This is a genomic window from Lentzea sp. NBRC 105346 (genome assembly GCF_030269605.1).
Classification (GTDB): Bacteria; Actinomycetota; Actinomycetes; order Mycobacteriales; family Pseudonocardiaceae; genus Lentzea.
In genome coordinates this window covers 28192-444537 of record NZ_BSTQ01000005.1, presented here as the reverse complement: position 1 = coordinate 444537, position 416346 = coordinate 28192, and the positions used below count along the sequence as shown (strand labels likewise).

Genomic DNA, 416346 nt, shown 5'->3' with positions numbered 1-416346 from the left:
CCGCATCCGAGACCCCAGGTCAAGCGAAAAGCGTGCTTGACCTGGGGTCTCGGATGCGGCAGGGCTTCGCCTGCGATGCGACGGGAGGGGCCCACCACCTGGTGGTTGTGCGCGCTGGCGCGCGCGGGGTGGGGGCTCGCTTCGCATCGCTTGTGGGAATGCCTGGTGTTGGCTGCTCGTTGATCTGTTTGTGCAGCTCACACACGTGACGTCGGCCGGTGGGGGACAGCTGGCCGTGCGTGAGGCAGGAACTTCGGACGGGCCTCCCGTGGTGTTGATCCACGGTTGGGTGCAGTCCGGTGAGGTCTGGGATCTTCCCGGCTTCCACACCTACGCGCTTGACCTGCGCGGGCACGGGCTTTCCGACGACTTCGGCGACTACCGGGACGGTGCGCAGTGGGCGGCGGACCTGAAGGCCGTGCTCGACCACACCGGGACGGCGACGGTTGTCGGCTGGTCGTATGGCGGGCTGGTGATCGCCGACTACGTGCGCCACCACGGCACCGCGAACGTCAACGCGCTGGTGCTTGTCAGCGCCATCACGGAGATTGGCCGCCGGAGGCCCGGCGGCGCTACTGGGCCGGTCATGCGGCGTGCCTTGCCGGACGCGATCACCAACGACGACGCGATGCGCGAGTTTCAGCGTGCGCAGGCGCCCGCGTTGCCTGTTGAGACGGTCGACAAGCTCACAGTCACGGCGTTGAAGGTTCCGCCTAAAGTTCGAGGTGAGCTGTTCCGCAGGGACGTGGGCAGCGCGGACGTCCTCGAGACCATCGACGTGCCGACGCTGGTGGTCCACGGCGAGGCCGACCTGGTGGTCGCCCCCGAAGCCGCCGAGTACGCGGCCGGTTTGATTCCCGGAGCCGAGTTGAGTTGGTACGCCGACACCGCGCACGTGCCGTTTCTTGAGCGGCCCGCGGAGTTCGCGCGGGATTTGGCGAGGTTCGTGTGAAGCGCGTCGCGGTGCTCAGTGTGCATACCTCGCCGCTGGAGCAGCCGGGCACGGGGGATGCGGGCGGCATGAACGTCTACATCGTGCAGACGGCTACGCGGATGGCTCGCCGGGGCGTTGAGGTCGAGATTTTCACCAGGGCTACCAGTAGTGAGTTGCCGCCGGTGGCTGAGCTCGCGCCTGGCGTGCACGTGCGGCACGTCGTCGCCGGGCCGTTCGAAGGGCTGGGCAAGGAAGAGCTGCCTGGGCAGCTTTGTGCGTTCACGGCTGGGGTTTTACGCGCCGAGGCGCATCATGAGCCTGGGTATTACGACGCGGTGCATTCGCATTACTGGCTGTCCGGACAGGTTGGCTGGCTGGCGCGCGAACGGTGGGGTGTGCCGCTCGTGCACACCGCGCACACGTTGGCCAAGGTCAAGAACCTGGCGCTGGCCGAAGGGGATACGCCTGAGCCGAGGATGCGGGTCATTGGGGAAGAGCAGGTTGTGGCCGAGTCGGATCGGCTCGTTGCGAATACCGACGTCGAGGCCGCCGAGCTGATCAAGTTGTACGACGCGGATCCCGCCAAGGTGCTTGTTGTGCCGCCTGGGGTGGACCTCGATCGGTTCACGCCCGGTGATCGAGGTTTGGCCCGCCAACGGCTTGGGCTGGCGCCCGACGCGGTTGTGATGGCGTTTGTGGGGCGTATCCAGCCGCTCAAGGCGCCGGACGTGTTGTTGCGGGCTGCGGCCGAGATGCTGGTGAGGGATCCCGGGCTGCGTGGACGGCTGCAGGTGCTCGTTGTGGGTGGGCCGTCCGGGACCGGGTTGGAGCAGCCCAAGGCGTTGGAGGAGTTGGCCGGGCAGCTCGGCATCGCGGACGTGGTGCGGTTCCTGCCGCCGCAGCCCGGGGAGGCGCTGGCGCAGGTTTATCGCGCGGCGGATCTGGTGGCTGTGCCGTCGTACAACGAGTCGTTCGGGCTGGTTGCGCTTGAGGCGCAGGCTTGTGGGACGCCCGTTGTGGCGGCCGCTGTGGGTGGGTTGCCCGTGGCGGTGCGGGACGGGGTTTCCGGGCTGCTGGTGGACGGGCACGATGCGGCTGAATGGGCGCACTCGCTCGGCCGCGTGGCGCTGCGGGCCGCTTATCGCGAGGAGCTGGCGAGCAACGCCGTCGGACATGCGCGACGCTTCTCCTGGGATCGCACGACTGATGCCCTGCTGGCGGGGTACCAAGGTGCGGCAGAGGCGTTTCGCAGGGAGGTTTTCGCTTGATCGACTCGGTCATCAAGTCCACTTTGGACGAGCGCGAGCTCAAGTACGACCGGCGGGACGAAGGAAAGTTCTTCGTCACGTTGCCGGGCACCAAGAAGCTGCAGACGAACTGCTGGCTCGTGGTGGGTCGGCACGCGCTGCTCGTCGAGGCGTTCGTGTGCCGGCGGCCGGACCAGTCGTTCGAAGAGGTCTATCGCTTCCTGTTGCGGCGTAACGCCCGGTTGTACGGCGTGCACTACACGTTGGACGCGCAGGGCGACATCTACCTCGTCGGGCGGATCGGGCTGCATGCCGTGACGCCGGACGAGCTGGACCGGGTGCTCGGGCAGGTGCTCGAGGCCGCGGACGGGGACTTCAACGCGTTGCTGGAGATCGGGTTCGCCGACGCGATCCGGCGGGAGTGGGCCTGGCGGGTCTCGCGGGGCGAGTCGCTGGCCAACCTGCAGGCGTTCGCGCATCTGGTCGATTAAGAGCCGGTCACGGAACGGGTTCGCGGGCAACGGCCTGGAGCGATCTTCCCGTCCGGACTACATGGGTAGACGTTGGTTATGGGTGGCCCTTCCGCTCGTGCTCCTCACGGGGTGCTCGGCGGAGAGCGGCTCTTCATCCGCAGGGGTGCCGGCCGTCGCGCCGGCGCAGGGGGACCGCGCCCAGGAGAACAGCGGCAACAGCAACAGCAAGGTGTCGGCCGAGCAGGTCGAACGGCAGCTGATCCGCACCGCGACCGTCGACCTGCACGTCGACGACGTCGACAAGGCGATCGCCGAGATCAAGGGGAAGGCGGCGAACGCGGGCGGGTTCTCCGGGCAGGAGAACGCCACCAAGTCGTACGCGAACGTCACGGTGAAGGTGCCGTCCAAGGAACTGGACCGGATTCTGGAGGAACTGGGGAAGGTCGGTGACGTCACGAAGCGCGAGGTGCGCAGCGAGGACGTGACCGAACAGGTTGCGGACGTCGAGGGACGGCTCGCGTCGCAGCGGGCTTCGGTGGAACGGGTGCGGGCGCTGTTCGAGAAGGCGTCGTCGACCTCGGAGATCACGCAGATCGAGGCCGAGCTCAACAAGCGGCAGCAGGAACTGGAGTCGCTGCAGCGTCGCTACGACTCGCTCAAGGGGCAGGTCGCGATGGCGACGCTGACCGTGAACGTGTCGCCGAAGGGAGCGGCTCCGCCGCCGGTCGAGGAGACCGGGTTCCTGAGCGCGCTGGCCGCCGGCTGGAACGCGCTGACGACCGGCCTCGGCTGGATCGTCATCGCCATTGGTGCCGTGTTGCCGTTCGCCGTGGTGATCGGTGGGCCCGTGTTGGCGGTGATCTTCGTCGCACGTCGCCGACGGCGTGTCACCCAGTCGAGCGAAGCGGCCTGACAGGGTTCTACTGAGAGCAACACCTTGGGGAGCGCGGGTCCGGCTCGGGAGAGAGGGGGAGTCGCATCGAGCCGGCCCGCGTCAAAGGTCCCCGCTGCGACGGACTCGTGGACGGGGGGATGCCGCGAATCCGAGCGGGTGCACGCGGTTCGACGGGGGATGACGAACCGCGTTCGGTGCCTTACGGGCCGTTTGAGTGCGTGGGAGCCGACCCGTTGAGGCCTTGCCAACCTCTCAGAAACATCGTTGCGGTTACAAGGGGTTTCATTACTCCATTCGAGTGTTCTTGCTGGCGCTAAGTAACGTCTCTGTAGCGATACCGACCGCCTTGACCGCGCCGAGTGGGCTGGATCACGATGAGCCGACCTGCAGGGTTACGGCGAGTGAGTGAGGCGGCCGCATGGTCTTTCGCAGTTCGTTCCCGGATGTCGAAATCCCCGATGTCGCGTTGCACGAGCTGCTGCTCGGCGACTTGGGTGACCGGGCGGACCGAGTTGCCTTGATCGACGGGGCGACCGGTGCGTCGCTGACCTATGGCCAGCTCGCCGCGTACGTCGACCGAATGGCCGCCGCGCTGGCCGCGCGCGGTATCGGCAAGGGCGACGTCGTCGGCATTCTGTCGCCGAACACCCCGTACTACGCGGTGGTGTTCCACGGCATCCTCAAGGCGGGCGCCACGGCCACCACGATCAACGCCCTCTACACGCCGGACGAGGTCGCGCACCAGCTGCACGACGCGGGCGCGAAGATGCTGTTCACGGTGTCCGCGCTGCTGCCGAACGCCGCGCCCGGTGCCGCGAAGGCAGGCGTCACCGACGTGTTCGTGCTCGACGAGGCCGAGGGCTACACGTCACTCAAGGAGTTGCTGAACAACGACCACCCGGTGCCTCAGGTGGAGATCGATCCCGCCGAGGATCTCGCGGTGCTGCCGTACTCGTCGGGCACGACCGCGCTGCCCAAGGGCGTGATGCTGACGCACCGCAACCTGGTCGCGAACCTCGCGCAATGCGGTCCGATCCTGAACGTCAACCAGGACACGCGCATCCTCGCCGTGCTGCCGTTCTTCCACATCTACGGCATGCAGGTGCTGATGAACAACGGCCTGTACATCGGCGCGACCGTCGTGACGATGCCGAAGTTCGACCTGCCCGAGTTCCTCCGCGTGATCCAGGACCACAAGACCGACCGCGTCTACATCGCGCCGCCGGTCGCGGTCGCGCTGGCCAAGCACCCGATCGTCGACCAGTACGACCTGTCGGCGCTGCAAACCCTGTTCTCGGGCGCCGCGCCGCTGGACGTCGAGCTGGCCGACGCGGTGAAGAAGCGCCTCGGCTGCCGGGTGGCGCAGGGCTACGGCATGACCGAGATGTCGCCGGTGTCGCACGCGATCCCGGACGACCGCGACGACATCTCCGTCGGCACGGTCGGCATGATCGTGCCGAACCTGGAGTGCCGGCTCGTCGATCCCGCCACGGGTGAAGACGTCGGCGTCGGCGAGCGCGGCGAGCTGTGGTGCAAGGGCCCGAACATCATGAAGGGCTACCTGAACAACCCCGAGGCCACGGCCGCGACGATCGACGACGACGGCTGGCTGCACACCGGTGACGTGGCGGTCATCGACGCCGAGGGCATCGTGTCGATCGTCGACCGGGTCAAGGAGCTGATCAAGTACAAGGGCTACCAGGTGCCGCCGGCCGAGCTGGAGGCCGTGCTGCTCACCCATGACGAGATCGCCGACGCGGCCGTCGTCGGGGTGCGCGACGAGGACGGCGAGGAGGTGCCCAAGGCCTTCGTGGTGCGGCAGCCGGGTTCGGAGATCACCGGCGAGGCCGTGATCGAGTTCGTCGCGGCGCATGTGGCGCCGCACAAGAAGGTTCGCGTCGTCGAGTTCATCGAGGCGATCCCGAAGTCGGCGTCCGGCAAGATCCTTCGCAAGGACCTCCGCGCCCGCGAGGCGACGAAGGCCTGACGTCTCACCGCAACAGGCTGGCCTTCATCGTGGAGGCCAGCCAGTAGCGGTAGCGGTGCTCCGGCCAGCCGAGCAGGTGGTGCAGGTGCGGTGAGCACAGGCCGACCAGGATGTCCGCGACCTCGTCCGCGGTGAAGTCCGGGCGGACCGACCCGGTGGCGATCAACGCCGACGCCAGCGTCTTCATCGTGGCGCGTTGCGCGGCCTCGCCCTCGGTGGCGATCCGGCGCATCTCCGGGTCCGTGCCCGCGCACTCGATCCCCCGCATGATCAACGCACCCGCGCGCGAGAGCAGCGACGCGGCGCCCGCGGCCGTGGTCTCGATGATGTCCGTGGCGCGCAACGGGGTGAAGACGGCACTGGCGGCGGCGCGGTCGGTGACGCGCTCCGGCCGCACGGCGAGCGCGGCGTTCAACGCCTCGCGGTACAGCGCGGCCTTCGTCGGGAAGTCGGTGTGGACGGCCTCTTCGGACACTCCCGCCGCGACCGCCACGTCCCGCACCGAGGTCGCGCCGTAACCGTTCGCGACGAACAGCCGGTGCGCTGTGTCACGCACCAGCGTGCGGGTGAGTTCGGCACTCATGAGCATGGCAGGCTAGCGGCATGGCTGTCGGAACCTTGGTGCTGCTCCGCCACGGCGAGAGCACGTGGAACGCGGAGAACCTGTTCACCGGCTGGGTGGACGTCCCACTGTCCGAGAAGGGCGAGCGGGAGGCGCGGCGCGGCGGCGAGCTGCTGCGCGAGGCCGGCGTCCTGCCGGAGCTGCTGCACACCTCGTTGCTCCGGCGGGCCATCTCGACCGCCAACCTCGCGCTCGACGTCGCGGACCGGCACTGGATCCCCGTGCGGCGCGACTGGCGGCTCAACGAGCGGCACTACGGCGCGTTGCAGGGCAAGAACAAGAAGCAGACGCTGGAGACGTACGGCGAGGAGCAGTTCATGCTCTGGCGCCGGTCCTACGACACTCCGCCGCCGCCCATCGAGCCCGGCACCGAGTTCAGTCAGGACAGTGACCCGCGCTACGCCGGCTTGGGCCCGGACCTGCCGCTCACCGAGTGCCTCAAGGACGTCGTCGACCGCATGATCCCGTACTGGGAAGAGGCGATCGTTCCCGATCTGCGCACCGGCAAGACGGTCCTCGTGGCCGCGCACGGCAACTCGCTGCGCGCGCTCGTGAAGTACCTCGACGGCATCTCCGACGCCGACATCGCGGGCCTCAACATCCCGACCGGTATTCCGCTTCGCTATGACCTCGACGAGGAATTGAAGCCCCTCAAGCCGGGCGGCGAATACCTCGATCCGGACGCCGCGAAGGACGCGATCGCGGCAGTAGCCAACCAGGGCCGCTGACGTCTTCGTCACGACCGGGTGAACACCTGCTGACCAGGGCAAGAACAACCTGGTCAGTAGGTGTCACGGCTATCACGGTTCACGCCTGCGCACTAGGCCAGGACACCTGTCGGCTGCTTACCATTCGCCTGTGACGGCTGCGGGTTTCCTCGCTGTTTCGCTGGGCGTTGCGCTCATCTGCGCGCTCGGCGGTTTTCTCGTTGGCCGATTCACGGCTCCGAGACCCGAGAAGAAGCCCGAGGGGCTGACGGTCGCGGACCTCGTGCAGCGGGTCGTCGAGGACTCCCACGACGGCATCGTCGTGCTCAACTCGTTCGGCGACGTGGTGCTGCACAACCCGCGTGCCGAGCAGCTCGGCGTCGTGCGCAACAACCGCGTGGACGACCGGGCGCGCAAGGCCGCGGAGGCGGTCCGCAGCACCAACGAGGTCGTCTTCGTCGACCTGTCGCCACTGGACGGCGTCAAGGGCCGCCAGCCCGAGGCGGTGCACGCCGAGGTCCGGTGGCTGGTCGAGGGATTCACCGTCGTGGACGCGAGCGACGAGTCCGAGGCCGTCCGGCTGGAACAGACCAGGCGCGACTTCGTGGCCAACGTCAGCCACGAGCTCAAGACCCCGGTGGGAGCGCTCGCGCTGCTCGCCGAGGCCGTGCTGGACGCGAGCGACGACCAGGAAGAGGTCCGCCGGTTCAGCGCGAAGATCATGCAGGAGGCCACCCGCCTCGGCACGCTCGTCACCGAGCTGATCGCGCTCTCGCGGTTGCAGGGCGCGGAGAAGCTGCCCGAGCTCACCGACGTCGAGGTCGACGTGGTGATCTCCGAGGCGCTCAGCCGCTCCAAGCTGGCCGCCGAGTCGGTGAACATCGACATCGCCACCGACGAGCCCAGCGGCCTGCTCGTTCCCGGTGACCGCACGCTGCTGGTCACCGCGTTGAGCAACCTGCTCGACAACGCGGTCTCCTACTCGCCGCCGGGCAGCCCGGTGAGCGTGAGCCGGCGGCTGGTGGACGGCCACGTGGAGATCGCCGTCACCGACCGCGGCATCGGCATCGCGGAGGACCAGCAGACCCGCGTCTTCGAGCGGTTCTACCGCGTCGACAAGGCCCGATCGCGCGCGACCGGTGGCACCGGTCTCGGCCTCGCGATCGTCAAGCACGTCGCCGCCAACCACGGTGGCGAAGTGAAGCTGTGGAGCCTGCCAGGAACCGGCTCCACCTTCACGTTGCGGCTGCCCGCGGCCGCCGCGCACGACCAGGACCTCGTCCCGACCGGTACGAGCGACCACGGAGGAGAACTGTGACCAGGGTGCTCATCGTGGAGGACGAGGAGTCCTTCGCCGATCCGCTGGCCTTCCTGCTGCGCAAGGAGGGGTTCACCGCCGCGCTGGCCGCGACCGGCCAGGAGGCGCTGGAGGAGTTCGACCGCAACGGCGCGGACATCGTGCTGCTCGACCTCATGCTGCCCGGCATGAGCGGCACGGACGTCTGCAAGCAGCTGCGCCAGCGGTCCGCCGTTCCGGTGATCATGGTCACCGCGCGGGACAGCGAGATCGACAAGGTCGTCGGCCTCGAGCTGGGCGCGGACGACTACGTCACCAAGCCGTACTCCGCGCGTGAGCTGATCGCGCGCATCCGGGCGGTTCTTCGCCGCGGCGGCGAGTCCGAGGATCTCCTTCCCCAGACCCTCGAGGCCGGCCCGGTGCGGATGGACGTCGAGCGGCACGTGGTGACCGTGAACGGCACGGACATCAGCCTGCCGCTCAAGGAGTTCGATCTGCTCGAGTACCTGCTGCGCAACGTCGGCCGCGTGCTGACCCGCGGGCAGTTGATCGACCGGGTGTGGGGCGCGGACTACGTCGGCGACACGAAGACGCTTGACGTGCACGTCAAGCGCCTGCGGTCGAAGATCGAGCCGGACCCCTCGACACCGAGGCACCTGGTGACCGTTCGGGGTCTGGGTTACAAGTTCGAGTCGTAACCGACACGACCGGGTACCGTTCACGCCGTGCGCCTGGGCGTTCTCGACGTGGGGTCCAATACCGTCCACCTCTTGGTGGTGGACGCGCATCGTGGTGCCCACCCGACCCCGATGAGCTCCGAGAAGACCGTGCTGCGGCTCGCCGAGCAGCTCAACTCCGACGGTGAGGTCACCAAGGCGGGCGCGGACCAGCTGGTCCGCGCCGTCGCGGCGGCCAAGTCGTCGGCGAAGAAGCTCGGCTGCGAGGACCTGATGGCGTTCGCGACGTCGGCGGTCCGCGAGGCGAGCAACTCCCCGGACGTGCTGGAGCGGGTCCGCAAGGAGACCGGCGTCGACCTGGAGGTGCTCTCCGGTGAGGACGAGGCGCGGTTCACGTTCCTCGCCGTGCGCCGGTGGTACGGCTGGTCCGCGGGTCGGCTGCTCTGCCTCGACATCGGCGGCGGCTCGCTGGAGATCGGGATGGGCGTGGACGAGGAGCCCGAGCTCGCGTTCTCCGTCCCGCTCGGCGCGGGCCGGCTCACCCGATCGAGGTTTCGCAAGGATCCGCCGGGCCGGACCGCCGTCCGCGAGACGACGGAGTGGCTCGCCGACCAGCTGTCCCCGGTCGCCCGCAAGATCAAACGGGCCGGTGAACCTGATCGGGTGGTGGCAACGTCGAAGACATTCCGTACGCTTGCCCGGCTCACCGGTGCGGCGCCTTCATCGGCCGGACCACGAGCCCGTCGCGTGCTCACCGACGCGGGCCTGCGGCAGTTGATCGCCTTCATCTCCCGGATGTCGGCGAACGACCTGGCCGAGCTCGAAGGCGTGAGCCCGTCGCGTGCACACCAGCTGGTCGCGGGCGCATTGGTCGCGGAAGCGACGATGCGAGCCCTGTCACTCACGCAGTTGGAGATTTGCCCCTGGGCACTGCGGGAAGGTGTCATCCTTCGACGGCTGGACCACACTAACGGCACGGACCGGAGCGATACTGGACGGACTGGCCAGCACGGGGCACGGTGGAGTTGATGAGTCGAGAGAGCGGATCGGAGCACACGCAGCGCACGGTCGCGGAGTTGCTCGCCCAGTACGGCGGCAGCCCGGACGGTGCGCCTCGTCGGCGACGCCGCCGTGCGGCCGATGACGACGAGTCGCCCGAGACCGCTCCGCAGACGATCATCGAGCGGGTGCTGTCCGACAGCGGGCGGCTCATGCCGGTCCGCGACGAGCCCCAGGTCGAGGCGCCCAAGCCTCCGCCGCCTGTTGCTCCTCCCGCTGCCGCTCCGCCTGCTCCACCGCGGCCGGCACCGCCTCGGCGCCCCGCGCCACCCGCGCCCGGTTTCCAGCCGGCGCCGCAGGTGCGTAGACCGGGCCCGGCCGAGGAGACCCGGCAGGTACCGCAGTTCCAGGAGGGTCCGTCCAGAACGGACGTTCCGCGCCCCGACCCGGCCGAGACCAGGGTCGACCCGATCAAGGCGCGCCTCGACCCGGCGCCGCCGCAGCAGTCCCGTCCGGACCTGCCGCGCCCCGAGGCGTCGCGCCCGAACATCGCCCGGCCGGTTCCGCCGGCGGCTCCCCCTCGGGAGGCGATGACCGAGCAGCTCCCGCGCATCCCGGCGAAGGCGCCGGTCGACCAGATCGCGTCCCTGGAGACCGAGTCGGTCCTGATCGTCCCGCCCGCGCCGCCGAAGCTGCCGGAGCCGCTGGCCGGTCAGTCCCCCGAGGACTGGTTCGGCGACGACGACGAGCCGCAGCCGATGGAGCACACCCAGGCGCACCCCGGCCCGTACGTCGACGACGAAGACGACGACTACGCCGACAACTACCAGCCGAACTACGCGCGGGAAGAGGACTACCTCTCCGACGACGAGGAGCCCGCGGGCCTGTCCGACGCCGACGAGCTGGACGCCGAGGAGTCCGAGCCCCGGTCCGCCGGCAAGGAGTGGCTGGTCATGATCGGCCAGCTCGCCGTCGGCGTGCTCGGCGGCGCGGTCCTGTGGCTGGCGTTCAACTGGCTGTGGCGCGCGATACCCGTGGCGGCACTCGTCGTGGCGCTGGCCGTTACCGTTGGACTCGTGCTCTTGGTCCGGAAGATCCGCCGTGCGGACGACATGCAGACAACGATTCTCGCGGTGCTGGTCGGCCTGATCGTCACCGTTTCGCCAGCGGCCATGCTGCTGGTGAAGAGTTGACCGCCCGTATCCCGGTCGGGCTGTCCACGGCGTCGGTGTACCCGCAGCCCGCCGGTGCCGCGTTCGAGATGGCCGCCGAGCTGGGCTTCGACGGTGTAGAGCTGATGGTGTGGGCGGACCCGGTGTCGCAGGACATCCGGGCCATCGACCGGCTCTCCAACCGCAGCGGCATGCCTGTGCTGGCCGTGCACGCGCCCTGTCTGCTGATCTCGCAGCGCGTCTGGTCGCCCGATCCGGTGGAACGGCTGCGGCGCAGCGTCCGGGCCGCCGGTGATCTCGGTGCGCGGACGGTCGTGCTGCACCCGCCGTTCCGCTGGCAACGCCGGTACGCCGACGGCTTCCAGTCGCTGATCGCGGAGCTGGAGGACGCCTCCGGGATCGACATCGCGGTCGAGAACATGTTCCCCGTACGCCGGCCGCTGGGCCGCGGCCGTTCCGTCGAGGTGTCGGCTTTCCGACCGTCGATCGACCCCACGGACGTCGGGCACGCGCACTACACGCTGGACCTCTCCCACGCCGCCGCCGCGCACGTCGACGCCATCGAGCTGGCCAAGCGGATGGGCGACGGGCTGACGCACATCCACCTCGCCGACGGTTCTGGTGCGCCCAAGGACGAGCACCTCGTGCCGGGGCGCGGGTCTCAGCCGTGTGCCGAGCTGTGCGAGACGCTGGCGCGGGGCGGGTTCGACGGCCAGGTCGTGCTGGAGATCAACACGCGGCGGGCGGGCAGTCCGGACGCGCGGGCCGAGATGCTGGCCGAGGCCCTGCTGTTCTCCCGCCTGCACCTCGACTGGCCAGTCGAGGCCTGATCCCCGCGCGAGTCTTACGCTCCAGCCCCCTGCGTCTCTTACGTTCCGGCTCGCTTCGGCGTGCGGGAACGTAAGACACAAGGGGTCGGAAGGTAAGACACGCGGGGGTTGGGCGCTAGTGTTCCTGTCGTGAACCCGTTGCGTGCGTTGATCATGGCCGCGGCTCGCAACGAGGGGGTGCGCGAGCTGGTGGCCAACGCGCCCATCAGCAGAGACGTGGTGCGCCGGTTCGTGGCGGGCGAGTCGACCGAGGACGCCGTGCGCGCGACACGCGAGCTGGGGCTGCCGGTCACGCTCGACTACCTCGGCGAGGACACCACGGACAAGGCGCAGGCCGAGAAGACCGTCGGCGCCTACCTGGAGCTGCTCGACGCGCTGCACGCGGCGGGGCTCGCGGACCGCGCCGAGGTCAGCGTGAAGCTGAGCGCGGTCGGGCAGGCCCTGGACGAGTCGCTCGCGCTGACCAACGCCTCCCGCATCTGCGCGGCCGCCGAGCAGTGCGGCACGACGGTCACGCTCGACATGGAGGACCACACGACCACGGACTCGACACTGCGGGTCCTGGCCGAGCTGCGGCGCACCTGGCCGTCGGTGGGCGCGGTGCTGCAGGCGTACCTGCACCGCACGCTCGACGACTGCAAGGCTCTCGCCACCGAAGGCTCGCGCGTGCGGCTGTGCAAGGGCGCCTACGCCGAACCGCCGGAGGTCGCCTTCACCGACCCGCACGAGGTGGACCTGAACTACGTGCGATGTGTGAACGCTCTCATGTCCGGCGACGGCTACCCGATGTTCGCGACGCACGATCCGCGCCTGATCGAGATCATCGGCGAGCGCGCGCGTTGGTACGACCGGCCGCGAGACTCGTACGAGTACCAGATGCTGTTCGGCATCCGTACCGAGGAACAACGCAAACTAACCGCCCGCGTGTACATCCCGTACGGCGAGCAGTGGTACGGATATCTCATGCGCCGACTCGCGGAACGCCCCGCCAACGTGACCTTCTTCCTGCGGTCACTGGTCAGCCGCTCATGACGTTCACGAAATCCAGCGCGGTCCGGTCGCTCGGCGACGGAACGTTCACGGCCGCGCTGCCGAGCGAGTGGACGGTCGGGCCCAAGCCACACGGAGGGTTCCTCCTGGCGGTGATGACGCGCGCCGCCGTCACGCAGGCCGGGGCGGGCGACCCTCTGGCCGTGAGCGCGCAGTTCCTGCGCACGCCCGAGGTCGGGCCGGTGCTGATCCGCACGGAGATCCGCAAGTCCGGCCGCACGGCGACCGCGGTGACGGCCGTGCTCGAGCAGCGCGGCCAGGTGTGCGTCGAGTCGTCGATCACCGTCGGGCGCATGCCGGAGCAGCGCGCCGATTACGCCGACCTGCCGTCGATCCCCGCTTCGCCACCGCCGGGCGCGGTGGACCTGTCGTCGTTGCCGTCCGCGCAGTTCTACAAGGTCGGCTCGGCGTGCGACGTGCGGGTGGATCCGCAGACCGCGGGGTTCCTGACCGGGCGCACCGACGGGCCGCTCACCCTGAAGCTGTGGGCGCGGCCGCACGAGGAGCAGCCGGACCCGTACTTCACGCTCGTCGCCGGCGACATCTCGATGCCGGTGACGTTCAACCTCGGGCGGTACGGGTGGTCGCCGACCGTGCAGCTGACCGCGCTGCTGCGCGCGAAGCCCGCGCCGGGGTGGTTGCGCATCCACGTGACGTGCCAGGCGGTGCACGGGCAGTGGTTCGACGAGGACGCCACGGTGATCGACTCGGCGGGACGGCTGGTCTGTCAGGCTCGACAGTTGGCGCTCACGCCGGCTGGCTGAACGTCACGCGGGAGCCCCGCGATGCATGACATGCATCGCGGGGCTCCCGCGTGACCGAAGGGGGCGTGGCAAGCTTTACCGCCATGACGAAGATTGCCGTGCTGGGGGCAGGCAAGATCGGTGAGGCGCTGCTCTCCGGCCTGCTGCACGCCGGCCGCAGCGCCGACGACCTCATGTTCACCGAGAAGCACCCGGCCCGTGCCGCCGACCTGGCGAAGCAGTACGGCGTCGAGTCGCTCGACGTGGCGGGCGCGGCGGCCAAGGCCGACGTGCTCATCGTCGCGGTCAAGCCGCAGGACATCGAACCGCTGCTCGAAGAGCTGGGCCCGGTCCTGCGGAAGGGCACGCTGATCGTCTCGCTGTGCGCGGGCCTGCCGACGAACCTGTACGAGCGTCGCCTGCCGGACAGCACGCCGGTGGTGCGGGTCATGCCGAACACGCCGATGCTGGTCGGCGAGGCCATGAGCGCGATCTCCGCGGGCAAGTACGCCACCGACGAGCACCTGAACACGGTCGACGAGCTGCTGAGCTCCGTGGGCAAGGTCGCCCGCGTGCCGGAGAGCCAGCAGGACGCGGTGACCGCGCTGAGCGGCTCCGGCCCGGCGTACTTCTTCTACCTGGTCGAGGCGATGATCGACGCGGGCATCCTGCTCGGCATCCCGCGCGACCTGGCCAGCCGGCTGATCATCCAGTCGGCGGTGGGCGCGGCGGCCATGCTGAACGAGGGCAGCTCGCACCCGGTGATCCTGCGCGAGGCGGTCACGTCGCCCGCGGGCACGACGATCATGGCGATCCGGGAGCTCGAGAAGCACGGGGTGCGCGCCGCGCTGCTGGCCGCGATCGAAAGCGCGCGCGACCGGTCCGTTGAGCTGGGCAAGCAGCACGAGGACTAAATCGGACGTCGCAGGAGTCACACCAGTCCCGCTACTCTCAGGAGAGCACGTGCGTGTCGAACCGTCGGTGGGGAAGACCGACGGCACGACACGTGTCGAAGGATGCGGTGATACATGCCTGCGAAGGAGAACGATCTCGCTCAGGTCCAGTTCCTGACCGTGGCCGAGGTGGCCTCGAAGATGCGTGTTTCGAAGATGACGGTGTACCGCCTGGTGCACTCCGGTGAGCTGCCCGCGGTCCGCGTGGGCAAGTCGTTCCGGGTGCCCGAGAAGGAGGTCTATGCCTACCTCGAGAACGCTTACTACGACGCTGGTTAGGGCGACCGGAAGGCTCCGGGTAAACTGGTAGGCCGTTGCGTGCCTACCGGCGAGTCGTGCTTGACACGAGTCCTGTCTGAGGGAGGCGCGACAGACCCACCAACGTCGAGAGCAAGGGACCCCTTCATGGGCTCGGTCATCAAGAAGCGCCGCAAGCGCATGTCCAAGAAGAAGCACCGCAAGCTGCTGCGCAAGACCCGTGTCCAGCGTAGGAAGCGCGGCAAGTAAGCCCGCGCCGAGCTCTCACCGCCGCCGGTCCCGCCTGGGGCCGGCGGCGGTTGCATTTCAGCATGTGGGAGTTACCGTGAGAACCACGGGAACGGTCGCCGCCGTTCGGGTGATTAGCCCGTAAAGCCTGCGTGACCTGCGTCAAGAGGGCGTTCCGGAACGCGTCAGTCATCAATTCGGCTTGTAGCATCGACCAGTCCCACGCACCTGAGCTTGGAGCCGCATGACGCCCAAGGTCGTCCTCGTCACCGGAGTGAGCCGCTTCCTCGGCGGTCACCTCGCCGCGCGGTTCGCCGCCAACCCGGAGATCGAGCGGGTGCTCGGAGTGGACACCGAGCCGCCGCCTCGTGACCTCCTGCGCCGGATGGGACGGGCGGAGTTCGTCCGCGCCGACATCCGCAACCCGTTGATCGCCAAGGTCATCTCCACCGCGAACGTGGACACCGTCGTGCACGCGTCGGTGACCGCCAACCCGGCCGGGCCCACCGGCCGGACGGTGATGAAGGAGATGAACGTCATCGGCACCATGCAACTGCTGGCCGCGTGCCAGAAGTCGCCGCAGGTGCGCAAGCTCGTCGTCAAGTCCACCAGCGCCGTCTACGGCTCCAGCTCGCGCGACCCCGCGGTCTTCACCGAGGGCATGGGGCCGAAGGACCTGCCGTCCAGCGGGTACGCCAAGGACGCCGTCGAGGTGGAGGGTTACGTCCGCGGGTTCGGCCGCCGCAGGCCGGACGTGCACGTGACCACGCTGCGGTTCACGAACTTCATCGGACCGCGGATCGACACCGTTCTCACCAGGTATTTCGCCCTGCCGGTCGTCCCGACCGTGCTGGGGTACGACGCGAGGGTGCAGCTGCTGCACTCCGAAGACGCGCTCGCCGTGCTGGAGCGCGCGACGATGCACGATCTGCCCGGCGTGTTCAACGTCGGCGGCGACGGGGTATTGCTCCTGTCTCAGGCGATCCGGCGGGCGGGCCGGATCAACCTGCCGGTGCCCAGCGTGGCCGTGCCGACCGTCGGGGGTCTGTTCCGCAGCGCCCGGCTCGTCGACTTCTCGCCGGACCAGATGAGGTTCCTCAACTGGGGGCGTGTCGTCGACACGACTCTGCTCAAGACCGAGTTCGGGTTCACGCCGCGGTGGACCACCCAGCAGGCCTTCGACGACTACGTGAACGGGCGGGGTCTGCGCCCGCTGATCGACCCCGAGCTGGTGGCCGCCGCGGAGCAGACCGTGCTCGCGACCGCCGCCAAGCTCCGCTGACGGAACTTTTTCAAGGAGATGGACGCTGTGGCAGGAGCACGCGTTATCCCACTACACGGTGGCGCCGAACAGGCTCGCCAACGCCGCACCAGACCACAGGTGGAGGTCGTTCCCGAGCCTGAGACAACGGCTGCGGTCGAGGAGACCGCTGCCCCGGACTGGGAACGCAGGCTCGCCGACGTGCTGGCGTTCGCCCGCCGCCGCATCGCGGGCGACTACCAGGTCGACGAGTTCGGGTTCGACCAGGACCTGACCGACAACGTGCTGCTGCCGCCGCTGAAACCGTTGTACGAGAAGTGGTTCCGCGCGGAGACGATCGGGATCCACAACATCCCCGCCACCGGCGGCGCGCTGATCGTCGCGAACCACTCCGGCACGCTGCCGCTCGACGCGCTGATGACGGCCTACGGCATCCACTCCGAGCACCCCAACCAGCGGCACCTCCGCATGCTGGGCGCGGACCTGGTGTTCCGCACGCCCATGCTCGGCGCGCTCGCGCGCAAGTCGGGCCAGACGCTCGCGTGCAACCCGGACGCCGAGCGCCTGATGTCGTCCGGTGAGCTCGTCGGCGTGTGGCCGGAGGGCTTCAAGGGCATCGGCAAGCCGTTCAAGGACCGGTACAAGCTGCAGCGCTTCGGCCGTGGCGGTTTCGTGTCGGCGGCGCTGAAGACCGGGGTGCCGATCATCCCGTGCTCCATCGTGGGCGCGGAGGAGATCTACCCGATGATCGGCGACATCAAGGCGCTGGCGCGGCTCTTCGGGTTCCCGTACTTCCCGGTGACGCCGTTCTTCCCGTTGCTCGGACCGCTGGGCGCGATCCCATTGCCGTCCAAGTGGTACATCGAGTTCGGTGAGCCGATTCGGACGGACGTGTTCGGGGAGAACCCGGCCGAGGACCCCATGCTCGTGTTCAACCTGACGGACCAGGTGCGCGAGACCATCCAGCAGACGCTGTACCGGCTGCTAACCCAGCGGCGCAACGTGTTCCTGGGCTGACCGCGAGTCCCACCTTCGTGCACGGTGAGTCCCACCCTCGGGTCGCCGGAAGGTGGGACACGGGGTGCGGGAAGGTGGGACTCGCGGTCAGCGGCCCTTGCGGCGGTAGGCCAGACCCGCAGCCACGGCGCCGGCCAGCGCGCCGGCGCCGAGCACGCTCGGCACCCCGATCTTGGCCGCTTTGCGCCCGGTCCGGAAGTCGCGGATCTCCCACCCGCGCTTGCGGGAGATCTCCCGGAGCTGCGAGTCCGGATTCACGGCGACCGCGGTGCCGACGGCGGACAGCATCGGCACGTCGTTGGACGAGTCCGAATAGGCCGTGCAGCGCTTGAGGTTCAGGCCCTCCTTGGCCGCCAGCGCGCGCACGGCCTGCGCCTTCGCCTTGCCGTGCAACATGTCCCCGACGAGCCGTCCGGTGTAGACACCGTCGACGTGCTCGGAGACGGTGCCCAGGGCGCCGGTCAGACCCAGCCGCCGGGCGATGATCGTCGCCAGCTCCACCGGCGTGGCGGTGACGAGCCAGACGCGCTGCCCGGCGTCGAGGTGCATCTGCGCGAGGGCCTGCGTCCCGGTCCAGATCCGGTCGGCCATCAGCTCGTCGTAGATCTCCTCACCGAGGGAGACGAGCTCGGCGACCGAGCGGCCCGCGACGAACGACAGCGCCTGCTCCCGGGAGGCCTTCACGGACTCCGGGTCCTCGCGGCCGCCGACGCGGAACTTCAGCTGCTGCCAGATGAAGCCGGCCAGGTCGGACGTCGTGAAGTACTTGCGCGCGGCCAGGCCGCGGGCGAAGTGGAAGATCGACGCGCCCATCATCATCGTGTTGTCCACGTCGAAGAAGGCCGCCGCGGTGAGGTCTGTCGGCACGGTCAGGGAGGCTTCGAGCTCCGGTGCGGCGGCAGCGGCCACGGCGGCTTCCGCCGACGCCTCACCAGCGACCTTCGCCCGCAGGTCGCGTTCAGCCGCGCTCTCCACCTCACGCCTCCGTGACATGGGCCCCAGCCTAGCGATCAGTTGCCGAAACTGATTCCGGGCAGTCCCGGTAACGAGATGCTCGGCAGCGGTAACGGCAACGGGATGGTGATGCCCGGCTGGGTGGACGGAGTGTTCACCGGCGGCAACGGCAGTGGCAGTTGGCCCGGTGTGGTGGGCTGGGCCTGCTGCGGCGGGCTGCCCGGCACCGAGGGCGACGACGTGCCCGACGAGGAGCCCGGCGTGGTCGGGTCCGTCGACGGGATCCGGCTCGACGAGGCGTTCGGGTCGACCACGATCTTCGAGCAGTCCTGGGCGGGCAGCGGGCCGAGGCCGTCGGTCTCGCCGCTGGTGATCGGGGAACAGGCCGTGCGGGCGTCCAGCTCGTCCGCACGCTGCGCGATGCGGCCGAGCAGGGCCAGCGAGCCGTTCGCGCGGTCCACGACGTCCGCGGGCAGCCTGGGGCGCAGCGCGGTCAGCCGGGCGGTCTGGGACTGGGCCCAGTCGCGCAGCGACGCCAGCACGCGGCCGTCGCCGTTCGTGCCGTACGTGGTCAGCTCGCGCGTGCCCTCGGTGGCGTCCGCGTCGTGGTCGGTCAACGCCGTCAGGTGGTCGGAGCTGCGCGCACCGCGCTCGGCCAGGGCTTCCATCTCGGTGATGCGGGCCGCGGCGAACTCGAGGTGCTTGAGCGCGCGGGACTCGTCGTTGAAGACGAACCCGAGCGAGGCCGACTCGGCCGTGCGCTTGACGCCGTAGAGCGGATCACCGGGCAGTGCGTCGCGGCTGAGCAGGACGCTCATGCCCGCGAGCGACATGATGAGGCACAGCACGGCGGCCGCCGCGACTGCTAATCGCGCCCTGGCACTGATCCGGCGGGTGGCGAGCGGGGTCGGCGGTTCGGCGGTGAGGATCCGCTGCCGCATCCGTTCCCTGGTGGCCTGGTCCGGCCCCTCGATCCGCACCTGCTTGAGCAACGCGACGACCGCCAGTTCGTCGCCGAGCTCAGCGGCGTCGTGCGGGCCGCCTTCCACCGCACGGGCGAATCGCTCGTGCTCCCTGTGTCGCCACCGAGGCGTCTGTCTCTTGCCTGCCATCTCGACCCGAGTAACGAAGTTGATCTCGCGTGGGTTACGCGAGTGCGATGATGATCACCGCGGTATTCATCGCAGCCAGCCCGGCAGAATCTGCGCGAGCCGGCGTACTGCCCGGTGTTGCAGTGCCTTGACGGCACCCTCGTTGCGGCCCATCAGTTCCGCCGTCTCCGATACGGACAGACCCTGGATGAACCGAAGGACTATGCATTCCCGCTGGTCATCACCCAATTGGTGGACGCAGCGGAGGAGCTCCGCGTTGGCCGCCTCGGTCATGACCTCGTGCTCGGGGCCCGCCGTGACCTCGCGTTCGTCGGAGAGCTCCGGGGTCGTGATCTCCAGCCGGTACCGGCTGGACTTCACGTGGTCGAACACGATGTTGCGGGCGATCGTCACGAACCACGCGCCGACGTCGCGGCCCTGGTAGGTGACGTTGCCGATGCTGCGCAGCGCGCGCAGGAACGTCTCGCTGGTGACGTCCTCGGCCAGCGCGCGGTCACCGCTCACGCGGAACAGCACGTAGCGGAACACCATGTCGACGTACCGGTCGTAGAGCAGGCCGAACGCGTCGGTGTCACCCTGCTGGGCGGCCTGCACGAGCTGCCACGGCTCGTCTGCGGCGTTGTCGTTCGGACCTCCCGTCGCGGCTCGGGTGGTCCTGATCGTGGTCGGTCTAGCCCTGGCGGTCATCGGCTGGCGGCACCTCCACAGAGTCGCCGTGGCGGCAGCATACGTGTTGTTACTCCGTAGTAGGTAGCGGCGACGTGTCTCGGTTGTGCGACGCCCTTCACGTCGCTTCGTGACGCTGGCCACGCATGGAAGACTGCTCCACGCGTCCAGTTGTTCATGAGGAGGCCATGTTGACTTCCGCTCGCAATGTCGCCGATCTCGTCCGTGCCTCGGCGCGGCGTGGTCCTCAACACGCAGCCCTTATCGACGTGGCGAGCGGCTCTAGTTACACCTGGCAAACCATCGACGCCGCCGTCGACGCTTTCGCCCGCCGTTTGGCCGATTCCGGCGTGGAACCGGGCGACCGAGTGGCAGTACGCCTGCCGACCTCGCCCGAGTTCGCCGTCGCGGTGTTCGGTGTCTTGCGCGCGGGCGGCGTCGTCGTGCCGCTCGGCGGCGGCCAGCCCGCCCGCGAACTGCAGCGCGTCCTCGCCGACTCCGGCGCCGGGATCCTGGTGGGCGACGGCACGGGCTCCGACGCCACGGTGCTGTCCGCGCCCTCGCTGACCGAGCAGGGACCCGAGTTCGAGGCGCTGCGCGGTGGCGAGGATCTCGCGGTGCTCGGCTACACCTCGGGCACGTCCGGCGTCCCGCGCGGCGCGATGCTGTCGCACCGCGCGCTCATCTCGAACGTCGAGCAGTGCGCGTCGCTGCGGCCCGCTCCGGTGAACGCGAGCGACCGGGTGCTGCTGGCGTTGCCGCTGTTCCACGTCTACGGCCTCGGTCCTGGACTCCTGCAGGTCGCGGGCGCGGGTGCGACCGCGGTGCTGTTGGAACGATTCGACGCGACATCCGCGCTGGAAGCAATCGAACAGCACCGGGTCACCACCGTCGTCGGTGTGCCCCCCATGTACCGCGCGCTGCTGTCCACGCCGGCCGAGGACCTCCGCGCGAAACTGGCCACGGTCCGCCTCTTCACCTCCGGCGCGGCCCCGCTCCCGGCGGGCGTCATCGACGAGATGCGGCAGGCGGTCGGCCTGCCGATCCACGAGGGCTACGGCCTCACGGAGACCGGTCCGGTGCTGACGTCGACGCTGGTCGACGGCGTCCCGAAGCCGGGTTCGGTCGGCAAGGCCCTCCCCGGCGTCGAGATCCGGCTCGTCGACACGGACGGTTCGGTGCTGGACCTCGACGAGGACGAGCCGGGCACCGGGCTGGTGTCCGCGCGCGGCGCGAACCTGTTCAGCGGCTACTGGCCCGACGGTGCGCACGGCCCGGACGCCGACGGCTGGTTCCGCACCGGCGACGTCGGCTACTTCGACGCCGAGGGCGACCTGCACCTGGTCGACCGCGCCGGTGACCTGATCATCGTCAACGGCTTCAACGTCTACCCGCACGAGGTCGAGCAGGTGCTGTGCGAGCTGCCCGCCGTGCTTGAGGCCGCTGCCGTCGGGATCCCGGACGAGCGGACCGGTGAGTCGGTGAAGGCCGTGCTGGTGCTGCACGAGGAGGGTTCGCTGACCTCGGACGACGTGGTCGCGCACTGCGCCGAGCGGCTCGCGAAGTTCAAGGTGCCGACGGTCGTCGAGTTCGCGCCCGCGCTGCCGCACTCGCCCACCGGCAAGCTCGCCCGTGCCGTGCTCCGCAAGCCGCTGGGGGCGTGATGCACCACGTGACGATCATGAGCCGCTCCACCTGCCACTCCTGCGACGTGGCGAAGGCCGAGGTGGCGCGGATCTGTGCCGAGCTCGGTGCCACCTGGTCGGTCGAGGATGTGGACACCGATCCCGAGCTGCGGGCCGAGTACGGGGATCGGGTGCCGGTGTTCCTCGTGGACGGCAAGGAACACGGGTACTGGCAGGTGGAGGAGGAGCGGTTGCGGGCCGCGCTGGCCTGATTACCGCTCCCTTACGAACCGGGCGAACCACCGGCCGACGGGTGTCGAATTAAGGGCATGAAGCCCGTGACCGCCGCCCTCGTCGGTGTCCTCGCCGTCGCCGCCGCCCTGGCCGCCGGCCACCTAGTCGGCGCGGTCGTCGGCCTGAGCGCGTCGCCGTTCCTGGCGGTGGGCAACACGGCGATCGACCTGACCCCGAGCTGGCTGAAGGACTTCGCGGTCACCACGTTCGGCACCTACGACAAGGTGGTGCTGCTGACCGGCATGGCCGTGGTGATCATCGCCGCGGCGGCCGCGGCGGGCCTGGCATCGAGGCGGACCCCGACGCCGGGAACGATCGTCGCCATCGCGCTGGGGCTCCTGGGCGTGGCGGCGGTCCTGGCCCGCCCGGACGTCGGGCAGCTGGGCGTCCTGGCACCCGTGACCAGCGTCTTCGTCGGCGTGTGGGCGTTCCGGTGGTTGCACAGGAAGGCCACCGAGGAGCCCGAGGCCGGCAACCGCCGGGAGTTCCTCGCGATCGCCGGTGCGGCGGCGGTGGCCGGTGCCGCCGGGCACCTGTTCGGCAACCGGGTGGACGTGCAGAGCTCGCGCGAGGCCATCGGTGAGATCAAGGCGAAGACGCCCGCGAAGCCCATCCCGGTCAACGCCGACTTCGCCAAGGACGGGTCGCCCACCTTCATCACGTCCAACCGGGACTTCTACCGGATCGACACCGCGCTGACCGTGCCCCGCATCAGGGCCGAGGAGTGGTCGCTGCGGGTGCACGGGATGGTCGACAACCCGTTCGTCCTGCGGTTCGACGACATCCGCAAGCGCGACCTGGTCGAGGAGACGGTCACGCTGACCTGCGTCTCCAACGAGGTGGGCGGCCCGTACATCTCGACGGCGAACTTCATCGGCGTCCCGATCCGGGACGTCCTCACCGAGGCCAGGGTCAAGGCCGGCGCCGACCAGCTGTTCAGCACCAGCCAGGACGGCTTCACCGCGGGCAGCCCGCTGGACTACGTGCTCGAACGCGGCATGATCGCGATCGGGATGAACGGCGAGGCCCTCCCGCAGGAGCACGGCTTCCCGGCCCGGCTCGTCGTTCCAGGTCTCTACGGGTACGTCAGCGCCACGAAGTGGGTCACCGACCTCAACGTCACGACGTTCGCCAAGGAACAGGGCTACTGGATCCCGCGCGGCTGGGCGGCGAAGGCGCCGATCAAGACGATGTCGCGGATCGACCGGCCCAGGGGGCTCGCCAGGACGCCGAGCAAGACCGTGGTCGCGGGTACCGCCTGGGCGCAGCCGAAGGGCGTCGCGAAGGTGGAGATCCGCGTCGACGGCGGGCCGTGGCAGGAGACCGAGCTGGGCGCGGACGTCAGCGACAGCACCTGGCGGATGTGGCGCAAGGAGCTCGACCTGCCCAAGGGCAGCCACACCGTCGAGTGCCGCGCGACCGACAAATCCGGGTTCACGCAGGACCAGGCACGTGTCGCGCCGGTCCCCGACGGTGCCACCGGGTGGCACTCGATCTCGTTCACCGTCGAGTAGCCCGATCGGGTAATACCCGAACCGATCATGAAGTCACTTCGAATGTTTTAGTGAACATCGAAACATTCAAGGAGTGATCCCCGTGCGGAAGACCCTTGCGGTTCTCGGCGCCCTGGCGGCACTGACGGCGTGTAGCAGCAACGACATGGCCTCGACCACCAGCAGCGCCAACACCCCAAGCACCACGATGAGCAAGGCCGCGGACGGTGTGACGAAGACGACCGACGTGTTCGGTCCCGGCTGTGCGGGCGTGCCTCAGGACCCGGCGGACAAGGGGTCCTTGCAGGGCATGGCGATGGATCCGGTCGCCACGGCCGCGAGCAACAACCCGCTGCTCACGAAGCTGGTGGCGGCGGTGAAGGCGACCAACCTGGTCGACACGCTCAACTCGCAGGAGGCGATCACCGTCTTCGCGCCCGCCGACCCGGCGTTCGCCGCGCTGGGCGACGCGAAGTTCGCCGAGCTCGCCGGCAACCCGGCGCAGCTGACCCCGATCCTGCAGTACCACGTGGTCGGCAAGCGCTACGACGCCAAGGGCCTGGAGCAGGCTGGCACGGTCAAGGCGCTCAACGGCGGTGAGCTCAAGATCGCGGGCAGCGGCGACAACCTGACGGTCAACGGAGCCCCGGTGCTCTGCGGCAACATCCCGACCAAGAACGCCACCGTGTTCGTCATCGGCAAGGTCCTCACGCCCTGACCCGATCGAGCTGAACCAATCGAGACGGGAGCCCTGTGTGAACATGCAGGGCTCCTGGGTGTCACCCCATCGGGCACCCTCTGTGACCAGCGATCAGCCGACTTTGTGCATGCGTTCACAAGCGGTACGGTGTGTGCATCACTCCGCGGAAAGGTCTCCCGCGGATACGCACACCCTGAGGAGCAAGCAGCGTGGCATCACAGCGGGGCGAAGGTGATCTGACCACCCCACTGGAGCCTGCCGACCGGGAACGGGCCCGAGCCATTCCCGAGGCGGCCGTCGCGCGGCTCGCCGTGTACCTCCGCGTCCTGTCCGGCATGGCCGACCAGGGTGTGACCACCGTCTCCAGCGAGGAACTGAGCACGGCCGCCGGGGTCAACTCGGCGAAGCTCCGCAAGGACCTCAGCTACATCGGCTCGTACGGCACGCGGGGCGTCGGCTACGACGTCGAGGTGCTCGTCAGCCACATCGAACGGATCCTCGGACTGACCCGCAAGCACTCCGTCGCGGTCGTCGGGATCGGTAACCTTGGTCACGCTCTGGCCAACTACGGCGGCTTCCCCGGACGAGGGTTTCCCGTCACCGCGCTCTTCGACGTCGACGACGATCTCGTAGGTGTGCCGGTAGGAGGCATACCTGTCAACCACATCGAGGACATCCAGCGCGTCTGCGCCGAGCGAGAGGTCTCGATCGGCGTCATCGCCACGCCCCCGCCCGCCGCGCAGGGCGTCTGCGACCGTTTGGTATCTGCGGGCGTCCAGTGCATCCTGAACTTCGCACCCGTTGTCCTCCAGGTTCCGGACAACGTCGAGGTGCGCAAGGTCGATCTGGCGGTCGAGATGCAGATTCTCTCGTTCCACGTGGCGCGCCGGGCCGACGAAGCAGCTAACGACCTGGTGAACGGAATCGGTGTGGACGGGATGGTGATTCGCCCGTGAGCGTGAGCCGGATGGCTCCGGGAGACGTGGTGACAGCATGAGTGTGCTCGTCGTCGGTCTCTCGCACCGCACCGCCCCGGTCCCCGTCCTCGAACGCGTCACCGTGGCCGAACCCGACCTGCCGAAGGTGCTCGAGCAGCTGCTGCAGAGCGCTAGCGTCTCCGAGGCGATGGTCCTGTCGACCTGCAACCGGGTCGAGGTCTACGCCGTCGTCGAGACGTTCCACGGCGGCATGTCCGAGGTGGTCGACACCCTCGCCAGGCACGCCCAGGTCGACGCCAACACGCTTTACGAGCACTTTTACGTGCATTACGCGGCCGCGGCCGTCGAGCACCTGTTCAGCGTCGCCGCCGGCCTCGACTCGATGGTCGTCGGCGAGTCGCAGATCATCGGTCAGCTCCGGCACGCCTACGCCGCCGCGGCCGAGGCGGGCACCGTCGGCAGGACGATGCACGAGCTCACCCAGAACGCCCTGCGCGTGGGGAAGCGGGTGCACACCGACACCGACATCGACCACGCGGGCGCGTCGGTCGTGTCCGAGGCCCTGGCCGACGCCGAGGCCGAGCTCGGCACCCTCGTCGGCCGCCGCGCGCTGCTCGTCGGCGCCGGCGCGATGGGCGGGCTGGCCGCCGCGTACCTGCGCCGGGCGGACATCGGCGAGGTCGTCATCGCCAACCGCACGCCGGCCAACGGCGCGCGCCTGGCCGCCGCCATGCAGACGGAGGGCGTGCCCGCGATCGCGGTCGGCCTCGGTGACCTGGCCGACGAGATCGCGAAGGCCGACGTGCTGTTCGCGTGCACCGGCTCGACCGACGTCGTCGTGCCCTTGTCGGCCATCGCCGCACGGACGAAGCCGCTGGTCGTGTGCGACCTCGGTCTGCCCAAGGATGTCGACCCCGCGGCGGCCGAGCTGGCCGGCGTGCGGGTCGTGGACCTCGAGACGCTGCAGCGCCGGCTGACCGACGCCCCCGCGGGCCGCGACACCCGGCGGGCCGCCGAGATCGTCGCGGACGAGGTCAGGTCCTACCTGGCGACGCAGCGGTCCGCCGAGGTCACGCCGACCGTCACGGCGCTGCGCAAGCGCGCCGCCGAGGTCGTGGACGCCGAGCTGCTGCGCCTGGACTCGCGGCTGCCCGAGCTGGACGCGGCCGTGCGCGGCGAGCTGCAGAAGACCGTGCGGCGCGTCGTCGACAAGCTGTTGCACACGCCGACCGTGCGCGTGAAGGAGCTCGCCTCCTCGCCCGGCGGCACGGAGTACGCGGAGGCGCTCCGCGAGCTCTTCGGGCTCGACCCCGCGGCGCCCGCCGCGGTGTCCACTGTGGATGGTGACAAGCGGTGACCCGCACCCTGAGGATCGGTACCCGCGGCAGCGCGCTCGCGCTGGCCCAGACGGGGACCGTGGCCGACGCGTTGAAGCGCGCGGGCGCCGACGTCGAGATCAAGGTGATCAAGACGCCGGGCGACCTGTCGGACGCGCCCATCGCGCAGATCGGCATCGGCGTCTTCACGTCCGCGTTGCGCGACGCGCTGGCGCTGGGCGAGATCGACATCGCCGTCCACTCCTACAAGGACCTTCCGACGAAGCCGGACCCGCGGCTCGTGCTCGCGGCCGTGCCGCAGCGCGAGGACCCGCGTGACGCGCTCGTCGCCCGCGACGGATTGACGCTCGGCGAGCTGCCGAACGGGTCCACTGTGGGCACCGGCTCCCCGCGCCGCGCCGCGCAGCTCGAGGCGCTGGGCCTCGGCCTGAACGTGGTTCCGTTGCGCGGCAACGTGGACACCCGCATCGGCAAGGTCACCAAGGGCGAGCTCGACGCCGTGGTGCTGGCTCGTGCCGGCATCGCGCGCCTCGGTCGCGCTGCGGAGATCACCGAGACGCTGGAGCCCATCCAGATGCTTCCCGCGCCCGCACAGGGCGCGTTGGCAGTCGAGTGCCGGATCGACGATGTCGACGCCGAGCACCTGATTCAGTCCACTTTGGACGATCCGGCCAGCCGGGCCGCTGTGACCGCCGAGCGGGCCATGCTGGCCGCGCTCGAAGCGGGCTGCAGTGCGCCGGTCGGCGCGCTGGCCGACGTGGTGGAAGATCTCGACGACGAGGGCAAGGTCGTGTACCGCCTCTCGTTGCGCGGGGTCGCTGCGACGCCGGAGAACGCCCTTCTCCGCGCGTCCGCCACCGGTGACTTGACCGAAGCTGAGGAGCTCGGCCGGGCGCTGGCCGCCGAGTTGCTCGACCTCGGGGCCGCGGTGCTCAGCGGCCCAGAGGCGTAATCGATGGGGAGTGCCCTGATGACCCGCGCACGCAAGACCCCCGGCCGCATCGCTTTCGTGGGCTCCGGCCCCGGCGACACCGGGTTGCTCACCGTACGGGCCCACGATTTGCTCACCAGGGCGGAGCTCGTGGTCACGGACCCCGACGTCCCCGCTGAGGTCGTCGCGACGGTGGCCGAGGGTGTCGAGGTGCGTCCGGCCGTGGGCGAGTCCGCGGACGTGGCGAAGGACCTGGTGACCGAGGCGAAGAACGGTCACCTCGTGGTCCGGCTCGTCGCCGGCGACCCGCTGCTGCTCGACTCGGTGGTGAAGGAGGCGCAGGCCGTCGCGAAGACGTCGATCCCGTTCGACGTCGTGCCCGGCGTGCCGTCCGCGACCGCAGTCCCCGCGTACGCGGGTGCCGCGCTCGGCGCCGTGCACACCGAGGCCGACGTTCGCGCCGTGACCGACTGGGCGGGCCTGGCGTCGTCGCCCGGCACGCTCGTGTTGCACGCGACCGGCAGCCACCTGGCCGAGGCCGCGTCCAACCTGGTCGAACACGGCCTCGCGCCGCAGACCCCGGTCGCGGTGACCGCCGAAGGCACCGGCTTCCAGCAGCGGACGATCGACACGACGCTCGCGTCGGTCGCGGCCGACGCGGGTGAGCTCAACGGCCCGCTCGTGGTCACGGTCGGCGCTGCCGCCGCCGCGCGTTCGAAGCTCTCCTGGTGGGAGTCGCGCGCGCTGTACGGCTGGCGCGTGCTGGTCCCGCGGACCAAGGAGCAGGCGGGCGCGATGAGCGACCGGCTGCACAGCCACGGCGCGATCGCGGTCGAGGTCCCGACCATCTCGGTCGAGCCGCCGCGCAGCCCCGCGCAGATGGAGCGCTCGGTCAAGGGCCTGGTCGACGGCCGCTACCAGTGGGTCGTCTTCACCTCGACCAACGCCGTGCGCGCGGTGTGGGAGAAGTTCCGCGAGTTCGGTCTGGACGCCCGCGCGTTCTCCGGCGTGAAGATCGCCTGCGTCGGCGAGGCCACGGCCGCGAAGGTGCGCTCGTTCGGCATCATCCCCGAGCTCGTGCCGTCCGGTGAGCAGTCCAGCGAGGGCCTGCTGAACGACTTCCCGCCGTACGACGACATCCTGGACCCGGTCGACCGCGTGCTGCTGCCGCGCGCCGACATCGCCACCGAGACGCTGGCCGCGGGCTTGCGCGAGCGTGGCTGGGAGATCGACGACGTGACGGCCTACCGCACCGTGCGTGCGGCGCCGCCGCCCGCCGAGACCCGCGAGATGATCAAGTCCGGTGGCTTCGACGCGGTGTGCTTCACCTCGTCGTCGACCGTGCGGAACCTGGTCGGCATCGCGGGCAAGCCGCACGCCCGCACGCTCGTCGCGTGCATCGGCCCGCAGACCGCCGAGACCGCTCGGGAGTTCGGCCTCCGCGTCGACGTGCAGCCCGAGGAGGCGAACGTCCCGGCGCTGGTCGACGCGCTGGCCGCGCACGCCGCCCGCCTGCGCGCCGAGGGAGCGCTGCCGCCCCCGCGCAAGACCAAGCGTCTGCGCCGTTCCTAACTGAAATGCTATGAAGGGAGCTTTCCAAGCGCTGACCGCTTGCAAAGCTCCCTTCATAGCAATCCCACGGCAGGGAGTACAGCCAGTGTTCCCATCACACCGGCCCCGGCGGTTGCGCACGACGCCCGCCATGCGACGCCTGGTCTCCGAGACCGAGGTTCGCCCGCGGCAGCTCGTACTGCCGATGTTCGTCAAGGAGAGCCTGCGCGAGCCCGCCGAGATCGCGAGCATGCCGGGCGTCTACCAGCACACCCGTGAGTCACTGCGCAAAGCCGCCGTCGACGCCGTCCAGGCCGGAGTCGGCGGCATCATGCTGTTCGGGGTCCCGGCCGAGCGGGACGCGGTGGGCTCCGGCAGCACCGACCCGGAGGGCATCCTCAACGTCGCGCTGAAGGACCTGCGCACCGAGCTCGGCGACAGCACGGTGATCATGTCCGACTGCTGCCTCGACGAGTTCACCGACCACGGCCACTGCGGCGTGCTCGCGGCCGACGGCACCGTCGACAACGACGCCACGCTCGAGGTCTACGCGGAGATGGCCGTCGCACAGGCTCGCGCCGGCGCCCACGTCGTCGGGCCGAGCGGCATGATGGACGGTCAGATCGGCCACATCCGCAGTGCGCTGGACGAGGCCGGCTACATCGACACCGGCATCCTCGCCTACTCGGCCAAGTACTCGTCGGCGCTGTACGGCCCGTTCCGCGACGCCGTCGAGTCGCAGCTGACCGGCGACCGCAAGACCTACCAGCAGGACCCGGCGAACGCCCGCGAGGCGATCCGCGAGGTGCAGCTGGACCTCGACGAGGGCGCGGACATGGTCATGGTCAAGCCGGCCATGTTCTACCTCGACGTGCTGCGGCGCGTGGCCGACATGGCCGACGTTCCCGTTGCGGCGTACCAGATCTCGGGTGAGTACGCGATGATCGAGGCGGCCGCGCGCAACGGCTGGATCGACCGCGAACGGTCGGTGCTCGAGGCGCTGACGAGCATCCGGCGCGCGGGCGCGGACATCGTGCTCACGTACTGGGCGGCGGAAGCGGCCACTTGGCTCGACCGGTAGCCGAACCGAAGGTCGTCGATGTGGCGCGCTGGCTGTGGATCGTCAGCGCGCTCGTCAGCCTCGTGCAGGTGATGGTCGAGCTCGCCGATCGCGAACGGCTCGTCGCCGAGATCCGCAAACGCGAACCCGCGCTGAGTCAGGACGACGTCGACGTGGCCGTGCAGGGCGGGATGGTGTTCACCCTGCTGATCGTCGGCGTGATCGTGCTGCTGTACGTCAAGGCTGCGAACCGGATGGCCCAAGGCCGCAACTGGGCTCGCGTGGTGCTCACGCTGGTCGGTGGCGCGTCAGTCGTCTACGGGCTGCTTCAGCTCGCGGTGGCGACGGAGTTGCCGGTGGTCGACACCTCGTTGGCCGTGGCGGGTCTGGGATTGAACGGGACGGCCATCGCGCTGATGTACGTCCCCACGGCGGCGGCCTGGTTCGCGTCACGCGTGTCGGGTGTGGACAGGGTTCCTGACCAGCCCTAGCGTTCGCAGCGTGACCACAACTGAGGAAGCGCCGAGCACCGTTCGCACGGCGTTCTGGCTCACCGTCGCGTACGCGGTGCTGCTTGTGCTCGTAGCGCTGTACGCGTTGGCCAGCAAGCAGGTGCTGATCGACTCGGTGATCCAGTCCGGGCGCACCTCCGGCCTGAGCAACGACCAGATCGCCACGGCCGTCACCCGGCTGCTCATCGGCACGACGGTCGTCAACGTCGTGTTCGGCGCGCTGGCCGTGTTCTTCGGCCTCAAGGCCAAGGCCGGGTTGAGCTGGGGCCGGACCGCGCTCGCGATCAACCTGGGCTTCTCGCTGTTCTTCCAGATCTTCACCAACCTGCTGGGGCTGCTGCCGATCCTCGTCGGCCTGGCCGGGGTGGTCCTGCTGTTCCTGCGCCCGTCGTCGGACTACCTCACCGGGCCGAAGCAGGCCGAATGACCCCGCCGCCTCTCGCCGTGCGCGTGGCGGCCGGGTGCTGGCTCGCCACGGCGGTCTTCACCGTGCTCACCGTGGTGGGCCTGTGGCTGTTGCGCGGCGAGCTGGCGGCCAAGGCGGGTGTGCCGGTGTCGGACGTGACGAACCTGCTGGTGTCGCTCTCGATCGTCTCGGCGTTCTTCGCCGTCGCCTACGGGTGGCTGACCGTGCAGCTCTACCGCGCCCGCAGGTGGACGCGCGCGGTGCTGTCCGTCATCGCCGTCGGGCACATGCTGTGGCTGCTCATCGTCGGGGTGAGCGCCTCCAGCCTGGTCACGCTGCTGTTGCTCTCGGTTGCGATCGTGCTCACGTGGCAGCCGAGTGCGGCAAAGTGGATGGCGGAGGTGGGGGCATGACCGATCCGCAGAACTCGCAGTACCAGGTGCAACACGTGTCGTCCGACTTCTCGTGGGCCGCGCCGATGCCGTCCGTGACGCCGGGGGAGATGGCGCCGCCGCGGCCGGCGACGCTGACGGTGGCGTCCTGGGTGTGGCTCGCCGCGACCGCGCTCGGCGTCGTGTCGCTCGGGCTGCTGATCCTCACGAACGTGGACGGTTTCGCCGCGAACATGGTGGAGAGCTCGCGCAACGACCCGAGCCCGATCGACCTGGCGGAGGGCCGTATCGCGGCACGGGTGTTCGCCGGGATGGCGTTCGTCGGCGGGGCCGTGGTGTCGGTCCCGTTCATCATCGGCGCGATCAAGTTACGGGCGGGCCGCAACTGGCCGCGGGTGATGCTCGCGGTGCTGGGCGGGGTCGCGCTGATCTACAACTTCGTGGTGTTCATCACGGCGCTCACGTCCACGAACTGGCAGCTGGGCGTCGCGCTCACCGTGCTCACCGCCGGGCTCACGATCGCGGCCATCGTGTTGATGTTCCTGCCGCCGTCCAACGCCTACGTCTCCATCGCGGACATGCGATGAACGACGAACCCAGCAGATATCAAGCGCAGCCCTATCAGCCCGGGATGTCGCCCATCGGCGGCATGAACGAGGTGCAGACCACCTACACACGGGTCGTGCGGCCACCGGTGGTGGTCATCGCCGCGATGTTCTGGGTGCTCGCCGCGCTCTCGTGGCCGGTCGGGCGGATGGTCGTCGGGCTGTCCGGACAGGTCGACCAGCTGTGGTGGGTGGCCCATCTGTTCCTGACCGTGTGCGTCGTGGCCGGGGTGGCGTGGCCGGTGGTCCGCTTCCTGCAGGGCAGCTTCCAGGCGCGGCTCGGGCTGACGCTCGTGGCCCTGTTGTTCTTCGTGCTCGCGCTGGGGTTCCTGCTCGCGTCCCTGCGCGACGGTGATCTCGTTGCGCTGCACGTGGTTCGGCTCGTGCTGCTGCTCGGCGCGGTCGGGTTGAGCTTCCTGCCCGTGTCGCGGGGGTACTTCAGGGCTAACCTCCACTAGCTGTGGAGCGCGTCGTTTACGCCGAACCCGGCAGCAGCTGGTGGCCGGTGCTGTGGGGACCTCTGTTCGCCCTCGCCGGCTACCTCGTCGAGCTGCTGACCGGTCCGGCCAGCGGCGTGCTGTGGGGGTCGGTCGCGCTCGGGCTCGTGCTCGCCACGGCGTTGTGGGTCAACGGGCGGCGCCAGGTCTGTTCCGTGCGGCTCACCCCCGAGGAGCTGCGCCAGGGGCGCGAACGCCTGCCGCTCAACGACATCGCGGCGGTCGAGGAAGTCGGCACACCCACGGGCGTCCGCGTGCTCGGCGGTGGCTGGACGCCGCCGCGCGGCACGACCGGGGTGCCGATCAGGCTGGCGGACGGGTCCGTCGTGCTGGGCTGGGCGCGCGATCCCGAGTCCTTCCTGCGTGCGTTGAACGGGGTCGTGAGAAGGTGACGGGCGTGACAGCTGCCGTTCCCAGCCTGCAGCTGCGCCAGGGGCGCGAACGGGTGCCGCTCAACGACATCGCGGCGGTGGCTGGACGCCGCCGCGCGGCACGACCGGGGTGCCGATCAGGCTGGCGGACGGGTCCGTCGTGCTGGGCTGGGCGCGTGATCCCGAGTCCTTCCTGCGTGCGTTGAACGGGGTCGTGAGAAGGTGACGGGCGTGACAGCTGCCGTTCCCAGCCTGCACCAGCCGAAGCGGGCGTTGATCGCCGCCGGGGAGGTGGTGGCGGTCGTACTGCTCGCGTTCGCCGCGCACTGGTGCTGGCGGCACGGCGTCGTGCGGCTGGAGTACCCGATCGACGGCGGCGCACCGCTGCAGTCGACCCGCTACAAGGGCAACTGGATCGGCGGCGCCATCGCGTTGGTCACACTCGCGGCGCTGCTGCTGCTCGACGCCCTGCGCCAGACCCTGCTGGCGGTGCGGGCCAGGCCGCGCAAGCCGGAGCCGGAACCGGAGCCAGAACCGGACGTGTGAGACTGGGGTACGTGACTGCGAGTCGATCCCAGGCCCTGTTCGAGCGCGCGTCGGAAGTGACCCCCGGCGGGGTCAACTCACCGGTGCGGGCGTTCCACTCCGTTGGCGGCACGCCCAGGTTCATGGTCCGCGGCGAGGGCCCGTACCTGTGGGACGCCGACGGCAACCGGTACGTCGACCTCGTGTCCTCGTGGGGACCGATGATCCTCGGCCACGCGCACCCGGACGTGGTGCGGGCCGTTCAGGACTCCGCGGTGCACGGACTGTCGTTCGGCACGCCCACCGAGGGTGAGATCCGGCTCGTCGAGGAGATCATCGACCGCGTCGACCCGGTGCACCAGGTGCGCCTGGTCAACTCCGGCACCGAGGCGACGATGAGCGCGATCCGCCTCGCCCGCGGGTTCACCGAGCGGCGCAAGGTGATCAAGTTCGCCGGCTGCTACCACGGCCACGTCGACGCGCTGCTCGCCCAGGCCGGCTCGGGCGTCGCGACGCTCGGCCTGCCCACCTCGCCCGGTGTCACCGGCGCGCAGGCCGCGGACACCATTGTGTTGCCGTACAACGACATCGAAGCCGTCCGCAAGGCGTTCGCCGAGAACGACAGTGACAACGGCGGTGAGATCGCCTGCGTGATCACCGAGGCTGCCGCGGGCAACATGGGGGCGGTCGCCCCGGTCGGCGACTTCAACGCGCAGCTGCGCGACCTGTGCCACGACAACGGCGCCCTGCTGATCATGGACGAGGTGATGACGGGCTTCCGCGTCTCGCGCGCGGGCTGGTACGGCATCGAACGCGTCGAGGGCGACCTGTACACGTTCGGCAAGGTCATGTCCGGCGGCCTCCCTGCGGCGGCGTTCGGCGGCCGCTCCGACGTGATGGCGCGCCTGGCGCCGTCCGGCCCGGTCTACCAGGCCGGGACGCTGTCCGGTAACCCCGTCGCCGTCGCCGCGGGGCTCGCGACGCTCAAGGCCGCGACCGACGAGGTGTACCTGGCGCTGGACCGCAACGCGACCCGCCTGGGCGGCCTGTTCACCGCGGCACTGACCGAGGCCGGTGTCGCGCACCGGGTGCAGTTCGCGGGCAACCTGGTGTCGGTGTTCTTCACCGACGACGAGGTGCGCGACTACGCGGGCGCCCAGGCCGCCGAGACCTGGCGGTTCCCCCCGTTCTTCCACGCCCTGCTGGAGCGCGGCGTCTACCCGCCGCCCTCGGCGTTCGAGGCGTGGTTCGTCAACGCCGCGATGGGTGAGGAAGAGTTCGAGATCATCGCCGACGCACTGCCGCACGCGGCGCGCGCGGCCCGGGAGGCTGTGAAGTGACGCAGACCATCGTCCACATGCTGCGCCACGGCGAGGTGCACAACCCGACGGGCATCCTGTACGGCCGCATCCCCGGCTTCAAGCTGTCCGACCGCGGGCAGCAGCAGGCGCTGACCGTCGCGGAACACCTGGCGGACCGCGACATCGTGCACGTCGTCGCGTCTCCTTTGGACCGTGCGCAACAGACGGCCACGCCGATCGCGTCGTCGCACCGCCTGGATCTCGCGACCGATCCGGATCTGATCGAGGCCGACAACAAGTTCGAGGGCCTCAAGGTCGCGGTCGGCGACGGTGCGCTCAGGTCGCCGCGGCACTGGCCGAAGCTGGTCAACCCGTTCCGCCCGTCCTGGGGTGAGCCGTACGTCGAGATCGCCCACCGGATGCTCGCCGCGGCCCAGCGCGCCCGCGCCGCCGCCGAGGGCCACGAGGCCGTCTGCGTCTCGCACCAGCTGCCGATCTGGACGCTGCGCCTTTTCCTGGAGGGCAAGCGGATGTGGCACGACCCGCGCAAGCGTGAGTGCTCCCTGGCGTCCCTGACGTCCCTCGTGTTCGAGGACTCCCGGTTCGTCCGCATCGAGTACTCCGAGCCGGTCGGCGCGACCAACCCTCGGGTGACCGGGGCATGAAGCGGTTGTTCGTGGCGCTGGCGTTGCTGCTCGGCGCCTGTTCGACGGGAGACGACGCCGCCCCGCCCGCGGGCGGCGACTTCCAACTGGTCGCTCCCGGCGGTCAGGTCAAGATCCGCTACTCGGAGGGCGAGCGGAAGGCGCTCGGCAAGCTCTCCGGGGAGTCACTGCTCGAACCGGGCAAGACCGCGAACCTGTCCGACTACGCGGGCAAGATCGTGGTGATCAGCATCTGGGGTTCGTGGTGCCCGCCGTGCCGCACGGAGGCTCCCGAGCTGCAGAAGATCCAGGACAGCGGGACCGCGCAGGTGCTCGGCATCGACGTCCGGGAGACCTCGCCGGACCACGGTCGCGACTTCATGAAGGACCGTGGCCTGACGTACCCGTCGATCTACGACCCGTCGGGACGGGCGCTGCTGGCGTTCCGCGGGCTGCCGCCGAACACCGTGCCGTCGACGTTCGTGCTGGACAAGCAGCACCGGGTGGCCGCGGTGTTCCTGGAGGGGATCCTGGCGCCGGACCTGGAGCCGATCATCAAGGAGCTGGCGGCGGATCAGTGATCTTGGCCTGGAAGGCCTTGGTCATCGCGTCGCGGCCGATCAGGTTGAACTCCCGGCCGAGCGTCCGCATGATCGAGTTCGACGTGGGCCGGTAGATCCCGAGCTTGTAGTACCGCCCGCCCTCGAACGCCCCGACGACGCCACCGTCCGGGGACTCCTGCCCGAGGTACTGCGACCACTTGGCCCCGTTCGGGTCCTTGGTCACGTTCACCTCGCCCGGCTCGCCGCCCGTGTACTGGTTGTACGGGTAGTCGTACTCGTCGGCGAGGTGGCCGATCGAGTGGCCGAGCTCGTGCACCGCGATCTGCCCGGCGGAGGCGTTCCCGCCGGCGGCGGTGGCCACGCTGCCGCCGGCACCGCCGTACTTGGTGGTGTGGCCGAGCGCGATCACCTGGTCGGCACCGGGCGCCAGCGCGGCGAACTCCTTGGCCTTCGTCTCGTTGACACAGAGCAGCCGCTCGGTGTTCCGGTCGCGGCCCTGGCACCAGAAGCCCATGTCCAAAGCGGTCACGCGGTCGATCCCCAGCGTCGGGTCGTTGTCCACACCGGACTCGGGGGAGACAACGTTGACCTGCCACACGTTGAAGCCGTACGCGTAGGTGCGGAACGGCTCGACGGCCGACAGCTCCGCCCACTTCGACCGGACATCCGCGCTGAACGCCTCGAGGTCGTCCGCCGTGTAGCCGTCACCCACGAAGACCAGGTCGAACCGGCCCTCCGGCCGGCCGTTGCCCGCGACGAGGACGACGTCGGCGGCCGCGGCTGTTCGGAATGTCTCTGTCGACGGCGGAGCCACCGGGACGAGTGTCTTGGTGATCGAACCGTCCTCTGAGAACACCTCGCGCCACTCGCGGTCGGTGGGCGGCCCTTCGGTGGCTGCTCCGGGAGCGGCGGCGAGCACGACGGCGATGGCGGCGGTCAACACCGGCAAGATCAGCCTGGCAGGGCGCATGCGCTGACGCTAAGGAACCGCTCTATCACCCACAAGGCTGCGATCGTAGGTACTTTCGAGGGTGACCGATGACTCAACCGAGGACCGGTCGTCACGTGATCTGGGCTACTACCTACCCTGAACTGTGTGGATCCCACTCAACTGGCCGTCAGCGGACCGTTGCTGCTGGCCACCGGGGTAGCACTGCTCGCAGGCCTGATCTCCTTCGCGTCACCGTGCGTGGTGCCGCTCGTGCCCGGCTACCTGGCATACCTCGCGGGTCTGGTGGGCGCCGAAGCGCCGGCCGTCACCGACGGAGAGCCCGCGAAGACCGGGCGCTGGCGGGTCGCCGGGGCGGCGCTGCTGTTCGTGCTCGGGTTCACCGTGGTGTTCGCGCTGACGTCGATGGTCGTGCTCGGCGCGACCGAGCTGCTCTGGTTCAACGAGCAGACGTTCCAGCGCATCGGCGGTGTGATCACGATCGGCATGGGCCTGGTGTTCATCGGGCTGATCCCGTTCATGCAGAAGGACGTCCGGCTGCACAAGAAGCCCAGGGCGGGCCTGATCGGTGCGCCGATCCTGGGCGCGGTGTTCGCGTTCGGGTGGGCGCCGTGCGTCGGGCCGACGCTCGCGGGCGTGCTGGCCGTCGCGCGCAGCACCGAGGTCGGCAGCGCCACGGCCCGCGGGATCGTGCTGATCCTCGCCTACTGCCTCGGGCTCGGGGTGCCGTTCGTGCTGATCGCGCTGGGCGCGCGGTGGACGTTGCGGGTCACCGGCTGGCTGCGCCGCAATACCCGCAAGGTGCAGATCTTCGGCGGGGTCCTGCTCGTGCTGGTCGGCATCGCGCTCGTCACCGGGCTCTGGGGTGACTTCGTGGGCTGGCTGCGGATCATGGTCGTCAACGACGTGAGGCTGCCGCTCTAGTGATCGCCTTCCTCCGCAACACCTGGCGCGGGCTCACGTCGATGCGCACCGCGTTGATCCTGCTGTTCCTGCTCGCGCTCGCGGCCATGCCCGGCGCGCTGCTGCCGCAGCTCTCGCTCAACGCCCGCAAGGTCGACGAGTACGTCGCGCAGCACGGCTGGTGGGGCCGGTTCCTGCAGAAGCTCGGCTTCTTCGAGGTCTACGCGACGCCGTGGTTCGCCGCGATCTACCTGATGCTGTTCGTGAGCCTCATCGGGTGCCTGCTGCCGCGCACCTTCGAGTACTTCAAGCAGGCCACCGCGAAGCCGGTCCTCACGCCGCGCAACCTCAGCCGGTTGCCGCACCACGCGCAGGCCGAGACGGACTCCTCGCCCGAAGAGGTTCTCGCCGAGGCCGAGCAGCACCTGCGCGGCTGGCGAAAGCAGGCTGACGAGAACACGATCAGCGCCGAGCGCGGTTTCCTGCGCGAGACCGGCAACCTCGTGTTCCACTTCGCACTGCTGGGCCTGCTGGTCTCGTTCGCCATCGGCAAGATGGTCGGCTACGAGGGCACGGTCATCGTGCAGGCCAACGGCGGCCAGTTCTGCAACGGCGGCATCGCGAACTACGACACGTTCCGGCCCGGCCTGCGCGTCGACGGCAGCGACCTCACCCCGTTGTGCGTGAAGGTCGATGACTTCAAGGCCGAATACCTGCCCAACGGCCAGGCGAAGAGCTTCCACGCCGGGATCGGCTACCAGTCGGGCGAGGACCTCGAAAGCGGCACGTGGCGGCCGTTCGACCTCGAGGTCAACCACCCGCTGCGCACCGCGGGCGACCGCGTCTACCTGCAGGGCCACGGCTACACGCCGCAGTTCACGGTGACCTTCCCGAACGGCGTGAAGCGCACCAGCGCCACGCAATGGGTGCCGGTAGACCCGGTCACGCTCGCGTCGGAGGGCGCCGCGAAGTTCGACCCGCCGAACATCACCGACCCCGAGCAGCGCCGCAAGAACCAGCTCGCGGTCACCGGGCTGTTCGCGCCGAGCTCGGCGATGCACGGGTCGATCCTCACCTCGAACTTCCCGGCGCTGAACAACCCGATGGTCGCGGTCGACGTGTACCGCGGCGACCTCGGCACGGACGACGGCCGCGGCCAGTCGATCTTCTCGATCGACAAGTCGCTGGTCGACCAGGGCCGGCTCACGAAGGTCGCGCGCAAGAACCTCGCGGTCGGCGACGAGCTCAGCCTCGACGACGGCACCAGGATCCGGTTCGACGGTGTCAACGACTGGGTGTCGCTGCAGATCTCGCACGACCCGTCACAGGTCTGGGTGCTGCTGTTCGCAGTGCTGATCATCGTCGGCCTCGGTGTCTCGCTGACGGTCAAGCGCCGCCGGTTCTGGGTGCGCGCGACCAGGCAGGACGACGGTCGTACATTGGTCGAGGCCGGCGGTCTCGCGCGCACCGACCAGGCCGGCTACGGCGAGGAGTTCACCCGGCTGGCCACTTCGTTGCTGATCAAGGAGACCTGATGCCGGTCAACGAGACCCTGGCGACCTACAGCGACTGGACGTTCAACAGCGCCGTCGGCGTCTACGTCCTCGCGATGGTGCTCTACCTGTGCGAACAGGCCTTCAGCCGCGCACCGAAGAAGGAGCCGGTGGCCGCGGGCGGCATCCCCGGACTCGTCGAGGAACCCCGCCGCGACCTCGGCCGGCCCGAGCGCCTCGGCCGCATGGGTGCCGCGCTCACCGTGCTCGGTGCGGCGCTGCAGCTGGTCGCCCTGGTGCTGCGCGGTCTGTCCACGGGCCGCGCGCCGTGGGGGAACATGTACGAGTACGTGATCCTGCTGACCCTCGCGGCGGTGGTCACGTGGATCGTGCTGATGGCGAAGTTCCCGATCCGCCGGCTCGGCGGGTTCGTGCTGCTGCCGATCGTCATCCTGATGTTCCTGGGCGGGACCGTCCTGTACGCCGAGGCCGCGCCGGTGATGCCCGCGCTGCAGTCGTACTGGCTGGCGATCCACGTCTCGGTGATCTCGATCAGCTCCGGCATCCTGCTGGTCCCCGGCATCGCGAGCATCCTGTTCCTGATCAAGGACCGGAAGCCGGAGAAGTTCCCGAAGGTGCCTTCGACGGACGTGCTCGACCGCATCGCCTACCGCAGCACGGTCCTGGCGTTCCCGCTGTTCACGGCGGGCATCATCTGTGGCGCGATCTGGGCCGAGGCGGCGTGGGGCCGGTTCTGGGGCTGGGACCCCAAGGAGACCGTCGCGTTCGTGTCGTGGGTCGTCTACGCGGCCTACCTGCACGCGCGGGCGACCGCCGGATGGCGTGGGCGTGGGGCCGCCTGGATCAACGTGCTCGGGTTCGCGTTCACCGTGTTCAACCTGTTCTTCATCAACTTGGTCACGAGCGGGTTGCACTCGTACGCCGGGTTGAACTGACTTCTCCCCCCAGGTCGTGGGAACCCTCACGGGTTGCGTACCGTCGCAACCGTGGGGGTCGGGGAGGTCTCGATCCGCCTTGCTCAGGAGGCCACACGGTGACATGGCAACCACCGGGTGAGGAACCGGGCTCCGGCCCGCAGTACAAGGACCCGACGACCGACTACATCGACCCGGCGCAATCCGGCCCGCAGCACGTCAGCGGTTCGGCGTCAGGGCCGTACCACGTGGGCGGCGGCCAGTCGGGCCCGTACCCGGTGGGCGGCGGGCAGTCCGGCCCGTACCACGTCAGCGGACAGTCCGGCCCTTATCCCGTGAGCGGTGGACAGTCCGGTCCGTACCAGGTCGGCGGCGGTCAGTCCGGACCGTACGGCGTGAGCGGCGGGCAGTCCGGGCCGCACCACTTCGGTGGTCAGTCCGGTCCGTACAACGTGGACCCGAACTCGTACCCGAACAACTTCCCGCAGCGGCAGTACCAGCCGGTGGGGCCGGGCTCGGCGCACGACGTCTCGTCGCAGCAGCTGATCAAGCAGGAGAAGCGGCCGCCGCAGTCGGGCTGGCGCAAGACGGTCCACTCGGTGACCGGCGGCCTGGTCAACCTCGGCGAGAGCCCGGCGGACCTGCGCCGGCGCGAGCTGATCACGCGGATCAACCAGCCGCTGCGCGGGTGCTACAAGATCGCGATGCTGTCGCTGAAGGGTGGCGTCGGCAAGACCACGACGACCACCACGCTCGGCTCGACGTTCTCGTCGCTGCGCGGCGACCGGGTCATCGCGGTCGACGCGAACCCGGACCGCGGCACGCTCGCGCTGAAGATCCCGCGCGAGACGACGGCGACCGTCCGGCACCTGCTGCGCGACGCCTCGAAGATCACGAAGTACAGCGACGTCCGCGCGTACACCTCGCAGTCGCCGTCGCGCCTGGAGGTGCTGGCGTCCGAGCAGGACCCGGCGGTGTCCGAGGCGTTCAGCGACGAGGACTACCTGCGCACGGTCGCGTTGCTCGAGCACTTCTACAACATCGTGCTCACCGACTGCGGCACCGGACTGATGCACTCCGCGATGCGCGGAGTGCTGGACCAGGCGAACTCGCTGGTGCTCGTGTCGTCCGGCTCGGTCGACGGCGCGCAGACGTCCGCGGCCACGCTGGACTGGCTGGAGGCCCACGGCTACCGCGACCTTGTCGCCCGGTCCGTCGCGGTGATCAACTCGGTGCGCCCGAAGTCGGGCAAGGTCGACCTGGACAAGCTGTCCGCGCACTTCGCGTCCCGCTGCCGCGCGGTGGTGCGGATCCCGTTCGACGAGCACCTCGAAGAGGGTGCGGAGATCGACCTCAACAAGCTCGCGCCGGACACCCGGCTGGCGATGCTGGAACTCGCCGCGGTCGTCGCGGACGACTTTCCGTCCTAAGTGAAAGGGCCCCTCGGGTGAGGGGCCCTCTTCACGTCACTCTTCGGTGCCCTTGCGGCGCTTCTCGTCGAGCTTCCGCAAGAACTCCGGGTCGTCATCAGGTGCGATGGTCCTGCGCCCCGGCGTGTACTCCGGCTGTTGCGGCGCGAAAGCCCGCCACACCAGCACTGCCACGGTGAGCGCACCGATCGCGGCGAGTAGGTAGATCACGGTCGCCACACCTCCGAGAACTAGCACTGCCCACGAGACTACCCGCGGCCGTGAAGTAACTACGGGGTCAGTGGCGTACCGGTTCAGTCGCTTCGGTGGTCAGTTCTGTTAGCAGCGCCTTCACCTCGGTCTCCCGGAACCGGCGGTGGCCGCCGGGCGTGCGGATGGAACCGATGCGGCCGGCGGTCGCCCAACGTGTCACGGTCTTCGGGTCGACCCGGAACAGGTTGGCGACTTCCCCAGGGGTCAGCAGACGTTCGGACGCGGTCACTCGTCCTCCTCAGATCAGACGTACCGCCCGCATCGTGTCACTTCACCCTTCAGGTACTCGAACACTTGTCTCAAGGTAAAGAGGTAGTAAGGGACGAACTGCCCGGACCGGACATCTCACCGGGCGTAGGTACGCGTGTCCGCACGGCCTAAGCTGTCGCGGGTGGATGCTCTTGATCGTCAGATCATCGCCGCCCTCCGCGCCAACGGGCGCGCCACGTACGCGGACCTCGGCCGGCAGGTGGGCCTCAGCGCCTCCGCCGTGCACGAACGGGTGGGCAAGCTCGAGGCCACGGGCGTCATCGTCGGGTATCACGCGGTGGTCGATCCGAGTGCCGTCGGGCTGGGTGTCACCGCGCTGATCGGCATCCACCCGACCGACACCGCGGACGACAACGAGCTGGCAGACGCCCTGGCGGAGCTCGTGGAGGTCGAGTCCTGCTACCGCGTCGCGGGCGACGAGTCGTTCATCGTCAAGGTGCGCGTGGCGACCGTCGACGACCTGGAGCGGGCGCTCGGCCGGCTGCGCCGCATCCCCGGTGTCGCGCGCACCCGCACCACGGTTGTGCTCTCCACCCGCTTCGAGGGACGGCCGAACACGGGCGAGATAACCTGAACGGGTGCACGTAGCCCGTGATGTGACGCTCTACATCCTCGCCCGCGTTGGCCTGATCGCCCTGGTCACCGGTGGTCTGCTGGTGGCTAAGGTGCCGCTGCTGGTCGCACTGGCGGTGGGTGTCGTCGTCGCGCTGCCCGCGTCGTTGTTCCTGTTCCGCGGGCTGCGCATGCGGGTCGCGCAGGGCCTGGCCGAGCGCGCGGCCGAGCGCGCCCAGCTGCGCGCCCAGCTGCGCGGCGACTCCCTCGGTTAACCCCGGAGAACCTCAAGTCCTTCTTTACCGAGCCGCTCGATGACGTCCCGCAGCTCCAGCGGTTCGAGCCAATGTGACGGAATCGAGCCTTCGCCGTCCCGCGCTCCGACGATGTTGCCGCAGATCGACCCGGTCGAGTCGCTGTCGCCGGAGTGGTTGACCGAGAGCAGCAGCGCGTCCGCGAGGTTGTCGCCGCGCAACGCGCACAGCAGCCCGATCGCCAGCGCCTCCTCGCCGACCCAGCCGCCGCCCAGTTCGGACTCGATGAGCTCCGGTGTCGGCCGGCCGAGTCCGGGGAGCTTGTCCAGCAGTTCGGTCTGTTCCTCGTGGCCCTGGTGGCCGACGAGGATCGAGCGCGCGGTCTTGATCGCCTGGTCCAGTGCCTGTTCGCGGAGCACCTCGTGCACGATCACCGCGAGCACGCCGGCCGACAGGTAGCCGCTCGGATGGCCGTGGGTGAGCCGCGCGCAGCCCGCGGCCAGGTTGAAGATCTCGTTCGGGTCGTCCGACCAGAGCGCGCAGGGTGCGACGCGCATCACACCGCCGCAGCCCTTGGAGTTGTTGTTCGCGTCGTTCTTGCGCAACGCGGTGAGGCAGGTGTTGCCCGGCGCGCGCAGCGAGTGCAGCCCCGGCACGTCGATCAGCCAGCCGTCGTGCGCGGTCTCCGGTCCCTGCTGCGTCTGCAGCCAGCGCCCGTAGGCGGCGCGAACCGTCAACATGGGATCGATTCCGTGGCGGCGCGCGATGATCAGGCCCTCGAGGGTGAAGAGCGTCATCTGGGTGTCGTCGGTGATCGCGCCGAGACCGTCGGGGTTGTCGGCGAGGCCGGTGATGCCGCTGGGTCCGTACTTGCGCCGGATGTCACCGATCCGGCTGAACTCCACGGGGAACCCGAGCGCGTCACCGACCGCGCCCGCGAGCAGTGAGCCGAGAAAATTCTCCACGGAGTTATGGTGCCCGCGTGAGTACTTCGGTGGACCGCAGTTGCAGCAGAACACGGCACTGGGTGTGCGAGGCCGTCAAGATCATCGAGGCCGACGCCAACCGCAGCGCCGACACCCATCTGCTGCGCTACCCGCTGCCGCCGGAATGGGGCATCGACCTATATCTGAAGGACGAGTCCACGCACCCGACGGGCTCGCTGAAGCATCGGCTGGCGCGGTCGTTGTTCCTCTATGCGATCTGCAACGGCTGGATCGCGGGCGGGACGCCGGTGATCGAGGCGTCGTCCGGGTCGACGGCGGTGTCCGAGGCGTACTTCGCGCGGCTGCTCGGGCTGCCGTTCATCGCGGTGATGCCCCGATCGACGTCGGCCGAGAAGGTCGCGCTGATCGAACGTCAGGGCGGGCGATGTCACTTCGTCGACGAGCCGTCCGCGATCTACGACGAATCCCGGCGGCTGGCGGCCGAGCTGGGCGGGCACTTCATGGACCAGTTCACGCACGCCGAGCGCGCGACGGACTGGCGTGGCAACAACAACATCGCCGAGTCCATTTTCGACCAGATGAAACTGGAGGCGTCGCCCGAACCGGACTGGGTCGTCGTCGGCGCGGGCACCGGCGGCACCTCCGCGACCATCGGCCGCTACATCCACTACCGCAAGCTGCACACGCGGCTGGCCGTGGTGGACCCGGAGTTCTCGGTCTTCTACGACGCGTGGTGCGAGGGCGACCCGTCGCTCGTCGGCACGCGCGGCTCGCGCATCGAGGGCATCGGCCGCCCGCGCGTCGAACCGTCGTTCGTCGGTCAGACCATCGACCGGATGATCAAGGTGCCGGACGCGGCGTCCATCGCGACGATCCGGTACGTCGAGTCGCTGCTCGGCCGGCGCGTCGGCGGGTCGACCGGGACGAACCTGTGGGGCGCGTTCCAGATCATCGCCGAGATGCGGACGTCGCGGTCCCGTGGCTCCGTCGTGACGTTGTTGTGCGACGGCGGCGAGCGGTACGCGCACACGTATTACAGCGACGAGTGGGTCGCGGCGCAGGAAATGGATCTCTCCGGGTGTTTTGCCCGCCTCGAGGATTTCCATAAGCAAGGAAAGTGGTGAGCCGGAACCGTAAAGTGGCCCCCCGCGTCACAGCGAAGAATCGAGCAGCACAACCGAGGGGGGACGCGCCGTGTCCTTGTTCACCGACCCGGCCGAGCTGCGCGGGTACGCCGAGTACCTGCGCACGGAGGCGGCCGAGTTCGACAACATCCGGAAGTACGTGCACGACACGGCGTGTGACAAGAGCGGCTTCACCGGTCTGCTGACGCTGCTGCAGCCGGGCGTCGACCTGGTGCGGGCGCTGTTCGACGAGACCCTCGACTTCGGCAAGTCCAAGTTGGAGGGTGCCGCGTCCGCCATCGACGCCACCGCCGCGGACTACGAGAAGGTCGAGCAGGCGCACGTCAAGATGTTCGACGGGATCCTGCGATGACCACGGCGTACGCGGACCCGCGTCCCATCAGCGACAGCCTGCAGGCGCCGGAGATCGACAAGGCGTCCCTCAACGACGTGCTCGACAACTGCGGCTGGGGCGTCCAGTCGGTCAACTGGATCTTCGAGCAGGTGACCGGCGAGTCACTGGTCGAAACGATCATCACCCCGATCACCGGCGACTGGTCGAAGATCCGCGCGGACGGCGACGCGTGGCGCAACGTCGGCAACGCCATGAACGACATGTCGTACAACCTGACCGACGCGGTCGGGAAGCTGCGCGACAGCTGGGACGGCGACGCCGCCAAGGCGCACGAGCGCTACATCGCGCTGGGCTGGAAGGCCGGCCTGTTCGCGGAGATGGGTGTCGCCCAGCTGATCGCGAAGGGCTTCGACACCGTCGCCGAGGGCGCGGAGGCCCTGGGCCGCCAGGCCGCCAAGTTGCTCGACTACCTGGTCAACAAGCTCATCCAGGCCGCCGCCACCGTGTGGATCCCGGTCGCGGGCTGGGTGAAGGCCGCCGAGATGGTCTGGAACGCCTACCAGATCTACCGGCGGATCATGGACATCATCGAGACGGTCAAGAAATTGATCACCGATGTGAAGGCGCTCTTCGACGCCGTCGGCCGCATCGCCTCGGCACTGGGCAAGCTGAAGGACGCCGACAGCCTCGCCGACGCGATGAACGCGACGCAGGAGGTCGCCGAGGGCGTCCGCGACGTCCGCAACTCGGTCAACGACATCAAGGACGACGCCGGGTCCATCAAGGACAGTGCGACCGAGATCCGCGACCGGGGCCGCGACATCGGCCACAACGTCCGCCACGCGGAGAAGCCGCACGGCGACCCCGGTGGTGCTCCGTCCTCGTCGACGCACCCGCAGTCCGGTCCCGCGGTGTCGACGCCACCCACGACGCACGGCGGCGGAGACACCACGCCGTCCGGTCACACGCCTTCGCCTGGCGGGCCAGCGCACACGACGCCTCCGACGCACGGCGGCGGTGACACCACGCACGCATCGACCGCGACCCCGCCCGCGCCGCCTGCTCACCACACGCCTCCGCCCGCTCCGCCGACGCACCACACGCCTCCGCCTGCTCCGCCGACGCACCACGTCCCTCCGCCCGCTCCTCCGGCGCCGCAGCACACGCCGCCCCGCGACACGACCACTGCTTCGTCGGCGGCGCCCGCGGCTCCGGCGCACCCGGCGCCCGCGCACACGCCCGCACCGGCGCATGTGGACTCGACGCCCGCGCATCACGACACCGACTCGAACACCCGCATGTCGGGCTCGCTCGACGATCACGCCGCACCGCCCGCGCCCAAGGTGCACGACGACGTGCCCGGCGTGAAGTACCACGACGCGGACGCCGGCGGTATCCAGCACCGGGACGCCGACGGCAAACCGGTGGCGTTGCGCAACATCCAGCACCCCGAGGCGGGCCTGGTCAACAACAGGGACATCGCCCTCGCGCAGGCGGACCCGAACCGGCAGGCTCTGGTCGACAAGCCCGGTCTTCCCGCGGATCACCCTGATGTGAAGCGCATCGTTCCGGACGACTACGACCGGCACGGCGGCAAGGGCGAGGACGCCTGGAAGCACGAGTACGTCAAGAGCACGAACCCCGACGGCACGCCGAACTACAACTGGCCGGACCCGGTGAAGCATCCGGAGGGCTTCGCGAGTCCCGAGGCGCGGCGCCCGGTCGTGCTGGAGCCGGGTTCGACCATCGACCGCTTCGGTCCCGCGGGCGGCCGCTTCCTCTCGCCGCCCGACACGAGCTTCCCCGAGCGCGGCCTGCCGCCGACCAACCTGGACGACGGTTACCACCGCTATGTGGTCGAGAAGCCCATCCCCGTGTGGATGGGCGAGATCGCACCCGCGATGGGCCAACCCGGTGGTGGTATTCAGTTCCTGTCCCAGCACGCGGTCGCCGATCTCGTGCTCGCCGGTTACCTGCGTGAGATCTAGGTGAGTTGAATGATCACGATTGACACCGTCGGCATCTTCCTCGAGCGGATGGGCGTGCCCGCCCAGTCGTTCACCATCGGAGGGGAAGCCGACAACCGCTGGTGCCTCCTCGAGGAGGACGGCTCGTGGAAGGTGTTCTGGAGCGAACGCGGCACGCGCTTCGACGAGGTCACGCTGGCGGATGAGGAAGCGGCCTGCTACCTCCTCCTCGGCCGCATGGCCCAGCGGCAGCTCATGCAGGGCGTGCTCCAGTACGTGCCTCCGGGGGCCTGAGTGCCCGATCGCGTGCCGGTTCCGTTCAGCTCGCTTCAGCAGGGCTCCCAGCCCGACCTCGTCTGCGTATGGCGTGGCCGAGAGGTCGATCTCGGCTTCGTCCGTGACGATGAGATCACCGTCTTCTACCCGGCAGGCGATCGCTGGTGGGCTGACGAGAACGGCATGCAGCCGTATGACCAGTACATCTACTTCGCAGTCGTCTCCCGAGACGAGATCGAAGGCCCGTACCGCAGGGGAACGCGATGAGCACTCCGAACGACAGCTGGAAGACCCCGGAACTGCGTGCCGCCGAGGCGCAGGTCGACAACCGGCTCACCGAGGCGCGCGAGCTGGCCGCGCGCCTGCAGGCGCAGCAGCTGCCGCCGTTGCCGCCGATCGACACCGCGGCGATCGCCCGTCAGGTCGAGGAGGCCGCGGGCAAGCGCGACGCGCCCGAGCACCTGAAGGCGTTGAAGCGCAAGGTGGACGCGGGCGAGTTCAGCTGGGAGGACGTCGTCTCCGGCAAGGCCGCCGCCGACCCGGACGTGCAGGCCGCGCAGCAGGCGAACATGCGGCAGATGCAGCAGGCCTTCCAGATGCTGCAGGAGGGCATGACCGCCGACGACATCCTCGAGGCCCAGAAGCCTCGCAGAGCCCGCGACGATGACGACGAGGGAGGATCGGACTTCCGGGAGGACGCGTGGTGACGTGGCGGACGGCCGACGTCCTGGCCGCCGAGAACGGGCTGACCGCCGCCGTCGCCGAGACGGAGCAGGCCATGCGCGCGGCCGCGGCGAACCTGCGCGGCCGCGAACCGTCCACTGAGGACATCCGCCGGGTCATGCAGTTCGCGAAGACCACGGAGGCCTCGCCGGCGTTGCGCGCGCTGCAGGACCGCATCGCGCGCGGCGGCCTGAGCTGGCGCCAGGTGCTGACCGGCGAGGCCTCGCACGACCCGATGGTGCGGCAGGCGTTGGACGAGAACCGCGCCCGCCTGGCCGAGCTGATCAAGGGCGAGGAGATCAAGCCTCCGGCGCCGCGCCGGCGGCCGAGGGATGAGGACGAGCCGCAGACCTACACCGAAGACGCCTGGTGACAAAGAGAAATGCGGACGGTCCGGCCGTGGCCGTCCGCATTCGTGTCGAATCGGGTCGCTCGGTCAGAAGGTGTACCACTCGAAGTACCAGGCGTGGCCTGGGTAGCAGCGCAGGCTGACTTTGTAGCCGGCGTGCAAGTAGTTGATGCGTGCGTTGTCGCACGAGCCGTAGTTCCTGTATCCGTCGACGCGGTGCGTTCCCCGCACTTCGGAGGCGCTCGATGACGGGGTGGCGATCGCCGTCGGCACCGCCACGGTCAGCAGGGTGGCCGCGCCCAGGGCCGCGGCACTCGCGAACTTGGTGAATTTCACGGTGACTCTCCCAATTCTTTGTCGACGACCGTCAATGTCGCCTGGAAAACGTCACCAGGTTAGAAATCCGCAGAATCTCTGGTCAACGGCTTCCGGGCTCACGCGCGGTTGAAATGACACTCCAGTCTCGTTTATAAGCGGCGACCCGCGGTGCTTGAGCTGCGTGTATGTCGAATCGTCCGAGGCTGTCAATGTGAATCGCCGTGAATTGCGTTCCAATTGATTCATCTCTCAGTAGGAGCGCAATTCGGGGTGGTTACGAATTAGCTTCTTGGAACGTCAGGATCCGGTGCTCACCTAGGTGTCGTCCCTGATGTGCTGACCGCCGCCTCGCGCCTACCTTCCCTCGCAAGGAGGCCGCGATGAAGGCGATCATGCAGGATCGGTACGGCTCAACGGATGTGCTGGAGCTCAGAGAGATCGATCAGCCGGTGCCCGGCGACGACGAGGTACTGGTGCGGGTGCGTGCGGCGTCGGTCAACGCCTACGACTGGCACTTCATGCGGGGCGACCCCTACTTCGCCCGCGTGATCATGGGACTGGGCGCTCCCAAGGCGAAGATCCGCGGCCGCGACTTCGCGGGCGTGGTGGAGGCCGTCGGCGCACGGGTGAGCGACCTGAAGCCCGGCGACGAGGTGTTCGGCGAGGTCGACGGGACGTTCGCCGAATACGTGTGCGTGCCGGACAACATGGTGGCTCGCAAACCGGCGAACCTGACGTTCGAACAGGCGGCTGCCCTACCACTGGCCGGCAACACCGCGCTGGCCGGTCTGCGGGATCTCCAGGCGGGGCAACGAGTTCTCATCAACGGCGCATCCGGCGGCGTGGGCACGATGGCCGTGCAGCTCGCGAAGGCGCGCGGCGCGGACGTGACCGGCGTGTGCAGCACGCGCAACGTGGACCTCGTCCGGTCGCTCGGCGCGGACCACGTGATCGACTACAAACGGGACGACTTCGCCGCCGATGGCCGGCGTTACGACCTGATCTTCGACCTGGTGGGCAACCGGTCGCTGACCGACCTCCGCCGCGCGCTGACGCCGAACGGCGCGCTCGCCCTGTCCGGCGGTGGCACGTCGAACGGCGGGTCGTTGATCGGGCCGTACAGCCTGTTCCTGAAGGCCAGGTTGGCGTCGCCGTTCATCCGGCAACACCGGGTGTTCTTCGTGGAGGCGTTGCAGAGCAAGGCGAACCTGGGCGAGCTGCGCGAGTTCGCGGAGTCCGGGACGCTCGTCCCGGTGATCGAGCGGACCTACCCGCTGAGCGAGGCGCCCGAGGCGATCCGGCACGTCGAGATCGAGCACGCGCGGGCGAAGGTGATCGTCACGACGTGACAGCCGTCGTGGCCCTCCGGGACATGCCCGGAGGGCCACATCGTTGGTCCTAAGTGGACAGGCGACGATCGATCTCCTGCCGCATCCGGGACTGCAACGTCACCACGTGTGGGCGCGTGGTGAGCGTGTGGTGTTCGCCGGGAACCCGGACGTAGCGAACGGGTTCGTCGGAGAACTCGTCCCAGTCATGCAGGCGCTCGAGCCAGACCCGCTCGCCCTCGGCTTGTCCGACGCCGTCGAAGATCGGCAGCGGCGGAGGTTCGGCGCCGTGGAACACGGTGATCGCGGGAACGGTTCCGCTCAGCTCGTACTCGACCCGGATCTCCTTCAGGCTCTCGGCGAGCGTCATCCAGTTCGTGAACTTCTCCAGGTTCATGTCGAGCTCCGCCAGCCGCCGCTGCGAGGCCGCGCCGATCACCTCCGCGCACTGCCGTTCGAACGGCAGACCGCGCAGCCGGGCGGGAAAGGCCCGCGACTGCTCCGGCGTGATCAGGCCGAGGAACAACGCCAGCACCGAGATCGTCACGGGGAAGTCGAGACCGGTCAGCAGCGGGCGCAGGATCGGCGGAAAGTCGATGCAGCCCAGGAACGCCACCTGCTCGCCCTGGCGTTGCAGCTCCTGCGCGATGGCGAACGCGACGATGCTGCCGGACGAGTAGCCGGCAAGCGCGTAGGGGCCGTGCGGCTGCCGGGCCCGGATCGCGTCGGTGTACGTGGCGAGCATGTCGGCGTGACTCTCGAACGGCGTCTCGCCGGGGGTGAAGCCGCGGGCGCGCAGCGCGTAGAACGGCCGGTCGCCGATGAAGTACCGGCTCAGGTCGAGCAGCGCCAGCACCTCACCCGCGCCGGGGTGCACGCAGAAGAGCGGCGTCCGGTCGCCGTCGGTCTGCATCGGCACGACGGGGTCGTACGCCTTCACCTCGCCGGCGATGTTCTCCGCGAGCGACCGCACGGTGGGCGCGGTGAGCAGCGTGATGGTCTGCAGCTCCGGAACGCCGAGCCGGCGGGCGACGCTGCGGCGCAACCGGAGCAGGTCCAGTGACGTGCCACCGAGGTCGAAGAAGCTCGTGGTGGCACTGATCTTGTCCGGGCTCATGCCGAACAGGTCGGCGTAGATCTCGACCAGGGTCTCCTCGACCGGCGTCCTCGGGGGCGAGTAGTCGCCCTGGCGCCGCCGCACGAGGTCGGCGGTGCTCTCGATGACGGCGTCGAACTCGCCCGCCTCGAGCTTCGTGCGCAACGCGGACCGGGAGATCTTCCCGAGGCTGTTCTTGGTGAACTCCTTGCGGGGCAAGGGAAGGACGAGCGCGGGACGGAACGCCCAGTGCATGACGACGGTGTTGCGGATGGCGGTCAGCACCCGGTACAGCGCCTGCTCGTCGCCGGTGGTGGGGTGGAAGGCGATGACGAGCTGTTCGGTGTCGCCGCCCTTCGGCCTGGTCGGGAACGCGGCCACGTGCGACGCGGCGACGCCGTCGATCTCGTGCAGCGCCGTCTCGATGTCGTGGCTGTAGTAGTTGAGGCCGTTGACGATGATGCTGTCCTTGCTCCGGCCGACGAGGGTGAGCCGCCCGTCGTCGATCCGGCCGATGTCGCCGGTGCGCAGCCAGCCGTCGGCGGTGAACGCCGCGCGCGTGGCCTCGGTGTTCCGGTAGTAGCCGGGCGTGATCATGGGTCCGCGTAGCTGCAGCTCGCCGTCGTCGGAGATCCGCATGTCCAGCCCCGCCACGGGACGGCCCACCGCGGCGAACTCCTGGCCCGTGTCGGCATCGGGGAAGTCGCGCGAGTAGATGCTGCCGGCGCACGTCTCGGTCATGCCGAACGCGGGCCACAGCACGTCGCGGCGAACCGCGAACCTGTTCAGGAACGCCGTTCCCGTCGTGCAGGGCACGGCTTCGCCGCCGCTGATGATGTGCCGCAGGCAGGAGAGGTCCACGTCGAGCTCGTCGACGTCGGCGGAATTGAGCAGGCCGAGCAGGAAGTTCGGGGTGAACGTGGCGCTCACCCGGTGCCGGGCGATCAGCCGCAGGAAGTCGAGCGGTTCGTCGAGAATGGCCGACGGCGGCACGTGCACTTGCGACGACCCGGTGAAGACGGGCAGCAGATGGCATTCCAGGAGTGCGGCGACGTGGTCGAAGCCGACCCAGTTGAGCGTCGTGTCCATCGGTGTCAGCCGGTGGAAACCGTTCTTCGCGGGCATCGACGCCAGCAGGTTGCCGTGGGTGAGCATCACCGCCTTGGACTGCCCGGTCGACCCGGACGTCAGCATCAGAACGGCGACATCGTCCGGACCGGCGTCGTGCGTGCTGGTGGCGGGCTCGTTGTCCGCCAGACTCTCGATCGTGGCGAGCCGGATGTCCGGCAGGGTGAGCTTGTCGCTGGTCACGAGCAGTGGCCGGCCCAGCAGTTCGTGAACGTATGTGTGCTGCGCGCGCGTGTGTTCGGCGTCGCCGGTCATCGGTGGCAGCGGGCACGGGACGAACCCGCCCAGCACGCATGCCCAGAAGGCCGGTAAGAACGCTTCGGCGTCCTCCAGCAGCACCATGACGTTGTCGTTCGGGCGCAGGCCGTGGCGGCGTAAGCCGGTCAGAATGCGAGCGCCTCGTCCAGCAGTTCAGGGTAGCCGCTCTGCCGGACGCCCTTTTCGGAATAGTAGTGCAGCGTGGAATCCGGGTGGTTCCGGGCCGCGTGTGTCAGCAGTCGGCCGACGTTTGTCATGTGGTTGATCTCCGTGTCTCCTACGGCCGCCGTCAGAGTTGAGCGGTGAAAAAGTGACGGGGTGGTTCCGCTGTGGGCGGCGGTAGCGTTCGCCCAGTTGATCCATGGTGGATTCGGTCACCTTCCAGCCGAGCGATGTGAGGCGCTCCCGCGCGTCCTGGCGTGGCTCGGTGTTGGTCATCGCTTTGATGTCGACCCCGAAATCGGTGATCGTCCGGCGCATGTTCTGGTCGGCGCCACGGATGTCCTGCGCCGTCGCCCACACGGCCACCGTGCTGCCCGCGGCGGAGAGCTCGTGAATCCGGTCGAAGAGGTTCTCCTCGGCGGCCGGCGGCAGAAACGGCAACAGTCCCTCGGCCAGCCACGCGGTGGGGCGTTCGGGATCGAAGCCGGCCTCCGTGAGCGCGTCTGGCCAGTCCGTGCGCAGGTCGATGGACACCGCGCGCCGATCACATGTGGCGCGCTCCTGGTCGAGGACCTTCTGCTTGAAGTCCATCATCGAGCCGTGGTCGAGCTCGAACAGCGTGCATCCCGCCGGCCAGTCCAGCCGGAACGCGCGGGTGTCCAGCCCCGCCGCCAGAATCACCACCTGGTCCAGCCCGGCCTCGGCGAAGTAGTCGTCGAGGAACCGCGTGCGCAATGCCGCGACGCGGACGAGTGCCCGGATGCCCTCGGGGTTGTCGCTTTGCCCGACCTGCTCCGGGGTCACCGGAAACACGTCGGCGACACCCGCGGCGCGGATGAATTCCGCAGCGAGGTGATCTTTGAAAAGTGGATCATCGCCATTTGTCTCAATTGCGCGCGTGGCGGCCACGACCAAGGCGGTCACGTCCACCTCCGTCGTGATGTTGATATGTTTCTCCATCGTCACCTCGGCTAACGGATGAATGCTGAGTGGACCCGCAGGCGCGGCCGCCTTATGGGTACGGGGCTCGACTTCCCTTTTGCTCCCGGGTCGGTCCTTTCTAGAGCAGTCCGCAGCCGGGAACTAGCGTCGTGTAACCAAGGATTTGCGAATGTTCTGATTCAATTGGCTGGTCGTTCGGCTCAAAACGATCTGATCGGCATTTGGCAACGTTTGCAAATGGGCCGTGCCGACCGATAACCGGCAACCGTGAAGAACTGGGAGCCACGTCCCGAACCGTGTCCGCGTTCCTCTAACTGAGCACCAGGGGTCCCTGCCCGCGCCAGGTCGGCGCACCGCCCCACGAGCTCAACGGAGGACGCAAGTGTCCCTGTCGTCACGAACGTCGCTGGGCCGTGCCGCGCTGGCGGCCCTGCTCGGCGCCGGTCTAGCCTTCGCCGGCGCACCTTCCGCCGCGGCGAACAGCGCCGCGCAGCCAGTCCCGAACCAGGTCACCGACCTGGAGACCAAGGGGACCGGCATCCAGGCCGCCGCCACAGGCAACCGCGCCTACTTCGTGATCACCGCGCCCGCTGACGTAGCGGCCGGCAAGACCGCCGTGACCGCCAACGGTGGCACGGTGTTCGCCTCCTACGACGCGATCGGCGTGATCGTCGCGCACTCCACGGCCGCCGACTTCGCCACCAAGGTCCGCGCGGTATCGGGTGTGCAACAGGTCGGCGCGACCCGCACCACCGACGTGCCGGCCGAAGCGGCGAATCCGGCCATCCCGACGTCGCCGAACCAGATCACGCCGACCGCAAGCGAGACCTCGCGCTACGACATGGTCAACATCGGCGCGGACAAGGCCTGGGACATCAACCAGGGTTCCGCGTCGGTGACCGTGGGCGTGCTCGACACCGGTGTCGACGACCAGCACTTCGACCTCAAGGACAGCTTCGACGCGAGCAGGTCGGCGTCCTGCGCCTACGGCAAGCTCGACACCCGCGCGGGTGCCTGGCGGCCGGTCGGTGATCACGGCACGCACGTCGCCGGCACCATCGCCGCCGACAAGAACGGCAAGGGCATGGTCGGTGTCGCGCCCGGCGTCAAGGTCGCCTCGGTGCGCATCGCGGAGCCCTCGACCGAACTGTTCTTCCCGGAGAACACCGTGTGCGCCTTCGTGTTCGCCGGCGACAAGGGCATCAAGGTCACCAACAACAGCTATTACACCGACCCGTGGTTGTTCAACTGCCCCAACGATCTAGACCAGGCCGCCATCCTGGAGGGCGTGAAGCGCGCGGCGGCCTACGCCGAGGGCAAGGGCGTGCTGAACGTCGCCGCGGCGGGCAACGAGAACTACAACCTGGCAAGCAAGTCGACGGACACCACCAGCCCCGACGACTCGACCCCGGTCACCCGCACCGTCACCAACGACTGCCTCAGCCTGCCGACCGAACTGCCCGGCGTAGTGGTGGTCTCGGCGCTCACGTCGAGCAACGGCAAGTCGTCGTACTCGAACTTCGGCACGAACAAGATCAGCATCGCCGCGCCGGGCGACAACGTCTACTCGACGCTCCCCGGCGGCAAGTACGGCTCGTTGTCCGGTACCTCGATGGCCTCACCCCACGTCGCCGGCGTGGCCGCACTGCTGGCAAGCGCCAACCCGACGGCGACGGTCGCGGACCTGCGCGCCAAGCTGGCCGTGCAAGCCGACGACCAGGCCTGCCCGAGCGACAGCCGTTGCACCGGCACCACGGCGAAGAACTCGTTCTACGGTGAGGGCCGGGTCGACGCGCTGGAGGCGGTCAACGGCACTCCGCCTGGTGGCAAGACGTTCACCAACGACTCCAATGTGGACATTCCGGATGCCGGTGCCGCGGTGACGTCGTCGGTGGCGGTCACCGGCATCGCCGGCAACGCGCCGTCGACGCTCAAGGTCGCCGTGGACATCAAGCACCCCTACCGAGGCGACCTCGTGATCGACCTGGTCGCGCCGGACGGCACCACGTACCGGCTGAAGAACTCCAGCGGTGACTCCGCGGACAACGTGATCACCACGTACACCGTGGACGCGAGCTCCGAGGTCGCCAACGGCACCTGGAAGCTGAAGGTGCAGGACGTCTACAGCGCCGACATCGGTTACATCGACAGCTGGGGCCTGACCTTCTGATCGGTTCCCTGGGCCCTTTGCCGCGATTCGCTTGTGCGGCAAAGGGCCCTGCGATAAATCCGGCGACTCCGCCGGTGATCGTCGCGATAATCGCTGCCATGGCAGAGGTCGAGGTCGTCGTCGCCCATCACGAGTGCGCGACGCTGCGCGTCGGCGACGTGTTCCTGAAGATCGACTCTGACCAGACGCGCACCGACGTCGAGGTCGAGGCGATGGCACTGGCGCCGATCCCGACTCCAGAAGTCCTGTGGCGCAAGCCACCCGTGCTCGCGCTCGCCGCCCTCCCCGGCAAGGCCCTCGGTCACCTCGGCCGGCCGTCAACCGCGTCGCCTGCCGCTTGGACCGCGGTGGGCGCCGCCGTGCGTTTGCTGCACGACGCGCCGCTGCCGCCGTGGCCCGGCCGGAGCCTTGACGAGACCGCATCGCAGCTCGACGCCGAGTGCGAGTGGCTCATCGCCAATGATGTCCTTCCGACCGACTTGGTCACGCGCAACCGCGAGATCGCCGAGGCTGCGCTGCGGCCGTGGAGGCCGGCGTTCATCCACGGCGACCTGCAGGTCAGCCACGTGTTCGTCGACGGTGACGAGGTCACCGGCGTGATCGACTGGACGGAGGCGGCTCAGGGTGATGCCCTGTTCGACCTCGCCGCGCTGACGCTCGGGGCCGAGGAGCACCTTGACGACTTTCTTGCCGGGTATGGCACCGATGTCGACCTCGACGTGCTCCGCGCGTGGTGGTCGTTGCGAAGCCTGCTCGGGGTCCGCTGGCTGATCGAGCACGGCTTCGACCCGGCCACGCCGGGCTGTGAGGTCGACGTGCTGAGGGCTCAGATGTGAGGCCGCGCGTCGCGCAGCCAGGCACAGGTAGCCGCATGGGTTGCCCGCCTTGGATAAACCGTGAACTGTGCTGAACAAGCCGTACGAACAGTGATCATTTTTGATCCGTGTCGAATTTCGAACGTGATTCCGAGGTGGCGGTCCGCAAGGCTTGTAACGCCACAATGAGACCGGCGACACCGACGAACATGCTCACCACGCTCGCGATCTTGTCGTTACGGTCGAGTTCGCCGCTCCACAGAAGCACCGCCAGGCACACCACCAGCAGTAGTGCGACAACGGCGAGTATGCGGGCGAACGGGCTCCGCTTCTTCGGCTTCACGCGCGTCGCGTGCTCCTCGCGTTCCGACTCCGGTTGCATGATCGCGATGAGCAGAACTCGGCGAGCGTCAGCGCGTCGGCGAGAGCTCGGGGCCCAGATCGCGGTCAGGACCACCGCCCAAAGAGGCACACCCAGCACAACACAGGTCCAAAACACGGATCAGCCCGCCAACGCTTCGAGGTTCGCGATCGCGACCATGAGCCGTTCTCTCACGAGATCAGGCGCAGGGGGGATGAGAAGTGTGCGTGCCCACTCGAGCTGCGCGCGGAGGGCCTCTCTGATGGTTCCTTCGCCGTGTTGCCACGCCAATGCGCGCAGAGCGCGAGTCGCGGCCTCCACTTGGCGCACGTCGGCCATTGCCACGTGCTTCGGCTCAGGTGGTTCGCTGAGGGGCATCGCCCATGACCTGGCGGCGTGTGCGAGGAACCTTCGGCGTTTGGCCGACTCGCTGTCGTCGACCAGGGTGGCAACGGCCGAGGCGGTTGTTTCGTCATAGGCGAGCCCCATGTATCCACGCGGGACACCCAAGCCGGCAGCGATCCTCGTCAGGACGTCGTACGACCGGACCTGACGCCCCTTGAGGATTTCGGAGACCTCGGACTGGGACTGGCCGGTGAGCGCTGCGATCTGGCGTTGGGTCACACCGTTGCGGCGCAACAGCCGATAGACCGAGCTGATCTCCCTTCTGCTCAGCGCGTCCCGCATCTCCTCCTGATCCCACACCTCGAACGGAACAACGATGTCGTTCGGCAGCCTCGGCATGCTGTCCGGATTGGCCCACGCCAGTGCGTCGTGCAGCTCGGTGTGCTGGGTGTTGGAACCGTCCAGGAGCGCGAGCGCGACTCCTCGCAGGTCGTTCGAAAGCAGACGCGATGCGACAGCGACGCCCGGAACGCCGCACAGCGGGTCTTGGAGCATCTCAACGATCTGCGCGTGCGTTGGACCATGCCGCCAGTAGACGCGGAGCATGCTCTCATCGACGGCCGTTGCGAACCAGGTTGCTTCGTGCCAGAGCCACAGACGCCGCAACACGGCACTCATCAACGAGATCGGGTCCTTCGGCCTCGTTCGCAGCGAGGTGCTCTCGGCGTCGTGCAGTTCGTTCCGGCCCATGGCCCAAAGCGGGGTGGCCTCACTGAAGAGGATGAGCTCGGGCTCGATGGCTCGCCAGCGTTCCTTGGAGACACCGAGCAGCCGTACGGTTGCCGACGTCGCGCCACCAGGTCCGGTCCACCGTAGATCGAGATGCGACCGCGCGGGGATCACTCGCACGCCGGGGATCCCCCGCACTCCTCCGGGGGTGTGCACAGGCAAAGCCTCGAACAGAAAGCCTTGGAGCACCTGGTCCTGCAGCTCCAGTGAGACCATCCCGGTGGCTGGTCGCACCCGATCCAGGGGCCAGGTCTGGTCGAACGGCTGCTGAAATCGCTGCGGACGCGCCACCACCCGGCTCAGGACGCGCAGGATCGCGGCCTCGAGCGCTGTCTGATCGCTATCTGACGGCGTCGGCATGACTGGGCCCGACTCGCCTTTGAGCTGGTCTCGCACCGCACGCGCAGACTCACCGGTGTATCGGCGCCGCCATGCGATTCGGGCGGACCTGCCGTCCACGAGGTCACTCACACGAAGATCCTCCGCAGGCGCTACCCGGCCAGCGCTGCTGAGATCGTGAGGTCGACCCTCGGGCAGCGTGAGTGGTCAGATGCGGTGCACTCCCCAGGGTGTGCTTGCGAGGCACCCACTCCATCCGGGATCGGAGGAGCCTCGTCGGCGGCCGCAGTCCACCAACGAGCAAGGTACAACCGCGAGGCGATCGCCGAACACGAGGGTCACTCGATCGGTCTAGTGTGCCTCTGGCTTTGCAGGGATCGCATTCAAACGATCAGTAGTCAGTGGGATCACGTCGCGGACGGAAGGAAGGCCGGAATGGCTCGCGAGGCTTACGAGTACCTCGGGGTCGAACTCAGGTACGAAATAGCAGAAGAGGCCGTCTATGCGACGACCTCTTCGCGTGTGGTTAGTGCGTATGTCCCCAAGGGGACTCAACTTGAACCCTGTCCTCGCCAGGTACGTCCGCGAACACGCAGGTCAAGACTAGAACGGGATCGGCACCCTCGGCCAGGGCCACGCGGCCCGGCCACGCCCCGGCGTCCTCACCGGGACGTCGGGGCGCCCCTCAACATCTAATCGAGAACACTGCATGAACCCACCTACACGTATAGGAGGTGATCTTCAAAGCGGCCCGCAGTCAGCGGACGCCACGAGTTTGCCCCGCAACACCATCCTCATCGGGGATGTCCGTGACCGGCTGGCCGAACTACCGGCCGCGTCCGTGGACACCATCATCACCAGCCCGCCCTACTTCGGCGTTCGCAACTACGGCCATGAGCAGCAGCTCGGAGCCGAACCGGACGCAGAAGGCTGGGTCAACGGCCTGCGACTCGTCGCCCGCGAACTTGCCCGCGTCCTGAAGCCGACCGGTTCGCTCTGGCTCAACCTGGGGGACAGCTACTCGCGTCGTCCGGCTGAGGGCGCCGCCCCCAAGAGCCTGCTGCTTGGCCCTTCTCGGGTGGCGTTAGCCCTCGTACAAGACGGGTGGACGCTGCGCAACGAGGTCATCTGGGCCAAGACCAACCCCATGCCGTCATCGGTGACCGACCGACTGACCACGACGCACGAGTTGATGTACTTCTTCACTCGCTCGCCGCGCTACCACTTCGACCTAGACCCCGTTCGTCAGCCGCTCGTAACCGGCAAGCGTCAGAACCCTAGCGACGCGCCGCGTAGCTACCCGCCAGCAGACATCGGGGCCGCGAACCGAAAGGGCTGGACGCTCAACGACAACCGCGGGCTGTCTCGCCTCAAGGCCTCCGGTCTGTCCGGGCACCCGCTCGGCAAGAACCCCGGCGACGTCTGGGCACTGCCGACCGCCGGGTTCCGAGGCGGACACTTCGCCGTCTTCCCGCTCAGCCTCGCCGAACGCCCGTTGCTCGCCACGTGCCCAGAGCGGGTCTGCTCCGCCTGTGGCGTCCCGTGGCACCGCGCCCTGCAGCGTCGAGACGGCCGCCTGCTGGCCGTTGGCGACCTAGAACCAACCTGTATGTGCGGCGCGGACGGCGTTCCCGGTGTTGTGCTCGACCCGTTCATGGGCACTGGCACGACTGCACTGGCCGCCGAGAAGCACGGCCGCGACTGGATCGGCATCGAGCTAAATCCGGCCTACGCCGAGATGAGTACGGAGCGCATCGCCGCAGCGCGCCGCAAGCAGGATCGCGCAGCCTGACACCTCCCCGGTGTCATGCGGCCGTCGTCGTCATCCCAGCTCAAGGGATGGCCGGCCGCACCAAACCGAGGAGGCTCCGATGTCGGAACCCCGTAACGGCGGCAGCGTGAAGACCCTGGGCATCAAGGTGCCCGACGCTCTCCACGCTCAGTTCGCCCTCGTCGCACAGCTCGACGGCATCTCCCTGGGAGACGCGGCCATCCGCGCGGTCGAGCTGTACGTCACCACCAAGAAGGCGGAGCCCGACTTCGCCGCCCGCGCCAAGGCCGCCCTCGAGGCGATCGAGCGCGAGGCTGCCGCCAGGCGCGGCGCAATCCAAGGACTGTTCGGGACGGAAGACCCGACGGCCGAGACGCCTGCTGAGACCACCACGTCGACGCGGCGCCGCAGCGGTGAGGCTTCCAAGTAAGAAGCCCGCCCGCACCAACCCGGAGCGGAGGGCGGTCATCTTCGACCGCCCTCCGCTCCCGCAACCCACTTGCACGCCAGACCCTTCTCCGCCCTGACGCGGGGAGCGGCCTGGTGTGGAACGGACCGCCCACCAGGCAAAAGCCCAACGGTCCAGAAGCGAGCGGCAACCTTGATTACCGCCATCGTCATACCTGTCGATCCGAGTCAGCCGATCCGGCTCCAGGAGATCGAACGCCACGACGTGAACGCCTATCGGCAGATCGTTGGAGGCAACCTCGAAGTCGCCACCCTCGACCGGCCGCCGGCCGCGATGTACCTCAACGAGGAGGGCAAGCTCAACCGGATGCGCGTCAACCACCGAGCGACCACGCTCGCGTGGGTGCACAACTCCACTCTCCGAGGCCGTGACGTCATCGTGGGCTCAGCGCTCATCGTCGGCCCGCCCAACCGGCACGGCGACGACACGACAGTTCCGGAAGATCTGGCTGACCTGCTCACCAACACCAAGCGCTACCGCGTCCAGATGTGGACTAGCAGCGAACCAAGGTGGAGCAGCGACAACCAGGTGTTCACGGATTGGCTGGAGGCGTACCGCTACGCCCTCCAACTGGCCGAGACGTGGGACCTCATCGAGGAGGTTCGCGTCGTGCCCGAGCTGGACGACGAGCTACGTGAGCAGTGGTACAAGCTCGGGATCGAGAACCCGTGGATCAGTTCCGCGGACGACCCGCCGTTCAACCGGAACAGCTTCGTCGGCTGTTACAGCGTCGAAGAACTGGCCGACCGCATCGGACACGGCAACTGGGCGATCGGCACCGCGTTCTACTACCGAGACCTGTGCTTCATCAACCAGGTCGAAGGCGGTGACGAGTGGCTGACCATCAGACACGGGATCGCGTTCGAGTCGATGACGCTCGAACCGAGTATCGAGGAAGGCAAGTTCGCCCGGCTCGTCCGTAGGCTCCTGACCGCGACAAAGGCGCAGTGTCAGGCGCTCACGTACTGAGCAACGCCCGTCGCCCGAGTAGAACGCTCAGGGCGGCGGGCCACACACATCGTGACGGATTACTTGACGGCCTGGTAAACCGAGAAGTAGAGCGCTATGTGAAGCACGGATGCCGCCGCCACAGCAGAAGCGAGCAGCCACTTTCGCCTTTCGCTCAGCTTGGCTCCGGCAATACAGATGAGCAGAATTACCGGGATCAGCCATTTGAGGCGTCCAAACCCATAGACCGTGTCATGCTCAAGTATGATAAAGGACTCGACGAGCGGAAACGCCGCTACAAACAGGACGGCCTTGTGGAAGCGCTCGATCTTATACTTCACTGCCAATACTAGGGCTATGACCATGTAGCCGCCGTAGTCGAGAAGTAGGTCATTAACAAAGCGCCAAACCATCACCACGAATGGCATACTGGTCGCGCCCGCCGTTCGCGTCTGCGCGCGATGCAATACCTTCTCAACGTATTCGACAGGGTTCGAGCCTGTGGTAATCAAGACTTGCGCTACCACCAGTACGAGAGCTGCGGCCAAGCCTGCAATGACGAACAGGTGGTTTAAATAGGCGCGATCTTTGGTTTTATAGAACTTGTAAAGGCCATAGAGGGCGTAGCCAACGGCCGCCACGGCACCCGTCCAGGAGATCAAGGTCATGCCAGCGCCAAAGAGCAAGCTCTCCCACCAGCGCATCAGCCCTCTACGCTTGACGAAGACGATTAAAGAACCGACGAACACTGGCACCAGTAATTCATGCGCCCAGTAGACATTCATGTGATACCAGAGTGTACCTGTCGAGAAGATGTATATTGCACCGCCGAGGACCGCGAGCAGCCTGCTTCGAGTTAGCAAGTACACCAGGTATGCGATGAGTCCGACAGATAGAGCGTGTATAGCGAGCCCGAATACCTCCATCGCCTTGTAAGTGTAGTGCCCGCCAAAAGTCTTAAGGGTGGCGAAAAGTGCCACGAAGTGCGTCGGCGGGAAGGAAGTGTATACGGTTAGCTGCGGGTCTTCCTTATTCTTCAAGTACTGTTCATCGTATCCAACGTAGCCAGCAAACTTGTGTACCTGAATTGGATGGGTGTCATAAATGTTGAGAACATGCCGATCATGTATCCACACCTCGGCGTTGTTGAATCGCTCGAACTGGGTCCAGCCAAATTCCTTCATCGGGTCAATGCCGAACGCCGGTAGACGAAGGAAAATAGAGGCGACGAAAAGCATCACGAGGGTAACGACGGGCCAATACCGTTTAGTTGTTCTGCGCAGCATGTATTAGCCCATTATAGTACGAATGATCCCCAAACAATAATAAGTTCTTGGTTTTGTGTCGGGTGGGGGCAGCTGCTCTCGCAGCCGCCCCCGACCCTCCTGTCACTTCGCCGGGATGATGCGTGCACCTTCCCAGGCGGTGTCGACGTGCCAGGCGCGGAAGAGGCTCAGGTTGCCGCCCCCATCGCCGTACCAGATGTTCATGTCCACCATCTGCCCGTCGTGACGGTAGAAGGTAGCCACGTCGATCTTGCCGTCACCGTTGTAGTCGCCAGTGCCGGCCGGAAGGATGCGGTTGCCGTCCCATCCGTTGAAGCCACTCCAGGGGCCGCCCGGATCGGCTGCCCCGACGCGCGATGACGTGCCGTACCAGACGCGCATGTCCACCTGCATGTTGTCCTGCCGGTAGAACGCGATGGTGTCGGCCTTGCCGTCGCTGTTGAGGTCGGCCACCCCAGCGGGGATGAAGCGAGCCCCTTCCCATGAGGTGTCCACGTGCCAGGGACGACCGAGCGTGAAGTTGCCCGCTCCGTCGCCGTACCACACGTTCTGGTCCATCATGCCGCCGTCGTGCCGGTAGAAGGTCGAGATGTCAGCCTTGCCGTCGCCGTCGGTGTCTCCGACGCCCACGGTGATGATGCGACTGCCATCCCACCCGTTCCCGGTCCAGACGGTGTAGGGACCAGACATCGTGCGATCCGCCTGTCCGTACCAGACGTACAGCGCGACGAAGGCGTTGTCGTACCTGTAGAAGGCCGCGACGTCGGCCTTGCCGTCCTGGTTGAAGTCGCCGCCACCTGCGGGGATCACCCGAGCGCCTTCCCAGGAGTTGCCCACGTACCACGCCGTCCTGGAGTCCAGTCCGGCTCGCGGGTTGCCGTACCAGATGTCCAGGGCCAGCGCGCCGTTGTCGTACCCGTAGAAGGCGGCGGTGTCGGGGATCTTGTCCCCGTCGTAGTCGCCCGTGCCGACGGGGTTCAGGCGCGATGCCTCGAATCCCGTGGCCTGTGTCCACGGAGCGTACGGCCCCGAGGAGTACCGGTCGGCTTGACCGTTCCACAGCCAGAGGTTCGTCGCTCCGCCGTCGTAGTTGTAGAAGGCGGCGATGTCCGACTTGCCGTCCAGGCTGTAGTCACTCCGGCCAGGGCAGCCATCGGCGTCCGCGACGTACACGTTCGGACACGGGTCGTTGCTGTCCAGGACTCCGTCGCCGTCCGAGTCCGGCGGACTCGGCGGAGGCGGAGGCGGGTTGATGTCAGCGAAGTGGATGAAGTTGCTCACCTTGGAGACGGCCACGTCACGCTGGTTGTAGTGACCCGCGTAGTCGTAGTTGTACTCCTCGATGTGGACGGTCTTCTTGTCGGCGCTGACCGACTCGACCCATGCGACGTGGCCATAGCTGAACCACGCCACCGCACCCTTGGCCGGCAAGTGGTCAACTGCGACGCCAGCGTTCTTCGCTCTGTTCGCCCAGTTGATTGCGTTGTCGTGCCACGGCATGTTGTAGCCGTTGCGGGTGCTCAGTCGGTACGCCACGAAGCTGGTGCATTCGCGGTTGTACATGCCCCAGTCGTCGACGACCGTGTCCATTGCCGGGGTCTTCCACTTGGACGGGTAGTCGTCGGACCCAGCGAACGCAGCTTGGCCGGTGAAGACCGAAGCCCCAATCGCCAGTACCAGGACGAGCAACGCGCGAAGCGCCCTGCTCAAGCCGCGTCTGTGCGCGGACACACGGATGTTGCCCACCGCTTCTCCTGACACTAATTGGCTACTCTAACGAAAGAGGGGATCGGTAGCCTAAATCCCTTAATGCAAATCACGTAAAAGAACTACGCAACTTGAATTTAATAAAACATTATTTGCCAAAAAGATCAAGAGAAATATTTAACAATCACCTCTGGCGCCATACGACTTTCCGCTATCTACGCAATCAATACGCGCTTTTGTAAGCAGTCGAATAAGCGCATGAGATTGTTTGTGGTTGTCGTTGCGCTGTTGACGTGGGCGCCGCCCTGGACCACGATGGTCGAGAACGGTTCGCCAAGTTTCTCGCAACGGAGGCAACGATGCGCGCTAGGTTCCTCGGTAAGGACCCGGAGTCGCAGGAGGGTCAGTCCCCGACCCTGTTCGCCACTGACCGCACCGACCGGGTGACGTACATCGCCCAGGGCTGGAAGGTCACCGACGCGCAGGTGCTCGCGGACGTGGGCGAGGTTCCCGACCATGAGACCCTGATCGAGATCCCGGAGGACGTGCTCAAGATGTACGCCCTCCGCTACCTGGAGCAGGAGGGCCAGCGCTGAGCCGCATGATCGAACCCGGCCCCGAATTCGGCCAGCTCTTCCGCAGCTTCGAGCACACCGCCTTCCGGCTGGAGACCCGCGACCTCTACAAGTCCGCGAACGAGGCCAGGGCGCTCGAACAGTTCACCGCTGGTGAGCCGGTAGACATGAACTGGTTTCAGAACTGGCTGAACATGATCGAGGAGGCCACCGCGGAGGGGCGGCTGTTCACCCGCGTCCGGGTGGTCACCATGCCGCTCACGACCTACAGCCGCTTCGGCATCTACTGCTCGGGCTACACCAACAGGGTCGGTGAGGTCACTCGTTACCTCGCGCGTCACGACGCGGCCGGCCTGCCGGACTACGACTACTGGTTGTTCGACTCGCGCAAGCTGGTGCGGATGCACTTCGACAGCGATGAGAACTTCCTGGGCGGCGAACTCATCGAAGACCCCGCCGAGATCGTGCAGCACAACTACTGGCGAGATGCGGCTTGGCACCGCGCCGTACGACGGGACGACTTTGCCACCGAAGCGAACGACCGGCATCACCAGCGTTCACGAAGCTCGTGATGCGCTCGGCAAGCGACTCCGCGAGCTCCGCACCGCCGCTGGACTGAGCGGGCGGGCACTCGCGGAGTCCTTGTCGTGGCCGCCTTCCAAGGTCAGCAAGCTGGAGAACGGCAAGCAGACACCGACCGACGACGACATCCAGGACTGGACGCGAGCGACCAGTAGCGAGGGCGAGACTGAGGCACTGCTCGCTTCGCTCCACACCCTCGAAGTCCAACACGCCGAGTGGCAACGCCAGCTGCGCGTCGGCCTCAAGCCGCACCAACAAGAGGTTGCGGATATCAACGCCAAGACGAGGCTGTTCCGGGCGTTCGAGTCGACCTTCATTCCCGGCCTGCTCCAGACCGCCGAGTACGCCCGCTACCGCTTCGCGCAGAGCATCACCGTGTTCAAGGTGCGCAATGACATTGACGAAGCTGTTGCCGCGCGGGTGCAGCGCCAAGACATCCTGTACCGGGCTGACAAGCGCTTCCACTTCGTGCTAACCGAAGCCGCGCTCCGGTACCGGCTGTGCCCGCCAGAGATCATGTTGGGTCAGCTCGACCGCCTCATGTCGCTGTCGGCGCTGCCGAACGTGAAGCTCGGCATCATCGGGTTCGAGACGGCGTACGTTGTGGCGCCCGCTCACGGCTTCTGGTTGCTCGACAACGACCGCGTGATGGTCGAGACCTTCTCGGCCGAGCTGAACCTTGCCCAACCTCAGGAGATCTCGCTGTACGGCGGCATCTTCGACAGCCTGGCCGGTGTCGCCAACTACGGTCGCAGCGCACGAGCAATCATTAATCGAGTCATAGAAGGCTTTGCGCCGGAAGAATTATCCCCGGACTAGAGACTCGCAACAGACTGCCAACTCTTGTAGAATAGTACAAAATACTAGCGGATGATTGCCCGTCTGCGGGCGGGAGGAATCGTTGAGCTTCAGCTTCAAGACACTGCGCACCTGGAACGGCGAACAAAGCCGAGCGTTCGAAGAACTGTCGTTTCAGTTGCTCAAGAATCAAGGGCCAGCAGGCACTCAGGCAATCCGAACTGGCAACCCTGATGGTGGGGTGGAATGGTATGCCTCATTGCCTGACGGCACTGAGTGGGGCTGGCAGGCCAAGCATGTCGAGGGCATCGATGCACTCTTGACTGCCATGACCGATTCGGTCAAGCGGGTCGCCAACGAGCGTCCCGGTCTGCGGAAGCTGACCTTCACGATCTCCTGGAACCTTGCAACCGGCACGAGTGGTGGCGAGCGAAAGTCCCAGCGACAGAAATACGAAGACAAGATTAAGACTTGGCAGCAGACCATCCCAGGTGCTGACAAGATTGAGTTTGAACTAGTACAGGAAAGCGATCTGCTGGACGAACTGGCCAAACCGGAACACAACGGCCGACGTTGGTTTTGGTGGGGCGACCTCGTCTTTGGGAATGACTGGCTTGTAAATCGTTACAAACAACAAGCCGATGCGGCCAGTGAGAAGTATCGGCCCGATCTACAGGTCGATGTTCCTATCCAAGAGGACTTTCTGGCGCTTGGTTTTGATCAGTCGGTTTGTGTCGCCTTCGATCGCCGTCTCCGCGAAGTCATCTCGGCCATAGCTGACGTGCGAGTGTGGACAATAGACGAGGATGAAACGGCCGCACTGCTGTACCAGGCCATCTCCGAGGCGGCCAAAGCACTGAGCATTAAGGCGGGAGCACTCGCGCTGCAAGCGGGCGATCCGCAAACGGCGCTTGATCCCCTGCTTGCTGACGTGGAGGCATGTCAAAACGCGATCTATGCCGCCGAGGAGTATGAGCGCAAACTTGAAGCGGCTTGGCGGGAGCTGCCCAAAGATGATCCGAAGAGGGCTAATAAGCCGTCGGAGCGGACTAGTAGCTACGGTGTGCGCAGTCTGGCCTCCGCAATGGACGAGTTGATCTCCTGGCTTGAATCCTCAGTGGGTCGCTCATTCCGGCGGCGTGCATACTTCCTTACGGGCCAGGCTGGCTCTGGGAAGACACATCTACTGCTGGACGCCACGCGGCGAGCTCTGGATAGTGGGCGCCCGGCGGTGTTTCTCGCAGGTGCACAGTTCGGTCAGGGCAACCTTTGGGCGAGCATCGCAGACCAGCTTGGTTTGGAGACGGTCGGAGCGGATGTCTTGCTGCGCGCGATGGATGCGGCAGGCGAGGCCGCTTCGATGCGCGGAAGTCGGTTCATTATCTTCGTTGATGCGCTCAATGAGACGACACCACCTGACTTCTGGCGTGTTCATCTTCCAGCACTCAGGGCTGCCATTGCACCGTACCCACACGTCGCGCTTGCCGTCTCTTGTCGTGATACATACCAGGACCTTGTTCTGGAAGGTGCAGAAGGCGCTCACTATATCCGTCGGGCGCATCCAGGATTTGCCGAGCGGGAAGTCGAAGCGACGCAGCGTTATTTCGCCCACTACAAGCTTGAAGCACCCAAGATTCCATTGCTGACTCCCGAGTTCACACTTCCGCTGTTCCTGCGGCTGTACTGCGAGAGCCTGTCACAAGCTGAGACCGGACCGATCCCGGACGGCCATCAAGGACGAGTCGCCATCTTTGAGCGTTACCTTGCGGCCAAGATCGCTACGGTCGCCAGGCGTTTCCGGCCGACCGCAAGTTCCGGCTATGAGCTTAACGCGGCGAAGTCGCAGGTGGGCCGCGTACTTGATGGTTTGCTTGACGAACTGTCCCAACTCGGCCGCGAGAGTATGAGCACCGGCGCGGCCGAAGCGGTCGCTCGCGCGTCACTGGGCGATGCGGCTGTCGACACGACGAGGATTCTAGGTCTACTCCAGGAAGAAGGAGTCCTCACTCGCGAACGTCTTTACCTCGGCAGCGGCAACTTTGACGAAGGCGTCCGAATCGTATTCCAGGCATTCGCGGACTTCCTGCTCCTGAAGCGCCGTCTGTCATTGTCCGATGACCCGCTCAACGATCCTGCGGTCAAGTCGTGGTTGATCGAAGAATGTAGTTGGGGCATCAATGAGGCAGCTACCATCTTGTTTCCCGAGGTTCACGGCATTGAGGTGCCGGATCTTCTAGGAATCAAGCTGAGTGCCGAGCCGAAGCAGCGGGAAGCCGGAGCTGCTTGGGACCGACATCATCGCGCTCGTCAGCTCTACCGCTCGCTCGTGGAGACGTTGCCCTACCGCGACTCGCAAGCGATCTCTCAGCGCACCATCGATCTCCTGAACGAAGCGCAGCCCTACATGTCCCGTGATGAGTTCTACCGGGTGCTGTTCACGCTGGCGCCGCAACCGGGCAATCGCCTCAACGGCGACGGGTTGCACCGCTACCTTCTCAGGCAACGTATGCCGCGGCGGGATAGTGATTTCGGATTCGCCACGTATCACGAGTTGTTTGAGGCATTCAGTCCCGCAGCCCGTCTTGCCCGCTGGGCGGCGGCCGGCCCATACCCGGCTTACGACGCCAAAGTGATCGAGCTGGCCTGTATCCCCCTGTGCTGGCTCTTGTCTTCCCCCAACCGCTTCATGCGCGACTGGGTTACGAAGGCGCTCGTGCAGCTGCTGCGTGGTCATCTCGACGTCATGCGCGCTCTCGTTGAGCGCTTCTGGACCGTCGATGACCCCTATGTAGTGCAAAGAATAGTCGCCATCGCCTACGGCTCACTCCTCCGCAGCACACCAGCACAGGCTGACCAAGCAAAAGCGCTTGCCGAAGCTGTACGTGCGCGAGTCTTTGCTCGTCCTGTCCGAGCAGACGAACTACTGTTGGATGCTGCGCGGGGGATCGTTCGATGGGCAGTCGCTCACCAACTACTGCCCGACTCTGCCTTGAACTCGACTCAGCGTCCTTACGGCCTGAAGCCGCCTGGCGCGCCGCCAACCGAGGCAACAATTAAGGATAAATACGGCTGGCGTAAGGATCAACCAGATGACGAAAGCTATTCATCCATCAGTTCTTCTTTGCTGAGCATGGGTGACTTCGGCCGCTACGTCGTTGAGTCAGGACTTCACCAATTTTCGCGCTATCGCATTGGACAGGAATACCCTGAGCGCCAGGACCGCAAGCCCCGATTCATTAAGAGCCGGTGGGAGAAGTTTGTCGCTTCCCTGAGCAACGAACAGAGGGAAAGCCTTGCCAGCTGGCTCGAAAATCCCGATCCACTTGCGATGAGTCCGCTCCGATTTCTCATAGAACATGAAGACGACCCATTGAGCGACAAGCAGCGCGAGCTATTTGACGCTGTCTTTGTATACCCGAAGCCAATCAACGACGAGTACCCAGCTAACAGTGCCCGGCGTTGGGTCTTCCGGCGGACACTCAGTCTTGGTTGGACACCTAAGCTCTTCGGACGCCAGGATCGCACAATCGGACAAGGTCGCGGACGGGAGGGACATAAGGCTGAGCGATGGGGAAAGAAGTACCAATGGATGGCCTATCATGAACTACTGGCCCGCGTAGCAGACAACTACCAGGCTTCCCGTCGCTTTGGCGACAGTGAGCCGTACGAGGGATTGCATCAGATAATTGGCGAACGGGAGATTGACCCCAGCCTTCCTCCGATTGACTTTCGAGCTTTTAGTGAGAACGATGGTGATGGCGTGGCAGCCTGGGAGCCGTCGCTAGTTCAGCTTGAAGAGTGGCCGCCAGCGCCTCTCAACTTCAGCCGATACCAGGGAGATGTTAAGCGATTTCTTGCTGATACTGCATCTGAACCAACTGTCACTAACTCCAGCTTTGTGCGTGATCGGCATGGCATCAAATGGGTTGTCCTCGAAAGCTTTGTAAAGAAGGTCGACCCGCAGGCCCACAAGGGTTGGCGCGGCCTTCAGGAGCGTAGTGCTATCGACACCATACTTGTCACAGCTGGCAGCTCTAAGAAATTTCTGGCCGCTCTACCGGACGAGCCTCGCCACGAGATTCGCGATCTCATAGACTCGCACGGCCATACCGATTGTTGTTACGTAGGCGAAGTCGGCCGTATTGGCCCTGCTTGTTACCACCGGCACGACAAGCTTCAGAGGGTAGACGTCGGAGGCAAGTCTTTTCAGGTTGTACCTACTGTAGAGCAGTACGCGTGGGAAGGTAACATCCTCGATTGCTCGATTGGCGAAACCGCGCGCACGGTCTTGCCCTCAACGTTCATTCAGCAGGCCGCAAGATTGACCTTCGACATGCGCGGGCCGAGCTGGCTCGCCGCCGACGGCACCCCTGTCTTTACCTACTACGAGGAAGAGGGAGACGACAGCCGGGCGCTTCTAGTAAAAGAGACTTTTCTCCGGGAGTTTCTCGAAGCAAACAAGCTTGAGCTCATCGTATTGCACTGGTTCGAACGAATGGAACTTAGCGACGATCACGACGGCAAGCACCCGTATGTGGAGGCAACCACCAACGCTCGGCTTACGTCGAGCATGATGATGCGTGTAGGTACACAAAAGAGGACGGAACGCGATCTGACCTGACTGGAGGTTCGAGTTCGGACGCCCCACTGGCGCGGTGACCTCTGCCGCCCAGGGAGCGAGCCTCGGATTGTGCTGCCAATTTCCCACCCTCTAACCCCTTCGTGGCGTTTCGAGAAATACCTAGAAACTTTCTATTCACCACGGCCTTTCCTTCCTACTCTGCCGGTAGGGACGCCGAACGGCGTCCGTCCTCCAGGGACTGGGAGTAGCCAGTGGTGAGCCGCGTTGCCCTGCTCAGCAGGGACCAGATCGACAAGCTGCCCGAGCGTGCCCGCGAAGTCGTGGAGTACCGCAAGAGCGGCCTCAGCCTGAACCACATCCAGGGCTGTCCGCTGGACTGCGCGTACTGCATCCGGCACACCTACGGCCTGTGGGATCAGCGCGTACCGCGGGCGCTCATGTCCGACGCTCAGGCTGTTGAGGAGCTGGTGACTCACCGGTACTTCCAGCCGCACGTGACCCCGGTGCAGGTGTTCAACCGGGCTACAGACCCGTTCCTGCCAGTCGTCCGGCCTCACACCCTCGCCGTACTCGAGGACCTGGACGAGCGCGAGCTGACGAACCACGTCCTCGTCATCACGCGCCACCAGATGAAGCCCGAGGACATCGAGCGGCTGAATCAGCTGAAGCACATCAAGCTGACGCTGCTGTTCACGTACAGCGGCATCGACAATAAGGACATCGAGCCCTACCCCTCGTCCGTGGCGGCCGAGTCGCTGAAGCTCATGAGCGCGCCGGCGGGGCGCCGGTACCGCACAGTCCTCTACTGGCGTCCGTTGGTGCCTGGCCTCAACGACACGCCGGAGCACCTGGACGCGGCCTTCCAGCTCGCCCAGCACGCCGACGCCACGGTGTTCACCGGCCTGTTCTACCGGGATGAGATCGCGGACTACTACAAGGCCAACGGCCTGCCCGAGCCGTACGAGGACACCGCCCGGCGAAAGATCGTGCCCGAGACGCTGGAACAGCGGGTCCTCGCCACGTTCGACGCCGCCACGCCGCTGTTCCGCAAGACGAGCTGTGCGGTCGCGTACGCGCACGGCCTGCCGGACTACAACGGCCACATCGGCATCCCGGAGCTGTGCGACATCTGTCCGCTGAGTCAGCTCGAACTCTGCCGGAACGCGCACACGCAACCGTCACCCGAGCGGTTGCGGGAGGTCGCGGGACGCTTGCCCGAGGCTCGTGGTCTTGTGGTCGTGGACATCACCGAGCGGGCGGCCGTGGTGTCCGGCCTGGAGACCGAGCAACCGCGCTACTACCTGCAACACGCCCTCGGCTTCCAGGTTCACGACGTGCGCCACCCGCACCGTGAACGTCGGCACGGCCGTGCCGAGATCGGCTGGAAGGGCGAGAAGCAAGATGACTGACTGGACGAGCCTGAACTTCGTGATCGTGGACGTCGAGGGCAACGGCCAGCAGCCGCCCGACCTGGTGGAGCTGGCCGCCGTGCCCGTAATCAACGGAGTCATCGGGGAGCCGCTGAGCTGGCTGGTGAAGCCGGACGCCCCGATCAAGCACTTCGCCACCCGCATCCACGGCCTGACCAACAAGGACGTGGCCGACTGCCCGTCGTTCGACGCCATCACCGGCAACGTGCTGGCCGCCCTGGACGCTGACGCCCTCGTGGCGCACAACGCCCACGTCGACCTCGGCGTTCTGACCCGCAAGCTCCCCGGCTGGGAGTCGCCGGAGGTGTTCGACACGCTGAAGCTGGCGCGGCGGCTCGTGCCGGGCCTCGACAGCTACCGGCTCGGCAACTTGGTCGAGGCGTACAGCCTGGCCGAGGGGCTGCCAGACGACCTCAGCCCGCACCGTGCGACGTATGACGCGCTGGTTGCCGCCCGGTTGTTCGTGCTGCTCGCCACCAAGGCCGCAAGCCTGGAAGAACTGCGCGGCCAGCCTCCCGAGAAGGGCGATGAGAATGCTCTTTTCTAGCGCCAGGCGCATCGGCTTCGGCTCCATGCAGCTCACCGGCCCTGGCCACTGGGCTGCGCCGGACGACCCGGAACGGGTCATGCAGGTACTCCGCGATGTCGTGGACGCGGGCGTGGCCCACATCGACACCGCCGACGCCTACGGCCCGTTCACTGCGGAGAAGTACATCCGCAAGGCGTTGCTTCCCTACCCCGAGGGCTTGGTCATCGCCACCAAGGGCGGTCTCACTCGCCAAGGCCCAAACCAGTGGGCGCCGTGTGGGCGGCCGGAGTACCTGCGCCAGTGCGTCGAGATGAGTCTCAGGCGGCTCCAGGTTGAACGGATCGAGCTGTACTACCTGCACCGCATCGACCCTGCCGTTCCCTTGGAAGACCAGCTCGCCGTGCTGCGGGACATGCAGGCCGAAGGAAAGATCGGCAATATCGGGCTTTCCAAGGTGACCTTGGAACAGCTCCGCACGGCCAGCGAGCTGGTAGACGTCGCGGCCGTCCAGAACAAGTACAACGTCACCAACAGGGCATCGGAAGACGTGCTTCGGCACTGCGAGATGGCTGGCATCCCCTTCGTGCCGTACGCGCCTCTCGCGGCCGGAGCGCTGGCGACTTCCGATGCCCTGGGGCAGATTGCTCAGGACTACGGCGCAACACCGGCACAGCTCGCGCTCGCCTGGCTGTTGCACCGCTCGCCCGTGATGGTCCCGATCCCTGGCACCAGTTCCAGCACACGTCTCCGCGAGAACCTGGCGGCCGAGCAGATCAGCCTCACCCCCGAAGCCATGACCGCTATCGAGCTGGCGGCCACCGGTCGGAAGCCGGGAAGGGGTGAGGATGAGCCTTAGGCCCTTCTCTGATCACCAACGCGGGCTGTTCGTCAGCGTCGATGGCCCGAGCGGTGCTGGGAAGTCCACGATCGTCCAGCACCTCGCCCAACTGCTCGTCGCCGCTGGCGAAGATGTCCACGTCACGGCTGAGCCAAGCGAAGGCCCCATCGGCGCCCTGTGCCGCGAACTGACCGAGACGACCACCGGTCACGCCCTCGCCTGCTTGTACGCGGCCGACCGCTACCACCACCTGGAGGCCGAAGTCCGGCCCCACACCGAGGCCGGCCGCGTCGTGCTGAGCGACAGGTACATCCCGTCAGGTCTCGTGATGCAGCGGTTCGACGGGGTTGACCCCGCCTTCCTCTGGGAGCTCAACGCGCAGGCTGAGCGGCCGGACCTCGCCGTCATCCTGGAAGCCGACCCCGAGATCATCTCGGAGCGGCTGAGTGAGCGTGGGCCGCACAACCGCTTCCAACTCAGCCCCGGCAGTTCGCACGCCGAAGCGCACTTCTACCGGCAGGCCACAGAGCGGCTGATTCAAGCGGGCTTCGACGTGCTGCGGGTGGATGTGAACAAGCGACCTCCCGAGCAGTCCGCGGCGCTGATCCGTGACCGGCTGCTGGCCTTCTTCGCTCCGGCTGCCGGGTGAGCGGACATGGTCGAGACGATCACGCTGACCGAGGCGAGTAGCGAAGTCGAAGCGCTCTACCAGCTCGCCGCCGCTGTCCTGAACGAGCACACCAACGCCAACGACCTGTGCGCCGTGTGCGGCTGTGCATTTCCGTGTGAGCGAGCAGTGCTCGCGGAGCACAACCTCTCCCTCTGAGGAGTCGCCACCAAGCCGACCAGACCGGCGGCGGTGGGCCGCTGTGCCCGTCGCCGGTCTGGTCACCCACTCTGGAGTTGACCGTGAAACCCTTGATGTACGGCTACATGCGCGCCCCTGACGACGTGCCGGACGACGAACTTGACCGCACGGTCGATGAGATGCAGCGCTTCGCCGAGACCGAGGGTTACTGCTACGCGGCCACGTTCTTCGAGTACCAGGACGGCTCGCGAGCGGCGTTCGATGAGCTGATCCAGGAGCTCAAGCGGGCCGAATCCCGGCACGTGGTGGTGCCGTCCTTGGAGCACCTGTCGAGTCATCGACTTCTGCTCTACAGCATGGTCGAACGGCTGGAGATAGACGCCAACGCCCACGTGCTTACCCCGAGCGGTGCGTAGTGAATCGGCACGACCTGAGCATGGGCATCGTCCGGCAGCTCAAGGACATCAACAACGACGCTGGTCAGTTCGTCGCGGGCATCTTGAGCGACGACATCTCCAAGGAAGATCAGATCACTTTCGCGCTACGGCTGGTGCGGCTGGCCGAGCACATCAAGGAGCGGGCTGACAGCACCGCCGGAATGGTCATTGAGGGAGGCGTTGTCGATGACGGTGGTAGCGGGCGACCTGCGCTCACGGTCGGAGCAATCGAGCTGGTCGATCATCCCGGCCCCACGGTCGATGACTGAGCGGCCCCGTCCGAAGGCGATAGCTGACCTCACCTTGGCGGCTACGTCTACGGCGGTGAACGTCGGCGCGATGTTCCTCCGCTACACCCTGGCGGAGTGGCAGCGAGCCGAGCTGGCCGACACTGGCGAAGCCGTGCTCTCCGAACTGATCAACCAGGCCGTGATGCTGACCGGTGTACCCGAGCCATCCCCGCGGTGGGTGGAGCTGGCTGATCTCGCCCTTATCCGTGTGCGCCTGGTGCTGCTAGAGACTGGCGTCATTGTCGAAGTTGCCGACCGCCACAAGCAACCACCGACATGGCCCGACGTCGTGACTTCGCTGTGCTCACGGTGGAACTCCTACCCCACCAACGTCGGCCGCGTAGTGTGGTGTGAGCTTGAGCCACCGGTCTACGAGCTGACCGAGAACGGCCTTCCGAAGCGAGTGCGCTCCAAAGCTGTGAACAGCGTCCGCAGGCTGGCGGCGCCAGTCGATGTTCAGTTTCTACGGCGCGTGATCGAGGGGCTGGAGCAGCTCTAGCCTTTGCAATACAATTGACTTTCTGCAATAAATCTGTCTTAATCGTTTTGCCTATTCTATCCCTTCAGGATTACCCCTCTCGCCTGTATCGCAATTATTTGCGGTTCACGCGAGGGCGGATAGTCCGTCCAGGGAGTGAGACAAGCAATGGGTAACGACAATAGGGGCCTCACCGTACTCACGGTGACACCCCTGATCTCCCGCGCGATCACGGTTCTGCGATCAGCAGTGCCAAGCCAGCTCGTTCGAGCTGGCGCTATCGGGATCGGCGTGGGCTTCACCGAGTTCGGTCGTGAGGGCGGAGGCGACATCACGTGGGCCAAGTCCGTCCGGCAGGCCCCGGTGACGGACGACCTCCCGCTCACGGACGCTCAAGAGGCGGCAGCGTGGATGCTGGTAGGGACTGCGGCCTTCTACGACGAACTGTGGCGTGAGGCTGCTGGCCTGCGAGGTGGTGTCGATGCGAATTCGTCTCCGACGTACCGCAGGCTGTCCGAACAGTTCAACCAGAACGTCAGACGCACGCTGAACATCGAGATGAGCGGCTACGTCTACGACCGCCACCTGAGCGGCCGCGTCACGGTCTACCTCTGACCACTCCATCAGGCGCTTCTCGCGCCCTCCGCCCGCCGACCCGGAGTAATTGGTCGGCAGTAACCTGAATTCTTGAACATCGGTTCGAGGATTGAGGTGACTGATCTAGACCCTAGTGCGCGAAGTCTATTTCCCGGACCATAGCCCCAAGGAAGAACGCGCACACGAGTAGTATTACCAAGAGAAGCGGAACGGCTACGTGGACGTACCACTTCGGAATTGGTGTCCCACGGATTACATATACATTCTCAGTCTTGCGCCAGACGAACGGCGGGAAAATCTCCGTCGTTATCGGGCGGGCAAGCTTCTGTGCAAGCCGGTCGATACCGGCATTCTCATATCGTTCAACGGTCTTCACATTGCGGCCGTACCTTTCGGCCAGGCTCGCTCGTCGAAGCTCTAGTTTTCGCTCCTGGTGGCCGGGGTGAAGCCGGTAGGCGACCGATAGCGCCTCGCGCTCCTGCTCATCCTCAAGCGTCCCTATGCCTTCGGTCAGCGACTCTCTCAGCGCCTCCTTGCGCTCAGTAGCCGACAGGCGCTCCGGCAAGCGCATAGCCGTGCAGAGCGGGTCATCCGGCGCGAGGGCTAGTACGGGCTCGTCCAAGCCGAGCCCTACCCGTAGCGCCTTCAACCGCTTCGCCAGAATCTCCGCTCTCTCCACGAGGCAGAAGCCTAGCTGTCGTGCTCGACATCCAGATTGTCGAGCACGACCCACGCCCTTGTCCTGTTCGACATTTGGGCTGGTCAGGCAGCGTCTCTCGTGCCGCAGGGCCGGAGTCACCTCGGAGCCGACGTCTCCCTCTCCGCCCGACGGCAGGGAGGACCCACCATGACCCAACTCGACCCCTACGGCAGCAACCTGCCGTCGATGCTCACGCCGGGAGGCCGCGCGCTCGCCCGCGACCTCGCCACGGTGCGGCGAGCAACCAGCGTCGGCCTGGCCAAGGGCGACGGCTTGGCGGCCTTCACCGAGCAGGCGATGGGCAACCTGACGGCTCTCGACCGTCAGCGCCGCATCCTGGCCCGCGGCGACGAGACGCTGAACAACCTCCTCATGGAGGTCGAGGTCGGCTACGTGCTGTGCCTGGTCAGCGAGCAACGCTCCATGTACCGGCGGTACTGACATGGACGCCATCGACCCGGAACTCATGGATCAGCGCGTCGCCGCCCTGGACGACAAGCTCACGGCACTGCTGGCCGAGATCGAGGCCACCTGCATGACGTGGGCTGTCGATCTGGCCGGCCGCGTCGAGAACCCGCCGAAGTCCGAGGAGACCTGATGCGGGTCATCGGCGGGCTTCTCATCGGGACGGTCATTCTCGCCTACGCCGTCGCCTTCCTCGAGCGCTACGGACAACTCCTGCTCGTGCTGGCGGGCTGGATTCTGCTCGGCGTTCTCGCACTGGCCGGTCTGGTGGTCGCCGCGCGTGGCTGCTGGTCGTGGTTCTGCCAGTGGTGGGAACTGCGACAGGTTCGCATTCAGGCGGCTCAGGCGATCCGACGCGCCAACACCCACTTCGAGAACTCGCGGGCCGAGATGGAACAGCTCGCCCGCGCCTATCACCTCCGAAAGGGGATTACCCAATGACGCTCACCGATTACTACACCCTGCTCACGATCGAACTGGTCACGCTGGCGCTGCTGGTCGTGCCGCCGGTCATGGCTGTCATTCGCATGGACAACGAGGCGACCAAAGAGCGTGAAGCGGCCAAGCGGCGCATCGCCGCCCGCGCGCTCGCGTCCGCCAACCTGCCCGCCGTCCCCGAGGTCGGGCCAGACCCCGAGGAAGGCACATGAACAGTCAGATCACCCCGGAGCAGACCGAGTTCCTGGTTCTGTTCGGCTCGCTCATCCTCGTGGCCGTCGTGATGCGCCTGGTCGGTCTGGCCGTCTGGCGCAAGTGGTTCCAAGACGACGGCACGCCGGACAGCCTCACGCAGGAGGAACGTGACGAGCGCCTGGTTGCTCGCAGGAGGAGGGCGCAGAGATGAGCCGTCGACACCAGCCCTACCGAGGCGTCCACGGGCGCCGCTACCAGGTCGTCATGAAGTCGTGGCGACGACTGCGGGGCAGCGAGGGCGAGGCCACAGCTCGTCACCGGTCCCGCCGCCGGCACCTCCTGGAGGAGCTGCGCGCGCTGGATCTCGAAACCTACGACTACCGCTAGGACAGGTCATGCACCCAGGAATGTTCGGCAAGGCGCTTACCGCCGTGTTCGGTGCGCTGCTGCTCGTGCTCCTGGTGGCCGGGGTGGCGCGGGTGGCCTACTGGCTGCTCGCGCCGCTCGTCCCCATCCTCGTCACGGCGGTAGCTCTGGGAGTCATCTACTGGTTCATCTTCCGCGGTATCCGTCGGCGCTGACTGGAACCTCAAGCGCTGCGGAATTCACAGCCGTCTCTCTGGCGGCGCGGCGGCTGTAATTTCTACGGCTCGACCGTGCCGCCAGTCAGCTCCATAACAACAAGAAGGGAGTGCATCCGTGTTTTCGCTAGCTCGGCTGCTTCACGCAGCCATAACCAACGGAAAGGCTCCCTATGGACAAACCAAGAAAGAAAATTCGTGTCGTTGGCGAACGCCGCGCCGAACTGGACCTTGAACGCTTCGCTGACGCGCTCATCACCTTTGCTCTGCACCGCCTGAGCGAAGACGCCTCGAAGCCCGACCGTCCGGACGCACAGCCGGACCCCGGCCAGGAGGCGTCATGATCCTGGCTCTCCTGACCGCCGCTGGCGGCCTTCTCATCCTGTCGCTCATCCTCACAGCCCGTTGGCTGGAGTCGCGCTACTGGCGTGCCCGGCTTGTCGCCTACCGGCTGCAACTGCCAAGCGGCCTCGCCGCCGACCATATCGCCGCGTGGCTCGGCGTGCTCGCTGCCGACACCCGCCGCTGGCCGGTCAGCTTCGAGGTGCAGGCAACCCATCAGGGCATCTGCTACTACCTGCTCGTCCCGCTCGGCCAAGAGGCCAGCACGCTCGCCCGGCTGCGTTCGGCGCTGCCAGGGGTACGGACGGAGGAGGCTCCCGACTACCTCACCGACCGCCCCGCGGTTCGCGTGGCCAGTGAGTACAAACTGACCAATTTGCAACGCCCCCTCGGTCACGACCGAGCAGAGTCCGCCGTCACGGCCCTCCTGTCCGGACTGCACCCGCTTACGTCGAGCGAGGCAGTGCGCATTCAGTGGATTCTCTCCGGTTCACGGAGCTTCCTGCCCGGCAAGGACGACGCGGCCGAGCTGGCACGCGCAGTCCGCGCCAAGAACGCCGCGCCGGTCTTCGACGTGGTGGCGCGTGTCGCCATCAGCGCACCGAACAGGGCGAGGGCAATCAGCCTGCTCAATCGCGTCGCCAACGCCTTCAAGATGCTGGACGCGCCCGGTGTGTCCTTCCTGCCGCGAGGGTTCCTCGGCACATCGGTTGCTGCCGAACGCCTCTACAAGCGCGCGCTCCCGCTGACCGTCTGGCCGATGCGTCTGAACACCAACGAGGCCGCCGGGCTGCTCGGCATCCCCTTGGGCAACGTCTACCTCCCCGGACTGGAGCTCGGCCGTTCGCGACAGCTTCCGCCACCGGAAGGCATGGCGCGCAAGGGACTCGTGCTGGCTGACAGCAACTTCCCCGGCGCTCTCAACCGGCCCCTCACCCTCACGACCGAAGACCGACTGAGGCACCTGCACCTCATCGGGCCAACGGGTGTCGGTAAGTCCACGCTCATCGCCAACGCGGCGCTTCAGGACATCGAGCGCGGTGACGGCCTGGTGCTCCTCGACCCCAAGAGCGATCTTGTGGCCGACGTCCTGTCCCGCGTACCGAGCAGCAGGACGGAGGACGTCATCGTCCTCGATCCGTCCGCAACGGACTTCCCGGTCGGCTTCAACGTCCTGCAAGTCGGTCGCAGCGAGCATGAGCGTGAGCTTGTGGTGGATCACGTCGTGCACGTCTTCTCGGAACTGTGGCGTTCGTCCTGGGGACCGAGGACGAGTGACGTACTCCGCAACTGCCTCCTGACACTGACTCACACGCGGGCCGCGGACGGCTCAGCCTTCGCGCTCACGGAGGTTCCCGAACTGCTGCTCAATCCGACCTTACGTAGGTTCGTCACGGCGCAGGCCGGCGTCCCGGACACGGTGCGGAGCTTCTGGGCCGCCTACGAGCACATGAGCGAAGGCGAACGCGCACAGGTCATCGGCCCGAGCCTCAACAAGCTGCGCACCCTGACCACCCGCACGTCACTTCGCCTGATGCTCGGCCAGAGCAAGGGCATCGACCTGGCCGACGTGTTCCGCAAGCGGCACATCGTGCTCGTACCACTCAGCAAGGGAATCGTCGGCACTGAGACGGCGCACCTACTCGGCTCGCTGCTCATGGCCGCGCTCTGGCAAGCCACCCTCGGCCGTGCCGCCGTCCCTGCCGAGAAGCGCCGTCCGGCGTGGGCTTACCTCGATGAGTTCCAAGATGTGCTGCGGCTGGGGTCTGACAACGAGCTGGCCGACATGCTCGCCCAGGCGCGCGGGCTCGGCCTGGGGCTGACGTTGGCACACCAGTACCTCGACCAGCTTCCCCGCCAGGTGCAGTCGGCCGTTCTTGGCACCGCGCGGTCACAAGTCGCCTTCCAGCTCGACCACGACGACGCCCGCACGCTGGAGAAGCGCTTCGCTCCCGCCATGACCGCAGCAGACCTCAAGGGCCTGCCGGTCTACGAGGTCGCCATTCGTGCCAGTGTCGGCGGACAGACCCGCCTGCCCGCGACCGGCGTGACTCGACCACTCGGCCCGCAACTTCACGACGTCTCCGTGCTCTCCGAGCAGAGCCGCCAGCGCTACGGGACGCCTCGGGCCGATGTCGAAGCGGCGTTGCGCTCTCGCATCGAGACACCAACTGGAGCGCGCATCGGCCGTGCGAAGCGCGGAGGTTCGTCATGAGCTGGGCCGCGCGACGTGTTGGGTTCGGCGTTGGGGTCGCTTGGCACCTCATGTCGCGGCCACCGATGTCAGACGGCACGCCCAGGCCGATAGCGCCAACGAAATGCCTCCTCCTCTTCATGGAGGACTCGGCATGACGCCTCGCGCCTTCCCGTCCACTCCGTCCTCCGGCCGTCGTGTCCGGTCGGCGCTCGTCGTCGCGCTGGCCGAAACGCTGACCGAACGCGACTGGCTGATCCTCGAAACGGTCAACCGGCTCCGGCTGGCGACCGGCCTCCAGCTCGAACGGCTGCACTTCGCGGACCTGAGTGGCAAGAGTCGATCCGTCGTTCGTTGGCGGGTACTGAAGCGGTTGGTCGACGCCCAGGCCCTCATGCCTCTTGCTCGTCGGGTGGGCGGCAGTCTCCGCGGTTCGGCACAGCTCACCTACGCGCTCGACGTTGCCGGGGAACGGCTGCTTCGACTGCGCCGCAACCTGTCGCGTGGCGACGAGCGCATCCGGCGGCCAGGTTCAATCGGGGACCGGTTCGTTGCGCACACCCTGGCCACGAGCGAGCTGTACGTGCAGCTGGTCGAACAAGCTCAAGCCGGGAGCTTCGCGCTCGACGACTTCCAGGCCGAGCCCGCCGCGTGGTGGCCCAACGGGGCCGGCGGGTGGATGAAGCCCGATGCTTACCTGTCGATCTCCGCAGGCGAGTTCACTGACCACTGGTGGGTGGAGGTTGATCTCGCCACCGAAGCCACGCCCACGCTGCGCGGCAAGTTCCTGGCGTACATCGACTTCGTGAACCTCGGGCAGCTCGGCCCCGGCGACGTCGTACCGCGCGTCCTGGTCACTGTTCCGACTTTGGAACGGCGTGAGGTGGTGGCCGCTGTGCTCGCCAAGCTGCCCGCTCCGGCCGACGAGCTGTTCGCCGTAGTGCTGCACGATGAGGCCGTGGGCTGGTTCACCGCGGAGCTCAGCGAGACGGCCCATGAGTAGACAAAAGTCCCGCGACTGGTGGGTGGTCGCGGGCATGACCGTCACTGCCTGCGCAGCGGCCGTTAGCAGCTTCTCCGGTCTGCACTCGCTGGCAGCGGCGACCGGCTGGCCGGAAGCTCTGGCGCCGCTACTGCCGTTCACAATCGACGCCTACGCCATGACCGCGACGCGGGTGTGGTTGTCCAAGGCCACCGGTTCAGTAGCGGCTCGTCGGTTCGCCCGTTGGAACGCCATCGGGGCTATCGGGCTGTCGCTGGTCGGCAATGCCGCCTGGCACCTGATCGCCGCGAAGGTGCTCACGGTGACCTGGCCGATCGTCGTGCTTGTCGGAGCCGTCCCGCCCGCCGTCCTCGGCCTGCTCTCGCACCTGGCCGTCCTGCACGGCCAGGACGACGAGGATGAAGCTGTCCCGCCCAGTACGGACCTGCCCGAGCACCAGGACGCCGCGGACGCCGGCGAGGACGACCTTCTTGAGGCGGCCCGCGCCGCTGACGAAGCTCACCGCGTCGAGCACGGCAAGCCGATCACGCGCGACCAGCTCCGCAAGCAGCTTCACGTCAGCACCGGTCGAGCGACAGAGTTGCTGCGGAGAGTTCGTCAGCCGACAGGGGAGGCAAACCCTTAATGCCTTTGCGTTGTCAATTTGACGTTTCACAAATGAAACACTTTCTCCTATAGTTAGTTTCATAGGGGAAACACAATGAAAGAAAGCAACAAAGAACAATCAGGCTTGGGTGTGTCAATCCGTCAAGCCAGAGAAGCGGCAGACTTGTCGTTGCGGCAGCTAGCCGCGCTTGCAGGATTGAACTACAGCTACTTAGCAAAGATCGAAATGGGCCAAAGTGAGCATCCATCGGCCGACCGCTTGCAGCGCATAGCCGAGGTGCTAAAGATCGACCCCGCTGATCTACTTGGATTCATCGGCGTGACACCACCTAAGGGACTTCCTAGTGTTGCGCCATATCTGAGACAGAAACACGGCTTGAAGGGCGACGCCTTAGCTGAAGCCACTGAGCAGATACAGAAGATCATCGAAAAGTACAACACCGCACCGCCAGATAAATAGAACGTCGTAAGAAAGGACAGCACATGCAAACACTTATCATCAAGCAGTTAAGGGCACTCATGCCAAACCGGCCACTCGAACTCCATGAAGCTAAGGGCATTGCTGAACGTCAAGCCACGCTGCTGCTAGAGCTTCTCGGTCAGCGCGAGCCAGATGTTGATGTCGGCCTCATTGCCGAATTGCCGCGCATCGAAGTTAAGGTAGAGCCGAAAATGAACCTTGGCGGAGTCTCTGGGTTCTCTCAATGGAGTCGTGGACGTTGGCTCATAGTAATCAACCGCGATGAAAGCGCCACACGCCGTCGTTTCACCCTCAGTCATGAGCTAAAGCATGTGCTAGATCACCCGTTTATCAACGAAATCTACAGTGACCTTGGATCAACAGAAGAAGAGCGGCACCGCATGACCGAGCAAATTTGCGACTACTTCGCAGCTTGCTTGCTTATGCCGCGCGGCTGGCTCAAGAGCGCTTGGGCCAGCGGCATTCAAAGCCCGGCTGCACTCGCAGCCAAGTTCAACGTCTCCGAGGCCGCAATGACGATTCGTCTCCGCGAACTACGCCTCATCGAACCACGAACACGCCACATCAGCTTGCGCGGGTTGAGCCGCCCGGTTCGCAGCTACTTCCGCAAGGCTCCGGTAATGCGACCCGAAGTTTGCCCAACAACACCATAAGGAGGAACACCTATGACCACGAGCTATCTACCAACCTACTTCCGCACCGCGGCCGAGGGTTCCGACGAGCTCCTTACTGTGGCCGAAGCCTGTGCCGAGTTGCGCGTCAGCAAGTGGACGCTTTATCAGTACATCCACTCGCGCCAGCTTGCCAGTATCAAACTGCGTAGTCGCCGCCTCATCCCTCGAAGCGCCCTTCGCGCCCTGGTCGAGAAACTAACCATCGAGGCGACTGCGTAATGGCGCGGCGAAACATGAATGGCGAAGGGAGCTTCTACAAGCGCAAAGACGGGCGCTGGGAAGGAGCCAAGTATCTCCCCACTGCTAGCGGCCAGAAGAAGCGTGTTCGCGTTTACGGAGCGACCAAGGTAGAGGCACAGGAGAAGCTCGCTATCCTGACAGCCCAAGTTCTCGGGGGTACACCTTTAGCCGACAAATCATGGGGGATGAGCAGTTTCTTAGACCACTGGCTCAGTACCTCGAAGCGGCGACCGCTCACCCTACGCCGACACGAGTCTGTTGTACGGCTTCATCTTAAGCCAAGGCTCGGCCACTACAAGTTGCACCAACTGTCGGTCAAAGTAGTTCAGTCCTTCATTGACCAGCTGGTGAGTGACGGTGTTTCCGTAGCCAGTATCCATCAGATAAGGAAGGTGCTAAGCGCCTCTCTGACCTACGCGGTACGACAGGAGCTAATCACCCGCAACGTAGCACGGCTGGTGGAACTTCCACGGTATAAGTCGAGAGAGGCAGAACACTGGAGCACCGAAGAGGCGATGCACTTCCTGGAAGTTGCAAAGCCTGACCCGCTCTACCCGGCATTCCTGCTGCTAGTGATGTATGGCCTACGTCGGGGTGAAGTACTCGGCATCAGATGGCGAGACATCGATTTCAACAGAGGCGTGCTCCACATCAGACAGCAGGTACAGCGAATTGGCGGCGAGCTTCAGCAAGTCGAACTGAAGACGGACTCAAGTGTGCGCGACGAGCCACTTCTGGCTAGTGTGGCAGATATCTTGATGGTGCGGAAACGTGAGCAATTGGCCGCCCGCGACTTGGCTGGCGCAAGTTGGCGAGGCACAGCGAACGAGGATGAACTCGTCTTCACGACAAAGTCTGGCCGCCCCATAGAGTCGAGAAACCTCTACCGATCCTTCTTGCGAATATGTGAGAACCACAATCTCCGCCGGATCACAGTTCACGGAATGCGACACACCAACGCAACCACCCAAAAGAATCTACAAGTCCATGACCGTGACATCCAAGCAATCCTCGGACACGGCGATGTCAGGACCACGGGAATCTATCAGCACATTGACATGCAGAGCAAGCGCACTGCACTCGAAAAAGTCGAAGCCGCGCTACTTGCCAAACATGCAGCAGATGATCGCAGCGGTAGCCGTCAAGAACAGCCGTCAACAAGAAAAGACTCCACCGAAATCGGTGAAGTCTTCTCTGGTGGCTCCTCCCAGACTCGAACTGGGGACACAAGGCTCTTCAGGCCCATCCATGACAGCTTGCAAAGTCGTGTTACCTCAATAAACCAGGCCGTGACGAGGCGCAGACGCGCATGGAAGCTCGGATGCGTTGCCGTCAACTTTGCCGTCAAAGACACCGGCCTGGGGCGTGCGGCATGACGCGCCGATATGAGCGCCGCGAACGCGGTCCTCCAGCCCGCCGGATGCGCTCCCTCCCTATTTCGACAACCCGAAAGGAGCCGGTCTTGAACCCGCTCACCTCAACCCACCGACCAACCACGAAGGGATGGCGCTATGCGCATACTCCTCGACCCGACACAACCTTTCCCCGAAGACACCAAGTTCGCCGTCAGCTACCTCCGCGTCTCCACCAAGGCGCAGACCGAGACCGGTTACGACGAAGAGGGCCTGTCCATCGCAGCCCAACGAGAGGCCAACCAGAAGAAGGCCGAACAACTCGGCGCGGTCATCGTGGCCGAGTTCGTGGACGCGGCTGAGTCTGCCAAGACTGCTGACCGTCCCGAACTGCAACAGATGCTCGGCTTCATCCGCGAACTGGGCGTCATCAGCTACGTCATCGTGGACAAGGTTGACCGGCTTGCCCGCAACCGGGAAGACGACGTGCTGATCAACATGGCCGTTCGCAAGGCCGGAGCACAGTTCGTCTCCTCCAAGGAGAACATCGACGAGACACCCTCGGGCAAGCTCCTGCACGGGATCATGGCGAGTATTGCGGAGTTCTACTCCGCCAACCTGGCCAGCGAAGCCAAGAAGGGATTGCGACAGAAGGCCAAGTCCGGCGGCACGCCGGGTCACGCACCCCTCGGCTACCGGAACGTCCGCGAACGCATCGACGGCCGTGAGATTCGTACGGTCGCCGTCGATCCAGAGCGGGCACCGCTCATCCAGTGGATGTTCAGCGCCTACGCCACGGGCGAGTGGACCATGCGCCAGCTCACCGACGAACTCAACCGTCGAGGACTGCGCATCCCTGCCACCAAGAAGCTCCCGGAGCGTCCGTTGCGCTACCAGCACATCGACAAGATGCTCGTCAATCGCTACTACATCGGCTTCGTCAGCTACGAGGGCATCGAGTACGACGGCCGGCATCCGGCGCTCATCGACACGGTGACCTTCGAGCAAGTGCAGGCGGTGAGGACCGCCCGTGCAGCAGCGCGGGAGAAGGTCCACAAGCACCCGCACTACCTCAAGGGCTCGATCTTCTGCGGTCGCTGCCGCGGACGGTTCGGAGTCATGAATGCCAAGAACCGCTGGGGCACGGTCTACCCGTACTTCTACTGCCTTGGCCGAGCCAAGAAGGAGGACTGCACGCAGTCAACGATCCTGATCGCTGAGGTTGAGACGGCCGTCGAGGACTACTGGTCTCGCATCCAGTTGTCCGAGAGCCGCATCGCTGCGATCCGTGAGCAAGTGATGGCCGCACTTGTGGGTCGCCAGCACAGCAACCGAGCCGAACTTGACCGGCAAGAGAAGCGGAGGAAGGAACTGCAAAACCAACAGCTCAAGCTGATCGAGATGCGGTACGCCGACGCGATCTCCCTGGAACACCTGAAGTCTGAGCAGGAGCGCATCACCCGCGAGCTCGCCCAGGCGCAACAGATCATCGACCAGTGCTCGACCGAGATCGAGGCCGTGATGAAGGTGGTCGAGGAGGCACTGCTGCTCTGCGCCAACGCGCACCGGCTGTACCTCAGCGCTCCACCCGACGTCCGCCGACAGCTCAACCAAGCCGTCTTCGCCCGCCTCTGGATCATGGACGACCAGGTGCAGGGCGCGGACCTTACTGAAGGCTTCGCCCATCTCCTCGCCCCCGAGCTTGCCGCAGGGCTGCCGGAGACGAAGACCGACGAACCGAAGATCACAATCCGTACCCGCCCCGCCAAGGGTCGGGAACGACCCACCGGCGCACAACGCGCCACCCTGGAACTGGTGCGGCCCGAGGACGCCATACAGCGCCCGCACGGCCCACTTCCCGCCGATACGAAGAACCCCGGACCCAACCGGGACCGGGGTTCAAACGTGACCGTTTTGGTGTCCGAGGGGGGACTTGAACCCCCACCCCCTTGCGGGGACTAGCACCTCAAGCTAGCGCGTCTGCCATTCCGCCACCCGGACCGGTGCAGCCGCAGCAGGATATCAGTCCAGCCAGAGTGCCACGGTCACCAGTACCGACCAGGTGAGCATCGCGAGCCCGGTGAACTGCAGCACGGGGATCAGCTCCCGCCCCTTCTTCCCCGAAGCGACCCGCCGCACGGCAGGCAGCAGCACGGGCAACGCGAGGAACCCGAGCAGGGCGAACGGCACCCGCACGGCCATGCCGAGGGCGATCAGGAAGGGCACCGCCACCAGGGCCAGGTAGAACCGGCGCGTGTCCTTGTCGCCCAGGACGACGGCCAGGGTCCGCTTGCCGGCCACCACATCGGTGGGAATGTCACGCAACGAGTTGCCGACCATTACAGCCGTGGAGAAGCAGCCGACCGCGATGGCCGCGCCGATCCCGATCCCGGTGACCTCGCCGGACAGGACGTACAGGGTGCCGAGCACGGCGGCCGGGCCGAAGAAGATGAACACGGCCAGCTCGCCCAGGCCCATGTAGCCGTAGGGACGCTTGCCGCCGGTGTAGAACCAGGCGGCGAGGATGCACACCGCGCCGAAAGCGATCATCCACCAGTGGCCGGACAGCACCACCAGGACCAAACCGGCGACAGCGGCCACGCCCAACGCCACGAAAGCCGCCAGCCGGACCGACGACGGGGTCGCGGCACCCGAGCCGACCAGGCGGAACGGGCCCACTCGCTGGTCGTCGGTTCCGCGGATGCCGTCGGAGTAGTCGTTGGCGTAGTTCACGCCGACCTGCAGGGACACCGACACCAGCAGAGCCAGCAGCGCCCACGGGAGACGGAACGCCCCGATGTGCTGGGCGGCGCCCGCGCCGACGAGCACGGGCGCGATGGAATTCGGCAGCGTACGGGGGCGGGTCCCCGAGATCCACTGGACGACTGATGCCATGGACACATCCTGCGCCATGGAACGCGAGGACCCCTCCCCAGGTCGGAAAAATCAGCAGGTCGTAGCGCCGCTCACACCCGAGACGTACGCCTTGGCCACGTACTTGCCCGCCGCGATGCGGTACCAGATGTTCGAGGTGCCCTGCGTGCCGGTCACGCGCTCACCGGTCGTCTGGCACAGGACGCGGACCTGCGCGTACTTGGCCGCCAGGCCGACCTGGGCGCCCGACGAGGACGCGGACGAACGGACGTTCAGCGGGTTGGCCTCCGTACGAATCACGCCGGCCGGGCCCGAGCCGGTCCACAGATAGGTGACGGTCACCCAGGAGTTGTCCGTCAGCTTCAGGCCGTCCCAGAACGTGCCGTCGGCCAGATCGATACCCGCCGGATTCGGCACGCGCCGGCCGAACTGGTCCTTGCCGCCGTTGTAGCCGCTCTGGAACGCCGCCTGCGCCTCCGGCTTGCCCTGCGGCAGGTCCTTCCACATCTCCCGGACCGAAGCGGGGTTCCAGTAGTCGTCCTTGGTGTTCCACGGGCCGACGTCCCACACCGGCGCCCACTCGCAGCGGCCGTTCGAGGCGCAGACCTGCACGCTGTAGTTGCCGTTGTTGTTGGACGCCAGGCCTCGGCGCGACGGCAGGGCGACGAAGTGGTCGCGTGACTTGATCACGTGGCCGTTGGCCGTCGTGCCGCCGACCAGGCCCTCGCGGGTGGCGAACACCTTGTACGAACGACCGGCGGCGAGAATGTCCACATCGGACTTAGAAGCAACGGCGGATGCCTTGAACGACACCGAGGAAGCGCGACCGGACTCCGAATAGACCAGTCGGACCTGGACGGTCGTCACGGTCTGCGGCAGGACCGCGGGCGCCTCGCGCCACTCGGTCCACTCGTCGTCGCCGATCAGGCCTCTGACATCGGCCACGACGTCCGAGCCCGCCACCTCAGCGGACACGGAGTTCGCGGGGGACGCCAACACGTGTGGTTCGAGCTCGACCGTGCCCATGCGGGGCGAGCCGCCCCAGGTCACGGTCGACGAGGAGACGTCGACCGTCCAGTCGTTGGACGACGCGTGCGCTGCAGGGGCGAGCCCGACGGCCAGTGCGGCGGCCGCGGCCAGGGATAAGAGGATGCGCATGTCGGCAGCCTCACCCCCGGCGGTAAAGGTTCACCTAAAGGCGGTCACGACGGCCGCTCGGTCCACCTTTCCCGGTCCGCGCAACGGAAGCTCGGATACGAACATCACGCGTTTGGGTGTCGCTGAGCGGCCGACTGACACGCGAACCGCGTCCCGCAGTTCGTCTGCCGAGACACCGGACGCCACCACCGCCGCGGCGACAACCTGACCCCATTCGGCGTCCGGAACCCCGACGACACATGCCTCGCGCACGCCGTCCACGGCGACCAGGGCCCGTTCCACCAGCGCCGGAGCGATCTTCTCGCCGCCGGTGATGATCACGTCGTCCGCCCGCCCGAGCACCTCGAGCCGGCCGTCCACGAATCGCCCGAGATCCTCGGTGCGGAACGACGGGCCGAACGGCTCGCCGCCCTGGTAGCCCAGTGCGAGCACGGGACCGGCGATGGAGATCACGTCGTCCGCCGACACGCGCACGCCGTCCAGCGGCACGCCGTCGTACACGCAGCCGCCCGCGGTCTCCGTCATGCCGTACGTCGTCACCACCCGCACGCCCAGCGACCGGGCGTGCTCCAGCAGCGGTGGCGGGGTCGCCGCGCCGCCGATCAGCACGGCGTCGAACGCCCGCAGCGCCGCCAGACCGGGCCCTTCACCGGCCACGATCCGGGCGAGCTGGGTCGGTACCAGCGCGGTGTAGTGCCGGCCCGGCGTGGCCAGCACGGGCTGCGCGGCCTGTGCGAACCCCATCGCGCGGAAGCCGCCGGACAGGTCCATCACGCCGGGCGACGTGCCCGCCACGATCGACCTGACCAGCACCTGGATTCCGGCGATGTGGTCCGCGGGCAGCGCGAGCAGCCACGTGCCCGGTCCGCCGAGCCGGTCGTGCGTGGCCGAAGCCGAGTACGTCAGCGCCTCGGCGGACAGCAGCACGGTCTTCGGCGTGCCGGTCGAGCCGGACGTGGTCACGCCGAGCGCCGCCGCCTTCTCCCAGCCCTCCAGCGGACCGGTGACCAGCGGTGGGCCACCGGCGAGAGCCTCCCGGAGCTCCTCGATCATCAGAAGTAGTGGGGGAAGGGGGACCAGTCGGGATCGCGCTTCTCCAGGAACGCGTCCCGGCCCTCGACGGCCTCGTCGGTCATGTACGCGAGGCGCGTCGTCTCACCGGCGAAGAGCTGCTGGCCGACCAGGCCGTCGTCGATGAGGTTGAACGCGTACTTGAGCATCCGCTGGGCGGTCGGCGACTTGCCGTTGATCTCGCGCGCCCACTCCAGCGCCGTGGTCTCCAACGAGGCGTGCGGCACGACGGCGTTGACCGCGCCCATCTTGTGCATCTCCTCGGCGCTGTACGTGCGGCCGAGGAAGAAGATCTCGCGGGCGAACTTCTGGCCGACCTGACGGGCCAGGTACGCGGAGCCGTAGCCGCCGTCGAACGAGCCGACATCCGCGTCGGTCTGCTTGAAGCGAGCGTGTTCCTCCGACGCCAGCGTGAGATCACACACGACGTGCAGGCTGTGCCCACCGCCCGCGGCCCAGCCGTTGACGACCGCGATCACGACCTTCGGCATGAACCTGATCAGGCGCTGGCACTCCAGGATGTGCAGCCGGCCGGCGCGCGCCGGGTCGACCGTCTCCGCGGTCTCGCCCGAGGCGTACTGGTAGCCGCTGCGGCCGCGGATGCGCTGGTCGCCGCCGGAGCAGAACGCATGGCCACCGTCACGGGGGGACGGGCCGTTGCCGGTCAGCAGCACGCAGCCGACGTCCGAGCTCATCCGCGCGTGGTCGAGCGCCCGGTACAGCTCGTCGACGGTGTGCGGGCGGAACGCGTTGCGCACCTCGGGCCGGTCGAAGGCGATCCGCACGGTGCCCTGGTCGACGGCGCGGTGGTAGGTGATGTCGGTGAAGTCGAACCCCTCGACCGGCTTCCACGCGGCGGGGTCGAACAGCTCGGAAACGTCCTGGTCTGCCACGGCCGTGACAATAGGCGCAGTCGCCTGATGGGACACTCAGCGGTGTGAATCCGTCCACCGCGCAGGCGAGGGTGCTCGTCGACGAGCTGATCCGCAACGGCGTCCGGCACGCCGTGCTCTGCCCCGGATCGCGCAACGCCCCGCTGTCCTTCGCGCTGCACGCGGCGTCGCTGGCCGGGCGGATCAACCTGCACGTCCGCATCGACGAACGTGGCGCGGGGTTCCTGGCGCTCGGGCTCGCGCTGGGCACGCGTACGCCGGTCGTGGTCAGCTGCACGTCCGGCACGGCGGTGGCGAACCTGCACCCCGCGATGCTCGAGGCGGTTCACTCGAAGGTGCCGCTGATCGCGTTGACCGCCGACCGGCCGGTCGAGCTGCACCGCGCCGGCGCCAGCCAGACCGTCGACCAGCACGGCATTCTCGGCGTCGAGACGCTGCACATCCCGATCGCCGAACAACGCGAGGGCCAGCACCCGATGTGGCGGTCGCTGATCTGCCGGGCGATCGGGCGGCGTGGTCCGGTGCACGTCAACGTCCCGTTCCGCGAGCCGCTCGTGCCGGACGACGACTCGAGCTGGCCGGACGACGGCCGCGAGGCGTGGACGCGCACCGAAACCGCGAGCAAAGTCAGCTACGGCCCCGCCGGACACCTGAGCAGCCGCACGGTCGTCGTCATCGGTGAGGACCACCCCGAACGGGCAAGCGCCGCCCAGCACCTCGGCTGGCCGGTGATCGCCGCGCCCACCGCGGGCCGGAACTGCCTGAAGCACGGAACGTTGCTGGTCAACGCCGGTCTGCCCGAGCACCTGGAGCCGGAGGCGGTGGTCGTGGTCGGCCGGGCGACGTTGTCGCGCGGGATCTCGCGGCTGCTCGCGCGGACGCCGACCGTGCACGTCGTCGGAGATGAGGACTGGCCGGACCCGCAGTTCAACGCGACGCACGCGACGCCGTGGCTGCCGAGGCCGGAGACCGTCGACCACGCGTGGACGGAGGAGTGGCGCGCGACCGACAAGGCCGTCGCGGTCGCCGTGGACGAGCTGCTTGCCGAGGAGCCGTGGCCGACCGGGCTGCACGTGGCGCGCGAGCTGGTCGAGGCCATCGGCGAGGACGCGCCGCTGTTCGTCGGTTCGTCGAACCCGGTCCGCGACATCGATCTCGTCGCCACGCCGCGCGACCACGTTTTCGCCAACCGCGGCGTCGCCGGCATCGACGGGAGCGTGTCCACCGCCGTCGGCCTCGCGCTGGCGAGCGGCCCGGCGTACGCGCTGCTCGGCGACCTGACGTTCCTGCATGACCTGAACGGCCTGCTGATCGGTCCCGACGAGGAGCGGCCGGATCTCACGATCGTCGTGCTGAACGACGACGGAGGCGGCATCTTCTCGTTGCTGGAACAAGGTTCTCCGGAACACGAGTTGAGTTTCGAACGCGTTTTCGGTACACCGCACCACGCCGATTTGGCCGCTTTGTGCGCGGGCTACCGAATTCCGCATTCGCTTGTGGACAGCGCGGAGCAATTCCGTGCTGCGCTTGCCATCCCACGTGGCATCCACGTGGTCGAAGTGCGTGCGCAGCGGGCCGGACTACGTGATCTCCACGAACGTCTCAAGTCGACGGTGTCAACACTTCTCGCCCGTTAGGAACATACGTAAGGAGGTATCAGACGCCTTCTCGCGGGGATAGTTTCCGGGCATGTCGATCAGATCCAAGGCAACGGCCGCGGTCGCCACCGCCGCCGCGATGACGCTGTTCGCCGGAACGGCACTCGCCGCGGCTCCTGGCGCGCCCGGCGCGGGGGACCCGTACTACCCAACGGCCGGCAACGGCGGCTACGACGTGTCGCACTACGACATCCGACTCAACTACCAGCCCGGCGCGGACCGTCTCTGGGGCACCACGACGATCCTCGCCAAGGCGACCGAGGACCTGACCCAGTTCAACCTCGACTTCCTGCTGAAGGTCAAGACGCTGCGGGTGAACAACGCCCCCGCCACGTTCAGCCAGGCCGACGGCGAGCTCACCGTGACGCCGAAGGGCGGCCTCCGCAAGAACGCCGACGTCACCATCGTCGTGACCTACGACGACGTGCCCGGCCAGGTGAAGGACGCCGCAGGCTTCACCGCGTGGACCAAGACGGTCGACGGCGCGCTGGGGATCGGCGAGCCGCAGATCGCCTCATGGTGGTTCCCGAGCAACGACCACCCGACCGACAAGGCCACCTACGACGTGTCCGTCGCCGTGCCGGACGGCACGGAGGTCCTGTCGAACGGCCGCTTCGTCGGCAACACGCGCCTGATCAACGGCTGGACGCGCTGGAACTGGCGCAGCACCAAGCCGCAGGCCAGCTACCTGACGTTCATCAACATCGGCCAGTTCGAGATCCGTCAGTCGACGGCGCCGAACGGCCAGCCCGTGCTGAACGCCTACTCCGAGCGCCTCGGTGAGAACCGCGACGCCGCGATCGCCAGCATCGAGCGCACCTCCGAGGTCATCGAGTTCGAGGAGAGCGTCTTCGGGCCGTACCCGTTCGAGGCCCAGGGCGGTATCGGCACCAACGACCTCGGCTACGCGCTGGAGAACCAGACGCGGCCGAACTACGACACCGCGTTCTTCCGTCGTGGCGCCAACACCTACGTCGTCGCGCACGAGCTGGGCCACCAGTGGTTCGGTGACTCCGTCTCCACGCACCACTGGCGGGACATCTGGCTGAACGAGGGCTTCGCGTCCTACGCCGAGTTCCTGTGGTCGGAGCACATCGGTGAGGGCACGGCGCAGGAGAACGCCGACTTCACCTACGACCTCTACCCGGCGGACAGCCCCTTCTGGCAGGTCGTCATCGGCGACCCCGGCTCGGGCAACGAGTTCAACGGCGCCGTCTACGACCGCGGCGCGCTCACCCTGCACGCCCTGCGCGTCGCCGTCGGCGACGACAAGTTCTTCGGGATCCTGAAGGCCTGGACGGCGAAGAAGCGCTACAGCGACGCGACGATCGAGGAGTTCATCGCGACCGCTGAGGAAGTGTCCGGTCAGCAGCTCGACGAGCTGTTCCAGACGTGGCTCTTCACCAAGGGCAAGCCCGCCGAGGCGCCTGGCCGTGCGTCGGTCGGCATCGCTTCGGCCGGCGTGACGGCGAAGGCCGCCGAGCCCAAGTCGCGTCAGAAGATCGCCCTGACCCACGAGGTCCTGGCGGCGCACGACCACTGATCTGAACCACCGTTAAGGCCACCTTTGCTGCGTCCCCCGCAGCAAAGGTGGCCTTAACGGCACTTACAGGCCCTCGAGGGCCTCACGCATGGGGCGCATCTTGGCGTGGGCTTCCTGGACCTCGGTGTCGGGGTCCGAGTCCGCCACCACGCCGCAGCCGGCGAACAGGCGAGCGGTGGAGCCGTCGATCTGCGCGCACCGCAGCGCGATCCCGAGCTCCCCGTCCCCGTTCCCGTCGATCCACCCGACGGGCCCGGCGTACCGCCCGCGGTCCATCCCCTCCAGCTGACTGATCAACGACGTGGCGTCCACCGTGGGCGTCCCGCCGACGGCCGCCGTGGGGTGCACGGCCTCCCCGAGCCGCAGCAGAGAGGCAGAGGACGACAGGGTCCCGATCACGTCCGAAGACAGATGCGACACGTTGGGCAGGCGCAACACGGAAGGCCCCTCGACGGACATCGTCGAACAGAAGGGCCGCAGGGTCTCGGCGAGCGACATGACGGCGTAGTCGTGCTCCTCGAGGTCCTTCACGGACGACATGAGGGACTGGGCGAGGTCGGTGTCGGTCATCCCGTCGTGCGGCCACGTCGTGCCGGCCAGCACCCGCGAGTCCACGACGGACCCGGTGCGCCGCAGCAGCAGTTCGGGTGTGGCCCCGACGAGACCGTCCACGGCGTACGTCCAGCACTCCGGATAACGCCGCGCCAGCCCGCGCAGCACGTACCGCTGGTCGAGCCGCTTGTCCGTGACCGCCAGCAGGTCGTGCGCGAGCACGACCTTGTCCAGCTCGCCGTCCCGCATCCGCGCCACGGCCTTGCGCACGGCCTCGCGGTACGCGGTGACCGGCAGCTGCCCGTTGGAGTACCGGACCGTCTCCGGGCGGCGCAGCGGCTCGATCGCGGGGTCCGGGGTGGAACCGGCGATCGTGGTGACCCACGTGTCGCCGTTGCGCCGGCCCAGGACGACCTCCGGCACGATCAGCACCGAGTGGCCGGGGTCGTCGGCGAACGCCATCGAGACGAACGCGACGGGCCCGCTGCCGGGCACGCCCAGTTCGTCGTCCACGTCCAAAGCGGCCACGAAGTCGCGCCACCAGCGGTCCGCCTGCTCGAACCGGTCCGGTCCGCGCACCTCCAGCCGGGCCGCTTCACCCCATCCGACCAGCCCGGATCCGTCTCGCACCCAGGCGAGCGCGTGGTCCGGGTCGGGCAGCATGGCCAGCAGGTCCGAAGCGTCGTCGCGTCTGGTGAGGACGCGCGATCGGGGCCGGACTCGCGACGTGGGTGCTGATGTCACTCTTCGAGGGTATGAACCCGAACCTGAAGATCGCGCCCTGACCCGGCTCTAGACTTCTCAGTTGTGGTGGACGACGCAGTGGTGAAGCCGCCGGTCGGCGTACGCGTCCGCCGGGTGGCGGTTCGGGTGCTCCTGACGACAGGTGTCGTGGTCACGCTGGTCTGCGTGCTGCTTCCGATCGCGTGCTGGCGCGGTGACATGGCGATCGAGAAGCGCATGGGCACCGCCGCGGCGGAGGTCGTCTCGGTCTCTTTCAACCGGACAGTTGTGCGCTACGCCACACCGGACGGTCGCGTGATCATCCCGAATCTCGGCGTGCTCTACCCCGAGGGGCTCGAACCTGGGCAGCGCGTGCGGGTCGAGTACGACCAGGCGAACCCCGAGCTGACCAGGGTGGCCGGACGGACCGCGGCCCTGAGCCTGCTGCCGGTCAGCACGTTCCTGCTCGCCGTGTGGGTGGTCATTGGCGTGGTTGTGACAGTTCTGCGCAGATTTCGGCGAAAGGTGTAACATCTGCCCCATGGCGGATGAGCTGGAGCTCGCGTTCGAGCGGACGGTCCAGGCCGAGGCGCGCATCGAGCCTCGCGACTGGATGCCCGACGGCTACCGCAAGACGCTGATCAGGCAGATCGCCCAGCACGCGCATTCCGAGATCATCGGCATGCAGCCGGAGGGCAACTGGATCAGCCGCGCGCCGTCGTTGCGCCGCAAGGCGATCCTGCTGGCGAAGGTGCAGGACGAGGCCGGCCACGGCCTGTACCTGTACTCGGCGACCGAGACGCTCGGCGCGGACCGGGCGGACCTCACGGACAAGCTGATCGAGGGCAGGCAGAAGTACTCCTCGATCTTCAACTACCCGACCCTGACGTTCGCGGACGTCGGCGTGATCGGCTGGCTCGTCGACGGGGCCGCGATCTGCAACCAGGTGCCGCTGTGCCGCACGTCCTACGGCCCCTACGCGCGCGCCATGATCCGCGTCTGCAAGGAGGAGTCCTTCCACCAGCGGCAGGGCTACGAGCTGCTGATGACCATGATGCGCGGCACGCAGGCCCAGCGGGACATGGTCCAGGACTCGGTGAACCGCTGGTGGTGGCCGTCGCTGATGATGTTCGGCCCGCCGGACTCCGAGTCGTCCAACACCGAGCAGTCGATGGCGTGGCGGATCAAGCGCAACACCAACGACGAGCTGCGGCAGAAGTTCGTCGACATGACCGTGCCGCAGGCCGAGAAGCTCGGTGTCACGCTGCCCGACCCACTGTTGAAGTGGAACGAAGAGCGCGGGCACCACGACTTCGGCCAGCCGGACTGGGACGAGTTCTGGCAGGTCGTCAAGGGCAACGGTGTGTGCAACGAGCAGCGCCTCGCGCACCGGCGCAAGGCGCACGAGGACGGTGCCTGGGTGCGCGAAGCCGCCGAGGCGTACGCGGCGAAGCAGGTCAAGGAAGGTGTGGCGTGAGTACTTCTTGGCCGCTCTGGGAAGTCTTCGTCCGCGGCAAGCGCGGGCTGAACCACGTGCACGTCGGGTCACTGCACGCGCCGGACGCCGAAATGGCGCTGCGCAACGCCCGTGACGTCTACACGCGCCGCAACGAGGGTGTGTCCATCTGGGTCGTGAAGGCCGACGACATCACGGCGTCCTCGCCGGACGAGAAGGACCCGTTCTTCTCGCCGAGCGGCGACAAGGTGTACCGGCACCCGACGTTCTACTCGATTCCCGAGGACGTGCCGCACCTATGAGCTTCGACAACGCCTACGAATCTCTGCTCGGCCACGAGGACTCGCACTGGGCGTTCGGCACCGGTTTCTCCGAGTCCCTGGTCGGCGTCGACCGGGAGATTCCGTCCACTGTGGACGCCGAAGCACTCGCGATCTACTGCCTGATGCTCGGCGACGACGCGCTGATCATGTCCCAGCGCCTCGCCGAGTGGTGCTCGCGCGCGCCGGAGATCGAAGAGGACATCGCGCTCGCCAACATCGCGCTGGACCTCCTCGGCCAGGCGCGCCTGCTGCTGTCACGCGCGGGTGACGTGCTCGGCAAGGACGAGGACGAGCTGGCGTTCCTGCGCGATGAGCGCGGGTTCCGCAACGTGCACCTGGCCGAGATCGACTGCGGCCCCGGACCGGGTGGCGACTTCGGTACGACCATCGCGCGGCTGCTGGTGTTCTCCACGTGGCGCCTCGCGCTGTTCTCCCGGTTGCGCGGCTCGGCCGACCCGGTCCTGGCCGCCGTTGCGGAGAAGGGCCTCAAGGAGCTGGCGTACCACCGCGACCACGCCGCGCAGTGGGCCGTCCGCCTCGGCGGCGGCACGGAGGAGTCGCACCGCCGCATGCAGGCCGGTCTCGACCGCGTGTGGCCGTTCGTGAGCGAACTCTTCCTCAGCCACGACGTCGAGTCGCGACTCGGAGGCGTTGCTGTCCCCGCCGCCGAGCTGAAGTCCGAAGTGGACGGTGTGCTCGAGGCCGTCTTCTCGGCCGCCGGGCTGACGCGACCGGCCGACGCGCCGACGCCGTTGGTCGCGGGCATGGCCGGCCGCGACGGCGTGCACACCGAGTCCATGGGCTACCTGCTGGCCGAGATGCAGCACCTGCACCGCTCGTTGCCGGGAGCGACGTGGTAACCAGCGCACTGGAAGTCGCCTCGCGGGTCCGGGATCCGGAACTTCCGGTGCTCACCCTGGCCGACCTCGGCGTGCTCCGGGACGTGTCCGAGCAGGACGGCCGCGTCGTCGTCACGATCACGCCGACCTACACGGGCTGTCCCGCGCTGGACGAGATGGGTGCCGACCTGCGCCGGTCGCTGACCGCCGCGGGCTTCGCCGAGGTCGAGGTCCGCACCTCGTTGTCCCCGGCGTGGACGACGGACTGGATCACCGAGGACGGCCGCCGCAAGCTGCACGAGGCGGGCATCGCGCCACCGTCGCGGCTCGGGCCTCGTGAGGCAGGCCCGGTGCCGCTGAACCTCACGCCGCCGTCGCGGCGCGTGCTGTGCCCGCGGTGCGACTCGCCGCGCACCACCGAGGTGTCCCGCTTCGGCTCCACGGCGTGCAAGGCGCTGCGCCGCTGCGAGGACTGCCTCGAACCCTTCGAGCACGTCAAGGAGATCTGAGATGTCTCGAAGGGCTGCCTTCCACAAGCTGACCGTGTCGAAGGTCGACCGGCTGTGCGATGACGCCGTGGCCGTCACGTTCGACGTCCCCGCCGAGCTGGCCGAGGAGTTCGCGTTCGGCGCCGGCCAGTACCTGACCCTGCGCAACGGCGACGAACGCCGTTCGTACTCGATCTGCGCCCCGGCCGGCGCCGCCCCGCGCGTCGGCGTGCGGCGGGTGACCGACGGCCTGTTCTCGACGTGGCTCGTCGACCGCATCCAGCCCGGTGACGTGGTCGAGGTGCTGCCGCCGCTGGGCAAGTTCACGCCGTCCTCGGACGTGGCCCACCACGGTTTCGTGGTCGCGGGTTCGGGCATCACCCCGGCGTTGTCGATCGCGTCGACCGTGCTGGCCGCCGGCGCGCGCGTCACGTTGATGTACGGCAACCGCCGCACGGACACCGTCATGTTCGCCGACGAGCTGGCCGACCTGAAGGACCGCTACCCCTCGACGTTCCAGCTGATCCACGTCCTGTCGCGCGAACCGCGCGACGTCGAGCTGTTCTCCGGCCGGCTGGACGCGGCGAAGCTGCGCGACCTGTTCTCGACGGTCGTGCCGTTCGACGATGTCGACCAGTGGTGGCTCTGCGGTCCCTACGGCCTGGTGAAGGACGCCGAGGCCGTGCTGAGCGAACGTGGCGTGCCCGCGGATCGTGTGCACCACGAGCTGTTCTACGTCGACGAGCCGCCGCCCCCGCCGCGCCGGACCGAGGAGCGCGTCGAGTCCGCCGCGTCCGTGACGGTCGTGCTGGACGGCAAGTCGACCACGCTGGCCCTGCCCGCCGACGAACCGATCCTCGACGCCGCACAACGCGTGCGCGCGGACCTGCCGTTCGCCTGCAAGGGCGGCGTCTGCGGGACGTGCCGGGCGAAGGTCACGTGCGGGTCGGTCGAGATGAAGCGGAACTACGCGCTGGACCCGCACGAGGTCGAGTCGGGCTTCGTGCTGACGTGCCAGGCCGTGCCGACGAGTTCCGAAGTGACCGTGGACTTCGACGCCTGAGCGCACATCCGTTTGGTCTGGCACGATCTCGGTCATGGGGCGCTCCACCCGCATCGGATTCCTCATCGGCACGGCCCTCGTCACGCTGCTGGCCGCCGGGGTGGCGTTGTTCAAGAACACCGAGACGGCCCCGGAGTCGATCGCGGTCGGGATCCTGCTGGTGGCACTGGTCTTCGGCGGCGTGCCCGGCGCGGTCGCGGGCATGGTGTTCGCCCTCGTGCGCAGGCCCCGGCTCCCGTACATCCCGCCCGTGGACATGTGGTCCGAGCTGGTCGAACGCTGTGCGGAGGCCACCAGGAAGGCCATCGCCGCCCAGCCCGACCGGGCGGACGAGCTCTCCAGGGACCTGGACGACCTGCGCGGCATCGCCCAGCTGGGCCGCGCGCTCGGTCCCGTCGACCGGCAGCACCCCGTCTATCGCAAGCTCGAACGGGCGGCGGAAGACCTAGGCGGCTGACAGCGCCGACTGCCACCAGCCGAGCACCTCGTCGGCCACGTCGGGTGCGGCGACCAGCAATCCGTCGACGGGCAGCAGGGCGCCGTCACCGCGCCGGTCCAGCACCACCGCACCGGACTCGACGGCCAGCGCGACGGCACCGGCGACGTCCCACTCGTGGTAGCCGTGCAGCACCGCGGCGGCGACGTGCCCCAGCGCCACCTGCGCCACGGCCAGCGCCTTCGAGCCCAGCACGCGCACGCCGGTGCCGGCGACGGCGGCCGTCGTGATGAACGACCCCATGCCCGGCCACGGCCCGGTGCGGGTCATCTCGGTGCATACAACGAGGCTGTCGCCCTGCCGTTCGGTGAGCTTCACCGGCGTGCCGTTGGCGCGCATGCCGCGACCGCGCGCGGCGGCGTAGATCTGGGCGCGGTACGGGTCGGCGACGACCCCGACGACGGGGCCCCAGCGGTCGACCAGGGCGAGGCTGTAGGCGCACCACGGCATGCCCGCGGTGTAGTTCGCGGTGCCGTCCACGGGGTCGACGACCCAGCGGTACTCGGAGCCGCCGCGCACTTCGACGTCGGTGTTCTCGCAGTACACGGGGATGTCCGGGAACTCGCCGGTCAGCACGCGGCGGGTGTGGCGCTCCAGCGTGTGGTCGGTGTCGGTGACCCAGTCGAACGGGGACTCGTCGTCCGCGGGACGGGCACCGCGGCCCGCCGTCGCCATGATCACGTCCGAGGCGTCGTTGGCGAGGCGACCGGCGACCTCCAGCGCGATCGACACCATGCCGGGGTCGACCGGATACGCGGGACGGGACGACAAGACGGTCATGCCGACCTAGTTTCGGCGTGCCGGGTGTCTGTCACGCGACCACGAGGTGACGCTCTGGCGATCTCCAGGTCACGACGGGTGGTGTTCAAAGGGCGTTCCCGATCTGGTCATGCGGCGGAAAGGCGCGGCCTGCACCGTGATCGGCGTGCGCGTAGCGATCGTGACGGAGAGCTTCCTGCCCCAGGTGAACGGAGTCACCAACTCCGTTCTGCGCGTGCTCGAACACCTGCGCAGACTCGGCCACAAGGCCATCGTGATCGCTCCCGGCGCGGGCGAGGACGAGCACGAGGGCACGCAGGTGGTGCGGGTGCCCGCGGTCGATCTGCCGATGGTCACGAGCCTTCCGGTCGGTGTGCCGACGCGCAAGGTGCTCAAGGCACTCGTGGACTTCCGGCCCGATGTCGTGCACCTCGCGTCTCCGTTCGTGCTCGGCGCCCGCGGGTTGTCCGCGGCGCGCAAGCTCGGGCTGCCGACCATCGCGGTCTACCAGACCGACATCGCCGGGTTCGCGAGCAACTACGGGCTCGGGCTCACCGCGCGCGCCGCGTGGCGGTGGACCAAACGCCTGCACACGCTGGCCTGCCGCACGCTGGCCCCGTCCACGTGGGCGGTCGACGCGCTGCGCGACCACGGCGTGCCGCGGGTGCATCGCTGGGGCCGGGGTGTCGACACCGAGCTGTTCAACCCCGAGCGTCGCGTTCGGGACAACGACGAGATCGTCGTCGGGTACGTCGGCCGGCTCGCGCCGGAGAAGCAGGTGTTCCGGCTGACCGAGTTGGCCGACATGCCCGGTGTCCGGTTGAAGATCGTCGGCGACGGGCCGGACATGCCGATGCTGCGCGAACAGCTGCCGAACGCCGAGTTCCTCGGGTTCCGCAAGGGCGTCGAGCTCGCGGAGGCGTACGCGTCGCTCGACGTGTTCGTCCACACCGGGCCGCACGAGACGTTCTGCCAGGCGGTGCAGGAGGCGATGGCATCCGGCGTGCCGGTGCTCGCCCCGGACGCCGGCGGCCCGCGCGACCTGGTCGAGCACGGCCGCAGCGGGTTCCTGTTCGGCGACCGGATCACGTTGCGCGAGGGCGTCGAACGACTGCGCGACCCGTTGCTGCGCAAGCAGTTCGGCGAGGCCGCGCGCCGGTCGGTGCTGAACCGGACGTGGCCGCGGGTGTGCGACGAGCTGATGGGCCACTACACCGCGGTGATGGACCTGCCGGAATACCGGGCTGCATGAGGATCGTCCAGCTCGCCAACTTCTACGGTCCGCGCTCGGGCGGCCTGCGCACCGCGCTGCACCACCTCGGCGCGGGTTACGTGGCCGCGGGGCACCAGGTCGTGCTCGTCGTGCCGGGTTCGTCGCGGTGCGACGAACTGCTGCCCAGCGGCGTCCGGCGGATCACGCTGCCCGCCGTGAAGGTCCCCGGCACCGGTGGCTACCGCGTCGTGGATCCGTGGCGGGTCAAGGCTTTGCTGGAACGGCACCGCCCGGACCGGCTCGAGGTGTCCGACCGGCTGACGTTGCGCGGCATGGGCCGTTGGGCGTTCTCGCGAGGCATCCCGAGCGTGGTGATCTCACACGAACGGCTCGACCGTCTGCTGTCGTTCGTCCTGCCACCCGGCCCGGCGCGGGCGGGTGCGGACTGGGCCAACGCGCGCATGGCGGCGTCCTACGACACGGTCGTCTGCACGACGTCCTTCGCGCGTGAGGAGTTCGATCGGATCGGCGCGCGCAACCTCGCCCAGGTGCCGCTCGGCGTCGACCTGCGCACGTTCACGCCGTTGAACCACTCCTCGGAGCTGCGGTCGACCCTGTTGCAGGGCAAGGAGTCCCTCATCGTCCACTGTGGACGCCTGTCGCCGGAGAAGCACGTCGAACGGTCCGTCGACACGCTCGCCGAACTGCACGACGCCGGGGTGTCCGCGCGCCTGGTGATCGCGGGCGACGGGCCTCGGCGGGCGTTGCTGGAGAAGCGCGCGCAGGGCCTGCCGGTGACGTTCCTCGGGTTCGTCAAGGACCGGTCCGACGTCGCGTCGCTGCTGGCCTCCGCCGACGTGTCGCTCGCCCCAGGTCCGCACGAGACGTTCGGCCTCGCGGCCCTGGAGGCGCTCGCCAGCGGTACGCCGGTCGTGGTGTCCGAGTCGTCCGCTCTCCGGGAGATCGTGCGTCCGTCGTGCGGCGCGGCCGTCGCCGACCACGCCCCGGCCTTCGCCTCCGCGGTCTCCGACCTGCTGGAAAGCGGGTCGCGCGAGGCGGCGCGGGCTCGTGCCGAGGAGTACCCGTGGGAGGCGGCGGTGGACGGCATGCTGTCCGCCCTCCGAGTTCTCTGAGTTGGGCAGGTGACCTAGTCTTCGGGACATGTCGCGAGCAGGTCTTGACAAGAACCCGCGCGAGGTCGCGTCGATGTTCGACGGCGTTGCCCAGGGCTACGACCGCACGAACTCGGTGATGACCCTCGGGTTCGACCGCCGCTGGCGGGAGTGGAGCAGGCGCGTGCTCGACGCCCGTCCCGGCGAGAAGGTGCTCGACCTGGCCGCGGGCACCGCGGTGTCCACGGTCGAGTACGCCGAGTCCGGCGCCTGGTGCGTGGCCGCCGACTTCTCGATCGGCATGCTGCGCGGCGGCGCCCACCGCAACGTCCCGAAGGTCGCCGCGGACGCACTGCGCCTGCCGTTCCGCGACGGCGCGTTCGACGCCGTCACGGTCTCCTTCGGCCTGCGCAACTTCCAGGACACCGTCGCCGCCCTGCGCGAGATGGCCCGCGTGACCAGGCCGGGCGGCCGAATGGTGATCTGCGAGGTGTCGACCCCGGTCTTCAGACCGTTCCGCTTCGTCTACATGCGGTACCTGCTGAGGATCCTCCCGTTCATCGGCCGACTCGTGTCGTCGAACCCGGAGGCCTACGAGTACCTGGCCGAATCCATGCGCGCGTGGCCCGACCAGCGCACACTCGGCGAGCTCATCTCGGAGGCGGGCTGGGAGGACGTCGCCTGGTTCAACCTGACGGGCGGCATGGTGGCCCTGCACCGAGCGACCAAACCCTCAGGGACCGCCAACTAGACTCGTTCCCGAGTGACTTTGTGAACGGATGCACAAGGAGTCGGGGATGAGCAGGCGCGCAGCCAACGAGGACGCCGAGGTCATTGTCGTCGGTGCCGGCCCAGCGGGCTCCACGGCGGCCACCTACCTGGCGCGCGCGGGCATCGACGTCCTGCTGCTGGAGAAGAGCACCTTCCCGCGCGAGAAGGTGTGCGGCGACGGCCTCACCCCGCGCGGCGTGAAGCAGCTGATCGACCTGGGCATCGACACGCGCGAGGAAGCCGGTTGGCTGCACAACCGCGGTCTGCGCGTGGTCGGCGGCGGCGTGACCCTGGAGCTGGACTGGCCGGACCTGGCCACGTTCCCCAACTACGGCGTCGTCCGCCCCCGCCAGGACTTCGACTCCCTGCTGGCCGACACGGCCGTCAAGGCGGGCGCTCGCCTGCAGGAGCAGACGACGGTCACCAAGGCTCTTGTCGAGGGCGGCCGCGTGGTTGGCGTGGAGGCCAAGGTCGGGCCCGAGAAGGAAGTCCGTGTTTATCGGGCTCCCATCGTCGTGGGCTGCGACGGCGTGTCCGCGCGTCTGGCCCTGTCCGTGGGTCTGCAGAAGGACGACGCCAAGCCCATGGGTGTGGCGGTTCGCCGCTACTACGCGTCTCCGCGCACCAAGGACGACTACCTCGAGTCGCACCTGGAGCTTTGGTCCAACGACGGCACCCTGCTGCCTGGGTACGGCTGGATCTTCGGTATGGGCGACGGCAGTGTGAACGTGGGCCTGGGCATCCTGTCTACCTCGAAGGCCTACGGCACTACGGATTACCGCGCGTTGTTGCGTTCCTGGCTGGACAACACTCCTGAGGAGTGGGGGTTCCGGGAGGAGAACGCCACGTCCCGCATCGGTGGTGCGGCTCTGCCGATGGGGCTGAACCGCAAGCCGCATTACCGGGACGGGCTTGTGCTCGTTGGTGACGCGGGCGGGATGGTGAACCCGTTCAACGGTGAGGGCATTGGCTACGCCATGGAGTCCGCGCGCATCGCCTCTGAGTCGATCGTGCAGGCCATGGCTCGTACCGGGTACAACCGGGAGCAGGCTCTCCATGGGTATCCGCTGCGGATCGAGCAGGCTCTTGGGTCCTACTACCGGTTGGGCAACATCTTCTCGAAGCTCATCGGGAATCCGGTGATCATGCGGACTGCGACCAAGTACGGGATGCCTCGTAAGACGTTGATGAAGCTGGTGCTCAAGTTGCTGGCTGGGTTGTACGACCCCAAGGATGGGGACGCTATGGATCGCGTCATCACGGCTGCTACGAAGCTGGCGCCTAGCGCCTGACGCCTCCTGGGTTGTCGGACCCCTGTGGTTGGGTATGTGCAAGGGGTGCTTCTTGCGGGGGGACCCCTGTGGGGCTTGCGTTTGTGTTGACGCGGCGGTTCCCGTGGTGGGTTGCTAGTGCGACGCGCTGACTTTCCTTGGCTGCCGGTTTCGTGCGTGGTCGCCTTTTACTGCTCGGGGCTCCGCCCCGGACCCCGGCTCAGCTCAAAGAGGGGCCCATGCGTGGTGTCGTTTCGTAGTGGGTCGCCTTGATGGTGGTGTGCCCCTCCCGTCGCATCGCACCTGAGGCAGCCACATCCGAGACCCCAGGTCAAGCGAAAAGCGTGCTTGACCTGGGGTCTCGGATGCGGCAGGGCTTCGCCTGCGATGCGACGGGAGGGGCCCACCACCTGGTGGTTGTGCGCGCTGGCGCGCGCGGAGTGGGGGCTAGCTTCGCATCGCGTGTTGGCGGGATGTGCGACCGCAGCGAAGGCGACCACGCACCCAGAGTGGGGCGCGTCTGGTGGGCACGTACGAAACGCGATTGGGGCTTGACTTGGGGTGCGGCGTGGTAGCCCTTGTCGGGCCGGCAGATCTTGCATCTGCCGGCGGAGCCGGCCCACCACGCCGCGAGGGGCCCCAAGTCAAGGCCCAATCGCGGCGCCGAAGGCGCCCCCGGAAGACGCAGCGCCCCACGACACCGCCAGCCAACGTGGCCCCAAACGCAAGACCGTGCACGCAATAGCAAGCACCCCCCAGCAATCCACTGTGAAATGTGACGACGAAGCGCCCCTTGCCCACCTGACATAACCCCTGCTAAACCCGCCGAGAATTACTCCAATCAGGCGACAAACGGACCGAACAAGTTCCGTATGTGTCCGAACGAGAGAAGCCGCAGGTCAGACCCTGTGACGTACGCCATTTCGGCGAGTTCTACACTGGCCACCGGCCTTGTGAATCACTTCACAACAAGCTGAACTTGCTTGTGAACTGTTTCACAAGCGTTTGTTAGGTCCGCCTAACAAACGAAGCCCGCACCGAGGCCCCTTAGGGTGCGGACGACCGCGAGGAAAGGACGACGGAGAGTGCTGGACCCTTACCTCCCCCTCGTATTGATGTTCGCCCTCGCCGGGGCCTTCGCCCTGTTCTCGGTGACGGCGGCCCCCTACATCGGCCCGAGGCGGTACAACCGGGCCAAGCTGGATGCCTACGAGTGCGGCATCGAGCCGAGTCCGCAGCCGATCGTGGGTGGCGGCCGCATGCCCGTCGCGTACTACCTGACGGCGATGCTCTTCATCCTGTTCGACATCGAAATGGTGTTCCTCTACCCGTTCGCCATCGCGGCGGACAAGCTCGGCTTCTTCGGGCTGGTGGAGATCGCCCTGTTCATCGCCACGGTCGGCTTCGCGTACGCCTACGTGTGGCGTCGCGGCGGCCTGGACTGGAACTGAGGAAGTCATGGGTCTCGAGGAGAAGCTCCCGAACGGCATCCTGCTGGCCAGCGTGGAGAAGCTGGTCAACTGGACCCGCAAGTCCTCGCTCTGGCCTGCCACGTTCGGCCTGGCCTGCTGCGCCATCGAGATGATGACGACCGGCGGACCGCGCTACGACCTGGCGCGGTTCGGTATGGAGGTGTTCCGTGCCTCGCCCCGGCAGGCGGACCTGATGATCGTCGCGGGGCGCGTCACCAACAAGATGGCGCCGGTGCTGCGGCAGATCTACGACCAGATGCCCGAGCCCCGCTGGGTGCTGGCGATGGGCGTGTGCGCGAGCAGTGGCGGCATGTTCAACAACTACGCCGTCGTGCAGGGCGTGGACCACGTGGTGCCGGTCGACATGTACCTGCCCGGTTGCCCGCCGCGGCCCGAGATGCTCATGGACGCGATCCTCAAGATCCACGCCAAGATCATGGACGAGCCGTTGAACGCGGTCCGGGCCAAGGCGCTCGCCGACTCCGGCTACCGCACCGACCTCATTCCGTCCTCCGAGCGTTTTGCGAGGAAGAAGTGACTCAGCCAGGCGACGAGCACTCCAGCGCCCAGCGCGCCGTCGAGGGGCTCGAGACGACCGACGCGGCCGAGAAGGCGCCGATCTCCGCCGGCAAGGCCCGCAAGGGCATGTTCGGTGTCAGCGGCTCCGGCGACACCTCCGGCTTCGGCGGTCTGCGGCTGCCCGCGCACGTCGCCGCGCCCAGCGAGCGGCCGTACGGCGGTTGGTTCGACGAGGTCGCGGACGAGCTGTTCTCCGCCATCACGGACAAGGGCCTGCCCGCGGACACCGTGCAGCAGGTGACGGTCGACCGCGGCGAGATCACCTTCTACATCCGGCCGGACCAGCTGCTCGAGGTCTGCCGCATCACGCGCAACGAGCCGACCCTGCGGTTCGAGCTCTGCAGCTCGGTGTCCGGTGTGGACTACGGCGCGGACGTGCCGCAGCGGCTGCACTCCGTGTACCACCTGACGTCGATGACCTTCCGCCGCCGCATCCGGCTCGAGGTCGCGGTCGACGTCGACAGCCCGCACGTGCCCAGCGTCGTCGAGGTCTACCCGACCGCCGACTGGCAGGAGCGGGAGGCGTGGGACATGTTCGGGATCATCTACGACGGCCACCCGTCGCTGACCCGCATCCTCATGCCGGACGACTGGGACGGCCACCCCCAGCGCAAGGACTACCCGCTCGGCGGGATCCCGGTCGAGTACAAGGGCGCGGAGATCCCTCCGCCGGACCAGAGGCGGTCCTACTCATGAGCGAACGACTTTCCGACGTCACCACCGGCACGGACACCAGCGAGACCGGGCGCGACACCGTCGAACCCGCGCAGTCCCGCGAGACCACCGAGGGCACCGTCTACACGGTCTCCGGCGGTGACTGGGACGACGTCCTCACCGACGCGGCCGGCGACGAGCGCATCGTCATCAACCTCGGCCCGCAGCACCCGTCGACGCACGGCGTGCTGCGCCTCGTGCTCGAGCTCGAGGGCGAGACGGTCACCCACGCCCGCAGCGTCATCGGCTACCTGCACACGGGTATCGAGAAGAACGTCGAGTACCGCAACTGGGTGCAGGGCGTCACCTTCGTGACCCGCATGGACTACCTGGCGCCGCTGCACAACGAGGCCGCCTACTGCCTCGCCGTGGAGAAGCTGCTCGGCATCACCGTGCCGAACCGCGCGCAGGTCATCCGGGTGCTGCTCATGGAGCTCAACCGGATCAGCTCGCACCTCGTGGCCCTCGCCACCGGCGGCATGGAGCTCGGCGCGCTCACCGGCATGACCTCCGGCTTCCGCGAGCGCGAGGAAGTCCTGCACCTGTTGGAGTTCCTCACCGGTCTCCGGATGAACCACGCGTTCATCCGCCCCGGCGGTGTGGCGCAGGATCTGCCGGACGGCTCGATCGAGACGATCCGCAGCTTCCTCAAGCTGATGAACAAGCGGCTGCCGGACTACGACAAGCTGCTCACCGGTCAGCCGATCTGGAAGAACCGGCTGGCGGGCATCGGTTACCTGCCCGTCGACGCGTGCCTCGCGCTCGGTGTCACCGGCCCGATCCTGCGTTCCGCGGGTCTGCCGTGGGACCTGCGCAAGGTCGAGCCGTACTGCGGCTACGAGCAGTACGACTTCGAGGTCCCGACGGCGAACACGGCGGACGGCTTCGGCCGGTACCTGCTGCGCGTCGAGGAGATCCACCAGTCACTGAAGATCATCGCCCAGGCCGTGGACAAGCTCGCCGAGCCCGGTCCGGTCATGGTCGAGGACGCCAAGATCGCGTGGCCCGCACAGCTCACGATCGGCCCGGACGGCATGGGCAACTCGCTCGAGCACGTCCGCAAGATCATGGGCCAGTCCATGGAGTCCCTGATCCACCACTTCAAGCTGGTGACCGAGGGCTTCAGCGTTCCGGCGGGCCAGGTGTACGTGCCGATCGAGTCGCCCCGCGGTGAGCTCGGCTACCACATCGTCTCCGACGGGGGCACGCGTCCGATGCGCGTCCACGTGCGGGAACCAAGCTTCGTGAATCTCCAGTCGATGCCCGCGATGTGCGAGGGCGGCATGGTCGCCGACGTCATCGCCGCGGTGGCCTCTATCGACCCGGTGATGGGTGGTTGCGACCGATGACTCAGGCACAAGAGACCGTGTTCGAGCAGGACACCGTCGACAAGGCGCGGGCGATCATGGCCCGCTACCCGCAGGCGAGGTCCGCGCTCCTGCCGATGCTGCACCTCGTGCAGTCGGTCGAGGGCTACGTCAGCCAGGCCGGGATCCGGTTCTGCGCGGGCCAGCTCGACCTGACCGAGGCCGAGGTCAGCGCGGTCGCGACGTTCTACACCATGTACAAGCGCCGCCCGTGCGGTGAGCACCTGGTGAGCGTCTGCACGAACACGCTGTGCGCGGCACTGGGTGGCGACGCGATCTACGCCAAGCTCAAGGACCACCTGAAGGTCGGCCACGAGGAGACCGCGGGCGAGCCGGGCACGCCGGGCTCGATCACGCTGGAGCACGCCGAGTGCCTCGCCGCGTGTGACCTCGGCCCGGTGCTCCAGGTCAACTACGAGTTCTACGACAACCAGACGCCGGACACGGCGCTGGAACTCGTGAAGGCCCTGCAGAACGGGGAGAAGCCCGCACCGACGCGCGGTGCGCCGCTCACCGACTTCAAGCAGGCCGAACTGCAGCTGGCGGGCTTCTTCGAGGGCCGGGACGCGGACCTGGACGGTCCGTCCGCGGCGGCGGAGACGCTGCGCGGCGCGCGGCTCGCGCAGGAAAAGGGTTGGGACGCACCGGCCATGCCGGAGAACGCCGAGTTCCCGCCGATCCCGGAAAAGAAGTAGGGACGACATGGCAAACCCGCTGACTCCCGTTCTCACCAAGCGCTGGACCGAGCCCAGGTCCTGGACCATCGAGACGTACGAGCGCACCGACGGCTACACCGCCCTGCGCAAGGCGTTGAAGGCCCACCCCGACCAGCTCATCCAGCAGTGCAAGGACTCCGGGCTGCGCGGCCGCGGCGGCGCGGGCTTCCCCACCGGCATGAAGTGGGGCTTCATCCCGCAGGGCGACGGCAAGCCGCACTACCTCGTCATCAACGCCGACGAGGGCGAGCCGGGGACCTGCAAGGACATCCCGCTGATGATGGCCGACCCGCACTCGTTGATCGAGGGCATCATCATCACGTCGTACGCGATCCGCGCGAACTTCGCCGCGATCTACGTGCGCGGTGAGGTCCTGCACTGCATCCGCCGCCTCAACGCGGCGGTCCGCGAGGCCTACGCCAAGGGCTACCTCGGCCGGAACATCCTCGACAGCGGCTTCGACCTCGACGTCGTCGTGCACGCCGGAGCCGGCGCGTATATCTGCGGCGAGGAGACCGCGCTGCTCGACTCGCTGGAGGGCCGCCGCGGCCAGCCGCGACTCAAGCCGCCGTTCCCCGCCACGGCAGGGCTTTACGCCGCGCCGACGGTCGTGAACAACGTCGAGACCATCGCGTCCGTCCCGTTCATCGTCAACGGCGGCGCGGACTGGTTCCGCGAGATGGGCCGTGAGCGCTCGCCCGGCCCGAAGATCTTCTCGCTCTCCGGTCACGTCACGCGGCCCGGCCAGTACGAGGCGCCGATGGGCACCACGCTGCGCGAGCTGCTGGACATGGCGGGCGGCATGAAGGACGGCATCCCGCTGAAGTTCTGGACGCCGGGTGGTTCGTCCACGCCGCTGTTCACCGCCGAGCACCTCGACGTCCCGCTGGACTTCGAGGGCGCCGCGGAGGCCGGCTCGATGCTGGGCACGACCGCGCTGCAGATCTTCAACGAGACCGTGTCCGTGCCGTGGGCCGTCATGAAGTGGACGGAGTTCTACAAGCACGAGTCGTGCGGCAAGTGCACGCCGTGCCGCGAGGGCACGTACTGGCTGGTACAGATCCTGCAGCGCATGGTGCGCGGCGAGGGCACGGCGGGCGACATCGACACGTTGCTCGACGTCTGCGACAACATCCTCGGCCGCTCGTTCTGCGCGCTGGGTGACGGCGCGGTCAGCCCGATCACCAGTGGCATCAAGTACTTCAAGGACGAGTTCCTCGCGCTCTGCGACCAGAACTCCAAGGCTTTGGCTGGAGCGAACGCATGACCATCGCCCCTGACAAGAGCACTGAGATCGTTGTGCCCGAGGGCCACGTGAAGCTCGTCATCGACGGCCTGGAGGTCGTCGCGCCCAAGGGCGAGCTGCTGATCCGCACGGCGGAACGACTCGGCATCGTCATCCCGCGGTTCTGCGACCACCCGCTGCTCGACCCGGCCGGCGCCTGCCGCCAGTGCCTCGTCGAGGTCGAGATGGGCGGCCGGCCGATGCCGAAGCCGCAGGCGTCCTGCACGATGACCGTCGCCGACGGCATGGTCGTGAAGACGCAGCTGACCTCGCCGGTCGCGGACAAGGCGCAGCAGGGTGTGATGGAGCTGCTGCTCATCAACCACCCGCTGGACTGCCCGATCTGCGACAAGGGCGGCGAGTGCCCGCTGCAGAACCAGGCGCTCGCGCACGGCCGCACGGACTCGCGGTTCCACGAGCACAAGCGGACGTTCCCGAAGCCGATCCCGATCTCCACGCAGGTGCTGCTCGACCGCGAGCGTTGCGTGCTCTGCCAGCGCTGCACGCGGTTCTCCGCGCAGATCGCCGGCGACCCGTTCATCGAGCTGCTGGAGCGCGGTTCGCAGCAGCAGGTCGGTGTCGCTGAGGAGAAGCCGTTCCAGTCGTACTTCTCCGGCAACACCATCCAGATCTGCCCGGTCGGTGCACTCACGTCGGCGGCTTACCGCTTCCGCGCCCGGCCGTTCGACCTGGTGTCCACCCCGAGCGTCTGCGAGCACTGCTCCTCCGGTTGTGCCGAGCGCACGGACTGGCGGCGCGGCAAGGTGCAGCGCAAGCTCGCGGGCGACGACCCCGAGGTCAACGAGGAGTGGATCTGCGACAAGGGCCGCTTCGCCTTCCGCTACGCGACCTCCGACGACCGGTTCACCCGGCCGATGGTGCGCGACGCGGCATCCGGCGAGCTGCGTGAGTCGTCGTGGACCGAGGCGCTGCAGATCGCGGCCGCGGGTCTCGCGGAGGCGCGGGACGCGTTCGGCGTCGGCGTGCTGACCGGTGGCCGGCTGACCGTCGAGGACGCCTACGCGTACTCGAAGTTCGCCCGGATCGCCTTGCGCACCAACGACATCGACTTCCGCGCCCGGCCGCACTCGCAGGAGGAGCTGGAGTTCCTCACCAGCCACGTGGTCGGCACCTCCCCGGAGAACGGCGTGACGTTCAAGGGCATCGAGGCCGCACCGGCCGCGCTGCTCGTCGCGTTCGAGCCCGAGGAGGAGGCGCCGATCGTCTTCCTGCGGCTGCGCAAGGCCGCGCGGAACAAGAAGACGAAGGTCTTCCACCTCGGCCAGTTCACCTCCCCGGCCGTCGAGAAGACGTTCGGCACGCTGCTCGCCTGCGTGCCCGGTGGTGAGCCGGCCGCGCTGAACGCGTTGCCGGAGCACGCTTCCGACGTCGTCGACGAACTGTCGAAGCCCGGCGCGGTGATCCTCGTCGGCGAGCGCGCCGCCGAGATCCCCGGCGCCTTCACCGCGGTCGCGAAGCTGGCCGAGCGGACCGGCGCCAAGGTCGCCTGGATCCCGCGCCGCGCCGGTGAACGCGGTGCGCTCGCGGTCGGCGCGACGCCGAACCTGCTGCCCGGCGGGCGGCTGGTGAGCGACGCGGCCGCGCGAACCGAGGTCGAGCGCACCTGGGGTGTCGAGGAGGGCTCGATCCCGGCGAAGCCGGGTCGCGACACCAACGGCATCCTCATGGCGCTGGCCAACGGCGAGCTCGACGGCCTGGTGGTCGGCGGCGTCGACCCGTTCGACCTGCCGGACCCGGAGCTGGCCGAGCAGGCCCTGTCGGCCGCCGCGTTCGTCGTCAGCCTCGAGCTGCGGCCGAGCGCGGTCACCGCGCACGCGAACGTCGTGCTGCCGATCGCCCCGGCGGTCGAGAAGTCCGGCAGCTACCTCAACTGGGAGGGCCGCCGCCGCGAGTTCGGCACGACGCTCGAAGGCACCGGCGCACTGCCGGACTGCCGCGTGCTCGACACCCTCGGCGTCGAGATGGACGCGGACCTGTTCACGCAGACGCCCGCGGCCGCCGCGGCGGACCTGGCCCGGCTCGGCGACAACGTCGCGGACGCGTCGGCGCCGAACGTCGCCGCCCCGCTGCTGTCCCCGCCGAAGGACGGCCAGGCCGTGCTCGCGACGTGGCGGCGGCTGATCGACAACGGCTCGATGCAGGACGGCGAGCCGCACCTGGCGGGCACCGCGCGTCCGGTGGTCGCGAAGGTCTCCGCGGCGACGGCCGAGCACCTCGGCGTCGAGCTGGGCGGGGAGATCACCGTCTCCACCGTGCGCGGTTCGGTGACGCTGCCGGTCGAGGCGGACGACCTGCCCGACGGTGTCGTGTGGGTGCCGACGAACTCGGGTGACGTGAAGGTCCGCAACCTCGCCGCCGGACACGGTTCGGTCGTCAAGGTCACCGGAGGGAAGGCATGACCACTCAGGAACTCCTCGCTGACGACCCGGTCTGGCTCATCCTGATCAAGGTCGTCGGGATCTTCGCCTTCCTCGTCGTCATGACCCTTTTCATGATCAACTGGGAGCGCAAGGTCGTTGCCCGCATGCAGCACCGGCCCGGCCCCAACCGGGTCGGCCCGAACGGCTGGCTGCAGTCGCTCGCGGACGGCCTGAAGCTGGCGTTCAAGGAGGACATCCGCCCGGTTCTCGCGGACAAGTGGGTGTTCTTCCTCGCCCCGGTGATCTCCTGCATCCCCGCGTTCCTCGCGTTCTCGGTGATCCCGCTGGGCGGCGAGGTCACGATGTTCGGCGAGCAGACCGCGTTGCAGCTGGTCGACCTGCCGGTCGGCGTGCTGGTGGTGCTGGCGTGCTCGTCGGTCGGCGTCTACGGCATCGTGCTGTCCGGCTGGGCGTCCGGCTCGCCGTACCCGCTGTTGGGCGCGCTGCGGTCCGCCGCGCAGGTGATCTCGTACGAGATCGCGATGGGTCTGTCGATCATCGCGGTCGTCATGTACTCGCACTCGCTGTCCACCGCGGAGATCGTGAAGGCGCAGGAGTCCGGCTGGTTCGCCTGGCTGCTCTTCCCGAGCTTCCTGATCTACGTGATCTCCATGGTCGGCGAGACGAACCGCGCGCCGTTCGACCTCCCGGAGGCCGAGTCCGAGCTCGTCGGTGGTTTCCACACCGAGTACAGCTCGCTGAAGTTCGCGCTGTTCTTCCTCGCCGAGTACGTGAACATGGTGACGGTCTCCGCGCTCGCCACGACGTTGTTCCTCGGCGGCTGGCGGGCCCCGTGGCCGCTGTCCGCGATCGGCGACGGCGTGCTGAACACCGGCTGGTGGCCGCTGCTCTGGTTCGTCGCGAAGACGCTGTTCTTCCTGTTCCTCTTCATCTGGCTGCGCGGCACGCTGCCCCGCCTGCGCTACGACCAGTTCATGCGCCTGGGCTGGAAGGCACTCGTGCCCGGCAGCCTGATCTGGATCGTGCTCGTCTCCACCGTCCGCGCGTGGAAGACCGAGGGCGGCTTCACCACCCAGCAGCTGCTGATCGTCTTCGGTGTCGTCGTCGGCATCCTGCTGCTCGTCTCGGTGCTGTTGCCGGACAAGAAGCAGGTCGACGAGAACGCGGTCCCGCTGGCCGGCTCCGGCTACCCGGTGCCGCCGCTGGACCTGCGCGTCCCCAAGGCCGTGCCGAAGAAGTCGGTCAAGGCGGCCAAGCTGCCCAAGGAAAAGGCCGCGGTTACCACTGGGAAGGAGGCCGGCGATGGGGATGTTTGATCCCGTCAAGGGCTTCGGCGTCACCTTCGGGACGATGTTCAAGAAGGTGGTCACCGAGGAGTACCCCGAGGTCAAGAAGGTCACCGCACCGCGGTTCCACGGGCGTCACCAGCTGAACCGGCACCCGGACGGCCTGGAGAAGTGCGTCGGCTGCGAGCTGTGCGCCTGGGCGTGTCCCGCCGACGCGATCTTCGTCGAGGGCGGCGACAACACCGAGGACGCGCGCTACTCGCCCGGTGAGCGGTACGGCAAGGACTACCAGATCAACTACCTGCGGTGCATCGGCTGTGGCCTGTGCATCGAGGCGTGCCCGACGCGTTCGCTCACGATGACGAACGAGTACGAGCTCGCCGACGACAACCGGCAGGACCTGATCTTCACGAAGGAGGACCTGCTCGCCCCGCTGCTGCCCGGCATGGAGCAGCCGCCGCACCCGATGCGGCTCGGCGAGAACGAGCAGGACTACTACGTCAACGGCCCGCGGCTGGAGAAGGAGGCCCGCCAGTGAGCGCCCTCCTGCTCGCGCTGCAGCCCGAGGTCACCGAGCGCGCCGCCGACGTCGTCACGACCGGTGAGGCGATCGCGTTCTGGATCCTCGGCCCGCTGGCGCTGGCCGGCGCGCTGGGCATGCTGTTCGCCAAGAACGCCGTGCACTCCGCGCTGTGGCTGGTGCTGACGATGCTCAGCCTCGGTGTGCTCTACATGGTCCAGCAGGCGCCGTTCCTCGGCTTCGTGCAGATCATCGTCTACACCGGCGCGATCATGATGCTGTTCCTCTTCGTGCTGATGCTGGTCGGCCGGGACAGTTCGGACTCGGTGGTCGAGGTCCTCAGAGGACAGCGGCTCGCCGCGGCGGTCCTCGGCGTCGGCTTCGCCGGCCTGGTCGTCGGGTCGCTGGCCCGCGCGCTCACCGAGGTGCAGCCGGTCGGCCTGGCCGAGCAGAACACCGCGGGCGGCGGCAACGTGGCCAACATCGGCACGTCGCTGTTCACCGACTGGCTGTTCCCGTTCGAGCTCACGTCCGCGCTGCTGATCACGGCGGCGGTCGGCGCGATGATCCTCGCGTTCTCCGACCGGCACGGGAAGAGCGGCAAGAAGACGCAGAAGCAGCTCGTCGAGGAACGCTTCCAGGGCAAGCGGGTCGGCTCGCTGCCCGGTCCGGGTGTCTTCGCGACGGCCAACTCGGTCGCGACCCCGGCGCTGCTGCCGGACGGTTCCGTGGCCCCCGAGTCGCTCAACGAGCTCATCGAGGCCACCGCCAAGGAGCAGCTCGCCGACGACGTCGCCGAGGTCGCGGGCACCGCCCACGAGGCCGACGCGCACGCGCTCAAGGGAAGCGAGTCATGACGCCCACGTACTACCTCCTGTTGTCCGCGTTGCTGTTCAGCATCGGCGCGGTCGGTGTTCTGGTGCGGCGCAACGCCATCGTCGTGTTCATGTGCGTCGAGCTCATGCTCAACGCGGTGAACCTGAGCCTGGTGACGTTCGCGCGGATCAACGGCTCCCTCAACGGGCAGGTGATGGCCTTCTTCGTGATGGTCGTCGCCGCCGCCGAGGTCGTGGTGGGCCTGGCGATCATCATGTCGATCTTCCGCACGCGTCGCTCGGCCTCGGTCGACGACTCCAACCTGCTGAAGTACTGAGAGGTCACCGGTGACGGAATCTGTTGCCGCGGCCAGCGGGATCGGCAGTCTCGCCTGGTTGTTGCTCGCGTTGCCCGCGTTCGGCGCGGCGGTGCTGCTGATCGGTGGCAAGCGCACCGACAAGTGGGGTCACCTGCTCGGCTGCGCGACGGTCATCGGCGCGTTCGTCTACGGCGCCGTGTTGTTCTTCGCCACCCTCGGGCAGTCTGGGGAGCGGACGAGCGAGCTGCTCCTGTTCAACTGGGTCGACATCAACGCGCTGAAGGTCGACTTCGCGCTGCGCCTCGACCCGTTGTCACTGACGTTCGTGCTGCTGATCACCGGCGTCGGCTCGCTGATCCACGTCTACTCGATCGGCTACATGGCGCACGAGGAAGGCCGCCGGAAGTTCTTCGGCTACCTGAACCTCTTCGTCGCGGCGATGCTGCTCCTGGTGCTGGGCAACGGCTTCGTGACCCTGTACTTCGGCTGGGAGGGCGTCGGTCTCGCGTCGTACCTGCTGATCGGCTGGTACCAGTACAAACCGGAGGCGGCGTCCGCGGCCAAGAAGGCGTTCCTCATGAACCGCGTCGGCGACCTCGGTCTCGCCATCGCGATCTTCATGATGTTCAACCGCCTCGGCACCACGGACTACGCCAAGGTCTTCAGCCGCGTCAGTGAGTTCTCGACCGGCGAGGTCCTCGCGATCACGCTGCTGCTGCTCCTGGGTGCCTGCGGTAAGTCCGGTCAGTTCCCGCTGCAGGCGTGGTTGCCGGACGCGATGGCCGGCCCGACCCCGGTGTCCGCCCTCATCCACGCGGCAACGATGGTCACCGCGGGTGTGTACCTGATCGCCCGGTCGCACCCGATCTACGACCTGAACGAGACCGGCCGCCTGGTCGTCATGATCATCGGCGGCGTCACGCTGCTGATCGGGTGCATCATCGGTTGCGCCTACGACGACTTCAAGAAGGTCCTGGCGTACTCGACGGTCAGCCAGATCGGCTACATGATCCTGGCGGTGGGCCTCGGCCCGATCGGCTACGCGCTGGGCATCATGCACCTGCTGACGCACGGCTTCTTCAAGGCCGGGCTCTTCCTCGGTGCCGGTTCGGTCATGCACGGCATGAACGACGAGGGCAACATCCGCCGGATGGGCGGCCTGGCCAAGTACCTGCCGATCACGTTCGTGACGTGGGGCCTCGGCTACCTGGCGCTGATCGGCATCCCGCCGTTCTCCGGCTACTTCTCGAAGGACGCCATCATCGCGGCGGCGTTCTCCGCGCACGGCTGGCAGGGCTGGGTCTTCGGTGGTGCGGCACTGCTCGGCGCCGGGCTGACGGCGTTCTACATGACGCGCCTGATGATCCTGGTGTTCCTCGGCAAGCCGCGCTGGAAGGACCTCAAGAGCGAGGACGGCCGCGAGTACCACCCGCACGAGTCGCCGCTGTCGATGACCGTTCCGATGATCATCCTGGCGATCGGCTCCATCGGCGCCGGCTGGTACTTCGCGACGGACAACCGCCTGGCGGAGTGGCTCTCGCCGTCGCTGGGCGAGCTGCAGGAGGCGCACGGCGTCATCTCGCACGGCATGGTCGCCATCCTGACCATCGCCTTCTCGCTCGTCGGTGTCGCCATCGCGTTCCTCCTCTTCGGACGCGGTACGCAGCCGGTCGAGGCGCCCGCCCGCGTGGCCTTCCCGGTCCGCGCGGCGCGCAACGACCTGTACGGCAACGCTCTGAACGAGGCGCTGTTCGCGCGGCCGGGCACCTGGCTCACCCGCGCGCTGGTGTTCCTCGACAACAAGGGCGTCGACGGTCTCGTGAACGGGACCGCGGCGCTGCTCGGCGGTAGCTCCGGCCGGTTGCGCAGGCTGCAGACCGGGTTCGTCCGCTCCTACGCGCTGTCCATGCTGCTGGGCACGTTCTTCGTGCTCGGTGCGCTCCTGGTGGTGAGGTACTCGTGAGCTCGGTTCTGATCGCGCTGCTGCTCGTGCCGCTCGTCGGCGCGCTGGTGGTGTCGCTGCCGTTCCTGCGCCGCGACGACGCGAAGGCGAAGCTCGTCGCGCTCGCGTTCTCCGTCGTCGAACTGGTGCTCGCGGTCCTGTTGTGGATCGCGTACGAGCCCGGCGGTGAGCGGCTCCAGCTGACCAGCGGGGTCGACTGGATCGCGGCGTTCGGCGTGCACCTGTCGTTCGGCATCGACGGCATCGCGCTCGTGATGATCGCGGTCATCGCGGTGCTGATCCCGCTGGTGATCGGCGCGGGCTGGGCGGAGAAGCTGCCGTCCGGCCGCAGCGCCGGCGGCTACCTCGGGCTGATCCTGCTGCAGGAGGCCATCACGGTCGCGGTCTTCGCCGCCACCGACGTCTTCCTGTTCTACGTGCTGTTCGAGGTCATGCTGATCCCGATGTACTTCCTGATCGGCGGCTACGGCGGCGCCCGCAGGCAGTACGCGGCGGTGAAGTTCTTCCTGTACTCGTTCCTCGGCGGCCTGATCATGCTGGCGTCCGCGATCGGGTGCTACATCCTCGCGCAGGACAAGATCGGCAAGGGCACGTTCGACTGGGCGACCCTGGTGACCGTGGTCCGCGACGCGGACTCCACCACGCAGATCTGGCTGTTCCTCGGCTTCTTCCTCGCGTTCGCGATCAAGGCGCCGCTCGTGCCGTTCCACACCTGGCTGCCCGACGCGGCCGCCGAGGCGCCGATCGGCGTCACGGTCATCGTCGTCGGCATCCTGGACAAGGTCGGCACGTTCGGCATGCTGCGCTACAACCTGCCGATGTTCCCGGAGGCCTCGAAGCAGCTGGCGCCGCTGGTGCTGGTGCTCGCGGTCGCCGGTGTCCTTTATGGATCGTTGCTTGCGACGGGCCAGCGGGACATGAAGCGGTTCCTCGCGTACGTGTCGATCGCGCACTTCGGTTTCATCGCGCTCGGCATCTTCTCGTTCACGTCGCAGGCCGGCGTGGGCTCGGTGTCGTACATGCTCAACCACAGCATCTCGACCGGAATGCTGATCCTCGTGATCGGCATGGTCATCGCGCGCGGCGGTTCCACGTCGATCGCGGACTACGGTGGCATGTCGAAGGTCGCGCCGCTGCTGGCGGGCATGTTGTTGCTGTCGGGTCTGACGACGCTGTCGCTGCCGGGCACCAACTCGTTCGTCTCCGAGTTCCTGGTGCTGCTGGGCTCGTTCCCGACGCGGCCGGTGTACACGATCATCGCCACGGTCGGCATGGTGCTCGCCGCGCTGTACGTGCTGTGGCTGTACCAGCGTGTGATGACCGGTCCGCTGCGCGGCGACGCGCTGCTGGCCACCGGTGGTCCCGGCGCGACCGCGGACCCGTCGACCGTGTCGATGGACCTGAACAAGCGCGAGATCGCCGTGCTGGCGCCGCTCGTGGCGCTCGTGCTGTTGCTGGGCTTCTATCCGCAGCCGGTGTTGGACGTCGTCACCCCGTCCGTCGGGGCGACGCTGACCGAGGTCGGCGTGACCGACCCCGTGCAGGAAGGCAAGTGACGTGACGTCGTTCCTCGCCCAGGTGGACAAGATCACTCCACCGGAGATCGCCTACGCGGCCGTCGCGCCGATCCTGATCGTGCTCGGCGCGGCCTGCGTCAGCGTGCTGCTCGAGGCGTTCCTGCCCAAGCACCAGCGGTGGACCGCGCAGCTGCTGCTGTCGCTGATCACCATCGTCGGCGCCGGCGGTTCGTTGATCTACGTGGCGGTCGGTGAGGTCGTGCCGCCGCAGGGCCAGGTCACGCTCTCCGGCACGGTCGCCGTCGACAAGCCCGCGGTCTTCCTGTGGGCCACGCTGCTTGTGCTGTCGTTCGGCGCGATCCTGCTGATCGCCGACCGCTCGGTCGAACCGGGCGGCTCGTTCGTGGCGCAGGCCGCGATCCGGCCCGGCACCGTGCAGGACCGCGCGCAGGCCGCGAAGACCGGCATGCAGACCGAGGTGTTCCCGCTCACGCTGTTCGCGCTCGGCGGCATGATGGTCTTCGTCGCGGCAAACGACCTGCTGACGATGTTCATCGCACTCGAAGTGCTGTCGCTGCCGCTGTACCTGATGTGCGGCCTGGCCCGCCGTCGCCGCCTGCTGTCGCAGGAGGCCGCGGTGAAGTACTTCCTGCTCGGCGCGTTCGCGTCGGCGTTCTTCCTGTACGGCCTGGCGCTGCTCTACGGCTACGCGGGCTCGGTGAAGCTGACCGACATCGCGAACGCCACCGGCGGCACGAACCGCTCGGACACGCTGCTCTTCGCGGGCTTCGGCCTGCTGGTGGTGGGTCTGCTGTTCAAGGCCTCGGTCGGCCCGTTCCACGCTTGGACCCCGGACGTGTACCAGGGTGCGCCGACGCCGGTCACCGCGTTCATGGCGGCCTGCACCAAGGTCGCCGCGTTCGGCGGCATCCTGCGGGTGCTGACCATCGCGTTCCAGCACACGCAGTGGGAGTGGCGCGGCGTGCTGTGGGGCGTGGCGATCGTGTCGATGGTCATCGGCGCGGTGCTGGGTCTCACGCAGACCGACGTGAAGCGCATGATCGCGTACTCGTCCGTGGCGCACGCGGGCTTCCTGCTGATCGGGTCGATCGCGCTGTCGCCGTCCGGCCTGAGCGGCACGATGTTCTACCTGCTGGCCTACGGCTTCACCACGATCGCCGCGTTCGGTGTCGTGTCGCTGGTCCGGAATTCGGACGGCGAGGCGACGCACCTGTCCCAGTGGGCGGGCCTGGCGAAGCGGTCGCCGGTCGTGGCCGGCGTGTTCACGTTCCTGCTGCTCGCACTGGCCGGTATCCCGCTGACCAGTGGGTTCATCGGCAAGTTCGTGGTGTTCACCGCGGCCATCGACGCCGGCATGACGCCGCTGGTGGTGATCGCCCTCGTGGCCTCGGCCGTGGCGGCGTTCTTCTACCTGCGGGTGATCGTGCTGATGTACTTCAGCGAGCCCGCGGCGGACGGCCCGACCGTCAGCGTGCCGGGCGCGTTCACCACGATCGCGATCACGCTCGGTGCCGCCGTCACGCTGGTGCTGGGTCTGTGGCCCACGTTCGTGCTCGATTGGGCGGGGGCTGGCGCGTTCATCTTCTAGGTGTACGTAGGCTTCAGGTGTGACCAGTAGCGAGCGCGAGGTGACGGGGTTCCCGGCGATGGATCCCGTGCTCACCGACGTGATCCAGGGCGGCCTGGCCGAGGTGGAGCAGATCCTGCACGAGGTCGTGCGGAGCGAGTTCCACCCGGTCATGGAGACCTCGTTGCACTTGGTGGAGGCGGGCGGGAAGCGAATCCGCCCGCTCTTCACCCTGCTGGCGGCGCAGTTCGGGTCGTCCTGGGACCACGAGAAGGTCATCACGGCTGCTGCTGTGGTGGAGCTCACGCACCTCGCCACCCTCTACCACGACGACGTCATGGATGAGGCGACCATGCGGCGTGGGGCTGAGTCCGCCAACGCCAAGTGGGACAACAGCATTGCCATCCTCACCGGGGATTATCTCTTCGCGCATGCCTCTCGGCTGACTGCCGATCTCGGTACTGACGCTGCGCGGATCATTGCTGAGACGTTCTCCGTGCTTGTTACCGGGCAGATGCGCGAGACCGTGGGACCGCGCGATGGTGAAGACCCGATCGAGCACTACCTCAAGGTCATTGAGGAGAAGACCGGCGTCCTGATCTCCACTGCCGCCCGGTTCGGCGGCATGTTCTCGGATGTGAGCGAAGAGGAGACCGACGCGTTGCGTCGGTATGCCGAGATCATCGGGGCGGCCTTCCAGATCTCCGACGACGTCATCGACATCGCCTCGCCTTCGTTGGAGTCCGGGAAGACGCCCGGTACCGATTTGCGGGAGGGCGTCAAGACGCTGCCGATGCTCTACGCGTTGGCTGACCCCTCCGAGACTCGGTTGGCTGAGCTGCTGGCGGGTCCGATCCACGACGACGCGTTGGTTGATGAGGCCCTGGACCTGCTGCGCGCTTCGTCCGGGATGGACAAGGCGCGTGAGGTGCTCGACTCCTACGCCGACCGTGCCCGCGCCGAGCTGGGCAAACTCCCGGCCTGCCCGGCCCGCGACGCCCTGGAGGAGCTCGCGACCTACGTGGTCGTCCGCTCGCGCTGATTATTCGACCGGTGCCAGCAGCCGTCGCCGGCTGTTGCGCACGGCGTCGAGTGTGAACACCAGCAGGGCCAGCCACACCAGGCCGAAGCCGATCCACCTGCTTGCCGGCATCGGCTCGTGCATCACGAACACGCCCCACGCGAACTGCAGGATCGGCGCCAGGTACTGCAGCATCCCCATGGTCGCCAGCGGCACCCGCCTGGCGCCCGCGCCGAACAGCAGCAGCGGTACCGCTGTGACCACGCCGGTCGATGCCAGCAACAGGGCGTGCCCCACCCCGTGGCCGGTGAAGGTGTTGGCACTCAACGTGAACAGGTAGGCGATCGCGATCGGGCCGAGGATCATGCTCTCCGCCGTCAGGCTCGTCGCGGAGTCCAGTGGCACCGTCTTCTTGATCAAGCCGTAGAGGCCGAACGAACACGCCACCACCAGCGAGATCCACGGCAGCCTGCCGTAGTCCACGGTCAGCACGACCACGGCCAGCACCGCGATGCCGATTGCGACCGTTTGCGTCTTCCTGAGCCGCTCGCGCAGCACCACGACGCCCAGGACGACGCTGACCAGCGGATTGATGAAGTAGCCGAGCGCGGCCTCCACGACATGCTGCGAGTTGACCGCGTAGATGTAGGTGCCCCAGTTCGCCGCTACCAGCACGCTCGCGGCGGTGACCATCAACCAGCCTTTGCGGGATAACGTCCGCAGCGGCCGCCAGCCTCGTAAGGCCGTGGTGACGATGGCCATGAGGACCAGGGACCACGCGATGCGGTGCGCCAGGATCTCGGCGGCTCCGGCGGGCACCAGGAGTGGCCAGTAGGCGGGCACCAAGCCCCAGAGGATGTAGGCGCCTGCTCCGTAGGCGACACCTCGCCGGGTGTGAATATCTGCCGAGGTCGCCGTCGAGTTGGTCAGAGGGGGCACATATGGCGACTCTACGCCGCCGTTTGGCCTGGGAGTTTGCACCGGAAGGCGTGGTGACGCAGCATCGGAACCGGCACTGTAGTTTTGGGCGCGCTCACACTTCTGGGTGAGCGAGTCGGGGTGGGGTTATAGAAGGGGCTTACCCGTGTCGATCTTCGGGCAGGTCTGGCTGTGGAGTCTGCTTGCGTTCGTGACCGGTGTGCTGCTGACCTGGGTGATTCTGGTCCGGCCGGTCCGCAAGCAGGTCGCTCACCTCGAAGATCAACTTCTTCAGGCTCGGTCGGCGCCCGCGCCGGTCGTGGCGGCTCCCGCTGACGACTTCATTGTCGATGATTGGGAACCGGCTCCGTCGTTGGCGGACGAGGTGCTGGTCTCGTCGCCGCGCGTTGAGGAGCTCGAGGAGGATCGGCCCCGTTCGCTGCACGAGCGCCTCACCCCCGTTGAGGAACAGCCCCGCGTCGTGCCCGCGTTCGTGCCCACCGCCGAGGTCGCGCCCGTCGACCACGAGCCGATGGCTCCCGCCGAGGTCGACCAGCCCGCCGACGACTTCATCTACCAGCCCCGCGAGGTGTGGGCCGAGCAGGAGCAGGAACAGGAGACGTTCCTCGACGAGGCCGCCGAGCAGGAGGACGAGCCCTCCGCCGAGGACCACTGGCCCGAGAACGACCTCACCGGCGAGTACGCCGGCCTGCAGGACCAGATCGCGAACCGGCTGTCCGGTGGCGACGAGCGCACCACCTACATGCGGCCCGCCGAGCCTCAACTGGACGCCGACGAGCAGTCGCGGCTCGACGAGTTTCACGCGCAGGTCTCGCGGGCCGAGGTCGAGCCCGACCTCTCCGAGTCCGAGCAGACCCTGATCCAGGCCGCTGTCGCGCCTGTCGAGCAGACCGTGATCCAAGAGCCGGTCGTGCCAGAGGAGTCTCCGGCCGAGCAGACGCTCGTCCAGGCTCCCGTGGTCGAACCGCAGGGCTGGCGGCCCGGTGCGGCGTACCGGCCGGTTGAGGAGACCGAACAGGAGCCGGTTGCCGCGGAGGAATCCGCTGAGCCCGACCCGCAGGACGTCTTCACCGAGCCGCGGATCGTGTTCGCCGAGCCTGAGCCGCGGGGCCTCGTCGAGCCTGAGCCTGAGCCTGAGCCTGAGCCGCAGACGTTCGCCGAGCCCGAGCCGCAGGCCTTTGCCGAGCCCGAGCCGCAGGCCTTTGCCGAGCCCGAGCCGCAGCAGGTGTTCCCCGAGCCGGAGCCTGAACCCGAGCCGCAGGCCGGGTTCGCCCAGCCGCAGGTGGTGGTGTTCCCCGAGCCGGAACCCCGGCCCGAGCCGGAACCCGTCGCCGCCGAGCAGCCCGCGTTCGACCCGTTCGCCAAGTCGACCTACGAGCCCTTCTCGGACACCGACGAACCGGTCACCAAGACGGCCTTCGACCCGTTCGCCGCGGTCACCCCGGTCGACGCTGACGCCGACGCCGTGAAGCTCTCCAACGGAACCAAGCCCGCCCCGCTGCCGAAGCGCACGCCGGCCGAGCCCGTTCCGCAGCAAGCCGAGCCGCAGCAGCCGGTCGTGGAACGCCCGCGCTCGCTGTTCGAGCCCATCCTCGAAGCCGACGACGGGCCGCCCCTCACCGAGACCAAGCGCCCGGAGCCCCCGGCGTCGCAGGACCAGCCGTTCGTCCCGACGTTCGTGCCCGGCCCGCCGCTGAGCGAGCAGGCCGCCGAGCCCGCGCCCCCGGAGACGGACCTGCCGCGCCGCGAGACCTCGGCCGGTCTGCCGATCCGCGAGGCGCGCCGCTCCACGCCGCCCCGGCCGTTCCAGACGCCCGCGCCGGCACCCCAGCCGGCTCCCACGCCGGCGCCCGTCCGGCCGACACGTCCGCGTCCCGTGGGATTCAGTCCGTCCACCGGTGGCAACGGCACGCCGACCACCCGGTACCAGCAGCCCGAGGGGTTCAACCCGCGGTCCCCGTTCGGGCCCGGCTCGGTGCTGCCCCGGTCCGACGGTCACGCCCCGGCCGAGGACTTCGCCGTCAAGGCGACCCTGACCGGGCGCCGGTACTACACGAACGAGTCCGCGAACTTCACCGAGACCCGCGCCGACGTCTGGTTCCGCACGGTCGCGGACGCCCAGAAGGCGGGCTTCCGCCCCGCCCCCTGACCAAAACCGTTATGGCCACCTTGACGGACCTCAGGTCCGTCAAGGTGGCCATAACGGCACTACTGGCTACTCGCCGGCGACGGTCCAGGTGTCCTTGCCGCGCAGGAGGGCACCGAGGTCGGCCGGCTTGGCCGCCACGGCCTCGGCGACCTGCGCGCGGGCGGAGTCGTCGTAGGTGGCGCGCTGCGTGTTGCGGAACACGCCGGTGACCGTGTGCTCCAGGTCCTGCGTCGACAGCCGCGACAGCGCGAACGCCAGGTTGAGGTCCGAGGCGTCGTGCACGACGACGTCCTCCTCGACCACGTCGGCGGTCTTTGCCACGGTCAGGCCGAAGCCGTCGCGCACGACGGCGTACTCGCCCTCGCGCCCGAACTTGATCGGTTGGCCGTCGACGACGTTGATGATCCGGCGCGAGGCCTCGTCGGCGTCCTTGAGGACGTCGAACGCGCCGTCGTTGAAGATCGGGCAGTTCTGGTAGATCTCGACCAGCGCCGAACCGCGGTGCTCGGCCGCCTGCCGCAGCACCTCGGTGAGCCCGGCGCGGTCGGAGTCGACCGCACGTCCGACGAACGAGGCCTCCGCGCCCAGCGCCAGCGACACCGGGTTGAACGGGTGGTCCAGCGAGCCGGCGGGCGTGGACTTGGTGACCTTGCCCTCCTCGGAGGTGGGCGAGTACTGGCCCTTGGTGAGGCCGTAGATCCGGTTGTTGAACAGCAGGATCTTGAGGTTCACGTTGCGCCGCAACGTGTGGATCAGGTGGTTGCCGCCGATGGACAGCGCGTCGCCGTCACCGGTCACCACCCACACCGAGAGGTCCGGTCGCGCCACGGCCAGGCCGGTCGCGATGGCCGGGGCACGGCCGTGGATGGAGTGCATCCCGTAGGTGTTCATGTAGTACGGGAACCGGGACGAGCACCCGATGCCCGACACGAACACGATGTTCTCGCGCTTGAGGCCGAGTGACGGCAGGAACGACTGCACGGCGTTGAGCACCACGTAGTCACCGCAGCCGGGGCACCAGCGCACTTCCTGGTCGGACTTGTAGTCCTTGGCGGTCTGCTTCTCGTCGGTGGTCGGGACACCACTCAGCCCCGGCAGACCGAGATCGATGGCCGTCATGCCGGCACCCCCTTGATGACGTCAGCCAGCACGTTCTGGAGCTCCTCCGCCTTGAACGGCAGGCCCTGCACCTTGGTGTAGGAAACCGCGTCCACCAAGTACTTGGCCCTCAACAACAACGCCAGCTGTCCCAGATTCATTTCCGGGACGATCACGCGCTCGTACCGCGAGAGCACGTCGCCGAGGTTCTTCGGGAACGGGTTCAGGTGTCGCAGGTGCGCGTGCGCCACCTGCATACCCAGCTTGCGTACCCGCCTCGCCGCGGCGCCAATCGGGCCGAAGGACGAACCCCAGCCGACGACCAGTACACGGGCCTCACCCGAAGGGTCGTCCACGACCACGTCGGGCACCTCGATGCCGTCGATCTTCTGCTGGCGCAGGCGAACCATGAAGTCGTGGTTGGCCGGGTCGTAGGAGATGTTGCCCGACCCGTGCTGCTTCTCCAGGCCACCGATGCGGTGCTGCAGGCCCGGCGTGCCCGGCACGGCCCACGGGCGGGCCAGCGTCTCGGGGTCGCGGGAGTACGGCTCGAAGCCCTCGGGATCGGTGGCGAACTCGACCGACAGGTCCGGCAACGTGGAGACGTCCGGGATCAGCCACGGCTCCGAGCCGTTCGCGATCGCGCCGTCGGACAGCAGCAGCACCGGCGTGCGGTAGGTCAGCGCGATGCGGGCCGCGTCGAGGGCGGCGTCGAAGCAGTCGGCGGGGGACTGCGGCGCCACGATCGGCACCGGCGACTCGCCGTTGCGGCCGAACATCGCCTGCAGCAGGTCCGCCTGCTCGGTCTTCGTCGGCAGGCCGGTGGAGGGGCCGCCGCGCTGCACGTCGATCACGATCAGGGGCAGCTCGGTCATCACCGCGAGGCCGATGGTCTCGGACTTCAGCGCCACACCGGGGCCGGACGTCGACGTGACGCCGAGCGAGCCGCCGTAGGACGCGCCGAGCGCGATGCCGATGCCGGCGATCTCGTCCTCGGCCTGCACCGTGGTGATGCCGAAGTTCTTGTGGCGCGACAGTTCGTGGAGGATGTCGGACGCCGGGGTGATCGGGTACGTGCCCAGCACGACCGGCAGCCCGGACTGCTGGCCCGCGGCCACGATCCCGTAGGCGAGCGCGGTGTTGCCGGTGATCTGCCGGTAGGTACCGGTGTCGAGCTTCGCGGGTGCGACCTCGAAGGTGACCGCGAACGACTCGGTGGTCTCGCCGTAGTTCCAGCCGGCGCGGAACGCCAGGACGTTGGCCTCGGCGATGTCCGGCTTCTTGGCGAACTTCTCGCGCAGGAACCGTTCCGTGCCCTCGGTCGGCCGGTGGTACATCCACGACAGCAGGCCGAGCGCGAACATGTTCTTCGCGCGCTCCGCGTCCTTCTTGCCCAGGCCGGTGCTCTCGACGGCGCCGATGGTCAGCGTGGCCATCGCGACCTTGTGCACCTGGAAGGGCTCCAGCGACGCGTCCTCGAGGGGGTTCGCGTCGTAACCGACCTTCGTGAGGTTCCGCTTGGTGAACTCGTCGGTGTTGACGATCAGGATGCCGCCCTTGGGCAGGTCACCGATGTTCGCCTTGAGCGCCGCCGGGTTCATCGCCACGAGCACGTCGGGGCGGTCGCCGGGGGTCAGGATGTCGTAGTCCGCGAAGTGCAGCTGGAACGACGAGACACCGGGCAGAGTCCCTTGTGGCGCGCGGATCTCGGCCGGGAAGTTGGGCTGGGTCGCGAGGTCGTTGCCGAACGCCGCGGCCTCGGAGGTGAACCGGTCCCCGGTGAGCTGCATGCCGTCACCGGAGTCGCCGGCGAAGCGGATCACCACGCGATCCAGCTTCCGGGTCTCAGTGCTCATTCCTTGGCCAATCCCTCTCTTCACGGGTGGCATCTACACACTCGCGAGGGTAGTCGTCCGGGTTGTGTGCGGGTCCGCACTTGTATCAGTAGGCGGGACGATCCGTCCCAAACCAGCACCTCCGCCTTAACTCGACGGTAAGCACAGCATTAGCTGACGACGTCCGAATGCGGCTCACATCACAGGCCATCGCCAGACTAGAAGTAACTGTTACTTCAGGTTACACCTATCGCCCGCTGATCTTCGCCTTCATCGCTGCCAGCCTGGCAGCGAACTCCGGAGTGTCGATCGAGGCCACCTGGGGGACGAGTTCCGTCTCCACGGCCGTCGCGTGGTCGTCCAGAACATCGGTCACCCGCATCGTCTGCTTGATGGTCCGCACGAGTGCCCTCGGCGCCTCGGCGGACGCGCTGGCCAGCTGCCGTGCCACCGACAGTGGATCCTCGGCCTTCTCGTATGCCAGACCCACCCGGACGGCCTCGTCGGCATCGAGGATGCGGCCGAGCAAGGTCATCGCGGTCGCGGTCTGCGGGCCGGCGATCCGTTGCAGCATCCACGTCATGCCGCCGCCGGGGTGGATGCCGAGCTGGAGGAAGCGCGCGTCGAACCGGGCCTTCGGTCCCGCGATGCGGACGTCACACGCCAGCGCGAGGTTGAGCCCGGCGCCCACCGCGGCGCCGTTGACGGCCGCGATTGTGGGGAGTGCACAGTTCGCCACGGCGAGGAAGCCCGCGTAGATCTTGCGCAGGCCCTCGGCCTTGGCCTCGCCGAGCTGCGTCAGGTCGGCGCCGGCGCAGAACGCGGGCGGCGCGCCCGTGATGATCACGGCGTGCACGTCCTCGTTCTGCTCGCAGTGCTCGACCGCGTCCTGCAGCTGCCGGGACAGGTCCAGCGTCAGCGCGTTGCGGCGCTCGGGGTCGTTCAGCGTGATGACGGCAACGCGGTCGCGGATGTCCAGCATGGACTGCACCTTACGGAGCGGGCGGCCGGTCCAGGAGCCGGGACAGCACGACCGTCGACACCGTGCGGTCGATGATCTCGACGCCGCGCAGCCGCTCCAGCGCGCTCTCCAGGTGATGGATGTCGGCGGCCCGCAGGTGAACGATGGCGTCGGCCGCGCCGGACACCGTGTAGGCGGCCCTGACCTCGGCCATCGCCTCCAGTCGCTGCTGGATGTCGTGCGGCGCGACGTTGCCCCGGCAGTGCACCTCGACGAAGGCCTCCGTGCCCCACCCGAGCGCCTCCGGGTCGACGACCGCCGTGAAGCCGCGTAACACCCCGTTGTCCAGCAGTTTGTCCACGCGACGCTTCACCGCCGGCGCCGACAACCCGACCTCCTTGCCGATCTCCGCGTAGCTCGATCGGGCGTTGGACATCAGGCACGAAATGATTCGATGGTCGATGGTGTCCACACGCAACATTCTGCACCAAAACACGCAATGTCGCGGCGTTGAGCGATGGTCGTTGCTACATCTACATTTCGATCCATGACCTCGGTATCCATCTTCGGGCCCGCGGACGAGCCGATCACGCTCGACATCGCGACCCCGTTCGCGCCCGCGCGCGTCGCGACCACGCGCCGGTACCTCATGTGCCCGCCGCGGTACTTCACCGTCGAGTACGCGATCAACCCGTGGATGGATCCCTCGCAGCCGGTGTCGACCGAGCTGGCGATGGAGCAGTGGACGGCTTTGAAGGAGACGTACGAGCGCCTCGGTCACGAGGTCTCGACGATCACCCCCGAGCCGGGCCTGCCGGACATGGTCTTCGCGGCCAACTCGGGCACCGTCATCGACGGCCGCGTCCTCGGCTCCCGCTTCCGCGCCGAGCAGCGCGCGGCCGAGGCCGACCACTACCGCCGCTGGTTCCTCTCGTCGGGCTACAAGTCCGTCGTGATGCCGACGGCCGTGAACGAGGCCGAGGGCGACTTCACGTGGACGGGCCAGCTCCTGCTGGCCGGCACGGGCTTCCGCACCGACCCGCACGCGCACGGCGAGGCCCAGGAGGTCCTCGGCGTCCCGGTCGTGTCGCTGCAGCTGGTCGACCCGCGCTTCTACCACCTCGACGTGGCGCTGTTCATGCTCGACGACCAGTCGGAGCGCCCGCTGGTGGCCTACTACCCCGAGGCCTTCTCGCCGGGCTCGCAGCAGGTGCTGCGCCGCCTGTTCCCGGACGCCGTCATCGCCAACGACGACGACGCCGTCTGCCTCGGCCTCAACGCCGTGTCCGACGGCAAGCACGTGGTCATGCCCGTCGAGGCCACGCACCTGGCCGAGCAGGTCGCGATGCGCGGCTTCGAGCCCGTCCTCGTGGACATCTCGGAGCTCCGCAAGTCCGGCGGCGGTCCCAAGTGCTGCACGATGGAACTGCGCGGTTAGACCTCGCCCACGCAGTCACCTGATCTGCGCTGGTTGTAGACCTGAAACAGGTCTTCACCAGCGCAGATCTGTTCGTGGTGTTAAGCGCAGCAGCCTGACGTACCTTCCGCCAACGGCAGGGAAACCGTGCCCTCGGCAACATCGGCCGGCTTGACCGCTCGCACGATCGCGGAGTGCATCCCGTCGGCGACCTCGTGGGTCGGCGTGATCTCCACGTTGGCGAAGCCCGCGGCTTCAAGGCCTTCCCGGTACTCGGCGAACGAGAGCGCCCCGGCAATGCACCCGACATGGCTGCCGCGCTTGGCTCGCTGCTCGGCCGTGAGGTCGTCGTTGGACACGACGTCGGAGACGCCGATGCGCCCACCAGGCTTGAGAACGCGGAACGTCTCGGCGAACACGGCGGACTTGTCAGTGGACAGGTTGATCACGCAGTTGGAGATCACGACGTCAATTGTGTTGGCAGGCAACGGGATTGCCTCGATGTTGCCCTTCAGGAACTCGACGTTGGTCGCTCCTGCCCTGGCCGTGTTGGCCAACGCGAGAGCCAGCATCTCCTCCGTCATGTCCAGGCCGTAGGCCTTGCCGGTCGGACCGACTCGGCGCGCGGACAACAGGACGTCGATCCCGCCACCGGAGCCCAGGTCCAGGACGCGTTCGCCTTCGTTCAGCTCGGCGACGGCGGTCGGGTTGCCGCACCCGAGTGAGGCGGCGACGGCTTCGGCCGGCAGTGCGTCGCGGTCGTCGGCGGCGTAGAGGGTCGAGCCGAAGTTCTCGTCGGTCTCGATCGGCTGAGGTCCGCAACACGCCGTGCCGCCGTCGGTGACCTTCACGGCTGCCGCGGCGTAGCGCTGGCGGACGACCTCGCGCAGGTTCGTAGACGACTCGCTCATCTCTGCCCCTCAAATCGTTGTATCGATGTCTGTCGATGCAACCTTGCGCCTTGATTCGAAGAACGTCAAGATAGAAGAGTGTCGAATCAAAAGCTGGAGATCGTGCAGCCGGACGGCTGTTGCGGCAGCGTCGCGGCTGCGCCGCTGGACGCCGAACAGGCCGTCGAGCTGGCTGTCGTGTTCAAGGCTCTTGGTGACCCGGTGCGGTTGCGGCTGCTCTCGATGATCGCGTCTCGTGAGGGCGGCGAGGTCTGCGTCTGTGAGCTGACACCGGCCTTCGAGTTGGCCCAGCCGACGATCTCCCACCACCTCAAGCTGCTGCGGCAAGCCGGGCTCGTGGACTGCGAACGACGTGGGACATGGGTCTACTACTGGGCGCTGCCCGCCGCGCTCGACCGGCTGGCCGCGTTCCTGCGCACCCCCGTGAACGCATGACCGGCTCGCTCCGGCGGCGGGCGGCTGCTGAAGCGCTCGGAACCGCCGCACTCGTGGCCGTGGTCGTAGGTTCCGGGATTCAAGCCGCGAAGCTGTCCCACGACGTCGGCGTGCAGCTGCTCGCCAACTCGTTGGCCACGGTGTTCGGCCTCGGTGTGCTGATCGCGTTGTTCGGCCCGATCTCGGGCGCGCACTTCAACCCGGTCGTCACGTTCGTCGCCTGGTTCGCGAACCGTCCCCCGGCCAAAGAGGCCGGCGCCTACGTGCTCGCGCAGACGGCCGGTGCGATCGCCGGTGCGGTCGTGGCCAACGCGATGTTCGCCGAACCGCTCGTTACCTGGTCCACTCACAACCGTGACGCCGGGAACCTTCTCCTCGGTGAGGTGGTGGCCACGGCGGGCCTCGTCGCTCTGATCTTCGGCCTGCTGCGGTCCGGTAAGGATCACCTGGTGCCGATGGCTGTTGCGGCCTTCATCGGCTCGGCCTATTGGTTCACGTCCTCGACGTCGTTCGCCAACCCGGCGGTGACGATCGGCAGGGCGTTCACGGACACCTTCGCCGGGATCGCGCCGACCTCGGTGGCCCCGTTCATCGCCGCTCAACTCCTCGGCGGCGTCGTCGGCCTGCTGGTCGTCGTTGTCGTGTTCAGCAGTCCAGCCCCGTCACGTTCCAAGGAGCCAACGCCGTGAGCCGTCCGTCCGTGCTGTTCGTCTGCGTGCACAACGCCGGCCGTTCCCAGATGGCCGCCGCCTTCCTGACCCACCTCGCCGGGGATCGCGTAGAGGTCCGCTCCGCGGGCTCGGCACCGGCTGACACGGTCAACCCGTCCGTCGTGCAGGCCATGAAGGAAGTCGGGATCGACATCTCCCAGGAGACGCCCAAGGTCCTGACCATGGACGCGGTGCAGGCCTCGGACGTCGTCATCACGATGGGATGCGGCGACGCCTGCCCGTTCTTCCCCGGCAAGCGGTACCTGGACTGGACGCTGGAAGACCCGGCCGGTCAGGGCGTTGAGGCGGTCCGGCCGATTCGCGACGAGATCGAACGGCGCGTGCGCGGCCTTGTCGACGAGATCGCGGCGGCCTAGGCGCGGGGTCAGGCCGCCCCGCCGTTGCCCAGGGTGAGCTGAGCACGGTGGAAGTCGAAGTGTTGCGTGGGGAAGCGGTAGATGTCCGCGAGGGTCATGAAGTCACTGAAGAACGGGTCCCACCGAACCGGGTAGTGCATACCCCGGCCCAGTTCCGACTCGCTCTCGGCCTCGAGCCTGCGATGCAGCGCCGCGATCGTGCGATCGAACAGCACACCCATCGCTCTGGGCGACAGGAAGTTCCCGCCCAGCCAGGAACCGAGGTAGTTGACGAAGTCGAACGGCCTGGTACCGGCGTTGAGCAGCCGGGCGAATCCGCGACTCGCCTTCGCCGGCAACCGTCCGAAGAGCCGAGCCAGGTTCCGCAGTGCGCGGATGATCAGGTAGCCCAGCAGCATGTGGAACAGCAGTTGGCGGTTGGTCCACCGAGTGCCTTGCGACGGACGGCGAAGGTCATCCGCGTCCGCGCCGTCGAGAAGTGCGTGGAAGATCGTGCGGGCACGGTCCATGTCGTCATGGACGGACTGCTTGTCCATGACCTCAGTGTGCGCTTCGTTTGGTCAGCCTTCGCGCTGCGCGACGAGAACCACGCCGGGGCGGATCTCTCCCTTGGCGGGCAGCCGCAGCTCGGCCGTGATCCGCAGCCCGGTCTGCTCGACCAGCGCGGCGAGCTGCTCGGGCTGCCACAGGTGGGTGGTCCAGTGAACCGGGACGCCATAGGCCTCGGTGCGCCGCACATCGCCGTCGCCGACGTGTGTCCCGATCATCAACTGACCCTGCGGCACCAGCGCCTTTGCGAACGACGACAGCACGCGCGGCAGGACGTCGCGGGGCAGGTTGAACAACGACCACCAGCCCAGCACCCCACCGAACGACGCCTCGGCCAGCTCGAGGTCGGTTGAGGACCCAACGCTGAAGGTGCACTCCGGATGCAGCCGTCGCGCGTGTTCGATCATGCGGGGCGACAGGTCCACGCCGGAGACGTCGACGCCGCGTTCGGCCAGGTAGGCGGTGACCGTGCCCGGTCCGCAGCCGACGTCGAGCACGGGGCCCCGGCCGCCGACCGCCTCAGCGAACACATTCAGCGCGGCACACAGCCACGGGTGCTTGCGGATGTCGCCGACGCCCATTTCCACGTAGTTGTCGGCCGCGCGGTCGTAGGAGTCGCGAATGACATCGAGGTCGGCGGGCACCGTGTTCATGGTCGCGACTCTAGGTTCAAGTCGACCTTCAACGTGGCTGATCGACGACCTCCACAACGTGAGATCCCGTGACGCCGTTTCGGCAAAGGCCACTTAGGCTGCGCGCCGGGCGCGACTGCAACCGTTTTCGGAACTTTCGGCCAAGGCCCGCCATCCCCATGGTTCCCATTAACGCTTGTGCCAACAACTTGTCCGCGTCTCAGCCCGTTCCGCTTCGGCACCATCCCGTTCGTCCCCAACCGAACGGGAGAAGACATGAACTGGAAGTGGGCGGCGGTCGTCGGAGCGGTGCTCGGTCTGGCCCTTCCGCTGGGCACGGCCGCGGCGGACGACGTGCACGGCGCGATCGCGGGCGGCGCCAGGGCGTCGACAGCGGACTTTCCGTGGGCGGTCTACCTGACCGACGACGTGAAGGGCGTCAGCGAGTTCTGCGGCGGCACGCTGGCCGCCCCGAACAAGGTGGTGACGTCGGCCTGGTGCGCCACGCGCGTCAGCGCCCGCAAGCTCAAGATCGTGGCCGGGCGCGACGACCGGAAGAGTCGCGCCGGGGTCGTGGCCGATGTGGCGAAGGTCTGGGTACACCCGAAGTTCGACGACGAACAGCTGTTCAACGACGTCGCGGTGGTCACGCTGACGAAACCGTTGCCCTACAAGACGTTGCCGCTCGCCGGGCCCGCGGACGCGGCCCTGGAGAAGCCCGGCGTGACCGGCACCGCGCTGGGCTGGGGGTGGACCGCGCAGGTGAAGGAGTCGCAGTTCCTGCGCAAGGCCGACATTCCGCTCGTCGACAACGCGAAGTGCGCCACGGAGTACGGGCAGGCGTTCGACCCGAAGACCCGCCTGTGCGGCGGCCGGCTCGAAGGCGGGACCGCCACGTGCGCCGGCGACGGCGGAGGTCCGCTCGTGGTCGCGGGCAAGCTGGTCGGCACCGTGACGCTCGGCCACGGCTGTGGTGAGCAGGCGGGCGTGCCGAAGATGTGGATGCGGATCTCGGCGTACCAGGCGGAGCTCGCGCGACAGCTCGCCAACTAGCCGTGTGCCCCCGACAACGCCGCCGTCGGGGGCTCCTTTCTCGAACTGACCAGCCCTCCCAGCCGTATGCCCTCATACAGCCGCACAAGCTGATTGCGCAACGTCACCACGCGACCACGTTCGTCACACGGTCGGGTGGTTGATCCATAACCCCATAACGACCGCGAACCACGAACCGACGTAGCAAACAGCTCCGTCCGGTTCATCCAGGAGGCATCGATGAACTTACGACCAGACATTAGTTGTGCCTCATGCGCTAACTAACTGCTCGCTCCGGTACCCGTTGCAGCGAGTAGCAATGCGCCCCAAGAAACGTGACAAGGGTCACCCTCGTAGAGCTCTGCCTTGCCTGCGCTCGTGACGCGAGGTTACTTTCCCAGCCGCCAGATAACGGTTCGGTCACCGCAAGGACACGGAGTTGCGTCCCGCAGCAACGCCACCTGGATCCCCCGCCAGGCGTCCTGACCGGACTCCCCGATGCAGGAGGCTCCCCCTTGGCCCGGCACAGCAAGGCTGCTGGGCGCACCGTGTACACGGTTGTGCCCGTTCAAGGTGCGCACGTCGGTTCGCACCGCATGAAGGACGATGACAAGGTCCCGCTCGCCCACCGGGTGTCCGCGGTCCTCGTCGCCGCCGGTGTCGCCGCAGGCACCGCCGCCATCGCGCACGTCGCCAGCGCGAAGACGAACCCGCTCGCCGCGGGCGCCGACCTCGCCGTCGTCCCCGCCGCCGAAGAGGTCGGCGTGAAGACCGTGCACGCGGTCAACCCCGGTGCCGAGGTCGCGCGGGTGCTGCAGGGCCAGCAGCTCTACGCCATGGAGAACTTCAACGCCGCCGCGAAGGTCGCCAAGGACGGCTACGACGCGCGCCAGCGGGCCGCCGCCGAGGAGGCCGCCCGTCAGGCCGAGCTGCGCAAGCCGCCCAAGCAGCGCGAGATCGAGGGCTGGATCAAGGAAGCCATCAAGATCCTGCAGGCCAACGGCACCAACATCGACGAGAGCGCCGTCCCCGCGATCTACACGATCATCATCAAGGAGTCCAACGGCAACCCCAACGCCGTCAACAACTGGGACTCCAACGCCATGCGTGGCACTCCGTCCAAGGGCCTCATGCAGACCATCGACCCGACCTTCCGCGCGTACGCGCTGCCCGGTCACGGCGACATCTTCAACCCGGTCGACAACATCATCGCCGGCGTCCGCTACACCATCGCCCGCTACGGCAGCTTCGCCAACCACCCCGGCCTCGCCTCCCTGGCGCTGGGCGGCGGCTACCGCGGCTACTAAAGGCCCGTCACCGCGGCGGCGATGCTGAGCACGCTCACCGCCAGCGGAGCCACCAGCGCGGCGCACAGCACGCCCAGGAGGCGTTCGCGCCACGTGCGGCCCAGCGCCAGGGGCACGAGCACCGCGACGACGCAGAAGGCCATCCCGGTCGGCAGGTAGTGCAGCACCATGAGGTGCCACAGGCCGTCCATGCCGAAGACGCCGCCGAGCAGCCCGGCACCCATGATCGGCCGCCGGCCCGCACCGCGCCGCCACCACGTTCCGGCGAGGCCGAAGATCGGCCCGCCGACGAGCGCGAACCCGAGCCAGACGGCCGGGGCGTACGCGCTGCCCATGCCGTCCCGGAAGAGCTCGGCGTAGCCGTAGTAGCCGACGACGGCGAACACCTGTGTGAGCAGCCCCAGCAGCGGCGCCCGCCGGGTCGCGAGCGCACCGGCGACGAACGCGCCGACGACCCACACCGATCCGGAGTTCGCGATCGAATTGAAGTGGCCTGGCAGCACCCCCTGCAGCAGGTTCGTGGCGACCCCGATCGCCAGGCCGCCGACCACCGAGAACGCGCTCGCACGAATCACGCGTCGCATGATCACATGTCCGGCGCGGTCAAGCAGGTTCACCCACAAGACTGGTGGGCCTAGCGAGCGGAGACCGGGTAGTGCTCCCATCGAGGCATCCCGACACGCAGGGAGTGGCCGATGAACGAGCAGCAGGCACGCGACGACGAGCTGGCGAAGATCCGCTCGGAGGCGACGAACTGGCTGGCCAAGATGGCCAAAGCACAGCAACGCCGCGTAGAGCGCGACACTGCGAAGCCCACACCCACGAAGGCCTAACGAGGGGCCTCCGACTCGAACGCGGCCCAGAGGAGGTTCAACGGGTGGTCTGAGGGGTGCTTCGCCCGCTCATCGGAGCGGGTGAACACCCCGACCAACCGTTCCAGCGCCGGCTTGGCGTCGTCGACCAGGTCGACGACCCGCAGACCGTCGCCCTCCCGCAGTTCGCCGTTCGACGCCACCACGCCGAGTCCGGACGTCACGATCATGCAGCCCTGCACGAGGTTCGACCGCAGCAGCGACATGCCGTACTGGATCTCGTCGATCTCTGCGGCGATGTTCAGCGTGTTGCGGTAGTCCTGGCCGAACCAGCCGCGCAGGAACTCGGCGATCAGCCCCGCCCCCGGCACCACCAGCGGGAGCGCGGGCAGCTGTCGCGTGCGCACGCGCTGGCCGATGACGCCGTCCGGCAGGTTGGTGAGCAGCGCCAGGCCGCCGCGGCGCCACTCGATCACGTCGAACTCGTCCGGGTCCCACGACTTGCCCGCCGGCGTGACGACGCTGCCGCACACGATGTCGACCTCGCGCGTCTCCAGCTTGGCCCAGATGTCCTTGGTGCGGATGTGCACGACCTTCAGGTCGACGTCGCGCGCGCGGAAGTCGTCCTCGACGTGCCGCCACGCCCGCGCGAGCGTGTCCAGCATGAACCGCGTGGTGCCCACGGTGAGCGTGTTGCCGAGCTTGCGGCGGCACTCGTGAATTCCGTCGAGCCAGTCGCCGAGCGTCGCGCGCGCCAATTCGACGAGCGACTCACCGGTCGCGGTGAAGAGCACGTCTTTTCCGCGGCCCTGCTTCACGACCAGCGGTTCTCCGCACAGGTCCTTGAAGTTCCGGTTCAACGTGTCCAGCTGCTTCTGCACGCTCGACTGTTCCCGCCCCAGCGCCCGTGCCGCCCGCAGCGCCGACTTGGTCTCGTACACCGCCAGCAGTGTCCTGAGCTGGTCCATCGTGGTGTCCAGCAACGCGGTCGGCGAGTGCAGCAGCCTGCTGAGCGGGTTCCCCGCGGGGAGGAGCAGCTGGGCCGAGCCGGACATGCACACCTCTCAAGTGTTCTACCGATTAGTTGTACTGAACTTGACCACATTTCGCTGCGAAATTATCTGCAGAACTTGTTTCTGAACTCCTGGACTCTTCGCTGGGGTTGTATGAAACTACTCCCGGCTCTGATGCGTGGGGCCGATTCCGGGGGGAATCAAGATGGGGGGTGGGGGTCCGCCCAGGCGCAAGCTGGGCGGGCCCCCAAGTATTACCCTCGAAGGTTGTGACGGCTTCTGTTCGCCTGGATTGGGGCACCACCTACCAGGTCACCGTGCTCGAGCTCGGACTCGCCTGTTGTGGCGTCGAAGTGATGGCCGCGCTCGACCGCCTCCCCGATCTCGGTGTCGTTCCGGTCGAAGGCGCGGGGGAGGCCCACGTGTTGATCGTCTCCGGCACCGTCACGGACGCCATGTTGCCCGCCGTGCTCGCGAGTTACGAGGCCATGTCCGAACCGCGCTACGTGATCTCCGTGGGCGCCTGCAGCAACACCGGCGGCCCGTACTGGGACTCGTACAGCGTCACCAAGGGCATCGACCAGCTGCTGCCCGTGCACGTCGCCGTGCCCGGCTGCCCGCCCCGCCCCGAGGCGCTGCTCGAAGGCCTCAAGGCCCTGCACAAGCTGGTGCACGCGTGACCCCCAAGACCGCCTTCGGGCAGACCGTCCACCACGTCGACGGCGACTGGCTCGCCGCGGCGGCGCAGGTGCACGCCGAAGGCTTCGTGATGTTCGACTGGCTCGGCGTCGAGGACGCGGGCCGGCCGGGTTCCGCAGGTCAGCGGCACTTCGTGTTCCTGCACGTCATCAACCCCGACACGCGGGAACGCCGGATGCTGCGCGGTGAGATCGCGGCCGACGAGGTGCTGCCGAGCGTCGCGGGCCTGTGGGCCGGCGCGGCGTGGCACGAGCGTGAGGCCGCCGAGATGTTCGGCATCCGGCTGGCCGAGCCGGCCGAGCACCTGCTGTTGCCCGAGAGCTTCCACGGCCACCCGCTGCGCAAGGACTTCGTGCTGGCCTCGCGCGTCGTGAAGCCGTGGCCGGGCCGGCTCGAACCGGGCGAGGACAACACCTCGGCCCCCAGCCGCCGCCGCACCGCCCCGCCCGGAGTCCCGGATCCCTCGTGGGGACCGCGTCGTGAGGAAGAGAAGTGATGGAGCTCCCACCGCGCACCCGTGGCGTGATCGCGCTGCTCGAAGCCAACTGCACGGTCTGCATGATCTGCGCGCGCGAGTGCCCGGACTGGTGCATCCACATCACCTCGCACACCGAGGTCGAGCAGCAACCCGGCTCGGCGCGCCCGCGCAGCCACAACGTGCTCGACCGGTTCGCCATCGACTACGGGTCCTGCCTGTACTGCGGAATCTGCGTCGAGGTGTGCCCGTTCGACGCTCTGCACTGGGCACCCGAGTTCGGCTATCCGGGCACCGGATCGATCGACGGTGACGGCGCCGTCGCGGAGCTCGTGCACGAGCGGGACGTGCTGGCCACGTGGGTCGGCCAGGTGCCCCCACCACCGCCGCTGGACCCGGCCGCGGAGCCCGCGCCGGAGACGGTGACCGGAACCGGCCGCAGGCCCGGATCGTTGAGAGGACGGACGTAGAAGACCCGGAGGCAAACCGTGCACAAGCACTACAACGGGTTGAAGACGGCGTTGCTGCTCGGCGTCATGAGCGCGCTGATCCTGGCGATCAGCTCGCTCTTCGGGCGAACCGCACTGGTCATCGGCCTGTTGGTGGCGCTTGGCGTGAACGCGTACGCCTACTTCAACTCGGATCGGATCGCCCTGCGCGCGATGCGCGCGTGGCCGGTCTCGGAAGTGGAGCAACCGGCGCTCCACCGCATCGTGCGCGAGCTGTCCATGAAGGCTCGTCAGCCCATGCCGCGGCTGTACCTGAGCCCCACCCAGGCGCCCAACGCGTTCGCCACGGGCCGGAACCCGCGCAACGCCGCCGTGTGCTGCACGACGGGAATCCTCGAGCTGCTCGACGAGCGCGAGCTGCGGGCCGTGCTCGGCCACGAGCTGTCCCACGTCTACAACCGCGACATCCTCATCTCGTGCGTCGCGGGCGCGATGGCGAGCGTCGTGACGATGCTGGCCAACCTGGCCATCTTCGCCGGCATCTTCGGTGGTGATGACGACGACGGCCCCGGCTTCCTGGGCGTCCTGCTCATCGCACTGCTCGGCCCGGTCGCGGCGACCGTCGTGCAGCTCGCCGTGAGCCGCTCCCGCGAGTTCCAGGCGGACGCGGGCGGCGCCGAACTGACCGGCGACCCGCTGGCCCTGGCGTCCGCGCTGCGCAAGCTGGAGTACGGCACACAGGCGGCGCCGCTCGCGCCGGAACCCGAGGTGGTCTCGCAGTCCCACCTGATGATCGCCAACCCGTTCCGGCCGGGCGAGCAGTTCGCGAAGTGGTTCTCGACCCACCCGCCCATGGCCGAACGGATTCGAAGACTGGAGGAACTGGCTAGATCTGGCCCTTGGCCACGGCCATGACGTACTCGCCGTAACCGGACTTCGCGAGCTTCGCACCCAGCGCGTAGCACTCGTCCGCCGTGATGAACCCCATCCGCAGCGCGATCTCCTCCAGACACGCGATGCGCACGCCCTGCCGGTGCTCCAGCACCTGCACGAACTGACCGGCCTCCAGCAACGAGTCGTGCGTCCCGGTGTCCAGCCACGCGAACCCGCGCGTCAGCTCGACCAGCTCGGCCCGCCCCTGTCGGAGATATGTCAGGTTGACGTCGGTGATCTCCAGCTCGCCCCGCTTGGACGGCTTGAGGTTCGCCGCGATGTCCACGACCTGGTTGTCGTAGAAGTAAAGCCCGGTGATCGCCTTGTTCGACTTGGGCTTCGCCGGCTTCTCCTCAATGGACAGCAGCCGGCCGTCCGCGTCGATCTCGCCGACGCCGTACCGCTCCGGATCCTTCACCGGGTACCCGAACAGCACGCAACCGTCCAGTTCGGACACCTTCTGCTGCAACGTCTTCGAGAAGCCGGAGCCGTAGAAGATGTTGTCGCCCAACACAAGCGCGACATCATCGTCACCGATGAAGTCCTTGCCGATGACGAACGCCTCGGCCAGCCCGTTCGGCTGCGGCTGCTCGGCGTACTCGAAGCGCAACCCGAACTGCTCGCCGTTGCCGAGTAAGCGCCGGAAGTTCGGCAGATCCGCCGGAGTCGAGATGACCAGGATCTCCCTGACCCCGGCCAGCATCAGCACGGAGATCGGGTAGTAGATCATCGGCTTGTCGTAGACCGGCAGCAGCTGCTTGGACACCGCCTGCGTGATCGGGTGCAGCCGCGTCCCGCTGCCACCCGCGAGGACGATGCCCTTCATCAGCGGTAGTTCGTGAACTGGAGGGCGATGCCGAAGTCGGACCCCTTCAGCAGGGAGATGACCTCCTGCAGATGGTCCTTCTTCTTGCCCGTCACCCGGAGCTGGTCACCCTGGATCTGCGCCTGAACGCCCTTCGGGCCCTCGTCGCGGATCTTCTTGGCGATCTGCTTCGCCTTCTCGCTCGAGATGCCCTGCACGAGACTTCCCGTGACCTTGAACACCTTCCCGGACACCGCGGGCTCGCCGATCTCGAACGCCTTCATCGAGATGCCGCGCTTGACCAGCTTCTCCTGGAAGACGTCGATCGCGGCCTTGCAGCGCTCCTCGGTCTCGGACGTGAAGCTGATCGCCTCTTCGCCAGACCAGGCCACCGTGGTGTTCGTGCCGCGGAAGTCGAACCGCGTGCCCAGCTCCTTGCTCGCCTGGTTGAGCGCGTTGTCGACCTCCTGCCGGTCCACCTTGCTCACCACGTCGAACGACGGGTCCGCCACGACCGCACACCTCCACGTCAGGGGCTTGTTGAACGGTTCGGAGCCTACCGGGGGGATACCGGTTTGTTGGCCTCCAGAGGGGTTATGTATTCTTCTCCCCGCACCGGTTGATCCGGTGTGCGGCAGGTTGCCCGAGCGGCCAATGGGAGCGGACTGTAAATCCGTCGCGAAAGCTACGAAGGTTCGAATCCTTCACCTGCCATCGAAGTCCTTGAGGGCCCTCTTGTTCACAGAACGCGTGGACGGGAGGGCCCTTGAGTGTTATCAGGACCCCGTTCAAGGCGAGGGCTGAGATCTATGCGAACGCAGATGGCGACCGAGGCCGGCACTTCGACCAAGCCGAGCGACGATCGGGTCCTGCTCGGCCCGAACCTGCTCGTCGTGCTCGACGGCGTGACGGAGAAGGCCGGCTCCGGGTGCATGCACGGCGTCCCGTGGTTCGCGGACCAGCTGTCCGCGGCCATCATGAGGTTCGTGCACCTCGAGCCGGGGCCCGCGCTCAAGGAAGCCTTGCGGCACACGGCCGAACTGCACGCCGGCACGTGCGACCTCGGTCATCCCGGCACGCCCGGCGCCGCGGTGGCGCTGGTGCAGATCCAGGACGATCGTCTGCGTTATCTCGTGCTGGGCGACGCCACCGTCGTCGTGGACACGAAGCAGGACCTGCTCGTGGTCAGTGGCACCGGCGCTGCGGCGGCGAACCCGGACGCCGTCGACGACGCGCTCGTCGGGGAACTGGCGCTGCAGGACGTGCGGCGCCTCGCGATCCTCACCGATGGGGCCGCACGCGCGGTTGACATGTTCGGTCTCTTTGATTGGCCGAAGGCGCTCGACCTGATGGCGTCGAGTGGGCCGGACGACCTGATTCGCCGAATGCGACAGGTGGAGAAGGAAGACGCCAAAGCTGTCGACTGGCCGCGCGACAAAGTCTTCGACGACGCGACCGTGGTGTTTTTCGAGCGAAAGCTCAGCTGACGCGGGCCGTCAGGTCCGCGACGCCCGCACCGGACAACCGGGGCAGTGCCACCGGGCGTCCGGTCAGCACCAGCAGGATCGCGTCGATCGGGCCCTCGACGGTCGGCCCGTCCCCGTAGGTCCATGAGGTGTCGGTCGCGGCGAAGCGGAGGCCGGCGTACTTCTTCGCCGCGTACCACGGGACGCCGAGCGCCATCACCCGCGAAGCGGCGGTCGCGGCCGCTTCGGCGGATAGTGGGAGCTGACGGTCCAGTGGCACCGCGATGTCCTGGCTGTGCACCAGGATGTCGATCAGCTGCTCGAGGTGGGTGACCACCGGCGGCTTCTTGCGGGTGCCGATGAGGGCTCGGACGTCCGTGATCAGCTGCGGGATCGGCCGCCTCGCCCAGCGCACGGACTCGTCGCGGATCAGGCGGTCCATGTTTCCCCGCGCCCGGATCATCGCCGGGAGCAGCGCGAGCGGGCGGGCGGTGTTCTGCCACGCCAGGTGGCCCGCGACGTCGCGGACGGTCCAGCCGTCGCACAGGGACGGCTGGGTCCACTCGTCTTGCGACAGGGCCTCGAGCATTGCCACCACGCGTTCGCGGTGTGCGTTGATCTCCTGCCAGACCTCGTCGCGGTCCATGGGCCCTCCCGGTTCAGAGGAACGTCAGGTCCAACTGGGCCAGGCGGGTGGGGTCGGCGAGGATGTTCATCGCGACGATCCGGCCGTCCACGATCGTGAGACCCATCACTGCCATCGGCTTGTCTTCGACCACCGTTAGCAGGCCCATCGAGCCGTTGACCAGTACCGGCCTCGCCATGGCGGCCCAGCGGCCGTACGTGAGCGCGCCGCGCGCGACGTTCTCGGCGCCGCGGGTCTCGGCGACGGTGCCCGTGTCGGCGCGCAGGACGACGTCCGGGTGCAGGACTGCGACCAGGGCGTCGAAATCCCCGTTGCGCGACGCCGCCATGAAGGCGTCCAGCACTTCGCGTTGACGCGACAGGTCGGGGTCCGGGACCGCGGTGCCCTGCACGCGGCGGCGGGCGCGGCTGGCCAGCTGGCGCGCGGCGGTCGGGGTGCGGCCGACCATGGGGCCGATCTCGTCGAACGGCACGGCGAACATGTCGTGCAGCACGAACGCCAGGCGCTCGGCCGGGGCGAGGGTGTCCAGCACGACCAGCAGCGCCAGGCCGATCGAGTCCGCCAGCTCGGCCTCCTGCGACGGGTCGCGCGTCACGATCGGGTCAGGGACGCGCTCCAGCGGTTCGAACCTGGCGCGTGAGCGCAGCATGTTCAGCGAGACTCGCGCGACGACCGTGGTGAGCCAGCCGCCCAGGTTGTCGATCTCGTCGCTGTCCGACCGCGACAGCCGCAGCCACGCCTCCTGCACGGCGTCGTCGGCCTCGGTCAGCGAGCCGAGCATGCGGTACGCCACGGCCTTGAGGTGGCCTCGGTGGGCCTCGAACTGGTCCGCCAGAAAATTCTTCTCGGTCACGGTCACATCCCTCTCGCCTGCTGGGTCATAGCACTGACCCACGAAGCCAGAGCGATGTGACCGGAGGAGATCATGGAAGCACGGATGGGACACCCCGCGTTTGTGGTTCCGGGAGCGATGAAGGCCCTGCAGGCGCTGTCGAAGTCGGCCGACGACGCGGGCCTGCCCAAAGAGTTGCTGGAGTTGGTGCACCTGCGGGCCAGCCAGATCAACGGCTGCAGCGTGTGTGTCGGCATGCACGCCGGCGCGCTGCAGAACGGCGGTGACTCCATGGAGAAGGTGTTCACCGTGGCCGCGTGGCGCGACGCCCCTTACTTCACCGACGCCGAACGGGCCGCGCTCGCGCTGACCGAGGCCGTGACCAGGCTCGCGGACCAGGCCGAGCCCGTGTCCGACGAGCTGTGGCAGGAGGCGTCGAAGCACTTCGGCGAGAAGGAGCTCGGCGCGCTGCTGATCTCGATCTCGGCGATCAACGTGTGGAACCGGCTGAACGCCGCGACGAAGCAGGTCGCAGGGGCAGCCTGGTAGTCAGAAATACGCCGACGGACACGAGCAGTGGCTTCCTCTCCACTGCTCGTGTCCGTCGGCGTTGCACAGCATAACCCATGTCGAACGCTTGTTCGATCATCTGGGTGTGCCCCGATCGCGGCGTGTCGCCGCGAAGATCAGCTGGCGGCCAGTGCGGCGCGCCCGTCCTCGGTCAGCACGGCGCCGACCCGCTGCCCGAACCGCGTCGGCTGGATGGGACGGACCAGTCCGGCGTGGACCAGGTCGTGCGTCGCCATCTGGTCGCAGCACGGCAGACCGTCGACGTACAGATCGGGCTCCAGACCGCCGGTGACCTCGGCTCGCCCTGCCGCGACAGCTCGCAGCATCGCCCTTGCTCTTCCGCTGAGTTCCATCTCGACCCCCCAGGTGGTGTCCGCTTCCTAACCCCTTTGTCGAAAAAGAGGCCGGATTCGTTCCACAAGTACGTGGGCTTTTGAGTTCTTCACTCCTGCGAATGCCATCAGCATGGACCGGTAGGCCGATCGGGTCATGGCGCCACGCCGGAGGAACGCAAAGCCGGCCTGCGAACCCACGTGGTCCAGACCGGTCGGTAGCCCTGCGAGTACCAGAACGGCGTCGAGTGCGGGTTCGGCAGCGCGTGGTGCAGCAACGTCGACGCGATGCCCGCCGCGTCGAGCGACCGGTGCGCGTGGCGGACGAGCGCGCTGCCCACGCCGCGGCTGCGCAGGCCGCCGCGCACGCCCGCCTGTGCGAGGTAGGCCATTGGCTGCGGCGCCAGGTACGGCGACATCCAGTCGGAGTGCGGCGGGTGGTCGACGTAGATGAGGCCGACCGGGATGTCATCGAGTTCGGCGAACCACACGCACTCATAGGAGCGGTCGAGCCGCTGGGCGATCTCGGCCCGCAGCAGCTCGGCCGAGTTCTCGCGTTCGGTCACGACGCCGAACTGCGTGTCGAACCGGACCGTCTCCATGTTCAGCTCGACCGCTACGTCGAGGTCGGCGTGTGTGACCGGCCGGATCCGCACGTCCGGCGCACCCGTGGGCCCGTTGCGCCCGGCCGGCCGTTGCGCGATCACGACGAGTGGCGCGAAGTGGTGCCGGACGAGTGCGGGCACGGACGCCGTCTCGGCGCTCGGGATGGTGACGACGGCCGCCGTGTCCGGGTCGTCGACGCCCGTCAGCCGCCGCTCGAACTCGACGAGCAGCGTGCTGAGGTTCCAGCCCGCCCGCCAGCGCAGGAAGTGGATCTTGCGCGCGTTCCACGTCGGCGCGAGCGACGCCGGGTCTGATTCGGTATAGCCGAACACGTCGTCCATGTGGCTATGCCTACACCGGACCCCTGACAAAAATGGGGTCGTGGAGATCTACGTCGTGGACGCGTTCACCGATCGACCGTTCCGGGGGAACCCCGCGGGCGTCGTCCTGCTCACCGAACCGCGCGACGCCGCGTGGATGCAGGACATCGCCGCCGAGATGAGGCACACCGAGACCGCCTTCGTCGACCCGAGCGTGGACCCGCACCCGCTGCGCTGGTTCACGCCGACCATCGAGGTCGACCTGTGCGGGCACGCCACGCTCGCCACCGCGCACGTCCTCGGCGGCGACCGCCGGTTCACCACGCGTAGTGGAATTCTCACGACGCGCCAGAGCGGCGACTACATCGAGATGGACTTCCCGGCCGATCCGCCCGAACCTGTCGACGAGCTGCCAGTTCTTGCGAAAGCCTTGCCCGGCATGACGATCAAGGCCGTGGCGAAGGGCGTGAGCGACTACCTGGTGGAGGTCGCCGACGCCAACGAGGTCCGCGCGCTGCGGCCCGACTTCCAAGCTCTGGAACAGATTTCGTCACGTGGAGTAATCGTCACCGCAAGACATGATGGGGCTGAGGACGTCATCAGCCGATGCTTCTACCCGAACTCCGGCATGCCCGAGGACCCGGTCACGGGCTCGGCGCACTGCACGCTCGCGTCCTATTGGGCCCCTCGGCTCGGAACCGCTGACCTGCTGGCCGAGCAAGCGTCCGCCCGCGGCGGGCACGTCCGCATGACGCTCGAAGATGATCGTGTGCGGCTCGCCGGTACGGCCGTCACCGTGTTGCGCGGTCAGCTCAGCGTGTAGCCACGAGTGGGTGAATCGACGTCACGGCAAGTGGTATCTGACTCTTCGACCTGCCATTTTGTCCCCCGAGCGGGGTACATTGGTGCCCCTGGAGGGGTCCTGGTCACTGTTCGGGACCCCTCAGTCACGCCTGAGACCCAGGCCGACGAGGAGGCTGGATGACCGACCGAGCGTCGACCCCCGTGTCGGACTCGGCCGCCAGGTCGGCCAAGTCGACCAACCGCGCGTTCAGCGCGTTCGCGGTCACTTTGTTGATCGCGGGCGTCACCTGTGCCGGCATGGTCGCCGCCTGGCTCCCCGATCGCGACGACCAGTCGCTGTTCTGGGTGGGGCCACTCCTCGTGATCGGTTTCCTGCTCGCCGAGCAGCTCGCCATCAACGTCGACGTCCGCAGCGGCGTCGCGTGGACGATCTCCTTCACCGAGATCCCGCTCGTGCTCGGCCTGCTGATCGCGCCGTTCGAGGTCGTGCTCGCGGCGCACGTGGTCGCGGGCGTGGGAACACTCCTCGGCAGACGCATCCTCGACCGGGCCGTCTACAACGCCGGCCTGATGTTCATGGAGATCTCGGTCGCCTTCGCGGTGGCCGAGTCGGTCAAGCGCTTCTCGCTCGCCCACGGCGGACCGCTCTGGGCGGGCGCGTTCGTCGGCACGATCACCGTCCCGCTGCTGGCCAGCGTGCTCGGCCTGTGCGCGCTGCGCCTGATGGGCAAGTCGATGCGGGTCGGCAACAGCGTCCGCCTCGTGCTGCAGACGCTGGTCGTCGCGCTGCTCAACACCTCGGCCGGTCTCGTCGGCCACCAGATCGCCAAGAACACCGAGTGGGGCGGGGTCCTGATCCTGCTGGTGTTCGCCGGAATCATCGCGACGTACCTCGCCTACTCGGCGCTGCTGCGCGAGCAGCGCGACCTCGAGGCACTGAGCGAGGTCAGCCTCCGCGTCGCCCGTTCCGGGCAGCACAGCGCCGCGCCACGGCAGTCCGACGACGACGCCGGCGCGGGCGCCGAGGAAGACGAGTGGCAGCTCATCGCGGAACGCATCCGCGAGCAGCTCAACGCCAACCGGGTCGTGCTGCGCCTGCGCACCGACCCGCAGGAGGCGATGATCACGCTGGTCGCGGGCGAACCGCTGCCCGCGGACATGCGCAACGTCGACCCGCGCGTGGTGCGCGAGGACCCGATCCTGCAGCTGCCCGGAACGCACGTGCGCTACTACCGCATCGCTGACGCCACCGAGGACGTCAGCGAGGCGCTCATGCGCCGCGACGCGCAGGAGGCGCTGGTCGTCCCGTTGCGCGGCGCGACCCAGCTGCTCGGCGCGGTCGAGGCGCACGACCGGCTCAGCCGGTGGCGCGGGTTCGGCAAGGCCGACATCCAGCTGCTGCGCACCCTGGCGTCGCACCTGGCCACCGCGGTCGACAACCGCCGCCTGCTCGCCCGGTTGCGGCACGACGCCTACCACGACCCGCTGACCGGCCTGCTCAACCGCCCCGGCTTCCGGGAGGCGTGCGCCGAGCCGCTGCGCCTGTCCGAGAAGGCCGTGGTCATCCGGATCGACCTCGACGTCCTGTCGACCGTGTCCGACGCCCTCGGCCAGGTCTGGGGCAACCGCATGGTCGTCGCCGCCGGACGCCGGCTGCGCGACGCGCTCGGCCCGGACGTCCCGCTGGCCCGCCTCGAGGGCGGCGCGTTCGCCGCGTTCCTCGACGACAACCGCGCCGCGCAGGCCCAGGAGATGGCCGAACGGCTGCGCGCCGGCCTGTCCGTGCCGTACCCGGTCGACCGGCTCACCGTCGAGGCGCACGCCGTCGTCGGCTATGCGTCCAAAGTGGACTGCGAGGTCGAGGATCCGGACCCGGACGCGTTGCTGCAACGCGCCGACGTCGCGGTGCGGGCGACCAGCGAGAACGACCCGGTGCGCGCGTACGCGCCGAGCATGGGCCAGATCTTCCTGCGCCGCTTCCAGCTGGTGACGCAGTTCCGGCAGGCGCTGGAGACCGGCCAGGTCTCCGTGCACTACCAGCCCAAGGTCGCGCTGCCCTCGCGTCAGGTCGTGGGCGCGGAGGCGTTGGTGCGCTGGAAGCACCCCGAGTTCGGCCGCGTCGACCCGGACGAGTTCGTGCCGGCCGTCGAGGCCACCGGTCTCGTGGACGTGCTGACGGACTTCGTGATGGATCGCGCTTTGGAACGGGTGCGCCGCTGGCTCGACCGCGGCCTGCGGATGTCCATCGCGGTCAACCTGTCCGTGCGCACGCTGGCCGACGAGGACTTCCCGAACCGCGTCGCCGACGCCCTGGCCCGCCACGACGTGCCGTCCGGCCTGCTCACGTTCGAGCTCACCGAGTCCGGCGTGATGGCCGACCCCGAACGCGCCCTGCCGGTGCTGCGGCGCCTGCACGCGATCGGCGTCGTGCTGGCCGTCGACGACTTCGGCACCGGCTACTCCTCACTCGCCTACCTGCGCCAGCTGCCGGTGGACGAGGTGAAGATCGACAAGTCGTTCGTGCTCGGCATGGGCACGGATCTCGGCGACATGGCCGTCGTGCGGTCGATCGTCGAGCTCGGCCACTCGCTGGGCCTGACCGTGGTCGCCGAAGGTGTCGAGGACGACGCCGCGCGCGATCAGCTGGTGGGTATGGGGTGTGACATCGCGCAGGGGTACCTGATCTCGCGGCCGCTGTCCGAGGACCGGTTCGAGGCTTGGCTGCGGGCGCGAACCGTGCAGGTCAGGGGAGCTCGCGATGAGACGGTCCTCACCCTGGTCCACTGACGGGACCCCCGGATTTCGTCTACCGGGCGAGGTTGTGTAAAGTTCTCCTCGCTCCGCAAGAAACACAGAGCAAGCCCCTTTAGCTCAGTCGGCAGAGCGTCTCCATGGTAAGGAGAAGGTCTACGGTTCGATTCCGTAAAGGGGCTCCACGACCTGACCGCGGTGCTAGTAGCATCGCGGTCGTGTTGTGTATAGCGGTGTAGCTCAGTTGGTAGAGCAAGCGGCTCATAATCGCTGTGTCGCCGGTTCAAGTCCGGCCACCGCTACTCGGCAAGATCCCCGCCAGACGGTAAGCCCGGACTGGGACATCGGGGCAAACGCGCTCTCAGGAAGGCAAGGACCGTGGCTGCAACCGACGTACGCCCGAAGATCACCCTCGCGTGCGAGGAGTGCAAGCACCGGAACTACATCACCAGGAAGAACCGGCGCAACGACCCGGACCGCCTGGAGATCAAGAAGTTCTGCCCGAACTGCAAGACGCACCGCGCGCACAAGGAAACCCGCTGAGCGCGTAGTCACAGCTGCAACGTTGAGGCCGCCCCGGTTCCGGGGCGGCCTCTTCGCGTAATCTGCTGCGGTGCCACTGGATCCCAGCTTCATCGGACGCACGTACCCGCCGTCCGACGTCTACGAGGTGAGCCGCGAGAAGATCCGCGAGTTCGCCGACGCGACCGGCGCCACCAGTCCCGCGCACCGCGACCCGGAGGCCGCGAAGGCCCTGGGCTACCGGGACGTCATCGCGCCCCCGACGTTCGCGATCGTGGTGGCGATGAAGGCCAACGAGACGATCATGTTCGACCCGGCGCTGGGGCTGGACTACAGCCGGGTCGTGCACGGCGACCAGAACTTCGTGCACCACCGCCCGGTCACCGCGGGCGACCGCCTGGTCAGCGTCGCGCACATCGACTCGATCACCCAGCGCATGGGCAACGACATGATCACCGTGCGCGCCGAGATCGGCACCGAGGACGGCGAGCCCGTCACCACCGCCCGCTCCATGCTCGTCGTCAGGGGAGAAGACGCGTGAACGTGCCGAACGTGGGCGACGAACTGCCCCCGCTGTCCGTGCGCCTCACCCGCGCGGACCTGGTGCGCTACGCGGGCGCGTCGCTCGACTTCAACCCGATCCACTGGAACGAGCAGACCGCCAAGGCCGTCGGCCTCCCGGACGTCATCGCGCACGGGATGCTGACCATGGCGGTCGCCTCTCGCGTTGTCGCCGAGTGGACCGGCGACCCCGGCCGCATCGTCGAGTACGGCACCCGCTTCGGCCGCCCCGTCGTCGTGCCGAACGACGACGAGGGGGCGCTCGTCGAGGTGACCGCGAAGGTCACGAAGGACTTCGAGGACGGGACCGTCAAGGTCAACATCAACGCCACGTTCGAAGGGAAGTCCGTGCTCACGGGGGCCTTCGCCCGCGTGCGCGTGTCCTAGAAGCCGGTGCAGCTGACCATCGCGAACCGGCCGGACGCGGTCTCGGTCTTCTTGACCACGCCGTCGACGGTGACCTTGCACGTCAGGGTGCCGCCCTCGGCGCCGGTCGTCGCGGTCACCGAGCCGCCCTTCAACAGGCCCTTGACCTTGAAGTCCTTCTGCCACGGCAGGGCCGCGACGGCCTCCTGAGCCGGCGGGGCCACGGTGTCGTCGCCGAACGTGGTGTACGTCACGGTGACGTCCCTGGCGTCACCGGAGAGCTCGTACACGACGGTGGCCTCGCGCGCGGCCTCCTCCTGGACGTTGCTGGCTACCGCGCCGAAGAAGACCGTCCACGCGATGCACACGAGCAGACCGCACAGCGACAGGGCGATGCCCGCGATCGCCAGCCCCTTGTTCGTGGCCCGGCCCTTGTTGGCCTTGCCGAGTCCGACGATGCCGAACACCAGGCCGAGGATCACCATCGGCCAGGCCACCACGCCGACCAGCGGGATGAAGCTGAACAGCAGGCCCAGCAGCCCGAGGACGAGGGCGGCCACACCCATCCCGTTCTGCGGCGGTTGTGGCTGCTGCTGCGGCGGGTGGATCGGCGCGTACTGCGGCTGCTGGTAGGTCATGTCATCTCCTCGACCTGGGCGTTCTGGGCTTGGAAGCCGTCTGGCCCGAGGAACGGTCATCTGTTGACGGAGCTGACTGAAGTAACCCGAACGAGACCTCGCCGGCGGATGTGGCAAGCTGTGGTGGGCTCGCCGAAGTGATCGAAAGACGGTTCGACGGGCCTGATTGGAGTGTGCGGGTGAGCATGCCGTAGACTTCCGGTCTCAGGACGACGTGAACCTGCCTCACGGGCCACGTGGGGGTAGTGAAGTTCGTCCATAGCCAGGGGGATCGCGAGATCCCAAAGGGGTGTAGCTCAACTGGCAGAGCAGCGGTCTCCAAAACCGCAGGTTGCAGGTTCAAGTCCTGTCGCCCCTGCGTCGAAGCGCAATTGTTGAGCGGAGGACGGCATGAGCGAGGGCCGCGAGCAGGACCAGCCGGAGGAGCGCGAGGGCGCGTCCCGGCCGGTTACCGCTGCGGCGCGACGTGAGCGTCGTGCCTCCTCCCGTCCTGCCGCTCGCAAGGACGCTGCGTCGAAGAGCGCCAAGTCCGACGACGAGTCGGAGGACGGCGCCAAGAAGGGCCGCCCGACCAAGGCTCGGGACAACCAGGAGAAGCGTCCGGGATTCATCGCCCGCTTCTTCCGGTTCCTCCGTGAGGTCGTCGGCGAGCTGCGCAAGGTCATCTGGCCGACGCGCAAGCAGCTGGTGACGTACACCGGCGTCGTCCTGGTGTTCGTCATCTTCATGGTGGCGTTGGTGTGGGGACTCGACGTCGGCTTCGGCGCGGCCGTTTTCAAGCTGTTCGGCTGAGCCGGACAGGCTGCCGCTGCAATAAGGAAGCGAGATTCCACAGTGACCTCCGAGAACGGCGTTGACGCCCAGGAGCTGACCGACCTGACCGACGAGGCGTTCGACAACGCCGACGCGGCCGAGCCGGTTGAGTCGGAGGACACGGACAGCCTCGCGGTCGACGAGACGTCTGAGGACGAGGCTCCGGTCGACGAGACCCCGATCGACGCCGAGATCGCGGACCCCGCCGAGGAGATGCGTCAGGCCCTGCGCCACGCCCCCGGCGACTGGTATGTCGTGCACTCGTACGCCGGTTACGAGAACAAGGTCAAGACGAACCTCGAGACGCGTATCCACACGCTCGACATGGAGGACTTCATCTTCCAGGTCGAGGTGCCGACCGAGGAAGTCACCGAGATCAAGAACGGCCAGCGCAAGCAGGTGCAGCGCAAGGTGCTGCCCGGCTACATCCTGGTCCGGATGGAGCTGACGGACGCCTCGTGGAGCGCGGTGCGCAACACGCCCGGTGTCACCGGCTTCGTCGGTGCGACCTCCAAGCCCTCCCCGTTGACCATCGACGAGGTGCTGAAGTTCCTGCTCCCGCAGACGGAGCAGAAGCCGGCCGAGGGCAAGAAGGCCACCACTGCCGCACCGAAGCCGACCATCGAGGTCGACTTCGAGGTCGGCGAGTCGGTCACCGTCATGGACGGCCCGTTCGCCACGCTGCCCGCGACGATCTCCGAGGTCAACGCGGACGGCCAGAAGCTGAAGGTCCTGGTGTCGATCTTCGGCCGGGAGACGCCGGTCGAGCTGTCGTTCAGCCAGGTCTCCAAGATCTGAGCGATCTCCCTGCGGAGATCGATCGGCCACGCTGCGGCTGGCAGGGCCGCGCGCGGACACTGCAATAACAGGAAGTATTGAGATGCCTCCCAAGAAGAAGAAGCTGTCAGCGATCATCAAGCTGCAGATCAAGGCCGGTGCGGCGAACCCCGCTCCGCCCGTTGGTCCTGCGCTTGGTCAGCACGGCGTCAACATCATGGAGTTCTGCAAGGCCTACAACGCCGCGACCGAGTCGCAGCGTGGCACGGTCGTGCCGGTCGAGATCTCCGTGTACGAGGACCGGTCGTTCGACTTCAAGCTCAAGACCCCGCCGGCCGCCAAGCTGCTGCTTGCCGCCGCTGGTGTGGAGAAGGGCTCGGGCGAGCCGCACCGCACCAAGGTCGCGAAGGTGACCATGGACCAGGTGCGCCAGATCGCCCAGACGAAGATGGTCGACCTCAACGCGAACGACGTCGAGCAGGCCGCCAAGATCATCGCCGGTACCGCCCGTTCCATGGGCATCACCGTCGAAGGCTGACATTCGAGAAAGCGTGGGAGAGCCAGCGCTGGCTCACGAACCACGAACTGATCCACTTTTAGTTAGGACAGAGTTATGAAGCGCAGCAAGGCCTACAAGCAGGCCGCCGAGCTGGTGGACCGGGAGCGGCTGTACTCGCCGCTGGAGGCCGCCAAGCTCGCCAAGGAGACCTCCAAGGTCAAGCTGGACGCGACCGTCGAGGTCGCGATCCGCCTCGGCGTCGACCCCCGCAAGGCCGACCAGATGGTCCGCGGCACCGTGAACCTGCCGCACGGTACGGGCAAGACCGCCCGCGTGATCGTCTTCGCGACCGGTGACAAGGCCGCCGAGGCCGAGGCCGCCGGTGCGGACGCCGTTGGCTCCGAGGACCTGATCGAACGCATCCAGGGTGGCTGGCTCGACTTCGACGCCGCCATCGCGACCCCCGACCAGATGGCGAAGGTCGGTCGTATCGCCCGCATCCTCGGCCCGCGTGGCCTGATGCCGAACCCGAAGACCGGCACCGTGACCCCCGAGGTCGCGAAGGCGGTCAACGACATCAAGGGCGGTAAGATCAACTTCCGCGTCGACAAGCAGGCCAACCTGCACCTGGTCATCGGCAAGGTGTCGTTCGAGCCGGAGAAGCTCGTCGAGAACTACGCCGCGGCGCTGGACGAGGTCCTCCGGGCCAAGCCGTCCGCCGCCAAGGGCCGGTACGTGAAGAAGGTCACCGTCTCCACCACCATGGGGCCTGGCATCCCGGTCGACCCGAACCGCACCCGGAACCTGCTCTCCGACGAGGCCTGATTCCGTCGTAGCAACGAAAACGCCCGCAGGCGTTGCTCGGGGCGAGCTGTGTTCGCGGAAAGCGCGAACCAGCTCGCCCCGCCGTGTTTTCTGGGGGTGCAACCCCCAGACCCCGCCCGGCGGGCTCCGCCCCCGGACCCCCGACGGCGGGCGTTTTCGCGTGTTCTATCCGCAGGCGCTCGGCGTGTAGTCCACGATCACCCAGCCCTGGTTGATCTTCTCGACGACGAACGTGCCGAGCCGCGGCCCGCCACGAACGTCCAGCTCGCACGAGTCGATGGTGACCTTGCCGCTCGCCGGCGGCGTCATCATGCTCGGCGGGAACCCGACGACCTGGTACGCGGTCGGATCGGTGATCTTGCTCTTCAGTGCCGCGATCGTGGCCGGGCAGTCCTTCTCGCCGAACGCCTGCGCGAACTTCGTCTTCACCTGGTCCGTGACGAAGAGCCCGCACCCGAACTTCGGGTCGCCGTCGGCGACGTACGCGTACATCCGCCCGACCGTCCCCTGCAGACCGACCGGTGAGGGCAGGCCCTGCGCGCCACCGGTGACACCGCCGCTGTCGTGCGCGATGCCGCCGCCGGGGTCCTCGCTGACGAAGTAGTGGTTGTACGCCCAGAGGGCGAAGATCCCGACGACCGCGAGGTAGATGAGGCGGCGGAACAGCTTGCTGCCCAACAGGATCTGCCACAGCGGCTTCGGCTTCTGCGGGATCTGCTGAGGGGGTGGTGGAGGCGTTCCACCACCCGTCGCCTGCTGGTACCGCTGGAACTCCTGGAAGCGCTGGAACTCCTCGAACTGCCGAAGCTGCTCGGGGTCGATCGGCGGCGGAGGCGGGACCCGCGGCGTCAGGTCCTTGCCGGGCTCGTCAGTCACACGTCACATCATGCCGATTTGGGCTTCGCAGTACACGACCGGTACTGTGTACAGCGGTTCTACCGAAGACCGCTGGTCATCTCCGTCAGGAGAACGAAGGCCCCGTTGCAACACGGGCGGCCCGCGCAGGGAGGACGAGGCAGTTCCTATGTGACGCCCCGTGCTGTTTCTGCGCGTGGGCGTTTCTGTTGTTTCGGGACCTTCTCGCCGGCGGTCACCCAGCCCAGAGAGGAGGCGATCATGGCGAAGCCCAGCAAGGTTACGGCGGTCGCTGAGCTCGCGGACAAGTTCCGCGGCAGCTCGGCAGCTGTTGTCACCGAGTACCGTGGCCTCTCCATGGCGCAGCTCACCACGCTGCGTCGCGCTCTCGGCGCGGGCACCACGTACACCGTCGCGAAGAACACGCTGGTCAAGCGTGCCGCAGAGGACGCCGGCATCCAGGGCCTCGAGGCCCTGCTCGCCGGCCCGACCGCCATCGCGTTCGTCGATGGCGAGCCGGTCGACGCCGCCAAGGCGCTGCGCGACTTCGCGAAGGACAACAAGGCCCTGATCATCAAGGGCGGCTACATGGATGGCCGTCCCCTCTCGGTCGACGAGGTCACCGCGATCGCGGACCTCGACAGCCGTGAGGTGCTGCTCGCCAAGCTGGCGGGCGCGATGAAGGGCAACCTGTCCAAGGCCGCGGCCCTGTTCAACGCCCCGGCTTCTCAGGTTGCTCGCCTGGCTGCTGCCCTGCAGGAGAAGAAGGCCGGCTCGGCCGACGCTCCCGCCGACGAGAGCTGATCACCCGAAGACAACCCCGCTCTCGCGCGGGATATGAGAAAGGAACGCCATCATGGCGAAGCTCAGCACCGAAGAGCTGCTCGACGCTTTCAAGGAGATGACCCTCCTGGAGCTGTCCGACTTCGTGAAGCAGTTCGAGGAGACCTTCGAGGTCACCGCCGCCGCTCCGGTCGCCGTTGCCGCTGTGGCCGGCCCCGGTGGCGCTGCTGCCCCCGCCGAGGAGGAGAAGGACGAGTTCACCGTCGTCCTCGAGGGCGCCGGCGACAAGAAGATCCAGGTCATCAAGGTCGTCCGTGAGGTCGTCTCGGGTCTGGGTCTGAAGGAGGCCAAGGAGCTGGTCGAGTCCGCTCCGAAGCCGCTCCTGGAGAACGTGGCGAAGGACGTCGCCGACGCCGCCAAGGAGAAGCTCGAGGCCGCTGGCGCCAAGATCTCGCTCAAGTGATCTTGGCCCGTATGGGCTGATTTACGGCCGCGCATCCCGGTGGGGTGCGCGGCCGTTTTCGTTGTTGGCTGCCGGTTCCGTGCGTGCCTTCTTTGCCTGTCGGTTGCGTGCGTGCCTTCTTTGGCTGCCGGTTCCGTGCGTGGTCGGCTGCCTGTTTGTGTTGACGCGGCGGCTTTCGTGATGGGTTGCTAGTGCGACGCGGCGGCTTTGTAGCGCGCCTTCGGCGCCTTGGGGGCTCCGCCCCCTAAGAGCCCCCGGCTCAGCTCAAAGAGGGGCCCAGCCCTGGGTTGCGTTTCGTAGTGGGTCGCCTTGGGTGGTGTGCCCCTCCCGTCGCATCGCACCAGAGGCAGCCACAACTGAGCCCCGAGGTCAAGCGAAAAGCGTGCTTGACCTCGGGGCTCAGTTGCGGCAGGGCTTCGCCTGCGATGCGACGGGAGGGGCCCACCACCTGGTGGTTTTGTGCGCTGGCGCGCTCTTGGGGGTTAGGGGGCGTTCAACCTATTGGGTGGTGATGTACCGTCCCCGTCGCGCAGCGGGTAGCCCTGTTTGATGCTTTACGAACCAGTTACGTTATGGGACCGATACCTCGTTAGGCCAACTGGTGAGTAACCCACTCGGGTCATGCTCGTTGCACCTATATGACGCCGGCCGCCCGGCGTCCTGGTGTTTTGCGGAGGTGCGGATGGGCGTCGAGGTGGTCGTCGAGGGTCTGACCAAGTCCTTCGGCAAGCAGACCATCTGGGGTGACGTGACCCTGACACTCCCGCCCGGTGAGGTCAGCGTGATGCTGGGGCCGTCGGGAACGGGTAAGTCCGTGTTCCTGAAATCCCTGGTGGGGTTGCTCAAACCCGAGAAGGGTAAGATCGTCATCAACGGGGTCGACCTCGTTCGGTGCTCGGAGCACAAGCTCTACGAGATCCGGAAGATGTTCGGCGTCCTGTTCCAGGATGGCGCGCTGTTCGGGTCGATGAACCTGTACGACAACATTGCGTTCCCGTTGCGGGAGCACACCAAGAAGACCGAGGCCGAGGTTCGGCGCATCGTCCTCGAGAAGATGGAGATGGTCGGTCTCGTCGGTGCGGAGAAGAAGCTCCCCGGTGAGATCTCCGGCGGTATGCGCAAGCGTGCGGGACTGGCGCGGGCGCTGGTGCTCGACCCCGAGATCATTCTGTGCGACGAGCCGGACTCCGGGCTCGACCCGGTGCGCACGGCGTATTTGAGTCAGTTGCTGATCGACCTCAACGCGCAGATCGACGCGACGATTCTCATCGTCACGCACAACATCAATATTGCCCGGACCGTGCCGGACAACCTCGGCATGTTGTTCCGGCGCGAGCTCGTCATGTTCGGGCCTCGGGAAGTGCTGCTCACCAGTGACGAGCCCGTGGTGGAGCAGTTCCTCAACGGGCGTCGGCTCGGGCCGATCGGCATGTCCGAGGAGAAGGACCAGGCCACGATGGCCGCCGAGCAGGCGCACGCTGACGCTGGGCACTCCGACGGGTCGCTGGACGAGGATGTGCGGGGTGTGGTGCCGCAGCTCGAGCCGACGCCGGGGTTGCCGAAGCGCGATGCGGTGCGGCGGCGCAAGGACCGGGTCATGTCGATTCTGCACACGCTGCCGCATGAGGCTCAGCAAGGGATCATTGCCAGCCTTACGCCTGAGGAGCAGGAGCACTACCGCGTGCACGCTGGTGCGCCCAGCCCGTGGCCTCGTCATGGTGGTGTTCTGTGACGACTCAGACTTTTCCCGGCGCCGCGGCTCTCAAAGAGACCGGCAGGCTGTGCCAGCTCGGCATCGACGTCACCAAGGCCAGCTTCAAGAAGCCGTTCCAGCTGCGGGAGTTCATACAGCAGAGCTGGTTCATCGTCAGCGTGACGGTGCTGCCGACGGCGCTGGTCAGTATCCCGTTCGGCGCGGTTATCGCGTTGCAGCTGGGGTCTTTGACTCGGCAGATCGGTGCGCAGTCGTTCACCGGTGCGGCCAGCGTGCTGGCGATCATTCAGCAGGCCAGTCCGATTGTGACGGCGCTGCTCATCGCGGGTGCCGGTGGTAGTGCCATCTGTGCGGATCTTGGTAGTCGCAAGATTCGTGAGGAGATCGACGCCATGGAGGTGCTCGGCGTCTCGCCGATTCAGCGCCTCGTCGTTCCTCGCGTGCTCGCCGCGATGCTGGTGTCGGTGTTGCTCAACGGCATGGTCAGCGTTGTTGGTGTGCTCGGTGGTTACTTCTTCAACGTGATCATGCAGGACGGTACGCCGGGTGCCTATCTGGCCAGCTTCAGTGCGCTCGCGCAGTTGCCGGATTTGTGGATCTCCGAGATCAAGGCGTTGATCTTCGGGTTCATCGCGGGCATTGTTGCCGCGTATCGCGGCCTCAACCCCGCTGGTGGGCCCAAGGGTGTGGGTGACGCGGTCAACCAGGCCGTGGTCATCACATTCCTGCTCTTGTTCTTCGTCAACTTCGTCCTCACCACGATCTATCTGCAGGTCGTGCCCGCGAAGGGGAGCTGACGACAATGGCGAACAAAGCAGTCAGCACGATCGACGATTTCGGCGACCAGCTCGCGTTCTACATCAAGGCGCTGGCCTGGACGCCGCGCGCGCTCAAGCGGTACATGAAGGAGACGCTGCGGCTGCTGGCCGAGGTGAGCTTCGGTAGCGGTGCGCTGGCGGTCATCGGCGGCACGATCGGTGTGATGGTCGGGCTGTCGGTGTTCACCGGCACGGTCGTCGGTCTGCAGGGGTTCACCGCCCTCAACCAGATCGGTACCAGTGCGTTCGCCGGCTTCGTCAGTGCGTACTTCAACACCCGTGAGATCGCGCCGCTGGTGGCGGGCCTCGCGTTGAGTGCGACGGTGGGAAGTGGCTTCACCGCTCAGCTCGGCGCCATGCGGATCTCCGAGGAGATCGACGCGCTGGAGGTCATGGGCATTCCCAGCCTGCCGTTCCTCGTCACCACGCGGATCATCGCGGGCTTCGTCGCGATCATTCCGCTGTACGTGATCGGCCTGCTCACCAGTTATCTGGCCGCTCGCTTGATCACGGTCGAGTTCTTCGGGCAGTCAGCGGGTACGTATGACCATTACTTCAACCTGTTCCTACCGCCGATCGACGTGCTGTGGTCGTTCGGCAAGGTCCTCGTCTTCGCAGTCGTGATCATCATGACCCACTGCTACTACGGCTACCGCGCCAGCGGTGGTCCGGCGGGCGTCGGTGTCGCGGTCGGCCGTGCTGTGCGGACGGCCATCGTCACCACCGCGCTGCTCGACTTCTTCCTCAGCCTTGCTATCTGGGGCGCTACGACGACGGTGAGGATCGCGGGATGAGGCACCGGATTCTCGGCATCGCCTTCCTCGTCGCGATCGCCATGTTCGTGTCGCTCACGGTGGCGATCTACCGGGACGCGTTCGGCGACTACGTCAAGGTCACGCTGAAGACCGACCACATCGGCAACCAGCTGCAGACCGCCAGCGACGTCAAGGTTCGCGGGCTGATCGTCGGCAGCGTGAAAGCCGTGCGTACCAAGGGTGACGGAGCCGAGCTCGAGCTGGCCCTGTTGCCGGACAAGGTCGACCAGATTCCGGCGAACGTCTCCGCGCGCCTGTTGCCCAAGACGCTCTTCGGCGAGCGGTACGTGAACCTCGTGCTGCCGCCGCAGAAGGCGGGCAAGATCCGCGGCGGCGACACGATCCAGCAGGACAAGTCCAGCAGCGCGATCGAGCTCGAGCGCGTGCTCGACGATCTGATGCCGGTGCTGCAGTCGATCCAGCCGGAGAAGCTCGCCACGACGCTCACCGCGTTGTCGCAGGCGCTCGACGGCCGGGGCAAGCCGCTCGGTACGACGCTCGTGTCGCTCGACCAGTACCTCGGTGAGCTCAACCCGCAGCTGCCGTTGCTGAAGCAGAACATCAGCAAGCTCGCGGACGTCGCGAACGTCTACTCCGACGCCGCGCCGGATCTGATCAACGCGCTCAACGACATGACCGTCACCAGCAAGACGCTGGTGGAGCAGCAGCAGAACCTGCTCACCCTGTACGGGACGATGACGACCACGTCGCAGGACCTGACGAGCTTCCTGACCGTGAACAAGAACAACCTGATCCAGCTGAACAAGACGTCGCGTCCGACGCTCGAGCTGCTGGGCAAGTACGCGCCCGAGTACCCATGCCTGCTCAAGCAGCTCGCGGAGTTCGAGCCGCTGATCAGCAAGGCGTTCGGTGAGGGCACCAACGAGCCCGGCCTGCACATCACGCTGGAGATCACGCAGAACCGCGGCAAGTACCTGCCCAACAAGGACGAACCCGAGTACAAGGACAAGCGCGGTCCGCGCTGTTACGACATCACGCCGCGGCCGGACCCCTTCCCCCAGTACCCGCCGGACGGCCCGGTGCAGGACGGCTCGTCCGCACCGCCGCCCGCCCGCGTCGCGCAGGACGGCATCCTGCCGCCGGCCACCGCACAGGGATTCACCGGCACGTCGGCCGTCCAGGGTGCTCCCAGCATCGCGAACTCCCCGGAGGAGATGGCGTTGATCGCGGCGCTGTTCGGTCCGCAGGTGGGTGTCGAGTACCAGCAGATGCCCAGCTGGTCCGCGTTGTTGCTCGGTCCGCTCGCACGGGGAACGGAGGTGACGGTCAAGTGAGGGGAGTCGCCGCACCGCTGACGAAGCTCATCGCGTTCGCCGTGGTCACGATCGTCGCGACCTCGCTCCTCGCGGTGACCATCGCCAACGTCAACCTGGCCAGCGCCACGGACTACACCGCGCGGTTCACCGACGTCACGGCGTTGAACGAGGGCGATGACATCCGCATCGCCGGTGTCCGCGTCGGCCAGGTCGACCAGATCAGCGTGGTCGACCGCAGGCTCGCCGAGGTCAAGTTCTCGATCGACGGCGACCGCAAGCTGCCCGAGTCGGTCACCGCGACGATCAAGTACCGCAACCTCGTCGGCCAGCGCTACATCGCGCTGGAGTACGGCACGGGCAAGACCGGGCTGCTGCCCGAGGGCGGCGTGATCCCGTTGGACCGCACCAAGCCCGCGCTCGACCTGACCGTGCTGTTCAACGGCTTCAAGCCGCTGTTCCAGGCGCTGTCGCCGGAGGACGTCAACAAGCTCAGCTTCGAGATCATCCAGGTGCTGCAGGGCGAAGGCGCGTCGATCGACAGCCTGCTCAAGCACACCGCGTCGCTCACGTCCACGCTCGCCGGCAAGGACAAGGTGATCGGCGAGGTCATCGGCAACCTGAACACGGTGCTGGACACCGTGAACTCGCGTGGCGACGACCTGAACAACCTGGTGATCACGTTGCAGCAGCTCGTTTCCGGGCTGGCGCAGGACAAGGACGCGATCGGTGACGCCATCACCGGCATCGGCGACCTGACCAACTCGACCGCGGGGCTGCTCGAACAGGGCCGCCAGCCGTTGAAGGACGACATCGCGAACCTCGGCCTCGTCGCGAAGACGCTGGGCGACAACGAGCAGATCGTCGAGGGCGTGCTGCAGCGTCTGCCGAACAAGCTGGAGACGATCACGCGGACCGCGACCTACGGCTCCTGGTTCAACTTCTTCCTCTGCGAGGGCAGCGGAAAGGTGGCCGTGCCGCCGGTCATCAACGACCCGATTCCGATCACGGCGCTGCCGGTGACACAGCAGAGGTGCCGCCGATGAGCACGAAACGGAACCCGATCGCCGTCGGCGCGATCAGCCTGACCCTCATCACGCTGTTGCTGCTGGCCGCGTTCTACTCCGACGAACTTCCGATCGTCGGCGGCGGCACCAGCTACGCGGCGAACTTCAGCGAGGCCGCGGGCCTGGTGCCGGGCAACGAGGTCCGCGTCGCGGGCGTGAAGGTCGGCAAGGTCACCAAGGTCGGCCTCGACGGCGACAAGGTGCGCGTGACGTTCAAGGTCAAGGACGCCTGGATCGGCGACCGCACGACCGCGATGATCCGCATCAAGACGTTGCTGGGCCAGAAGTTCCTGTCGCTGGACCCGCAGGGCAGCCAGCCGCTGTCCCCGAGCCAGCCGATCCCCAAGGAGCGCACGCTCGCGCCGTACGACGTGAACGAGGCGTTCAACGGCCTGGCGACCACGGTCGGCCAGATCGACACCAAGCAGCTGGCGGACAGCTTCACCGTGCTGTCCGACACCTTCAAGGACTCGCCGGAGCACGTGCGCGGCGCGCTGGACGGGCTGTCCGCGTTGTCGAAGACGATCTCGTCGCGCGACGAGCAGCTGGCGAAGCTGCTGGACAACACCAAGCAGATCACCAAGACGCTGTCCGACCGCAACGAGCAGTTCGAGAAGCTGCTCAGCGACGGCAACGTGCTGCTCGGCGAGCTGCGCAAGCGTCGTGAGGCGATCCACGCGCTGCTCACCGGCACGCAGACGCTCTCGCGCGAGCTGTCCGGTCTGGTGAACGACAACAAGGATCAGCTGCGGCCGGCACTGCAGCAGCTGGAGCGCGTCACGACCATGTTGCAGCGCAACCAGGACAGCCTCGACCGCAGCCTCGGGCTGATGGCGCCGTTCTACCGGGTGTTCGCCAACACCCTGGGCAACGGCCGCTGGTTCGACACCTACATCTGCGGCCTGCTCCCGCCGTCGGTGAACCTCGGCGTCGTCGGGTTCAACGAGGAAGGCTGCCTGCCGCCGGGGGTGCAGCGATGACGACCGCCAACAGCAAGCTGGGCAAGGACATCGGCCGCGCGATCGCCATCGCGTGCGTGCTGGCGCTGGTCGCGTCCTTCGGGATGTGGTGGCTCTTCTCCGGCGCCAACAGCCGCAAGATCACCGCGCACTTCGCCGCGGCCGTGGGCGTGTACCCCGGCTCGGACGTGCGGGTGCTCGGCGTGCGGGTCGGCACCATCGAGGAGGTCGTGCCGGAGGGCAAGGCGGTCCGCGTGGTGCTGAGCGTCGACCGCTCGGTGCGCATCCCTTCGCAGGCGCAGGCCGTCGTGGTCGCGCCCAGCGTCGTGAGCGACCGGTACGTGCAGCTCTCGCCGGTCTACACGGGCGGGCAGACGCTCGGCGACAACGCCGTGATCCCGCGTGAGCGGACGGCGACGCCGGTCGAGCTCGACGATCTGTACGCGTCGCTGGACAAGCTCACCACCGCGCTCGGTCCCAACGGCGCCAACGCCGACGGCGCGCTGGCCGACCTGCTCAACACCGCGGCCAAGAACCTCGACGGCAACGGCCAGTCGCTCAACGACATGCTGAAGAACCTCGGCCAGGCCACCCGCACGCTGTCCGGGTCCAAAGAGGACCTCTTCGCCACGGTCGACAACCTGCAGAAGTTCACCGCGATGCTGGCCGCGAACGACAGTCAGGTGCGGGACTTCAACACGCAGCTCTCGCAGGTCGCGAAGTTCCTCGCCGAGGACCGCGACGACCTCGGCGCCGCGCTGAAGGAGCTGGCCACCGCGCTCGGCCAGGTGCAGGGGTTCATCAAGGACAACCGTGACGTGCTCAAGTCCAATGTGGACAAGCTCTCGACGATCACGCAGGTGCTCGTCAACCAGCGGGCCGCGCTCGCCGAGACGCTCGACGTCGCGCCGCTCGCGCTGGGCAACCTGCAGAACACCTACAACGCCGCGTCCGGCACGCTCGACACGCGGGCGAACATCAACGAGCTCAGCCAGCCGCCGATCGTGCTGATCTGCAAGCTGGTCCAGCAGGCGTCGCCGAACAACGTGCCGCCGGTGCTCGCCCAGACGTGCAAGCAGCTGGAGCCGATCCTGAGCGGCAAGGACAAGCTGCCGACGCCGGCCCAGGTGATCGGCAGCCTCAACGAGGGCAAGCTCCCGCTGCCCCTTCCGCTGGCGGGGGTGCCGAGCAAGTGAAGCGACTCATCGTGGTGATGGCACTGCTCGCGGCGGGCTGTGGTTCCGGCGGGTTCGACGGCGTCTACAACATGCCGCTGCCCGGTGGCGCCGATGTCGGCGACAGCCCGTACCACGTCAAGGTGCGGTTCAAGGACGTCCTGGACCTCGTGCCGCAGGCCGGCGTGAAGGTCAACGACGTGCCGGTCGGCCGGGTCGAGAAGATCGACCTCGCGCCGGACGGCTGGACCGCCGAGGTGACGCTGCTGGTCAACGGCGACGTCTCGTTGCCGGCCAACGCGTTCGCGAAGCTGCGGCAGTCCGCGTTGCTCGGCGAGAAGTACGTCGAGCTGGGCAAACCGCAGGACGGGACCGGGAAGCTCGCGAACGACGCGGTCATCCCGATCGAGCGGACCAACCGCAACCCCGAGGTCGAAGAGGTCTTCGGCGCGTTGTCGTTGCTGCTCAACGGTGGTGGCGTCGCGCAGTTGCAGAACATCACCAAGGAGCTCAACAACGCGCTGTCCGGCAACGAGGCCGAGATCCGCTCGCTGCTGGGCAACCTGGACAAGTTCGTCGGCGACCTGGACGCGCACAAGGCCGAGATCGTCCGCGCGCTGGACGGCCTCAACCGGCTCGGCGGCACGCTCGCCGCGCAGAACCAGCAGCTCGGCACGGCCATCACGGACCTCGGACCGGGCCTCAAGGTGCTCAGCGACCAGCGCACCCAGCTGGTCACGCTGCTGCAGTCGCTCGACAAGCTGTCCGACGTCGCGGTCGACACGGTGAACAAGAGCCGTGACGACATCGTCGCGAACCTCAAGGCGCTGCAGCCGACGCTGCAGAAGCTCGTCGAGTCCGGCCAGAACCTGCCGAAGGCGTTCGAACTGCTGCTGACCTACCCGTTCCCGGACGCCGCGGTCGACGGCATCAAGGGCGACTACACGAACCTCTACGCCGACCTCGACCTGAACCTGGGCACGGTGCTGGACAACCTGAGCCGGTCGCGGCAGTCGCCGCTCGACGGGATCCTGCCGCCCAGCACACCGTTGCCGCTGCCCAACCTGCCGCTGCCCCTCGGGCAGAGCGGCAGCACCGGGCTGGGCGACGTGCTGGGCGGGCTGCTGGGAGGTGGCAAGTGATCACCCGAGGGACGAAGGTCAAGATCGTCGCGTTCGTGCTGATCGCGTTGCTCGGCATCAGCTACGTCAGCGCCAACTACGTGGGCCTGTTCAAGCGGTCCACGTACACGGTGACGATGCAGCTCGCCGACTCCGGCGGCATCTTCTCCAACGCCGAGGTCACCTACCGCGGTGTCACCATCGGCCGCGTCGGGGCCATGCGTCTCACGCCGGACGGCATCGACGTCGACCTGGAGATCCAGCCGGACGCGCCGCGTGTCTCGGCGGACACCGAGGCCGTCGTCGCGAACCGGTCGGCCGTGGGTGAGCAGTTCGTCGACCTGCGCCCGAAGAACGGCGACGGGCCGTACCTGCAGGCCGGGTCGGTCATCCCGCGCAGCGCGACGAAGACGCCGCCGCCGGTGGACAACCTGCTGACGAACCTGGACGCGTTCGCCAAGTCCGTGCCGACCGACTCGCTCAAGACGGTCGTGGACGAGCTGCACAACGCGTTCAACGGCACCGGCGGCGACCTGCAGGTGCTGCTGGACAACACCCAGTCGTTCACGCAGGCCGCCAAGGACCACCTGCCGCAGACCACCGCGTTGCTGCGCGACGGCAAGATCGTGCTGACCACGCAGGCCGCGCAGGGCAGTGCCATCCGGTCGTTCTCCGCGGACCTCAAGCTCGTCGCCGAGCAGCTGAAGGTGTCCGACGGCGACCTGCGCCGGCTGATCGCCGCGGTGCCGCCGGTGTCCGAGCAGGTCTCCGGTCTGCTGCGGGAGAGCGGCCCGAACCTGGGCGTGGTGTTCGCGAACCTGCTCACGACGTCGAACATCCTGGTGACCAGGCGCGACGGCCTCGAGCAGATCGCCGTCACGTACCCGCTGGCCGTCGGCGGTGGCTTCACCGTCGTGCCCGGCGACGGCACCTCGCACTTCGGCCTCGCGCTGAACCTCTTCGACCCCGCGCCGTGCACGGTCGGCTACGAGGGCACGAAGATCCGGAAGGGCACCGACACCACTCCGGCGGCCCTGAACACGCAGGCCTACTGTGCCCTTGCCCGCGGATCGGCCACCTCGGTTCGCGGATCGCAGAATGCGCCGTACGGTGGAACGCCGACGACCCCGGTCGGCAACGCGACGACCCAGCCGGGCCAGGAGCCGACCCAGGCCGCCGAGCCCCCGCTGCTGACCAGCCTCGGTCAGCTGCTGGGTCTGCCGAACTAGTAGGGAGCTGTTGCAAGTGAACGTCCGACTGGTCACCGCGATCACCGCTGTCCTGGCGGTGCTCGCCTTCGGGTACGCCGCGTGGGCCGGGGTGTCCTGGTACAGCGCGTCGCACAGCGACTCGTCGGAGTTCGCCGCGCACCGCGACGAGGCGCTCGCCGCGGGGCAGACCGGCATCAACAACTTCCTGACGCTGGACTACCACAAGGTGGACGAGGACCTGAACCGCTGGCTCAGCTCGTCGACCGGTGAGCTGCGGGCCGAGATCGACAAGGACAAGGACGCCCGGAAGAAGCAGCTCGTCGACGCCAAGACGGTGACGACGTCGAAGGTGCTCGACGCCGCGGTGACCGAGCTGGACGACCGGTCCGGCAAGGCGAAGGTCATCGCCGTCGTGGAGAGCACGGTGACCCCGGAGGGCGGCCAGGCCGTCCGCAAGGTCAACCGGTACATCACCGAGCTCACCCGTACCGAGGACGGGTGGAAGCTCAGCCAGCTCGGCCCCCTGCGGGCCGGCGGCGCCTGAGCAACCCCGTACTCCGAGGATTGGATTCCGCACGTGCCCCCCATCCGCCGCCGCCCCGTCCCCACGCCGCCAGCCGGTGGCCGTCCCAAGGTCGCCGGGCTGCACCGCCGCGCCGACGTCCCCGGCGAGGAGTCCACCGAGGTCACCCAGGCCTTCGTGGAGGACGTGGCCGCCGAGGAGAGCACCGCCGAGACCACGCCCGAGACCAAGGCCGCCGCGACCAACGCCCCCTCGACCAAGGCCCAGAAGAAGGCGCCGAAGAAGGCCGAGGCCGAGGTCGCCGAGCCGCTCGACGCCCCCAAGCCGTGGCAGCCGAGCTGGGTGCTGGCCGGGGCGCTGCTGGTCGTCGCGCTGCTGCTGGGCGGGCTCGGGTTCTGGTTCCAGCAGCAGGCCGGCAAGACGTCCTTCGACGCCGCGCTGGTCGACGCCAACGCGACGTCCGAGGTGAACGGCCAGGTCAGGGAGGGCGTCGAGAAGGCGTTCTCGTACAACTTCGCGGACGTCGCCGCCACCGAGAAGGCCGCGAACGAGCTGCTCACGGGCAAGGCGAAGTGCCAGTACAACGCCGTGTTCGGCCCGGTGAAAACGCTGGCGCCCGAGCAGAAGCTCGTCGTCACGGTGAAGGTCGTCGCGAGCGCGGTGAGCTCGTTGAAGGACGACCACGCGACCGTGCTGGTGTTCGTCGACCAGGTCACGACCCGCACGACGGACAACCAGACCGGCGGCGGCACGGCCATGCTCCGCGCGGGGGCGCAGAAGGCCGACGGGCGCTGGAAGATCGACAACATGGAGATGTTCGGCCAGACCGCTGAGCAGGCCGAGCAGATGAAACAGTGTCGGTGAAAGCCTTTCTAGGACCCGACACACGTGATCTCGATCACAGTTTCACGGTCCGAACTCGTGGCGCTCTGTAAAGCCGCTTGAAGAACGCCAACCTTTCACCAAATCGACCGTACTCGTGTTTCCGCAGGTCAAAACCCGTGACTGCCGGTGAACGCCGCTTCCTCCACAGGGGTGATCGCGCCGTGGCATCTTGACTGCGCGCTCATGTGGGGTCACTCTGTCGGTGAACACGAGAAAGGTCCTTCCAGGTGCCTCTCGACAGTCGCCGTGCGCGTGGCTAGACTGCCCCTTTGCGCTGCCCATTTTCCGCTTGCCCTTCGCCGAGAGCGTGGATAGCTGGGCATCGCCGCACCCTTGACAGCCGTGCTAGTTCGCTCTAGCCAGCTACATGTCCCTGGAAGGACGCATCTTGGCGATCTCTCGCGCGACCAAGGCCACTGCTGCGACCAACTCCACGTCGGGGATTCCTGGAGCGCCCAAGCGGGTCAGTTTCGCAAAGATCAACGAACCGCTTTCGACGCCCAACCTGCTCGACCTGCAGATTCAGTCCTTCGAATGGCTCACCGGCGACGAGGCGTGGTTCCAGCGTCGCGTCGACGCCGGCGACGAGACCCCCACGAGCGGCCTCGAAGAGGTCCTCAACGAGATCTCGCCGATCGAGGACTTCTCCGGCTCCATGTCCCTGTCCTTCTCCGACCCGCGCTTCGACGAGGTCAAGGCCTCGACCGAAGAGTGCAAGGACAAGGACATGACGTACGCGGCCCCGTTGTTCGTCACGGCGGAGTTCACCAACCACACCACTGGCGAGATCAAGAGCCAGACGGTGTTCATGGGTGACTTCCCGATGATGACCGACAAGGGCACGTTCATCATCAACGGCACCGAGCGCGTCGTGGTCTCCCAGCTCGTCCGTTCGCCCGGCGTTTACTACGACACCGCGGTGGACAAGACGACCGACAAGGACGTCTTCAGCGTCAAGATCATCCCGTCCCGGGGTGCCTGGCTGGAGTTCGACGTCGACAAGCGCGACACCGTTGGTGTCCGCATCGACCGCAAGCGACGTCAGCCCGTCACGGTGCTGCTGAAGGCACTGGGCTGGAGCACGGAACAGATCCGCGAGCGGTTCGCGTTCAGCGAGACGTTGCTGACCACGCTCGAGAAGGACCACACCGCAGGCACCGACGAGGCGTTGCTCGACATCTACCGGAAGCTGCGTCCGGGCGAGCCGCCGACGAAGGAGTCGGCGCAGGCGCTGCTGGAGAACCTGTTCTTCAAGGACAAGCGCTACGACCTCGCCAAGGTCGGCCGGTACAAGGTCAACAAGAAGCTCGGCCTGGACATCGACATCAACACCGGTGTGCTGACCGAGGACGACATCGTCACGACGATCGAGTACCTGGTCCGCCTGCACGCCGGTGAGACCAGCATGCAGCCTGGCGAGACCGAGGTGCCGGTCGAGGTCGACGACATCGACCACTTCGGCAACCGCCGCCTGCGCACCGTCGGCGAGCTGATCCAGAACCAGATCCGGGTCGGCCTCTCCCGCATGGAGCGCGTGGTCCGCGAGCGGATGACCACCCAGGACGTCGAGGCGATCACGCCGCAGACCCTGATCAACATCCGCCCGGTCGTCGCCGCGATCAAGGAGTTCTTCGGAACCTCCCAGCTGTCGCAGTTCATGGACCAGACCAACCCCCTCGCGGGCCTGACCCACAAGCGCCGCCTCTCGGCGCTGGGTCCGGGTGGTCTGTCCCGTGAGCGGGCCGGCATGGAGGTCCGTGACGTCCACCCGTCGCACTACGGCCGCATGTGCCCGATCGAGACGCCGGAAGGCCCGAACATCGGCCTGATCGGTTCGCTCTCGTCGTACGCGCGGGTCAACCCGTTCGGCTTCATCGAGACGCCGTACCGCAAGGTCGTCGACGGCCGGGTCACCGACCAGATCGACTACCTGACGGCGGACGAAGAGGACCGCTACGTCAAGGCGCAGGCGAACTCGCCGACCGACGCTGACGGCAACTTCCTCGAGGAGAAGGTCCTCGTCCGCAAGAAGGGCGGCGAGGTCGAGTTCATCGACCCGAGCAACGTCGACTACATGGACGTCTCGCCGCGCCAGATGGTGTCGGCCGCGACGGCCATGATCCCGTTCCTCGAGCACGACGACGCGAACCGCGCCCTGATGGGTGCGAACATGCAGCGTCAGGCGGTGCCGCTGCTGCGCAGCGAGTCCCCGCTGGTCGGTACCGGCATGGAGCTGCGTGCCGCGGTCGACGCCGGTGACGTCGTCGTCGCCAAGAAGACGGGTGCGGTCGAGGAGGTCTCCGCCGACTACATCACGGTCATGGCGGACGACGGCTCGCGGCAGACCTACGGCCTGCACAAGTTCCGCCGGTCGAACCAGGGCACCTGTATCAACCAGAAGCCCATCGTCAACGAGGGCGACCGCGTTGAAGAGGGCCAGGTCCTGGCTGACGGCCCGTGCACCGAGAACGCCGAGATGGCGCTCGGCAAGAACCTGCTCGTGGCGATCATGCCGTGGGAAGGCCACAACTACGAGGACGCGATCATCCTGTCGCAGCGCCTCGTGCAGGACGACGTTCTCACCTCGATCCACATCGAGGAGCACGAGATCGACGCCCGCGACACGAAGCTGGGCGCCGAGGAGATCACCCGGGACATCCCGAACGTCTCCGAGGAGGTCCTGGCCGACCTCGACGAGCGCGGCATCATCCGGATCGGCGCCGAGGTCCAGCCCGGCGACATCCTGGTCGGCAAGGTCACGCCCAAGGGTGAGACCGAGCTGACCCCGGAGGAGCGCCTGCTCCGCGCGATCTTCGGTGAGAAGGCGCGCGAGGTCCGCGACACCTCGCTCAAGGTGCCGCACGGCGAGTACGGCAAGGTCATCGGTATCCGCGTCTTCAGCCGTGAGGACGACGACGAGCTGCCTCCGGGCGTCAACGAGCTCGTCCGCGTCTACGTGGCCCAGAAGCGCAAGATCCAGGACGGTGACAAGCTCGCCGGCCGCCACGGCAACAAGGGCGTCATCGGCAAGATCCTCCCCGTCGAGGACATGCCGTTCCTCGAGGACGGCACGCCGGTCGACATCGTGCTGAACACGCACGGTGTGCCGCGTCGTATGAACATCGGCCAGGTGCTGGAGACCCACCTCGGGTGGATCGCCAAGCAGGGCTGGAGCGTCAACGGCGACCCGGACTGGGCGAAGAACCTGCCGGAGGAGCTGTACGAGGTCGAGCCCGGCACGCGCACCGCGACCCCGGTGTTCGACGGCGCTCGCGAGGAGGAGATCACGGGCCTGCTCGGCTCGACGATCCCGAACCGCGACGGCGAGCGGATGGTCAAGGAGAACGGCAAGGCGCAGCTCTTCGACGGCCGCTCCGGCGAGCCGTACCCGTTCCCGGTGTCCGTCGGCTACATGTACATCCTGAAGCTGCTGCACCTGGTCGACGACAAGATCCACGCCCGTTCGACCGGCCCGTACTCGATGATCACGCAGCAGCCGCTGGGTGGTAAGGCGCAGTTCGGTGGTCAGCGGTTCGGTGAGATGGAGTGCTGGGCGATGCAGGCGTACGGCGCCGCATACACCCTGCAGGAGCTGCTCACGATCAAGTCCGACGACGTGCTCGGCCGCGTGAAGGTCTACGAGGCCATCGTCAAGGGCGAGAACATCCCGGAACCCGGCATCCCGGAGTCCTTCAAGGTGCTGCTCAAGGAGCTGCAGTCGCTGTGCCTCAACGTCGAGGTCCTGTCTTCGGACGGTGCCGCGATCGAGATGCGCGACGGCGACGACGAGGACCTGGAGCGCGCGGCAGCGAACCTCGGCATCAACCTGTCGCGGTCCGAGTCGCCCTCCGTCGACGACGTCGTCAACTAGCCCTCGCCGGTCACCGGGGCATGCCTCCCGCTCGCCCCGGTGACCTTCCGACCAGCTCCTTTGCCACCGATCTAAAAAGGGGAAGAGAGTAGACGTGCTCGACGTCAACTTCTTCGATGAGCTCCGCATCGGTCTCGCGACCGCGGACGACATCCGCCAGTGGTCCTACGGCGAGGTCAAGAAGCCCGAGACCATCAACTACCGCACGCTCAAGCCTGAGAAGGACGGCTTGTTCTGCGAGAAGATCTTCGGTCCCACCAGGGACTGGGAGTGCTACTGCGGCAAGTACAAGCGCGTTCGGTTCAAGGGCATCATCTGTGAGCGCTGCGGCGTCGAGGTGACCCGTGCGAAGGTGCGCCGTGAGCGGATGGGCCACATCGAGCTCGCCGCTCCCGTCACGCACATCTGGTACTTCAAGGGCGTTCCCAGCCGGTTGGGCTACCTGCTCGACCTGGCCCCCAAGGACCTCGAGAAGATCATCTACTTCGCCGCCTACGTGATCGTGGGCGTCAACACCGAGCTGCGCCACAACGACCTGCCCACGCTCGAGAACGAGATGCAGGTCGAGCGCAAGCGCGTCGAGAACAAGCGCGACGCCGACGTCGAGGCCCGCGCGCAGAAGCTCGAGGCCGACCTCGCCGAGCTGGAGGCGGAGGGCGCCAAGTCCGACGTCCGCCGCAAGGTGAAGGAGGGCGGCGAGCGCGAGATGCGCCAGCTCCGCGACCGGGCCCAGCGTGAGCTGGACCGGCTCGACGAGATCTGGAGCACCCTCACCAAGCTCGAGAAGGGTCAGCTGATCGCGGACGAGCTCCTGTACCGGGAGCTGTACGACCGCTACGGCGACTACTTCGAGGGCGCGATGGGCGCCGAGGCCATCCAGAAGCTGCTGGGTGACTACGACGTCGACGCCGAGGCCGACATCCTGCGCGAGACGATTCGCAGCGGTAAGGGCCAGAAGAAGCTGCGTGCCCTCAAGCGGTTGAAGGTCGTCGCCGCGTTCCAGGCGACCCGCAACAACCCGCAGGGCATGGTGCTCGACTGCGTCCCGGTGATCCCGCCGGACCTGCGTCCGATGGTGCAGCTGGACGGTGGCCGCTTCGCGACCTCCGACCTGAACGACCTGTACCGCCGCGTGATCAACCGCAACAACCGCCTCAAGCGACTGATCGACCTCGGCGCGCCCGAGATCATCGTCAACAACGAGAAGCGGATGCTGCAGGAGGCCGTCGACGCGCTGTTCGACAACGGCCGCCGCGGTCGCCCGGTCACCGGTCCCGGTAACCGCCCGCTGAAGTCGCTGTCCGACCTGCTGAAGGGCAAGCAGGGCCGGTTCCGCCAGAACCTGCTCGGCAAGCGTGTCGACTACTCCGGCCGTTCGGTCATCGTGGTCGGCCCGCAGCTCAAGCTGCACCAGTGCGGTCTGCCCAAGCAGATGGCGCTGGAGCTCTTCAAGCCGTTCGTGATGAAGCGGCTGGTCGACCTCAACCACGCGCAGAACATCAAGTCCGCCAAGCGGATGGTCGAGCGTGCGCGCCCGGCCGTGTGGGACGTGCTGGAAGAGGTCATCACCGAGCACCCGGTGCTGCTGAACCGTGCACCCACGCTGCACCGCCTCGGCATCCAGGCCTTCGAGCCGCAGCTGGTCGAGGGCAAGGCCATCCAGCTGCACCCGCTGGTCTGTGAGGCGTTCAACGCCGACTTCGACGGTGACCAGATGGCTGTTCACCTGCCGCTGTCGGCCGAGGCGCAGGCCGAGGCCCGCGTGCTGATGCTGTCGTCCAACAACATCCTGTCCCCGGCGTCCGGCAAGCCGCTGGCCATGCCGCGTCTGGACATGGTGACGGGTCTGTACCACCTGACCCGCCACAAGGAGGGCGACCTGGGCGAGGGCCTCGCGTTCTCGTCGCCGGCCGAGGCGCTGATGGCGTTCGACCGCAAGGTCCTGGGCCTGCAGGCGATGGCGAAGATCCGGATCACGGACAAGTCGCCGGCCCGCGGCGAGGAGCCCGAGGGCTGGGAGCCCGGTCAGCCGTGGCTGGCCGAGACCACCCTGGGCCGGGTCCTGTTCAACGAGATCCTTCCGCAGGACTACGCCTTCATCAACGAGGTCATGCCCAAGAAGCGGCAGGCCGTGATCATCAACGACCTCGCCGAGCGGTACCCGATGGTCACCGTCGCCCGGACGCTGGACAAGCTGAAGGACGCCGGTTTCTACTGGGCCACCCGTTCCGGCGTGACCGTCGCGATCTCGGACGTCCTCGTGCCGGAGGCCAAGCAGGGCATCCTCGAGGAGCACGAGCGTCTCGCGGAGGCCGTCGAGAAGCGCTACCAGCGCGGTCAGCTCTCCAACGCGGAGCGCAACAACGAGCTGGTCAAGGTGTGGACCAAGGCCACCGAAGAGGTCGCCGAGGTCATGGAGGCCAACTTCCCCGAGGACAACCCGATCCGCATGATCGTGAAGTCCGGCGCGGCGGGCAACATGACCCAGGTCCGCTCGCTCGCGGGTATGCGTGGTCTGGTCACGAACCCGAAGGGTGAGTACATCCCGCGTCCGATCAAGCACTCGTTCCGCGAGGGCCTGTCGGTGCTGGAGTACTTCATCGCGACCCACGGTGCCCGCAAGGGTCTGGCCGACACCGCGCTTCGTACCGCCGACTCGGGTTACCTGACCCGTCGTCTGGTGGACGTCTCGCAGGACGTCATCATCCGCGAGGTCGACTGTGGCACCACGCGCGGCGTGAACATGACGGTCGGCGAGCAGCTGGGCGACAAGGTCGGCCTGCACGAGTTCGCGCAGACCTCCGTGTACGCGCGGACCGTGGCGGACGACATCCTCGACGCGCAGGGCAACCTGGTGCTCAACCGCGGCGACGACCTGGGCGACCCCGCCCTGGAGCGCCTGGTCGAGGCCGGCGTGCTGCGGGTCAAGGTCCGCTCCGTGCTGACCTGTGAGTCCGCGGTCGGTGTGTGTGCGTCCTGCTACGGCCGTTCGATGGCGACCGGCAAGCTGGTCGACGTCGGCGAGGCCGTCGGTATCGTCGCCGCCCAGTCGATCGGTGAGCCCGGTACGCAGCTGACGATGCGTACGTTCCACCAGGGTGGTGTCGCCGGTGACGACATCACCACCGGTCTGCCCCGTGTGCAGGAGCTCTTCGAGGCTCGTGTGCCGAAGGGCAAGGCGCCTATCGCGGACGTCGACGGCCGGGTGCGCATCGAGGACGGCGACCGCTTCTACAAGATCACGCTCATCCCGGACGACGGTTCCGAGGAGATCGTGTTCGAGAAGCTGTCGAAGCGTCAGCGGCTCGCCAACACCCCGACCGGCCCGCTGCAGGACGGCGACCACGTGTCCGTCGGCCAGCAGCTGCTGGAAGGTACGCCCGACCCGCACGAGGTGCTGCGCGTCATGGGTCCGCGTGAGGCCCAGCTGCACCTGGTGCAGGAAGTGCAGAAGGTGTACCGCGCCCAGGGTGTGGCCATCCACGACAAGCACATCGAGGTCATCGTGCGGCAGATGCTCCGCCGCGTGACGATCATCGACTCGGGCGCCACGGAGTTCCTGCCCGGTTCCCTCGTGGAGCGGGCCGACTTCGAGTCCGGTAACCGCGCTGTCGTCGCCGAGGGCGGCGAGCCGGCTTCGGGTCGTCCGGTGCTGATGGGTATCACGAAGGCGTCGCTGGCCACCGACTCGTGGCTGTCCGCCGCCTCCTTCCAGGAGACCACGCGTGTCCTGACCGACGCCGCCATCAACGGCCGGTCGGACAAGCTGATCGGCCTGAAGGAGAACGTGATCATCGGTAAGTTGATCCCGGCTGGTACGGGGATCAACCGGTACCGCAACATCCAGGTCCAGCCCACGGAGGAGGCGCGCGCTGCCGCGTACGCCATTCCTTCTTACGACGACGGCTACTACACGCCGGACGTCTTCGGGACTGGCACCGGTGCTGCTGTGCCGCTCGACGACTACGACTTCGGTCGCGACTACCGCTAGTCCGTAGCTGAAACGGCCCCCGGAGCCTCCCTTGGGTTCTAGGGGTCGTTGCAACACCTGAGTTCAGGGGTTGCAGTGTTCGAGATCCGTGAGGACCGGTCGCCGCAGGGACGTAAGAAGTTGGTGGCGGAACGCCGGCAATATCTTGATCTTGTGGCGAAGGGTGTGGGCACCGCCGAGGCGTGCCGGGTGGTCGGGATCAACCGGCGGACCGGGTACCGGTGGCGGTACGGACGAGCAAGTAAGGCCAAGGCCGGGCGGAAGGCGAACCTGCCTCCCGCCCGGCCTGAGCCGTCCTCGGGCCGGTTCCTGTCGGTCGACGAGCGGATCGTGATCGCCGATGGGCTGCGAGCGGGCCGCTCGCAACGGTCGATCGCGGTCGAGCTGGGCCGCCCGCCGTCCACGATCAGCCGGGAGATCGCCCGCAACTCTCATCCCGGCTCGGGCGATTACCGGCCGCACGCGGCCCAGGACCGGGCCGAGCAGCGGCGCCCACGGCCCAAGATCGGCAAGATCACCGCCTGCCCCGAGTTGCGCGATCTCGTGCAGGGCATGCTGGACGACCGGTGCAGTCCTGAGCAGATCAGCCGTCGGCTGCGCCGCGACCATCCCGACCGGCCGGAGCTGCACGTGACCCACGAGACGATCTACCAGACTCTCTACCTGCAAGGCCGCGGCGAACTACGCCGCGAGCTCGCACGAGCGCTGCGCACCGGCCGCACCATCCGCAAGCCCCGCCGTGCACCAGACCAGCGCCAGCCCCGGTTCACCCACCCGATGATCATGATCAGTGAACGGCCCGCCGAGGCCGAGGACCGCGCCGTCCCCGGCCACTGGGAAGGCGATCTGATCATCGGCGGTGGCGGCACCTCGGCAATCGGCACCCTGGTCGAACGCGCCACCCGCTACGTGCTGCTCGTGCATCTGCCCGAACGTCATGACGCCGAGACCGTCCGCGACGGCCTCATCCACACGATCTCCACCCTGCCCACTCATCTGCGGCAGTCCCTGACCTGGGATCAAGGCTCGGAAATGGGCCGCCACCACGAGTTCAGCGTCGCTACCGGCATGCCCGTCTACTTCTGCGATCCCCACAGCCCCTGGCAGCGCGGTTCCAACGAGAACACCAACGGCCTGCTACGCCAGTACTTCCCCAAAGGCAGCGACCTGTCCGTCCACACCCCCGACGAGCTGGCCGCCGTCGCCGCCCAGCTCAACCGCCGCCCACGCAAAACGCTCGGCTGGGACACCCCAGCCGAGCGCTTGACTAAGCTCCTGACCGAAGCCAGTTGATCACCCGTGTTGCAACGACCCCTGGAATTCGCCTCCCGCTCCGGGGGCCGTTTTGCTTTCGTGTGCGACGCGGTGGCTTCCGTGCGTGGTTGCGTCTGTGTTGACGCGGTGGCTTTCGTGCGCGGGGCTCCGCCCCGGACCCCGGCTCAGCTCAAAGAGGGGGTCCCCTCCGGGCCCTTGTTCCGTAGTGGGTCGCCTTGGGGTGGTGGGCCCCTCCCGTCGCATCGCACCAGAGGCAGCCACATCCGAAACCCCTGGTCAAGCCGAAAAGCGTGGCTTGACCAGGGGTTTCGGATGCGGCAGGGCTTCGCCTGCGATGCGACGGGAGGGGTCCACCACCAGCTGGTTTAGCGCGCTGGCGCGCGGGCTTCGGGACTGCGCGCTGGCTTCGGGACTGCGCGCGAGTTTCGGGACTGTCGGTCCCTCTCGCTAGCCTGGATACGGGGGCAGCTCAGCTCGCCAGCCCGCCGACATACCCCCAGCCGACCGTAGCGCGAGGGTCCGACAACCCCGGCCACCGAGCGGTCCGCCCCGCCGTACGTGCCCGACCTCGCGCGAGTCCCACCCTCCCGCACCCCGAGTCCCACCCTCCCGCACCCCGAGTCCCACCTCGGTGCGCGCGAGTCCTCAGCTCAGCCCCGGCGAGTTGCCCCTTCAGCCCGCGAGTTGCCCCTTCAGCCCCGGCGTGTTCCCCATTCGGCACCCCCGAGTTGCCCGTTCAGCCCAGGTCGCCGGGGCCCCTGCGGCGGGCGCGCGCCAAGGCGCGGGCGCGTTGGACGAGGTCGTCGATCAGGTCGTCGTCGGCCAGCGGCGGCGTTCGGGTGTCGTCCGAGCAGCAAGGAGGCTTCATCCGCTTCTCGGACAGCTTCGGGCGGACACCGGCCATCTCGTACAGCACGTCGTAGAGGTTGCGGCCGGGGTCGTCGTCGTGTGGCCCGACCAGCAGGACCCAGACAGATCTGGGGGAGGGGAACGCCACCACCACGCGGTCAGCACCCCGCAGGTGTTTGACGCATAGGCGTGGCAGGGGTTCTGGGCCGGTGACGCGGTAGCCGAGTGCCGCGCAGCCGGAGTGCGCCAGTTCGTCCAGGAAGCGGTCGTAGGCGACGCGCGCTCGGCCTCTCAGGCCGGCTGCCTGGGTGCTGGCTGTGTGGGTTTCGAAGACTTCGATCAAGGAGAGCGGACCACGCGTCCTTTGCCGTTGCGCATCTCATCCAGCGAGGTGGCAAGGTCGGTGCGGTCTAGTAGCGACTGGTCGCTCAGGCGGCGGTGGACCTCGTCCAGCAGGCCGCGGTTCTTGCCTGCTCGGCGCAGGTCGGAGACCAGGTGGAGTACCTCGTGCAGGCGGACAGTGTCCAGGAGCATGCGGGGTTCCTGGCTGTGGATCTGCAGGACGCCCTCGCGGGCCCACGCCTTCACGGTCTTCTCGGTCAGGTCCAGGAGCTCGCCCGCTACTACCGGGCGGACCGGCGGGGCCTGGCGCAGGGTGCGGTTCACCACGCCTACCAGCTTGTGGCGGCGTTCGTCGTCTGCTGCCATCGACGAAGCTACTTCCTCGATCTCCTCGATCGCGGAGAACAGATCGCGGATCTGAGCGGCCTCGGTTGCAACGGACATGACTCCTCCTCCCGCTGACTACCGATTATCACCCTGTTTTTCGGTAGTCGTCAACGGCCCCGGAGCAGGGTTCCGGGGCCGCGCGGCTAGGTCACGAGGAGAAGAACAGGCCCGCGAGGCCGTGGTGCTTGCGGTGGCCGTAGTGGTAGTGCACGGGCTGGTGGTGGGCGGCACCCCACGCGGGCTGGGCCGGGGCCGGGTAGTGGGCCGCGGGCGGCGGAGGGGGCGGCGGGGCCGCGACCTGGGCCTCGAGGCGCGTGATGGCCTCGAGCTCGCCATAGTCGAGGAAGACCCCACGGCAGCCGTCACACTGCTCGATGTGGACCCCCATGCGGTCGAACGTGCGCATGTTGGCATGACACTTGGGACACTGCATCGCGTGAGCCTCCTGAAAGGGACCGGACAAAAACGATATTAGCCGTGCGCCGACGCCACGATGCGGTCACACGTTTCCAAGAGCGCGTCCTTCGCGTCCGTGTTCATGATGATGGCCCGCGCGGCCATCTGAACGATGAACGCACGAGCTGGGACGTCCAGGATCGCCCATGGTTCCCCTGGCAGCGCGATTCCGCCCGCTGAGCGGTACGCGTCCAGGAAACGTGTCCACAGGTCGGCGGGGAGGATGCCCGCCGCGTACAGCGCCGCCGGGCGCGCCAGGTCCCACACGGGGGCGCCCGCGCCCAGGTCGTCCACGTCGATCAACAGCCACTCGTCGCGGTGCACCAGCTGGCCCAGGTGGTAGTCGCCGTGGATCAGCGAACTGCCTGGCAGCTCCAGCGGCGGCAACGTCGCGAACGCCCTCAGCACCAGGTCCGCGCCCGGCGCCTCCGGCGGTAGCGCGTGTACCGCGCGCAGGATCCGGTCGTGCGCCGTGGACGGCAGCCCGTCGAACGGGATGGCGTGCAGCCGCGCCAGCAGCGTGGCGCTCTCCTCCCACGGCGCCCGGTCCGGGTCCGCCTGGCTCACCGGTGTGCCATACGGCCACAACGTCACCGGCCGGCCGTCGATCTCCACCGGCTCCGGCGAGATCGGCGGCAGCATCAGGCCCGGCAGGTCCGCCGCGATCCGCATGCGGGCCGCCAGCGCCTCGACGTCCGTGCCCTCCGCGTGCGCCTTCGCCACCACGTCGCCGACACGCACGACGACCACGTCGTCGTGCGTGCCCAGCACCTCGGGCTCGGCCTGCGACCCGGTGAGGGCCGCCATGGCGGCGACGAGGCTCATCTGGTGATGCAGATCGTCAACGTCGGCCGCGAGTACGTCTGCGGCTCGTCGCTTCCGCACACCGCCGGGTCGTTCTTGCCGTCGACGACCTTGGACACCTTCCGGGCCGAACCGCCGCACGCCGTCCGCTGATACGTGTTCGAGTCGACCGCGTTGAGGCAGTCGCCCTGCTTCACGTTGAGCACGAAGCACTGGCGCGTCTTGCGCTCGGTCTTCTTGTTGCGGATCGACGTGTCCTCGACGTAGTCGCCGCGCGGGCACGACGGGCTGCGCCCGCTCACCGTGTCGACGAGCCTGTACATCGCCTCCGGTTTCGAACAGTCCACTTTCGACAGTTCGTACCGGTTGCGGGACATGTCCTTCACCTCGGCGCAGTCGCCGACGCTCGGCGTGCTGGTCCACACGCCGCACCCGCTCAGGAGCAACGCGACGGCGACGGCGACGGCGATCCTCATGGCTTCACCATGCAGATCGTCTTAGCAGGCTTCGAGTACGTGTAGGCCTCGAGACCGCCCGAACAGAGCGTGTCGTCCGCCTTGCCCTCGACGACTTTCGCGACCTTCAGCTCGGCCGACGCGCAGGGCACCCGCTCGCTCAGGGTGTTGTTCGCGTACTTGTGCGCTTTGAGGCAGTCGCCTTCCTTCACGTTCAACGTGTAGCAGGTCAACGTGTCGGTCCTGCTCTTGCGGGAACCGGTGTCGCGGGTCGTCTTGTAGTCGCCGTCCGGACACTTCGGCGACCGGGCGGTGACGGTGTCGGCGACGTAGTACATCGCCTCCGACGAGCCGCAGTCGGCCTGCACGAGCTCGACCTTGCCGTGATCCTTTTCCTTGGCCTCGGCGCACTCGCCCACGTCCGGGGTCGAGGTCGCGATGAAGTAGATCATCACGCCGACGCCGGCGAGGACCACCGTCGCGACGATGATCCCCAGCCGGGTCACTTTGGGCTTCTTGCCGACCGGGTGCGGCTGTTGGTACTGCTGGTGCCACTGGGCAGGAACCGACACGTCATCTCTCCGGTCAGATGGACAGCTTGCGGTCGACTTCGGACGCGTCCGGTGCTTCGTCGGTCATCATGCCGATGACGTCCGGGCCACCCTCCACGGCATTCGTGCCGAGCGTGGTACCGGCAGCGCCCAAGGCGTCCTTTCCGAACGCCTGAGCGGATCCCTTCCAGCCACCGGGACCGACCCCTGGGCCGCCCCTGAAGGTGTTCATGGCGTCCTTGCCGGCGAACTTCTCGGCGGCGTTGCGCCACCACTTGGGGCCCGCGAGCTTGCCGGAGAGCACCTTGAACACCCGGCCGATCTTCTGCAGGATCTGCGTCACCTTCTGCACGATCTTCGCGACCCGTGAGGTCGTGACGCCGACCTCGACCGCGGTGGCGCCCGCCGCCGCGACCTCGGAGGCTCCGCAGGTCGGGACAGCGGCGGCCTGTGCCGCCAGCCACGTGATGATCAACCACTCGATCAGTGAAGCGATGAGGTCCATGACCAGGTCGTAGGCCGTCTTCATCAGCGCCTTGCTGCCGTTGAGCAGCGCAACGATGCTCTCGGCCTCGCCGCCGGTCTCCATGATGCCCTCGGCGAACTCGCTCAACCGCTCGCGGCTCGCGCCAGACGCCTCGCCGTGCCAGGACTGCAGGCCCGTCTCGACCGTGTCGGCGAACTTCTCGCCCATCGCCTTCAGGTCCTTGGCCACTTGCTCGAACTTCTCGGCGGCGTTGCCGAGCTCCTCCTCGTCGCCGGTGACGAGCTTCAGGGCGTCGTCCAGCGGCTTGATCAGATCGATGAGGAACCCGAGCCCGAAGGTGAGCAGCGTGTGGAGCGGGTCCTGGATGAACTCCGCCACCGGGATGTCGGAGATGAAGCCCTTGATGTCGCTGACGGCCTCCTTCACCTCGGCCGGATCGCCGCTGGTCAGGTTGCCGAGTGCCTTCCAGGCCTTGGTGCCGTCCTCGTAGAGGCTGCTTTCCTGCAGGGTGCCCAGGAAGCCTTCGCCCTTGAGGATGCCGTCGCCGCCGTCCTCACTGGTCCAGTAGTTGTCCTCGCGGGCTTCCTGCTCGTTCTTGACCTTCTTCTCTTCGTCGTCCGCCACGTCAGCCACCCACCTTCGGCGGCGCTGCCGCGCCGGTCAGCTGCTGACCGATCTGGTCGAGTGCGCCCTTCACGGCGTCGTCGATGTCCCGATAGTGCTCGCCGGTGAGCGACAACCGGTCGCCGACCTTCTCCATGTTCTCGACCATCTTCTCCATGTGGTCCATGAAGGCGGTGGTCAGCTCCACGTAGTCGGAGTACGTCAGCGCCTGACCCAGGAGGCCCCACGACTGCTCCGGCACGATCGCGGACTCCGCGACGCCTTTGATGGTCTTCGCCTGGTCGGCCAAGGCACTGACCGACTTGCCGCACGTGATGATCTCTTGTGCGTTCACACCGAAACTCATTGCTGTTCCCCCAGGAATCTCAGCGCAGGATCGAGCCGCCGAAGTCGTCATCGTCGTCCACCGGTGGCCGCTGCGGCCGCGCCGGCCGAGGCGGGGGCGGAGGCGGCGGCTGCATCCGCTGACCCGGCTGAGGTGGCTGAGGCGGCATCGGCGGACGTTGCGGGTACTGCGGACGGGCCTGCTGCAGGATCGAGCCGCCCGCGGGGGCCGGCGGGGGAGGCGGCGGCAGCTCGGGAGCCGGGCCGAAGATCTCCTCCTGGACCTTGTTCACCCGTGCGGCGATGTCGATCTGGTCACCCGCGAACCGCTGCACCACCTCGGCGGACTGGCGGGCCGCCTGCGCGACGGCCTGCTGCAGGGTCGTCATGACCGTGCGGCCCAGCGCCTGCGGCGACATGCGCATGGCCTCGGGGCGGAACTCGACGTTGATGATCGAGCCGCCGGGACCCGCTACGACGGTGATCGCTCTGTCGGGTGACGTTGCCGCCGTCCGCAGTTGTGCGATCTCTTCTTTCATGTTCTGGTACCCGGCGAGGCGCTGCTCGGCCTTGCGGCCGGCTTCCTCGACGGCGTCCACGCGTGGGTCTGACAACTCCGGCGCCCTTTGGTAGATCTTGGAATGGCGGCTCCTGTCTACTGCATTCGGCGGGTGCCCACCCCGGTTTTGACCGGGTAGACGTGGGCGGGTATCTTTGCTACTCGTGCCCGACCCATGTCGGGCCGCTCTGCGTGCCCGTGCTGCCCTGCTTTACCACGAGGTGAACAGGGTGCGAGGCCGCAGTGTCCTCCACTCGCAGGGACATTCAGGTGTTTCCTGCGGACCTTGGGAACGGGCGACACGCCCGACCTCGGGTGCAGAGAGGGATCAAGAAAGACAGCAGGTCCGCCGCGAGGTGGACCGCCAGACGGAAGAAGCAACCGGCGCATGCCAACGATCCAGCAGCTGGTCCGCAAGGGCCGCCAGGACAAGGTGGCCAAGCAGAAGACGGCGGCCCTCAAGGGGTCTCCGCAGCGACGCGGTGTGTGCACCCGCGTCTACACCACCACGCCCAAGAAGCCGAACTCCGCCCTCCGCAAGGTCGCTCGCGTGAAGCTGACCAGCGGCATCGAGGTCACGGCCTACATCCCCGGTGAGGGCCACAACCTCCAGGAGCACTCGATGGTGCTCGTGCGCGGCGGTCGTGTGAAGGACCTGCCGGGTGTTCGCTACAAGATCATCCGCGGCTCGCTCGACACCCAGGGTGTCAAGAACCGCAAGCAGGCTCGCAGCCGCTACGGCGCGAAGAAGGAGAAGAGCTGATGCCCCGCAAGGGACCGGCCCCCAGGCGGCCGCTGATCTCCGACCCGGTCTACAGCTCGCCGCTGGTGACCCAGCTCATCAACAAGGTGCTGGTCGACGGCAAGCGCTCCGTGGCGGAGAAGATCGTCTACGAAGCCCTCGAGGGTGCTCGCGAGAAGACCGGTACCGACCCGGTCGTCACGCTGAAGCGCGCTCTGGACAACGTCAAGCCCGCGCTCGAGGTCAAGAGCCGCCGCGTCGGTGGTGCGACCTACCAGGTTCCCGTCGAGGTCAAGCCTGGCCGTGCCACCACGCTGGCGCTGCGCTGGCTGATCACCTTCTCCCGGCAGCGCCGTGAGAAGACGATGGTCGAGCGTCTGATGAACGAGCTGCTCGACGCGAGCAACGGTCTCGGCGCGAGCGTCAAGCGCCGCGAGGACACGCACAAGATGGCCGAGTCCAACAAGGCCTTCGCCCACTACCGCTGGTGATGTGTCGCCCGGTCCCGACGAGGGACCGGGCCCTCCCGGCCCTAGTGAGCTGACAAGCTCAAGACAGGGGAAAGACCCGTGGCACAGGACGTGCTCACTGATCTTGCCAAGGTCCGCAACATCGGGATCATGGCCCACATCGACGCGGGCAAGACCACGACGACTGAGCGGATCCTCTTCTACACGGGGATCAGCTACAAGATCGGCGAGGTCCACGACGGCGCTGCCGTGATGGACTGGATGGAGCAGGAGCAGGAGCGCGGCATCACCATCACGTCGGCCGCGACGACCTGCTACTGGAAGAACCACCAGATCAACCTGATCGACACGCCCGGCCACGTCGACTTCACCGTCGAGGTCGAGCGCAACCTGCGCGTCCTCGACGGCGCCGTTGCCGTCTTCGACGGCAAGGAGGGCGTCGAGCCGCAGTCCGAGCAGGTCTGGCGGCAGGCGACCAAGTACGACGTCCCGCGCATCTGCTTCGTCAACAAGATGGACAAGCTGGGCGCGGACTTCTACTTCACCATCCGCACCATCTCCGAGCGCCTCGGCGCAAAGCCGCTCCCGATCCAGATTCCGATCGGTGCCGAGAGCGACTTCATCGGCGTCGTCGACCTGATCGAGATGCGCGCTCTGACGTGGCGTGGTGAGGTCCAGAAGGGCGAGGACTACGCCATCGAGGAGATCCCCGCGGATCTCGTCGACAAGGCGCAGGAGTTCCGCGAGGGGCTGCTCGAGGCCGTCGCCGAGACCGACGATGCGCTGATGGAGAAGTTCCTCGAGGAGGGCGACCTCACCGTCGAGGAGATCAAGGCCGGCGTTCGCAAGATCGTCGCCGAGGGCTCCGCGTACCCGGTGCTGTGCGGTTCCGCGTTCAAGAACAAGGGCGTGCAGCCCATGCTCGACGCGGTGATCGACTTCCTGCCGTCGCCGTTGGACCTCCCGCCGGTCGAGGGCACGCTGCAGGACGGCGAGACGGTCGCGACCCGCAAGGCGTCGTCCGACGAGCCGTTCTCCGCGCTGGCGTTCAAGATCGCCGTGCACCCGTTCTTCGGCAAGCTGACCTACATCCGGGTCTACTCGGGCAAGGTCGCCTCCGGCACCCAGGTCATCAACGCGACCAAGGACCGCAAGGAGCGCATCGGGAAGATCTTCCAGATGCACGCCAACAAGGAGAACCCGGTCACCGAGGCGATCGCGGGCCACATCTACGCCGTGATCGGTCTGAAGGACACGACCACCGGTGAGACGCTCGCCGACCCGCAGCACCCGATCGTGCTCGAGTCGATGACGTTCCCGGAGCCGGTCATCCAGGTGGCGATCGAGCCCAAGACAAAGGCCGACCAGGAGAAGCTGGGCACCGCGATCCAGAAGCTCGCCGAGGAGGACCCGACGTTCCGGGTCAACCTCGACGAGGAGACCGGCCAGACGATCATCGCCGGCATGGGCGAGCTCCACCTGGACATCCTGGTGGACCGCATGCGCCGCGAGTTCAAGGTCGAGGCCAACATCGGTAAGCCTCAGGTGGCCTACCGGGAGACCATCCGCCGTGCGGTGGAGAAGTACTCCTACACCCACAAGAAGCAGACCGGTGGTTCCGGCCAGTTCGCGAAGGTGCTCATCACGGTCGAGCCCCTCGAGAAGAACGAGGACGGCGCGCTCTACGAGTTCGTCAACGCGGTGACCGGTGGTCGCATCCCGCGGGAGTACATCCCGTCGGTCGACGCCGGTGCCCAGGACGCCATGCAGTACGGCGTGCTGGCGGGCTACCCGCTGGTCGGCGTGAAGGTGACGCTGCTCGACGGTGCCTACCACGAGGTCGACTCGTCCGAAATGGCCTTCAAGATCGCCGGCTCCATGGCGCTGAAGGAAGCCGCGAAGCAGGCTTCCCCGGCGATCCTCGAGCCGATCATGGCCGTCGAGGTCACGACGCCCGAGGACTACATGGGTGACGTGATCGGCGACCTGAACTCCCGCCGCGGCCAGATCCAGGCCATGGAGGAGCGCAGCGGTACCCGTGTCGTCAAGGCGCTGGTTCCGCTGTCGGAAATGTTCGGGTACGTGGGTGACCTGCGGTCCAAGACCCAGGGTCGTGCCAACTACTCGATGGTGTTCGACTCCTACGCCGAGGTTCCCGCGAACGTCGCGAAGGAGATCATCGCGAAGGCGACTGGGGAGTAACCCCACACCGGAGCACCGCAGTTCCACCGCGGGCTCTCCGGGGGTTTCCCTGGGGTCCGCATTTTCCGACCCTGACGTGTAAGTCCGGCGGGCGATCCACTAGCCCACCGGACCAGCAAAGAAGAAGTCCAGGAGGACAATCCAGTGGCGAAGGCGAAGTTCGAGCGGACGAAGCCGCACGTCAACATCGGCACCATCGGTCACATCGACCATGGCAAGACCACGCTGACCGCGGCGATCTCCAAGGTTCTGCACGACGCGTACCCCGATGTGAACGCTTCGTTCGCGTTCGACCAGATCGACAAGGCGCCGGAAGAGAAGCAGCGCGGTATCACGATCTCGATCGCTCACATCGAGTACCAGACCGAGAACCGTCACTACGCGCACGTTGACTGCCCCGGTCACGCCGACTACATCAAGAACATGATCACCGGTGCGGCGCAGATGGACGGCGCCATCCTGGTGGTCGCGGCGACCGACGGTCCGATGCCGCAGACCAAGGAGCACGTCCTCCTGGCCCGCCAGGTCGGCGTTCCCTACATCGTGGTGGCCCTGAACAAGGCCGACATGGTGGACGACGAGGAGATCCTGGAGCTCGTCGAGCTCGAGGTCCGCGAGCTGCTCTCCGAGTACGAGTTCCCCGGCGACGACCTGCCGGTCGTCCGCGTCTCCGCGCTGAAGGCGCTGGAGGGCGACGAGACCTGGGGCAAGTCCGTGCTCGAGCTCATGGCCGCCGTTGACTCGGCGATCCCGGAGCCGGCCCGTGACACCGACAAGGCGTTCCTCATGCCCGTCGAGGACGTCTTCACGATCACCGGCCGCGGCACCGTCGTGACCGGTCGTATCGAGCGCGGCATCGTCAAGGTCAACGAAGAGGTCGAGATCGTCGGCATCAAGGAGCAGTCGCGCAAGACGACTGTCACCTCGATCGAGATGTTCAAGAAGTTCCTCGACGAGGGCCAGGCCGGCGACAACGCCGCTCTGCTGCTCCGCGGCATCAAGCGCGAGGAGGTGGAGCGCGGCATGGTCATCGTCAAGCCGGGCACCACGACCCCGCACACCGAGTTCGAGGCTCAGGTCTACATCCTGTCCAAGGACGAGGGTGGCCGCCACACGCCGTTCTTCAACAACTACCGTCCGCAGTTCTACTTCCGCACCACGGACGTGACCGGCGTTGTGACGCTGCCCGAGGGCACCGAGATGGTCATGCCGGGTGACACCACCGGTATGACGGTCAAGCTGATCCAGCCGATCGCCATGGACGAGGGCCTCCGCTTCGCGATCCGCGAGGGTGGCCGTACGGTCGGCGCCGGCTCGGTCACCAAGATCATCAAGTGATCTAGCTCTAACTTCACCACCCCGATTTGGAGCGCCTCACGCACGTGTGGCATCCTTAACGGGTTGCTCGACGGGACGGCCGATTCTGTTCCTTGGATTCGGCCGTCCCGCTACGAGCGGTCCGCGCCCTGTTAGTGAACGTCCCGATTTGCGGGCGGGCATCAGGGTGCAAGGGCATTTAGAACGGCCCATCCCACCGGGGAGACCTTGAGTGGGACCGGTATGTGCATCGGGCGCGACACGCCCGACCGCGTGGACCGGGCACCGTGACACTTAAACAGGGGCGGAGCGCGCCAAGGACCACCTGGTCCTGTCCAGGCACCGCACCGCAGCGGTACGAGAAGCAGAGGAACGGCAAGCCATCATGGCGGGACAGAAGATCCGCATCCGGCTCAAGGCCTACGACCACGAGGCGATCGACGCGTCCGCGCGCAAGATCGTTGAGACCGTGACGCGCACCGGCGCTCGGGTCGTCGGGCCAGTGCCGCTGCCCACCGAGAAGAACGTGTACTGCGTCATCCGCTCGCCGCACAAGTACAAGGACTCGCGCGAGCACTTCGAGATGCGCACGCACAAGCGGCTCATCGACATCCTCGACCCGACGCCGAAGACGGTTGACGCGCTCATGCGCATCGACCTGCCGGCCAGCGTCGACGTCAACATCCAGTAAGCGTTGGGCGCGGAGAGTAACGAGACCAATGTCTGACAGGCAGATGAAGGGCATCCTGGGCACCAAGCTCGGCATGACTCAGGTCTTCGACGAGAACAACCGGATCGTTCCGGTGACCGTCGTCAAGGCTGAGCCCAATGTCGTCACCCAGGTTCGCACCGAAGAGAAGGACGGCTACGCAGCCGTTCAGCTGGCGACCGGCGCGATCGACCCGCGCAAGGTCAACAAGCCCGTCACGGGCCACTTCGCCAAGGCCGGGGTCACGCCCCGTCGCCACCTGGTGGAGCTGCGCACGACGGACGCCGGCGAGTACACGGTCGGCCAGGAGATCACCGCTGAGGTGTTCGAGGCCGGCGCTGTTGTCGACATCACCGGCACCAGCAAGGGCAAGGGCACCGCGGGTGTCATGAAGCGCCACGGCTTCGGTGGTCTGGGTGCCAGCCACGGCACGCAGCGCAAGCACCGCTCGCCCGGTTCCATCGGTGGCTGCGCCACGCCCGGCCGCGTGTTCAAGGGCCTGCGCATGGCGGGTCGCATGGGCCACGTGCGCGTCACGACCCAGAACCTGAAGGTGCACAAGATCGACGCCGAGAACGGCCTGCTGCTCATCAAGGGCGCCGTCCCCGGCCCCAAGGGCGGTCTGGTGTTCGTCAAGACGGCTGCGAAGGGTGGTGCCTGATGACCACGGTTGACATCCGCACCCCGGACGGCAAGAGCGCGGGCTCGGTCGAGCTTCCCGCCTCCGTCTTCGACGCGCAGGCCAACGTGGCGCTGCTGCACCAGGTCGTCGTGGCCCAGCTGGCCGCGGCTCGCCAGGGCACGCACGCCACGAAGACCCGCGGCATGGTTTCCGGCGGTGGCAAGAAGCCGTACCGCCAGAAGGGCACCGGCCGCGCCCGTCAGGGCTCGACCCGTGCGCCGCAGTTCGCCGGCGGTGGCACCGTCCACGGCCCGCAGCCGCGCAACTACGAGCAGCGGACCCCGAAGAAGATGAAGGCCGCGGCTCTCCGTGGCGCTCTCTCGGACCGTGCTCGCGCCGGCCAGGTGCACGTGGTGTCCGGCCTGGTGGACGGGGACACCCCGTCGACCAAGACGGCCCGCAAGGTGATCGAGTCGGTCACGCAGGCCAAGCGCATTCTCGTGGTGCTCAACCGCACCGACGAGGTCGCGTGGGTCAGCGTGCGCAACCTGGCGCACGTGCACGTGATCGCCCCCGACCAGCTCAACACCTACGACGTGCTGGTCAACGACGACGTGGTGTTCACCAAGGACTCGCTCGACGTGTTCCTGGCGAGCAAGGCGCAGCATGGCGCCGGCTCCGCCGAGGCCACGGCGACTGTGGTGGACGAGGAGGCCTCGAAGTGATCCCCGACCACAGGGACATCCTGCTCGCCCCGGTGATCTCCGAGAAGTCCTACGGGCTGCTCGAGGAGAACAAGTACACCTTCATGGTGGCTCCGGGCGCGAACAAGACCCAGATCAAGATCGCCGTGGAGAAGGTCTTCGGCGTCAAGGTCGTCAGCGTCAACACCATCAACCGGCAGGGCAAGCGCAAGCGCACCCGCACCGGGTTCGGTAAGCGCAAGGACACGAAGCGCGCGATCGTGACTCTGTCCTCGGACAGCAAGCCGATCGAGATCTTCGGCGGCCCGGCCGCCTGATGACGAGGACTGCGTAGAGATGGGCATTCGCAAGTACAAGCCGACGACTCCCGGTCGTCGCGGTGCGAGCGTCTCCGACTTCGCCGAGATCACTCGGTCGACGCCGGAGAAGTCGCTGATCCGCCCGCTGCACGGCCGTGGCGGCCGCAACGCTTCGGGCAAGATCACCACGCGGCACAAGGGTGGCGGTCACAAGCGGGCTTACCGCTTGATCGACTTCCGTCGCAACGACAAGGACGGTATTCCGGCCAAGGTCGCTCACATCGAGTACGACCCCAACCGGACCGCGCGCATCGCGCTGCTGCACTACGCGGACGGCGAGAAGCGCTACATCATCGCTCCGGAGAAGCTGCGTCAGGGCGACACGGTTGAGAACGGCCCCAAGGCCGACATCAAGCCGGGTAACAACCTGCCGCTGCGCAACATCCCGGTCGGTACGGTCATCCACGCGATCGAGCTCCGCCCCGGCGGTGGCGCCAAGATCGCCCGCTCCGCGGGTGTGAGCGTCCAGCTCGTCGCGAAGGACGGCCCGTACGCCCAGCTGCGTCTCCCCTCGGGCGAGATCCGCAACGTGGACGTGCGCTGCCGCGCGACCGTCGGCACGATCGGCAACTCCGAGCACGCCAACATCAACTGGGGCAAGGCCGGCCGCATGCGGTGGAAGGGCAAGAAGCCCACCGTCCGCGGTGTCGCCATGAACCCGGTCGACCACCCGCACGGTGGTGGTGAGGGCAAGACCTCCGGTGGTCGCCACCCGGTCAACCCGGCTGGTAAGCCCGAGGGTCGTACTCGCCGCCGCAAGCCAAGCGACAAGCTCATCGTCCGGCGTCGTCGCACCGGTAAGAAGCGCTGAGCAGGGAGGGAGTGAAGGATGCCTCGCAGCCTTAAGAAGGGCCCCTTCGTGGACGACCACCTGCTCAAGAAGGTGGACGTTCTCAACGAGTCGGGCAAGAAGACCGTCATCAAGACGTGGTCCCGCCGGTCCACGATCATCCCGGACATGCTGGGTCACACCATTGCGGTGCACGACGGCCGCAAGCATGTCCCGGTGTTCGTGACCGAGGCCATGGTCGGGCACAAGCTGGGCGAGTTCGCCCCGACCCGCACCTTCAAGGGCCACATCAAGGACGACCGTAAGTCTCGTCGCCGCTAAGGCGCCGAACTAGAGAAGAGCAAGGGAAAGCAGCGATGAACGCCCGTAAGGACGCTGAGGCAGCGGAGTTTCCGCGCGCCGTGGCTCGGGCTCGCTACGTTCGCGACACGCCCATGAAGGTGCGCCGCGTCGTCGAGCTCATCAGGGGTCGTAACGCCAGCGAGGCCCTGGCCGTGCTCCAGTTCGCGCCCCAGGCCGCCTCTGAGCCGGTCGCGAAGGTGCTCGCCAGCGCCATGGCCAACGCCGAGAACAACCTGTCCCTGGACCCCGACACCCTCTGGGTTTCGGCGGCCTACGTGGACGAGGGTCCGACCCTCAAGCGTTTCCGCCCGCGTGCCCAGGGCCGCGCGTACCGGATCCGCAAGCGGACGTCCCACATCACCATCGAGGTGGAGTCGCGTCCGAAGAAGACCAGCGCGAAGGGAACCCGGTAGTGGGCCAGAAGATCAACCCGCACGGCTTCCGGCTGGGGATCACCACCGACTGGAAGTCCCGCTGGTACGCAGACAAGCAGTACGCCGAGTACGTGGCTGAGGACGTCAAGATCCGCAAGCTGCTCTCGCGCGGCATGGAGCGTGCCGGTATCTCCAAGGTGGAGATCGAGCGCACCCGTGACCGGGTTCGCGTCGACATCCACACCGCCCGGCCGGGCATCGTCATCGGCCGTCGCGGTGCCGAGGCGGACCGCATCCGCGGTGAGCTGGAGAAGCTCACCAAGAAGCAGGTCCAGCTGAACATCCTCGAGGTCAAGAACGCCGAGGCGGACGCGCAGCTCGTGGCACAGGGTGTCGCCGAGCAGCTGTCGAACCGCGTGGCGTTCCGCCGCGCGATGCGCAAGGCCATCCAGTCGGCGATGCGTTCGCCGCAGGTCAAGGGCATCCGCGTGCAGTGCGGTGGCCGCCTGGGCGGCGCCGAGATGTCCCGCTCGGAGCACTACCGCGACGGCCGCGTGCCGCTGCACACGCTCCGCGCCGACATCGACTACGGCTTCTTCGAGGCCCGCACCACGTTCGGCCGGATCGGCGTGAAGGTGTGGATCTACAAGGGTGACGTGGTCGGTGGCATCTCCGCCAAGCGCGAGCGTGACGCGGCTCCGGCCGCCGACCGCGCGCCGCGCCGCGACCGTGGCGAGCGTCCGAACCGGGCCCGTCGCTCGGGTGCCAGCGGCACCACCGCGACGAGCACCGAGGCCGGTCGTGCCGCAGCTGACGCCAACGCGTCCAGCGAGGCCCCGGCTGCTGCAGAGAAGACGGAGAGCTGAGTCATGCTCATCCCGCGCAGGGTCAAGCACCGCAAGCAGCACCACCCGAAGCGGTCGGGTGCTGCCAAGGGCGGCACGAGGGTCACCTTTGGTGAGTACGGCATCCAGGCTCTGGAGCCGGCCTACGTGACGAACCGGCAGATCGAGTCCGCTCGTATCGCCATCACTCGCCACATCCGCCGTGGCGGCAAGGTCTGGATCAACATCTTCCCGGACCGTCCGCTGACGAAGAAGCCGGCCGAGACCCGCATGGGTTCCGGTAAGGGTTCGCCGGAGTGGTGGGTGGCCAACGTCAAGCCGGGTCGCGTCCTCTTCGAGATGGCCTTCCCGAACGAGCAGGTTGCTCGCGAGGCGCTCCGCCGCGCGATCCACAAGCTCCCGATGAAGTGCCGCATCGTTACGCGTGAGGGTGGTGAGTTCTGATGGCAGCGGGTACCACCGCTTCCGAGCTGCGTGAGCTCACCGAGGAAGAGCTCGTGCTGCGTCTGAAGGAGTCGAAGGAAGAGCTCTTCAACCTTCGCTTCCAGATGGCCACGGGTCAGCTCGACAACAACCGGCGTCTGCGCACGGTCCGGCACGACATCGCCCGGATCTACACCGTGATGCGGGAGCGGGAGCTCGGTCTCTCCGCTTCGCCGGACGCGGTTTCCACTGGTGAGGGTGCGGCATGACCGAAAGCAACGAAGTTCAGAGCGAGAAGCGCAACTACCGCAAGGTCCGTGAGGGCCTCGTCGTGTCCGACAAGATGGACAAGACGATCGTGGTCGCGCTCGAGGACCGCAAGAAGCACCCGCGCTACTCCAAGGTCATGCGCTCCACCACCAAGGTGAAGGTGCACGACGAGGAGAACGCCGCCGGTGTCGGCGACCGCGTGCTGCTCATGGAGACCCGGCCGCTGTCGGCGACCAAGCGCTGGCGGCTCGTCGAGATCCTCGAGAAGGCCAAGTAAACCTCTAAACAGACCGAGCCCGTCGGGTCGGAAATCCGGCGGGCCAGGAATGGTCAGGAGCAAGTAAGTGATCCAGCAGGAGTCGCGGCTTCGTGTCGCCGACAACACTGGTGCGAAGGAGATCCTTTGCATCCGTGTTCTCGGTGGCTCCGGCCGCCGCTACGCGGGCATCGGCGACATCATCGTCGCGACCGTCAAGGACGCGATCCCCGGTGCCGGCGTGAAGAAGGGTGACGTCGTCAAGGCGGTCGTCGTCCGCACGGTGAAGGAGCGCCGTCGTCCCGACGGTTCCTACATCCGGTTCGACGAGAACGCCGCGGTGCTCATCAAGAACGACAACGAGCCGCGTGGTACCCGCATCTTCGGCCCGGTCGGCCGTGAGCTGCGCGACAAGAAGTTCATGAAGATCATCTCGCTGGCACCGGAGGTGCTCTGACCATGAAGGTGAAGAAGGGCGACACGGTCGTCGTCATCGCCGGCAAGGACAAGGGCGCCAAGGGCAAGGTCATCCAGGCCTACCCGGAGACCGGCAAGGTCCTGGTCGAGGGCGTCAACCGGATCAAGAAGCACACCCGGATCACGCAGACCCAGCGGGGCGCGCAGTCCGGCGGCATCGTGACCCAGGAAGCCCCGATCAACGTCTCCAACGTGATGGTGGTCGACTCGGACGGCAAGCCGACCCGAGTGGGTTACCGGACGAACGACGAGGGCAAGCGGGTCCGCATTTCCCGTCGTAACGGGAAGGACATCTGAGCATGACTACCGCAGAGAAGATCGTGCCGCGGCTGAAGACTCGCTACCGCGAGGAGATCACCGGCAAGCTGAACGAGCAGTTCAACTACGCCAACGTGATGCAGATCCCCGGCGTCGTGAAGGTCGTCGTCAACATGGGTGTCGGCGACGCCGCCCGTGACGGCAAGCTGATCGAGGGTGCCGTCAAGGACCTCTCGATCATCACCGGTCAGCGTCCCGAGGTCCGCAAGGCCCGCAAGTCCATCGCGCAGTTCAAGCTGCGTGAGGGCATGCCGATCGGCGCGCGCGTCACGCTGCGCGGCGACCGCATGTGGGAGTTCCTGGACCGCCTGCTGACCATCGCGCTGCCCCGTATCCGCGACTTCCGCGGCCTGTCGGGCAAGCAGTTCGACGGTAACGGCAACTACACGTTCGGTCTGAACGAGCAGTCGATGTTCCACGAGATCGACCCGGACTCGATCGACCGTCCGCGCGGCATGGACATCACCGTCGTCACCACCGCCACGAACGACGAGGAGGGCCGGGCGCTGCTGAAGCTCCTGGGCTTCCCGTTCAAGGAGAACTGAGTCGATGGCCAAGAAGGCGTTGATCAACAAGGCCGCGAAGAAGCCGAAGTTCAAGGTCCGGGGTTACACCCGGTGCCAGCGCTGCGGGCGCCCGCACTCGGTCTTCCGCAAGTTCGGCCTCTGCCGGATCTGCCTGCGCGAGATGGCTCACCGCGGTGAGCTGCCGGGCGTCAGCAAGTCCAGCTGGTAATAGCAAGAATTCCACTTCGCTGTAGGCCCGCACACGACCGACCTGCCTGTCAGGTCCGGACCCTGAGCTGGGGAACCGCAGCGAGAAAGGTTGACCAGGTCACCATGACGATGACCGACCCGATCGCAGACATGTTGACGCGTCTGCGGAACGCGAACTCGGCTTACCACGACAAGGTCGTGATGCCGCACTCCAAGTTGAAGGCCAACATCGCCGAGATCCTCAAGCGGGAGGGCTACATCGCCTCTTACCGCGACGAGCAGGGCGACGTTGCCAAGAACCTGGTCATCGAGCTGAAGTACGGCCCGAACCGGGAGCGCAGCATCGCGGGCCTGCGCCGGGTGTCCAAGCCCGGTCTGCGTGTGTACGCGAAGTCGACCAACCTGCCGAAGGTTCTCGGCGGTCTCGGCGTTGCGATCATTTCGACCTCTGGTGGTCTCATGACCGACCGCCAGGCCAACAAGTCTGGCGTGGGCGGAGAAGTCCTCGCCTACGTCTGGTAAGGAAGGGGGACTAGGCATGTCGCGCATCGGAAAGATGGCGATCGTCGTCCCCGCCGGGGTCGACGTGAACATCGCTGGTCAGGACATCAGCGTCAAGGGCCCGAAGGGCACCTTGAGCCTGGCCATCGCTGAGCCGATCTTCGTCGAGAAGGCGGAGGACGGCACCCTCGAGGTCAAGCGCCCGAACGACGAGCGTCGCAGCCGCGCGCTCCACGGCCTGTCGCGCACGCTGGTGCACAACATGGTCGTCGGCGTGACCCAGGGTTACGAGAAGAAGATGGAAATCCACGGCGTCGGTTACCGCGTGGCGCTCAAGGGCTCGTCCCTGGAGTTCGCGCTCGGTTACAGCCACCCGGTGAAGGTCGACGCCCCCGAGGGCATCACCTTCGCGGTGGAGACCCCCACCCGGTTCTCCGTCTCCGGCATCGACAAGCAGTTGGTCGGCGAGGTCGCCGCCAACATCCGCAAGCTGCGCAAGCCCGACCCGTACAAGGGCAAGGGCGTGCGTTACGCGGGCGAGAAGATCCGCCGCAAGGTCGGAAAGACGGGTAAGTGACATGAGCGAGACTGCAACCAAGCGCAAGCCTGTGGGCAAGGACATCTCGACCACTCGCCGTATCGCCAAGGCCCGTCGCCACTTCCGCCTTCGCAAGAAGGTCAACGGCACCGCCGAGCGTCCGCGCCTGGTCGTGCACCGGTCGTCGAAGCACATCACCGTGCAGATCATCGACGACCTGAAGGGGCACACCCTCGCGTCGGCCTCCTCCATGGAGGCGGACGTGCGTGCGCTGGACGGCGACAAGAAGGCCCGCGCGGCCAAGGTCGGCCAGCTGGCCGCGGCCCGCGCCAAGGACGCCGGCATCACGGCGGTCGTGTTCGACCGCGGTGGCAACGCGTACCACGGCCGGATCGCCGCGCTGGCGGACGCCGCTCGCGAGGCGGGGCTGGAGTTCTGACAATGATGATCACTGGAATTGAGAGGGACGCCTGATGCCAGGACGCACGCGTCGCGAAGGCGGCGGGGGCGAGCGCGGAGAGCGCCGCGACCGTCGTGACGGCGGCCGCGGCGGCGCGGCCCAGGAGAAGACCCCCCACCTCGAGCGCGTGGTTGCGATCAACCGTGTCTCCAAGGTGGTCAAGGGTGGTCGTCGCTTCAGCTTCACCGCGCTCGTGGTCGTGGGTGACGGCGACGGCATGGTCGGCGTCGGCTACGGCAAGGCCAAGGAAGTTCCGGCCGCCATCGCCAAGGGTGTCGAGGAGGCGAAGAAGAACTTCTTCCGCGTGCCTCGCATCGCCGGCACCATCCCGCACCCGGTGCAGGGTGAGAAGGCCGCTGGTGTGGTGCTGCTCCGTCCGGCCTCGGCCGGTACGGGTGTCATCGCGGGTGGCGCTGTCCGCGCCGTCCTCGAGTGCGCCGGCGTGCACGACGTGCTGTCGAAGTCCCTGGGCTCCGACAACGCGATCAACATCGTGCACGCGACCGTGGCTGCCCTGAAGGGCCTGCAGCGTCCGGAGGAGGTCGCGGCTCGCCGTGGCCTGCCGCTGGAGGACGTTGCCCCCGCCGGCATGATCCGCGCTCGCGCGGGCCAGGGGGCGTGACATGGCGCTGAAGATCACCCAGGTTCGCAGCACCATCGGCACCAAGCACAACCACCGCGAGTCGATGCGCACCCTCGGGCTGCGCAAGATCCGCCAGTCGGTTGTGCGTGAGGACACCCCCCAGGTCCGCGGCCTGATCCACGCCGTGCGCCACCTGGTGGAGGTCGAGGAGGTCCAGTCGTGACCATCAAGATTCACGACCTTCGGCCCGCCCCCGGCGCCAAGACCGCCAAGACCCGCGTTGGTCGTGGTGAGGGCTCCAAGGGCAAGACGGCCGGCCGCGGTACCAAGGGCACCGGCGCGCGGAAGAACGTTTCGCCGCGCTTCGAAGGTGGCCAGATGCCGCTGCACATGCGGCTGCCGAAGCTCAAGGGCTTCCGCAACCCGTTCCGCACCGAGTACCAGGTTGTCAACGTCGGCGACATCGCTGCTGCCTTCCCTGAGGGTGGGGCTGTCGACATCGCGGCTTTGGTGCTGGCTGGGCTGGTCCGTAAGGGCTCGCCGGTCAAGGTGCTGGGGGACGGTGACATCGCCGGCGTGAAGCTGGACGTCGTCGCCAACAAGTTCTCCGGTTCGGCTGTGGAGAAGATCGCCGGCGTTGGTGGCACCACCACCGTGCTCTGATCTCTTCATCTGAGAAGGGCCCTGGAGCTTTGCGCTCCAGGGCCTTTCTGCTTGCTCGCGTTGTGCGTTGCTTTGGGGGGACGCGGCGGCTCCCATAGTGGGTCGCTAGTGCGACGCGCTGACTTTCCTTGGCTGCCGGTTGGGTGCGTGGTTGCGCCTTGGCTGCCGGTTTCGTGCGTGGTGCGTTTCCTGCTCGGGGCTCCGCCCCGGACCCCGGCTCAGCTCAAAGAGGGGCCCTCCCTGGGGTCCGGTTTCGTAGTGGGTTGCGTTGGGGTGGTGTGCCCCTCCCGTCGCATCGCACCTGAGGCAGCCACATCCGAGACCCCAGCTCAAGCGAAAAGCGTGCTTGACCTGGGGTCTCGGATGCGGCAGGGCTTCGCCTGCGATGCGACGGGAGGGGCCCACCACCTGGTGGTTTGTTGCGCTGGCGCGCTGCGTGGGGCTCGCTTCGCATCGCGAGTCCTACCTTCCGGCCCCCTGTGTCTTACGCTCCCGCACCCGGAGTCCTGTCTTTGTGCGCGCGAGTCGCCCCCCTCAGCCCCCGCGTGTCGTACGTTCCCGCCCTCTGAGTCGTACGTTCCCGACCCCCGAGCTGTACGTTCGCGCACCCCTCGCCCGACCTCTGCGCGAGTCCTCAACTCGGCCCCGGCGAGTCGGCCGTTCAGCCCCGCGTGTTCCCCATTCGCCACCCTGAGTGGGCCTTTCGCACCCCGCGACCAGCGGGCGAATCGGGCAATTCGGGGCCTGTTCGCGCCTAGCGAAATGGCTGGGTGTGGAGGCTGCGCGAGACAGTCTCTGGGCCGTTCGGGCTAACAGACTGTTGAGGATCAACGGTCTGCAACCTGTGATTGGCGGCTGGGTACGAAGACCTGGGCTGGGACTGTTAAAGTCGCGGGCTGAACCCGGATGTCCTCCGGGTCGCTCGGTCGTGGCTACCTACCTCGATCGCCATCTACCGCATGATGTCGGACCCCTGGGGGCCGGCAACGCTCAGGAGGTTCGCGTGCTCGGCGCATTTCGCTCGGCTCTCGCGACGCCGGATCTACGCAAGAAGATCCTGTTCACTCTCGGGATCGTCATTGTGTATCGGCTTGGTGCGACCATGCCCGCGCCGGGTGTGTCCTTCAAGAACGTCAAGGAGTGTGTCAACCAGGTCGAGGGCGAGGGCATCTACTCGCTCATCAACCTGTTCAGTGGTGGCGCGCTCCTGAACCTCTCGATCTTCGCGCTGGGCATCATGCCGTACATCACCGCGAGCATCATCATTCAGCTGCTCACCGTGGTGATCCCGCGGTTCGAGCAGTTGAAGAAGGAAGGGCAGGCTGGGCAGGGCAAGCTGACCCAGTACACGCGCTACCTGACCATCGGGCTCGCGATTCTGCAGTCCACCGGTCTGATCGCTCTTGCGGTGCGCGGCCAGCTGTTCGGTGACTGCTCGGTGCCGGTTATTCCGGACCAGAGCGTGTTCAACCTGGTCGTCCTCGTGGTCACCATGACAGCGGGCACCAGCGTCATCATGTGGCTGGGCGAGCTCATCACCGAGAAGGGCATCGGCAACGGCATGTCGTTGCTGATCTTCACCGGTATCGCGGCCCGCATCCCGGCCGAGGGCAAGAACATCTGGGGCAAGGGTGGCATCACCTTCACGCTGGTGTGCGTGGCGGCGCTTGTCATCATCACCAGCGTCATCTACGTCGAGCAGGCGCAGCGTCGCATTCCGGTGCAGTACGCCAAGCGCATGATCGGTCGCCGCATGTACGGCGGCACCTCGACCTACCTGCCCCTCAAGGTGAACCAGGCCGGTGTCATCCCGGTCATCTTCGCTTCGTCGCTGCTGTACCTGCCGGACCTGATCGTCCGCCTCACGCAGTCGAACGCCGCCGAGCCGAACTGGTTCTCGACGTTCGTGCAGACCTACCTGGTCAAGCAGTCCAGCTGGGTCCACATCGCGGCCTACTTCCTGCTGATCGTCTTCTTCACCTACTTCTACGTCGGCATCACGTTCAACCCGGACGAGCGCGCCGACGAGATGAAGAAGTTCGGTGGGTTCATCCCCGGCATTCGTCCCGGTCGCCCCACTGCCGAGTACCTGAAGTTCGTGCTCGGGCGCATCACGCTGCCCGGCTCGCTCTACCTGGGCATTGTGGCGATCCTGCCGAACCTGTTCCTGGACCTGACTGGTGACAGCCAGAACCAGAACTTCCCGTTCGGCGGCACCGCGGTTCTGATCATGGTCGGTGTCGGTCTCGACACCGTTAAGCAGATCGAGAGCCAGCTCATGCAGCGCAATTACGAAGGGTTCCTCCGCTAGTGCGACTCGTTCTCGTTGGCCCGCCGGGCGCGGGCAAGGGCACACAGGCCGAAGTGCTGAGCAAGAAGCTCGGCGTGCCGCACATCTCGACGGGCGACCTCTTCCGGTCCCACATCAGCCAGCAGACCGAGCTCGGGCGCGAGGTGCAGGACATCCTCGACGCGGGCGCGCTCGTGCCGGACTCCATCACGAACGAGATGGTGCGTGAGCGGCTCGCCGAGCCGGACGCCAAGGACGGGTTCCTGCTCGACGGGTTCCCGCGCAACGTCACGCAGGCCAACGTGCTCGGCGAGATCCTCGCTACGGACGGCCACGGGCTCGACGCCGTGCTGGAGTTCCGGGTCGACGAGGACGTCGTCGTCGAGCGGCTGCTCGCGCGGGGGCGGACCGATGACAAGGAAGACGTCATCCGGCACCGCCAGCAGGTCTACCGCAACGAGACGGCGCCGCTGCTCGACTACTACGCCGACAAGGTCATCACGATCGACGCCGTCGGCGAGATCGAGGAGATCAGCGAGCGGGCCCTCAAGGCGCTGCGCGAGCTGCGCGGCGAGAAGTGAGCGGTGGTGGACTGCTCGACCGGCTCCGCTCGGTTCTGCCCGGTGGTCGTGACCGCATGATCGAAATCAAGACCCACGCACAGCTCGAGGCCATGCGCGCCGCCGGGCTGGTCGTGGCGCGCACCCTCGCCGCGGTCGTCGACCACGTCAAGGTCGGCGTCAGCACGGCCGAGCTCGACGAGCTCGCCGAGCAGACCATCCGCGACGCGGGCGCCATCCCGTCGTTCAAGGGCTACAACGGGTTTCCGGCGAGCATCTGCGCCTCGGTCAACGAGCAGATCGTGCACGGGATCCCGAACAAGAAGCAGATCCTCGCCGAGGGCGACCTGATCTCGATCGACTGCGGCGCCATCCTCGACGGCTGGCACGGCGACTCGGCGGTCACGGTCGGCGTCGGCGAGCTCTCGCCCGCCGACCAGAAGCTGTCCGAGGCGACCCGCCAGTCGATGCTCGCGGGCATCGAGATGGCCGTACCCGGCGGCCGGCTGTACGACATCTCGTTCGCCATCGAGTCCGCCGCCATCGAGGCGGGGGAGCGCGACGGCGTCGAGTACGGCATCGTCGCGGACTACGGCGGCCACGGCATCGGCACCAAGATGCACATGGACCCGTTCCTGCCGAACTACGGCAAGCCGGGCAAGGGGCCGAAGCTCAAGGTCGGCATGGCGATCGCCATCGAGCCCATGCTGTCGCTCGGCACCGACGACTCGAACGAGCTCGACGACGGCTGGACCGTCGTCACGGCCGACGGGACGCGCGCCGCGCACTGGGAGCACAGCGTCGCCATCACCGAGGACGGACCCTGGGTGCTTACGGCACCCGAGTGATCTGAGTCACCCGTTAGAAGGGGAGTTCGCCGCCGGCGAGCTCCCCTTCTTGACTTTCGGGGCCCGATTTGGGCTGACGAGCCTGGGTGCGTACACTGGACGGGTGGCGCACCTGTCGCGCCGGTTCCGTCGTGCTTCGGAGTCGGGGTCACACGCGCGCCCACGTTGATATCACCGTCACGAAACGCGGAGGACATGGGCAAGAAGGACGGGGCCATTGAGGTCGAGGGCCGCGTAGTCGAGCCGCTCCCCAACGCGATGTTCCGCGTCGAGTTGGAGAACGGTCACAAGGTACTCGCGCACATCAGCGGCAAGATGCGACAGCACTACATCCGCATCCTCCCTGAGGACCGGGTTGTCGTGGAGCTCTCGCCCTACGACCTGTCCCGCGGGCGCATCGTCTACCGCTACAAGTGACCTCCAATAGCAGGAGACTTCAGGCGTGAAGGTCCAGCCGAGCGTCAAGAAGATCTGCGACAAGTGCAAGGTGATCCGCCGTCACGGCCGGGTCATGGTGATCTGCGAGAACCTGCGTCACAAGCAGCGTCAGGGCTGATCATCCCCTTCTGCACTCGTTGACGATCTCTCGCCGACGCAGAACAGAAACCTCCTCGCACCTACCTGTCACGGTTCGCCGTGCCAGGGACACCTCCGGATTCCAGGCCGGAGCCGGGACACCGGCTGTGAGAGCAGCCGGAACGACACACAGCGAGTCAGTCCCGGAAGTGGGCGAGGAGCAGACCTGGAAGTAATCGACAGGAGTTAACCGCCACATGGCACGACTCGCTGGCGTCGATCTCCCCCGCGAGAAGCGGATGGAGATCGCGCTCACCTACATCTTCGGTATCGGTCGCACGCGCTCCAAGGAGCTGCTCACCGCCACCCAGATCTCCCCTGACCTGCGCGTCAAGGACCTGAGTGACGACGACCTCGCCAAGCTGCGGGACTACATCGAGAACAACTACAAGGTCGAGGGTGACCTCCGTCGTGAGGTTCAGGCCGACATCCGTCGCAAGATGGAGATCGGCTGCTACGAGGGTCTTCGCCACCGTCGCAACCTGCCCGTCCGCGGTCAGCGCACCAAGACCAACGCGCGTACGCGTAAGGGTCCGAAGAAGACCGTGGCCGGCAAGAAGAAGGCCGGCAAGAAGTAAGACCTCGTCGCACCCATCGACTTAGGAGTTCCAGAAAGCAATGCCACCCAAGTCCCGCACGGGCGCCGGGGTCAAGAAGGTCCGGCGCAAGGAAAAGAAGAACGTCTCGCACGGCCAGGCGCACATCAAGAGCACGTTCAACAACACCATCGTGTCCATCACGGACCCGATGGGCAACGTGATCAGCTGGGCGTCCGCAGGCCACGTGGGCTTCAAGGGCTCGCGCAAGTCGACGCCGTTCGCGGCGCAGATGGCCGCCGAGAACGCCGCCCGCAAGGCCGCCGAGCACGGCATGCGCAAGGTGGACGTGTTCGTGAAGGGTCCGGGCTCCGGCCGCGAGACCGCGATCCGTTCGCTGCAGGCCGCCGGTCTCGAGGTCGGCACCATCCAGGACGTGACCCCGCAGCCCCACAACGGCTGCCGCCCGCCCAAGCGGCGCCGGGTCTGAGGCACGGGGAGGAGTAAGAACTAATGGCTCGTTACACGGGACCTGCGACGCGTATCTCGCGCCGCCTCAAGGTCGACCTCGTTGGTGGGGACCAGGCGTTCGAGCGCCGTCCGTACCCGCCCGGCCAGCACGGCCGTGGCCGGGTCAAGGAGTCCGAGTACCTGCTGCAGCTCCAGGAGAAGCAGAAGGCTCGCTACACCTACGGCGTCCTCGAGAAGCAGTTCGTCCGCTACTACAAGGAAGCGGTTCGTCGTCCGGGCAAGACCGGTGAGAACCTGCTCCAGATCCTCGAGGCTCGCCTCGACAACGTGGTGTACCGCGCGGGCCTCGCTCGCACGCGTCGCCAGGCTCGTCAGCTGGTCGCGCACGGCCACTTCCTGGTCAACGGCCAGAAGGTGAACATCCCGAGCTACCAGGTGTCGAAGTTCGACATCATCGACGTGAAGCCGAAGTCCATGCCGACGCTGCCCTTCGAGGCCGCGCGCGCGTCCTTCGGTGAGCGCCCGATTCCGGCTTGGCTGCAGGTCGTTCCCTCGAACCTGCGCATCCTCGTGCACCAGCTGCCCGAGCGCGCGCAGATCGACACGCCTGTCACCGAGCAGCTCATCGTCGAGCTCTACTCGAAGTGATCCTCTCGGAGGGGCGGTTCGCCGTCCCTCCGGTCGGGTCCCGCTGCGGCGCGAAGGGTGCGCCGCAAGCGTTTGCCAGTCTCCGCGACTGGCGTCTTGACGGCGTCAAATAGCGGGCGTCGTTTAGGAGAGGAAGAACCCAGTGCTGATTTCCCAGCGCCCCTCGCTCAGCGAGGATGCGGTCGCCGAGACCCGTTCCCGGTTCGTCATCGAACCGCTGGAGCCGGGCTTCGGTTACACCCTCGGCAACTCGATCCGCCGCACGCTGCTCTCGTCGATCCCCGGTGCTGCTGTCACGAGCATCCGCATCGACGGCGTGCTGCACGAGTTCACCACGGTTCCGGGCGTGAAGGAGGATGTCACCGACATCATCCTGAACCTCAAGGAGCTCGTCGTCTCGTCCGAAGAGGACGAGCCGGTGACCATGTACCTGCGCAAGCAGGGTCCCGGTGTGGTGACCGCCGGCGACATCGTGCCCCCGGCCGGTGTCACCGTGCACAACCCCGACCTGCACATCGCCACCCTCAACGGGAAGGGCAAGCTGGAGATCGAGCTCGTCGTCGAGCGCGGTCGCGGCTACGTCCCGGCGGTTCAGAACAAGCAGGCCGGTGCCGAGATCGGTCGCATCCCGGTTGACTCGATCTACTCGCCCGTCATGAAGGTGACGTACAAGGTCGAGGCGACTCGTGTCGAGCAGCGGACCGACTTCGACAAGCTGATCCTCGACGTGGAGACCAAGCCCTCGATCACCCCGAGGGACGCGGTTGCCTCCGCGGGTAAGACCCTGGTTGAGCTGTTCGGCCTCGCTCGCGAGCTGAACATCGACGCCGAGGGCATCGAGATCGGCCCGTCGCCCGCTGAGGCGGACACCATCGCCGCGTTCGCGATGCCGATCGAGGACCTGGACCTCACCGTCCGGTCCTACAACTGCTTGAAGCGGGAAGGCATCCACACCGTCGGCGAGCTGGTTTCGCGCAGCGAGGCGGACCTGCTGGACATCCGCAACTTCGGTGCGAAGTCGATCGACGAGGTCAAGATGAAGCTCGTCGGCCTCGGCCTCGCGCTGAAGGACAGCCCTCCTGGGTTCGACCCCTCCGCCGCCGCTTCGGACTACCACCCGTCCGAGGCGTGGGGTGCAGACTCCGGTCTGGACCACCACGACGACGGTCAGGACTACGCGGAGACCGAGCAGCTCTGAGGCTCAGGCCCCTGAGCAGAGGATCTCTTTTAGTTACTACAGGAGCAAGCGATGCCCACCCCTACCAAGGGTCCCCGGCTCGGTGGGTCTCCGGCGCACGAGCGGCTGCTGCTCGCCAACCTGGCGACGGCGCTGTTCCAGCACGGCCGGATCAAGACCACTGAGGCGAAGGCGAAGCGGCTGCGGCCGTACGCCGAGAAGCTGATCAGCAAGGCGAAGGCAGGCGACCTGCACAACCGTCGCGAGGTCATGAAGGTGATCCGCGACAAGGACGTCGTGCACAAGCTGTTCGCCGAGATCGGCCCGTTCTTCAGCGACCGCAACGGTGGCTACACGCGCATCACCAAGACGCTGGCGCGCAAGGGCGACAACGCCCCCATGGCCATCATCGAGCTGGTGTCGCAGAAGCTGGTCTCCACCGAGGCCGAGGCCGCGAAGAAGACCAAGTTCGCCAAGGACGAGGTCAAGGCCGAGGCTCCGGCCGCCGCCGAGGTCGTCGAGGAGACGACCGAGGACGCGGTCGAGGTCGACGGTGAGCCCACCGCCGAGGCCGTCGAGGCCGAGGAGAAGTCCGACGAGGCCGGCGAGGCCAAGAAGGACGAGTCCTGACTCGAACCGCTGACGAGCCCGTCGTTCCCAATGGGGACGGCGGGCTCGTTCGTGTGCGCCTCGACCTCGCCTATGACGGCACGGACTTCTCCGGCTGGGCCCGCCAGCCGGAACGCCGGACCGTCTGCGGCGTGCTCGAGGACACCATGTCGATGGTGCTGCGCGAGGACGTGCAGCTGACCGTCGCCGGCCGCACCGACGCGGGCGTGCACGCGTCCGGTCAGGTCGCGCACGCCGACCTTCCGTCCACAGTGGACGTCGCCGCGCTGTCGAACCGGCTGGCGCGCGCCCTGCCCGCCGACGTGCGGGTCTTCACCGCTCGGGTGGTGCCCCCGGAGTTCGACGCGCGGTTCTCCGCGTTGCGGCGGCACTACGAGTACCGCGTGACCGACGCGCCGTTCGGCGCGCATCCGTTGCGGCGCCTGGACACCCTCGCCTGGCCCCGCCCGCTCGACCTCGGCGCGATCAACGAGGCGTCCGCCCTCCTGTTGGGGGAACACGACTTCTGCGCGTTCTGCAAACGCCGCGAGGGCGCGACGACGATCCGTGAGCTGCAGCGCCTGGAGTGGGTGCGTGACGGGGCTGTGCTGACCGCTCACGTGTCCGCGGACGCGTTCTGCCACTCGATGGTGCGATCGCTCGTCGGCGCGCTCCTGGCGGTCGGTGAGGGCCGCAAACCGGCATCCTGGCCCGCCGGCCTGCTGTCGCTGCACGAACGCTCCAGCCAGGTCACCGTGGCGCCTCCGCACGGCCTGTCGCTCGTGCGCGTGGACTACCCGGCGGACGCCGATCTCGCCGCGCGCGCCGAGGTCACCCGCAACGTCCGCACGCTTTGACCTGCTCCTTAGACTGAGAGGCAGTCTGGGGGGACTGCTGTTCCGGCGTTCCTCACTCCACGTCGAGCAGCTGGGGGCTGTCGTGACCGTTCCGCCTGAAGAGAACCCGTACAGACCGCCGAGCGGTCCCCAGGGCAAGCCACCGATGCCGCCGGCCTACATCCCGCCGGCGCCACCACCGAAGAAGTCGTCGTCCGTCGGGGTCATCCTCGGGGGGCTCCTCGCGGCGGTGATCGTGATCGCGTTTGCCGTGCGGGTGGCGCTGCACCACATGCCGAGCGACTCCGAGAGCCTGCCGGCCGTGACGTTGACGGACATGCCCACATTCACGATGACGACGTCCGCGCCGCCGAAGTACGTGGCGGGGGAATGCGTCTCGATGACCGGCTCGTCCATCAACCCGGCGTTCGACAAGGTGGACTGCGCGTCGGGAAAGGGCAACTACGTCATCGCCAAGGCGCCCGAGTCCGGTGCGGGCTGCGCGGAGAACTATTCCAAGTACACCAAGGGCAGCCTCAAGCTCTGCCTGATCCCGGTGTTCGAGGACGGCGGTTGCTACAACTTCAGCGTCGCCGGGATCTCGGCCGAAACCCCGAAGATGGACTGCTCCCCGTTCGTCGTGAAGGCCACGGTTCTCAAGGACACCGTCGACACGGCGGCCTGCGGACCGAACGTCGGCAAGGCGCTGGCGTACCCGGAGATCAAGGTGACCTACTGCCTGAACCAGGGTTCCTGACCCAGAGCGAAGCCCCCGTCCGGGGGAACGGGGGCTTCCGGGTCGGGCGTTCAGCGGATCAGACGTCCAGCGTCCAGGAGTCGATGAAACCGGTGTCCTGGCGGTACCAGTCCTGCACGCGCAGGGTCCAGGTGCCGTTGGCGTTCTCGCCCGACAGGTTCTGCGGCGGGAACGTCACGTTGATGTCGTCCGCACCGTCGCTGCCGTTCTGCACCTTGAGCTTCTTCACGGCGCCGGACGGCGTGACGAGCTCGACCGACAGGTCACCGCGCCAGGTGTGCTTGATCGCGACCTTCACCGTGGCGGCGGTGGACGCCTTGCCGCTGCAGCCGCTGATGGTGATGCTGCTGGTCACGGCCGCACCCGCGTCGGGGATGGCCACGTCGGTGTCGTTGGTCTGCGCCTCGCAGCCGGTGGGCGGGTTGCCGCCGCCGGAGCCGGTGATCTGCAGCAGCTTGTTCGGCGAGCCGGTGCCGGGGTTGGTGACCACGCCGTCGACCGAGGCGGCGACCAGGGCGTCGCGGACCTGCTGCGGCGTCGCGGTCGGGTTGGAGCTCAGGTAGACCGCCGCCGCGCCCACCACGTGCGGGGTGGCCATCGAGGTGCCGCTGATGGTGTTCGTGGCGTTGTCATCGGTCAGCCACGAGCTGGTGATGTCCGTGCCCGGTCCGAAGATGTCGAGGCAGGTACCGATGTTCGAGTAGGTCGCACGGGCGTCGGTGCGGTCGGTCGCGCCGACGGTGATGGCCTCCTGCGTGCGGGCCGGGGTGGTGTTGCACGCGTTGCCGCCGTAGTCGTTGCCCGCGGCGAGACCGTAGGTCACGCCGGCCGCGATGGAGTTGCGCACGGCCTGGTCGACCTGGTCGTTCGCGCCACCACCGAGCGACATGTTCGCGACGGCCGGCTTCACGGCGTTCGCGGTGACCCAGTCGATGCCCGCGATGACACCGGCGTAGGAGCCGGAACCCTGGCAGTTCAGCACACGGACCGCGACGAGCTTCACGTCCTTGGCGACGCCGTACTTGGTGCCACCGACGGTGCCCGCGACGTGGGTGCCGTGGCCCTGGCAGTCCGCCGGGTCGTCGTCGTTGTCGACGAGGTCCTTGCCCGGCAGCACGCGGCCGGTGAACTCACTGTGCGACGCACGGATACCCGTGTCGATGATGTAGGCGGTGACGCCCGTGCCCTTGTTCGGGTACGTGTACGAGTTGTTCAGCGGCAGCGCCGCCTGGTCGATGCGGTCCAGACCCCACGAGGGTGTCGGCGACTGCGTGTCGGAGATCTTCACCTCGCCGTCCTGCGACACGCTCGCGACGCTCGGGTCCGCGGCGAGCCGCTTCGCCTGCTGCTCCGACATGGTCGCCGAGAAACCCCGCAGTGCGGCGGAGTAACGGTGCGTGATCTTCGCGTCGTACTTGGCGCTCAAGCTGTCCGTGCTCGACGCGCTGACGTCCTTCAGCACGACGATGTAGTTGTCCTTGATGGCGTTCGAGGCCCCCAGGCCGCGAATCTCCCCCTCTGGGGCAGCGGTGGCGGAGACCGTGCTGAGCGCGAGCGCGGTGCCCGCAGCCAGACCGATTCCGGCCACTCTCCTGGCCCATGATGCGCGAACTTCCCTCATAGCGGGGTGCTCCCTCGTCGCAGGGTCGTGCAGATAAACGTTTACTAGTTGCGACTCGAGGTGTGACGCAAGAAGTCCCACGAAACAACCGACGAACGTCGGCTCAACAGTTTTCCCTTGGCTGTTAAGGGATTGCTTCGCTGGCACCCTGGACGGGCAAAGAAAAATGTGCCCCGGACAAGGGATGTCCGGGGCACATCGTTGCATAGAGACGCTAATCGCCTCGGCGAACCTGTCCCAGGATCTGGGTTTCGCCCGGCGTCGTGACGAGCCGCAGCGGCCGCCACAGGTCCTGCCCGAGCGCGATCACCTGGTCGTCCTTCAACGTCGTCAGCTGCTGCGCCATCTGCGGACGCAGCCGCCAGATCTGCGACGCCAGCTGCGTCTGACCGTGCGGAAGTCGTTGCAGCAGCACGAGATCCGCGGTGTTCGCGGTGCTCGCCGCCTGCGGGTGCAGGTACGGCAGCACGTACATCGTGGTCTGCCACGGCGAACGCGGCGGGAACAGCTCCTGCGGCACGTGACCGCCGTCGTGCACGACGAGCAGCGGCATGTCCTCGGTCGGCCTCGGCAGGTCGGCCGGGGTCAGCCTGCGCAGCTGCACCAGCGGGGACGGACGGCCGTCGGGACCGCTGCCCGCGGCGCGCTGGATCTGCTGCCACGCCTGCGGGCGTCCGGTCGCGATGATGATCAACGCGCCGGTGGCCATGGCGCGCAAGGCGATCTGGCGCGCCAGATACAGGCCGCCGACCACGACCATCCTCGTCGGGACCGGGCGGAGCACCGAGATCGTCAGCGGCTCGCCCTGCATGCCCGCGCCCAGCATCATGCCGCCGCGGTCACCGCTCGGGCTCACCACGTCCAAAAGGGACGGTGACACCAGGAACTCGGGGGCGACGCTGTTCTGCCCCTGGCTGTCCATCAGTCGGGCCGAGCTCATGCCATACCTCCGAGCGGCAGGGTCGCCGCGAGACCCGCGAGCTGCTGTCCGCGCAACGGGGTCAGCGTGATGTCGAGCTTGTCGCCCATCTTCTCCAGCTGGTCGTCCGCACGCTCCAGCTCGCTGGGCGTCCGGGCGCTCACGCGCACCAGACCGCGCAACGACACCTGGCCGTCCTCACGCGACGGCGAGATCGACAGCGCCAGCGTCGACGACAGCGCCCGCACGCCGGTCAGGGCGTTCAGGTTGCTGCGCAAGCCCTTCGACGGCCAGCCGGTGATCGCGTAGGTCGCGTGACCGACGCCACCCGCCGTCACGCCGCCCCACTTCTCCCGCAGCGACACGGGGTTCGTGGTGCCGGCGACACCGGTGAACTCGGCCGCCGAGATCGCCGCGCGCAGCAGTTCGTCCGAGTCGAGCGGACGGATCGTGACGCCCGCGGACTCCAGCGCGTTGCGGACGCGGGAAAGTGCGCCAATCAACGCGCGGTGGGCGCCGACGACACCGCCGCCACGTTCCCGGATCGCGGCCGCGCATCGTTTCGGGTCCAGCCGAACCGTGATCCACGTCGTGCGGCGCGCCGCGGCCGGCAGGCCGCCGAGCACCTCGAGGTAGCTCATCTGCGCCGGAGCGTTCGGTGGGAGCGCCGCGCTGCCGGGGTAGCAGTGCCAGATGACCGAGATCGCGTCGAGCACGACGCCGCGGTCCTCGAGGCACGGCGCGAGTGCGCCGAGCGGCAGCGAGGGGGCCGCGCCGACCGGGCTGATCAGCGGCGGGGTCGGGTCGACCAGCAGGACCGCGGTCCAGACGCCGTCGTGCCACGAGAGGGCGAGCGGCCGCCGTTCGTGGTCCTGGCCCTTCGCGATGACGAGGTCCGGGATCGCGAGGCGCAGCAACGCCACGCGCGGGTCGTCGGGGCCGATGACCGAGGCCTCGTCCTCACCGGGCTGGTGCTCCGGCGGGGCGGACCGCTTGGCCGTGCGGCCGTGGCCGCGGAAGTTGTACCGCAGCGTCAGCGCGATCCACTGGGTCAACCAACGACCACGCGATCGGGTGAAAGCGAGGATCAGTGCGATCAACAACACACCGCCCGCGATCCCCAGCATCACGACGTTCTTCACGCCGCCGATGGTGAGCAGGATCAGGCCGATGGCGAGACCGATCTCGATGACGACGAGGTTCGCGACGGGAAGCGACCCCAGGCTGGCACCAACGGTTCTGCGGCGGACACGCCCGACCGGCCGAGGTGGAGGCGTCGGTCCAGGTGGCGGACCACCGGGACCGGGCGGCCGCTGCATTCCCGGGTTCGGCCGTGGCGGATGTGGAGTGGTCACGGACATCCGTTGTGGTCTCTTTCCCCTCGACGGTCGGTGGGCTTGGCGAACCGGCCCACGGAGCAACCTGCGTCCGGCTATCCTGCCGAACCGTACCGCGACTGGGAGAGCAGCGAGCCGAGAATGGCATCAACACCCACCACCAAGTCACAGGTCCAGGCCTACCGATTCGTCTTGCGGAGGATGCAGTCAGCACTTGTCCGCAGAGACGCGGTCATGCTGCACGACCCGATGCGCAACCACTCGCGCGCGACAGCGGTGGGTGTGTTGCTGGGCATCGTCGGGCTGCTCGGGTTCCTGGTGTTCGGCTTCTTCAAGCCGCAACCCAGACTCGACAGCGACACGCAGATCGCCATCTCCAAGGAGACGGGGCAGGTCTACGTGGTCAGCACGAACCCCAACCAGCTGATCCCGATGACGAACCTCGCGTCGGCGCGGCTGCTCTGGTACCAGAAGAGCAACCCGGACGCGGGCGGTGCGGGCGGCACGCAGGACGGCGGTTCCGCCGCGGCCGGCGGCACCAGCGGTGAGGTGGCCGTCGCGGGCGGCACGCCGAAGCTGGTCAGCGAGGCCGCCCTGGCCAAGATGCCGAAGGGCCGGCTGACCGGCATCCCGGACGCGCCCGACGTGCTGCCGGGTCCGAGCAACCGCATCGGCGCCGAGTGGTCCGTCTGCGACACCCTCGACCTCGACGAGTTCCGCAAGAACCCGTCGATCGCGAACAAGATCGATACCACGGTCATCGCCGGCGTCGCGGGTGGTGACCAGCTGCTGGACGGCGAGAACGCGCTGCTGGTCCAGTCGAAGACGAACGACAAGGCGTACCTGATCTACAAGAAGCCGGACAGCCTCACGTCGATCTCGTCGACCACCGTGCGTGCGCAGGTCGACCTGAAGAAGGACCCGGTGAAGGCGGCGCTCAAGCTGAGCAACAAGCCGCCGCGGGCGGTCAGCAACGGCCTGCTCAACGCGATCCCCGAGGTCGCGCCGCTGTCGGCGCCGATCATCCCGAAGCAGGGCTCGCCGGCCAGCTACATCGAGGGCGCCAGCGTCAAGATCGGTGAGGTCGTCGAGGTCAACCGCACCGGCGCCTCGGAGTACTTCGTCGTGCTCGAGGACGGCCTGCAGCACGTGGAGCCCGCGGTCGGCGACCTCATCCAGTTCACCTACCAGGGCACGGGCACCACGATCCGCGAGGTGACCGCGGCCGCGGTGGCGAACCACCTGGAGCCGAAGAAGAAGCTGAAGCTCGAGGAGTACCCGGCGAAGGTGCCGACGGTGCTCGAGCCGAACGCCAACAACACGGTGGTGTGCCTGGGCTGGCGGGCGGACAACGTGAAGGAAGGCAACAAGTCCGAGAACACCAAGGTGACGCTCGGCGCCGGGCTGCCCGTCTCGAAGGACGCCGTGCCGGTCGCGATCAACCAGGTCGGCTCGACCGGTGAGATCGTGAACAAGTTCGTGATGGTGCCCGGCAAGACCGCGGTGGTCCGCGGCAGCCAGAACATCACCGACTTCGGCAAGGGGCCGATCCACATCGTGACCGGCCGCGGCGTGAAGTACGGCGTGCCGGACAAGGGCACCGCGGAGGCGCTCGGGCTCGGCAACGTCGCGGACTTCCCGCCCGCACCGGAGTCGATCCTGCGGCTGTTGCCCAACGGGCCACAGCTCAACCGCAACGACGCGATCCGCAGCTACGACGCCATCCCGGTGCCGAAGGACGCGGGTCAGCTGCCCACGCAGCAACAGGGCAGTTAGTGGCGTGACACGCAACGTTGGCGGTGAATTCACGCTCAGCGGGACGCCTCGCGGCACCGGCCCCACGTCCACAGCCAACCAGGATGAGGACGCGGCGCCGGCACCCCGATGCGTCCATCTGAGCGCGAATTCCCACGGCAACGTTGCGAGCCACGCCACTAGGGAACCTGCCGCCGGTCGGCACCGTCACAGGTGCCGACCGTTGTAAGGGGGAAGCCGTGGTTCAGTCAGGCCGGATCGAGATCGACCCTCGTTGGCTCGAGTCCTATGCGGACAGAGTCGACCACGCGGCCGACGATCTGCGGCGAGTGCGCGACGCGATGAAGCACTCACCCCTGCGGCCCGAGTCGTTCGGCGAGATCGGCCGTTCGCTCGGCAGCGCACGTGGCTACGCACGGGCGGCGGAGCTGTTGAACGGACAGCTCGGCCGCGCGTGCGAGGTGCTCGCCGCGGCGGCGAAGGGACTGCACGACGTGGCCGAGCACTACGGCCACCACGAGGACGACAGCCTGGCGCGGATCAAGAAGGCCGATCGCCGATGAAGGAGATCGCCGCGGAGTTCGCGCCCCAGTTGGATTTCCTGTCGCGGGTGAGCCGCCGGGTCGGGGTCGCCGACCTCGTCGAGGAGTACTTCGACCCGCTCGTCGGCGACTGGGCGGACCTGCGCGCCGAGGCCGAACGCTGGCGCAAGGCCGCGCACGTCACCGAGACCGTCACCAAGCACGTGGCCGGTCCGCTCGGCAGCGTCGACGCCGCATGGCAGGGCCGCGACGCGGAGTCGTTCGTCGAACACATGCGCACGGTCGGGCTCGCCGGCACCGACATGTCCGACGCGATGACCGCCATGGCCGAGGCGCTGGAGGAGACCGCGGACACCGTCCGCGACATCGTGCGCGACATGGGCCGGGTGCTGGCCGACGCGGCGGAGTCCGTTTCCGGTGCGGCGGCGTTGCCGCTCGACGGCGACCACGCGGTGGTCAAGCACGTCGAGGAGTTGCGCACGCCCGTGCGGGAGCTCTTCGAGTCCGCGCGCGACGTGCTGGAGGCGTTCCTCAAGCTGTGCGACGGACTGTCCGGTGAGGACGGTGGGTTCGGCGCGGTGACCATGAAGCACCGCTACCCGGAGACGAACTGGTCCTACACGCCGCCCGCCGCGCCCAAGGGGCCCGCTCAGACTCCTGAGAAGCCCGCTGAGGCTGCGAAGACGGCCGCCGCCGGCGTCGGTGGGGGTAGCGGAGCGCACGGCGGTGGCGGCTCGATCAGCGCCGCTTTGAGTGGTGGTGCTCCGGAGTCGCACCAGCAGATGCAGCCCGGTGGCAGCACCGCCGTCCAGGAGCCGCACCACGCGCCGGAGCCCGCCGCGCATCCGGCGGCGGCCGCCGCGACGGGACCGGCCGGTGGCCCGCAGGGTGCCGGCGGCCAGGGCGGGATGATGGGGCCGATGATGGGTGGCGCCATGGGTGGCCAGCAGGGCGGCGACAAGGAGCACAAGCGCAAGCAGCAGCTCACCGGTTCCGTGGACGACCTGCTCGGCAAGCCGAAGAAGGCCAGCCCCAAGGTCATCGGCGAGGACTGACTTTTCGCGTTCCAAACCTCCGAATGTCGCGACTTGAATCACATTCAAGATCAAGTTTTTCGCCGGGCCCGTTAGGCCATTCGGTGCTACGTTCGTTGCGCGACGTACCCGCGTCGAATGTCGAAACTGTTTCTGGGGGAACAACAATGCGGGTTATTTCTCGTACCGTTTTGCTGGCGGCTACCGGTCTGCTCGTGCTGGGGGCGACCTCGATGGCGCAGGCCGGCGAGGCCAGTGCCGCCCTGCCCTGTGGTCAGTACTGGGATGCCGACTTCAACACCAATGGCGTGAACATCCGCTCCGGACCCGGCGTCGGGTTCGGGGTCAACGGTGTCGGCTACATCGGCCACAAGATTGACATCTGCACCTCGACCCGTGGTGACGACGTCGACTGTGGCAACGGGCGGCGCCACCAGACGTGGGACGAGATCATCGATCGCCGCACCGGCGTCCGGGGATTCGTCTCCGAGTGCTTCGTGAACTACCAGCGCTGATCGTCGCAAAAATAAAACTGCCCGTGCGATTCAGGTCGCACGGGCAGTTTTCGTTGTTCTGCGATCAGGCTGGACGGCGCCGGTTGCGGTTCACCGTGTGCATGACGAACAGGGTGAGCAGCAGCATGCTGACGCCGATGGCGGTGCCCGCGAGCGCCACGATCATCGGCTTCCAGTTCTTCTGCCCCGGCGGGTTGACCTGCGTGGTCAGCGGCGTGATCTTCGGCAGCGTCGCGCTTGCCCGCTAGTCCGCGTCAGCAGTACTCCAAGAGGTCGTTCCTAATCCATACCCCGGTGCTGCCGCCCCACAGATCGCCCTTCGCCCACCAGATGCCGTCGACGGGGTTGTCGCCCATGGCAGTACCCGTGACGGTGATCTTCTGGCCGCGGTTGACGATGCCCAACGCGGTGTAACCGGTGCCCGGACCGGTTCGGTAGCGGGTGCCGTCATCTTTGACGCAGGTGTCGAACGATGCCGCGTTCGCAGGTGTAGCCACCAGCGTCGCACTCAGTGCGACCGCCGCCAGTGTCGCCATGAGGTACTTGCGCACTACGAGGTTCCCCCCTCGGTGTTGACAATCGATTGCTGGATCATCCGATCGGCGGTCTGGTTGCCACGGTGTGCAAACAGACCGCCGAAGTTGGTGAGTCAGGTGCTCGGAATCAGGCTGGACGCCGCCGGTTGCGGTTCACCGTGTGCATGACGAACAGGGTGAGCAGCAGCATGCTGACGCCGATGGCGGTGCCCGCGAGCGCCACGATCATCGGCTTCCAGTTCTTCTGCCCCGGCGGGTTGACCTGCGTGGTCAGCGCGGCGACCTTGGGCGGCGTGGCGCCCTTCTTCTCCGACGGGATCACGGCGGTCAGCGCGGCGATCGGGTTGACCATGCCGTGGCCGATCTTGTTGTCCCGGCCGTTCGGGTTGCCGGGGTGCTGCGCGGTCGCCTTCAGCCGGTACATCACCTGACGGGCGTTGAGCTCCGGGAACCGTTCGCGCACCAGGGCCGCGACACCCGCGACGTACGGCGACGCGAAGCTGGTGCCGCGGATCGGCGCCAGCTGCTGGTTCTCCGGGTTGAGGTTCGCGTTGGTGAGCCCGGTGCCCTTCGGGTCGAGCGTCACGATGCCCTCGCCCGGACCGGCGATCGAGACCCACGGGCCCCACACGCTGAAGTCCGAGACGATGCCGCCCTCGTTGATCGACGCGACGGACAGCACGTCGTCGGCGAACCAGGGCGGGGAGGCGACGACCTTGACGTTGTCCGGGTCCGTGTTGTCGTTCTGCGCGCTGCAGCCCGCGCCCTGCTCGGCGCTGAGGTTGCCCGCCGCGGTGACGATGACGACGTTCTCGACGTCCACCGCGTACTTGATCGCACCCTGCAGCATCTCGTCGTCCGCCCCGAACGTCTTGGGTGGAGCGCAGTTCGTCAGCGAGATGTTGATGACGTCCGCGCCGGACTTCGCCGCCTGGACGATCGCCTGCGCCAACGTCCGGATCTTGCCGGCGGTCGGACGGGCCTCCTGGGTCGGCGTGCCCTTGAACTCGAACCGGTCGCTGGTCTGGCGGATCGCCAGGATGCTCGCTTCCGGTGCGGCGCCGACGAAGTCGGTCTCGGTGTCCTCGCTCGCGGCGATGACGCCGGCGACCTCGGTGCCGTGGCCGTCGCAGTCCTTCATGCCGTTGCCGTCGTTCTTGCCGACGTAGTCACCGAGCGCGGTGACGCGGCCCTGCAGCCGCGGGTGGTTCTCCACGCCGGTGTCGATGACCGCGACCTTGACGTTCTTGCCGGTCGCGAACCGGTGCGCCTGCTCGAGGTTCAGCCGCAGCTGGCCGTACGGCCGTGAGTTGACCGTCGTGCCCTTGTTGTTCGGCGCGATGCATTGCTTGTTGTTGCGCACGTAGTCGACGTCCGGTGCCGGGTTTCCGATGGTGTCGGCGGGCGGCAGCGGCGAGCCGTTCTTCCAGGGCGGCGGCTGCGAGTTCGGCCGCTCGGGCTTGTTCGCTGTGCTGGACGGCTGCGCCACCGCCGGGCTCGCCGAGAGCGGCCCGGACAGCAGCATCAGCGCGGCGGCGGAGACCGCCGCGACTCGCTTCACCGTGGTCATGCCGCGATGAGTCCTCGGAAGACGACGTAGAGGTCCATGACCGCCAGCGCGAGCGGCAGCACCGACGCGATGAGGATCGCCTCGAGGATGTCGACCGTGCGGCGCAACGGCGGCGAGAACTTCTGGTTGGGGAAGATCACGCCGAGCACGAGCGCACCGGCGCCGAGGATCAGCAGCGCGCCGAACACGAACAGCAGGCGGTGCAGCGCGGACGCCTCGGCCAGCCAGCCGATCAGGATCCCCGCCGCGGCGAGCATGCCGCTCGCGAGCAACGCGACCGCCTGCGCGCCGTTGGCGTACGCCCGGCCGCGCAGCATGAGCACCAGCGCGACGGCGACGCCGTAGATCGGGCCGAACGGCGTGCCGTCACCGGCGGCGATGATCGCGCACAGCGCCGCGGTCACACCGGTGCCGATGATCATGCCGGTCATGTACTCGTGGGCGACCGCGGTGCGCTTCTCGATCACCGCGTACTCCGGGAAGCCGGTGTCCTCCTTGAGGTCCTCGGCACTACCCGGCACGGTCGGCATCGGCAGCTTCGCCAGTTGCAGCGTCACGCGCGGAAGTGCGGACATCGCCGCGAGCGCCACGGCACCGGTCGCGGCGGCGATGCCGACGAGCGGGTGCGCGATCAGCGTCGCGAAGAGGTACGCGATGGCGCCGATCGTCGCGCCGGTCGCCGCGGCCACGAACACCGTGACACCGTGGCCGATCAGCAGGATGCCCGCCCACGCGAAGATCATCATGAGCACGAAGCCGAGCAGCATGTTCGGCCGGTCGTACTCGCCCGGGACGATGTAGAAGCCCGCCACGAACGCCATCGGCAACGCACCGGCCGCGGCGATGAGCACGCCCGTGTCCGGTGCGGCGTAAGCACGGGCGACCGTCGCACCCGCCGCCAGCGTGGCGACCGCGGCGACACCGGCGGTGATCGCGGCAGCGAGCGCGCTGCCCTGGCCGTTGAACACCGGGCCGGACAGGAACACCGCGACGGCCGACGCGATCAGCGCGAGCGCGCCCGCGATGTGGCCGAACCGCTTCGCCGTTTCCTTGGTCCACGGCCGGAAGCTGTCCGGGCTGGACTCCGCGATCGCGTCGACGACGTCGTCGTAGAGCGGCGGAGGCGGGTTTTCGTTGCGGCGCCGCAACTGCAGCAGCTCGCCGTCGACCACGCCGAGCGACGCGAGCGTGCGCGCCGGGTCGAGCGGGCTGTCGCCGAGCTTCGCGAGGCACCAGCCACCGTGCCGGACGCCGCCGTCCGGAGTGGCCTCTCTCGCCATGTCCAGCAGCATCGGCAGGAGATCGGCCACCGCCACGTCGGCAGGCAGCGCGACGTCGATACGCGTGCGAGGTGCCACCACCGTCACCCGGCTGAACACCGTCGTACCGGTCGCCACCAGGGCCCCCTAAGTCAGATCAGCGCTTATAACAGTGTCCCCGACCCTATTGGTCCAGTCGGACGCGTGCCGGGCGGCCCTAGTATGGCCGTAGCGACCCCTCTCGTACCGAGTTTCGCGGAACACGTTCGTTTAGCTTTTTCTCCGACCCGCCTTCGCAGCCCTCGCCGATGCGCCATAGTGTCGGTTGCTACTGGTGGCGTAACGAGAGTCGAAGAGGTGCCTGTCAGTTGAGCACGCTGCAGTTCAAGCGAACGGCACGCCTTGCTGCTCCCCGGCCTCCCGGCGGTGAGGTCCACCTCGAACCGCCACCTGAGGTCCCGCGGATCATCCCCGGCAACGTCATGATGAAGGCGATGCCGGTCGTGATGATCGTCGCATCCGTCGGCATGATGGCGATGATGTTCACCACGAGTGGGCGCAACCCGGCGGCGATGATCATGCCGGGCATGATGCTCATCTCGACGGTCGGCATGATGGCCGGCGGCATGGGCTCGGGTAAGGGCCAGAAGAAAGCCGAGATGAACGAGGACCGCAAGGACTACCTGCGGTACCTCGGCCAGATGCGCGACCGTGCGCGTGAGGCCGCCGACGAACAGCGCGCCGAGCGCGAGTGGGTGCACCCGGACCCGCAGATGCTGTGGTCGCTGGCGACCACGCGGCGCATGTGGGAACGGCGTCAGAACGACCCGGACTTCTGCCACCTGCGCGCCGGTCGCGGCTCGCAGCGGCTCGCCACCAGACTCGTTCCGCCGCAGACCGGTCCCGTCGAGGAGCTCGAGCCCATCGCGACGCTGGCGCTGCGCCGTTTCGTGCGCGCCCACTCGCTGGTGCCCGACCTGCCGATCTCCATCGCGCTGCGCGGCTTCGCCGCCGTCGGCATGCTCGGTGAGATCGAGGACCGCCGGAATCTGACCCGTGCGCTGCTCGCCCAGCTCGCCACGTTCCACTCCCCGGACGACCTGCTGATCGCGGTCGTCTCCGCGGGCCGGACGAAGCAGCTGTGGGAGTGGTGCAAGTGGCTGCCGCACGTGCAGCACCCGACGGACATCGACGGCATCGGCCAGCGCCGCATGATGGCGAACTCGCTCGCCGAGATCGAGCAGATGCTCGACGAGTACCTGCGCGACCGGCAGCGGTTCACCCGCAACGCGCCCCCGCCGGCCGACCAGCCGCACATCGTGATCGTCATCGACGACGGTGACATCACGCGGGAAGAGCAGATCATCCTGGAAGAGGGCCTGGTCGGCGTCACGCTGATCGACCTCTCCGAGTGCCTCGGCAACCTCACCGCGCGCCGCGGCCTGCGGCTGGTGATCGAGGACAACAAGCTCGGTGCCCGCTCGGCGAGCGGGGTCGAGTGGTTCGGCGCGCCGGACTCGCTGAGCATCGTCGAGGCCGAGGCGCTCGCGCGGCGGATCTCGCCGTACCGGATGGGTGCCGCGGGCGAGGTCGGTGGCCTCGACGAGGACCCGCTCGCGATGAGCAACAACCCGCCGCTGCTCGAGTTCATGGGCATCCCCGGCGACCCGCTGTCGTTCGACGTGCAGCAGGCTTGGCGGCCGCGGCCGAAGCACGACCGGTACCGGATTCCGTTCGGCATCGGCGAGCACGGCCAGCAGGTCGAGCTGGACATCAAGGAGGCCGCCGAGGGCGGCATGGGCCCGCACGGCCTGTGCATCGGTGCGACCGGTTCCGGTAAGTCGGAGTTCCTCCGGACGCTGGTGCTGGGTCTGCTGGCGTCGCACTCGTCGACCGCGCTCAACATGATCCTCGTCGACTTCAAGGGTGGTGCGACGTTCCTCGGCCTGGACAAGGCCCCGCACGTCGCCGCGACGATCACCAACCTCGCCGGTGACCTCACCCTGGTCGACCGCATGAAGGACGCCATCGCCGGTGAGGTGGCCCGCCGCCAGGAAGAGCTGGCGAAGGGCAACTACAAGAACGTGTGGGACTACGAGAAGGCCCGTGAGAACGGTGCCCCGCTCGACCCGCTGCCGGCGTTGTTCATCTGCATCGACGAGTTCTCCGAGATGCTGACGGCGAAGCCGGACTTCATCGACATCTTCCTCCAGATCGGCCGCGTCGGCCGGTCGCTGCAGATGCACATGCTCCTCGCGTCGCAGCGACTGGAGGAGGGCAAGCTGCGTGGTCTGGACACGTTCCTCTCGTACCGGATCGGTCTGAAGACCTTCAACGCGGCGGAGTCCCGTGCGGCGATCGGTGTGCCGGACGCCTACGAGCTGCCGCCGATCCCGGGTTCGGGTTACCTGAGCGTGCAGGGTTCGCCGCTGACCAGGTTCAAGGCGCTCTACGTCTCGGGCGCGTACCGCCCGTCGGGCATGCAGAGCGCGGGCGAGTCGGTGGCCGTGCGCAGCGACAAGCGGCCGCGGTTCTTCGTGCCGGACTTCATCGAGATCCCGAAGGAGCCGGAGCGTCCCGCCGAGCCGGTCCGCGAGGAGAAGAAGGAAGAGGGCAACGAGCCGACCCAGCTCGAGCTGATCGTCGAACGCCTCGTCGGCCAGGGCCCGCCCGCGCACGAGGTGTGGCTGCCGCCGCTGAACGAGCCGCCGACGATGGACACGATGCTGCCGCCGCTGGACGTCACGGAGGACCGTGGCCTCACGTCGCCGTCGTTCCCGGTGCTCGGCAAGCTGCAGATCCCGGTCGGCATCGTCGACCGGCCGTTCGAGCAGCGGCGTGACCTGCTGTGGGCGGACTTCTCCGGTGCCGCCGGTCACGGCGCGGTCGTCGGCGGTCCGCAGTCCGGTAAGTCCACGCTGCTCAGGACCATGATCGCGTCGTTCGCGCTGACGCACACGCCGCAGGAGGCGCAGTTCTACTGCATCGACCTCGGTGGTGGCACGCTCGCCGCGATGGAGTCGCTGCCGCACGTCGGTGGCTTCGCCGGCCGTCTCGACGTCGACAAGGTCCGCCGCATGGTGGCCGAGCTCCAGACGTTGATCACCGAGCGCGAGCTCCGGTGGCGCGAGCAGGGCATCGACTCGATGGTCGAGTTCCGCAACCGCAAGCGCGCGGGCAAGATCACCGACGACGACTTCGGCGACGCGTTCCTGATCGTCGACGGCTGGATGAACTTCCGCCAGGAGTTCGAGGCGGTCGAGCCGCAGGTGCAGGCGCTGGCCGCGCAGGGTCTGTCGTTCGGCATCCACGTGATCGTGGCCGCCAACCGGTGGGCCGAGATCCGGCCGGCGATGAAGGACCTGCTCGCCACCCGCTTCGAGCTGCGCCTCGGTGACCCGAGCGAGTCCGAGATCGACCGCAAGGTCGCGGTCAACGTGCCGCCCGGCCGGCCCGGTCGCCTGCTCACCGGCGAGAAGCTGCACGCCCTCACGGGTCTGCCGCGCATCGACACGGTGCAGGACCCGACGACGATCTCCGCCGGTGTGCAGGACCTGAGCGCCAAGCTCAACGCGGCGTGGCGCGGCAAGCGCGCGCCGCAGGTCCGGATGCTGCCCGATCTCATGCCGTACGACCAGTTCCTGCAGCAGGTGCCGCAGGACCGTGGGCGCCTGGTGCCGATCGGCGTCAACGAGGACGAGCTCGCGCCGGTCTACATGGACTTCGACGCCGACCCGCACTTCTACGCGCTGGCCGACGGTGAGTCCGGCAAGACGAACCTCCTGCGCACGATCGTGCGCGGCATCATGACCAGCTACACCTCCTCGGAGGCGCTGATCCTGCTGGTCGACTACCGCCGCACGATGCTCGGGTTCATCGACACGGACCACCTGCTGGCCTACGCCGTGTCCTCCGCACAGCTCGGGGACATGGTCAAGGACGTGCGCACGTCGCTCGTCGGCCGCATGCCCGGCCCGAACGTGACGCAGGAAGAGCTGAAGAACCGGTCGTGGTGGAAGGGCCCCGAGGTCTTCGTCGTCATCGACGACTACGACCTCGTCGCCCCGCAGGGTGGCCAGAACCCCCTGCAGCCGCTGGCCGAGTTCATCCCTCAGGCCAAGGACGTCGGTCTGCACGTCATCGCCGCCCGCCGCATGGGTGGTGCGTCGCGTGCGATGTTCGACCCCGTTCTCGGCAAGCTGAAGGAGATCTCGGCGCCGATCTTCATCGGTTCCGGCTCGAAGGAGGAGGGCAACATCGTCGGCAACCTGAAGCCGTCGCCGCAGCCTCCGGGCCGGGGCACGCTGGTGACCCGCAAGCACGGGCAGCAGCGCATCCAGTACGCCTGGATCCAGCCCGACTAGGAACGCGAAAAGGGCCCGCAGCCGTCAGGTTGCGGGCCCTTTTCTGGTGGTAGCAGGGGTGTTGCTACCGCCCCCCAGTACCGGTAGCCGGCCGCGATCAAGAGGGAGAGGTCGCGGATGGCGTGGCGGCGATGACATCCCCCAGTGCTTTCAATGTCACCGTCACCCCGGTGATGAACACTCTGCCGCAGCCCGCTCACATGCCGCTCACACATCGATGACGCGGCGCCGTCGTCGATGGCCTCTACACTCGGCCATTCGTGAGGTTGGGGGACAGCGGTGAGACTCCAGTACCGGATCCTGGGACCGCTCGAGGTCCGTGTGGACGGTCGTGAGGTGACCGTCCCGGCCGGTCACGCCCGAGTGCTGCTGGCCACGTTGCTGTTGCGCCCCAACCGTTTCGTGTCCGTCGACGAGCTGATCGACCGCCTGTGGGACGGAGATCCGCCCACTCCGGACCGGGCGAAGACGACCCTCCAGATGGTCGTGACGCGCCTGCGTCAGGCCCTGGGTGACGCGAACTGCGTACGAACGTCGACCGGCGGCTATGTGGCGGAGGTCGCGGTCGACCAGCTCGACCTGACGTGGTTCCGCTCACTCGTCGCCCGCCAGCGGTACGCCGACGCGCTCGCCCTGTGGAGCGGCCCGCCGCTGGCGAACGTCCCCTCGGACGCCCTGCACCGCGACGACGTGGCCCCGTTGCTCGAAGAACGCCTCGTCGCCCTGGAGCAGCGGATCGACGCCGACCTCGACCGAGGCCTGTCCGGCGAACTGGTGGCGGAGCTGCGCACGCTCACCCAGGAACACCCGTTCCGCGAACGCTTCTGGCGTCAGCTGATGCTCGCGCTGCACCGCTCGGGCCAGCAGGCCGAAGCCCTGGCCGCGTACCGGGAGGTCGGCTCCCTGCTGGCGGCCGAGCTCGGCATCGACCCGTCGCTCGAGCTGCGTGACCTGCACCAGGCGTTGCTGGCCGGGGACGTCCCGGCGCCGTCCGGCTGGAAGGTGCTGTGTCAGCTGCCTCCCGACACGGGCGACTTCGTCGGCCGGGAGAAGGTCTTCGGTCTGGTGCGAGACCGGCTCACGGCGGCGTCGGAGACGGTGCCGATCGTGGCCGTGACCGGGGCGCCCGGTGCGGGCAAGAGCGCCTTCACCGTCCGCGCCGCGCACCGGTTGCGGGACGCGTTCCCCGACGGCCAGCTGTTCGTCCGCCTGGACGGCGCCGGCCGAGCACCCCGTGATCCCGCCGAGGTGCTCGGAGAGCTGCTCACGGCGCTCGGTGAGAGCGTGTCCGCGCTGCCGGACGGTCTGCAGGCCAGGGCTGCGGCGTTCCGCGCCCGGATGGCCGACCGGGCGGTCCTGGTCGTGCTGGACGACGCGGCCGGGTTCGACCAGGTCGAGCCACTGCTGCCGGGTACCTCCCGCAGCGCGGTGCTGATCAGCAGCAGGCGTCAGCTCGGTGGGCGGGCCGGCTCGTACGGTGTGCGGCTGCCACCGTTCGACCAGGACGAGGCGCTCGAGCTGCTCGACCGGATCGTCGGTGCGGAGCGCATCGCCCGCGAACGCGATGCCGCGGCGGCCATCGTCGAGTTGTGCGGCGGCCTGCCGCTCGCGCTGCGCGTGGTCGGCGCCCGGCTGACCGCCCGGTCGTCGCTGCCGCTGTCCGCGCTGGCTTCACGGTTGGCCGACGAGCGTCGCAGGCTCGACGAGCTGACCACCGGCGACATGGAGGTCAGGGCCACCTTCGGCCCGAGTTACGAGGCTCTCACACCCAACGCGGCAACCGCTTTCCGCAGGCTCGGCCTGCTCGGCGCGGCCGACGTCGCGAGCTGGGTGGTCGCGGCGCTGACCGGTGTGCCGGACGGTGACCGGCTGGTCGAGGAGCTCGTCGAGGCCAACCTCCTGGACGAGGTGGGTACGGACGCGACCGGCGAACCCCGGTACCGCTTGCACGACCTGCTCGCCGTCTACGCGGCCGAGCTGATGTCCACCGAGGAGCCCGCGGAGCTGAACGCCGCCCGCCGCCGGTACGGGGAGGCGTTGTGTGCCCTGACCGACGCCGCATGGTCCCGCCTGCGCGTGGTGATCGACGAGGTGGACCCGGTTCCGGTGAACCTCACCGAGGTCCTGCCCGCGAGCGAGGTCGAGCGGCTCACCGCGGACGGCCCGGCCTGGCTGCTCGCCGAGCAGCTGCAGATCGACCGTGCCATCAGGTTCTGCCTGAAGGAGGGCTGGACCCACCTCGCCGCGGGCATCGCCGAGCGCGCGTTGCGGCACCTCGACGTGTTCTATCCGCACGACCGCGTGATGGACACGTTCACCCTGCTCAGGGATGCCGCACGGGACGCGGGCGACCTGCCGCTGTCGTGCAACTTCGAGTTCGCGAGGCTGTTCCAGCTGAGCAGGCTCGGCGTCGACGACGAGCTCGTGCGGGCTTTCGGCGAGTGCGCCGACGAACTGGCCGCCTTGGGCGACCTGGCCCAACTCGCCGAAGTGCTCGCCGCCCAAGCGCACTTCACCCGAATCCACACCGGCAAGCCGGCGGTTGGAATCGCGGAACGGGCGGTGCGGGCCGCGCGGGCGAGCGGCAACGAGAAGGTCTACCTGTCCACGCTGCGGGAACTCGCTTCGATGCTCGCGGACAGCGATCGGTACGCCGAGGCCGTCCCGCTGTTCGAGGAGGCGCTCGAGCTGGCCGAGCGGATCGATCCCGCCGCCGAGATGCAGGTGTTGTATCGCATCGCGTTGCACGCCCTGGCCGCCCAGGACCTCGACCGTGCGCGCTCCGCCTCTGTTCGGGCGCTGGAGCTCAACGAGGGCACGGACGATCTGCGCGGCTACGCCTACGTCTCGCTGATGAGCGCACGGGTTGCGACCGCATGCGGGGACGGCGCCTCGGCGATCGCGATCGTCGACCGGGCGATGCAGATCTTCGAGCAGATGAACGAGGGCATCGGCATGGTCAACGCCGCGGCCACCAAGGCCGAGGCCTACCTCGCGGCCGGGCGACATGACGATGCCGTGCGGTTGGTCGACGAGGCCTTGGAGATGTATGCCTACGTTGGTGCGGTTGAGCATGAGGACCGCCTACGCGCCGTGCGCGCCGCCGCGAGTTGACCGCCATTGGGCCCGCAGTCTCCAGCTGCGGGCCCAACGGCTGGGGTGACCGGTTTGCCGCCGTGACCAAGAGGGAGAGGCCGCGGTGGCGTTGAGATCGACGGCGGTTCCCCCCTTGGTCCGTACCGCTCTCTCACCGGCAAGGACCACTCTGCCGGACGCTGCTCACAAACCGCTCACAATTCCGGCTGACTCTTGGGCCTGCGACTGTTTGGGAGTTCGGTACTGCCGAATGCCCTGACCACATGAGGTCTGGTGACAGTCGTCGGCTACCACGGAACTGGCCAATGGACTCAACCTCGCCGCACCGCGACGCCCTCACGGTGACGCGCCGCTGGGCCCGCAGCGTCCAGCTGCGGGCCCAGCGGCGTGCGGTACCCCCAGATCGCCGGTTCCGCCGCGGCCAAGAGGGAGAGACCGCAGTGGACCGAGACCGGTTGACGTCCCCCCAGATCGTCATCCGTTCTCGCCGGCAACTCGTACCCTGCCGGACGCCGCTCACAGACCGCTCACACCGCAATGACATGCCTCTAAACTCCTCGATCAGCGTCTCTTGGGGGTGTCGGTGCGCGCCGAGTTCCGGGTATTAGGACCACTCGAGGTCCGCCTCGACGGCCGCTCGGTGCCCGTTCCCGCAGGACAGGCCCGTGTCGTGCTGGCGACGTTGTTGTTGCGGGCGAACCGGTTGGTGTCGGTCGACGAACTGATCGACCGCTTGTGGGACGGCTCGCCACCGAACCCTGACCGCGCCAAGACCACGTTGCAGATGGTCGTGACCCGGCTGCGTCAGGCTCTGGGCGAGGCGAACTGCGTCCGCACCGTGACCGGTGGCTACCTTGCGGAGGTCACGTCCGACCAGCTCGATTTGCTGAGGTTCCGCGAATCGGGCGACGTGGCGTTGTGGGCTGGCCCTCCACTGGGCAACGTGTCGTCGGAGTTGCTGCACCGCGACGACGTGCCACCGTTGCTGGAAGAGCGACTGGTGGCGCTGGGCAACCGTGTCGACGCCGATCTGGAGCGTGGTCTCGCAGGTGAGCTCGTGCCCGAACTGCGTGCCCTGACGAAGGAACACCCGCTGCGCGAGGGTTTCTGGCGCCAGCTGATGCTCGCGCTTTACCGGTCCGGCCAGCAGGCCGACGCGTTGGCCGCATACCGGCGGATCAGTGATCACCTCGCCGATGAGTTGGGAGTGGACCCCGGACCGGGGTTGCGCGAACTGCACCAGCGGATCCTCACCGCCGATGAGTCGCTGCTCGCCGCTGAAAGACACGTTCCCTCTGCCGCGAGCACGGTTCCCCGGCAGCTGCCTCCCGCGATCGCGACGTTTGTCGGTCGTGACGACGACTTGCGCTGTCTCGATGAGAGTCCCGCGCAGGTGGTCGTGATCTCGGGATCCGGTGGGGTCGGCAAGACCGCACTGGCGGTGCACTGGGCCCATCGCATCCGCGACCGCTTCCCTGACGGCCAGATCTTCGTCAATCTCCGCGGCCAGGATCCCAGGCAGGCGCTGACGGCGACCGAGGTGCTGGCCAGAGTCCTGCATGGACTCGGTGTCGGCGCAGCCGATGTACCCATGCAACTTGACGAGCAGATCGCGATGTACCGCTCGCTGATCGCCGAGCGGGCCGTCCTGCTGGTGCTGGACAACGCGGCGGGGCCAGAACAGGTCCGACCGCTGGTGCCCAGTTCATCGGAGTCGCGGCTGCTGGTGACGAGCCGTGGCGACCTGCGCGGTCTCCTCGTGCTGAACGACGCGCAGCTGGTGCCGTTGACGACGTTGGGGCCGGACGACGCTGTCGGCATCCTGGTCCGCATCCTCGGTCACGAGCGGGTGGCGGCGGAGCGGGACGCCGCACGGGAGCTTGTCCGTCTCTGCGCCGGACTGCCGCTCGCGCTGCGGATCGCAGTCGCGGATCTCGCGATGCGTCCCGGCACCGCCATCGCGGACAAGGTGGCCGCACTGAGCACGGGTGATCGGCTGTCGGAGCTCGCAGTGCCGGGAGATCCCGAGGCAGCGGTGGCGGTCGTGTTCGCCCAGAGCTACACCGTGCTCGCCGAGGACTGCCAGCTCGTCTTCCGGCGAGTGGGTCTGTCGCCGGGCGCGGACTTCACCGCTTTCGACGCGGCAGTCCTTTCCGGACTGCCTGCCGACCGCACCCAGGAAGTTCTCGATCTTCTGGTTGGTGCGCACCTCGTCGAACGGGTCGCTGACACGCGGTTCGCGCTGCACGACCTGCTGCGGATCTACGCCAACGACACATGCACACAGGAGGACTCCGAGGAGGAGCGCGACGCCGCGATCGACAGGCTGTGCGACTGGTACCTGCGCATGACCGATGATGCGGTCCGGATTCTCTATGCCGATCAGCTACGCCTACCGGTGACACCTGGTCCCGCACTATTGCCCGGCCGCGTGCCACGCGAGCCGGGTGAGGCGTTCTCCTGGCTGCACGCCGAGCACGTCAACCTGGTCTCCGCGGTCACGGCTGCCGCCAACGACGGCGGCCACCGCTTCGCGAGCCAGCTGGGCAGCCTGCTGCACCCGTTCTACTTCCATATTCGCGACAACATTCGCTGGTCGTCGTTGTGCGAGGTGCGGATGCGCGCTGCCGAGGCGTGGGGCGATCCCGCCGCACTCGTGGCCGCGTGGAACTCGATGTGCGTCTACCACTACTGGCGGGGGGACTACGCAGAGGCCGAGAGCGCGGCAACGAAGGTCCTCGAACTGTGCGCTGCTGTTGAGGACCGGCGGTGGGAGGCGCAGACGCTGAACAACCTCGCAGCCATCGTCCAGGTGCGAGGCGCACTTGACCTCGCGCTTGCGTACTTCCACAAGGCGTTGGCCGTCAACGAGGAGATCGGCTCGGTTGTCGGCCGCGCGAAGGTGCTGCACAACCTGGCAACCCTCGCCTGGGACTCGGGGGAATTGCGCGACGCGTTGGCCAAGCTCAAGGAGGCGACCGCGTTGCACAACAGCGGCGGCTTCCTCGAGGCGGAGTCCTTCGACCACATGAGCCTTTCAGCCGTCCACCTGGAGCTGGGTGATTTCGACGCCGCCGTGCGCCACTACGAGCTGTACGCCGACATCCAGCACCGAATGGGGAGTGCCCGCCTGGATCCGACCGCCGTGTCGAACTTGATCTGGGTGAAGCTGCATCGTGGTCAACTGGACGAGGCGTATGACGCCGCGTTGGACGCGTTGGTAGAGGCACAGGCGACGTTGGGGCGGGTGGAGGAATGCGTCTGCTGGGACATGCTGGCCGAGATCGCGAGCGCGACGGGGGAGTACCAGGATGCGCTCGACCGAAGCTTGATCGACCTCGAGCTGAGCAGTGAGCAGGCGTACGCGCGAGGTCAGGTGCGAGCAATGTTGCAACTCGCTCGGGCACATCGGAACCTGGGAGATCTCCACAACGCGCGTCGGTGCTTGGCTGAGGCGCGGGTGCTGATCGAGCGGGACGGCCAGCGTCTCCGCGAAGGTCAGGAGTTGACCGAGCGCGCGCAACTTCACCTCGCCGATGGCTCCATCGACGAAGCATTGCGATGTGCGCTGGATGCGGTCGAAACGCACCAGCGCACCGGGCAGCGGTACCGCGAGGCGATGTCCCTGGTGGTTCTCGCCGAGGTCAGACGTGCTGCTGGTGATCCAGAGCTCGCGCACGAGTGCGAGAAGCAGGCCGCCGAGTTGTTCGCCGCGTGTGGGGTGGCGGTGCGTGAGCCCGATCGACCCACGTGACGGGGGCGGATGGGGTATGCATGTGCTGCCTTGAACGAGGGGAAGGTGCATGAGCCTGCACGTCGCGGTCGACTTCGGCACGTCGAGCACCTGTGTCGCGATCTCCGTGCACGGCCGCGAACCGCAGGTCGTGGTCTTCGACGGCCAGCCGCTGGTGCCGTCGGCCGTCTTCGCCGCCGCCGACGGCACGCTGTTCGTCGGGCAGGAGGCCGAACGGCAGGCCGCGGTCGATCCCGCGCGGTACGAGCCGCACCCGAAGCGCCGGATCGACGAGGGTGAGCTGCTCCTCGGCAGCACTGTGCTCCCGGTGATCGACGTTGTCCGGGCGGTCTTGACTCGCGCGGTCGGCGAGGCGCGGCGTGTGGCCGGCGGTATGCCCGTCGATGTTCTTGTACTGACCCACCCCGCGGATTGGGGCACGGTACGCACCCGCGTCCTGCTCCAGGCTGCGCAGGGGCTCGGCCGCGAGATCGTGCTCGTGCCCGAACCGGTAGCCGCGGCGGTGTTCCACTCGGCGAGTCACGCGCTCGGTGACGGCGCGACCCTCGCGGTGCTGGACCTCGGTGGCGGCACGGTCGACGCGAGTGTCGTCGCACGGCAGGGCCCGCGGTTCCGCGTGCTCGCGGCGAAGGGCGACCCGAGCTTCGGTGGAGCCGACATCGACCAGGCGTTGCTGCAGCACGTCGGCGCGATGGTGTCCACGCAGGACGCTGAGGGATGGCGGCAGCTCGTCGAGGGCCGCGAGATGGCCGATCGCCGGAAACGCCGGGTGCTGCGACAGGACGTGCGGGGCGCCAAAGAAACGTTGTCACGGCACTCGTACACCGATGTGCCGATGCCGCCGCCGTTCCCGGACGCGCACGTGACGCGGACCGACCTCGAGAAGCTGATCACCGCGCCGCTGAACCGGGCCGTGGCGCTCGTCACAGCATCCGTGCGGGACGCCGGAATCGATCCCCGGCAGCTGGCCGGCGTGTTCCTCGTCGGCGGCTCCAGCCGAATCCCGCTGGTGGCTCGCCTGGTGCACGAACAGGTGGGCGTGCTGCCGACGAGCATCGACCAGCCGGAGACGGTCGTCGCGCGTGGTGCGTTGCGGGCGGTCAGTCTCGATCCGATGCGAACCGGGTCCTTGCCGCCGCAGCCACCGCCCAGCTCGGACACCACCCGGAAGATCACCAAGCGGATCACGGCTCCGCCGGTCGCGCACTTCCCGCAGGTACCGCCACCGCCGGTACGGACCAAGACCCGCACACCGCTGTACCTGATCATCGGACTCGTGGTCGTGCTGGCGGGCAGCGGGGCTGCCGCGTATTTCCTCACGCGGGACAAGGGGAAGCCGATCTCGCAGTACGACTACAGCTTCCGCATGCCGGAGGACTGGGAGCAGACCGGCGGTGAGGTGCCCACCCGCCGGGTGCTTTTGCAACCGGTCAAGCGAGATTCCGATACCGACCGCATTGCTGTGCAAGAGCAAAAGTTGACGTACAACAGTTCGAATGATCGGGCACGGGCCGTTCGCGAACTCAAAGAGGGGTACGACAAGAGCGACCAGGTTTCGGATTTCGACGACAAGTCGACATTCGTGGGTAAGGATGTCGTGTACTTCCGCGAACGCGTCGGCTCCGCGACCGTCGACTGGTACGTGTTGCTTCAGGGAACGGCACAGGTCAGTGTGGGTTGCCAGGCAGGTGAGTCGGGCAAGGAGCGCGTACGTTTCGCCTGTGAGCAAATAGTCCGCACAATGAAGGTGACCGGGTAAAGCGATGTCCGCCTCTGATGCAATCGCCGAGTTCCGCGCTTCTGTGGGCGCGGCCGTGACCAGGGCCGGCCGGGCCGCCGACGAGGCCGGGGCCTGCAACGGGGCACTCCGTCAGCGCACCCGAGAACTCGCCGAACGGGCCAAGAGCAGGCAAGTTGGCGCCGGCCAGCACACTGCGACGCCATCGGACCTGCGGGATACGGCCACCGGGTTCCGCGCCGATCGGGGTCTGCCCGTCGAACGGCTTCCGGAGGCGGCCGATTTGCTAAAGCCACCGGCGGTGGTTTCGGAACCGATCGAGGAACCGGCCACTCTCGGTTCGACCGCGGTCGCCGGTCCGAGTGGTCAGCTTCCCCGTGTGAGTGACGATGACGAGGACTTTTCGCAGTCGCGAATCCTCTACTGAGTGTTCTCGTCACCCGTCGCCGTTTACTAGAGCAACTACTTGGAACGAAGTCGCGACAGGACGGAACCGATGTGGGAGTGTCCTCGTCGGAAGAGGCGTACGAACCAAGCGGGTACGACCTGACGCACGATTGAAGGGGGACTCTCCCAATGGCTGATGGCTTTAACGCGACTCCGGAAGAGCTGGACCAGCTCTGCACCGACATTCGCAACGTGAACGACGAGACCCAGGGCGTCCTGAACAATGTGCGCGGCACGGTGGACACGCTTGCCAGCGCGTGGGCCGGCTCCGCGGCCACGGCGTTCGCCACGCTGATGGAGCGCTTCAACACCGACGCCGCGAAGCTGCAGGAGGCGCTCCTCACGATCGCCGACGGCATCTCCGGCACCTCGTCGACGATGAAGCAGCAGGAAGAGGAGCACGGCCAGTCGATGAACACGATCCTGGGCCGCCTCGGCTGATTCTGCGACCCGATCCAGTTCTTTCGGCATACAGACTTCTGACATAAGGGGAGAAAACCAATGAGCGGTGAAATCAAGGTCGGGTTCGGCGCGCTCGCCAGCGCCTCCAGTGACATCAACAGCGCGGCCAGCACGATCGAGCAGCAGCTGGGCGACATCCGGGGCCGGGTCGCCAAGGTCCTTGCCAACTACACCGGTGCCAGCGCCGACGCGTACCAGGCGGCGCAGCAGAAGTGGGACCAGGCGGCGGACGACCTGCAGCAGGTTCTCGCGTCGATCGGTATGGCCGTGGGCCAGGCGGGCGAGGCCTACCAGCAGGCCGAGCGTCAGAACGAGGGCCGCTGGGGCTGATCCACCCCGTCGGCATAGCACGACTTTCGCGAGCCCCGGAACCACGTGGTCCGGGGCTCGCGTGTGTCTGAGGGGGGCCGTTTTGACCCGCCGATGACCCAACCGGTATCTTCTTACGTTGTTGTGCGGTAGCTGGCGCCCGTGTGCGCCGCGCTGTTCCGGTCCGTCACCAGGTCTGGGGCAAGCCGCCATGATGACCCCAGACGCAAGTGACGACGAGGTAGACCCGTGCGCACGTACAGCCCGAAGCCCGGTGAGGTGACCCGCACCTGGCACGTGATCGACGCCCAGGACGTGGTGCTCGGCCGGCTCGCCACCCAGGCCGCGACGCTGCTGCGCGGCAAGCACAAGCCGACCTACGCTCCGCACGTTGACACCGGTGACTTCGTCATCATCGTCAACGCGGACAAGGTCCTGCTGACTGGTAGCAAGCGCGACCAGGAGTTCGTGTACCGCCACTCCGGCTTCCCCGGTGGTCTGCGCAAGCAGTCCTTCGGCGAGGTGCTGGACACGCGTGCCGACCGCCTGGTCGAGAAGGCCGTCAAGGGCATGCTGCCCAAGAACCGCCTCGGCCGCGTGATCGGCTCGAAGCTGAAGGTCTACAGCGGCCCGAACCACCCGCACGCCGCGCAGCAGCCGCAGGCGTTCGAGATCAAGAAGATCGCCCAGTGAGCGACGAGTACACCGAGGAAGTTCCTGTGACCACCCCTGAGAACGAGACCCCTGAGGTCGAGGCCGAGGTCGTCGAGGCTCCCGAGGCCGAGGTTGCGGCTGACGAGGCCGTTGCCGAGGTCGAGGTCGAGGCTCCCGCCGTGGTCCGTCCTTCCCTGAACGGTGCCGCTCACCTGGCGCAGACCGTCGGCCGCCGCAAGGAAGCCGTCGTCCGCGTGCGCCTCGTGCCGGGCACCGGCAAGTTCACGCTGAACGGCAAGAGCCTCGAGGCGTACTTCCCGAACAAGGTGCACCAGCAGCTCATCAAGGAGCCGCTCGTCACCACCGAGAAGCCCGAGACCTTCGACGTAATCGCGAACCTGCGTGGCGGCGGCATCACCGGCCAGGCCGGTGCGCTGCGTCTCGCCATCGCGCGTGCGCTGATCGCCGTTGACTCCGAGGACCGCCCGGCGCTGAAGAAGGCCGGCTTCCTCACTCGCGACCCGCGGGTCAAGGAGCGCAAGAAGTACGGTCTGAAGAAGGCCCGCAAGGCGCCTCAGTACTCCAAGCGCTGACCCGTATCCCGGGAAGCCAAGTCACACCTGCGGGAGCAGCCAGTTCTTCACCGAACTGCTGCTCCCGCAGTCTTTTCTCCCCCTCCCCACGGCTGTCCACTTCGGAGGATCAATGGCCCGCCTGTTCGGCACCGACGGTGTGCGCGGTCTCGCGAACGGAGACCTCACCCCGGAACTCGCTCTGTCCGTCGCCGCCGCAGCGGCAAGGGTGCTCGCCGAGCACGACCGCACACACCGCCCCGTCGCGGTCGTCGGCCGTGACCCGCGGGCGAGCAGCGAGATGCTGGACGCGGCGGTCACCGCTGGTCTGACGAGTGCCGGCGCCGACGTGCTGCGCGTGGGTGCACTGCCGACGCCCGCTGTCGCGTACCTCATCGCCGCGCTGAACGCCGACTTCGGCGTGATGATCTCCGCATCGCACAACCCCATGCCGGACAACGGGGTCAAGCTCTTCGCCGCCGGTGGCCACAAGCTGCCGGACGAGATCGAGGACGAGATCGAGCAGAAGATGGAGAGCGGCTTCGAGCGCCCGACCGGCGCGAGCATCGGCCGTGTGCGCGAGATCACCGACGCCGAGACCCAGTACGTCGAGCACCTGCTCAAGGTGACGCCGCACCGCCTCGACGGCCTCAAGGTCGTCGTCGACTGCGCCAACGGTGCCGCCTCCGTCGCCGCGCCGGACGCCTACCGCCGCGCGGGTGCCGAAGTGATTGCGATCAACGCGAACCCGGACGGCCTGAACATCAACGACGGCTGCGGCTCGACCCACCTCGACGTGATCAAGGCCGCGGTGCGCGAGCACAAAGCGGACCTGGGCATCGCGCACGACGGCGACGCCGACCGCTGCCTTGCCGTGGACGCCGACGGCAACGAGATCGACGGCGACCAGATCATGGCGGTCCTCGCGATCGCGATGCGCGACTCGGGCGAGCTGTACGAGGACACCCTCGTCGCCACCGTGATGAGCAACCTCGGCCTGCACATCGCGATGAAGGAAGCCGGCATCAAGCTGCGCACCACCGCGGTCGGCGACCGCTACGTGCTGCAGGACCTCAAGGCGGGCGGTTACTCGCTCGGCGGCGAGCAGTCCGGCCACGTCGTGCTGCCCGCTCACGCCACCACGGGCGACGGCCTGCTCACCGCGTTGCGCCTGATGGCGCGCATGGCGGAGACCGGCAAGTCGCTCGCCGAGCTGGCCGGGGTCATGCGCCGCCTGCCGCAGGTGCTGATCAACGTCAAGGTCACCGACAAGGCCGCGGTCGCCAAGGCGCAGTCGGTCAGCGAGGCCGTCGCCGCCGTCGAGGCCGAGCTCGGCGACACCGGTCGCGTGCTGCTGCGCCCGTCGGGCACCGAGCAGCTGGTGCGCGTGATGGTCGAGGCGACGAGCCACGAACAGGCGGAGTCCGCTGCGCAGCGCCTGGCGGGTGTGGTTTCCTCGGTTCACTGAAGATCGGGGAGTCATGGCCGCGTTGACGTTGCTGTTGTTGCTGGTCCTGCTGTTCGGCGGTGCGGTCGTGGCGATCATCGCCGTGACCGCGAGCAAGAAGAGGCGCAGCGGGTATCCGTACCCGCCCCAGCAGTACGGCTACCCGCAGCAACAGCCATATCCGCAACAGCAGGCGTACCCGCCGCAGCAGGGGCATCCTGGACAGCAGCCCCCATCGCAGTGGTGATCGTTCACTAAGGCAACCGACCTGCCGAAGCCCAGGCCGCCCGGCGGGCGGAAGTGGCACTCTTTGGCGGAACCCGATACGGCCGTATTGCGTCACATCGGGGACTAGGGGAGGCGAGGAATGGCTGCTGGTTTCGGCGTAGCCGCCGGCGATCTGACGAAGGTCGCCGGACAGTACGAGTCACACGGCGCGGACATCATCACGTTGAAGACGTCCTTGACCCCCGGCGTGGGAGCCGGGCAGGTCGGACGGCACTTCCACGGCACCGAGGGCAAGTACAAGTCCTACTTCGACCGGCTGCAGGCGAGCGTCGAGACATACGGCAAAGAGGCGAACAACATCGCCACCCGTCTCAAGGACGTCGCGAAGTCGTACGAGCAGAACGAGGCCAACACCTCGGCACAGTTCAAGGGATAAGCCGTGGCCGACCAGAACGAGATCAAGAAGCTGCTCGACGACCCCAACGTCACCCCCGATACCAAGAAGCAGCTCGTCCGCGCGCTCGCCGGCGCGGGCGGCAGCGAAGAGGACGTCAACCGCTACGCGAAGGCGAACGGCGTCGAGGTGCCGGACGACCCCGGCTTCTGGAGTCATGCGGCCGGCATCGGGCTCGCGCCGGTGACGGGTGGCCTCAGCGAGGCCTACGTCATGGGCAAGGAGGCCAAGCACGGCGCCTGGACCATGGAGGGCGAGGACGCCGACAAGCTCGTCAAGAAGGCGGGCGAGGAGCGGGAGCTCGGCAGCACGCAGAAGGTCCTGAACGAGACCGGCGACTTCAAGACCTCCGACGAGCTGCTCGACGCGGGCGCGCCCGGCCTGCGCTTCTTCGAGAAGTTCATCCCGGTCTACCAGAAGGCCGCGCCGGTCTGCGGGCACAACGGCCAGGCGCCGGACCTCAAGGGCTACATCTACAAGAACTACGACGAGGTCCGCGAGATCGACTTCGGCAAGTTCCGCGAGGACGCCGACAAGATCCACAAGGCGACCGAGACGCTCGACAACCACGAGAACGAGATGACCCGCGCGTGGGGTCAGCTCGGTTCCTGGGAAGGTGACGCGGCCAACGCGGCCCGCGCGTACCACGACAAGTTCAACGGCGTGGCGAGCGGCTTCATCGCGGACACGGGCAAGGCGCCAGGCACCCTCACGGCTTTCGCGGGCGCGGCCCAGAAGAAGGTCAAGGAGTTCGCCCAGCACGTCCACGACCAGTACAACGAGAAGTGCGGTGGGCTGACGGTCGAGGAGGCCGAGAAGCAGATCCGCATCGCCCAGGGCAACATCAACGAGGGCGACTTCAGCTTCGGGGACTTCTTCTCCGGTATCTGGGACGTTCTCAAGGGCGAGGCCATCGGCATCGTGCTCGGCGGTCCGATCGGCGGCCTGATCGGGTCGTTCATGGGGTGGGCCAACCACGCCAAGAAGGTCCGCCAGCACCTGATGGACGAGGCCAAGCAGAAGCTGCAGGCCCTCTGCCAGGAGTTCGACTCCAAGAAGCAGGCGTTCGACGGCTACTGCAAGGCCGTGCAGGACGGCGTGAAGGCCGACTACGACACGATGTTCGCCGCGCTCGACGGCCAGATCAAGGACAAGCCGTTCGGCCAGGTCGGCGACCCGCCCCCGTTCCAGGGCGAGCAGGGCGGCAAGGACAAGGTCAAGAAGCCCCAGCCCGACGGTCCCGGCACGGGCGGTGGCGGTGGTGGTGGCGGCGGCCCGTCCGGTGGCGGTGGCGGCGGTGGCACGCCCGAGATCCCGAAGCCGGAGAACCCGCTCGACAAGGACGGCGACGGCAAGCCGGACGTACCCGGTGACACCGATGGCGACGGTAAGCCCGACGACCTCGACGGTGACGGCAAGCCGGACCAGCCGAAGCCGGAGAAGGAGCTCGAGACCGTCACGGTCAAGAGCGGCGACAACACCATCAAGCTCACGGAGCCCGACTCCAACGGGCACATGAAGATGACCATCGACACGCCCAAGGGCGAGCCGAAGACCTACGACCTCGACTTCAGCAAGAACCCCGAGGCCGCCAAGGCGTTGATGGGTCAGAACGGCACGCAGGCGATCGGCAACCTGGCGCAGAGCGTCCAGAGCTCGCAGGCTCCGGGTGCCCCGGCGCCGAACTCGCCGACCGCGCCCAGCGGGAACACTCCCGCCCCAGGCGGTGGCGGCGCGCCCGGCAGCCCCGGCAACCCGATCCCGGTCGAGGTCGGCGCCGACGGCAAGATCCACATCGAGCAGGACGGCGTCAACTTCACCGCCGAGGTCGACCCGAAGACCGGCGAGATCGACCTGACCATCGACAACGGCGACGGGTCGCCGGACCAGATCGGCGTCGAGTTCGGCGAGGACGAGAACCCGGCGGCGGCCGGCCAGGACGACGGCACCAAGCCGTCCGGTGGCGACCTGCCGCCGTTGCAGCCGGACACGGGTCTGCCGGACAACGCGTTCCCGGAGCCGATGCCGGAGGTCAGGCCGGACGAGGTCACCACGATGCCGGCCTTCGAAGAGCGGCCGGAGTTCACCACGATGCCCGCGCAGGCGGAGAACCCGTGGAGCCAGCCCGGCGACATGGGGAACGTCGGCGAGCGCGTGTTCGAGCAGGCGGGCCGCGGCTACATCGAGGACAACGGCATCATGCCGAGCTTCGGTGAGCCGAAGATCGCCGCGACCGACGGTCCGGTTCTCTCGACCGCGCACGACTCCACCGCGACTTCCGGCGTGTCGCTGGGCAGCGGCCACTCGGCCGGCGGCGACTCGGTGATCGGCGGCTCGCTCGGCGGGAACTCCTCGTCGGTCGGCGGGGACAGCGCGTGGAGCAGCCCGGAGGCCAACAAGGCGGACAGCGGCAGCCAGTTCGGCACCAACACGTCCGAAGCCGGTCAGGCGGGCAACGCGTCCCTGCCGTCCATGCAGGACGGTGCGCACGGCCAGCAGTCCGGCGGCCCAGGCATGGCGGGCGGCATGGGCGGCGGCGCGATGATGGGCGGCGGCATGATGGGCGGTGCCGGTGGTGGCGCCCACGGCGGTGGCCAGGGCGGCGGCGACACGGAGCGCGGCGCGAGCCAGTGGCGCACCACGGGTTCCCTGTTCGACGACGACAGCGCACTGAGCCGGGTCCAGGGTGTGCTCGGTGACGACAGTGGAGGCCGCTGATGGCGATCATCGAGACCGACCCGCGCGTGCAGGCGATGTTCGACGAGAACACCGTCGCCACGCGCCGGGCCAACACCGAGGTCTCCGAGACGTTGAAGGCCGATCAGGCCCGGCTCGCGGCCGATGCGAAGGAGCGCGAGGAGCGCTTCGCCACCGCCAAGGCCGAGCTGGCCGCAGAGGCTGAGGAGCTCGGGAAGAAGGGCGCGGAGCCTCGTAAGCCGCAGTGGGAGCACCGGGACCGGTCTGCGGGCGAGATGTCCTTCGGAATGGAGGAGGAAGACGAGCCGGTGCGGGCGACCCCGCCGCCTCCGCCTCCTGTCGCTCCGCCGGTGGCACCACCGGTCTCCCGGCCGGCACCGCGCCGGCCCGCGCCCCGGGACGACGACGATGACGACCTGAGCGGTCAGACCTGGCTTTCCTGAGCTGACCGGCGAATCCTGAGCGGGCCGCGCTGGTACGCCAGCGCGGCATGCTTGATGTCGTTGTCCAGCAACGCGTCGTAGGTGCGCTCACCCGTCAGGTGGCGCAGCAGGAACGCGGTGGTGAACGCCTTCGCCAGCGTCTGCGCGGCGCGTTCTCCCCGGCCGTCCAGCAGCAGTTCGCTCCAGTGCCTGCCCTCGGCGAACCCGAGGTGCGAGGCCTTGTCCAGCAGCCGCTGCTGCACGGGACCCGCCCACGCCTGCGCGATCGCCTCGGCGTGCGCGACGGGCGGCGCGATGCGGTCCTTGCCGGCGGCGAGGTGCAGACCGGGCACCGAGGTCCGGCGGGCGGCGTCCACTGCGGACGGATGCGTCTCCGATGCGGCCAAAGTCACAACGGCGCGCGCACGCTCCGAGTCTGCGGCGGCCAGCACGGCGGCGCCGCCACCCATGCCGTGACCCGCCAGCGCGAGCCGCTCGGGATCGACGCTGATCTCGCCGTCACCCAGCCGCACGCCGGTGCAAACGTCCAGCGTGGCGCCCAGGTTGGGGGCCAGCAGCCGGGCCGAGAGCAGCGGGCCGCCCTGCGTGGCGGGGGCGGCCGCGACGATGCCCCACGACGCCAGGTGCCGCAGCAGGCCGTGGTAGCGGTGGACGGGCTGGAGCCACGCGTGTCCGAACGCGACCGCGGGCAGGCCCAGACCCGCGCGCGGGGTGAAGACCACACCGGGCAGGCCGATCAGGGCGAGGTCGCCGCGCAGCACCTCGTGGACTCCGGGCCTGCTGAGCTGGTGGAAAGCCTCACGAGCGGTCAGTGCGAGCACACGGCGAGCCATGACTGAACCGTAGTCGATGCTGCGAGCCTCGCCACACTCCCGATTGGTCTACACCAAAACGCGCATTGACCTGGGCAAACACGATCAAGCCGTGCTTTCGGTTTCGCGGGATGGTCTAGCTACTCTGTCTCCCGTGTGCGGAATCGTGGGATACGTGGGACACCGGTCGGCGCTCGACGTCGTCCTCGACGGGCTGAGGCGCCTCGAGTACCGGGGGTACGACTCGGCGGGCGTGGCGGTCGTCGCCGACGGCGAGCTGGCCGTCGAGCGGAAGGCCGGGCGGCTGGCGAACCTGGAGGCCCTGCTCGACGAGGTCGGGCGGGACAACTTCAGCGGCACCCTCGGCATGGGCCACACGCGCTGGGCGACCCACGGCGCCCCGATCGACAAGAACTCGCACCCGCACCGCGACACGACCGGACGGGTCGCCGTGGTGCACAACGGCATCATCGAGAACTTCGCCGTGCTGCGTGCGGAGCTCGAGAAGAAGGGCGTCGAGATGACGTCCGACACCGACACCGAGACGGTCGCGCACCTGGTCGCCGAGGCCTACGGCGACGGTGACACGAAGGGTGACCTGCCTGCCAGCGTGCGCAAGATCGCCCGCCGGTTGGAGGGCGCCTTCACGATCGTCGTCACGCACGCCGACGAGCCGGAGCAGGTCGTCGCCGCCCGCCGCAACAGCCCGCTCGTCGTGGGCGTCGGCGAGGGCGAGCACTTCGTCGCCAGCGACGTGTCGGCGTTCATCGCGCACACCCGCGAGGCCGTCGAGCTCGGCCAGGACCAGATGGTCGTGATCACCCGCGAGTCCTACGAGGTCACGGACTTCCACGGCGAGCCCGCGCAGGCCAAGCCGTTCACGGTCAACTGGGACCTCAGTGCCGCCGAGAAGGGCGGCCACGAGTACTTCATGCTCAAGGAGATCGAGGAGCAGCCGGACGCGCTGGCGAACACGCTGCGCGGCCACTTCTCGAACGGCCGGATCGTCCTCGACGAGCAGCGCCTGTCCGACCAGGACCTGCGCGACGTGGACAAGGTCTTCGTCGTCGCCTGTGGTTCGGCCTACCACTCGGGTCTCGTCGCCAAGTACGCGATCGAGCACTGGACGCGCCTGCCGGTCGAGGTGGAGCTGGCCTCCGAGTTCCGCTACCGCGACCCGGTGCTCGACCGCGACACGCTCGTCGTCGCCGTCTCGCAGTCCGGTGAGACCGCGGACACCCTCGAGGCCGTGCGCCACGCGCGGTCGCAGAAGGCCCGTGTGCTCGCGGTGTGCAACACCAACGGCGCGCAGATCCCGCGTGAGTCGGACGCGGTGCTCTACACGCACGCCGGCCCGGAGATCGGTGTCGCGTCGACGAAGGCGTTCCTCGCCCAGATCGCGGCGAACTACCTCGTCGGCCTGGCCCTGGCGCAGGCGCGCGGCACGAAGTACCCGGACGAGGTCGCCCGCGAGTTCCACGAGCTGGAGGCCATGCCGGACGCCGTGCAGCGCGTGCTCGGTACGGTCGCGCAGGTGCGCGAGCTGGGCCGTTCGCTGGCGGACTCGAAGGCCGTGCTGTTCCTGGGCCGCCACGTGGGTTACCCGGTGGCGCTGGAGGGTGCGCTCAAGCTCAAGGAGCTCGCGTACATGCACGCCGAGGGCTTCGCGGCCGGTGAGCTCAAGCACGGCCCGATCGCGCTGATCGAGGAGGGCCTCCCGGTCGTCGTCGTGATGCCGTCGCCGAAGGGCCGCGCGGTGCTGCACTCCAAGCTGGTGTCGAACATCAGCGAGATCCAGGCCCGTGGCGCGCGCACCATCGTGATCGCCGAGGAGGGCGACGAGACGGTCCGTCCGTTCGCCGACCACCTCATCGAGGTGCCCGCGGTGCCGACCCTGCTGCAGCCGCTCATCTCGACCGTGCCGCTGCAGGTGCTCGCCGCCGAGATCGCGCGCAGCCGTGGCTACGACGTCGACAAGCCCCGCAACCTGGCGAAGTCCGTTACCGTCGAGTGAGTGCGAGGCGTCTGGAACACCGAACGCGTCAAGGCGGCTGAAGAAGAGCTCATGGCGGTCGTGCCGCCGGGCTCGCTGATGCGGCGCGCGGCGTTCGGTGTGGCCACGACGGCTCTTTCGCTCTTGCGCGGCAAGCGCCGCGTGACGCTGCTCGTCGGCGCGGGCAACAACGGTGGTGACGCCCTGTGGGCCGGGTACTTCCTGCGCCGGCGGGGCGTCGCCGTTTCCGCGGTGCTGCTGAACCCCGACAAGGCTCACGCCGAAGGGCTGGCGGCGTTCCGCCGCGCCGGTGGCCGGGTGACGTCGTCCGTCGGCTCGCCCGATCTGGTGATCGACGGCATCGTCGGCCTGTCGGCACGCGGGCCTCTGCGGCCCGCGGCGGCTGCGCTGGTTTCCTCGGTGACGGCCCCGATCCTGTCCGTGGACCTGCCGAGCGGCATCGACCCGGACACCGGTGCGGTCGACGGGCCTTTCGTGCGGGCGCACACCACGGTCACGTTCGGCTGCCTGAAACCGGTGCACGCGCTGGCTTCGTGTGGCGACGTCCGGCTCGTCGACATCGGACTGCGACCGTCCGATCCGGACTTCGTGGTGCTGGACCGGTCCGATGTCGCTTGGCCGGTACCGGGTCCTGCCGACGACAAGTACACGCAGGGCGTCACGGGTGTCGCCGCCGGCAGCGCTGTCTATCCGGGTGCGGCCGTGCTGGCGACGGGCGCCGCGGTGCTCGCCACGTCCGGCATGGTCCGGTACACGGGCCCCGCCGCCGACGCGATCCGGGCGCGGTGGCCCGAGACGATCTGCACGGGCTCCATCGGCGACGCCGGCCGCGTCCAGTCGTGGGTGGTCGGCCCCGGACTCGGCACCACGCATGCGTCTGCCGACGTGGTGCGGTTCGTGCTCGACGCGGGGGTGCCGGTGATCGCCGACGCGGACGCGATCACGTTGCTGGCGCAGGACTCTTCGTTGTGGGACGCGCGTGATCCCGGCACGCCGCTGGTGCTCACACCGCATGATCGGGAGTTCGAACGGCTCTGTGGACCGGTCGGCGTGGACCGGGTCGGGGCGGCGCGGAAGGCGGCGGAGCGGTTCAACGCCGTCGTGCTCCTAAAAGGACATCGGACCGTGGTCGCGGCTCCCGATGGCCGGGTGCTGGTGAATCCCGCCTCGTCGAGCTGGGCCGCGACGGCCGGGTCCGGGGACGTGCTGTCCGGGATCATCGGGGCGCTGCTGGCCGCGGGGGTGGATCCGTGGCTGGCGGCGGGATACGCGGCCCACGTGCACGTGCTGGCGGCGGAACTGGCGGCGCGCGGCGCCCCCGCCCCCGCCTCGGCCCTGATGACGTGCATCTCAGACGCCATCAGGACTGTCCGAGGCCTGTGACACCATGAGCGGGTTATGGCCCGTTCAGAAGCTGTCATTGACCTCGGCGCGCTGCGGCACAACGTCGCGTTGCTCGCCGGCATGGCGCCGCGCGCCGCGACGATGGCCATCGTCAAGGCCGACGCCTATGGGCATGGGGCCGTGCCCGTCGCGAAAGCCGCGCTCGAAGCGGGCGCCACCTGGCTGGGGGCCTGTTCGGCCGCCGAGGCCATCAAGCTGCGCGAGGCGGGCATCAACGCGCCGGTGCTGGCGTGGCTCAGCACACCCGACGAGGACATCGCCGCAGCCATCGCGGCGGACGTCGACGTGTCGGTGTCGTCGCTGAACGAGCTGCGCGTGATCGAGGAGGCGGCCGCGTTGACGGACAGCCGCCCGCGCCTGCACCTCAAGATCGACACCGGGCTGAGCCGCAACGGCTGTCAGCCCAAGGACTGGCCCGCGCTCGTCGAAGCGGCCAAGCGGCACGACGTGGTGGCGGTCTGGTCGCACCTGGCGTGCGCGGACGAGATCGGGCATCCGTCGATCGACCTGCAGGCCAAGCGGTTCGACGACGCGTACCACGTGGCGATCGAGCAGGGGCTCAAGCCCATGCGGCACATCGCGAACTCGGCGGCGCTGATCACGCGGCCCGACCTGCACTTCGACCTCGTGCGGCCGGGGATCGCGATCTACGGGCTGAACCCGGTGCCCACCGACATCGACCTGCGGCCCGTCATGACGTTCCGCAGCCAGGTGGCCCTCACGAAACGTATCCCGGCGGGCGAGTCCGTCTCCTACGGAATGACATGGACGGCACCGAACGACACGACCCTCGCCCTCGTACCCGCCGGGTATGCGGACGGTGTGCCGCGGGCACTCTCGGGGCGGATGGAGGTGCTCCTCGGCGGCAAGCGCCGCCCGGTGGTCGGACGTGTCTGCATGGACCAGATCGTCGTGGACTGCGGGGACGACGAGATTCGGGAGGGGGCGGAGGTCATCCTCTTCGGACCGGGGACGAAGGGGGAGCCGACCGCGAGGGAATGGGCAGATCTGACTGGCACGATCGACTACGAGATCGTCACCGGCATGTACCGGCCGAGGGTGCGGAGGACCTACACGTGAAGCCGGTGTGGAAGGCCGTCGGCTGGGCGTCCGGCGTGCTCGGTGCGGCGGTCGCGGGCGCGGCGGTCGCGCAGACGGCCAAGGTGCAGCACGAACGGCGGGCGCTCACGACCGTCGAGGAGTTAGGTCAGCTGCGGCCGGACCGGGAGTCCACGGTGGCCGCGGACGACGGCGTGCCGATCTCCGTCGAGGAGGTCGACCCCGCCGACGGCGGCGAGCCGGATCTGACCGTGGTGCTCGTGCACGGGTTCGCCCTCGACCGGCGTTGCTGGCACTTCCAGCGACGGGACTTCGCACACCTCGACGACCCGCGCGTGCACCAGGTCCTCTACGACCAGCGCAGCCACGGCCGGTCCGGTCGCTCCTCGATGGAGGCCAGCACGATCGAGCAGCTCGCGCACGACCTGGACGCGGTGATCCGCGCGGTCGTGCCGACCGGGCCGCTCGTGCTCGTCGGGCACTCCATGGGCGGCATGACGATCATGGCGCTGGCCGAGCAGCAGCCCGAGCTCTTCGAGAAACGCGTGCGCGGCGTCGCGCTCGTCGGCACGGCCGCGGGCGCGGTCGGCGGCGCCGGGCTGCCGAAGTCCGTGCTGTCGCGGTACAACCCCGTGACGCTCGGCATCGGCCGGCTCGCGGGCATCCAGCCGGGCGTCGTGGAATGGGCGCGTGGCAAGGCGAAAAGCCTTACGTGGGCTGGAATCCGCCGCCTTGCGTTCGGTGACCGGAAGGTGTCGCCCGCGCTCGTCGACCTGATGGAACAGATGATCAACAAGACCTCGGTGAAGGTGCTGACCGAGTTCTTGGAGACACTGGGCACGCACAACCGCTACAAGGCGCTGGCTGGTCTGCGGCACTGCGAGGTGCTGGTGATCAGCGGCGACGCGGACAAGCTGACGCCGTTCTCGCACGCCGAGCGCATGGCGGAGGAGATGCCGCACGGTGAGCTGGTGCGCGTGCCCGGCGCCGGGCACATGGTGATGATGGAACAGGCGGACCTGGTCACCGACCACCTGGTCGGGCTGATCGAACGGTGCGCCCGCGATCGCGGAGAGAGCCGGAAGAAGTGGTGGCGACGAGCGTGAAGACCGTGGAGCTCCCCCTGGTGGAGGACACGGAGGAGTTCGGCCGCAAGCTCGGCGGACTGGTGCGCGCAGGTGACCTGGTGCTGCTCGCCGGGCCGCTCGGCGCGGGCAAGACGGCCCTGGTGCGCGGCCTCGCCGCCGGGCTCGGTGTCGAGGGTCGGGTCAGCTCCCCGACGTTCGTGATCGCGCGCGTGCACGGGCCCGCGGCCGAGGGGCGGGGCATCCCGCTGGTGCACGTCGACGCGTACCGGCTCGGGGGTCACCTGGACGAGTTGGACGACCTCGACCTGGATACGGATCTGGTGGACGCCGTCGTGGCCGTCGAGTGGGGCGAGGGCGTGGCGGAACGCCTGTCGGAAGATCATTTGCTGATTCGGCTGGAGCGCCAAGCCGACGACGTTCGCACAGCTCAGCTGATCCCGCACGGCGAGTGGCGCCTGCGTGACCTGCCCGTGTGATGATCGTTGACGCATCGGGTGAAATCCATTTAGGACGGAGAGTAACCGGCCGATGACTCTCGCATGATCAAGAAGACTCTGCTCGCGACTGCAGTCATCGGTGGCGCCATGCTCGTGGCCGCCGCACCCGCGTCGGCCGGCGAGAACGGCGGCGGCGTCAGCATCCTGAACAACGCGTGTGCCGCGCCATGGCAGTGGAACGGCCCGTTCGAGGTGCTGACCGAGGGCAACGCGCCGGGTTACGCGGCCTGCAACGACAACACCGCGGGATCCGAGGACGCCGACATCAGCATCGCGAACAACTTCTGCGCGCTGCCGTGGCAGTGGAACGGCCCGCTGGAGCTCGGCACCATCGCCCACCAGCCGACCTACGTCGCCTGCAACGGCAACGCCGCGGGCTGAGCGATTCCGCTGACCACGCCCAGTTCGACGAGGTCCTGCGGACGCAGCCGCAGCTGATCCGCGAGGGCCGGCACATCGTCCCGCTTGAGGATCGACGCGGCCAGTTCCGGTGCGATCACGGAGAAGTAGGCGTTCGGTGAGATCCAGGTCCGGTCCGGCGCGGCGAGCGCGAGCGCCCCGCCGGACCCGCCCTCCCCGATGACCAGCGTCGTGATCGGCACCCGTGCCGCCGCGACCGTCGTGAACAGCTCCGCGATGGCCGCGCCGACACCTTCTCGTTCCGCCGCACGGTCGTTCGCCGCGCCGGGAGTGTCCACAAAGGTCAGAACCGGCAGATTCCTGCGTTCTGCGAGCCGGATCAGCCGCGCGGCCGCACGGAACCCGGCCGGTGTCGTGGCCGTTCCGTCCTGCGCGGCGTAGGCGATCGTTCGCCCGCCTCGCCTGCCGAGACCGCACAACACGCCGGCGTTGCGGCCCAACGGGAACCGCGTCTCGAAGTGGTCGTCGAGGTAAGCCTTGGCTCGCGGTCGCTCGGGTTTCCTGGCGTTCGTCACGGCCGTCCAGCCGCTGTCCGGCAGGGTGAGATCGCCCAAAGCCCTTGGTACCTCGGCGGGTTGGCTGCTCGACCCGGTGAGCAATGCCAGCAGTGCGGTGAGCCGATCCTCGAGTTCTCCTTGCGGCACAACGGCGTCGACCGTGCCCGCCGCGAACTGCCCTTCGGCGGTGTACTCGGGCCCGTCCTCCGGCCGCACCCGGCTGCCCGCGAACCCGACCTGCGCGCCGGGCACCGCCAGCACGACGTCCGCGCTCGCGCCGAGCGACGCCCACAACCCGCCGGTCGTCGGGTCGCGCAGCACCGAGACGCGAGGACCCCGCTGCCGCGCGCACAACGCGGCGATGCGCTGCAGCTGCCGCAGCGAGACCATGCCCTCCTGCATGCGGCTGCCGCCGGTCGCGATCAGCGACACGACGGGCAGGTCCCCGGCTTCGAGGAAGGCCTGTTCGAGCACGTCACCCGTGCCGCCGCCGACGGACCCGCCGAGGAACCGGAAGTCGAACTCGATCACCATCGCGTCGGTCTCGCCGAACCGGCGTCGCCCGTACGTGACCGACTCGGCGTGCCCGGTGTTCTTCCGCGCTCGCGCCAGCTGCTCGGGGTAGCCGGCCCAGCCGAGCGGGTCAGGTGCCGAGCGCACGCTTGAGCACCTTCCCCATCTCGTTGCGCGGCAAGGCTTCCACGAACCGCACCACGCGCGGCCGCTTGTGCGGCGACAGCAGCTTGGCGACGTGGTCGCTGAGCTCCTCGGGCTTCGGCGCGGCTCCCGCGGGGACCACCCAGGCGACGATCCGTTCGCCGAGGTCGTCGTCCGGTTCGCCGGTGACCGCGACCTCGGCGACGTCCGGGTGCTCCAGCAGCGCGTTCTCGATCTCGCCCGCGCCGATCTTGTAACCGCCGCTCTTGATCAGGTCGGTGGCGCGCCTGCCGACGATGCGCAGGTAGCCGTCGGCCTCGCGGACCGCCATGTCGCCGGTGCGGAACCAGCCGTCGCGGAACGCCTCCTTTGTCGCGTCGGGCCGGTTCAGGTACTCCAGGAACAGGTTCGGGCCACGCACCTCGATCTCGCCGATGGTGTCGAACCCGACCTCGGTGCCGGCCTCGTCGACCAGCCTGACCTGCACCCCGTCCAGCGGCAGCCCGACCGTGCCCGGCCTGCGGTCGCCGGACGCGCGCACGCTCACGTTCATCAGCGTCTCGCTCATGCCGTACCGCTCGACGACCCGCTGCCCGGTGGCCTTCGCGATGCGCTCGTGGTCCGTGGCCGGGAGTGCGGCGCTGCCGGAGACGAGGATTCGCGCACTGCCGAATGCCTTGGCCAGCTCCGGATCCTGCTCGACCTCGTCGGCGACCCGGTGGTACATCGTCGGAACGCCGAACATCATCGTCGCGCCGTGCGCGAGCTCGTGAGCCGCTCTCCGGACGTCGAACCTGACCAGGTGGCGCACGGTTCCGCCGCGGCGCAGCGGGCCGAGGATGCCGATGCCCAGGCCGTGCACGTGGAACAACGGCAGGCCGTGCACCAGCACGTCGTCGGCGGTCCACTCCCAGGCGGCGGCGAGCGCGTCCAGGTTCGACTTGAGCGCGCGGCGCGGGAGGACGACGCCCTTCGGTGGTCCGGTCGTGCCGCTCGTATAGATGATCAGCGCCGGCGTCTCGTCGTCCGGTTCGGGGAAGTCTTCGTGATCTTCGAACGAGAGCGCGGGCTCTGTGAGGATCTCGTCCGGCTGACTGTCGTTCAGGATGTGGTCGAGCTCGCGCTCGCCGATCTTGGGGTTGAGCGGGATGACCGCGACACCCGCTTTCAGTCCGGCCACCACCGCGACGCAGGTCTCGATCGTGTGCGTGGCCCAGACGGCGACCCGGCGCTTGCCCCTGAGCCTGGCCGCGAGCGTGCCCGCCGCTTCGTGCAGCTCGGCGTAGGTCAGGGACCTGTCGCCGAAACGAAGGGCTTCGCGGTCACTCGGTTCAGCCAGCATGGCCCCAACCTTGGCTCGTGGCCTCTAAGGCCGCATCAGGAGTGTGGTGTCAGACACTTTTGCGGGACCCGTACCCTTGACGACCGTGCTAGTGCTCGCGCTCGACACCGCCACGCCCGCTGTCACCGCCGGTGTGGTCGAACTGCTGCCCGACTCGACGACGTTGCTCGCCCAGCGGGTGACGGTCAACGCGAAGGCGCACGGCGAGCTGCTGACGCCGCACGTGCAGGACTCGCTGGCCGAGGCCGGCCGCACGTTCGCCGACGTCGACGCGATCGTGGTGGGCTCCGGACCCGGCCCGTTCACCGGCCTGCGGGTCGGCATGGCGACGGCCGGCGCGCTGGGCCAGGCGCTCAACCGACCGGTCTACCCGGTGTCGACGCTGGACGCGCTGGCCCTGGACGCCGCCACCGGTCACCCGCTGCTGGTCGCCACCGACGCGCGTCGCCGCGAGGTCTACTGGGCGGCCTACGACGCCCTCGGCCGCCGCGTCGACGGGCCGCACGTGGAACGCCCGGCCGACGTCGTCGCGAAGCTGGCCTCGTTGGGCGTGCGCGAAGCCGCTGGTGAGGGCGCCTCGATCTACGCCGAAGTGCTCGGCCTGACCATCGTCGACGTGCGGTACCCGTCGCCGGTCGGACTGGTCTCCGCGGCCTCCGCCGAGGTGCTGGCGCAGGCGCGCCCGGCCCCGTTGACGCCGCTCTACCTGCGCCGTCCCGACGCCGTCGAACCCGTCGGCCGCAAGCGGGTGACCAGGGCATGACCGCCCCGACCGTGACGATCGCCCCGCTGCGCACGCAAGACGTGGCGCGGTGCGCGGAGATCGAGCGGGAGCTGTTCCCCGGCGACGACCCGTGGAGCGAGAACGCGTTCCGCAGCGAGCTCGAGCAGGGCAACTTCTACGTCGGCGCGTACGTCGACGCCGAGCTGATCGGATACGCCGGACTGGCGTTGTCGCCCTACGAGGCGAGCGTGCACACGATCGCGGTCGTGTCGTCGTGGCAGGGCCGCGGTGTCGGCCGCATGCTGCTGCGCACGTTGCTGGAACAGGTCGACGCTGGCGGTGTGCCGGTCTACCTCGAAGTGCGCACCGACAACGTTTCGGCGATCAACCTCTATCTGGCGCATGGGTTCGAGCACCTCGGCCTGCGCCGCCGCTACTACCAGCCGTCGGGCGCCGACGCGTACACGATGGGAAGGCCCGCGAAAAGTGACTGACCGGCTCATCCTCGGAATCGAGAGCTCGTGCGACGAGACGGGCGTCGGCATCGTGCGGCTCGGCCCGGACGGCTCGCTCGAGCTGCTCGCCGACGAGGTCGCGTCCAGCGTCGAGGAGCACGCCCGCTTCGGCGGTGTGGTGCCCGAGGTCGCGTCCCGTGCGCACCTCGAGGCGATGACGCCCACGATGCGCCGTGCGTTGGACAAGGCCGGCGTCGAGCTGTCCGACGTGCACTCGATCGCCGTCACGGCCGGTCCGGGCCTCGCGGGCGCGCTGCTGGTCGGGGTCTCCGCCGCGAAGGCGTTCGCCGCCGCACTGGGCAAGCCGCTCTACGGCGTGAACCACCTGGCTGGGCACGTCGCCGCCGACACGTTGCAGCACGGGCACCTGCCCGAGCGCTGCCTGGCGTTGCTGGTGTCCGGCGGGCACTCGCAGCTGCTGCTGGTCGAGGGCGGCCTGGCGTCGTCGATCACCGAGATCGGGTCCACTGTCGACGATGCCGCCGGTGAGGCCTACGACAAGGTGGCGCGGCTGCTCGACCTGCCGTACCCCGGCGGTCCGCCGATCGACCGGCTGGCGAAGACCGGAAACGGCTGTGCGATCGCGTTCCCGCGTGGTCTGACGGGTCCGCGTGACGCCAAGTACGACTTCTCCTTCTCCGGCCTCAAGACCTCGGTGGCCCGGTGGGTCGAGCGGTGCGAGGCAGCTGGTGAGGAGGTGCCGCTGGCGGACGTCGCGGCCTCCTTCCAGGAGGCGGTCGCGGACGTGCTGACCATGAAGGCCCTGCGTGCCTGTAAGGATCTTCGCGTCGACACCCTGGTGATCTCCGGCGGTGTCGCGGCGAACTCCCGGTTGTCCGGTCTGGCGGCCGAGCGGTGTGCCGAAGCGGGCGTTGAGCTGCGCGTTCCTTCTCCCAGGTTGTGCACAGACAACGGTGCCATGATTGCGGCGCTGGGCGCTCACCTGGTGGCCGCGGGGGCCAAACCGTCCCCGATGGACCTCTCTACGACGCCCGGTCTGCCGGTGAACGTGGTGCAGATCCTGTAGGTGGTGGTTCGTGAGAGTGGTCAGGTTCGGTCTCGTCGGAGCCCTCAACACTCTCGTGGACTTCGCGCTCTACGTGGTGCTGGTCGGCTTCCTGCCGTTGCTGGCGGCGAACTTCGTGTCCACGTCGTGCGGCATGGTCACCAGCTTCGTGCTGAACCGCGGTTTCACGTTCCGGTCGTCCGGGCCGCTCGGCCGGCAGGTGGTGTTGTTCCTGCTGGTCACCGGCACCGGGCTGTGGGTGATCCAGCCGCTCGTGCTGTTCGGCCTCGCGGCTTTCGGTGCCGTGTGGGCGAAGCTGGCCGCGATCGGTATCGGCATGGTCTGGAACTTCGCGCTGTACAACTCGTTCGTGTTCCGCCGCGAACCCGCTCACCGGCACTGAACACGATGATCGGGCACCATGGCGCGCGTGTGCGCCTACGTGCTCGTCGCCGACGACGACCCGAAGAACGCGGAGCTGGTCAAGCGGTACCTGGACCGTGAAGGCCACGACGTGCGGGTCGTGCACGACGGCAGAGCGGCGATCGACGAGGTCCGCCGGGAGAAGCCGGACCTGCTCGTCCTCGACGTGATGATGCCCAGGGTGGACGGCCTCGACGTGTGCCGTGTCCTGCGCCGCGAGTCCGACGTGCCGGTGCTCATGCTCACGGCCAGGAGCACGGCGGACGACCTGCTGCTGGGCTTCGACCTCGGCGCCGACGACTACCTCACCAAGCCGTACGACCCGCGCGAGCTGATGGCGCGGATCAAGGCGATCCTGCAGCGGACCAAGAAGACCGAGGACCAGAAGGTCCAGGTCGGCGCGCTCACGATCGACCATCTGAAGCACGAGGTGCACATGGCCGGTAGGCGGATCGAGTGCACGCCGGTCGAGTTCAAGATCCTCGCCACGCTCGCCGCCAACCCCGACCGCGTGTACACCAGGGGGCAGCTGCTGGAGCAGGCCCGCGGCATCGACGGGTTCATCACCGAACGCACGGTCGACGTGCACGTCAGCAACCTGCGCAAGAAGCTCGAGGAACAGCCGCGCCGGCCGAAGTACCTGCTCACGGTGTACGGCGTGGGTTACAAGGTGACCAACGGGGCCCAGAGCTGATGTTGCGGCGGAGCCTCCTCACCCGTCTGCTGATCGCCAGCGCCACGGTCGCGGTGTGCTCGATCGCGGCGACCGCGTGGCTGGCCGTGCAGGGCACGTCGAAGACGATCCGGCAGCAACAGGGGCAGGCGCTGGCCGCGGACCAGAAGATCTACGACCGGTTGCTGCAGAACGCCTCGGAGCGGCCGATCTGGGATGCCGGCACCGAAAGTCTCATCAAGGACCTGGAAAAGGAGACCGGGCGGCGCATCACGCTGACGAGCGAGACCCGGCACCGCGTGGCGGGTACGGACGTGAACCCGTTGCCCGTCAAGGCATCCGCGGTCATCAACCCGCTCGACGTCAACGGGTTCGTCGACCCACGCGTCGTGGGGCCGTTCCAGCTGACCGGCGACGAGCAGGCGGCCCTGCGTCAGAAGGCCGAGTCGCTGCTGTCCTGCATGAGCCGGATCAACCTCTACGGCGTGATCGTCACCTCACCCGGCGGCCGGCCGAGGGTCGAGCTGCCCGGTACGCCCACGCAGTCGGTGCACAACCCGTGTCCCCAGCGCGAAGTGGGGATGGGGGACACCGTGCTGAACGAACCGACCGCCACCGAGGAGGCCGCGTTGCGGCAGCTGCAACCGATCTACGACCGGTGCATGGACGGCAAGGGCGGGAACCTGCTGATGAGCACGACCGGCTCGCCGATGGTCAGCCCCAAGGTCGGCGGTGAGCGGGCGCGGAAGTGCCTCAACGACAGCAAGGTCACCTTGCTCGACCCCTACGTCGCGCCCCAGGCGCTGCTGTTCATCACCGACGCGGAAGGCACGCCGGACACTCCAGGACTCACCAAGGCCGGCACCGCCCGCATCATCGGCGCGGCGCTCGCGGTGCTGGTGCTCACGATCCTCGTCAGCTTCCTCGTGGCGACCAGGCTGGTGAAACCGCTCAAGCAGCTGACCGTTGCGGCACAACGGATGCGTGCCGGCGACACGCAGGCGCGCGTGCGGACCAAGGCCACCGGGGAGATCGGCGAGGTGGCCGAGGCGTTCAACGAGATGGCCGAACACCTCGCGCGCACCGAGGAACAGCGCAAGGCCATGATCAGCGACGTGTCGCACGAGCTGCGCACGCCGGTCGGCAACATCCGGGGCTGGCTCATCGCGACCCAGGACGGCGTCGCCGACCTCGACGGCGAGCTCGTCACGAGCCTGCTCGAGGAAACCCTTCTGCTGCAACACCTCGTGGACGACCTGCAGCAGCTCGCGCTCGCCGACGCGGGCGAGCTGAAGATCCACCCCGAGCGGATCGACCTCGGTGAGGTGGTCGACCAGTTCGTCGCGCACGACCGCGTCACCGTGCGCAAGAGCGGAGATCTGAACGCGATGGCGGACCCGATCCGCATCCGGCAGGTCATCGGAAACCTCGTCACCAACGCGCTCAAGCACAGCGAGGATGAAGTCGTTCTCACCGCAAGGCGAATCCCGGACGCGGTGGAGATCACCGTCGAGGACTCCGGAACCGGAATCGCCGAACCGGACCTTCCGCGGGTCTTCGAACGGTTCTGGCGCGCGGACAAATCGCGCAGCAGGCAGACCGGCGGCAGTGGACTCGGGCTCGCGATCGTCAAACAGCTCGTCGAGCTGCACGGCGGCAGTGCCGGTGTCACCAGCGGAAACGGCAACACCACGTTCACCGTGAAGCTACCCGCATAGCGTCTGCACAAGTTCTTAAGAAGTCCGCAGCACAGTTTGCGGCATGCGAGTGACCCTGTGTCTGGCCGCCCTCCTGGCGCTGGCCGCGTGCGGGACCGCCGAAGAGGCGCCCCGGCAACAGGTCGCGTCCTTGCACACCGGTGACCAGCCGGCCACCAGCGCCGCGCCGGTCGAGGACGAACGGCCGCGTGAGCGCATCGACGACACGCCCGAGCAGAAGCGGAAGAACCTCGATCCGTACCTGAGGTGCATGACCGACAACGGCATTCCGGAAGGCGGCACCAAGAGCCGGCCGGACCTGTCGTCCGCGCAGTACCGGGAGGCGTGGCCGAAGGCGCAGGCGAAGTGCAAGGACAAGTTCCCGTTGCCCGCCTGGGAGCTCGACCGGAACAACCCGGAGTCCATGGACTTCATCCATCGGGTCGTCGAGTGCATGCGCAAGGCGGGCGTCACCGTCGAGGAGCAGCCGGCCCGACCGGGCGAGGAGCAGAACGGCTACTCGATCCGCGACAACGCTGAAGTCAGCGTCGCGAAGGGCATGGAGATCAGCAGCCAGTGCAAGAAGGAGAGCGTGCGGAAATGAAGTCGTGGTTCCTGGCCGCGCTGCTGGCGTTGACCGCCTGCGGCAGCACCGAAAACCCCGCCCAGCAACAGGTCGCCTCACTGCAGTCCAGCGACTCGGCTCCCACCAGCACCGCGCCGCCGGACGACAAACGGCCGCGTGAGCGCATCGACGACACACCCGAACAAGCGAAGAAGGTCAGCGAGCCCTACCAGAAGTGCATGGGCGAGAACGGCATTCCGATCGGGCGTGGCAAGGAAGGGCCGTTCCTGTCGGACGAGGAGTACAAGCAGGTCTGGCCCAAGGCGTGGGAGAAGTGCAAGGACAAGTTCCCGTTGCCCGCCTGGGAGCTGGACAAGAACAACCCTGAGTCCATGGACTTCATCCACCGGGTCGTCGAGTGCCTGCGCAAGGCGGGCGCCAATGTCGAGGAACGGCCGGCCAAACCCGGTGAGGACCAGAACGGTTACGAGTTCGTCGGCGACAACTCGCACATCGGCACGGGCGAGGGCATGGCGATGGGCAGCAGGTGCATGAAAGAGAGCCTGCACAAGTGAAGAAGTGGATCATCACCGGACTCGCGGTCGTCGCGGTGCTCGGCGGCGCCGGCTTCGCCTTGGCGAACCGCCCGGTGCCCGCACCTGCAGCGACCGGCCCCGAAAACGCCCGGATCGTAGCCGTGAAGAAGGCGGACCTCACGAACACCGTGGAGTTCACCGGCAAGCTCGGCTTCGGGCCCGCGACCGCGCTCAAGGGCCGCAAGCCGGGCACGATCACCTGGCTGCCCGCTCCCGGCGCCGTCGTCGAACCCGGCCAGCCGCTGTACAAAGTGGACGATCGGCCGATCGTGCTGTTCGCCGGTGACACGCCGTTGTTCCGCAAGCTCGACACGGCCGGGACCAAGGGGCCCGACGTCAAGGTCGTGAACCAGAACCTCGGTCTCAGCGGCGACCAGCTGACCACCTCCACGATCAACGCGATCAAGCGCTGGCAGAAGGCGAACAAGCTCCAGGAGACCGGCGCGCTCGAACCCGGTGACGTCGTCGTGCTGCCCGGCAAGGTGCGTGTCGAGTCGGCCAAGGCGGCGCTGGGCGAGTCCGCGGAGGGCGAGCTGCTCTCGTTCACCGGGACGGACCGCGCGGTCGCGGTCGACGTGCCCGCGGACCAGGCGGGTGTGCTCAAGCCGGACACCGAGGTCACCGTCCTGCTCCTCGACGGCAAGGAGGCGAAGGGCAAGGTCACCTCCGTCGGCACGACGGCCACCCAGAGCGAGGGCAAGAACGAGACGCCCAAGGTCACCGCGACCGTCACGGTGGACGTGCCGGAGGCGATGGCGGGACCGGTGCGGGTGAAGGCCGTGAGCGAGACCAAACCGGGTGTCCTCGCGGTACCCGTGGGTGCGCTTGTCGCGCTCAAGGAGGGCGGATACGCCTTGCAGCACAAGGAAGGCGGGTTCGTCGCCGTCAAGACCGGCCTGTTCGCCAACGGCATGGTCGAGGTCAGCGGCGACGTCCGTGAGGGCATGGAAGTGGTGACCACCTCATGACTCCGGTGCTGCGGATCTCCCACGCCCACAAGGAATATCCCGGCGGCGTGAAGGCGCTCGACGACGTCTCGCTGACCATCGGGCCGGGTGAGCTGGTCGGCATCGTCGGCCCGTCCGGCTCCGGCAAGTCCACCCTGCTCAACCTGATGGGCACGCTCGACCGGCCCTCCAGCGGCACCGTGGAGATCGATGGCCGCGACGTCACGACGTTGTCCGACAAGGCGTTGTCGAAACTGCGCGGCCGCACGATCGGCTTCGTCTTCCAGCAGTTCCACCTCACCGACGGCATCAGCGCGCTGGACAACGTCGCCACCGGCCTGCTGCACGCGGGCGTGGCGCGCAAGTGGCGGCACGCCCGTGCGCTCGAAGCCCTCACCAAGGTCGGCCTGGCGCATCGGCAGAACCACCGGCCGCACCAGCTGTCCGGCGGTGAGAAGCAACGCGTCGCGATCGCCCGTGCGCTGGTCAACGACCCGAAGCTCGTGCTCGCCGACGAACCGACCGGCGCGCTCGACACCGCCAACGGCCAGGCCGTGCTCGACCTGCTCAAGGGCCTCAACCGCGCCGGCACGACGATCGCGATCATCACCCACGACCGGGAGATCGCCGCGACCCTGCCGAGGTGCGTCGTCATGCGCGACGGGCGGGTGCACGCGTGAAGGCGCTGGACCTGCTCGATCTGGGTCTGCTCGGTCTACGCACCAGGCCGATGCGCGCCGCGTTGTCCGCGCTGGGGATCTCGATCGGGATCGCCACCATGATCGTGGTCGTCGGCATCCCGGCGTCCAGTCAGCAGCAGCTGATGAACGAGCTGCAGGCGCTCGGGACGAACCTGCTGCGCGCCGAGGTCGCGCCCGGAACGAGCGGCGAGCTGCCGCCCGTCCCGGAGAACTCGCCGGAGATGGCGAAGCGCATCGGCCCGGTGCGGCTGGCCAGCGCGATCGCCAACGCGCAGAGCACGGTGACCCGCACCGATCGCGTGACCGACAGCTCGGGGCTGAGCGTCCTGGTCGCGAAGCCGGACCTGCTGGAGGTGTTGAACGGCAAGGTGCACAGCGGCACCTTCCTCAACGACGCCAACAGTTCCTTCCCGACCGTCGTTCTCGGTGACAAGGCCGCGACCAGGCTCGGCATCACCGAACCCGGCCCGCAGGTGTGGATCGGCAAGACCTGGTTCACCGTGGTCGGCATCCTCGACCGCCTGCCGCTCGCGCCGGACGTCGAACGCTCGGTGCTGGTCGGCTGGGGAGCGGCGAAGACGCACCTGAATTTCTCCGGTCACCCCACGGTGGTCTACGTGAAGGCCGAGGAACAGGCCATCGACGACGTGCGCGGCGTGTTGCCCGCGACGGTCTTCCCCGAGAGCCCCGGCGAGATCCGGGTCAGCCGGCCGTCCGACGCGCTCGCCGCGAAACGGTTGACGGAGAACACCTTCTCGGCGTTGTTCCTGGGACTCGCGGGCGTGGCGCTGCTGGTCGGCGGAGTCGGCGTGGCGAACACGATGGTGATCTCCGTGCTGGAACGCAAACGCGAGATCGGCCTGCGCCGCGCGCTGGGCGCGACGCGCGGGGAGATCCGCGGCCAGTTCGTGACGGAGTCCGTCGCGCTGTGCCTGCTCGGCGGTCTCTCCGGCGCCGCGCTCGGCGTGCTGGGCACGGCCGGGTACGCCGCGTGGCGCGGCTGGCCCACGGTGATCCCGATGACGGCGGTGTTCACCGGGATCGGTGCCGCCCTGCTGGTCGGCGTCCTCGCGGGTGCGTATCCGGCCGTGCGCGCTTCCCGTTTGGCGCCAACGGAAGCGCTCGCCGCGCCCTAGACGCGGTTCAGGCCCGGCCGCCGGTCCTCGATCACGAAGGACGCCTTCGTGGTGACCGGTGCGCCGGGCTTGGACACGTAGTCGAGGCCCCGGAAATCGGCCCGCACCTCGTGCGGCGAGAACTTCGTCCGCACGTAACCGCGGCGGTTGTTGAAGTACTTCACGTGCGGGTTCTCCCGCAGCAGAGCAGGAGTCTCGGGCCGCTCCTCCGACCCGTCGCCGCCGGACGTGATCGACGTCGACACGAGCTCGGTGCCCAGCGTCCTCGACGACGGGTCGTCCCACTTCGCCTTGATGTCCGCACCCCACGCGGCGTGCACGTCACCGGTGAGCACGACGGCGTTGCGCACGTGCGGGAACCCGGCGACGATCCGGTCGCGGTTGGCCGCGTAGCCGTCCCACGCGTCCATGTTGTTGCGCTCGCCCGCGCCGGGCAGGAGGTCCACCTGGGAGAAGAACACCTGCTGTCCCAGCACATCCCAGCGCGCACACGAGCGCCGGAACCCGTCGAGCAGCCACTTCTCCTGCTCGCTGCCGGTGATCGAGCGCGTCGGGTTCAGCCGCTCCGGGCACGTCTTGAGCCCGTCGCCGCACGCCTGGTCGTCGCGGTACTGCCGGGTGTCGAGCATGTGGAACGTCGCCAGCCGTCCCCACTGGACCCGGCGGTAGAGCTGCATGTCTGGTCCCACCGGGCCGCGTCGCAACGGCATGTTCTCGTAGTACGCCTGGAAAGCCGCCGCCCGGCGGGCCATGAAGTTCGGCTGCGGGATCTCCGGCTTCTCCGGGATCTCGTCGGCCCAGTTGTTGTCGATCTCGTGGTCGTCCCATACGACCGACCAGGGCGCGACGGCGTGCGCCTCCTGCAGGTCCTGGTCCGTCTTGTACTGCGCGTGCCGCTGCCGGTAGTTCGCCAGCGTCTCGGTCTCCGGGCCCTCGTGGTCGCGCGGGTTCCCGCCCGGCACCACGTAAGTGTCCTTCTTGTACTCGTACTGGTAGTCGCCGAGGTGCAGCACCAGGTCCGGCTGGTCCTCGGCCATCCTGCGGTACGCGGTGAAGTAGCCGTGCTCGAACTGCGAGCACGAGGCGAACGCCATCGTCAGGCCGCCGCCGAGCGCCCACGGTCCGGGTGCCGTGCGCGTGCGGCCGACGCGCGAGAGGTGGCCTTCGGCGTTGAACCGGTAGAAGTACTCCCGGCCGGGCAGCAGGCCGCTCACGTCGACGTGGACGCTGTGGCCCGACTCGGGCCGGGCCCAGGCCGTGCCCCGTCGCACCACGAGACGGAACCGCTCGTCGAGCGCGATCTCCCAGGACACCGCGACCGGCCGCGACGGCATGCCGCCGAGCCCGTCCTCGGCGAGCGGGGCCGGTGCGAGGCGCGTCCACAGGACGACACCGTCGGACGTGGGATCGCCGGAGGCGACGCCCAGCGTGAATGGATCGGACAACGTTGGTGATCCCGCCCCCACAGCAGCGAGGGCGACACCGCCGATGAACAGCGTGCGACGCGTCACTCGAGTCATGCCCGGACCCTTGCTCACCAGGGTGGCCGCCGAGTGAAACCCAGTGGAACTAAAGGCGGTGCAGTCCCGGCTTGCGGTCCTCGATGGCGAACGATGCCTTCGTGCGCACCGGCGAGTCCGGCCTGGACACGAAGTCCACGCCGCGGAAGTCGGCGCGCACCTCGTCCGGGGTGAACCGCGTCAGCACGTAGCCGCGCCGGTTGTTGAAGTACTTCACGTGCGGGTTCTCGGTGAGCCACGACGGCGTCTCCGGGTAGTCCTCGGAGCCGTCGCCGCCGGACGTGATCGACGTCGCGACCAGCTCCGTGCCGACCGTCCGCGCCGCCGGATCGTCCCACCGCTCCTTGATCTCCACGCCCCACGCCGCGTGCACGTCGCCGGTCAGCACCACGGCGTTGCGGGCCGCGGCGAACCCGGCGACCACCCGGTCGCGGTTCGCGGCGTAGCCGTCCCACGCGTCCAGGTTCGTCTCCAGCGGCGCGCCGGACGTGTGGTCGTACTGCGAGAAGAACACCTGCTGGCCGAGGACGTCCCAGCGCGCGCCCGACGTGCGGAACCCGTCGAGCAGCCACGCCTCCTGCTCGGCGCCGAGGATCGTGCGCTCGGGAGCCAACCGCTCGTCGCAGACCTTTATCCCGTCGCCGCACGGCTGGTCGTCGCGGTAGCGCCGGGTGTCGAGCATGTGGAACGTCGCCAGCCCGCCCCACAGCAGCCGCCGGTAGAGCTGCGGGGCCGGGCGGATCGGCATGTTCTCGTAGTAGGCGCGCATGGCCACCGCGCGCCGGGCGGGGAAGTCCGGCTCCGGCCGGTCGGGGACGTCGTCGGCCCAGTTGTTGGCGATCTCGTGGTCGTCCCAGACGACCGTCCACGGTGCGACGGCGTGCGCCGCCTGCAGGTCGGGGTCGCTCTTGTACTGGCCGTACCGCTGCCGGTAGTTCGCCAGCGTCACCGTGGTCGGGCCGTCGACCTCGCGGGCGTTGCCCTCGGGCGCGACGTGGATGCCCTTCGCGTACTCGTACTGGTAGTCGCCCAGGTGCAGCACCAGCTCCGGTTCGTCCTCGGCGAGCCGGCGGTACGCGGTGAAGTAGCCGTGCTCGTACTGCGCGCACGACGCGAACGCCATGGTCAGCGGGGCCTGCAGGGTCCACGGCTCGGGTGCCGTGCGGGTGCGCCCGGTGCGCGAGAGGTAGCCGCGCGCGGCGAAGCGGTAGAAGTACTCGCGGCCGGGCTGCAGGCCGCGCACGTCGACGTGGACGCTGTGGCCCTCCTCGGGGCGCGCGTACGTGGTGCCGCGCTGGACGACCCGGCCGAAGCGTTCGTCGTGGGCGAGCTCCCATCTCACTTCGACGGGCCGCGAAGGCATGCCGCCGAGACCGTCCTCGGCGAGCGGGTCGCGGGCCAGCCGCGTCCACAGCACCACACCATCGGGGACCGGGTCGCCGGAGGCCACACCCAGCGTGAAAGGGTCGGCTGGACGGGCCGACGCGGATGTGACGACCGCCACGGCACCGGCGATCAGCGCGCGTCTCGTCACGAGGCCCATGTCATCAATACGGATCAAACCGGGCCACCGGTTCGGGGCCCTCGTTGATGCGTTGGCACTCTCGTGGGTAGAGTGCTAGTTGCACGGCGCCAGCACCGCCCCGACCCCCGCGACGGCGGGGTGGCAGGAGCCGTTAAATCGAACCTGCCAACGACCCGTGGAGGTCATCCCGGTGAGCGTGAACATCAAGCCGCTCGAGGACAAGATCGTCGTTCAGGCCTCTGAGGCCGAGACGACGACGGCTTCCGGCCTCGTGATTCCGGACACCGCGAAGGAGAAGCCCCAGGAGGGCAAGGTCCTGGCGGTCGGCCCCGGCCGGATCGACGACAAGGGCAACCGCATCCCCGTCGACGTGAGCGTCGGCGACGTCGTCATCTACTCGAAGTACGGCGGCACCGAGGTCAAGTACAACGGCGAGGAGTACCTGATCCTCTCCGCCCGCGACGTGCTGGCCGTCGTCAACTGACGCTGCGGCTGACATGCCTGACGCCCCGGCGCCCCACCACCGGGGCACAACCGGGGCGTTTCGCTTTCAGAGAGGTTAGGTAATGCCCAAGCAGATCAGCTTCGACGAGGACGCTCGTCGGGCGCTCGAGCGCGGCGTCAACAAGCTGGCGGACACGGTCAAGGTCACCCTTGGTCCGCGCGGCCGCCACGTCGTGCTCGACAAGAAGTTCGGTGGCCCGACGGTCACCAACGACGGCGTGACCATCGCGCGCGAGGTCGAGCTGGACGACGCGTTCGAGAACCTCGGCGCGCAGCTCGCCAAGTCCGTCGCGACGAAGACCAACGACGTCGCGGGTGACGGCACCACCACCGCCACCGTGCTGGCCCAGGCGCTCGTCCGCGAGGGCCTGCGCAACGTGGCCGCGGGCGCCAACCCGACGTCGCTCGGCCGTGGCATCCAGGCCGCCGCCGACGCCGTCGTGGACGCGCTGAAGGCCAAGGCCACCCCGGTCAAGGGCCGCGACAACATCGCGCAGGTCGGCACCGTCTCGTCCCGTGACGAGTCGATCGGCGCCCTGCTCGGTGAGGCGATCGAGAAGGTCGGCGAGGACGGCGTGATCACCGTCGAGGAGTCCTCGACGCTCGCAACCGAGCTCGTGATCACCGAGGGTGTGCAGTTCGACAAGGGGTTCATCTCGAACCACTTCGTCACCGACCCGGAGTCGCAGGAAGCCGTCTTCGAGGACGTCCGCGTCCTGCTGCACCGCGAGAAGATCTCGGCCCTGGCCGACCTGCTCCCGGTGCTGGAGAAGGTCGCCGAGTCCGGCAAGCCGCTGCTGATCATCGCCGAGGACGTCGAGGGCGAGGCCCTGTCCACGCTGGTGGTCAACGCGCTGCGCAAGACCCTCAAGGTCGTCGCGGTGAAGGCCCCGTTCTTCGGTGACCGCCGCAAGGCGTTCCTGGACGACCTGGCGGTCGTCACCGGCGGCACGGTGATCTCCTCGGAGATCGGCCTGAAGCTGTCGGAGGCCACCCTCGACTCGCTGGGCTCCGCCCGCCGCGTCGTGGTGACCAAGGACGACACCACGCTGGTCGACGGCGGCGGCTCCAAGGCCGACGTCGCGGGTCGCGCGGAGCAGCTGCGCCGCGAGATCGAGTCGACCGACTCCGACTGGGACCGCGAGAAGCTGCAGGAGCGGCTGGCCAAGCTGTCCGGCGGCATCGCCGTCATCAAGGTCGGTGCGGCCACCGAGACCGAGCTGAAGGAGCGCAAGCACCGCATCGAGGACGCGGTCGCCGCTACGAAGGCCGCGGTCGAGGAGGGCATCGTCCCCGGCGGTGGCTCGGCTCTCGTGCACGCGTCCAAGGTTCTGGACGGCGGCCTCGGCCTGTCCGGCGACGAGGCGACCGGTGTCGCGCTCGTGGCCAAGGCGCTGACGTCGCCGCTGTTCTGGATCGCCGCGAACGCCGGCCTCGAGGGCGCCGTCGTGGTCAACAAGGTCGCCGAGGGCGACTGGGGCTTCGGCATCAACGCCGCCACGCTGACCTACGGCGACCTGCTCGACCAGGGCATCATCGACCCGGTGAAGGTGACGCGTTCCGCGGTCGCCAACGCCGCTTCGATCGCCCGCATGGTGCTCACGACCGAGAGCGCCGTCGTGGAGAAGAAGGTGGAAGAGACCCCTGCGGCCGGTCACGGCCACGGGCACGGTCACGGCCACTGAGTTGAATTGCCGCGCCTCCGGCGCGGCGACCTCGCGTCAGTTCAACTTAAAAGGGGCGGTCCCGCTGGGGCCGCCCCTTTTCGTTTACACCATCGCCAGCTGACGCTTGCGGGCCTTGATGATGTGATCGCGTTCCGATTCCGAGAGCCCGCCCCAGATGCCGTACGGCTCCTGCACTGCCAGCGCGTGCTTGCGGCACATCTCCAGCACCGGACAACTGAGACAGACGGCTTTGGCGCGAGCCTCCCGCCTGGCTCTCGCCGGGCCCCGTTCGCCGTCCGGGTGGAAGAAGAACGCGCTGTCCATTCCGCGGCAGGAGCCACGCATCTGCCAATCCCACAGATCAGCGTTGGGACCAGGGAGCCTTCGGGTGTCCGCCATCGAGACCGCCTCCGTGACGACTGCTCCATTCGGCTTAACGATGATCCACCGTAGAACCGCGCCAAAACTTGTTCAAGAGTCCGAAGACCCTTATCAACTGATGGGTGACGGAGCACGTGTTCGATCACTCACCGACTGGAGTTGCCGCCCGGATGAGGTGAACGCACGATGGCTCTCGTGATGACGCAGGCGGAGTACAGATCCACCGGTAGTCATTCGAACGAGCCCATGCTTTCGGTGGCCGCGGTCGCCAGGCGACTAGGCATCGCACCCGCGACGCTGCGCACCTGGGACCGGCGCTACGGCCTCGGTCCGTCCGATCACACGACCGGGCGGCACCGCAAGTACGGCCCGCGCGACGTGGCTCGTCTGGAGCTCATGCAGCGCGCCCTGCTGCGCGGCGCGTCCTCGGCGGAGGCCGCGCGCTTCGCGTTGTCCAGCAAGGCTTCCCTGACGGGCGGCGAGCTGCCTTCGAAGGCGTCGTCGGGCGGCCGTGGCCTGAAGATGCCCGGCGCCTCCCGCCTGGCCCGCGGCCTGGGCCGCGCCGCCCTGGCGATGGACTCGGTCGCGGTCCAGCAACTCCTGGCCGACGCTCTTTCGTCCGACGGGGTGATCGCCACGTGGGACGGCGTGATCCGCCCGGTGCTGACGGCCGTAGCGGCCCGCTGGGAACTCTCGGGCGCCGGCGTCGAGGTCGAGCACCTCCTGAACGAGTGCGTCGCCGCGGCGTTGATCAGGGCGACGCCGATCGTGCCCTCCGGTCGCAACCACCGGCCCGTGCTGCTGGCCTGTATGCCGGACGAGCGGCACACCCTCTCTTTGCACGCTCTGGCCGCGGAGCTCGCGTCCCGGGAGATCGTCATTCGGCAGCTCGGGGCGGCTCTGCCCTTGGAGGCGTTGGCGGCGGCTGTGCGGCGGACCGCTCCCTCAGCTGTCGTGCTCTGGGCGCAGTTGCCCAGGTATGCCGATCCCGGCGCTTTGGCGGCTCTGCCTCGTACCCGGCAGCAGATGCGGCTCTTCGTGGGTGGGCCTGGGTGGCGGCGGGGTGTGGTGCCCGCGCAGGCTGAGCGGGTCGAGGATCTCGGGGCGGCCGTGGCGGCGATCGAGGCCGCTGTCGTCTGAGTCCTCTGGGGCTTTGACTTTGGCTTTTGGACGCGGCCTGCGACCGCGACACGTCTCGCCACACATCGCAACCACGCACGCAGCCGCACTCCACGACGTAAGACGACCCCGGATCGGATCACGACGGCAGCCAGCCGTCTTTTCTCGTGTCGCGGACGCAGGCCGCGTCTAAGCCAAGACCAGGATCTCCAGGCCGCGCCCCACGTCCAGGCCAAACCCCGAGGCCACGACCCCCCACGCCTCCCGGCCCCAAACCCCGGCCACGCTCAATCAGGCGTCCCCCCGCCCAGGGGGTCCCCCTGATTCCATTCTCCCAGCGAGGTCCGACAATTCCGGACGTGGACGAGGCCTACCTGCGCAGATCAGCGTTCGGCGACCAACCCGGCGCCCCAGTCTGGGCAGCCACCAGGTCCCAGAACCCAACCGAAAGGTGGCTGGCGGCGGTAACCCTGGGCGGCCAAGGTCACTACGCGGCCGCCGCCACCATCCTGGACGACCTCCAACACAGCCAGAACGACGTGATCGCCTCCCTGGCCCTCTCCACCCGCGCCTCCCACTGCCGCCAACTGGGCGACCACACGGGAGCCCGAAGCCGGGACGCAAGAGCCCTGGCCCGGATCCGAACCAACGAAGCGACCGATCCGGACGGGATCGACCCGGCGGGTGCCCGAACGGACGCACTCCTGGGCTTGGCAGCGGATGCGATCGGCAGGGGGAGGCTCGACGAAGCGAGACGGCTGCACAACCAAGCCGAACCCACAAGCTGGCGATCCAAAACGAGACATGGCTGGGTAGCAGCCGAGATCGAGCTCGCGGACAACAGAGCCGAGCACGCAGTGCCACCGGCCGAGGCGGCCCGAAACCACGCCTACCAGCACAAAAGTATTCGCCATCAGGTGAAATCCGACCTCGTGCTGGGGACGGCGTTGGTCGTGTGGGGGACACCCGAGGGGTTGACAAGAGGGGTTGAACTGGTCGAGTGTGACCTAAATCACAGCGTCACTCATGGCTTGTTTTCGTTGATCTGGCCGAGCGCTCTCGTCCTGGTGGGCAATGACCCCACGGTGGCGTCGAACGTCATCGACCGGGCGATGGAGGCTCTGAGCTGCGTGTTACGGAGAGCTGATCCCATCAGCCGACGGGTGGCCCTTGAGTCCCCGTGGGTGCCGACGGGGCTGCTCCGTTCCGGCGATCCCCCGAACGCAGACCCTCAGACGAACTTCTTGACGGATTAAGCACCGGATCGTGTCAAGGTTGGGGTCGAAGCGTCCGATAGGGGAAGTGGAACGTCACTCGGCTGCAGGAAGGAGTCCCCGTGACCACGGTCCTTATTTGCGACGACCGGCGCAGTGTGCGGGAGGGTCTCACCCGCGTGATGTCGGCTGTCCCCGGGGTTAGCCGCATCGACTGCGTAGCGCACGGTGACGAGTTGTTGGCTCGCTTCTCTCGGCAGCCGGTCGACGTCGTACTGGTGGGAACCCAGCGCGCCGTCCCGACCGGGGTGGAAGCCACGCGTCGGCTCGTCTCCGCGAACCCGCAGGCAAACGTCATCGTGTTCGGCGCGCCCGACGACGCGGGCAGCATCGCCGCCGCGATCGCCGGCGGTGCTCGCGGTTACCTGAGGTGGGACGCGTCACGTCCCGAACTGGTCGCCGCACTCGCGCACACGCTCGCCAGCACCAGCGTGCCCGCGCCGCGTCAGCCCTCGGACCCCGGAGTTCAGCTCACCGAGCGCGAGCTCCAGGTGCTGCGCGGGATGAGCCAGGGCAAGAGCAACGGACAGATCGGCCGTGAGCTCTACCTCTCGGAGGACACCGTCAAGACGCACGCGCGTCGGTTGTTCCGCAAGCTCGGTGTGCGGGACCGCGCGCAGGCCGTCGCGCACGGATTCCGCCGCGGACTTGTCTCATAAGGCGCAGCAAGCGTTTGCTAACCCAGCCCGGTGACAATTGTCGCCGGGCTGCGGCCATTCGGCGTGTCGCCTGCTCACGAGGGGTGTTGTAACCCCACTGATGAACTGATGGCTCTAAGACCGGTACGGTGAGTGCCGCTGCTCTGAGTCATCGTGAAGGACTCGTGCGGTTTGATGTCGGTACGCCTACAAGTAACACCAGGGCTGTTGTCTGCGATGACCAACTTGGGGGACGGACTGGACGCCGAAGTGGGCGCGGCCGTCGACGGCGACCGCCAGGCGATAGAGCGCCTGCTGGCGAACATTCGTCCCCTGGTGGTGCGGTACTGCCGCGCCCGAGTAGGCAGGCAGGAGCGATCCTTCGCTTCGGCAGACGACGTCGCCCAGGAGGTGTGTCTGGCGGTGCTCACGGCATTGCCCAGCTACCGCGACCAGGGTCGGCCCTTCCTCGCGTTCGTGTATGGAATCGCGGCGCACAAGGTTGCCGACGCGCATCGGTCTGCCGCCAGGAACCGCTCCGAGCCAGTGCCCGAGGTTCCCGACGCTCCTGAGACCGAAGCCGGTCCAGAGCAACGGGCCATGCAGGGTGAGCTGTCGGAACGAATGGCTCAGCTACTGCGAATCCTCCCGGAGAAGCAACGAGAGATCCTCCTGTTGCGGGTGGTCGTGGGGCTGTCGGCTGAGGAGACTGCCGAGGCAGTCGGTTCGACGCCGGGTGCGGTCCGGGTCGCGCAACATCGCGCGTTGGCCCGGCTCCGCAAGTCGTTGGCAGCGGAGGAGGTGGTCTGAGTGGCCGACGAGCACGAGAAGGGTGACGAGGAAACCGTGCGCGGACCAGATGAGAGATCCCCGCTCACCTCGAACGACCCGGTGACGGGTGATGATCTGTCGGCAGTGCAGGCCGACGACAGGTTGCTGGACGCGCTCGGCGCGGCCAAGCCGCACGCGCAGAGCACGCTCGTCGAGGACGAGCTGAACGCGCTGCTGCTCGCGTGGCGCCACGAGGTGGACACCGAACCGCACGGCGAGCTGGTCGACACCGAGACGGCGCTCGCGACCATCGCGGCCGCGCGCCCGAAGGAACCGCACCGGCACCGTTTCCTGATTCCGCTTGCGAGCGCCGCAGCAGTGCTCGCGATCGCGTTCACCGGGGTCAGCCTGGTCGCGCGGGACGCCCAGCCGGGCGACGCGCTCTGGGGGCTGACCAGGGTGCTGTACTCCGAGCACGCCAAGTCGGTCGAGGCCGCTGTGGCCGTGCGCACCGACCTCGAGTCCGCGCGGCTCGCGCTGCGCGAGGGCCGCGTCGACGAGGCACGCGAGAAGCTCGACAAGGTCGAGGAGTTCCTGCCGTCCGTGTCGACCGACGACGGCCAGGAGAAGCTCTCCACCGAGCACAAGGAGCTCAAGGAAGAGCTGAACACCAACGCGCCGGCGTCTCCGACCTCGCCGACGCCGCCGTCGACCAAGCACCCGAAGCCGACGACCCAGCCTTCGACGCCGTCGTCGACGCCCAGCCCGACGACGACTACTACCCCGCCGAGTACGTCGTCTTCTACACAGAGCCCGCCCCCGCAGGATCCAACGAGCAACGCAACGGAAACGCCGGCCCCGCCACCAGCGGAGCCGCCCGCGGGGACGGGCACGGGAAGCGGAACGGCTAGCGGAAGCAGCGCGGACCAGCCCTGAAGCTGATCGGCGTTCCCAACTGAGATGTCATGTGAATGGCCCTGACCTGCAGCAGGTCAGGGCCATTCACATGACATCGGTCTTATCTGGCGGACTCGGTAGCGGTCACACCGTCGGCATAACCGCGGCAGTACTCCCAGCTGACGTACGCGCTGGGATCGGGATCGAACGCGGGCTCGTGCGGCCGCATGCGGCCGTCGGCGAGGAGCTGCTCCAGCGAAGCGCGCAGCAGCGTCCAGTCGTGGTAGTGCGGCTCCTGGCACTCGCCGCAGTCCACGACGATCCCGCGCACCCCTCTGTGTTCGAGCAACGCCTGGTAGACGGCGAGATCGCTGAGGTCGCTGACCAGTTCGGCGCGCTCGTCGTCGTCCATCGGCGGATGGTCGTGGTCGGGCTCACCCAGGGCCTTGGCCGGGTCCTTCGGATCGCCCGCGAAGGGGTCTGGTGGCAACGCGTCGTGCGGCACGACCCTGCACGGTACCGGGCGGACCCCGGGACGCGTCCAGATACCATGGTTCGCACCGCCTCCGCCTGCGGAAACCGCGTCCGCCGGCGAAGCGCCCATCGCACGACGGAAGGCAAGTCACCCGCTATGACCAGCGAGCTCAACGCTGACGGAGTCCCGAGCAAGTTCGCGATGCTGGGACTGACCTTCGACGACGTGCTCCTGCTGCCTGCCGAGTCGGACGTCGTTCCCAGTGGCGTCGACACGAGCACCAGGATCTCCCGCAACATCTCACTCAAGATCCCGCTCGCCAGTGCCGCCATGGACACGGTGACCGAGGCGCGAATGGCGATCTCGATGGCCCGGCAGGGCGGCATCGGCGTCCTGCACCGCAACCTCTCCGTCGAGGACCAGGCGCGCCAGGCCGAGACGGTCAAGCGCTCCGAGGCGGGCATGGTCACCGACCCGGTGACGTGCACGCCCGAGCACACGCTCGCCGAGGTCGACGAGATGTGCGCGCGCTACCGCATCTCCGGCCTGCCCGTCACCGACCCGGACGGCCGGCTCGTGGGCATCATCACCAATCGCGACATGCGGTTCGAGGTGGACCACAACCGGCGGGTGGCCGAGGTCATGACCAAGGGCCCGCTCGTCACCGCGCAGGTCGGCGTCTCGGCGGACGCCGCGCTCGGTCTGCTGCGCCGCCACAAGGTCGAGAAACTGCCCATCGTCGACGGCGACGGCAAGCTGCGCGGCCTGATCACGGTCAAGGACTTCGTCAAGACCGAGCAGTACCCCAACGCCACCAAGGACCCGGACGGCCGCCTGCTGTGCGCCGCCGCGGTCGGTGTCGGCGACGACTCGTTCAAGCGCGCGATGACGCTCGCCGAGGCCGGTGTGGACGTGGTGATGGTCGACACCGCGCACGGCCACGCCCGCGCCGTGCAGGAGATGGTCGCGAAGATCAAGAAGGAGCTGGGCGACTCCGTCGACATCGTCGGCGGCAACGTCGCGACGCGGGCCGGTGCGCAGGCGCTGATCGACGCGGGCGCGGACGGCGTGAAGGTCGGCGTCGGCCCCGGCTCGATCTGCACCACGCGCGTCGTCGCGGGTGTCGGCGTCCCGCAGATCTCCGCGATCTACGAGGCCTCGCTCGCCTGCCGTCCCGCCGGTGTGCCGGTGATCGGCGACGGCGGCATCCAGTACTCCGGTGACATCGCCAAGGCCATCGCGGCCGGCGCGTCCACCGTCATGCTCGGCTCGCTGCTCGCGGGTACCGCCGAGGCGCCCGGTGACCTGATCCTGGTCAACGGCAAGCAGTTCAAGACGTACCGCGGCATGGGCTCGCTCGCCGCGATGCAGTCGCGTGGCGACGCCAAGTCGTACTCCAAGGACCGCTACTTCCAGGACGACGTCCTCAACGAGGACAAGCTCGTCCCCGAGGGCATCGAGGGGCGCATCCCGTTCCGCGGCCCGCTGTCGCAGGTCGTGCACCAGCTCAACGGCGGCCTGCGGGCCGCGATGGGCTACACGGGTTCGCGCACGGTGGCCGAGCTGCAGGACAAGCAGCTGGTCCGGATCACCGCGGCGGGCCTGAAGGAGAGCCACCCGCACGACATCACGATGACCGTCGAAGCCCCGAACTACACAACCCGCTGAAGCTCGCTCAGGGCGAGGTGTGTCCGCGGAAAGCGCGGACCTGGTCGCTCGGCCTGTCTTTCTGGGGGCGGCCCCCAGACCCCCGGATTAAGGAGAACAACAAGTGCGCGATCTGGTCGAGATCGGCATGGGCCGGACCGCGAGGCGGGCCTACGAGCTGGACGACATCGAGATCATCCCGTCGCGGCGGACGCGGTCGTCGAAGGACGTGTCGACCACGTGGCAGATCGATGCCTACCGGTTCGACATCCCGCTGATCACCCACCCGACCGACGCCATCGTGTCGCCGGGCACCGCGGTGGCCATCGGTGAGCTGGGCGGCCTCGGCGTGCTGAACGCCGAGGGCCTCTGGGCGCGCCACGCGGACGTCGACGAGGCGCTGTTCCGGCTCGTCCGGGCCACCGAGGACAACGACGACCCGGCGGCCGCGGTGAAGGTGCTGCAGGAGCTGCACGCCGCTCCGCTGCGGATGGACCTGATCGCCGAGGCGATCAAGCAGATCCGCGAGTCCGGCGTCACCGTCGCGGCCCGCGTCTCCCCGCAGCGCGCGGCCGAGCTGACGCCCGACCTGCTGGCCGCGGGCGTGGAGATCCTGGTCGTGCAGGGCACGATCATCTCGGCCGAGCACGTGTCGCGCGACGGCGAGCCGCTGAACCTCAAGTCGTTCATCGCGGACCTCGACGTCCCGGTGATCGCGGGCGGCGTGGGTGACTACCGCACCGCGATGCACCTGATGCGCACGGGCGCGGCGGGTGTGATCGTCGGCTACGGCTACACGCCGGGCGTCACGACCACCGACTCCGTCCTGGGCATCGGCGTGCCGATGGCGACCGCCATCGCGGACGCCGCCGCCGCGCGCCGCGACTACCTGGACGAGACCGGCGGCCGGTACGTGCACGTCATCGCCGACGGTGGCGTCATGACGTCCGGCGACGTCGCCAAGTCCATCGCGTGTGGTGCCGACGCCGTGATGCTCGGTGAGCCGCTGGCCGCCGCTGCCGAAGCGCCTGGTCAGGGGCTGTACTGGACGGCCGCGTCCGCGCACCCGTCGGTGCCCCGGTCGTTCGTCTCGGAGGCCGTGGACCAGGAGCTGGACCTGCGGTCGCTGCTGTTCGGGCCGTCCACCGACCCGCGTGGCGTGACGAACCTGTTCGGTGCGTTGAAGCGGGCGATGGCGAAGACCGGTTACTCGGACCTCAAGGAGTTCCAGAAGGTCGGCCTGACCATCCGCGGCTGAACGCCGCCCAGGCGTGTCCTGCTCACTATCCTGCTCACTATCCTGCAAACTAGCGCTAATGAGCAGGATAGTGAGCAGGAAGGCGTTCGATGCTGGACGGTGAGCTCGCCGAGATAGTCGAGAACCTGCGCGTAATCGGCAGCGATGTCGACGACGTCGAGGTGAAGAAGGCTGCGGGAGGCCTGCCGCGGTCGATTCGGGAAACCCTGTCCGCGTTCGCCAACACCCATGGCGGAACGCTGATTCTCGGCTTGGACGAGACGTCGGGCTTCTCGCCGACCGGCATAGCGGATCCTGCGAAGATGACAGCGGATCTCGCGTCTCTATGTTCGACCGACATGTATCCCGAACTGAGGCCGCTGATCAAGGTGCACCAGTTCGAAGGCGTCGCACTGGTCGTTGCCGAGGTCCCGGCGATCGAGCCCGCCCTGAAGCCGTGTTACTGCCGGGGCGCCGGCATGTCGAAGGGCAGCTATGTCCGCGTCGGTGATGGCGATCGGCGACTGAGCAGCTACGAGGTCCAGCTCATCCTCGCGTCCCGCGGGCAGCCACGCGATGACGAGCAACCGGTTCCGGGAATCACTCTCGCCGATCTCGACCAGGGCCTGACAGAGGCGTTCCTGATGCGACTGCGCGCCACTAGACCGTACGCATTCGGTGATCTCGACAGGACGGCTGTTCTGCGCAGAACCAAGGTGCTGGTCGATGACGGCGCCGGAGCCGATGCTGTTTCGGTGGCGGGGCTGCTCGCGCTGGGGGTCTACCCGCAGGAACACTTCCCGCAGCTGATGCTCACATTCGTGCACTACCCGACCAGCGCGGGCGCGGATGTCGTCACCGGTGATCGCTTCCTCGACAACGTCCTGGTGGAGGGGCCGATCCCCACCATGGTGCGCGAGGCGCTCAGTGCGATCCGGCGGAACATGCAGCGACGTTCGGTCGTCGTGGGCGCGGGCCGGGCGGACACCTGGGAATATCCAGAACCGGCGTTGCGCGAGGCAGTGGTGAACGCGCTGGTCCATCGGGATCTGTCAAGTGCTGCCCGCGGTGCGCAGGTGCAGGTCGAGATGTACCCGGACCGCTTGGTCGTCCGCAATCCAGGCGGCCTCTTCGGACCGGTGACCGTCGACAACCTGGCCGAAGAAGGCATCTCGTCCGCTCGGAACGCCACCCTGATGAAGATGCTGGAGGACGTCCCGATCGCGGGTGGAACCAGGACAGTCTGCGAGAACCGCGGGTCAGGAATCCGGACGATGCTCGAATCGCTGCGGGCGGCTCGGATGAGTCCGCCGCAGTTCGTGGATGCCATCGGATCCTTCGGCGTGACCTTCCCGAACCACACCCTGCTCAGCGACGCGGTCGTACAGTGGGTGGCGGCTCTCGGCGAGCGCGGCCTTTCCGACAGCCAGTGCTTGGCTCTCGCTGCCCTCAAGAACGGTGACGTGCTCGACAACCAGAGCTACCGCGCGGCGACCGGTGTCGACTCGCGGGTGGCCACAGCCGAACTTCAGGACCTCGTTGCGCGAGAGTTGGTGGTCCAGTCGGGAACCCGCAGATGGGCGAGGTATCAGCTCAGCGACAGCCTGACGTCGCCGCACGCCGAGTCGCCCGACGGGAATGGCCGGCGTGCCGACCGTCGGGACGCACTATTGGCAGCCCTCGGCGAGGACACGCTGTCCCGGTCCGAGCTCGCGCAGCGAACGGGACTGTTGGACGGCACAGTGCGCCGGTGGCTTGGTGTGCTGAGGAAGGAAGGCACCGTCGAGGCGATCGGCGCCTCGTCCAGCAAGAACGTCAAGTATCGGCGTACGGGTAAGGGCTACCTGCCGCCCTCTGAACCGATCGGGGACTAGGCGTTACCGGAAGTAACGCATACTCTGCGAGTCATGGGTGAACTCGCGAGTAACTTCGACGTCGTGGTCGTCGGCTCCGGCTTCGGCGGCAGCGTCGCCGCGCTGCGCCTGACCGAGAAGGGCTACAAGGTCGCGGTGCTCGAGGCCGGTCGCCGGTTCGCCGACGACGAGTTCGCCAAGACATCGTGGAACCTGCGCAAGTACCTGTGGGCGCCCGCCCTGAAGTGCTTCGGCATCCAGCGCATCCATCTGCTGCGCAACGTCATGGTGCTCGCCGGCGCGGGCGTCGGCGGCGGCAGCCTCGTGTACGCCAACACCCTGTACCGGCCGCTCAAGCCGTTCTACCAGGATCGGCAGTGGGCGGACATCACGGACTGGGAGGCCGAGCTCGCCCCGTTCTACGACCAGGCGAGCCGCATGCTCGGCGTGGTCACGAACCCGACGACGACCCCTAGCGACCTCGTCATGCAGAAGGTCGCGGCGGACATGGGCGTCGAGGACACCTACCACCCGACGCCGGTCGGGGTGTTCTTCGGCGAACCGGGCAAGCCCGCCAAAGACCCGTACTTCGGCGGCGCGGGACCCACGCGCACGGGGTGCACGGAGTGCGGCGCGTGCATGTCGGGCTGCCGGGTCGGCGCCAAGAACACACTGGTCAAGAACTACCTCTACCTGGCCGAACGCAACGGCGCGCAGGTCTTCCCGCTCACCACGGTCACCGGGCTCTCGCAGAACGACGACACCTGGACCATCGAGACGAAGAAGACCGGCGGCCGCAAGACGCACACCTTCACCGCGAACCACGTCGTGCTCGCCGCGGGCACGTGGGGCACGCAGCAGCTGCTGCACCGGGCCAGAATGACGACCCTGCCGAAACTCTCGGCCAAGCTGGGCGAGCTGACCCGCACGAACTCCGAGTCGATCATCGGTGCGGGCCGGTTCAGCGTGGATCCCGAGCGGGACTTCAGCAAGGGTGTTGCGATCACGTCGTCGATCCACCCCGACGAGATCACGCACATCGAGCCCGTCCGGTACGGCAAGGGCAGCAACGCCATGGGACTGCTGCAGACCCTGGCGACCGACGGCGCCGCGAGCACGCCGCGGTGGCTGCAGTTCATCAAGGAGGCGATCAAGCACCCGCTGCGGCTGGCCAGGCTGCTCAGCGTGCACCGGTGGAGCGAGCGCACAGTGATCCTGCTGGTGATGCAGAGCCTGGACAACTCGATCACCACGTTCCTGAAAAAAGGCAAGCTCACCTCGAAACAGGGCCACGGCGAGCCGAACCCGGCGTTCATCCCGGCGGGACACGAGGCGAACCTGCTGGCCGCCAAGCACATCGACGGCATGGCGGGCGGGACGTGGGGCGAGCTGTTCAACATCCCGTTGACCGCGCACTTCATCGGTGGCTGCGCGATCGCCGCAAATCCCGAGAACGGCGTCATCGACCCGTACCACCGCGTGTTCAACTATCCCGGACTGTCCGTTGTGGACGGTGCGGCCATCAGTGCGAACCTCGGCGTGAACCCGTCGCTGACGATCACCGCGCAGGCCGAACGGGCGTTCTCGCTGTGGCCGAACAAGGGGGAAGCGGACCCGAGGCCTGCGCAGGATCAGCCCTACCGGCAGGTCAACCCGACGAAACCACATCACCCGGCCGTGCCCGCCGAAGCACCAGCCGCATTGCGGTTGCCGGTCGTGAAGGTGTCCTGACACGGTGGAGGCATGGCCACCAAGCCGTTCGCGTCCAGTGCCGACCTCACCCCCAAGGACGAGGTCTTTCTCGAGCTCGCCCCCGGCGTCTACACCCTGACGGCCGAGGGCGACCCCAACGTCGGTGCGATCGAAGGCGAGGACTTCCTCGTCTGCTTCGAAGCCCGCGCGACACCCGTCGCCGCGCGCCGGTGGCTGAAAATCCTGCGACGGCACACCGGCAAACCAGTCCGCCACCTCGTGCTCAGCCACTACCACGCGGTTCGCACGCTGGGCGCGAGCGCGTTCGACGCGCAGGAGATCGTCGCGCACGACATGACCCGCGCGCTGATCGCCGAACGCGGCAGGCAGGACTGGGAGAGCGAGTACGGCCGCATGCCGCGCCTCTTCGAGGAACCGGATTCGATCCCCGGCCTCACGTGGCCGACGCTGACGTTCTCGGACCGGCTGACCATCCCGCTCGGCGGCTCACGGGGTGACCTGGAGCTGCTGCACCTCGGGCGTGGGCATACGGCCGGCGACATCGTGGCGTGGCTGCCGCAGCAACGGATTCTCTTCGCGGGCGACCTCGTCGAGTCGCAGGCCGCGCTGTACACCGGCGACGCGTTCCACAACGACTGGGCCACGTCCACTTTGGACAACGTGGCGGCGCTGGGCGCCGAGGTGCTGGTCGGTGGCCGCGGAGCCGTGGCGCGCGACCGTAGTGAGGTGGATGCGGCGATCACGCAGTCGCGGCACTTCCTCGACGAGCTGCGCCGCACGGTCGGCACCGTGCACGCCGAGGGCGGCACGCTGAAGCAGGCGTTCCAGGCCGCGCACCGGGCCCTGGAGCCGCGCTACGGGCGGTGGCCGATCTTCGAGCACTGCCTGCCGTTCGACGTGAAGCGCTACTGGGACGAGTGCGACGGCGTGGACTGGCCGGAGATCTGGACCGCCGAACGCGACCGTGCCGTCTGGGACGCGTTGCAGTGACGCCGGTCCTCGTGGTCGGTGCCGGTCCGGTCGGCCTCACCGCCGCCCTTCTGCTGGCCCGCGCGGGTGTCCCGAGCGTCGTCCTGGAGGCCACGGAACGGCGGACCGCCGTCGGCAGCCGTTCGATCTGTGTGCAACGGGACGTGCTGGAGATCCTCGAACGCGTGGGCGTGGGCCAGAACGTCGCCGACGCGGGTGTCACCTGGTACACGGGCCGCACCTACCACCGCGACCGGCAGGTCCTGACCATCACGTTCCCCGAGGCGAAGGGCTTCCCGCCGTTCGTCAACACCCCGCAGACGGAGGTCGAACGCCTCCTCGAGGAGCGAGTCGGCAAGGAACCGCTCATCGAGCTCCGCTACGGCGAAGCCCTGACGTCCATCACGCAGGACGAGGACGGGGTGGAGGCGAACGGCATCCGCGGCACCCACTGCATCGCGGCCGACGGCGTGCACTCGACGGTCCGCAAGCTGCTCGGCCTGAGCTTCGACGGCTACTCGTTCGACGACCGGTTCATCATCGCGGACATCCGGGTCGACCTCGGCTTCGAGACGCCCGAACGCCGCTTCTACTTCGACCCGCCGTGGAACCCCGGCCGCCAGGTGCTCGTGCACCCCCAGCCGCACGGCGTGTGGCGCATCGACTGGCAGGTCGCCGGGGACGCCGAGCTCACCGAGGACCGCATCCGCGCGATCGTCGGGGAAAAGCAGTACGAGATCGTCTGGCAGTCCACCTACCGGTTCCACCAGCGCAAAGCCTCGAAACTGCGGGTCGGCGGGATCCTGCTCGCGGGCGACGCGGCCCACGTCATGAGCCCGTTCGGCGCGCGCGGGCTGAACTCCGGCATCTGCGACGCCGACAACGCCGCGTGGAAGATCGCGTTCGACCGCCGGGGCGAGGCGGGCCCGAACCTGTTGCCCAGCTACGAGATCGAACGCGGTGCGGCGGCCGACGAGAACCTGCGCATCACGGGCACGACGATGAAGTTCCTCGTGCCGCAGACGCCGGAGGAGCGAGAACACCGGGAACGCGCACTCGAGACCGGTGAGGGCATCGACTCGGGCAAGCTGTTCACGCCGTTCGCCTACACCGACTCACCGCTCACCACCGAAGGCGGCGAACTGCTGCCCGAGAGCCGGACGTACGGACCTGGATTTCAGCAGCACGAGGGCAGGTGGATCCGTCCGGACGGCCACGTTGCCGGGGCCGCCACGGACGAAGTACTGCGACGAGCGCTCGGCCACAGCTGACTGTGTTTCATAGCTGGATGCCGGTGAGCACGGTGACGCGCTCCTCGGTGAAGTCCTCCATCGCGGACCGCACGCCCTCACGGCCGGTGCCGGAGCTCTTCACGCCGCCGTAGGGCATCTGGTCCGCGCGGTACGACGGCACGTCGCCGATGATCACGCCGCCGACCTCCAGCTCGGCGGCCGCGTCGAAGGCGACTTGGACGTCCCGCGTGAACACGCCCGCCTGCAGGCCGTACGACGTGTCGTTGGCCTGCGCGAACGCCTCCGCGACATCGTTCACGACCGACACCACGAGCACCGGCCCGAACATCTCGTCGCGCCACACCTTGGCGTCGGACGGCACGTCGCGCAGCACGGTCGGCTCGACGGACGTCCCGATCCGCTTGCCGCCGGTCAGCACCGACGCACCGGCGTCGACCGCCGCGTTGACCCACTCCTCGACGCGGCGCGCGTTGTCCTCGTCGATCAGCGGCCCGACCTCGACGTCGGGATCGTGCGGGTCACCGGTGCGCAGCGCGGACACCGCCGAAACCAGTTTCGGGACAAAGGAATCCGCGACGGACGCGTCGACGATCACGCGTTGCACCGCGATGCACGACTGGCCGCCCTGGTAGTTGCCGAACGTCGCGATGCGCGAAGCCGCGAAGTCGAGATCCGTCCAATCAGGACAGATGATCGCCGCGCTGTTGCTGCCCAGCTCCATCACGACGTGCTTGCGCGGCGCGGAGTCCATGATCGACCAGCCGACCGTCGTCGACCCGGTGAACGAGATCACGGGCAGTCGCGGGTCCTTCACGAGAGCGTCCATGTCCTTGCCGCGCACGGGAAGCACGGAGAACGCGCCGAGCGGCAGGTCCGTCTCGGCGAGGATCTCGCCCAGCAGCAACGCGGACAGCGGCGTCGCCGACGCGGGCTTCACGACCACCGGCGCACCGACCGCCAACGCGGGCGCGACCTTGTGCGCCACCAGGTTCAGCGGGAAGTTGAACGGCGCCACCGCGAGCACCGGTCCGCGCGGTACGTGCCGCACGACGGCCATGCGCCCTTCGCCGTTCTTGTCGGTGTCCAGCCGCTGCAGCCCACCGGTGAACCGCCGCGCCTCCTCGGCGGCGAAGCGGAACGTGTTCACCGCGCGGGTGACCTCGATCTCGGCCCACTTCAGCGGCTTGCCGTTCTCCGCGGTGATCGTCTCGGCGATCTCCTCGGCCCGCTCCTGCAGCGTGCGCGAGACGTGCAGCAACGCCTCCGCTCTGACGTGCGCCGGTGTGCGGCGGAACTCCTTCGCCACGGCGGCCGCGGCCGCGATCGCGCGCTCGACCTGGTCGGGGCCGGGCACAGCGACCGAGGCGACCTCGGTCCCGTCGTACGGGTGGTGCACCGCCAGTGCCTGCTCGCCCTGCTCAGGGCGGCCGGCGATCCAGCACGGCCTGGGCTGCGGGGTGAACGCGTCCATGTCGTCCACGTTAGGCCAGGTTGGCCTTGGTGTAATCAACGAGGCGCAGGTAATGCTCGTCGTGCCGTTCGGCGCGTTGCCGGTGGAACGCCGGGTGCTGGCGGATCAGCCGCAGCATGTCGTCCAGCCGGGCGAGGACGGCGTCCTTGAGCTGGTCTTTTGGGAACCCGTACGCGTCGCAGAACAGCTCGGCGCGATCCGGCCGTTCCCATTCCAGGGCGAAGCTGATCACCGCCCAGCCGATGTCCCACCAGCGCGGACCGGGGTGCGCGGTGTCGAAGTCGATGACCCCGACGGGCATTCCCTCGGCGAACACCACGTTGTAGGACGCGAAGTCGCCGTGGCAGATCACCTCGGCCGGTTCGCGCCGCTCGAACTGCCAGCCGTCCCGGTCGACGAGCGGGACCGACGCGTCGTGCATCCGCCTGAGCAACCGAGCGGCCGCGACCAGCGTGTCCTCGCCTCTGAGGTGCTCGGCGAGGGGCGGGTGGCCAACTTCACCCTCGACGAACGACAGCACCTCGTGCCCGTCGGCAAACCCGTGCACCCTGGGCACGAAACCCAACGGTGCCAAGTGCCGCAACAACTCGTGCACGCGCGGCGTCCACACCGCGACCGGCCGGTGCACGCTGTCACCGACCCGATATACCTGGTTGAGCCCCCCACCGGGCAGCAGTTCCCGCTCCACATCTGACATCCTTGCCTGGTGTCCGAAACCTCCAGCCGCCCGGTTCTCGTAGTCGACTTCGGTGCGCAGTACGCGCAGCTCATCGCCCGTCGCGTCCGCGAGGCGCAGGTGTACTCCGAGGTCGTCCCGCACACCGCCTCGGTGAGCGAAATGCTCGACAAGGACCCCATCGCGATCGTCCTGTCGGGCGGCCCGTCCAGCGTGTACGACGAGGGCGCGCCGCAGGTCGACCCGAAGCTGTTCGAGACCGGTGTTCCGGTCTTCGGCATCTGCTACGGCTTCCAGGCGATGGCCCGCGCGCTCGGCGGCACGGTCGAGCACACCGGCACCCGCGAGTACGGCCGCACGGAGCTCGGCATCACCGCGGCGCCCGGCACGTTGCACGAGGAGCTGCCCGGCACGCACCCGGTGTGGATGAGCCACGGCGACTGCGTCACGGAGGCCCCCGAGGGCTTCACGGTGACCGCCACCAGCGACGGTGCCCCGGTCGCGGCGTTCGAGAACGTCGAACGACGGTTCGCAGGCGTGCAGTACCACCCGGAGGTGCACCACTCGCCGCACGGCCAGGAGGTGCTGCGCCGGTTCCTGCACGAGATCGCCGGTATCCGTCCACAGTGGACCACGGCTTCCATTGTGGACGAGCAGGTCGAGCGGATCCGCGAGCAGATCGGCGACGGCAAGGCCATCTGCGGCCTGTCCGGCGGCGTCGACTCGGCGGTGGCCGCGGCGCTGGTCCAGCGGGCCATCGGCGACCGTCTGACCTGTGTGTTCGTCGACCACGGCCTGCTGCGCGCGGGTGAGCGCGCCCAGGTCGAGCGGGACTTCGTCGCGGCCACGGGCGTGAACCTGGTGACCGTGGACGCGCGGGAGCGGTTCCTCAACGCCCTGGCCGGGGTCAGCGACCCCGAGGAGAAGCGCAAGATCATCGGGCGCGAGTTCATCCGCGTCTTCGAGCAGGCCGAGCGCGACCTCAAGGCCGAGGGCGACTACCGGTTCCTGGTGCAGGGCACGCTCTACCCGGACGTCGTCGAGTCCGGTGGCGGCGCGGGCACCGCGAACATCAAGAGCCACCACAACGTCGGCGGCCTGCCGGATGACCTGCAGTTCGAGCTCGTCGAACCGCTGCGCGCGCTGTTCAAGGACGAGGTGCGCCGCGTCGGCACCGAGCTGGGTCTGCCGGAGACGATCGTGCAGCGCCAGCCGTTCCCCGGCCCCGGCCTGGGCATCCGCATCATCGGTGAGGTGACCGCCGAACGCCTGGAGATCCTGCGCCAGGCCGACGCGATCGCCCGCGAGGAGCTCACCCTGGCGGGTCTCGACCGGCAGATCTGGCAGTGCCCGGTCGTGCTGCTGGCGGACGTCCGCAGCGTCGGCGTCCAGGGCGACGGCCGCACCTACGGCCACCCGATCGTGCTGCGCCCGGTGTCCAGCGAGGACGCCATGACGGCCGACTGGACCCGCCTGCCGTACGAGGTGCTGGAGCGCATCTCGACCCGCATCACCAACGAGGTGAACGACGTCAACCGCGTAGTGCTCGACGTGACGTCCAAGCCCCCAGGCACCATCGAGTGGGAGTGACACCGTTAAGGCCACCTTCACTGCGTTGAGCGCAGTGAAGGTGGCCTTAACGGCATTTCCCCTTACTTGCGGCGGCGGCGCGTGGAGTTCACGAGCAGGCCCAGGCCGATCACCATCGCGAGGCCGGCGAGCACCCATCGTGGGTCGAAGGAGAACGCCCCGTCGGTGAGGATGAACGCCGACGCGAACAGCGCCCCGAGCCCGAACAGCAGCCCGATCAGGTCCACCGGGCGCTTGATCTCGTTGTCAGTCACGGGTCACCTTCACATCTCCGACGTTCGCGTGGACGTCCAGTTCGATCTTCAGTCCACCGGGCCCGTCGGCTCCGTCGTTGTTCACTTCCAGCCGCGGGTTGCGCCCCTCGGTCTGCTGTCCGAGGCAGTCGAGCGAGCCGGCCACGTTGGACGAGCAGGTCAGCCGCACGTCCGCGTTCTTCGGCACGTGCACGTTGACCTCACCGACCGCCACCTCGATGGCCGTCTTCACCTCTCCCGAGTTGGGCAGGTCCCGCAGGTCGAGGTTCACCGTGCCGGCGTTGGTCTCGTAGCGGCTCTGCACGTCCGAGATGGCGGCGGGCTTGACGTTGATGTCACCGAACCGCGTATCCCCGTCGAAGTGGACGGTGGTCATCGCGAAACCGATGATCGACAACGGGATCACCAGCGCGATCAGCCCCCGCGACCCGCCGGCGAACGCCCCCGCCACCAGCCCGAGCCCGAGCACGCCCACGATCAGCCCGACGATGTGCTGCGCGGAGAACCAGCCCGACCACGTCCCGGCGATCACCGACCCGGCGACCACGAGCGTCGCTACCCCGACCGCCACCAGCCCGATCCGCGACTTCGGCGGCTTGGGCGCGGGCGGCGGAGGCGGCGGCGAGGGCTCGGGCAGGTCCCACGCGAAGGGCGCGGCACCGAGCGGATCCCACGCGGGTGCACCGGGCGCGGGCGGTACCCGCACCTCCGTGGCCGCGATGGCGGGCTCCAGGTGCCCACGGTTCTTCTGCAGCAGGTAGATCCCCGCCGTGGCGAGCGCGAGCGTCACGAAGACCTCGAAGCCGCCCCCGATCAGGAACCCGACCGACGGCAACACCAACAGTCCCAGGAGCACGGTCAGGCCCGCCGACATCGAGCTGTGCCCCCGGTGGATCAACGCTTCCGCGGGCGACACCTCGTCGCCCTCCTCGGGCAGCCACAACCACCCGAGCACATAGAGGAGGATGCCCGCGCCACCCGTGAGGGCCGCGGCCACGAAGGCGATCCGCACGATCACCGGGTCGATCTGGTACCGCAGCGCGATACCCAAGGCGACTCCGCCGATCTTGCGTCCCTGCTTGGGCCGGATCGGCCGGTGCGCCCAGAACTCTCTCAGCGTCTCTCCGACGTTGGCTGCTCCGACTGTCTCGCTCACGTCATCAAGCTTGGAGGCAGACGGGGTCGCGCACATCAGGGCCCACCCCTGATTCACGAGGTCAGGGTTGGCTGCCGACGCATCCGGCCCGCCAACCAGGGGCATCCCTGATGTCCGAGCAGCACAACCGTGTGACGATCTAACGGTGAGTGCACGCATCGAGCCGATGCGCCGCAGGCGTTCCGGCCGGGTGGTCGCGGGCGTCGCCGGCGGCCTAGCTGATCACCTGGGCGCCCCGGTCTTCTGGGTGCGCGCGGTGTTCGCCCTCCTGACCGCCGTCAGCGGCGCGGGCATCGTCGCCTACGCGCTGCTGTGGATGTTCGTCCAGCAGCGCCCGGCGACCGAACCGGAAGTCGAGACGGACCGGCGGGAGTGGCAGCAGGCCGTCGGTCTCGCGGCACTGGGACTCGGGGTGGCGGTGTTCACCGGGCTGCTGGCCAACGCGGCCAGCGGGTGGATCACCGGCCCGATGGCCGTGGCGCTCGTCGGCGCCGCCGTCGTGTGGCGGGAGGCCGACGAGGCGCAGCGCCGGCGGTGGCGCGACGGTGCGTTGGGCCAGGGCAAGGCGGGAGTCGTGCGGACGGTGTCAGGGGTGGTGCTGGTCGGTATCGGCATCGCCGCGTTCCTGTACAACAACATCAGGCTCGACCAACTGCCCGAGGCGTTGCTGGCGGTCCTGGCGACCCTCATCGGCGTGGCCGTGCTGACCATTCCGCTGTGGATGCGGCTGGTGAGGGACCTGGGCGAGGAGCGCCGGGCCCGCATCCGCACCGAGGAACGCGCGGAGATCGCCGCGCACCTGCACGACAGCGTGCTGCAGACGTTGGCCCTCATCCAGAAGCAGGCCGGCAGCGAGCGGGAGGTCAAACGGCTCGCGAGGAGCCAGGAACGCGAGCTGCGCAGCTGGCTGTACGGCCGCGAGGTCGGGGAGCAGCCGCAGACGATCAGCCTGGCCATCGCGCAGGCGTGCGCCGAGGTCGAGGACGACTTCGCGATCGCCGTGCCGCAGGTGGTCGTGGGCGACTGCGTGCTGGCAGACGGGTTGTACGCGCTCGTGCAGGCCGCGCGGGAGGCGATGGTCAACGCCGCGAAGCACGCCGGGGTGAGCGAGGTCAGCGTGTACGCGGAGGTGGAGCCGGACAAGGTGACCGTCTTCGTGCGCGACCGGGGCAAGGGGTTCGACCCGGACACCGTTCCGGAGGACCGGCATGGCCTCTCCGGCAGCATCCGGGGGAGGATGGACCGGCACGGTGGGGAGGTGCGGTTGCGCACGGCCCTGAACGAAGGGACCGAGGTGCAGCTCGAGATGCCGAGGAAGACGGAGGCCAGGACGTGAGCGTCAGGGTGTTCCTGGTGGACGACCACGCGTTGTTCCGCGCCGGGGTGCGCGCCGAGCTCGACTCGATCACCGACGAGGTCGACGTGGTCGGTGAGGCGGGCAGCGTCGGCGAGGCGGTGGCGGGGATCAACCACCACAAGCCGGACGTCGTGCTGCTCGACGTGCACATGCCGGACGGCGGCGGCGCCGAGGTGCTGCGGCAGATCCGCGCGACGAACCAGGAGGTCGTGTTCCTGGCGCTCAGCGTCAGCGACGCGGCCGAAGACGTCATCAACGTCATCCGCGCGGGCGCGCGCGGGTACGTCACGAAGACGATCTCCAGTCAGGAGCTGGTCAAGGCGGTCGTGCGGGTGAGCGAGGGCGACGCCGTCTTCTCGCCGCGGCTGGCGGGCTTCGTGCTCGACGCGTTCGCCGACCGGCCGGGCGCCGCGCCGATCAGCGATCCCGAGCTGGACCTGCTGACGCCGCGCGAACGCGACGTGCTGCGTCTACTGGCCCGTGGCTACGCGTACAAGGAGATCGCCTCGGAGCTGTTCATCAGCGTCAAGACGGTCGAGACGCACGTCAGCAGCGTCCTGCGCAAGACGCAGCTGTCCAACCGCTACGAGCTGTCCCGCTGGGCCACGGATCGCAGGCTGGTCTGACGTTGATCAAGAAGATCGCCCGCGGCGCCACCGAGGTGCTCGCGCCGTGGGTCTGGGTGCTGACCCTGCCGTTCGCCGTCGCCGCCTCGACCGAGGGTTTCTGGCAGACGCTGCTGTGGGGCTTCGTCGTGGCCATGACCGCCAGCGTCATCCCGATGGCCGTGATCGTGCGCGGCGCCCGGAAGGGGCGCTGGGACGGCCACCACGTGACGAACCGCGAGGGCCGGCTCGTCCCGCTGCTGACCGCCGGTGCGTCCCTCACGGCGGGCATCGTGATCCTGGTGCTCGGCGGTGCACCGCACCAGATGCTCGCGCTCGCCGGCAGCATGTTCGCGTCGCTGCTGGTCAGCATGGCCATCACGTTCGGACTGAAGTGGAAGATCTCGCTGCACGCGGCCGTCGCGTTCGCCGCGGTGGTGACGCTGGCCCTGATCTACGGGCCGTGGCTGCTGCTGGTCGCGCTGCCCGCCGCGTTCGTGGCGTGGTCGCGGGTCGAGCTCGGTGACCACACCACCCCGCAGGTGCTCGCGGGCTCGGTGATGGGCGTGGTCGTGGGCGGCGGCAGCTTCTGGCTGCTCAGCCAACTTTTGTCGAGTTGACGATCTTCATCTGGTTGTCGACGGAGGCGACCTCGACGTCGTAGGTGCCGGCCTCGGTGCCCTTCGGGCTGATCAACTCCAGCGCGACCGTGACCACCCAGTTCGGCCCGTGGCCGCGGACGTTGCCGGTGCTGGTGCACTTCACGTCCGTGTAGTTCTCCCACCGCGCCGTGTACGCGTCCACCGGTTCCCGGCTCTGCCTCGAGAGGTTCTCCCACGCCTTCCCGGGTTCGTCGGGCAGGAGCTTGTAGTGCTCCACGACGAACTGGTCGGCCTCGCTTGGCGTGTAGTACCTCGGCTGATCCGGGAAACCCGCGCCGGAGTTGTGCACCGGCGGGCTGCTCTCCGGCCAGAACACCGCGGCGGCCGTACCGCTGAACGCCAGCAGCGCGACCACGCCGAGGACGAGCACGAGCTTCTTCCGGGGCTTGCGCGCCGACGGAACGGGCAACGGCTGGGAGATCTGGTCGGGAGCCAGCAGCTCGGCGGCCTCCGACGCGGTCGGCCGCGCCGACCTCTCGACCGACAGCAGCCGCATCAAGGTCTCGGTCAACGGACCGGCCTTGACCGGCTGGAGGAGCTGACCGCTGGCGGCGCGGTAGATGAGCCCGAACGGGTTGTCGCTCTGCCCGAACGGCCCGGTGCCCTCGACCGCCGCGAACAACGTCGCGCCCAGCGAGAACACGTCCGAAGCGGTGTCCGGCTGCTCGCCTCGCGCGATCTCCGGCGCCAGGAAGGCAGGTGTTCCGGCGATCGTGCCGGTGTCGGTCATCGTGCCGTCGCCGGTGGCGCGGGAGATGCCGAAGTCGGTGATCTTGACGGTGCCGTCGTGCCCGATGAGCACGTTTCCCGGCTTGATGTCGCGGTGCACGATCCCCGCGTCGTGCGCGGCGGCCAGGGCCGATGCCACGTGGCCACCGATCCGCGCTGCCTCCTCCGGGCTGACCGGACCGTCCTCCGCGATGACCGCGGAGAGGCTTCTGGACGGGAGGTACTCCATGACCAGCCACGACGCGTCGTCGTGAGCCAGCACGTCGAACACGGCGATGGCGTGCGGGTGATGCAGCCGGGCGGCGTTGCGCGCCTCCCTCATCGCCCGATGGTGGTCCGGGGTGACGAGCTGTTTGACCGCGACCTCGCGGCCCAGCACCTCGTCCCGCGCCCGCCAGACCACCCCCATCGCACCGCTGCCGATGCGCTCCAGCAGCGCGTAGCGGCCCCCAACAGGTGTCACACGGTGAGACTAGTCAATGGTCGAGACCAGCTTCTGCAGTTCCCGGTCGAAGTCGATCCACAGATCTTCCTCACCGGGCTGAACCACGTCGTACGTCTGGTCCAGGAACTCGGCCACTTCCTCGGCGACGGCGCTGAGGATCGCGAACCCGGTCGGCGCGTTCAGCTCGACCAGCACCCGCTCCGGGTCGTCGGCCGCGGGCCGCACCAGGATGTCGCCCTCACCGCAGGGCGTCAGCAGTCCGTCGGCCAGCAGGTCGCGGGCGAACATCCACTCGACCCGGCCCTGGCCCGTGTGGAACACCACGGCCACCGCGTACGGGTCCTCCGGGTCGTAGACGAGCTCCGCCTCGACCGGGGCGGGCGCCACGCCGGGAGCCAGCAGATGAAACGTGGTGTTCGCGCGAACCGTCAGGTTTTCGTTGCTCACTGTCACTGTCCTTTCCGCCGTTTCAACCGCTCTCATACGAGGAGACGGCTTAGTCGGCGGATACGGACGCGATTCGTCTTCGAACCATCCTATTGGGGGAGACGGGCGTCTCACTTGTCAGCGTTTTACCAGGTCACGTATCTCGTTTGGTGAGACGTCCGGAGCAGCAGCAACCACCGGCCGGCGCCTGGTGAGCGCTACACCGAGTAGCACCACGAGCATCCCGGCGACCACGCGCAGGTTCAGCTGCTCGTGCAGGAACGCCGCGCCCAGCAGCACGGAGACGACCGGCAGGAGGTAGCCGACGCTGGTCGCCGTCGTGGCGCCCTCGTCCGCGATGACGCGGTAGTTGAGGATGAACGCGATGCCGGTACCGAACACGCCGAGGATCGCGACCGCGACGAACGCCTGCCAGTGCGGCCGGATCGGGTCGAACCCGCCCGCGGGCAGCGCGACCGTCAGCAGGCCCGCCCCGGCGACCAGCTGCATCGCCGACAGCTGCTGCGTGGTGAGCCCGGACTTGCTCATGTATCGGCCGACGTAGGTGTAGGCGATCGCGTACGAGGCCGCGGCGACCAGGCACGCGACCGCGCCCCAGCTGGCCAGGCCCGCCTTCTGCCACGGCGCGAAGATCAGCAGAACGCCGGCGAACCCGAGCACGAGGCCCGTGAGCCGCACGACGTTGCTCCACTTCTCCAGGCCGATCGCCAGGCCGATGAGCAACGCGAACAGCGGCGTTGTGGCGTTGAGCACACCGGACACGCCGGAGTCCACGGTCTTCCCCCCGACGGCGAAGAGCGTGAACGGGACGGCGCAGCCGAAGAACGCCACGACGAGCATGTGCTTCCAGGTCGTCCAGCTGGTCGGCAGGCTCTGGCGCAGGCTGCCGAGCAGCGCGAGCAGCACCCCCGCGCCGAGCACGGTCCTGATGAGCGAGATCTGCACGGGGCTGAACCCCGAGAGCGCGATCTTGATCCACAGGAAGCTGGATCCCCACAGCAGGGCGAGAACGCCCATCCTGATCAGCGTGCCTGGTCTGTTCACAAGGTCCACCCTGCGGGTGGAAACCCGTGAACACAATTTAATTGTTATGCACAACCTTTAAGTAGACTTGTAAGGTCGGGTCATGTTGGACGTGCGGCGCATGCAGGTGCTCAGGGCCGTCGTGACCACGGGTTCCATCACCGCGGCGGCCACGAACCTCGGCTACACCCCGTCGGCGGTCAGCCAGCAGGTCGCCGGACTGGAGAAGCAGGCGGGCCTGCCGTTGCTGGAACGTGTCGGCCGGGGCGTGCGGCCCACCGCCGCGGGCCGGCTGCTCACCGAGCACGCGGCCGCCATCGCCGACCAGCTGTGCCTGGCCGAGACCGCCCTCGCGGACCTGCGCGACGGGCGCACCGGACGGCTGCGCGTCCGCTACTTCGCGACGGCCGGCGCCTCGCTCGTGCCGCCCGCCGTGGCCGCGTTCCAGGCCAGGCAGGGGTGCGTGAAGCTCGACCTCAAGCTCATCGAGCCGCACGACCCGGTGACGGAGCTGGAGGCCGGCCGGGCGGACGTGGCGATCACGGTGATGATGCCGGAGTCGAAGCCGCCCAAGGGAATGAGCGTCGTCCACCTGCTCGCCGACCCGTACTTCGCGGTGCTGCCGCGTGGGCACGAGCTGGCCCGCAAGCGCGTGCTGGACCTCGCTGACCTCGCCGACGAGCCATGGGTGGACTCGATGCTGCCGCCGGGGCCGTGCCGCGACATCGTGCTGAACTTCTGCGCGTCGGCCTGTGTCACGCCGAAGTTCGTCGTGGAGAGCGACGACCTGGCGACCGCACAGGGGTTCGTCGCGGCCGGACTGGGCGTGTCGATCGTGCCCAAGCTGGGGCTCGGCGCGCCGCATCCGGGTGTCGTCGTGCGCAGGCTGCGGCGGCCCGAGCCGGTCCGCAACATCTACGCGATGACGCGCGAGGACACCGTCGACAACCCGGCGGTCCGCGACTTCATCACCGCGCTGCGCGACGCCGCCGTCAGCCGAGCTTCTGCTCCCGCTGCAGGAACAGGTTCTGGCCATCCCATTTGAGCACGATCAGCTTCTTCTCCGAGGTCGAGCTGCCGTCCTTCATCTTGTACTTCAGCTCGACGACCTGGGCGAAGTCCGCGTTCATGGTGATGTTCTCGACTTCGACCTTCTTGACGTTGCTCCAGAAGCCCGAGTAGGTGTCGTAGCCGCCCGCGGCCGACTGGAAGTCGGGCAACAGCTGTCCCCACGCCGCCTGCTGATCGCTCGTCGCCAGCTCGAAGTAGTTCTTGATCATTTCTTCTTGCTGTTCCTGCGACGGCTTCTCGGTGTAGCCGCCCGCCGGGGTGCCGGCCTTCTTCGACGACGACGTCGGCTGCGACCCCGTGCTCTGGGTGACGTCCGGCGTGCTGCCGTTCGCGGTGCTGTTCTTGTCGTCGCCACCGCCGCCCAGCATGCTCGCGATCATGATGCCGACCACGGCCGCCGCCACGATGGCAAGCGCCGTGATCATCGTGGAGCGCTTGCTGCGCTGCGCGGGCCGCGGCGACGAGGACGAGTACTGCGGGGCCGCGGCCGGGCGGTTGCCCATGGGCGGCGGCGTCGGACGCGGCGGCGTGCGCAGGTCGATCCGTGTCGGGTTCGGCATGTGCGCCTGGTGTTGCGGCTGCTGCTGTACCTGCTGGCGAGGCTTGATCTCGCGGGTCGTGTCCGGGACCGGCGCCTGCACCGGCGTACCGCGCCACGACGGCGGGTGGCTCGGCGCGACCACCGCGGGGGTGAACGCGGGCGTCGGCTTGCCGTTCGCCACGGCGGCCAGCGCGTCGCGGGCCTCGGCCATCGTCGGCCGCTCGTCCGGCTCGGCCCGCAGCAGGCGCATGAGCAGCGCGGTCAGCGGGCCGGCGTTGCGCGGCGGCGTGACCTTGCCCGAAGCGACCTGGTGCAGCAGCGCGATGGTGTTCTCGCTGAGCCCGAACGGCGGTGTGCCCTCGACCGCCGCGTACAGCGTGGAACCGAGGGAGAAGACGTCCGACGGCGAGCCGGGGTCGTAGCCCTTGGCGACCTCGGGAGCGAGGTAGGCGGGCGTGCCCGCGAGCATCCCGGTCGCGGTGACCGTGACGTCACCGGTCGCGCGGGAGATGCCGAAGTCGGTGATCTTGACCGTGCCGTCGTCGCCGAGCAACACGTTGCCGGGCTTGATGTCCCGGTGCGTGATGCCCGCGTTGTGCGCGGCGGCCAGCGCGGAGGCGACCTGCATGCCGATCGACGCGACATCCAGCGGCGGCAGCGTGCCGCGCTCGGACAGGACCGTCGAGAGACTCTTGGACGGCAGGTACTCCATCACCAGCCAGGGCGCGCCGTCGTCCTCGGCCACGTCGTAGACCGCGATCGCGTGCGGGTGCTGCAGCCGGGCCGCGATGCGGCCCTCGCGCATGGCCCGTCGCTTCGCCTCGTCGGTGTCCGCCGCTGCGAGGCCGGGCTGCAGGAGCAGCTGCTTGATCGCGATCGTGCGGTGCAGGCGTTCGTCGTGTGCCGTCCAGACGATGCCCATGGCGCCGCTACCGATTCGTTGACCCAATCGGTAGCGACCAGCGACCAAGCGGCCATCGTCGGTCACGGTTGCTCCCAGTCGTGCGGAATCTGGCTCTCTGTTCAACGTCTCGTCACGCTGTCGGGTTCAGTTCACCCCACCGTGCGGGTACCCACCTTACGAGAAACTACGGTCCGGCCGGGGGACCAGTCGTCGTTGTCGTCGTCGACGTCGGCGGCTTGGTCGTTGTGGTCGTCGTGGTCGTAGTCGTTGTGGTGGTTGTCGTTGTGGTGGTCGTAGTCGTCGTTGTCGTGGTCGTCGGCGGCTTGGTCGTCGTCGGCTCGTCAGTGGTGGTCGTCACCTGTGACGTTGGCGCCTCGGTGCTCGTCGGGACCGACGAGCTCGTCTGCACGACCGGCGTGTTGGGGTCCTGCTTCTTGTTGAACACGCCCAGCCCGTACAGCACACCGCCGAGCACCAGCAGGGTCGCGAGGAAGATCGCCGCGAGGACCAGCGCCCGGTTGCTCGAGGGCTGTCCGACCGGCGCGATCGGCTGCGGGGTGCTGCGCGGCGCGGACCGCACGACGCGGGTGCGATCGGGATCGATCACCGCGGTGGGTGCGGGACCCGCGGGCACCGGCAGCCCGGTGAACGACGGCGACTTGCCCATCGCGACCGCGTTGAGCAGGTCGCGGGCCTGCGCCATGGTCGGCCGGTCTTCCGGCTCGTAGTTCAGCAGGTAGAGCAGTGCGTCGGAGAGCGGGTGGTCGACGGTCGGCGGGTTGATCCGGCCGGCGGCGACGGCGTGCAGCACGCCGAGGGTGTTCTCGCTCACGCCGTACGGCGGTTCGCCCTCCATGGCGGCGTACAGCGTGGAGCCGAGCGAGTAGACGTCCGACGCGGGCGTCGGGTCCTGGCCGCGGGCGATCTCCGGCGCGAGGTACGCGGGCGTGCCCGCGATCAGACCGGTCTTGGTGACCGTGATGTCGTCGCTGGCCCGGGAGATGCCGAAGTCGGTGATCTTGACGACGCCGTTGTCGGCGATCAGCACGTTGCCGGGTTTCACGTCCCGGTGGACGATGCCCGCCGCGTGGGCCGCGGCCAGCGCGGCCGCCGCCTGGGCACCGATGGAGGCGACCTCGATCGGGTCCATCGGACCGGCCTCGGACAGCGCGTCGGCCAGGCTGTAGGACGGCAGGTACTCCATGACCAGGCACGGAACGCCGTCCTCCTCGACGACGTCGTAGACCGCGATCGCGTTCGGGTGGTGCAGCTTGGCGGCGATCCGGCCCTCGCGCATCGCGCGCTGGATGGCCTCGTCCTGCTCGGCCTGGTCCAGTCCGGGCTGCAGGAGCAGTTGCTTGATGGCGACCGTGCGGCTGAGGCGTTCGTCCTGCGCGCGCCACACGACGCCCATGGCGCCGGAGCCGATGCGGTCGAGGAAGCGGTAACGGTCCGCGACCAGGCGTCCGTCTTCGGAGGTCGTCACTCGACCACCTCGGTGATGTGCGTGACTGCGGCGGGGGCAGCAGATTTCACGCTGGTGGCTCCTCGTGCGGTGGTCTCGGGCCGATGCCCGAAGAGAGTACCCCTGCGGCCGTCCAGCCCAGAGGCGTCACCGCATCGTAGGCGACCCCGCTACGACGCGGGGGCGAAGAAGTCGAAGTTTCCGAGCGGGTTGAGCACCGGGTCGAGGATGCCCAGGTCCACCTGGATCGGCTTGCCGGGGTCGGGGTTGCCCGGCTTCGACGGCTCCGTGGTCGTGCTGGACGACGTGGGAGGAGGAGGCGGCGGTGTCGTCGTGCTGCTCGGCGGCGTCGTGGTCTCGCTGGACGACGGCGGCGCGGCGGGGGTCGACGTCTCGCTCGAGGTGGGCGGAGTCTGGTTCTGGGTCGGCTGCTGCGCCTGGGTGGGCGTCTGCGTCTGCGTGCCGGGCTGCTGGGCCTGCGTGTACGGCGCGACGCGAGGGGTGGCCTGCTCGGTGGCCTCGGTGCTCTCGGTGCCGGGGGTCTGCTGTTCCTGCGTCTTCGGCAGCTTCACGACGGCCTTGCCGTCGGCCGCGCCGCGCGCCTGGGCGCGCTCGTCGAACCGGACCTCCGCGAGCGGGCGCTCGTCGGGCGAGGACAGCCAGTTGGACGCGGCGAACGCGACGGTGCCGCAGAGCACCACGCCACCGCTGGCGGCGGCGACGAGCTTCGGGACGGAGAAGCCGCCGGTCTCGGAGGCCTCCGCACCACGGCCTTCGCGGCGCAGGAGCTCGGTGATGTGCAGCTCGCGGGCGGGCTGGCCCTTCTTGGCCTTGCCGGAGCTCGACTTCACGGGGGTGAACCGAACAGTGGGCTCGCTCGTGATCTCTTCGGGTGCGACGTCGGTGATCACCGGGATCTCCTGGGTCTCCGCCTCGCGCCGTGCGATCAACTCCGCGACCGACAGCTGCGTGGTGGTCTCACCACTCAACCGCCGTCGATTGTCCTCGTTCGGCACCGCTCGTTCACCCTTCCAGGTTGCGTCTGCGCACTGGCGGGAACATGGATACCGAATCGTGACCCTCGGCGTAACCCCTTCGGGTCAACTTTGTGGATTAAAACACTGTTTCAACGACGAGCGGTCACCGTTCGCCTGCGAACGGTCAGCTGCGTTGGGCCGAAAGGACCTCGGTGCCGATGATCCGGGGAGTGGACGTGTCGGTGAGCCAGAAGAGCTGTTCGAGGCGCAACCAGCTGCCGTCGCGCTCCTGCATCGACACCACCGCGAGCACCGAGCCGTCCTGGCGCAGCACCGTCTGGTCGACGTTGACCGTCTGGATCATGCCCCAGGACCGGACGAACTCCTCCGGGTCCGCGCCGACCAGGTCCGGGGACAGCAGCTTCGTCGCCGAGCCGGGTGCGGTGGTCAGCAGCTCGTAGAACCGGCGCACCACTTCGATCCGCGGCTGTGGTCCGGGTAGGACCAGCGGTGTGGCGATGTCTGTCGGCTGTGTCGTCGCCGGCTCCTTGACCAGCTGCGGAGCGGGCAGGAGCTGGCTCGTCGGGGCCGGCTGCTGCCGGTCGCCGGGCAGCTTCGCCGACAGCACGTCCGGGCGCAGCGCGCTCGCGCCGGACAGCGCGACCGGGCGTTCGGTGTACGGCACGCCGGTGTTCGCCGGGCGGTTGCCCGCGAGGAACGCGGCGGCGGCGATCGAGGAGAAGAGCACGACGGCGCCGGTGGCCAGTCCGAACGCCTTCGCCGCCCGGCCCTTCGGCTTGCGGCGCCTGCGGCCCTCTTCCCGAGGTCCGAGCAGGTCGAGCACGAGTGTCTCGGTGGCCGCTTCGTCGGGGGACGGGATCCGGACCGGCTGCTGCTTGATGAGCTCAGCCACGCTGATCGAGCCGGCGCGGGTGTGCCGCCTGCCGGTCGTCGCGGGACGCTGCACTGCGATGGCCTCCGTACTCTTCGTGGTCACCAGAAGACGTACCGTGGCATCACGCGCCAACGCCAGCTTGTTGGCGGACTTCAGCCATTCGTGGCGGTCAATGGCCGCCCGATCACGCCTGTTGGTGTCGATAGTTACTGTCGGTAGAACGGGCGCTGACCTTTAGCCGCCGCCGGTCAACCTCTCGGCGTTGATCAACGGCAGTTCCGTCAGGGTGAACCGCAGCTCGCGCTTCTCGGTGCTGACGCTGCCGTCCTTCTTCGTCACCTGCAGCAGGCTGACGGTGAGGCCCCGGGACGGGTCGACCGCGATCTCCTTGACCTCGATCAGCGACACGTCCTGCAACCGGCCGTCGAGCAGCGCCTGGGTGTTGGACCGGAACGTGTCCGTGGTCATGGCCATCGCCGTGTCCGCGTTCGTGGCCATCTCGCGGTAGAACTTCTCGGTCCGCTCGACGATCTTGTTCCCGTCGACGACCGGTGTCTGGCTGTTCGGAACCGTCGTGATGACCGGCGCACCGGACGTCGGCTGTGAGGTGGCGCCGCCGGTCCGGGCGGGCGCGCCCGACGTCCCGGTCATCCCGCCGTGCGCCGGGTCCGGTGTGCGGCCGCCCGTGGGCTTCGCCGTGCCGGTCGACGGCCGCGGGTCGTTGTTCATGAGTCCCGTGATGACCGGGACGTCGGATGGGTAGCCGGGCAGGCCGATGCGCTCCACGGGACCGTTCGCGCCGACCAGCTTGGCCGCGGCGACGGCGAGCCCGACGAGCACGCCGGCGGAGGAGAGGACGGCGAACCAGGCCGCGCGCTTCCACGTGCGCGGCGGCGTCACCGACGCGGGCACCAGCCCGATGTTGAACTTGCGCAACCCGTCCGTGTCGGCCAGCGGGTCGACCGGGCGACTCCGCGGCCGCGGGATCTCACGACCACCACCGACGACCGCGCCCGACCCGTCGTCCAGGCGATGTTTGCCCGGCTGTTCGTCCATTCCGAAAGACCCCTCTGCGACCTCCTCAGAGTAGGGCCGTTCGGCGGTGTCGAACCAACCCAAAGGGTGGTTTCAGGACGAGTGACACCCGTAAGTGTGAATCTCAGGGTGCGCTGTTCAGCTTCTTGCGTTCCGTCTGGAGTGCCTGCGTGGCGGCGAGTCCGCTGCCGCCGGCGATCAGCGCGCCGAGGATGTCGGCCGTGGTGCTGTCACCCGTGGTGATCAACAACCCGAGCAGTGCGCCCGCCGTGGTGAGACCCGCGACCATCCAGCGGCCGCGCACGTAGTTCGCGATCGGCGCGCCGGCCGCGCGCTTGTTCTTCGCCGCGGAGCCGAGCATGGCGAGGTATCCGTCGTGCGCCAGCGCGGCGAGCAGCCCGACGATGGCGATGAGTGCCGCGATGAGACCGATGACCATGTCTTCAGTGTGCCCGCGTTTTCCGGATCCGGGCCATCGGTGATCCCCCTGAGATGTAATGGGAATGTGGAGATCTTCTGGCACGACGACTGCCTGGAGCACGACGCGGGTGAGGGCCTCTGGGAGCTCCCCGGCGCGTGGCCGTGGCTGGACGTGCTGGAACCGCATCCGGAGAACGCCGCCCGGCTGCGGACGTTCCGGCACGCCCTCTCACACGGGCCCGTCGCGCCCCATCTGACGTGGCGCTCCGGCCGGCACGCCGCCGTCGACGAGCTGCTGCGCGTGCACTCCGCCGCGTACCTGGAGTCGTTGCAGGTCTCGTCACGCGTGGCGTTGGAGGTCAACACAGTCGCGGGGCCGTCGACGTGGAAGTCGGTGCTGGCCGCGGCGGGGACCGCGCTCGCCGCGTACGAGTCGAGCGCTCCGCTGGCGTACGCACTGGTCCGGCCGCCCGGCCATCACGCGCAGCCGGACATGGCCGACGGGTACTGCTTCGTGAACAACGCCGCGCTCGTCGCGGAGACGGCCCGCCTGGCCGGTCTGCGCGTCGCGGTGCTCGACTGGGACGTGCACCACGGCAACGGCACGCAGGAGATCTTCTTCGCGCAGCCGGACGTGCTGACGGTGTCCGTGCACATGCGGCACGGTCCGTGGGGGCCCAACCACCCGCAGACCGGGTCGCCGTCCGAGGTCGGCGTGTCGAACGTGAACATCGAGCTGTCGCTCGGAGCCGGGGACACGGCGTACCTGCGCGCGCTGGACGAGATCGCGTTGCCCGTGCTGTGTTCCTTCGCGCCGGACCTGCTGGTGTGCGCGTCCGGGTTCGACGGCTCGGCGTTCGACCCGAACGGGCGGCACAACCTGACCGCGGCCGGCTACCGGGAGATCGGCAGGCGCGTAGCCGCGTTCGGCACCCGCGTGGTGCTCACCCAGGAGGGTGGCTACCTGCGCGGATACTCGGCGTTGTGCCTGCATGCCCTGGTCGAGGGGCTGCTCGGGCTCTCGCTGTTGGACGACCCGCTCGCCTATGTGCCGGACGACTCGCAGCTTGTCGACCGCGATCTCGGCCTGGTGCGGGCCGCGGTGGGCCCGCACTGGCCAGGCGTCCTCTAACGGCCCAGCGGGCCGCGGCCCATCTTGAGCAGGATCAACGCGAGGTCCTTGCCCTCGGGGCCGAGTGGCTTGTACCGGTTCAGCACGTCGATCTCGCGGTTGTGCACGATCTTCGTGCCGCCGTTGGCGATCCGGGTCGCTCCGATGATCTGGGAGACCTCGACTCTGCGCTGGACGAGCCGCAGGATCTCGGCGTCCAGGTGGTCGATCTCCTGGCGCAGTTCATCGATGTCAGGCGCGGTGGTGCTCATGGTGAACCTCTCGACTCTTCGAGTCCTGGCCCGGCAGCGACGAAGCCCCGGGGTCCGAGGACTCCGGGGCTTCGTGGTGGCTTGTCAGCGCTACGCGACCACGGGAGCCGGAGTCCGGATCCCGTAGTAAAACTCGAACGAGTTAGCGCGCACGGGCCCAAGTGTGCCATACGATCACCCGTTGGTGGGGGCAACCTGCAGCCAACTGGAGACACATCGTGAGAACCACGAGCGCCGTCCTGGTGTCAGCCGCCCTCTTAGCGGCCGGCTTCGTGCCAACGGCGAGTGCGGCGGACGAGACGCCACCGGTCTCGATCCAACTCACCCCCGGCAAGGGGATGTGGGAGAACAGCTATTCGGGCTGGTGGGAGGCCCGGAGCATCTCGTCTTTCACCGCCCGGTTCACGGACACCGGCAGCGACAACCTGCGCGGCCTGACCGTCTTCATCTCGGTCCCAGGCGAGTACGAGTTGTACAGCTACTCAGGTGACCGCTGGGACTGCTGGGACACCGAGGGTGGTTACGACTGTCACATCGACGACCTCGTCGTGCCCGGCGAGGCGTGGCCCGAGCTGACCGTCACGGGCTACGTGCGCGACCACATGAACCAGCCCGACTCGATCGACGTCTACGCGACCACCGGCGCCTACGGCTGGGCGCACGCGGGCTTCCCGTTCAAGACGAATACCAGTACGTGATGTAGATCACAGCTCGGGACGCAACGCCTTTCCAGGTGAGGCGTCTTGAGCTGTGGGTCATCATTGACTGGGGGTTCTACCAATGTTCAGGGCAATAACCGCGGTATTGGCCGCGGCAACTTTTGCTGCCGGCTGCTCGTCCGGATCCAGCGCCGACGTGCCGGCGCCGGTGGACATTCAGATGACACCCAGCAGTGGTGTCCGGGTAAGTGAGTCCAACGGCGACACCCACTGGTCCGCTCACGGTGCTTTCGATTTCACCGTGCGGGTTACCGACAAGGACGACGAGAACGCGCACGGGCTCACCGTGTTCGTGTCGCTCCCGCACGGCAACGAGGTGACCGGGTCCGGGGGTGACCACTGGACCTGCAAGGACGTCGACGGTGGCATCGACTGTCACATCGACGACATGGTGGTGCCGGGCGAGGCCTGGCCGGTGCTGAACGTTTCCGTGCGGCCGGAGCGCTACTCCGCCAACGAAACGATCGACGTGCATGCCAAGACCGGAGGCTTCGGCGCCGCGCATGAAGGTGTGCACTACCACTTGGATACGGGTATTTAGTTTTCTGGGGGATTTGGAAATGTTCAAAGCAATGACTGCTGTCCTGGTCGCCGGCGCTTTCGCCGTTGCTGTGGCGCCCACCGCGTCGGCAGCCGAGACCGCGCCGATCGATATCCGGATGACCAAGGGCGACGGCGTCTACGGCAGCGAGTACCACTGGCAGAGCCGCGGCACCTTCGACTTCACCGTCACGCTCACCGACACCGGCGCGGGAAACCTGTACGGAACGACGGTTTTCGTCTCGGTCCCCGAAGGTGCAGATGTGACCGGCTGGGCCGGTGAGCGCTGGGACTGCGAGCACACCGGCGGTGGCATCGACTGCACCAACCCCGATCTTGTCGTCCCCGGCGAAGCATGGCCGGAGCTGACTGTGCAGCTGCGCCCCACCGAGTACTTCCCCGATGAGACGCTCGATGTGTACGCCACGAGCGGCGGCTACGGGGCGGCGCACGAGGGCGTGGCCTACTACTACGACACCAGTCTCTGATTCTCTGGGGGGAGAAATGATCAAGTCGCTCGTGGCGACCTCTGTCGCTGTCCTGGCGGTCATCGGTTCGGCTTCGGTGGCGCACGCCGACGAGAGTGAGCCGGCGCCCATCTCGATCGATCTGGTGCGTGGGGACAACATCGTCTACGAGCGTCGGCCCGACACGTGGGCGGCGCACGGCGACTTCAGCTTCTTCGTGCGGCTCGCCGACGCCGGCTCGGAGAACCTGGACGAGGCGACCGTCTTCGTCTCGCTGCCGCCCGAGGTCGAGGTGACCGGTTTCGCCGGTGACCGCTGGGAATGCGAGGACACCGAAGGTGGAATCGACTGCTACAACCCGGATCTCGTGGTGCCGGGCGAGGAGTGGCCGCAGCTGACCGTGTTCGGCTCCGTGCGTGAGGCGAACGGGCGGATCGACTCGCTCGACGTGTACGCGAAAACCGGTGAGTACGGCGCCGCGCACAAGGGGCAGTGGTTCCGCACCATCAACGTCGGCTGACGCGCCGTGGCCGGGCGGCACCGGACTGTCGGTGCCGCCCGGTAACGTGGACCCACGATGAGCGCCTTGTTCGACTTGCCCGCAAGTCCTGCCGCCCCTTCCCGGTCCGAGCACCTGCTCGCCGACCTGAACCCGGCCCAGCGCCGCGCCGTCGAGCACGCCGGTTCGCCGCTGCTCGTCGTCGCCGGTGCCGGTTCGGGCAAAACCCGTGTGCTCACGAGGCGAATCGCTTACCTGCTCGCGGAGCGGCACGTGCATCCCGGCCAGATCATGGCCATCACGTTCACCAACAAGGCCGCGGCGGAGATGAAGGAACGCGTCTCTGACATGGTCGGTGGCCGCGCCCGCGCGATGTGGGTGTCGACGTTCCACTCGATGTGCGTGCGGGTGCTGCGCCGGGAGGCGAAAACCCTTGGCATGTCGTCGAACTTCTCGGTGTACGACGCGGACGACACGCGCCGGCTCATCACGTTGGTGGCGCGCGATCTCGACCTCGACCCGAAGCGGTACGCCGCGCGGATGCTCGCGGTGCACATCTCGAACCTGAAGAACGAGCTCGTCTCCGCGGAGGACGCGGCCGCTGCCGCGACGAACGACCTTGAGCGTCGCGTCGCCGAGGTCTATGCCGTGTACCAGCGGCGGCTCACCGAGTCGAACTCGATGGACTTCGACGACCTGATCATGAAGACGGTCGAGCTGCTGCAGCGGTTCCCGGACGTCGCGGAGCACTACCGCCGCCGGTTCCGGCACGTGCTCGTCGACGAGTACCAGGACACGAACCATGCCCAGTACACGCTGGTTCGTGAGCTCGTCGGTGTTTCCGGCGGCGAGATCCCGCCGGCCGAGCTGTGCGTCGTCGGCGACGCGGACCAGTCGATCTACGCGTTCCGCGGCGCGACGATCCGCAACATCGTCGAGTTCGAGCGCGACTACCCGCAGGCGACGACGATCCTGCTGGAGCAGAACTACCGCTCGACGCAGAACATCCTGACGGCCGCGAACGCCGTCATCTCGCGCAACCCGAACCGGCGCGACAAGCGGCTGTGGAGTGATCTCGGCGAGGGCGACAAGATCGTCGGTTACGTCGCGGACAACGAGCACGACGAGGCGTCGTTCGTCGCCCGCGAGATCGACAGCCTGATCGACGGCGGCGAGTTCAACAACAACGAGATCGCCGTCTTCTACCGCACCAACAACCAGTCCCGCGTGTTCGAGGAGATCTTCATCCGCCTCGGCCTGCCGTACCGGGTCGTCGGCGGCGTGCGCTTCTACGAGCGCCGCGAGGTGCGCGACGCGCTGGCGTACCTGCGCGTGCTCGCGAACCCCGAGGACACGGTTTCCTTGCGCCGCATCCTGAACGTGCCGCGGCGTGGCATCGGCGACCGCGCGGAGGCGTGCGTCTCGGCCTACGCCGACCGCGAACGCATCAGCTTCGCCGCCGCGCTCCGCGAAGCCGTGGTCGACCGCGTCCCGATGCTGAACCCCCGTTCCCGCAACGCGATCGCGGGTTTCGTCGAACTGCTCGACTCGCTGCGGGAAGTGGTGGCGCGCGGCGACGACGTGGCCGACATCCTCGAGGCCGTCCTGGACCGCACCGGTTACCGCGCCGAGCTGGAGGCGAGCGACGACCCGCAGGACCACACGCGCATCGAGAACCTCAACGAGCTGGTCACGGTCGCCCGTGAGTTCACCGAACTGCCCGCCGCTGCCGCGCCCGAAGAAGGCGACGTGGTGCTGGAGGGCTCCCTGGAGTCCTTCCTGGAGCGCGTGTCCCTCGTGGCGGACGCCGACCAGATCCCGGACGCGGACTCCGACGGCGTCGTCACGCTGATGACCCTGCACACCGCCAAAGGCCTCGAGTACCCGGTCGTGTTCTGCACCGGCTGGGAGGACGGCGTCTTCCCGCACATGCGTGCCCTCGGCGACCCGCAGGAGCTGGCCGAGGAACGCCGGCTCGCGTATGTCGGCATCACACGCGCCCAGCGGCGCCTGTACCTCTCGCGCGCCCTCGTGCGCTCGGCGTGGGGCCAGCCGTCCGCGAACCCGGCGTCCCGCTTCCTGGGCGAGATCCCGGCCGATCTACTCGACTGGCGTCGCGTCGAGCCCACCCGCTCCGCCCCCACCACGGCCACGACGTGGCGACGCGGTCCCGCCTCCTCCGGCGGCCTGGGCTCGCGTCCCGCGCCGTCGCGTGGGTGGCAGGACACGCCCGCGATGAAGCTCGAGGTGGGCGACCGCGTCACGCACGACAAGTACGGCCTCGGAACCGTGGTGGCGGTGGACGGCGCCGGCCCGCGCGCGACCGCGACCATCGACTTCGGGTCGGCCGGCACCGTCCGCCTGATGCTCATCGGCGGCGTCCCCATGACGAAGCTCTAAGCACTCGTAGCGCGTTATTCAGCTGATCACGGTGGACAGCACAGATCCCCACCGGCAACCGCACCCAGCCCGGCCACAAACGCTCGCACGACCGCGGCCACCCCAACTGCTCCGGTAAGCAACGTCGTACGTTCCCGACCCGCGAGTCGTACCTTCGCGACCCCCGAGCCGTACGTTCGGACCCGTCTGACCTGCGTAAACTTGAACCGCCAAATTCTTTGAACCGTTCCGGAGCCCTCTGCGTGTAGTAGGCGAAGGTTGACGACAAAGGCACTCGGACCGCCTCCCGTGCCTCCCTTTACCCAGTGAGGTCTCCATGAGCGTGCGTAAGTCCGTGCTGTCCGGAATCGTCCTCGGCGTCGCGCTGGCGAGTGCCGGCGGCGCAATTGCTTCGGCGCACCCCGGTCATTCCGAGCCCGCCCCTGCGGCGCCCGGAGAAAAGAAGAACGTCAAAGTGGACACAACAGGCCAGGCCACCTATCTGGTGGCCGATCTGAACGGCAAGAACGAGGTCTCCAACGATGGCAAGCAGAACGTCGGCGACCAGGACGGCAAGGCGCGCCAGATCGTTCGCATCCAGGGCAACCAGGTGGCGTTCGCCATTCAGTGGAACGGCATCGCGGCGCCCACGGCCGCACACATCCACGAGGGCGTGACCGGCAAGAATGGTGCGGTGAAGGTCCCCTTCTTCGCCGCCGCCCTACCTGCGTCGCTGAACGCCGTGAAGGGCAGCGTGACCGTCGAGGACAAGGCGCTGCTCGACTCGTTGAAGAAGAACCCCGGCAATTTCTATGCGAACCTGCACACGTCGGAGTTCGCGGCCGGAGCGGTCCGTGCGCAGTTCCGCAAGGTCGACAGTGCGGACTTGAACGACGTTCTGAACAATGGCGGCAACCGTTTCTTCTCGTTCGGCACCGGAAACCAGGAAATCGCCGCCGACCCGGCCAAGCCGGTGGGCGACAAGGACGGTTTCTCCATTTTCGGGCTGAAGGTCTCGAACGATCGCATCAACTTCACGATCCGGTGGAACAACGTCGCCGCGCCGACGAACGGCCACCTGCACAAGGGCGGGATCGGCGTCAACGGCCCGGTCGTCGCCGACCTGTTCGCGGCGCCCGCCGGCCTGCCGGTGTCGATCAACGCCGTCGCGGGCAGCGTCACCGCCCCCGCGGCCGTCACGGCCGAGCTGAAGAAGAACCCGTTCGGTCACTACTCGAACCTCCACACCACCGAGTTCTCGGGTGGTGCGGTGCGCGGCCAGGTCTTCCGAATCGGCTGACCCGGCCCGTCCCGAAGCCCCTGGCGTCTCCCCTCCGCCAGGGGCTTCGGCCATGTTCGAAAAAGATCCAAAGAAGTACGCAACTCCGGCGCGGGAAGGGCGTCTACAAGGGTGTCGCAAGTGGAACGTGGGGCGTTCCAGGGGGAGCGACACCGGGGAGCGGAGTGACGCACGGGGGCTGAACTTCGCGGCGAGGGCACGGCCGGGTCGGCGGGAGCGACCCGGCCGTGTTCATTTGCGCAGCTCAGAGACCCCGCATCCGAAAATTGTCAGACCCACCGAGTTCACTGTCCCCAAGTCACGACCCACGGGCCACGAGGCCTGGGAGACGGGGGTAGCCGGTGTGGATCACGTTCTGGCGCGTCTGCTGCACGACCGCGTGTTCGGTCATCTCGACGCGGTTGACCAAGGCGGTGATGAGGAGGCTCGACGCCTGGCTGCTGCCTGGCGCGCGCTCCTCGGCGTCCACGCGACGACGGAGTCGGGCGCGTGCCGGGAATGCGGACGCAGGCGGGCTCGCATGTGCACGGTCTGGCGCATCGCGTGCGCCTACTTCGTGCGCGGCGAGTCGCGGGTCAGACGGTGATGCCGCTGGTTCCTCGGTGTCGACGCGACGACGGGGTGGCGCGCGTGCAGGCGCGGAACTCGCAGGTGCACGATCTGACGCATCGCGTGCGCCTGCCTCGGGCCGCGGAACGTCAGACGGTGACGCCGCGGGTTCCTCGGTGCCAGCGCGACGACGGGGTCGCGCGGGTGCGGGCGCCGAACTTGCAGGTGCACGGTCTGGCGGGTCGCGTGCGCCTACTTCGTGCGGCGGGACGTCAGGTGGTGAGGCCGCGGGTTCCTCGATGCCGGCGCGGCGACGCAGTCACGGGCATGCCGGAGGTGCGGGCGCGGAACTCGCAGGTGCACGGTCCGGCGCATCGCGTGCGCCTACCTCGTGCCGCGGAACGTCAGACGGTGACGCCGCGCGCGTTCAGCCAGGTCAACGGGTTGATCTTCTGACCGCCTGCCACCCAGACCTCGAAGTGGAGGTGCGGGCCGGTGGAGAAGCCGCGGTTGCCCATGCGGGCGATCTGCTCGCCGGCCTTGACGCGCTGGCCCTCGCGGACGTTGTAGCTGTCGACGTGGCCGTAGACGGTGATCGTGCCGTCGGAGTGCTCGACCCGCACCCAGAGGCCGAAGCCGCTGGCGGGGCCCGCCTCGATCACGACGCCGTCGGCGGCGGAGTAGATCGGGGTGCCGATCGGGCCGGCGATGTCGATGCCGTAGTGCGTGGTGCCCCAGCGGCCGCCGTAACCGGAGGTGAAGGCGCCGTTGGCGGGGCGAACGAACTTGGGGCGCTTGGCCTCGGCCTCGGCCGCTTCGCGTTCCTGCGTGATCTGCTGGCTCTTCGCGAGCTTCTGAGCCTCGAAGGAACCGTCGGTGGCCTTGGAGACCGGGAGGATCTGCGGCGCGGAGGGGGCGTTGCCACCGACTCCCAGGGCGGCCGAGTTGTCCTTGGCGCTCGCCAGCGGCGTGACCTCGTTGGACCCCTTGCCGGAGGTCAGGGTTTGACCCGCGCCGGCAGCGGCGAAGGCGCCGACCGCGACGGCGGCGACGACGATGCGTCCACGCAGCGCCGAAGGCGGCGGAGGAAGCCGGTGGGTGCTCACCGCACGGACAGAGGCGCGTTCGACTGCCTCTTCCAGCACAGCAGAGCGTTCATGGCCGCCGGGGGACCGGTGGTGAGACAAAGCTTGCCCTTCCGTCTTCGGGGAGTCTGGCCGGACGCCGGGCGGGGGATTCCCGGTGAGTTCGGTCGGGGTACCGAACTCCGTGTCCTGTGTGTGACCAGACCGTGACAACGGACCGGGGGACAGTAACGGGGCGGAGCCCCTAAGGGCAAACCCCTGTTCGTGATGTCGGCCGAATGGTCGTCAACCGGAGGGTTGTGACTGTGCGCTGTGACCATCGGTGACCTCAGGAGGCTGACACGCCTCACTTCCAGCCACGATGGGGTGGGTCACAGAGTCATCCGATCGGGTGATGGCGGTCACAACTACGTGAAGAGTCCTCGTGTCAACGGGGAGGGAGAGGTGACCTGAATCACGTATTTGATGCTCTTCTACGACCAGAGAGGGGTGATCAAGCCGGGCGTTGCGCTGCGGAACGATGATCTGGTCCATCTCGGACCAGACCACGACGAACCGCGTGCGGCACGGGCGGGTGGGCTCGGCCAGCTCGGTGAGCAGATCGGAACCCGGTCGCAGCTGCTTGGTCAGCGGCGTCGGCAGGAGGTACGCGGCGAGGGTGCCGTGATGCGGCGTCCCAAGGGTCACAAGTGAGCGAACGCGTGAGTCGCCGTGCAGCCGCTGTACGTAGTACCTGGCGATGAGCCCGCCGAGTGAGTGGCCGACGACGTGCACCTGATCAGATCCGGTCTGTTCACAGATCCGTTCGATGTGCGCCCCCAGCAGGGCGGCGGACCGGCGGACGTCGCCGGTCAACGCGGTCAGCACGCTGTAGTTGACAGCGTGTACCACCCCGAAGCCCCGCCTCCGCAATGCCCCCGACAGCACTGCGAAGGCGGAGCGGTTGTCCCCGATGCCGTGCACCAGCACGATCGGGGTGCCCGCCGCGTCCATCGCCGAAACCACCAATCCGCGCTGGCGTGGTGGCAGCTTGTCGGTGCGGAAGTGCCGGTAGTGGCCGTCGGGGCGCAACTGCTCCTCGATCACGCCCCACGGGTAGAGCACGGTGTGGGCGGCCAGCCAGGCCGCTTCGACCACGACGCCGCGCATGCCACCAGGGGTGGCCATCGCGCGCAGGGCGACCTTGGCCTCCTCGGCGATGTCCTGTGCCGTGTGCACGCCCCAGCCCGCGCGCTCGACGAGCGCGTCGGTCAGTCGCTGGAGGACGCCTTTGCCCATACCAGCGACGGTAAGTGATGGGCGCACCGACAAGGAGTACCCGGCGTTTCTTTTCCACATGCGAACGAATTACGTCTCAGTACGCCGGAGGGTTCGATGACGGGCTTGCTAGCGTCGGGCCGGTGACTTCCACCGGCCTTGAGACCGCCGTGCCCGTCGCCGCTCGTCTGCGGACCGCGTTGGGACTCACGGGCGGCGCCGCGATCCTGACCGCCGTCGGCGCGGGTGTCGGCGTGGCCGACGTCCCGCCCAGGTTCACGTCGTGGCCGCTGCTCGCCTTGCTCGCGTTCCTGCCGATGATCGTCGCGGGCACGCTGCTGGCGCGTGGCCGCCCGATGGTCGCGGCGGCGGTACTGGTCGCGGTGGCGGCGTTCGTGCCGGGAAGGTTGTTGTCGGACCTGCAGATCGCGCGCGACACGATGGCGGTGTCGCGGCCCGAGCTGCTGGCCCCGCCGAGCCTCGCCGCGCCGTCCCCGTCACTGGGGCTGTGGCTACTGATCGCCGGTCACCTGGTCACGCTCGCCGCGGGCGTCGTGGCAGCGAGCCGCCCGAGCGTGCCCGACGAGCAGGAGTCGTCGAACCGGTTGGTCCTGGTGCTGCTGATCGGTGCCGTCGCGGCGATCGCGTTGCTGGGCAAGCCCTTCACGTCGAGCGACCCTCTTCTTCTCGCGCGCGGCGCGTGGAACCTTCCGCTGCTGGGCTTCGCCGGTGGTCTGCTCCTCGCCGCCACCGTGCCCCTGGCGGCCGCGATGGCCGCCAGCTCCGCCGACGCGGACACCCGGCGCGGCGGCCTGATCGGCGTGGCGCTGGGCCTGACCGCTGTCGCCGCGCCACCGCTGGCCGCGGGTCTGCTGGTGGACCGCCTGGGTGTCGCCTGGGGGCCGGTGACCGCGCTGGTCGCCGCCGCACTGTTCCTGTTCGTCCGTCCGGACGGGACGGTGGCCGGGGAAACCGACGAGCCGACCCTGCCCGGCGCGACGCGCATGCACGCCGTGGCCGGTGTGATCGGCATCCTCGCCGGCGCCGTGACCGCGGTGGGTGCGCTGACTCCGCAGTTCACCGTCCCGGCCGGACTGACGACGCCGGAGAACTACGCCGCCAAGCTGGTCCTCCCGGCGGGTGTCGCCGTGGCGATACTCGCCGCGTGCCTGCTGGCCCGCGGCATCGCGCGAACAGTGCGCCCCGCCTTCCTTGTTTCTCTGGCCGCACTGCCGCTGACCGTCGCGGGCGCCATCGGCACCGTCGTCACCGGAACCCAGCGGATCGGCGCGGTCGAGCCGGGCCCCGGCGTCTGGTTCATGGCCGGCGGCGTGGCCCTGGCCGCGGTGGCGGCGGTGTGCGGCGCGATCGCGGGCGCGATCGAACGCGAGGACGCCGAGCCCGAGCGTGCCCAGGAGCTTCCGCTTCCCGTCCTGGCCGCGGCATTCGTCGCGGCCCTGCTCGGCGTCGGCGCCTTCGCGCTGCCGGCGCTGCGGGCGCCGGACTTCGTCGCCCCCGGACTGTTCACCGACTTCCGCGTGGCGTCGTGGGGTCTGCTGATCGGCCTGCTGGCGGTGCTGGTCGCCGTTGGCCTCGCTCTGAAGTCCCGCCCGGTGCGCGCGACGGCTCTGTTCTGCGGCGCGGCCGTGGTCGTCGGCGTCCGGCTGCTGGAGCTTCCGCTGACGGGCGCACGTGCGGCGGACGCCGTCGCGGGGCCCGGCACCTGGCTCGCGGCGGCCACGGTCGTGGCGCTGCTGATCGCCGCGGGGGCCCGTGCGACACGGCGTTGAGCGGCTCGTGCGTGATCGACCTCACCGCCGTTGAGACAGACCTCACCGGATGGGGCGTGCGAGCGGTCGGAGCAGGTCGATAGTGTCTGGGGCCAGCCGCGTCAAGTGGGTTCTGTACGGCCCCTTGAGGACCACCCAGGCGCGGTGTTCCGACACCGACGTCGCAGGAGACCCGAGTGGACCTGTACGAGTACCAGGCGAAGGACCTCTTCGCCGCCCACGGCGTCCCGGTACTTCCGGGCGAAGTGGCCGACAACCCCGCCGACGCCAAGGCCATCGCCGCGAAGTACGGCCAGCCCGTCGTCGTCAAGGCCCAGGTCAAGACCGGTGGCCGTGGCAAGGCCGGTGGTGTGAAGCTCGCTTCCACCGCCGATGAGACCGAGGAGAAGGCGTCCGCCATCCTCGGGCTGGACATCAAGGGGCACATCGTTCACCGCGTGCTGGTGACCCCCGCGTCCGACATCGCCGAGGAGTACTACTTCTCCTTCCTGCTCGACCGTGCGAACCGCACCTTCCTCGCCATGGCGTCCGTCGAGGGCGGCATGGACATCGAGGAGGTGGCCGCCACCAAGCCCGAGGCCCTGGCGAAGATCCACATCGACGCCATCAAGGGTGTCGACGCCGCCAAGGCCACGGAGATCGCCGACGCGGCGAACTTCCCGGCCGAGGTCAAGGACCAGGTCGTCGACGTCATCGTCAAGCTGTGGGAGACCTTCGTCGCCGAGGACGCCACCCTCGTCGAGGTCAACCCGCTGGTGCGCGACCCGCAGGGCAAGATCGTCGCGCTCGACGGCAAGGTCACGCTGGACGAGAACGCCGACTTCCGGCACCCGGCGCACGCCGAGCTCGTCGACAAGCAGGCCGAGGACCCGCTCGAGGCGAAGGCCAAGGAGAAGGGCCTCAACTACGTCAAGCTCGATGGCCAGGTCGGCATCATCGGCAACGGCGCGGGCCTCGTGATGTCCACTCTGGACGTCGTCGCCTACGCGGGCGAGAAGCACGGCGTCAAGCCGGCGAACTTCCTCGACATCGGTGGCGGTGCGTCCGCCGAGGTCATGGCCAACGGCCTGGACGTCATCCTGCACGACGCCGACGTGCGTTCCGTGTTCGTGAACGTCTTCGGCGGCATCACCGCGTGTGACGCCGTCGCGAACGGCATCGTCGCGGCGCTGGAGATCCTCGGTGACGAGGCCACCAAGCCGCTCGTCGTCCGCCTCGACGGCAACAACGTGGAGGAGGGCCGCCGGATTCTCGCCGAGGCCAACCACCCGCTGGTGACCGTTGTCGACACGATGGACAACGCGGCCGCCAAGGCCGCCGAGCTCGCGGCTGCGGGGGTCTGACCGAGATGGCTATCTTCCTCAACGAGAACAGCAAGGTCATCGTCCAGGGCATGACCGGTGCCGAGGGCACCAAGCACACCAAGCGCATGCTCGCGTCCGGCACGAACATCGTCGGTGGCGTGAACCCGCGCAAGGCCGGCACGAAGGTCGACTTCGACGGCCACGTGCTCCCGGTGTTCGGCACGGTCAAGGAGGCCATGGAGGCCACCGGCGCCGACGTGACCGTGATCTTCGTCCCGCCGGCCTTCGCGAAGGCCGCCGCGATCGAGGCGATCGATGCGGAGATCCCGCTGGCCGTCGTGATCACCGAGGGCATCCCGGTCCACGACACCGCCTACTTCTGGGCGCACGCCGTCGCGACCGGCAACAAGACCCGGATCATCGGCCCGAACTGCCCCGGCATCATCAGCCCCGGCAAGTCGAACGCCGGCATCATCCCGGCCGACATCGCGGGTTCGGGCAAGATCGGTCTCGTGTCGAAGTCCGGCACGCTGACCTACCAGATGATGTACGAGCTGCGTGACTTCGGCTTCTCCACCGCGATCGGCATCGGTGGCGACCCGATCATCGGCACTACGCACATCGATGCGCTCCAGGCGTTCCAGGACGACCCGGAGACCTCCGCGATCGTGATGATCGGCGAGATCGGCGGCGACGCCGAGGAGCGGGCCGCCGCGTACATCAAGGAGAACGTGACCAAGCCGGTCGTCGGCTACGTCGCGGGCTTCACCGCCCCCGAGGGCAAGACGATGGGTCACGCGGGTGCGATCGTGTCCGGCTCGGCCGGCACCGCGCAGGCGAAGAAGGAGGCCCTCGAGGCCGCCGGCGTCAAGGTCGGCAAGACGCCGTCCGAGACCGCCGCCCTCATGCGCGAGATCATGCAGGGCCTGTAAGTACCCAAAGCGGTGAAAACAAGGCCGGGCCCGAGTACCTTCGGGCCCGGCCTTTGCTCGTATGGCGGAACCGTCATGATCCCGTCATCGTCTGAGTAGCCGCATCTACTAGCGTGAATGCCGAAACATCGGCCTTGGAGGAGGAGACCTCACCATGTCCGTGCCTTACGGCGCACCCCAACAGCAGCCGCCGGGCCAGCCTGGTCAGGCCGCATCGCCGGCCGTGGGCCTGAACCTGGGCTTGATCCTCCCGCTGGTCGCGGCCGGACTCGGCCTGATCAACTACCTGCTGGCGTTCGCCGACGACGTTCCGTCCAGCGGACCGGTCGAGTACCTGCTCGCCGGCGCGCTGCTCGCGGGCCTCACGGCGCTGCCGAAGGTTCCGAAGGGTCTGCTGTACGCCGCCGCGGTGTTGACCGTGGTGCCGTCGCTGCAGATCCTGCAGCTGATCATCAAGAGCAAGTCCGACATCCGCGGCATGGAGATCGTGCTGCTGATCGTCGCGCTGCTCGAGACCGCCGCGGTCGTGCTCACGATCCTGCTCGACCACGGCATCGTGAAGTTCGAGCCGAAGCCGGCGAACCCGTACGGCGGCCAGGGCCAGCCCGGTGGCTGGAACCCGCAGTCCGGCGCGTTCCCGCAGCAGGGTCAGCCCCAGCCGGGTCAGCAGCAGCAGTTCGGCCAGCAGCAGTTCGGGCAGCAGCCCCAGCAGCCGCAGCAGCCCGGCCAGCCGCCGCAGCAGACCAGCTTCATGCCGCAGCCCGGCCAGTTCGGCCAGCCCGGCACGCCGCCTGGCGGTTTCGGCGGCCCGCAGTCCTGACGTGAAATGCCGTTAAGGCCACCTTCACTGCGTCTAGCGCAGTGAAGGTGGCCTTAACGGCACTCAGGGGGCACGGCGTGCCTCACCCGGATGGTCCAGCTCGATTGAGACAGTGGAGAAATGCCGGTCTTGCAGCAGCGCGGCGCGGAAGCGGTCCGTCCTCCCGAGTTCTCGCGCGCTGAACGAGCGCGTGTGCTCGTCGCCGCGGCGTGTGGTTCCGTGATCGTCGGATACGCCGCCGTGGCCGCGGTGCTCGCTCTGGTGGCCGCGACCGCGACACACGCGGCGTTCTCGACGACCGGTGTCCTCACCGCCGCCGCGCCCGCCTGGCTCGCGGCGCATCACGTGCCACTCTGGTTCGACGCCGGACAGCTCGGAGTGCTGCCGCTGTTGCCGACCGCGCTGCTCATGCTGCTCGTCGGCCGCACCGCTGCGGGCACGGCCGACCGGCTCGGCCTCTACGAACCGCTGCAGGCCCGCGCGGTCGTCCTGAGCATCGCGGGCGCGCACGCGTTCGTCGGCGGCACGATCGCGCTGATGATGGGCGACGGCGTCGTCCGGGCCACGCCCGCGGTCGCGTTCTTCGGCTGCGCCGCCGTGTCCGGTGTCGCGGCCACGCTCGGTGTCGCTCGCCGCTGCGGCCTCGTCGAGGTGCTCTTCGAACGGCTCGACCCCGTGGCGCTGCAGGGCCTGCGCACCGGCTTCATGTCGCTCTTCGCGCTGGTCAGTGCGGGCGCCGCCGCGATGGCGTTCGGGCTGGTGACGTCGTGGTCGACGACGAGCTCGCTGTTCGACCAGGCCGGTGAGACGGTCGGCGTCGGGCTCGGCATGTGGTTGCTGTGCCTCGGTTATCTGCCGAACGCGATCATCGCCGGCATGTCCTATGTGACCGGCGCCGGGCTGTCCATCGGCACGGTCACGGTGACGCCGATGAAGTTCGTCGGCGGCCCGGTGCCCGGAGTGCCGCTGTTCGCCGCGCTGCCGCAACAGGAATTCGTCCTCAGCCCGATGGTGCTCGTGATCGCGGTCGCGATCGGCGGGTTCGCGGGCTGGAGCTGCCGCAAGGTCGCCGACAACCCGGCGACTCGCATGCGGGCCGTCCTGATCGCGGCGGTCACCGTCGCGGTCGGCTGTCTCGTGCTCGCGGCGACCGCGGGCGGGCGGCTCGCGGGTGGCGCGTTCGACCCCGTGACGATTCCGGCCGGTCTGCTCGCGTTGCTGGCCGCGGCGTGGGTGCTCGGGCCGGGCATGGCCGTCGCGTGGCTCGCCGGACCGCGGCCCAAGCCGGTCGCGGTGATGGACGACGAGTTCGGCGAGATCGACGAAGAGCTCGCCCAGGAACTCGCTGCCACCGACCTCGCCGCCGATGCGGAGCCGGACGCCGAGCAGCCGGAGGACGGCGAACCCGTCGACGGTTACGAGGACGAGGCCGACGACGACTTCGACGAGGAGTTCGACGAAGACGACGAGGAGTTCGAGGACGAGCTCGACGAAGAGTTCGACGAAGAGCTCGGGGACGACCTCGTCGAAGACCCTGACGAAGAGCTCGACGAGGAGCTCGAAGAGCCGGCTGACGAGCCGGACGAAGCCGCGGAACCGGTCGAGGAGGACCTGGACGGCGAGCCGGAGAAGTGAGCGCCTAGGCTGCTCCTGAGCTGCTGCAACCGGTCTGCCCAGGAGAGAACGCTGAGTACGGAACTCCGGCTTCCCGACCCGGCGAGGGTGGTCGTCCTCGTCTCCGGTTCGGGGACCCTCATGCAGGCGCTGCTCGACGCGGCCGACCTCCCCGTCGAGATCGTCGCCGTCGGCGCCGACCGGGAGAACATCGAAGGCCTCGCCCGAGCCGAACGCGCCGGTGTGCCGAGTTTCGTCGTGAAGCTGCGCGACCACGCCGACCGCGCCGCCTGGGACACCGCGCTGACCAAGGCCGTCGCCGAGCACGAGCCTGACCTGGTGGTGTCGGCCGGTTTCATGAAGATCCTCGGACCGGTGTTCCTCGCCCGGTTCGGTGGTCGCATGATCAACACGCACCCCGCGCTGCTGCCCGCGTTTCCGGGCGCGCACGGGGTCCGCGACGCGCTGGCGTACGGCGTGGGCGTGACCGGCTCGACCGTGCACCTCGTCGACGCCGGCGTCGACACCGGGCCGATCCTGGCGCAGGAGGCCGTGGTCGTCGAACCGGACGACACCGAAGAGAGCCTGCACGAACGCATCAAGGTGGTGGAGCGGCGGCTGCTGGTCGACACGGTCGCCCGGCTTGTCCGCGAGGGCTGCACCGTGAACGGACGAAAGGTGAGTTTTCCGTGACCACTCCTGCCGACAGGCGGCCGATTCGCCGGGCCCTCATCGGGGTCTCCGACAAGTCCGGTCTGCTCGAACTGGCCACCGGCCTGCACGCGGCCGGAGTCGAGATCGTCTCCACCGGCGGCACCGCGAAGGTGCTGGCCGACGCGGGCGTGCCGGTGACGCCGGTCGAGCAGGTCACCGGGTTCCCCGAGTGCCTCGACGGCCGCGTGAAGACGCTGCACCCGCGCGTGCACGCCGGTCTGCTCGCGGACACGCGCAAGGAGTCGCACCTCGCGCAGCTGCGCGACCTGGACATCGCGCCGTTCGACCTGCTGGTCGTGAACCTGTACCCGTTCACGCAGACCGTCGCCTCCGGCGCGTCGCCGGACGAGTGCGTCGAGCAGATCGACATCGGCGGCCCGGCGATGGTCCGCGCGTCCGCCAAGAACCACGCCAGCCTCGCGGTCATCGTCGACCCGGCCCGCTACGACTGGGTGCTGGAGCAGGTGCGCGACGGCGGCACCACGCTCGCCGACCGGCAGCGCCTCGCCGTCGAGGCGTTCCGGCACACCGCCACGTACGACATCGCGGTGGCGTCGTGGATGGGCAGCGTGCTCGCTCCTGAGACCGAGACGGTGTTCCCCGGCTGGGTCGGGGCGACCTGGGACCGCAAGCAGGTGCTGCGCTACGGCGAGAACCCGCACCAGCAGGCGGCGCTCTACACGCAGGGCGACGGCACGTCGGGTCTCGCGTCGGCGCAGCAGTTGCACGGCAAGGAGATGTCGTACAACAACTTCCTCGACGGTGACGCCGCGTGGCGTGCCGCGTGGGACCACGAGCAGCCGTGCGTCGCGATCATCAAGCACGCCAACCCGTGCGGCATCGCGGTGTCCGATGTGAACATCGCGGACGCGCACCGCAAGGCGCACGCGTGCGACCCGGTGAGCGCGTTCGGCGGCATCATCGCGGCCAACCGCGAGGTCACCGTGGAGATGGCCGAACAGGTCGCGGAGATCTTCACCGAGGTGATCATCGCCCCGTCGTACGCCGACGGCGCGGTGGACGTGTTGCAGCGCAAGAAGAACGTGCGCATCCTCGTCGCCGAACCGCCCCGGCGTGGCGGTGCGGAGATGCGGCCGGTGTCCGGTGGCCTGCTGCTGCAGCAGCGCGACGCGATCGACGCCGAGGGCGACGACCCGACGAAGTGGACGCTGGCCTGCGGTTCGCCCGCGGACGAGCAGACGCTCGCGGACCTGGCGTTCGCGTGGCGGTCACTGCGCGCGGTGAAGTCCAATGCGATCCTGCTCGCGCACGACGGCGCCACCGTCGGTGTCGGCATGGGCCAGGTCAACCGGGTCGACGCGTCGCACCTCGCGGTGAAGCGCGCCGGTGACCGCGCCAAGGGTGCCGTCGGCGCGTCCGACGCGTTCTTCCCGTTCCCGGACGGCCTCGAGGTGCTGCTGGAGGCGGGTGTGCGCGCCGTCGTGCAGCCCGGCGGTTCCGTGCGGGACGGCGAAGTGATCGCGGCGGCCGAGGCGGCGGGCGTCACCCTGTACCTGACGGGCACCCGCCACTTCGCCCACTGATCAGATCTTCGCGACGACCTCGTCGAGTGCTTTACGGGCGTTCTGCTCGAACTCGGCGAGGTCGGGCTTCGTCGGGGAGAAGATGCCGACGTCCCAGCCGATGTAGTCGAGTCCGACGACCGTGTCGCCCTTGCGCACCACCATGTCGACCTCGGTGAACGCCGAGTCGGTGAGCACGAGGATCACCGCGCCCTGGTCGCCCGCGCCGGACAGCTCCTTGGTCTGGATGGTGCCCTGGCCGTTCGACTTGGCCTGGCGCTCCCACATCTCGTACGTCTGCCTCGTCTCGTCGCCCTGTTCGATGCGGAGGCTGAGCGACCGCAGGCCCTCGCCGTCGCGACCCTTCGTCTGGGTCCAGCTGCACGACGTGAACTTCCGGCCGTTGCTGTTCATCTCGTTGGACATCTTGGCGTTCGGGTTCGTCGTGCGGACGGCCGCGAGCGTCGCCTCGGAGACCGTCGTGCACCGCTCCGGCAGCTTGTCACCGGTGTGGGCGCGGCCGCCGTCCTTGTGCGCGTTGAAGTAGAAGAACGCGGCCGTGCCCCCGCCGCCGAGCAGCAGCAGGACCGCGATCACGACGATGACGACGGGCGCCTTGCTCTTTTTCGGTGGCATCGGCGGGTAGCCGTAGCCGGGTGGTGGCGGGCCCCACTGCTGCTGTTGCTGTTGGTGCGGATGCCATCCGGGAGGTGCGGTCATTTCTGTGCCCCCATGAGTTCTGCCACGACCTGCTTCGTGATCCGCTCGCCTTCTTCGACGGGATAGGGCCGGTCGAAGAGGAAACCGCGGTCCGCGCCACGGTAGATCACCTTGTAGACCCGCGTGTCCCGAAGCACGAGGAGAGTGACCTGCATGTTGTCGTCGGGCTCGGCCTGCGCGACGGACGCCCGGTCGCCGAGGCCCGTGACCTCGCGTTCGTGCGGCTGCCGCTGGTCGTTGTAGGTGCTCTCGGCGGCCATGCGCGGGTTCGGCGAGTCGCCGTGGTCGTAGACGTGGATGCCGAGGAGGCGCCGGTCCGCGCCGTCCCGGTCGGTGGTCTGCCGCCAGAAGCAGTGGGTGTGCCGGACGAGCTCGCGCCGGCTCGGGTCCGGCTGCGCCATCAGCGCGGGGTTGCTGACGTGCGCCTCCCGTTTCAGGGCCTCGCTGATCTGGCACTGGGGCGGCAACGTCTCGCCGGTCGGTGGTAACCCGATCGGCCGCGTGTAGGAGAGGTAGAGAGCCACCAATCCGCTGACGACGAGCAGCGCCGCGATACCGATGAGCATTCCGCGGCGGCGGATCATCGGACCTCCTCTTCGTGGATTTGCCGTGCAGTTTGTCATCCGGTGTGCCGCAGCGGTTACCCAGAGTGGACCCAATGTCGCCCGACCAGGGGCATTGACAGCGGGGTGGCATAGCGCGCTAGGCTGTCCCCGTTGTTCGAACGCATGTTCGAGTCGCCGAACTTCCCGCGGTGGCCGTGTTCAGGGGTGCTCACGGCTGGACGGGAGGTTGGCAGGTGTCGAGGTCGGCAACGGCGACGCTGGTCGCGCTCGGGGTGAACCCGGCCAGCGAGCTGACCGAGACGACTGCCGACCACGCCACGGGGCGGGTTCTGCCGGTTCGCGGGGAACTGGCGGACCTGCTGCCGTGGGGCGGCTTGCGACGAGGCAGCACGGTGTCGGTGGGAGGTTCGACGTCCCTGCTGCTCGCGTTGCTGGCAGGCGCGACCGCGACCGGCTGCTGGGCGGCCGTGGTCGGTCTGCCGCACATCGGTGTCCTGGCCGCGGCCGAACTGGGCGTGGCGGTGCACCGGCTGGCGCTGGTGCCGCGACCGGGTGGGGACCCGGCCGCGGTCGTCGCGGCGCTGCTCGACGGCATCGACCTCGTGGCAGTGGAGGCCACGAGGTCGCTGTCGCCGAGCCTCGCGCGCCGGCTCTCGGCCCGCGCGCGCCAACGCAAGGCCGTCCTGCTCGCCTTCGGGGCTTGGCCGGGGGCGGATGTGGAGTTGCAGGTCGTCGGTTCGCGCTGGGAGGGGCTTGGCCGGGGGCACGGCAAGTTGCGAGATCAGGCGCTGACGGTGCGTGCGAGTGGTCGTGGTGCGGCGGCTCGGCCGCGGACGGTTGAGCTGGATCTGGTGGGTGGCGGCCGCATCGAGTTCTTGCACAGCAAGGGGGAACTGGCATGGGTGCCGTGACGGGCGACGACTGGTCCGGAGCGCCGGCCCGACGGAGGACGCCATGCGCCTGCTGATCGTGTGGTGCCCGGACTGGCCAGTCATCGCCGCCGCGGCTGCCGAGAACCTGCTGCCGCACATCCCGGCCGCAGTCGCGAGAGGCAACGAGATCACGTCCTGCTCGGCGATCGCGAGAACCGAAGGCGTACGCCGAGGCATGCGCAAACGCCAGGCCCAGGAACGCTGCCCGGAGTTGAAGATCTTCGAAGCGGACCCGACCCGTGACGCCCGCCTGTTCGAACCGGTGGCCGCGGCCGTCGAGGAACTCGCACCAGGTATCGAGGTGATCCGCCCAGGACTGATCGCCGTCGCCGCACAAGGCCCCGCGGGCTACTTCGAAGGAGAAGAGAACGCGGCCGAGCGCCTCGTGGACCACGTCGCCCAGACCACGGGCGTCGAGGCGCAGGTGGGGATCGCCGACGGCCTGTTCGCCGCGACGAAGGCGGCCCACAGAGGAGTGATCGTCGCAAGAAACCGGAGCGCGGAGTTCCTGGCCCCGCTGGGCATCCAGGAGCTGACGGAGCCCGACCTGGTGGACCTGTTGCGGCGCCTGGGCATCCGCACGCTCGGGGCGTTCGCGCAGTTGGACGAGCGCAAGGTCGCGGACCGGTTCGGCGGGCTCGCGGTTCAGGCCCACAAAAACGCGAGGGGCCTGGACGAGCGGCCGCTCGCCAAGCGGAAACCGGTGGAGGACCTGGAGGTGACGCAGCACTTCGACCCGCCGGTGGAACGCGTCGACCAGGCCGCGTTCGCCGCGAAGGCACTCGCGGAACGGCTGCACGCCGAGCTGAACGAAAGAGCACAGGCATGCATGAGGCTGGGCATCCACGCGCGCACGGAGCACGGTGAAGAGGTGCACCGCGTGTGGCGGTGCGCGGAACCGTTGACCCCCAAGGGAATCGCGGACCGGGTGCGCTGGCAGCTCGACGGCTGGCTCACCAACAACACCCTGACGGCCGGCGTGCACCTGCTGAGGCTGGTTCCCGAGGAGGTCATCGACGCGGCGGCGCTGCAGCTCGGGTTGTGGGGCCACGACGCGGGCGCGGAGAAGGCCGCGCGGGCGTTCGTGCACGTGCAGGGTTTGCTCGGGCCGGACGGTGTGCTCACCCCGGTGCTCGGCGGCGGGCGGGGGCCGGAGGACCAGGTCAGGTTGGTGCCGTGGGGGGACGAGAAGACCCCGCGCCACGACCCGGACCAGCCTTGGCCCGGACGGCTCAACGGGCCTTCTCCGGCAACGGTGAAGAGCCAACCGGCCACACTTACCGACGCCGCTGGTCAAGACGTTGTTGTGACCGGACGCAACGACCTCACCGGAATTCCGCACCGATTCGCGTTGAACGGCGGGCCGTCCCTGGACGTGGCTGCGTGGTCGGGTCCGTGGCCGGTGGACGAACGCTGGTGGGACCCCGAGACGGCGCGACGCGCCGCGCGGATGCAGGTCATCGCGGGAGAAACGGCTTTCCTGCTCGTTCGCGAGGACGGCAGGTGGGCAGTGGAAGGGGTGTACGACTGATGAACGACGACGCCGAGATCCAGGACGCCGCCTACCTGATCGAGTTCGGCTGGGAACCCTTGCCGGACAACGTGATTCCGTTCCCCAGGCCGGCAGTGGACTGATGGGGTGGAACAACCCGCCCGTCCGCTGGAAGGAGCTCGAACGGGCGCTTTCCGGCAAACCCTGGAAACAACCGGGAGACGGCGGTGACAGTCCGGCGTGGACACACCACCGCGAACGCTACGTCGCGCCACCGGAGTTCGAGCTCAGGGTCGACGAGCGGGACACGACCCGCGCCCGCGTGCCGTACGCCGAACTGCACTGCCACTCCAACTTCAGCTTCCTCGACGGCGCCAGCCATCCCGAGGAACTGGTCGAACGCGCGCAGCAGCTGGGACTGGACGCGATCGCGCTGACCGACCACGACGGGATGTACGGCGTGGTCCGGTTCGCCGAGGCCGCCAAGGAACTCGGCGTGAAGACGGTCTTCGGCGCCGAGCTGAGCCTCGGCCTGGAGAACGTGCCCAACGGTGTCCCGGACCCCGAAGGCGACCACCTGCTGTTGCTGGCCAACCGGCAGGAGGGCTACCACCGGCTGTGCCGCACGATCACCACCGGCCAGCTCGCCCGCGACAGCGAGAAGGGCAAGCCCGTCTACCGGCTGGAGGAGGTCGCCGAGGACACGCGCGACCACGTCGTGGTGCTCACCGGGTGCCGCAAGGGCGCCGTGCGGCGCGCGCTCGACCTCGACGGGCCGGCCGCCGCGGTCGGGGAGATGCGCAGGCTCGTCGATCTGTTCGGCCGTGACCGGGTGTACGTCGAACTGGTCGATCACGGTTATCCGGACGACAGCACGCGCAACGACCTGCTCGACGCGATGGCGCGCGACCTCGGTCTGCCCACGGTCGCGACCAACGCCGTGCACTACGCGACCATGCCGCGGGGACGGCTGGCCGCGGCGATGGCCGCCGTGCGCGCGCGGCGCAGCCTGGACGAGATGGCGGGCTGGCTGCCGCCCGCGCCCGCGGCGTTCCTGCGGTCCGGCGAGGAGATGGCGCGCCGGTTCGAGCGCTTCCCCGGTGCGGTGCAGCGCGCCGCGCTGCTCGGCATGCAGTGCACGTTCGACCTGAAGCTGGTCGCGCCGAACCTGCCGCCGTTCGACGTGCCCGAGGGACTCGACGAGAACTCGCACCTGCGGCAGCTCACCTACCGCGGCGCGGCCGTCCGGTACGGCACGCCGGCCGAGAACCCCGCGGCGTACCGGCAGATCGAGCACGAGCTGAGGGTCATCGAGCAGCTCGGCTTCCCCGGCTACTTCCTCGTCGTGCACGACATTGTCGACTTCTGCGTGCGCCACGACATCCTGTGCCAGGGCCGGGGATCGGCGGCGAACTCGGCGGTGTGCTTCGCGCTGGGCATCACGAACGTCGACTCGGTGCGGTTCGGGCTGCTCTTCGAACGCTTCCTCGCGCCCGCACGCGACGGCCCGCCGGACATCGACCTGGACATCGAGTCGGACCGGCGCGAGGAGGTCATCCAGTACGTCTTCAACAAGTACGGCCGCAGGCACGCCGCGCAGGTCGCGAACGTGATCAGCTACCGGGCGAAGTCCGCGGTGCGCGACATGGCGCGCGCGCTCGGGCACAGCCCCGGCCAGCAGGACGCGTGGAGCAAGCAGATCGACCGCTGGGGCCCGTTGCGCACCACGACGGACGACTGCGACATCCCGATGTCGGTGCTGCAGCTGGCCGCACAGCTGGAGAACTTCCCGCGTCACCTCGGCATCCACTCCGGCGGCATGGTCATCTGCGACCGGCCGGTGAGCGAGGTGTGCCCGGTGGAACGCGCGCGCATGGACAAGCGCACGGTTCTCCAGTGGGACAAGGACGACTGCGCGTCGATCGGGCTGGTCAAGTTCGACCTGCTCGGCCTCGGCATGCTCTCCGCGCTGCACTACGCGATCGACCTGGTGCGCGAGCACGAGGACCTGGTCGTCGACATGTGGAAGATCGACCTCACCGACCAGAACGTCTACCTGATGTTGCAGCAGGCCGACTCCGTTGGCGTCTTCCAGGTGGAAAGCCGCGCGCAGATGGCGACGCTGCCGCGGTTGAAACCGCGGGAGTTCTACGACCTGGTGGTCGAGGTCGCGCTGATCCGGCCGGGCCCGATCCAGGGCGGCTCGGTGCACCCGTACATCCGGCGGCGCAACAAGCTGGAGAAGTGGGAGCACGACCATCCGTTGCTGGCCAACGCGCTGGAGAAGACCTACGGCGTGCCGCTGTTCCAGGAACAGCTGATGCAGATCGCGGTCGACGTCGCCGACTTCACCGCGGCCGAGGCGGACGAACTGCGTCGCGCGATGGGCGCAAAGCGGTCCACGGCCCGCATGGAACGCCTGCGCGAGCGGTTCTACGCCGGTTGTGCCCGGAACGAGATCGGCGAGGAGCTGGCCGGCCGGATCTACGAGAAGCTGCTGGCGTTCGCCAACTTCGGCTTTCCGGAAAGTCACGCGCTTTCGTTCGCGCATCTGGTGTTCGTGAGCGCGTGGTTCAAGCTCTACTACCCGGCGGCGTTCTGCGCGGCCCTGCTGCGCGCGCAGCCGATGGGCTTCTACTCGCCGCAGTCGCTGGTCGCCGACGCGCGCAGGCACGGCGTGACCGTGCTCGGCCCGGACGTCAACGCCTCGCTGCAGCACGCGACCCTCGAGGTGGTCGACGCCAAGCAGGCCGTGCGCATCGGCCTGGACTCCGTGCGCACGATCAGCACGAAGATCGCGGACAGAATCGTTGCCGCGCAACCGTTCCGCGACATGGTCGACTTCGGTGAACGGGTGCAGCTCACCACCGCACAGGTCGAGGCACTGGCCACCGCGGGCGCGTTCGGCTGCTTCCGCCTCGAACGCCGCGAGGCGCTGTGGGCGGCGGGCGCGGTCGCCGCGATCCGCCCGGACCGCCTGCCCGGCACCGAGGTCGGCACCGTCGCCCCCGCGCTGCCCGGCATGGACTCCATCGAGCTCGCCGCCGCCGACGTGTGGGCGACCGGCCTGTCACCGGACAGCTTCCCGACCCAGTTCGTCCGCTCCTACCTCGATTCGCTGGGCGCGCTGCCCACCGCCGCACTGTCCTCTGTGGAGCCCGGCATGCGTGTGCTGATCGGCGGCGCCGTGACGCACCGGCAGCGGCCGGCGACCGCGGGCGGGGTCACGTTCCTCAACATCGAGGACGAGACCGGCATGGTGAACGTCGTGTGCACCACCGGTCTGTGGGCGAAGTACCGGCGCGTGGCCCGGACCAGCTCGGCGCTGCTCGTGCGCGGGATCGTCGAGGCGGCCGAAGGGGTGATCAGCCTGCAGGCGGATCGGCTGCAGCACCTGGACCTGCGGATTCCGTCCCGCTCCCGGGACTTCCGCTAGACATGGTGGCGTGATCGGCATCGAGCCGTACGACGCCGAGTGGCGCGAATCGCCGAACGCAGGCTGGAGTGCTCGACCCGCTGCTGGCCGGTGCCGGGTTCGAGCGCGCGCACGGCAGCAGGCCGGACTCTCCCGGCGTGCGGAGGGACAACCCACGCGGGACCGAGCAGGTGCCGGATTCGCCGTTCGGCAGGTACACCGTGCGGTTCCGTGACTGGCTCATCGCGAACCCGGACCAGCGCGCGCGGTACCAGGAACTGAAGATCGCGCTCGCCGAGACGCATGCGGACGACCCCGACTACGACGACTACACCCGAGCCAAGACCGCCTTCTTCGACGAGATCCAGCATCACCTCGGCCGATCGGGGCCGGATTCATCGAACGCGGGCGCGCCAGCAGCCCCCGCGTCGTAGCGGCCGCATCCGGCAGGCCAACGGTTCCCAGCGCCAGAACCACACGGTGAGCCCCTCCTCGTTTGACGGCAGGGAGCCCTCCCACCCCCTGGACGGGAGGGTTCCCCGGCTGGAACGGTCCCGGATGGCGGTACATCGCCGGTACATCGGCAGGTCGGTGTGGTGTGTGCCACCCTTTTCCGGTGTTCTTCCGAGTGCTGGGTGCCGTCGGCGTCGCCCGATCGGACGGCACACCGGTCGTCCTCCGTGCGGCGAAACAACGGGTGTTGCTGTCCGCCCTGCTCGTGCACGCCAACGAGTGGGTGCGCGTCGAGCAGTTGATCGACGCCGTGTGGGGCGAGCGACCGCCGCGCTCGGCGGTGGCGAACACCAAGACCTACGTCTGGGAGCTGCGGCGGCTGATCGAGGAGGACCGGATCGCCAGCGGCCAGGGCGGATATCGCATCGACGTCGCGCGCAACGAGCTCGACATGTTCCTGTTCGAGGATCACGTACGGGACCGGCGGTTCGGCGAGGCGCTGGACCTGTGGCGGGGCCGGCCGTTCGGCGAACTGAGCGACGCGGAGGCGGTGCGCGGCCGGCTGCTGGAGACGTGGTTCGCCGCGCAGGAGGGGCTGGCCGCGGACGAGCTCGCGGCGGGCAGGCACAAGACCGCGGTCGCGACCCTGCGCGCGCTGGTCGCCGATCACCCGTTCCGCGAGGAGTCGCGCGGGATGCTGATGATGGCGCTGTACCGCGCCGGTCGGCAGGCGGAGGCGTTGCAGGTCTACGAGGACGGCCGGCGCATTCTCGACGAGGAGCTGGGGCTGCTGCCCGGAAGTGACCTGCGCCGGTTGCACCTGGAGATCCTCAACCAGGACGCAGCCCTGGACGCACCACGTCGCGTCGTCGCGCAACTGCCCGCGGACGTTCGCGGGTTCACCGGCCGCGAGGAGATGTTGCGCCTGCTGGACGATGTGCTCGGCGGCGCGTCCACGACCGTGGTGGTGTCGGCGATCGCGGGCACCGCGGGGGTCGGAAAGACGGCGCTGGCCGTGCATTGGGCGCACCGCGTCCGGGCGAACTTCCCGGACGGTCAGCTGTACCTGAACCTGCGCGGGCATGGCGCGGGCTCGCCGCTCACACCGGTGCAGGCGCTGGAACGGATGCTGGGCTCGCTCGGCGTCGACGCGGGCAAGTCCGTCGACGTCGAGACCGCGGCGGCCGCGTACCGCTCCGAGCTCGCGGACCGGCGCGTGCTCGTGTTGCTGGACAACGCTTTCGACGCCGAACAGGTGCGGCCGCTGCTGCCCGGCACACCCGGCTGCCTCGTGTTGATCACCAGCCGCAACCGCCTCGACGGCCTCGTCGCGCGCGACGGCGCCCAGCGGCTCGTGCTGGACGTGCTCAGCCGGGTGGACGCGCGCGGTGTGCTCGAACAGGTGCTCGGCCCGGCCCGGATCAGCGCCGAACCCGACGCCGTGCGCGAGCTGGTCGAGCTATGCGCGCGGCTGCCGCTGGCGTTGCGCATCGCCGCCGCCAACCTGCTCGCCCGGCCGGGGCGCGGCATCGCCGAGTACGTGACGGAGCTGCGCACGGGTGACCGGCTCGCCGCGCTCACCGTGCCCGGAGACCCGGATACGGCCGTGCGGGCCGCGATCGACCTCTCCTATGCGGCGCTGGAACCGTTGCCGCGCAAGGTCTTCCGGCTCATGGGTCTGGTGCCCGGCCGGGACGTGACGGCGCCCGCGGTCGCGGCGCTGGCGGACGTGAGCCTGCGGGACGCGGTGAGCGCGTTGCAGACGCTGGCCGCGGCGCATCTCGTCGACGAGCACCGGTCCGGCCGGTTCACGTTCCACGACCTGCTGCGGCTGTGCGCGTTCGAACGCTGCCGCGACGAGGATCCGTTGGCGGAACGGAACTTCGCGCTGGAACGGTTGTCCCGGCACTACGGGTTGATCGCGCGCGACGTGATCAGGGCGCTCGACCCGCGGCCCTACCGCGACGTGCTCGACGGGCCGCGGACGGAGTTCGCCGACGAGAAGTCCGCGATCACCTGGCTCGACGACGAGACGGCGAACCTCGTCGCGGCGACGCGGGAAGCCGCGCAGCGCGGGGACATCCGCGTCGCGACCCAGCTGTGCGTCGCGCTGAGCACCCAGTTCGAGCGGCATCGGACGATCGTCGAGTGGATCGGCACGACCGAGGCCGTGCTCGCCGGCGCGCGCCGCGTGAACGACGCGGCGGGCCAGGCGTACGGGTTGATGGGACTGGCCGCCGCGTACTGGAGCCAGTGCGAGTACAAGCGGGCGCTGGCGTTGCTGGAGGAGGCGCGCCCGATCGTCGAGGCCGGGGTGCCCGCGTTGCGCTGCGCGCTGATGGCCAACTTCGGCCGCACGTACATCTCGATGGGCCGGTTGCCGGACAGCGCCGAGTGCTACCGGCAGGCGCTGGAGCTGGCCGACGACCTGCCCTCCCGAGTGCCCGCGCTGGCCGTGTACGGCGACGTGCACTGGGAACTGGGCGAGCTGGACCGGGCTTACGAGCTGCACACCGAGTCCATCGCGGTCGCGCACCGCGCGGGACTGCGGTGGGGCGTCATGCTCGGCGAGACGCACGCGGGCCGGTCGGCGCAGGCGCTGGGCCTGCTCGACCGGGCCGTCGAGCACTACCTCACCGGGCTCGAACTCTGCCGTCAGCACAGTGAACCCGTCGAGGAGGCGGGGTGCCTGGCGAACCTCGCGGGTGCCTACCGCGACCTCGACCGGTTCGAGGACGCCCTGCTCACGGCACGCGAGTCGCTCGCCATCTCCACCCGGATCGGCATGCCGCGCACCCAGACGAGCGCGCGGCACGTGCTGGGCACCACGTACTTCCGGCTCGGCCGGTACGACGACGCGATGACCGAGCTGCGGGCGGCGCTGGCGTCGTCCGAGTCCCATCCGCGTGGGCGGTGGGACACGCTGGTGGCGTTGGCCCGCCTGCATCTCCGGCTGGGTTCGGCGGACATGGCGCAGGTCTACGCCGAACAGGCACTGGATGGCAGCAGGTCGACCTCGCACCGGTTGATCTACGAGGAGTGTTCGCGCCTCCTCGAAGAGATCACGTCCGCTCGAAGCGGGTGAACACGACCCCGCTCTCGTAGGCCTTGGTGCCTACCGGTTTGAACACCTGCCGGTCGATCTTGCCGTCGAACAGCGGAACGCCGGTGCCGAAGACGATCGGGTGCACCTTGAGGTGCAGGACGTCGATCTCGCCCGCCAGGTCCGCGGCGAGCTTGCCGCCGCCGCACAGCCAGATGTCGAGGCCGTCCTCGTTCTTCAGTTCACGCACCTTGTCCACAACGTTGCCCGAGATCACCTCGACGTCGTCCGGCGTGCCGGTGAGCGTGCTGGAGACGACGTACTGCCGCAGGTGCGGGTACGGGCTCGGCAACCCGCCGGGCACCTGATAGGTGTTGCGGCCCATGAGGACCGTGTCGAAGTTGTGGTTGGGCGCGTCGATGCCCAGCGCCTGCCTGGCCTGAGCGGGCAGGGTGTCGCCGAACTCGGTGACCATCGCGGTCATGTGGTCGCCCTCGAACAGGAAGCCGTCGAACGAGCCGTCCTCCTCGGCGATGAATCCGTCGAGCGTCGTGGCCACGAAGTAGATGAGCTTTCGCATCCCCAGGTCCCTTCTCTTAACCACTACAACCATAGTACTCTGACTGTAGTGGTTCAAGGAGGAATTTCATGCGGAGAAACTCCGAACGCCGGGCGGCCCTGCTCGACGCGGCGATCGAGGTGCTGGCGCGCGAGGGTGCGCGCGGCCTGACGTACCGCGCGGTCGACACCGAGGCCGGCGTGCCCGCGGGGACCTCGTCGAACTACTTCCCGAACCGCGACGAGCTGCTGCACCAGATCGCGGTGAAGATCCACGAACGCCTGATGCCGTCGGACGCCTCGCTGGCGGAATCGCTCGCGTTGCCGCGCGACAAAGCGCTGGTCGAGCGGTTCATGCACGACATCGTGGCGCGCGCGGACGCGGATCGCAGCAGCTACCTGGCGTTGCTGGAACTCCGGCTGGAGGCGACGCGGCGGCCCGAGCTGCGGGCGGCGTTGACCAGGACGATCAGCGACAACATCGAGTTCAACGTCGCGTTCCACACGGAGGCGGGGCTGCCGGGCGACCGCACCACGGTCGAGCTGCTCTATCTGGCGATGAGCAGCCTGATCGTGGAGCGGCTGACGCTGCCCGGCGTACTGTCCACTGTGGATCAGGATGCGCTGATCAAGGCGATGGTCGAGCGGTTCTGACGGCCAGCGCGCCCACCCAGCAGAACCCGGCGACGATGCAGATCCGTTGCCACAGCCCGTGTTCCGGTGTCGCGATCGCGGCGACGAACCCGGCGACCACGACGACGCCGGTGCCCGCCGAGTACCACCGATAGATCCGCTTGGCCGACGCCACGAATGTGGCCGCCGCGAGCGCGGCGAAGTTGGGCAACGAGTTGAGGTCGTGGATCATGCCCGCGACGCTCTGATGATTCGGATCCGTGGTGAAGAGTCCCGCGACGACCAGCGTGGCGCCGAAGATCGCGATGAGAACCGCGAGCGCGCCGCGCAGCCGGGTCGCGAACGCGAGGACGAGCACGCCGGTGACGACGAAGTTGGTCACCTGGATCCAACCGCGCGGACCGAGACTCAGTTCGCTGCCGAACTGGTGAACCGGGTCGTAACCGGGACGCAGCCACCCCTCGACCAGCAGGACGATGACGAAGACGACCGGTGCGAAACCGCACCACAGCAAGGCTTTTCGCATGCGGTGAATGCTCGGGCCGGGCAGTGGTGCCCGGCCCGACAATCCGTGCCCGCTGCGATCAGCTGAGCGGACCGCCGATGATCGTCATGGCGACGGTGATCACCGCGATCCCGAACGCCGAGTACAGCAGTGCGTCGACAGCCCGGCTGCGGATCTTGATCAGGCCCGCCTGCTCGTCGGTGACCAGGATCCGCAGTCCCGCGGCGATCAGCAGGGCCAGTCCGATCCACACCGCGCCCTCGCGCCAGTGGTACAGGCCGATCCGCACCAGGCCGACCAGCGTCACCCCGACCACCAGCGCGAACGGGAAGTGCCGTCCGGCGGCGGAACGCCAGCGCTGTTCGGGCATCAGGACCGCCGCCTCGGCGTCAGACCGTCGCATCGCGGCGCTCGGCGGCTTCGACGGTGTTGGACAGCAGCATGGCGATCGTCATCGGGCCCGAGCCGCCGGGGATCGGCGCCAGGAAGCCCGCGACCTCGGCGACACCGGGGTCGACGTCGCCGACGAGCCCGTTCTCGGTGCGGGTGATGCCGACGTCGACGACGGCCGCGCCGGGCTTCACCATGTCCGCGGTGATCAGGCCGGGGCTGCCGGCGCCCGCGATCACGATGTCCGCGCGCCGCACCTCTGCGGCCAGGTCCTTGGTGCCGGTGTGGCACAACGTGACGGTCGCGTTCTCCGAGCGGCGGGTCAGCAGCAGGCCGATCGGGCGGCCGACGGTCACACCGCGGCCGACGACGGTGACGTTCGCGCCCGCGATCGGCACCTCGTAGCGGCGCAGCAGCTCGAGGATGCCGCGCGGGGTCGCCGGCAGCGGCGCGTCCTTGCCGAGCACAAGCCGGCCGAGGTTGACCGGGTGCAGGCCGTCGCCGTCCTTCGCCGGGTCGATGCGCTCCAGGATCGCGTTCGCGTCGAGGTGCCTGGGCAGCGGCAGCTGCACGATGTACGCGGTGACCGCGGGGTCGGCGTTCAGCTCGTCGATGACGGCCTCGAGCTCGGCCTGGGTCGTCTCCTCGGGCAGGTCCTTGCGGATCGAGTTGATCCCGACCTTGGCGCACGCCGCGTGCTTGCCCTTCACGTACGAGTGCGAGCCGGGGTCGTCGCCGACCAGGACCGTCGCGAGTCCCACCTGGACCCCGCGTCCGGCAAGGGCGGCGACCCGCTCCTTGAGCTGTTCGAAGATCGCGTCGCGGGTTTCCCGACCGTTCAGAAGCGTCGCAGTCACCCCCGCATCCTCCCACTCGGCAGCACGGCGACGACGACCGACACCAACGTGAGCGCGGCGCCGACCAGCGTCGGCAGTGCCAGCGAGCCCCGGACCGCGTCGAGCGCGACCGCGCCGATCAGCTGCCCGGACACCGCGCACAGCCCGACCATCAGCACCCCGATGAACCGCACCGCGACGATCGCGCCGCCCACGCCGAGGATGCCCAGCGCGCCGCCGACGTACAGCCACCACGTGTTCGGCGCGCTTTCCGGGAGTCCTCTGACCGCGACGTCGACGGCCGACACGATCGTCAGCGCGGCCGTGCCGGTCGTGAAGTTGAGCAACGTCGTCACGGGCGCGCTGCCCGACGCCTCGCGCACCAGGCCGTTCACCGCCTGCTGCCACCCCATCAGCACGCCCGCGATCAGCGGCAGCACCGCGAACCACAGCGTCGCCGGCCGGTCGAACTCGTGCGACACCGCGATCATGACGGCCACCACCGCGACCAGCCCGCCCGCCACGCGCGGGGCGGTCAGCGGCTTCGGGCCCGCGGGGCCGAGCCCGGCGCGGTCGACGAGCAGGCTGCTCACCACCTGACCGGTCACGACGGCGACCGTGAAGACCGCGACGCCGATGGTCGCGACGGCCAGGCCCTGCGACATCACCAGGAACGCTCCGCACGTGCCGCCGATGCATTCCCACCACCGGATCCGGTGATCTTTGAGGGCTTGTTGCAGGCGGGCGATGCCGCGTCTGCCGGGTTTGGTGGTCGGGACCAGGAGCAGCAGGAGTAGTAGGCCGCCGGCGAACGACACGAGTGCGGCCAGGAAGCCGTCGTGGAGTTGGTGGCCGAGTTCGCCGTTGAGCCGGCCTTGGACCGCCACCGCGGCGCCGCCGACCAGGGCGAAGAGGCCGCCGAGGAACTTGGTGGGGGTGGTGTGGACGTGGGTGGTGGTCATCGGCACGCTCGCGGTGAGGGGGCGGCGATGGCGCTGCCGGTGGGTGGTGTGTGGTGCGTGCGGGTGGTGGCGATCGGCGCGCCCGCAGCGCTGGGGCCGTCGTGGTCGGGAAGGCGCTGGTGCTGAGGAGCTGCGCGGACGTTCGCCGTTATCGGCGCACCCGCAGCGCTGGGGCCGTCGTGGTCGGGAAGGCGCAGGTGCTGACCACCCGCGCGGCCGTCCGCCTTCATCGGCGCACCCGCAGCGCGAGACCCGCGGCCAGCAGCGCGATCACCGCGGCGAACGCCGTCGCCGCCCACGCGCCCACGTGGTCGAGGAACCACCCGGCCACGGGTAAGGCGACCGCACTGCCCACCGTCTGTGCCGTGGTCATCCAACCGAACGCCTCCGCCTGCCGCCCCGGCGGCGCCAGCGCCGCGATCAGGGAGTTGTTCGCCGCGATGGCCGGCGCGATCGCCATGCCACCGACGAACAGCACCACTCCGACCAGCCACGGCGACTGCTGCCCGAAGGCCGGCACCAGCGCGGCCAGCCCGAGCGCGGTCAGCAGGATCCGCAGCGGAAACCGCGCCGGCCCCGTCCACCTGGCCACGAGCAACCCACCGGCGAACGACGCGGCCGCCCACACACCGGCGAGCACACCGGCCAGCGCGGGGCGCCCGCCGTCCCGTGCCCAGGCGATCAGCACGAGGTCGACGCTGACGATCGCCGACACGAGCGTCATCGACACGGTGAGCCCGGACAGCAGCGGCCCGTCGCGCAGCAGGTGACCATCAACCGGCCGGTGCCCTTCAAGAGGCGAGTCCACGCCCGCGCGGCGCACGGCGACCATGAACCCCAAAGCCCCGGCCACGGCGAGCGCGGCGCACAACCAGGTGGCCGAGCGGGGTGACCAGAACGCGACCGCGAAGGCGGCGACCGACGGGCCGACCACGTACAGCAGCTCCTGCATCGACGCTTCCAAAGCGAAGACACCGTTCAGCGCGGGACCCGACGCGAGGCGCGGCCACGCCGCCCGCGAAATCTGCGTCACCGGAGGCATCGCGAGGCCCACCAACACAGCGACCACAACCGCCAGCGGCCAGTACCCGCTGGGCAATACGGACGGCAGCCAACCGAGCAGGAAGATCCCCAATCCGTACGACAGGGCGGTTGCGACGAGCAGCCGTGCGGCCGGAGCCCGGTCGGCGGCACGCCCGCGCACCGGTCCGGCGACGCCGTAACCGACGGTCAGGGCGCCGCCGACCACACCCGCGATGGTGTACGAACCTGTCCATCCGGCGATCAGGAACGACAGCGCGACCGGGGTCGCGGCCTGGTGCAGGCGGCCCAGCAACGCCCAGGCGAACAGGGAGCGCAGGCCGGTGCGGAGCATGTCGTCACTTTGCCTGATGGGTCCGACAGTTCCTGTCGAGACGAGCATGATCGGCTTTTTCGTTACGACGAAACCGGGCTAAGGTCAAGGTCAACCCCACGGTTCGTCCATCTGGCCCAGTTGGGGGACGTGTGCGATCCGGCGAGTCGCGAGGGAAGATGTCTGCGTGTCCGAGCCGAAGCCGTTGAACCCGACAGAGCAAGACGCTCTGGTCAAGCAGATCGGCCTGACCCTGATGCGCGCCGCTCCGGAAGAGTGGCGCCAGGTCGTCGCCGAGTACCGCGCAACCGGCCGGTACTTCGAGTTGGCCGCCGAGCTCAAGCTCGCGGACGGCTCGGTGCACGGCTGGGCCCCGCCGCAGGATGTGGCCGGGCTGTTCGCCCGGCTGCGTGCCGGCATGCACCGCGAGGGCCGGGGGAGCTGGAGCAACGCCCGCTACCAGCTCGACCACCCGTCGAGCTACAACCTCGACTTCGACCGCGCCGAGCCGAAGTGGCAGACGCCGCCGCCACAGCAGGCGTACATCGACGAGCTGCGGTTCTTCCCGCGGGCCGAGGAGAACATCCCGGACTGGCTGCGCCGCCGGGTCGGGCCCCCGCCCCAGCAGCAACAACCCCCGCAGCGCGGGTTCCGCACCGCCCGCGTGTTCGACGGCGCCGGGCCGAACGGCCGGCCGTCGGTGAACCGCCCGCCGGTGCCCGAGCACGAGCTGGACGCGCTGCTCGCGTACCTGGACAGCGCCCCGGTCGTCACCGGCGGCCGCGGGTTCGACGCCGACGTGCTCGCCACCGACGCGCCCCAGGTCGTGCCCGCCGCGTTCCAGACCGACGGCCACTGGATCTGGCCGGCCGCGGTCGGCTACTACCTGCGTGCCTACGGCGTCCCGCCGGAGGCGGACCTGGTCGAACGGGCCCGCAAGGCGGACTTCGAACTGCCCGAGGTGTCCGAGGACGCCCGGCTCGCCGCCGCCGCGAACCTCGGCGCGCCCGCCGCCCCCGCCGGCACACCCCTGCCCGTCGTCGCCGCCCCGGTGGAGCCGCCACCGGTCGAGGAGGCGCCGGTCGAACCCGAGGTGGTCGCCGAGGACCCCGAACCCGAGGAGCTGACCGAGACGGTCGAGGACCTCGTCGAGCCCGAGCCGGAGCCCGAGGAGCTCACCGACCAGACCGTCATGGTCGAGCCGGTGGAGGAGACGGCGAACCTGCCCGCCGTCGAACAGCCGCCCGCAGGACCGCCTTATCGGGTGACTTTCGACGAGGACGGCATCCCCGATCAGGTGGACGACCGCCGGCTGCGCGACACCTACATGGACGGCATGGACCTCTTCGCGCCGCACGCGGACGAGCGCTCCGCCGAGCCGGAGGACCGGCCGTTCGCGGAAGAACGTCCTTATGCCGAGGAGCGTCCGTACGCGGAGGAGTTCACCGAGGAACGTTCGTTCGCGGAGGAGCGTCCCGAGCCCGACGCCATGCAGGACACGATGGCCTGGAGCCCGATCCAGGACTCCTCGATTCACGAGTCCCCGATCCACGAATCCCCGGCGCACGAGGCCGCGGGCGAGGACGACACCGCCGCGTGGAGCCCGGACTTCGACGAGGTGGAGGCCGAGCTCACCGAGGAACACCCGGTTGTCACCGAGCAACACCCGGTCGTCACCGAGGAGCACCACCCGGTCGTCGAGGAGTCGGCCGTCGAGCTCACGGAGGAGCACCCGGTCGTCGAGGCCGACGAGCCCGACATCGCGGAGATCCCGACCACGGCGCACTTCGACGTCGCGGCCGAGTTCGAGCGCGCCGACCACACCACCGAGTTCGAGCTCGACCTCGAGCCGGAGCCCGAGCCGGAGCCCGAACCGCGTCAGGTCACCGCGGAGGAGGAGAACAAGATCTCCGGCACGCGCCGCGCGCTGGACGACCTCAACGTTCCGCCCGGCGCATACCGCATCGGCGGCGAGCAGGTCGACCGCACGTGGCACGTCCACCTCGACGGCGACGCGTGGGAGGTGGCCTGGTTCGACCAGGGACCGAAGCACGCGATGCGGTTCGACCGGATCGAGGACGCCTCGGCGTACCTCATCGGCAAGCTGGTGCTCGGCAACTTCCGCACCCTGCCACCACCGCCGCGGCCCCAGCCTCATCAACCGCCGCAGCCGCAGCCGCAGCCCCAACCCCAGGCACAGCCGCCGCGCCCGAAGCCGCCGGTGATCAACGGCTTCCGCGAGGAACCGCGCCGCCCGGTCATGCCGCCGCCACCGCCGCCACCACAGCGGGCGCCGGAACCGGTGAACGCGGACTCCGGCAAGCGCACCTGGCCGATCTCGCCGATGAGCGGCGAGCCGCCGCTGACCCTGTTCCGGCACAAGCAGATGTTCGAACTGCCCGCCGGCACGGAGGTCGACCGCTACGGCGACCCGACCGGCAACCTCGCCTACGTGGCGGGCACGCCGTTCCCGGAGCGTTCGCTCGTGCCGTCGTGGGTCAACCGGCCGTACCGCGTGTACCGGCTGCGCCGGCCGATCGAGGTGCTGACCGGCGTGGCGGTGCCGTGGTTCGAGCAGCCGGGTGGCGGGACCGCCTACCTGTTCCCCAAGTCGCTGGAGGACATGGTGGCCGACGGCGTCCTGGTCGAGATCACGTCGGACATTCACTCCACCAGCAAGCCGTAGGCGGCGGCGAAGGCGACCGCCGTCTCGAGATCCACCCGCGCTCCGGCCAGGTCCGCCTGCCGGAGCGCGGTGGCGTCCAGCCGGGCCCCGCGCAGGTCGGCCCCCTTGAGCTTCGCCCCGAGCAGCCGTGCCCCGGCGAGGTCGGCGTCCCGCAGGTCGCATTCCGACAGCACGGCGTGCTCGAGGTTCGTCTCCCGCAACCGCTGCCCGCGCAGGTCGAGCTTCTGCAACGGCGCCCGGACGAACGACGCGAGCGTGAAGTCGGTCTCCTCGAACGAGATCGGCCGCATCCGGCAGTCCACGAACATGGACCCCAGCAGGCTGCACGACTTGAACGTGGCCCCACCGAGAGTCGTCTCGACGAACTTGCACGACCGGAACGCGGTGGTCGTGTGCGCCGACTCGCCGAGGTCCGCACGCGTGAAGTCGCAGTCGGTGAACGTGCACCCCGAGGTCACCAGTGAGCGCAGGTCGGCGTCGGTGAAGTCACACGAGGTGAAGGTTCGCCGCTCCCAGTTCTCCGAGGGCAGTACGGCGTCGGTGTAGTCCTCCCCGATGATGTCCACACTCACACTCTGGCAGTGTCCACCTGTTGGTAACGTGCGGGGTTGCCGGGCAATCCCGCCCGACCCAGGTCAACGAGGATTCGGGAAAGGCACATGACCCGCACTCCCGTCAACGTCACCGTCACCGGCGCCGCCGGCCAGATCGGTTACGCACTGCTGTTCCGCATCGCCTCCGGCCACCTGCTCGGCCCGGACGTCCCGGTCCGCCTGCGGCTGCTGGAGATCACGCCCGCGCTGAAGGCCGCCGAGGGCACCGCGATGGAACTCGACGACTGCGCCTTCCCGCTGCTGTCCGGCATCGACATCACCGACGACGCGAAGACCGCGTTCGACGGCGTGAACGTCGCCCTGCTCGTCGGCGCCCGCCCCCGCACGAAGGGCATGGAGCGCGGCGACCTGCTGGAGGCCAACGGCGGCATCTTCAAGCCGCAGGGCCAGGCCATCAACGCCGGTGCGGCGGACGACGTCCGCGTGCTGGTCGTCGGCAACCCGGCCAACACCAACGCGCTCATCGCGCAGCAGCACGCGCCGGACGTCCCGGCCGAGCGCTTCACCGCGATGACCCGCCTCGACCACAACCGCGCCCTGTCGCAGCTGTCGAAGAAGACCGGCGTGCCGGTGACCGAGATCAAGAACATGACGATCTGGGGCAACCACTCCGCCACGCAGTACCCGGACCTCTTCCACGCCAGGATCGGCGACAAGACCGCCGCCGAGGTCGTGAACGACCAGGCGTGGCTGGAGAACGACTTCATCCCGACCGTCGCCAAGCGCGGTGCGGCGATCATCGAGGCCCGTGGCGCCTCGTCCGCGGCCTCCGCGGCCAACGCGGCGATCGACCACGTCTTCGACTGGGTCAACGGCACCGAGTGGACCTCGATGGCCGTGCCGTCCGACGGCTCGTACGGCGTGCCCGAGGGCCTGATCTCGTCGTTCCCGGTCAAGGTCACCGACGGCAAGTACGAGATCATCCAGGGCCTGGAGATCGACGAGTTCTCCCGCGCCCGCATCGACGCCTCCGTGGCCGAGCTGGCCGAGGAGCGCGACGCGGTCAAGGGCCTGGGCCTGATCTGAGGATCCAGTGGCCCGTTCCGGAACCGCTGGTTCCGGACGGAGTGCATCCTGCGCTCGCTGACGCCGCCCGCGCGGCGTCAGCGGCGTACGGGCGCGCCCGCTCTCAGTTCACGCGTACGGAACTGCGCGACGAGATCGCGGACGGCGCCGATGGCACGCCGACCATGCGCGTGGACCGGATCGTCGAGGACGCGATCCTCGAGTCGATCCACCGCAACAAGGTCAACCTGCTGTCCGAGGAAGCGGGCTTCGTCGACAACGGGTCCGCGATCACGCTGGTGATCGACCCGGTAGACGGCTCGGCGAACGCCGCGTTCGGCGTCCCGCTCTCGTGCTTCGCCGGGACCGTCGTCGAGGACAGCTCCCCGAAGGAAGCCCTCACCACGTGGTTCGACACCGGCCGCGCCTGGTGGGCGCGCACCGGCGAGCCCACGCCGTTCCGCACGACCGGCCGCACGTCGCTGGACGGCGCGGCCGTGTGCCTGATGCGGCCCAAGAAGGGCACCGAGGACGCGTGGCAGCGCGTGGCGAACCGGGCGGACCGGATCCGCGTGCTGTGCACCACGTGCCTGGAGACGATGCTGGTCGCCGAAGGAACGGTGGATGCCTTCGCCGACGTCGGCTCGGACACCCACCGCATCATGGATCTCGCGACGGCACTCGTCACGGTGCCCGCTGCCGGAGGTGTGCTGGTCGACCTGCGGGGCCGGCCGTTCACGTTCGAGCCCGACCTCACGCACCGGTGGTCGGGGGTGGCGGCAGCGACTCCTCAGCTCGCCGAGGAGTTGATCGCGACGGTGCTCGAAAGCTAGGCCGCATCTGACGGATCCTCGTCCGCGATGGTCGCGGTCGAGGGTTCGGCCGGTATGAGGCCACTTCGGCGGCACCGTCTCCGAACCGCTCGCCCGTGACTCTCATCGAACGAGATCCGTCGGATACGGCCTAGTCGATCGAAGTGCGGGGTTCGATGATGCAGTCGGGGCCCGGGAAGACCAGCCCCTCGTGCCCGTCGGAGAAACGGACGAGGTAGGGCGGCGCGCCGTCGGTGCCGCGAACTTCGAGGATCTCGCCGAGGCGCTCCTCGATCCCCACCGTGCGACTGTGGACGTGCAACCTGTCACCAACTGTTGCGTGCATTGACGTCACCTCCGGTGCGTCCAGACTAGGACGCCACCGGAGGTCCGCAACAGGGCTCAGCTACCGCAGGCTTCGCTGACTTTCTGGACGAGATCAGCCTTCTGCTGCACCCAGTCCGCGGCGGACTGGACGTTGCCCATGCCCTTCGCCGCCTCGTCGAGAGCGCTCTTGACCTGCTGGTCGGGCGACGCCGCGGCGAGCTTCTGGAGCTCCTCGGCCTTCGCCTTGGTCTCCTCGAGCGCCTTCTGCGGGTCGCTCATGTCCGGCGTCCAGGCGAGCAGCCCGACGGCGTCGGCGCAGGCCTTCGCCTTGTCGATGCCCTGGCCGACCTGGTTGGCCGTGTTGGCTGCGTCCTGAACGGCGTCGCAGCCGGTCAACCCGCCCGCCACGCCCAGGGCGATGGCGAGTGCTGCCAGTGGACGGGCTACGCGCATGTATGTCTCCTTTGACCGGGTTTCGTCCGACTCTACCGACGTTCGTCGCAGCGCCGCGCGTACAACCGGCGCACCACGTCGTCGATCTCCGGCTCGACTACGGCGAGATCGTGCCGGCTTCGCCGCGTACCTCTGTGACGCCTGGCAGAGCCGGCAGGTTGAGCGCTTCGCGCAGATCGATGACGAACGTTGGCTACTCGGGGCGTGGTTGCCACTCGACGCCGGACGGTGGCCTCCGGTCGCCAGGAACTCGTGAGCGGCCTGCCGTAGCGCGTCCCCCACTTCCCCAAGCGACGCCACACCGTGCCCCCTCGCGTGTCACAGCAGTGCCGGTGCTGCCACGACGCATCAGAGGTCGACCACGTCTGGAGTTGAGTCGGTTGCGGCCGAGGTGCGTGCGTACAACCGGCGCACCACGTCGTCGATCTCCGGCTCGACCACGGCGAGGTCGTGCACCTCGACGTGCCGCACCACCTCGGTGATCAGCGCGGCCGCGGTCGTCTCGGCGCGCCGGAACGTGAGGTGGTGCCGCAGCCCGCCGGCTTCGCTGCGTACCTCTGTGACGCCCGGCAGCGGCGGCAGGTTGAGCGGTTCGCGCAGATCGATGACGAGGACGCGTTCCGGGGTCACCTCGGCGCGCAGTTCGGCGAGCGGTCCGTCGGCGAGCACGGTGCCGTGGTCGATCACCATCAGCCGCGGGCACAGGCGCTCGATGTCGTCCAGGTCGTGTGTGGTGAGCAGCAACGTCGTGCCGCGCCGGTTGAGCCCGGCGAGGAACTCCCGCAGCCGCTCCTTCGACTCCAGGTCGAGCCCGATCGTCGGCTCGTCCAGCACGAGCAGCTCGGGCGCGTGCAGCAACGCCGCGGTGACCTCGCCGCGCATCCGCTGCCCGAGCGAGAGCTGCCGCACCGGAGTGTCCAAAAAGGGCGCTAGCTCCAGCAGGTCGACGCACTCCTCCAACCGCTTGCCGTGGTCGGACGAGTTCACCCGGTAGATCGACCGCAGCAACGCGAAACTGTCTCGCAACGGCAGGTCCCACCACAGCTGGCTGCGCTGCCCGAACACCACGCCGATCCGCCGCGCCAGCTCCTTGCGCTGCCGGGCCGGATCCACGCCGTTGACGCGCACGGTCCCGCCGGTCGGCACGAGGATGCCGGTCAGCATCTTGATCGTCGTCGACTTGCCCGCGCCGTTCGGGCCGACGTACCCGACGGCCTCGCCCGCGGCCACGTCGAAGCTGACGTCGTCGACCGCGACAACGGTCTTGTACTCACGCCGGAATCGGCCCTTCTTGGAAGCGACGCGGAACTCACGCCGCAGCTGTCGTACCTCGATCACGATCCCGTCCCCCGGTAGTGCCTGACCGCGAAGCGCCAGAACGCGCCCGCGAACGCCGCCGCCACGAGCGCGACGAGCGGTGAGATCCAGCCGATCCAGCCCGGTGCGCCGAGCGGATCGGATCGCCCGAGCAGCGCCAGGCTCGGGTAGTACGCCACGAACGCACCCGGCACCACATATGCCATGAGGTAGCGCAGCCCCTTGGAGAACACCGTGATCGGGTACGACGTGAACGCGCCGCTGCCATAGGTCACCGAGTTCGCCAGCTCGCGGCTCTCGATCAGCCAGAAGCAGACCGAGCACGCGACGACCCACACCGATCCGAGGATCACGCCACCCGCGAGCGGTGCGACCACCACCAGCAGGACCTTCCATGGCGTCCAGTCGATGTTGACGTGCGTGAGCGCGTACGCCAGCGTCACCACCCCGGCGAACACCCGGCCGACGCGTCGCAGCCGGATGTCCGTCGACATCATCTGCGGCAGGGTTCCCAAGGGGCGCAACAGGACCGCGTCGAACGTGCCGCTGCGGATGAACGTCGGCAGGTCGTCGAGCTGCCCGGCGACGAGGTCCGCGAAGCCGAACGCGATGGCGGCGATCGCGAACATCAGCACCACCTCGTCCACGCCGAACCCGCCCAGCGCATTGATCCTGGTGAACAGCACGAGGATCACGACCAGCTCGAAGGCCTGGGCGATCACCTGTGAGAGGCACTCGACCGCGAACGACGCCCGGTACGACATCTGCGACCGCACCCGTGCCGCGATGATCTTGCGGTAGACCGGCTCAGCCACCCTGGACCACCACCTTGCGCACGGCCCGGCGCAGCACGAGATGCCCGGCCACCAGCAGTGCCACGGCCCAGAAGGCCTGGTGTGCCAACGAGAAGTAGTCGCGTTCGAGGAACACGTTGATCGGCGCCTGCAGCAGCGCGGGGAAGGGCGTGGCCCACAACGCCACCTGCGCCCAGCCCGGATAGAACGCGACCGGCACGACCATCCCGCACAGCAGGCCGGACGTGACGTTCCAGAAGCTGACCAGCCCGCGGTTGTCGAGCAGCCAGAAGGTGGCCAGGTTGATCAGGAACCGCACGCCGTAGCACGTGACCAGCGCGAGCAGCGCGCTGACCACGAACAACGGCCAGGTCAGCGGGTGCTCCGGCCAGCGGAACGGGAACAGCAGCGCCCCGAAGGCGATCGGCGGCACGAGCCTGGTGACGACCGCGTACCCGGCGCGGCCGACGTCCTCGGCGAGCATCGCGGTCTGCAGGTTCCACGGGCGGTACAGGTCGACGACCACGTCCCCGGTGCGGACGCGGGTCGCCAGCGTCGTGTCGCCCCAGAGCAGCACGAACCCGAGCAGGCCCTGGCCGAGCCAGACGTAGGTGTAGGTGGCAGCGATGTCGTAGGCGGCGATAGTGCCGCTCGCCGTCCGGACGGCGGCGGTGAGCACGGCGGCGCGCAGCAGGCCGAAGACCACGTTCGTGGTCATCCCGGCCAGCATCGCTTGGCGGTAGGTCGAGTAACGGCGGAATCCGGCGATGATCAAGTCGGCGTGGACACGCACGTCGTCCCACGTTAGGGCCTGTGGCAAGTGATTTTTTCAGGACCCGAAGGCGCTCGTGGTGACCTCGCCGCCCTCTTCGGGGGAGGCGAGGCAGTGGAAGTAGTTGCGCTTGCCGTCGGCGAACCCGACCGCGGCGATCTGCCACGTTGAGGTGTCGACGCCGGCGCGGGTGGCCGAGCCCATCGCGTCCTTGGTGCACACGGACGCGACCTCGGGCGCTTTCAGGAGCTCGTCGCTGGGGATCTTCGGAATCTCACCGGAGAACCAGCCGCCGCCGAACGCCTCCCAGTAGTGCTGGATCGAGCAGTCCCCGGTGCGTCGCGCGACCGCCGCCATGCCGCCGATCTCGGTGATGCCGTGGTAGCAGGTGGGCTGGGCCATGCAGTACTTGCCGGTGCCGCAGTCCTTGAGGAACGGCGGCGCGGACTCGAGCGTCGCGTTGTTCGCGCCGGTCGGGTTGTCGCCGGGCTTGTCCTTGTTCGTCCAGAGCACCACGCCCACGGTGATCGCCACGACCAGCGCCGCCGCGGCCGCGATCGGCCAGACCTTCTTGTTCGCAGGCGACGGTGGCGGCGGAGGCGACAGATGTGGCACGGACTGGACGGCCGGGAGCCGCAGCTCGTCGCGCAGCTGTGCCGCGCTCTGGGTGCGCAGGCTCGCGTCCGGGTGCAGTGCGCGGACGAGCACGTCGTGGAGTTGTTGCGGCACACCGGGAACCGGCGGCACGGGCGAGCGCAGCACGTGACCGAGGTGGTCGAACGACTCGATCGGCCACGGCACCGGCCGCGGCGGCTTGCCCGCCAGCAGGTCGTAGAGCGTGGCGGCCAGCGAGTACACGTCACCGGCCGGGGTGGGCGCGGCCATGGCGAACCCCTCGGGCGGCGCGTAGCTCGGGCTGAGCGCGTCGCGGCTGACGGAGCTGCCGCCCTCCGCGTCGAGCAGCGCGGCGAGGCCGAAGTCCGCGAGCTTCGCGGTGCCGTACCGGTCGACGAGGATGTTGCCGGGCTTGATGTCGCGGTGCAGCACGCCGTCCGCGTGCGCCGCGGCGAGTGCGTCGGCGAGCTGGACGCCCAGCTGCCGGACCTCTTCGGGGTGCATCGGACCGCGTCCCGCGAGCGAGCCCTCGCACAGCTCCATGACGAGGTAGGGCGTGCCCTGCGGCGTGATGTTCGCGTCGTACACCGCGACCACGTTGGGATGTCCGGAGAGCCGGGCCGCCGCGTGGCCCTCGCGCAGGAACCGCTTGCGGTCGCGCTCGTTGGCCAGCACCCGGTTGTCGATCTTCACCGCGACGTCGCGGCCGAGCTGCGGCTGGTGCGCCCGGTAGACCGTCGCGAAACCGCCCTCGCCGAGCGGTCTCAGGTTCGTCAGTCCCGGGATCAACGGTAAGTGCACCGGCGCAGCGTACGTCTGCGCCGGTGCGCCGCTGTCAGGAGTGGCTGTACCACCGCTGGTTGCTGTCACCGTTGCACCAGTGCGTCACGACCGCGGTGCCGTTCGAGGTACCGCGACCCCGCACGTCGACGCACTGCCTGGTGTCGGCCAACGGCTTGAACGTCCAGTAGCCGTTGGTCCTGGTGCCCCGGAACTTGTGGCTGCGGCTGTCGTCGCACGGCCCGGTGGTCATCTGGTTGTCCAGGCCCGTGTACCAGAGGCACTTGAGGGTCGCCCGGTTGCGGAACGCGAAGAGACCGCCGCCGTAGCTGTAGGTCTGCCACCGCTGGTTGGCGTGGCCGTTGGCGCGCCAGATGTCGACCCGGTTGGCCGACTGCGCGAGGTCCAGCCGCATGCCGCCCGCGTGGCCGGGCGACCACTCGTACGTGCCCTTCCAGCCGGGCGCTGCCGCTTCCCCCGCGTCAGCGACCGCCGACGGCGCGGACATCGCTGCCACAGCGGCGATGCCCGCGACGACCAGCCCCACCCTCTTGATCATGTCCTTCACTTGACCTCCCCTGTCGGTGTTGCAAGGACGAGGTCAACGCTAGGAACGGCCACGGTTTCGCGTGACGGTCGATCAACCCACAAATCAGAGATCTTCGAGCCGGACGAGCCCGTCCTGCACCGCGCGGGCCACCAGAGCGGCTTTCGTGGGAGCCGGCCGGCCGGCGTTGGCGTACCGGATCCGCGCCCGATCGATGTAGCTGTTCACCGTCCGCACGGACAGGCCGAGCTTGCGCGCCACCATCTCCTTGGACTCGCAGGCGAACCAGCTGACCAGCACGTCCACCTCGCGCGGCGTGAGCTGCGCGCGGTCGGCGCGGCTGTCGGTGCTGAGCGCGCGGGCCATCGTCGGCGGTGTGCACGGCAGGTTGTGGTGTGCCGCGTGGATGGCCGGGATGAGGTGATCGGGTCCCTCGGCCTTGGTGAGGTAGGCGAACGCGCCGATGTCCAGGCACGTCAGCACGGAGTCCCGGTCGTCGCGCATGGTGTAGACGATCACCTGCCGACCGGCGTCGACCAGGCGCCGCAGGTCGCCGAACGCCGGCACCTGACCGTCCAGCATCAGGTCGAAGACGATCACGTCCGCGGCGCCGCCCGGTCCCGTCCAGGCCACCGCGGGCGTGGCGCCCACCTCGACGACCTCGACTCCCGCCTTCGCGCACCACGCCTCGACCCCCGCCACGATCGCGGGGTGGTCGTCGATCACCACGATTCTTGTCGGCGCCACACGGCCTCCACCCAGATCCGCCCACCGTCCTCGATGCATGTGACGGTGACCGGCCCCTCCTCGATCCGTTGTACCGGAACGGATTTCCGGGCGACGACGCTGACGGTCACCGTGTCCGGCGTGCCGAGCACGGTCACGCGTGCGCTGTCCTCGGCCGTCGCCAGCACCCGCATCGCCTCGTTCGTGAGCGCGCGGCGGATCTCCACCGGCGGGATCGGGTGATCACCGCAGGTGTCCAGCGACACCACGACACCCCGTCGTTCCGCGAGCTCGACGCACGCCCGCAGTTCGTGCACCAGCGGATCCGGCACGTCGTCGTGCTCGGCGAACAACCGCCGCATCCGCGCGGCCTCCACCGCGTATTTGGCTTTCTCCGGCGGTTCTTTGCCGAGGTTTTCCAGCAACGGCACAGCCGTGTGTGCGAGCGCCGCGTACCGCGCTTTGCGATCGGCGTGCAGCTGGTCCGCGATCGCTTCCGTGGTGCGGACCTGCTCGTCCCGTGCCGCGCTCGCGGCCACGTCCGCGGCGAGCTTCCGCAGGATCATCGTCGCCACCACGAACGGCACCTGGTAGCCGAGCACGACCGTGGTCACGACGACGAACCCCGCCACGTCGTTCCCCGTCGCCGCGACGTAGGTAAGGCTCAACGCCACGTGCGCGCCGAGGAACACGAACGTGCCGCGCGTGCTCTTGTCGAGCAGGAGCAGCAACCCGAACCAGCCGATGAGACCGTACGACCACTCGGACTCCGACATCACCTGCTCGGTGTGCACGCCCGTCACCGCGAGCACGGACGCCACCACCGTCGCCGCGAGCAACAGCCAACGTGTCGTCTTGAGTTCGATGTTCCTGGCCAGTGCCGTGCCCGTGATAAGCGTGACGGCGGTGAGCAGCCCGAACGCGACGAGCTCCTGGTCCGGTGATCGATAGGTCGCGAGGTTCGCGATGAGCAACGGCAACGCGAACCCGCCCAGTGAGGCCACGGTGATCAGCAGCGCCGCGAGCCGGATACCCCGGCCGGTCGTCTCAACCATGCGGCCACTCCAGCGTGACGCGGGTGCCCGTTCCGGTGCTGATTTCGGCGGTGCCGCCGGCGCTGGTCATGCGGTCCACAATGGACATTGAGATTCCCCTGCGGTGCGGGGAGATCTCTGCGGTATCGAAGCCTCGCCCCGCGTCCGCGATCTCAACGACCAGCCGGTCTCCGTTGTCGATGCTCACGGTCGCGACGCCGACACCGGCGTGCCGCGCGACGTTCGTCAACGCCTCGCGCACCGACCCGCAGATCGCGATCGCGGCCGCCGAGGGCATGGCGTGGCTCGGGGGAGCCTTCAGGTCGACCTTGACCGGCGCGTGCCGAATCACCTCGTCCAGCAGGGGAATGAGGTCGACCTCGCCCTCCGGCCAGGTCTTCTTCAGCGCCTCGATGTCCCGCCGTGCCCGTTCGGCGAGCCACGGCTCGTCCCCGTCGACCATGCCGGCCCCGACCGCGAACAACGTGGCCGCGGCCGTGTCGTGCAGAACCGCGAGGTGCTCACGTTCATCGGCCCGCCGAGCCGCCGTGACCGCTGCCGCGCGTCGGGCCTTCTCAGCCGTTTCCGCGGCCCGGTCGGCCTGGCGTGCGCCTTTGAGCACCAGCAGGAACACCGCCCGCGACATCGCGGCCTCGGCGAACGTCCACAGCACGATCGGAACCTCTGTTGCCGTGCCTCCGATCATGGTCGCCGCGACCAGCACGGTCGTGATGGCGACACCCTGTGCCGTCGACGTGAACCACTGGTGCGCCACCGCCGTGATCGACACCGCGGCGAGCACCCAGTTCCGGCTGTCCGCCAACACCTCCGGCGGCACGACCCACGTCTGCGCCAGCCCCAGCGCCGCGATCACCGCGGTGTCGGTCGCGACAGCCTTCGTGCGGAAGAAGACGACGCCCCAAACCGCGACTATCGCGATCGCGAGGTGCGGCCGCTGCACCATCGCGACCACGCACAGGCAGAGCAATACGGTCGTACGCAGGTAGAGGGCGAACCGCCGCCCGGTCGCGAGCGTTCGCTCCTGGGCGGCACCGATCACTCCACCGACGATTTCACGTGGTGGGCACGGTTACCGCGTCCGTTCAGCCGCTCTTGGCGGCGGCCTTCGCGGCCTTCTTGAACTCCCGCACCTCGAGCAGCGACTTCCCGTCCGTCACATCGGCGACGCTGCGCCGCGAGTCCTGCTCGCCGTAGTGCCCGGCGGCCTCCCGCCAGCCCTTGGGCTCGATCCCGAACTGCTTGCCGAGCAGCGCGAGGAAGATCTTCGCCTTCTGCTCGCCGTAACCGGGCAGGTCCTTGAGCCGCTTGAGGACGTCCTTGCCGCTACCGTCCGCCCAGATCTTGGTGACATCGCCGTCGTACTTCTCGATCAGGTACTGGCCAGCGCCTGCACGCGCTTGCCCATCGAGCCGGGGAACCGGTGCACGGCGGGCGGCGTGGACATGACCTTCGCGAACTCGTCGGGGTCCGCCTCGGCGATGCGGTGCACGTCGAGGCCGCCCATGCGGTCGGCGATGACCTTCGGGCCGGAGAACGCCTTCTCCATCGGGATCTGCTGGTCGAGCAGCATGCCGGTCAACAGGGCGAACATGTCCGACGCGAGGAGGGCGTCCGCGTCGGGGTTCTGGGCCAGGCACAGCTTGCGGGTCATGGCGGTCATGGTGTCACGGCGATCCGTCCTTCGCTTACCGCGCTCATGCGGAATTCGCCGGCCCGGATCGGGGAGAACTTCGGGATGCCGGACCTTTAACCGGTCGGCGCCTTGTCGCCCTTGAACAGCCGCTGTTACGTTCGGGATCATGCCGGTCAACCCTGCGTAGCGGATTGAGGTGGTTCGGTGTCGACGGACCACATTCGCCGCCGGTCTCCGCACGCGCGGTGGAAACGACTGAGATGGTTTCCCCAGCCGCGTTCCCGTTACGTGCTGCTGCTTCTGCTGTGCCTGCTCGCGCTGGCACTGATGTTGCTCGCATTCGCGCGGCGATTATCGGACTATCCCGAGAACATCGCGATCAACCTCGGCGCCGATCTCATCGGTGCGATAGTCACCATTTTCGTGATCGGGCCGCTGATCAATCGGGCGGACGACGGCCGCGTGCGGGAACACCCGCGGCTGGACTACCTGTGGTACGTCGACCGGGTCGCCGGCGCGCGGTCGGTCGTGCGGGTGCTCGACACGTTCTCCAACATCCTCGACGGGCCGCACACACCGCGGTTCTTCCAGGCCGCGGAACGTGCGCTGCACCGGGACGCCGCGGTGCAGATCCTGTTGCTCGACCCGGACTCGCAGGCCGCCGCGCAACGGGCGCAGGAGCTCGGTGACGCCGAGCTGCGCCGGGAGATCATGCGGAATCTGCGGGCGCTGTGGGATTTCCGCGCGCATGTTCTGCCGGAACGCCTGCGGGAGAACTTCGACGTCCGGGTGTATTCGGCATCGCCGTCGATCGCGCTGTACCGGTGGGACGAGAAAGCGCTGGTGTCGTTCTTCCCGCTCGGCCGGTTGTCCGGGCAGGGCACACAGCTCGAGGTGACCGTCGGCTCGCCGCTCGGTGAGTTCGTCAACGAGCGGTTCAACGAGATCTGGGCCGCGGGCCGGGACATCGACGACTTCATGATGATGCCGGTTACCGTGCACTCGTCGCAGCCGGTGCGGGAGTTCGAGCTGGAGTACGTCGAGCTGGATTCGGTGCTCTACGTCGCGGACGGCCGGATCGTGGCGGAGATGGCGCGCCACCGGAACGAACCGTTGGTCGCGCACTGCCAGCGGGGCCGGGCGGTGCTCACCGAGCTGACGATGGTCGACGACGGTGACGCGAAGCTGATGGCCGCGCTCACCGAACGATTCCAGGAGAAGTACGGGCACCGCGGGGACGTCTTCGTGTGCTTGCAGCCGATCACCGATCGGGTGCAGGAGAACGGAAAACGCCTGGAGCGGTGGTAGGTTGCGGTGGCGCAGTCAGCGCGCCGTCGAGGTCGGAGTGGAAGCGAAAGTGACCCGGTATCGCGCGTATACGGCGCACCAGTTGGAAAAGCTCACCGCGCGAACGCACTTTTCCGCTGAAGATCGGCTCGCCATGCGCGCGGTTGCGGCTGTGCTTCCGTTTCGCAGCAACGAATACGTCGTCGATGAACTGATCGACTGGATGGCCGTTCCCGACGACCCGATCTTTCGACTGACGTTTCCGCAGCCGGACATGCTCGCCGAGCCGGACCTCAACCGAATGGTGGATCTCCTGCGGCGCGAGGCGAATGCCGGTGAGGTGCGGGCCGCGGCCAACGAGATTCGCCTGGGACTGAGCCCGCATCCCGGTGGTCAGGTCGAGCTCAACACGCCCCGGCTCGAGGGCGACAACCTGACCGGGATGCAGCACAAATATCCGGAGACGCTGCTGTTCTTCCCGCGTCAGGGCCAGACCTGCCACGCCTACTGCACCTATTGTTTCCGGTGGCCGCAGTTCGTCGGTGAACCGTCGATGAAGATGGCGACCGACGACGTGGACGCGTTGTGCTCCTATCTGTCGGCGCATCCGGAAATCACCAGCGTGCTGATCACCGGTGGCGATCCGCTGGTGATGAGCGCGGACGTGCTCGCGCGTTATGTGGAACCGTTGCTCGACAAGCGTTTCGAGTCGCTGGAATCGATCAGGATCGGCACCAAGGCGCTGTCCTACTGGCCCTATCGGTTCGTGTCGGATCCGGATGCCGACGACCTGCTGCGGCTCTTCGAACGCGTTGTCGCGTCCGGCAAACACCTCGCGCTGATGGCGCATTTCTCGCACCCCAACGAACTCGCGCCGCAGGTCGCCCGCGACGCGTTGCGGCGGGTGCGGGAGACCGGCGCGGTCGTGCGGTGCCAGGCGCCGCTCATCCGCGGGGTGAACGACGACGCGGCGGTGTGGGCGGACATGTGGCGCCGGCTCACGCGGTTCGGCGCCGTGCCGTACTACATGTTCGTCGAGCGGGACACGGGGCCGAAGGACTACTTCGCCGTGCCGCTCGCCCGCGCGTACGAGATCTTCCGCGACGCCTACCGCCAGGTGTCCGGTCTGGCGCGCACGGTGCGCGGCCCGATCATGTCGGCCACGCCGGGCAAGGTGATGGTCGACGGGATCGCCAACGTCGCCGACCAGGAGGTGTTCGTGCTGCACTTCGTGCAGGCGCGCAACCCGGACCTGGTCAACCGGCCGTTCTTCGCGAAGCTCGACCCGTCGGCGGTGTGGCTGTCCGACCTCGAGCCCGCGTTCGGCGCCTTCCCCTTCTAGGCCCCGGCGACCCGGACCTCCGAGATCACCTGACGCACCATCAGCCGCAGCGCCTCGCGGTCGACGGTGCCGGCGTCCTCGGCCAGCCACTCGCCGATCTCCTGCACGAACTGTTCGGGTGTCATCGGCGGCACGTCGACGTCGAGGTACGGGTCGGTGCCTTACCGGCACCCATTCGTCTTAAATCTGGCCTTACCGATATCGGTCAATAGTAAAGGTGGAAGCGTTCCGGCGTCTAGTCGAGTTCAACTCAACAATAGGGCTATACGGGTGGGTCGCTCGCGGGATCCATCTTCGGCTTAGGGTTGGCAAGACTTTCCATTGCAACGTTGTAGTAAGCGTTGATGCTGTTTAAACCGCGATAGAGATCATTTAGCGGAATTTGAGGGCCTTCAGAAGTGCTTGGCCAGCAGGTAGTACGCGCATGGTAACCGAACGCCTCACGTCGATGATCTGCTTCATGACTCAGGCCTAGGAGGCTTAGTAGTCGAGGGTGCCCCTTGCGTTTTCTTGAGCCGTGCGCTACGTCCTCTTCTGCACTCTCGCCTTCTGTTGCGCTCATTACAGTTCCGATCTGTCTCAACATTAGTTCCTCCAATTTTATCAGATCTGCGCAAGAGTCACGCTCGAATGTAAGGCGTTCGGGTCATAATGGATGCGTATTCCCACGTTAGCGTGAAGCATCTGAAGCCCACGACGGCGGCGTTGAGCACGGAGAGTGAGGCGATAATTCCCCAACCAAGATCAGTAATGCCTAGAAAGCTAAGCGAGTGTGGTACGACATGCCATTGAAAGCTCGAAGGCGCGGTTTTATGTGCCATATAGAGACCGGCGGCGGAAATCGACAATACAGCGGTGAACAGAAGGCAGATCCTGGCCGACATCGTCCCTTCCAACAAACGCTGTGTAGGCGATCCGAAACCGAGCCACGTCGCCGCGAGCGCAGGAAACGCCAGAAGGAAAGCGGGTGCATCCGTGCCGGGATCAGCCACGCGTGAATTTACGAAGCCAACCAGGCAGATAATCGCTGCTGACGCCAATGCGGTAACAAGTGCCCGGAGTGTCGACCCAGGTGGCACCTCAAAATATCTGAACCGAAGGGATGGACTTTCTTTGGGTTGGAGGGCCGGCATGTATCTAGAGTAGAAGTGGGCGTGAGACTGGCCGAGCCTTCGGCGGAATCGGCAGTGTGGAGGGGTGGGTGCATTTACTGCAGTGCGGCGCAGTAACTTGTCGATCCCGAGCGGTTCCTGTCTGGCTAGGTACAGGCCCTCTGGGGCATGGACATGTAGGTGATAGCTCTGGCAGCTGCTAGCGTTGGCGATATCGATGGTGAGGTCAACGGGCCTCGCGCCAAGTCCAAGTCTCACTGCGCCTGCAACGTTCCACCTTTTTTTGGAGCGCTGGCTGGTTAGTTTCAACTCCGGTATGAGAATCTGTTCGTACCTGAATTGCGTCCTCTTGTCGGAAGTCAGTGAAAGTTCGATCACGATGGCATAGTTGAGTGTTAGGCGTCTGACGAGCTCAGCAGCTATGTCACGGGCGGCCTTATTGGGAACGTCGAGGACACGCAGCTTTTCTGCTGCGCTAGTGTCCGGTTGCTCGCCGAGCTTCAATCGGCGAGATATGATTGCTTGGAGGGCAAGGAGTTCAATGTCTGCAACGTTCTTAGGGAGACGTTTGTCTGGGCTGTTTTCATCGATAGCGCAAGCGCTCATGAGGAGAATGCGTAGTGTGCTTGCGACGAGAGTAAGCTGCTCGCGATAGCAGAGCGAACTGATCTGTTGTCCGCTTGAGTCATAAAATTGGAGATCGTCATGCAACTCGCCTTTTGGTGGAACCAGAGCGGGAATTAGAATGTTGGCTCCGCCGTTCGTTGCGCTGAGGTTATGGGGCAGTTGTACCTCGACGAGGGCGGATTGTCTTATTGATCGGCGTTCCGGGACGTAGTCTTCGATGACACGACGTCGAAGTTGTGACGGAGCAATTACTGCTAAGGCAAACACCATGGCCTGTGCGGATGTGATCTTGCGCCCTTTTCCGGCTAGCCATTGCAACTCTGCGGCGCGGGTTGTTGGTACCTGATGTCGCGGAAACCGTTCATCCTTTGGGCTATGAAATGATCTCAGGTGAAAAAGCCAAGCATATATCGAGTAAGAAGCCAGGCAGGCGACAAATAGCCAGGCGGAACCAGATATATCCTCAAGGAGCTCCTTGGGGCGGCCAACCTTCACGCACACCCAAATAAGTAGCGCGCAGTTAACGAATCCCCAGCTGTGCCTGAACGTTGTGCGCATGATTTCTCCTGGTGACGGTAAGTATCTACAGCTTGTCTGCCACATCGGCGTGCGGCTACCATGAGTTACCCACGCTAGGGCTGTTCACCCGAATGGCCCATTGTGAGCGATTAGTGAGGTTAATAGCGCAGTGCGTTAACGATCTCAGTTCGGCGGGGAGAGCAAGATTCTTTGCAATAGCTAGGCATCGTTGCGGCGATTGTTGACCTAGTGGCGCACAGCACGTGACCGGTTGGAGGACGAGTTCGAGGCGAACCAGCCTGTGTTCAGGCCCCGGCGACCCGGACCTCCGAGATCACCTGACGCACCATCAGTCGCAGCGCCTCGCGGTCGACGGTGCCGGCGTCCTCGGCCAGCCACTCGCCGATCTCCTGCACGAACTGTTCGGGCGTCATCGGCGGCACGTCGACGTCGAGGTACGGGTCGGTGGTGATGTCGCCGGCGCGGTTGGGGTAGATGACCAGGGCGCCCCGGACGTCCAGCCACGGCAGGGCCTCGCGGAACGCCTCGACGCCCTCGGGGAGCTGCATGCCGCCGCCGCGGAACGGGTGGCCGTTGCGCCACAGGGTGCCGTCGGCGTCGGCGGTGTAGTGGCCGGGGAGCCACGTCTTCGACTCGATCAGCACCAGCTTGCGGCCGCACAGCACGGCGTGGTCGACGTCGGCGAACACCGAGCCGGGCCACGCTAGGCCGTGGAAGATGCGCGCGGCGGGGATGTGCGACAGGTATTCGGTGAGCAACTGCGCCGTCAGCCGTTCGCGTCTGTGTTCACCCGGACGGCCGAAAACCGTGTTCCCGTCGTATTCGGACGCGAACGCGCGCTCGGCCCGGAAGGCGGCTACGTACCGGCGTCCCAGCCGGAACAGGCCGTAACCGGCGGCGCCGATCACGCCCAGCCACACCGTGATCAGCAGCGGCGTCAGGGGTAGCGCCAACGGGGCCAACAGGGTGAACCAGCCGGCGAGCGCGAGGGCAGCGGGAGCGTGGCCGAGGCTGGAGGTCGGGACGTAGCGGATGCGCTGCGCCGGGTCGATCTCGTGCCACCAGTCCAGGTCGTCGAGGTCGACGCGCGGCCGCGGCGGCACGTACGTCGGGTCGTCGCCGAAGTCGCGCAACCTGCCCGTTCGGCCGGTGCGGCGCGGTCGAGGCCGCGGCGCCGGGCGCGTGCGGACGACCGTGGGCCGGTCGTAGTCGGCGCGGCGCACCGGGTCCTTCAGCGTCTCGTAGGCCTCCTGCAACATGCGGAAACCGCCCGCGGTCCCACCCGCGTCCGGGTGCATGACCTTGGCGAGGTTCCGGTACGCCGACTTGATCTCCGCAGCTGACGCGTTGCGGCTTACTCCGAGCAACTCGTAGTAGTCGACCCCGCGCACGACACCGCCCATCTTTCGCGTTGTGCCACGCACCTTATTGGGTCACACACTTTCGCCGGGCATACGGCCACTCGATCCGGGGATAGTGTGTGATCAGTGCCATGGGGCCTGTAGCGCAGTGGTCGTCGCGCCCTCCCCCGGGAGGGAACACGCCGGTTCGAATCCGGCCGGTCCCGCCTCGCTGGCGGACACGTGTGTCCGCGGAATGCGCGGACCATCGCCGGGCTCGGGTGTTTTGTGGGGGCCGAGCCCCCACACCCCCGCCGGGGGCAAGCCCCCGGACCCCCGTGGCGGTCGCTGGACCCTCCCGGTGCACCTGGACCCGTGGCGCACACCGGATCCCGTGGCCCCTCCGCACCCTGACCCACCTCCTGGGCCCCGTGGCGCACTCTGCGGACTCCCGCGGCGAATCCCGCACCCCGAGCCCCCCCATCTCCAGACCCCGCGACCCACCCCTGAATTTCGTTTCGTCCAACCTGGAAGCGGTTTCGCGGTCGTTGGGCATTGACTCAATGGTCTAGTCCACTTAGCTTGAGAGTGCGCCGCCGCGCTGTCACCCACCGAGGAGACCGTATGTTCAGGCGCAGAACGCTTGCCGCGGCAGTGGCACTGCTCGCAGCGGCAACGGTTGTCACCCCCGTGCAGACCGCGCAGGCGGACGTCGGCGCGCAGGCCATCACCAACCGGGTCGTCGGCTACTTCGTCCAGTGGGGCGTCTACCAGCGCAACTACCACGTGAAGAACATCCGCACGAGCGGTTCGGCCGGCAAGCTCACCCACATCAACTACGCCTTCGGCAACGTCACCGGCGGCCGGTGCGCGCTGGGCGACGCGTACGCCGACTACGACAAGTTCTACGACGCGGCGTCCAGTGTGGACGGTACTTCGGACACCTGGGACGCGGGTGCGCTGCGCGGCAACTTCAACCAGCTGCGCAAGCTGAAGAAGCTGAACCCCGGCCTGAAGGTGCTCTTCTCGTTCGGCGGCTGGACCTGGTCCGGTGGCTTCGGGCAGGCGGCGGCCAACGCGGCGGCGTTCGCGGACTCCTGCTACAAGCTCGTCGAGGACCCGCGCTGGGCGGACGTGTTCGACGGCATCGACATCGACTGGGAATACCCCAACGCGTGCGGACTCTCCTGTGACGCCAGCGGTTACGGCAGCTTCAAGACCCTGATGCAGGCCGTGCGCAACCGGTTCGGCTCCGGCAACCTCGTCACCGCCGCGATCACCGCGGACGCGAGTACCGGTGGCAAGATCGACAAGGCCGACTACGCCGGTGCGGCGCAGTACGTCAACTGGTACAACCCGATGACGTACGACTTCTTCGGCGCGTGGGCGGCGCAGGGGCCGACGGCACCGCACTCGCCGCTCACCAGCTACCCCGGCATCCCGCAGCAGGGATTCTGGACGGACGCCGCGATCCAGAAGCTGAAGAGCAAGGGCATCCCGTCCGGCAAGTTGTTGCTGGGACTCGGGTTCTACGGTCGCGGATGGAACGGTGTCACGCAGTCCGCGCCGGGCGGCACGGCCACCGGGCCGGCTCCGGGAACCTACGAACAGGGCATCGAGGACTACAAGGTCATCAAGGGTCGTTGTCCCGCCAACGGATCCGTCGCGGGCACGTCGTACGCGAAGTGCGGCAGCCAGTGGTGGAGCTACGACACACCGGCCACGGTGAAGAGCAAGATCTCGTGGGCCAAGGGTCAGAACATGGGCGGCGTGTTCTTCTGGGAGCTCTCCGGTGACACGACGAACGGCGAACTGATCAGCGCCATCCGTTCGGGTATCGGCTGACGCGGGTTCGGTGACCGAGGGGCACGAAAACCGTGCCCCTCGAGTTGCCGCCCCGACCGACCTGGCGCACCCTGCCCGCATGGCGACCTGTGACGTATGCGGAAACGACTACTGGATGGCCTTCGAGGTGCGCACCGTCGGCGGCGGCGTGTACCACTTCGACAGCTTCGAGTGCGCGATCCAGAAGCTGGCGCCGCGCTGCGAGCACTGCGACTGCCGGATCCTCGGCCACGGGGTCGAGGTCTCCGGCCAGTTCTTCTGCTGTGCGCACTGCGCCCGTGAAGGCGCCTCTCTGGGCGCCGAGATCCGGGACACCGTGGGCGCGCATCCCGGCTAGAAAAAATCGGTGGAACGGCGCCGCCGTGCACCGTTACCGTCCCCTGCCAGACCAAGTCGTCTAGCAGGGGACGTGCCGTTGTACACCGTGTGAGACCTCCCAAGCGCTGAATTCGTCGCGCGTGCGCCTTTGCGCCGCGCTTCTTTTTGCTGCGGATTTCTCACAGAGATCGGTGTACTTCTGTGCTCAAAAACTGGTTGGTCATGCCCACCGCTCTGCCCCTCGTTCGCCGTCGTTGCCACGTGTGCGCGTCCGAACGCTTCCGGGCCAGCGGGAAGTTTCGCGTCAACGCGAACCACAAGGTCCTCGACGCCTGGCTCCTCGTGCTGTGCACGGGTTGCGGGGACACCGCGAAGCTCCCGCTGCTGGAGCGAGTGCACGTGCGCTCCGTGCGACCCGAGCTGCTGGACCGGCTGCACGACAACGACGCCGGCCTGATCGCCGAACTGCTCCAGGACCCGGTCGTGCAGCACCGCAACCGCATCGCGCTGGACTGGGACAACGCCTGGCGCCTGGACACCGGCGGAACGGATCACCTGGACCGCGAGGTGATCGACATCTCGGTCCGCTTCGCGGCGCGGATCCCGGTCCGGCCGGTGCGACTGATCGCCGAGGGGTGCGCACTGTCGCGGGCCGAGGTCGAGCGGCTGATCACGGACGGCAAGCTCGTCTCGGCGGTCCGGTTGAACAGCAAGATCTCCAGCGACTTCACCTTCACGCTGAAGCGCGAAGCGCCGAACCACTGAAGCACTGAGGCCTGTCCGGCGGGATCCCGCCGGACAGGCCCAGGCCTAGTCGATCTCGAGCACCAGCTTGCCGTCCCGGAAGAACGGCTGGAGGTTCCCGCGCGTGTCGACCGCGGTGATGCCGTGCGGCAGCACCTGTTCGATCGCGCTGAACGCGAGGATGTCCGACACACCGTGCCTGCCGCGCAGCGAGCGCTGGCCGGGGAACCGCAGCGCGCGGCCCTCACGGCGCTGTTTGTGCGCCGACACGGCCTGGGCGGCACCCAGTCGCAGCATCTCCGGGCCGCCGACGAACCCCGACGACGACGCCACGCCGAACCCCTGCGCGACGAGCGTCGCCAGCACGGCCTCGGACGGCGCCAGCGGCAGCATGAAGGACATCGCGTGGTGGTCGTTGACATCGTGCACGCACACCGTTCTGGCGGTGGTCAGCAGCGTCTCGTGCAGCTCGATCGCGATCTTCTCTGCTTCCCAGCGGTTGTGGTGGCCGGCATCGGTCCCGAGCCAAGCGCTCACCTGACCTCCACGAAGATCGGATTGCTGTAACACCAGAGGTCCTCCCACGGGTTCGCCGCACCCGGCACGTCCGCCTGCGGCTCGAAGCCGCGATTGCCGTCGGTACCACGCAGACGCAGGTAAAACGGTTCACGAACGTTCCGGAACGTGTGCGTGAAGACGGCGTAGTGCCATCGCGGCTCGAACGATCTCGCCACGTCCACGCGAGGGCTGACCATAGCCGCAGGATCAGCGGATGGGCCGCTAACCGCGCCGCGAATCAGGTCGATTCGCCGCAGCCGGGGGATGAACCCCGCGCTGTTCGGGCGGGTAGCGAGACGTGCGCGTATGACGACTGTCACATCCGAGCCGCGCCGCACCCGCAGCCGCTCGCCGAGCGTCGCGCCGCCGCCCGTGCCGTAGACGCTGAACCTGAGGTCGTCGACGAGCCCGCCGTGCGACACCCACACGCGGCCCGCGCGCAGGCCCTCCATGACGGCGCCGCGCGACCGTCTGCGGGCGCCGACGACGGTCCGGCTGAACTCGCACGGGAAGAAGTCGACATACGGCGGCAGCACCTGCGGCACCGTGCCCTCGATCGGGTCGAGGTGCTTGCCGGCCAGGTCGAACTGGTCGCCGGGCTCGGGCACGCGGACGATCGTGTCGCGTGAGTTGAAGTGCGAGTCCGAGTTGCTGGTGATCCACCAGTTGCGGCCCTCGGCGAGCAGCGAGTCCCACACGCCGCCGACCTTCGCGGTCATCCAGTCGAACCCGCCGTACGTGCGGTAGGCCTCGGCCGGGAAGTTCGGCCACGAGTTCGAACCGGGGCTGTTCGCGTAGCCGCCGCGGTGCCCGCCCGGCCCGCGCAACGGGTCGCCGTCGCCCTGCGCACCAGGCGCGCCCTCCATCCCGACAACGATGTCAGGCGCCAGGTCGCGCAGGTTACGCAGCTCGTACGGCGCGATGCGGCCATTGCGCATCGGGTGGTTGACGAACACCAGTGCGGACTTCATGGTGCCGTTGCCGATCTTGGTCTGCAGCCAGCGGATCGCGTCGAGCGTCTTGGCCTCGTTCGCAGGCGTGGACGCCTCCTGGCCGTTCAACCGCCAGTCGAACTGCCGCTCGAAGTCGCGCAGCACCGCGGCCTCGTCCCGGCAGTCCTCGAAGAACAGCGTGCCGTGCTCGGCGCCGGGCATGTTCCACTCCATGCCGTGCCACAGCAGCAGCTGCGGGAACTTCCGCTGGGCGCGCCGCACGTCCTCGGCCGTGGCCTCGACGGAGTGCGCCTCGTGCGAGGAGTGCCCGTGGTCGGTGACGACGAGCCAGTCGGTCCCGTGCCGCAACGCGCCCCGGAGCTGCTGTTCGATCGTGTACATGCCGTCGTAGGAGTACTGCGTGTGCACGTGGTGGTCGCCGGAGAGCCACTGGTAACCCGACGACGCTTCCGCGCGTCCCGAACCGAGTGCTCCCGCCACCCCCAGCACGCCCGCTCCCTGAAGAAAGCGGCGACGGGCAACTTCACGCACAGAGGCCTCCCCGGCAAGGACTGATCGCGGCGCGTGGAGGCTAGTCCGATTGGGTGAGGAGGAGGTATCCGCCGATTGGCTGGAAAGCGAACAGACTAAAGCGGAAGCAGGTCGAAACCCCTCAGGAACGGCAGAACACCGGTGTTCTGCAGGGCCGCGAGGCCCAGCCACACCGCGAGGATCGTCACGATCGGGCCGACGATCGCCATCTCGACCACGCCACCGGTCTTCATCCGCAGGATCTTCGGCGGCGCGACCGGGAACCACGTCTTGCCCGCGATCGGGATCGGCCAGAGCATCGGGCAGCCCTGTTCGGTGATCGCGTCACCGACGTAGTGCGCGACGCACCCGACGCCGACCGCGATGCCGCACGCCGCGGCGCTCGCGTCCGTCCGCGCGGTCCACGCGATCATCGCCCACGTGATGCCGCCGGACACGAGCGTGATCCACAACGCGTCCTGACGCGGGCACCAGTCGTTCATGATCCCGCGCACGGCGAGGCCGGCGAACAGGAACATCATCACCGGCAGCGCCCACTTCTGGCTGGTCTGCACGACCGTCGTCGTGAACACCGCCGCGAACACCGCGAAGATCAGCGTGTGGGTCAGCCCGCGGTGCCCGCCGTCGCGCTTGGAGTCCTTCTTCAGGCGCGTGGTGCGGTAGACGACGCTGCTCAGCGCGTTGATGCCGGCCGAGAACCCCTGGCTGATCGCGCCGAACGTGCGGGAGATCGTCGAACCGGGGTGGTCGAGGTCCGGCAGCAGCGCCGCGCCGGTCGCCAGCACCGCGCCGACGGCCCAGCTCTGCACGTTCAGCTGGCCGATGGGGTGGTTCGCGGCCAGCGCGGTCACCGCCGACCACGCCAGCAGTCCGCTCATCGCATGCGTTGGTCCGGTCGACAACCCAGCCGCCCCCTCTGCAAGATCACCTGAACGAGCGCACAGTAGCCGTGCGCACCGACAGTTCTCACGGATATCGCCCAGACCCGGCTCAACGGTCGATGGCCGGCCAGGGGCTGGACGTTGAGCGCGTGCCCCGGACAGGGCCAAGAGGCGGCGCGGCCCTGAACGGACGAGACTGGCGGCGGTGTTGCTCGGCGACGAGTGGATCCCTCCGGCCGGAGGACGGACCGCGCCGCCGTGTGACAGGGTGAGCAGGGTCGCAGACGGGCGCCGCCGGTTTACCAGTACGCTTGTCTTGCTTGCATCGTCGCGAGAGGAGCGCCCGCAGTTATGGGCAAGATCAAGGTTCAGGGCACCGTCGTCGAGCTCGACGGCGACGAGATGACCCGGATCATCTGGCAGTTCATCAAGGACAAGCTGATCCACCCGTACCTGGACGTCACTCTGGAGTACTACGACCTGGGCATCGAGCACCGGGACGCGACCGACGACCAGGTCACCATCGACGCCGCCAACGCCATCAAGAAGCACGGCGTGGGCGTCAAGTGCGCCACCATCACCCCGGACGAGGCGCGCGTCGAGGAGTTCGGCCTCAAGAAGATGTGGGTCTCGCCGAACGGCACGATCCGCAACATCCTCGGCGGTGTCGTCTTCCGCGAGCCGATCATCATCTCGAACATCCCGCGGCTCGTGCCCGGCTGGACCAAGCCGATCATCATCGGCCGTCACGCCCACGGCGACCAGTACAAGGCGACCAACTTCAAGGTCCCCGGCGCCGGCAAGCTGACGATCACGTTCCAGCCCGCCGACGGCTCCGAGCCGATCGAGCACGTCGTGACCGAGTACCCGGAGACGGGCGGTGTCGCGATGGGCATGTACAACTACAACAAGTCCATCGAGGACTTCGCGCGGGCTTCGTTCTCCTACGGCCTGCAGCGCGGCTACCCGGTCTACATGTCGACCAAGAACACGATCCTCAAGGCCTACGACGGCCAGTTCAAGGACATCTTCCAGAGGGTGTTCGACGAGGAGTTCAAGGCCGAGTTCGACGCCAAGGGCCTCACCTACGAGCACCGCCTCATCGACGACATGGTCGCCGCGGCCATGAAGTGGGAGGGCGGCTACGTCTGGGCCTGCAAGAACTACGACGGTGACGTGCAGTCCGACACGGTCGCGCAGGGCTTCGGCTCGCTCGGCCTGATGACGTCGGTCCTCATGACCCCGGACGGCAAGACCGTCGAGGCCGAGGCCGCGCACGGCACGGTGACGCGCCACTACCGCCAGCACCAGCAGGGCAAGCCGACCTCCACGAACCCGATCGCCTCGATCTTCGCGTGGACCCGCGGCCTCATGCACCGTGGCAAGCTGGACGGCACCCCGGACGTCATCCGCTTCGCCGAGGCGCTGGAGCAGACCGTCATCGAGACCGTCGAGAGCGGCAAGATGACCAAGGACCTCGCGCTGCTGGTCGGCTCGGACGCCGAGTGGCAGACCACCGAGGACTTCCTCGCCACGCTGGACGAGAACCTGCAGAAGAAGATGGCTTCCTTCTGATCTGACGGTTCGTTGAAGGGCCGCCCCGCACGCCGGGGCGGCCCTTTGCGCTGTTCGGGTGAGATGCGCCGGGTGCCGTAGCACGGTGCGCGAGCGGGTCGAAGACACCAGCGTGAACCTCGATCAGCTCAACCGGATCGCGGACATCGGCTGGGGCTGGGCGGTCGTCGGTGTCGTGCTGCTGCTCCTGCTGTGGGAGGGCGCGAAGAAGTGGCTGCCCGCGTTGGTCGAGAAGCTGGTCAAACGGATCGGCGCGGCACTCGCGGGCACCCGGATCATGCGCCGGCACGCGTTGCGCGCGTACCGCGAGCAGGTGGCGCTGACGTCCGCCAAGCTGCCCGTGCTGTTCACCGCCGACTTCGGCCTCGACGTCAGCACGATCTACGTGCCGCTGCAGGCGGTCGGCGTCAGCGGCGCCGACGACGCCTACCAGCAGATCCGCGACACCGAGCACGTGGTCGTCCTCGGTCCGCCGGGCGCGGGGAAATCCATGCTGCTGCGGCATTCCATGCTCACGTGGGCGCAGGGCAACGGCCGGGGCCGCGTGCCGGTGCTGCTGGAGTTGCACCGCTGCAACGGCAACACCAGCTCGCTCGAGCAGCTGGTCGTCGAGCAGTTCGAACGCGGCGGCTTCCCCAAGGCGCACCGGTTCGTCGACCGCGCGCTGCGCATGGGCGGGCTGGCGCTGCTGTTCGACGGTCTGGACGAGGTCAACGCCGCCGACCGCGACCGGGTCGCGGAACGGCTGCGCGACTTCGCCCAGGCCTATCCCGCGTGCCAGATCGTCGTGACGTGCCGCACCGCGATCTACCACCGCCAGCTCGCGCCGGACATCACCGCGACGTTCCACGTGCTGGAGTTCGACGAACGGCTCGTCCGGCGCTTCCTGCGGCAGTGGCCGGGACTCGACTCGGTCGAGCAGGTGATGACCGCGTTGCGGGACAACCCGAGGATCATGCAGCTTGCCCGGAACCCGTTGCTGCTCACCATGATCGCCTACCTGTACGGCAACGGGCAGACGCTGCCGCACTCCCGCGCCGAGTTCTACCAGGAGGCGACGCAGGAGCTGCTGAGCAAGCTCAAGCACACCGCGAACCGCTTCCCCGGTCCCGCGAAGAAGGCTGTGCTCAAGCGACTCGCCCTGGTGGCGCAGGACATCCCGGTGCACGACGCGGACCGCCGCACGTTGTCCTACGAACGCGTTGTCCAGGAGATCGGCGACCTGCTGCCCCGGCTCAACCTCGCGAGCGACCAGGTCGGCGCGGTGCTCGACGAGATCGTCACGCGCAGCGGCCTGCTGATCGCGGTGGACGGTGGCGAGCGCTACCAGTTCGCGCACCTCAGTTTGCAGGAGTTCCTCGCCGCCGAGGCGTTGAAGGACGATCCGGCCGGGCTGCTCGAGCGGTACCGGTGGGCGCCGGACGACTGGCGGGAGACCGTGAAGCTGTGGTGCGGCTCGGTGAGCACCGACTGCGCGCCGGTCGTCCGGGAGGTGTTCGAGCTCGACGACGTGCTCGCCTTCGAGTGCCTCGCCGACGCGCAGCTGATCGACGACGCGCTCGCCGACCGCATCACCCGGCACTTCCAGGAGCGGCTCGGCGACCTGCATCCCGCGGTCATCAAGGCATTCGGCGCGGTCGCGGCGGATCCACGGGTGCGCGGCCGCCGGATCTACAACTACCTGGTGAACGCGGCCTCGGAGGGCGGAGACCGTGGGCTGGCGGCGAAGCAGGCACTGGCCGCCACGAAGCTTCCCCAGGCGGCCGGCGTGCTGTTCCAGCTCGGTGCGTTCGACGAGCTGATCGCCATGGGCGACCTCGCCGTCGTGGCCTTGCGCGGTGTCCGTGACATGGCGGCGCCATCGGCGCTCCACCGAATCGGCACACCGGCGGCAGCGCTCGCGTTGAGCGAGCTCATCTGGAGCGATGACCCGATCGCCGCACGCGCGGCCTGGTACCTGGCGGAGCTGGTCTCCAGCCCGGACATCGAGCTGGCCCTGCGCGACGCACAGCCACGCGACGGCTGGCCGCGCAGTGACTGGGTATGGGCTCCGTTCGACGACGAGTCCGCGGACATCACCCGCACGATGGGCCGGATTGCCCATCTGGTGGCGGGAACAGTGGAGCACCCCTACCAGTGGGCTCCGCAGTACATCGATCCGCGGATCAGCGTTCCGCTGTGCGCGATGCACGTGGGGCGAAGTCTGAGCCTGCCCGCCGTGGTCATCGACTGGATCAAGGGTTTCGACAAGTTGCAGCGCGTGTCGGCCAACCGGGAACTGCCCGAGCACGTCGACCTCGCGCTGTCCGAGTGGGTCAAAGAGGCGACCGGAAGCAGCACGCATCGTCATCTCCTCCGCTGGATGGCCCCCCGGCTGCGCGCCCATCTCGTCGCGAACCTGCACCGGAACGACGTCGGGGTACGCGAGCGGGACTGGGTCGAGGTCCGCAGTGAGGACGACTCGTTCCGGCTGAACCGCAGTCCCGTCAACGTGCTGTGTCAGGCGCTCGTGGCGGGGTTCTGTGGCCTGGTGGTGTGGACGGCGATCGCGAAGACCGCACCGAGTTGGCTCATCTGGGGATGGGCCGGCTACGTGGTGATCACCGGGGCCGTTCTCATCGCGATCTCCTTCTCCGATGTCGGTCCGGTCGACGTCTTCATGGTGGCCTTGGCGACCTTTGACGAGTTCCGCCGCGGAGTGACCTGGGACGACTGGACGGCCTTCGCCAATGCGGTGGTGTGGATCCTGCTGTCGCTGTGGATACCCGCGGTCGCAGGCCTCGCGTACGTCACGGGCGGGTGGCTGTTCCTGGGCGCGCTGGCGGTCGTCGCCGTCCTGATCACCTGCCTGATGGTGCACGGCACCCGGCGGGAGCGGGCGGCCCGCAACCCGCTGCGCGGGCTCCTCGAGCTCGACGAGAGCGCCGCCCGCGCTCGCACCTCCGTAATCGCGGGCTGAAGCCCTTCACCCGTTCGGTGCGATTGCTGGGTGGTTCGGGCGACGCCGCCGCCGATCACGCCGAATAGGCGCTATATCTGCAGCGCAGGGCGGGTGCGACGCAGGAGGCGGCCAATGTTGGGCATCCCAGTCAGGGGCATGATCGTGATCGGGGTCCTCGGCGTGGCCGGGGTCATGTACCTGGTCAACGGCGGCAAGCCGATGCAGGACACGAACGGTCCGCAGATCTGCAAGATCACGGTGACCGCCGACATCCTGAACGTGCGCAGCGGTCCGGGCGACATGCAGCCCATCGTGTCGACGATGCAGCGCGACGCGGTGGCCAACGCCGAGGGGCGCGTCGAGAACGGGTACCGGATGCTGAGCGACCGGCGGTGGGTCAGCTCGCAGTTCGTGGCGCTCACGTCGGACAGCACCTGCAAGTAGCAGTCCACACGCGACTGTCCAATTGAGACAGATGACGGGTGTGCGTCCCAACTGGCTTGTACGGTGCGCACCCTATGTCGCACACGCCACCGATGGTCTCCGGCGCCAAGCCGGTGATCGGCCATCTCGCCGAGTTCTTCGCCGCGCCCGAACGCCTGATCCGGCGCGGTCACGCCGAGCACGGCGGGCTGTTCTCGCTGGACCTGCCCGGACGTCGGGCCGTCGTGCTGCTCGGTCAGGAGCGCAACCGGTTCTTCTACGGCGAGACGGACAAGAGGCTGTCGATCCGGGTCGCCTATCCGTTCTTCGACCGGATGTTCGCGCCCGAGTTCTACGTCTTCGCCGACCCCGAGGAGTACCGGCGCCAGCGGGGCATCGTCCTGTCGCGGTTCCAGGGCGCGCAGCTCGACGGCTACGTCGCGGCGATCGAGTGCGAGACCGCGAAGTTCATCGCACAGCTCGGTGACCAGGGGGAGTTCAACCTCGTCGACGAGCTCGGACCGTTGGTGCTGCGCATCGCCGCGCGCTGCTTCCTCGGACCCGACTTCGCGTCCAGAATGGACCGCGACTTCTTCGCGGAGTTCCGGCGGTTCTCCGGCGGCATGGGATTCTTCCTGCCGGACTGGCTGCCGTTGCCGCGGCTGATCCGCAGCCGCCGGTCGCGCGACCGGTTGCGCCGCGCCATCGGCGACATGCTCCGCGACCGGCGCCGCAACCCGGTGCGGCCGGCTGACTTCCTGCAGACGCTCGCCGAGGCGCGGTATGAGAACGGTGCCCGCGTACCGGATCTCGTGCTGGTGAACCTGGTGCTGCTGCTCACGTGGGCCGGGCACGAGACGACGACGGGGCACATCGCGTGGGCCGTCGCCGACCTGCTCGGCAGCCCGGACGATCTCCGCCGGGCGCGGGAGGACACCAAGCACCTCGACCGCTGCCTGCACGAGACCGAACGGCTGCACCCGGTCGCGTACATCCAGGCGCGTCAGGCGGTCGAGGACTTCGAGATGGACGGGTTCACCGTTCCAAATGGGACGCTCGTCTTCTCCGCGCCCTGCGTCTCACATCGGTTGCCCGAGGAGCACGAGCGGCCGGACGACTACTGGCCGGACCGGTTCGAGGCGGGCAGGCGGGAACGGGCCAAGCTGATCGGGTTCGGCGGTGGCCTGCACCGATGCACCGGCGTGCACTTCGCGCACCTGGAAATGAGGATCGTCATCTCCCGGCTGTTGTCCCATTTCGACCTCGAACTGCTCGACGGCACACCCCGGCCGGTGCGGGGTATGAAGACGAAGTGGCCGGCCTCTCCGTGCCGGGTGGGATACCGGTCGCGGAAAGCCCTTTCCACGGTCGAGCCCGCTTCGATACTGTTGCGCCAGCTGGCCTAACCCAGAGCCAGTCGAACGCAACGCCGCGGTGTTCGCCGGGTCAATGCTCGGGAGGGCGCGCGAGTGGCGGTTGCGAATCCTGTTTCCCTCGACCGCAAAGCGGAGCTGGCCGCGGTGCGGGCGGCGCTGGCCGAGGTGCCCGCGGTCGTGTCGGTCGAGGGGCGCGTCGGGATGGGCAAGACCGCGGTGCTCGCGCAGGTTCTCAGGCTCGCCAAGGAACACGGCTTCCGGACGTTCCACGCGCAATGCTCGGCGTCGGAGACGGAGTTCCGGTTCGGGGCGGCCAGCCAGCTGTTCGACGCCGAGGCCGACGGCATCCTCGAGCTCTCCGACCAGGCCGCGCTGCACCGGCTGCACCGGACCGTGCAGGGCCTGGCCGCGCGGGGACCCGTGCTGCTCGCGGTCGACGACCTGGAGCACGCGGACCGGCCGTCCCTGCAGTTCCTGGCATACCTGCGAAGACGACTCGGTGAGCTGCCCGTGTTGCTCGCCGTGACGCGCGGCCTGGCCACCGATGGCGTCGATCCCGTGTTGCTGCGCGAGATCGTCGGTGACGCACGGCGGATCCGGCTCCTTGGGCTCGGTCAGGACGCGTGTGCCCGCATGATCCGCGCGGACTTCCGTTCCAGCGCCACCGACGAGCTGATCACCGGCTGGCGCATCGCCACGGGCGGCAACCCGTACCTGCTGGCCCTGTGCCGCCGCGACCCCGCGGAACGCGCCGCCGACCTGGTCGCGCGCATGCGGGAACACGGCGAGCCGGTGGTGGCGCTGGCGCTGGCCCGTGCGGTGCTCGGCGGCGAGGACCTGCCCCTCGCGGCGGCCGGCGCCGGACTCGACCCGCAGTCGGCCGTCGCCGCCGCGCGCACGCTCGCAGGCATGGGGTTCGCCGACGTGCCGATGATCGGGACCTCGTTGCTGACCGCGATGACCGAGCTGGACCGTTCGGAGATCCACACCAGGGCTGCGTTGTTCTGCCACCGGGACCAGGCGCCGGTCGCACGGGTCGCGGACCAGTTGCTCGGCGCATCGGTGATCGGTCCCCAAAATGGCACGGACTGGGTCCGCGAGACGCTGCTCGACGCGGCGCGGCGGGCCACCCCGGAGAAGGCGATCAAGTACCTGCATCGGCTGCTGCGCGAGCCGTTGCCCGACGACGTGCGCGCCGAGGTGCTGATCGAGCTGGGCGAGGCGCAGTCCCACGTGGACCCGGAGGCGGCGCGCGCGTCGCTGACGAAGGCGGCCGGGCAGCACATGGACGCCTCCGCCGAAGGGCGCATGGCGTTGCTGCTCGCGTGGGAGCTGGCGAGCCGGAGGCTTTACCCGGATGCCATCGCCACATTGGAGACCGCGACCTCGCGTGTGTCCACAATGGATCCAGATCTGGCGCAGCGGCTGGACATGTACGCGCTTGCGCTGGCGTTGGAGGAGTCGTTCCAATCGGCTGACGTCGAGGCTCGCGTGGCCCGGCTGTCGGACGCCCGGATGACGTCCGTGCAGAACGACCGGTTCCTCAACCTGCTGCTCGCCTACCGAGGTTCGATGGTCGGCACCAACGCGCGGGAGACACATCGCCGCGTGCGGTCGGCGTTGCCGGTGCGGATCGGCCGGGACCTGATCGACCAGTGGTCGTTCGCGCATCTCGTCGTCGCGCTGCTCGGCCTGGGCGAGTACGAGCTCGCCGACGAGAAGTGCGCCGAGGTGCTGCGGACCGCCGAGGAGAACGACCTCACGATGTGCACCGCGCTGGTGCAGGGCCTGCGGTGTCACGTGGCGCGCCGGCTCGGCGACCTGCGGGACGCGGAGATCTGTGGCCTCGCCTCGCTGGCGCTGCTGGACACGTTGGGCGTCAACAAGGACGGCAACGTCGTCATCACGGTGTCGGGTCTGGTGGGCACGCGGGTCGACGCGGGCAACGCGCGGGCGGCGCTGAACCTGTTGAAGGAGATGGACCTCGAGGCGGACCTGCCCGAGTACGCGCACTTCTATGCCGTGCTGCACCAGCGGGGCCGGCTGCGGTCCGCGCTCGGCGACGTCGAGGGCGCGCTGCGCGACCACCTGGAGTGCGGCCGGCGGATGGAACGCGGCGGCGCGCGCAGTCCGGCGATCCACCCGTGGCGTTCGCACGCCGCGCTCGCGTACTTCGCGCTCGGGGACGTCCACCGCGCCCGCCAGCTGGCCGCGGAGGAACTGCGGCTCGCGCGGGAGTGGGGCAAACCCGTGCCGATCGGTGTGGCGCAACGGGCCTGCGGGCTCGTCACGTCGTCCGTGACGGTGCTCGGCGAGGCGGTCGCGACGTTGCGCGCCACGTCCGCGCGGCTGGAGCTGGCGCGCGCGTTGGTGGACTGGGGTGCGGCGCTGCGCGGGTGTGATCGCGTGGCGGAGGCACAGGCGGCCCTGCGACAGGGCCATGACCTGGCGAAGCGGTGCGGCGCGGTGCCGTTGATGGGCATCGCGGCGCGGGAGCTGAGGGCCTCGGGCGGCCGGCCGTCGCGGACGGTCAACGCCGACCCGAAGGCGCTCACCGCGCAAGAGGAGCACATCGTGCGGCGCGCGATGCTGGGTCTCACCAACCGGCAGATCGCAGAGGAGCTGTTCGTCACCCCGCGTGCCGTGGAACTGCACCTCACCCGCGCCTACCGAAAACTCGGAATTCGTGGGCGACGATTTCTCTCCGATGTGCTGAACTGAGTCGGGGGCCGGTTTTTGTGTAACCGGCCCCCGCTCGTATCAGCCGATGACGATGATGCCCGAAGCGACGATCGACCCGTCGACCTTCTTGCCGTTCACGTTGATCGTGGCGCCGACCTCGATCTCGCCGGAGATGATCGTCGTGGCGTCGATCTTCACGGTGACGGTGGTGCCGGCGTCGACCTTGACCTTGATGGTCTTCGTGTCGACGATGGCCACGACCTCGCCGGTCACGGTGGCGCTCGCCTCGGTGGAGGCGGAGGTCGGGGTGGGAGCGGCGACGGCCTGCGCGCCGGAGAACAGGACGCCGGTGGCGGCGAGACCGACGAGAACACCCTTGATCGCGTTCATTTCTTTCTCCTTGTCGAACTCGGGGGAAAGATTTCTGGGCCCACCGACAACCTGCCTATTCCAGTTGAGATCGACAAGGGTTCAACGTAAACAATTCGTGGTCGCCGAAGCGCGGCATCCCTAACGCAAACGCCTTCGGTGGCGTATGGCAAAATGGCGGCATGCTGTTCAACGTGTTCCGGTGGGGCCGCAAGGGCGTGACCACCTGCGCCTGCTCGCCGGAGTGGCCCGGTCTGGTGACCGAACTCGACGGACAGCGCCTGACCGGCGTGCCCAAGCCGGAGGGCAACGCGACGCTGGTGTCGTACCTCGGCCTGAAGGCGCACTGCACGGGGTGCGGTGCGCAATACCCGCACGGCTGGGCGGTTCTCGGCCGCGACTAGGCTCCGGCGTCGTGCTCACAGTCTCCACCGTGAACGTCAACGGCCTGCGCGCGGCCGCCCGCAAGGGCTTCCTCCCGTGGCTCGCCGCCACGTCGGCCGATGTCGTGTGCCTGCAGGAGGTCCGCGCCGAGTCGGCCGAGCTTCCTTCGTCCGTCCGCGAGCCTTCTGGTTGGCACGCCATCTACGCGCACGGCTCCGTGAAGGGGCGCAGCGGTGTCGGGCTGTTGTCGCGGGTCGAGCCGCTCGCGGTGCGGATCGGTTACGGCTCCGCGGAGTTCGACGCGTCCGGCCGCTACGTGGAGATCGAGCTGCCCGAGGTCGTCGTCGGATCGCTGTACCTGCCTTCGGGCGATGTCGGCACGCCGAAGCAGGACGAGAAGGACCGGTTCATGGCCTCGTTCCTGCCGTATCTCGTGGAGCTGCGCGAGAAGGCGGCCGCGGACGGGCGTGAGGTGCTCGTGTGTGGTGACTGGAACATCGCGCACACGGCTCTTGACCTGAAGGCGTGGAAGACCAACCAGAAGTCCTCCGGGTTCCTGCCCTCGGAGCGGGCGTGGATGGACTCCGTGTTCGCTTCCGGGTACTCGGATGTGGTGCGGTCACTGCATCCCGAGGTCGCCGGGCCCTACTCGTGGTGGTCCTACCGCGGCAAGGCTTTCGACAACGACTCCGGGTGGCGGATCGACTATCACGTCGCCACTGCCGGGTTGGCCGGGCGGGCCGTGTCGGCGGTGGTCGAGCGCGCGCCGACGTATGCGGAGCGCTGGTCCGACCACGCGCCGGTCACGGTGACCTACGCCTAGCCGATCTGGAGGCCCACGCCGCCCGAGTGGTCGATGACGTTGCCGTTGGAGCAGTTGTTGACGTGGTCGCCCACCCAGTCGCCGAGCACGGGCACGACCGCGACCTCCTGGAGGCACACAGCCGCAGCGGTGAAGTTCCAGTTGTTAGCAGCGTTGACCCCGCCTCCGAAGTTGGAGTCGTTGTCCGCCTGCGCCACACCCGCCGTCAACGCCATGGCTGCCACCGTCACGACCACCGCTGACATCGTCTTCCGCATCTCGTGCTCTCCTTCGCTCGTGGGTCTGCATGATCATTCGGCCCCGATCGATCAATGCTGGAGAGATCGATCCGGCGAAGTTGATCTCAATTCGAGTGACGGACGGTGACGCGCGCGGCGTCTGACTGGTCGCAGGGCGGAGATCGGGCACAATCGTGACCAGGAGGTGACGAGCGTGCACGAGACCGTCGCGGCCAAGCTGGCCGAGATCGGGGACCTGTGCCGGACGCTGGGCGTCCGTCGCCTCGACGTGTTCGGTTCGGCGGTCGGTGAGACGTTCGACGTCACGTCCAGCGACGTCGACATTCTCGTGGACTTCGACGCTCGCCCCGGATTCGACTACTTCGGCAGCTACTTCGCGTTGAAGGAAGGGCTGGAGCGCATCTTCGACCGTCCGGTCGACCTCGTCAGCAGTTCGAGCATCCGCAACCCGTACTTCCGGCAGCAGGTCATGGACACCAGGGAAACGTTGTATGCAGCGTGATCCGCGAACGTATCTGTGGGATGCGGTGCGCGCCGCCGAGCTGCTGGCCGAGTTCAGCAAGGGCAAGTCGTTCGCGGACTATCAGGCCGATGCATTGCTGAGCTCGGCGGTCGAGCGGCAGTTCGAGATCATCGGTGAGGCGCTGAACAGCCTGTCGAAGGTCGATGCCGAGCTTGCAGCCTCTATCGCCGAGCTGCCGCGCATCGTCGCTTTCCGCAACATCCTCATCCACGGGTACGCCTCCGTCGATGACGCACTGGTGTGGCAGGTTCTCACCGACAAACTGCCGGCCCTGGAGCGAAAGCTTCGACAGCTCTTGGCTGAGCGGGACGGTTGACCCGTGCCCGAATCGCTCGCCGAAGTCCGCGCCCGCATCGACGCGATCGACACCGAACTCGTCCGCCTCCTCGCCGACCGCCAGCAGTTGGTCGAACAAGCCGCGAAGTTCAAGAAGGACGAGAACGCCGTCCGCGCCCCCGACCGAGTCGAACAGGTGATCGCGAACGTTCGGGCGAAAGCCGAGCAGGCCGGCCTCGCTCCGGACGTCGCCGAGTCCGTCTGGCGGGCGATGATCAGGGCTTTTATCGATCTAGAACTTTCGGAGCACGAACGTTACCGCTGAGTACGCCGTCTGACCGATCGACTTCACCTGCCCGTTCCCGGAACCTGAAACGGTCTCATCAACGGGGATGGGAGAGACGGTCATGGGGTTCAACCGGCGTCAGTTCCTGCAAGCGGTCGGGGTCGGAATCTCCGGAGTGCCGCTCATCGCGGCCGGGAGCACGACCGGCACCACGTTGGAAGTAGCGGCAACTCCGATCGGATCGACGGGCTACCGGCGCCTGCAGGCGGGACCGGGCTGGCCACTCGTAGTACGCACAGATCTCGCGAACGCCTTACCCAAGAGGGAAACCACGCGCACAGCGCTGGCGGCCTTCGTCCAGTTCTCGGACATGCACATCTGCGACGCGCAGAGCCCGATGCGCTTCGAGTATGTGCACCCGTACATCGGAAGTGGCGCACATCGTCCACATGAGACGCTGACGAACCAGGCGTCGACGGCGTTGGTGCGCAAGGTGAACCAGCTGAAGCAGGGCCCGTTCACCGGTCGCGGGTTCGACTTCCTGATGACCACCGGCGACAACACCGACAACCACGAAACCGTTGAGCTGGAATGGTTCCTGAAGGTACTCAACGGCGGCACGATCACACCCAACACCGGCGACCCGGCGCGGTTCGAGGGCGTGCAGAACGCGAGTCTTGCCCAGTACTGGCAGCCCGAAACGACCGCGAAAGACGACTACAAGGCCAAGGGCTTCCCATACGTGCCGGATCTGCTGCACAAGGCGATCCAGCCGTTCACCAGCCCCGGCCTGAACATCCCGTGGTACAGCACGATCGGCAACCACGACGACAGCGTCGTCGGCTCACTGCCGGACGGCCTGCTCGACAGCCTCTACACGGGTCGCCACAAGATCGTCGGCTTCGGCACGACCACGGAGACGGCGAAGGTGGCGCAGGCCCTGCACGATCCAAAATACGTCCCAGAAGCGATCGGCCTCATCACCACCAAGGGCGTCGTCCGCACGGTGACGCCGGACGCGCGGCGCGCGCCGTTCAGCACGAGCCAGTTCGTCAGGGCACACCTCCAGAACACCGGCCCCGGACCCGTCGGGCACGGCTACACGTCGGACAACGCCGACGGCAAGGACGTCTTCTACACGTTCCGCATCGCGCCGGGCGTCACCGGCATCAGCCTCGACACGACCAACCTGGCGGGCTTCGCGGACGGGTCGATCGGCTGGTACCAGTACCGGTGGCTGGAGGACCAGCTCCGGCGGACCAGCGACTTCGTGATCGTGTTCAGCCACCACACCAGCCGGAGCATGGGCAATGTCCTGCCGGACCGGCGGCGCCCGCTCGACCCGCGGCTCACCGGGGACGCGCTGGTGCGGCTGTTGCAGAAGTACCCGAAGGTCATCGCGTGGGTGAACGGGCACACGCACCGCAACGAGATCACCCCGCACGGCACGTTCTGGGAGATCAACACCGCGGCGCACGTCGACTACCCGCAGCACGCCCGGATCATCGAGGTCGTCGACAACGGCGACGGCACGCTCAGTCTGTTCACGACGTTGATCGAGCCGGACGCCCCTTACCAGGCGAGTTACGACGACTTCAGCGAGCGGGGCCTCGCCTCGCTGGCCCGCGAGTTCCAGTACAACGACGTGCATCTCAACTCGGCCAGGCTCGGTCAGCCGCAGGACCGGAACACGGAACTGTTACTGACGGTGCGTTAGGTCACAGGTCTCGACAAGTGAATGGGAATGCCCGTTGCCTATCGTCGTTGACGTGGCAGTGGACATCTCCGTAACTCCGCCCGAGCCCCGCCCGAGCGAGGCCGCGATGCGGCGCGCCCTGCGGCGGGCCTCGGACGGCGCCGTGCTGGACGTGACCGAGGCGGCCGTGCTGTTGCATGCGCGTGGCGCGGACTTAGACACACTGCTCGCCGCCGCCGGCCGGGTGCGGGACGCGCACCTCACGGCCGAAGGACGGCAGGGCGTCGTCACCTACAGCCGGTCGGTGTTCATCCCGCTGACCAGGCTGTGCCGGGACCGGTGCCACTACTGCACGTTCGCCACCGTCCCGCACAAGCTGCCCGCCGCGTTCCTCGAACGCGATGAGGTCATCGCCATCGCCAAACAGGGCGCGGAGCAGGGCTGCAAGGAGGCCCTCTTCACGCTGGGCGACCGGCCGGAGGACCGGTGGCCGCAGGCGAAGGAGTGGCTGGAGGCGCGCGGCTACGAGTCCACTTTGGACTACGTGCGCGCGTGCGCCATCGCGGTGCTGGAGGAGACCGGCCTGCTGCCGCACCTCAACCCCGGTGTGCTGAGCTGGGAGGAGTTGACCAGGCTGCGGCCCGTCGCGTCCAGCATGGGCATGATGCTGGAGACGACGGCCGAGCGGCTCTTCACCGAGAAGACCGGCCCGCACTACGGCAGCCCGGACAAGGATCCGAAAACCCGCCTGCGCGTGCTGACGGACGCGGGCCGGGTCAACGTCCCGTTCACCACCGGCATCCTCATCGGCATCGGCGAGACGCTCACCGAGCGTGCCGAGTCGATCCACGCCATGCGCGGCATCGCCAAGCAGTACGGCCACATCCAGGAAGTGATCATCCAGAACTTCCGGGCCAAGCCGGACACCGCGATGCGCAACACCCCGGACGCCGACCTGGAGGACCTCGCCGCCACGATCGCGGTCGCCCGGCTGCTCATGCCGTCGACGGTCAGCGTGCAGGCGCCGCCGAACCTGGTCGGCGACGAGTTCGCGCTCATGCTCAGGGCCGGCATCGACGACTGGGGCGGCGTGTCGCCCGTCACGCCGGACCACGTCAACCCCGAGCAGCCGTGGCCGCACATCGACCTGCTGACCAAGATCACCGAGGCCGAGGGGTTCCGGCTCAAGGAACGCCTCAACGTCTACCCGCGCTACGTGCGGGCCGCGCCCGGCCAGTGGATCGACACCCGGATCACCGAGCACGTCCAGGCGTTGGCGCAGGCAGACGGCCTCGCAAACGCTTCCGCGCAGGTCGTGGGCCGCGACTGGCACGAGCCGGACGGTGGCCTCGACACGTTCGGCCGCGCGGACCTGAACACCGCGATCGACACCGAGGGCCGCACGTCCGACCGGCGCGGCGACTTCAACGAGGTCTACGGCGACTGGTCCGAGCTGACCGTCCCGAGCGCCCCGGAGCGGTTGCCCGAGGACGCCGCCCGCGCGCTCAGGATCGCCGCTGACGACCCGGCGCGGCTCCTGGAGGACACCGACGCCGCCATGGCGCTCCTGACGGCCGACGGTGCCGCCCTGGAGACCATGACGCGCCTCGCGGACGAGCTGCGCGCGGCAACCGTCGGCGACGACGTCACCTACGTCGTCAACCGCAACATCAACTTCTCGAACGTCTGCTACGTGGGCTGCCGGTTCTGCGCGTTCGCCCAGCGTGAGCGGGACGCGGACGCGTTCCGGCTGAGCGTGGACGAGGTCGCCGACCGCGCCGAGGAGGCGTGGCGGGAGGGTGCGACCGAGGTCTGCATGCAGGGTGGCATCGACCCGAAGCTGCCGGTCACGTACTACGCGGACATCGTCCGGGCGATCAAGCGGCGTGTTCCGGGCATGCACGTGCACGCGTTCAGCCCGATGGAGATCGTCAGCGCCGCGGCCAAGGCGGGCGTGAGCGTGAAGGAGTGGCTCACCGAGCTGCGCGACGCCGGCCTCGACACGATTCCCGGCACCGCCGCGGAGATCCTCGACGACGACGTGCGCTGGGTGCTCACCAAGGGCAAGCTCCCCGCCGCGACCTGGCTCGACGTCGTCGGCACCGCCCACGAGCTGGGCATTCGCTCGTCGAGCACGATGATGTACGGCCACGTCGACCATCCCGGCCACTGGCTCGGGCACTTCCGGGCGCTCGCGGCGCTGCAGGACCGCACCGGCGGGCTCACCGAGTTCGTCGGCCTGCCGTTCGTGCACCGCAACGCGCCCATCTACCTGGCCGGCGTCGCCCGGCCCGGCCCCACGCGGCGGGACAACCGAGCGGTGCACGCCTTCGCCCGGCTCGCGCTGCACGGCCGGATCGACAACATCCAGTGCTCGTGGGTCAAGCTCGGCGACGACGGCACCGCCGAGGTGCTCAGGGGCGGTGCGAACGACCTGGGTGGCACGCTGATGGAGGAGACCATCAGCCGCATGGCCGGGTCCGAGCACGGCTCCGCGCGCACGGTCGAGGAGCTGGTCGCGACGGCCGCGCTGGCCGGTCGCACGGCCAGGCAGCGGACTACTACATATGGGCGGGTGACAACCCAAGATCGGTGACCGATAGTCTCCAAACACCCCATGCGCGCTACCGATGTTCGGTAGCTTGGCGACCATTCAGTGATGAGAGTTCACCCGTAACGGTGATGGAGGCTGGGCAGTGCACGGCTTGACTCTGGTCATGAGTGCTGTAGCGGAGAGCAGCACGACCATCTCCGCCGCTGGTCCGGTTGGTCTGATCGCGGTGACCGCGGGCATCGGCGGCCTGGTGTACGGCCTGGTCCGCAGGCGCAAGCCCGCGCCCGTGGCACCCCAAAACCAGCGCGTCGTCCCGGACCCCGAGCAGGTCTGAGAAGATTTCGCCGTGTCCGCTCCTGTCTCGCGCCCGCGTGTCCTGTCCGGTATCCAGCCGACGGCCGGTTCGTTCCACCTCGGCAACTACCTGGGCGCGCTGCGGCAGTGGGTGCGGATGCAGGAGGACCACGACGCGTTCTACTGCGTCGTCGACCTGCACGCGATCACGGTCGAGCAGAACCCCAAGGAGCTGCGGCAGAACACCCGCGTGTCCGCCGCGCAGCTGCTCGCGCTGGGCATCGACCCCGAGCGGTCGACGCTCTTCGTGCAGTCGCACGTGCCGGAGCACGCGCAGCTGGGCTGGGTCCTGCAGTGCATCACCGGCTTCGGTGAGGCCAGCCGGATGACCCAGTTCAAGGACAAGTCGGCGCGCAACGAGTCCGCGGTCGGCGTCGGCCTCTTCACGTACCCGATCCTGCAGGCCGCGGACATCCTGCTGTACAACGCACACTTCGTGCCGGTCGGCGAGGACCAGCGCCAGCACCTCGAGCTGACGCGCGACCTGGCCCAGCGCTTCAACTCGCGCTACGGCAAGACGTTCCGGCTGCCCGAGGCGTTCATCGTCAAGGACACCGCCAAGATCTACGACCTGCAGGACCCGACGGCGAAGATGAGCAAGTCGGTCCCCGGCGGCGTCGTCGAGCTGCTGGCCGACGTCAAGCAGTCGGCGAAGAAGATCCGCTCGGCGGTCACCGACACCGGTCGCGAGGTGTTGTTCGACCCCGAGAACAAGCCGGGTGTCTCGAACCTGCTGACGATCTACTCGGCGCTGTCCGGCCGGACGATCGACGATCTCGTCACCGCGTACGACGGCAAGGGCTACGGCGACCTGAAGAAGGACCTGGGCGAGGTGTTCGCCGAGTGGGTGACGCCGATCCAGGAACGGGTTCGCGGGTACCTCGACGACCCGGCCGAACTCGACAAGATCCTGGCCCGTGGCGCCGAGCACGCACGCGAGGTCGCGTCCGTGACGCTGCGCCGCGCGTACGAGAAGATCGGTTTCGTCGCGCCCGCCTAGTCCTGGTGGGCTAGCGTCTTGATCGTGGACAAGTTGCGGCGCAAGTACGCCTGGCTCGATCACATCATGCGCGCCTACGAGCGCTACACCGAGAGCTACGGAACCCATTACGCCGCAGCGGTCACGTACTTCAGCGTGCTCTCGCTGGTGCCGATCCTGATGATCGGCTTCTCGATCGCGGGGTTCGTGCTGCAGGCGCAACCCGAGTTGCTGGCGGACCTTCAGCACAGCATCACCAAGGCGGTGCCCGGTGATCTCGGCGAGGAGCTCAACACCGCGGTGACCACGGCGCTGAAGTCGAAGGGCACGGTCGGGCTCATCGGTCTCGGCGGTGCGCTCTTCTCGGGGCTCGGGTGGATGAGCAACCTGCGCGACGCGCTGACCGCGCAATGGGGGCACCCGAAGGCGGACCGGCCGTTCCTGTCGACCATGGTCAAGGACTTCGCCGCGCTGATCGGCCTCGGACTCGCGATCTTGGTGTCGTTCGGCATCACCGTGCTGGGCACCGGCTTCGCGGACCTGGTGCTGCGCTGGCTCGGACTGGAGGACGCCGGCTGGGCGCGGTTCCTCGTGCAGCTCGCCGCGGTCGTGTTGTCCTTGCTGGCCAACTGGATCGTGTTCCTGTGGGTGCTGACCCGGTTGCCGCGCGAGCCCGTCGGATGGACTTCCGGTCTGCGGGGCGCGCTCGCCGCCGCGATCGGCTTCGAGGTGCTGAAGCAGGCCGCGAGCCTCTTCCTGTCCACGGTGACCTCCTCGCCTACGGCCGCGGCGTTCGGTTCCGTGATCGGTGTGCTGGTCTTCGCCAACCTGGTCGCGCAGTTCCTGCTGTACATGACGGCCTGGACGGCGACCGCGCGCGAGAACCTGCGGCCGGAACCCGTGCAGGCCCCGCCGCCCGCGGTGATCCAGCCGATCGTCGAAGTGCGGTCCGGCCCGTCGCCGCGCACCGCCGCCGGTCTGCTCGGCGTCGGCGCGCTGGCGGGGGCGTTGCTCGTCCGGAGACGCCGCTAGGCACGGACCAGCTCCGGCCGGCGCGCCGGAGTGACCTGGACCAGCACGATCGAGCCGATCAGGATCACGGCGCCGGCCAGTTGCGGGATCGTCAGCGTCTGGTCCTTGAACAGGTAGCCGAGGATCGTCGCCACGAGCGGGCTGAGGAACCCGAGGAACGACATCCCGATCGCGGGCAGCCGATCGGTGCCGCGGAACCAGACCGCGTAGCTGAAGATCGCCCCGAGCACCGTCAGGTACCCGAACCCGATGGCGTTCGTCGTGGTGATCTCGCTCGGCAGTCCTTCGAACACCAGCAACGCGGGCAGCAGCACGAGACCACCGGCCGTGAGCTGCCAGCCGGTGAACGGCAGCAGGCCGACCGGCCGCTTCCACCGCTTGGTGAGCACGATGCCCGACGCCATACAGGCCGCCCCGGCCAGCGCGGCCACGACACCGACGAAGTCGAGCCGTGCCGTCGCCTTCAGCACCAGCAGCGCGACCCCGGCCGACGCGCACACGCAGGCCATCACGTGCAGCGGCCGGATCCGGTCGCCGAGCAGCAGCGCTGCCAGCACCAGCACCAGGAACGGCTGGACGGAGGTGACGAGCGCCGCCACGCCGCCCGGCAGGTGGTACGCCGCGTAGAAGAGCAGGAAGAAGAACGCGCCGATGTTGAGCGTGCCGAGCACCAGCGCCCGCCACCACCAGATTCCGGTCGGCAGGACCCGGCCGAACATCAGCACCAGCACCAGCCCCGAGGGCAGCGCACGCAGCGTCGCCGCGAGCAGTGGCCGGTCCGGCGGCAGCAGCTCGGTCGTCACCAGGTAGGTGCTGCCCCAGATGGCCGGCGCCAGCGCGGTGATGGCCGAGTCGAGCAGCAGTCTGTTGTTCTGCACCGCATTCTCCTCAGCAGGCGTGGGACTCGAGCGCGACCTGGCGTTCGATGCGGTGGTGGATCGCCCGCACCAGCTCGCCGATGTCCGGTTCCCTGAGCAGGCCGTAGTGGTCGCCCGCGAGATCGACGACCGCGGGCGGCCGCGCCGAGTAGCCGGCGGCGTTCTCGATGAACGAGTAGTCGTCGCCGGTCGCCTTGAAGATCGTGATCGGCGCCGAGACACGGCGTTCGGCGAGCTCGCTGAACGTGTACTCGAACGTGAAGGTCTGGTCGACGATCCGCATGATCCGGCGCACCAGACCGGAATCGATGTCGCGGAACCGCTGGGCGATGAACTCGGCGAACGTATCCGCGTCCTTTGTGGACTCCAGGCACGCACGCACACCGGGATCGCTGATGCTGCCTGAGAAAACGGAGTAGAGGATCGTCACGAACGCCTTGTTGTCGTACGAGGCGTCGGCCGGATCGCCTTCGGCGCGCACCTTCGGTGATCCCGGCGCGATCAGGAACACGTGCTCGACCTCGTCGCCCGCGCTCTCCAGCTGGAACGCGGTCTCGAACGCGACACGGGCGCCGAAGGAGTAGCCCCACAACCGATAGGGCCCTTGCGGCTGCACCTCCTTGATCGCCTCGACGTCCGCGGCCGCCATGTCGCGGATCGTGTCGTACGGCGTCTCGCCCTCGTTGATCCCGTAGGCCTGCACACCGAAGAACGGCCGCTGCGCGTACGACGCCAGCGTCCGCAGGTTCATCGGGTAGCCGCCGAGACCCGGCCAGCAGAACACCGGGGCGCCCGTCCCGCTCGGCGCCAGCGGGACCAGACGCGACGTGGCGATGCCCTGGTCGCGCTCCACGCGGCGCGCGAGCTGTTCGATCGTCGGCGCCTCGAAGAGCACCTGCAACGGCAGCGAGCTGCCGAACTCGCGGTTGATCCGGTTGACCAGGCCGACCGCGATCAGCGAATTGCCGCCGGTGGAGAAGAAATCGTCCTGTGTGGACACCGTCTCGCGTCGCATCAGCTTCTTCCAGAAGCCGCTGACGATCCGCTCGGTGGCGGTGCGCGGCGCGACGAACGGCCGGTCGGTGACGTCCACGTCCGTCTGGCTGGACGCGCGCAGCGCGAGCACGTCGATCTTGCCGTTGGCGGTCGTCGGCAACGCGTCGAGCACCACGACCTTGTTCGGGATCATGTAGTCCGGCAGGAAGTCGACCAGGTCGTCCTTGATCATCTCCGCCGGTCCCTTCATGTGGACGACGTCTTCCTTCATGCCCTCGTGCAGCAGCTGCTCCTCCGATACGCGGCCGCCGACGAAGAAGTAAGACGGGCCGCTCTTCGCACCGATCTCGTCGAGCACGGCGGTGATCCGCTTCGCCGACGGCAGGTCGTGGCCGGACTTCGAGCTGTATCCGGACGACATGAAGCCGAGGCCGAGGTCGTTCATCGACAGCCGCTGCTGCACGCGGCCCAGATCGATGTAGCGCAGCCAGTCCTCATCGTTGCGGCTGATCACGCTGATGCCGAGGCTCGCCCGCTCGTACACCGCCTGGTTGATGGCGATGACCTGCTTGCGCAGCACCAGTTCGTCCGAGACACGGGCCAGCTCGCCGCCCGCGTAGCGGTACTGACCGGCGGGCAGGTCGGCGATCTTTCCGGGATGGGCCTGGACGTAGATGTCGACGTCGTCGTCACGGGGCCCGGCATAGGGGACCAGCTCGAACGAGCCCAGGTAGTGGTCGTCGTCCGCGCAGTCCAGCCGGTCGCGCACCTCGGGCGTGTACCCGGCCGGGCGGATGTCCAGGCCGTACGCGGGCAGCACCTGCTCGAACAGCCCGACGGCGTGCCCGGTCTCGATCTCCAGCACCTCGAGGATGTTGTTCTGGTAGACCGGCTCGATCGCCTGCCGGTGGCCGACGAAGTGCACCCGCACCCGAGCCGCTTCTGCCCGGGGGACCTCGGTGATCAGCACCAGCTGGTGCCGTTGCGGGTGGTAGTAGTACAGCCCGGACCGCAGGTCGCCGATGTGGTGCAGCTCGAAGTACAACTGCGTCGCGTACAACGAACCGGGCGAGGCGTAGCCGTACTTCGGCAGCAGCCGCTCGTCGCTGAGGTGCTGGCCGAAGTACCGGAGGATCTCCCCGAACTCGGCGAACGGCAGGGCCGCCGGCTCGCGCGGTTCCCGGCCCTCGACCCTGTGGCCCAACAGCTTCAGCACGTCCGCGGCCGTGACGTGGCCACCCTCGTAGAACCGGTAGGTCTTGCGCGCGAACGCCTGCCTGCGCTGCGCGGGCGTCGCGACCGCGCCCGGCAGATCGATCGTCTCGCGGTCGTCGAGGTCGGTGCGCACACCGGGGTTGGACAGCTGGGCCCGCACCTGGAGCCGGCTCGACTTCGACTGGTGGTGCGCGCCGGCGTTGCCCTGGTCCATCAGGGCCGCTTCCTTCGAGTTCAACTCGACGCAGGCGATCAGGTTCTGATGGCCGGTGCGGGGATCGTCCTTGACGATGACCGCGGCGTTGCGGACCCAGTCGTGCGTCTCGATGGCGAGCTTGATCTCGTCCAGCTCGACCCGGAAGCCGCGCAGCTTGACCTGGTTGTCCGCCCGGCCGACGAACTGCGCGGTGCCGTCCGGGTTCCAGTACGCGAGGTCGCCGGTCCGGAACAGCGGAGGGTTTCCGACAAAGCGTTCCGCGGTCAGGTCCGGCCGGTTCAGATAGCCGCGCGCGACCTGGACTCCGCCGATGTAGAGCTCACCCACCTCGCCCACCGCGACGGGTTCGCGGTTCCCGTCAAGAATTCGATAGATCGTGTTGTCTACGGGTGTTCCGATCGAAACGGAATGAGAACCCTCCGTCAGATCTGCGCGATCCACGACGTGGGACGACGAGTTGATGGTGCATTCGGTCGGCCCGTACAGGTTGATTAAGGTAATGTCGGGAATACTCTCCAGACAGCTCGTCGCCAGAATCCGTGACAGCGCCTCGCCTCCGCTGAAGATCTGCCGCAGCGTGTGGCAGGTCTGCAGTTCTTCGGTGTCGACCAGCGCCTGCAACAACGTCGGCACGCATTGCAGCGTGGTGATCTCGTGCGCGCGGATCGCGTCGATGATGCCTTCCGGATCGCGGTACACGCCGGGTCTGCCCAGTACCACCGTGCTGCCGACCGCCGAGGCCAGGATCTCCCACTGCGCCGCGTCGAAGCTCATCGGCGTCTTCTGCAGGACCACCTTGGTGCGGTCCAGCCCGTGCGCGGACGCGAGCCAGCGCATCTGGTTGACGATGCTTCGGTGCTCGATCAGCACGCCCTTGGGTCTGCCGCTGCTGCCCGAGGTGTAGATGACGTACGCCAGACCATCGGGACGTGGGCCGACCGGCTCGCCATCAGGTCTGTCCACGTCGTCCAGCGTGATGATCCGCGTACCGGCGGGAACCAGCCCGGCGAGCCGCGTGCGCAGCGACGCCTGCGTGAACACGATCTTCGTGCCGGAGTCGGAGATCATGTACCGCAGGCGCTCCTCCGGGTACTCCGGCGAGAGCGGCAGGTAGGCGGCGCCGGCGAACAGGACGCCCCACACCCCGATCACCAGGTCGAGGGACGGCTCGACGAACATGCCGACCGGATGGTCCTGTTCCACACCCAGCGCGTGCAGTTCGGCCGCCAGAGCCCGGCTTTTCTCCTGAAGTTCGCCGAAGCTCAGATTTGCGTTGCCACAAATAACCGCTGTGTTATGGCGGTATAACTCGACCTGTTGTGCCAGCAAATCCGGCAGGCAGGGGGAGGACGCTGGCAGAACCGCATTGTTCGACACGGAATTCCCCAAAGGTCAGGGTGGAATTTACGGGTTCCATTCGGGCAGGGTGAATAGAACCCGGGGCTCGGTCGAAGCTATCCGAGGGGTCGGTCATCAGTCAACGAAGTGCGGCTCTTTACTAAATTAGTGCCGTCTCAGCTGGTTGTTTTGAATTGGATAAGTTTTTGGAACCGCTCGTGGTAAGCGAAACGCCGCCCGGCAGGAGCCGGGCGGCGTTCGGGTGTGCGGTGGGTCAGGCGCTCTGGGCGGCCTGCCTGCGGGCCCTGGCCCGCTTCTTGCGGAAGTACATGAACAACGCCGCCAGCAGGCCGAGGCCCGCGACCGCGGTGATGGGGCCGCCGACGTTGCCGAAAGCCGACGGGGCGGAGCGCTCGGACCTGCCGTCGCCGCCGGTCGCCGCGGTGTCCGCGACGTTGGGCGGCTGGGTGGTGGTCACCTTCTGCTTGGGCTGCGGCGCGCCGTTGACCAGCTGGCCGACCCCGCCGGGGCCCATCGCGAAGCCGTAGTCGAGCAGCTTGGCGGCCTGGTCGACGATCCTGGTCGGCGTCTGCTGGCCGCGCAGCAGGGTGACGACGAGGCGGCGGCCGTTGCGTTCCGCGGCGCCGACGTAGGTGTGCTGCGCGTCGTCGGTGAAGCCGGTCTTGCCGCCCAGCGCGCCCTCGTAGCTGGTGAGCAGCTTGTTGTCGCTGTTCAGCGTGATGGTGCCGCCGTTGCGACCGGGGAACTCAGTCTGCTGCAGCTTGATCGCGTCGGCGAACTCCGGGTACTTCATCGCGCCGCGGAAGATCAGCGCCACGTCGTAGGCCGACGTGCTGGTGCCCGGACCGTCCAGACCGGACGGCGTGACCGCGCGGGTGTCGAGCGCGCCGAGCTCCTTGGCGAGCGCGTTCATCTTGCGCAGCGCGTTCGGCACGCCGCCGAGCTGGCGGGCCAGCGTGTGCGCCACGTCGTTGCCGGACGACAGCAGCAGCGCCTGCAGCAGCTGCCGCACCGTGTACTGGCCGCCGTCGCGCAGGCCGACGCAGGTGCACTCCTGCTCGATGTCCTCGGCGGTGGCGGTGGCGACGATGTCGCCGCGCAGCTCCTTCGCCACGACCATGGCGAGCAGCACCTTGATGACGCTCGCCGGCCGCTGCCGCCCGTGCGGGTCGTACGCGGCGAGCACGGCGCCGCTGTCGATGTCCGCGAGCAGCCACGAGGCGGCCGTGATGTTCGGCAACGGCTGCGCGTTCGGCGGCAGGATGAGCCCGCATTCGCCGAGCCGGTCGCCACCGACGGGTGATTCCGGGACCTCGAGCGGTCCGGGCGCCTTGGTGCCGGGCTTCGGCTGTTCGGAAGTGTCCACCGGAGGCGGCGGAGTCTCGCGGTTCGCGCAGGCAGACGCGTTCGAGGACGTCGGCTGGGCGGTGCCGGTCGGCGCGGCGAACGCAGCGGTGGCCGTCATCAGGACCAGGGCGACGATGAGCCGTTTGGTGAAGGGCACGGGGGTCAGGCTATCCACCCCGGTTGAGTGACTTGCATCCGCCACGTCGGATACTGCTCCGGTGAAGCTCTCCCGTGGGATGTCGATGTTCCTCGTGGCCTTCGGGGTGTGGTCGTGGGTGATCTGGCCCACTTTCCTTCGCAACATCTGGAAAGACCCGCGCTCCTGGGCGGATGGGCCGACCGCGTTCTTCACCGTGCACCTGGTGCTCGTGATCGTTTCACTGGTCTTCGGCACGATCATCGGCGTGCTGGGCACCCGAGGCCTGTTCGCCCTGAAGCGGAGGTAAGTAGCTGTGGAGTTCGTGCGTCTGTTGCTGGTGTTCCTGCACCTGCTCGGCATGGGCATGCTGATCGCGATGGTCTTCGTGCAGCGCCGTGAGGGCCTGGAGGCGCCGGTGAACAAGGGCTGGCTGCACGGCCTGGGCCTGCAGCTGCTGACCGGGGTGGCCCTGATGGGCCTGGCCCCGTTGACGCACCAGGACTACAACCACATCAAGCTGGGCGTGAAGCTGCTGGTCCTCGTGGTCATCGGTGTCCTTGTGATGATGAACCTGCGCAAGCCCGCGTCCCCGAAGTGGCTGCTGCCCGCTCTGTCCGGCCTGGTCGTGTTCAACGTCGGCCTCGCCGTCTTCTGGAGCTAGGTCATCCGGACCGGCGGCCGCGGCCTGTTCGCGGCCGCCTGGTGTGCTTGTTTCAGCTCGCGCCCGACCTCGTCGGGCTCCGTCCTGATGCGGGCCGGCAGCGTCTGCACGACGAGGATCCCTGCTCTTGCGTACCGCGTGTTGCGCTCCAGGGTTCTCGCGTAGTCCTTGGGCGCCAGGTGGAAGCTCTTCGAGTCGATCTCCCAGGCGAGGCCCACGTCGTCGAACCACGCGTCGGGCGTGCCGATGACCGTCCCGTCGGGACTCTCGATGGTGCGGTTCCAGTACTTCGTGGTGAGCCCGATCTTCCTGGACAACGCCCGTGCGTCCCGCTCTGCCACCGATCTCACCTGTGACAGGTCTTTCAGTAGCCGCCGCAGGTCTTTTGTGCCGAAACCCGCGGCTTCTATTGCCAGGTGTGCGGGATCGCACAGTCCCTGCTGCACCGCAGCTGCCACCAGGCCTGTCACGTCGTCGTCCGTTTTGAGTGTGCGGCACGCGTCCGCTACGGCTCGCGCCGGTGGGGCCAGTGGGAAACCGTCCACCTGGACCGCGGCGGGCATCTTCGTCGAGGTGAGTACCACCAGGTAGCCCGCGCCCTGGATGCGTCTGGGGGACAGCACGTGGACCTCGTTGCCCGGTAGGCGCAGGCCGTAGCGGCGGCAGGCCTCTGGGCCGGTGATGAGGGCGTCCGGGCCGGCTTTCAGGAGTGCGCCCGCGACCAGTTGGTCGCGGGTCGGTGGTCCGTTGTGGAGCAGCACCACGCCTGGGAAGAGGCGCTGCCACGGGCCGCCCGGCTTGCAGCGCCGGTATGCGGCGGCGTGGGAGATGTCGAGGGCGGAGACGAGGCGGACGTCCATGGAGCCAGCCTGGTCGGCCTCAGTCCCAGAAAGCCAGCAGCTCGTGTCACGAACGGGCCGTTCGCGACACGAGCTGCTGGAGAACCGATCAGACGCGCTTGAACAGCAGCGCGCGCTTCACTTCCTGGATCGCCTTCGTCACCTGGATGCCACGAGGGCAGGCGTCGGTGCAGTTGAACGTCGTGCGGCACCGCCACACGCCATCGATGTCGTTCAGGATGTCGAGCCGCTCCTCCGCCCCCTCGTCCCGGGAGTCGAAGATGAACCGGTGCGCGTTGACGATCGCCGCGGGCCCGAAGTAGGACCCCTCGGTCCAGTACACGGGGCACGACGTGGTGCAGCACGCGCACAGGATGCACTTGGTGGTGTCGTCGAACCGCTCGCGGTCCGCCGCCGACTGGATCCGCTCCCGCGTGGGCTCGTTGCCGTAGGTGATGAGGTACGGCTTGACGGCACGGAACGCCTCGAAGAAGGGCTCCATGTCGACCAGCAGGTCCTTGTTCACCGGAAGGCCCTTGATGGGCTCGATGGTGATCGTGGTCGGCTTCCCGCCAGCGGACAGCAGGTCCTTCAGCAGCACCTTGCACGCCAGGCGGTTCACGCCGTTGATGCGCATGGCGTCCGAGCCGCAGATGCCGTGGGCACAGGAGCGGCGGAACGTCAGCGTGCCGTCGACGTACCACTTGATGTAGTGCAGCAGGTTCAGCACGCGGTCCGAGGGCAGCGCGGGGATGTCGAACGTGTCCCAGCGCGGCTCGTCGTCGACCTCGGGGTTGAACCGGCGGATCTTCACGGTGACCGTGACGGCCCCGTCCGGGACCGGGGGCTGCGTGCCGCGCGCGCCTTCAACAGTGGCGGTCATCAGTACTTGCGCTCCATCGGCTTGTACCGGGTAAAGGTCACGGGCTTGTAGTCGAGCCGGATGTCGGCCGCCAGATCGGTGCCCTGCTTGTAGAACATGCTGTGGCGCATGAAGTTCGTGTCGTCGCGGTTCGGGTAGTCCTCACGCGCGTGGCCGCCGCGGGACTCCTTGCGCGCCAGGGCGCCGACGACCAGGACCTCGGCCAGCTCGAGCAGGAAGCCCAGCTCGACCGCCTCCAGCAGGTCGGTGTTGAACCGCTTGCCCTTGTCCTGCACGGAGATCCGGGCGTAGCGCTCCTTCAACGCCTGCACGTCGTGCAGCGCCTGCTTCAGCGTGTCCTCGGTGCGGTACACCGACGCGTTGGCGTCCATCGTGGCCTGCAGCTCGGTGCGGATGTCCGCGACGCGCTCGTGGCCGTGCTCGGACAGGACCAGCGCGACCTGCGCCTCGACGGCCGCGGCCGGGGACTCGGGCAGGTCCACGTGCTCGTGCGCCAGGGCGTACTCGGCGGCGGCGATGCCCGCGCGGCGGCCGAACACGTTGATGTCCAGCAGCGAGTTGGTGCCGAGGCGGTTGGCGCCGTGCACCGAGACGCACGCGCACTCGCCGGCGGCGTACAGGCCGGGGACGACGTTCTCGTTGTCCCGCAGCACCTCGCCATGGACGTTGGTCGGGATGCCGCCCATCGCGTAGTGCGCGGTCGGGTACACCGGCACGGGTTCGACGACCGGGTCGACCGCGAGGTACGTGCGGGCGAACTCGGTGATGTCCGGGAGCTTGGTCTCCAGGACCTCGGCGCCGAGGTGCGTGCAGTCGAGCAGCACGTAGTCCTTGTTGGGACCGGCGCCGCGGCCTTCGAGGACCTCCAGGGCCATCGACCGGGCGACGATGTCGCGCGGCGCGAGGTCCTTGATGGTCGGGGCGTAGCGCTCCATGAACCGCTCACCCGAGGCGTTGCGCAGGATCGCGCCCTCGCCGCGGGCACCCTCGGTGAGCAGGATGCCCAGACCCGCGAGGCCCGTCGGGTGGAACTGGTAGAACTCCATGTCCTCCAGGGGCAGCCCCTTGCGGAACACGATGCCCATGCCGTCACCGGTGAGCGTGTGCGCGTTCGACGTGGTCTTGAAGACCTTGCCGAACCCGCCCGTCGCGAAGACGACGGACTTGGCCTGGAAGACGTGGATCTCACCGGTCGCGAGCTCGTACGCGACGGCGCCGGTGCACACCGGGCCGTCCTCGGTCTCCGTGAGACAGATGTCGAGGACGTAGAACTCGTTGAAGAACTCGATGCCGTGCTTGACGCAGTTCTGGTACAGCGTCTGGAGGATCATGTGGCCGGTGCGGTCCGCGGCGTAGCACGCGCGGCGCACGGCGGCCTCACCGTGGTTGCGGGTGTGCCCGCCGAACCGGCGCTGGTCGATCTTGCCCTCGGGCGTGCGGTTGAACGGCAGGCCCATCTTCTCGAGGTCGAGGACCGCGTCGATGGCCTCCTTCGCCATGATCTCCGCGGCGTCCTGGTCGACCAGGTAGTCGCCGCCCTTGATCGTGTCGAAGGTGTGCCACTCCCAGTTGTCCTCCTCCACGTTCGCCAGCGCGGCGCACATGCCGCCCTGCGCGGCGCCCGTGTGGGAACGCGTGGGGTAGAGCTTCGTGAGCACCGCGGTGCGGGCGCGCTGGCCGGACTCGATCGCCGCGCGCATACCGGCGCCACCGGCACCGATGATGACTACGTCGTACTTGTGGAACTGCATGGTGGTGGGCTCCCCGCGCGGGTCAGTTCGTGATGTTCGGGTCGAAGGTGAAGATCACGAACGTGCCGAGCGAGATGATCAGCACCATCGAGATGTAGAGCAGGATCTTCAACCAGAACCGGGTGGCGTCCTTGCGGGCGTAGTCGTTGATGACCGTCCGCAGGCCGTTGCCGCCGTGGATCTGCGCGAGCCACAGCATCGAGAGGTCCCAGAACTGCCAGAACGGCGAGGCCCACCGGCCGGCCACAAAACCAAAGTTGATCTTGTGCACACCGCCGTCGAGGATGTTCATGATGAACAGGTGGCCGAGCACCAGCACGACCAGCAGCAGGCCGGACAGGCGCATGAACAGCCAGCTGTAGAGCTCGCCGTTGCTGCGGCGGGCGGCCGGTCGGCGCGGCGAGCGGGGCTTGTCGAGTGCGAGAGACATGGTCAGCGCCCCAGTTCCGAGATCGTGCGCTCCAACATGAAGTACGCGCCGGGGATCATCACGACGACCCAGATGGCGAGGATGATCCACAGCATCAGGCGCTGGTACTTCGCGCCCTTCTCCCAGAAGTCGACCAGCATGACCCGGATGCCGTTGAGCGCGTGGTAGAGCACGGCACCCACGAGCCCGACCTCGAAGAGGTTCACGACCGGGTTCTTGTAGGTCTCGACGACCGAGTCGTACGCGTTCGGCGACACGCGCACGAGCGCGGTGTCGAGCACGTGCACGAAGAGGAAGAAGAACGTCAGGACGCCGGTGATCCGGTGTGCGACCCAAGACCACATGCCAAGATCGCCGCGATAGAGCGTCCCGCCGCCTCGGGAGGTGCCCGACCGCTCGGATGCGGTGGTGCTGGCCATGTGCCCGGCCTCCAACGTCAGTGGTGGACTGGTCGGTCGAACCCGACCATGACCGGGAAATGCTAGTCCCGCACGCTGGGGCTGACCCAATGACCCGCGTCGCTCTGTGATCGACGAGACACGCTGTCCATCGCCCAAGCGGTCTGGACCGTTTTAGAAGCATGAGGCAGGCCACAAAGCGACGGCGGCCGAGACCTCCGCCTTGGTCTCAGCCGCCGTCTTGGCAAGGGCACTTGCCACCCTCTACACGAGGGGCCCGCGGATCCGGTTCGAAGATCCACGAACTTTTTTGGAACTTTGTTGCCGGAAGGCGAGGACTCCGCCGTGGTCCTCGCCCTCCGCTGCAGGTCACCCTGCATGACAACTAGAACGAACGATCACCGAAGGCGGTTCGCGGTGCGTCTCAACACGCGCCGGGTACGGCGGATCACTTCGGGTGGCGAAGAGCATCGATCACGTAAACGATTGGGTCACGCACGGGTGCGGCCGGGAGCGGGTGTGATTACCAAGAGGTACGGTCCACCCCTTGGAACCCGACAGCGTGGTCGGGGCGACCCTAGGGAGGAGACGAGCCGTGCGTCCTCGTATGCGTGGCATCGCCGTTGCCGCGATCGCGCTGACCAGCGTGATGTCCATGAGTGCTTGCGCCAAGGACTCGGGCGGCGGCAACGCCGGGCAGAACACCGGTAGTGGTGGCTCCGGCTGTGAGTACGCCTCACCGCCCGCCGCGCCCGCGACCTCGTCCAGCGCCGCGAGCGCCGGCGACAAGGTCGACGGCAGCGCGCTGAAGGTCGGTCTGGCCTACGACATCGGCGGCCGTGGTGACGCTTCCTTCAACGACTCCGCCGCGGCGGGCCTGGACAAGGCCGTGGCCGACCTGGGCGTGAAGAAGGAGAACGTCAAGGAGCTGACCGCCGCCCCGAACGAGGCCGAGGACGCGAAGCAGACGCGTTTGAAGCAGCTCGCGGGTGACGGCTACAACCCGATCGTGGCGGTCGGGTTCGCCTACGCCGAGTCGCTCAAGGTCGTCGCGCCGCAGTTCCCGAACGTCAAGTTCGCGATCGTCGACGCGGTCGTCGACGCGCCGAACGTCACGGGCCTGACCTTCGCCGAGCACGAGGGCTCGTTCCTCGCCGGCGTCATCGCCGCGTACCAGAGCAAGGCGTGCCACGTGGGCTTCGTCGGCGGCGTCGAGATCCCGCTGATCCAGAAGTTCGAGGCCGGCTACTTCCAGGGTGCGAAGGCGGCCGCCCCGAAGATCGAGATCGAGAAGAAGTACCTGACCCCGGCCGGTGACTTCACCGGTTTCCAGGACCCCGCGAAGGGCCAGGAGGCCGCGAAGGGCCAGATCGACAAGAAGGCCGACGTGCTCTACCACGCGGCCGGTGCCTCGGGTAAGGGCGTCTTCTCCGCCGCCAAGCAGGCCGGTGTCAAGGCCATCGGCGTCGACTCCGACCAGTACAACCAGGCGACCGTCGCCGACTCCAAGGACGTCATCGTGTCGTCCATGCTCAAGCGCGTCGACGTCGCGGTCTTCGACTACGTCAAGGCCGTCGCGAAGAACGACCTCGCGTCGCTGCCCAAGGTGTTCGACCTCAAGGTCGACGGTGTCGGTTACGCCACCTCGGGTGGCAAGATCGACGACAAGCTGAAGGGCATCCTCGAGGGCTACAAGGCCCAGATCATCGAGGGCAAGATCAAGGTCGCGGACAAGCCGTAACCCCACCGCAGTCCTGCGCCGGGCCCTGTGAGGATCACCTCGCAGGGCCCGGCGCGTGGTAGGAGGAGCCTCGACGATGAGCAGTTCCACGTCCGTGCTCACGGACACCCCGCCCGCGGTGGTGCTGACCGGCATCACCAAGCGGTTCCCCGGCGTCGTCGCCAACAGCGACGTCCACCTGACCGTCCGGACCGGCGAGGTCCACGCGCTCTGCGGTGAGAACGGCGCGGGCAAGTCCACCCTGATGAAGATCCTCTACGGCATGCAGCCGCCGGACGAGGGCACCATCGAGGTCAACGGCGAGCAGGTCCGGTTCAAGACCCCGGCCGACGCCATCAGGGCCGGGATCGGCATGGTGCACCAGCACTTCATGCTCGCCGACAACCTGACCGTGCAGGAGAACGTCGTGCTCGGCGCGGAAGCGCTGTACGGCATCGGCTCGAAGGCGCGGAAGAAGATCCAGGAGCTCGCGAAGCAGACCGGGCTCAACGTCGACCCCGGCGTGCTCGTCGAGCGGCTCGGTGTCGCGGACCGCCAGCGCGTCGAGATCCTCAAGGTGCTCTACCGCGGCGCCAAGGTGATCATCCTGGACGAGCCCACCGCGGTGCTCGTGCCGCAGGAGGTCGACGAGCTCTTCGCGACCGTGCGCGACATGCAGCAGCAGGGCTTCACGTTCCTCTTCATCTCGCACAAGCTCGACGAGGTGCGCGCGATCGCCGACTCCGTCACGGTGATCCGGCGCGGCACCACCGTCGGCACCGCCGACCCGAAGACCGTGAGCTCCCGCCAGCTCGCCGAGATGATGGTCGGCAGCGAGCTGCCCAGCCCGGAGACGCGCACGTCGACCGTCACCGAGACCCCGGTGCTCACGTTGTCCGGCCTCTCGCTGTCCACTCCGGACGGCCGCGCGATCCTCGACGACATCAACCTGGTCGTGCGCTCCGGCGAGGTCGTCGGCATCGCCGGCGTCGAGGGCAACGGCCAGACCGAGCTCGTCGAGACGATCATGGGCATGCGCAAGGCCAGCGGCGGCACCGTCACGCTGTCCGAAAAGGACCTGACGAAGCTCGGCACGCTGGCGCGCCGCGAGGCGGGCATCGGCTACATCCCCGAGGACCGGCACCGGCACGGCCTGCTGCTCACGCAACCGTTGTGGTTCAACCGGATCCTCGGCTACCAGACCCGCAAGCCGACCGCGAGCGGCGCGTGGCTCGACCGCGACGGCGCCAAGCAGGACACCGAGCGGATCGTCCGCGAGTTCGACGTCCGCACGCCCGGCATCGAGGTGCCCGCGGCGGCGCTGTCCGGTGGCAACCAGCAGAAGCTGGTCGTCGGCCGCGAGCTGTCCGGCGACCCGGTGCTGCTGATCGCGTCGCACCCGACGCGTGGTGTCGACGTCGGCGCCCAGGCGCTGATCTGGGACGAGATCAAGAACGCCCGTGCGCGTGGCCTCGCGGTGCTGCTGATCTCCGCGGACCTGGACGAGCTGATCGGCCTGTCCGACACGATCAAGGTCATGCTGCGCGGCCGGCTGGTCGCGGACGCGGACCCGTCGTCGGTCACCCCCGAGGACCTGGGCAGTGCGATGACCGGCGCGGGCGCGACCAGCCCCGCCGTCGTTGAGGAAGGCGAGAACTGATGAGCAAGTTGCGCGGCAACCTGCTGCCGCCCGCACTGGCGATCGTCTTCTCGGCGTTGCTGTGCGGCCTCGCCCTGGTCTTGTCCGGGGCGAACCCGCTGAAGGCGTTCGGCGCCATGGTGAACCAGGTCGGCGAGGGCACGACGGCCGTCGACATCATCAACAGCACCGGCATCTACTACATCGCGGCGCTCGCGGTGGCGATCGGGTTCCAGATGAACCTGTTCAACATCGGTGTCGAGGGCCAGTACCGCGTCGCGGCCGTGGTGGCGGCGATCTTCGGTGGCTCGTTCGCGCTGCCGACCGGCCTGCACGCGCTGGCGATCATCATCGTCGCCGCGATCGCCGGCGCCGCGTGGGCCGCGATCCCCGCGATCCTCAAGGTGACGCGCGGCGTCAACGAGGTCATCTCGACGATCATGATGAACGGCATCGCGCTCGGCGTGGCCGCCTACCTGATCCGCCGGGACGTCTTCGGTGAGCTGCGGGGCAACAACATCCGCACGCCGGAGATCGCGGAGTCCGGCTGGGTGCCGGGCATCAAGCTCGGCTCGTCCGGCACGGTCTTCGGCCTGGTGTTCCTCGCGGCGGCGCTCGGCATCGCCTACTGGGTCATGATGAACCGCACCCGGTTCGGCTTCGAGCTGCGGGCGTCCGGTGAATCGGCGACCGCGGCGGCGGCCGGTGGTGTCAACGCCAAGAAGATGGTCCTGGTGTCGATGCTGCTGTCCGGCGCGATCGCGGGCCTGGTCTCGATGCCGGAGATCCTCGGCCGCGACCACACGTACAACCTGAACTTCCCAGGCGGCATCGGTTTCTCGGGCATCGCGATCGCGCTGCTCGGCCGCAACCACCCCGGCGGCATCGCGTTCGGCGCGCTGCTGTGGGCGTTCCTGGACAAGTCCGGACTGGCACTGGACAACGTCGGCGTGCCGAGGGAGATCGTGACGATCATGCAGGGAACGATCGTGCTGTCGGTCGTCGTGGCCTACGAGGTGGTGCGCCGCTTCGAGCTCGCCTCCGAGCAGCGCCGGGTCGGCCGTGAGCTCGCGGCCGCGGGAGGTGCGGCGTGAGCGCGTTGATCACCAAACCCGTTGCCGCCACGCCGAAGCGCCGTCGCGTGCTGCCCGGCTGGGCCGTCGCGATGCTGGGCGTCGCGGGCGCGATCGCCCTGCTGTCCACGACCTCGTACCTGACGGGCTTCCCGCAGCTGACGTCGAGCGGCACCACCCAGACCGCCGTGCGCCTGGCGTTGCCGATCCTGCTCGCCGGCCTCGGCGGCCTGTGGGCGGAGCGCGCGGGCGTCGTGAACATCGGCCTCGAAGGCATGATGATCATGGGCACGTGGGGTGCGGCGTGGGCCGGATACCAGTGGGGCCCTTGGGCTGCCCTGATCTCCGCGGTCGTGTTCGGCGCGCTGGGCGGCCTGCTGCACGCGGTCGCCACGGTCACGTTCGGCGTCAACCACATCGTGTCCGGTGTGGCGATCAACCTGCTGGGCGCGGGCGTCACCAAGTACCTGTCGACGCTGCTGTTCTTCCCGGTGTCGCACAACCCGCGCGAGTCGCCGCCGGTGCCCAAGTTCGACACCTACTCGGCCGCCGGTCTGTCGGACGGGCTGAAGTCGCTGGAAGAGCAGCAGCGCGTCGGCATCTCGGACGTGGCGGGCATCCTCGGCGGTCTGGTCACCGGCGTCTCGCCGTTGACGATGATCGCGATCCTGCTCGTGCCGGGCTCGTACCTGTTGCTGTGGAAGACGCGCTTCGGCCTGCGCCTGCGGTCGTGCGGTGAGAACCCGCACGCGTCCGAGTCGCTCGGCGTGAACGTGTACCTCTACAAGTACATCGCGGTCATCGCTTCTGGTGCCCTGGCGGGCATCGGTGGCGCCGCACTGGTCCTGAACCCCGGCCAGCCCGGTTATCTCGAAGGTCAGACGGGTGGCCGCGGCTTCATCGGCCTCGCCGCGATGATCTTCGGCAACTGGCGTCCGGGCGGGCTGCTCGGTGGTGCCGCGCTGTTCGGTTACGCCGACGGCCTGCAGCTGCGCTCGGGCGGTGAGACCGTGCTGGCACTGGTGTACGGCGCGGTGATCCTGCTGGGCCTGCTGGTGATCCTGCAGCTGACGCGGCGCCAGTGGTTCGCCGCCGCGTTCGGGGTGCTGGCCGCGCTGGTGCTGTACTTCCTGTACTACAGCCTCGACGAGATCCCGTCCGAGCTCACGTCGTACGCGCCGCACATGGTGACGCTGGTCGTGCTGGCCGTCGCGTCCCAACGCCTGCGCATGCCGGCGGCGGACGGCGTGGTGTATCGCCGTGGTTGATTGGGAGTTGTTGCGGGAACGGGCAGTAGAGGCCGCGCAGTCGGCCTACTGCCCGTACTCGGGCCTGCAGGTCGGCTCCGCCGCGTTGTGCGACGACGGCCGGATCGTCGTGGGCTGCAACGTGGAGAACGCGGCCTACGGCGTGGGGCTCTGCGCGGAATGCACGATGGCCGGTCAGCTCCGGCTGACCGGCGGCGGTCGTTTCGTGGCCGTCGCCTGCCGCTCCGGCACCGGTGAGCTGCTGATGCCGTGCGGCCGATGCCGCCAGGTCCTGTTCGAGCTGGGCGGCGCTTCCTGTCTGGTGGACACACCGCGCGGTGTCGTGGAGATGCGCGAGGTGCTGCCGGACGCGTTCGGACCGGAGGACCTGCCATGAGCTTTTCAGCTGTGGACATCATCCGCGCCAAGCGCGACGGCCAGGTGTTGTCCGACGAGCAGATCGACTGGGTGATCGACGCCTACACGCACGGCGTCGTGGCGGACGAGCAGATGTCGGCGCTCGCCATGGCGATCTTCTTCCAGGGCATGACCTCCGCGGAGACCGCGCGCTGGACGCAGGCGATGATCTCGTCCGGCGAGCGGTTGTCGCTGGACGTCTCGCGGCCGACCGTGGACAAGCACTCCACGGGCGGCGTCGGCGACAAGATCACCCTGCCGCTCGCGCCGCTGGTCGCCGCCTGCGGTGCCGCGGTGCCGCAGTTGTCCGGACGCGGACTGGGGCACACCGGCGGGACGCTGGACAAGCTCGAGTCGATTCCGGGGTGGCGGGCCGCACTGTCCACTTCGGAGATTCAGGCACAGCTTTCCTCCGTTGGCGCAGTGGTTTGTGCCGCCACCGAAGGGCTCGCTCCCGCGGACCGCAAGCTCTACGCGCTGCGGGACGTGACCGGGACGGTCGAGGCGATTCCGCTGATCGCTTCCTCGATCATGTCGAAGAAGATCGCCGAGGGTGCCGACGCGCTGGTGCTCGACGTGAAGGTCGGCTCGGGCGCGTTCATGAAGTCGCTGGACGACGCGCGGGCTCTGGCCCAGGCGTTGGTGGCCATCGGCGTTGAGCATGGCAAGAAGATCTCTGCTCTGCTGACGGACATGTCCGTGCCTCTCGGGCGGGCCGTGGGCAACGCCGTGGAGGTCACCGAGTCCGTCGAGGTGCTGCGCGGTGGCGGCCCGTCCGATGTCGTCGAGCTGACCGTGGCGCTGGCGGCGGAAATGCTGTCCCTGGCGGGGATTTCGGCGGATCCGGCCGCTGTGCTCGCGTCTGGTGAGGCTTACGAGTCGTGGGCGCGCATGATCCGGGCGCAGGGCGGTGACCCCGAGGCCCCGCTGCCGATCGGCAAGCACAAGCACGTGGTCGAGGCGCCGATCGCGGGTGTTCTGTCTACTTTGGACGCTTACGCGGTGGGTGTGGCGGCGTGGCGCCTGGGCGCGGGGCGGGCTCGCAAGGAGGATCCGGTGCAGGCCGGGGCCGGGATCCTGTGCCTGGCCAAGCCGGGCGACCGGGTCGAAGTGGGCCAGCCGCTGCTGGAACTCTTCACCGACACCCCGGACGCCTTCGCCGGTGCACTGGCCGCTCTGGACGGCGGCTACACCATCGGTGACGCGGCTCCGGAGCAGTCGCCGCTGGTCATCGACACCATCCGAGGCTGAACGCCAAGGGGCCGGAGCGTAAAACTCAACGGGCCGGAGCGTAAGACTCGCGCGAGTCTTACGCTCCGGCCCCTTGCGTCTTACGTTCCGGTCCCGGCAACGCCGAGGGGCGCCTCCGAATCCGGAAGCGCCCCTCGAAGACAACCGTGATCAGGCGCCCTCGGCGGCCAAGTCGTCGTCCTCGTGCTCCTTGCCGCCGCCCGCCGGCTTGGGGCCGTTCTTGCGGGTGCGGCGCTGCGGACGCGGCAACGCGGTGGGCGGCGGAGGCGGCGTCGGCGAGCCACCACCGAGGATGAGCTCGGCGAACGTGGCCATGGCCTCGTCCAGCTGACCGCCGATGCGCAGCTCGGACTCCTGGTTGGACTTGCGCACCAGGGACTGCAGCGCGTCGGCATCGGGCCGGGCGCCCACGGTCTCGGAGACCTTGGACAGTCCGGAGTCGACGGCGGTGGACAGCTCGCCCAGGCGGGCGGCGAAGTCGTCCTCGACCTTGTCGAGGCGCGTCGTCATGGTGTCCAGGCGCGAGGTGACCTGCTCCAGGCGCTGGGCCAGGTTCTCCAGGCGGTCCGCCGCGTCGACCTGGTCGCGGGACTGCTCGATGGCCGCGTACAGCGCGGTGCGGGCCTCGTCGAGCTTGCCGTTGACCGTGCTGCGGGTGTCGGCGATTGCCGACGACAGCGAGTCGCGGGTGGAGTTGATGTTCGTGTGCGTGTCGGCGACCGCGGCGGCGAGGGCGTCGCGCGCCTCGTCGTGGCGGGTCTGCAGGCCGGTGACGGCGTCGCCGAACGTCTTCTGCAGCGCCTCGCGGGTGCCGTCCAGGTGCTCGTGCACACCCTCGTCCACCTCGTCGAGGCGGCCGCGCAGCGCGGCTTCCAGGGCCTCGATGCGCTCGCGCAGCGGCGCGGTGACGGCGCCGGGGATCGTGTCGACCTTGCCGTCCTGCTTGTCCAGGTGGAGGTCGAGGTCGTCGAGTCGCTTGTGGATGTGCGACAGCTTGTCCTCGAGGCCGTCCATGCGGCCGGCGACGCCCTCGAAGCGACCGGCGACACCGTCGAGGCGGCCGTCGAGCTGTGCGAAGGGCTTGGCCAGCTTGTCGACGAGACCGTCGACGGCGCGGCCGATGTCCTGAACCGCGTTGTCCTGCGCCTCCAGCTTGGCGAGTGCCTCGTCGAGCCGCTCCGCCAGGACGCTGACCTCGGTCCGGTCCGGGAGCTCCGACAGACGCTTGCGAACCGACCCCAGCGACTCCAGCGGGGACATTCGCGCGTGGATCTCGTCCAGAGCGTCGAAGATCTGCTGCTGCTCGCTCTCACGAATCTCCGCGGCGCGCGTGAGCATGTTGCGCATCCGATCGAAGGACATCGTGGAGTTGTTGTTCTCTGTCACGGCTGAGTGCCTTCGTCCAGGGGAGGGGGAGACCACGGGAGCCTATCCGCGTCGGAGGACGGGTAAGTACCACCCCCGTAAAGAAACCGCCGGGCGCGGACAGGCTACTAGCCCGATCAGGCTACAGGGTTGGTCTGTACGCCTCGGTAACTAGGTGCAGGCACGCGGTCGCGGGCGGTGAAGTTCCTACTTCGGGGTGACTAAAGCCTCGCAATCGGTCGCACAAAGTTCATCATCACGAGTCGGCAACATGTGTGTCGCTGCAATTGATCTTAGCGGTATCAAGATCAATTCGGCCGCAGGCGGCGCGGTGTGTCGCCAGGTATAACGTGTCTCCATGTCCACGCCCCTTACCCCGGAGACCATCCGCAGCGCGCCCAAGGTCCTGCTGCACGACCACCTGGACGGTGGCCTCCGCCCGCAGACGGTGATCGACCTCGCCGACGCGTCCGGCTACCAGGGTCTGCCCACCACCGACGCCGGGGAACTCGGCGTCTGGTTCCGTGACAACGCGAACTCCGGCTCGCTGGTCCGCTACCTCGAGGGCTTCGCCCACACGTGCGGCGTGATGCAGGACGAGGCCGCGCTCGTCCGCGTCGCCGCCGAGGCTGTCGAGGACCTGGCCGCGGATGGCGTTGTCTACGCCGAGGTGCGCTACGCCCCCGAGCTGTTCGTCGAACGTGGGCTCTCGCTGGAACAGATCGTGGAGGCCGTGCAGGAAGGCTTCCGGGTCGGCACGGAACGCGTCGCCGCGTCGGGTGGCCGCATCCGCATCGGCACCCTGCTGTGCGCGATGCGCCAGAACGAGGGCTGGCTGCGGATCGCCGAACTGGCCGTCCGCTACCGCGACCTCGGCGTCGTCGGCTTCGACATCGCCGGTCCCGAAGCGGGCTTCCCGCCCACCAGGGGCCTGGACACGTTCGAGTACCTGCGCCAGCAGAACGCGCACTTCACCATCCACGCGGGTGAGGCGTTCGGCCTGCCGTCCATCTGGGAGGCGATCCAGCACTGCGGCGCCGAGCGCCTCGGCCACGGCGTGCGGATCGTCGACGACATCAAGGTCTCCGGCGACGGCACAGTCCAGCTCGGCCGGCTCGCGTCCTACGTGCGCGACCGCCGCATCCCGCTGGAGATGTGCCCGACGTCCAACCTGCAGACCGGCGCCGCGGCGTCGATCGCCGAGCACCCCATCGGGCTGCTGGCCCGGTTGCGGTTCCGCGTCACGGTCAACACCGACAACCGGCTGATGTCCTACTGCACGCTGACTTCGGAGTTCGAGCGGCTCGTCGAGACGTTCGGCTACGGGTGGGCCGACCTGCAGTGGTTCACGATCAACGCGATGAAGTCCGCGTTCATCGGGTTCGACGAGCGGCTGGCGATCATCAACGAGCTGGTGAAGCCGGGCTACGCCAAGCTGATGGCGTGAGAAAAGGGGGCCGGGCGGCCCCCTTTTCGGTCAGATCTCGTTGATCGGCGCTTGCGCGTAGAAGTCGCCACCATCGTTGATCCGCATGTAAGCCTCCTGCTGCACTGAGACGGCGCTACCCGAGTCGATCGAGCAGGTGGTCGGGATGGTGAAGGCCTCCACGGCGGGTGGAGAGATCGTCACGCCGTCCATCTCGGTGGTGCAGGAGACGCCGTCCACCACGATGACGATCTCGTAGCGGCTCGCGTCCGAACTGTGGAACCCGTCGGTGAAGGATCCTGACAGTCGCATCCCCACGAGTGGCACGTTCGTCCACGCGACCTCACCGATGGCGTTGTCGGTGAACGTCGCCGATCCCACGGTGCTCGCGGAGGCGGGTGCGGTGGAAAGTGAGATGACCGCACAAATAGCCGTCAGAAATATGAGCGTCCTTCTCGTCAATCCGTTCACGGTTCGTTCCAATCGACGATCCAGTTGACCGGCTGGCGAGTCCCGATCTTGTGATTGTCGTGGCGGATCGTCACATATGTGTTCTGAACCGCCTGGGTGCCGAAGCCGCCCGAAGATTCGACCGCGCAGTCACTGGGGATGGTGAACGCCTCCACCGCGGGCGGGGAGATCGTCACCCCGTCCATCTCCGTGACGCAGGACGTGGTCTCGGTTTCGATCAGGATGTCGTACTCGCTGGGATCCGCGCTCTCGAAGCCGTCGCTGAAGGCGCCGGACAGCCGCACGCCGGTCAAGGCCGAGCTCGTCACCGTCACCTCGCCGACGACGTCTTCGGTGAAGGTCGCCGCGCCGGCCGCGGCCGCAGATGCGGGAGTGGTGGAAAGTGAGCCGACCGCACAAATAGTCGACAAGAATACGAGCGTTCTTCTAAGAATTCTGCTCATAAAAAACAATAGGCTCCCGCGGCAACAATCGCGAGAGCCTATTGAAATCGACAGGTCAGTGTGACTGCAGGCGGTCCTCGAAGTTCGCCTGCAGCGTGCGGAACGCCGACACCTCGGCGTCGAACGGCGCCGACGGCGCGAGGCGCGTCGGGTCCGGTCGCAGCACGAAGGAGATCAGCCAGCCGAGCGACTCGGACGGGTTGAGGGCTTCCTTCACGCTGTCGTCCTCGGCCCACTCGGCCGCGTCCTCGAACAGCTCGACGACGAGGTCGAGCTGTGCCGGGTCGATGGCGTCCGGGCCCTCGGAGATGTCCTCGGCGAGGCCCAGCAGCACGTAGACGTTGTCGTCCTCGACCTTGACGTCCAGCTCGCCCGCGGTGGCCTTGACCTTGACGTCCTGCCAGGTCGTCACCTCGGCGAGGTCGTGGTCGTCGGTCTCGACGAGGTAGCGAGACAGGGCGCGCGGCGACGTGAAGACCTCGATCTTGCCGCGGTGGCCCAGGAAGAGCGGCTTGTCGTCGAGGTAGCAGCGCAGCGTGTACAGCTCGCCGGCGGTCGTGATGATCTTGATGGGGTCGATGCCCACCTCGGCCCAGAAGCCGGTCGGTGCGGCGGACTCCTTCGACGACTCATCCGAGGAGTCCGCGGCGGGAGCCTCGGCCTCGAGCTCGGCGAGCTCCTCCTGCGCGACGGAAAGGGCCTTCTCGTCGACGTCGGGCGTCGCGACGACGCCGTCGATCTCGTCCAGGACCTCGTCCCACTTCTCGGAGACGACGGACGACAGCTCGTTCCACAGCTTGACGCCCTCGCGGCCGGTGAACGGCAACGTGCCCTGCGGCAGCAGCGAGAAACCCTCGGCGGAGTCGAGGATCTCGTGCACCTTGTCCAGCTCGCACACGTCGGCGATGGACCGCACGATCGACACCACGTCGGCCAGCTCGCCGATCACCCACGTGTCGGGGTCCTCGGCGACCAGCTCGGGCACGCCGACCAGGTCGAACTGGTGGTTGTCGTCCGGCGAGAGGTCCGCGACACCCAGGTCCGGCACCACGTGCCACGCCGGGTGGTCGGCCAGGTCGTGCTCCTCGGCGGTGCGCACGAAGGCGGCGAGGTGCGCGGCGTCGGGGAAGACGAACAGGTCCTCCTCGTCACCGAGGAACGCCTCCCACTCCTCGCCTTCCTCCCGCCAGCGGGGTGCCCACAGCGTGACCACGTCACCCTGCGTCAGTCCCAGCTCGATCGGGACGATGTCCTGCGCCATCACGACCTCCCGGTCACGCCTGTAGATGTGCGCAGGTTACCGGGATCGATCACCTGCGTCCGAAGGGGTCTTGGAAGAACGCGTCCTCGTCCTCGTCATCCACCGGTGGACGTGGACGACGAGCAGGAGCGGGAGCCGCCGGAGGTTCGACCGGAACAGCCGCGGACCGGAAGGGCGCGTCGCCGGCGATGCCCTCGATGACCATGGCCATCCCGTCACCCAACGACTTCGCGATCTCGTTGAAGCTCGTCTGTACGGCCGACGAAACGGCCATCGCCGCGGTCTCCGTGACGATCTGCCCCACGGCCACATGCCCCTGGTTCAACAGTTGCGGGTGCAGGTACACCGCTCGCAGCTCGCCCTGCGCGCTCGCGTGCACGGTGGCCATGCCGGAGGGGTGCTCGGCGACACCGACGGTCGCTGCCAGCACCTGCTGCAGCTTCGCGGTCTCCTGGAGCCGCTCCTCGCTCACCACGACCGGCCACCCTCCTCGAAGCCCAGCGCGGACAGCTCCGCCGCGGGCACCACGTGACCGACCGTGCGGTGCAGCTGCGCCGCCGCTTCCCGGGACGCCTGCTGCGCCACGCGCACGATCTCCTGCCCCAAAGCCTGCGGCCCCATGCGCAACGCGAACGGCGCCACCTGGATCGACTGCGGCGGACCGCCCGCGGCGGCCACGACCGTCACCGCACCGTCCGAAGAGGACGCCCGGCCCAGCACGGGACCGGTGCGCGCGGCGAGCTCCCGCACCTGGTTCTCGACCGCCGCCACCTGCTCGGCGGCGCGCTCAGCCTCGTTCACGCCATCACCCCGTCGGCCGGTAGAAACCCATGAAACCCATGCCGCAGTTGGACGTGCGGATGGGGTTGACCTGTACCGGGTCACCGGCCTCGACCATCTGGCCGTTGCCGATCACCATCGCGACGTGCCCGTCCCACACGACGAGGTCGCCGGGCAGCAGCTGGTCCTGTGGCACCGAAGCGCCCATGCACTGCGACGACGCGGGCCGCGGGATGTCGAACCCGGCGCCCTTGTACGCCCACTGCGTGAGGCCGGAGCAGTCCGTGCCCTGCGGCGGGTTCGCGCCACCCCACACGTACGGCGTGCCCAGCGCGGACAACGCGTTGCGCACCGCGCGGGCCGCCGTCTCGTTCGGCGCCTCGGCCGACGAACCGTCCGGCAGGTTCACGCCGACGCCGGTACCGGGCTGCGGCGGGATCGCGACGGGCAGGCGCGGGCCGTGAGCGCCGCCGCCACCACCGCCTCCGCCGCCACTACCTCCGCCGCCACCGCCGCCAGAGTGACCGCCTCCGCCGCCGGAAGATCCACCCGAGGATCCGTTGCCGTCCGGCTGCTTGTGCTGGTCGCCACCGCCCGCGCTGGAGGTGGACGTCGAGTCGTTGCCCGCGCCGAGCGACTCGCCGAGGCCGGCCACGTCGGGCTTCTGCAACGCGTTGAGCTGCCCCACGAGCTGCGTCAGCTGTTCGCGGACCTTGTTCAGCTCGGTGTCCGTGCGCGAGGTGTACTCGTCGGCCTTGCCCGACAGCTCGGCCATCACGGCGAGCACGGCCCCGATGCCGCCGAACACGCCGATCGCCATCGCGGCGGCGAGCCGGGGCGTCGCGTAGCCGACGAACTCGTCGATCAGGCCCTGGATGGCCGTACGCCCGCCGGTCACCGCGGACACGCCGGTCGAAGCGACGGTCTGCGCGGTGGAACTGTTGCGCGCCAGCGTCTGCACCGCGCCGGAGAAGGCGGCCACCCGCCCCTGGAACGCGGTCGCGCGGTCGCCGTACCAGTTCGCCATCGCGCTGTTCGCGGCGCTGGTGTGCCGGCCGTCGAGATCCGTGAGTGCGGTATTGGCCTTGCCGAACGCGTCACCGGCGCGCGTGGCGCTGCCCGTGTCGCCGTCCAGCTTGGCCAGGTTCTGTTTCATCGGCGCGATCAGCCCGCCGATAAAGCCCGCGACGTCTCCGCTCACTGCAGCGACTTCCCCCTGTGTCAGACCTTGTAAGCGCGCCCGATGTCGGCCGCGTGCTGCTCTTCCTGAGCGATGTAGGCCTCGCGGGCCTTCGCCACGGCGGTGCCCAGGTTGGACAGGCCCTGCGACACCTCGCGGATGCCGTCGAGCTGACGCTGCGCCGCCTGCTGGAACGCCGAGCCGATGCCGACCTCCTCGCCGATCTTGCCGAAGGCGTCACCGGGCAGCGAGGTGACCCCGGTCAACGTCGACGTGCCGACCGTGCCCACGTCGCCCGACAACCCACTCGCCGTGGAGGCGTAGGTCGCGAGCGCGTCGAGATCGACCTGAAGGCCCTGGGTGCTCATGGTTCCCCCTCGTGTTCACCACAGATCCTGCCCCGATGAGCGGTACCTCGCCCGCCATTCGCACAAGATCATGGAACCGTGGGCCTGATCGAGCACTGGGACCGGATCCTGGCATGGCTGGCGGAGCACGCGCCGGCCACCCGAGCCGTGCTCCGTCCGGGGTCTGACGTGCGGCTGGACCTGGAGGTTCCCGCCGACCTTCGGCGTTGGTGGAACCAGTTCGGCGGCACCACGGACTTCGCCGAGATCCTCCCGCCCTTCTACTCGCCGCTCGGCGCGGACCGCGCGGTGGAGCTGCGGGAGCGGTTCCGCCCGTTCTTCACCGGGGACCTGCCGTCCCAGGCGGGCACGCCGATCGCGGGCTTCCACCGCGAGTGGCTGCCGATCGCGTTCGACGGCATCGGCGACGTGCTCGCGGTGGACCTGCGGCCGGGCGCGCTGCGCGGCTGCGTCGTCGAGTGGGACCGCGAGAAGCGCGAGATGGTCAAGCCGGAGTGGAACAGCGTCGCCGACATGTTCGACGAGGTCGCCACCGCGCTGGAGACGCGCGGCCGGCTCGGGCACTGCCAGCCGGTGGTCAACTCGGCCGGCGAGCTGAGCTGGTACACGGACTAGAGCACCTTCAGTTCGGTGAGTCCGTTGATGATCAGGTCGACGCCCAGCGCCGCGAGCAGCACGCCGAGGATGCGCACCAGCACCCACACGTAGGTCGTGCGCACCCAGCGCAGCAGAATCCCCAGCACGGCGATCGCCGCCAGGTCCAGCGCGATCACCGCCAGGAAGCCGCCCGCGAGCACGAACGTGTACTTGATGTCGCTCGCGTCGGCCATCAGGAACAGGTAGGCCACCGCGACCGGGTTCGCGTAGTACGCGGTCGCCAGCTCGCGGTTGTCCTCGCTGTGGTTGCGGCCCAGTACCAGGTCCAGCGCGTGCACGAACAGGATCACGCCGCTCGCCAGCATCAACGCGCCGCTGCTGATGTGGAACACCGCGACCAGCAGCCGGCCCGCCACGATGACGAACAGGCCCGTGGCGATGGCGAGTGCCGTTGACGTCAGCGCCACCTGCCACCGGCGGCGGGCGTCCGCGCCCTCGGTGTCGACCAGGAACGGCAGCAGGATCTTCGGCGGCCCCACCACCGCCACGAGGATGCTGAACGCCTCGATGAACGTCATGCGGTCATGGTCATCCGACCACCAGCCGCGCGGCCCGCCCACGCCCGGATCTCCACCCGATCGCGGGTGCCGTGAAGGGCACCCTGAGGGCGTCTGGTGTCCTGAGGGTGCCCTTCACGGCACTCCCGGTCAGGTGCCGACCAGGCCCGCCCGCCACGCCCAGGACGCGATCTCCACCCGATTGCGCACACCCAGCTTGCCCTGCACGGACGCCAGGTGCGTCTTCACCGTGGACAGCGACAGGAACAGCGCCGCCGCGATCTCCTGGTTCGTCAGCCCGCGCGCCACCTCCCGCACCACGTCCTGCTCGCGCGCGGTGAGCTGCGAGGTGTCCACCTTCTCGACGGGCCGCGCGAAGTGCTCCAGCATCCGCACGGTCACCTGCGGGGAGATCAGCGCGTTGCCCCGGGCCGCCGCGCGCACGGCCTCGACGAGCAGGGCGGGGCCCGCGTCCTTCGTCAGGAAGCCCGAAGCGCCGTGCTGCAACGCCGTGTGCACGTACTCGTCGAGATCGAACGTGGTGACGACGACGACCTTGGTGGAGCCGGCCAGCCGTTTGGTCACCTCGAGGCCGTCGAGTCCGGGCATGCGGATGTCCACGAGGCACACGTCGGGCTGCAGCGAGCGGGCCGCCGTCACGGCCGCCACGCCGTCGGGGACGTCCGCGACCACGGTGATGTCCGGCTGCTTCTCCAGGATCATCCGGAAGCCGACGCGGACCATCTCCTGGTCGTCGGCGATCAGGACCGAGATCACTTGGCTCCTTCCAGCGGCAGTTCGGCGGTGACCTGCCAGCCGTGCTCGGCGGGGCCGGCCTCGAAGTGGCCGCCCAGCAGGTCGACCCGCTCCCGCATGCCCACCAGACCGTAGCCACCGGCCTGCACGGGCCCGCCGCGGCCGTCGTCGCTCACCACCACGCGCAACCGGTCCTCCACCCGTGACAGCTCGACCTCGATCATGGTCGGCGCGACGGCGTGCTTGTGCACGTTGGTCAGGGACTCCTGGACCAGCCGCAGCACCGACCGGCCCACCTCGGGCTGCAGGCCCGCGGGCAGGTCGATCCGTGCCCGCACCTCCAGGCCCAGCTCGCGCGTGCGTTCCACGAGGGCGAGCACGTCGGCGCCTGGGTCGGTCGTGGCCATGTCGATCTCGCCCTGCCGCAACGTGCCGACGAGCCTGCGCATCGCGCCGAGCGCGTCCGTGCCGCTGCGCACGATGCCGGGCAACAGGCGGTGCGCGGCCTGCGGGTCTTCGTCGGAGACCTCCAGCGCGGCCTGCGCCTGCACAAGCATGCCGGTGACGTGGTGGGCGACGACGTCGTGCAGCTCACGAGCGAGCGAGATCCGCTCCTCACGTTGCGCCCCGATGACCGCGGTCGCCACCAGGCGCTCGCGTTCCCTGTCGCGCATCCGCAGGTACAGACCGGTCCCGATCGCGAGGATGCCCAGCAGCACCGCCCCCGCGACCTCCGAGTCGCTGCGCCACCACCAGGTGTTGCGGACGAGCGCGGCGTGCGTGCTCACCGCGATCAGCACCGCGATGGTCACCGCCGAGGCCCGCACGGACGCCGTCCGCACGGTGACCGCCACGATCCACATGCACGCCGCGGTCTCGGCGATGCTGATCGGGCTGAGCAGGCTCATCGGATAGGACCTGAACATGCTGGCCGCGATGGTCGTGACGAAGATCGACGCGGTCGCGACCACGAGTGAGGGTGTGCGGTACCGCGACGCCATCACCGCCGCGCCGCACGCGGGTACGGTCAGCAGCCACACCAGGGCATCCGTTGGCCCTCCGCCGGTTAACCGCAGCAGCTCCACGGCCAGTAGGACCGCCAGCCCGGCGGCGATCGGCCACTGCTGGCCCTTGAACCTGTCCAGAATCCTGTCCACAACGGACAAGGTAGGACCAGGGGAGCACCCCGGCATCAGACCTGAGGTCTAGGTCCGGCCCCGGCCATCGGCCATGTGGCCGACCCCGGTTCTGGTCTCCAGCCGGATGTCCGCTGACGTGCAAATTCCTACGTTGTATTCATGACCAATGCACAGCTCGTCAGCGTCCAATGGGGACTGTTCCTGAGCGTCGTCTTCCTGCTGCCCCAACTGTTCTTCCGGCAGCTGACCTGGCGCGGTGCGACGATCACGGTCTACTTCAGCATGCTGGCCGCGGCGGTGTTCCTGCCGCTGGGCGGGCACCCGTCCCAGGCGGTGCAGCCGGTGCCGTTCCAGTGGATCGCGGACTGGATGCGCGACGGCGACATCGCGTTCGAGCAGATGACGCTGAACATCCTGCTGTTCGTGCCGCTCGGTTTCCTGGCACGGCACTTCTGGACGATGACGCGCAGGCAGGCCGTGGCGCTCGGCTTCACGGTCAGCCTCGCGATCGAGGTGGCCCAGCTCTCACTGGGCCACCGGATCTTCGACGTCGACGACCTCATGACCAACACGACCGGCGCGCTGGTCGGCTACGGGCTCGCCGTGGCGTTCTCACACGCCCATCGGGTGCCAGACCGTCTTCGTCTCCAGGTACGCGCGGATGCGTGACAGGTCCGGCTCGCGCGTGAAGTCCTCGGACGGACGTGCCCGCAGCACCCGCTTCACCGTCCCGGCGGCCGAACGCTCCAGGTCCGCCCGGATCGACTCCGGCGCACCGGTCAGGTCCAGCGCGTTGACGTCGGCGTGCGACGCCAGCCACGGCGCGATCTCCGCGGTCCGGCCGGTGAGCAGGTTCACCACACCGCCCGGCAGGTCGGACGTCGCGAGCACCTCGGACAGCGTGATCGCGGGCAACGGCCGGTCCTGCGACGTCACCACGACCGCGGTGTTGCCGGAGGCGATCACCGGTGCGACGACGGACACCAGGCCCAGCAGTGAGGACTGCTGCGGCGCCAGCACGGCGACCACACCGGTCGGCTCGGGCGTGGAGAACGAGAAGTACGGCCCCGCCACGGGGTTCGCGGCACCCAGCACGGACGCGATCTTGTCCGTCCAGCCCGCGTACCAGACCCAGCGGTCGATGGCGGCGTCCACAAGGGACTGTGCCTTCTTCGCGGGCACGCCCTCGGCCGCCGAGACCTCCGCGATGAACTGCTCGCGACGGCCCTCCAGCATCTCCGCGACGCGGTACAGCACCTGGCCGCGGTTGTACGCGGTGGCGCCGGACCAGCCGGGGAACGCCTTGCGCGCCGCGCCGACCGCGTCCCGGGCGTCCTTGCGGGAACCCTGTGCGGCGTTGGCGAGGAACGCGCCCTTGTGGTCGGTGACCGGGTAGCTGCGACCCGACTCGGAGCGCGGGAACGCGCCGCCGATGTAGAGCTTGTAGGTCTTCGCGACCGAGATCCGGTCAGACATCGAGGTACGCCTCCAGCCCGGTGCGGCCGCCCTCGCGGCCGAAGCCCGACTCCTGGTAGCCGCCGAACGGCGCCGTCGGGTCGAAGCGGTTGAACGTGTTGGACCACACCACGCCGGCGCGCATCCGTTGTGCCATCCAGAGAATCCGCGAGCCCTTCTCCGTCCAGACACCCGCGGACAGGCCGTACGGCGTGTTGTTCGCCTTGGCCACGGCCTCGTCCGGCGTGCGGAACGTGAGCACCGACAGCACCGGCCCGAAGATCTCCTCACGGGCGATGCGCATCGCCTGCGAGACGTTGGAGAACACCGTCGGGGCGAAGAAGAAACCCTTGTCCGGCAACGGGCACGCCGACGTCCAGCGAGAGGCGCCTTCGCCCTCACCCGACTCGACCAGCTCCTGGATCTTGGTCAGCTGCTCGCGCGAGTTGATCGCGCCGACGTCGGTGTTCTTGTCCAGCGGGTCGCCGACGCGCAGCGTCGACACGCGCACCCGCAGCTTCTCCAGCAGCTCGTCCGCCACCGACTCCTGCACCAGCAGGCGGGATCCGGCGCAGCAGACGTGGCCCTGGTTGAAGAAGATGCCGTTGACGATGCCCTCGACCGCCTGGTCCAGCGGCGCGTCGTCGAACACGACGTTCGCGGCCTTGCCGCCGAGCTCCAGCGTGAGCTTCTTCGACGTTCCGGCCAGCTGCCGCTGGATGATCTTGCCGACCTCGGTCGACCCGGTGAACGCGACCTTGTTGACATCCGGGTGCTCCACCAGCGTGGCGCCGATGTCGCCCGCGCCCGGGATGATGTTCACGACACCCGGCGGCAGGTCGGCCTGCTGGATGATCTCCGCCAGCACCAACGCCGAGAGAGGCGTCGTCTCCGCCGGCTTCAGCACGACGGTGTTGCCGCACGCCAGCGCGGGCGCGATCTTCCACGCCGCCATCAGCAGCGGGAAGTTCCACGGGATGACCTGACCGGCCACGCCGAGCGGCTTCGGGTCCGGGCCGTAGCCCGCGTAGGACAGCTTGTCCGCCCACCCCGCGTGGTAGAAGAAGTGCGCCGCGGCCGTCGGCACGTCGACGTCGCGCGACTCCTTGATCGGCTTGCCGTTGTCCAGCGACTCGAGCACCGCCAGCTCGCGCGAGCGTTCCTGGATCAGCCGGGCGATCCGGTAGATGTACTTGGCGCGCTCGGATCCGGGCATCTTCGACCAGGTGCGGTCGTAGGCGCGGCGCGCGGCCTTCACGGCCTTGTCAACGTCCTCTTTGGACGCTGTGGAGACCTCGGCGAGCACTTCCTCCGTGGCCGGGTTGACCGTCTTCAGCGGTTCGCCGGTGCCCTCGACGAACTGGCCGTCCACGAACATCCGGTAGTTCGGCTTGAGGTTCGCGATGTCCCGCGACTCAGGGGCCGGGGCGTATTCCCACATCTCTCAGTCCACCGTCACGTAGTCGGGGCCGCTGTAGTGCCCATCAGTCTGGGTCCGCCGCTGCATCAGCAGATCGTTCAGCAGGGTCGACGCGCCGAACCGGAACAGGTGGTTGTTCAGCCACTCCGGCCCCGCGACCTCGTGCACGGCCACCAGGTACTTGATCGCGTCCTTCGTCGTGCGGATGCCGCCGGCGGGCTTCACACCGCGCAGCTCGCCGGTCTGCGTGTGCCAGTCCCGCACCGCCTGCAGCATCACGTGCGTCACCGGCAGGGTCGCGGCGGGCTGCACCTTGCCGGTCGACGTCTTGATGAAGTCACCACCGGCGAGCAGCGCGAGCCACGACGCGCGGCGCACGTTGTCGTACGTCACCAGCTCGCCGGTCTCCAGGATCACCTTGAGGTGCGCGTCACCACAGGCTTCCTTCACCCGCACGATCTCGTCGAACACCAGCCCGTAGCGCCCGCTGAGGAACGCGCCCCGGTCGATCACCATGTCGACCTCGGTCGCGCCCTGCTCGACGGCGAACCGCGTGTCCGCGAGCTTGATCTCCAGCGTCGAGCGGCCGCTCGGGAACGCCGTCGCGACGCTGGCGACGTTGATGCCCGTGCCCTTCAGCTCGTCCGCGGCGGTCTTGACCATGTCCGGGTAGACGCAGACCGCGGCCACCTTCGGGACGTCCGGTCGCTCCGGGTCCGGGCGGCGCGCCTTCGCGGCGAGCGAGCGCACCTTGCCGGGGGTGTCCGCCCCCTCCAGCGTGGTGAGGTCGACCATGCTGATCGCGGTGTCGATGGCCTGCATCTTCGAGGCCTTCTTGATGCTCCGCGTGCCGAGGCCCGCGGCTCGTTGCTCGACGCCGACCTGGTCGACGCCGGGAAGCCCGTGGAGGAAACGCCGCAGCGACGACTCGTCGCGCACGGCGTCAGCCAAGGCCGACGGCAATGTCGTTGGAGCAGCCATGAACTGGAGTCTAGGCGGAATGGGACGCCCGTCCTAAGTGAGACCGTTCGCCCAGGTCACCTAGGCTGCAAGCGTGGATCACGTGGAGCTGTGGCGGCCGGTCGGACAGGCCGGGCTGGACCTCGTCGCGGCGTCCGGGTGGCGGGCATGGCCCGCGCTGCCGCTGCACGATCCGATGCGCAGTCGCTCGGAGGCCACGACCATCGCGCGCCAGCAACTCGTGCCGGCGGGCGGCGTCGGTTACGTCACGCGGTTCCGCGTGTGCGACGACCATGTCGTCGGCGCCATCGAGAACGTCGCCGAGTACCGCGGGCCCGTGCCGGACGAGCAGTTCGACGGGCTGGGGCTGCCCGAAGCCTGGCGCACATACCTGCGGGGCGAGTCCTGGTTGCGCCGCGGCTGGGTGAACGACGAGACCTACGTACATCTCTATTCACCCGTGGAGATGCTCGAGCTTCAGGACGCCTGGGGTGAGGCCACGGCACTGCACCCCGGCATCGCGATCATCGGCGGTGACGGGGGCCGGGAACAGCTCGCGCTCGACCTGCGCGAGGCTGAGCCGTCCGTGCGGCTCGTCGACATCGCCAGCGGGGGCTGGGAAGGCGCCGTCACGCAGGCCGGCGACGTGCGTGAGCTGATCGAGCGGATCGAGGCCGGCGACTTCGCCTTCACCTATATGTGAGGGATCCTCGCAGGTCGCGCGAGGTGTGTGGGGCCGAACGGTCGATTGCCCTGCGCCATTCCACCTGCTTCGGTAAGACGCGAAGCGGTCCGGGGAGGGATCGCCGTGCATCGCTGGGGGGCCTGTGATGTCGTTGAAGCATGCGCTTGTCGCTGTCTTGATCGCCGCGCAATTAGGTGTCGCGACCACCGAAGCGGCGGCCGCTCCACCACAACCGGCACCGGTCGCGCCCGCCGCCGTCGCGATGGACGTGCCTGAGATCGAGCCGGTGACGGTACCCGCCGACGGCCAGGTCGACGTGAAGACCGCGCGCTCCAAGGCGTTGCAGCCGATCGACGCGCTGCCGCACCTCGACCCGGCGCCGGGCACGGTCCCGGTCGACCGGGTGCCGGTGAAGCCCCAGCCGCCGTACGGCCCCTACCCGCTGACGATGCCGCAGCGCCCCGGTCAGGAGTTGGTCGACGCGACCGCCGCCGACGCGCTCGCCACGCTCGGCCGCGCGGGCCGGCTCACCCCGGACGGCAAGCCGGACCTCGACCCGAACAAGCTGCAGCCGCAGGTTCCGTCCGCGCAGGTCGTCGACCCGAGCCGGCCGGCGACGCTGCAGGAGCTGATCGACGCGCTCACCTCGGGCAACATCCCGCCACCGCTGCCGGTCGACCCGCTGGCGCTGTTGCAGCAGCTGCCCGACGGCCTGCCGCGCATCACCTACCGCGTCTGCTCCGAGTCCCGCACCAAGCAGGTCAGCTGTTCGCTCACGCTGCCGCTCGCCGTGCCCGCGATCGTCGACGTCACCGGCGACCGCACGCCGGACGTGCTGGCCGACCTGGTGCCCGCCGCCGGCGTCGGCGATGTCGTTAGCGCCGCGCGCGAGGTGCTGGATCTCGAACGCCAGATCGCCGAGGTCAACGCCCGGATCGCGAAGCTCCTCGAGCTGATCGCGAACCCGGAGAACGTGCTCGACCTGCCTGTGCTGATCGCTGAACTGACGTCACGTCGCGGCCTGCTCGCCCTGCTGACCGCGACATTGCAGGAGAAGATCACCAAGCTGCTCGACATCGTCCACTTGGGACTCGGACTGGTCACCCTGCGCCTGCCGACGAGTGAGCACGCCGGCGCGGACCTGCCCGCGCACGTGTGGGCCGTCTACGACGTGCCGACGCACAAGCGGCTCTCGCTCGGCTTCGACGGGTTCCGGCGCGGCAGCAGCCTGGCCACGGCCGGGATCGGCGTCTACACGTTCAGCCCAACGCAGCTGCTGCGTGGCATCTACGACATCAAGGCGACCCTGCTGCAGATCGGTGCGGGCGAGTCGATGGCGGTGACCGCGGGTCTCGCGTCCGTTCGCGAGGACGACCGTGGCGAGGCCTACGACGCGACGGTCGCCAGCGCGCGCTTCTCCCCGGTGCCAACGGTTTTCGCCGCGCACGCGTTCGTCGATCCGGGAGCGGCCGACCGCGACCAGAAGGCGACCGTCGACGCCCGCAGCGACAAGCGCACCCACCTCGACACGCAGGTGCTCTCGCCGGGCCGGTTCGACCAGCTCAAGGCCGACGAGCTGCCCACGTCGGTGCAGGTCGCGCTCAACCGCCCGAAGGAGGGCGGCGAGGCGCGGGTCGACTACCGCGCCGACTCGACCATCGACGACGCGATGTTCGCCGACTTCGTCTACGACGGCCAGGGGCTGGACCGCGCGGTGCTCACCACCGCCAAGGCGATCCCCGCGACGTGGAACGGCGTGCTGAAGTCCGGTCAGGACAAGGTGACGCTCGACTACCAGGCGAGCAGCTCGCTGCAGGCGCTGGACGCCGCGTTCTACGACCGCGACCCGTCGATCGTGTTGCGCGGCAAGCTGCGCGGACTGCCGACCAAGCTCAACCTGCTGGCCGACCAGCCGGCGAGCCACGTGAACTTCACCGGCGAGCAGGCGCTCGGCTCGGCGGAGGTCGCGCTGTCCCGCAACCTCGGTGCGTTCGCCCCGCTCGACGGCGACCACGCCACGTTGATCACCAAGGGGGCGCAGCTCGGCGCGAGCGCCCGCGTCACCGGCATGAAGTCGGTGGACCTGTACTACGACGCGCACCCGCGGCTGAAGTCGGTGTTCGAACCGGGCGGGCAGGCGTTCACCGGCGCGGGCGACATCGAGGGCGTGCACAAGGCCCGGCTGGAGATCTCCAATCTGCCCAAGACGCTGTCCCTGGACGCGGACACCGCCGCGCGCAAGATCGTGTACGAGGCGAGCGAGGTCATCCACCGCGCCCACGTCGGTTACACCAACACGCAGTCGGGTCCGACGGTCTTCGCGGCGGTGCACGAGGTGCCCGCCAAGGTCACGCTGAACTACGACCTCGGTGAGAAGCCGAAGCTGCGCTACGAGGCGTCCAGCCGGGTCGCGAAGGTCGAGCTGTTCGGCAGCCCGCAGCACATCGAGAACCTGCGGCCGGAGGACGACCAGTACCTCTCCGCGGTCACCGTCGGCGTGCCGAAGCTGGTGGACGTGCTGGTCGACCTGCCCGCCAAGCACCTGCAGGGTGAGCTCGAGTCGCCGATGGACTCCGTCGCGGCCGTCGCCCGCTTCCCGATGCAGGGCCGGGACTGGACCGCCATCGCGGACCTCGCCGGCGTGCCCGCGAAGTTCGACGCCGACTGGCCGGACGGCACCTACCGGTTCCGCGGCATCACCGGGCCGCTCGGCTCCGCGCGGCTGGCGATCAACAACCATCGCAACGCCATCGCACCGAAGGACCTCCACCTGGCCGTCCACTATCGACAGTCCAATGGGGACTTGGACGTCAGTGCGGCGACGAGGAACCTGTCGCACGTCGAGTACTCGCGCACCCCGGAGAACCAGACGTTCCGCCTGGACACCGACACCGCGGGCGCCCCGGTGTTCACCGACGTGGACGTGCTCCTCGACGGTGACCTCAAGCTCGCCGCGCTCGGCCGGATCGACAACCTGCCCAGCACCCTGCGGGTCGACTACGGCGGCGGCAAGCTGACGTACGGCGCGAACAAGCGCATCGGGCTCGCGTTGGGTGTGCAGTTCGGCAAGGTCGCCGCGCTGAACGGCAACGGCGCACCGCTGTTCGGCAACGGCGTCGCCGCGTCCGCGCGAGGCTGCCAGGGCGACGGCTGCGTGAAGGACGAGGGCACGTTCTGCAAGGGCTTCACCCGCTGCTTCGGCGTCGTCGGCACGATCAACCTGTCCGGCCTGCCGACGAGCGTCGTCGCCGACCTCGGCGCGCGATCCGTCGTGCTGACCGGCTACCAGCCGCCGCAGGCGCCGCTGGAGGCGTATCTGCGACTGGACGGCCTGCTCGCCGACCTGCCCGACTTCCGGGCCAAGGCAACGCTTTCCGGTGTGCCCTCGCCGCTCGACCTGACCGTCGGGCCGATCTCGGTCGGCACCGGCCTCGACGTCGGCTACACGGCGTCCGCGCCGCTGGGCGCGTTGCAGGTCGACGTGGACACGACGACCACGAACCAGACGTTCCCCGTGCTGCGTGGCCGGGCGACGGTGTCGAAGCTGCCGTCGACCATGCGGATCACCGGCACGCTGGGGGACAGGACGTCCATCGCGGTGCGGAACTCCGCGCCGATCGACGGGCTCGGCATGACGATCACGGGCACGCAGTCCGGCTACCTGCAGGCCTCGCTGGAAGGCCTGCCCGCCACGGCCGACGTGTTCGTGGACGTGCCCGCGAAGCACTCCGAGGTCACCATGTCCGCCCCGATCCGGGCCGTCACGGCGTTGCTGCGTGACATCCCGGTGCAGGGCCGGCGCTGGTCGGCGTACCTGGGGCTGACCGGGATCCCGGCGAAGTTCCAGGCCGACTTCGGCAACGGGCGCTACCGCTTCTCAGGCGAGTCCGGCCCACTCGGCTCGGCGGCGTTCGCGGTCACCAACCACGACGGCGCGACCTCACCGGTCGACCCGTCACACCTCGCCGCGCACGCCAACACCGGCAACGGCGACCTCGACGCGTCGCTGTCGGTCGTCGGTCTGCGCAGCGCCGAGTACGCCGAGACGCCGACCGGGTTCAAGGTGAACGTCGACGCGGCACAGCAGGCCGTCACGATCGACGGCAACGCGATCTCGCCCGGCGACATCCGGTACGGAGTGCTCGGCCGGATCTCCGACCTGCCCGGCACGGTCGAGGTGTCCGCGCCCAAGGGCGGCCCACTCACCTACACGTCCGACAAGTCCCTGGAACTGCAGGCGAAGCTGTGGTTCGGCAAGGTCAACGGCATCAGCGCCGCCGGCGGCGCGCCGAAGTTCGACAACGGCATCGCGCTGGTGGAGGGCAGCTGCGCCGAGGGCCAGGGCTGCCCGCGTGACGACAGCGCGTTCTGCAACGACAAGGGCTGCTACGGCATGGTCGGGTTCTTCAACCTCGTCGGCCTGCCCACGAAGCTCACCGCCGACCTGGCCAACAAGAAGTACGGCTTCGAGGGCCTGCAGCCCGCGGGCAAGAACCTGCAGCTGTACCTGGCCGGGGACAAGGTGTTCTCGCCCGGCACGCTGACCGGGTTCAAGACGCTGGTCGACCTGGTCGGGCTGCCGTCACCCATGACGTTCACGCTCGGCCCGATCAACACCGGCGACAACGTCGACGTCCAGTACACGTCCAACATCGGCAGCAACGCGACGCTGAAGATCCACGCCGAGGCGTCCGGGGTACCGCTGCTGGACACGTTGCGCGCCAAGGTGGAGCTCAACCCGATCCCGGCCTCGGTGCACGTGACGGGCAAGCTCGGCGCGACGACGAACCTGACTGTCGACAACGCGGCTCCGGTGAACTCGTTGTCGCTGCGGGCGACCGGCACGTACGGCAACAGCCCGGCCTCCGGCGAACTCGTGCTGACGGGCGTTCCGGCCAAGACGAACTGGCAGGGCGGCGGGTTCACGCAGGGCACGCCACAGGTGTTCAACATGCCGACGCTCAAGTACCAGGCGTGGGAACCCGGTGGCACGCAGGGACCTGGCGCGGACACGTTGAGCGGCAGCGTGAAGGTCGAGGCGAAGGTGGCGATCGCGGAGGGCGTCGCCTCGGCGGACGACCTCGACCTCCAGTTCGACAAGCTCGGTCACGACACCACCATCACCGTGAACCGCGACGAGCAACGGCTGCAGATCACGTCCACACCGGTCACCGGCCGGCTCAGGGTGGGTGGAAACCTGGCTGTCGAGGTTCCGCGGGCCGAGATCGAGAAGAAGCGCATCCTCGACTGCTGGTACGCGCACGCCGACCTCTACGGCCACTTCCAGCTCGGCAAGAGCAAGATCAACGACCTGTACGTGGAACTGTTCGACGTGAAAACGCTGATCGCGGAACCGGGGAAGCCGACTGATCCGCAGTTCCCCCCGATCATCGGCTACCTGTTCCAGGCGTTCAACGGCGACTACAACCGGCTCGAGGTCTCCGTGGCCGGTGTCGAGCTCGACGTCGACTTCCAACTCAAGATCGACACGTCGATCCTGACCGTGAAGGGCGGTCTCGAGGTCACCAGGCAGGGCCGGTTCGACCAGCTCCGGATGCACCGCTACGACCTGGCGCACGAGAGCAAGATCACGATCGAGATCGACAACGCGCCGGACAAGGAGATGACCGCGACGCCGGGCCTTGCCGCGGAGCCCTCGATCAACCGGATCACCGTGCCGGGCGGCTCACCGCAGATGATCGCCATCATCGAGCCCACCCGTGCGGGTGACGACGAGACCGGGTTGAAGCAGCGACGCGAGATCATGAAGATGCTGGCGCACTACGTGTGGCCGTTCGGTGGCGGCAAGATCGACGCTGGTGAAGGGGGATGCTGACATCGTGACTCGCCTGTGGCTCGTGATGCTGCTCGCGCTGCCGGTGGCGGGCTGCTCCGACCAGCCGGACTGCCTGCCCACCAAGCTCGATGTGTCACCGATCGACGTACCGGACGTGACGAGCCCCATTTCGCTCAGCGCGCGGCTGACGCGGGACGGGCACCCGGTCGTGGGCGCCAGCGTGGGGCTCGCGTTCGCGATCAAGTCGGAGCTGGGCGGCAGTGGCGGGATGCCTCAGTACGTGCGGACGGACGCGGACGGCGTGGCGAAGCGTGAGCAACCCGCGGGCGTGGCGGGGGTCGGACTGGCCGGGGATCGCGTCGAGGGCTATGAGGCGTACTTCCAGCCGTTGACGACCGCCGACGGTTTCACCGACCACTGCTGGTCGAAGGTGTCCGCGCCGATCACGTGCGCGGGCGTGGCCTGCCCGCCGACGCCGAAGCCATGAGCTCGGGCGCGTCCTGACCGGCCGCGCCCATCCGCTTGAGCTTCTGCCACGGCAGGCGCGCGCCCGCGGACGTGGTCACCGGGGTCGAGGCGTACTTCCAGCCGTTGACGACCGCCGACGGTTTCACCGACCACTGCTGGTCGAAGGTGTCCGCGCCGATCACGTGCGCGGGCGTGGCCTGCCCGCCGACGCCGAAGCCATGAGCTCGGGCGC

General features: G+C 68.2%; 426 protein-coding genes, 6 tRNA genes and 4 pseudogenes. 303 read left to right on the top strand and 133 right to left on the bottom strand.

The features are described from left to right. The first annotated feature begins 190 nt into the window (after positions 1–190). From QSK35_RS14370 to QSK35_RS14350, 5 genes are all read left to right on the top strand, one after another. The gene (locus QSK35_RS14370; protein ID WP_285746092.1) at positions 191–952 is read left to right on the top strand and encodes an alpha/beta fold hydrolase; all 762 of its coding nucleotides are present in this window, start codon (positions 191–193) and stop codon (positions 950–952) included. Continuing rightward, a complete protein-coding gene (gene mshA, locus QSK35_RS14365) occupies positions 949–2202 on the top strand; it encodes a D-inositol-3-phosphate glycosyltransferase (protein WP_285746090.1) in 1254 nt (417 codons plus the stop codon). Before QSK35_RS14370 ends, mshA begins: the two co-directional genes overlap by 4 nt. Further along, on the top strand, positions 2199–2672 hold the full coding sequence (locus tag QSK35_RS14360; RefSeq protein ID WP_285746089.1) for a type III secretion system chaperone family protein: 474 nt from the start codon (positions 2199–2201) through the stop codon (positions 2670–2672). The genes mshA and QSK35_RS14360 overlap by 4 nt, the downstream gene beginning before the upstream one ends. An 82-nt stretch (positions 2673–2754) precedes the next feature. Next, positions 2755–3567: a DUF4349 domain-containing protein gene (locus QSK35_RS14355; protein ID WP_285746087.1), complete on the top strand. Its 813-nt coding sequence runs from the start codon at positions 2755–2757 to the stop codon at positions 3565–3567. A 400-nt stretch (positions 3568–3967) separates the two neighbouring features. Beyond that, positions 3968–5536, top strand: coding sequence for a 4-coumarate--CoA ligase family protein (locus tag QSK35_RS14350; RefSeq protein WP_285746085.1), 1569 nt, complete (start codon positions 3968–3970; stop codon positions 5534–5536). A 4-nt stretch (positions 5537–5540) separates the two neighbouring features. On the opposite strand, the gene QSK35_RS14345 is transcribed toward QSK35_RS14350, so the two are convergent. Beyond that, a complete protein-coding gene (locus tag QSK35_RS14345; protein ID WP_285746083.1) occupies positions 5541–6119 on the bottom strand; it encodes a TetR/AcrR family transcriptional regulator in 579 nt (192 codons plus the stop codon). 20 nt (positions 6120–6139) lie between these two features. Here QSK35_RS14345 and QSK35_RS14340 point away from each other — a divergent pair, with 20 nt between their 5' ends. From QSK35_RS14340 to QSK35_RS14280, 13 genes are all read left to right on the top strand, one after another. Next, positions 6140–6886, top strand: coding sequence for a phosphoglyceromutase (locus QSK35_RS14340; RefSeq protein ID WP_285746081.1), 747 nt, complete (start codon positions 6140–6142; stop codon positions 6884–6886). Positions 6887–7016: 130 nt separating this feature from the next. Then, the gene (locus QSK35_RS14335; protein ID WP_285746079.1) at positions 7017–8183 is read left to right on the top strand and encodes a sensor histidine kinase; all 1167 of its coding nucleotides are present in this window, start codon (positions 7017–7019) and stop codon (positions 8181–8183) included. After that, entirely contained in the window at positions 8180–8860 is a 681-nt protein-coding gene (locus QSK35_RS14330; RefSeq protein WP_285746077.1) for a response regulator, read from the top strand. The genes QSK35_RS14335 and QSK35_RS14330 overlap by 4 nt, the downstream gene beginning before the upstream one ends. 27 nt (positions 8861–8887) lie before the next feature. Continuing rightward, on the top strand, positions 8888–9868 hold the full coding sequence (locus tag QSK35_RS14325; RefSeq protein WP_285746075.1) for a Ppx/GppA family phosphatase: 981 nt from the start codon (positions 8888–8890) through the stop codon (positions 9866–9868). Next, positions 9868–11031, top strand: coding sequence for an Rv0497 family membrane protein (locus QSK35_RS14320; protein WP_285746074.1), 1164 nt, complete (start codon positions 9868–9870; stop codon positions 11029–11031). Before QSK35_RS14325 ends, QSK35_RS14320 begins: the two co-directional genes overlap by 1 nt. After that, the gene (locus QSK35_RS14315) at positions 11028–11840 is read left to right on the top strand and encodes a sugar phosphate isomerase/epimerase family protein (RefSeq protein ID WP_285746072.1); all 813 of its coding nucleotides are present in this window, start codon (positions 11028–11030) and stop codon (positions 11838–11840) included. The genes QSK35_RS14320 and QSK35_RS14315 overlap by 4 nt, the downstream gene beginning before the upstream one ends. 129 nt (positions 11841–11969) lie before the next feature. Then, positions 11970–12872, top strand: coding sequence for a proline dehydrogenase family protein (locus QSK35_RS14310; RefSeq protein ID WP_285746070.1), 903 nt, complete (start codon positions 11970–11972; stop codon positions 12870–12872). Beyond that, positions 12869–13654 carry a thioesterase family protein gene (locus QSK35_RS14305; protein ID WP_285746068.1) on the top strand — a complete coding sequence of 262 codons (786 nt, stop codon included), beginning with the start codon at positions 12869–12871 and terminating at the stop codon, positions 13652–13654. The genes QSK35_RS14310 and QSK35_RS14305 overlap by 4 nt, the downstream gene beginning before the upstream one ends. 83 nt (positions 13655–13737) lie before the next feature. Then, entirely contained in the window at positions 13738–14547 is an 810-nt protein-coding gene (gene proC, locus QSK35_RS14300) for a pyrroline-5-carboxylate reductase (protein WP_285746066.1), read from the top strand. 114 nt (positions 14548–14661) lie between these two features. Further along, positions 14662–14865 (top strand): helix-turn-helix domain-containing protein, encoded by a 204-nt coding sequence (locus tag QSK35_RS14295; protein ID WP_285746064.1) that lies wholly within the window; start codon positions 14662–14664, stop codon positions 14863–14865. Positions 14866–14991: 126 nt separating this feature from the next. Next, positions 14992–15093: a 30S ribosomal protein bS22 gene (locus QSK35_RS14290; protein ID WP_015105422.1), complete on the top strand. Its 102-nt coding sequence runs from the start codon at positions 14992–14994 to the stop codon at positions 15091–15093. A 223-nt stretch (positions 15094–15316) separates the two neighbouring features. Next, a complete protein-coding gene (locus QSK35_RS14285) occupies positions 15317–16354 on the top strand; it encodes an NAD-dependent epimerase/dehydratase family protein (protein ID WP_285746062.1) in 1038 nt (345 codons plus the stop codon). 18 nt (positions 16355–16372) lie between these two features. Continuing rightward, the gene (locus tag QSK35_RS14280) at positions 16373–17350 is read left to right on the top strand and encodes a lysophospholipid acyltransferase family protein (protein WP_285746059.1); all 978 of its coding nucleotides are present in this window, start codon (positions 16373–16375) and stop codon (positions 17348–17350) included. 87 nt (positions 17351–17437) lie between these two features. Here QSK35_RS14280 and QSK35_RS14275 read toward each other — a convergent pair whose 3' ends face one another. The 3 genes from QSK35_RS14275 to QSK35_RS14265 form a co-directional block, all read right to left on the bottom strand. Then, positions 17438–18343 (bottom strand): HAD family hydrolase, encoded by a 906-nt coding sequence (locus tag QSK35_RS14275; protein ID WP_352243837.1) that lies wholly within the window; start codon positions 18341–18343, stop codon positions 17438–17440. Between the two features lie 17 nt (positions 18344–18360). After that, positions 18361–19416 (bottom strand): DUF5667 domain-containing protein, encoded by a 1056-nt coding sequence (locus tag QSK35_RS42715; RefSeq protein WP_352243835.1) that lies wholly within the window; start codon positions 19414–19416, stop codon positions 18361–18363. A 66-nt stretch (positions 19417–19482) separates the two neighbouring features. After that, on the bottom strand, positions 19483–20103 hold the full coding sequence (locus tag QSK35_RS14265; protein WP_285746058.1) for a sigma-70 family RNA polymerase sigma factor: 621 nt from the start codon (positions 20101–20103) through the stop codon (positions 19483–19485). A 167-nt stretch (positions 20104–20270) separates the two neighbouring features. Here QSK35_RS14265 and QSK35_RS14260 point away from each other — a divergent pair, with 167 nt between their 5' ends. The 19 genes from QSK35_RS14260 (at position 20271) to QSK35_RS14170 (ending at position 35845) form a co-directional block, all read left to right on the top strand. Next, on the top strand, positions 20271–21746 hold the full coding sequence (locus tag QSK35_RS14260) for an AMP-binding protein (RefSeq protein WP_285746056.1): 1476 nt from the start codon (positions 20271–20273) through the stop codon (positions 21744–21746). After that, positions 21746–21979 carry a glutaredoxin family protein gene (locus QSK35_RS14255; protein WP_285746143.1) on the top strand — a complete coding sequence of 78 codons (234 nt, stop codon included), beginning with the start codon at positions 21746–21748 and terminating at the stop codon, positions 21977–21979. Before QSK35_RS14260 ends, QSK35_RS14255 begins: the two co-directional genes overlap by 1 nt. A gap of 57 nt (positions 21980–22036) precedes the next feature. Beyond that, positions 22037–23515, top strand: coding sequence for a molybdopterin-dependent oxidoreductase (locus QSK35_RS14250; protein WP_285746054.1), 1479 nt, complete (start codon positions 22037–22039; stop codon positions 23513–23515). A 145-nt stretch (positions 23516–23660) separates the two neighbouring features. Further along, entirely contained in the window at positions 23661–24212 is a 552-nt protein-coding gene (locus QSK35_RS14245) for a fasciclin domain-containing protein (protein ID WP_285746141.1), read from the top strand. A 191-nt stretch (positions 24213–24403) separates the two neighbouring features. Further along, entirely contained in the window at positions 24404–25150 is a 747-nt protein-coding gene (locus tag QSK35_RS14240; RefSeq protein WP_502881651.1) for a redox-sensing transcriptional repressor Rex, read from the top strand. A gap of 37 nt (positions 25151–25187) precedes the next feature. Further along, positions 25188–26489 carry a glutamyl-tRNA reductase gene (locus QSK35_RS14235; protein WP_285746052.1) on the top strand — a complete coding sequence of 434 codons (1302 nt, stop codon included), beginning with the start codon at positions 25188–25190 and terminating at the stop codon, positions 26487–26489. Then, positions 26486–27421 (top strand): hydroxymethylbilane synthase, encoded by a 936-nt coding sequence (hemC, locus tag QSK35_RS14230; RefSeq protein WP_285746050.1) that lies wholly within the window; start codon positions 26486–26488, stop codon positions 27419–27421. The genes QSK35_RS14235 and hemC overlap by 4 nt, the downstream gene beginning before the upstream one ends. An 18-nt stretch (positions 27422–27439) precedes the next feature. Beyond that, positions 27440–28972, top strand: coding sequence for a bifunctional uroporphyrinogen-III C-methyltransferase/uroporphyrinogen-III synthase (locus tag QSK35_RS14225; RefSeq protein WP_285746048.1), 1533 nt, complete (start codon positions 27440–27442; stop codon positions 28970–28972). Between the two features lie 85 nt (positions 28973–29057). Continuing rightward, on the top strand, positions 29058–30032 hold the full coding sequence (gene hemB, locus QSK35_RS14220) for a porphobilinogen synthase (RefSeq protein ID WP_285746046.1): 975 nt from the start codon (positions 29058–29060) through the stop codon (positions 30030–30032). Then, positions 30017–30502, top strand: a complete 486-nt coding sequence (locus QSK35_RS14215; RefSeq protein ID WP_285746044.1) for a hypothetical protein — start codon at positions 30017–30019, stop codon at positions 30500–30502. The genes hemB and QSK35_RS14215 overlap by 16 nt, the downstream gene beginning before the upstream one ends. Positions 30503–30512: 10 nt before the next feature. Beyond that, positions 30513–30950 (top strand): hypothetical protein, encoded by a 438-nt coding sequence (locus QSK35_RS14210; protein ID WP_285746042.1) that lies wholly within the window; start codon positions 30513–30515, stop codon positions 30948–30950. Further along, a complete protein-coding gene (locus tag QSK35_RS14205) occupies positions 30947–31342 on the top strand; it encodes a hypothetical protein (RefSeq protein ID WP_285746040.1) in 396 nt (131 codons plus the stop codon). The genes QSK35_RS14210 and QSK35_RS14205 overlap by 4 nt, the downstream gene beginning before the upstream one ends. Then, positions 31339–31908: a hypothetical protein gene (locus QSK35_RS14200; RefSeq protein ID WP_285746038.1), complete on the top strand. Its 570-nt coding sequence runs from the start codon at positions 31339–31341 to the stop codon at positions 31906–31908. The genes QSK35_RS14205 and QSK35_RS14200 overlap by 4 nt, the downstream gene beginning before the upstream one ends. A 44-nt stretch (positions 31909–31952) precedes the next feature. Next, entirely contained in the window at positions 31953–32384 is a 432-nt protein-coding gene (locus QSK35_RS14195; protein WP_285746036.1) for a hypothetical protein, read from the top strand. Between the two features lie 2 nt (positions 32385–32386). Continuing rightward, positions 32387–32815: a transport-regulating membrane protein Mce1N gene (gene mce1N, locus QSK35_RS14190; protein ID WP_285746034.1), complete on the top strand. Its 429-nt coding sequence runs from the start codon at positions 32387–32389 to the stop codon at positions 32813–32815. Between the two features lie 210 nt (positions 32816–33025). Continuing rightward, positions 33026–33340 (top strand): hypothetical protein, encoded by a 315-nt coding sequence (locus tag QSK35_RS14185; RefSeq protein ID WP_285746032.1) that lies wholly within the window; start codon positions 33026–33028, stop codon positions 33338–33340. 11 nt (positions 33341–33351) lie between these two features. Beyond that, positions 33352–34659, top strand: coding sequence for a glutamate-1-semialdehyde 2,1-aminomutase (hemL, locus tag QSK35_RS14180; protein WP_285746030.1), 1308 nt, complete (start codon positions 33352–33354; stop codon positions 34657–34659). Between the two features lie 17 nt (positions 34660–34676). After that, a complete protein-coding gene (locus QSK35_RS14175) occupies positions 34677–35285 on the top strand; it encodes a histidine phosphatase family protein (protein WP_285746137.1) in 609 nt (202 codons plus the stop codon). Next, positions 35282–35845, top strand: a complete 564-nt coding sequence (locus QSK35_RS14170) for a TlpA family protein disulfide reductase (protein WP_285746028.1) — start codon at positions 35282–35284, stop codon at positions 35843–35845. Before QSK35_RS14175 ends, QSK35_RS14170 begins: the two co-directional genes overlap by 4 nt. Here QSK35_RS14170 and QSK35_RS14165 read toward each other — a convergent pair. Further along, complete coding sequence (locus QSK35_RS14165; RefSeq protein ID WP_285746026.1) at positions 35820–36797, bottom strand: M64 family metallopeptidase; 978 nt, start codon at positions 36795–36797, stop codon at positions 35820–35822. The two genes, QSK35_RS14170 and QSK35_RS14165, sit on opposite strands and share 26 nt — an antisense overlap. A 117-nt stretch (positions 36798–36914) precedes the next feature. Between QSK35_RS14165 and QSK35_RS14160 the strand changes: the two genes are divergently transcribed. The 4 genes from QSK35_RS14160 (at position 36915) to QSK35_RS14145 (ending at position 41537) form a co-directional block, all read left to right on the top strand. After that, complete coding sequence (locus QSK35_RS14160; RefSeq protein WP_285746135.1) at positions 36915–37700, top strand: cytochrome c biogenesis CcdA family protein; 786 nt, start codon at positions 36915–36917, stop codon at positions 37698–37700. A gap of 41 nt (positions 37701–37741) precedes the next feature. Beyond that, positions 37742–39214: a cytochrome c biogenesis protein ResB gene (gene resB, locus QSK35_RS14155; RefSeq protein ID WP_285746133.1), complete on the top strand. Its 1473-nt coding sequence runs from the start codon at positions 37742–37744 to the stop codon at positions 39212–39214. Then, positions 39214–40128 carry a c-type cytochrome biogenesis protein CcsB gene (gene ccsB, locus QSK35_RS14150; protein ID WP_285746024.1) on the top strand — a complete coding sequence of 305 codons (915 nt, stop codon included), beginning with the start codon at positions 39214–39216 and terminating at the stop codon, positions 40126–40128. The genes resB and ccsB overlap by 1 nt, the downstream gene beginning before the upstream one ends. 98 nt (positions 40129–40226) lie before the next feature. After that, a complete protein-coding gene (locus tag QSK35_RS14145; protein ID WP_285746022.1) occupies positions 40227–41537 on the top strand; it encodes a MinD/ParA family ATP-binding protein in 1311 nt (436 codons plus the stop codon). 36 nt (positions 41538–41573) lie between these two features. On the opposite strand, the gene QSK35_RS14140 is transcribed toward QSK35_RS14145, so the two are convergent. Together QSK35_RS14140 and QSK35_RS14135 are read right to left on the bottom strand one after the other, a co-directional pair. Beyond that, the gene (locus QSK35_RS14140) at positions 41574–41747 is read right to left on the bottom strand and encodes a hypothetical protein (RefSeq protein ID WP_285746020.1); all 174 of its coding nucleotides are present in this window, start codon (positions 41745–41747) and stop codon (positions 41574–41576) included. Positions 41748–41814: 67 nt separating this feature from the next. Continuing rightward, the gene (locus QSK35_RS14135) at positions 41815–42018 is read right to left on the bottom strand and encodes a BldC family transcriptional regulator (protein WP_285746018.1); all 204 of its coding nucleotides are present in this window, start codon (positions 42016–42018) and stop codon (positions 41815–41817) included. Between the two features lie 162 nt (positions 42019–42180). Between QSK35_RS14135 and QSK35_RS14130 the strand changes: the two genes are divergently transcribed. Together QSK35_RS14130 and QSK35_RS14125 are read left to right on the top strand one after the other, a co-directional pair. Next, the gene (locus QSK35_RS14130; protein ID WP_285746015.1) at positions 42181–42633 is read left to right on the top strand and encodes an Lrp/AsnC family transcriptional regulator; all 453 of its coding nucleotides are present in this window, start codon (positions 42181–42183) and stop codon (positions 42631–42633) included. 4 nt (positions 42634–42637) lie between these two features. Continuing rightward, positions 42638–42886, top strand: a complete 249-nt coding sequence (locus tag QSK35_RS14125; RefSeq protein ID WP_285746014.1) for a DUF4229 domain-containing protein — start codon at positions 42638–42640, stop codon at positions 42884–42886. Here the strand turns inward: QSK35_RS14125 and QSK35_RS14120 are convergent. Continuing rightward, positions 42883–43830 carry an ADP-ribosylglycohydrolase family protein gene (locus QSK35_RS14120; RefSeq protein WP_285746011.1) on the bottom strand — a complete coding sequence of 316 codons (948 nt, stop codon included), beginning with the start codon at positions 43828–43830 and terminating at the stop codon, positions 42883–42885. The two genes, QSK35_RS14125 and QSK35_RS14120, sit on opposite strands and share 4 nt — an antisense overlap. A 17-nt stretch (positions 43831–43847) precedes the next feature. On the opposite strand from QSK35_RS14120, the gene cds1 reads away from it, so the two are divergent. From cds1 to QSK35_RS14085, 7 genes are all read left to right on the top strand, one after another. Further along, entirely contained in the window at positions 43848–44936 is a 1089-nt protein-coding gene (gene cds1 / locus QSK35_RS14115; protein WP_285746009.1) for an L-cysteine desulfhydrase Cds1, read from the top strand. Between the two features lie 70 nt (positions 44937–45006). Beyond that, positions 45007–45309 (top strand): hypothetical protein, encoded by a 303-nt coding sequence (locus tag QSK35_RS14110; protein ID WP_285746007.1) that lies wholly within the window; start codon positions 45007–45009, stop codon positions 45307–45309. Continuing rightward, positions 45306–47279 carry a glycohydrolase toxin TNT-related protein gene (locus QSK35_RS14105; protein WP_285746006.1) on the top strand — a complete coding sequence of 658 codons (1974 nt, stop codon included), beginning with the start codon at positions 45306–45308 and terminating at the stop codon, positions 47277–47279. Before QSK35_RS14110 ends, QSK35_RS14105 begins: the two co-directional genes overlap by 4 nt. Positions 47280–47288: 9 nt before the next feature. Then, complete coding sequence (locus QSK35_RS14100; protein WP_285746004.1) at positions 47289–47552, top strand: hypothetical protein; 264 nt, start codon at positions 47289–47291, stop codon at positions 47550–47552. Next, the gene (locus QSK35_RS14095) at positions 47553–47801 is read left to right on the top strand and encodes a hypothetical protein (protein WP_285746002.1); all 249 of its coding nucleotides are present in this window, start codon (positions 47553–47555) and stop codon (positions 47799–47801) included. Further along, a complete protein-coding gene (locus tag QSK35_RS14090) occupies positions 47798–48241 on the top strand; it encodes a hypothetical protein (protein WP_285746000.1) in 444 nt (147 codons plus the stop codon). Before QSK35_RS14095 ends, QSK35_RS14090 begins: the two co-directional genes overlap by 4 nt. Continuing rightward, complete coding sequence (locus tag QSK35_RS14085) at positions 48238–48630, top strand: hypothetical protein (protein ID WP_285745999.1); 393 nt, start codon at positions 48238–48240, stop codon at positions 48628–48630. Before QSK35_RS14090 ends, QSK35_RS14085 begins: the two co-directional genes overlap by 4 nt. A 63-nt stretch (positions 48631–48693) precedes the next feature. Here QSK35_RS14085 and QSK35_RS14080 read toward each other — a convergent pair whose 3' ends face one another. Next, positions 48694–48942, bottom strand: coding sequence for a hypothetical protein (locus QSK35_RS14080; RefSeq protein WP_285745997.1), 249 nt, complete (start codon positions 48940–48942; stop codon positions 48694–48696). Positions 48943–49304: 362 nt separating this feature from the next. On the opposite strand from QSK35_RS14080, the gene QSK35_RS14075 reads away from it, so the two are divergent. Beyond that, entirely contained in the window at positions 49305–50273 is a 969-nt protein-coding gene (locus QSK35_RS14075) for an NAD(P)-dependent alcohol dehydrogenase (protein WP_285745995.1), read from the top strand. A gap of 49 nt (positions 50274–50322) precedes the next feature. Here the strand turns inward: QSK35_RS14075 and QSK35_RS14070 are convergent, their stop codons facing one another. Then, positions 50323–52863, bottom strand: coding sequence for a non-ribosomal peptide synthetase (locus QSK35_RS14070; protein ID WP_285746131.1), 2541 nt, complete (start codon positions 52861–52863; stop codon positions 50323–50325). Positions 52864–52887: 24 nt separating this feature from the next. Further along, positions 52888–53856 (bottom strand): SAM-dependent methyltransferase, encoded by a 969-nt coding sequence (locus QSK35_RS14065; protein ID WP_285746129.1) that lies wholly within the window; start codon positions 53854–53856, stop codon positions 52888–52890. A gap of 364 nt (positions 53857–54220) precedes the next feature. Between QSK35_RS14065 and QSK35_RS14060 the strand changes: the two genes are divergently transcribed. Beyond that, positions 54221–56008 carry a S8 family peptidase gene (locus tag QSK35_RS14060; RefSeq protein WP_285745994.1) on the top strand — a complete coding sequence of 596 codons (1788 nt, stop codon included), beginning with the start codon at positions 54221–54223 and terminating at the stop codon, positions 56006–56008. A gap of 98 nt (positions 56009–56106) precedes the next feature. Next, positions 56107–56844 (top strand): phosphotransferase family protein, encoded by a 738-nt coding sequence (locus QSK35_RS14055; RefSeq protein WP_285745993.1) that lies wholly within the window; start codon positions 56107–56109, stop codon positions 56842–56844. 94 nt (positions 56845–56938) lie between these two features. Here QSK35_RS14055 and QSK35_RS14050 read toward each other — a convergent pair whose 3' ends face one another. After that, on the bottom strand, positions 56939–57166 hold the full coding sequence (locus QSK35_RS14050; RefSeq protein WP_285745992.1) for a hypothetical protein: 228 nt from the start codon (positions 57164–57166) through the stop codon (positions 56939–56941). Positions 57167–57328: 162 nt separating this feature from the next. Further along, a pseudogene (locus QSK35_RS14045) lies at positions 57329–57928 on the bottom strand (helix-turn-helix domain-containing protein); the annotation flags it as partial. A gap of 1570 nt (positions 57929–59498) precedes the next feature. On the opposite strand from QSK35_RS14045, the gene QSK35_RS14040 reads away from it, so the two are divergent. From QSK35_RS14040 to QSK35_RS14030, 3 genes are all read left to right on the top strand, one after another. After that, the gene (locus QSK35_RS14040; protein ID WP_285745991.1) at positions 59499–60449 is read left to right on the top strand and encodes a DNA-methyltransferase; all 951 of its coding nucleotides are present in this window, start codon (positions 59499–59501) and stop codon (positions 60447–60449) included. Between the two features lie 79 nt (positions 60450–60528). Further along, positions 60529–60858 (top strand): hypothetical protein, encoded by a 330-nt coding sequence (locus QSK35_RS14035; RefSeq protein ID WP_285745989.1) that lies wholly within the window; start codon positions 60529–60531, stop codon positions 60856–60858. A gap of 171 nt (positions 60859–61029) precedes the next feature. Then, complete coding sequence (locus QSK35_RS14030) at positions 61030–61866, top strand: DUF3846 domain-containing protein (protein WP_285745987.1); 837 nt, start codon at positions 61030–61032, stop codon at positions 61864–61866. Positions 61867–61925: 59 nt separating this feature from the next. On the opposite strand, the gene QSK35_RS14025 is transcribed toward QSK35_RS14030, so the two are convergent. Together QSK35_RS14025 and QSK35_RS14020 are read right to left on the bottom strand one after the other, a co-directional pair. Beyond that, on the bottom strand, positions 61926–63083 hold the full coding sequence (locus QSK35_RS14025; protein WP_285745985.1) for a hypothetical protein: 1158 nt from the start codon (positions 63081–63083) through the stop codon (positions 61926–61928). Between the two features lie 150 nt (positions 63084–63233). Further along, entirely contained in the window at positions 63234–64841 is a 1608-nt protein-coding gene (locus tag QSK35_RS14020) for an FG-GAP-like repeat-containing protein (protein WP_285745983.1), read from the bottom strand. Positions 64842–65197: 356 nt separating this feature from the next. On the opposite strand from QSK35_RS14020, the gene QSK35_RS14015 reads away from it, so the two are divergent. From QSK35_RS14015 to QSK35_RS13955, 13 genes are all read left to right on the top strand, one after another. Then, the gene (locus QSK35_RS14015) at positions 65198–65434 is read left to right on the top strand and encodes a hypothetical protein (protein ID WP_285745981.1); all 237 of its coding nucleotides are present in this window, start codon (positions 65198–65200) and stop codon (positions 65432–65434) included. A 5-nt stretch (positions 65435–65439) separates the two neighbouring features. Next, on the top strand, positions 65440–65985 hold the full coding sequence (locus tag QSK35_RS14010) for a DUF6879 family protein (RefSeq protein ID WP_285745979.1): 546 nt from the start codon (positions 65440–65442) through the stop codon (positions 65983–65985). After that, positions 65900–66814: a helix-turn-helix domain-containing protein gene (locus tag QSK35_RS14005; RefSeq protein WP_285745977.1), complete on the top strand. Its 915-nt coding sequence runs from the start codon at positions 65900–65902 to the stop codon at positions 66812–66814. Before QSK35_RS14010 ends, QSK35_RS14005 begins: the two co-directional genes overlap by 86 nt. Before the next feature lie 82 nt (positions 66815–66896). Continuing rightward, a complete protein-coding gene (locus QSK35_RS14000) occupies positions 66897–71414 on the top strand; it encodes an NACHT domain-containing protein (protein ID WP_285745975.1) in 4518 nt (1505 codons plus the stop codon). 215 nt (positions 71415–71629) lie between these two features. Next, on the top strand, positions 71630–72784 hold the full coding sequence (locus tag QSK35_RS13995) for a radical SAM protein (protein ID WP_285745973.1): 1155 nt from the start codon (positions 71630–71632) through the stop codon (positions 72782–72784). Further along, positions 72777–73352, top strand: a complete 576-nt coding sequence (locus QSK35_RS13990) for a 3'-5' exonuclease (protein ID WP_285745971.1) — start codon at positions 72777–72779, stop codon at positions 73350–73352. The genes QSK35_RS13995 and QSK35_RS13990 overlap by 8 nt, the downstream gene beginning before the upstream one ends. After that, positions 73339–74190: an aldo/keto reductase gene (locus QSK35_RS13985; protein ID WP_285746127.1), complete on the top strand. Its 852-nt coding sequence runs from the start codon at positions 73339–73341 to the stop codon at positions 74188–74190. The genes QSK35_RS13990 and QSK35_RS13985 overlap by 14 nt, the downstream gene beginning before the upstream one ends. Continuing rightward, positions 74180–74821 (top strand): dTMP kinase, encoded by a 642-nt coding sequence (tmk, locus tag QSK35_RS13980; RefSeq protein WP_285745969.1) that lies wholly within the window; start codon positions 74180–74182, stop codon positions 74819–74821. Before QSK35_RS13985 ends, tmk begins: the two co-directional genes overlap by 11 nt. 6 nt (positions 74822–74827) lie before the next feature. Next, positions 74828–74998: a hypothetical protein gene (locus QSK35_RS13975; protein ID WP_285745967.1), complete on the top strand. Its 171-nt coding sequence runs from the start codon at positions 74828–74830 to the stop codon at positions 74996–74998. 83 nt (positions 74999–75081) lie between these two features. Beyond that, the gene (locus QSK35_RS13970) at positions 75082–75396 is read left to right on the top strand and encodes a recombinase family protein (protein ID WP_285745966.1); all 315 of its coding nucleotides are present in this window, start codon (positions 75082–75084) and stop codon (positions 75394–75396) included. 20 nt (positions 75397–75416) lie between these two features. Then, on the top strand, positions 75417–75686 hold the full coding sequence (locus QSK35_RS13965; protein WP_285745964.1) for a hypothetical protein: 270 nt from the start codon (positions 75417–75419) through the stop codon (positions 75684–75686). Positions 75687–75741: 55 nt separating this feature from the next. Next, positions 75742–76206, top strand: a complete 465-nt coding sequence (locus QSK35_RS13960; RefSeq protein ID WP_285745962.1) for an ATP-binding protein — start codon at positions 75742–75744, stop codon at positions 76204–76206. Positions 76207–76476: 270 nt separating this feature from the next. Further along, positions 76477–76800: a hypothetical protein gene (locus tag QSK35_RS13955; protein WP_285745960.1), complete on the top strand. Its 324-nt coding sequence runs from the start codon at positions 76477–76479 to the stop codon at positions 76798–76800. A 112-nt stretch (positions 76801–76912) separates the two neighbouring features. Here the strand turns inward: QSK35_RS13955 and QSK35_RS13950 are convergent, their stop codons facing one another. Continuing rightward, positions 76913–77461 (bottom strand): hypothetical protein, encoded by a 549-nt coding sequence (locus QSK35_RS13950; RefSeq protein ID WP_285745958.1) that lies wholly within the window; start codon positions 77459–77461, stop codon positions 76913–76915. Between the two features lie 168 nt (positions 77462–77629). On the opposite strand from QSK35_RS13950, the gene QSK35_RS13945 reads away from it, so the two are divergent. The 7 genes from QSK35_RS13945 to QSK35_RS13915 are packed head-to-tail and all read left to right on the top strand — an operon-like array spanning position 77630 to position 79161. Then, positions 77630–77923 carry a hypothetical protein gene (locus QSK35_RS13945; RefSeq protein WP_285745956.1) on the top strand — a complete coding sequence of 98 codons (294 nt, stop codon included), beginning with the start codon at positions 77630–77632 and terminating at the stop codon, positions 77921–77923. 1 nt (position 77924) lies between these two features. Then, positions 77925–78080: a hypothetical protein gene (locus QSK35_RS13940; protein WP_285745954.1), complete on the top strand. Its 156-nt coding sequence runs from the start codon at positions 77925–77927 to the stop codon at positions 78078–78080. Continuing rightward, complete coding sequence (locus QSK35_RS13935) at positions 78080–78388, top strand: hypothetical protein (protein ID WP_285745952.1); 309 nt, start codon at positions 78080–78082, stop codon at positions 78386–78388. Before QSK35_RS13940 ends, QSK35_RS13935 begins: the two co-directional genes overlap by 1 nt. After that, positions 78385–78597, top strand: a complete 213-nt coding sequence (locus QSK35_RS13930) for a hypothetical protein (protein WP_285745950.1) — start codon at positions 78385–78387, stop codon at positions 78595–78597. Before QSK35_RS13935 ends, QSK35_RS13930 begins: the two co-directional genes overlap by 4 nt. Then, positions 78594–78791: a hypothetical protein gene (locus tag QSK35_RS13925; protein WP_285745948.1), complete on the top strand. Its 198-nt coding sequence runs from the start codon at positions 78594–78596 to the stop codon at positions 78789–78791. The genes QSK35_RS13930 and QSK35_RS13925 overlap by 4 nt, the downstream gene beginning before the upstream one ends. Further along, a complete protein-coding gene (locus QSK35_RS13920) occupies positions 78788–78967 on the top strand; it encodes a hypothetical protein (RefSeq protein WP_285745946.1) in 180 nt (59 codons plus the stop codon). The genes QSK35_RS13925 and QSK35_RS13920 overlap by 4 nt, the downstream gene beginning before the upstream one ends. 8 nt (positions 78968–78975) lie before the next feature. Continuing rightward, a complete protein-coding gene (locus tag QSK35_RS13915) occupies positions 78976–79161 on the top strand; it encodes a hypothetical protein (RefSeq protein WP_285745944.1) in 186 nt (61 codons plus the stop codon). 62 nt (positions 79162–79223) lie between these two features. Here the strand turns inward: QSK35_RS13915 and QSK35_RS13910 are convergent, their stop codons facing one another. Further along, positions 79224–79433: a hypothetical protein gene (locus QSK35_RS13910; protein WP_285745942.1), complete on the bottom strand. Its 210-nt coding sequence runs from the start codon at positions 79431–79433 to the stop codon at positions 79224–79226. Positions 79434–79501: 68 nt separating this feature from the next. Between QSK35_RS13910 and QSK35_RS13905 the strand changes: the two genes are divergently transcribed. The 8 genes and pseudogenes from QSK35_RS13905 to QSK35_RS42710 form a co-directional block, all read left to right on the top strand. After that, entirely contained in the window at positions 79502–81718 is a 2217-nt protein-coding gene (locus tag QSK35_RS13905) for a type IV secretory system conjugative DNA transfer family protein (RefSeq protein ID WP_285745940.1), read from the top strand. Positions 81719–81851: 133 nt separating this feature from the next. Then, positions 81852–82700, top strand: a complete 849-nt coding sequence (locus tag QSK35_RS13900) for a replication-relaxation family protein (RefSeq protein WP_285745938.1) — start codon at positions 81852–81854, stop codon at positions 82698–82700. A 34-nt stretch (positions 82701–82734) separates the two neighbouring features. Continuing rightward, positions 82735–83325, top strand: coding sequence for a DUF2637 domain-containing protein (locus QSK35_RS13895; RefSeq protein ID WP_285745936.1), 591 nt, complete (start codon positions 82735–82737; stop codon positions 83323–83325). A gap of 75 nt (positions 83326–83400) precedes the next feature. Further along, positions 83401–83766 (top strand): helix-turn-helix domain-containing protein, encoded by a 366-nt coding sequence (locus QSK35_RS13890; RefSeq protein WP_285745934.1) that lies wholly within the window; start codon positions 83401–83403, stop codon positions 83764–83766. Positions 83767–83789: 23 nt separating this feature from the next. After that, on the top strand, positions 83790–84440 hold the full coding sequence (locus QSK35_RS13885; protein ID WP_285745932.1) for an ImmA/IrrE family metallo-endopeptidase: 651 nt from the start codon (positions 83790–83792) through the stop codon (positions 84438–84440). A 12-nt stretch (positions 84441–84452) separates the two neighbouring features. Beyond that, the gene (locus QSK35_RS13880; RefSeq protein WP_285745930.1) at positions 84453–84680 is read left to right on the top strand and encodes a helix-turn-helix domain-containing protein; all 228 of its coding nucleotides are present in this window, start codon (positions 84453–84455) and stop codon (positions 84678–84680) included. Beyond that, positions 84680–86077, top strand: coding sequence for a tyrosine-type recombinase/integrase (locus tag QSK35_RS13875; RefSeq protein WP_285745929.1), 1398 nt, complete (start codon positions 84680–84682; stop codon positions 86075–86077). The genes QSK35_RS13880 and QSK35_RS13875 overlap by 1 nt, the downstream gene beginning before the upstream one ends. A gap of 135 nt (positions 86078–86212) precedes the next feature. Then, positions 86213–87241, top strand: a pseudogene (locus QSK35_RS42710) (recombinase family protein); the annotation flags it as partial. Between the two features lie 12 nt (positions 87242–87253). Here the strand turns inward: QSK35_RS42710 and QSK35_RS13865 are convergent. From QSK35_RS13865 to QSK35_RS13840, 6 genes are all read right to left on the bottom strand, one after another. Beyond that, positions 87254–87901: a hypothetical protein gene (locus QSK35_RS13865; protein ID WP_285745926.1), complete on the bottom strand. Its 648-nt coding sequence runs from the start codon at positions 87899–87901 to the stop codon at positions 87254–87256. 67 nt (positions 87902–87968) lie between these two features. Further along, positions 87969–88054: transfer RNA gene (locus QSK35_RS13860), tRNA-Leu, on the bottom strand. 21 nt (positions 88055–88075) lie between these two features. Continuing rightward, positions 88076–88948, bottom strand: a complete 873-nt coding sequence (locus tag QSK35_RS13855; protein ID WP_285745924.1) for a 1,4-dihydroxy-2-naphthoate polyprenyltransferase — start codon at positions 88946–88948, stop codon at positions 88076–88078. Between the two features lie 51 nt (positions 88949–88999). After that, entirely contained in the window at positions 89000–90085 is a 1086-nt protein-coding gene (locus tag QSK35_RS13850) for a DUF8814 domain-containing protein (protein WP_285745922.1), read from the bottom strand. Positions 90086–90115: 30 nt separating this feature from the next. Beyond that, positions 90116–91138 (bottom strand): o-succinylbenzoate--CoA ligase, encoded by a 1023-nt coding sequence (gene menE / locus QSK35_RS13845; protein ID WP_285745920.1) that lies wholly within the window; start codon positions 91136–91138, stop codon positions 90116–90118. Beyond that, positions 91138–92049, bottom strand: coding sequence for a 1,4-dihydroxy-2-naphthoyl-CoA synthase (locus QSK35_RS13840; protein WP_285745918.1), 912 nt, complete (start codon positions 92047–92049; stop codon positions 91138–91140). Before QSK35_RS13840 ends, menE begins: the two co-directional genes overlap by 1 nt. 44 nt (positions 92050–92093) lie before the next feature. Here QSK35_RS13840 and menD point away from each other — a divergent pair, with 44 nt between their 5' ends. Together menD and QSK35_RS13830 are read left to right on the top strand one after the other, a co-directional pair. Further along, a complete protein-coding gene (gene menD / locus QSK35_RS13835; protein ID WP_285745916.1) occupies positions 92094–93686 on the top strand; it encodes a 2-succinyl-5-enolpyruvyl-6-hydroxy-3-cyclohexene-1-carboxylic-acid synthase in 1593 nt (530 codons plus the stop codon). A 52-nt stretch (positions 93687–93738) separates the two neighbouring features. Then, positions 93739–95250 carry a M1 family metallopeptidase gene (locus tag QSK35_RS13830; protein WP_285745914.1) on the top strand — a complete coding sequence of 504 codons (1512 nt, stop codon included), beginning with the start codon at positions 93739–93741 and terminating at the stop codon, positions 95248–95250. 63 nt (positions 95251–95313) lie between these two features. Here the strand turns inward: QSK35_RS13830 and QSK35_RS13825 are convergent, their stop codons facing one another. After that, positions 95314–96546, bottom strand: a complete 1233-nt coding sequence (locus tag QSK35_RS13825; RefSeq protein ID WP_285745913.1) for an isochorismate synthase — start codon at positions 96544–96546, stop codon at positions 95314–95316. Between the two features lie 63 nt (positions 96547–96609). Between QSK35_RS13825 and QSK35_RS13820 the strand changes: the two genes are divergently transcribed. Genes QSK35_RS13820 through QSK35_RS13790 form a run of 7 tightly spaced genes read left to right on the top strand, consistent with a single transcriptional unit; the run spans position 96610 to position 101151 of the window. Then, positions 96610–97056 (top strand): DUF3592 domain-containing protein, encoded by a 447-nt coding sequence (locus QSK35_RS13820; RefSeq protein WP_285745911.1) that lies wholly within the window; start codon positions 96610–96612, stop codon positions 97054–97056. Between the two features lie 10 nt (positions 97057–97066). Next, positions 97067–98002: a 1,2-phenylacetyl-CoA epoxidase subunit PaaA gene (gene paaA, locus QSK35_RS13815; RefSeq protein ID WP_285745910.1), complete on the top strand. Its 936-nt coding sequence runs from the start codon at positions 97067–97069 to the stop codon at positions 98000–98002. Beyond that, positions 97999–98283: a 1,2-phenylacetyl-CoA epoxidase subunit PaaB gene (paaB, locus tag QSK35_RS13810; RefSeq protein ID WP_285745908.1), complete on the top strand. Its 285-nt coding sequence runs from the start codon at positions 97999–98001 to the stop codon at positions 98281–98283. Before paaA ends, paaB begins: the two co-directional genes overlap by 4 nt. Next, entirely contained in the window at positions 98280–99164 is an 885-nt protein-coding gene (gene paaC, locus QSK35_RS13805; protein ID WP_285745906.1) for a 1,2-phenylacetyl-CoA epoxidase subunit PaaC, read from the top strand. Before paaB ends, paaC begins: the two co-directional genes overlap by 4 nt. After that, positions 99158–99652, top strand: coding sequence for a 1,2-phenylacetyl-CoA epoxidase subunit PaaD (paaD, locus tag QSK35_RS13800; protein WP_285745904.1), 495 nt, complete (start codon positions 99158–99160; stop codon positions 99650–99652). Before paaC ends, paaD begins: the two co-directional genes overlap by 7 nt. 1 nt (position 99653) lies before the next feature. Next, positions 99654–100694, top strand: a complete 1041-nt coding sequence (paaE, locus tag QSK35_RS13795; protein WP_285745902.1) for a 1,2-phenylacetyl-CoA epoxidase subunit PaaE — start codon at positions 99654–99656, stop codon at positions 100692–100694. A 34-nt stretch (positions 100695–100728) separates the two neighbouring features. Continuing rightward, positions 100729–101151 (top strand): hypothetical protein, encoded by a 423-nt coding sequence (locus QSK35_RS13790; protein ID WP_285745901.1) that lies wholly within the window; start codon positions 100729–100731, stop codon positions 101149–101151. On the opposite strand, the gene QSK35_RS13785 is transcribed toward QSK35_RS13790, so the two are convergent. Then, complete coding sequence (locus tag QSK35_RS13785; RefSeq protein ID WP_285745900.1) at positions 101140–101970, bottom strand: inositol monophosphatase family protein; 831 nt, start codon at positions 101968–101970, stop codon at positions 101140–101142. The genes QSK35_RS13790 and QSK35_RS13785 overlap by 12 nt on opposite strands. A 145-nt stretch (positions 101971–102115) precedes the next feature. Here QSK35_RS13785 and QSK35_RS13780 point away from each other — a divergent pair, with 145 nt between their 5' ends. From QSK35_RS13780 to QSK35_RS13690, 19 genes are all read left to right on the top strand, one after another. Next, on the top strand, positions 102116–103201 hold the full coding sequence (locus QSK35_RS13780) for a glycosyltransferase family 4 protein (protein ID WP_285745898.1): 1086 nt from the start codon (positions 102116–102118) through the stop codon (positions 103199–103201). Then, positions 103198–104295 carry a glycosyltransferase gene (locus QSK35_RS13775; RefSeq protein WP_285745897.1) on the top strand — a complete coding sequence of 366 codons (1098 nt, stop codon included), beginning with the start codon at positions 103198–103200 and terminating at the stop codon, positions 104293–104295. The genes QSK35_RS13780 and QSK35_RS13775 overlap by 4 nt, the downstream gene beginning before the upstream one ends. A gap of 28 nt (positions 104296–104323) precedes the next feature. Next, a complete protein-coding gene (locus QSK35_RS13770) occupies positions 104324–105025 on the top strand; it encodes a demethylmenaquinone methyltransferase (RefSeq protein WP_285745894.1) in 702 nt (233 codons plus the stop codon). 46 nt (positions 105026–105071) lie between these two features. Beyond that, complete coding sequence (locus QSK35_RS13765; protein WP_285745892.1) at positions 105072–106337, top strand: geranylgeranyl reductase family protein; 1266 nt, start codon at positions 105072–105074, stop codon at positions 106335–106337. Between the two features lie 1064 nt (positions 106338–107401). Continuing rightward, positions 107402–107767: an NADH-quinone oxidoreductase subunit A gene (locus QSK35_RS13760; protein WP_285745890.1), complete on the top strand. Its 366-nt coding sequence runs from the start codon at positions 107402–107404 to the stop codon at positions 107765–107767. A 7-nt stretch (positions 107768–107774) separates the two neighbouring features. Next, positions 107775–108326, top strand: a complete 552-nt coding sequence (locus tag QSK35_RS13755) for a NuoB/complex I 20 kDa subunit family protein (RefSeq protein ID WP_053733219.1) — start codon at positions 107775–107777, stop codon at positions 108324–108326. Then, entirely contained in the window at positions 108323–109063 is a 741-nt protein-coding gene (locus tag QSK35_RS13750; RefSeq protein WP_285745887.1) for an NADH-quinone oxidoreductase subunit C, read from the top strand. Before QSK35_RS13755 ends, QSK35_RS13750 begins: the two co-directional genes overlap by 4 nt. Continuing rightward, positions 109060–110430 (top strand): NADH-quinone oxidoreductase subunit D, encoded by a 1371-nt coding sequence (locus QSK35_RS13745; protein WP_285745885.1) that lies wholly within the window; start codon positions 109060–109062, stop codon positions 110428–110430. Before QSK35_RS13750 ends, QSK35_RS13745 begins: the two co-directional genes overlap by 4 nt. Next, on the top strand, positions 110427–111143 hold the full coding sequence (gene nuoE / locus QSK35_RS13740; protein ID WP_285745884.1) for an NADH-quinone oxidoreductase subunit NuoE: 717 nt from the start codon (positions 110427–110429) through the stop codon (positions 111141–111143). The genes QSK35_RS13745 and nuoE overlap by 4 nt, the downstream gene beginning before the upstream one ends. Positions 111144–111150: 7 nt before the next feature. Then, positions 111151–112431 carry an NADH-quinone oxidoreductase subunit NuoF gene (gene nuoF, locus QSK35_RS13735; RefSeq protein ID WP_285745882.1) on the top strand — a complete coding sequence of 427 codons (1281 nt, stop codon included), beginning with the start codon at positions 111151–111153 and terminating at the stop codon, positions 112429–112431. Beyond that, complete coding sequence (locus tag QSK35_RS13730; protein ID WP_285745880.1) at positions 112428–114869, top strand: NADH-quinone oxidoreductase subunit G; 2442 nt, start codon at positions 112428–112430, stop codon at positions 114867–114869. The genes nuoF and QSK35_RS13730 overlap by 4 nt, the downstream gene beginning before the upstream one ends. Then, a complete protein-coding gene (nuoH, locus tag QSK35_RS13725) occupies positions 114866–116167 on the top strand; it encodes an NADH-quinone oxidoreductase subunit NuoH (RefSeq protein ID WP_285745878.1) in 1302 nt (433 codons plus the stop codon). The genes QSK35_RS13730 and nuoH overlap by 4 nt, the downstream gene beginning before the upstream one ends. Then, on the top strand, positions 116154–116675 hold the full coding sequence (nuoI, locus tag QSK35_RS13720; protein ID WP_285745877.1) for an NADH-quinone oxidoreductase subunit NuoI: 522 nt from the start codon (positions 116154–116156) through the stop codon (positions 116673–116675). Before nuoH ends, nuoI begins: the two co-directional genes overlap by 14 nt. Further along, positions 116672–117514, top strand: a complete 843-nt coding sequence (locus tag QSK35_RS13715) for an NADH-quinone oxidoreductase subunit J (protein WP_285745875.1) — start codon at positions 116672–116674, stop codon at positions 117512–117514. The genes nuoI and QSK35_RS13715 overlap by 4 nt, the downstream gene beginning before the upstream one ends. Beyond that, complete coding sequence (gene nuoK / locus QSK35_RS13710) at positions 117511–117810, top strand: NADH-quinone oxidoreductase subunit NuoK (RefSeq protein WP_146357436.1); 300 nt, start codon at positions 117511–117513, stop codon at positions 117808–117810. Before QSK35_RS13715 ends, nuoK begins: the two co-directional genes overlap by 4 nt. Before the next feature lie 10 nt (positions 117811–117820). Further along, entirely contained in the window at positions 117821–119755 is a 1935-nt protein-coding gene (gene nuoL / locus QSK35_RS13705) for an NADH-quinone oxidoreductase subunit L (protein WP_502881650.1), read from the top strand. Further along, on the top strand, positions 119752–121311 hold the full coding sequence (locus QSK35_RS13700; protein ID WP_285745872.1) for an NADH-quinone oxidoreductase subunit M: 1560 nt from the start codon (positions 119752–119754) through the stop codon (positions 121309–121311). The genes nuoL and QSK35_RS13700 overlap by 4 nt, the downstream gene beginning before the upstream one ends. Before the next feature lies 1 nt (position 121312). After that, positions 121313–122881 (top strand): NADH-quinone oxidoreductase subunit NuoN, encoded by a 1569-nt coding sequence (gene nuoN / locus QSK35_RS13695; protein ID WP_285745871.1) that lies wholly within the window; start codon positions 121313–121315, stop codon positions 122879–122881. A 58-nt stretch (positions 122882–122939) separates the two neighbouring features. Next, complete coding sequence (locus QSK35_RS13690; RefSeq protein WP_285746125.1) at positions 122940–123902, top strand: polyprenyl synthetase family protein; 963 nt, start codon at positions 122940–122942, stop codon at positions 123900–123902. Here the strand turns inward: QSK35_RS13690 and rarD are convergent, their stop codons facing one another. Next, entirely contained in the window at positions 123903–124820 is a 918-nt protein-coding gene (gene rarD, locus QSK35_RS13685) for an EamA family transporter RarD (protein WP_285745870.1), read from the bottom strand. It abuts the gene before it with no gap. Positions 124821–124965: 145 nt separating this feature from the next. Here rarD and QSK35_RS13680 point away from each other — a divergent pair, with 145 nt between their 5' ends. Then, positions 124966–126969, top strand: a complete 2004-nt coding sequence (locus QSK35_RS13680) for a sunset domain-containing protein (protein WP_285745869.1) — start codon at positions 124966–124968, stop codon at positions 126967–126969. Between the two features lie 66 nt (positions 126970–127035). On the opposite strand, the gene QSK35_RS13675 is transcribed toward QSK35_RS13680, so the two are convergent. From QSK35_RS13675 to QSK35_RS13660, 4 genes are all read right to left on the bottom strand, one after another. Beyond that, positions 127036–128088 carry a 2-oxoacid:ferredoxin oxidoreductase subunit beta gene (locus QSK35_RS13675; RefSeq protein WP_285745868.1) on the bottom strand — a complete coding sequence of 351 codons (1053 nt, stop codon included), beginning with the start codon at positions 128086–128088 and terminating at the stop codon, positions 127036–127038. Further along, positions 128085–129923, bottom strand: a complete 1839-nt coding sequence (locus QSK35_RS13670; protein ID WP_285745866.1) for a 2-oxoacid:acceptor oxidoreductase subunit alpha — start codon at positions 129921–129923, stop codon at positions 128085–128087. Before QSK35_RS13670 ends, QSK35_RS13675 begins: the two co-directional genes overlap by 4 nt. A 226-nt stretch (positions 129924–130149) precedes the next feature. Beyond that, on the bottom strand, positions 130150–130884 hold the full coding sequence (locus QSK35_RS13665; RefSeq protein WP_285745864.1) for an enoyl-CoA hydratase: 735 nt from the start codon (positions 130882–130884) through the stop codon (positions 130150–130152). A 10-nt stretch (positions 130885–130894) separates the two neighbouring features. Then, positions 130895–131335: an Lrp/AsnC family transcriptional regulator gene (locus QSK35_RS13660; RefSeq protein ID WP_285745862.1), complete on the bottom strand. Its 441-nt coding sequence runs from the start codon at positions 131333–131335 to the stop codon at positions 130895–130897. 75 nt (positions 131336–131410) lie between these two features. On the opposite strand from QSK35_RS13660, the gene ddaH reads away from it, so the two are divergent. Continuing rightward, positions 131411–132301 (top strand): dimethylargininase, encoded by an 891-nt coding sequence (gene ddaH / locus QSK35_RS13655; RefSeq protein ID WP_352243802.1) that lies wholly within the window; start codon positions 131411–131413, stop codon positions 132299–132301. 80 nt (positions 132302–132381) lie between these two features. Here the strand turns inward: ddaH and arsM are convergent, their stop codons facing one another. Continuing rightward, a complete protein-coding gene (gene arsM / locus QSK35_RS13650) occupies positions 132382–133191 on the bottom strand; it encodes an arsenite methyltransferase (RefSeq protein WP_285745860.1) in 810 nt (269 codons plus the stop codon). 78 nt (positions 133192–133269) lie between these two features. Here arsM and QSK35_RS13645 point away from each other — a divergent pair, with 78 nt between their 5' ends. The 3 genes from QSK35_RS13645 to QSK35_RS13635 are packed head-to-tail and all read left to right on the top strand — an operon-like array spanning position 133270 to position 134713. After that, entirely contained in the window at positions 133270–133626 is a 357-nt protein-coding gene (locus QSK35_RS13645; protein WP_285745858.1) for an ArsR/SmtB family transcription factor, read from the top strand. Continuing rightward, on the top strand, positions 133623–134315 hold the full coding sequence (locus QSK35_RS13640) for an aquaporin (protein WP_285745856.1): 693 nt from the start codon (positions 133623–133625) through the stop codon (positions 134313–134315). The genes QSK35_RS13645 and QSK35_RS13640 overlap by 4 nt, the downstream gene beginning before the upstream one ends. Beyond that, a complete protein-coding gene (locus QSK35_RS13635; RefSeq protein ID WP_285745854.1) occupies positions 134312–134713 on the top strand; it encodes an arsenate reductase ArsC in 402 nt (133 codons plus the stop codon). Before QSK35_RS13640 ends, QSK35_RS13635 begins: the two co-directional genes overlap by 4 nt. Positions 134714–134721: 8 nt before the next feature. On the opposite strand, the gene QSK35_RS13630 is transcribed toward QSK35_RS13635, so the two are convergent. Continuing rightward, on the bottom strand, positions 134722–135249 hold the full coding sequence (locus QSK35_RS13630; protein WP_285745852.1) for a DinB family protein: 528 nt from the start codon (positions 135247–135249) through the stop codon (positions 134722–134724). Between the two features lie 24 nt (positions 135250–135273). Then, the gene (locus tag QSK35_RS13625) at positions 135274–135915 is read right to left on the bottom strand and encodes a class I SAM-dependent methyltransferase (protein WP_285745850.1); all 642 of its coding nucleotides are present in this window, start codon (positions 135913–135915) and stop codon (positions 135274–135276) included. A 255-nt stretch (positions 135916–136170) separates the two neighbouring features. Between QSK35_RS13625 and QSK35_RS13620 the strand changes: the two genes are divergently transcribed. Further along, entirely contained in the window at positions 136171–136947 is a 777-nt protein-coding gene (locus QSK35_RS13620) for a S1 family peptidase (RefSeq protein ID WP_285745848.1), read from the top strand. Between the two features lie 575 nt (positions 136948–137522). Further along, a complete protein-coding gene (locus tag QSK35_RS13615; RefSeq protein ID WP_285745846.1) occupies positions 137523–138233 on the top strand; it encodes a transglycosylase SLT domain-containing protein in 711 nt (236 codons plus the stop codon). Here QSK35_RS13615 and QSK35_RS13610 read toward each other — a convergent pair. Then, on the bottom strand, positions 138230–138808 hold the full coding sequence (locus QSK35_RS13610; protein WP_285745844.1) for a DUF6518 family protein: 579 nt from the start codon (positions 138806–138808) through the stop codon (positions 138230–138232). The genes QSK35_RS13615 and QSK35_RS13610 overlap by 4 nt on opposite strands. A 120-nt stretch (positions 138809–138928) precedes the next feature. Between QSK35_RS13610 and QSK35_RS13605 the strand changes: the two genes are divergently transcribed. Next, entirely contained in the window at positions 138929–139066 is a 138-nt protein-coding gene (locus tag QSK35_RS13605; protein WP_285745842.1) for a hypothetical protein, read from the top strand. Here the strand turns inward: QSK35_RS13605 and QSK35_RS13600 are convergent. Next, positions 139063–140100, bottom strand: coding sequence for a LysR family transcriptional regulator (locus tag QSK35_RS13600; RefSeq protein WP_285745840.1), 1038 nt, complete (start codon positions 140098–140100; stop codon positions 139063–139065). The two genes, QSK35_RS13605 and QSK35_RS13600, sit on opposite strands and share 4 nt — an antisense overlap. A gap of 227 nt (positions 140101–140327) precedes the next feature. On the opposite strand from QSK35_RS13600, the gene QSK35_RS13595 reads away from it, so the two are divergent. From QSK35_RS13595 to htpX, 4 genes are read left to right on the top strand one after another with little or no spacing between them, the layout of a single operon-like run. After that, positions 140328–140738 carry an NADH-quinone oxidoreductase subunit B gene (locus QSK35_RS13595; protein WP_285745838.1) on the top strand — a complete coding sequence of 137 codons (411 nt, stop codon included), beginning with the start codon at positions 140328–140330 and terminating at the stop codon, positions 140736–140738. Beyond that, on the top strand, positions 140735–141253 hold the full coding sequence (locus tag QSK35_RS13590) for an NADH-quinone oxidoreductase subunit C (RefSeq protein ID WP_285745836.1): 519 nt from the start codon (positions 140735–140737) through the stop codon (positions 141251–141253). The genes QSK35_RS13595 and QSK35_RS13590 overlap by 4 nt, the downstream gene beginning before the upstream one ends. Further along, positions 141253–141702, top strand: a complete 450-nt coding sequence (locus tag QSK35_RS13585; RefSeq protein ID WP_285745834.1) for a 4Fe-4S binding protein — start codon at positions 141253–141255, stop codon at positions 141700–141702. The genes QSK35_RS13590 and QSK35_RS13585 overlap by 1 nt, the downstream gene beginning before the upstream one ends. A gap of 18 nt (positions 141703–141720) precedes the next feature. Beyond that, positions 141721–142596, top strand: a complete 876-nt coding sequence (gene htpX / locus QSK35_RS13580) for a zinc metalloprotease HtpX (RefSeq protein WP_285745832.1) — start codon at positions 141721–141723, stop codon at positions 142594–142596. Here htpX and rfbA read toward each other — a convergent pair. Together rfbA and QSK35_RS13570 are read right to left on the bottom strand one after the other, a co-directional pair. Then, the gene (gene rfbA, locus QSK35_RS13575) at positions 142568–143440 is read right to left on the bottom strand and encodes a glucose-1-phosphate thymidylyltransferase RfbA (protein ID WP_285745830.1); all 873 of its coding nucleotides are present in this window, start codon (positions 143438–143440) and stop codon (positions 142568–142570) included. The two genes, htpX and rfbA, sit on opposite strands and share 29 nt — an antisense overlap. Then, the gene (locus QSK35_RS13570; protein ID WP_285745829.1) at positions 143440–143931 is read right to left on the bottom strand and encodes a YajQ family cyclic di-GMP-binding protein; all 492 of its coding nucleotides are present in this window, start codon (positions 143929–143931) and stop codon (positions 143440–143442) included. The genes rfbA and QSK35_RS13570 overlap by 1 nt, the downstream gene beginning before the upstream one ends. Before the next feature lie 121 nt (positions 143932–144052). Between QSK35_RS13570 and QSK35_RS13565 the strand changes: the two genes are divergently transcribed. Beyond that, positions 144053–144133 (top strand) — tRNA-Tyr (locus QSK35_RS13565). Positions 144134–144228: 95 nt separating this feature from the next. After that, entirely contained in the window at positions 144229–144906 is a 678-nt protein-coding gene (locus tag QSK35_RS13560) for a protein phosphatase 2C domain-containing protein (protein WP_285745827.1), read from the top strand. Here the strand turns inward: QSK35_RS13560 and QSK35_RS13555 are convergent. Then, entirely contained in the window at positions 144899–145531 is a 633-nt protein-coding gene (locus QSK35_RS13555; protein WP_285745826.1) for a maleylpyruvate isomerase family mycothiol-dependent enzyme, read from the bottom strand. The two genes, QSK35_RS13560 and QSK35_RS13555, sit on opposite strands and share 8 nt — an antisense overlap. A 13-nt stretch (positions 145532–145544) precedes the next feature. Beyond that, a complete protein-coding gene (locus tag QSK35_RS13550) occupies positions 145545–146384 on the bottom strand; it encodes a sigma-70 family RNA polymerase sigma factor (RefSeq protein WP_285745824.1) in 840 nt (279 codons plus the stop codon). Positions 146385–146456: 72 nt separating this feature from the next. Between QSK35_RS13550 and QSK35_RS13545 the strand changes: the two genes are divergently transcribed. After that, positions 146457–146912, top strand: coding sequence for a carboxymuconolactone decarboxylase family protein (locus QSK35_RS13545; RefSeq protein WP_285745823.1), 456 nt, complete (start codon positions 146457–146459; stop codon positions 146910–146912). 137 nt (positions 146913–147049) lie between these two features. On the opposite strand, the gene QSK35_RS13540 is transcribed toward QSK35_RS13545, so the two are convergent. Beyond that, positions 147050–147259, bottom strand: coding sequence for a hypothetical protein (locus QSK35_RS13540; protein ID WP_285745822.1), 210 nt, complete (start codon positions 147257–147259; stop codon positions 147050–147052). A gap of 161 nt (positions 147260–147420) precedes the next feature. Then, entirely contained in the window at positions 147421–148212 is a 792-nt protein-coding gene (locus QSK35_RS13535; protein WP_285745820.1) for a GNAT family N-acetyltransferase, read from the bottom strand. Between the two features lie 40 nt (positions 148213–148252). Here QSK35_RS13535 and QSK35_RS13530 point away from each other — a divergent pair, with 40 nt between their 5' ends. The 7 genes from QSK35_RS13530 (at position 148253) to QSK35_RS13500 (ending at position 153216) form a co-directional block, all read left to right on the top strand. After that, positions 148253–149014: a PhzF family phenazine biosynthesis protein gene (locus QSK35_RS13530; protein WP_285745818.1), complete on the top strand. Its 762-nt coding sequence runs from the start codon at positions 148253–148255 to the stop codon at positions 149012–149014. Between the two features lie 158 nt (positions 149015–149172). Then, entirely contained in the window at positions 149173–151782 is a 2610-nt protein-coding gene (locus QSK35_RS13525) for an EAL domain-containing protein (protein WP_285745816.1), read from the top strand. Between the two features lie 73 nt (positions 151783–151855). Further along, a tRNA-Thr gene (locus QSK35_RS13520) sits at positions 151856–151931 on the top strand. Between the two features lie 44 nt (positions 151932–151975). Then, positions 151976–152048, top strand: a tRNA-Met gene (locus tag QSK35_RS13515). Between the two features lie 76 nt (positions 152049–152124). Further along, on the top strand, positions 152125–152289 hold the full coding sequence (gene rpmG / locus QSK35_RS13510) for a 50S ribosomal protein L33 (RefSeq protein ID WP_015105301.1): 165 nt from the start codon (positions 152125–152127) through the stop codon (positions 152287–152289). A 70-nt stretch (positions 152290–152359) separates the two neighbouring features. Next, the gene (locus QSK35_RS13505) at positions 152360–152809 is read left to right on the top strand and encodes a MaoC family dehydratase N-terminal domain-containing protein (RefSeq protein ID WP_285745814.1); all 450 of its coding nucleotides are present in this window, start codon (positions 152360–152362) and stop codon (positions 152807–152809) included. After that, positions 152806–153216, top strand: a complete 411-nt coding sequence (locus QSK35_RS13500; protein WP_285745812.1) for a MaoC family dehydratase — start codon at positions 152806–152808, stop codon at positions 153214–153216. The genes QSK35_RS13505 and QSK35_RS13500 overlap by 4 nt, the downstream gene beginning before the upstream one ends. Here the strand turns inward: QSK35_RS13500 and QSK35_RS13495 are convergent. Then, complete coding sequence (locus QSK35_RS13495; RefSeq protein ID WP_285745810.1) at positions 153213–153833, bottom strand: MmpS family transport accessory protein; 621 nt, start codon at positions 153831–153833, stop codon at positions 153213–153215. The two genes, QSK35_RS13500 and QSK35_RS13495, sit on opposite strands and share 4 nt — an antisense overlap. 285 nt (positions 153834–154118) lie before the next feature. Here QSK35_RS13495 and QSK35_RS13490 point away from each other — a divergent pair. The 5 genes from QSK35_RS13490 (at position 154119) to rplA (ending at position 156747) form a co-directional block, all read left to right on the top strand. After that, positions 154119–154191, top strand: a tRNA-Trp gene (locus QSK35_RS13490). Positions 154192–154223: 32 nt separating this feature from the next. Beyond that, positions 154224–154625, top strand: a complete 402-nt coding sequence (gene secE / locus QSK35_RS13485; RefSeq protein WP_285745808.1) for a preprotein translocase subunit SecE — start codon at positions 154224–154226, stop codon at positions 154623–154625. Between the two features lie 42 nt (positions 154626–154667). Further along, positions 154668–155444 (top strand): transcription termination/antitermination protein NusG, encoded by a 777-nt coding sequence (gene nusG / locus QSK35_RS13480; RefSeq protein ID WP_285745806.1) that lies wholly within the window; start codon positions 154668–154670, stop codon positions 155442–155444. Between the two features lie 82 nt (positions 155445–155526). After that, the gene (rplK, locus tag QSK35_RS13475; RefSeq protein ID WP_285745804.1) at positions 155527–155961 is read left to right on the top strand and encodes a 50S ribosomal protein L11; all 435 of its coding nucleotides are present in this window, start codon (positions 155527–155529) and stop codon (positions 155959–155961) included. 75 nt (positions 155962–156036) lie between these two features. After that, positions 156037–156747 carry a 50S ribosomal protein L1 gene (rplA, locus tag QSK35_RS13470; RefSeq protein ID WP_285745802.1) on the top strand — a complete coding sequence of 237 codons (711 nt, stop codon included), beginning with the start codon at positions 156037–156039 and terminating at the stop codon, positions 156745–156747. Positions 156748–156912: 165 nt separating this feature from the next. Here rplA and QSK35_RS13465 read toward each other — a convergent pair whose 3' ends face one another. Then, entirely contained in the window at positions 156913–157623 is a 711-nt protein-coding gene (locus QSK35_RS13465; RefSeq protein WP_285745800.1) for a hypothetical protein, read from the bottom strand. A gap of 240 nt (positions 157624–157863) precedes the next feature. Between QSK35_RS13465 and rplJ the strand changes: the two genes are divergently transcribed. The 16 genes from rplJ to QSK35_RS13385 all read left to right on the top strand — a co-directional run bounded on the left by rplJ (position 157864) and on the right by QSK35_RS13385 (position 179565). Then, positions 157864–158406 (top strand): 50S ribosomal protein L10, encoded by a 543-nt coding sequence (rplJ, locus tag QSK35_RS13460; RefSeq protein ID WP_285745798.1) that lies wholly within the window; start codon positions 157864–157866, stop codon positions 158404–158406. A 52-nt stretch (positions 158407–158458) separates the two neighbouring features. Beyond that, positions 158459–158848, top strand: coding sequence for a 50S ribosomal protein L7/L12 (rplL, locus tag QSK35_RS13455; RefSeq protein ID WP_285745797.1), 390 nt, complete (start codon positions 158459–158461; stop codon positions 158846–158848). A gap of 682 nt (positions 158849–159530) precedes the next feature. After that, positions 159531–160580: an ABC transporter ATP-binding protein gene (locus tag QSK35_RS13450; protein ID WP_285745795.1), complete on the top strand. Its 1050-nt coding sequence runs from the start codon at positions 159531–159533 to the stop codon at positions 160578–160580. Next, complete coding sequence (locus QSK35_RS13445) at positions 160577–161359, top strand: MlaE family ABC transporter permease (protein ID WP_285745793.1); 783 nt, start codon at positions 160577–160579, stop codon at positions 161357–161359. Before QSK35_RS13450 ends, QSK35_RS13445 begins: the two co-directional genes overlap by 4 nt. A gap of 5 nt (positions 161360–161364) precedes the next feature. Then, positions 161365–162174 (top strand): MlaE family ABC transporter permease, encoded by an 810-nt coding sequence (locus tag QSK35_RS13440; RefSeq protein WP_285745791.1) that lies wholly within the window; start codon positions 161365–161367, stop codon positions 162172–162174. Next, entirely contained in the window at positions 162171–163490 is a 1320-nt protein-coding gene (locus tag QSK35_RS13435; RefSeq protein WP_285745789.1) for an MCE family protein, read from the top strand. The genes QSK35_RS13440 and QSK35_RS13435 overlap by 4 nt, the downstream gene beginning before the upstream one ends. After that, a complete protein-coding gene (locus QSK35_RS13430; protein WP_285745787.1) occupies positions 163487–164515 on the top strand; it encodes an MCE family protein in 1029 nt (342 codons plus the stop codon). Before QSK35_RS13435 ends, QSK35_RS13430 begins: the two co-directional genes overlap by 4 nt. Continuing rightward, positions 164512–165516 (top strand): MCE family protein, encoded by a 1005-nt coding sequence (locus QSK35_RS13425; RefSeq protein WP_285745785.1) that lies wholly within the window; start codon positions 164512–164514, stop codon positions 165514–165516. The genes QSK35_RS13430 and QSK35_RS13425 overlap by 4 nt, the downstream gene beginning before the upstream one ends. Continuing rightward, on the top strand, positions 165513–166691 hold the full coding sequence (locus QSK35_RS13420; protein ID WP_285745783.1) for an MCE family protein: 1179 nt from the start codon (positions 165513–165515) through the stop codon (positions 166689–166691). The genes QSK35_RS13425 and QSK35_RS13420 overlap by 4 nt, the downstream gene beginning before the upstream one ends. After that, positions 166688–167812 (top strand): MCE family protein, encoded by a 1125-nt coding sequence (locus tag QSK35_RS13415; protein WP_502881649.1) that lies wholly within the window; start codon positions 166688–166690, stop codon positions 167810–167812. The genes QSK35_RS13420 and QSK35_RS13415 overlap by 4 nt, the downstream gene beginning before the upstream one ends. Further along, positions 167809–169020 carry an MCE family protein gene (locus QSK35_RS13410; RefSeq protein ID WP_285745781.1) on the top strand — a complete coding sequence of 404 codons (1212 nt, stop codon included), beginning with the start codon at positions 167809–167811 and terminating at the stop codon, positions 169018–169020. The genes QSK35_RS13415 and QSK35_RS13410 overlap by 4 nt, the downstream gene beginning before the upstream one ends. Positions 169021–169036: 16 nt before the next feature. Then, entirely contained in the window at positions 169037–169546 is a 510-nt protein-coding gene (locus QSK35_RS13405) for an Rv1363c family protein (RefSeq protein ID WP_285745779.1), read from the top strand. Positions 169547–169579: 33 nt separating this feature from the next. Then, entirely contained in the window at positions 169580–170389 is an 810-nt protein-coding gene (locus QSK35_RS13400) for a hypothetical protein (protein ID WP_285745776.1), read from the top strand. Positions 170390–170798: 409 nt separating this feature from the next. Next, positions 170799–174281 (top strand): DNA-directed RNA polymerase subunit beta, encoded by a 3483-nt coding sequence (rpoB, locus tag QSK35_RS13395; RefSeq protein ID WP_285745774.1) that lies wholly within the window; start codon positions 170799–170801, stop codon positions 174279–174281. Between the two features lie 94 nt (positions 174282–174375). Further along, on the top strand, positions 174376–178272 hold the full coding sequence (locus QSK35_RS13390) for a DNA-directed RNA polymerase subunit beta' (protein ID WP_285745772.1): 3897 nt from the start codon (positions 174376–174378) through the stop codon (positions 178270–178272). Positions 178273–178347: 75 nt separating this feature from the next. Continuing rightward, positions 178348–179565 (top strand): IS30 family transposase, encoded by a 1218-nt coding sequence (locus QSK35_RS13385; protein WP_352243787.1) that lies wholly within the window; start codon positions 178348–178350, stop codon positions 179563–179565. A 718-nt stretch (positions 179566–180283) separates the two neighbouring features. Here QSK35_RS13385 and QSK35_RS13380 read toward each other — a convergent pair. The 9 genes from QSK35_RS13380 to QSK35_RS13340 all read right to left on the bottom strand — a co-directional run bounded on the left by QSK35_RS13380 (position 180284) and on the right by QSK35_RS13340 (position 185440). Then, positions 180284–180739, bottom strand: a complete 456-nt coding sequence (locus QSK35_RS13380; RefSeq protein WP_285745771.1) for a hypothetical protein — start codon at positions 180737–180739, stop codon at positions 180284–180286. Beyond that, a complete protein-coding gene (locus tag QSK35_RS13375; protein ID WP_285745770.1) occupies positions 180736–181182 on the bottom strand; it encodes a hypothetical protein in 447 nt (148 codons plus the stop codon). The genes QSK35_RS13380 and QSK35_RS13375 overlap by 4 nt, the downstream gene beginning before the upstream one ends. A gap of 91 nt (positions 181183–181273) precedes the next feature. Beyond that, positions 181274–181558, bottom strand: coding sequence for a TFIIB-type zinc ribbon-containing protein (locus tag QSK35_RS13370; protein ID WP_285745768.1), 285 nt, complete (start codon positions 181556–181558; stop codon positions 181274–181276). A 38-nt stretch (positions 181559–181596) separates the two neighbouring features. After that, the gene (locus QSK35_RS13365) at positions 181597–182406 is read right to left on the bottom strand and encodes a phosphotransferase family protein (protein ID WP_285745767.1); all 810 of its coding nucleotides are present in this window, start codon (positions 182404–182406) and stop codon (positions 181597–181599) included. Further along, entirely contained in the window at positions 182403–182861 is a 459-nt protein-coding gene (locus tag QSK35_RS13360; RefSeq protein ID WP_285745766.1) for an LppU/SCO3897 family protein, read from the bottom strand. The genes QSK35_RS13365 and QSK35_RS13360 overlap by 4 nt, the downstream gene beginning before the upstream one ends. Further along, entirely contained in the window at positions 182858–183412 is a 555-nt protein-coding gene (locus QSK35_RS13355) for an LppU/SCO3897 family protein (RefSeq protein ID WP_285745764.1), read from the bottom strand. Before QSK35_RS13355 ends, QSK35_RS13360 begins: the two co-directional genes overlap by 4 nt. A gap of 13 nt (positions 183413–183425) precedes the next feature. After that, positions 183426–184502: a WXG100 family type VII secretion target gene (locus QSK35_RS13350; RefSeq protein WP_285745762.1), complete on the bottom strand. Its 1077-nt coding sequence runs from the start codon at positions 184500–184502 to the stop codon at positions 183426–183428. A 1-nt stretch (position 184503) separates the two neighbouring features. Next, entirely contained in the window at positions 184504–184848 is a 345-nt protein-coding gene (locus QSK35_RS13345) for a hypothetical protein (protein WP_285745760.1), read from the bottom strand. Positions 184849–184867: 19 nt separating this feature from the next. Continuing rightward, a complete protein-coding gene (locus tag QSK35_RS13340; protein WP_285745759.1) occupies positions 184868–185440 on the bottom strand; it encodes a YbaB/EbfC family nucleoid-associated protein in 573 nt (190 codons plus the stop codon). A 333-nt stretch (positions 185441–185773) separates the two neighbouring features. Here QSK35_RS13340 and rpsL point away from each other — a divergent pair, with 333 nt between their 5' ends. The 37 genes from rpsL (at position 185774) to QSK35_RS13155 (ending at position 209374) form a co-directional block, all read left to right on the top strand. After that, complete coding sequence (rpsL, locus tag QSK35_RS13335) at positions 185774–186148, top strand: 30S ribosomal protein S12 (RefSeq protein ID WP_030473471.1); 375 nt, start codon at positions 185774–185776, stop codon at positions 186146–186148. Continuing rightward, positions 186148–186618: a 30S ribosomal protein S7 gene (rpsG, locus tag QSK35_RS13330; protein ID WP_285745757.1), complete on the top strand. Its 471-nt coding sequence runs from the start codon at positions 186148–186150 to the stop codon at positions 186616–186618. The genes rpsL and rpsG overlap by 1 nt, the downstream gene beginning before the upstream one ends. 78 nt (positions 186619–186696) lie before the next feature. Next, positions 186697–188799 (top strand): elongation factor G, encoded by a 2103-nt coding sequence (fusA, locus tag QSK35_RS13325; RefSeq protein ID WP_285745756.1) that lies wholly within the window; start codon positions 186697–186699, stop codon positions 188797–188799. Positions 188800–188943: 144 nt separating this feature from the next. Continuing rightward, positions 188944–190137, top strand: coding sequence for an elongation factor Tu (tuf, locus tag QSK35_RS13320; protein WP_285745754.1), 1194 nt, complete (start codon positions 188944–188946; stop codon positions 190135–190137). Positions 190138–190501: 364 nt separating this feature from the next. Beyond that, positions 190502–190807 carry a 30S ribosomal protein S10 gene (gene rpsJ, locus QSK35_RS13315; protein WP_003938093.1) on the top strand — a complete coding sequence of 102 codons (306 nt, stop codon included), beginning with the start codon at positions 190502–190504 and terminating at the stop codon, positions 190805–190807. A 28-nt stretch (positions 190808–190835) separates the two neighbouring features. Next, the gene (gene rplC / locus QSK35_RS13310; RefSeq protein WP_285745752.1) at positions 190836–191486 is read left to right on the top strand and encodes a 50S ribosomal protein L3; all 651 of its coding nucleotides are present in this window, start codon (positions 190836–190838) and stop codon (positions 191484–191486) included. After that, a complete protein-coding gene (gene rplD, locus QSK35_RS13305; protein ID WP_502881648.1) occupies positions 191486–192172 on the top strand; it encodes a 50S ribosomal protein L4 in 687 nt (228 codons plus the stop codon). Before rplC ends, rplD begins: the two co-directional genes overlap by 1 nt. Further along, on the top strand, positions 192169–192468 hold the full coding sequence (gene rplW / locus QSK35_RS13300; RefSeq protein ID WP_285745750.1) for a 50S ribosomal protein L23: 300 nt from the start codon (positions 192169–192171) through the stop codon (positions 192466–192468). The genes rplD and rplW overlap by 4 nt, the downstream gene beginning before the upstream one ends. A 19-nt stretch (positions 192469–192487) precedes the next feature. Next, complete coding sequence (gene rplB, locus QSK35_RS13295) at positions 192488–193321, top strand: 50S ribosomal protein L2 (RefSeq protein WP_285745748.1); 834 nt, start codon at positions 192488–192490, stop codon at positions 193319–193321. Positions 193322–193339: 18 nt separating this feature from the next. After that, entirely contained in the window at positions 193340–193621 is a 282-nt protein-coding gene (rpsS, locus tag QSK35_RS13290; protein WP_015105260.1) for a 30S ribosomal protein S19, read from the top strand. A gap of 35 nt (positions 193622–193656) precedes the next feature. Next, positions 193657–194055 carry a 50S ribosomal protein L22 gene (gene rplV / locus QSK35_RS13285; RefSeq protein WP_285745747.1) on the top strand — a complete coding sequence of 133 codons (399 nt, stop codon included), beginning with the start codon at positions 193657–193659 and terminating at the stop codon, positions 194053–194055. Beyond that, positions 194055–194882, top strand: coding sequence for a 30S ribosomal protein S3 (gene rpsC / locus QSK35_RS13280; protein WP_285745746.1), 828 nt, complete (start codon positions 194055–194057; stop codon positions 194880–194882). Before rplV ends, rpsC begins: the two co-directional genes overlap by 1 nt. A gap of 3 nt (positions 194883–194885) precedes the next feature. Further along, positions 194886–195305, top strand: coding sequence for a 50S ribosomal protein L16 (gene rplP / locus QSK35_RS13275; RefSeq protein ID WP_285745744.1), 420 nt, complete (start codon positions 194886–194888; stop codon positions 195303–195305). Continuing rightward, positions 195305–195553 (top strand): 50S ribosomal protein L29, encoded by a 249-nt coding sequence (gene rpmC, locus QSK35_RS13270; protein WP_285745742.1) that lies wholly within the window; start codon positions 195305–195307, stop codon positions 195551–195553. Before rplP ends, rpmC begins: the two co-directional genes overlap by 1 nt. Beyond that, positions 195550–195831 carry a 30S ribosomal protein S17 gene (gene rpsQ, locus QSK35_RS13265; protein ID WP_285745740.1) on the top strand — a complete coding sequence of 94 codons (282 nt, stop codon included), beginning with the start codon at positions 195550–195552 and terminating at the stop codon, positions 195829–195831. Before rpmC ends, rpsQ begins: the two co-directional genes overlap by 4 nt. Positions 195832–195898: 67 nt before the next feature. Then, positions 195899–196267 (top strand): 50S ribosomal protein L14, encoded by a 369-nt coding sequence (gene rplN / locus QSK35_RS13260; RefSeq protein WP_089949053.1) that lies wholly within the window; start codon positions 195899–195901, stop codon positions 196265–196267. Between the two features lie 2 nt (positions 196268–196269). Then, positions 196270–196584 (top strand): 50S ribosomal protein L24, encoded by a 315-nt coding sequence (gene rplX / locus QSK35_RS13255; RefSeq protein WP_030473457.1) that lies wholly within the window; start codon positions 196270–196272, stop codon positions 196582–196584. A 2-nt stretch (positions 196585–196586) separates the two neighbouring features. Continuing rightward, entirely contained in the window at positions 196587–197150 is a 564-nt protein-coding gene (gene rplE, locus QSK35_RS13250; protein ID WP_285745737.1) for a 50S ribosomal protein L5, read from the top strand. 4 nt (positions 197151–197154) lie between these two features. Then, entirely contained in the window at positions 197155–197340 is a 186-nt protein-coding gene (locus QSK35_RS13245; RefSeq protein WP_121224918.1) for a type Z 30S ribosomal protein S14, read from the top strand. A 104-nt stretch (positions 197341–197444) separates the two neighbouring features. After that, positions 197445–197843, top strand: a complete 399-nt coding sequence (gene rpsH, locus QSK35_RS13240; protein WP_033428586.1) for a 30S ribosomal protein S8 — start codon at positions 197445–197447, stop codon at positions 197841–197843. A 16-nt stretch (positions 197844–197859) separates the two neighbouring features. Continuing rightward, on the top strand, positions 197860–198399 hold the full coding sequence (rplF, locus tag QSK35_RS13235) for a 50S ribosomal protein L6 (RefSeq protein WP_285745731.1): 540 nt from the start codon (positions 197860–197862) through the stop codon (positions 198397–198399). A gap of 1 nt (position 198400) precedes the next feature. Beyond that, positions 198401–198799 (top strand): 50S ribosomal protein L18, encoded by a 399-nt coding sequence (gene rplR, locus QSK35_RS13230; RefSeq protein WP_285745729.1) that lies wholly within the window; start codon positions 198401–198403, stop codon positions 198797–198799. A 34-nt stretch (positions 198800–198833) separates the two neighbouring features. After that, the gene (gene rpsE / locus QSK35_RS13225; RefSeq protein WP_285745727.1) at positions 198834–199442 is read left to right on the top strand and encodes a 30S ribosomal protein S5; all 609 of its coding nucleotides are present in this window, start codon (positions 198834–198836) and stop codon (positions 199440–199442) included. Position 199443: 1 nt separating this feature from the next. Further along, positions 199444–199626: a 50S ribosomal protein L30 gene (gene rpmD / locus QSK35_RS13220; protein ID WP_189259764.1), complete on the top strand. Its 183-nt coding sequence runs from the start codon at positions 199444–199446 to the stop codon at positions 199624–199626. Further along, positions 199623–200066 carry a 50S ribosomal protein L15 gene (rplO, locus tag QSK35_RS13215; RefSeq protein ID WP_285745725.1) on the top strand — a complete coding sequence of 148 codons (444 nt, stop codon included), beginning with the start codon at positions 199623–199625 and terminating at the stop codon, positions 200064–200066. The genes rpmD and rplO overlap by 4 nt, the downstream gene beginning before the upstream one ends. Positions 200067–201069: 1003 nt before the next feature. Next, positions 201070–202377 carry a preprotein translocase subunit SecY gene (secY, locus tag QSK35_RS13210; protein WP_285745723.1) on the top strand — a complete coding sequence of 436 codons (1308 nt, stop codon included), beginning with the start codon at positions 201070–201072 and terminating at the stop codon, positions 202375–202377. Next, a complete protein-coding gene (locus QSK35_RS13205) occupies positions 202377–202937 on the top strand; it encodes an adenylate kinase (protein ID WP_285745721.1) in 561 nt (186 codons plus the stop codon). The genes secY and QSK35_RS13205 overlap by 1 nt, the downstream gene beginning before the upstream one ends. Positions 202938–202993: 56 nt before the next feature. Then, positions 202994–203764 (top strand): type I methionyl aminopeptidase, encoded by a 771-nt coding sequence (map, locus tag QSK35_RS13200; RefSeq protein WP_285745719.1) that lies wholly within the window; start codon positions 202994–202996, stop codon positions 203762–203764. A 195-nt stretch (positions 203765–203959) separates the two neighbouring features. Next, complete coding sequence (infA, locus tag QSK35_RS13195) at positions 203960–204181, top strand: translation initiation factor IF-1 (RefSeq protein WP_005166804.1); 222 nt, start codon at positions 203960–203962, stop codon at positions 204179–204181. Between the two features lie 25 nt (positions 204182–204206). Further along, the gene (gene rpmJ / locus QSK35_RS13190) at positions 204207–204320 is read left to right on the top strand and encodes a 50S ribosomal protein L36 (RefSeq protein WP_010148647.1); all 114 of its coding nucleotides are present in this window, start codon (positions 204207–204209) and stop codon (positions 204318–204320) included. Positions 204321–204537: 217 nt separating this feature from the next. Continuing rightward, entirely contained in the window at positions 204538–204918 is a 381-nt protein-coding gene (gene rpsM, locus QSK35_RS13185; RefSeq protein WP_285745717.1) for a 30S ribosomal protein S13, read from the top strand. A 40-nt stretch (positions 204919–204958) separates the two neighbouring features. After that, positions 204959–205366, top strand: coding sequence for a 30S ribosomal protein S11 (gene rpsK, locus QSK35_RS13180; RefSeq protein WP_033436732.1), 408 nt, complete (start codon positions 204959–204961; stop codon positions 205364–205366). Between the two features lie 23 nt (positions 205367–205389). Next, positions 205390–205995 carry a 30S ribosomal protein S4 gene (gene rpsD, locus QSK35_RS13175; protein ID WP_285745712.1) on the top strand — a complete coding sequence of 202 codons (606 nt, stop codon included), beginning with the start codon at positions 205390–205392 and terminating at the stop codon, positions 205993–205995. Positions 205996–206137: 142 nt separating this feature from the next. Next, on the top strand, positions 206138–207193 hold the full coding sequence (locus QSK35_RS13170) for a DNA-directed RNA polymerase subunit alpha (RefSeq protein ID WP_285745710.1): 1056 nt from the start codon (positions 206138–206140) through the stop codon (positions 207191–207193). 51 nt (positions 207194–207244) lie between these two features. Next, positions 207245–207802, top strand: a complete 558-nt coding sequence (rplQ, locus tag QSK35_RS13165; RefSeq protein ID WP_285745708.1) for a 50S ribosomal protein L17 — start codon at positions 207245–207247, stop codon at positions 207800–207802. A gap of 53 nt (positions 207803–207855) precedes the next feature. After that, positions 207856–208638, top strand: a complete 783-nt coding sequence (gene truA / locus QSK35_RS13160) for a tRNA pseudouridine(38-40) synthase TruA (RefSeq protein WP_285745706.1) — start codon at positions 207856–207858, stop codon at positions 208636–208638. Positions 208639–208720: 82 nt separating this feature from the next. Beyond that, entirely contained in the window at positions 208721–209374 is a 654-nt protein-coding gene (locus tag QSK35_RS13155) for an LppU/SCO3897 family protein (protein ID WP_285745704.1), read from the top strand. Between the two features lie 58 nt (positions 209375–209432). Here QSK35_RS13155 and QSK35_RS13150 read toward each other — a convergent pair whose 3' ends face one another. The 3 genes from QSK35_RS13150 to eccE form a co-directional block, all read right to left on the bottom strand. Beyond that, a complete protein-coding gene (locus QSK35_RS13150) occupies positions 209433–210995 on the bottom strand; it encodes a S8 family peptidase (protein WP_285745702.1) in 1563 nt (520 codons plus the stop codon). Positions 210996–211209: 214 nt separating this feature from the next. Continuing rightward, the gene (locus QSK35_RS13145; RefSeq protein ID WP_285745700.1) at positions 211210–211935 is read right to left on the bottom strand and encodes a hypothetical protein; all 726 of its coding nucleotides are present in this window, start codon (positions 211933–211935) and stop codon (positions 211210–211212) included. Next, a complete protein-coding gene (eccE, locus tag QSK35_RS13140; RefSeq protein ID WP_285745698.1) occupies positions 211932–213275 on the bottom strand; it encodes a type VII secretion protein EccE in 1344 nt (447 codons plus the stop codon). The genes QSK35_RS13145 and eccE overlap by 4 nt, the downstream gene beginning before the upstream one ends. 117 nt (positions 213276–213392) lie before the next feature. Between eccE and eccB the strand changes: the two genes are divergently transcribed. From eccB to QSK35_RS13115, 5 genes are all read left to right on the top strand, one after another. Further along, positions 213393–215027, top strand: a complete 1635-nt coding sequence (gene eccB / locus QSK35_RS13135; protein ID WP_285745695.1) for a type VII secretion protein EccB — start codon at positions 213393–213395, stop codon at positions 215025–215027. A gap of 218 nt (positions 215028–215245) precedes the next feature. After that, positions 215246–215569 (top strand): hypothetical protein, encoded by a 324-nt coding sequence (locus QSK35_RS13130; protein WP_285745694.1) that lies wholly within the window; start codon positions 215246–215248, stop codon positions 215567–215569. Next, a complete protein-coding gene (locus QSK35_RS13125; protein ID WP_285745693.1) occupies positions 215566–216603 on the top strand; it encodes a WXG100 family type VII secretion target in 1038 nt (345 codons plus the stop codon). The genes QSK35_RS13130 and QSK35_RS13125 overlap by 4 nt, the downstream gene beginning before the upstream one ends. A gap of 146 nt (positions 216604–216749) precedes the next feature. After that, positions 216750–217097 carry a hypothetical protein gene (locus tag QSK35_RS13120; protein WP_285745691.1) on the top strand — a complete coding sequence of 116 codons (348 nt, stop codon included), beginning with the start codon at positions 216750–216752 and terminating at the stop codon, positions 217095–217097. Positions 217098–217198: 101 nt separating this feature from the next. Further along, on the top strand, positions 217199–217345 hold the full coding sequence (locus QSK35_RS13115) for a hypothetical protein (protein WP_285745689.1): 147 nt from the start codon (positions 217199–217201) through the stop codon (positions 217343–217345). A 6-nt stretch (positions 217346–217351) separates the two neighbouring features. Here QSK35_RS13115 and QSK35_RS13110 read toward each other — a convergent pair whose 3' ends face one another. From QSK35_RS13110 to eccD, 3 genes are all read right to left on the bottom strand, one after another. After that, the gene (locus tag QSK35_RS13110) at positions 217352–217648 is read right to left on the bottom strand and encodes an SH3 domain-containing protein (RefSeq protein WP_285745687.1); all 297 of its coding nucleotides are present in this window, start codon (positions 217646–217648) and stop codon (positions 217352–217354) included. 112 nt (positions 217649–217760) lie between these two features. Then, positions 217761–219203 carry a type VII secretion-associated serine protease mycosin gene (gene mycP / locus QSK35_RS13105; protein ID WP_285745685.1) on the bottom strand — a complete coding sequence of 481 codons (1443 nt, stop codon included), beginning with the start codon at positions 219201–219203 and terminating at the stop codon, positions 217761–217763. Continuing rightward, positions 219200–220600: a type VII secretion integral membrane protein EccD gene (gene eccD / locus QSK35_RS13100; RefSeq protein ID WP_285745684.1), complete on the bottom strand. Its 1401-nt coding sequence runs from the start codon at positions 220598–220600 to the stop codon at positions 219200–219202. The genes mycP and eccD overlap by 4 nt, the downstream gene beginning before the upstream one ends. Before the next feature lie 230 nt (positions 220601–220830). Between eccD and eccCa the strand changes: the two genes are divergently transcribed. The 13 genes from eccCa (at position 220831) to QSK35_RS13035 (ending at position 241127) form a co-directional block, all read left to right on the top strand. Continuing rightward, positions 220831–224826, top strand: coding sequence for a type VII secretion protein EccCa (eccCa, locus tag QSK35_RS13095; protein WP_285745683.1), 3996 nt, complete (start codon positions 220831–220833; stop codon positions 224824–224826). Positions 224827–225105: 279 nt separating this feature from the next. Then, the gene (locus QSK35_RS13090; RefSeq protein WP_285745682.1) at positions 225106–227940 is read left to right on the top strand and encodes an AfsR/SARP family transcriptional regulator; all 2835 of its coding nucleotides are present in this window, start codon (positions 225106–225108) and stop codon (positions 227938–227940) included. A gap of 565 nt (positions 227941–228505) precedes the next feature. Beyond that, entirely contained in the window at positions 228506–231676 is a 3171-nt protein-coding gene (locus QSK35_RS13085) for an AfsR/SARP family transcriptional regulator (RefSeq protein ID WP_285745680.1), read from the top strand. A gap of 49 nt (positions 231677–231725) precedes the next feature. Further along, complete coding sequence (locus tag QSK35_RS13080) at positions 231726–233435, top strand: type VII secretion-associated protein (protein ID WP_285745679.1); 1710 nt, start codon at positions 231726–231728, stop codon at positions 233433–233435. A 555-nt stretch (positions 233436–233990) separates the two neighbouring features. Then, a complete protein-coding gene (locus tag QSK35_RS13075; protein WP_285745677.1) occupies positions 233991–234302 on the top strand; it encodes a WXG100 family type VII secretion target in 312 nt (103 codons plus the stop codon). 60 nt (positions 234303–234362) lie between these two features. Continuing rightward, positions 234363–234653: a WXG100 family type VII secretion target gene (locus QSK35_RS13070; protein WP_285745675.1), complete on the top strand. Its 291-nt coding sequence runs from the start codon at positions 234363–234365 to the stop codon at positions 234651–234653. Between the two features lie 228 nt (positions 234654–234881). Beyond that, complete coding sequence (gene rplM, locus QSK35_RS13065; protein ID WP_285745674.1) at positions 234882–235325, top strand: 50S ribosomal protein L13; 444 nt, start codon at positions 234882–234884, stop codon at positions 235323–235325. A gap of 26 nt (positions 235326–235351) precedes the next feature. After that, entirely contained in the window at positions 235352–235879 is a 528-nt protein-coding gene (gene rpsI / locus QSK35_RS13060; RefSeq protein WP_285745673.1) for a 30S ribosomal protein S9, read from the top strand. Positions 235880–235991: 112 nt separating this feature from the next. Then, entirely contained in the window at positions 235992–237326 is a 1335-nt protein-coding gene (glmM, locus tag QSK35_RS13055) for a phosphoglucosamine mutase (RefSeq protein WP_285745672.1), read from the top strand. A gap of 13 nt (positions 237327–237339) precedes the next feature. Further along, the gene (locus QSK35_RS13050) at positions 237340–237552 is read left to right on the top strand and encodes a hypothetical protein (protein ID WP_285745670.1); all 213 of its coding nucleotides are present in this window, start codon (positions 237340–237342) and stop codon (positions 237550–237552) included. A gap of 120 nt (positions 237553–237672) precedes the next feature. After that, on the top strand, positions 237673–237969 hold the full coding sequence (locus QSK35_RS13045) for a hypothetical protein (protein ID WP_285745668.1): 297 nt from the start codon (positions 237673–237675) through the stop codon (positions 237967–237969). A gap of 3 nt (positions 237970–237972) precedes the next feature. Then, a complete protein-coding gene (locus tag QSK35_RS13040; protein ID WP_285745666.1) occupies positions 237973–240705 on the top strand; it encodes a hypothetical protein in 2733 nt (910 codons plus the stop codon). Then, the gene (locus QSK35_RS13035; RefSeq protein ID WP_285745664.1) at positions 240705–241127 is read left to right on the top strand and encodes a hypothetical protein; all 423 of its coding nucleotides are present in this window, start codon (positions 240705–240707) and stop codon (positions 241125–241127) included. Before QSK35_RS13040 ends, QSK35_RS13035 begins: the two co-directional genes overlap by 1 nt. Here the strand turns inward: QSK35_RS13035 and QSK35_RS13030 are convergent. Beyond that, on the bottom strand, positions 241109–241960 hold the full coding sequence (locus QSK35_RS13030) for a poly(ethylene terephthalate) hydrolase family protein (protein WP_285745662.1): 852 nt from the start codon (positions 241958–241960) through the stop codon (positions 241109–241111). The two genes, QSK35_RS13035 and QSK35_RS13030, sit on opposite strands and share 19 nt — an antisense overlap. 133 nt (positions 241961–242093) lie before the next feature. Here QSK35_RS13030 and glmS point away from each other — a divergent pair, with 133 nt between their 5' ends. The 6 genes from glmS to QSK35_RS13000 all read left to right on the top strand — a co-directional run bounded on the left by glmS (position 242094) and on the right by QSK35_RS13000 (position 248382). After that, a complete protein-coding gene (gene glmS, locus QSK35_RS13025) occupies positions 242094–243953 on the top strand; it encodes a glutamine--fructose-6-phosphate transaminase (isomerizing) (protein WP_285745661.1) in 1860 nt (619 codons plus the stop codon). Beyond that, positions 243954–245336 carry an NAD(P)H-hydrate dehydratase gene (locus tag QSK35_RS13020; protein WP_285745659.1) on the top strand — a complete coding sequence of 461 codons (1383 nt, stop codon included), beginning with the start codon at positions 243954–243956 and terminating at the stop codon, positions 245334–245336. Between the two features lie 15 nt (positions 245337–245351). Continuing rightward, the gene (alr, locus tag QSK35_RS13015; RefSeq protein WP_285745657.1) at positions 245352–246437 is read left to right on the top strand and encodes an alanine racemase; all 1086 of its coding nucleotides are present in this window, start codon (positions 245352–245354) and stop codon (positions 246435–246437) included. Further along, a complete protein-coding gene (locus QSK35_RS13010) occupies positions 246434–247522 on the top strand; it encodes an alpha/beta fold hydrolase (RefSeq protein WP_285745655.1) in 1089 nt (362 codons plus the stop codon). Before alr ends, QSK35_RS13010 begins: the two co-directional genes overlap by 4 nt. Then, the gene (tsaE, locus tag QSK35_RS13005; RefSeq protein ID WP_285745653.1) at positions 247519–247980 is read left to right on the top strand and encodes a tRNA (adenosine(37)-N6)-threonylcarbamoyltransferase complex ATPase subunit type 1 TsaE; all 462 of its coding nucleotides are present in this window, start codon (positions 247519–247521) and stop codon (positions 247978–247980) included. Before QSK35_RS13010 ends, tsaE begins: the two co-directional genes overlap by 4 nt. Before the next feature lie 63 nt (positions 247981–248043). Further along, the gene (locus QSK35_RS13000) at positions 248044–248382 is read left to right on the top strand and encodes a hypothetical protein (RefSeq protein ID WP_285745652.1); all 339 of its coding nucleotides are present in this window, start codon (positions 248044–248046) and stop codon (positions 248380–248382) included. Here the strand turns inward: QSK35_RS13000 and QSK35_RS12995 are convergent. Next, entirely contained in the window at positions 248349–249578 is a 1230-nt protein-coding gene (locus QSK35_RS12995) for a carboxyl transferase domain-containing protein (protein ID WP_285745651.1), read from the bottom strand. The two genes, QSK35_RS13000 and QSK35_RS12995, sit on opposite strands and share 34 nt — an antisense overlap. Beyond that, entirely contained in the window at positions 249562–250917 is a 1356-nt protein-coding gene (locus QSK35_RS12990; RefSeq protein ID WP_285745650.1) for an acyl-CoA synthetase, read from the bottom strand. Before QSK35_RS12990 ends, QSK35_RS12995 begins: the two co-directional genes overlap by 17 nt. An 85-nt stretch (positions 250918–251002) precedes the next feature. Here QSK35_RS12990 and tsaB point away from each other — a divergent pair, with 85 nt between their 5' ends. Genes tsaB through QSK35_RS12935 form a run of 11 tightly spaced genes read left to right on the top strand, consistent with a single transcriptional unit; the run spans position 251003 to position 259900 of the window. Next, positions 251003–251680 (top strand): tRNA (adenosine(37)-N6)-threonylcarbamoyltransferase complex dimerization subunit type 1 TsaB, encoded by a 678-nt coding sequence (tsaB, locus tag QSK35_RS12985; RefSeq protein WP_285746115.1) that lies wholly within the window; start codon positions 251003–251005, stop codon positions 251678–251680. After that, positions 251677–252135, top strand: coding sequence for a ribosomal protein S18-alanine N-acetyltransferase (gene rimI / locus QSK35_RS12980; protein ID WP_285745649.1), 459 nt, complete (start codon positions 251677–251679; stop codon positions 252133–252135). The genes tsaB and rimI overlap by 4 nt, the downstream gene beginning before the upstream one ends. Further along, positions 252128–253183, top strand: coding sequence for a tRNA (adenosine(37)-N6)-threonylcarbamoyltransferase complex transferase subunit TsaD (gene tsaD / locus QSK35_RS12975; RefSeq protein ID WP_285745648.1), 1056 nt, complete (start codon positions 252128–252130; stop codon positions 253181–253183). Before rimI ends, tsaD begins: the two co-directional genes overlap by 8 nt. A gap of 10 nt (positions 253184–253193) precedes the next feature. After that, positions 253194–253565, top strand: a complete 372-nt coding sequence (locus QSK35_RS12970; protein WP_285745647.1) for a GtrA family protein — start codon at positions 253194–253196, stop codon at positions 253563–253565. A gap of 27 nt (positions 253566–253592) precedes the next feature. Next, entirely contained in the window at positions 253593–254279 is a 687-nt protein-coding gene (locus QSK35_RS12965; protein ID WP_285746113.1) for a response regulator transcription factor, read from the top strand. Beyond that, positions 254279–255976, top strand: coding sequence for a sensor histidine kinase (locus QSK35_RS12960; RefSeq protein ID WP_285745645.1), 1698 nt, complete (start codon positions 254279–254281; stop codon positions 255974–255976). The genes QSK35_RS12965 and QSK35_RS12960 overlap by 1 nt, the downstream gene beginning before the upstream one ends. A gap of 43 nt (positions 255977–256019) precedes the next feature. After that, positions 256020–256559, top strand: a complete 540-nt coding sequence (locus QSK35_RS12955; RefSeq protein WP_285745644.1) for a hypothetical protein — start codon at positions 256020–256022, stop codon at positions 256557–256559. Next, positions 256556–257095 carry a hypothetical protein gene (locus QSK35_RS12950; protein ID WP_285745642.1) on the top strand — a complete coding sequence of 180 codons (540 nt, stop codon included), beginning with the start codon at positions 256556–256558 and terminating at the stop codon, positions 257093–257095. Before QSK35_RS12955 ends, QSK35_RS12950 begins: the two co-directional genes overlap by 4 nt. Continuing rightward, a complete protein-coding gene (locus QSK35_RS12945) occupies positions 257092–258084 on the top strand; it encodes an efflux RND transporter periplasmic adaptor subunit (RefSeq protein WP_285745640.1) in 993 nt (330 codons plus the stop codon). The genes QSK35_RS12950 and QSK35_RS12945 overlap by 4 nt, the downstream gene beginning before the upstream one ends. Further along, positions 258081–258743, top strand: coding sequence for an ABC transporter ATP-binding protein (locus tag QSK35_RS12940; protein WP_285745638.1), 663 nt, complete (start codon positions 258081–258083; stop codon positions 258741–258743). Before QSK35_RS12945 ends, QSK35_RS12940 begins: the two co-directional genes overlap by 4 nt. Before the next feature lie 50 nt (positions 258744–258793). Then, positions 258794–259900, top strand: a complete 1107-nt coding sequence (locus QSK35_RS12935; RefSeq protein WP_285746110.1) for an ABC transporter permease — start codon at positions 258794–258796, stop codon at positions 259898–259900. Here QSK35_RS12935 and QSK35_RS12930 read toward each other — a convergent pair. Then, positions 259897–261420 carry an alkaline phosphatase D family protein gene (locus QSK35_RS12930; protein WP_285745637.1) on the bottom strand — a complete coding sequence of 508 codons (1524 nt, stop codon included), beginning with the start codon at positions 261418–261420 and terminating at the stop codon, positions 259897–259899. The genes QSK35_RS12935 and QSK35_RS12930 overlap by 4 nt on opposite strands. Before the next feature lie 49 nt (positions 261421–261469). Beyond that, complete coding sequence (locus QSK35_RS12925; protein ID WP_285746108.1) at positions 261470–262963, bottom strand: alkaline phosphatase D family protein; 1494 nt, start codon at positions 262961–262963, stop codon at positions 261470–261472. 172 nt (positions 262964–263135) lie between these two features. Between QSK35_RS12925 and groES the strand changes: the two genes are divergently transcribed. Further along, positions 263136–263429 carry a co-chaperone GroES gene (gene groES, locus QSK35_RS12920; protein ID WP_285745635.1) on the top strand — a complete coding sequence of 98 codons (294 nt, stop codon included), beginning with the start codon at positions 263136–263138 and terminating at the stop codon, positions 263427–263429. 82 nt (positions 263430–263511) lie between these two features. Then, entirely contained in the window at positions 263512–265134 is a 1623-nt protein-coding gene (gene groL, locus QSK35_RS12915) for a chaperonin GroEL (protein ID WP_285745633.1), read from the top strand. Between the two features lie 84 nt (positions 265135–265218). On the opposite strand, the gene QSK35_RS12910 is transcribed toward groL, so the two are convergent. Next, on the bottom strand, positions 265219–265515 hold the full coding sequence (locus QSK35_RS12910) for a WhiB family transcriptional regulator (protein ID WP_285745631.1): 297 nt from the start codon (positions 265513–265515) through the stop codon (positions 265219–265221). A gap of 180 nt (positions 265516–265695) precedes the next feature. Here QSK35_RS12910 and QSK35_RS12905 point away from each other — a divergent pair, with 180 nt between their 5' ends. The 5 genes from QSK35_RS12905 (at position 265696) to QSK35_RS12885 (ending at position 270235) form a co-directional block, all read left to right on the top strand. Next, positions 265696–266637 carry a MerR family transcriptional regulator gene (locus QSK35_RS12905; RefSeq protein ID WP_502881652.1) on the top strand — a complete coding sequence of 314 codons (942 nt, stop codon included), beginning with the start codon at positions 265696–265698 and terminating at the stop codon, positions 266635–266637. A 338-nt stretch (positions 266638–266975) separates the two neighbouring features. Continuing rightward, complete coding sequence (locus QSK35_RS12900; protein WP_285745627.1) at positions 266976–267872, top strand: tetratricopeptide repeat protein; 897 nt, start codon at positions 266976–266978, stop codon at positions 267870–267872. A gap of 80 nt (positions 267873–267952) precedes the next feature. Further along, entirely contained in the window at positions 267953–268549 is a 597-nt protein-coding gene (locus tag QSK35_RS12895; protein ID WP_015805222.1) for a response regulator transcription factor, read from the top strand. A 216-nt stretch (positions 268550–268765) separates the two neighbouring features. After that, positions 268766–269338: a sigma-70 family RNA polymerase sigma factor gene (locus QSK35_RS12890; protein WP_146360198.1), complete on the top strand. Its 573-nt coding sequence runs from the start codon at positions 268766–268768 to the stop codon at positions 269336–269338. Next, positions 269339–270235, top strand: coding sequence for an anti-sigma-D factor RsdA (locus QSK35_RS12885; protein WP_285745617.1), 897 nt, complete (start codon positions 269339–269341; stop codon positions 270233–270235). A gap of 82 nt (positions 270236–270317) precedes the next feature. On the opposite strand, the gene QSK35_RS12880 is transcribed toward QSK35_RS12885, so the two are convergent. After that, positions 270318–270701, bottom strand: coding sequence for a DUF5319 domain-containing protein (locus QSK35_RS12880; RefSeq protein ID WP_285745615.1), 384 nt, complete (start codon positions 270699–270701; stop codon positions 270318–270320). A 126-nt stretch (positions 270702–270827) separates the two neighbouring features. On the opposite strand from QSK35_RS12880, the gene guaB reads away from it, so the two are divergent. The 6 genes from guaB to QSK35_RS12850 all read left to right on the top strand — a co-directional run bounded on the left by guaB (position 270828) and on the right by QSK35_RS12850 (position 279361). Beyond that, the gene (gene guaB / locus QSK35_RS12875; RefSeq protein ID WP_285745613.1) at positions 270828–272339 is read left to right on the top strand and encodes an IMP dehydrogenase; all 1512 of its coding nucleotides are present in this window, start codon (positions 270828–270830) and stop codon (positions 272337–272339) included. Positions 272340–272442: 103 nt separating this feature from the next. After that, positions 272443–273576, top strand: a complete 1134-nt coding sequence (locus QSK35_RS12870; RefSeq protein WP_285745611.1) for a GuaB3 family IMP dehydrogenase-related protein — start codon at positions 272443–272445, stop codon at positions 273574–273576. A gap of 89 nt (positions 273577–273665) precedes the next feature. After that, positions 273666–275429 carry an ATP-binding protein gene (locus QSK35_RS12865; protein WP_285745610.1) on the top strand — a complete coding sequence of 588 codons (1764 nt, stop codon included), beginning with the start codon at positions 273666–273668 and terminating at the stop codon, positions 275427–275429. A 33-nt stretch (positions 275430–275462) separates the two neighbouring features. Beyond that, positions 275463–277139 carry a GMC family oxidoreductase gene (locus QSK35_RS12860; RefSeq protein WP_285745608.1) on the top strand — a complete coding sequence of 559 codons (1677 nt, stop codon included), beginning with the start codon at positions 275463–275465 and terminating at the stop codon, positions 277137–277139. Positions 277140–277151: 12 nt separating this feature from the next. Beyond that, positions 277152–278111, top strand: coding sequence for an MBL fold metallo-hydrolase (locus QSK35_RS12855; protein WP_285745606.1), 960 nt, complete (start codon positions 277152–277154; stop codon positions 278109–278111). Continuing rightward, positions 278108–279361 carry an FAD-dependent monooxygenase gene (locus QSK35_RS12850; protein ID WP_285745603.1) on the top strand — a complete coding sequence of 418 codons (1254 nt, stop codon included), beginning with the start codon at positions 278108–278110 and terminating at the stop codon, positions 279359–279361. Before QSK35_RS12855 ends, QSK35_RS12850 begins: the two co-directional genes overlap by 4 nt. 7 nt (positions 279362–279368) lie before the next feature. On the opposite strand, the gene QSK35_RS12845 is transcribed toward QSK35_RS12850, so the two are convergent. Both QSK35_RS12845 and QSK35_RS12840 read right to left on the bottom strand, forming a co-directional pair. Further along, the gene (locus tag QSK35_RS12845; RefSeq protein WP_285745602.1) at positions 279369–280814 is read right to left on the bottom strand and encodes an aldehyde dehydrogenase family protein; all 1446 of its coding nucleotides are present in this window, start codon (positions 280812–280814) and stop codon (positions 279369–279371) included. Positions 280815–280824: 10 nt separating this feature from the next. Then, the gene (locus tag QSK35_RS12840; RefSeq protein WP_285745600.1) at positions 280825–281502 is read right to left on the bottom strand and encodes an aminoglycoside phosphotransferase family protein; all 678 of its coding nucleotides are present in this window, start codon (positions 281500–281502) and stop codon (positions 280825–280827) included. Between the two features lie 18 nt (positions 281503–281520). Between QSK35_RS12840 and guaA the strand changes: the two genes are divergently transcribed. Beyond that, a complete protein-coding gene (gene guaA / locus QSK35_RS12835; RefSeq protein WP_285745598.1) occupies positions 281521–283080 on the top strand; it encodes a glutamine-hydrolyzing GMP synthase in 1560 nt (519 codons plus the stop codon). Positions 283081–283142: 62 nt separating this feature from the next. Here guaA and QSK35_RS12830 read toward each other — a convergent pair whose 3' ends face one another. Both QSK35_RS12830 and QSK35_RS12825 read right to left on the bottom strand, forming a co-directional pair. Continuing rightward, the gene (locus QSK35_RS12830; protein WP_285745596.1) at positions 283143–283334 is read right to left on the bottom strand and encodes a hypothetical protein; all 192 of its coding nucleotides are present in this window, start codon (positions 283332–283334) and stop codon (positions 283143–283145) included. Further along, positions 283327–284490, bottom strand: coding sequence for a PspC domain-containing protein (locus tag QSK35_RS12825; protein ID WP_285745595.1), 1164 nt, complete (start codon positions 284488–284490; stop codon positions 283327–283329). The genes QSK35_RS12830 and QSK35_RS12825 overlap by 8 nt, the downstream gene beginning before the upstream one ends. A gap of 166 nt (positions 284491–284656) precedes the next feature. Here QSK35_RS12825 and QSK35_RS12820 point away from each other — a divergent pair, with 166 nt between their 5' ends. From QSK35_RS12820 to QSK35_RS12810, 3 genes are read left to right on the top strand one after another with little or no spacing between them, the layout of a single operon-like run. After that, positions 284657–285826: an ATP-binding protein gene (locus QSK35_RS12820; RefSeq protein ID WP_352243848.1), complete on the top strand. Its 1170-nt coding sequence runs from the start codon at positions 284657–284659 to the stop codon at positions 285824–285826. After that, complete coding sequence (locus QSK35_RS12815; RefSeq protein WP_285745593.1) at positions 285823–286473, top strand: response regulator; 651 nt, start codon at positions 285823–285825, stop codon at positions 286471–286473. Before QSK35_RS12820 ends, QSK35_RS12815 begins: the two co-directional genes overlap by 4 nt. A gap of 2 nt (positions 286474–286475) precedes the next feature. Beyond that, positions 286476–287072, top strand: a complete 597-nt coding sequence (locus QSK35_RS12810; protein ID WP_352243755.1) for a hypothetical protein — start codon at positions 286476–286478, stop codon at positions 287070–287072. Here the strand turns inward: QSK35_RS12810 and QSK35_RS12805 are convergent. The 3 genes from QSK35_RS12805 to QSK35_RS12795 all read right to left on the bottom strand — a co-directional run bounded on the left by QSK35_RS12805 (position 287050) and on the right by QSK35_RS12795 (position 289752). Continuing rightward, positions 287050–288306 carry a serine/threonine-protein kinase gene (locus QSK35_RS12805; protein ID WP_285745591.1) on the bottom strand — a complete coding sequence of 419 codons (1257 nt, stop codon included), beginning with the start codon at positions 288304–288306 and terminating at the stop codon, positions 287050–287052. The genes QSK35_RS12810 and QSK35_RS12805 overlap by 23 nt on opposite strands. A 9-nt stretch (positions 288307–288315) precedes the next feature. Then, positions 288316–288735, bottom strand: coding sequence for an SsgA family sporulation/cell division regulator (locus tag QSK35_RS12800; protein WP_285745589.1), 420 nt, complete (start codon positions 288733–288735; stop codon positions 288316–288318). A 117-nt stretch (positions 288736–288852) separates the two neighbouring features. Continuing rightward, positions 288853–289752 (bottom strand): DMT family transporter, encoded by a 900-nt coding sequence (locus QSK35_RS12795; RefSeq protein ID WP_285745587.1) that lies wholly within the window; start codon positions 289750–289752, stop codon positions 288853–288855. 109 nt (positions 289753–289861) lie between these two features. Here QSK35_RS12795 and QSK35_RS12790 point away from each other — a divergent pair, with 109 nt between their 5' ends. Further along, on the top strand, positions 289862–290803 hold the full coding sequence (locus QSK35_RS12790) for a LysR family transcriptional regulator (RefSeq protein WP_285745585.1): 942 nt from the start codon (positions 289862–289864) through the stop codon (positions 290801–290803). On the opposite strand, the gene QSK35_RS12785 is transcribed toward QSK35_RS12790, so the two are convergent. The 6 genes from QSK35_RS12785 to QSK35_RS12760 all read right to left on the bottom strand — a co-directional run bounded on the left by QSK35_RS12785 (position 290751) and on the right by QSK35_RS12760 (position 297085). Continuing rightward, the gene (locus QSK35_RS12785) at positions 290751–292292 is read right to left on the bottom strand and encodes a serine/threonine-protein kinase (RefSeq protein ID WP_502881647.1); all 1542 of its coding nucleotides are present in this window, start codon (positions 292290–292292) and stop codon (positions 290751–290753) included. The two genes, QSK35_RS12790 and QSK35_RS12785, sit on opposite strands and share 53 nt — an antisense overlap. A gap of 166 nt (positions 292293–292458) precedes the next feature. Next, positions 292459–293760, bottom strand: coding sequence for a serine/threonine-protein kinase (locus QSK35_RS12780; RefSeq protein WP_285745582.1), 1302 nt, complete (start codon positions 293758–293760; stop codon positions 292459–292461). Between the two features lie 149 nt (positions 293761–293909). Next, positions 293910–294755 (bottom strand): hypothetical protein, encoded by an 846-nt coding sequence (locus QSK35_RS12775; protein WP_285745580.1) that lies wholly within the window; start codon positions 294753–294755, stop codon positions 293910–293912. Between the two features lie 145 nt (positions 294756–294900). After that, positions 294901–295713, bottom strand: a complete 813-nt coding sequence (locus tag QSK35_RS12770) for a hypothetical protein (RefSeq protein WP_285745578.1) — start codon at positions 295711–295713, stop codon at positions 294901–294903. A 132-nt stretch (positions 295714–295845) separates the two neighbouring features. Continuing rightward, on the bottom strand, positions 295846–296667 hold the full coding sequence (locus tag QSK35_RS12765) for a hypothetical protein (protein ID WP_285745576.1): 822 nt from the start codon (positions 296665–296667) through the stop codon (positions 295846–295848). A 103-nt stretch (positions 296668–296770) separates the two neighbouring features. Next, entirely contained in the window at positions 296771–297085 is a 315-nt protein-coding gene (locus QSK35_RS12760) for a hypothetical protein (RefSeq protein WP_285745573.1), read from the bottom strand. 66 nt (positions 297086–297151) lie between these two features. On the opposite strand from QSK35_RS12760, the gene QSK35_RS12755 reads away from it, so the two are divergent. Then, on the top strand, positions 297152–298198 hold the full coding sequence (locus QSK35_RS12755; RefSeq protein ID WP_285745571.1) for an arginase family protein: 1047 nt from the start codon (positions 297152–297154) through the stop codon (positions 298196–298198). Here QSK35_RS12755 and QSK35_RS12750 read toward each other — a convergent pair. Continuing rightward, a pseudogene (locus QSK35_RS12750) lies at positions 298195–298458 on the bottom strand (chorismate mutase); the annotation flags it as partial. The gene QSK35_RS12755 and the pseudogene QSK35_RS12750 sit on opposite strands and share 4 nt — an antisense overlap. A 209-nt stretch (positions 298459–298667) precedes the next feature. Between QSK35_RS12750 and QSK35_RS12745 the strand changes: the two are divergent. The 6 genes from QSK35_RS12745 to QSK35_RS12720 all read left to right on the top strand — a co-directional run bounded on the left by QSK35_RS12745 (position 298668) and on the right by QSK35_RS12720 (position 304353). Then, positions 298668–299147 carry a hypothetical protein gene (locus tag QSK35_RS12745; RefSeq protein ID WP_285745569.1) on the top strand — a complete coding sequence of 160 codons (480 nt, stop codon included), beginning with the start codon at positions 298668–298670 and terminating at the stop codon, positions 299145–299147. 106 nt (positions 299148–299253) lie between these two features. Continuing rightward, on the top strand, positions 299254–299709 hold the full coding sequence (locus tag QSK35_RS12740; RefSeq protein ID WP_285745567.1) for a hypothetical protein: 456 nt from the start codon (positions 299254–299256) through the stop codon (positions 299707–299709). Positions 299710–299740: 31 nt separating this feature from the next. Continuing rightward, positions 299741–300196 (top strand): hypothetical protein, encoded by a 456-nt coding sequence (locus QSK35_RS12735; protein ID WP_285745565.1) that lies wholly within the window; start codon positions 299741–299743, stop codon positions 300194–300196. A gap of 16 nt (positions 300197–300212) precedes the next feature. After that, on the top strand, positions 300213–300695 hold the full coding sequence (locus QSK35_RS12730) for a hypothetical protein (RefSeq protein ID WP_285745563.1): 483 nt from the start codon (positions 300213–300215) through the stop codon (positions 300693–300695). Positions 300696–300752: 57 nt separating this feature from the next. Continuing rightward, positions 300753–303074, top strand: a complete 2322-nt coding sequence (gene pcrA, locus QSK35_RS12725) for a DNA helicase PcrA (RefSeq protein ID WP_285745561.1) — start codon at positions 300753–300755, stop codon at positions 303072–303074. Between the two features lie 316 nt (positions 303075–303390). Further along, the gene (locus tag QSK35_RS12720) at positions 303391–304353 is read left to right on the top strand and encodes a CHRD domain-containing protein (protein ID WP_285745559.1); all 963 of its coding nucleotides are present in this window, start codon (positions 303391–303393) and stop codon (positions 304351–304353) included. A gap of 298 nt (positions 304354–304651) precedes the next feature. Here the strand turns inward: QSK35_RS12720 and QSK35_RS12715 are convergent, their stop codons facing one another. The 3 genes from QSK35_RS12715 to QSK35_RS12705 form a co-directional block, all read right to left on the bottom strand. Further along, on the bottom strand, positions 304652–304822 hold the full coding sequence (locus QSK35_RS12715; protein WP_285745557.1) for a hypothetical protein: 171 nt from the start codon (positions 304820–304822) through the stop codon (positions 304652–304654). A 484-nt stretch (positions 304823–305306) separates the two neighbouring features. After that, entirely contained in the window at positions 305307–306008 is a 702-nt protein-coding gene (locus QSK35_RS12710; protein WP_285745554.1) for a M23 family metallopeptidase, read from the bottom strand. Positions 306009–306272: 264 nt separating this feature from the next. Further along, positions 306273–307265, bottom strand: a complete 993-nt coding sequence (locus QSK35_RS12705) for an esterase/lipase family protein (RefSeq protein ID WP_285745552.1) — start codon at positions 307263–307265, stop codon at positions 306273–306275. Between the two features lie 122 nt (positions 307266–307387). Here QSK35_RS12705 and QSK35_RS12700 point away from each other — a divergent pair, with 122 nt between their 5' ends. The 7 genes from QSK35_RS12700 (at position 307388) to purH (ending at position 315962) form a co-directional block, all read left to right on the top strand. After that, positions 307388–309034 carry a hypothetical protein gene (locus QSK35_RS12700; RefSeq protein ID WP_285745550.1) on the top strand — a complete coding sequence of 549 codons (1647 nt, stop codon included), beginning with the start codon at positions 307388–307390 and terminating at the stop codon, positions 309032–309034. A gap of 176 nt (positions 309035–309210) precedes the next feature. Then, positions 309211–310377, top strand: a complete 1167-nt coding sequence (gene sucC, locus QSK35_RS12695; protein ID WP_285745548.1) for an ADP-forming succinate--CoA ligase subunit beta — start codon at positions 309211–309213, stop codon at positions 310375–310377. Between the two features lie 5 nt (positions 310378–310382). Further along, on the top strand, positions 310383–311270 hold the full coding sequence (sucD, locus tag QSK35_RS12690; RefSeq protein WP_285745546.1) for a succinate--CoA ligase subunit alpha: 888 nt from the start codon (positions 310383–310385) through the stop codon (positions 311268–311270). A gap of 154 nt (positions 311271–311424) precedes the next feature. Beyond that, positions 311425–312090, top strand: coding sequence for a DUF5336 domain-containing protein (locus tag QSK35_RS12685; RefSeq protein WP_285745544.1), 666 nt, complete (start codon positions 311425–311427; stop codon positions 312088–312090). 120 nt (positions 312091–312210) lie between these two features. Then, positions 312211–313725, top strand: a complete 1515-nt coding sequence (locus QSK35_RS12680; RefSeq protein WP_285745542.1) for a cell division protein PerM — start codon at positions 312211–312213, stop codon at positions 313723–313725. Between the two features lie 87 nt (positions 313726–313812). Beyond that, the gene (gene purN / locus QSK35_RS12675) at positions 313813–314397 is read left to right on the top strand and encodes a phosphoribosylglycinamide formyltransferase (RefSeq protein ID WP_285745540.1); all 585 of its coding nucleotides are present in this window, start codon (positions 313813–313815) and stop codon (positions 314395–314397) included. Beyond that, complete coding sequence (purH, locus tag QSK35_RS12670) at positions 314394–315962, top strand: bifunctional phosphoribosylaminoimidazolecarboxamide formyltransferase/IMP cyclohydrolase (protein ID WP_285745538.1); 1569 nt, start codon at positions 314394–314396, stop codon at positions 315960–315962. The genes purN and purH overlap by 4 nt, the downstream gene beginning before the upstream one ends. On the opposite strand, the gene QSK35_RS12665 is transcribed toward purH, so the two are convergent. Together QSK35_RS12665 and QSK35_RS12660 are read right to left on the bottom strand one after the other, a co-directional pair. Next, positions 315963–316661 (bottom strand): hypothetical protein, encoded by a 699-nt coding sequence (locus QSK35_RS12665; protein ID WP_285745536.1) that lies wholly within the window; start codon positions 316659–316661, stop codon positions 315963–315965. It abuts the gene before it with no gap. Next, entirely contained in the window at positions 316658–317245 is a 588-nt protein-coding gene (locus tag QSK35_RS12660; RefSeq protein ID WP_285745534.1) for a hypothetical protein, read from the bottom strand. Before QSK35_RS12660 ends, QSK35_RS12665 begins: the two co-directional genes overlap by 4 nt. Positions 317246–317460: 215 nt before the next feature. Here QSK35_RS12660 and imuA' point away from each other — a divergent pair, with 215 nt between their 5' ends. The 5 genes from imuA' to QSK35_RS12635 all read left to right on the top strand — a co-directional run bounded on the left by imuA' (position 317461) and on the right by QSK35_RS12635 (position 326604). Then, a complete protein-coding gene (gene imuA', locus QSK35_RS12655) occupies positions 317461–318138 on the top strand; it encodes a DnaE2-dependent mutagenesis accessory factor ImuA' (RefSeq protein WP_285745532.1) in 678 nt (225 codons plus the stop codon). A gap of 43 nt (positions 318139–318181) precedes the next feature. Further along, complete coding sequence (locus QSK35_RS12650) at positions 318182–319690, top strand: DNA polymerase Y family protein (RefSeq protein ID WP_285745530.1); 1509 nt, start codon at positions 318182–318184, stop codon at positions 319688–319690. 103 nt (positions 319691–319793) lie between these two features. Continuing rightward, entirely contained in the window at positions 319794–323087 is a 3294-nt protein-coding gene (locus QSK35_RS12645; protein WP_285745528.1) for an error-prone DNA polymerase, read from the top strand. Positions 323088–323155: 68 nt separating this feature from the next. Further along, positions 323156–323500 carry a GrpB family protein gene (locus QSK35_RS12640; RefSeq protein ID WP_285745526.1) on the top strand — a complete coding sequence of 115 codons (345 nt, stop codon included), beginning with the start codon at positions 323156–323158 and terminating at the stop codon, positions 323498–323500. Between the two features lie 182 nt (positions 323501–323682). Further along, complete coding sequence (locus QSK35_RS12635; RefSeq protein WP_285745524.1) at positions 323683–326604, top strand: AfsR/SARP family transcriptional regulator; 2922 nt, start codon at positions 323683–323685, stop codon at positions 326602–326604. Here the strand turns inward: QSK35_RS12635 and QSK35_RS12630 are convergent. Then, complete coding sequence (locus tag QSK35_RS12630) at positions 326582–327142, bottom strand: dihydrofolate reductase family protein (RefSeq protein ID WP_285745522.1); 561 nt, start codon at positions 327140–327142, stop codon at positions 326582–326584. The two genes, QSK35_RS12635 and QSK35_RS12630, sit on opposite strands and share 23 nt — an antisense overlap. A gap of 68 nt (positions 327143–327210) precedes the next feature. Here QSK35_RS12630 and QSK35_RS12625 point away from each other — a divergent pair, with 68 nt between their 5' ends. Beyond that, on the top strand, positions 327211–327774 hold the full coding sequence (locus tag QSK35_RS12625) for a TetR/AcrR family transcriptional regulator (protein ID WP_285745520.1): 564 nt from the start codon (positions 327211–327213) through the stop codon (positions 327772–327774). Here the strand turns inward: QSK35_RS12625 and QSK35_RS12620 are convergent. The 5 genes from QSK35_RS12620 to QSK35_RS12600 all read right to left on the bottom strand — a co-directional run bounded on the left by QSK35_RS12620 (position 327749) and on the right by QSK35_RS12600 (position 331821). Next, on the bottom strand, positions 327749–328279 hold the full coding sequence (locus QSK35_RS12620) for a DUF998 domain-containing protein (protein WP_285745518.1): 531 nt from the start codon (positions 328277–328279) through the stop codon (positions 327749–327751). The genes QSK35_RS12625 and QSK35_RS12620 overlap by 26 nt on opposite strands. Before the next feature lie 58 nt (positions 328280–328337). Then, complete coding sequence (locus QSK35_RS12615) at positions 328338–328661, bottom strand: DUF3017 domain-containing protein (RefSeq protein WP_502881646.1); 324 nt, start codon at positions 328659–328661, stop codon at positions 328338–328340. Further along, positions 328648–329505, bottom strand: a complete 858-nt coding sequence (locus tag QSK35_RS12610) for a bifunctional methylenetetrahydrofolate dehydrogenase/methenyltetrahydrofolate cyclohydrolase (RefSeq protein WP_285745516.1) — start codon at positions 329503–329505, stop codon at positions 328648–328650. The genes QSK35_RS12615 and QSK35_RS12610 overlap by 14 nt, the downstream gene beginning before the upstream one ends. Next, the gene (locus QSK35_RS12605; protein WP_285745515.1) at positions 329502–330446 is read right to left on the bottom strand and encodes a DMT family transporter; all 945 of its coding nucleotides are present in this window, start codon (positions 330444–330446) and stop codon (positions 329502–329504) included. Before QSK35_RS12605 ends, QSK35_RS12610 begins: the two co-directional genes overlap by 4 nt. A 226-nt stretch (positions 330447–330672) precedes the next feature. Continuing rightward, on the bottom strand, positions 330673–331821 hold the full coding sequence (locus tag QSK35_RS12600; RefSeq protein WP_285745512.1) for an MFS transporter: 1149 nt from the start codon (positions 331819–331821) through the stop codon (positions 330673–330675). Positions 331822–331987: 166 nt separating this feature from the next. Between QSK35_RS12600 and QSK35_RS12595 the strand changes: the two genes are divergently transcribed. Then, positions 331988–334486, top strand: a complete 2499-nt coding sequence (locus tag QSK35_RS12595) for a TNT domain-containing protein (RefSeq protein ID WP_285745510.1) — start codon at positions 331988–331990, stop codon at positions 334484–334486. On the opposite strand, the gene QSK35_RS12590 is transcribed toward QSK35_RS12595, so the two are convergent. After that, on the bottom strand, positions 334465–335052 hold the full coding sequence (locus QSK35_RS12590) for a pentapeptide repeat-containing protein (RefSeq protein ID WP_285745508.1): 588 nt from the start codon (positions 335050–335052) through the stop codon (positions 334465–334467). The two genes, QSK35_RS12595 and QSK35_RS12590, sit on opposite strands and share 22 nt — an antisense overlap. Positions 335053–335145: 93 nt before the next feature. Here QSK35_RS12590 and QSK35_RS12585 point away from each other — a divergent pair, with 93 nt between their 5' ends. Both QSK35_RS12585 and QSK35_RS12580 read left to right on the top strand, forming a co-directional pair. Further along, entirely contained in the window at positions 335146–336126 is a 981-nt protein-coding gene (locus QSK35_RS12585) for a malate dehydrogenase (protein ID WP_285745506.1), read from the top strand. A gap of 41 nt (positions 336127–336167) precedes the next feature. Continuing rightward, positions 336168–336938 carry an inositol monophosphatase family protein gene (locus tag QSK35_RS12580; RefSeq protein ID WP_285745504.1) on the top strand — a complete coding sequence of 257 codons (771 nt, stop codon included), beginning with the start codon at positions 336168–336170 and terminating at the stop codon, positions 336936–336938. A 130-nt stretch (positions 336939–337068) separates the two neighbouring features. Here QSK35_RS12580 and QSK35_RS12575 read toward each other — a convergent pair whose 3' ends face one another. The 11 genes and pseudogenes from QSK35_RS12575 to QSK35_RS12525 form a co-directional block, all read right to left on the bottom strand. Next, positions 337069–337263: a DUF1918 domain-containing protein gene (locus QSK35_RS12575; RefSeq protein WP_285745503.1), complete on the bottom strand. Its 195-nt coding sequence runs from the start codon at positions 337261–337263 to the stop codon at positions 337069–337071. Positions 337264–337319: 56 nt separating this feature from the next. Further along, positions 337320–337697 (bottom strand): bacteriophage spanin2 family protein, encoded by a 378-nt coding sequence (locus tag QSK35_RS12570; RefSeq protein ID WP_285745501.1) that lies wholly within the window; start codon positions 337695–337697, stop codon positions 337320–337322. A 348-nt stretch (positions 337698–338045) separates the two neighbouring features. Beyond that, a complete protein-coding gene (locus tag QSK35_RS12565) occupies positions 338046–339035 on the bottom strand; it encodes an ABC transporter ATP-binding protein (protein WP_285745499.1) in 990 nt (329 codons plus the stop codon). After that, positions 339032–339829, bottom strand: coding sequence for an ABC transporter permease (locus QSK35_RS12560; RefSeq protein WP_285745497.1), 798 nt, complete (start codon positions 339827–339829; stop codon positions 339032–339034). Before QSK35_RS12560 ends, QSK35_RS12565 begins: the two co-directional genes overlap by 4 nt. Beyond that, entirely contained in the window at positions 339822–340601 is a 780-nt protein-coding gene (locus tag QSK35_RS12555; RefSeq protein ID WP_285745495.1) for an ABC transporter permease, read from the bottom strand. The genes QSK35_RS12560 and QSK35_RS12555 overlap by 8 nt, the downstream gene beginning before the upstream one ends. A 36-nt stretch (positions 340602–340637) precedes the next feature. Continuing rightward, the gene (locus QSK35_RS12550; protein ID WP_285745493.1) at positions 340638–341996 is read right to left on the bottom strand and encodes a serine/threonine-protein kinase; all 1359 of its coding nucleotides are present in this window, start codon (positions 341994–341996) and stop codon (positions 340638–340640) included. Positions 341997–342030: 34 nt separating this feature from the next. Continuing rightward, positions 342031–342534 (bottom strand): RICIN domain-containing protein, encoded by a 504-nt coding sequence (locus QSK35_RS12545; protein WP_285745491.1) that lies wholly within the window; start codon positions 342532–342534, stop codon positions 342031–342033. A 93-nt stretch (positions 342535–342627) separates the two neighbouring features. After that, positions 342628–343269: a response regulator gene (locus QSK35_RS12540; RefSeq protein ID WP_285745489.1), complete on the bottom strand. Its 642-nt coding sequence runs from the start codon at positions 343267–343269 to the stop codon at positions 342628–342630. Then, entirely contained in the window at positions 343245–344303 is a 1059-nt protein-coding gene (locus QSK35_RS12535) for a hypothetical protein (RefSeq protein WP_285745488.1), read from the bottom strand. Before QSK35_RS12535 ends, QSK35_RS12540 begins: the two co-directional genes overlap by 25 nt. Next, positions 344296–345342 (bottom strand): sensor histidine kinase, encoded by a 1047-nt coding sequence (locus QSK35_RS12530; protein ID WP_285745487.1) that lies wholly within the window; start codon positions 345340–345342, stop codon positions 344296–344298. The genes QSK35_RS12535 and QSK35_RS12530 overlap by 8 nt, the downstream gene beginning before the upstream one ends. A gap of 43 nt (positions 345343–345385) precedes the next feature. After that, positions 345386–345954: pseudogene (locus QSK35_RS12525) on the bottom strand (HhH-GPD-type base excision DNA repair protein). A gap of 270 nt (positions 345955–346224) precedes the next feature. Between QSK35_RS12525 and QSK35_RS12520 the strand changes: the two are divergent. Then, positions 346225–347244, top strand: coding sequence for a hypothetical protein (locus QSK35_RS12520; protein ID WP_285745486.1), 1020 nt, complete (start codon positions 346225–346227; stop codon positions 347242–347244). Between the two features lie 151 nt (positions 347245–347395). Beyond that, positions 347396–348565, top strand: coding sequence for a KamA family radical SAM protein (locus QSK35_RS12515; RefSeq protein WP_285745484.1), 1170 nt, complete (start codon positions 347396–347398; stop codon positions 348563–348565). Here the strand turns inward: QSK35_RS12515 and QSK35_RS12510 are convergent. From QSK35_RS12510 to QSK35_RS12500, 3 genes are all read right to left on the bottom strand, one after another. After that, the gene (locus QSK35_RS12510; protein WP_285745482.1) at positions 348562–348690 is read right to left on the bottom strand and encodes a hypothetical protein; all 129 of its coding nucleotides are present in this window, start codon (positions 348688–348690) and stop codon (positions 348562–348564) included. The two genes, QSK35_RS12515 and QSK35_RS12510, sit on opposite strands and share 4 nt — an antisense overlap. 495 nt (positions 348691–349185) lie before the next feature. Continuing rightward, entirely contained in the window at positions 349186–350862 is a 1677-nt protein-coding gene (locus QSK35_RS12505) for a hypothetical protein (protein ID WP_285745480.1), read from the bottom strand. A gap of 266 nt (positions 350863–351128) precedes the next feature. After that, complete coding sequence (locus QSK35_RS12500) at positions 351129–352247, bottom strand: J domain-containing protein (RefSeq protein ID WP_285745478.1); 1119 nt, start codon at positions 352245–352247, stop codon at positions 351129–351131. A 91-nt stretch (positions 352248–352338) separates the two neighbouring features. On the opposite strand from QSK35_RS12500, the gene QSK35_RS12495 reads away from it, so the two are divergent. From QSK35_RS12495 to QSK35_RS12480, 4 genes are all read left to right on the top strand, one after another. Then, positions 352339–352411, top strand: a tRNA-OTHER gene (locus QSK35_RS12495). A gap of 397 nt (positions 352412–352808) precedes the next feature. Continuing rightward, entirely contained in the window at positions 352809–354029 is a 1221-nt protein-coding gene (locus QSK35_RS12490) for a glycoside hydrolase family 18 protein (protein ID WP_285745476.1), read from the top strand. 79 nt (positions 354030–354108) lie between these two features. Continuing rightward, a complete protein-coding gene (locus tag QSK35_RS12485; RefSeq protein ID WP_285745474.1) occupies positions 354109–354366 on the top strand; it encodes a metallothionein in 258 nt (85 codons plus the stop codon). 203 nt (positions 354367–354569) lie between these two features. After that, positions 354570–355112 carry a DUF1062 domain-containing protein gene (locus QSK35_RS12480; RefSeq protein ID WP_285745472.1) on the top strand — a complete coding sequence of 181 codons (543 nt, stop codon included), beginning with the start codon at positions 354570–354572 and terminating at the stop codon, positions 355110–355112. A 45-nt stretch (positions 355113–355157) separates the two neighbouring features. On the opposite strand, the gene QSK35_RS12475 is transcribed toward QSK35_RS12480, so the two are convergent. The 3 genes from QSK35_RS12475 to QSK35_RS12465 form a co-directional block, all read right to left on the bottom strand. Further along, positions 355158–355628, bottom strand: a complete 471-nt coding sequence (locus QSK35_RS12475; protein ID WP_285745470.1) for a hypothetical protein — start codon at positions 355626–355628, stop codon at positions 355158–355160. After that, positions 355625–357091: a PHP domain-containing protein gene (locus QSK35_RS12470; protein WP_285745468.1), complete on the bottom strand. Its 1467-nt coding sequence runs from the start codon at positions 357089–357091 to the stop codon at positions 355625–355627. Before QSK35_RS12470 ends, QSK35_RS12475 begins: the two co-directional genes overlap by 4 nt. Positions 357092–357228: 137 nt before the next feature. Next, positions 357229–358035, bottom strand: a complete 807-nt coding sequence (locus QSK35_RS12465; protein ID WP_285745466.1) for a metal-dependent hydrolase — start codon at positions 358033–358035, stop codon at positions 357229–357231. A gap of 330 nt (positions 358036–358365) precedes the next feature. Here QSK35_RS12465 and QSK35_RS12460 point away from each other — a divergent pair, with 330 nt between their 5' ends. The 5 genes from QSK35_RS12460 to QSK35_RS12440 all read left to right on the top strand — a co-directional run bounded on the left by QSK35_RS12460 (position 358366) and on the right by QSK35_RS12440 (position 367050). Further along, entirely contained in the window at positions 358366–359589 is a 1224-nt protein-coding gene (locus tag QSK35_RS12460) for an NADP-dependent isocitrate dehydrogenase (RefSeq protein ID WP_285745465.1), read from the top strand. 85 nt (positions 359590–359674) lie between these two features. Beyond that, complete coding sequence (locus tag QSK35_RS12455; RefSeq protein WP_285745464.1) at positions 359675–362548, top strand: NACHT domain-containing protein; 2874 nt, start codon at positions 359675–359677, stop codon at positions 362546–362548. A gap of 138 nt (positions 362549–362686) precedes the next feature. Then, positions 362687–362974, top strand: coding sequence for an SH3 domain-containing protein (locus QSK35_RS12450; RefSeq protein WP_285745462.1), 288 nt, complete (start codon positions 362687–362689; stop codon positions 362972–362974). Between the two features lie 74 nt (positions 362975–363048). Further along, positions 363049–364359, top strand: a complete 1311-nt coding sequence (locus tag QSK35_RS12445; protein WP_285745460.1) for a cytochrome P450 — start codon at positions 363049–363051, stop codon at positions 364357–364359. A gap of 63 nt (positions 364360–364422) precedes the next feature. Next, positions 364423–367050 carry a helix-turn-helix transcriptional regulator gene (locus tag QSK35_RS12440; protein ID WP_285745459.1) on the top strand — a complete coding sequence of 876 codons (2628 nt, stop codon included), beginning with the start codon at positions 364423–364425 and terminating at the stop codon, positions 367048–367050. 39 nt (positions 367051–367089) lie between these two features. On the opposite strand, the gene QSK35_RS12435 is transcribed toward QSK35_RS12440, so the two are convergent. Then, positions 367090–367401, bottom strand: a complete 312-nt coding sequence (locus QSK35_RS12435) for a hypothetical protein (protein ID WP_285745457.1) — start codon at positions 367399–367401, stop codon at positions 367090–367092. 161 nt (positions 367402–367562) lie between these two features. On the opposite strand from QSK35_RS12435, the gene QSK35_RS12430 reads away from it, so the two are divergent. Together QSK35_RS12430 and QSK35_RS12425 are read left to right on the top strand one after the other, a co-directional pair. Beyond that, entirely contained in the window at positions 367563–367784 is a 222-nt protein-coding gene (locus tag QSK35_RS12430) for a hypothetical protein (RefSeq protein WP_285745454.1), read from the top strand. Positions 367785–367795: 11 nt separating this feature from the next. Next, positions 367796–368587: an exodeoxyribonuclease III gene (locus tag QSK35_RS12425; RefSeq protein WP_285745452.1), complete on the top strand. Its 792-nt coding sequence runs from the start codon at positions 367796–367798 to the stop codon at positions 368585–368587. Here QSK35_RS12425 and QSK35_RS12420 read toward each other — a convergent pair. Continuing rightward, complete coding sequence (locus tag QSK35_RS12420; RefSeq protein WP_285745450.1) at positions 368584–368844, bottom strand: hypothetical protein; 261 nt, start codon at positions 368842–368844, stop codon at positions 368584–368586. The two genes, QSK35_RS12425 and QSK35_RS12420, sit on opposite strands and share 4 nt — an antisense overlap. A 175-nt stretch (positions 368845–369019) precedes the next feature. Here QSK35_RS12420 and QSK35_RS12415 point away from each other — a divergent pair, with 175 nt between their 5' ends. The 8 genes from QSK35_RS12415 (at position 369020) to yhjD (ending at position 376526) form a co-directional block, all read left to right on the top strand. Beyond that, the gene (locus QSK35_RS12415; RefSeq protein WP_285745448.1) at positions 369020–369328 is read left to right on the top strand and encodes a nucleotidyltransferase family protein; all 309 of its coding nucleotides are present in this window, start codon (positions 369020–369022) and stop codon (positions 369326–369328) included. After that, complete coding sequence (locus QSK35_RS12410) at positions 369318–369665, top strand: HepT-like ribonuclease domain-containing protein (RefSeq protein ID WP_285745446.1); 348 nt, start codon at positions 369318–369320, stop codon at positions 369663–369665. The genes QSK35_RS12415 and QSK35_RS12410 overlap by 11 nt, the downstream gene beginning before the upstream one ends. A gap of 3 nt (positions 369666–369668) precedes the next feature. Then, a complete protein-coding gene (locus QSK35_RS12405) occupies positions 369669–369950 on the top strand; it encodes a chorismate mutase (protein WP_285745444.1) in 282 nt (93 codons plus the stop codon). Positions 369951–370032: 82 nt separating this feature from the next. After that, positions 370033–371628: a TIGR03767 family metallophosphoesterase gene (locus QSK35_RS12400; RefSeq protein WP_285745442.1), complete on the top strand. Its 1596-nt coding sequence runs from the start codon at positions 370033–370035 to the stop codon at positions 371626–371628. 52 nt (positions 371629–371680) lie between these two features. Then, on the top strand, positions 371681–374203 hold the full coding sequence (locus QSK35_RS12395) for a bifunctional FO biosynthesis protein CofGH (RefSeq protein ID WP_285745440.1): 2523 nt from the start codon (positions 371681–371683) through the stop codon (positions 374201–374203). A gap of 121 nt (positions 374204–374324) precedes the next feature. Continuing rightward, entirely contained in the window at positions 374325–374495 is a 171-nt protein-coding gene (locus QSK35_RS12390) for a hypothetical protein (protein ID WP_285745438.1), read from the top strand. Between the two features lie 12 nt (positions 374496–374507). Then, positions 374508–375515: a tryptophan--tRNA ligase gene (gene trpS / locus QSK35_RS12385; RefSeq protein ID WP_285745436.1), complete on the top strand. Its 1008-nt coding sequence runs from the start codon at positions 374508–374510 to the stop codon at positions 375513–375515. 24 nt (positions 375516–375539) lie between these two features. After that, a complete protein-coding gene (gene yhjD / locus QSK35_RS12380) occupies positions 375540–376526 on the top strand; it encodes an inner membrane protein YhjD (RefSeq protein ID WP_285745434.1) in 987 nt (328 codons plus the stop codon). On the opposite strand, the gene QSK35_RS12375 is transcribed toward yhjD, so the two are convergent. The 3 genes from QSK35_RS12375 to QSK35_RS12365 form a co-directional block, all read right to left on the bottom strand. After that, the gene (locus QSK35_RS12375) at positions 376523–377404 is read right to left on the bottom strand and encodes an EamA family transporter (protein WP_285745432.1); all 882 of its coding nucleotides are present in this window, start codon (positions 377402–377404) and stop codon (positions 376523–376525) included. The two genes, yhjD and QSK35_RS12375, sit on opposite strands and share 4 nt — an antisense overlap. A gap of 10 nt (positions 377405–377414) precedes the next feature. Then, entirely contained in the window at positions 377415–381209 is a 3795-nt protein-coding gene (locus tag QSK35_RS12370) for an amino acid adenylation domain-containing protein (protein ID WP_285745430.1), read from the bottom strand. Between the two features lie 235 nt (positions 381210–381444). Continuing rightward, positions 381445–382695: a D-alanyl-D-alanine carboxypeptidase family protein gene (locus tag QSK35_RS12365; RefSeq protein WP_285745428.1), complete on the bottom strand. Its 1251-nt coding sequence runs from the start codon at positions 382693–382695 to the stop codon at positions 381445–381447. 61 nt (positions 382696–382756) lie between these two features. Between QSK35_RS12365 and QSK35_RS12360 the strand changes: the two genes are divergently transcribed. Together QSK35_RS12360 and QSK35_RS12355 are read left to right on the top strand one after the other, a co-directional pair. Further along, complete coding sequence (locus tag QSK35_RS12360; RefSeq protein WP_285745426.1) at positions 382757–382984, top strand: SCO4848 family membrane protein; 228 nt, start codon at positions 382757–382759, stop codon at positions 382982–382984. Between the two features lie 6 nt (positions 382985–382990). Next, the gene (locus QSK35_RS12355) at positions 382991–383338 is read left to right on the top strand and encodes a hypothetical protein (RefSeq protein WP_285745424.1); all 348 of its coding nucleotides are present in this window, start codon (positions 382991–382993) and stop codon (positions 383336–383338) included. On the opposite strand, the gene QSK35_RS12350 is transcribed toward QSK35_RS12355, so the two are convergent. The 5 genes from QSK35_RS12350 to sdhC all read right to left on the bottom strand — a co-directional run bounded on the left by QSK35_RS12350 (position 383335) and on the right by sdhC (position 387660). Continuing rightward, positions 383335–384198, bottom strand: coding sequence for a hypothetical protein (locus QSK35_RS12350; protein ID WP_285745422.1), 864 nt, complete (start codon positions 384196–384198; stop codon positions 383335–383337). The two genes, QSK35_RS12355 and QSK35_RS12350, sit on opposite strands and share 4 nt — an antisense overlap. An 88-nt stretch (positions 384199–384286) precedes the next feature. Further along, positions 384287–385060: a succinate dehydrogenase iron-sulfur subunit gene (locus QSK35_RS12345; protein WP_285745420.1), complete on the bottom strand. Its 774-nt coding sequence runs from the start codon at positions 385058–385060 to the stop codon at positions 384287–384289. Then, positions 385060–386811: a succinate dehydrogenase flavoprotein subunit gene (gene sdhA, locus QSK35_RS12340; protein WP_285745418.1), complete on the bottom strand. Its 1752-nt coding sequence runs from the start codon at positions 386809–386811 to the stop codon at positions 385060–385062. Before sdhA ends, QSK35_RS12345 begins: the two co-directional genes overlap by 1 nt. 22 nt (positions 386812–386833) lie before the next feature. Beyond that, complete coding sequence (locus tag QSK35_RS12335) at positions 386834–387241, bottom strand: succinate dehydrogenase hydrophobic membrane anchor subunit (RefSeq protein WP_502881645.1); 408 nt, start codon at positions 387239–387241, stop codon at positions 386834–386836. 2 nt (positions 387242–387243) lie between these two features. Further along, complete coding sequence (gene sdhC, locus QSK35_RS12330) at positions 387244–387660, bottom strand: succinate dehydrogenase, cytochrome b556 subunit (protein ID WP_285745417.1); 417 nt, start codon at positions 387658–387660, stop codon at positions 387244–387246. A 586-nt stretch (positions 387661–388246) separates the two neighbouring features. Here sdhC and QSK35_RS12325 point away from each other — a divergent pair. From QSK35_RS12325 to QSK35_RS12300, 6 genes are all read left to right on the top strand, one after another. Beyond that, positions 388247–389380 (top strand): BMP family lipoprotein, encoded by a 1134-nt coding sequence (locus QSK35_RS12325; RefSeq protein ID WP_285746099.1) that lies wholly within the window; start codon positions 388247–388249, stop codon positions 389378–389380. A 76-nt stretch (positions 389381–389456) separates the two neighbouring features. Beyond that, positions 389457–391019 carry an ABC transporter ATP-binding protein gene (locus tag QSK35_RS12320; RefSeq protein ID WP_285745416.1) on the top strand — a complete coding sequence of 521 codons (1563 nt, stop codon included), beginning with the start codon at positions 389457–389459 and terminating at the stop codon, positions 391017–391019. Then, positions 391019–392092 carry an ABC transporter permease gene (locus tag QSK35_RS12315; protein WP_285745414.1) on the top strand — a complete coding sequence of 358 codons (1074 nt, stop codon included), beginning with the start codon at positions 391019–391021 and terminating at the stop codon, positions 392090–392092. The genes QSK35_RS12320 and QSK35_RS12315 overlap by 1 nt, the downstream gene beginning before the upstream one ends. Then, positions 392089–393339, top strand: coding sequence for an ABC transporter permease (locus QSK35_RS12310; RefSeq protein WP_285745412.1), 1251 nt, complete (start codon positions 392089–392091; stop codon positions 393337–393339). The genes QSK35_RS12315 and QSK35_RS12310 overlap by 4 nt, the downstream gene beginning before the upstream one ends. Next, positions 393326–393715 carry a cytidine deaminase gene (locus tag QSK35_RS12305; RefSeq protein WP_285746097.1) on the top strand — a complete coding sequence of 130 codons (390 nt, stop codon included), beginning with the start codon at positions 393326–393328 and terminating at the stop codon, positions 393713–393715. The genes QSK35_RS12310 and QSK35_RS12305 overlap by 14 nt, the downstream gene beginning before the upstream one ends. Beyond that, positions 393712–394986: a thymidine phosphorylase gene (locus tag QSK35_RS12300; RefSeq protein WP_285745410.1), complete on the top strand. Its 1275-nt coding sequence runs from the start codon at positions 393712–393714 to the stop codon at positions 394984–394986. Before QSK35_RS12305 ends, QSK35_RS12300 begins: the two co-directional genes overlap by 4 nt. A 150-nt stretch (positions 394987–395136) precedes the next feature. Here the strand turns inward: QSK35_RS12300 and QSK35_RS12295 are convergent, their stop codons facing one another. Beyond that, on the bottom strand, positions 395137–396348 hold the full coding sequence (locus QSK35_RS12295; protein ID WP_285745408.1) for a coiled-coil domain-containing protein: 1212 nt from the start codon (positions 396346–396348) through the stop codon (positions 395137–395139). Between the two features lie 361 nt (positions 396349–396709). On the opposite strand from QSK35_RS12295, the gene QSK35_RS12290 reads away from it, so the two are divergent. Continuing rightward, complete coding sequence (locus QSK35_RS12290; protein WP_285745406.1) at positions 396710–397798, top strand: adenosine deaminase; 1089 nt, start codon at positions 396710–396712, stop codon at positions 397796–397798. A 30-nt stretch (positions 397799–397828) separates the two neighbouring features. Here the strand turns inward: QSK35_RS12290 and QSK35_RS12285 are convergent, their stop codons facing one another. From QSK35_RS12285 to QSK35_RS12255, 7 genes are read right to left on the bottom strand one after another with little or no spacing between them, the layout of a single operon-like run. After that, a complete protein-coding gene (locus QSK35_RS12285; protein WP_285745404.1) occupies positions 397829–398239 on the bottom strand; it encodes a hypothetical protein in 411 nt (136 codons plus the stop codon). Positions 398240–398244: 5 nt separating this feature from the next. Then, the gene (locus QSK35_RS12280) at positions 398245–398691 is read right to left on the bottom strand and encodes a hypothetical protein (protein ID WP_285745402.1); all 447 of its coding nucleotides are present in this window, start codon (positions 398689–398691) and stop codon (positions 398245–398247) included. A gap of 55 nt (positions 398692–398746) precedes the next feature. Beyond that, a complete protein-coding gene (locus tag QSK35_RS12275; RefSeq protein WP_285745401.1) occupies positions 398747–399952 on the bottom strand; it encodes a SatS C-terminal domain-containing protein in 1206 nt (401 codons plus the stop codon). Positions 399953–400001: 49 nt separating this feature from the next. Next, entirely contained in the window at positions 400002–400427 is a 426-nt protein-coding gene (locus QSK35_RS12270; RefSeq protein WP_285745399.1) for a YbaB/EbfC family nucleoid-associated protein, read from the bottom strand. Continuing rightward, positions 400421–400753 carry a YbaB/EbfC family nucleoid-associated protein gene (locus QSK35_RS12265; RefSeq protein ID WP_285745397.1) on the bottom strand — a complete coding sequence of 111 codons (333 nt, stop codon included), beginning with the start codon at positions 400751–400753 and terminating at the stop codon, positions 400421–400423. Before QSK35_RS12265 ends, QSK35_RS12270 begins: the two co-directional genes overlap by 7 nt. Before the next feature lie 4 nt (positions 400754–400757). After that, complete coding sequence (locus QSK35_RS12260) at positions 400758–401933, bottom strand: C40 family peptidase (protein WP_285745396.1); 1176 nt, start codon at positions 401931–401933, stop codon at positions 400758–400760. A 20-nt stretch (positions 401934–401953) separates the two neighbouring features. Continuing rightward, complete coding sequence (locus QSK35_RS12255; RefSeq protein WP_285745394.1) at positions 401954–402280, bottom strand: type VII secretion target; 327 nt, start codon at positions 402278–402280, stop codon at positions 401954–401956. A 78-nt stretch (positions 402281–402358) separates the two neighbouring features. Here QSK35_RS12255 and QSK35_RS12250 point away from each other — a divergent pair, with 78 nt between their 5' ends. Beyond that, positions 402359–402895, top strand: coding sequence for an SMI1/KNR4 family protein (locus tag QSK35_RS12250; RefSeq protein ID WP_285745392.1), 537 nt, complete (start codon positions 402359–402361; stop codon positions 402893–402895). Here the strand turns inward: QSK35_RS12250 and QSK35_RS12245 are convergent. From QSK35_RS12245 to QSK35_RS12235, 3 genes are all read right to left on the bottom strand, one after another. After that, entirely contained in the window at positions 402892–403455 is a 564-nt protein-coding gene (locus QSK35_RS12245; protein ID WP_285745391.1) for a MarC family protein, read from the bottom strand. The two genes, QSK35_RS12250 and QSK35_RS12245, sit on opposite strands and share 4 nt — an antisense overlap. 129 nt (positions 403456–403584) lie before the next feature. Continuing rightward, positions 403585–404211, bottom strand: a complete 627-nt coding sequence (locus QSK35_RS12240) for a response regulator (RefSeq protein ID WP_285745390.1) — start codon at positions 404209–404211, stop codon at positions 403585–403587. Then, positions 404208–405347 (bottom strand): sensor histidine kinase, encoded by a 1140-nt coding sequence (locus tag QSK35_RS12235; protein WP_285745389.1) that lies wholly within the window; start codon positions 405345–405347, stop codon positions 404208–404210. The genes QSK35_RS12240 and QSK35_RS12235 overlap by 4 nt, the downstream gene beginning before the upstream one ends. A gap of 141 nt (positions 405348–405488) precedes the next feature. On the opposite strand from QSK35_RS12235, the gene QSK35_RS12230 reads away from it, so the two are divergent. Continuing rightward, on the top strand, positions 405489–405998 hold the full coding sequence (locus QSK35_RS12230) for a VanZ family protein (protein WP_285745387.1): 510 nt from the start codon (positions 405489–405491) through the stop codon (positions 405996–405998). Here the strand turns inward: QSK35_RS12230 and QSK35_RS12225 are convergent. Genes QSK35_RS12225 through deoC form a run of 3 tightly spaced genes read right to left on the bottom strand, consistent with a single transcriptional unit; the run spans position 405942 to position 409185 of the window. After that, positions 405942–406805, bottom strand: coding sequence for an aldehyde dehydrogenase family protein (locus QSK35_RS12225; protein WP_285745385.1), 864 nt, complete (start codon positions 406803–406805; stop codon positions 405942–405944). The genes QSK35_RS12230 and QSK35_RS12225 overlap by 57 nt on opposite strands. After that, positions 406798–408225 (bottom strand): aldehyde dehydrogenase family protein, encoded by a 1428-nt coding sequence (locus tag QSK35_RS12220; RefSeq protein WP_285745383.1) that lies wholly within the window; start codon positions 408223–408225, stop codon positions 406798–406800. Before QSK35_RS12220 ends, QSK35_RS12225 begins: the two co-directional genes overlap by 8 nt. Before the next feature lie 3 nt (positions 408226–408228). Next, the gene (gene deoC / locus QSK35_RS12215; RefSeq protein ID WP_285745382.1) at positions 408229–409185 is read right to left on the bottom strand and encodes a deoxyribose-phosphate aldolase; all 957 of its coding nucleotides are present in this window, start codon (positions 409183–409185) and stop codon (positions 408229–408231) included. A gap of 73 nt (positions 409186–409258) precedes the next feature. Here deoC and QSK35_RS12210 point away from each other — a divergent pair, with 73 nt between their 5' ends. The 3 genes from QSK35_RS12210 to QSK35_RS12200 all read left to right on the top strand — a co-directional run bounded on the left by QSK35_RS12210 (position 409259) and on the right by QSK35_RS12200 (position 416133). Further along, positions 409259–409867 (top strand): hypothetical protein, encoded by a 609-nt coding sequence (locus QSK35_RS12210; protein WP_285745381.1) that lies wholly within the window; start codon positions 409259–409261, stop codon positions 409865–409867. A gap of 127 nt (positions 409868–409994) precedes the next feature. Then, a complete protein-coding gene (locus QSK35_RS12205) occupies positions 409995–415685 on the top strand; it encodes a hypothetical protein (RefSeq protein WP_285745379.1) in 5691 nt (1896 codons plus the stop codon). 4 nt (positions 415686–415689) lie between these two features. Beyond that, complete coding sequence (locus tag QSK35_RS12200) at positions 415690–416133, top strand: hypothetical protein (RefSeq protein ID WP_285745377.1); 444 nt, start codon at positions 415690–415692, stop codon at positions 416131–416133. Here QSK35_RS12200 and QSK35_RS12195 read toward each other — a convergent pair. Then, on the bottom strand, positions 416090–416346 hold a 257-nt coding region (locus QSK35_RS12195), incomplete at its 5' end, for a hypothetical protein (protein WP_285745375.1). The genes QSK35_RS12200 and QSK35_RS12195 overlap by 44 nt on opposite strands.

Excerpts from the sequence above, each read along its gene's own strand:
- QSK35_RS14015 (WP_285745981.1), top strand. The coding sequence starts at position 65,198 with ATGCGCGCTAGGTTCCTCGGTAAGGACCCGGAGTCGCAGGAGGGTCAG.
- QSK35_RS12585 (WP_285745506.1), top strand. The coding sequence starts at position 335,146 with ATGACCCGCACTCCCGTCAACGTCACCGTCACCGGCGCCGCCGGCCAG.
- QSK35_RS12220 (WP_285745383.1), bottom strand. The coding sequence starts at position 408,225 with ATGTGGGAATACGCCCCGGCCCCTGAGTCGCGGGACATCGCGAACCTC.
- QSK35_RS14250 (WP_285746054.1), top strand. The coding sequence starts at position 22,037 with ATGAAGCCCGTGACCGCCGCCCTCGTCGGTGTCCTCGCCGTCGCCGCC.
- QSK35_RS12730 (WP_285745563.1), top strand. The coding sequence starts at position 300,213 with ATGATCAAGTCGCTCGTGGCGACCTCTGTCGCTGTCCTGGCGGTCATC.
- QSK35_RS13875 (WP_285745929.1), top strand. The coding sequence starts at position 84,680 with ATGGCGCGGCGAAACATGAATGGCGAAGGGAGCTTCTACAAGCGCAAA.
- alr (WP_285745657.1), top strand. The coding sequence starts at position 245,352 with ATGGCCCGTTCAGAAGCTGTCATTGACCTCGGCGCGCTGCGGCACAAC.
- QSK35_RS14345 (WP_285746083.1), bottom strand. The coding sequence starts at position 6,119 with ATGAGTGCCGAACTCACCCGCACGCTGGTGCGTGACACAGCGCACCGG.
- proC (WP_285746066.1), top strand. The coding sequence starts at position 13,738 with ATGACGAAGATTGCCGTGCTGGGGGCAGGCAAGATCGGTGAGGCGCTG.
- QSK35_RS13375 (WP_285745770.1), bottom strand. The coding sequence starts at position 181,182 with ATGTCCGTTGCAACCGAGGCCGCTCAGATCCGCGATCTGTTCTCCGCG.
- QSK35_RS13905 (WP_285745940.1), top strand. The coding sequence starts at position 79,502 with ATGATCCTGGCTCTCCTGACCGCCGCTGGCGGCCTTCTCATCCTGTCG.
- rplV (WP_285745747.1), top strand. The coding sequence starts at position 193,657 with ATGAACGCCCGTAAGGACGCTGAGGCAGCGGAGTTTCCGCGCGCCGTG.
- QSK35_RS12645 (WP_285745528.1), top strand. The coding sequence starts at position 319,794 with ATGGGGTGGAACAACCCGCCCGTCCGCTGGAAGGAGCTCGAACGGGCG.
- QSK35_RS13365 (WP_285745767.1), bottom strand. The coding sequence starts at position 182,406 with ATGAGCCTCGTCGCCGCCATGGCGGCCCTCACCGGGTCGCAGGCCGAG.
- paaA (WP_285745910.1), top strand. The coding sequence starts at position 97,067 with ATGGCGGATGAGCTGGAGCTCGCGTTCGAGCGGACGGTCCAGGCCGAG.
- eccE (WP_285745698.1), bottom strand. The coding sequence starts at position 213,275 with ATGTCCGTGACCACTCCACATCCGCCACGGCCGAACCCGGGAATGCAG.
- QSK35_RS12400 (WP_285745442.1), top strand. The coding sequence starts at position 370,033 with ATGGGGTTCAACCGGCGTCAGTTCCTGCAAGCGGTCGGGGTCGGAATC.
- QSK35_RS14320 (WP_285746074.1), top strand. The coding sequence starts at position 9,868 with ATGAGTCGAGAGAGCGGATCGGAGCACACGCAGCGCACGGTCGCGGAG.
- QSK35_RS12325 (WP_285746099.1), top strand. The coding sequence starts at position 388,247 with ATGCGTGGCATCGCCGTTGCCGCGATCGCGCTGACCAGCGTGATGTCC.
- QSK35_RS12935 (WP_285746110.1), top strand. The coding sequence starts at position 258,794 with ATGCGCGCCGCGTTGTCCGCGCTGGGGATCTCGATCGGGATCGCCACC.
- QSK35_RS13440 (WP_285745791.1), top strand. The coding sequence starts at position 161,365 with ATGGCGAACAAAGCAGTCAGCACGATCGACGATTTCGGCGACCAGCTC.
- QSK35_RS42715 (WP_352243835.1), bottom strand. The coding sequence starts at position 19,416 with ATGGCAGGCAAGAGACAGACGCCTCGGTGGCGACACAGGGAGCACGAG.
- QSK35_RS12930 (WP_285745637.1), bottom strand. The coding sequence starts at position 261,420 with ATGACTCGAGTGACGCGTCGCACGCTGTTCATCGGCGGTGTCGCCCTC.
- QSK35_RS12230 (WP_285745387.1), top strand. The coding sequence starts at position 405,489 with ATGACCAATGCACAGCTCGTCAGCGTCCAATGGGGACTGTTCCTGAGC.
- QSK35_RS13785 (WP_285745900.1), bottom strand. The coding sequence starts at position 101,970 with ATGACCGTCTTGTCGTCCCGTCCCGCGTATCCGGTCGACCCCGGCATG.
- QSK35_RS12460 (WP_285745465.1), top strand. The coding sequence starts at position 358,366 with ATGGGCAAGATCAAGGTTCAGGGCACCGTCGTCGAGCTCGACGGCGAC.
- QSK35_RS13125 (WP_285745693.1), top strand. The coding sequence starts at position 215,566 with ATGAAGGAGATCGCCGCGGAGTTCGCGCCCCAGTTGGATTTCCTGTCG.
- rpsL (WP_030473471.1), top strand. The coding sequence starts at position 185,774 with ATGCCAACGATCCAGCAGCTGGTCCGCAAGGGCCGCCAGGACAAGGTG.
- rplX (WP_030473457.1), top strand. The coding sequence starts at position 196,270 with ATGAAGGTGAAGAAGGGCGACACGGTCGTCGTCATCGCCGGCAAGGAC.
- QSK35_RS14265 (WP_285746058.1), bottom strand. The coding sequence starts at position 20,103 with ATGACCGCCAGGGCTAGACCGACCACGATCAGGACCACCCGAGCCGCG.
- QSK35_RS13775 (WP_285745897.1), top strand. The coding sequence starts at position 103,198 with ATGAGGATCGTCCAGCTCGCCAACTTCTACGGTCCGCGCTCGGGCGGC.
- QSK35_RS12275 (WP_285745401.1), bottom strand. The coding sequence starts at position 399,952 with ATGGCGCAGGACATCGTCCCGATCGAGCTGGGACTGACGCAGGGTGAC.
- QSK35_RS13880 (WP_285745930.1), top strand. The coding sequence starts at position 84,453 with ATGACCACGAGCTATCTACCAACCTACTTCCGCACCGCGGCCGAGGGT.
- QSK35_RS12855 (WP_285745606.1), top strand. The coding sequence starts at position 277,152 with ATGGCCACCAAGCCGTTCGCGTCCAGTGCCGACCTCACCCCCAAGGAC.
- infA (WP_005166804.1), top strand. The coding sequence starts at position 203,960 with ATGGGCAAGAAGGACGGGGCCATTGAGGTCGAGGGCCGCGTAGTCGAG.
- nuoH (WP_285745878.1), top strand. The coding sequence starts at position 114,866 with ATGACCACTCAGGAACTCCTCGCTGACGACCCGGTCTGGCTCATCCTG.
- QSK35_RS13045 (WP_285745668.1), top strand. The coding sequence starts at position 237,673 with ATGGCTGCTGGTTTCGGCGTAGCCGCCGGCGATCTGACGAAGGTCGCC.
- sucD (WP_285745546.1), top strand. The coding sequence starts at position 310,383 with ATGGCTATCTTCCTCAACGAGAACAGCAAGGTCATCGTCCAGGGCATG.
- QSK35_RS12795 (WP_285745587.1), bottom strand. The coding sequence starts at position 289,752 with ATGGGCGTTCTCGCCCTGCTGTGGGGATCCAGCTTCCTGTGGATCAAG.
- QSK35_RS13745 (WP_285745885.1), top strand. The coding sequence starts at position 109,060 with ATGAGCGAACGACTTTCCGACGTCACCACCGGCACGGACACCAGCGAG.
- QSK35_RS12785 (WP_502881647.1), bottom strand. The coding sequence starts at position 292,292 with ATGGGCATCGTCTGGACGGCACACGACGAACGCCTGCACCGCACGATC.
- QSK35_RS12845 (WP_285745602.1), bottom strand. The coding sequence starts at position 280,814 with ATGGACGCGTTCACCCCGCAGCCCAGGCCGTGCTGGATCGCCGGCCGC.
- QSK35_RS12480 (WP_285745472.1), top strand. The coding sequence starts at position 354,570 with ATGCCCACCGCTCTGCCCCTCGTTCGCCGTCGTTGCCACGTGTGCGCG.
- QSK35_RS14255 (WP_285746143.1), top strand. The coding sequence starts at position 21,746 with ATGCACCACGTGACGATCATGAGCCGCTCCACCTGCCACTCCTGCGAC.
- QSK35_RS12300 (WP_285745410.1), top strand. The coding sequence starts at position 393,712 with ATGAGCTTTTCAGCTGTGGACATCATCCGCGCCAAGCGCGACGGCCAG.
- QSK35_RS13425 (WP_285745785.1), top strand. The coding sequence starts at position 164,512 with ATGAGCACGAAACGGAACCCGATCGCCGTCGGCGCGATCAGCCTGACC.
- QSK35_RS12990 (WP_285745650.1), bottom strand. The coding sequence starts at position 250,917 with ATGCTGGCTGAACCGAGTGACCGCGAAGCCCTTCGTTTCGGCGACAGG.
- QSK35_RS13920 (WP_285745946.1), top strand. The coding sequence starts at position 78,788 with ATGAGCCGTCGACACCAGCCCTACCGAGGCGTCCACGGGCGCCGCTAC.
- sdhA (WP_285745418.1), bottom strand. The coding sequence starts at position 386,811 with ATGCAGTTCCACAAGTACGACGTAGTCATCATCGGTGCCGGTGGCGCC.
- QSK35_RS13600 (WP_285745840.1), bottom strand. The coding sequence starts at position 140,100 with ATGTCCGGCTCGGCCCAGCTGCTCCTCCCCGCGGGGAACCCGCTCAGC.
- QSK35_RS13050 (WP_285745670.1), top strand. The coding sequence starts at position 237,340 with ATGGCCGCGTTGACGTTGCTGTTGTTGCTGGTCCTGCTGTTCGGCGGT.
- QSK35_RS12490 (WP_285745476.1), top strand. The coding sequence starts at position 352,809 with ATGTTCAGGCGCAGAACGCTTGCCGCGGCAGTGGCACTGCTCGCAGCG.
- rpsJ (WP_003938093.1), top strand. The coding sequence starts at position 190,502 with ATGGCGGGACAGAAGATCCGCATCCGGCTCAAGGCCTACGACCACGAG.
- QSK35_RS13770 (WP_285745894.1), top strand. The coding sequence starts at position 104,324 with ATGTCGCGAGCAGGTCTTGACAAGAACCCGCGCGAGGTCGCGTCGATG.
- QSK35_RS12430 (WP_285745454.1), top strand. The coding sequence starts at position 367,563 with ATGCTGTTCAACGTGTTCCGGTGGGGCCGCAAGGGCGTGACCACCTGC.
- QSK35_RS14010 (WP_285745979.1), top strand. The coding sequence starts at position 65,440 with ATGATCGAACCCGGCCCCGAATTCGGCCAGCTCTTCCGCAGCTTCGAG.
- pcrA (WP_285745561.1), top strand. The coding sequence starts at position 300,753 with ATGAGCGCCTTGTTCGACTTGCCCGCAAGTCCTGCCGCCCCTTCCCGG.
- rpsE (WP_285745727.1), top strand. The coding sequence starts at position 198,834 with ATGCCAGGACGCACGCGTCGCGAAGGCGGCGGGGGCGAGCGCGGAGAG.
- rplE (WP_285745737.1), top strand. The coding sequence starts at position 196,587 with ATGACTACCGCAGAGAAGATCGTGCCGCGGCTGAAGACTCGCTACCGC.
- rimI (WP_285745649.1), top strand. The coding sequence starts at position 251,677 with ATGACCGCCCCGACCGTGACGATCGCCCCGCTGCGCACGCAAGACGTG.
- QSK35_RS13755 (WP_053733219.1), top strand. The coding sequence starts at position 107,775 with ATGGGTCTCGAGGAGAAGCTCCCGAACGGCATCCTGCTGGCCAGCGTG.
- QSK35_RS13145 (WP_285745700.1), bottom strand. The coding sequence starts at position 211,935 with ATGAGCTCGGCCCGACTGATGGACAGCCAGGGGCAGAACAGCGTCGCC.
- QSK35_RS13070 (WP_285745675.1), top strand. The coding sequence starts at position 234,363 with ATGAGCGGTGAAATCAAGGTCGGGTTCGGCGCGCTCGCCAGCGCCTCC.
- QSK35_RS14005 (WP_285745977.1), top strand. The coding sequence starts at position 65,900 with ATGCGGCTTGGCACCGCGCCGTACGACGGGACGACTTTGCCACCGAAG.
- QSK35_RS13985 (WP_285746127.1), top strand. The coding sequence starts at position 73,339 with ATGCTCTTTTCTAGCGCCAGGCGCATCGGCTTCGGCTCCATGCAGCTC.
- QSK35_RS12205 (WP_285745379.1), top strand. The coding sequence starts at position 409,995 with ATGTCGTTGAAGCATGCGCTTGTCGCTGTCTTGATCGCCGCGCAATTA.
- QSK35_RS13790 (WP_285745901.1), top strand. The coding sequence starts at position 100,729 with ATGGGGCGCTCCACCCGCATCGGATTCCTCATCGGCACGGCCCTCGTC.
- QSK35_RS13930 (WP_285745950.1), top strand. The coding sequence starts at position 78,385 with ATGACGCTCACCGATTACTACACCCTGCTCACGATCGAACTGGTCACG.
- rplB (WP_285745748.1), top strand. The coding sequence starts at position 192,488 with ATGGGCATTCGCAAGTACAAGCCGACGACTCCCGGTCGTCGCGGTGCG.
- nuoK (WP_146357436.1), top strand. The coding sequence starts at position 117,511 with ATGACGCCCACGTACTACCTCCTGTTGTCCGCGTTGCTGTTCAGCATC.
- mycP (WP_285745685.1), bottom strand. The coding sequence starts at position 219,203 with ATGACCACGGTGAAGCGAGTCGCGGCGGTCTCCGCCGCCGCGCTGATG.
- map (WP_285745719.1), top strand. The coding sequence starts at position 202,994 with ATGATCGAAATCAAGACCCACGCACAGCTCGAGGCCATGCGCGCCGCC.
- QSK35_RS13545 (WP_285745823.1), top strand. The coding sequence starts at position 146,457 with ATGGAAGCACGGATGGGACACCCCGCGTTTGTGGTTCCGGGAGCGATG.
- QSK35_RS13560 (WP_285745827.1), top strand. The coding sequence starts at position 144,229 with ATGCGAACGCAGATGGCGACCGAGGCCGGCACTTCGACCAAGCCGAGC.
- rplJ (WP_285745798.1), top strand. The coding sequence starts at position 157,864 with ATGGCGAAGCCCAGCAAGGTTACGGCGGTCGCTGAGCTCGCGGACAAG.
- QSK35_RS13830 (WP_285745914.1), top strand. The coding sequence starts at position 93,739 with ATGTCGATCAGATCCAAGGCAACGGCCGCGGTCGCCACCGCCGCCGCG.
- QSK35_RS13585 (WP_285745834.1), top strand. The coding sequence starts at position 141,253 with ATGGAGCTCCCACCGCGCACCCGTGGCGTGATCGCGCTGCTCGAAGCC.
- QSK35_RS12225 (WP_285745385.1), bottom strand. The coding sequence starts at position 406,805 with ATGTCTGACCGGATCTCGGTCGCGAAGACCTACAAGCTCTACATCGGC.
- QSK35_RS12950 (WP_285745642.1), top strand. The coding sequence starts at position 256,556 with ATGAAGTCGTGGTTCCTGGCCGCGCTGCTGGCGTTGACCGCCTGCGGC.
- QSK35_RS13540 (WP_285745822.1), bottom strand. The coding sequence starts at position 147,259 with ATGCTGCGAGCTGTCGCGGCAGGGCGAGCCGAGGTCACCGGCGGTCTG.
- rpsQ (WP_285745740.1), top strand. The coding sequence starts at position 195,550 with ATGACCGAAAGCAACGAAGTTCAGAGCGAGAAGCGCAACTACCGCAAG.
- QSK35_RS12535 (WP_285745488.1), bottom strand. The coding sequence starts at position 344,303 with ATGGTTGAGACGACCGGCCGGGGTATCCGGCTCGCGGCGCTGCTGATC.
- rplL (WP_285745797.1), top strand. The coding sequence starts at position 158,459 with ATGGCGAAGCTCAGCACCGAAGAGCTGCTCGACGCTTTCAAGGAGATG.
- QSK35_RS14100 (WP_285746004.1), top strand. The coding sequence starts at position 47,289 with ATGATCACGATTGACACCGTCGGCATCTTCCTCGAGCGGATGGGCGTG.
- QSK35_RS14200 (WP_285746038.1), top strand. The coding sequence starts at position 31,339 with ATGACCGATCCGCAGAACTCGCAGTACCAGGTGCAACACGTGTCGTCC.
- QSK35_RS13525 (WP_285745816.1), top strand. The coding sequence starts at position 149,173 with ATGACCGACCGAGCGTCGACCCCCGTGTCGGACTCGGCCGCCAGGTCG.
- QSK35_RS14195 (WP_285746036.1), top strand. The coding sequence starts at position 31,953 with ATGTCGCCCATCGGCGGCATGAACGAGGTGCAGACCACCTACACACGG.
- QSK35_RS14205 (WP_285746040.1), top strand. The coding sequence starts at position 30,947 with ATGACCCCGCCGCCTCTCGCCGTGCGCGTGGCGGCCGGGTGCTGGCTC.
- QSK35_RS12500 (WP_285745478.1), bottom strand. The coding sequence starts at position 352,247 with ATGGGCGGTGTCGTGCGCGGGGTCGACTACTACGAGTTGCTCGGAGTA.
- QSK35_RS13360 (WP_285745766.1), bottom strand. The coding sequence starts at position 182,861 with ATGAGGATCGCCGTCGCCGTCGCCGTCGCGTTGCTCCTGAGCGGGTGC.
- QSK35_RS12620 (WP_285745518.1), bottom strand. The coding sequence starts at position 328,279 with ATGCGAAAAGCCTTGCTGTGGTGCGGTTTCGCACCGGTCGTCTTCGTC.
- QSK35_RS14285 (WP_285746062.1), top strand. The coding sequence starts at position 15,317 with ATGACGCCCAAGGTCGTCCTCGTCACCGGAGTGAGCCGCTTCCTCGGC.
- QSK35_RS12790 (WP_285745585.1), top strand. The coding sequence starts at position 289,862 with ATGTTGGACGTGCGGCGCATGCAGGTGCTCAGGGCCGTCGTGACCACG.
- rpsM (WP_285745717.1), top strand. The coding sequence starts at position 204,538 with ATGGCACGACTCGCTGGCGTCGATCTCCCCCGCGAGAAGCGGATGGAG.
- QSK35_RS12280 (WP_285745402.1), bottom strand. The coding sequence starts at position 398,691 with ATGAGCAGAATTCTTAGAAGAACGCTCGTATTCTTGTCGACTATTTGT.
- QSK35_RS12630 (WP_285745522.1), bottom strand. The coding sequence starts at position 327,142 with ATGCGAAAGCTCATCTACTTCGTGGCCACGACGCTCGACGGATTCATC.
- QSK35_RS12905 (WP_502881652.1), top strand. The coding sequence starts at position 265,696 with ATGACGCAGGCGGAGTACAGATCCACCGGTAGTCATTCGAACGAGCCC.
- QSK35_RS12505 (WP_285745480.1), bottom strand. The coding sequence starts at position 350,862 with ATGCGCACAACGTTCAGGCACAGCTGGGGATTCGTTAACTGCGCGCTA.
- QSK35_RS12925 (WP_285746108.1), bottom strand. The coding sequence starts at position 262,963 with ATGGGCCTCGTGACGAGACGCGCGCTGATCGCCGGTGCCGTGGCGGTC.
- rplD (WP_502881648.1), top strand. The coding sequence starts at position 191,486 with ATGACCACGGTTGACATCCGCACCCCGGACGGCAAGAGCGCGGGCTCG.
- QSK35_RS12650 (WP_285745530.1), top strand. The coding sequence starts at position 318,182 with ATGCGCCTGCTGATCGTGTGGTGCCCGGACTGGCCAGTCATCGCCGCC.
- resB (WP_285746133.1), top strand. The coding sequence starts at position 37,742 with ATGCGCACCGCGTTGATCCTGCTGTTCCTGCTCGCGCTCGCGGCCATG.
- QSK35_RS13690 (WP_285746125.1), top strand. The coding sequence starts at position 122,940 with ATGGATCCCGTGCTCACCGACGTGATCCAGGGCGGCCTGGCCGAGGTG.
- QSK35_RS14075 (WP_285745995.1), top strand. The coding sequence starts at position 49,305 with ATGAAGGCGATCATGCAGGATCGGTACGGCTCAACGGATGTGCTGGAG.
- QSK35_RS12665 (WP_285745536.1), bottom strand. The coding sequence starts at position 316,661 with ATGACCGCACCTCCCGGATGGCATCCGCACCAACAGCAACAGCAGCAG.
- QSK35_RS13075 (WP_285745677.1), top strand. The coding sequence starts at position 233,991 with ATGGCTGATGGCTTTAACGCGACTCCGGAAGAGCTGGACCAGCTCTGC.
- QSK35_RS13900 (WP_285745938.1), top strand. The coding sequence starts at position 81,852 with ATGACGCCTCGCGCCTTCCCGTCCACTCCGTCCTCCGGCCGTCGTGTC.
- ddaH (WP_352243802.1), top strand. The coding sequence starts at position 131,411 with ATGACCTCGGTATCCATCTTCGGGCCCGCGGACGAGCCGATCACGCTC.
- QSK35_RS14170 (WP_285746028.1), top strand. The coding sequence starts at position 35,282 with ATGAAGCGGTTGTTCGTGGCGCTGGCGTTGCTGCTCGGCGCCTGTTCG.
- rplP (WP_285745744.1), top strand. The coding sequence starts at position 194,886 with ATGCTCATCCCGCGCAGGGTCAAGCACCGCAAGCAGCACCACCCGAAG.
- QSK35_RS12605 (WP_285745515.1), bottom strand. The coding sequence starts at position 330,446 with ATGACCACCACCCACGTCCACACCACCCCCACCAAGTTCCTCGGCGGC.
- QSK35_RS13370 (WP_285745768.1), bottom strand. The coding sequence starts at position 181,558 with ATGCAGTGTCCCAAGTGTCATGCCAACATGCGCACGTTCGACCGCATG.
- QSK35_RS12435 (WP_285745457.1), bottom strand. The coding sequence starts at position 367,401 with ATGAACGCGATCAAGGGTGTTCTCGTCGGTCTCGCCGCCACCGGCGTC.
- QSK35_RS13670 (WP_285745866.1), bottom strand. The coding sequence starts at position 129,923 with ATGAGCACTGAGACCCGGAAGCTGGATCGCGTGGTGATCCGCTTCGCC.
- QSK35_RS13450 (WP_285745795.1), top strand. The coding sequence starts at position 159,531 with ATGGGCGTCGAGGTGGTCGTCGAGGGTCTGACCAAGTCCTTCGGCAAG.
- QSK35_RS14225 (WP_285746048.1), top strand. The coding sequence starts at position 27,440 with ATGACCCGCGCACGCAAGACCCCCGGCCGCATCGCTTTCGTGGGCTCC.
- QSK35_RS12570 (WP_285745501.1), bottom strand. The coding sequence starts at position 337,697 with ATGCGCGTAGCCCGTCCACTGGCAGCACTCGCCATCGCCCTGGGCGTG.
- QSK35_RS13535 (WP_285745820.1), bottom strand. The coding sequence starts at position 148,212 with ATGGACGACGTGTTCGGCTATACCGAATCAGACCCGGCGTCGCTCGCG.
- QSK35_RS13675 (WP_285745868.1), bottom strand. The coding sequence starts at position 128,088 with ATGACGGCCATCGATCTCGGTCTGCCGGGGCTGAGTGGTGTCCCGACC.
- QSK35_RS12420 (WP_285745450.1), bottom strand. The coding sequence starts at position 368,844 with ATGCGGAAGACGATGTCAGCGGTGGTCGTGACGGTGGCAGCCATGGCG.
- rpsH (WP_033428586.1), top strand. The coding sequence starts at position 197,445 with ATGACGATGACCGACCCGATCGCAGACATGTTGACGCGTCTGCGGAAC.
- QSK35_RS14260 (WP_285746056.1), top strand. The coding sequence starts at position 20,271 with ATGTTGACTTCCGCTCGCAATGTCGCCGATCTCGTCCGTGCCTCGGCG.
- QSK35_RS12820 (WP_352243848.1), top strand. The coding sequence starts at position 284,657 with ATGCGCCGCAGGCGTTCCGGCCGGGTGGTCGCGGGCGTCGCCGGCGGC.
- QSK35_RS12315 (WP_285745414.1), top strand. The coding sequence starts at position 391,019 with ATGAGCAAGTTGCGCGGCAACCTGCTGCCGCCCGCACTGGCGATCGTC.
- QSK35_RS13765 (WP_285745892.1), top strand. The coding sequence starts at position 105,072 with ATGAGCAGGCGCGCAGCCAACGAGGACGCCGAGGTCATTGTCGTCGGT.
- QSK35_RS14105 (WP_285746006.1), top strand. The coding sequence starts at position 45,306 with ATGACCACGGCGTACGCGGACCCGCGTCCCATCAGCGACAGCCTGCAG.
- QSK35_RS13345 (WP_285745760.1), bottom strand. The coding sequence starts at position 184,848 with ATGAGTTTCGGTGTGAACGCACAAGAGATCATCACGTGCGGCAAGTCG.
- QSK35_RS13435 (WP_285745789.1), top strand. The coding sequence starts at position 162,171 with ATGAGGCACCGGATTCTCGGCATCGCCTTCCTCGTCGCGATCGCCATG.
- nuoI (WP_285745877.1), top strand. The coding sequence starts at position 116,154 with ATGGGGATGTTTGATCCCGTCAAGGGCTTCGGCGTCACCTTCGGGACG.
- QSK35_RS14175 (WP_285746137.1), top strand. The coding sequence starts at position 34,677 with ATGCTGCGCCACGGCGAGGTGCACAACCCGACGGGCATCCTGTACGGC.
- QSK35_RS12910 (WP_285745631.1), bottom strand. The coding sequence starts at position 265,515 with ATGGCGGACACCCGAAGGCTCCCTGGTCCCAACGCTGATCTGTGGGAT.
- rpsK (WP_033436732.1), top strand. The coding sequence starts at position 204,959 with ATGCCACCCAAGTCCCGCACGGGCGCCGGGGTCAAGAAGGTCCGGCGC.
- rpmD (WP_189259764.1), top strand. The coding sequence starts at position 199,444 with ATGGCGCTGAAGATCACCCAGGTTCGCAGCACCATCGGCACCAAGCAC.
- QSK35_RS13935 (WP_285745952.1), top strand. The coding sequence starts at position 78,080 with ATGCGGGTCATCGGCGGGCTTCTCATCGGGACGGTCATTCTCGCCTAC.
- QSK35_RS12255 (WP_285745394.1), bottom strand. The coding sequence starts at position 402,280 with ATGAGCACCCAGGGCCTTCAGGTCGATCTCGACGCGCTCGCGACCTAC.
- QSK35_RS14090 (WP_285746000.1), top strand. The coding sequence starts at position 47,798 with ATGAGCACTCCGAACGACAGCTGGAAGACCCCGGAACTGCGTGCCGCC.
- QSK35_RS13000 (WP_285745652.1), top strand. The coding sequence starts at position 248,044 with ATGATCAAGAAGACTCTGCTCGCGACTGCAGTCATCGGTGGCGCCATG.
- QSK35_RS13885 (WP_285745932.1), top strand. The coding sequence starts at position 83,790 with ATGCAAACACTTATCATCAAGCAGTTAAGGGCACTCATGCCAAACCGG.
- QSK35_RS12575 (WP_285745503.1), bottom strand. The coding sequence starts at position 337,263 with ATGCACGCAACAGTTGGTGACAGGTTGCACGTCCACAGTCGCACGGTG.
- QSK35_RS13605 (WP_285745842.1), top strand. The coding sequence starts at position 138,929 with ATGAACGAGCAGCAGGCACGCGACGACGAGCTGGCGAAGATCCGCTCG.
- QSK35_RS12410 (WP_285745446.1), top strand. The coding sequence starts at position 369,318 with ATGCAGCGTGATCCGCGAACGTATCTGTGGGATGCGGTGCGCGCCGCC.
- QSK35_RS13245 (WP_121224918.1), top strand. The coding sequence starts at position 197,155 with ATGGCCAAGAAGGCGTTGATCAACAAGGCCGCGAAGAAGCCGAAGTTC.
- tmk (WP_285745969.1), top strand. The coding sequence starts at position 74,180 with ATGAGCCTTAGGCCCTTCTCTGATCACCAACGCGGGCTGTTCGTCAGC.
- QSK35_RS13975 (WP_285745967.1), top strand. The coding sequence starts at position 74,828 with ATGGTCGAGACGATCACGCTGACCGAGGCGAGTAGCGAAGTCGAAGCG.
- QSK35_RS13555 (WP_285745826.1), bottom strand. The coding sequence starts at position 145,531 with ATGGACCGCGACGAGGTCTGGCAGGAGATCAACGCACACCGCGAACGC.
- QSK35_RS13945 (WP_285745956.1), top strand. The coding sequence starts at position 77,630 with ATGACCCAACTCGACCCCTACGGCAGCAACCTGCCGTCGATGCTCACG.
- guaB (WP_285745613.1), top strand. The coding sequence starts at position 270,828 with ATGACCAGCGAGCTCAACGCTGACGGAGTCCCGAGCAAGTTCGCGATG.
- QSK35_RS12510 (WP_285745482.1), bottom strand. The coding sequence starts at position 348,690 with ATGACACCCGAACAGTTCGTGCAGGAGATCGGCGAGTGGCTGGCCGAG.
- QSK35_RS13965 (WP_285745964.1), top strand. The coding sequence starts at position 75,417 with ATGGGCATCGTCCGGCAGCTCAAGGACATCAACAACGACGCTGGTCAG.
- QSK35_RS12865 (WP_285745610.1), top strand. The coding sequence starts at position 273,666 with ATGCTGGACGGTGAGCTCGCCGAGATAGTCGAGAACCTGCGCGTAATC.
- QSK35_RS13615 (WP_285745846.1), top strand. The coding sequence starts at position 137,523 with ATGAAGGACGATGACAAGGTCCCGCTCGCCCACCGGGTGTCCGCGGTC.
- QSK35_RS13420 (WP_285745783.1), top strand. The coding sequence starts at position 165,513 with ATGACGACCGCCAACAGCAAGCTGGGCAAGGACATCGGCCGCGCGATC.
- QSK35_RS12625 (WP_285745520.1), top strand. The coding sequence starts at position 327,211 with ATGCGGAGAAACTCCGAACGCCGGGCGGCCCTGCTCGACGCGGCGATC.
- QSK35_RS12390 (WP_285745438.1), top strand. The coding sequence starts at position 374,325 with ATGAGTGCTGTAGCGGAGAGCAGCACGACCATCTCCGCCGCTGGTCCG.
- QSK35_RS12545 (WP_285745491.1), bottom strand. The coding sequence starts at position 342,534 with ATGATCAAGAGGGTGGGGCTGGTCGTCGCGGGCATCGCCGCTGTGGCA.
- secE (WP_285745808.1), top strand. The coding sequence starts at position 154,224 with ATGAGCGAGGGCCGCGAGCAGGACCAGCCGGAGGAGCGCGAGGGCGCG.
- QSK35_RS12705 (WP_285745552.1), bottom strand. The coding sequence starts at position 307,265 with ATGGGCAAAGGCGTCCTCCAGCGACTGACCGACGCGCTCGTCGAGCGC.
- QSK35_RS12860 (WP_285745608.1), top strand. The coding sequence starts at position 275,463 with ATGGGTGAACTCGCGAGTAACTTCGACGTCGTGGTCGTCGGCTCCGGC.
- QSK35_RS13915 (WP_285745944.1), top strand. The coding sequence starts at position 78,976 with ATGCACCCAGGAATGTTCGGCAAGGCGCTTACCGCCGTGTTCGGTGCG.
- QSK35_RS13925 (WP_285745948.1), top strand. The coding sequence starts at position 78,594 with ATGAACAGTCAGATCACCCCGGAGCAGACCGAGTTCCTGGTTCTGTTC.
- QSK35_RS13620 (WP_285745848.1), top strand. The coding sequence starts at position 136,171 with ATGAACTGGAAGTGGGCGGCGGTCGTCGGAGCGGTGCTCGGTCTGGCC.
- rfbA (WP_285745830.1), bottom strand. The coding sequence starts at position 143,440 with ATGAAGGGCATCGTCCTCGCGGGTGGCAGCGGGACGCGGCTGCACCCG.
- QSK35_RS13895 (WP_285745936.1), top strand. The coding sequence starts at position 82,735 with ATGACCGTCACTGCCTGCGCAGCGGCCGTTAGCAGCTTCTCCGGTCTG.
- QSK35_RS12735 (WP_285745565.1), top strand. The coding sequence starts at position 299,741 with ATGACTGCTGTCCTGGTCGCCGGCGCTTTCGCCGTTGCTGTGGCGCCC.
- QSK35_RS12450 (WP_285745462.1), top strand. The coding sequence starts at position 362,687 with ATGATCGTGATCGGGGTCCTCGGCGTGGCCGGGGTCATGTACCTGGTC.
- QSK35_RS13115 (WP_285745689.1), top strand. The coding sequence starts at position 217,199 with ATGACGAACAGGGTGAGCAGCAGCATGCTGACGCCGATGGCGGTGCCC.
- rplA (WP_285745802.1), top strand. The coding sequence starts at position 156,037 with ATGAAGCGCAGCAAGGCCTACAAGCAGGCCGCCGAGCTGGTGGACCGG.
- QSK35_RS12345 (WP_285745420.1), bottom strand. The coding sequence starts at position 385,060 with ATGACCGCCACTGTTGAAGGCGCGCGCGGCACGCAGCCCCCGGTCCCG.
- QSK35_RS12685 (WP_285745544.1), top strand. The coding sequence starts at position 311,425 with ATGTCCGTGCCTTACGGCGCACCCCAACAGCAGCCGCCGGGCCAGCCT.
- glmM (WP_285745672.1), top strand. The coding sequence starts at position 235,992 with ATGGCCCGCCTGTTCGGCACCGACGGTGTGCGCGGTCTCGCGAACGGA.
- QSK35_RS13080 (WP_285745679.1), top strand. The coding sequence starts at position 231,726 with ATGAGCCTGCACGTCGCGGTCGACTTCGGCACGTCGAGCACCTGTGTC.
- rplK (WP_285745804.1), top strand. The coding sequence starts at position 155,527 with ATGCCTCCCAAGAAGAAGAAGCTGTCAGCGATCATCAAGCTGCAGATC.
- QSK35_RS14065 (WP_285746129.1), bottom strand. The coding sequence starts at position 53,856 with ATGGAGAAACATATCAACATCACGACGGAGGTGGACGTGACCGCCTTG.
- QSK35_RS14165 (WP_285746026.1), bottom strand. The coding sequence starts at position 36,797 with ATGCGCCCTGCCAGGCTGATCTTGCCGGTGTTGACCGCCGCCATCGCC.
- rplC (WP_285745752.1), top strand. The coding sequence starts at position 190,836 with ATGTCTGACAGGCAGATGAAGGGCATCCTGGGCACCAAGCTCGGCATG.
- QSK35_RS12350 (WP_285745422.1), bottom strand. The coding sequence starts at position 384,198 with ATGGACGTCCGCCTCGTCTCCGCCCTCGACATCTCCCACGCCGCCGCA.
- QSK35_RS13990 (WP_285745971.1), top strand. The coding sequence starts at position 72,777 with ATGACTGACTGGACGAGCCTGAACTTCGTGATCGTGGACGTCGAGGGC.
- QSK35_RS14280 (WP_285746059.1), top strand. The coding sequence starts at position 16,373 with ATGGACGCTGTGGCAGGAGCACGCGTTATCCCACTACACGGTGGCGCC.
- QSK35_RS14350 (WP_285746085.1), top strand. The coding sequence starts at position 3,968 with ATGGTCTTTCGCAGTTCGTTCCCGGATGTCGAAATCCCCGATGTCGCG.
- QSK35_RS12760 (WP_285745573.1), bottom strand. The coding sequence starts at position 297,085 with ATGGTCATCGGTCTCATCGCGGCACTCATCGCCATCGTCGGGCTGCTC.
- QSK35_RS12320 (WP_285745416.1), top strand. The coding sequence starts at position 389,457 with ATGAGCAGTTCCACGTCCGTGCTCACGGACACCCCGCCCGCGGTGGTG.
- QSK35_RS12660 (WP_285745534.1), bottom strand. The coding sequence starts at position 317,245 with ATGATCCGCCGCCGCGGAATGCTCATCGGTATCGCGGCGCTGCTCGTC.
- rpsS (WP_015105260.1), top strand. The coding sequence starts at position 193,340 with ATGCCTCGCAGCCTTAAGAAGGGCCCCTTCGTGGACGACCACCTGCTC.
- QSK35_RS13890 (WP_285745934.1), top strand. The coding sequence starts at position 83,401 with ATGAAAGAAAGCAACAAAGAACAATCAGGCTTGGGTGTGTCAATCCGT.
- QSK35_RS13030 (WP_285745662.1), bottom strand. The coding sequence starts at position 241,960 with ATGGCTCGCCGTGTGCTCGCACTGACCGCTCGTGAGGCTTTCCACCAG.
- QSK35_RS12445 (WP_285745460.1), top strand. The coding sequence starts at position 363,049 with ATGTCGCACACGCCACCGATGGTCTCCGGCGCCAAGCCGGTGATCGGC.
- rpmC (WP_285745742.1), top strand. The coding sequence starts at position 195,305 with ATGGCAGCGGGTACCACCGCTTCCGAGCTGCGTGAGCTCACCGAGGAA.
- QSK35_RS14235 (WP_285746052.1), top strand. The coding sequence starts at position 25,188 with ATGAGTGTGCTCGTCGTCGGTCTCTCGCACCGCACCGCCCCGGTCCCC.
- QSK35_RS13150 (WP_285745702.1), bottom strand. The coding sequence starts at position 210,995 with ATGAGGGAAGTTCGCGCATCATGGGCCAGGAGAGTGGCCGGAATCGGT.
- sdhC (WP_285745417.1), bottom strand. The coding sequence starts at position 387,660 with ATGGCCAGCACCACCGCATCCGAGCGGTCGGGCACCTCCCGAGGCGGC.
- QSK35_RS12960 (WP_285745645.1), top strand. The coding sequence starts at position 254,279 with ATGTTGCGGCGGAGCCTCCTCACCCGTCTGCTGATCGCCAGCGCCACG.
- QSK35_RS13855 (WP_285745924.1), bottom strand. The coding sequence starts at position 88,948 with ATGGCATCAGTCGTCCAGTGGATCTCGGGGACCCGCCCCCGTACGCTG.
- paaC (WP_285745906.1), top strand. The coding sequence starts at position 98,280 with ATGAGCTTCGACAACGCCTACGAATCTCTGCTCGGCCACGAGGACTCG.
- QSK35_RS12295 (WP_285745408.1), bottom strand. The coding sequence starts at position 396,348 with ATGTCCTTCGATCGGATGCGCAACATGCTCACGCGCGCCGCGGAGATT.
- rplF (WP_285745731.1), top strand. The coding sequence starts at position 197,860 with ATGTCGCGCATCGGAAAGATGGCGATCGTCGTCCCCGCCGGGGTCGAC.
- QSK35_RS12720 (WP_285745559.1), top strand. The coding sequence starts at position 303,391 with ATGAGCGTGCGTAAGTCCGTGCTGTCCGGAATCGTCCTCGGCGTCGCG.
- QSK35_RS13625 (WP_285745850.1), bottom strand. The coding sequence starts at position 135,915 with ATGAACACGGTGCCCGCCGACCTCGATGTCATTCGCGACTCCTACGAC.
- QSK35_RS12290 (WP_285745406.1), top strand. The coding sequence starts at position 396,710 with ATGTCCACGCCCCTTACCCCGGAGACCATCCGCAGCGCGCCCAAGGTC.
- QSK35_RS13665 (WP_285745864.1), bottom strand. The coding sequence starts at position 130,884 with ATGCTGGACATCCGCGACCGCGTTGCCGTCATCACGCTGAACGACCCC.
- groL (WP_285745633.1), top strand. The coding sequence starts at position 263,512 with ATGCCCAAGCAGATCAGCTTCGACGAGGACGCTCGTCGGGCGCTCGAG.
- QSK35_RS14025 (WP_285745985.1), bottom strand. The coding sequence starts at position 63,083 with ATGCTTTTCGTCGCCTCTATTTTCCTTCGTCTACCGGCGTTCGGCATT.
- paaE (WP_285745902.1), top strand. The coding sequence starts at position 99,654 with ATGTCTCGAAGGGCTGCCTTCCACAAGCTGACCGTGTCGAAGGTCGAC.
- QSK35_RS12615 (WP_502881646.1), bottom strand. The coding sequence starts at position 328,661 with ATGCGACGGTCTGACGCCGAGGCGGCGGTCCTGATGCCCGAACAGCGC.
- arsM (WP_285745860.1), bottom strand. The coding sequence starts at position 133,191 with ATGAGCGAGTCGTCTACGAACCTGCGCGAGGTCGTCCGCCAGCGCTAC.
- QSK35_RS12890 (WP_146360198.1), top strand. The coding sequence starts at position 268,766 with ATGACCAACTTGGGGGACGGACTGGACGCCGAAGTGGGCGCGGCCGTC.
- QSK35_RS12485 (WP_285745474.1), top strand. The coding sequence starts at position 354,109 with ATGGCGACCTGTGACGTATGCGGAAACGACTACTGGATGGCCTTCGAG.
- QSK35_RS13640 (WP_285745856.1), top strand. The coding sequence starts at position 133,623 with ATGACCGGCTCGCTCCGGCGGCGGGCGGCTGCTGAAGCGCTCGGAACC.
- QSK35_RS13730 (WP_285745880.1), top strand. The coding sequence starts at position 112,428 with ATGACCATCGCCCCTGACAAGAGCACTGAGATCGTTGTGCCCGAGGGC.
- QSK35_RS14245 (WP_285746141.1), top strand. The coding sequence starts at position 23,661 with ATGGCCTCGACCACCAGCAGCGCCAACACCCCAAGCACCACGATGAGC.
- QSK35_RS14055 (WP_285745993.1), top strand. The coding sequence starts at position 56,107 with ATGGCAGAGGTCGAGGTCGTCGTCGCCCATCACGAGTGCGCGACGCTG.
- QSK35_RS12765 (WP_285745576.1), bottom strand. The coding sequence starts at position 296,667 with ATGGACGAACAGCCGGGCAAACATCGCCTGGACGACGGGTCGGGCGCG.
- menE (WP_285745920.1), bottom strand. The coding sequence starts at position 91,138 with ATGATCGAGGAGCTCCGGGAGGCTCTCGCCGGTGGCCCACCGCTGGTC.
- QSK35_RS12600 (WP_285745512.1), bottom strand. The coding sequence starts at position 331,821 with ATGCTCCGCACCGGCCTGCGCTCCCTGTTCGCCTGGGCGTTGCTGGGC.
- QSK35_RS13035 (WP_285745664.1), top strand. The coding sequence starts at position 240,705 with ATGGCGATCATCGAGACCGACCCGCGCGTGCAGGCGATGTTCGACGAG.
- eccB (WP_285745695.1), top strand. The coding sequence starts at position 213,393 with ATGGCATCAACACCCACCACCAAGTCACAGGTCCAGGCCTACCGATTC.
- QSK35_RS14295 (WP_285746064.1), top strand. The coding sequence starts at position 14,662 with ATGCCTGCGAAGGAGAACGATCTCGCTCAGGTCCAGTTCCTGACCGTG.
- rpsD (WP_285745712.1), top strand. The coding sequence starts at position 205,390 with ATGGCTCGTTACACGGGACCTGCGACGCGTATCTCGCGCCGCCTCAAG.
- QSK35_RS14035 (WP_285745989.1), top strand. The coding sequence starts at position 60,529 with ATGTCGGAACCCCGTAACGGCGGCAGCGTGAAGACCCTGGGCATCAAG.
- nuoE (WP_285745884.1), top strand. The coding sequence starts at position 110,427 with ATGACTCAGGCACAAGAGACCGTGTTCGAGCAGGACACCGTCGACAAG.
- nuoF (WP_285745882.1), top strand. The coding sequence starts at position 111,151 with ATGGCAAACCCGCTGACTCCCGTTCTCACCAAGCGCTGGACCGAGCCC.
- QSK35_RS12245 (WP_285745391.1), bottom strand. The coding sequence starts at position 403,455 with ATGACGTTCATCGAGGCGTTCAGCATCCTCGTGGCGGTGGTGGGGCCG.
- rplQ (WP_285745708.1), top strand. The coding sequence starts at position 207,245 with ATGCCCACCCCTACCAAGGGTCCCCGGCTCGGTGGGTCTCCGGCGCAC.
- QSK35_RS12335 (WP_502881645.1), bottom strand. The coding sequence starts at position 387,241 with ATGTCTCTCGCACTCGACAAGCCCCGCTCGCCGCGCCGACCGGCCGCC.
- QSK35_RS13630 (WP_285745852.1), bottom strand. The coding sequence starts at position 135,249 with ATGGACAAGCAGTCCGTCCATGACGACATGGACCGTGCCCGCACGATC.
- QSK35_RS14340 (WP_285746081.1), top strand. The coding sequence starts at position 6,140 with ATGGCTGTCGGAACCTTGGTGCTGCTCCGCCACGGCGAGAGCACGTGG.
- QSK35_RS14275 (WP_352243837.1), bottom strand. The coding sequence starts at position 18,343 with ATGTCACGGAGGCGTGAGGTGGAGAGCGCGGCTGAACGCGACCTGCGG.
- QSK35_RS13495 (WP_285745810.1), bottom strand. The coding sequence starts at position 153,833 with ATGACCTACCAGCAGCCGCAGTACGCGCCGATCCACCCGCCGCAGCAG.
- QSK35_RS13850 (WP_285745922.1), bottom strand. The coding sequence starts at position 90,085 with ATGCGCATCCTCTTATCCCTGGCCGCGGCCGCCGCACTGGCCGTCGGG.
- QSK35_RS12955 (WP_285745644.1), top strand. The coding sequence starts at position 256,020 with ATGCGAGTGACCCTGTGTCTGGCCGCCCTCCTGGCGCTGGCCGCGTGC.
- QSK35_RS13940 (WP_285745954.1), top strand. The coding sequence starts at position 77,925 with ATGGACGCCATCGACCCGGAACTCATGGATCAGCGCGTCGCCGCCCTG.
- QSK35_RS13120 (WP_285745691.1), top strand. The coding sequence starts at position 216,750 with ATGCGGGTTATTTCTCGTACCGTTTTGCTGGCGGCTACCGGTCTGCTC.
- QSK35_RS14305 (WP_285746068.1), top strand. The coding sequence starts at position 12,869 with ATGACGTTCACGAAATCCAGCGCGGTCCGGTCGCTCGGCGACGGAACG.
- rpsG (WP_285745757.1), top strand. The coding sequence starts at position 186,148 with ATGCCCCGCAAGGGACCGGCCCCCAGGCGGCCGCTGATCTCCGACCCG.
- rplR (WP_285745729.1), top strand. The coding sequence starts at position 198,401 with ATGAGCGAGACTGCAACCAAGCGCAAGCCTGTGGGCAAGGACATCTCG.
- deoC (WP_285745382.1), bottom strand. The coding sequence starts at position 409,185 with ATGGCTGCTCCAACGACATTGCCGTCGGCCTTGGCTGACGCCGTGCGC.
- QSK35_RS12680 (WP_285745542.1), top strand. The coding sequence starts at position 312,211 with ATGCCGGTCTTGCAGCAGCGCGGCGCGGAAGCGGTCCGTCCTCCCGAG.
- ccsB (WP_285746024.1), top strand. The coding sequence starts at position 39,214 with ATGCCGGTCAACGAGACCCTGGCGACCTACAGCGACTGGACGTTCAAC.
- QSK35_RS14290 (WP_015105422.1), top strand. The coding sequence starts at position 14,992 with ATGGGCTCGGTCATCAAGAAGCGCCGCAAGCGCATGTCCAAGAAGAAG.
- QSK35_RS12940 (WP_285745638.1), top strand. The coding sequence starts at position 258,081 with ATGACTCCGGTGCTGCGGATCTCCCACGCCCACAAGGAATATCCCGGC.